The sequence below is a fragment of the Micromonospora noduli genome (assembly GCF_003264475.1).
Classification (GTDB): Bacteria; Actinomycetota; Actinomycetes; order Mycobacteriales; family Micromonosporaceae; genus Micromonospora; species Micromonospora noduli.
This window is the reverse complement of the sequence record NZ_PYAC01000001.1, coordinates 629655-1091027: the sequence shown is the minus strand read 5'-3', so window position 1 is coordinate 1091027 and position 461373 is coordinate 629655. Positions and strand designations below refer to the sequence as shown.

407 protein-coding genes, 6 tRNA genes, 5 pseudogenes and 1 riboswitch (2 of these 419 running past the window's edge) are annotated in these 461373 nt (G+C 70.0%); of the genes and pseudogenes, 219 read left to right on the top strand and 199 right to left on the bottom strand.

Annotation, left to right across the window (positions count from 1 at the left end; genetic code table 11):
- From MED15_RS04695 to MED15_RS04685, 3 genes are all read left to right on the top strand, one after another.
- A protein-coding gene (locus MED15_RS04695; RefSeq protein WP_112734844.1) for an N-acetylglucosamine kinase crosses the window boundary here: on the top strand, window positions 1-106 show its final stretch. Its footprint begins 845 nt before the window's first position; only the last 106 of its 951 coding nucleotides appear in the window; the start codon falls outside the window, past its left edge; it ends in the stop codon at window positions 104-106.
- Window positions 107-229: 123 nt separating this feature from the next.
- Window positions 230-835 (top strand): hypothetical protein, encoded by a 606-nt coding sequence (locus MED15_RS04690; protein WP_112734843.1) that lies wholly within the window; start codon window positions 230-232, stop codon window positions 833-835.
- A 153-nt stretch (window positions 836-988) separates the two neighbouring features.
- On the top strand, window positions 989-1339 hold the full coding sequence (locus tag MED15_RS04685; RefSeq protein WP_208646496.1) for a DUF1801 domain-containing protein: 351 nt from the start codon (window positions 989-991) through the stop codon (window positions 1337-1339).
- A gap of 127 nt (window positions 1340-1466) precedes the next feature.
- Here MED15_RS04685 and MED15_RS04680 read toward each other — a convergent pair whose 3' ends face one another.
- The gene (locus tag MED15_RS04680) at window positions 1467-3743 is read right to left on the bottom strand and encodes a glycoside hydrolase family 44 protein (RefSeq protein WP_225855098.1); all 2277 of its coding nucleotides are present in this window, start codon (window positions 3741-3743) and stop codon (window positions 1467-1469) included.
- Between the two features lie 297 nt (window positions 3744-4040).
- Here MED15_RS04680 and MED15_RS04675 point away from each other — a divergent pair, with 297 nt between their 5' ends.
- The 14 genes from MED15_RS04675 (at window position 4041) to MED15_RS04620 (ending at window position 26264) form a co-directional block, all read left to right on the top strand.
- On the top strand, window positions 4041-4814 hold the full coding sequence (locus MED15_RS04675) for a hypothetical protein (RefSeq protein WP_112734842.1): 774 nt from the start codon (window positions 4041-4043) through the stop codon (window positions 4812-4814).
- Window positions 4815-5043: 229 nt separating this feature from the next.
- The gene (locus tag MED15_RS04670) at window positions 5044-6273 is read left to right on the top strand and encodes a cytochrome P450 (RefSeq protein WP_112583193.1); all 1230 of its coding nucleotides are present in this window, start codon (window positions 5044-5046) and stop codon (window positions 6271-6273) included.
- Window positions 6270-6497 carry a ferredoxin gene (locus tag MED15_RS04665; protein WP_112731324.1) on the top strand — a complete coding sequence of 76 codons (228 nt, stop codon included), beginning with the start codon at window positions 6270-6272 and terminating at the stop codon, window positions 6495-6497. The genes MED15_RS04670 and MED15_RS04665 overlap by 4 nt, the downstream gene beginning before the upstream one ends.
- A gap of 135 nt (window positions 6498-6632) precedes the next feature.
- Window positions 6633-6764, top strand: coding sequence for a hypothetical protein (locus tag MED15_RS34505; protein WP_258397739.1), 132 nt, complete (start codon window positions 6633-6635; stop codon window positions 6762-6764).
- A gap of 74 nt (window positions 6765-6838) precedes the next feature.
- Window positions 6839-6911 (top strand) — tRNA-Trp (locus tag MED15_RS04660).
- Between the two features lie 110 nt (window positions 6912-7021).
- Window positions 7022-7097, top strand: a tRNA-Pro gene (locus MED15_RS33370).
- A 1-nt stretch (window position 7098) separates the two neighbouring features.
- Window positions 7099-7174: transfer RNA gene (locus tag MED15_RS04655), tRNA-Asp, on the top strand.
- 1 nt (window position 7175) lies between these two features.
- A tRNA-Ser gene (locus MED15_RS04650) sits at window positions 7176-7264 on the top strand.
- A gap of 1 nt (window position 7265) precedes the next feature.
- Window positions 7266-7342, top strand: a tRNA-Ile gene (locus tag MED15_RS04645).
- Between the two features lies 1 nt (window position 7343).
- Window positions 7344-7416, top strand: a tRNA-Arg gene (locus MED15_RS04640).
- Between the two features lie 284 nt (window positions 7417-7700).
- A complete protein-coding gene (locus tag MED15_RS04635) occupies window positions 7701-17087 on the top strand; it encodes a Tc toxin subunit A-related protein (RefSeq protein ID WP_167457579.1) in 9387 nt (3128 codons plus the stop codon).
- Window positions 17088-17096: 9 nt separating this feature from the next.
- Window positions 17097-24737: a SpvB/TcaC N-terminal domain-containing protein gene (locus MED15_RS04630; protein ID WP_112734840.1), complete on the top strand. Its 7641-nt coding sequence runs from the start codon at window positions 17097-17099 to the stop codon at window positions 24735-24737.
- A gap of 38 nt (window positions 24738-24775) precedes the next feature.
- Entirely contained in the window at window positions 24776-25615 is an 840-nt protein-coding gene (locus tag MED15_RS04625) for a helix-turn-helix domain-containing protein (RefSeq protein WP_225855097.1), read from the top strand.
- A gap of 67 nt (window positions 25616-25682) precedes the next feature.
- A complete protein-coding gene (locus MED15_RS04620) occupies window positions 25683-26264 on the top strand; it encodes a dihydrofolate reductase family protein (RefSeq protein ID WP_112583197.1) in 582 nt (193 codons plus the stop codon).
- A 416-nt stretch (window positions 26265-26680) separates the two neighbouring features.
- Here the strand turns inward: MED15_RS04620 and MED15_RS04615 are convergent, their stop codons facing one another.
- Entirely contained in the window at window positions 26681-28786 is a 2106-nt protein-coding gene (locus tag MED15_RS04615; protein WP_167457578.1) for a tetratricopeptide repeat protein, read from the bottom strand.
- A 109-nt stretch (window positions 28787-28895) separates the two neighbouring features.
- Here MED15_RS04615 and MED15_RS04610 point away from each other — a divergent pair, with 109 nt between their 5' ends.
- Window positions 28896-32393 (top strand): NB-ARC domain-containing protein, encoded by a 3498-nt coding sequence (locus MED15_RS04610; protein ID WP_167457577.1) that lies wholly within the window; start codon window positions 28896-28898, stop codon window positions 32391-32393.
- A complete protein-coding gene (locus MED15_RS04605; protein ID WP_112734838.1) occupies window positions 32390-33349 on the top strand; it encodes an SEFIR domain-containing protein in 960 nt (319 codons plus the stop codon). The genes MED15_RS04610 and MED15_RS04605 overlap by 4 nt, the downstream gene beginning before the upstream one ends.
- A 222-nt stretch (window positions 33350-33571) precedes the next feature.
- Here MED15_RS04605 and MED15_RS04600 read toward each other — a convergent pair whose 3' ends face one another.
- Both MED15_RS04600 and MED15_RS04595 read right to left on the bottom strand, forming a co-directional pair.
- Window positions 33572-34144 carry a CbrC family protein gene (locus MED15_RS04600; protein ID WP_244220358.1) on the bottom strand — a complete coding sequence of 191 codons (573 nt, stop codon included), beginning with the start codon at window positions 34142-34144 and terminating at the stop codon, window positions 33572-33574.
- 61 nt (window positions 34145-34205) lie between these two features.
- Window positions 34206-34688 carry a GNAT family N-acetyltransferase gene (locus MED15_RS04595; RefSeq protein ID WP_112726959.1) on the bottom strand — a complete coding sequence of 161 codons (483 nt, stop codon included), beginning with the start codon at window positions 34686-34688 and terminating at the stop codon, window positions 34206-34208.
- 520 nt (window positions 34689-35208) lie between these two features.
- Between MED15_RS04595 and MED15_RS04590 the strand changes: the two genes are divergently transcribed.
- Window positions 35209-35604: a VOC family protein gene (locus tag MED15_RS04590; RefSeq protein WP_112583203.1), complete on the top strand. Its 396-nt coding sequence runs from the start codon at window positions 35209-35211 to the stop codon at window positions 35602-35604.
- Between the two features lie 153 nt (window positions 35605-35757).
- Here the strand turns inward: MED15_RS04590 and MED15_RS04585 are convergent, their stop codons facing one another.
- Both MED15_RS04585 and MED15_RS04580 read right to left on the bottom strand, forming a co-directional pair.
- On the bottom strand, window positions 35758-36942 hold the full coding sequence (locus tag MED15_RS04585; protein WP_167457576.1) for a serpin family protein: 1185 nt from the start codon (window positions 36940-36942) through the stop codon (window positions 35758-35760).
- Between the two features lie 234 nt (window positions 36943-37176).
- Window positions 37177-37836 carry an MSMEG_1061 family FMN-dependent PPOX-type flavoprotein gene (locus tag MED15_RS04580; RefSeq protein WP_112583205.1) on the bottom strand — a complete coding sequence of 220 codons (660 nt, stop codon included), beginning with the start codon at window positions 37834-37836 and terminating at the stop codon, window positions 37177-37179.
- Between the two features lie 98 nt (window positions 37837-37934).
- On the opposite strand from MED15_RS04580, the gene MED15_RS04575 reads away from it, so the two are divergent.
- The 3 genes from MED15_RS04575 to MED15_RS04565 all read left to right on the top strand — a co-directional run bounded on the left by MED15_RS04575 (window position 37935) and on the right by MED15_RS04565 (window position 40154).
- Complete coding sequence (locus MED15_RS04575) at window positions 37935-39182, top strand: FAD-dependent oxidoreductase (protein WP_112734835.1); 1248 nt, start codon at window positions 37935-37937, stop codon at window positions 39180-39182.
- An 8-nt stretch (window positions 39183-39190) separates the two neighbouring features.
- The gene (locus MED15_RS04570; RefSeq protein WP_225855095.1) at window positions 39191-39679 is read left to right on the top strand and encodes a MarR family winged helix-turn-helix transcriptional regulator; all 489 of its coding nucleotides are present in this window, start codon (window positions 39191-39193) and stop codon (window positions 39677-39679) included.
- An 82-nt stretch (window positions 39680-39761) separates the two neighbouring features.
- On the top strand, window positions 39762-40154 hold the full coding sequence (locus tag MED15_RS04565; RefSeq protein ID WP_091405325.1) for a nuclear transport factor 2 family protein: 393 nt from the start codon (window positions 39762-39764) through the stop codon (window positions 40152-40154).
- 91 nt (window positions 40155-40245) lie between these two features.
- Here the strand turns inward: MED15_RS04565 and MED15_RS04560 are convergent, their stop codons facing one another.
- A complete protein-coding gene (locus MED15_RS04560; RefSeq protein ID WP_167457575.1) occupies window positions 40246-40596 on the bottom strand; it encodes a tetratricopeptide repeat protein in 351 nt (116 codons plus the stop codon).
- Window positions 40597-40771: 175 nt separating this feature from the next.
- A complete protein-coding gene (locus tag MED15_RS04555; RefSeq protein WP_112734833.1) occupies window positions 40772-41611 on the bottom strand; it encodes an NAD(P)H-binding protein in 840 nt (279 codons plus the stop codon).
- Window positions 41612-41719: 108 nt separating this feature from the next.
- On the opposite strand from MED15_RS04555, the gene MED15_RS04550 reads away from it, so the two are divergent.
- The 3 genes from MED15_RS04550 to MED15_RS04540 all read left to right on the top strand — a co-directional run bounded on the left by MED15_RS04550 (window position 41720) and on the right by MED15_RS04540 (window position 46867).
- Window positions 41720-42082, top strand: coding sequence for a winged helix-turn-helix transcriptional regulator (locus tag MED15_RS04550; RefSeq protein ID WP_112604217.1), 363 nt, complete (start codon window positions 41720-41722; stop codon window positions 42080-42082).
- 982 nt (window positions 42083-43064) lie between these two features.
- Window positions 43065-46250, top strand: a complete 3186-nt coding sequence (locus MED15_RS04545; protein ID WP_112734832.1) for a penicillin acylase family protein — start codon at window positions 43065-43067, stop codon at window positions 46248-46250.
- Window positions 46251-46381: 131 nt separating this feature from the next.
- Entirely contained in the window at window positions 46382-46867 is a 486-nt protein-coding gene (locus MED15_RS04540) for a DUF417 family protein (protein ID WP_112604213.1), read from the top strand.
- 61 nt (window positions 46868-46928) lie between these two features.
- On the opposite strand, the gene MED15_RS04535 is transcribed toward MED15_RS04540, so the two are convergent.
- From MED15_RS04535 to msrB, 5 genes are all read right to left on the bottom strand, one after another.
- Window positions 46929-48818, bottom strand: a complete 1890-nt coding sequence (locus MED15_RS04535; RefSeq protein ID WP_112604211.1) for a Na+/H+ antiporter NhaA — start codon at window positions 48816-48818, stop codon at window positions 46929-46931.
- 240 nt (window positions 48819-49058) lie between these two features.
- A complete protein-coding gene (locus MED15_RS04530) occupies window positions 49059-49487 on the bottom strand; it encodes an OsmC family protein (protein ID WP_112583214.1) in 429 nt (142 codons plus the stop codon).
- Window positions 49488-49835: 348 nt separating this feature from the next.
- On the bottom strand, window positions 49836-50492 hold the full coding sequence (locus tag MED15_RS04525; RefSeq protein ID WP_112604207.1) for a TetR/AcrR family transcriptional regulator: 657 nt from the start codon (window positions 50490-50492) through the stop codon (window positions 49836-49838).
- A 226-nt stretch (window positions 50493-50718) separates the two neighbouring features.
- Window positions 50719-51225 carry a peptide-methionine (S)-S-oxide reductase MsrA gene (msrA, locus tag MED15_RS04520; protein WP_112583216.1) on the bottom strand — a complete coding sequence of 169 codons (507 nt, stop codon included), beginning with the start codon at window positions 51223-51225 and terminating at the stop codon, window positions 50719-50721.
- Window positions 51222-51713 (bottom strand): peptide-methionine (R)-S-oxide reductase MsrB, encoded by a 492-nt coding sequence (gene msrB / locus MED15_RS04515; protein ID WP_112583217.1) that lies wholly within the window; start codon window positions 51711-51713, stop codon window positions 51222-51224. Before msrB ends, msrA begins: the two co-directional genes overlap by 4 nt.
- 494 nt (window positions 51714-52207) lie before the next feature.
- Here msrB and MED15_RS04510 point away from each other — a divergent pair, with 494 nt between their 5' ends.
- Entirely contained in the window at window positions 52208-53125 is a 918-nt protein-coding gene (locus MED15_RS04510; RefSeq protein ID WP_112604205.1) for an NADP-dependent oxidoreductase, read from the top strand.
- Between the two features lie 166 nt (window positions 53126-53291).
- Here MED15_RS04510 and MED15_RS04505 read toward each other — a convergent pair whose 3' ends face one another.
- From MED15_RS04505 to MED15_RS04480, 7 genes are all read right to left on the bottom strand, one after another.
- The gene (locus tag MED15_RS04505) at window positions 53292-53699 is read right to left on the bottom strand and encodes a GNAT family N-acetyltransferase (protein ID WP_146758779.1); all 408 of its coding nucleotides are present in this window, start codon (window positions 53697-53699) and stop codon (window positions 53292-53294) included.
- A gap of 51 nt (window positions 53700-53750) precedes the next feature.
- Complete coding sequence (locus tag MED15_RS04500) at window positions 53751-54044, bottom strand: DUF6510 family protein (protein WP_244220357.1); 294 nt, start codon at window positions 54042-54044, stop codon at window positions 53751-53753.
- Between the two features lie 2 nt (window positions 54045-54046).
- Window positions 54047-54787 (bottom strand): FAD-binding oxidoreductase, encoded by a 741-nt coding sequence (locus MED15_RS04495; protein WP_112604203.1) that lies wholly within the window; start codon window positions 54785-54787, stop codon window positions 54047-54049.
- Window positions 54757-55353, bottom strand: a complete 597-nt coding sequence (locus tag MED15_RS04490; RefSeq protein ID WP_112583222.1) for a molybdopterin-dependent oxidoreductase — start codon at window positions 55351-55353, stop codon at window positions 54757-54759. The genes MED15_RS04495 and MED15_RS04490 overlap by 31 nt, the downstream gene beginning before the upstream one ends.
- A 262-nt stretch (window positions 55354-55615) precedes the next feature.
- Window positions 55616-61804, bottom strand: coding sequence for a S8 family serine peptidase (locus MED15_RS04485; protein ID WP_112734830.1), 6189 nt, complete (start codon window positions 61802-61804; stop codon window positions 55616-55618).
- A 14-nt stretch (window positions 61805-61818) separates the two neighbouring features.
- On the bottom strand, window positions 61819-61971 hold the full coding sequence (locus MED15_RS33365) for a hypothetical protein (RefSeq protein ID WP_167457574.1): 153 nt from the start codon (window positions 61969-61971) through the stop codon (window positions 61819-61821).
- An 80-nt stretch (window positions 61972-62051) separates the two neighbouring features.
- Entirely contained in the window at window positions 62052-65006 is a 2955-nt protein-coding gene (locus MED15_RS04480; RefSeq protein ID WP_112733499.1) for an ATP-binding protein, read from the bottom strand.
- 332 nt (window positions 65007-65338) lie between these two features.
- Between MED15_RS04480 and MED15_RS04475 the strand changes: the two genes are divergently transcribed.
- The 3 genes and pseudogenes from MED15_RS04475 to MED15_RS04470 all read left to right on the top strand — a co-directional run bounded on the left by MED15_RS04475 (window position 65339) and on the right by MED15_RS04470 (window position 67401).
- On the top strand, window positions 65339-66349 hold the full coding sequence (locus MED15_RS04475; protein ID WP_112697602.1) for a mechanosensitive ion channel family protein: 1011 nt from the start codon (window positions 65339-65341) through the stop codon (window positions 66347-66349).
- A gap of 30 nt (window positions 66350-66379) precedes the next feature.
- Window positions 66380-66651 (top strand): annotated as a pseudogene (locus MED15_RS34760) (DUF6766 family protein).
- A gap of 63 nt (window positions 66652-66714) precedes the next feature.
- Entirely contained in the window at window positions 66715-67401 is a 687-nt protein-coding gene (locus tag MED15_RS04470; RefSeq protein ID WP_244220356.1) for a DUF1345 domain-containing protein, read from the top strand.
- A gap of 65 nt (window positions 67402-67466) precedes the next feature.
- On the opposite strand, the gene MED15_RS04465 is transcribed toward MED15_RS04470, so the two are convergent.
- The 6 genes from MED15_RS04465 to MED15_RS04440 form a co-directional block, all read right to left on the bottom strand.
- Window positions 67467-68189 (bottom strand): hypothetical protein, encoded by a 723-nt coding sequence (locus tag MED15_RS04465; protein ID WP_091404841.1) that lies wholly within the window; start codon window positions 68187-68189, stop codon window positions 67467-67469.
- 61 nt (window positions 68190-68250) lie between these two features.
- Window positions 68251-68658, bottom strand: a complete 408-nt coding sequence (locus MED15_RS04460; protein WP_244220355.1) for a DUF2267 domain-containing protein — start codon at window positions 68656-68658, stop codon at window positions 68251-68253.
- A 73-nt stretch (window positions 68659-68731) separates the two neighbouring features.
- On the bottom strand, window positions 68732-69412 hold the full coding sequence (locus tag MED15_RS04455; protein WP_208646494.1) for a TMEM175 family protein: 681 nt from the start codon (window positions 69410-69412) through the stop codon (window positions 68732-68734).
- 147 nt (window positions 69413-69559) lie between these two features.
- Window positions 69560-70735, bottom strand: coding sequence for a zinc-dependent alcohol dehydrogenase (locus MED15_RS04450; RefSeq protein ID WP_112620511.1), 1176 nt, complete (start codon window positions 70733-70735; stop codon window positions 69560-69562).
- On the bottom strand, window positions 70732-71682 hold the full coding sequence (locus tag MED15_RS34050) for an SRPBCC family protein (RefSeq protein ID WP_244220354.1): 951 nt from the start codon (window positions 71680-71682) through the stop codon (window positions 70732-70734). The genes MED15_RS04450 and MED15_RS34050 overlap by 4 nt, the downstream gene beginning before the upstream one ends.
- 356 nt (window positions 71683-72038) lie before the next feature.
- Complete coding sequence (locus MED15_RS04440) at window positions 72039-72620, bottom strand: type 1 glutamine amidotransferase domain-containing protein (protein WP_112620515.1); 582 nt, start codon at window positions 72618-72620, stop codon at window positions 72039-72041.
- A 235-nt stretch (window positions 72621-72855) separates the two neighbouring features.
- Between MED15_RS04440 and MED15_RS04435 the strand changes: the two genes are divergently transcribed.
- From MED15_RS04435 to MED15_RS04425, 3 genes are all read left to right on the top strand, one after another.
- Complete coding sequence (locus tag MED15_RS04435; protein WP_112734829.1) at window positions 72856-73698, top strand: aldo/keto reductase; 843 nt, start codon at window positions 72856-72858, stop codon at window positions 73696-73698.
- A 156-nt stretch (window positions 73699-73854) separates the two neighbouring features.
- Window positions 73855-74343 (top strand): hypothetical protein, encoded by a 489-nt coding sequence (locus MED15_RS04430; protein ID WP_146766678.1) that lies wholly within the window; start codon window positions 73855-73857, stop codon window positions 74341-74343.
- Window positions 74340-75515 (top strand): zinc-dependent alcohol dehydrogenase, encoded by a 1176-nt coding sequence (locus MED15_RS04425; RefSeq protein WP_112734827.1) that lies wholly within the window; start codon window positions 74340-74342, stop codon window positions 75513-75515. The genes MED15_RS04430 and MED15_RS04425 overlap by 4 nt, the downstream gene beginning before the upstream one ends.
- Window positions 75516-75541: 26 nt before the next feature.
- Here the strand turns inward: MED15_RS04425 and MED15_RS04420 are convergent, their stop codons facing one another.
- Together MED15_RS04420 and MED15_RS04415 are read right to left on the bottom strand one after the other, a co-directional pair.
- A complete protein-coding gene (locus MED15_RS04420) occupies window positions 75542-76669 on the bottom strand; it encodes a hypothetical protein (RefSeq protein ID WP_112734826.1) in 1128 nt (375 codons plus the stop codon).
- Window positions 76670-76860: 191 nt separating this feature from the next.
- A complete protein-coding gene (locus MED15_RS04415) occupies window positions 76861-77865 on the bottom strand; it encodes a zinc-dependent alcohol dehydrogenase family protein (RefSeq protein ID WP_112734825.1) in 1005 nt (334 codons plus the stop codon).
- An 80-nt stretch (window positions 77866-77945) separates the two neighbouring features.
- On the opposite strand from MED15_RS04415, the gene MED15_RS04410 reads away from it, so the two are divergent.
- Both MED15_RS04410 and MED15_RS04405 read left to right on the top strand, forming a co-directional pair.
- Window positions 77946-78515: a TetR/AcrR family transcriptional regulator gene (locus MED15_RS04410; RefSeq protein ID WP_167457573.1), complete on the top strand. Its 570-nt coding sequence runs from the start codon at window positions 77946-77948 to the stop codon at window positions 78513-78515.
- A 36-nt stretch (window positions 78516-78551) separates the two neighbouring features.
- Window positions 78552-78821, top strand: coding sequence for a hypothetical protein (locus MED15_RS04405; RefSeq protein WP_112734824.1), 270 nt, complete (start codon window positions 78552-78554; stop codon window positions 78819-78821).
- 51 nt (window positions 78822-78872) lie between these two features.
- Here MED15_RS04405 and MED15_RS33760 read toward each other — a convergent pair whose 3' ends face one another.
- The 5 genes from MED15_RS33760 to MED15_RS04385 form a co-directional block, all read right to left on the bottom strand.
- Window positions 78873-79136, bottom strand: a complete 264-nt coding sequence (locus MED15_RS33760; protein ID WP_208646492.1) for a hypothetical protein — start codon at window positions 79134-79136, stop codon at window positions 78873-78875.
- Complete coding sequence (locus MED15_RS04400) at window positions 79106-80083, bottom strand: esterase-like activity of phytase family protein (RefSeq protein ID WP_208646490.1); 978 nt, start codon at window positions 80081-80083, stop codon at window positions 79106-79108. The genes MED15_RS33760 and MED15_RS04400 overlap by 31 nt, the downstream gene beginning before the upstream one ends.
- Complete coding sequence (locus MED15_RS04395; protein ID WP_112734823.1) at window positions 80083-80733, bottom strand: hypothetical protein; 651 nt, start codon at window positions 80731-80733, stop codon at window positions 80083-80085. Before MED15_RS04395 ends, MED15_RS04400 begins: the two co-directional genes overlap by 1 nt.
- A 65-nt stretch (window positions 80734-80798) precedes the next feature.
- Complete coding sequence (locus MED15_RS04390; protein ID WP_112734822.1) at window positions 80799-82139, bottom strand: carbohydrate-binding protein; 1341 nt, start codon at window positions 82137-82139, stop codon at window positions 80799-80801.
- 142 nt (window positions 82140-82281) lie between these two features.
- Window positions 82282-83493, bottom strand: a complete 1212-nt coding sequence (locus MED15_RS04385; RefSeq protein ID WP_167457572.1) for a low temperature requirement protein A — start codon at window positions 83491-83493, stop codon at window positions 82282-82284.
- Between the two features lie 339 nt (window positions 83494-83832).
- On the opposite strand from MED15_RS04385, the gene MED15_RS04380 reads away from it, so the two are divergent.
- Window positions 83833-84543, top strand: coding sequence for an OBAP family protein (locus MED15_RS04380; protein ID WP_112734820.1), 711 nt, complete (start codon window positions 83833-83835; stop codon window positions 84541-84543).
- A gap of 148 nt (window positions 84544-84691) precedes the next feature.
- On the top strand, window positions 84692-84850 hold the full coding sequence (locus MED15_RS33360; protein WP_167457571.1) for a hypothetical protein: 159 nt from the start codon (window positions 84692-84694) through the stop codon (window positions 84848-84850).
- 103 nt (window positions 84851-84953) lie between these two features.
- Here MED15_RS33360 and MED15_RS04375 read toward each other — a convergent pair whose 3' ends face one another.
- From MED15_RS04375 to MED15_RS04365, 3 genes are all read right to left on the bottom strand, one after another.
- A complete protein-coding gene (locus MED15_RS04375; RefSeq protein WP_244220353.1) occupies window positions 84954-86051 on the bottom strand; it encodes an FUSC family protein in 1098 nt (365 codons plus the stop codon).
- A gap of 178 nt (window positions 86052-86229) precedes the next feature.
- Window positions 86230-87126 (bottom strand): SDR family oxidoreductase, encoded by an 897-nt coding sequence (locus MED15_RS04370; protein WP_112734819.1) that lies wholly within the window; start codon window positions 87124-87126, stop codon window positions 86230-86232.
- Window positions 87127-87251: 125 nt separating this feature from the next.
- Entirely contained in the window at window positions 87252-88232 is a 981-nt protein-coding gene (locus tag MED15_RS04365; protein ID WP_167457570.1) for a helix-turn-helix transcriptional regulator, read from the bottom strand.
- 441 nt (window positions 88233-88673) lie between these two features.
- Between MED15_RS04365 and MED15_RS04360 the strand changes: the two genes are divergently transcribed.
- Window positions 88674-89759: a branched-chain amino acid aminotransferase gene (locus MED15_RS04360; protein WP_112583234.1), complete on the top strand. Its 1086-nt coding sequence runs from the start codon at window positions 88674-88676 to the stop codon at window positions 89757-89759.
- Window positions 89760-89814: 55 nt separating this feature from the next.
- Here the strand turns inward: MED15_RS04360 and MED15_RS04355 are convergent, their stop codons facing one another.
- From MED15_RS04355 to MED15_RS34045, 4 genes and pseudogenes are all read right to left on the bottom strand, one after another.
- Window positions 89815-91044, bottom strand: a complete 1230-nt coding sequence (locus MED15_RS04355; protein ID WP_112734817.1) for a PucR family transcriptional regulator — start codon at window positions 91042-91044, stop codon at window positions 89815-89817.
- Window positions 91045-91060: 16 nt separating this feature from the next.
- Window positions 91061-91837 carry an RNA-guided endonuclease TnpB family protein gene (locus MED15_RS04350; protein WP_208646487.1) on the bottom strand — a complete coding sequence of 259 codons (777 nt, stop codon included), beginning with the start codon at window positions 91835-91837 and terminating at the stop codon, window positions 91061-91063.
- Window positions 91834-91956 carry a hypothetical protein gene (locus tag MED15_RS34500; RefSeq protein WP_279636238.1) on the bottom strand — a complete coding sequence of 41 codons (123 nt, stop codon included), beginning with the start codon at window positions 91954-91956 and terminating at the stop codon, window positions 91834-91836. The genes MED15_RS04350 and MED15_RS34500 overlap by 4 nt, the downstream gene beginning before the upstream one ends.
- Window positions 91957-91982: 26 nt before the next feature.
- Window positions 91983-92102: pseudogene (locus MED15_RS34045) on the bottom strand (IS607 family transposase); the annotation flags it as partial.
- A gap of 288 nt (window positions 92103-92390) precedes the next feature.
- Here MED15_RS34045 and MED15_RS04340 point away from each other — a divergent pair.
- The 5 genes from MED15_RS04340 (at window position 92391) to MED15_RS04320 (ending at window position 98651) form a co-directional block, all read left to right on the top strand.
- Entirely contained in the window at window positions 92391-93308 is a 918-nt protein-coding gene (locus MED15_RS04340; protein WP_112734816.1) for a dihydrodipicolinate synthase family protein, read from the top strand.
- Window positions 93309-93486: 178 nt separating this feature from the next.
- A complete protein-coding gene (locus tag MED15_RS04335; RefSeq protein ID WP_244220352.1) occupies window positions 93487-95532 on the top strand; it encodes a M6 family metalloprotease domain-containing protein in 2046 nt (681 codons plus the stop codon).
- A gap of 85 nt (window positions 95533-95617) precedes the next feature.
- Window positions 95618-96052 carry a hypothetical protein gene (locus tag MED15_RS04330; RefSeq protein WP_112604180.1) on the top strand — a complete coding sequence of 145 codons (435 nt, stop codon included), beginning with the start codon at window positions 95618-95620 and terminating at the stop codon, window positions 96050-96052.
- Window positions 96049-96627 (top strand): TlpA family protein disulfide reductase, encoded by a 579-nt coding sequence (locus tag MED15_RS04325; protein ID WP_112726964.1) that lies wholly within the window; start codon window positions 96049-96051, stop codon window positions 96625-96627. The genes MED15_RS04330 and MED15_RS04325 overlap by 4 nt, the downstream gene beginning before the upstream one ends.
- Window positions 96628-96755: 128 nt before the next feature.
- A complete protein-coding gene (locus tag MED15_RS04320; RefSeq protein WP_112734815.1) occupies window positions 96756-98651 on the top strand; it encodes a CocE/NonD family hydrolase in 1896 nt (631 codons plus the stop codon).
- Window positions 98652-98826: 175 nt separating this feature from the next.
- On the opposite strand, the gene MED15_RS04315 is transcribed toward MED15_RS04320, so the two are convergent.
- On the bottom strand, window positions 98827-100020 hold the full coding sequence (locus MED15_RS04315) for a DUF418 domain-containing protein (RefSeq protein ID WP_112734814.1): 1194 nt from the start codon (window positions 100018-100020) through the stop codon (window positions 98827-98829).
- A gap of 211 nt (window positions 100021-100231) precedes the next feature.
- Between MED15_RS04315 and MED15_RS04310 the strand changes: the two genes are divergently transcribed.
- The gene (locus tag MED15_RS04310) at window positions 100232-101119 is read left to right on the top strand and encodes a TetR/AcrR family transcriptional regulator C-terminal domain-containing protein (protein WP_112734813.1); all 888 of its coding nucleotides are present in this window, start codon (window positions 100232-100234) and stop codon (window positions 101117-101119) included.
- 124 nt (window positions 101120-101243) lie between these two features.
- On the opposite strand, the gene MED15_RS04305 is transcribed toward MED15_RS04310, so the two are convergent.
- On the bottom strand, window positions 101244-102329 hold the full coding sequence (locus MED15_RS04305) for a hypothetical protein (protein ID WP_112734812.1): 1086 nt from the start codon (window positions 102327-102329) through the stop codon (window positions 101244-101246).
- 241 nt (window positions 102330-102570) lie between these two features.
- Here MED15_RS04305 and MED15_RS04300 point away from each other — a divergent pair, with 241 nt between their 5' ends.
- A complete protein-coding gene (locus MED15_RS04300; RefSeq protein ID WP_112734811.1) occupies window positions 102571-103773 on the top strand; it encodes a low temperature requirement protein A in 1203 nt (400 codons plus the stop codon).
- A 14-nt stretch (window positions 103774-103787) separates the two neighbouring features.
- On the opposite strand, the gene MED15_RS04295 is transcribed toward MED15_RS04300, so the two are convergent.
- The 3 genes from MED15_RS04295 to MED15_RS04285 are packed head-to-tail and all read right to left on the bottom strand — an operon-like array spanning window position 103788 to window position 106092.
- Window positions 103788-104468: a GOLPH3/VPS74 family protein gene (locus MED15_RS04295; RefSeq protein ID WP_112604166.1), complete on the bottom strand. Its 681-nt coding sequence runs from the start codon at window positions 104466-104468 to the stop codon at window positions 103788-103790.
- Window positions 104465-105184 (bottom strand): ABC transporter permease, encoded by a 720-nt coding sequence (locus tag MED15_RS04290; RefSeq protein ID WP_112697561.1) that lies wholly within the window; start codon window positions 105182-105184, stop codon window positions 104465-104467. Before MED15_RS04290 ends, MED15_RS04295 begins: the two co-directional genes overlap by 4 nt.
- A 26-nt stretch (window positions 105185-105210) precedes the next feature.
- Window positions 105211-106092 (bottom strand): ABC transporter ATP-binding protein, encoded by an 882-nt coding sequence (locus MED15_RS04285; RefSeq protein WP_112726967.1) that lies wholly within the window; start codon window positions 106090-106092, stop codon window positions 105211-105213.
- Between the two features lie 107 nt (window positions 106093-106199).
- Here MED15_RS04285 and MED15_RS04280 point away from each other — a divergent pair, with 107 nt between their 5' ends.
- Window positions 106200-107354: a sensor histidine kinase gene (locus MED15_RS04280; protein WP_112727011.1), complete on the top strand. Its 1155-nt coding sequence runs from the start codon at window positions 106200-106202 to the stop codon at window positions 107352-107354.
- Window positions 107351-107953, top strand: coding sequence for a response regulator transcription factor (locus tag MED15_RS04275; RefSeq protein WP_112583248.1), 603 nt, complete (start codon window positions 107351-107353; stop codon window positions 107951-107953). The genes MED15_RS04280 and MED15_RS04275 overlap by 4 nt, the downstream gene beginning before the upstream one ends.
- 183 nt (window positions 107954-108136) lie before the next feature.
- Here MED15_RS04275 and MED15_RS04270 read toward each other — a convergent pair whose 3' ends face one another.
- On the bottom strand, window positions 108137-108679 hold the full coding sequence (locus MED15_RS04270) for a hypothetical protein (protein WP_225855245.1): 543 nt from the start codon (window positions 108677-108679) through the stop codon (window positions 108137-108139).
- A 149-nt stretch (window positions 108680-108828) separates the two neighbouring features.
- Here MED15_RS04270 and MED15_RS04265 point away from each other — a divergent pair, with 149 nt between their 5' ends.
- Complete coding sequence (locus MED15_RS04265) at window positions 108829-109101, top strand: hypothetical protein (RefSeq protein WP_112726968.1); 273 nt, start codon at window positions 108829-108831, stop codon at window positions 109099-109101.
- Between the two features lie 621 nt (window positions 109102-109722).
- The gene (locus tag MED15_RS04260; protein WP_112726969.1) at window positions 109723-110133 is read left to right on the top strand and encodes an FxLYD domain-containing protein; all 411 of its coding nucleotides are present in this window, start codon (window positions 109723-109725) and stop codon (window positions 110131-110133) included.
- 339 nt (window positions 110134-110472) lie between these two features.
- On the opposite strand, the gene MED15_RS04255 is transcribed toward MED15_RS04260, so the two are convergent.
- Both MED15_RS04255 and MED15_RS04250 read right to left on the bottom strand, forming a co-directional pair.
- Window positions 110473-112035 (bottom strand): hypothetical protein, encoded by a 1563-nt coding sequence (locus MED15_RS04255; RefSeq protein WP_112726970.1) that lies wholly within the window; start codon window positions 112033-112035, stop codon window positions 110473-110475.
- 48 nt (window positions 112036-112083) lie between these two features.
- Complete coding sequence (locus MED15_RS04250; protein ID WP_112726971.1) at window positions 112084-112464, bottom strand: hypothetical protein; 381 nt, start codon at window positions 112462-112464, stop codon at window positions 112084-112086.
- 299 nt (window positions 112465-112763) lie between these two features.
- Between MED15_RS04250 and MED15_RS04245 the strand changes: the two genes are divergently transcribed.
- Window positions 112764-113240 (top strand): hypothetical protein, encoded by a 477-nt coding sequence (locus MED15_RS04245; RefSeq protein ID WP_112726972.1) that lies wholly within the window; start codon window positions 112764-112766, stop codon window positions 113238-113240.
- On the opposite strand, the gene MED15_RS04240 is transcribed toward MED15_RS04245, so the two are convergent.
- Both MED15_RS04240 and MED15_RS04235 read right to left on the bottom strand, forming a co-directional pair.
- Window positions 113207-113698, bottom strand: coding sequence for a barstar family protein (locus MED15_RS04240; protein WP_112604158.1), 492 nt, complete (start codon window positions 113696-113698; stop codon window positions 113207-113209). The genes MED15_RS04245 and MED15_RS04240 overlap by 34 nt on opposite strands.
- Window positions 113695-114606: a GNAT family N-acetyltransferase gene (locus tag MED15_RS04235; protein WP_112726973.1), complete on the bottom strand. Its 912-nt coding sequence runs from the start codon at window positions 114604-114606 to the stop codon at window positions 113695-113697. Before MED15_RS04235 ends, MED15_RS04240 begins: the two co-directional genes overlap by 4 nt.
- A gap of 221 nt (window positions 114607-114827) precedes the next feature.
- Between MED15_RS04235 and MED15_RS04230 the strand changes: the two genes are divergently transcribed.
- The gene (locus MED15_RS04230; RefSeq protein WP_112726974.1) at window positions 114828-117056 is read left to right on the top strand and encodes a hypothetical protein; all 2229 of its coding nucleotides are present in this window, start codon (window positions 114828-114830) and stop codon (window positions 117054-117056) included.
- Here MED15_RS04230 and MED15_RS04225 read toward each other — a convergent pair.
- The 9 genes from MED15_RS04225 to MED15_RS33355 form a co-directional block, all read right to left on the bottom strand.
- Window positions 117018-118148 (bottom strand): lipocalin-like domain-containing protein, encoded by a 1131-nt coding sequence (locus MED15_RS04225; RefSeq protein WP_112726975.1) that lies wholly within the window; start codon window positions 118146-118148, stop codon window positions 117018-117020. The two genes, MED15_RS04230 and MED15_RS04225, sit on opposite strands and share 39 nt — an antisense overlap.
- 47 nt (window positions 118149-118195) lie before the next feature.
- Window positions 118196-119011: an NAD-dependent epimerase/dehydratase family protein gene (locus MED15_RS04220; RefSeq protein ID WP_112726976.1), complete on the bottom strand. Its 816-nt coding sequence runs from the start codon at window positions 119009-119011 to the stop codon at window positions 118196-118198.
- 14 nt (window positions 119012-119025) lie between these two features.
- Entirely contained in the window at window positions 119026-119430 is a 405-nt protein-coding gene (locus MED15_RS04215; protein WP_112697546.1) for a cupin domain-containing protein, read from the bottom strand.
- Entirely contained in the window at window positions 119418-120869 is a 1452-nt protein-coding gene (pdxR, locus tag MED15_RS04210) for a MocR-like pyridoxine biosynthesis transcription factor PdxR (RefSeq protein WP_112726977.1), read from the bottom strand. Before pdxR ends, MED15_RS04215 begins: the two co-directional genes overlap by 13 nt.
- A complete protein-coding gene (locus MED15_RS34495; protein WP_258399551.1) occupies window positions 120853-120987 on the bottom strand; it encodes a hypothetical protein in 135 nt (44 codons plus the stop codon). The genes pdxR and MED15_RS34495 overlap by 17 nt, the downstream gene beginning before the upstream one ends.
- Window positions 120984-121868 carry an RNA polymerase sigma factor SigJ gene (gene sigJ, locus MED15_RS04205; protein WP_112583258.1) on the bottom strand — a complete coding sequence of 295 codons (885 nt, stop codon included), beginning with the start codon at window positions 121866-121868 and terminating at the stop codon, window positions 120984-120986. The genes MED15_RS34495 and sigJ overlap by 4 nt, the downstream gene beginning before the upstream one ends.
- Window positions 121869-121979: 111 nt before the next feature.
- On the bottom strand, window positions 121980-122279 hold the full coding sequence (locus tag MED15_RS04200) for a sigma-70 family RNA polymerase sigma factor family protein (RefSeq protein WP_112726978.1): 300 nt from the start codon (window positions 122277-122279) through the stop codon (window positions 121980-121982).
- A 29-nt stretch (window positions 122280-122308) separates the two neighbouring features.
- Window positions 122309-122743: a hypothetical protein gene (locus MED15_RS04195; protein WP_112583260.1), complete on the bottom strand. Its 435-nt coding sequence runs from the start codon at window positions 122741-122743 to the stop codon at window positions 122309-122311.
- Window positions 122740-122889, bottom strand: a complete 150-nt coding sequence (locus MED15_RS33355) for a hypothetical protein (protein ID WP_167457569.1) — start codon at window positions 122887-122889, stop codon at window positions 122740-122742. Before MED15_RS33355 ends, MED15_RS04195 begins: the two co-directional genes overlap by 4 nt.
- Window positions 122890-122985: 96 nt before the next feature.
- Between MED15_RS33355 and MED15_RS04190 the strand changes: the two genes are divergently transcribed.
- The 3 genes from MED15_RS04190 to MED15_RS04180 all read left to right on the top strand — a co-directional run bounded on the left by MED15_RS04190 (window position 122986) and on the right by MED15_RS04180 (window position 125000).
- Entirely contained in the window at window positions 122986-123597 is a 612-nt protein-coding gene (locus tag MED15_RS04190; protein ID WP_112583261.1) for a copper resistance CopC family protein, read from the top strand.
- A gap of 153 nt (window positions 123598-123750) precedes the next feature.
- Window positions 123751-124518 (top strand): SDR family oxidoreductase, encoded by a 768-nt coding sequence (locus tag MED15_RS04185; RefSeq protein ID WP_112726979.1) that lies wholly within the window; start codon window positions 123751-123753, stop codon window positions 124516-124518.
- Window positions 124515-125000, top strand: coding sequence for a hypothetical protein (locus MED15_RS04180; RefSeq protein WP_146754732.1), 486 nt, complete (start codon window positions 124515-124517; stop codon window positions 124998-125000). The genes MED15_RS04185 and MED15_RS04180 overlap by 4 nt, the downstream gene beginning before the upstream one ends.
- Before the next feature lie 113 nt (window positions 125001-125113).
- On the opposite strand, the gene MED15_RS04175 is transcribed toward MED15_RS04180, so the two are convergent.
- The 3 genes from MED15_RS04175 to MED15_RS04165 form a co-directional block, all read right to left on the bottom strand.
- Complete coding sequence (locus MED15_RS04175) at window positions 125114-126439, bottom strand: poly(ethylene terephthalate) hydrolase family protein (protein ID WP_244220351.1); 1326 nt, start codon at window positions 126437-126439, stop codon at window positions 125114-125116.
- 139 nt (window positions 126440-126578) lie between these two features.
- A complete protein-coding gene (locus tag MED15_RS04170) occupies window positions 126579-128999 on the bottom strand; it encodes a non-reducing end alpha-L-arabinofuranosidase family hydrolase (RefSeq protein ID WP_112726981.1) in 2421 nt (806 codons plus the stop codon).
- Between the two features lie 557 nt (window positions 129000-129556).
- The gene (locus MED15_RS04165) at window positions 129557-130540 is read right to left on the bottom strand and encodes a GNAT family N-acetyltransferase (protein ID WP_112726982.1); all 984 of its coding nucleotides are present in this window, start codon (window positions 130538-130540) and stop codon (window positions 129557-129559) included.
- Between the two features lie 299 nt (window positions 130541-130839).
- On the opposite strand from MED15_RS04165, the gene MED15_RS04160 reads away from it, so the two are divergent.
- The 6 genes from MED15_RS04160 (at window position 130840) to MED15_RS04135 (ending at window position 135042) form a co-directional block, all read left to right on the top strand.
- Window positions 130840-131718 carry a hypothetical protein gene (locus tag MED15_RS04160; protein ID WP_112726983.1) on the top strand — a complete coding sequence of 293 codons (879 nt, stop codon included), beginning with the start codon at window positions 130840-130842 and terminating at the stop codon, window positions 131716-131718.
- Window positions 131711-132211 carry a SigE family RNA polymerase sigma factor gene (locus MED15_RS04155; protein WP_112726984.1) on the top strand — a complete coding sequence of 167 codons (501 nt, stop codon included), beginning with the start codon at window positions 131711-131713 and terminating at the stop codon, window positions 132209-132211. The genes MED15_RS04160 and MED15_RS04155 overlap by 8 nt, the downstream gene beginning before the upstream one ends.
- 231 nt (window positions 132212-132442) lie before the next feature.
- Complete coding sequence (locus MED15_RS04150) at window positions 132443-133057, top strand: hypothetical protein (protein WP_112697528.1); 615 nt, start codon at window positions 132443-132445, stop codon at window positions 133055-133057.
- 49 nt (window positions 133058-133106) lie between these two features.
- Window positions 133107-133973, top strand: coding sequence for a serine hydrolase (locus MED15_RS04145; RefSeq protein ID WP_112734809.1), 867 nt, complete (start codon window positions 133107-133109; stop codon window positions 133971-133973).
- A gap of 81 nt (window positions 133974-134054) precedes the next feature.
- A complete protein-coding gene (locus MED15_RS04140) occupies window positions 134055-134594 on the top strand; it encodes a GNAT family N-acetyltransferase (RefSeq protein WP_112583271.1) in 540 nt (179 codons plus the stop codon).
- Window positions 134595-134682: 88 nt separating this feature from the next.
- A complete protein-coding gene (locus MED15_RS04135) occupies window positions 134683-135042 on the top strand; it encodes a VOC family protein (protein ID WP_244220350.1) in 360 nt (119 codons plus the stop codon).
- A 79-nt stretch (window positions 135043-135121) separates the two neighbouring features.
- Here MED15_RS04135 and MED15_RS04130 read toward each other — a convergent pair whose 3' ends face one another.
- Window positions 135122-135727, bottom strand: coding sequence for a lytic polysaccharide monooxygenase auxiliary activity family 9 protein (locus MED15_RS04130; protein WP_112583273.1), 606 nt, complete (start codon window positions 135725-135727; stop codon window positions 135122-135124).
- Window positions 135728-135992: 265 nt separating this feature from the next.
- Entirely contained in the window at window positions 135993-136571 is a 579-nt protein-coding gene (locus MED15_RS04125; RefSeq protein ID WP_112583274.1) for a hypothetical protein, read from the bottom strand.
- A 224-nt stretch (window positions 136572-136795) separates the two neighbouring features.
- Here MED15_RS04125 and MED15_RS04120 point away from each other — a divergent pair, with 224 nt between their 5' ends.
- The 5 genes from MED15_RS04120 (at window position 136796) to MED15_RS04100 (ending at window position 144012) form a co-directional block, all read left to right on the top strand.
- A complete protein-coding gene (locus MED15_RS04120) occupies window positions 136796-137584 on the top strand; it encodes a carboxymuconolactone decarboxylase family protein (protein WP_167457568.1) in 789 nt (262 codons plus the stop codon).
- A 133-nt stretch (window positions 137585-137717) separates the two neighbouring features.
- Window positions 137718-140315: a class III lanthionine synthetase LanKC gene (gene lanKC, locus MED15_RS04115; RefSeq protein ID WP_112734807.1), complete on the top strand. Its 2598-nt coding sequence runs from the start codon at window positions 137718-137720 to the stop codon at window positions 140313-140315.
- A 5-nt stretch (window positions 140316-140320) separates the two neighbouring features.
- Window positions 140321-140440 carry a SapB/AmfS family lanthipeptide gene (locus tag MED15_RS04110; RefSeq protein ID WP_013734295.1) on the top strand — a complete coding sequence of 40 codons (120 nt, stop codon included), beginning with the start codon at window positions 140321-140323 and terminating at the stop codon, window positions 140438-140440.
- Between the two features lie 72 nt (window positions 140441-140512).
- Window positions 140513-142240 (top strand): ABC transporter ATP-binding protein, encoded by a 1728-nt coding sequence (locus MED15_RS04105; RefSeq protein ID WP_112583277.1) that lies wholly within the window; start codon window positions 140513-140515, stop codon window positions 142238-142240.
- A complete protein-coding gene (locus tag MED15_RS04100) occupies window positions 142237-144012 on the top strand; it encodes an ATP-binding cassette domain-containing protein (protein ID WP_112734806.1) in 1776 nt (591 codons plus the stop codon). Before MED15_RS04105 ends, MED15_RS04100 begins: the two co-directional genes overlap by 4 nt.
- A 29-nt stretch (window positions 144013-144041) precedes the next feature.
- Here MED15_RS04100 and MED15_RS04095 read toward each other — a convergent pair whose 3' ends face one another.
- From MED15_RS04095 to MED15_RS04080, 4 genes are all read right to left on the bottom strand, one after another.
- Window positions 144042-144626 carry a response regulator transcription factor gene (locus MED15_RS04095; RefSeq protein WP_112583279.1) on the bottom strand — a complete coding sequence of 195 codons (585 nt, stop codon included), beginning with the start codon at window positions 144624-144626 and terminating at the stop codon, window positions 144042-144044.
- 118 nt (window positions 144627-144744) lie between these two features.
- Window positions 144745-145353, bottom strand: a complete 609-nt coding sequence (locus MED15_RS04090; RefSeq protein ID WP_112583280.1) for a response regulator transcription factor — start codon at window positions 145351-145353, stop codon at window positions 144745-144747.
- A 202-nt stretch (window positions 145354-145555) separates the two neighbouring features.
- Window positions 145556-146698: a hypothetical protein gene (locus MED15_RS04085; RefSeq protein ID WP_112734805.1), complete on the bottom strand. Its 1143-nt coding sequence runs from the start codon at window positions 146696-146698 to the stop codon at window positions 145556-145558.
- Between the two features lie 180 nt (window positions 146699-146878).
- A complete protein-coding gene (locus tag MED15_RS04080; protein WP_112697508.1) occupies window positions 146879-148018 on the bottom strand; it encodes a substrate-binding domain-containing protein in 1140 nt (379 codons plus the stop codon).
- Window positions 148019-148400: 382 nt separating this feature from the next.
- Between MED15_RS04080 and MED15_RS04075 the strand changes: the two genes are divergently transcribed.
- From MED15_RS04075 to MED15_RS04030, 10 genes are all read left to right on the top strand, one after another.
- On the top strand, window positions 148401-150404 hold the full coding sequence (locus tag MED15_RS04075; RefSeq protein WP_112734804.1) for a DUF2264 domain-containing protein: 2004 nt from the start codon (window positions 148401-148403) through the stop codon (window positions 150402-150404).
- Window positions 150405-150446: 42 nt separating this feature from the next.
- Complete coding sequence (locus MED15_RS04070) at window positions 150447-151751, top strand: ABC transporter substrate-binding protein (RefSeq protein WP_112697504.1); 1305 nt, start codon at window positions 150447-150449, stop codon at window positions 151749-151751.
- Between the two features lie 116 nt (window positions 151752-151867).
- Window positions 151868-152731 (top strand): carbohydrate ABC transporter permease, encoded by an 864-nt coding sequence (locus MED15_RS04065; protein ID WP_244220349.1) that lies wholly within the window; start codon window positions 151868-151870, stop codon window positions 152729-152731.
- Entirely contained in the window at window positions 152731-153627 is an 897-nt protein-coding gene (locus MED15_RS04060) for a carbohydrate ABC transporter permease (protein ID WP_112726994.1), read from the top strand. The genes MED15_RS04065 and MED15_RS04060 overlap by 1 nt, the downstream gene beginning before the upstream one ends.
- A 5-nt stretch (window positions 153628-153632) precedes the next feature.
- Complete coding sequence (locus MED15_RS04055) at window positions 153633-154310, top strand: ferredoxin-NADPH reductase (RefSeq protein ID WP_112726995.1); 678 nt, start codon at window positions 153633-153635, stop codon at window positions 154308-154310.
- Between the two features lie 84 nt (window positions 154311-154394).
- Window positions 154395-155579 (top strand): glycoside hydrolase family 88 protein, encoded by a 1185-nt coding sequence (locus MED15_RS04050; RefSeq protein ID WP_112726996.1) that lies wholly within the window; start codon window positions 154395-154397, stop codon window positions 155577-155579.
- Window positions 155580-155624: 45 nt separating this feature from the next.
- Complete coding sequence (gene iolB / locus MED15_RS04045; protein WP_181541934.1) at window positions 155625-156449, top strand: 5-deoxy-glucuronate isomerase; 825 nt, start codon at window positions 155625-155627, stop codon at window positions 156447-156449.
- A 134-nt stretch (window positions 156450-156583) separates the two neighbouring features.
- Window positions 156584-156973, top strand: coding sequence for a GntR family transcriptional regulator (locus MED15_RS04040; RefSeq protein ID WP_112583335.1), 390 nt, complete (start codon window positions 156584-156586; stop codon window positions 156971-156973).
- Complete coding sequence (locus MED15_RS04035) at window positions 156970-157851, top strand: ABC transporter ATP-binding protein (RefSeq protein ID WP_112697498.1); 882 nt, start codon at window positions 156970-156972, stop codon at window positions 157849-157851. Before MED15_RS04040 ends, MED15_RS04035 begins: the two co-directional genes overlap by 4 nt.
- Window positions 157848-158864 carry an ABC transporter permease subunit gene (locus MED15_RS04030; protein ID WP_112734803.1) on the top strand — a complete coding sequence of 339 codons (1017 nt, stop codon included), beginning with the start codon at window positions 157848-157850 and terminating at the stop codon, window positions 158862-158864. The genes MED15_RS04035 and MED15_RS04030 overlap by 4 nt, the downstream gene beginning before the upstream one ends.
- 87 nt (window positions 158865-158951) lie before the next feature.
- On the opposite strand, the gene MED15_RS04025 is transcribed toward MED15_RS04030, so the two are convergent.
- The 4 genes from MED15_RS04025 to MED15_RS04010 form a co-directional block, all read right to left on the bottom strand.
- Window positions 158952-160727, bottom strand: coding sequence for a vWA domain-containing protein (locus MED15_RS04025; RefSeq protein WP_112726998.1), 1776 nt, complete (start codon window positions 160725-160727; stop codon window positions 158952-158954).
- Between the two features lie 84 nt (window positions 160728-160811).
- Window positions 160812-162098 carry a serine/threonine-protein kinase gene (locus MED15_RS04020; protein ID WP_167457567.1) on the bottom strand — a complete coding sequence of 429 codons (1287 nt, stop codon included), beginning with the start codon at window positions 162096-162098 and terminating at the stop codon, window positions 160812-160814.
- A gap of 137 nt (window positions 162099-162235) precedes the next feature.
- Window positions 162236-162811: a hypothetical protein gene (locus tag MED15_RS04015; RefSeq protein ID WP_112727000.1), complete on the bottom strand. Its 576-nt coding sequence runs from the start codon at window positions 162809-162811 to the stop codon at window positions 162236-162238.
- An 18-nt stretch (window positions 162812-162829) separates the two neighbouring features.
- Window positions 162830-163978, bottom strand: coding sequence for a zinc-dependent alcohol dehydrogenase (locus MED15_RS04010; RefSeq protein WP_112583294.1), 1149 nt, complete (start codon window positions 163976-163978; stop codon window positions 162830-162832).
- A gap of 454 nt (window positions 163979-164432) precedes the next feature.
- Between MED15_RS04010 and MED15_RS04005 the strand changes: the two genes are divergently transcribed.
- The gene (locus MED15_RS04005; RefSeq protein WP_112727001.1) at window positions 164433-165248 is read left to right on the top strand and encodes a SigB/SigF/SigG family RNA polymerase sigma factor; all 816 of its coding nucleotides are present in this window, start codon (window positions 164433-164435) and stop codon (window positions 165246-165248) included.
- Window positions 165249-165367: 119 nt separating this feature from the next.
- On the opposite strand, the gene MED15_RS04000 is transcribed toward MED15_RS04005, so the two are convergent.
- On the bottom strand, window positions 165368-166126 hold the full coding sequence (locus MED15_RS04000) for a GAF and ANTAR domain-containing protein (protein WP_112583296.1): 759 nt from the start codon (window positions 166124-166126) through the stop codon (window positions 165368-165370).
- Between the two features lie 207 nt (window positions 166127-166333).
- The gene (locus MED15_RS03995) at window positions 166334-167590 is read right to left on the bottom strand and encodes a PP2C family protein-serine/threonine phosphatase (protein WP_112583297.1); all 1257 of its coding nucleotides are present in this window, start codon (window positions 167588-167590) and stop codon (window positions 166334-166336) included.
- Between the two features lie 194 nt (window positions 167591-167784).
- Between MED15_RS03995 and MED15_RS03990 the strand changes: the two genes are divergently transcribed.
- Window positions 167785-168222, top strand: a complete 438-nt coding sequence (locus tag MED15_RS03990) for an ATP-binding protein (protein WP_167457566.1) — start codon at window positions 167785-167787, stop codon at window positions 168220-168222.
- 178 nt (window positions 168223-168400) lie between these two features.
- On the opposite strand, the gene glnA is transcribed toward MED15_RS03990, so the two are convergent.
- The 4 genes from glnA to MED15_RS03970 all read right to left on the bottom strand — a co-directional run bounded on the left by glnA (window position 168401) and on the right by MED15_RS03970 (window position 173564).
- Complete coding sequence (gene glnA / locus MED15_RS03985; RefSeq protein WP_112734802.1) at window positions 168401-169825, bottom strand: type I glutamate--ammonia ligase; 1425 nt, start codon at window positions 169823-169825, stop codon at window positions 168401-168403.
- A 190-nt stretch (window positions 169826-170015) separates the two neighbouring features.
- A complete protein-coding gene (locus tag MED15_RS03980) occupies window positions 170016-171680 on the bottom strand; it encodes a right-handed parallel beta-helix repeat-containing protein (protein WP_112734801.1) in 1665 nt (554 codons plus the stop codon).
- Between the two features lie 97 nt (window positions 171681-171777).
- Window positions 171778-172140 (bottom strand): hypothetical protein, encoded by a 363-nt coding sequence (locus MED15_RS03975; protein ID WP_181549370.1) that lies wholly within the window; start codon window positions 172138-172140, stop codon window positions 171778-171780.
- A 161-nt stretch (window positions 172141-172301) separates the two neighbouring features.
- Window positions 172302-173564, bottom strand: coding sequence for a cytochrome P450 (locus MED15_RS03970; RefSeq protein WP_112727048.1), 1263 nt, complete (start codon window positions 173562-173564; stop codon window positions 172302-172304).
- Window positions 173565-173738: 174 nt separating this feature from the next.
- Between MED15_RS03970 and MED15_RS03965 the strand changes: the two genes are divergently transcribed.
- The 5 genes from MED15_RS03965 to MED15_RS03940 all read left to right on the top strand — a co-directional run bounded on the left by MED15_RS03965 (window position 173739) and on the right by MED15_RS03940 (window position 178310).
- Entirely contained in the window at window positions 173739-174500 is a 762-nt protein-coding gene (locus tag MED15_RS03965; RefSeq protein ID WP_112697660.1) for a cyclase family protein, read from the top strand.
- A gap of 12 nt (window positions 174501-174512) precedes the next feature.
- Window positions 174513-176159: a thiamine pyrophosphate-binding protein gene (locus MED15_RS03960; RefSeq protein ID WP_112734800.1), complete on the top strand. Its 1647-nt coding sequence runs from the start codon at window positions 174513-174515 to the stop codon at window positions 176157-176159.
- Between the two features lie 110 nt (window positions 176160-176269).
- Window positions 176270-176653 carry a VOC family protein gene (locus tag MED15_RS03955; RefSeq protein ID WP_112697473.1) on the top strand — a complete coding sequence of 128 codons (384 nt, stop codon included), beginning with the start codon at window positions 176270-176272 and terminating at the stop codon, window positions 176651-176653.
- A 463-nt stretch (window positions 176654-177116) separates the two neighbouring features.
- Entirely contained in the window at window positions 177117-177734 is a 618-nt protein-coding gene (locus tag MED15_RS03950; protein ID WP_341866334.1) for an ANTAR domain-containing protein, read from the top strand.
- 339 nt (window positions 177735-178073) lie between these two features.
- Entirely contained in the window at window positions 178074-178310 is a 237-nt protein-coding gene (locus tag MED15_RS03940; protein ID WP_112697469.1) for a hypothetical protein, read from the top strand.
- A gap of 124 nt (window positions 178311-178434) precedes the next feature.
- On the opposite strand, the gene MED15_RS03935 is transcribed toward MED15_RS03940, so the two are convergent.
- From MED15_RS03935 to MED15_RS03910, 6 genes are all read right to left on the bottom strand, one after another.
- Window positions 178435-179733 (bottom strand): NAD(P)/FAD-dependent oxidoreductase, encoded by a 1299-nt coding sequence (locus MED15_RS03935; protein WP_112734799.1) that lies wholly within the window; start codon window positions 179731-179733, stop codon window positions 178435-178437.
- Window positions 179734-179899: 166 nt separating this feature from the next.
- Complete coding sequence (locus MED15_RS03930; RefSeq protein ID WP_112588629.1) at window positions 179900-180307, bottom strand: four-helix bundle copper-binding protein; 408 nt, start codon at window positions 180305-180307, stop codon at window positions 179900-179902.
- Between the two features lie 124 nt (window positions 180308-180431).
- Entirely contained in the window at window positions 180432-180890 is a 459-nt protein-coding gene (locus tag MED15_RS03925) for a hypothetical protein (protein ID WP_112588631.1), read from the bottom strand.
- A 3-nt stretch (window positions 180891-180893) separates the two neighbouring features.
- A complete protein-coding gene (locus tag MED15_RS03920) occupies window positions 180894-183329 on the bottom strand; it encodes a molybdopterin oxidoreductase family protein (protein ID WP_112697465.1) in 2436 nt (811 codons plus the stop codon).
- Window positions 183298-183855, bottom strand: coding sequence for an HPP family protein (locus MED15_RS03915; protein ID WP_112697463.1), 558 nt, complete (start codon window positions 183853-183855; stop codon window positions 183298-183300). The genes MED15_RS03920 and MED15_RS03915 overlap by 32 nt, the downstream gene beginning before the upstream one ends.
- 82 nt (window positions 183856-183937) lie before the next feature.
- Window positions 183938-185731: a thiamine pyrophosphate-requiring protein gene (locus tag MED15_RS03910; RefSeq protein WP_208646485.1), complete on the bottom strand. Its 1794-nt coding sequence runs from the start codon at window positions 185729-185731 to the stop codon at window positions 183938-183940.
- A gap of 351 nt (window positions 185732-186082) precedes the next feature.
- Between MED15_RS03910 and MED15_RS03905 the strand changes: the two genes are divergently transcribed.
- The 6 genes from MED15_RS03905 (at window position 186083) to MED15_RS03875 (ending at window position 190677) form a co-directional block, all read left to right on the top strand.
- Complete coding sequence (locus tag MED15_RS03905) at window positions 186083-186403, top strand: STAS domain-containing protein (protein ID WP_167457565.1); 321 nt, start codon at window positions 186083-186085, stop codon at window positions 186401-186403.
- A 44-nt stretch (window positions 186404-186447) separates the two neighbouring features.
- Entirely contained in the window at window positions 186448-186852 is a 405-nt protein-coding gene (locus tag MED15_RS03900) for a hypothetical protein (protein WP_112697457.1), read from the top strand.
- An 84-nt stretch (window positions 186853-186936) separates the two neighbouring features.
- Window positions 186937-187611, top strand: a complete 675-nt coding sequence (locus MED15_RS03895) for a DUF6766 family protein (protein ID WP_112583457.1) — start codon at window positions 186937-186939, stop codon at window positions 187609-187611.
- 285 nt (window positions 187612-187896) lie between these two features.
- Window positions 187897-188517, top strand: a complete 621-nt coding sequence (locus MED15_RS03885; protein WP_425271066.1) for a glycosyltransferase family 9 protein — start codon at window positions 187897-187899, stop codon at window positions 188515-188517.
- 97 nt (window positions 188518-188614) lie between these two features.
- Window positions 188615-189421, top strand: coding sequence for an alpha/beta fold hydrolase (locus MED15_RS03880; protein ID WP_112697658.1), 807 nt, complete (start codon window positions 188615-188617; stop codon window positions 189419-189421).
- Window positions 189418-190677, top strand: coding sequence for a PP2C family protein-serine/threonine phosphatase (locus tag MED15_RS03875; RefSeq protein WP_112697453.1), 1260 nt, complete (start codon window positions 189418-189420; stop codon window positions 190675-190677). Before MED15_RS03880 ends, MED15_RS03875 begins: the two co-directional genes overlap by 4 nt.
- A 78-nt stretch (window positions 190678-190755) precedes the next feature.
- Here the strand turns inward: MED15_RS03875 and MED15_RS03870 are convergent, their stop codons facing one another.
- From MED15_RS03870 to MED15_RS03830, 9 genes are all read right to left on the bottom strand, one after another.
- Window positions 190756-192093, bottom strand: coding sequence for a ricin-type beta-trefoil lectin domain protein (locus MED15_RS03870; RefSeq protein WP_425271065.1), 1338 nt, complete (start codon window positions 192091-192093; stop codon window positions 190756-190758).
- Between the two features lie 68 nt (window positions 192094-192161).
- Window positions 192162-193517, bottom strand: coding sequence for an RICIN domain-containing protein (locus MED15_RS03865; protein WP_112697451.1), 1356 nt, complete (start codon window positions 193515-193517; stop codon window positions 192162-192164).
- Between the two features lie 372 nt (window positions 193518-193889).
- On the bottom strand, window positions 193890-194474 hold the full coding sequence (locus MED15_RS03860) for a DM13 domain-containing protein (protein ID WP_425271064.1): 585 nt from the start codon (window positions 194472-194474) through the stop codon (window positions 193890-193892).
- A 66-nt stretch (window positions 194475-194540) separates the two neighbouring features.
- Window positions 194541-195380 (bottom strand): S-methyl-5'-thioadenosine phosphorylase, encoded by an 840-nt coding sequence (locus MED15_RS03855; RefSeq protein WP_112734796.1) that lies wholly within the window; start codon window positions 195378-195380, stop codon window positions 194541-194543.
- Between the two features lie 44 nt (window positions 195381-195424).
- On the bottom strand, window positions 195425-195850 hold the full coding sequence (locus MED15_RS03850) for a hypothetical protein (RefSeq protein ID WP_208646483.1): 426 nt from the start codon (window positions 195848-195850) through the stop codon (window positions 195425-195427).
- Window positions 195847-197013: a molybdopterin-dependent oxidoreductase gene (locus tag MED15_RS03845; protein WP_112734795.1), complete on the bottom strand. Its 1167-nt coding sequence runs from the start codon at window positions 197011-197013 to the stop codon at window positions 195847-195849. The genes MED15_RS03850 and MED15_RS03845 overlap by 4 nt, the downstream gene beginning before the upstream one ends.
- Window positions 197010-197723 carry a class I SAM-dependent methyltransferase gene (locus MED15_RS03840; RefSeq protein WP_425271063.1) on the bottom strand — a complete coding sequence of 238 codons (714 nt, stop codon included), beginning with the start codon at window positions 197721-197723 and terminating at the stop codon, window positions 197010-197012. The genes MED15_RS03845 and MED15_RS03840 overlap by 4 nt, the downstream gene beginning before the upstream one ends.
- Window positions 197720-198400, bottom strand: a complete 681-nt coding sequence (locus MED15_RS03835; RefSeq protein ID WP_112734793.1) for a TIGR04282 family arsenosugar biosynthesis glycosyltransferase — start codon at window positions 198398-198400, stop codon at window positions 197720-197722. The genes MED15_RS03840 and MED15_RS03835 overlap by 4 nt, the downstream gene beginning before the upstream one ends.
- Window positions 198397-199074, bottom strand: a complete 678-nt coding sequence (locus tag MED15_RS03830) for a glycosyltransferase family 2 protein (RefSeq protein ID WP_112583465.1) — start codon at window positions 199072-199074, stop codon at window positions 198397-198399. The genes MED15_RS03835 and MED15_RS03830 overlap by 4 nt, the downstream gene beginning before the upstream one ends.
- A gap of 147 nt (window positions 199075-199221) precedes the next feature.
- Between MED15_RS03830 and MED15_RS03825 the strand changes: the two genes are divergently transcribed.
- Window positions 199222-200586 carry a hypothetical protein gene (locus tag MED15_RS03825; protein ID WP_112734792.1) on the top strand — a complete coding sequence of 455 codons (1365 nt, stop codon included), beginning with the start codon at window positions 199222-199224 and terminating at the stop codon, window positions 200584-200586.
- Here MED15_RS03825 and MED15_RS03820 read toward each other — a convergent pair.
- Entirely contained in the window at window positions 200558-201637 is a 1080-nt protein-coding gene (locus MED15_RS03820; protein WP_112734791.1) for an NAD-dependent epimerase/dehydratase family protein, read from the bottom strand. The two genes, MED15_RS03825 and MED15_RS03820, sit on opposite strands and share 29 nt — an antisense overlap.
- A 159-nt stretch (window positions 201638-201796) precedes the next feature.
- On the opposite strand from MED15_RS03820, the gene MED15_RS03815 reads away from it, so the two are divergent.
- The 12 genes from MED15_RS03815 (at window position 201797) to MED15_RS03760 (ending at window position 208635) form a co-directional block, all read left to right on the top strand.
- Window positions 201797-202492 carry a response regulator transcription factor gene (locus tag MED15_RS03815; protein ID WP_112583468.1) on the top strand — a complete coding sequence of 232 codons (696 nt, stop codon included), beginning with the start codon at window positions 201797-201799 and terminating at the stop codon, window positions 202490-202492.
- Window positions 202485-203501: a sensor histidine kinase gene (locus MED15_RS03810; protein ID WP_112734790.1), complete on the top strand. Its 1017-nt coding sequence runs from the start codon at window positions 202485-202487 to the stop codon at window positions 203499-203501. Before MED15_RS03815 ends, MED15_RS03810 begins: the two co-directional genes overlap by 8 nt.
- A 39-nt stretch (window positions 203502-203540) precedes the next feature.
- On the top strand, window positions 203541-203717 hold the full coding sequence (locus tag MED15_RS03805; RefSeq protein ID WP_244220347.1) for a hypothetical protein: 177 nt from the start codon (window positions 203541-203543) through the stop codon (window positions 203715-203717).
- Between the two features lie 59 nt (window positions 203718-203776).
- A complete protein-coding gene (locus MED15_RS03800; protein ID WP_112583470.1) occupies window positions 203777-204244 on the top strand; it encodes an SAM-dependent methyltransferase in 468 nt (155 codons plus the stop codon).
- A gap of 189 nt (window positions 204245-204433) precedes the next feature.
- Entirely contained in the window at window positions 204434-204856 is a 423-nt protein-coding gene (locus MED15_RS03795; protein ID WP_112583471.1) for a YbaB/EbfC family nucleoid-associated protein, read from the top strand.
- Complete coding sequence (locus MED15_RS03790; RefSeq protein ID WP_091399963.1) at window positions 204853-205176, top strand: hypothetical protein; 324 nt, start codon at window positions 204853-204855, stop codon at window positions 205174-205176. Before MED15_RS03795 ends, MED15_RS03790 begins: the two co-directional genes overlap by 4 nt.
- A 4-nt stretch (window positions 205177-205180) precedes the next feature.
- Complete coding sequence (locus MED15_RS03785; RefSeq protein ID WP_112583472.1) at window positions 205181-205675, top strand: WXG100-like domain-containing protein; 495 nt, start codon at window positions 205181-205183, stop codon at window positions 205673-205675.
- Window positions 205668-206198 carry an endonuclease gene (locus tag MED15_RS03780; protein ID WP_112583473.1) on the top strand — a complete coding sequence of 177 codons (531 nt, stop codon included), beginning with the start codon at window positions 205668-205670 and terminating at the stop codon, window positions 206196-206198. The genes MED15_RS03785 and MED15_RS03780 overlap by 8 nt, the downstream gene beginning before the upstream one ends.
- Window positions 206199-206206: 8 nt before the next feature.
- Window positions 206207-206737, top strand: coding sequence for an SUKH-4 family immunity protein (locus MED15_RS03775; protein WP_225855278.1), 531 nt, complete (start codon window positions 206207-206209; stop codon window positions 206735-206737).
- A complete protein-coding gene (locus tag MED15_RS03770; protein ID WP_112583475.1) occupies window positions 206734-207273 on the top strand; it encodes an SUKH-4 family immunity protein in 540 nt (179 codons plus the stop codon). The genes MED15_RS03775 and MED15_RS03770 overlap by 4 nt, the downstream gene beginning before the upstream one ends.
- Window positions 207274-207402: 129 nt before the next feature.
- On the top strand, window positions 207403-208410 hold the full coding sequence (locus MED15_RS03765; protein WP_112733199.1) for a hypothetical protein: 1008 nt from the start codon (window positions 207403-207405) through the stop codon (window positions 208408-208410).
- Between the two features lie 24 nt (window positions 208411-208434).
- Window positions 208435-208635, top strand: coding sequence for an SUKH-4 family immunity protein (locus MED15_RS03760; RefSeq protein WP_244220346.1), 201 nt, complete (start codon window positions 208435-208437; stop codon window positions 208633-208635).
- 30 nt (window positions 208636-208665) lie between these two features.
- On the opposite strand, the gene MED15_RS03755 is transcribed toward MED15_RS03760, so the two are convergent.
- Both MED15_RS03755 and MED15_RS03750 read right to left on the bottom strand, forming a co-directional pair.
- Complete coding sequence (locus tag MED15_RS03755) at window positions 208666-209268, bottom strand: GNAT family N-acetyltransferase (RefSeq protein WP_112583478.1); 603 nt, start codon at window positions 209266-209268, stop codon at window positions 208666-208668.
- Window positions 209269-209432: 164 nt separating this feature from the next.
- Complete coding sequence (locus MED15_RS03750) at window positions 209433-210455, bottom strand: NADPH:quinone reductase (protein WP_112601355.1); 1023 nt, start codon at window positions 210453-210455, stop codon at window positions 209433-209435.
- Between the two features lie 98 nt (window positions 210456-210553).
- Between MED15_RS03750 and MED15_RS03745 the strand changes: the two genes are divergently transcribed.
- Complete coding sequence (locus MED15_RS03745; protein WP_244220345.1) at window positions 210554-210919, top strand: ArsR/SmtB family transcription factor; 366 nt, start codon at window positions 210554-210556, stop codon at window positions 210917-210919.
- Window positions 210920-211140: 221 nt separating this feature from the next.
- On the opposite strand, the gene MED15_RS03740 is transcribed toward MED15_RS03745, so the two are convergent.
- The 3 genes from MED15_RS03740 to MED15_RS03730 form a co-directional block, all read right to left on the bottom strand.
- The gene (locus MED15_RS03740; RefSeq protein WP_244220344.1) at window positions 211141-211665 is read right to left on the bottom strand and encodes a polyketide cyclase; all 525 of its coding nucleotides are present in this window, start codon (window positions 211663-211665) and stop codon (window positions 211141-211143) included.
- Between the two features lie 102 nt (window positions 211666-211767).
- Window positions 211768-212298, bottom strand: a complete 531-nt coding sequence (locus MED15_RS03735; RefSeq protein ID WP_112601357.1) for a GNAT family N-acetyltransferase — start codon at window positions 212296-212298, stop codon at window positions 211768-211770.
- A gap of 44 nt (window positions 212299-212342) precedes the next feature.
- Window positions 212343-212870, bottom strand: coding sequence for a MarR family winged helix-turn-helix transcriptional regulator (locus MED15_RS03730; RefSeq protein WP_112583482.1), 528 nt, complete (start codon window positions 212868-212870; stop codon window positions 212343-212345).
- A 72-nt stretch (window positions 212871-212942) separates the two neighbouring features.
- Between MED15_RS03730 and MED15_RS03725 the strand changes: the two genes are divergently transcribed.
- Window positions 212943-213536, top strand: coding sequence for a mycothiol-dependent nitroreductase Rv2466c family protein (locus tag MED15_RS03725; protein ID WP_112601358.1), 594 nt, complete (start codon window positions 212943-212945; stop codon window positions 213534-213536).
- 152 nt (window positions 213537-213688) lie between these two features.
- On the top strand, window positions 213689-214564 hold the full coding sequence (locus tag MED15_RS03720; protein WP_112601359.1) for an endonuclease/exonuclease/phosphatase family protein: 876 nt from the start codon (window positions 213689-213691) through the stop codon (window positions 214562-214564).
- 17 nt (window positions 214565-214581) lie between these two features.
- Here the strand turns inward: MED15_RS03720 and MED15_RS03715 are convergent, their stop codons facing one another.
- Window positions 214582-215181 (bottom strand): GNAT family N-acetyltransferase, encoded by a 600-nt coding sequence (locus tag MED15_RS03715; RefSeq protein WP_112601360.1) that lies wholly within the window; start codon window positions 215179-215181, stop codon window positions 214582-214584.
- A 101-nt stretch (window positions 215182-215282) separates the two neighbouring features.
- On the opposite strand from MED15_RS03715, the gene MED15_RS03710 reads away from it, so the two are divergent.
- Window positions 215283-216137 carry an ATP-grasp domain-containing protein gene (locus tag MED15_RS03710; RefSeq protein WP_112734788.1) on the top strand — a complete coding sequence of 285 codons (855 nt, stop codon included), beginning with the start codon at window positions 215283-215285 and terminating at the stop codon, window positions 216135-216137.
- Here the strand turns inward: MED15_RS03710 and MED15_RS03705 are convergent.
- Together MED15_RS03705 and MED15_RS03700 are read right to left on the bottom strand one after the other, a co-directional pair.
- Window positions 216114-216230 (bottom strand): adenylyltransferase/cytidyltransferase family protein, encoded by a 117-nt coding sequence (locus MED15_RS03705; RefSeq protein ID WP_112697423.1) that lies wholly within the window; start codon window positions 216228-216230, stop codon window positions 216114-216116. The genes MED15_RS03710 and MED15_RS03705 overlap by 24 nt on opposite strands.
- A 47-nt stretch (window positions 216231-216277) precedes the next feature.
- Window positions 216278-216811 carry a DUF6817 domain-containing protein gene (locus tag MED15_RS03700; RefSeq protein WP_112697421.1) on the bottom strand — a complete coding sequence of 178 codons (534 nt, stop codon included), beginning with the start codon at window positions 216809-216811 and terminating at the stop codon, window positions 216278-216280.
- Window positions 216812-216970: 159 nt separating this feature from the next.
- On the opposite strand from MED15_RS03700, the gene MED15_RS03695 reads away from it, so the two are divergent.
- The 6 genes from MED15_RS03695 to MED15_RS03670 all read left to right on the top strand — a co-directional run bounded on the left by MED15_RS03695 (window position 216971) and on the right by MED15_RS03670 (window position 223567).
- Window positions 216971-217555, top strand: a complete 585-nt coding sequence (locus MED15_RS03695; RefSeq protein ID WP_112697419.1) for an NADAR family protein — start codon at window positions 216971-216973, stop codon at window positions 217553-217555.
- Entirely contained in the window at window positions 217552-218079 is a 528-nt protein-coding gene (locus tag MED15_RS03690; RefSeq protein ID WP_112734787.1) for an HAD domain-containing protein, read from the top strand. The genes MED15_RS03695 and MED15_RS03690 overlap by 4 nt, the downstream gene beginning before the upstream one ends.
- A gap of 290 nt (window positions 218080-218369) precedes the next feature.
- The gene (locus tag MED15_RS03685; RefSeq protein WP_208646479.1) at window positions 218370-219767 is read left to right on the top strand and encodes a family 43 glycosylhydrolase; all 1398 of its coding nucleotides are present in this window, start codon (window positions 218370-218372) and stop codon (window positions 219765-219767) included.
- A gap of 36 nt (window positions 219768-219803) precedes the next feature.
- Window positions 219804-221243: a glycoside hydrolase family 43 protein gene (locus MED15_RS03680; protein WP_112601363.1), complete on the top strand. Its 1440-nt coding sequence runs from the start codon at window positions 219804-219806 to the stop codon at window positions 221241-221243.
- 29 nt (window positions 221244-221272) lie between these two features.
- Window positions 221273-222748, top strand: coding sequence for an RICIN domain-containing protein (locus tag MED15_RS03675; RefSeq protein ID WP_244220343.1), 1476 nt, complete (start codon window positions 221273-221275; stop codon window positions 222746-222748).
- A gap of 147 nt (window positions 222749-222895) precedes the next feature.
- Window positions 222896-223567 carry an acetoacetate decarboxylase family protein gene (locus tag MED15_RS03670; protein WP_225855281.1) on the top strand — a complete coding sequence of 224 codons (672 nt, stop codon included), beginning with the start codon at window positions 222896-222898 and terminating at the stop codon, window positions 223565-223567.
- 106 nt (window positions 223568-223673) lie between these two features.
- Here the strand turns inward: MED15_RS03670 and MED15_RS03665 are convergent, their stop codons facing one another.
- Both MED15_RS03665 and MED15_RS03660 read right to left on the bottom strand, forming a co-directional pair.
- Window positions 223674-224213 carry a peptidoglycan-binding domain-containing protein gene (locus MED15_RS03665; RefSeq protein WP_112583493.1) on the bottom strand — a complete coding sequence of 180 codons (540 nt, stop codon included), beginning with the start codon at window positions 224211-224213 and terminating at the stop codon, window positions 223674-223676.
- A 114-nt stretch (window positions 224214-224327) separates the two neighbouring features.
- A complete protein-coding gene (locus MED15_RS03660; protein WP_167457563.1) occupies window positions 224328-228266 on the bottom strand; it encodes an nSTAND1 domain-containing NTPase in 3939 nt (1312 codons plus the stop codon).
- Between the two features lie 603 nt (window positions 228267-228869).
- Between MED15_RS03660 and MED15_RS03655 the strand changes: the two genes are divergently transcribed.
- Together MED15_RS03655 and MED15_RS03650 are read left to right on the top strand one after the other, a co-directional pair.
- Entirely contained in the window at window positions 228870-229583 is a 714-nt protein-coding gene (locus MED15_RS03655) for a ThuA domain-containing protein (protein WP_208646477.1), read from the top strand.
- Window positions 229553-230671 (top strand): Gfo/Idh/MocA family protein, encoded by a 1119-nt coding sequence (locus MED15_RS03650; RefSeq protein ID WP_112583495.1) that lies wholly within the window; start codon window positions 229553-229555, stop codon window positions 230669-230671. The genes MED15_RS03655 and MED15_RS03650 overlap by 31 nt, the downstream gene beginning before the upstream one ends.
- Window positions 230672-230735: 64 nt before the next feature.
- Here the strand turns inward: MED15_RS03650 and MED15_RS03645 are convergent, their stop codons facing one another.
- From MED15_RS03645 to MED15_RS03635, 3 genes are all read right to left on the bottom strand, one after another.
- Window positions 230736-232235, bottom strand: a complete 1500-nt coding sequence (locus MED15_RS03645) for an FAD-dependent monooxygenase (RefSeq protein ID WP_112734786.1) — start codon at window positions 232233-232235, stop codon at window positions 230736-230738.
- 140 nt (window positions 232236-232375) lie between these two features.
- Window positions 232376-232996 carry a TetR/AcrR family transcriptional regulator gene (locus tag MED15_RS03640; protein WP_112734785.1) on the bottom strand — a complete coding sequence of 207 codons (621 nt, stop codon included), beginning with the start codon at window positions 232994-232996 and terminating at the stop codon, window positions 232376-232378.
- A 96-nt stretch (window positions 232997-233092) separates the two neighbouring features.
- The gene (locus tag MED15_RS03635) at window positions 233093-234034 is read right to left on the bottom strand and encodes a phosphotransferase (protein WP_112697407.1); all 942 of its coding nucleotides are present in this window, start codon (window positions 234032-234034) and stop codon (window positions 233093-233095) included.
- A gap of 132 nt (window positions 234035-234166) precedes the next feature.
- On the opposite strand from MED15_RS03635, the gene MED15_RS03630 reads away from it, so the two are divergent.
- Both MED15_RS03630 and MED15_RS03625 read left to right on the top strand, forming a co-directional pair.
- The gene (locus MED15_RS03630) at window positions 234167-234526 is read left to right on the top strand and encodes a DNA polymerase ligase N-terminal domain-containing protein (protein ID WP_091399917.1); all 360 of its coding nucleotides are present in this window, start codon (window positions 234167-234169) and stop codon (window positions 234524-234526) included.
- A gap of 59 nt (window positions 234527-234585) precedes the next feature.
- The gene (locus tag MED15_RS03625; RefSeq protein WP_112734784.1) at window positions 234586-235320 is read left to right on the top strand and encodes a VOC family protein; all 735 of its coding nucleotides are present in this window, start codon (window positions 234586-234588) and stop codon (window positions 235318-235320) included.
- Here MED15_RS03625 and MED15_RS03620 read toward each other — a convergent pair.
- Window positions 235307-237427 carry an amylo-alpha-1,6-glucosidase gene (locus MED15_RS03620; RefSeq protein ID WP_112727072.1) on the bottom strand — a complete coding sequence of 707 codons (2121 nt, stop codon included), beginning with the start codon at window positions 237425-237427 and terminating at the stop codon, window positions 235307-235309. The genes MED15_RS03625 and MED15_RS03620 overlap by 14 nt on opposite strands.
- Window positions 237428-237633: 206 nt before the next feature.
- Between MED15_RS03620 and MED15_RS34755 the strand changes: the two genes are divergently transcribed.
- Window positions 237634-238239: a TraR/DksA family transcriptional regulator gene (locus tag MED15_RS34755; RefSeq protein ID WP_373861048.1), complete on the top strand. Its 606-nt coding sequence runs from the start codon at window positions 237634-237636 to the stop codon at window positions 238237-238239.
- A 69-nt stretch (window positions 238240-238308) separates the two neighbouring features.
- On the opposite strand, the gene MED15_RS03610 is transcribed toward MED15_RS34755, so the two are convergent.
- The 4 genes from MED15_RS03610 to MED15_RS03595 all read right to left on the bottom strand — a co-directional run bounded on the left by MED15_RS03610 (window position 238309) and on the right by MED15_RS03595 (window position 243240).
- Window positions 238309-238974, bottom strand: a complete 666-nt coding sequence (locus MED15_RS03610; RefSeq protein ID WP_112734783.1) for a DUF2306 domain-containing protein — start codon at window positions 238972-238974, stop codon at window positions 238309-238311.
- Window positions 238975-239072: 98 nt separating this feature from the next.
- Window positions 239073-239735 carry a response regulator gene (locus tag MED15_RS03605; protein WP_112583502.1) on the bottom strand — a complete coding sequence of 221 codons (663 nt, stop codon included), beginning with the start codon at window positions 239733-239735 and terminating at the stop codon, window positions 239073-239075.
- A complete protein-coding gene (locus tag MED15_RS03600; RefSeq protein ID WP_112734782.1) occupies window positions 239732-240871 on the bottom strand; it encodes a sensor histidine kinase in 1140 nt (379 codons plus the stop codon). Before MED15_RS03600 ends, MED15_RS03605 begins: the two co-directional genes overlap by 4 nt.
- Window positions 240872-240954: 83 nt before the next feature.
- Window positions 240955-243240 carry an ATP-binding protein gene (locus tag MED15_RS03595; protein WP_167457562.1) on the bottom strand — a complete coding sequence of 762 codons (2286 nt, stop codon included), beginning with the start codon at window positions 243238-243240 and terminating at the stop codon, window positions 240955-240957.
- Between the two features lie 144 nt (window positions 243241-243384).
- Here MED15_RS03595 and MED15_RS03590 point away from each other — a divergent pair, with 144 nt between their 5' ends.
- Both MED15_RS03590 and MED15_RS03585 read left to right on the top strand, forming a co-directional pair.
- Window positions 243385-243984, top strand: a complete 600-nt coding sequence (locus tag MED15_RS03590; RefSeq protein WP_146754708.1) for a hypothetical protein — start codon at window positions 243385-243387, stop codon at window positions 243982-243984.
- Between the two features lie 167 nt (window positions 243985-244151).
- The gene (locus tag MED15_RS03585) at window positions 244152-245417 is read left to right on the top strand and encodes a prolyl oligopeptidase family serine peptidase (RefSeq protein ID WP_112734780.1); all 1266 of its coding nucleotides are present in this window, start codon (window positions 244152-244154) and stop codon (window positions 245415-245417) included.
- Between the two features lie 77 nt (window positions 245418-245494).
- Here the strand turns inward: MED15_RS03585 and MED15_RS03580 are convergent, their stop codons facing one another.
- The 3 genes from MED15_RS03580 to MED15_RS03570 all read right to left on the bottom strand — a co-directional run bounded on the left by MED15_RS03580 (window position 245495) and on the right by MED15_RS03570 (window position 249374).
- Window positions 245495-246019, bottom strand: coding sequence for a hypothetical protein (locus MED15_RS03580; protein ID WP_112583506.1), 525 nt, complete (start codon window positions 246017-246019; stop codon window positions 245495-245497).
- A gap of 119 nt (window positions 246020-246138) precedes the next feature.
- The gene (locus MED15_RS03575; RefSeq protein WP_112734779.1) at window positions 246139-247797 is read right to left on the bottom strand and encodes an RICIN domain-containing protein; all 1659 of its coding nucleotides are present in this window, start codon (window positions 247795-247797) and stop codon (window positions 246139-246141) included.
- Between the two features lie 62 nt (window positions 247798-247859).
- A complete protein-coding gene (locus MED15_RS03570) occupies window positions 247860-249374 on the bottom strand; it encodes a family 43 glycosylhydrolase (RefSeq protein WP_112727076.1) in 1515 nt (504 codons plus the stop codon).
- Between the two features lie 257 nt (window positions 249375-249631).
- On the opposite strand from MED15_RS03570, the gene MED15_RS03565 reads away from it, so the two are divergent.
- Window positions 249632-250066, top strand: coding sequence for a glutaredoxin domain-containing protein (locus MED15_RS03565; protein WP_112583509.1), 435 nt, complete (start codon window positions 249632-249634; stop codon window positions 250064-250066).
- 13 nt (window positions 250067-250079) lie between these two features.
- Here MED15_RS03565 and MED15_RS03560 read toward each other — a convergent pair whose 3' ends face one another.
- The gene (locus MED15_RS03560) at window positions 250080-251267 is read right to left on the bottom strand and encodes a metal-dependent hydrolase family protein (protein WP_208646475.1); all 1188 of its coding nucleotides are present in this window, start codon (window positions 251265-251267) and stop codon (window positions 250080-250082) included.
- 272 nt (window positions 251268-251539) lie between these two features.
- Between MED15_RS03560 and MED15_RS03555 the strand changes: the two genes are divergently transcribed.
- Together MED15_RS03555 and MED15_RS03550 are read left to right on the top strand one after the other, a co-directional pair.
- Window positions 251540-251959 carry a VOC family protein gene (locus MED15_RS03555; protein WP_112583511.1) on the top strand — a complete coding sequence of 140 codons (420 nt, stop codon included), beginning with the start codon at window positions 251540-251542 and terminating at the stop codon, window positions 251957-251959.
- Between the two features lie 296 nt (window positions 251960-252255).
- Window positions 252256-253209 carry a cyclase family protein gene (locus MED15_RS03550; protein WP_225855185.1) on the top strand — a complete coding sequence of 318 codons (954 nt, stop codon included), beginning with the start codon at window positions 252256-252258 and terminating at the stop codon, window positions 253207-253209.
- Here the strand turns inward: MED15_RS03550 and MED15_RS03545 are convergent.
- From MED15_RS03545 to MED15_RS03525, 5 genes are all read right to left on the bottom strand, one after another.
- Window positions 253187-254035: a CPCC family cysteine-rich protein gene (locus tag MED15_RS03545; RefSeq protein ID WP_112734778.1), complete on the bottom strand. Its 849-nt coding sequence runs from the start codon at window positions 254033-254035 to the stop codon at window positions 253187-253189. The two genes, MED15_RS03550 and MED15_RS03545, sit on opposite strands and share 23 nt — an antisense overlap.
- A 97-nt stretch (window positions 254036-254132) precedes the next feature.
- Entirely contained in the window at window positions 254133-255080 is a 948-nt protein-coding gene (locus MED15_RS03540) for a hypothetical protein (protein ID WP_112734777.1), read from the bottom strand.
- 47 nt (window positions 255081-255127) lie between these two features.
- Window positions 255128-255667, bottom strand: coding sequence for a hypothetical protein (locus MED15_RS03535; RefSeq protein ID WP_146766677.1), 540 nt, complete (start codon window positions 255665-255667; stop codon window positions 255128-255130).
- Window positions 255664-256191 (bottom strand): hypothetical protein, encoded by a 528-nt coding sequence (locus tag MED15_RS03530; RefSeq protein ID WP_112734775.1) that lies wholly within the window; start codon window positions 256189-256191, stop codon window positions 255664-255666. The genes MED15_RS03535 and MED15_RS03530 overlap by 4 nt, the downstream gene beginning before the upstream one ends.
- Window positions 256188-257207, bottom strand: a complete 1020-nt coding sequence (locus MED15_RS03525) for a hypothetical protein (RefSeq protein WP_146763108.1) — start codon at window positions 257205-257207, stop codon at window positions 256188-256190. The genes MED15_RS03530 and MED15_RS03525 overlap by 4 nt, the downstream gene beginning before the upstream one ends.
- 412 nt (window positions 257208-257619) lie before the next feature.
- Between MED15_RS03525 and MED15_RS03520 the strand changes: the two genes are divergently transcribed.
- Window positions 257620-259920 (top strand): M14 family zinc carboxypeptidase, encoded by a 2301-nt coding sequence (locus MED15_RS03520; RefSeq protein ID WP_146766676.1) that lies wholly within the window; start codon window positions 257620-257622, stop codon window positions 259918-259920.
- Window positions 259921-259999: 79 nt separating this feature from the next.
- On the opposite strand, the gene MED15_RS03515 is transcribed toward MED15_RS03520, so the two are convergent.
- Complete coding sequence (locus tag MED15_RS03515) at window positions 260000-260467, bottom strand: cupin domain-containing protein (protein ID WP_112583518.1); 468 nt, start codon at window positions 260465-260467, stop codon at window positions 260000-260002.
- 116 nt (window positions 260468-260583) lie between these two features.
- Between MED15_RS03515 and MED15_RS03510 the strand changes: the two genes are divergently transcribed.
- Window positions 260584-261054, top strand: coding sequence for an RrF2 family transcriptional regulator (locus MED15_RS03510; RefSeq protein WP_112583519.1), 471 nt, complete (start codon window positions 260584-260586; stop codon window positions 261052-261054).
- A gap of 19 nt (window positions 261055-261073) precedes the next feature.
- Here the strand turns inward: MED15_RS03510 and MED15_RS34035 are convergent, their stop codons facing one another.
- The 5 genes from MED15_RS34035 to MED15_RS03485 all read right to left on the bottom strand — a co-directional run bounded on the left by MED15_RS34035 (window position 261074) and on the right by MED15_RS03485 (window position 268398).
- Window positions 261074-263203 carry a ThuA domain-containing protein gene (locus MED15_RS34035; RefSeq protein WP_112734773.1) on the bottom strand — a complete coding sequence of 710 codons (2130 nt, stop codon included), beginning with the start codon at window positions 263201-263203 and terminating at the stop codon, window positions 261074-261076.
- Between the two features lie 82 nt (window positions 263204-263285).
- Complete coding sequence (locus MED15_RS03500; protein ID WP_112734939.1) at window positions 263286-266426, bottom strand: glycosyl hydrolase family 95 catalytic domain-containing protein; 3141 nt, start codon at window positions 266424-266426, stop codon at window positions 263286-263288.
- Between the two features lie 221 nt (window positions 266427-266647).
- A complete protein-coding gene (locus MED15_RS03495) occupies window positions 266648-267001 on the bottom strand; it encodes a VOC family protein (protein ID WP_091399869.1) in 354 nt (117 codons plus the stop codon).
- 48 nt (window positions 267002-267049) lie between these two features.
- On the bottom strand, window positions 267050-267892 hold the full coding sequence (locus tag MED15_RS03490) for a hypothetical protein (protein WP_112734772.1): 843 nt from the start codon (window positions 267890-267892) through the stop codon (window positions 267050-267052).
- A gap of 14 nt (window positions 267893-267906) precedes the next feature.
- Window positions 267907-268398 carry a SigE family RNA polymerase sigma factor gene (locus MED15_RS03485; RefSeq protein WP_225855188.1) on the bottom strand — a complete coding sequence of 164 codons (492 nt, stop codon included), beginning with the start codon at window positions 268396-268398 and terminating at the stop codon, window positions 267907-267909.
- Between the two features lie 188 nt (window positions 268399-268586).
- Here MED15_RS03485 and MED15_RS03480 point away from each other — a divergent pair, with 188 nt between their 5' ends.
- A complete protein-coding gene (locus MED15_RS03480; protein WP_112734770.1) occupies window positions 268587-269249 on the top strand; it encodes a tetratricopeptide repeat protein in 663 nt (220 codons plus the stop codon).
- A 58-nt stretch (window positions 269250-269307) separates the two neighbouring features.
- Here MED15_RS03480 and MED15_RS03475 read toward each other — a convergent pair whose 3' ends face one another.
- Entirely contained in the window at window positions 269308-270522 is a 1215-nt protein-coding gene (locus MED15_RS03475) for an RNA polymerase sigma factor (protein WP_112734769.1), read from the bottom strand.
- Complete coding sequence (locus MED15_RS03470; protein ID WP_112603132.1) at window positions 270522-270908, bottom strand: YciI family protein; 387 nt, start codon at window positions 270906-270908, stop codon at window positions 270522-270524. Before MED15_RS03470 ends, MED15_RS03475 begins: the two co-directional genes overlap by 1 nt.
- Window positions 270909-271344: 436 nt before the next feature.
- Between MED15_RS03470 and MED15_RS03465 the strand changes: the two genes are divergently transcribed.
- The 3 genes from MED15_RS03465 (at window position 271345) to MED15_RS33350 (ending at window position 273732) form a co-directional block, all read left to right on the top strand.
- On the top strand, window positions 271345-272559 hold the full coding sequence (locus tag MED15_RS03465) for a cellulose-binding domain-containing protein (protein WP_112734768.1): 1215 nt from the start codon (window positions 271345-271347) through the stop codon (window positions 272557-272559).
- Window positions 272560-272812: 253 nt separating this feature from the next.
- Window positions 272813-273454: a GNAT family N-acetyltransferase gene (locus MED15_RS03460; protein ID WP_112734767.1), complete on the top strand. Its 642-nt coding sequence runs from the start codon at window positions 272813-272815 to the stop codon at window positions 273452-273454.
- A 131-nt stretch (window positions 273455-273585) separates the two neighbouring features.
- Window positions 273586-273732 carry a hypothetical protein gene (locus tag MED15_RS33350; RefSeq protein ID WP_167337290.1) on the top strand — a complete coding sequence of 49 codons (147 nt, stop codon included), beginning with the start codon at window positions 273586-273588 and terminating at the stop codon, window positions 273730-273732.
- A gap of 88 nt (window positions 273733-273820) precedes the next feature.
- Here MED15_RS33350 and MED15_RS03455 read toward each other — a convergent pair whose 3' ends face one another.
- Complete coding sequence (locus MED15_RS03455) at window positions 273821-274366, bottom strand: CGNR zinc finger domain-containing protein (RefSeq protein ID WP_112583528.1); 546 nt, start codon at window positions 274364-274366, stop codon at window positions 273821-273823.
- Between the two features lie 45 nt (window positions 274367-274411).
- Between MED15_RS03455 and MED15_RS03450 the strand changes: the two genes are divergently transcribed.
- Entirely contained in the window at window positions 274412-275659 is a 1248-nt protein-coding gene (locus MED15_RS03450) for an MFS transporter (protein WP_112734766.1), read from the top strand.
- 67 nt (window positions 275660-275726) lie between these two features.
- Entirely contained in the window at window positions 275727-277760 is a 2034-nt protein-coding gene (locus MED15_RS03445; RefSeq protein ID WP_112734938.1) for a hypothetical protein, read from the top strand.
- A gap of 72 nt (window positions 277761-277832) precedes the next feature.
- Here the strand turns inward: MED15_RS03445 and MED15_RS03440 are convergent, their stop codons facing one another.
- Window positions 277833-278249, bottom strand: a complete 417-nt coding sequence (locus tag MED15_RS03440; protein ID WP_112583530.1) for a hypothetical protein — start codon at window positions 278247-278249, stop codon at window positions 277833-277835.
- Between the two features lie 136 nt (window positions 278250-278385).
- Between MED15_RS03440 and MED15_RS03435 the strand changes: the two genes are divergently transcribed.
- From MED15_RS03435 to MED15_RS03420, 4 genes are all read left to right on the top strand, one after another.
- Window positions 278386-279414: an NBR1-Ig-like domain-containing protein gene (locus tag MED15_RS03435; RefSeq protein ID WP_112583531.1), complete on the top strand. Its 1029-nt coding sequence runs from the start codon at window positions 278386-278388 to the stop codon at window positions 279412-279414.
- A gap of 208 nt (window positions 279415-279622) precedes the next feature.
- The gene (locus MED15_RS03430) at window positions 279623-280486 is read left to right on the top strand and encodes a peptidoglycan-binding domain-containing protein (RefSeq protein ID WP_112734765.1); all 864 of its coding nucleotides are present in this window, start codon (window positions 279623-279625) and stop codon (window positions 280484-280486) included.
- Window positions 280487-280519: 33 nt separating this feature from the next.
- Complete coding sequence (locus tag MED15_RS03425; RefSeq protein ID WP_112733153.1) at window positions 280520-281404, top strand: peptidase inhibitor family I36 protein; 885 nt, start codon at window positions 280520-280522, stop codon at window positions 281402-281404.
- Between the two features lie 6 nt (window positions 281405-281410).
- A complete protein-coding gene (locus MED15_RS03420; protein WP_112734764.1) occupies window positions 281411-282334 on the top strand; it encodes a peptidase inhibitor family I36 protein in 924 nt (307 codons plus the stop codon).
- A 78-nt stretch (window positions 282335-282412) separates the two neighbouring features.
- Here the strand turns inward: MED15_RS03420 and MED15_RS03415 are convergent, their stop codons facing one another.
- The 3 genes from MED15_RS03415 to MED15_RS03405 are packed head-to-tail and all read right to left on the bottom strand — an operon-like array spanning window position 282413 to window position 288084.
- Window positions 282413-285286 carry an FAD-binding and (Fe-S)-binding domain-containing protein gene (locus MED15_RS03415; RefSeq protein WP_112734763.1) on the bottom strand — a complete coding sequence of 958 codons (2874 nt, stop codon included), beginning with the start codon at window positions 285284-285286 and terminating at the stop codon, window positions 282413-282415.
- A gap of 24 nt (window positions 285287-285310) precedes the next feature.
- Window positions 285311-286507, bottom strand: coding sequence for an anhydro-N-acetylmuramic acid kinase (locus MED15_RS03410; protein WP_112734937.1), 1197 nt, complete (start codon window positions 286505-286507; stop codon window positions 285311-285313).
- Window positions 286508-286518: 11 nt separating this feature from the next.
- The gene (locus MED15_RS03405) at window positions 286519-288084 is read right to left on the bottom strand and encodes a sodium:solute symporter (protein WP_112727094.1); all 1566 of its coding nucleotides are present in this window, start codon (window positions 288082-288084) and stop codon (window positions 286519-286521) included.
- Window positions 288085-288279: 195 nt separating this feature from the next.
- Between MED15_RS03405 and murQ the strand changes: the two genes are divergently transcribed.
- Window positions 288280-289173: an N-acetylmuramic acid 6-phosphate etherase gene (gene murQ, locus MED15_RS03400; RefSeq protein WP_112583537.1), complete on the top strand. Its 894-nt coding sequence runs from the start codon at window positions 288280-288282 to the stop codon at window positions 289171-289173.
- A 228-nt stretch (window positions 289174-289401) separates the two neighbouring features.
- Here the strand turns inward: murQ and MED15_RS03395 are convergent, their stop codons facing one another.
- The 4 genes from MED15_RS03395 to MED15_RS03380 all read right to left on the bottom strand — a co-directional run bounded on the left by MED15_RS03395 (window position 289402) and on the right by MED15_RS03380 (window position 292722).
- Window positions 289402-289686 (bottom strand): hypothetical protein, encoded by a 285-nt coding sequence (locus MED15_RS03395; protein WP_112583538.1) that lies wholly within the window; start codon window positions 289684-289686, stop codon window positions 289402-289404.
- Window positions 289687-289699: 13 nt separating this feature from the next.
- A complete protein-coding gene (locus MED15_RS03390) occupies window positions 289700-290542 on the bottom strand; it encodes a hypothetical protein (RefSeq protein WP_112734762.1) in 843 nt (280 codons plus the stop codon).
- 200 nt (window positions 290543-290742) lie between these two features.
- Window positions 290743-291981, bottom strand: a complete 1239-nt coding sequence (locus MED15_RS03385) for an MFS transporter (protein ID WP_112727096.1) — start codon at window positions 291979-291981, stop codon at window positions 290743-290745.
- Window positions 291982-292056: 75 nt separating this feature from the next.
- Window positions 292057-292722, bottom strand: coding sequence for a DNA alkylation repair protein (locus MED15_RS03380; RefSeq protein WP_112734761.1), 666 nt, complete (start codon window positions 292720-292722; stop codon window positions 292057-292059).
- Window positions 292723-292832: 110 nt separating this feature from the next.
- On the opposite strand from MED15_RS03380, the gene MED15_RS03375 reads away from it, so the two are divergent.
- Window positions 292833-293546, top strand: a complete 714-nt coding sequence (locus MED15_RS03375; protein ID WP_112583542.1) for an alpha/beta fold hydrolase — start codon at window positions 292833-292835, stop codon at window positions 293544-293546.
- Between the two features lie 62 nt (window positions 293547-293608).
- Here MED15_RS03375 and MED15_RS03370 read toward each other — a convergent pair whose 3' ends face one another.
- Complete coding sequence (locus tag MED15_RS03370; RefSeq protein ID WP_244220381.1) at window positions 293609-294073, bottom strand: Ig-like domain-containing protein; 465 nt, start codon at window positions 294071-294073, stop codon at window positions 293609-293611.
- Between the two features lie 257 nt (window positions 294074-294330).
- Window positions 294331-295557 carry an RNA-guided endonuclease InsQ/TnpB family protein gene (locus tag MED15_RS03365; RefSeq protein WP_244220342.1) on the bottom strand — a complete coding sequence of 409 codons (1227 nt, stop codon included), beginning with the start codon at window positions 295555-295557 and terminating at the stop codon, window positions 294331-294333.
- Window positions 295558-295840: 283 nt separating this feature from the next.
- Here MED15_RS03365 and MED15_RS03360 point away from each other — a divergent pair, with 283 nt between their 5' ends.
- Window positions 295841-296233, top strand: a complete 393-nt coding sequence (locus tag MED15_RS03360; RefSeq protein ID WP_112588689.1) for a YybH family protein — start codon at window positions 295841-295843, stop codon at window positions 296231-296233.
- 120 nt (window positions 296234-296353) lie between these two features.
- Here MED15_RS03360 and MED15_RS03355 read toward each other — a convergent pair whose 3' ends face one another.
- On the bottom strand, window positions 296354-297919 hold the full coding sequence (locus MED15_RS03355; RefSeq protein ID WP_146766675.1) for an alpha/beta hydrolase: 1566 nt from the start codon (window positions 297917-297919) through the stop codon (window positions 296354-296356).
- A gap of 69 nt (window positions 297920-297988) precedes the next feature.
- On the bottom strand, window positions 297989-300817 hold the full coding sequence (locus tag MED15_RS03350; RefSeq protein WP_167457561.1) for an AfsR/SARP family transcriptional regulator: 2829 nt from the start codon (window positions 300815-300817) through the stop codon (window positions 297989-297991).
- A gap of 184 nt (window positions 300818-301001) precedes the next feature.
- On the opposite strand from MED15_RS03350, the gene wrbA reads away from it, so the two are divergent.
- Window positions 301002-301610 (top strand): NAD(P)H:quinone oxidoreductase, encoded by a 609-nt coding sequence (wrbA, locus tag MED15_RS03345; protein WP_091399821.1) that lies wholly within the window; start codon window positions 301002-301004, stop codon window positions 301608-301610.
- 93 nt (window positions 301611-301703) lie between these two features.
- Here the strand turns inward: wrbA and MED15_RS03340 are convergent, their stop codons facing one another.
- The gene (locus MED15_RS03340; RefSeq protein WP_112727100.1) at window positions 301704-302306 is read right to left on the bottom strand and encodes a class I SAM-dependent methyltransferase; all 603 of its coding nucleotides are present in this window, start codon (window positions 302304-302306) and stop codon (window positions 301704-301706) included.
- A 53-nt stretch (window positions 302307-302359) separates the two neighbouring features.
- Here MED15_RS03340 and MED15_RS03335 point away from each other — a divergent pair, with 53 nt between their 5' ends.
- The 4 genes and pseudogenes from MED15_RS03335 to MED15_RS34645 all read left to right on the top strand — a co-directional run.
- Entirely contained in the window at window positions 302360-303139 is a 780-nt protein-coding gene (locus MED15_RS03335; RefSeq protein ID WP_146763110.1) for a hypothetical protein, read from the top strand.
- A 76-nt stretch (window positions 303140-303215) separates the two neighbouring features.
- Window positions 303216-304052 carry an alpha/beta fold hydrolase gene (locus MED15_RS03330; RefSeq protein WP_112734757.1) on the top strand — a complete coding sequence of 279 codons (837 nt, stop codon included), beginning with the start codon at window positions 303216-303218 and terminating at the stop codon, window positions 304050-304052.
- Window positions 304045-304635 (top strand): TetR/AcrR family transcriptional regulator, encoded by a 591-nt coding sequence (locus MED15_RS03325; RefSeq protein ID WP_112588700.1) that lies wholly within the window; start codon window positions 304045-304047, stop codon window positions 304633-304635. Before MED15_RS03330 ends, MED15_RS03325 begins: the two co-directional genes overlap by 8 nt.
- Window positions 304598-304918: pseudogene (locus MED15_RS34645) on the top strand (TetR-like C-terminal domain-containing protein); the annotation flags it as partial. The gene MED15_RS03325 and the pseudogene MED15_RS34645, both read left to right, overlap by 38 nt.
- A 43-nt stretch (window positions 304919-304961) precedes the next feature.
- Here the strand turns inward: MED15_RS34645 and MED15_RS03315 are convergent.
- Complete coding sequence (locus tag MED15_RS03315; protein WP_244220341.1) at window positions 304962-305846, bottom strand: CDP-diacylglycerol diphosphatase; 885 nt, start codon at window positions 305844-305846, stop codon at window positions 304962-304964.
- A 139-nt stretch (window positions 305847-305985) separates the two neighbouring features.
- Between MED15_RS03315 and MED15_RS03310 the strand changes: the two genes are divergently transcribed.
- Window positions 305986-306300 (top strand): chorismate mutase, encoded by a 315-nt coding sequence (locus MED15_RS03310; protein WP_112697335.1) that lies wholly within the window; start codon window positions 305986-305988, stop codon window positions 306298-306300.
- Window positions 306301-306319: 19 nt separating this feature from the next.
- Here the strand turns inward: MED15_RS03310 and MED15_RS03305 are convergent, their stop codons facing one another.
- Window positions 306320-307162: an IclR family transcriptional regulator gene (locus MED15_RS03305; RefSeq protein WP_112588706.1), complete on the bottom strand. Its 843-nt coding sequence runs from the start codon at window positions 307160-307162 to the stop codon at window positions 306320-306322.
- 84 nt (window positions 307163-307246) lie between these two features.
- On the opposite strand from MED15_RS03305, the gene MED15_RS03300 reads away from it, so the two are divergent.
- From MED15_RS03300 to MED15_RS03270, 7 genes are all read left to right on the top strand, one after another.
- Window positions 307247-308521: an ABC transporter substrate-binding protein gene (locus MED15_RS03300; protein ID WP_112588708.1), complete on the top strand. Its 1275-nt coding sequence runs from the start codon at window positions 307247-307249 to the stop codon at window positions 308519-308521.
- Window positions 308522-308597: 76 nt separating this feature from the next.
- Window positions 308598-309551: a carbohydrate ABC transporter permease gene (locus tag MED15_RS03295; protein WP_112734756.1), complete on the top strand. Its 954-nt coding sequence runs from the start codon at window positions 308598-308600 to the stop codon at window positions 309549-309551.
- Window positions 309548-310378 carry a carbohydrate ABC transporter permease gene (locus tag MED15_RS03290; protein ID WP_091399805.1) on the top strand — a complete coding sequence of 277 codons (831 nt, stop codon included), beginning with the start codon at window positions 309548-309550 and terminating at the stop codon, window positions 310376-310378. The genes MED15_RS03295 and MED15_RS03290 overlap by 4 nt, the downstream gene beginning before the upstream one ends.
- An 8-nt stretch (window positions 310379-310386) precedes the next feature.
- On the top strand, window positions 310387-311568 hold the full coding sequence (locus MED15_RS03285) for a mandelate racemase/muconate lactonizing enzyme family protein (protein WP_112603097.1): 1182 nt from the start codon (window positions 310387-310389) through the stop codon (window positions 311566-311568).
- Complete coding sequence (locus tag MED15_RS03280; protein WP_112603095.1) at window positions 311565-312773, top strand: fumarylacetoacetate hydrolase family protein; 1209 nt, start codon at window positions 311565-311567, stop codon at window positions 312771-312773. The genes MED15_RS03285 and MED15_RS03280 overlap by 4 nt, the downstream gene beginning before the upstream one ends.
- Complete coding sequence (locus MED15_RS03275; protein ID WP_112734755.1) at window positions 312770-314287, top strand: aldehyde dehydrogenase family protein; 1518 nt, start codon at window positions 312770-312772, stop codon at window positions 314285-314287. The genes MED15_RS03280 and MED15_RS03275 overlap by 4 nt, the downstream gene beginning before the upstream one ends.
- Window positions 314288-314792: 505 nt before the next feature.
- A complete protein-coding gene (locus MED15_RS03270) occupies window positions 314793-316220 on the top strand; it encodes an RNA-guided endonuclease InsQ/TnpB family protein (RefSeq protein ID WP_208646472.1) in 1428 nt (475 codons plus the stop codon).
- A 111-nt stretch (window positions 316221-316331) separates the two neighbouring features.
- Here MED15_RS03270 and arfA read toward each other — a convergent pair whose 3' ends face one another.
- The gene (arfA, locus tag MED15_RS03265; RefSeq protein ID WP_112603091.1) at window positions 316332-317855 is read right to left on the bottom strand and encodes an arabinosylfuranosidase ArfA; all 1524 of its coding nucleotides are present in this window, start codon (window positions 317853-317855) and stop codon (window positions 316332-316334) included.
- A gap of 383 nt (window positions 317856-318238) precedes the next feature.
- On the opposite strand from arfA, the gene MED15_RS03260 reads away from it, so the two are divergent.
- The 9 genes from MED15_RS03260 to MED15_RS03220 all read left to right on the top strand — a co-directional run bounded on the left by MED15_RS03260 (window position 318239) and on the right by MED15_RS03220 (window position 331961).
- Complete coding sequence (locus MED15_RS03260; protein WP_167457559.1) at window positions 318239-320611, top strand: glycoside hydrolase family 3 N-terminal domain-containing protein; 2373 nt, start codon at window positions 318239-318241, stop codon at window positions 320609-320611.
- A 288-nt stretch (window positions 320612-320899) separates the two neighbouring features.
- On the top strand, window positions 320900-321922 hold the full coding sequence (locus MED15_RS03255; RefSeq protein ID WP_112727107.1) for a LacI family DNA-binding transcriptional regulator: 1023 nt from the start codon (window positions 320900-320902) through the stop codon (window positions 321920-321922).
- Between the two features lie 171 nt (window positions 321923-322093).
- A complete protein-coding gene (locus MED15_RS03250) occupies window positions 322094-324277 on the top strand; it encodes an alpha/beta hydrolase-fold protein (RefSeq protein ID WP_112603087.1) in 2184 nt (727 codons plus the stop codon).
- Window positions 324278-324381: 104 nt separating this feature from the next.
- Window positions 324382-325722 (top strand): ABC transporter substrate-binding protein, encoded by a 1341-nt coding sequence (locus tag MED15_RS03245; RefSeq protein WP_112588730.1) that lies wholly within the window; start codon window positions 324382-324384, stop codon window positions 325720-325722.
- A gap of 77 nt (window positions 325723-325799) precedes the next feature.
- Window positions 325800-326741 (top strand): carbohydrate ABC transporter permease, encoded by a 942-nt coding sequence (locus MED15_RS03240; RefSeq protein ID WP_112589083.1) that lies wholly within the window; start codon window positions 325800-325802, stop codon window positions 326739-326741.
- Entirely contained in the window at window positions 326741-327625 is an 885-nt protein-coding gene (locus MED15_RS03235; protein WP_112734753.1) for a carbohydrate ABC transporter permease, read from the top strand. Before MED15_RS03240 ends, MED15_RS03235 begins: the two co-directional genes overlap by 1 nt.
- An 87-nt stretch (window positions 327626-327712) precedes the next feature.
- Window positions 327713-329440 carry an IlvD/Edd family dehydratase gene (locus tag MED15_RS03230; protein WP_112603168.1) on the top strand — a complete coding sequence of 576 codons (1728 nt, stop codon included), beginning with the start codon at window positions 327713-327715 and terminating at the stop codon, window positions 329438-329440.
- Window positions 329441-329552: 112 nt separating this feature from the next.
- Window positions 329553-330563, top strand: coding sequence for a LacI family DNA-binding transcriptional regulator (locus MED15_RS03225; protein ID WP_112734936.1), 1011 nt, complete (start codon window positions 329553-329555; stop codon window positions 330561-330563).
- A 105-nt stretch (window positions 330564-330668) separates the two neighbouring features.
- A complete protein-coding gene (locus MED15_RS03220; protein ID WP_112734752.1) occupies window positions 330669-331961 on the top strand; it encodes a phosphodiester glycosidase family protein in 1293 nt (430 codons plus the stop codon).
- A gap of 125 nt (window positions 331962-332086) precedes the next feature.
- Here the strand turns inward: MED15_RS03220 and MED15_RS03215 are convergent, their stop codons facing one another.
- The 4 genes from MED15_RS03215 to MED15_RS34750 form a co-directional block, all read right to left on the bottom strand.
- Complete coding sequence (locus MED15_RS03215; protein WP_112734751.1) at window positions 332087-333148, bottom strand: FUSC family protein; 1062 nt, start codon at window positions 333146-333148, stop codon at window positions 332087-332089.
- Between the two features lie 314 nt (window positions 333149-333462).
- The gene (locus MED15_RS03210; protein ID WP_112603083.1) at window positions 333463-335163 is read right to left on the bottom strand and encodes a cellulose binding domain-containing protein; all 1701 of its coding nucleotides are present in this window, start codon (window positions 335161-335163) and stop codon (window positions 333463-333465) included.
- Window positions 335164-335339: 176 nt separating this feature from the next.
- Complete coding sequence (locus tag MED15_RS03205) at window positions 335340-336275, bottom strand: hypothetical protein (protein WP_112727108.1); 936 nt, start codon at window positions 336273-336275, stop codon at window positions 335340-335342.
- Between the two features lie 116 nt (window positions 336276-336391).
- Window positions 336392-336835, bottom strand: coding sequence for a V-type ATP synthase subunit E family protein (locus tag MED15_RS34750; RefSeq protein ID WP_112603079.1), 444 nt, complete (start codon window positions 336833-336835; stop codon window positions 336392-336394).
- A gap of 210 nt (window positions 336836-337045) precedes the next feature.
- Here MED15_RS34750 and MED15_RS03195 point away from each other — a divergent pair, with 210 nt between their 5' ends.
- Entirely contained in the window at window positions 337046-337873 is an 828-nt protein-coding gene (locus tag MED15_RS03195; protein WP_112589089.1) for an SAM-dependent methyltransferase, read from the top strand.
- 73 nt (window positions 337874-337946) lie between these two features.
- On the opposite strand, the gene MED15_RS03190 is transcribed toward MED15_RS03195, so the two are convergent.
- Entirely contained in the window at window positions 337947-338471 is a 525-nt protein-coding gene (locus MED15_RS03190) for a MarR family winged helix-turn-helix transcriptional regulator (RefSeq protein WP_112588738.1), read from the bottom strand.
- A 144-nt stretch (window positions 338472-338615) separates the two neighbouring features.
- On the opposite strand from MED15_RS03190, the gene MED15_RS03185 reads away from it, so the two are divergent.
- On the top strand, window positions 338616-340895 hold the full coding sequence (locus MED15_RS03185; protein ID WP_112734750.1) for an LLM class flavin-dependent oxidoreductase: 2280 nt from the start codon (window positions 338616-338618) through the stop codon (window positions 340893-340895).
- On the opposite strand, the gene MED15_RS03180 is transcribed toward MED15_RS03185, so the two are convergent.
- From MED15_RS03180 to MED15_RS03165, 4 genes are read right to left on the bottom strand one after another with little or no spacing between them, the layout of a single operon-like run.
- The gene (locus MED15_RS03180) at window positions 340892-341602 is read right to left on the bottom strand and encodes a DNA alkylation repair protein (protein ID WP_112734749.1); all 711 of its coding nucleotides are present in this window, start codon (window positions 341600-341602) and stop codon (window positions 340892-340894) included. The genes MED15_RS03185 and MED15_RS03180 overlap by 4 nt on opposite strands.
- A 21-nt stretch (window positions 341603-341623) precedes the next feature.
- On the bottom strand, window positions 341624-342616 hold the full coding sequence (locus MED15_RS03175; RefSeq protein WP_112734748.1) for an alpha/beta hydrolase: 993 nt from the start codon (window positions 342614-342616) through the stop codon (window positions 341624-341626).
- 16 nt (window positions 342617-342632) lie between these two features.
- Window positions 342633-344684 carry an N-acetylmuramoyl-L-alanine amidase gene (locus MED15_RS03170; RefSeq protein ID WP_112734747.1) on the bottom strand — a complete coding sequence of 684 codons (2052 nt, stop codon included), beginning with the start codon at window positions 344682-344684 and terminating at the stop codon, window positions 342633-342635.
- A gap of 19 nt (window positions 344685-344703) precedes the next feature.
- Window positions 344704-346146: an FG-GAP repeat domain-containing protein gene (locus tag MED15_RS03165; RefSeq protein WP_112588748.1), complete on the bottom strand. Its 1443-nt coding sequence runs from the start codon at window positions 346144-346146 to the stop codon at window positions 344704-344706.
- 245 nt (window positions 346147-346391) lie between these two features.
- On the opposite strand from MED15_RS03165, the gene MED15_RS03160 reads away from it, so the two are divergent.
- Both MED15_RS03160 and MED15_RS03155 read left to right on the top strand, forming a co-directional pair.
- Window positions 346392-347519, top strand: a complete 1128-nt coding sequence (locus tag MED15_RS03160) for a DUF4185 domain-containing protein (protein ID WP_112588750.1) — start codon at window positions 346392-346394, stop codon at window positions 347517-347519.
- A 235-nt stretch (window positions 347520-347754) separates the two neighbouring features.
- Window positions 347755-348468 (top strand): GAF and ANTAR domain-containing protein, encoded by a 714-nt coding sequence (locus MED15_RS03155; RefSeq protein ID WP_112588752.1) that lies wholly within the window; start codon window positions 347755-347757, stop codon window positions 348466-348468.
- Window positions 348469-348571: 103 nt separating this feature from the next.
- Here the strand turns inward: MED15_RS03155 and MED15_RS03150 are convergent, their stop codons facing one another.
- Together MED15_RS03150 and MED15_RS03145 are read right to left on the bottom strand one after the other, a co-directional pair.
- Entirely contained in the window at window positions 348572-349153 is a 582-nt protein-coding gene (locus MED15_RS03150) for a hemerythrin domain-containing protein (protein WP_112588754.1), read from the bottom strand.
- Entirely contained in the window at window positions 349146-350360 is a 1215-nt protein-coding gene (locus MED15_RS03145) for a hypothetical protein (protein ID WP_112588757.1), read from the bottom strand. Before MED15_RS03145 ends, MED15_RS03150 begins: the two co-directional genes overlap by 8 nt.
- Before the next feature lie 257 nt (window positions 350361-350617).
- Here MED15_RS03145 and MED15_RS03140 point away from each other — a divergent pair, with 257 nt between their 5' ends.
- Both MED15_RS03140 and MED15_RS03135 read left to right on the top strand, forming a co-directional pair.
- A complete protein-coding gene (locus tag MED15_RS03140) occupies window positions 350618-351151 on the top strand; it encodes a hypothetical protein (RefSeq protein ID WP_112727113.1) in 534 nt (177 codons plus the stop codon).
- Between the two features lie 63 nt (window positions 351152-351214).
- On the top strand, window positions 351215-352099 hold the full coding sequence (locus tag MED15_RS03135; protein WP_112588761.1) for a pyridoxal-phosphate dependent enzyme: 885 nt from the start codon (window positions 351215-351217) through the stop codon (window positions 352097-352099).
- 77 nt (window positions 352100-352176) lie between these two features.
- On the opposite strand, the gene MED15_RS03130 is transcribed toward MED15_RS03135, so the two are convergent.
- Window positions 352177-353022, bottom strand: a complete 846-nt coding sequence (locus MED15_RS03130) for an NAD(P)H-binding protein (RefSeq protein WP_208646469.1) — start codon at window positions 353020-353022, stop codon at window positions 352177-352179.
- A gap of 97 nt (window positions 353023-353119) precedes the next feature.
- On the opposite strand from MED15_RS03130, the gene MED15_RS03125 reads away from it, so the two are divergent.
- The 10 genes from MED15_RS03125 (at window position 353120) to MED15_RS03080 (ending at window position 366826) form a co-directional block, all read left to right on the top strand.
- Complete coding sequence (locus MED15_RS03125; protein ID WP_112588763.1) at window positions 353120-353587, top strand: MarR family winged helix-turn-helix transcriptional regulator; 468 nt, start codon at window positions 353120-353122, stop codon at window positions 353585-353587.
- 99 nt (window positions 353588-353686) lie between these two features.
- Entirely contained in the window at window positions 353687-354877 is a 1191-nt protein-coding gene (locus MED15_RS03120) for an MFS transporter (RefSeq protein WP_112588767.1), read from the top strand.
- A gap of 65 nt (window positions 354878-354942) precedes the next feature.
- Window positions 354943-355572, top strand: coding sequence for a VOC family protein (locus tag MED15_RS03115; protein WP_112588769.1), 630 nt, complete (start codon window positions 354943-354945; stop codon window positions 355570-355572).
- Window positions 355573-355882: 310 nt separating this feature from the next.
- Window positions 355883-356707, top strand: coding sequence for an AfsR/SARP family transcriptional regulator (locus MED15_RS03110; protein ID WP_112588771.1), 825 nt, complete (start codon window positions 355883-355885; stop codon window positions 356705-356707).
- A 33-nt stretch (window positions 356708-356740) separates the two neighbouring features.
- Entirely contained in the window at window positions 356741-360058 is a 3318-nt protein-coding gene (locus MED15_RS03105) for a type 2 lanthipeptide synthetase LanM family protein (protein WP_146763111.1), read from the top strand.
- Between the two features lie 72 nt (window positions 360059-360130).
- Window positions 360131-360382: a mersacidin/lichenicidin family type 2 lantibiotic gene (locus MED15_RS03100; RefSeq protein WP_091399741.1), complete on the top strand. Its 252-nt coding sequence runs from the start codon at window positions 360131-360133 to the stop codon at window positions 360380-360382.
- An 87-nt stretch (window positions 360383-360469) separates the two neighbouring features.
- Window positions 360470-360748 (top strand): mersacidin/lichenicidin family type 2 lantibiotic, encoded by a 279-nt coding sequence (locus MED15_RS03095; protein WP_091399738.1) that lies wholly within the window; start codon window positions 360470-360472, stop codon window positions 360746-360748.
- 93 nt (window positions 360749-360841) lie between these two features.
- Entirely contained in the window at window positions 360842-364168 is a 3327-nt protein-coding gene (locus MED15_RS03090; protein ID WP_112734746.1) for a type 2 lanthipeptide synthetase LanM family protein, read from the top strand.
- Window positions 364161-364655 carry a hypothetical protein gene (locus tag MED15_RS03085; protein ID WP_146763112.1) on the top strand — a complete coding sequence of 165 codons (495 nt, stop codon included), beginning with the start codon at window positions 364161-364163 and terminating at the stop codon, window positions 364653-364655. Before MED15_RS03090 ends, MED15_RS03085 begins: the two co-directional genes overlap by 8 nt.
- The gene (locus tag MED15_RS03080; RefSeq protein WP_112734745.1) at window positions 364652-366826 is read left to right on the top strand and encodes a peptidase domain-containing ABC transporter; all 2175 of its coding nucleotides are present in this window, start codon (window positions 364652-364654) and stop codon (window positions 366824-366826) included. The genes MED15_RS03085 and MED15_RS03080 overlap by 4 nt, the downstream gene beginning before the upstream one ends.
- A 22-nt stretch (window positions 366827-366848) precedes the next feature.
- On the opposite strand, the gene MED15_RS03075 is transcribed toward MED15_RS03080, so the two are convergent.
- Together MED15_RS03075 and MED15_RS03070 are read right to left on the bottom strand one after the other, a co-directional pair.
- Window positions 366849-369656 carry an AfsR/SARP family transcriptional regulator gene (locus MED15_RS03075; protein WP_112734744.1) on the bottom strand — a complete coding sequence of 936 codons (2808 nt, stop codon included), beginning with the start codon at window positions 369654-369656 and terminating at the stop codon, window positions 366849-366851.
- A gap of 162 nt (window positions 369657-369818) precedes the next feature.
- Window positions 369819-370427: a TetR/AcrR family transcriptional regulator gene (locus MED15_RS03070; RefSeq protein WP_112588783.1), complete on the bottom strand. Its 609-nt coding sequence runs from the start codon at window positions 370425-370427 to the stop codon at window positions 369819-369821.
- A 116-nt stretch (window positions 370428-370543) separates the two neighbouring features.
- On the opposite strand from MED15_RS03070, the gene MED15_RS03065 reads away from it, so the two are divergent.
- On the top strand, window positions 370544-371554 hold the full coding sequence (locus MED15_RS03065) for an aldo/keto reductase (protein WP_112588785.1): 1011 nt from the start codon (window positions 370544-370546) through the stop codon (window positions 371552-371554).
- 14 nt (window positions 371555-371568) lie between these two features.
- Here MED15_RS03065 and MED15_RS03060 read toward each other — a convergent pair whose 3' ends face one another.
- Both MED15_RS03060 and MED15_RS03055 read right to left on the bottom strand, forming a co-directional pair.
- Complete coding sequence (locus MED15_RS03060) at window positions 371569-372396, bottom strand: hypothetical protein (protein ID WP_208646468.1); 828 nt, start codon at window positions 372394-372396, stop codon at window positions 371569-371571.
- Window positions 372397-372403: 7 nt separating this feature from the next.
- Window positions 372404-373984, bottom strand: a complete 1581-nt coding sequence (locus MED15_RS03055; RefSeq protein ID WP_112588787.1) for a helix-turn-helix domain-containing protein — start codon at window positions 373982-373984, stop codon at window positions 372404-372406.
- Window positions 373985-374182: 198 nt separating this feature from the next.
- Here MED15_RS03055 and MED15_RS03050 point away from each other — a divergent pair, with 198 nt between their 5' ends.
- A complete protein-coding gene (locus MED15_RS03050) occupies window positions 374183-374443 on the top strand; it encodes a hypothetical protein (RefSeq protein WP_146763113.1) in 261 nt (86 codons plus the stop codon).
- A gap of 13 nt (window positions 374444-374456) precedes the next feature.
- Window positions 374457-375590 carry a cupin domain-containing protein gene (locus MED15_RS03045; RefSeq protein WP_112588791.1) on the top strand — a complete coding sequence of 378 codons (1134 nt, stop codon included), beginning with the start codon at window positions 374457-374459 and terminating at the stop codon, window positions 375588-375590.
- 48 nt (window positions 375591-375638) lie between these two features.
- Here MED15_RS03045 and MED15_RS03040 read toward each other — a convergent pair whose 3' ends face one another.
- From MED15_RS03040 to MED15_RS03020, 5 genes are all read right to left on the bottom strand, one after another.
- Window positions 375639-377114 (bottom strand): PepSY-associated TM helix domain-containing protein, encoded by a 1476-nt coding sequence (locus tag MED15_RS03040; protein WP_112727119.1) that lies wholly within the window; start codon window positions 377112-377114, stop codon window positions 375639-375641.
- Window positions 377115-377262: 148 nt separating this feature from the next.
- The gene (locus tag MED15_RS03035) at window positions 377263-377844 is read right to left on the bottom strand and encodes a copper resistance CopC family protein (RefSeq protein ID WP_244220339.1); all 582 of its coding nucleotides are present in this window, start codon (window positions 377842-377844) and stop codon (window positions 377263-377265) included.
- The gene (locus MED15_RS03030; protein WP_112603042.1) at window positions 377841-379055 is read right to left on the bottom strand and encodes a Dyp-type peroxidase; all 1215 of its coding nucleotides are present in this window, start codon (window positions 379053-379055) and stop codon (window positions 377841-377843) included. Before MED15_RS03030 ends, MED15_RS03035 begins: the two co-directional genes overlap by 4 nt.
- A gap of 23 nt (window positions 379056-379078) precedes the next feature.
- Window positions 379079-379681, bottom strand: a complete 603-nt coding sequence (locus tag MED15_RS03025; RefSeq protein WP_112603040.1) for a copper chaperone PCu(A)C — start codon at window positions 379679-379681, stop codon at window positions 379079-379081.
- A gap of 65 nt (window positions 379682-379746) precedes the next feature.
- Entirely contained in the window at window positions 379747-381825 is a 2079-nt protein-coding gene (locus MED15_RS03020) for a copper resistance protein CopC (protein WP_112727120.1), read from the bottom strand.
- Window positions 381826-381957: 132 nt separating this feature from the next.
- Window positions 381958-382171: riboswitch (cobalamin riboswitch) on the top strand.
- A 197-nt stretch (window positions 382172-382368) separates the two neighbouring features.
- Here MED15_RS03020 and MED15_RS03015 point away from each other — a divergent pair.
- Together MED15_RS03015 and MED15_RS03010 are read left to right on the top strand one after the other, a co-directional pair.
- The gene (locus MED15_RS03015) at window positions 382369-382815 is read left to right on the top strand and encodes an acyl-CoA thioesterase (protein WP_238684380.1); all 447 of its coding nucleotides are present in this window, start codon (window positions 382369-382371) and stop codon (window positions 382813-382815) included.
- Between the two features lie 108 nt (window positions 382816-382923).
- Window positions 382924-383916: a zinc-dependent alcohol dehydrogenase family protein gene (locus MED15_RS03010; RefSeq protein ID WP_208646466.1), complete on the top strand. Its 993-nt coding sequence runs from the start codon at window positions 382924-382926 to the stop codon at window positions 383914-383916.
- Window positions 383917-384012: 96 nt separating this feature from the next.
- Here MED15_RS03010 and MED15_RS03005 read toward each other — a convergent pair whose 3' ends face one another.
- The 5 genes and pseudogenes from MED15_RS03005 to MED15_RS02985 form a co-directional block, all read right to left on the bottom strand.
- Window positions 384013-384630: a hypothetical protein gene (locus MED15_RS03005; RefSeq protein WP_146766674.1), complete on the bottom strand. Its 618-nt coding sequence runs from the start codon at window positions 384628-384630 to the stop codon at window positions 384013-384015.
- A 234-nt stretch (window positions 384631-384864) separates the two neighbouring features.
- On the bottom strand, window positions 384865-385071 hold the full coding sequence (locus MED15_RS03000; RefSeq protein ID WP_112619661.1) for a hypothetical protein: 207 nt from the start codon (window positions 385069-385071) through the stop codon (window positions 384865-384867).
- Window positions 385072-385332: 261 nt separating this feature from the next.
- Window positions 385333-385680: pseudogene (locus MED15_RS02995) on the bottom strand (DUF6924 domain-containing protein); the annotation flags it as partial.
- Between the two features lie 30 nt (window positions 385681-385710).
- The gene (locus MED15_RS02990) at window positions 385711-386289 is read right to left on the bottom strand and encodes an HD domain-containing protein (RefSeq protein WP_112734741.1); all 579 of its coding nucleotides are present in this window, start codon (window positions 386287-386289) and stop codon (window positions 385711-385713) included.
- Complete coding sequence (locus MED15_RS02985) at window positions 386286-387413, bottom strand: helix-turn-helix domain-containing protein (RefSeq protein ID WP_112734740.1); 1128 nt, start codon at window positions 387411-387413, stop codon at window positions 386286-386288. Before MED15_RS02985 ends, MED15_RS02990 begins: the two co-directional genes overlap by 4 nt.
- A gap of 232 nt (window positions 387414-387645) precedes the next feature.
- Between MED15_RS02985 and MED15_RS33755 the strand changes: the two genes are divergently transcribed.
- The 5 genes from MED15_RS33755 to MED15_RS02965 all read left to right on the top strand — a co-directional run bounded on the left by MED15_RS33755 (window position 387646) and on the right by MED15_RS02965 (window position 389526).
- Window positions 387646-387822 carry a hypothetical protein gene (locus MED15_RS33755; protein ID WP_244220338.1) on the top strand — a complete coding sequence of 59 codons (177 nt, stop codon included), beginning with the start codon at window positions 387646-387648 and terminating at the stop codon, window positions 387820-387822.
- On the top strand, window positions 387819-387998 hold the full coding sequence (locus MED15_RS33750) for a hypothetical protein (protein ID WP_208646464.1): 180 nt from the start codon (window positions 387819-387821) through the stop codon (window positions 387996-387998). The genes MED15_RS33755 and MED15_RS33750 overlap by 4 nt, the downstream gene beginning before the upstream one ends.
- Window positions 387995-388213: a hypothetical protein gene (locus tag MED15_RS02975; protein ID WP_112671438.1), complete on the top strand. Its 219-nt coding sequence runs from the start codon at window positions 387995-387997 to the stop codon at window positions 388211-388213. Before MED15_RS33750 ends, MED15_RS02975 begins: the two co-directional genes overlap by 4 nt.
- Window positions 388201-388383 (top strand): hypothetical protein, encoded by a 183-nt coding sequence (locus MED15_RS34640; RefSeq protein WP_112734935.1) that lies wholly within the window; start codon window positions 388201-388203, stop codon window positions 388381-388383. The genes MED15_RS02975 and MED15_RS34640 overlap by 13 nt, the downstream gene beginning before the upstream one ends.
- Before the next feature lie 249 nt (window positions 388384-388632).
- The gene (locus MED15_RS02965) at window positions 388633-389526 is read left to right on the top strand and encodes a sigma-70 family RNA polymerase sigma factor (RefSeq protein WP_112734738.1); all 894 of its coding nucleotides are present in this window, start codon (window positions 388633-388635) and stop codon (window positions 389524-389526) included.
- Between the two features lie 59 nt (window positions 389527-389585).
- On the opposite strand, the gene MED15_RS02960 is transcribed toward MED15_RS02965, so the two are convergent.
- On the bottom strand, window positions 389586-389945 hold the full coding sequence (locus MED15_RS02960) for an ankyrin repeat domain-containing protein (RefSeq protein ID WP_112726798.1): 360 nt from the start codon (window positions 389943-389945) through the stop codon (window positions 389586-389588).
- A gap of 206 nt (window positions 389946-390151) precedes the next feature.
- Here MED15_RS02960 and MED15_RS02955 point away from each other — a divergent pair, with 206 nt between their 5' ends.
- Entirely contained in the window at window positions 390152-391051 is a 900-nt protein-coding gene (locus MED15_RS02955; protein ID WP_112734737.1) for an ABC transporter substrate-binding protein, read from the top strand.
- 79 nt (window positions 391052-391130) lie between these two features.
- Here MED15_RS02955 and MED15_RS02950 read toward each other — a convergent pair whose 3' ends face one another.
- The 5 genes from MED15_RS02950 to MED15_RS34020 are packed head-to-tail and all read right to left on the bottom strand — an operon-like array spanning window position 391131 to window position 396264.
- Window positions 391131-391811, bottom strand: a complete 681-nt coding sequence (locus tag MED15_RS02950; protein WP_244220337.1) for an ABC transporter ATP-binding protein — start codon at window positions 391809-391811, stop codon at window positions 391131-391133.
- Window positions 391808-392812 (bottom strand): ABC transporter ATP-binding protein, encoded by a 1005-nt coding sequence (locus MED15_RS02945; protein ID WP_167457558.1) that lies wholly within the window; start codon window positions 392810-392812, stop codon window positions 391808-391810. The genes MED15_RS02950 and MED15_RS02945 overlap by 4 nt, the downstream gene beginning before the upstream one ends.
- The gene (locus MED15_RS02940; protein ID WP_112734736.1) at window positions 392809-393693 is read right to left on the bottom strand and encodes an ABC transporter permease; all 885 of its coding nucleotides are present in this window, start codon (window positions 393691-393693) and stop codon (window positions 392809-392811) included. The genes MED15_RS02945 and MED15_RS02940 overlap by 4 nt, the downstream gene beginning before the upstream one ends.
- Window positions 393686-394705, bottom strand: coding sequence for an ABC transporter permease (locus MED15_RS02935; RefSeq protein WP_225854969.1), 1020 nt, complete (start codon window positions 394703-394705; stop codon window positions 393686-393688). Before MED15_RS02935 ends, MED15_RS02940 begins: the two co-directional genes overlap by 8 nt.
- Complete coding sequence (locus tag MED15_RS34020; RefSeq protein WP_112734735.1) at window positions 394675-396264, bottom strand: ABC transporter substrate-binding protein; 1590 nt, start codon at window positions 396262-396264, stop codon at window positions 394675-394677. The genes MED15_RS02935 and MED15_RS34020 overlap by 31 nt, the downstream gene beginning before the upstream one ends.
- A gap of 184 nt (window positions 396265-396448) precedes the next feature.
- On the opposite strand from MED15_RS34020, the gene lspA reads away from it, so the two are divergent.
- A complete protein-coding gene (gene lspA / locus MED15_RS02925) occupies window positions 396449-396958 on the top strand; it encodes a signal peptidase II (protein WP_112699676.1) in 510 nt (169 codons plus the stop codon).
- Here lspA and MED15_RS02920 read toward each other — a convergent pair.
- Genes MED15_RS02920 through MED15_RS02905 form a run of 4 tightly spaced genes read right to left on the bottom strand, consistent with a single transcriptional unit; the run spans window position 396947 to window position 400446 of the window.
- A complete protein-coding gene (locus MED15_RS02920; protein WP_112734734.1) occupies window positions 396947-397549 on the bottom strand; it encodes a LutC/YkgG family protein in 603 nt (200 codons plus the stop codon). The genes lspA and MED15_RS02920 overlap by 12 nt on opposite strands.
- Window positions 397546-398991: a LutB/LldF family L-lactate oxidation iron-sulfur protein gene (locus MED15_RS02915; RefSeq protein WP_112734733.1), complete on the bottom strand. Its 1446-nt coding sequence runs from the start codon at window positions 398989-398991 to the stop codon at window positions 397546-397548. The genes MED15_RS02920 and MED15_RS02915 overlap by 4 nt, the downstream gene beginning before the upstream one ends.
- Window positions 398988-399698: a (Fe-S)-binding protein gene (locus MED15_RS02910; RefSeq protein WP_112734732.1), complete on the bottom strand. Its 711-nt coding sequence runs from the start codon at window positions 399696-399698 to the stop codon at window positions 398988-398990. Before MED15_RS02910 ends, MED15_RS02915 begins: the two co-directional genes overlap by 4 nt.
- Before the next feature lie 28 nt (window positions 399699-399726).
- On the bottom strand, window positions 399727-400446 hold the full coding sequence (locus MED15_RS02905; RefSeq protein ID WP_112588823.1) for a GntR family transcriptional regulator: 720 nt from the start codon (window positions 400444-400446) through the stop codon (window positions 399727-399729).
- Between the two features lie 123 nt (window positions 400447-400569).
- On the opposite strand from MED15_RS02905, the gene MED15_RS02900 reads away from it, so the two are divergent.
- The 13 genes from MED15_RS02900 to MED15_RS34015 all read left to right on the top strand — a co-directional run bounded on the left by MED15_RS02900 (window position 400570) and on the right by MED15_RS34015 (window position 414051).
- Window positions 400570-401619 carry a sugar ABC transporter substrate-binding protein gene (locus MED15_RS02900; RefSeq protein WP_181518577.1) on the top strand — a complete coding sequence of 350 codons (1050 nt, stop codon included), beginning with the start codon at window positions 400570-400572 and terminating at the stop codon, window positions 401617-401619.
- Window positions 401619-402707 (top strand): mandelate racemase/muconate lactonizing enzyme family protein, encoded by a 1089-nt coding sequence (locus tag MED15_RS02895; protein ID WP_112734932.1) that lies wholly within the window; start codon window positions 401619-401621, stop codon window positions 402705-402707. The genes MED15_RS02900 and MED15_RS02895 overlap by 1 nt, the downstream gene beginning before the upstream one ends.
- Complete coding sequence (locus MED15_RS02890; protein WP_196923753.1) at window positions 402704-403777, top strand: ABC transporter permease; 1074 nt, start codon at window positions 402704-402706, stop codon at window positions 403775-403777. The genes MED15_RS02895 and MED15_RS02890 overlap by 4 nt, the downstream gene beginning before the upstream one ends.
- Before the next feature lie 5 nt (window positions 403778-403782).
- The gene (locus tag MED15_RS02885) at window positions 403783-404724 is read left to right on the top strand and encodes an ABC transporter permease (RefSeq protein ID WP_167457557.1); all 942 of its coding nucleotides are present in this window, start codon (window positions 403783-403785) and stop codon (window positions 404722-404724) included.
- Window positions 404721-406253, top strand: a complete 1533-nt coding sequence (locus MED15_RS02880; protein WP_112734731.1) for a sugar ABC transporter ATP-binding protein — start codon at window positions 404721-404723, stop codon at window positions 406251-406253. The genes MED15_RS02885 and MED15_RS02880 overlap by 4 nt, the downstream gene beginning before the upstream one ends.
- On the top strand, window positions 406250-407227 hold the full coding sequence (locus MED15_RS02875) for an aldo/keto reductase (RefSeq protein ID WP_112734730.1): 978 nt from the start codon (window positions 406250-406252) through the stop codon (window positions 407225-407227). The genes MED15_RS02880 and MED15_RS02875 overlap by 4 nt, the downstream gene beginning before the upstream one ends.
- Complete coding sequence (locus MED15_RS02870) at window positions 407224-408066, top strand: amidohydrolase family protein (protein ID WP_112734729.1); 843 nt, start codon at window positions 407224-407226, stop codon at window positions 408064-408066. The genes MED15_RS02875 and MED15_RS02870 overlap by 4 nt, the downstream gene beginning before the upstream one ends.
- A complete protein-coding gene (locus tag MED15_RS02865; RefSeq protein ID WP_112734728.1) occupies window positions 408063-408902 on the top strand; it encodes a fumarylacetoacetate hydrolase family protein in 840 nt (279 codons plus the stop codon). Before MED15_RS02870 ends, MED15_RS02865 begins: the two co-directional genes overlap by 4 nt.
- Window positions 408902-410206: an L-fuconate dehydratase gene (locus tag MED15_RS02860; protein WP_112588837.1), complete on the top strand. Its 1305-nt coding sequence runs from the start codon at window positions 408902-408904 to the stop codon at window positions 410204-410206. Before MED15_RS02865 ends, MED15_RS02860 begins: the two co-directional genes overlap by 1 nt.
- Before the next feature lie 81 nt (window positions 410207-410287).
- Window positions 410288-411076 carry an SDR family NAD(P)-dependent oxidoreductase gene (locus tag MED15_RS02855; protein ID WP_091399666.1) on the top strand — a complete coding sequence of 263 codons (789 nt, stop codon included), beginning with the start codon at window positions 410288-410290 and terminating at the stop codon, window positions 411074-411076.
- Window positions 411077-411088: 12 nt separating this feature from the next.
- Window positions 411089-411997, top strand: coding sequence for a hypothetical protein (locus MED15_RS02850; RefSeq protein WP_112734727.1), 909 nt, complete (start codon window positions 411089-411091; stop codon window positions 411995-411997).
- Between the two features lie 310 nt (window positions 411998-412307).
- A complete protein-coding gene (locus tag MED15_RS02845; protein ID WP_112725532.1) occupies window positions 412308-413306 on the top strand; it encodes an RNA polymerase subunit sigma-70 in 999 nt (332 codons plus the stop codon).
- Window positions 413307-413310: 4 nt separating this feature from the next.
- Complete coding sequence (locus MED15_RS34015; RefSeq protein ID WP_112734726.1) at window positions 413311-414051, top strand: DUF6069 family protein; 741 nt, start codon at window positions 413311-413313, stop codon at window positions 414049-414051.
- Window positions 414052-414107: 56 nt separating this feature from the next.
- Here the strand turns inward: MED15_RS34015 and MED15_RS02835 are convergent, their stop codons facing one another.
- Window positions 414108-414878, bottom strand: coding sequence for a FadR/GntR family transcriptional regulator (locus tag MED15_RS02835; RefSeq protein ID WP_112734725.1), 771 nt, complete (start codon window positions 414876-414878; stop codon window positions 414108-414110).
- 135 nt (window positions 414879-415013) lie between these two features.
- On the opposite strand from MED15_RS02835, the gene MED15_RS02830 reads away from it, so the two are divergent.
- From MED15_RS02830 to MED15_RS02785, 10 genes are all read left to right on the top strand, one after another.
- Complete coding sequence (locus tag MED15_RS02830; protein ID WP_225854968.1) at window positions 415014-416300, top strand: ABC transporter substrate-binding protein; 1287 nt, start codon at window positions 415014-415016, stop codon at window positions 416298-416300.
- A 75-nt stretch (window positions 416301-416375) separates the two neighbouring features.
- Window positions 416376-417329: a carbohydrate ABC transporter permease gene (locus MED15_RS02825; RefSeq protein WP_208646462.1), complete on the top strand. Its 954-nt coding sequence runs from the start codon at window positions 416376-416378 to the stop codon at window positions 417327-417329.
- Complete coding sequence (locus MED15_RS02820; protein WP_112588853.1) at window positions 417326-418141, top strand: carbohydrate ABC transporter permease; 816 nt, start codon at window positions 417326-417328, stop codon at window positions 418139-418141. The genes MED15_RS02825 and MED15_RS02820 overlap by 4 nt, the downstream gene beginning before the upstream one ends.
- A gap of 7 nt (window positions 418142-418148) precedes the next feature.
- Complete coding sequence (dgoD, locus tag MED15_RS02815) at window positions 418149-419297, top strand: galactonate dehydratase (RefSeq protein ID WP_112588855.1); 1149 nt, start codon at window positions 418149-418151, stop codon at window positions 419295-419297.
- A gap of 31 nt (window positions 419298-419328) precedes the next feature.
- Complete coding sequence (gene manD / locus MED15_RS02810) at window positions 419329-420558, top strand: D-mannonate dehydratase ManD (RefSeq protein WP_112588857.1); 1230 nt, start codon at window positions 419329-419331, stop codon at window positions 420556-420558.
- Entirely contained in the window at window positions 420548-421141 is a 594-nt protein-coding gene (locus MED15_RS02805) for a gluconokinase (RefSeq protein WP_112725530.1), read from the top strand. The genes manD and MED15_RS02805 overlap by 11 nt, the downstream gene beginning before the upstream one ends.
- Before the next feature lie 50 nt (window positions 421142-421191).
- Entirely contained in the window at window positions 421192-422898 is a 1707-nt protein-coding gene (locus MED15_RS02800) for an ABC transporter ATP-binding protein (RefSeq protein WP_112734014.1), read from the top strand.
- The gene (locus MED15_RS02795; protein WP_112734724.1) at window positions 422895-424721 is read left to right on the top strand and encodes an ABC transporter ATP-binding protein; all 1827 of its coding nucleotides are present in this window, start codon (window positions 422895-422897) and stop codon (window positions 424719-424721) included. Before MED15_RS02800 ends, MED15_RS02795 begins: the two co-directional genes overlap by 4 nt.
- A gap of 170 nt (window positions 424722-424891) precedes the next feature.
- Window positions 424892-425470, top strand: coding sequence for a sigma-70 family RNA polymerase sigma factor (locus tag MED15_RS02790; protein WP_225854967.1), 579 nt, complete (start codon window positions 424892-424894; stop codon window positions 425468-425470).
- A gap of 156 nt (window positions 425471-425626) precedes the next feature.
- Window positions 425627-426088 carry a hypothetical protein gene (locus tag MED15_RS02785; RefSeq protein ID WP_112734723.1) on the top strand — a complete coding sequence of 154 codons (462 nt, stop codon included), beginning with the start codon at window positions 425627-425629 and terminating at the stop codon, window positions 426086-426088.
- Between the two features lie 69 nt (window positions 426089-426157).
- On the opposite strand, the gene MED15_RS02780 is transcribed toward MED15_RS02785, so the two are convergent.
- On the bottom strand, window positions 426158-431620 hold the full coding sequence (locus tag MED15_RS02780; RefSeq protein WP_112734722.1) for an ATP-binding protein: 5463 nt from the start codon (window positions 431618-431620) through the stop codon (window positions 426158-426160).
- 348 nt (window positions 431621-431968) lie between these two features.
- Here MED15_RS02780 and MED15_RS02775 point away from each other — a divergent pair, with 348 nt between their 5' ends.
- The gene (locus tag MED15_RS02775) at window positions 431969-433225 is read left to right on the top strand and encodes a phosphodiester glycosidase family protein (protein WP_112734721.1); all 1257 of its coding nucleotides are present in this window, start codon (window positions 431969-431971) and stop codon (window positions 433223-433225) included.
- A gap of 124 nt (window positions 433226-433349) precedes the next feature.
- Window positions 433350-434447, top strand: coding sequence for a winged helix DNA-binding domain-containing protein (locus tag MED15_RS02770; RefSeq protein ID WP_112725523.1), 1098 nt, complete (start codon window positions 433350-433352; stop codon window positions 434445-434447).
- Window positions 434448-434484: 37 nt separating this feature from the next.
- Here MED15_RS02770 and MED15_RS02765 read toward each other — a convergent pair whose 3' ends face one another.
- The gene (locus MED15_RS02765) at window positions 434485-435558 is read right to left on the bottom strand and encodes a hypothetical protein (RefSeq protein ID WP_112603003.1); all 1074 of its coding nucleotides are present in this window, start codon (window positions 435556-435558) and stop codon (window positions 434485-434487) included.
- Between the two features lie 317 nt (window positions 435559-435875).
- Here MED15_RS02765 and MED15_RS02760 point away from each other — a divergent pair, with 317 nt between their 5' ends.
- Window positions 435876-436616 carry a cellulose binding domain-containing protein gene (locus MED15_RS02760; protein WP_112734931.1) on the top strand — a complete coding sequence of 247 codons (741 nt, stop codon included), beginning with the start codon at window positions 435876-435878 and terminating at the stop codon, window positions 436614-436616.
- Between the two features lie 55 nt (window positions 436617-436671).
- Here MED15_RS02760 and MED15_RS02755 read toward each other — a convergent pair whose 3' ends face one another.
- The 4 genes from MED15_RS02755 to MED15_RS02740 all read right to left on the bottom strand — a co-directional run bounded on the left by MED15_RS02755 (window position 436672) and on the right by MED15_RS02740 (window position 441554).
- Window positions 436672-437469 carry an SAM-dependent methyltransferase gene (locus tag MED15_RS02755; protein ID WP_091399609.1) on the bottom strand — a complete coding sequence of 266 codons (798 nt, stop codon included), beginning with the start codon at window positions 437467-437469 and terminating at the stop codon, window positions 436672-436674.
- A 127-nt stretch (window positions 437470-437596) separates the two neighbouring features.
- A complete protein-coding gene (locus tag MED15_RS02750; RefSeq protein WP_112725521.1) occupies window positions 437597-438253 on the bottom strand; it encodes a response regulator in 657 nt (218 codons plus the stop codon).
- Window positions 438250-439545: a sensor histidine kinase gene (locus MED15_RS02745; RefSeq protein ID WP_112734720.1), complete on the bottom strand. Its 1296-nt coding sequence runs from the start codon at window positions 439543-439545 to the stop codon at window positions 438250-438252. Before MED15_RS02745 ends, MED15_RS02750 begins: the two co-directional genes overlap by 4 nt.
- A 41-nt stretch (window positions 439546-439586) precedes the next feature.
- Complete coding sequence (locus tag MED15_RS02740; RefSeq protein ID WP_208646460.1) at window positions 439587-441554, bottom strand: serine hydrolase domain-containing protein; 1968 nt, start codon at window positions 441552-441554, stop codon at window positions 439587-439589.
- Between the two features lie 319 nt (window positions 441555-441873).
- On the opposite strand from MED15_RS02740, the gene MED15_RS02735 reads away from it, so the two are divergent.
- Window positions 441874-442578 (top strand): hypothetical protein, encoded by a 705-nt coding sequence (locus tag MED15_RS02735; protein ID WP_112734718.1) that lies wholly within the window; start codon window positions 441874-441876, stop codon window positions 442576-442578.
- Here MED15_RS02735 and MED15_RS02730 read toward each other — a convergent pair.
- Window positions 442575-443939: a serine/threonine-protein kinase gene (locus MED15_RS02730; RefSeq protein ID WP_112734717.1), complete on the bottom strand. Its 1365-nt coding sequence runs from the start codon at window positions 443937-443939 to the stop codon at window positions 442575-442577. The two genes, MED15_RS02735 and MED15_RS02730, sit on opposite strands and share 4 nt — an antisense overlap.
- 56 nt (window positions 443940-443995) lie before the next feature.
- On the opposite strand from MED15_RS02730, the gene MED15_RS02725 reads away from it, so the two are divergent.
- The gene (locus MED15_RS02725) at window positions 443996-444544 is read left to right on the top strand and encodes an RNA polymerase sigma factor (RefSeq protein ID WP_112734716.1); all 549 of its coding nucleotides are present in this window, start codon (window positions 443996-443998) and stop codon (window positions 444542-444544) included.
- 156 nt (window positions 444545-444700) lie between these two features.
- Entirely contained in the window at window positions 444701-446782 is a 2082-nt protein-coding gene (locus MED15_RS02720) for a PQQ-dependent sugar dehydrogenase (RefSeq protein ID WP_112734715.1), read from the top strand.
- A 136-nt stretch (window positions 446783-446918) separates the two neighbouring features.
- Here the strand turns inward: MED15_RS02720 and helR are convergent, their stop codons facing one another.
- Together helR and MED15_RS02710 are read right to left on the bottom strand one after the other, a co-directional pair.
- On the bottom strand, window positions 446919-449054 hold the full coding sequence (gene helR, locus MED15_RS02715) for an RNA polymerase recycling motor ATPase HelR (RefSeq protein ID WP_244220336.1): 2136 nt from the start codon (window positions 449052-449054) through the stop codon (window positions 446919-446921).
- 153 nt (window positions 449055-449207) lie between these two features.
- On the bottom strand, window positions 449208-449588 hold the full coding sequence (locus MED15_RS02710; protein ID WP_208646458.1) for a YccF domain-containing protein: 381 nt from the start codon (window positions 449586-449588) through the stop codon (window positions 449208-449210).
- Between the two features lie 123 nt (window positions 449589-449711).
- On the opposite strand from MED15_RS02710, the pseudogene MED15_RS34745 reads away from it, so the two are divergent.
- From MED15_RS34745 to MED15_RS02695, 4 genes and pseudogenes are all read left to right on the top strand, one after another.
- Window positions 449712-449849, top strand: a pseudogene (locus MED15_RS34745) (GerMN domain-containing protein); the annotation flags it as partial.
- Window positions 449850-450021: 172 nt separating this feature from the next.
- Entirely contained in the window at window positions 450022-450789 is a 768-nt protein-coding gene (locus MED15_RS02705; RefSeq protein ID WP_167457556.1) for a glycerophosphodiester phosphodiesterase family protein, read from the top strand.
- 1 nt (window position 450790) lies between these two features.
- Window positions 450791-451339 carry an SLATT domain-containing protein gene (locus MED15_RS02700; RefSeq protein ID WP_112588897.1) on the top strand — a complete coding sequence of 183 codons (549 nt, stop codon included), beginning with the start codon at window positions 450791-450793 and terminating at the stop codon, window positions 451337-451339.
- A gap of 123 nt (window positions 451340-451462) precedes the next feature.
- Window positions 451463-452059, top strand: a complete 597-nt coding sequence (locus MED15_RS02695; RefSeq protein WP_146766673.1) for a hypothetical protein — start codon at window positions 451463-451465, stop codon at window positions 452057-452059.
- 50 nt (window positions 452060-452109) lie between these two features.
- On the opposite strand, the gene MED15_RS02690 is transcribed toward MED15_RS02695, so the two are convergent.
- From MED15_RS02690 to MED15_RS02660, 7 genes are all read right to left on the bottom strand, one after another.
- Window positions 452110-454026: a glycerophosphodiester phosphodiesterase gene (locus MED15_RS02690; RefSeq protein ID WP_112734712.1), complete on the bottom strand. Its 1917-nt coding sequence runs from the start codon at window positions 454024-454026 to the stop codon at window positions 452110-452112.
- A gap of 101 nt (window positions 454027-454127) precedes the next feature.
- Window positions 454128-454865 (bottom strand): cellulose binding domain-containing protein, encoded by a 738-nt coding sequence (locus MED15_RS02685; protein ID WP_167457555.1) that lies wholly within the window; start codon window positions 454863-454865, stop codon window positions 454128-454130.
- 74 nt (window positions 454866-454939) lie between these two features.
- A complete protein-coding gene (locus tag MED15_RS02680; protein ID WP_112588905.1) occupies window positions 454940-455320 on the bottom strand; it encodes a DUF742 domain-containing protein in 381 nt (126 codons plus the stop codon).
- On the bottom strand, window positions 455298-455747 hold the full coding sequence (locus MED15_RS02675; RefSeq protein ID WP_112588907.1) for a roadblock/LC7 domain-containing protein: 450 nt from the start codon (window positions 455745-455747) through the stop codon (window positions 455298-455300). The genes MED15_RS02680 and MED15_RS02675 overlap by 23 nt, the downstream gene beginning before the upstream one ends.
- Window positions 455744-457696, bottom strand: coding sequence for a sensor histidine kinase (locus MED15_RS02670; RefSeq protein ID WP_146754528.1), 1953 nt, complete (start codon window positions 457694-457696; stop codon window positions 455744-455746). Before MED15_RS02670 ends, MED15_RS02675 begins: the two co-directional genes overlap by 4 nt.
- A complete protein-coding gene (locus MED15_RS02665; protein ID WP_208646457.1) occupies window positions 457693-460257 on the bottom strand; it encodes a LuxR C-terminal-related transcriptional regulator in 2565 nt (854 codons plus the stop codon). Before MED15_RS02665 ends, MED15_RS02670 begins: the two co-directional genes overlap by 4 nt.
- A gap of 5 nt (window positions 460258-460262) precedes the next feature.
- Window positions 460263-461373, bottom strand: partial view of an Hsp70 family protein gene (locus MED15_RS02660; RefSeq protein ID WP_112734711.1) — the 3' portion only. Its footprint extends 149 nt past the window's final position; only the last 1111 of its 1260 coding nucleotides appear in the window; its start codon lies off the right edge, out of view; it ends in the stop codon at window positions 460263-460265.

Genomic DNA, 461373 nt, shown 5'->3' with positions numbered 1-461373 from the left:
GGCCGCCTGGCTCGCACTACGTCAGATCACCGACCAGGAGGAGGCGCCGCGCCTGCACCACCGCATGCTTCGACCCGATCGTGAAGCGTCCCTGGCCAGACACTGACCTGCCGAGAGTTGCCAGCGACCGTGCGGCGCGGGACTGCGCTTGATCGGCATCGGCACGACCACCTGATCTTGGCGTGGAGTCGGGCCGACGAGGAGGGTTGGTTGCGGCACAATGATTGCGATGATCTCGTGGCGTGCTGGGCCGTGGTGGGTGGTGGTCGGTCCGGCAGCCGGGGTGGCGCTGGGCGCCGTCGACTCGATCGTCAATCATGTGCCGGTGCTGCTGGGCGAGGTCGGCACCGCGCGTGCTGAGCGCGGCGGCTGGTCACAGGCCGCGGAGTTCGCCAGTTTCATCCTCGACGCCGGATGGGCCTGGGCGGCGATGGCCGTGCTGGCGGGCTGGCTGGTGAGTCGGAGCGTACGACTGGCGGCGGGGATGCTGCGCGGCGCTTTGGCGGGCGGCTGCACGCTGATCTTCGCCACCAGCGCGTACTACGGCGTGGACGTGATTTTCGACGGCGACATCTGGTGGGGCGGGACGACGCAGTACTGGCTGTCCGTGAGCGTGTGTCTCGGCCCTCTGCTCGGGGCTGTCGGGGCGTTGATCCAGCGGTCTGGTCCGGTCGGAACGCTCGCCGTCCTACTTGTTCCCGCCGGTGCGGCGCTGCAGATGGTGCTGCTGCCCCCGCCGCCGGAGAGCGCGATGGCCTGGCCGGTGCGGTTGAGCGTCTGGGCGGCGGCCGCGGTCGCCGCCGTACTGATCGTGAGGGTCTCATGCAGGCGTTGATTCGGAGTGGTCGTGCTGGCCTACGCTCCGGCCGGGGAGGAGTTCGCCGGGTGGGGTCAGGAGCCTGGGGCCCCAAGCGGTGGAGGGTGAGAGCGCGGCAGCACCGCACTCTCGTCCAGCACATGCGCGATATTACTGAGCACCATGAAGGGGATGACAGTGAACGACGACGTCACCGAGTACATCAACAAGACGCAACCGTGGCAGATCGACGTATGCGAAAAACTACGTGCGATGATCGACGAAACTGTTCCGGGTGTCGAGGAGCGGCTTCAGTACGGCAAGCCGCACTACTTAAAGAACGGCCATTACGCCGCCGTCATCGCGGTAGCAAAGTCCAAGGTTTCGTTCATGGTCTTCAACGCGACGGACATCCCCGAGGTCAAGGGATTCCTGCGGTCGATGGGCAACGGTGAACGCAAAACTGTCGACATCACGGAAGGGCAAGACGTCGACTATGGCCAACTCGCCAGTTTCCTGAGCAAGACCACGGCGGCCTTGTAGGCGCAGCCCGCCCAACGCGGCCACGGCTGTGGCCGGGACGGGCGGTCGAGAGCCAGGGGCCCGGGGTGCCGCTGCGCCCCGGACCCCTCCGGCCTACTCCGCCGGTGTGGAGTAGGGATCTCTCAGCTCACCCGCAGCGTTGACCGTTGAGGTTGAAGGCGGTGGGCGCCGGATTGGTGCCGCTCCACGTGCCGTTGAAGCCGGTGCTGGTGGACGCGCCGGGGGCGAGTTTGCCGTTCCAACTCATGCTGTCCGCGGTGACGCTCGTTCCGTTCTGTTTCCAGGTGGCCGACCAGCCCTGGCCGACCTTCTGGCCGGTGGTGGGGAAGTCGAAGGCGAGCTTCCAGCCGTCGATCGCGGTGGTGCCGGTGTTCTTGACCGTCACGGTCGCTGTGAAGCCACCCGGCCAACTGTTCGCCGTGTAGCTGACCGTGCAACCGCCGGTCGGCGCGGTGGGCGTGGTCCGTACGGTCAGGCCGGGGGAGGCCGCCGAGACGTTGCCCGCCGCGTCGCGGGCGGTCACCACGAAGGTGTACGGGGTGTCCGGCGTCAGCCCGGTCACGGTGTACGTGGTGCCGGTGGCGTTGCCCACCTTCACGGTGCCGGTGGTGTCGACCCGGTGCACGTCGTAGCCGGTGACGGCGGTGTCGTCGGTGGACGGCGTCCAGGCCAGCGCGACGCTGTCGCCGGTGATCGTGCCGGCGGTCGGCCTGCCCGGGGCGGTCGGCGCCTGGGTGTCGCCGGGCGTGGTGTCGCGCGGCAGCACCAGGTGGGTGATCGAGTTGGCCGGGAAGGTGGCCGTGAGGCCGCCGGCGGTCACCGGCTGGTCGGCCTCCCGGACGACGCCGGCGAGGTCCGCCCCGCTGTAGCGGTAGACCTGAGCGGTGCTGGCGGAGGCGCCGGTGAGGGCGACCGGGCTGGTCAGGTCCTCGCCGGTCTTGTTGATGACGACCACTGTGAGCGCCTTGTCCGCGCTCCGCTCGGCGGCGTACACGGCCAGTTTGCCCTGGTCGGCGCTTGTCGCCTGGACGGAGGTTTCGCCGAACGAGCCGCCCTTGCCGTCGTAGTTGCGGTAGACGCGGAAGGCGTTGGCCACCGGCTGGTCGGCCGCGGGTGCGGTCCAGAGGGTGGCCAGGTCGAGCCCTTCGCGGCCGAAGATGCCGAGGACGTCGGCCTGGGCGAGCGCGCCGTTGAGCGACCCGTGGGCGCCCCAGTTGTACTCGGTCATTGCGATCTTCGTGCCCGGGTAGTGCTGGTCGACCAGCTCGCGTAGGCGCGGGATGTACCGGACCGGACTGTTGATCCAGCTCTCGTCCACGTAGGTCGGGTCCCAGAGTTGGCGGGTCGAGCGCAGTCGCAGCGCCTGGGTGTCGGCGTCGCCGGCCGCTTCGCCCAGTACGCCGGACTGCTGCGGGTAGAGGTGGACGTCGAAGTAGTCCAGGATGCGTGTGCCGTGCTGCTGCTCGTACTCACGCATCCGGTCCAGGTACCACGGGCCGAGGTCCTGGCCGCCGTGCGCGGCCTTGTCCGGCGGGTTCGACCAGCAGCCGGTGCGCGAGCAGGTGTCCTGGTCGAGGCCCGAATAGAGGATCGAGTTCAGGCCCCAGCCGACGGGACCGAGCGTCTTCGCGCCGGGGTCGGCAGCCTTGATCGCGGCGGCGTACTCGTAGGTGCGGTCGCGTAGCTCGTCGTAGCCCAGCCCGGTCGGACGGACGTCACGGTGGGTGGAGTGCCACAGATCCGGCTCGTTGTCCAGGTTGTAGAACTGGACTCCGCCGTCGGCGGCGGCGCCGAACTGCCCCTTGAGGTGGTTGACGAAGTCGGTGGCGTACTCCGGACCGACGGCGACGCTGGTGTCCTCCGGATCGTTGCCGGTGACCGGTGAGCCGTCCGGCTTGATGCCGTTGCCGCAGTCCGGTGCCCACGTGTCGGTGGACTGCTGCGGGCCGTACTTGGCGACGCTGAAGCCACACGCCCGCGACCGGTCCTTGGCGATCCAGCCGAGCATCGGCATTGTCATGACAGTGGCGGCTCCGGTGGCCTTGTTCTGCTGCACGAACCGGTCGCTCTCGGAGCCCTTCGGGAGGTCGGCCGGGCTCGGGTTGTCGTTGGGGATGTTCTCGAAGTACCAGTCCGACGCGCGGTTGGTGGTGTCGGCTCGGAAGTTGTAGCGGGTGGTGGCGTTGCCGCCGTAGCGGTGCACCGGCAGCCGCAGGTCGCGGGCGAGGGCCTCGTCGGCGAAGTTCATGCCGTAGACGTACGGGCTGATCTGGTGCCGAGCGGCGGTGGTGTTCACGGCCAGCGCCGGGCCGGCGGCGGCCAGGGCGGGCTCCGGCAGGGCCAGACCGCCGAGGGCCGTGGCGAGCACGACCGGGAGTAGAGCGGTGGTGGGACGCACGAGCATTCCTTTCGCATAGGAGCTCGACGATGGGAGCGCTTCCACAGCGTTACGCTTTCCTGGCTCGGAGTCAACGCCGCGGGGCGGTCCACTGCCGGCCGACCGAAGCCAAGCCCTTCACATATGATGGCGTCCATCAATGTGGCTGTAGCTGATGCGGCGTGCCGGAATAGCTCGGATCGCCGCAGCGCGGAGGCAACCGCGCCGCAACGGGGCAGGCGGGAGCACCCAGCGTCGCACGGCTGGACAGTTCCTGCTGGCCCGGCCCCTGTGGTCGGGGACCAGCCGTCTTGGAGGATGACAATGCGCAGTTTTCTGGCGGTGTTCAGCGCCGCCTTGATCCTCGGCACCGCAGTCGGCAGCGTTCCGGCCGGCGCAGCGGGGGCCTCCCCGCCCTCGTGCCCCCGTGGCCTGCTCTTCTGTGAGGACTTCGAGCGACTGCCTCTCGGGGGGCCCAGCACGTTGAACTGGGGCGTCGACACCCGCCACGGCACGCTCACCGTCGAACGTGCCCGTCGTGGCAACCAGGTGTTGCACATCCAGACCGTTGACAACGGACGCGCCTTCCTGCGCGTCGACGACTTCGCCGCCCCGGGCAACCGCTTCTACGCCCGGATGCGTCTGCGCGTCGATGCCTTCCCCACGGCCCCGGACTGGGCGCACTTCACGCTGGTGGAAGCGACCGGCACCGGCAGCGCTGAGGTCGTCCGCCCGGTCGGCGGGCAGTACGCGCCCACGGTCCCCGGAACCTTCTGGGGAGTCGGCGCCGACGGGGGTCCGACCGGCGACTGGACCAACTGGCGGGAGTCCGCCCCGGTCGTCGAGGACACCTGGCAGTGCTTCGAGTGGAAGTTCGACGCGGCGGACAACCGCGTCGCGGTGTGGATCGATGGCGTGGCGAACCCGGAGCTGACAGCCTCCACGAGCGACCACGGTGGCAACGACGTTCCCTTCGTCCTGCCGACCGTCGACACGGTGAAGATTGGCTGGCAGCTCTACCAGGGCGGCACGACGCCGGGCGAGTTCGACCTCTGGATCGACGACATCGCCCTTTCGAGCAAACGGCTCGGCTGCTGATCCGGGACCAGTCCCGATGAACGTCCCCGCCGGGGTGTGGCTTTGCTGCCGCACCCCGGCGGCGGACCGACCTCCATGGCGATCATCGATATCTGCCGCTACGATCCGACATCGACAGACTACTGAGCGTCGATGTGCGCTGTCCGCACGTCCTGGACGTTGGCAGTCCGGCGCCGCACGAACCTGGTGCCGGCCCGAGGATCACGCCGTCTCGACGAAGGGAACCCGGATGACGGAGAGCGCGCAGACCACCGATAGCCGAACCGTTCCGCCGGCCCGGTCGTACCCGTTCAGTGTGCCCGACCGCCTCGTCGTCGACCCGACCTACGGCGAGCTGCGCGAGAACGAGCCGATGACCCGGGTGAAGCTTCCCTACGGCGAGGAGGCGTGGCTCGCCACCCGGTACGAGGACGTCCGCACGGTCCTCGGCGACGTGCGGTTCGGCCGCGCCCCGGCCGTCCAGCGCGACGAGCCCCGGCTCACCCCGCGCCAGCAGTACAGCGGCATGCTGACCCTGGACCCGCCCGATCACACTCGCCTGCGCCGCCTGGTGGCGAAGGCGTTCACGGCACGTCGGGTAGAGGCGCTGCGACCCCGAACCCAGGAGATCGCCAACGCACTGGTCGACGACATGGTCCGGCTCGGTCCTCCGGCCGACCTGGTGGAGCACGTCGCCACGCCGCTGCCGATCCAGGTGATCTGCGAGCTGCTCGGGGTCCCGTACGCCGACCGCGACCGCTTCCACATCTGGTCCGAGGCGATCGTCTCGACCACCTCGCTGCCCATGGAAACGATCCAGGAGTACCTGAACAACCTCTGGGGCTACATCGGTGGTCTGGTCGCCGAGCGCCGCCGCGAGCCGGAGATCGACGACCTGCTCGGCGCGTTGGTGCGGGCCCGCGACGAGAATCAGGATCGGCTCAGCGAGACCGAGCTGGTGGAGCTGGCCGGAGGTCTGCTCGCGGCCGGCCACGAGACGACGGTGACCCAGATCCCCAACTTCGTCTACGTCCTGCTGCACAATCCGGACCAACTCGCTCGGCTACGCGCCGACCCGTCGCTGGTGCCGGCCGCGGTCGAGGAACTGCTGCGGTATGTGCCGCTCGGCGTCGGCTCCTCCTTCGCTCGGTACGCCAAGGAGGACGTCGAGGTCGGCGGGGTGCTGGTCCGGGCAGGTGAGCCGGTTCTCGGCTCACTGTCATCGGCGAACCGGGACGCTACCGTCTTCGCCGACCCGGACCGGCTGGATTTCGAGCGTGAGCAGAACCCGCACCTGGGCTTCGGGCACGGTGTGCACCACTGCGTCGGCGCGCAGTTGGCCCGCATGGAGTTGCAGGTCGCCGTCGCCACCCTCGTGACTCGCCTGCCCGGACTGCGGCTCGCCGTACCGGAAGCCGAGCTGGAGTGGAAGCGCGGCATGTTGGTGCGGGGCCTGCTCGGCATGCCGGTGGCCTGGTGAGCACCGCCTGGCGGATCGGGGTGGACTCGAGCCGGTGCATCGGCACGAGCATCTGCGCCGGCACCGCGCCCGAGCACTTCCGCCTGGTCGACGGCCTGTCCGCGCCGCTGGCCGACGTCGTCGCCCCGGCCGACGTCATCCTCGACGCCGCCGACTCGTGCCCGGTGGAGGCGATCACGGTCCACGACGTCACCGACGACCGGCTGATCGCGCCGCAGGAGTGACCGAAATTGGCAGCGCAACATCGAGCGGGCGAAGGAGACGAGCCTGCGTCAGCTCGGAATATCCATTGTCATCCGATTGGCACAGCGCCTACCTTGAATGAGCAAGGCAGTCCCGACCAACCCAAGGAGTTCCACGTGTTGCAGTACGCCTACGCCGAAACCATGCGGTTCATACCGCGCGGCGGTGTCGTGCTGCCCTCGATGGGGCGAGCCCACGATCTGTGCGCGAGCGAGCAGAACTGGAAGCCGGGGTGGCGGCGCGAATAGCGCCAGCGCAAGCTGCGAAGCCGCCCACCCCGAACAGGGGCAGGGCGGCTTTCTCGTTACTGGACCAACTTGAGCGAGGCGTAGCTCAACTGGTAGAGCAGCGGCCTCCAAAACCGAAGATTGCAGGTTCGAGTCCTGCCGCCCCTGCTTTTTCGTCCCGGCCGCGGCCGGCGGCGTCGCAGATTTTAAACTCCACAATGGATACACGAGCAACACCCCGGCCGGCGCCTGTATGGGCCGAGCCGAGGCAGACACATCCGGGACGAGGGAGACGGCTGACCCGCTCGCTTTGGGAGCGAGAGACACGGGGTTCGACACCCCGGTCCCGGACCATGCTGGCGTAGCTCAGCGGCTTGAGCACCTCGTTGTCAGCGAGGCGGTCGCGGGTTCGAGTCCCGCCGTCAGCGCCATGGAGAGGTCGCCTAGTCCGGCCGATGGCACCGCGGTGCTAACGCGGAGCGGGTAACACCGCGAGGGTTCGAATCCCTCTCTCTCCGCCATGTCGTCGTGGCCAAGCTGGTTAAGGCACTGCGCTGATAACGCAGAGATCGTGGGTTCAACTCCCTCCGACGACACCATGCCCCCGTGGCTCAGCGGATAGAGCACCAGATTACGGATCTGGGGGTCGCGCGTTCGAATCGCGCCGGGGGCACAGATCGGGATGTAGCGCAGTCGGTAGCGATTTCCTCCGCGGGCGCTTCTGCCTGGTCGTGTGCTCGAGTGCTATCGCTCGGGGTGCGGGTGCTGTCCCGGAAAGACCCGGCCCCGCCACCGGCCGTACCGGCAGTGCCCGCTGCCGATCAGTCAGACGGGAAGGCGGATCTTGGACAGTGCGATGCAGGTGGGCTCCTCTGATCCGCAGGATGCCAGGTAGCTCCCGGTCGCGCCGGCGTCAGACAGCCGCCGTCGCCGGCTGTCGGACGATCGGAGATGCTCATGACCACCCCGATGGGCTCGCGCCGGCACCGCCCCAGCGACGACGTCCGGCGGCTGCACACCGCGCTGCTGCGGATGCCCGCCGACATCGCCACCGACGAACTGGTCGACGCCCGGTACGGGCCGACCACCCGGCGCGGGGTGGCCGAGTTCCAACGGGCGCACAAGCTGCCGGTGACCGGCACTGTGGACGGGGCGACCCGGGACGCGGTGCAGATGGTGCTGGCCGAGCCGCCGTCTGGGTTCGTTGTGGTGGGTCGGGTGCGTTGGGTCGACGGGCAGCCGGCGAATGCTCTGACGGTCGGCGCGTTCGACCGCGACCTGCGGCACGCCGAACAGCTCGGCGAGGCGACCACCGGGGACGACGGGCTGTATCGCGTCGACTATTCGCGGGACCGGTTCACCCGCTCCGAGAAGCAGTCCGCTGACCTGTTCGTCCGGGTCTCCGCTGGTGATCGACTCCTGTCCGACCCGCCGCTGAGCGCGGTGCTGTTCAACGCCCCCGAGCTGGCCGTGCTCACAGTGGATCTGTCCGGCGGCGGGGACCGGGAACGCAGTGAGTACGAGCGGATCCTCGCCACGATTGTCCCGCTGCTCGGCCAGGTCCCGCTGTACGAGCTGCGGCAGGACGACGAGGCCGAGGACGTGACGTTCCTGGCCGCCGAGACCGGACTGCCCGCGACGGCGTTGGCGCACTTCGGTGTGGCGCAGACACTGGCCGCGTCCTACAAGCTGCCGGCGGTGTTCGGTTACGCGCTGTTCGCCGAGCGGACACTGTTGACCACGAGCCGCACCGGCGCCGCACTCGCCCGGTTCGACGTCGACCTGAACACCGAGCTGCGGCCGCTGTACTACGACATCGCCCTGCTCGACGAGCACGCCGTCCGGAACGCCGTCGCCGACGCCGTGCGCCACCGGTTCGTCCCCGAGGACCTGCTCGGCGAGCTGGACCGGATCCTCGACATGCTGGCCCGGGTACGGCCGGAGGCCCAGGAGTACGTCGCGCAGGAACGACCGAAGGTGTTGTACGGGCGGGTGGAGCGGTTCCTCGCCGACGGCGCGCACGAGCGGGTCCAGAGTCTCCTCGCCGCCGACGCCGCCGGTGACCTGCCCGGGCTGATCGCTCGGCTGGCTGACGCGGCGGCGTTTCCCGACCGGTCAGCCGCCGAGGCGGCCGGCGCGGCGAGCGTGCTGGCCGACGTGCTGGGCTACGACGAGACGATTGTCGACCGGGTCCGCGACCGCGAGGGGATCGAGGGGGCGGCCGACGTCCGCCGGTTGGCCCGGCTGGCGCCGGCGGACTGGCGGCGGGTGTTGCGGGACAGCACCACGGATGTCCGGGTCGCCGGTCAGCCGGTCCGGCCGGAGCTGATCGACCTGCACGCCGGCGCGCTGGCCCGCAAGCTGGAGAGGCGCTATCCCACCACGGCCTTCACGGCGCAGCTCGAACGCGACGCGGGCGCCGACGCCGACGCCGCAGCCGAAGCCGACACCGGAGGCGAACGAGCCGACGGGAGCGGCGATCGGCCCGGCCCCGGTCGACGGGCTGGAACCGACGAACAGCGCGGCAACGACGAGCGGGCCAGCGCCGCCGAGCGCGCCTTCGGCGGGCACCGGGACGCGGTGCTCGAACTGCTCACCGCGAATCCGGACTTCGACCTCGCGACCGGCAACGTGGAGCGGCTGCTGCGGGACCACCCGGAGCGGCTGCGGACCGGCCGACCGGCGCTCAAGGCCGCGCAGCGGATCTTCAAGCTGGCGCCGACCTATCGGCAGACGACGGCGTTGCTGGCTGCCGAAGTACCGTCGGCGGCACGGATCCACGCCCTCGGCGAGACGCGGTTCGTGGCCACCGCCGTGAACACCGGCCGGTTCACCGACGAGCAGGCCCGGTCGGTGTATCGCCGGGCCGTGGACGTGCACGTGGCGAGCGGGCTGCTGGCCGGCGAGCTCCAGAGTGCGGCACGGGCGCTGCCGGTCCGGGCCCTGGGCGGCTCGGCGGCCCCGGACCTCACCCCCGTCAGCGTCGACTTTCCCAACCTGAGCAGCCTGTTCCAGCTTGCCGACTCCAGCTACTGCGAGCCGTGCCGCAGCGTGCACAGCGCCGCAGCGTACCTGGTGGACGTCCTTCAGTTCCTCGGCAACCGGCTGGTCACCGACGCCGACACACCGGGTCCGGCCACCAAGGTCGCCCGGGACGTCCTGTACGGTCGCCGGCCGGACCTCGGTGACCTGGATCTGAGCTGCGAGAACACTGACCTTCCGCTGCCCTACCTGGACCTGGTGTGCGAGCTGCTGGAGGAGGCGGTGGCGCCGGACGCGGGCCTGGCGTTCGGCGGCCCGCTGAGCGGCGGAGTCGATCCGGTGGAGGCGCCGTCGGCCGGGCTGCTGAGCCTGTTGCAGGGCCAGGGATGGCCGTTCACCGACCGTTCCCTGGTGTACGAGCCGGACCTGGCTGGGGCCCGCGTGGTACGGGACGTCGGCGTGGTGGCCAAGGCGACCCCGGACGGGGCCGGCGGGTGGTTCGTGCGCCGACTGCGCCAGACCACCGGCACCGCGCTCGAGTTGGCGGCCGCGCCGCAGTACGTGAATGCCGCCGCCTACACCCTGCTGGCGGGCAGCCGGTACGCGTTCGCCCTGCCGTTCGACCTGGCGCACGAGGAGACCCGCAGCTACTTCGCCCAGTTCGACATCGCGCGGGCCGACGTGATGCGGGCGCTGCGCCGGTCGGCGGGCCCGAACGGCGAGGCCATCGCGGCCGAGGAACTGGGGATCAGCGACGCGCAGCGGCAGTTGGTGGTCACAGCCGACCCGGCCGCTCAGGACGACATCTGGAACACCGCGCCGCTCGGCGCTCTGGGCGGCATCGCCCGGGTGGACAACTTCCTCGCCCGGGCGCGACTGGACTATCGGGAGTTGACCGAGCTGCTGGCGCTGGCCTGGGTCAATCCCGGGAACGCCACGTTCGTCAAGCACCTGGACACCGGGTCCGACCTCAGCGCAAAGCGGATCCAGCAGCTCACCGACGCGCGCCTGGACCGGATCCACCGGTTCCTGCGTCTGCTGCGCGCGCCGGCCTGCACCGGTTGGACGCCGCCGTTGCTGGACCGGGCGATCCGAGCCGACGCGCTGGGCGGCGGCGCCCTGGACGACGACCTCCTGGTCACTGTGGCGGCACTGCACCGGCTGACGGCGCGGCTCAACCTGCCGTTGCCCGAGGTGGTCGACCTGTTCGCCCCGCTGGACGAGGCGCGGTACGCCGAGGTGTTCCGCAACTCGGCGAACGGCCCGGTCCTCGAAGCGTTCGAGCCGGCCAACGTTCTCGCCAACGAGCAGGCGGAGCTGACCACACCCGGCTCGGGTGCCCAGCTGTCGGCGCACGAGGCGTACCTGGCGACCTGCCTGGGGGCCACGACGGCGGACACCGCCCTGTTGGTGGCCGACCTTCCGGCCCCGGCGATCGTCAGCAACGTCGGCCTGCACACGGTGTACGCCGGGACGCTACTGGCCCGGGCGCTCGGACTCACCGTCACCGAGTACCTGATCATGAAGGATCTGATCGGGTCGGATCCGCTCACCGCACCGGCCACCGCGCTGGCCTTCGTCGACCTGCTCGACGCCGCCCGGGCCGGCACCGGCATCCCCCCGGCGGACCTGCGCTACCTGCTCCGACACGTTGCCGACGACCTGGCCGCGCGGGACCTGCCGGACGAGACGCTGACCGCGGTGCTCACCGGGTTGCAGGCCGGCTACCAGAGCGGGTACGCGGCGACCCGACCCGCTGTCGACCCGGCAGCGCCCCCGGAGGAGAACCTGCCGGGCATGCGTGCCCTGCTGGCCACAGTGCCCGGGATGACCGAGGCGGACCTGGCCGGCTTCGCCTCGATCGTGGACGGTGGCTGGACCGACGCGGTGACCACCCCGGCGCAGTTCGTCGACGCGAAGCTCGCCGCCCTGGTGGACACCACACCGATAACAGCGGCGATCGTGGCCAACCCCACCGAGGCCCAGCAGACCACGCTGCTGCTGGCCATCACCACTGCCCTGTCCAGCTACGCGTACACCCGTACCAAGCAGGAGCTGGCGGTGGCGACGGTGGCCGACACCTTCGGGTTCTCGGCGGACGCCGCCGCCACCGTGCTGGCCGGCGCGGAGCTGACCCGGCCGCTGCTCGCGGTGCTCACCGACGACGCGTTGGTGGACCTGGGAAACGAGCCGCCGGTGCCGCCGGCGGTCACCCCGGCCGGGTTCGACGAGCAGTACCGGGCACTGCGCCTGCTGCACGTGCTGAGCCGGCTCGTCGACCACCTGACGGTGCCCGACGCGGACCTCGGCTGGCTGCTGGCGAACGCCGGGTCGCTCGGCTGGCTCGCCCCGGACCGGGTTCCGTACCAGACCGGCCGACCGCCGGCTTCGTTGGCCGACTGGATCCGGTTGGCCGCCGGGGTCGAGCTGGCCCGCACCTACCCGCCCGTGGCGAACCCGCTGGACGCGGCCGCGCCGTGGACGGTGTACGGGCTGTTCGACCTGGTGCTGGCGGCCGGCACCACCGCCACGCAGGTCCACACCCACCTGGCGCAGCTCGGTGGCTGGGACGCCACAGTGCTGGCCGACCTGGACACCCACCTCGAACTGTCGGCGGTGGACCTCACCGCGTACCGGTCGCCGGCGACGATCCAGCGGCTGGCCGACGCGCTCAGCCTGCTGCGCCGGCTGGGCCTACCGGTCACCACGGCGGTGCCGCTGGGCCAGCCGGTCACCACGGCGGCGGGGGCGGCCACCATGCGCCAGGCACTGAAGGCGCGGTACGCCGAGGCCGAGTGGTTCGGGGTGCTCCAAGGGGTGCAGGACCGGCTGCGGGTGGCCAAGCGGGACGCGCTGGTCGCGTACCTGTTGGCCGAGAACCCGGGGCTGCGCGACACCAACGACCTGTACGACCACTTCCTCATCGATGTCGAGATGGGCGCCTGCATGGCGACGTCGCGCATCGTGCAGGCGCACGCCACCGTCCAGTTGTTCGTGCAGCGCTGCCTGCTCGGCCTGGAACCGGACAGCGTCGCGGCGGTCACCGAGGATCCGGGTTGGGACCAGTGGAACTGGATGGCCAACTACCGGGTGTGGGAGGCCAACCGGAAGATCTTCCTGTATCCGGAGAACTGGATCCTGCCGGAGTTGCGCGACGACAAGTCGGAGCTGTTCACCGAGCTGGACGACCAGTTGCAGCAGGACGAGCTGACCGACCTGGCGGTGGAGAACGCCACCATCGCGTACCTGGAGAAGCTGGACGACCTGGCGCACCTGGACGTGATGGCCTGCTACTACCAGCACGACAGGCATCTCATGCACGTGTTCGCCCGCACCCGGGGCGGCGACCCGACGGTGTACTACCACAGACAGTTCGAGCGGGAGCGGTACTGGACGCCGTGGCGGCGGGTGCCGCTGGACATCGCGGGCGACCACCTGCTCGCCTTCGACCGCAACAGCCGGCTCACACTGGCCTGGCCGGTCTTCACCGAGGAGACAGACACGGCGCAGACCTCCCAGATTCCGGACCCGGACGGCATCCCGCCGGGCGGCACGGAGACGGAGCGGCCGCGCCGGCGGTGGCGGATCCAGCTGGCCATCGGCGAGCGGACGCAGGACCGCTGGCAGCCGAAGAAGATCTCCAAGGACGCGCTGTACTACCCCGCCAGCGGCTACCGGGAGGACCTCCCCGCGGCGGACGAGTTCACCTGCTTCGCGTACGCGGCCGGAGCGGCCGGCCAGGCGATCAGCGTGCTCACCGGCACCGAGTTCGTCGGCTCGTTCGCGTTGACCGGCTGCCGGGGCTATCCGGAGCCGGTGCCGGGCGGCGGTTCCGGCAACCTGCTGCTGTCGCCGGTGTTCAAGGACACCGAGCTGCTGGCCGAACGGTTCACCGAACTGGTCTTCCGGGAACAGAACGACCTGGCGATCAGCACCCCGCTGATGGGCGCGTTCCAGACCCTGGTGGCGCAGACGCCCGGCCGGTTCCGGGTGACGTACCCCATGCAGATGTCGTTGCTCGACTGGATCATCATGCTGCTGGGGCTGGCGCAGAGCGTCCGAGGCACCCACGACCGCCGGCCGGTGCTGCCACTGGGCACCCTGATGCCGTACTTCTACGGCGACTACGACCGTGGTTACGTGATCATCCCGGGCTTCTACGACCGGCGCGCTGAGGACCCGGCGGACCGGATCGAGAAGACGTACAGCGACGTGGACCAGTTCGCCAACGACGTGCTGGCGCTGCTCACCGAGTACCTGCGCCGATACGCCGAGGACCCGGCGCACGACCTCGCGGCCGCCGTGCAGGCGATGACCGAGGACGCCGAGTACCACCGGTTGGTCGCCGAGTTCGAGGTCTACGGCACCCTGTCGTACGGGGTGAGGTTCGCGAACTTCTACCACCCGCTGCTGTGTTTCCTACGGGCCACCGTCTACCGGTCGGGCGTGCCGGCGTTGCTGAGTCGGACCACCCAGCTCACCAACACCGGGTTCGACTTCGCCGCCACCTACCAGCCGGCGCCGGTGGTCGTGTCGCCGTACCCGGTGGAGGACCTGGACTTCGCCGCCGACGGCGCGTACGCGGGCTACAACTGGGAGCTGTTCTACCACCTCCCGTTCGACATCGCGCTGCGGCTCAACCGGGACCAGCGGTTCGCCGAGGCGCGCAACTGGTTCCACCACATCTTCAACCCGGTCGGCACCGCCGACGGTGCCTCCGCCCCGCAGAAGTACTGGGTCACCAAGCCGTTCTTCCAGACCGGAGTGCCCGAGCTGCTCAACCAGCGGATCGGCGACATCCTCACGGCGATCGCCGCCGACCCGTCGGGGGCCAGCATCACCGACCTGAAGTTCGCTGTGGAGCAGTGGCGGGCGAAGCCGTTCAACCCGCACGTGGTGGCCCGCAGCCGGCCGGTCGCCTACCAGCTCGCCGTGGTGGTCAGCTACATCAAGAACCTGGTCGACTGGGGTGACCAGTTGTTCCGGCAGTTCACCCGGGAGTCCGTCACCCAGGCCACCCAGCTCTACATCCTGGCCGACAAACTGCTCGGGCCGAAGCCGAGCGTGGTGCCGCCGCTGGTCAGTCCGGCTCCGGCCACCGTCAACCAGCTCCAGGCGAAGGTGGACCTGTTCGGCAACGCGCTGCTGGACCTGGAGAACCTGATCCCCGACCTGGACCTGCTGCCGCACGGCGGGGCGGAACTGCCCAGCCCGCTGAGCTACTCGGCGCTGTACTTCTGCGTCCCGCCCAACGAGGAGATGCTCCGGCTGTGGGACCTGATCGCCGACCGGCTGTTCAAGATCCGCAACTGCCAGAACATCGACGGGGTGGAGAGCATGCTCGCCCTGTTCTCGCCGCCGATCGACCCGGGGGCGCTGGTCCGGGCCGCCGCCGCCGGCATGTCCGTCTCGTCGTTCCTGGCCGGGCTCGGCGCGCCGCTGCCGAACTACCGGTTCCGGGTGCTGGCCCAGAAGGCCACCGAACTCGTCGGGTACGTCGGTGAGCTGGGCGGCGGGCTGCTCGCGGCCATGGAGAAGCGGGACGCCGAGCAACTCGCCCGGCTGCGCGCCGGCCAGGAGATCGCTCTGCTCGACGCGGTACGGGCGGTCAAGCTCGCCACCATCGCGGAGGCCGAGGGCAACGTCGCGGCGCTGGAACTGAGCCGCAAGGTGGTGGAGGAGCGGCAACGCTACTACGCCGGCCGGCCGTACATGAACGCCTGGGAGATCACCGCCACCGCGTTGTCCGGGGTGTCGCTGCTCGGAGAGACCGCGATCATGGTGGGCTACATCCTGTCCGGCGGGCTGAAGCTGATTCCCAACTTCACCGCCGGCGGCGCCGGCTTCGGTGGCTCACCCACTGTGACCCTCACCCTCGGCGGCGACAAGGTCGGTGCCGCCGCCGACTCGGCGGTGATGACCCTGGAGGCGATCGCCCGGGCCCTGGACAAAGCCGCCGGGATGGCAGCCAACCAGGGCGGCTACCGCCGCCGGATGGACGACTGGGAGCACCAGGCGGCGCTGGCCGGTCTCGAACTGACCCAACTCGACCAGCAGCTCCTCACCGGGCGGCTGCACGTGGCCATGCTCACCGACGAGCTGGCGGCGCACGACCGGGAAGCCGACAACGCCCGGGCCACCGAGGAGTACCTGCGCGGCAAGTACACGAACACCGAGCTGTACCAGTGGATGGTGAGCCGGGCCAGCTCCGTCTACTTCGGGGCGTACCAGCTCGCCTTCGACGTGGCGAAGAAGGCCGAGCGGTGCTTCGCCCACGAGCTGGGCAGCGATGCCACGTTCCTGCAACCCGGCTACTGGGACAGCCTGCGCAAGGGGCTGACAGTGGCGGACGCGCTGCGCCACGACCTGAAGCGGATGGAGGTGGCCTACCTCGATCAGCACAGCCGCGAGCGCGAGCTGACCCGGCACGTCTCGCTGGCACAGCTCGACCCGGCGGCGTTGATCGAGCTGCGGGCCACCGGCAGTTGCGTGGTCAACGTGCCGGAGGCGCTGTTCGACCTGGACCACCCCGGGCACTACTTCCGCCGGCTCCGCACTGTCAGCCTGTCCATCCCGTGCGTGGCCGGCCCGTACACCCCGGTCACCGCGAAGCTCTCCCTGATCGGCAACCGGTACCGGACCGCCACCGCGGCCCGGCAGGGCGCCACCAGCGCCAAGGACAAGTACACCGAGGTGCCCGGCGATGAGCGGTTCGCTTACAACGTGGGCGGGATCGAGTCCATCGCGACCAGCAGCGGCCTCAGCGACAGCGGCATGTTCGAGCTGAACTTCGCCGACGACCGCTACCTGCCGTTCGAGGGCAAGGGCGCGATCGGCACCTGGCGGCTGGAACTGCCGACGGCAGTCCGCCAGTTCGACTACGACAGCATCAGCGACATCATCCTGCACCTGCGGTACACGGCCCGCGACGGCGGCTCGACGCTGCGCGGCCTGGTCGAGGACTCCCTGCGGGAAGTGCTCAACGAGATGCTGGTCGACGCCGGCCGGACGGGGCTGTACCAGGCCTACAGCCTGCGCCACCACTTCCCGGACGAGTGGTGGCAGCTCACCCAGCAGCAGAGCACCGAGCTGACCATCGGGTCGGAGCACCTGCCGTACCTCGCCCGCGACCACCAGCCGGTGGTGGACCAGGTGACCTGGTACGCCCGGGTGGACGGTGATCCCGGGACGTACGACCTCACGGTGGCCGGTGACCCGGTGACGTTGAACCGGGACGCCGACCTGCGGCAGTGCGTTGGTCAGTCCGATCCGCTGGTTCTCGGCACCCCGGTCACGCTGGCGGCCGACCCGGACGGCCTGACCGACCTGGTCGTCCTGCTGCACTACCGGCTCGACGGCTGAGGGGGAGCGGTGACGACCAGCTACCCGGTCGGCGGCGGATCGTGGGGGCCGGGGCCCGGCTCCCGGTGGCGCGGCTCCGCCGACCCGACCGGCGCCGGCGCTCCCGGCGGAGCGGGTGGGGCGTTCGGACCGGGCGGGCCGCCGACCGACGCGACCGGTGCCGGGACGCCGCCGGCCGGTCGGGGTGCGACCGGGCCGGGACTCGGCGGACCGGCGATCAGCCTGCCCACCGGCGGCGGCGCGATCCGGGCCATCGGCGAGACGTTCGCCGCCCACCCGGTCACCGGGACCGGCGGCATGTCCGTTCCCGTCCCGGTCAGCGGCGGCCGGTCCGGGTTCCAACCCGACCTGACGCTCAGCTACGACTCGGGAGCTGGGAACGGCCCGTTCGGCCTCGGCTGGCAGCTGCCCGTACCGGCCATCAGCCGGCGCACCGACCGTGGCCTGCCCCGCTACGACGACACCGACACCTTCCTGCTGTCCGGGGAGGACGACCTGATCCCGGTGCCCGGCGGCACTCCGGTCGCCGGGCACACGGTGCAGCGGTTCCGGCCACGGACGGAGGGGGCGTTCGCCCGCATCGAGCGGTGGACCCGGGACTCCGACGGTGACGTGCACTGGCGCACCCTGTCCGGGTCGAACCTGCTGGCCGTGTACGGCCGCGACGGCAGCTCCCGCATCGGCCTGGGCGGACGGGTGCACACCTGGCTGCTCTGCGAGACCCGCGACGATCGGGGCAACGCGGTCACCTACACCTACAAGGCCGAGGACGCCGCCGGCCTGGACCTGGACCGGCCGCACGAACGGCACCGCACCGACCGGAACGTCAACCGCTACCTCAAGTCGGTGCGTTACGGCAACACGGTGCCGCTGCTCGACCCCGACGGCCGACGCCCGGTGGACCTGACACCGGCCCAGATCGCCGACGCCGGCTGGCTGTTCGAGGTGGTCCTCGACTACGGCGAGCACCACCCGGACACCCCGCTACCCGCTGACACCGGGGACTGGACCTGCCGGCCGGACCCGTTCTCCACCTACCGCGCGGGATTCGAGGTCCGCACCTACCGGCTGTGCCGCCGGATCCTGATGTTCCACCACTTCCCGGACGAGCCGGAGGTGGGCGCGGACTGCCTGGTCCGCGCGGTGGAGCTGGGATACGCCGCCGGGCCGGTGCTGTCCACCCTGGTCGAGGTGACCCAGCGCGGCTACGCCCCGGCCGCCGGCGGCGGGCACACCAGCGCCGCACTGCCCCCGGTGACCTTCGAATACACACCGGCCACCATCGCGGCGACCACCCGGGAACTGGAGCGGGGCAGCCTGGAGAACCTGCCTGCCGGCGTGGACGGGCGGACCGAGCTGTGGGTGGACCTGGACGGGGAAGGGCTCGCCGGGGTGCTGACCGGGCACGAGGGTGCCCTCTACTACCGGCCGAACCTCGGCGCCGGCCGGATCGGCCCGGTCGCCGCGCTGCCCACAGTGCCGTCGCTGACCGACCTGGCCGGCGGACGCCAGCAACTGGTCGACGTGAACGGTGACGGGCGGATCGAGCTGGTCCAGCTCGGCACCGTACCGGCGGGTTTCGTCCGCCGCACCGACGACGCCGGCTGGTCCGGCTTCCAACCGTTTCGCGAGCTGCCCGCCGTCGACTGGACCAGCCCCGACCTGCTGCTGCTGGACCTCACCGGAGACGGCCGGGCCGACCTGCTGATCGCCGGTGACACAGTGCTGGCCTGGCACGAGTCGTTGGCCGAGGCGGGGTACGGCCCGGCGCGACCCGCACTCTGGCCCGCCGACGAGGACCGTGGGCCGCGGCTGCTGCGCTCGGATGACCGGCAGAGCATCTTCCTCGCCGACATGTCCGGCGACGGGCTCACCGACCTGGTCCGGGTCCGCGACGGATCCGTCTGCTACTGGCCCAACGTCGGCTACGGACGATTCGGCGCGAAGGTCGAGATGGACGACGCGCCGTGGTTCACCGGGTTGGACGAGTTCGACCCGGCCCGGGTGCTCCTCACCGACGTGGACGGCACCGGCGCGATGGACCTGTGCTACCTGGGCCGACGCGAGATCCGGCTCTGGTACAACCAGTCCGGCAACGGCTGGTCGGCCCCCGCCGAGCTGCCCGACCTGCCGCATGTCACCCCCGACTCGACGGTGACGGTGACCGACCTGCTGGGTGCCGGCACCGGTTGCCTGGTGTGGTCGTCGCCGTTGCCCGGCGACGCCGCCGGTCCGGTGCGGTACCTGGACCTGGCCGCCGACGGCAAGCCGCACCTGCTCACCCGGGTGGTGAACAACCTGGGCGGCGAGACCACCATCCGGTACGCCGCCTCCACCGCCTTCCAGCTGGCCGACCGGCGAGCCGGCCAGCCGTGGGTGACCAGGCTGCCGTTCCCGGTGCAGGTCGTCGAGCGGGTGGAACAGGTGGACCGGATCGCCGGGACCCGGCTGGTCACCGGCTACCGCTACCACCATGGGCACTACGACGGCGTCGAGCGGGAGTTCGCCGGCTTCGGCATGGTCGAGCAGATCGACGGCGAGTCGTTCGTGGACCACGTGTTGGGCGTCGAGGCGGTCGACGGGAACCAGGACACCTCGCCCGAGCTGTACCAGCCACCGGTCACGACGAAGACCTGGTACCACACCGGCGCCCCGGTCGACCTTTCCGCCGAGTGGTACGCCGGTCGGCACCTGCCCACCGCGGAGCTGCCGGCCGGAGTCTCCGCCGCGGAGCTGCGGGGGAGCCGGCGAGCGTTGCGTGGCCTGCCGCTGCGGCAGGAGGTGTACTCGTACGACGGGAGTGCCGCGCAGGAGCACCCGTACGGGGTGGTCGAGCAGACGTACCAGGTGCAGCGGCTGGACGCGCACGTGTTCGTCGCCGTCGAGCGGGAGGCGGTCAGCCTCTCCTACGACCGGGAGCCGGACGAGCCCCGGATCAGCCACCGACTCAACCTGGTCCTCGGCCCGTACGGCACCGTGGTCGAGGCCGCCGCGGTGGTCTACGGCCGCACCACGCCCGACCCGGAGCTGCCCGCCGAGGTGACCGCCGAACAGCGGCGCCGTCACGTCACGTACGGCGAGCAGCGGTACACCCCGGACATCGACGAGACGCTGCCGGTGCCGGCGTACCGGATCCGCGCCGCGTACGAGGCCCTCGGGTACGAACTGACCGGGCTGGCCCCGGCCGGCCCACTGTTCACCCGCGCCGAACTGCTCGCCGGGTTCGCCGCGGCCACCCCGATCGGGTACGAAGTGGTGGCCGACGAGGTCAGCGCGCAGCGGCGGTTGCTGTCCCGGTCACAGGTACGGTTCCGGGACAACGCGCTGACGCCGCTGCCGGCCGGGCAGTGGGACAGCCTGGGGCTGGGGCACCAGACGTACCAGCTCGCGTTCACCCCGGCCGCGCTGGCCGCCGGCTACGGCACGGCGGTGACCGACGCGGACCTGGCCGCCGCCGGCTACGTGCACCTCGACGGCGGCCCGGACTGGTGGATCCCCTCCGGCGAGATGCGCTATCCCGCCGATCCGGCCGCGCACTTCTACCTGTCCGACGGGGCCCGGGACGCGCTGGGCATGGCGACGGCGGTCACCTTCGACGCCTACCACCTGCTCACCGAGCGGGTGACCATCGACCAGGCGACCTGGTCGGTCACCACCGCTGTCAACGACTACCTGGTGCTCGGCCCGAGCCTCGTCACCGACCCGAACGGGCAGCGCCGCGCGGTGCGCTACGACGAGTTGGGCAGGGTGGTGGCCTCGGCGCTGCTCGGCCGGCCCGGCGCCGGGGACGGCGACACGCTCGACGATCCGACGTTGACGTTCACCTACGACCCGTTCAACTGGCTGGTCAACGGTCAGCCCGCGTACAGCCGGGGCCGGCACCGGGAACGGCACGGCCCAACCAACTCGCGCTGGCTGGAGAGCTACGAGTACAGCACCGGCACCGGTGGGGTGGCGATCACCAAGTCGCGGGTGCATCCGGGCAGGGCCCTGGAGGTGGGTGAGGACGGGGTGGCCGTCGAGGTGGACGCCGACCCGCGATGGGTCGGCACCGGCCGCACGGTGGTCAACAACAAGGGCAACCCGGTGAAGCGGTACCAGCCCTACTTCAGCACCACCCACGAGTACGAGGACGCGGCGGCGCTGCGCGAGATCGGTGCCACAGCGATCCGCTACTACGACCCGCTGGGCCGGGCCGTCCTGACCCGCTATCCGGACGGCACCCTCAGCCGGGTCGAGTCCACTGCCTGGTCGCACCGGTTGTTCGACGCCAACGACACGGTGCTCGACAGCCAGTGGTACGCCGAACGGGGCAGCCCAGCCGTGTCCGACCCGGAACCGGCCGACCCGGCCACCCGCGCCGCGTGGCTCGCCGCCGGACACGCCGACACGCCCTCCGTGATCCACTTCGACAGCCTCGGCCGGGCCGTCTACACGGAGGCCGACCGGGGCGCCGGCCAGCGGTTCGGCGTACGCACCAGGGGAGACCTGACCGGCCGGTCCTCGGACGGGTACGACGCGCTGGGCCGGCACATCGCCAACGCGGCCACCGCCATGCACGGCGCGGGAGTGCGGTCGTGGAGCGCCGAGAAGGGCGAGCGGTGGGTGTTCCAGGACGTGCTCGGCGGGGTGCGCCGGATCTGGGACGAACACGGCCGGACCTTCCGCACCACGTACGACGCCCTGCACCGGCCCGTCGGCCTGTACGTCAGCGAGTCCGCCGGCGCGGAGCGCTGCGTGCAGTACGTGGTCTTCGGCGACCGCCATCCGGACGCGGCGACGCTGGGCCTGCACGGCGTGCCGTACCTGGTGTTCGACCCGGCGGGCCAGGTGCGGGTGCCCGAGGTGGACTTCAAGGGCAACCCGCGCCGCGCCGAACGGAGACTCGCCACCGACCACGTCGACGGCCCGGACTGGTCGCCGGTGGCCGCCGCGCCCGACCACGCCGCGCTGCTTGCCGCCGCGGCGCCACTGCTGGAGAGCGAGGTCTTCGGCACCGCCGCCGAGTACGACGCGGTGAACCGCCCGACAGTGGTCACCCTGCCCGACGCCACCGAGCTACGACCGACCTACCTCGAGGGCGGCATGCTGGGCCGGCTCACCGCGCGGCCGCGCGGCCAGGGCGCGGAGGTGGAGTTCCTGTCCGAGCAGGACTACGACGCGCTGGGTCGGCGGCGGTTCGCCCGGCACGGCAACGGGCTGGTCACCGAGTACTTCTACGACCCGACGACGTTCCGGTTGGAACGCCTGCTCACCGCCGGGGTGCGCGACCTGCGCTACACGTACGACCCGGTGGGCAACCTGACCCGGGTGGCCGAACCGGGCGCGCCCACCTTCTTCGGCAACGCGGCGGTGCCGGCCGCCAGCGACTACGCGTACGACCCGCTCTACCAGTTGGTCCGGGCGAGCGGGCGGGAGCTGGCCGGGGCGCCGAACGACGCGATCCGTGACCACACCGACGTGCCGCCGGCCGGGAGCCTCACCGATCCCGGCGCGGTACGTGCCTACACCGAGGAGTACGAGTACGACCCGCTGGGCAACCTCACAGTGCTCCGGCACCGGTTCCGGACGCAGGCCGGCGTAGGTGCCGGCTGGACCCGGCACCACCGGTACGCGTACCAGGACGACCCGGCCGACGCCACGAACCGGCTGGCCTCCACGAGCGTCCCCGGCGACGCCGACGGCGGCCCCTACTCGGCCCTGTACGCGCACGACGCCGTCGGCAACCTGACCGTCATGCCGCACCTGCCGGCCCTGGAGTGGAACGTCCACGACCAGCTCCGCCGGGTCGACCTCGGCGGCGGTGGCGAAGCCCGGTTCGTCTACGCCGCGAGCGGTCAGCGGCTGCGCAAAATCGTGGACCGGCCGGGCAGCGTCCAACTTGAATGGATCTTCCTGGGCGCGGTCACCGTGTTCCGGCGGCGCAACCGGGTGACCGGCACCCTCCAGCACGAACGGTGGACCACCACGATCGCCGACGACACCGGCCCGGTCGCCCAGGTGGACGTCAAGACCGTCGACGTCGGCGGCTTCGACCCGGCCAACCCGCTCGGCGTTCCGCTGATCCGTTACCAGCTCACCAACCACCTCGGCTCGGCCACGCTGGAGACCGACGCGGCCGGGGTGCTCATCTCCTACGAGGAGTACCACCCGTACGGCACTACCGCGTACCGGTACGGCCGGCCGGGCGCCGACCTCAGCCTGAAGCGGTACCGCTTCGGCGGGCACGAGGTGGACGACGAGACCGGCTTCTGCTACGCCGGGGCCCGGTACTACGTGCCGTGGCTGGGCAGGTGGGCGAGCAGCGACCCGGGCGGCTTCGCCGACGGGGGCAACCTGTTCCGGTACTGCCGCAACAATCCGGTGGGAATGGTCGACCCGTCCGGGTTCAAGCCCACCACTGTCAAGGGGCCGGAAACCCACGACATCTCCATCACGGAGTCCCACTTCACCGGGTCCGAGAACCCCACGGTGGAGGACTTCCGCCGCTATCTCAGCAGCCACGGCGCGACCCTCGATCCACGGATCAACAACAAGAACTCGGTCATCTACTACCAGGCCAACGTCACCCTCAACCTGGAGGGAGGCAACTGGTCCGAGCATCCGGGCGGCACCTGGGTGCTGCACGCCGTACTGCCGCCTCCGGCACCGCCGAAGCCGAAACCGGCGCCGCCTCCGCCGCCACCGGAGCCGCCACCGGCCGAGCCGCCGCCACCCGCCCCGGTCCCGCCACCCGAACCGCCGCCGGCCGACTCCGGCGGCAAGGCGCCGGCCGCACCCGGCGCCGTCGGCGGGGCCGCCGCGCACACAGCGCCCGCCGCCGAGAAGTTCATCTGGAACTTCAAGTTCAAGGGCGGCCGGGGGACGTTCCGCGGCAACATCCTCGAATGGCTGTACGGCATGCCGTGGCGCGACAACACGCCGAACTTCGACCTGGAGACCAGCACCGCGGTCAAGCAGATCAAGTCGACCGACGTATACGGCAAGGCCGGCGACATCGCCCGGTCGGCGACCCGGGACGCCAACCGGGCGATCCAGGCCAACCCGACCATGGCCGGCAAGCGATCCCAGGCCGTCATCATCACCGAGACCGACGCGCCGGCCAGCGCGGGAAACGCGATCCGTACGGCGACCAACCCGGGACGCGGGCGGAAGATCCCAGCCAGTGCCACGGCACCCGAGCACGTGCGCGGACTGCCGGGCCGGACCGGCATGCTCGGCAAGGGGCTCGGTGTCGTCGGATTCGGCCTGTCGGCGTTCGCCCTGTGGGGCGACTACCAGCACGGCGACTGGGAGATGGGCGTCGGTGACGCGCTCGGCGCGGTGGGCGGTGGCCTGGAGCTGTACGCCATCGCCGTGCCCGGTGCCACTGTCGCCACCGTCAGCGCGATGACCGCCGGACTGGTGATCGGTGGCATCGGTCTGGCCGCCGTCTCGTACGTCAGCATGAACCGGGCCGCCGAGGCCGGCGACACGCCAGGGGTGGTGGCCGGCGGCGTCGGCATCGGGGCGGGTCTGGCCATCGCCGCGGGTGCCATCGGCATCGCGGCCGGCAGCGTGGTGGTCGCTCCGGTCGTGCTCGTGGTCGGCATCGTCGCCGCCATCGGAGTGGGGATCTTCCACGCGGGCCGCTACTTCGACTGGTGGTGAGCCAGGTCTACCGGGGCCACGTCGGCGATACTGTCGGCGTGGAGTACGTGTCCAGAGTGCCGCGACCGCCGCTGGACGGGCTGATCGACGACCTTTACTACCTGGAGGGCGCGCCGCCGTACGCCCGGCTGACGCTGCCGGCAAGTCCGGCGGCGTTCCTCATCGTCAACCTCGGGGCACCGTTCCGCATTCGTGCCGGCGCCAACGTCGAGACGGCCGAGTACGCCGACGGCTGCGTGGTCACCACGCCCACCCGCGCGTTCGAGTTCGGCTACCCACTCCGGACCCGGTCCGTCGGCGTGCACTTCAAGCCGTGGGGGCTGGCACCGTTCCTGCCGATGCCCGCAGCGGAGCTGTGTGACCGGCCGGCGACGATAGAGCAGGTGTGGGGCCGGCCCGCCACTGCTGAGCTGCGAGACCGGCTGGCCACGGCCGAGGGACCTCACGAGATGCTGACGCTGCTCGAGGAGGAGCTGACGCGACGGCTGGGCGAGGCGGCCGGCCTGGGACTGGTCCGCCACACGAGCCGCATCATCGCCGCCACCAGCGGGGCGGTGGCGATCGACGACCTGAGGGTTTCCGCCGGTGTCAGCAGCACTCACCTGGCACAGCGGTTCAAGGAGTTCATCGGCGTCACGCCGAAGCGGTTCGCCCGCACCTACCGCTTCGCCGCCACCGTGCTCTCGATCAACCCCGCCGAACCGATCGACTGGGCCGACCTCGCCGGCGGCGCCGGCTACTTTGACCAGGCCCACTTCGGCCACGAGTTCCGGGCCTTCACCGGGCTCACACCGACCCGGTACGTCGACGTCAGGCGGCGGTTCCTGCGCGAACACCCCGGCCACGTTCTGGACGGCTGGCCGCTACCGATCGATTGATTCCTTACAAGAGCGACAGCGCACGAAACTCTAGCCTGAGGGCATCCCCAAGCAGAGGAGCGCGCCCATGGGCGAAGTAGTCCTGTACAGCTCGGTGTCGGTGGACGGCTTCATCGCGGACGAGAACGACCATCCCGGACCGCTGTTCGACTGGTTGACCAGCGGTGACGTCCCGCTGGACGACAGTGGTGTGTTGAAGGTGTCACAAGCGTCCTACGACCACACCCGGCCGTACTGGGACCAGATCGGGGTGACAATCGCCGGCCGCCGCGTCTTCGACATGACGGACGGCTGGGACGGGAAGCCTCCGAGCGGAATCGACCATGTGGTCGTCGTGACGCACCGTCCGAAGCCCGAGGGCTGGGACCCTGAGGCGCCGTTTCACTTCGTCGACGGCGTCAAGGCAGCAGTGGCCAAGGCGCAGGAGCTCGCAGGTGACCGCATCGTCGAGGTCGCCGCTGGCGACGTCGGCGGCCAGGTGCTAGCCGCGGGCCTGGTCGACGAGGTGCGCATGGACGTGGTACCCGTGGTGTTCGGGTCTGGCAAGCGCTACTTCGGGTCGGTCCACGCGCAACACCTGTTGGAGGATCCTGACGTGGTGGTTCAGGGCAACCGGGTGCTTCACCTGCGCTATCGGGTGCGCCGTTGACCGGTCTGGGCGGGCTGGCGGGTCGCGCGGCGGGGGAGAGTCGAAGTCACGCTCCTACCTTCTCCTGCCCCGACCTGACCACCCAACCCGCCTGGACGGCCTCGGCCTGAAGGTCGCGGGCCGGCTGATCGAGTCTGATGGGCGCTGTGCCAAGCGTCCGTCAGCCGCGGGTGCGCCGTGTGATGCGGGTCTGGGCGGCGAGGCTGATGAGCGTGAGGAGGACCGTCAACGCGTAGCGATGCCGGATAACGACCATCAACGGCACGGAGCGACCAGTACCACCCTGGCGTGCCGCTAATCCGGGCATCCAGCCGACCTCCGGACTGGACTTGGCGCAGGTGGTTGACGCCGGGTTCGTGTGAGCATGGTGGTTGACCAACTGGCTACGACGGCCAGATCGTCGAAGGGTGGTGGCCTTACGGGCCGCCCAGGCCCAGGATTCGGTTGGAGACGCGACGGGCCTCCGCGGTGCGGAACTGCGCCTCGTAGAGCGTCAGCGCATGCTGCCAGGCGAAGCCCGCACGCTGGTCGTCGCCCGCGGCGGCGTGGGCGTCACCGAGATGTTCGACCATGGCGGCTTCGAGGTACGGGTTGGCCCCGCCGTCCGCGAGCGCGCGCGAGTAGTGCTCGATCGCCTCGTCCGGCTGCTCCAGCAGGCGGGCGATGTGGCCCAGGTTGTCGAGGGTGGCCGCGGAACCGGCCGGGTCGCTGTTCCGCTCGTGCAGGGCGAGAGCCTGCTGGGCGGCCGTTCGAGCCGCCTGATGATCGCCTAGTTCGGCGAGCTGGCGGGCCGCCCGGTTCAGCGCGTGGGCCTCGCCGACCGGGTCGCCGCAGTCGCGGTAGAGGCGCAACGCCTCGCGGGCGTGGCGCAGGGCGGCATCGTGCTCGCCGACGAGTGACGACAGGCGCGCCAGGTCGTGCCGGGTGTGCGCTACGGCGAGCGTGTCGTCACGGTCGTCGGCGGCCTGCAGAGCCAGGTTCAGGTGACGGCGCGCGTCGTCGTAACGCTGTGCGTGGGTGAGCGCCCGGCCGAGCTGCCGCTCCGCCAGGGAGATCGCATACCGGTCGGCCAGGGCGTGGGCGGCGGCGACGCCCCGGCGTGAGGTGTCCACATTGTCGCGCAGCAGCGCCCAGCGGTGCTGGTAGGTGTCGAGCAGGCGAGCCAGTAGCCAGACGTGGCGCCACCAGCCGAGCTGTTCGGCGTGCCGGTGGAGAGCGAGCAGTTGGTCGTACTCGGTGCTGAACCAGGCCAGGGCTGCGGACTCGTCGGTGAGCAGCGCCGTGCTGACCCCGGGTGCCGGATGGTCCAGCGTCACCAGCGTGCGGTAGGGGAACAGCAGCCGGTCCGCCTGGTAGGCGGTGCCCAAGTAGGAGTCGGTCAGTCGTCGCACGGCGGCGACGCGGTCCGCCGTCGGTTCGTCCTCCTCGGCGAGTTCCCCCGCGTGCCGCCGCAGCAGGGCGTGCATCAGATAGCGGCGCGGGGTGGGCTCCTCCAGCAGGTTCGCTCTCTCCAGTTCGTTCAGCAGCACCGTGGCCCGCCGCGGCGCAAGACCTAGCAGGCTCGCCGCCGCGTGCTGCCCGAGCGGGGCGACCGGCGCCGTGCCGACGAGCCGGAATGCCCGGGCCTGCGGCGGAGTGAGGCGGGAGGTCGACCAGGAGAAGACGGACTGTAGGCGCATGGATTCGGTGCCCGCGTCGAAGCCGCTCAGGTGCGCCTCCGCCGCACCGAGTTCGTCAATCATGGTGGACAGAGGATGCCCGGGATGCCGGGATGCCCGGGCGGCGACAATCGACAGGGCCAGCGGCAGCCCGCCGCAGTGGTCGATCAGGACGTTGAGGGCGGCCGGTTCGACGCCAGCCGCTGACTCGCCGAGGTTCTCGGTGAGCAGCGCGGCCGATCCGGCCCGGTCCAGGACACCGAGCCGGATCCGGCGGACCCGTCCGGCGCCCAGGCCAGCTAGGTGTTGACGGCTGGTCACGACGACCGCGGCGGGCGCTGCCGCGGGCAGCAACGGAACGACCTGCGCCGCGACGGCGGCGTTGTCGAGGACGATGAGGATACGTCTGCCGGCGAGCAGGCTGCGGAACAGCGCCGATGCCGCACCGGTGTCGGTGGGGACCGCGCTGGCCGGAACGCCGAGGGCGGCCAGGAAGCCGCGGAGCACCGTGAGCGGCGGCGGTCCCGGCTCGCCCTTGCCGAAACCACCGAGGTCGGCGAAAAGTTGCCCGTCCGGGAAACGGTCCAGGTGCCGATATGCCCACTCCAGCACGAGCGTGGTCTTCCCGATGCCCCCGGGACCGTCGATCGCCGCGACGAAGAGATCACCTGTGCGGATGGCTTCGTCCAGTGCGGCGGCCTCGTCGTCCCGGCCGACCAGCAGCCACGGCCGGGCCGGTAGCTGACGAGGGAGCGGCAGCGGCTGCTCGGGCGACGCCTTGATGTGGACTCCGCCGCGTACGCTACCTGCCTGAACGACGATGTGGGCGGTGCCGTCCATGAAGTTATCGGTGGACCCGGTCATCGGCAGCCCCCGATACGATGAGTTGTCGATACATTCTCCTTCAGCAAGCCCGGTGGCGGAACCGGCCATCGCGGTCAGTGGCATGTTCTGCGCGTGCAAAGGGGCCGACGTGGATGCGGAGAACGCGGGGAAGCTGATACGAGTGGCGGTCGCCGGAGTGACGGCCGGTATACCGGTGCTGGGCATGGCCGCGCCGCCCGCGCTAGTCCGGATCGAGCCGTCCGGCGCGGATGTACAGGTGCGGATCGACGCGACGGCGGGCGGCGGGCGAATGCTGGCCCGCTGTCTGCGCGACGGGGTGGCGGCGGAGATCGCCGCGCTGCTCGATCCTGGGCGGCCGGAGGACTGCACGGTGCTCGTGCTCCCTCGGGACTCGTCCGCCGGGCAGCACGAGTTGCTCGCTGCTCTGCGGACGCTGGCCCGCCGCGCCGCGGTCACTCTCGACAGTGACCGGTTCGCCGCCGAGGTGATCCGCGGCGATCGGCACACCCGTGCCCGTACGGTGCTCGCCGCGATGCACGGCGCCGGCGCGACGGCGGAACGCCGGCGGCAGGTGCACGCCCGCCTGCGCCGGTTGCGGGTGCCGCGGCCTGCCGATGTGGCCGGCCTGTTGACGGTCCGCATCGAAGACCCCGCCGTTCTGGCGTCCGCCGTGCAGCGCTCCGACCGGGTGCTGGCGAGCTGGCCCCGGACGGTGGACCTCGCCCGGCAGGCGCCGGCTGCGACGCCGGCCGTGCGGGGCAGGGTCGTCGCCGTTCCCGGGCGCGGTAACCCTGCCGAAGACCGCACCCGCCACGACGTGGTCGATCGGCTCGCGCAGCTGCTCGCCGACCGGACCGCAGCAATCCGGGTCGCGCTGGTGGCCGGCTCCGGGATGGGCAAGAGTTCCCTCGCGGTACGGATGTGTCGACACCTGGCGGACGGCTACACCGTCGTCGGCTGGCTATCCGCGACAAACTCCACGACTTGGCGTTCCTCGATCGCCCTGCTCACCGAACGCCTAGGCATCGACGGCGCCAATCCGGACGACCTCTGGGAGGCGCTCGGCGAACGACGGCCGGCTCTGATCGTGGTGGATGACGCCCCGGAGCCGACGGCGTTCGCGGCCGCGCTGCCGTCGATGTCCGGTGTCCACGTGCTCGTCACCTCACCGTCGGTCCGCTGGCGCGCCGAAGCCGCCACGGTCGAACTGGAGCCGCTGTCCGAGTCGGACGGCATCGAGTTCCTGCTGGCCCGTACCGGCGCCGAAGACGAGCGGCTGGCCGCCGAGGTCACCCGCCGGCTCGGCGGCTTCCCGCTGGCGCTCGAGCAGGCGGCGGCCGCTGTCGTCGACGGGCTATCACTGCGCGGTTGGCTGGACCGTCACGTCGACGCGCCCGTCGCCGGGGCGGCTGCTCTCGAACAGGCCTGGCGGATCCGCCTGGCGGCTCTGCGCGTCAGTCATCCGGATGCGCTGGCGCTGCTAGGCATCCTGTCCTGCGCCCAGCCCGCCCCGGTCTCCGGCGAACTGCTGTCCGGACTGGGCCGGGACTACGGCGACAACCCCGCCGTCGCAGTGTGCGCCGACACCGAACGTCGTGACGCCGCCGTCACCGAACTGCGGGCCCAGTCATTGATCCGGACCGGCGCCGACGAGGAGACTTTTCTGGTCCATCCACTGCTGGCCGGTGCGGTCCGCGATGAGGCCGGTCCGGACACCGCCCAGGTCGCACTGATGGTTGCCGCCGTCGCCGGGCGGCTGCTGGACGACGAGGACGTCAACGACGCCGATCTGTGGTCGCGCACCATGGCGTTGTCCGCGGTCGCCGTGGCGGCCTGTCACCTTGTCCTCGACGGATCCCGGCAACGCCCGGGCAATGTCGCGCCCGACCGGTTGCGTGGTCTGGCAAATCACGCGCTCTGGCTGCCCCGGGCGTACCTGCACGAGCGTGGCGCGGCCCGTGGTGCCTACCGGGTCGCCCTACTGGCGCTGGCGATGCACGGCGACGAGGTCGCCGCAGCGGCCGTGCCCGGAGTGTCCGCCGAGGTGGTCGACGCGTTCGACGACCTCGACCCGGCCATGGTGGTGCCCGCAGACCGGCTCGGCGACGTCGCGGGCGCCGATGCGCGGACATCGGCCGCGCGGTGGCTCAACGAGACCGACTCGCTGCTCACGGACGTGGATCTGGCCGAGGCCGAGGCGTACGCCCGCAGGGCTTTGACGCTCCTTCCCCGTCGAGCCCGCGGAGCCGTCGACGCGGACGCCGTCCCCAGGTCGGCGATGATCCGGTTGGAAATCGGGGACAACCTCGGCTTCATCCTCCAACTGCGGGAGAGGTTCCCGGAGTCCGCGAAGGTGTACGACGCGGCGATCCGTCACCTGCTGTCCTTCCCCGGCGGTGGCGCCGAGAGCAAGTACGCCGAACTGCTCAACGACCGCGCGCTGCTGCTGCTCGACACCGGCCGATACGAGCAGGGCGTGGCGGAGTTCAGCGCCGCCGCGGACCTGGCACGGAAGAAGTCGCAGGGTGCCGGGGTACTTAACAACATCGACAACAATTTGGCGCGTACCGAGCATCTGACCTGGCGGCTACGGTCCGCACGCGACCGGCTGAACGGCGGGCTGCACTGGCTGCTGGACCGCTCGGCGGCGCAGAGCACGGACGTTGCAATCGCCCAGTGCAACCTTGGGCTGGTGACCTACGACCTCGGCGACACCGACGAGGGGTTCGCCCTGGTTCAGGGTTCCTGGCAGACCCTGCGGGACCGGCTCGGACACGAGGACCGGGAGACCCTGATCCGGCGGCTGGCCCTGGCCGAGTTGCAGCTGGCCCGGGGTGACCGGCGGGCCGCCCACCAAGCCGTCCTCCTCGATCTGGCAGCTTGCCGGGCAGAGAACGGGTCCGACTCCGTCTGGGCCATCGTCCACCGGCTGAGGGCGGCGTGGCTCACCGGCCTCGCGGCACAGCCGCCGGAGACGATCCGAGAGTTGGCCGCGGCGGTGGAACGGCTCTTCGGCCCAGACACCGCTTATGCCGCGATGGCCCGGGACGCCCTCGCTGCCTGGCGCCTGGCCGACCCCGACACCGTCGAGCCGGGCGACATCGCATCCGCAGCGAAGGCCGTCCGTTACTCCGCCCGGTCTCTCGGCTCCGGTCACCCACTGACGTTGTTGTCCAGTGCCCGCCTCGTATTGCTGCGCCGGGACGCCGCCCGCCGCCCACGCCCGCTACGGACCGCCGCCGGGCGTGTCCTGCTGACCATGCTGGACTCTCTGTCCCGGCCGGGGGGCGGGGGGTTTGCCGAGGATCTCCGGCAGCACGGTCAGCCACCGGTGGATTCGGCCCGGCCGGGCTGGGAGGCAGACCGTCTGCGGCACCTGCTCGCGGACGATGTCGTCGAACCCTCCGCTGGCGAGGAGATCTGCTGGCGGACAAACATCGGCCGGCTCGCGGCCCTGGCCGGGGCCATCGACGCCGGTGTCCTGCTCCGGGAGGCGGCGGACAGCAGCGCGGCGCTCTACGGGCCGGACCATCCGTGGACGCTGTCGCGGGCCGCGGCGGCGGCTGTCGCCGACGACGACCCGGAAGCCCTGCGCGCCGTCGTGACCACGCCGATCTGGCGATGAGCACGATGCCGCACCGGGTCTTCATTGTGTGGGCGCACCGCGACCGGCGCTGGAGCGCCCAGAAACAGGCCCGCTACCGGGCGGCGGTGCTCGCCTTCGCCCACACGCTCGACCGAGTCGAAGGTATCGAGGTGGAGATCGACCTCTTCCACAGCGAGGACCGGACGATCGACTTCACCCGCTGGGGACCGGACCGAGTGTCCTGGGCGGACACCGTCATCATGATCAGCAGCGTGCCCCTGTGGGACCGCTGGTCGGGCCGCAACCCGGCGAACGAGGGCGCGGGGTCGGTTCGCGAGTGCGATGCGCTGCACGGCCTGTTCGACACTGACCAGGCCGCTTTCCAGCGCAAGGTGCTCATCGTGGTGCTGCCCGACGGCATGGACGCGCCGGTCCCGGCTGATCTGTCCCGCATCCAGCGCCGCCCCGTGAACGATCCCCACGCGACGCTCGTGCTGCGCTGGCTGCTGAACAAACCCCGGTACCCGCGTGGGACCCGGAAGACGCGGGTGGACCTTCCCCCGATCCCCGAGGCGCCCTTCCCCGGCATGCCGCCCCGCCGGGCAGATCACCTCGCCGCCGAGCGCGCCCGCCGCCAGCAGCCGCTACCCGTCTCTGACCGTCAACAGTCTCCGTCGGGATCAGCAGAGGCACCGGAGGTGTCGATAGAACCGATCACGGCCGGCATAGTCGCGGCCACCGTGGTTCCGCTGGCGAGCGGCGCTGCTGACGAAGCCGGCAAACAGGCATGGGCGTCCCTGTCCGCCTTCGTGCGAGATCGCTTCGGTCGCGAATCGGAGCCGGGCGCCGCCGTCCAAGCCCTCGCTGACCAGCCGCATAGCCCGGCTGTCGGCGAGGTGCTCGGCCGGCTCCTCGAGGACGCGGCCGCCTCCGACGACCACACGGCGGCCTGGTTGCGCAGCTGGCTCGAACACGCCGGACCTATGGTCGGGTAGCTGCCGAGACCGGCTCATCCGGCGTGGCTCCGTGCGCTGAGTCGTTGAAGATCGGCTTCGGCTCGTGGCCGTTCGGCCTGGGTTGGGGTAATCCAGCCGGCGACAAGTGCGGGATCTGCGCCGTGTCGAGGGCGGCCCGGTGCTGGGCGAGCTTTGCGTCACGGGCCGCGATCGTGGTGTGTGCTGCAGAGAGTGCGTCTGCGTCTCGGCGATGAGGTGCGGTTAACCGATATCCCAGGACGCGAGGTGAGTACCGCAGTGCAGGCATTGGAACAGATACGCGGTGGGCTCACCGTTGCGGTCGAGCCGGTGCAGGAACTCGTCGGTCTCCTCGGATGACCAGCCGAGTTGCCGGTGGCTCGCGCGAAGCATGTTCAGGGCGTCCGGATGAGGTTCGACATCGCAGTAGCCGGCCCGGCCGAGAAAGGCCGCGCCATCGCCGCAGTGGTAGAGCCATGACTCTTGCTGCCAACCGGTGAAGCCGGGGGTTCTGCGAGTGACCTCCTCGATGACGTGATGCGGCACGTCATCAGGCACGTCGACCGCGTCGCTGAGCTCGGCAGGCATCTCCAGGGTTTCGCTGCCATCCGTGGCGACGGCAACGACGCCGAGTGCCTTGGAGGCCGCCCCGGAGTAGATGCAGTGCAAGCAAAGACTCTCGGGCTGTCTGCCGTGGACCGGTCCCCGGTAGCGGACTTGCCGAAGTTGACCGCAGACGCTGCATTCGTGCTGAACCCGCACCGCCGAGCCCGTGGCCAAAGGATCAGGGTGGTATCGAAACACCGGCTCGGTCACCAGCCCATCATGCCGTTGTGACCGGGGCGGGTTGCGTCGCCGTAACCCACCCCGGATCAGATCAGAGCTCCCGGTAGTAGATTGCGACCGGCAGCGGCGTGCAGCCCAGTGCTTCGTACAGGGCTCGGGCGGGCGCATGGAATCCGTCCCCGCCCGTGCCGATCGTGACGACCTCGGCGCCGAGGTCCCGCATCGCGGCGAACGCGTGCTCGCACAGCACGGTGCCCGTGCCGAGCCGGCGATGCTCGGCGGACACGGCGAGGATAGTGACGCTGGCATTTCGGCGCTCAGGCTCTACCGCCCAGGCCACGTAGCCGGCGATGGCACCGTTGGTCTCGGCGACCGCGACATACCGGTGCTCGGCGGGGTCGTGGAGCCCGGCGACCTGCTTGACGTAGTCGTCGCGCCACTTGCCGTGCTGGTTGGCGAAAACGGTCTCGCCCATGAGAGGGCGGAAGGAGTCTTCGTAGAACGGTCCGAACGTCTCGATGGTCAGTTCGGTGAGCTGGGCCAGGTCATGCTGAAGAAACGAGCGGATGCGCATGTGAGTGTGCCTCTCGAGCTGAGGTTCTGAAAGCCAACGAAGCGGGCATCAGATGGCCAGCCAGCGGCCGGAACGGCGGCAAGCCGACCCTCAGTGGCGAGTACGCCAAGCAGCGAAGCAACTCATGACAGGAATCCTACGGGGCGCTGCAACCGCATTCGTGGCACAGAGCGTCCACCAAGGCCAACGGTCGTGCAGTGTAGCCACGGCTTTTCCACCAGGTCGGTGTGCGTGACTGCCGGCGAGTCTGCGGCGGATGAACCAGGCTCGTCCCGCAGGTGCCGCCGGCCGTCCTCGCCGACCGCCGGCCGGCGACCTTCTGGCGGCTGCACCGCCCGAGCATCGAGGCGGCTGTCCGCCGCTTCGCACCCGCGGTGGAAGTCGCCGATGAGGGCTGAGGGTTCGTCGCCAAGCCCACGGCTGCCTTGATGCGGGCGTTGATGCAGTAGCCGACGATCCGAGGGTGGTCCAGTGCGGACCGGGGAGCAGGCCAGCAGAACCTGGTCCCAGATAAGCTGCCCTGGTGCAGATCGACTTGGTTGCCCTGATTGTCGACGAGTACGACCCCGCGATCGCGTTCTTCACCGACGTGCTCGGCTTCGACCTCGTCGAGGACTCCCCATCACTGACCAATGACGGTCGAGCCAAGCGGTGGGTGGTCGTTCGGCCGCCGGGCGCCCAGACCGGGATCCTGCTCGCTCGCGCCGACGGAGAACACCAACGCGCCGCAATCGGTAACCAGGTAGCCGGCCGAGTCGGGTTCTTCTTCCGCGTCGACGACTTCGACGCCGCCTATCGGCGGATGGTCGCGGCCGACGTCACCTTCGTCCGGGAGCCGCGGACCGAGCCCTATGGCCGGGTCGCGGTCTTCCTCGACATCGCCGGCAACCGGTGGGACCTGCTCGGGGCCAATTGACGTTGCGTAATTGTCAGCTGAGCCGCCAACCACCGTGTCCGTAATCCAGGCGGCCGACATCCGCTGATGCCGCGATTCGCTCATCACACAGGGGCACGGCCCTTCCCGGCTCGTGGTACGAATCGGCCGACGATGTCGCCTGGTCTTGCCCGGTCAGGCTGGGCCGTTGACCAGCGGGTCGTGGACCCGGCCGAGGAACAGCGGCACGCCGGTGAGCCGGTCGTGGATGACGTACAGGAATGGCCGGTTGACGAAGAACTGCGGCCCTTGCGGAATCGACGGCGGCCGGACGATGACGGCCGACGCGGCTGCGGCCTCGGTGCCCTTCTCGTCCACAGCGATGAACGTCTCGTGCACCACGTCGTCGATACACAGGGTCGGTTCGGTGCTCATGCCGGTGAAATCGGCCTGTGACGTGAATGCCGTGGGCATGCCGAGGCTGCCCAGCGCGGCACCCAGCTCGGCCGGCAGGCGGAACGTCCACCGGGGCAGGCGCAGTTCGACGTCGGTGATCCGGAACCCGTTCAGCAAGGCGCCCAGCCAGGTCGCATCGAGGCTCGCCTCGACCGCGGCGAGATCGTCCCGGGTCGGCATGACGATGGCCATGGCAAGCCCGTCGCCCGCGTACGGCACGTCGACTGCGTGCCACCCGTCGCCCTCGAGGTAGCCCATCCTGTCGAACGGTCCGCGCATGACCGGGACGTCGACGACGCTCCCGTCATCCCTGGTGAACTGTCCCACCGACGTGGCCGTAGCGGTGAACGGGTACTTCCAGGCCGCCTTGAGATAGATCGTGTTGGTCAGCATCAGGCTGGTGTCGGGGCCCACGGCGTCGGACTGCAGCAGCTCCGGAATCTTCGCGTTGGTCCGATCGGACACCCAGGTGTTGATCTCCTGGCGGGCCACCTCCGGCGCACCACGGAAGTCGACCGGTCGCGGCGCGGCGCCGTAATAGCCGGCCAGGGTGTCCCGGAACCCGGGTCGCAGACACAGGTCGAGTCGTGTCCACAGCGCATTGGCCGTGGTCAGCCGAGGCTGCTTGACTCCGTCACCGTCCTGGTAGCGGCCGGCGAGCGTCTGCTCAACGGTGTTGAGCCCGCTGTCGAGCGAGCGGGGGCGCGGATGCGGCGCGTGGAGCACCGTGTCCATCTCGTCCGCCGTGGTCGACCCGGCGCCCGCCCTGGTCATCGCGAGCGCGAGCCCGACCGAGTACGGCGCGCACACCACATTGCTGCCTGCCCGGGTCGATGCCACCGTGCGGTAGAGGTCGGCCGTGAAGCCGCGAACTGCGGTAGCGGCGGCCTGCATCGTGGCCGGGTCGGGTGGTACGCGGTCCACTGCCGTCGAGGTGGACGGCGGACCGAGCCAACGGGGAGCACCTGGGGCGGCGGTAAGGGCAGCGGCTGCAAGGGGGACCGCCCGCAATACGGATCGACGCGAGACCATGTGTCGAGGTTAGAGCAGTCCCACGGAAACTCACCAGACACAAGCTTGAATTCATTGAGATCCAGCAATGTCTGTCAGTCGTTCGTGGAAGAGCGCGAGACACCCCAACGATCGCTGTGCGGCTTGCTACTCGTACCGGTACTTCAGCGATTCTGCCTCGGCCTTTTCGATGTCACCGATCGTCAGCTCGGGCATTCGTAGCTGGGCCAGCGTCACCTCGGCCGAGGTCGGCTGGGCGTCCGCCGGCAGCCACTGCTCGGGCTTCCAGGCCCCGCTGCGCAGCAGCGCCTTGGGGCAGTGCGGGTAGACCTCATCGATCCCCAGCACCAACGCACTGGCCGGCGGCTTGCCCACGGCGGTCAGCTGCGACAGCAGTTCGGGGCGAGTGGAGACGCAGGCCCGGCCATTCACCCTGAGCGTCGTGGGGCGCCCTGGGATGATGAACAGCAGCCCGGCTCGCCCGGTGGCGACGACGTTCTGCAGGGTGTCCAGGCGCTTGTTGCCGGTGGCATCCGGTATTGCCACCGTCCGTGCGTCCAGGACGGCGACGAAGCCGGCCGGGCCGCCGCGCGGGGAGACGTCGCAGTTGCCCTTGGCATCCACGGTGGCGACCAGGACCAGCGACGAGCAGCCGATCAACCGCCGGGTCTGTTCGGTGAGCTCGGTCATCTGCTTTCGCACGGCCGCGTCACTGGGGAGTTCGTAGGCCCGGCGCAGCGACTCCTGGTCGGGCACGGCGTCGAGGCGCAGTGAGTCGAAGGCACTGGCGGCAAAGACTGGCGTCATGCATCGACACTAATCCACCCCCGCCGGGCGGCTTGGCGGGCCGCGGCGTGGCATGCCGGCGGCCTTGCCCAAATCATCTTAGTCGTTAAGATAACCGTGTGAGCATATCGACGAACTTCTCGGTGGCGATCGCCGGCGCCGGCCTCTCCGGCCTCTGCCTCGCCCAGTACCTGATGCGCGCCGGCGTCGACGTGCACGTCTACGAGCGGGACTCGGGCCCCTTCGTCCGGCGGCAGGGCTACCGGATCATTCTCGACCGGTATGGCATCGAGGCGCTGCGCGAGAGCCTGCCGCGCTCGCTGTACAACCTGGCGCTGACCACCGGCGACGAGCCCGGCGGGCACCTACGCTTCACCGACAGCCGGCTGCGGGACGCATTCACCATCACCTTCAAGGACGAGCCGCACGCGACCCGCCAGGTCGACCGGCTGACCCTGCGGTCGATCCTGCAGTCCGGGCTGGACGGGCGCATCCACTACGGCAAGGACGCCGTCGCGGTGGACAGCGGCGACCCGGCGCGGCCGCGGCTGCTGTTCTCCGACGGCGGGGGCGCGGCGGCAAGCGTCGTCGTGGGCGCGGACGGCGTCGGCTCGGCGCTGCGCGCGCAGATCATGCCGGACGCGAACCCGGCGAACACCCCGATGGCGGGCATCTACGGCCGGTCGCCCCTTTGCCGCAACGGCGAAAGCATCATCCCGGACGCGCTGCGTACCAGCGGGGTCCTGGCCATCGCCGACCGGCCGGGCCGGGCCTTCTTCTTCACCTCCATGCGGTTCGGCGAGAGCCCGCCGGAGGCGTTCGCGCGCCTGGCCCCGGGCAGCTATGCGCCCACCGGCGACGACTACGTCATGTGGGGACTGCTGCTCCGGCAGGAGGAGGTGCCCATGGGCATCCGGGGCGACCTGCTGGCGCTGTGGAGACTGGCCTCCGGGATGAGCATGGACTTCCACCCGGTCATCCGGCGGCTGGTCGGCACGGCCGAGCTGGACGCCACAGTGCTCAACCTCTTCGCCACCGGCCAGCGCCCGCGCCGGTGGGCGGTGCCCCGGGCGACGATGATGGGCGACGCCGTGCACGTCATGCCGCCGTTCGGCGCGCACGGCGGCAACACCGCGCTGCGCGACGCTGCCCTGCTCGGCCACAAGCTGGTCGAGGCCCGGGCCAGTGGCACGCCGGTGGAGGAGGCGATCGCCAGCTACCAGGACGAGATGACGCCCTACGCCTTTCGCGCCGTCGACACCGCCGCCAGGCTGATGCGCCGCCTCACCGGGGGAGCGGCCGCACCGCACTGGGTGCTGACCCGCGTGTTACCTCGGCTGCACCGGGTCACCGTGCCGCAGGGATGATTGCCGGCATGTCCCACGAGCCGGCCCGTGCGTCCGCGATCACCGACCTCATGCGCGCCGGGCGGGAGACGTCGCGGCTGTCCATGGTGTTCCGGTACGCCATCGCGGAGCGGCTGGGCCTCACCGTGAGCGACCTGGAGTGCCTGGACTACCTGGCGGACGTCGGATCCGCCACCGCGGGGCAGGTCGCCGAGCGGACCAACCTCACCACCGGGGCGGTGACCAGCATGCTCCGCCGGCTCCAGCAGGCGGGCTACGTGACGGCCGAGCGCGATCCGGCGGACCGGCGGCGGGTGATCGTCGCCCTGCGGCCGGAGCGGTCCGCCGAGTTGAAGCGACAGTACGAGCGGTTCGCCGAAGGGGCCGAGCAGCTCATCGAGGGCTACAGCGTCGAGGAGGTCATGCTGCTGGTCCGGCACTACGACCGCATGCAGGCGATGTACCTCGCCGAGTTGGACCGCCTGCGCGGCGGCGAGACCGCGCAGCGGTCTGCCTGAGCTGTCGTCGGCCTGGCGGGGCATTACTTGGCCGGGCGGCTTCACCGCGACCGTGACGCCGGACTGCCGGTACGCTGAGGTGGTGATCGACTTTCGTGCGGCGGTCGAAGCACGCGACCCCGATGCCCTTGAGGCGACCCTCGCCGACAACGTGCTGTTTCGCAGCCCGGTGGCGTTCAAGCCCTATCCGGGCAAGGCAATCACCGCAGCGATCCTGCGGGGTGTGCTGCGGGTGTTCGAGGACTTCCGGTACGTCCGGGAGCTGAGCGGCGAGGGCGGTCGCGATCACGCGCTGGTATTCGAGGCGCGGATAGGCGGTGTCGCCGTCGAGGGTTGCGATTTCCTGCACCTCGATGAGAGCGGCTTGATCGATGAGTTCACGGTCATGGTTCGTCCGCTGTCCGCCGCGCAGGCCCTGGCCGCCGCGATGGCAGATCAATTCGAGCAGATCCAGCGTGAGGCGGCCGTCGGCTAGCGGGAGTCAGGGCGTTCACGTCTCACCTGTCCCGCCGGCGACCGGCGGTCGCCAGTGAAGAGGATTGAGCCCGCACGTTGTACCACGTCACCTACGGTTCTCCGCCGCCCGCTGGCGCCGGGACGGCTGGGACGGCCAGCTTCAACCGGGGGCGGTCGGCGTCCGGGTGGCGCAGCTCGTCGAAGACCGTCAGCGCCTCTCGCCACGCCCGACGCGCGGCGTCGAGGTCACCGGCGGCCTGCAGGCTGTCGCCCAGGTTGTCCAGCACCTCCGCCTCGTCGTACCGGTCGCCGAGTTCCCGGTGCAGCGCCAGCGCCCGCCGGTAGCAGTCCGCCGCCCGATCCTGGCCGCCGAGGCCGTGCCGGACGTAACCGAGGCTGTCCCAGGTCAGCGCCGCGCCGTGCCGGTCGCCGGTTTCCTCGTGCAGCCGTGCGGATATCAACGCCGGCAATGGTCAGGTGCTGCTGACAGCGGTCAACATCACCGGGGGTAACACCGTGCGGTTGCGAGCGGACGAGGACGCCGACGGCTTCGCCGGCTGGTGGAGCCTCAACGGGTACGGCATCTGCGGGAGCTGATCCGGGGCCGGAGCCGCCGCTGGCGGCCCCGGCCGATTGTCAGCGGAAGGCGTCGATGTTGCGCGTGGCCCAGGCGGCGAAGGGGCGTGGTGATCGGCCCAGGACCTCGGAAACGTCCGGGCTGATCCGCTGTTCGGCTTCGGTCGGCGTACCGAGGATCGCCAGCGTCCTCTCGACAACCGGCGGCGGCATGAACCGCAGCATCTGCTCGCGGGCTTCGTCGGGCGTCTGGTCCACGAAGTGGATCGGCTCGCCGAGCGCGGCGGCGAGATCGGCGACCCGTTCGCGTGGCGTGCGCAGGACCGGGCCGGTCAGTTCGTAGGTACGGCCATCGTGCGAGCGGTCGAGGAGCACGGCGGCCGCCACTTCGGCGATGTCGGCCGGGTCGACCACGGGCAGACCGACGTCGCCGAACGGTGCGGCCACGGTCCGCCTGCCCCGGATCGGTTCGGTCCAGGCAAAGGAGTTGGAGGCGAAGCCGCCGGGGCGAAGGATCGTCCAGTCGAATTCGGATCGACGGACGAGATCCTCGATGGCGCGCAGCGGCGCGTGTGACGGCGAGTCCGGTCGTGTGGCGACCGCCTGCGAGGACTGGAGCACAACGCGCTTCACGCCGCCGGCCGCGGCGACCCGCAGGATTTCGCGCATCTCGACGTGGGCTCCGGCGCCCTCCACGAGCAGGTACAGCGCCTCGGCGCCGGCGAGCACCGGGCGCAGGCTCTCCGGCTGCTCGAGGTCCGCGCGATGGTGGCGGATGCCCTCTGGTACGGCGCCCGGACGTCGCCCCCGGGACACCGCCGTCACCGCGGCACCCGAGGCCGCGAGGGTTGACGCGAGCGTACGGCCGACGTTTCCGGTTGCTCCTACCACGACAAACATGTCTGGGTCTCCAGTCCGACCGTGTCGTTCGCACGGCCGAAGAAGACGCTAATAGCGTCGATATAGTAGGTACCTAGAGGATAGTAATGCGTTTGTGACGGGGGACACATGAAGCAGTCGGCAGATCCCGAGTTGGCCTGCCCGGTCGCGCCGGTTGTCGACATCGTCTTCAGCCGGTGGACCACACCGATCCTGTGGGCGCTGAACGAGTACGGTCGGCAGCGCTTTGTCGAGTTGGAGCGCCGACTGACGAGCATCACGCCGAAGGTGCTCACGCAGCGGCTTCGCCAACTCGAGCGTGACGGGCTCGTGTCACGCACCTACCACGCCGAGGTGCCTCCCAGAGTCGAGTACGAGATCACCGAGTTGGGCGCCAGCCTGGGCCCGCTCTTCGCGCACCTGACCACGTGGGCCGATGCCAGCCTCGGAGAGGTCGAACGCGCACGGCGCGCGTACGACGCCCAGCGATGAGGCCGCGGAGGACATGCTGCGGGCCGGCCGCTCCGAGGCCGTCGCGCAGGGCATGCTCGACATGGCCGTGGCCATGACGCTCTTCCGTTCGGCGTGCCATGCGGGCGGCCCGCGTCCGGCTTCGCCTGATGGCCGTCGCTCGGAGCGCGGGCCGAGGGTACGCACCCGGGCGGTCACCTCCTCCGTCGGTATCGGGCCGGTCCTGACGTTCGTTCGCGCGTCAGGAGCGACCTCGCGCGGACCGCGGCCTGATGCAGCCACGGGCGGGGCCAGCGATGCTCTCGCCCCAACGGCGGCCGACGACCCGAGGACCTGCCGGTGTGGCCCGTCACGGGGATCGGGTGCGCATGCTGGCCCGGGAAGCCGGCGCCGTAGGCGACCAGGGGTCTGTTGTGGACGATTCCGCCGTCGGCCGTGATGCGGAACGGCCGGTCGCCGATTCCGGAATCGCAGTGGACGCAGCCGAGTGCGAGCAGGGGAAGCCCGGTGTGCCCGGCGGGCCAGGGCAGCGCGGTATGTGGACGCGTAGACATGATCTCTCCAAAGACCTGACGGAAGGCATGGGAACGAACCGACGGCGACGTCGGCAACCCAGGCGCGGGGAACGTGTCAGGTCTATAGAGCAGGCGGTGTCACGCGGGTGAGGTCCTCTCGTGGATGCGTCGGAGATGGATACCTCGTTGCACGGTAGGTCGGATCGGGTCGGCGAGGCCATTCATTTCGGTGCGGTGCCGGTGCAGTCGCCGGACACCACCAAAGCCGTGATCCGGGAAGTCGGTGAGGGGAAATCGGCGAAACGTCGGCATTGGCGCGTGGTGAACGACGGGTATCCCGGGCGGGGGTCCTACGTCGATCATTGCCGGGAGATAGATGTGAGTCACTCTCACCTCCTGGCGGATCGCCCGGGCGCGGAGGGCGAGACGTCGGCACCGGCAGCCGGGCGTGACCGAACGGCCCGACTCCGCGTCCCCGGAGGATCGCCATGCCCCGTCCCGCTCTCCGTAACCGGCTCGCGGCGTTCACCGCCGCCGTCCTGACCGCGAGCGTCCTGACGGTGACCCCGCCGTCACCGGCGCTGGCCGCCACAACGTTCGCCGCCAACGACTACTGCCTCGGCCAGTGCGCCGACATCCTGCCCCCCGGGCAGAACGGCAACGCCACGCTGGTCGCCATCCTGGCGCACCAGGCGCTCGGCACCCGCCCGGCGCACTCCAGCGACCAGCTCGACGAGTACGCGAACCTGGTCTACAACTACGCCGGGCTGACCGACGAACAGATCGCCCACTTCTACAACGACGCCTCGTTCGGTGTCCCGGCCGCACAGGTGGAGAGCACCGTCTCACCGCGCGCGGACGTCACCATCGTGCGGGACAAGGCCACCGGCGTCCCGCACGTCACAGGCACCACCCGCGCCGGCACCATGTTCGGCGCCGGCTACGCCGGGGCACAGGACCGGCTCTGGGTGATGGACCTGCTGCGGCACGTCGGCCGCGGCAACGTCACCTCGTTCGCCGGCGGCGCCCCTGGCAACCGTGAGCTGGAGCAGAGCGTCTGGGCCAACTCGCCGTACACCGAGGCGGACCTCCAGGCCCAGGTGGACGCGCTGCGCACCAAGGGCGCCCGGGGCCAGCAGCTCTACACCGACGTGGTCGACTACATCGCTGGCATCAACGCCTACATCGACAGGTCGATCGCCGAGGACAACTACCCGGGCGAGTACGTGCTCGCCGGCGCCGGTAAGCCGAAGCACTTCACCATGACCGATCTGATCGCCACCGCCGGCGTGATCGGCGGACTCTTCGGCGGGGGCGGCGGCAGAGAGATCCAGTCCGCGCTGGTCCGGGTGGCCGCCCGCGCCAAGTACGGCGCGACCGAGGGCGACCGGGTGTGGGCGGCCTTCCGCTCGCAGAACGACCCGGAGACCGTGCTCACCCTGCACGACGGGCAGAGCTTCCCGTACGGGGCGACGCCGCCCGGCGCGACCAGCGCGGTGCTCCCCGACGCCGGCTCGGTGGTCGCCGAACCCCTGGCCTACGACGCCACCGGCGGGGCCGCCGCCCGCACCGGCGCCAGCACCGCCACCAAGGAACTGCTCGGCGGCCTGGCCAACCTGCGCGCTCACGGCATGTCCAACGCGGTGGTGGTCTCCGGACGGCACACCACCACCGGCAACCCGGTGGCCGTGTTCGGGCCGCAGACCGGTTACTTCGCGCCGCAGTTGCTGATGCTCCAGGAGTTGCAGGGCCCGGGCATCAGCGCTCGGGGCGCCGCGTTCGCCGGGCTCAACCTCTACGTGCTGCTCGGCCGGGGCCAGGACTACGCGTGGAGCGCTACCTCCGCCTCCCAGGACCTCACCGACACGTACGCGGTGCCGCTGTGCACCACCGACGGCAGCGCCCCGACGCTGCGCACCAACCGCTACCTCTACCACGGGCAGTGCCTCGCCATGGAGGCGCTGGAGCAGCGCAACTCCTGGTCACCGACGTTGGCCGACTCCACCCCGGCCGGCTCGTACACCCTGCGCGCGCTGCGCACCAAGTACGGGCTGGTGACCCACCGGGGCCTGGTGAACGGGCAGCCGACCGCGTTCACCAAACTGCGCTCGACCTACCAGCACGAGGCTGACTCGGCGATCGGCTTCCAGGCCTTCAACGACCCGGCCGCGATGGGCAGCGCCGCGGCCTTCCAGGCGTCCGCGGCCGACGTCGGGTACGCGTTCAACTGGTTCTACGTCAACTCGACCGAGGCGGCGTACTACAACTCCGGCTCGAACCCGGTCCGTCCGGCCACCGCCGACCCGAACCTGCCCACCAAGGCCGAAGCGGCGTACGAGTGGGCCGGCTGGAACCCGGACACCAACGACGCCACCTACACCCCGGCGTCGGCGCATCCGCAGTCGGTCAACCAGGACTACTACGTCAGCTGGAACAACAAGCAGGCGCGGGACTTCGGGGCCGCCGACGGCAACTTCAGCTTCGGCTCCGTACACCGGGCTCAGTTGCTCGACGGCCCGGTGCGCGCCGCGATCGCCCAGCGCAAGCTCGGCCGCGCCGACGTCGTCACGATCATGGCGGATGCGGCGGTGACCGACCTGCGCGGCCAGCAGGTTCTCGGTGACCTGCTGCGGGTGCTGGACAGCACACCGGTCACGGATCCGGCGCTGGTCGACGCGGTGGGCAAGCTGCGGGCCTGGCAGCAGGCCGGGGCCCGCCGGGTGGAGACGTCCTCCGGCTCCAAGGTCTACCAGCACGCCGACGCCATCCGGATCTTCGACGCCTGGTGGCCGCTGCTGGCCTCGGCGCAGTTCCGCCCCGGCCTCGGGTCGGACCTCTACGCCGCGCTGGTCGACGCCATCGAGGTGAACGAGGCGCCGTCGGGCGGCCAGAACGGCGGACGCGACGGCGCCGCGAGTTGGGCGTTGCAGGGGCAGGCGCACAAGGGCTCGTCGTTCCAGTACGGCTGGTGGGGCTACGTCGACAAGGACCTGCGGGCCGTACTCGGCGACCCGGTGGCGGGTGGGCTGGGCCGCGCGTACTGCGGCAACGGCAACCTCGGCGCGTGCCGGCAGGCACTGCTCGACGCGCTCGGCCAGGCCGCTGCGGTGCCGGCCACCACCGTCTACCCCGGAGACAAGTCCTGCGGGGCTGGCGACCAGTGGTGTGCCGACTCGATCGCCCAGTCCGGGCTCGGCGGCATCACCCATCCGGTGATCGCCTGGCAGAACCGCCCCACCTACCAGCAGGTCGTCTCGTTCCCGGCGCGCCGGGGCGACGATGTCACCAACCTGGCGCAGGGCCGTCCGACCACCGCGTCGAGCACCCAGTTTCTGACCAGCCACACACCGGACAAGGCGGTCGACGGCAGCCTCGGCAGCCGGTGGGCCAGCAGTTACAACGACAACCAGTGGCTCAGGGTCGACCTCGGGGCGGCCCGCAGCGTCAGCAGGGTCGTGCTGCGCTGGGAGGCCGCGCACGGCACCTCGTACCGGATCGAGGTGTCCGGCGACGGCACCTCATGGACGCCGGTGTTCACCACCGCCACCGGCAACGGCGGCGTCGACAACGCCACCTTCGCCCCCGTCACCGCCCGCTACGTGCGGGTGTACGGGGTCAAGCGGGCCACCTCGTACGGGTTCTCGCTCTACGAATTCGAGGTTTACGGAAAGTGACCTCGCCCGGAGGGGTCGGCGGGAATCACTCGCCGGCCCCTCCGGAGGCGCGCCCTCGATGCGTGTTGCCGGTCCCAGCGGGTAATGGCCCCCAGCAGGCCGAGCGTCGACGCGGCGAACAGGAGCGAGCGATGGGCACAGGACACTCGTACGCCGATGGCCTCGCCTCGGTGGGCTTCTCAGTCCTGCGCTGCGCGTTGGCGACGAACATCTTGTGGATCGGTGCGCTCAAGTTCAAGCCGTACGAGGTGGAGAACGACGAGCCCCTGGTTACCTCGAGTCCGCTGTTCTCGCGGCTCCGCGCGAGGCTGGGCGCAGAAAAGCTCAACCGACTCATCGGGGTCACGGAGATCGCTCTGGGTTCCCTGATCGTCGCCAAGCCCTTTGCGCCCAGAGCCTCAGCGATCGGTAGCTTCGGTGCGACGGGGATGTTCGTTACCACGCTCAGTTTCCTGGCCACGACGCCTGAGGCCCGGCAGGAAGGGCAGGGGATATTGAGCCTTTCTCAGCTGGGACAATTCCTGCTCAAAGACACAGTGCTTCTCGGCGCCGCCCTCCTGACAGCTGCCGAGTCGCTGCGCGCGGCGACCCTGCTGACCGGCCCGCGAGCGCGATGAATCAGGAGCATGGCCCGGACCGACGGGCCGACGGGCGTGCCGTCGTGTCAACGCAACGCGTCTAATGACGAATCGGTGGTGCGTCGTGGCCGAGGCGGGCGCGGGCTCGGGCCATGCGAATGGCCGCGGTCAAGGCCGTGATGTCGTAGGCGCCGTAGTGGCGGCGGCCGTTGATGAAGAACGTCGGGGTGCCGGACACTCCGCTGTTGTCGGCGGAGTCGATGTCACTGTCGATGCGGGCGGCGTGGGCCTGGTTGGTCAGATCGTCGTGGAATCGTCTCTGATCCAGACCGAGGTCGTCGGCGTACTCGATCAGAGTGGTGATGTCCAGTTCGCCCTGGTGGTCGAGCAACAGGTCATGCATCTGCCAGAATTTTCCCTGAGCGGCGGCTGCTTCGGCGCCCTCGGCTGCCAGTCGGGCCTGCGGATGCACGTCTGACAGAGGCAGGTGACGCCACACGAAGCGCAGGTCGGCGTCGCCCAGCAGCTGCCGGACGACTGGTTCGGCCTTCCCGCAGTACGGGCACTGGAAGTCGCCGTATTGCACCAGCGTTACCGATGCACCGGCTGGGCCGCGGACGTGGTCCTGCTTCTCGTCGACCGCTGGGGTGAGATCGATCAGCTCCGTCATGTCGCCGAAGAGCGCACGGACGCGCTTGTCCTGGGGAAACGTGTTGGTGACGCGGAACGCGACCCAGGTCAGTGCTGAGGATACGATCGCGGCGCTGAGCACCCCGACCTTGGCCTCGGCCAGTTGGTCGCCGGTGAAGGCCAGGCTCGCGACCAGCAGTGACACCGTGAAGCTGACACCGGCGATCGTGCCGCTGCCGAGCACGCCCGCCCAGCCCACGGCCGGACGGATACGCCCGTGGGAGAGCCAGGTGAGCCCGGCCGAGGTGCCGATCACGGCGAGCGGCTTGCCGACGACATACCCGAGCAGCACGCCCCAGGTGACAGGCGACGCGAACGCCTGGGCCAGGAACGGACGGTCGATGCTGATTCCGGCGTTGGCCAGGCCGAACAGCGGCACGATGACGTAGCTGGACCATGGGTGGTAGATGCGCTGAAGGCGGTCGTTGGGCGACAGCGTGTTCGCCAAGCCGATCGAGGCCGTACGCGCGAGCGTGGGCGTCGGCTGCTCACGGAACGACCGGAACAGCCCGGTGACCTTTTCGAGGTCAGATCGGCCGGGGGAGTAGGCAAACGCGGTCAATCCGATGGCCAGGCCGGTCACCACAGGGTCGACTCCGCTGACCAGCAACGCGCCCCACATCACGACGGCGACCGGCACGTACGCCCAGCCCCGTCGGACGCCGCCTGCGTGGATGGCCAACATGACCGCGAATGCGACAACGGCCACCACGATGGGCAGAACCCTGATGTCCTCGCTGTAGACCAGGGCGATGACGATGAGTGCGATCACATCGTCGACCACGAACACGGTGAGCAGGAAGATCCGGACCCGGTCGGGCACACCTCGGCCGAGCAGTGCCAGCAGACCCAACGCAAGGGCCGTGTCGGTCGACATGGCCACGCCCCAACCATGCGCACCCGGCCCACCGTGGTTGATCCCCAGGAAGATCAGTACCGGGATCAGCATGCCAATCAGGCCGGCCACGCTGGGCAGCACGAAACGTCGCCGGTCGCGGAGGTCGCCGAGGTCGAACTCGCGCCGCGCCTCAAGGCCGACGACAAGGAAGAACAGCGTCATCAAGCCACTGTTGATCCAGGTCTGCAGGTCGCGGGAGAGTTCGAGGTGCCCGAGGCGCAGGGACAACTGGGTGCGCCATACGGCTTCGTAGGAGCCAAGGTCGATATTGGCCCAGAACAGTGCGGCGACGATGGCGGCCACGAGTATGCCGGCGCTGCCGGACTCGATTCGTAAGAATGCCCACAGCGGTGACGCCAGGTTCCGCTTCCAGATCGTTCGGCCGCTCTTGGTTTCGGTCACACGTCACCCTTCGACGTGCTGGCCGGGCCAGCACGGATAGCTAGACCACGTGGCGCAATGAGACGCGCGACCCCCCGGACCCGGCGCTGCTGGCCGCCACTCAGCCGCACCAGGCGTCCGGTTCGGGTACTGATCGCGCCGCCCCAGCGGTCGCGGTCGACGGAAACACTGTCGCCGCTGGGGCGCAATGGCAACCGTCTGCTGCACGGCCGTGATCGCCGAGCAGCAGACGGTCTGTTCTCAGCGCGGCCCGACGAACGCGGTCCGCACGCTCCATGCGAACTGAATCAGCAGGGTCACCGGGGACCTCTCGGCAATGTCGTGCATCACCTTCAGGTCGTCAGGGTCGGGCTCCTCGCTGAGCGTGATCGTGCGCTGCAGGTAGCGCTCTGCGCCTTCCTGCTCGGGTTCGTGGTAGTCGATCTCGACGGTGATGTCGCCGGCGGTGTCGTACTTGTAGTCGACGTACTGCCGCAGCGTCTGAGCAGTGCACGACGCGAGCGCCATCAACAGGTACTCCGTCGGCGTCGGGCCGTCACCGAGTGCGCCGCTGTGCGGTTCATCGGCGATGAACGTGAAGCCGCGGGTCGTCATGTCCGTGCGCCGGCGCTCTGTGGCCGGAAGGACAACTCGGGCCGATGCGACGACATGATCCTGATCGGTTTCCATCAGCCGCGCCTTCCTGTGGATCCAGTGGTGAGGGTCCAGGGATACGGACCCAGCAACAGCCGAGCCGAAGTCCGAGCGGAGGCTGTGGCCGGGCGCATCACCCTGGGCCGGTACCTCCGCAGGCTAGCCTGCGTGGACTGGATAGTCCAAACGACTGTTCGCTGGCCGAACCCTGCGCCCTTGGTGATCCTGGACGGTGTGATGGCGCAGACTGCACCGAGGGGCGGCTAGGTCCAACACTCCCGGACTGGGCCCGATCGGATCCAAGTCGTAAAATGGACCAAATGGTCCCTTGCGCTGGCGCGTCGGCCCGGGAAGTCGATGCGGATGTGAGCAGCGTTGCTCGAATTAACGGGTCGGCTCACCGGACGGCTGCGTGAGGAACGATTTGATATGTTCCAGCGCCATGTCCAGAGCGACTTCCATGGGTGCGATGTCGTGCGAGGCGTTCGCCAGCAAGTAGCCGCCCTGCAATGCGGCCATCAAGCCAGTGGCCAACTTCTCCGGGTCGGCGTCATGGCGCAGCAGACCGCTGTCCTGCATCCGGTGCAGGCCATCACTGATCAGCTTTTCCCATGCCGCGAACGTCTCCGACAGAGACGATCGAGCCTGCTCATCTTGATCGGACAGTTCGAGAGCCATCGACCCGAGGCCGCACCCGTATTTGCCGTTGTTCAGCGAGTTGGCCTGGACCAGGGCGTTGCGCCACCGGACCAGCCCTGAGAATGATCTCAGTCGTTCGAGCCCTGCACGCTCACGCTGAAGCACAAGCGCGCCTCGATATTTGACCAAGGCGCGCACAAGTTCCTGCTTGTCGGCGAAGTGGTGGTAGAGCTGAGACTTGCTCGTCTGGCTTGCCTCGCGGATGTCGTCAAGGGTCGTCGCGTTCACTCCGCGCACGAGCATCAGCCGGTTCGCGGCCTCGAGGATCCGTTCTCGCGTCGCGATGCCCCGTTGACTGATCCTCCGCCTATTCGTCGGCGCAGCCACCTGCTCGTCGCTCATCTGTCAAGTGTATCCAGCGCGCCAGATAATCTAGGGAAAACGGGACCTTGGAGTCCATCCGATGCCATGTCGCATTCACGCGGCGGTGAAGGGCGCGCCTGCGCGTCGTTGGCTCGATGAACGGGGCCGACATCGCCAGGTCATCGTCGGCAGGAGCTGTATTGGACTATTCGGTCCGCCTCGGCCCGGACCGGCGCGCGGACCCGGGGTCCGCGCGCCGGAGGTGTCAGGCCGTCGCCCGCTTCGGAAGCTTCCATCCGGGGCGGGGGAAGTGGCAGGTGTATCCGTTGGGGTAGGTCTGTAGGTAGTTCTGGTGCTCAGGCTCGGCTTCCCAGAAGTCGCCTGCCGCGGTGACCTCGGTGACGACCTTGCCGGGCCACAGACCCGAGGCGTCGACGTCGGCGATGGTGTCCTCCGCGACCCGCTTCTGCTCATCGCTGGTGTAGAAGATCGCCGAGCGGTAGCTGATGCCGATGTCGTTACCCTGGCGGTTCTTCGTCGAAGGGTCGTGGATCTGGAAGAAGAACTCGAGCAGCGCGCGGAAGTCGGTCCTGTCGGTGTCGTAGACGACCTCGATGGACTCCGCGTGGGTGCCGTGGTTGCGGTAGGTGGCGTTCGGGACGTCGCCGCCGCTGTAGCCGACGCGCGTGGACACGATGCCGGGCTGGCGGCGGAACAACTCCTCCATGCCCCAGAAGCAGCCGCCGGCGAGGATTGCCTTTTCGGTGTTCACGTCGTCTCCTTGTGTGTCGTCGTGCCGGTGTCGGTGGCACTCGTGAACAGAATGCGGTATTCGCCGTACCCTGCGTCCTGCAGGTCGTCGAGGTGGATGAACCGCAGCGATGCCGAGTTGATGCAGTAACGCAGTCCACCCTTTTCTGGCGGGCCGTCGTTGAAGACGTGACCCAGGTGGCTGTCCCCGTGCAGCGAGCGGGCCTCAGTCCGGATCATTCCGTGGCTGGAGTCTTTGCGCTCGACAACGTTCGTCTTGGCGATCGGCTTGGTGAAGCTCGGCCAGCCGGAGTTGCTGTCGTACTTGTCGACCGATGCGAACAATGGCTCGCCGGACACCACATCGACGTAGATGCCGGGCTCGTGATTGTCCCAGTAGGCATTGGTGAACGGTCGCTCGGTGCCGTCCTGCTGGGTCACGCGGTACTGCTCCGGGTTGAGCCCCGAAACGGTCTCCGGGTTCTTGCGGTACTGGGTCTGCTGGGCCACAGCTCTCCCTTCACGGCCTTGCCACGCACGGTTGCGGAGCCAGGTGGAGTGCACCTGGACGCGCAAGTACAGACGCTCTCCGGGGCGGTGGTATTCCCGCAGCCTCCACACTCCCTGGACCCCTAGGTCCGAAAGACGGGCCCGGCCGGCGCCAAACCGTCCGTATGCATAGGGCTTGAGCTGGCACTTCTCGTAGTCACATCAACAACCACGTGGCCCAATAGTGGACTTGACAGACCAGTTTTGCCGCGACTAGGTTCGGGACGTCCGACGGGCGCCTCCGGGCAGCGACGAGCTGCCCGACTTGCCCGCCGACGTCGGGTTCGGCAGACATCCCCGCCACTTACGGCGAATCCTCGCGCCCCACCCGCGCCCGATCACCGTGGCGTGGCGTGGCGTGGTGCGGCGCCGAGGCGTGGCGCCGTCATTGCTGGGAAACGGAACGGTGCTCCTCGTGGCAGTGCAGACGGGGGCTGAATACAAGGAGGTACCTGATGAAGGCGATTGTGGTGACGGACGAGGCTGCGGGAACGGCCGGGATGACGCTGGCAGAGCGGCCTGAGCCCGAACCGGCCCTCAATGACGTCGTCGTTCAGGTTCATGCGTCGGGGTTCGTCCCGACCGAGATGGCATGGCCCTCGACCTGGACCGATCGCCTCGGCCGTGACCGGACTCCGTCGATTCCCGGGCACGAACTGGCCGGAGTGGTCAGCGCTCTCGGGTATGGCACGACGGGACTGTCGGTGGGACAGCGGGTGTTCGGCCTGACGGACTGGACCCGCGACGGCACTCTGGCGGAGTATGTGGCCGTCGAGGCGCGTAACCTCGCGCCGCTGCCCGGCGACGTCGACTTCACGGTGGGCGCGAGCCTGCCGATCTCTGGCCTGACCGCCTGGCAGGGATTATTCGAGCACGGCCGCCTTCAGGCGGGGCAGAGCGTCCTCGTGCACGGTGCGGCCGGCGCGGTCGGTTCGATGGTGACGCAGCTCGCACGCGAGTTCGGCGCCTATGTCATCGGCACCGGGCGCGCTGCCGACCGTGAAAGGGCGCTCGACTTCGGCACACACGAGTTCGTCGACCTCGGCAACGAGGCCCTGGAGGACGTCGGCGGAGTCGATCTGGTTTTCGACGTCATCGGCGGTGACATCGGGAAGCGGTCGGCAGGCCTGATTCGAGCCGGAGGAACACTGGTCTCCGTTGTCGGGCCGACCGAGGCGCGGCCCGCGGACGGCCTGGCGATCGACTTCGTCGTGACGTCTGATCGTGGACAACTGGGGGAAATCGTCCGGCGGGTACGGGACGGGCGACTGCGGACGAACATCGGCAATGTCGCGGACCTCGACGACGCCGTCGCCGCTCTCAACCCGACCGAGCGGGTCACCGGGAAGACGATCATCCGCGCTCACTCGTAAGGATTCGGGGACAGCGAGCGGGGCTGCGGACGTGCCCACGCGTTCGCAGCCCGCGACCGCTGGGCGCACCCTCGGCGAAAGCGCGATTCATGCGATTGTCCGCCGGCCGTTGGACACTTGAGCCTCTCCGGCGGCCGGCCCGCGTTCAGGGCCCGACGACCCGTGTTCAATGCCCCTTGGCTGGGTCCGACCGAGGGAATGCCAGGTCCAGCACGTCGGCGTACTCCGGATGAGCACCGACGAATGCTGCCGCGAACGGACACGTCACGGTAGCGGTCTTCCCTTGCATGCGCAGCTCGTCGAGGACGCCGCCGATGAGCCTGCTCGCTACTCCCTTCCCCCGGAACTCGGGGAACACGGATGTCGCCGACAGGATGACGCGGCTTCCGACCATGCTGTAGACCAACCCTGCGGCTGTCCGGCCCCCTATCGCAGCCTCGTAGATGCCGCTCGCGGTGTTGTTGGTGATGACGAAGTCTTCCGCGCCGGCCGGGGTGGCTACCGACAGGTTCGAGCCACCCGAGTCCTGCTCGGCGCTGGTCAGCGTGATCATGTCTTCGGTGTTGTTCGCCAATTTTTCCTCCTGATTGTCACTCCGCCCCGATTGTTGCGGATTCCTTGGTGCTCAGGTGATCGGCACCGGAATGCTGACGACGAGGGACCCACGCAGGTCGACCAGGGCCCGATACGCCGTGCGCACCAGGCGCATGACAACGTCCTCGCAGCCGGGACATCGGGCGACGAGGCCCGGCGCTCGGTCGAACACGCGCATCGCGGCCAGCGGACGGGTCATCCGGCAGCCGGCGCAGGTGAGCTCGGCAACGGTGAGGTCAGTCCCCATGATCTCACCGAGCGGTCCGGCGAGGGCGTTACCGTCCACCCAGGGTGGATCGTCTGCTCCGACGTTGGTGGTCGGCACGGTCATCCTCCGGTGGGTCCGAAACGCTCGGTGCGGATGTTCGCGGGGTTGTGGCCGATTTCGACGAGAAGGTCGGCCACGGTTTCGACGAATCCGGTGGGCCCGCAGACGAACGCGACAATGTCGGCATCGCGGGGCCAGGCGACGCGGGCAAGGATGTCCGCGTCCAGTCGTCGAGGTGGGGCCGGCCAGCCGTGGGGCGCGACCCTGGTATAGACGTGGGTGACGGCGACAGGAGTATTGCCTGTGGCTTGTGCAGTCGCAAGATCCGCCGTGAACAGCGCATCCGACGGGGATCGGGTCGAGTAGAGCAGCCTGGTGGGATTCGTCGCCGCACGCACCATCGACATCAGGGGCGCCACGCCGGAGCCGCCGCCGATCAGCAACGCCGGGCGCGGGTCGGAGGGTCGGCGTACGAACCAGCCCCCGAGCGGCCCTCGGATCTCGAGGTGGTCACCCGGCTCCGCAACCTCGACGAGGTGTGGCGACACCTCGCCGTCGATCACCGCCTGGACGGTCACCTCGAGTCGGTCGGGCCCCGGGGCGGACGAGATCGAGTAGCTGCGGTGCGCCATGTAGCCGTCGGGAGCCGTCAACCGGACGTCGACGTGCTGGCCCGGCACGTGACCTGTCCAGCCGTCGACGTCGAGGACCAGGGTCCGCGCCGTCGCAGTCTCCGCGCGGGTGGCCGCGACGGTCGCCGGCTGCCAGGTCAGTCCTCCAGGTACCGCTGCTCGCGCCATGGGTCACCGTCGTTGTGGTAGCCGGCCGTCTCCCAGAACCCGGGCTCGTCGTCGAGACGGAGTTCCAGAGCGCGCAGCCATTTCGCGCTCTTCCAGAAGTACAGGTGAGGGACGAGGAGGCGGGCCGGCCCGCCGTGCACAGGAGCCAGCGGCGCGCCGTCAAACTCGTACGCCACCCAGGCCTGGCCGTCGAGAAGGCCCTCGAGCGGGATGTTCGTGGTGTAGCCGCCGTAGGAGTGGGCGACCACGTACTCGGCCGCAGTGTCGACGTCGGCCAGCAGCGTGTCCACGGAGACGCCTCGCCAGCTCGTGCCGAACTTCGACCAGCGCGTGACGCAATGGATGTCCACAGTCGGCTCGTCGGCAGGGAGGGCGGTGAACTCCGCCCATGACCACGTGCTCCGCTCGCCGGTCTCGGTGACGACGGCGAGCTCCCACTCGTCGAGGCCGATGCGCGGTGTCGGTCCCGCCGACAGTACCGGGAAGTCGTCGGTGCGGTACTGGCCAGGCGGGAGGTCGGCGTCGTCGCGTCTGCGGCCACCGAAACCGCGTGTGATCACCGCCATGCGCCCCGCCCTGGGTTGAGGGCGGATGCCCGCACTCTGGCGTAAATTAACTGGACCATATCGTCCAGGTTACGCTGATGTGGCGGCTGTCGGCAAACCTCGCTGGCTATCGGTGGCGTAAGCCTCAGTGCTCTTGGCGTAGGTGCCAGGAGTGGCCTTCAGCGGTGTGTCAGTCGACGGTTGCGGGCGTCGTGGTCAGAGCCTCCCCGGCGATCCTTTCCGAGGAGGCTCTGACCACTGTTGGCGGATAGGTCTGGCTACCTCAGAGGCGCGGGTCCTGCTGGACCTTCAGGGCGTTGAGAATCGGGTCGCTCTCGCCCTTCTCGCGGAGAAGCTCGACCTTCAGATCGCCACCGGTGTGCTCGACGGTGACCGCGTTCATGTCCGCGGTCAGCGCACCCACCTTCGCCTGCACGTCGTGGTCGTAGAGCACGACCTTGCCGTCGACCAGCACATCGAAGGCACGCTTGCCGACCTTGACCTTCTCGATCTCGGCGAAGTCGAGGCCGATCCGGTACTTACCGGCGGGGGCGTTCTTGAACACGTAGCTGAACGTCTCGCCGGTCCGCTGGGTGCGGAACAGCGCGTCGGCCTCGGTGCCGGCGATGTCGGCCTTGGTGGCGCGCGTCTTGCCGCCGACGTAGCCCCACGGCCGCGAGCCGAGCTGCTGGTCGGGCGACCAGACGAAGCCGTCGGCACCGACGTGTCCGGATCCGCCCACGTCGACACCCTCCCAGTAGGCCGAGGTCGCCAGGCGGACCGGCTTGAGCTGGGCTTCGCCCTTGCCGGCGTTCGACGTCACCAGCACGTCTCCGACGAGCACGCCGGGCTGGACCCCGGCGTTGTCGGCCGTCGCCGTGACCGTGGTGGATTCGCCGGCCGCGAGCGTGACCGTGCCGGTCGCGGCCGGGCCCGTGAGGGTCAGCCAGGCAAGGTCGGCAGCCTCGTGCCCACCGTCGCTGGTGCGCTTCTGCTCGCTGATCCGCACCTCAAGCGGGGCGGAGCCGCTGTTGGTCACTGTCACGTCGGCCGTCGCCTTCTGGGCCTTGTCGAGGAGCCAGTCGAAGTCACCTCCGGTGACGGTGGCGACGCCGGTCGTCAACGCCGTGTCGACCACCTCGGCCTGATCCTTCTTGGCGATGGTCACCGGGTGGCTGGCGGTGACGTAGTTCGGCGCCTCGACCTGCACGGTGTTCTCGCCGACCAGCGCCTGAGCCTTCCACCGGCCCTTTGCGTCGGTGGTGATGACGCGTTCACCGGCCGGCCCCTTGAGCGTGACGATCGCGCCCTCGATCGGCTTGCCGTCGTTCTTGTCGGTGACCGTACCCTCAATCGTGCCCGCGGCCGGGAGGGTGTACTCCAACCCCAGACCGGCCCTCAGGACGGGCTGGTCGAAGGAGTACTGGCTCGCGGGGCTGCGCGTCAGACTCTCCACGCCGACCGTCGCCGACGACCCGCGGGTGAGGGGGTTGTCGCCGCCGACGCCGTCGCCGTACCCGATCTGGATCCGTCCGTCCGCGATCAGGGTGACGGAGAAGCTCACCCGAGCCGCCCGGTCACTGTAGAAGGCGACGTTGCGCCATTCGATGACCTGCGCCGCCAGCCCGTCCACCTCGGTCGTGCCGAAGTAGATGCCCGCCTCGTCGTCGACGATGAGGTCGTCCCAGAGCGGGTAGATCGCGTCGATCGGGTACGGCGACGGCAGCGCCGTGTTGCTCCCCTGCGTGCTGGCGCGGTCGAAGGTCAGCGCGCCGTTCGTCGTCACACACACGCCGTCCCAGGCCGTGTCGTAGAACGGAGCCAGGAAGCTGGAGTCGAACCACAGCACGCCGCAGAGGTCGTCGCCGTGCCATCCGGACTCCTGCGTGCCCTGGCGGTAGAGGCCGTCGGTCACCTTCATCGAGTACGAGCGACCGGCGGGGGCCACCGGCACGGGGCCCGGCTCCGGCTGCTCGGGCTGGGGCTCGGGCTCCGCCGTGTCTGCCCGCGGGTCGAGCGTCACCCGCAACGCGGCGATGGTCGGCGGCTTCAGGCCCTTCGAGCCCCGCAGCTCCACGGTCAGCGGACCGCCCTCGTGCTTCACCACGGCGGTGCGCCAGTCGGCGGCGTTCGGCCCCACGGCCGCGGCCGGGTCGTACGCGTACTCCGTCAGCGTTCCGTCCACGAGGACGTCGAACACCCGCTTGCCCTTGGCCACCTTCTCGATCTCGGCGAACCCGAAATCGATCGCGTAGGTGCCCTTGGGCGCGTCGGGGAAGCGGTAGAACAACTGCTTGTCCGGCGTGGTGCGCTGCGACTGGAACAGGCTGTCGTCCGTCGTGCCGGCGATCCCGGCCTTCGTGGAGGCGTCCTTGGTCTTCCCCTCGTAACCCCACGTCGTTCTGCTGGCGGCCTGGTCGGCGGACCAGGTGTAGCCGGAGCCGTCGGTGAACCTGGGGCCGCCGGCGTTGACGCCGACCTGGTACTTCGTGGTCGTGAGAGTCACCGGGACGTAGGTCTTGGACTGGCGTCCGGAGTCGGACCGCACCACGATGTTCGCGCCGAGGGCCCCTGGCCTGGTGCCCTTCGAGGAGATCGAGACCTTGACGGTCGTGGACTGACCTGGGGCGAGGGTGCCGCCGGTCGAGGAGAGCGACAGCCACGGCAGGTCGGTGAGCAGGTCGTCCTCGACGTCGACCAGCACGACGTCGTCGGCGACCTGGTCCGCCGCCCACAGCGCACCGGTCGAGTCGGTCTCGAGGCCGCCGCCCTGGCCCGCCTTCTGGCCCGGGAACCACCACGCGTTCACCAGTGAGCAGTCGTCGGGGTCGACCTGCAGCAGGCGGGTGGGCCGGTTCGAGGTGAGGTCGGTGTACCAGATGGTGTCGGACGCCTGGTTGTAGGCCAGGCCCATCACCTCGGGCAGCGGCGGGGCGCAGAAGGACAGCAGCGCACCCGGGTTGTCGTGCGACGTCCCGGCGACGGTGCCGATCATGCCGTTCGCCCGGCCGCCGACGTAGAACACGTCCTCGGTGGGGTTGTAGGCGAGGCCGGTCAGCTGCAGCGTGGACCAGGCACCCTTGATCTGCCGGGTCTCCTTCCCGGTCTGCCGGTCGAAGCAGTGGATGAAGCTGGCCGGGCTGTCCTCCATCTGGCACATGTCACCGGTCTTGGCGTCGAGCGCCATGTCGAACGCCCGGTACGCGGGGTTCCACGACGCGTCGAAGACCTTCCCGGTCGGCTTGCCCGTCACCGTCCAGGCGGTGTTGGTCCGCGCGTTGTAGTCGTGGACCCAGACGTCGCCGTCGTACCCGACGCCGGACGGCTCCTTCTCCGCGATCGTGCCCGGGATGGCGATCCGGGTGATGACGTCACCGCCGGAGGTCGTACCGACCTTGGCGGCCGCCTGCGCTTCCGCGGCGCTCGCCGTCGCGGCCTTGCCGTCGACGTTCGACGGCTTCATGCCGCTCGCACCGGCCTTCCAGGCGGTGAGGTCGATCGTGCTGGCCGCACCCTTCCCGGTGCGCGCGGTGGCGTCGGCGGCGTCAAGCTCGGGGTGGCGCGCGGCCTCGCCCAGGTTGTACGTGAGCGGGGCGGAACCGTTGTTGGTCAGCGTCAGCGTGCCCGCGCCGTTCTGGTCGGTACCCAACAGCGCGTCGAGGCCGTCGGCCTTCAGGCCGGCGGCACCCGTGGTCAGCCGCGCGTCGATCTTGGCACTGGCGTAGAGCTTGTCCAGGGAGAAGGGGTACGCCGCGGTCGTGTAGTTCGGCGCGTCGACAGTCATGGTGTAGTCGCCGACCGGAAGCTGGCGATGCACCATGCCCGTCCCGTTGGTCGTGACGGTCTCGACGAGCCCCAGCTTGTCCGTGAACGAGACCTTGGCCCCGGCCACCGGCAGCCCGTCGTTCTGGTCGACGACTGTCGCGTCCAGGTACCCGAAGTCAGGCATGTCGTAGGTGACGATCATCCCGTCGCGCAGCACCGGGGCGCTGTCGGAGAACCGGATGCCGTCGACACCGGCCCAGCCCTGAATGCCCGTGGTGGCGTGCACGCCGGCGGTCACCGGGTCGTCGGACCCGACGCCGTCGCCGTACCCGAAGATCACCGTGCCGGAGCGGGTGAGGGTGGCCGAGAAGCTGACCGGCTCCGTGTACTCCGACCGGATCGGATAGGCCCAGAGCTTGGCCCTGCGGTACTCGACGACGAACGCATCCTCGCCGTTGACCTTGGTGGCTGCCGTGAAGACACCCCCGCCGGGGGCGAACTCGACGGGACTCTGGACGGAGAACGGGAAGATGCCCGCGCCGCCGCTGCCGGGGCCGGTGCTGGTGTCCGGGGAGATCACACCGCGCAGGCCGATGCCGAGGGTGTCGTGGCTGCCGTTGTAGAGCGCGATCGGGAACGGCAGCTTCACCGTCGCCCACACGCCACTGGTGAACGCGACCGGGTCGGTGCCGCGCAGGTACGCGCCGTCGGAGACGGCACAGCTGTAGCCGCCCTTGTCGACGACGAGCCCGACTTGGATCTCGCGCGGCTCGTTCTGCGCGCCGACGGTCAGCGGGACAGACGTGGGGGAGAAGCAGGCGTTGGGCTTGACGCCCAGGGTGTACCCGCCCTCGGGGACAGCGGTGATCGTGAACGCGCCGTTGGCGTCCGTGCGTACCGGCTTCAGCGGCGTGTCCTTGACGGACACGTCGGCGTTCGGGACGGGCCGCTTCTTGTCATCGACGACAGTGCCGCTGATGTCGTGCCGCACGGCGGCCGTGAGTGGCAGCTTGACGGAGGTGTCCTGGCCGAGGGTGATCGTGACGTTGGCGGTCGCGGTCAGGTAGCCGAAGACCTTGGTGCTGAGTTGGTAGTCGCCGACCGGAAGGTTCGTCGTGAACCGGCCGTCCTTGTCGGTTCCGATCGACCGGCTGAACGGTCCGCTGATCGTCACCTCGGCAGCGGGGACCGGGGCGCCGTTGGCGGTGACGACACCGGTGAGGGTGCCGCCCTGTCGGGGCGCGAGCTCGAGCAGGCGGACGAGGTCGAGCCGGCCCTCGCCGTACTTGTTGTTGACCTCGGCGGTGCCGCCGCACTCGGTGTCATCGACGTCGACGGCCGACTCGGCGAGCAGCCGGCGGGTTGCCTCGACCTGCCCGATGAGGGTCGGGTCGTAGCTCCACAGCGCTGCGACGGCGCCGGCGACGTGGGGTGCCGCCATCGAGGTGCCGGACATCTCGGTGTAGCTGTTGTTCGGGTACGACGAACGGACGGCGTCGCCCGGAGCGGAGATCTCGGGCTTGATCCGGCCACCTTCACCCTCGCCCTTGCGGGAGAACGACGCGAGCGTGCCGTCCGATGAGTACGCGCCGACGGAGTAGGCGCTCTCGGCGGAGCCGGGCGAGGAGACGGTGTCGCAGGCCGCGTACGGCGTGGTGTTGCCCGACGACCAGACGCTGAAGATGCCCGCGGCGCTCCAGGCCTCGTCGATGGCCTGGAAGAAGTCGTCGAAGCTGTGCTCGACGGTCTGGCCCCACGAGTTGTTGACGACGTGGGGGCGCTTGGACGGGTCGGGGTTGTTCCCCTGGACGTCGGTCGGGGCGAGCAGCCACCAGCCGGACCGCAGCAGCGACTCGACGCCGGTGCTGTCGCAGCAGCCGTTCGTCGCGATCCACTGCGCGTCCGGGGCGACGCCGACGTGGTTGGTGCCGTCGTCGCCGACCATGGTGCCCATGGTGTGCGTGCCGTGTCCGTTGTCGTCGCACGGTGTGCCAGTGCACGTGCCCCGGGCGGCCATCCAGTTGTAGTTGTGGTCGACGGTGCCGTCGGGCTTCGTGCCCCGATACTGGTGAGCCAGGGCGGGGTGGTCGAACTGAACGCCCGAGTCGAGGTTGGACACGGTGATGCCCGCACCGGTGGCGCCCATGGCCCACGCCTGCGGCGCGTGGATGGCGTCCAGACCCCACGAGACGGTGCCCGCCTCGGCGGTGGTCTTCGGGGCGGTGGGGCGGGCAGCCTGGTCAGTGGGGATCTTCTCGTCCACGGGCTCGACCAGCGCGACCTGCGGCGTCGCGTGGATCTCGGCGACCTGCACCTTGGAGGCCACGGTGAGGGCCAGCTTCTCGGTGCCCCCCTTGACGAGCACGGCGTTGGCGATCGGGTAGGAGGTGTACTTGACGCCCGCCCGGTCGAGGTCGGTGGAGACGGATGCCAGGGAGTCCTTCGTCGCTGCGGTCAGCGCGTCGTAGACGAACTGGCCACGAGCGGTCCAATCGGTGAGCTTCTTCGCTGGCCCGAGGTCGGCAGCGGTCTCGAACCTGATCCAGAAGTCGGAAGCCGGAGACGTGCGGAAGCGGTCCTTCAGGCTCGGAGCGATCTTGTTGACGGCGGCGCCGGGATCCGGCTCAGCGGCAGACGCCGGTGGAGCCTGGATCATGCTCAGGCCGACCGCTGCGGCAAGCGAAGCCGCGAGGGCTTTGAGTCTCATGAGAGTCCTTCGACCTACAGGGGTTGGTAGGGGTCGTGGTTCTTGTGGTCGTCGGCACCGTCAACGTCACAGGCATCGGGGGCGCTGACGTCCGGCTCGCGGGACAGCTCGGGTGGCGGCGGGTGCTCGACGGCGGCGTCGTCACCCGCGACAGGTCGCTCAGGCATGCATTGCCCAACGGCTATGAATCATCCAGTCATGCTCGGCGGGACGAGTGACAGTCGCTATCCAGCGGATACGTCAATTTTCACGACGCGTCGTGGAGGGAGTCCTCTTCTGCGAACACTCCGGCCTCCACCGCCTTGACCGCGAGCGCGGTCCGGGAGCTCACCTTCAACTTGCGCATCGCGGCACGCAGCTGCTGATCCACTGTGGCCGGCGACTTGGCCAGGATCCGACTGATCTCCCGGTTCGTCTTGCCGGCGACGACCAGTTGGACCACGTCGAGCTCGCGGGGGGAGAGCTGGTCGCCGTACCCGCGTCGGCCGCCGCGCCACAGTCGCGGGACCTCGGCGCCCTGTTCGCGAAGCCGCTGTGCGACCCGGTCGGCATCGCCGCGGGCCCCGAGCCTGAACAGCTGCTCGTACTGTGCCGCCAGCAACTCTCGGCCCTGCTCGACCTGGCCCTGCGCGATGAGCGCCTCGGCTTGACGCTCACGGGCGAGCATGGCGTCGTACGGTCGTGGCAACGCGCTCCAGGCGCTTGCCGCCCGACCGTATGCCGTAGCCGCGCGGGCGTGGTCTCCGGCTGCGGCGAGCAGCAGGGCACGGCAGACGGTGAGCGCGGCGCGAGGCGCAGGCGCCGTACGGCCACGCAGCCCTCTGGCGAACTGGTCGCCCAGACGGGTCGCGGCCTTCAGATCCCCCGCGGCGAGGTGCGCCTCGATCCGGGCGGGAACGAGGTCCGTCGCCCAGACCCAGATGCCCTTCCTCCGGACGGTGTCCATCGGCTCATTCGTGATCTGCAGTGCCCGGCCGCTGTTTCCGTCCGTCAGCCACAGCCTGGCCAACGCGGCGGCGGCCTCCATCGTGTCGTCGGCTGCGCCAAGGCGGGCAGACTCCTCGAGGACCAGCCGGAACTGCTCCTCGGCCGCGCGCCGCCGTCCGGCTGCGGCTGCCAGCCGGGCAGCGAGGCGAATGCTGCCGAGGTAGTGCGCCGGCCGGTCCCGGTCGGCATCGGCGAGTGCCGTGCTTCGCTCCGCGAGACCCTCCCACCGGCCGGTGAGCCACGCCAGGTTGGCCTGTTCGAGTCCGACGTTGTGGTGCAACCGGGACGCCTGCTCGGCCTCGGCAAGGCGCATCGCCACGGCGAGGTGTTCCTCCGCGTCGGCGTACCGACCCCAGATCAGTGCGCCGGTCCCGACGTTTGCGTGGATGCGGGCCACGTCGAGACGCTCCGCCGGCGTCGCCCCGTCGACGGGCAGGTCGGCGACGACGTCCCAGGCCTCCTCTTCGCCGAGCATGAGCAACGCCGCGGCTCGGTTGCCGGCCAGGTTCAGCCGCTCCGCGGGAGAATCGAAGTCGGCGGTGAGTTCAGCGGCGCGATCCAGCCAACGCCGATGGGTCGACGCCGGCCACGGTCCCGCATAGGCCCAGCCAAGGTAGGTCATTGCCCGAGCCGCCTCGACCGGGTCATGGTCGAGGTTGGCCACCGCCTGCTCCAGCTCGCTGAGTGCTGCCTGCGCCTCACCCCCGGTGATCAGGAGCCGACCCAGGGGGTTGCGGATCTCGGCCTGCTGGCGGGCGGAGAGACCGGGGGTCTCCAGCACCGAGCGCAAGGTACGGATCACGCGGTGGTAGACCTCGTCGACCGGTTCACGACGACCCAGTGCGGCGACTCCGGCGATGCGCGCGACCCGTGCCCGGTCCACCGGCGCCAGCACGGCCCACGTCAACAGGTCGACCAGCAGGTCGACGGCCTTGGTGTGGTCGCCCGAGGCCATGGCCAGCTCGGCACTCTGCTCGGCGTACCGTGCCCAGGACTGCGTCTCGCCCGCCTCGCGAAAGTGGTGGGCAAGCTGTGCCACCGGCGGTGGATGGATGTGCTCCACGGCCCGGCCGGCCCGCAGGTGGAAGTGCCTGCGGTCGGTCAACGGGATCGCTTCGTAGACAGCCGTGGCGGCCAGCACATGACGGAATCGCCACCGGCCGCGGTCGTCTCCGTCCAGGACACCGGCGCCGGCCGCCTCCGCGACAGCGCCTCGGCACGCGGCTGGTGACAGACCGGCGGTCATCGCGATCGTTTCCACCGATGACCGCTCAGCCAACGTCGCCGCGGCCCGCAACACCTGCTGCGCCGTCGGCGACAGACGGCCCACCCGCTCCCGGGTGGAGTCGCGCACCGTTGGCGGCACCTGTAGCTCGCGCAACTTCAGCCGGACCCACTGCCCGTCGCGGAAGACGAGGTCGGCGCGGTCGCACATGAGGCGAACCGACTCCTCCACGGCCAGCGGAACACCGCCGGTCCGCTCGTGCATGAAGGTCGTGAACTCCTGGGATATCGGGTTGCCGTCTAGCATCGAGGACACCAGCGCTGCCGTGTCGTCGGGTCGCATCGGCGCCAGGGCGATCCTCAGCTGGGTCACGCCAGCAGGCAACCGGGACGTCAGCCGCAGCAACAGCGAACCGTCGTCCACCTCCTCCGGCCGATAGGAGATCACGAGGCTGGGCCCCTGCGACTGCTGTCGGGAGGTGACGAACAGCAGGAACTCCAGGGTCACCTCGTCGGCCCAGTGCGCGTCCTCGAGCACGAGAACATCGACATGCAGAGCCCGCAGCAGCTCCTCCAGGGCGCGGAACAGGCGATGCCGCGCCGCCTTCGCATCGCCCAGGGGCTGCAATGCGGGCGGCAGGTCCGTGGACCACTCAGGGAACAGGGGCCGTAACGCACCCGCAAGCTCGGTGAGCCGCAATCGCGACACCGGACGGTCGATCCCACGGAACGCGTCGACGATCGGCCCCAACGTCAGCGACTCGCGAAGCGGTGGGCACACCGACACCAAGGCGGTGCGCTGGCCCGGTGCGGCCAGCCACTCTCGCAGCAGTCGGCTCTTCCCGATCCCCGCCTCGCCCTCGACCAGCACGATCGCCGGTGGCCGGGCCAGGGCGCCCCGAAGCGCCGCCAGCTCCCGATCACGACCCACGAAGTGCGGAGTGGAGACGGTCGGTGAGGTCCCGTCGTCCTCGGTCGAGGGGTCGAGCATGCGTGATGATCTCGCTTTTCGCTGCTCGGACACAAGTACCCTCGCGTCACGGGATCCTTCTCGCAGCACGGCCGACCCCGATCGGCGAGGGGCTGCTGCAATAGTCTTCGCCCAGGGCGTTGCGTCCGGACCAGTTCTATGACCACGTCGTACGAGTGCAGGGTCCTCGGTACTGCTCCAGGAAAGCGACCGTCGGGCGACTGACGCAGCTGTGGTCAACGGTTGTTCGCCGATGTTGGCCGCCTGCCACTGGACGGGGTGGCACCCTGAGCACGTGGACAGGGCAGTGAGCCGGGGGAAGCTGGCATCGGGATTACGGTGAACGGCCTCTGATGCGTACCGCGTTGATCGTAGTAGCCGCGCTGGCGACGGCGGTGGTCGTGGACCTGATCACTGGCATGGTCGTCCGCCGCATAGCCCGTGGCCGTTACCGCTGGCTGCTGGAGCCGCTGCGGCATGCCTGCCGCCGCCCGGCGGCAGCGGTCCTGCTGGCCGGGGCGCTGTACTACGCGCTGCCTCTGGGACCGGTCGGGTGGCAGCCTCAGCTGCGGCACGTCGCCCGGGTGGCGCTGGTGATATCCGGGGCATGGTTGGTGAACAAGGCGTTGCACGTCGCCGAGGCGGTCGCGTTCAGTCGACTGCCTGGCGACGCGGTCGCCAGCCGGCGGGTCCGGCGGGCCCGGACGCAGATTCGCCCCGTGCGGCGGCTCACCGTCGCCGTGGTCACCATCGTCGCGATCGGCCTGATCCTGATCACCTTTCGGCCGGTACGCCTCTTCGGCGTCTCCGTGTTGACGTCGGCGGGGGTGGTCGGCGCGTTGATCGGCCTGTCGGCCCGTACCGCGCTCGGCAACGCGTTCGCCGGTGTCCAGGTCGCGTTCGCCGACGGCCTGCACGTCGGCGACGTGCTGGTGGTGGACGGCGAATGGGGCCGGGTTGAGGAGGTGAAGCTGACCAACGTGGTGATCCGGCTCTGGGACGAGCGGATGCTCATCCTGCCGACCACGTACTTCACCGAGCGGCCGTTTCAGAACTGGACCCGGAACGAGTCCAGGGTTGTCGGCAAGATCCAGATTCATGTCGACCACACCGCCGACCTGGACGACCTACGACGGGAAACGCGCCGGCTGGTCGAGTCCTCACCGCTGTGGGATCGCCACCAGTGGGTGCTCCAGATGGTCGACTCCACCCCCCAGACAGCGGTCATCCAGGTTCAGGCCTCGGCCGCCGACGGCGCCAGCGCCTGGGACCTGCGCTGCGACCTGCGCGAGGGACTGGTGCGCTACCTGCGCGACCGCCATCCCCAGTGGCTTCCCCGCACCCGCAGTCAGTATCAGCCTTGAATGGGCGGGGCCTGAGCTCAAATCCGCTCGATGGCGACCCCGTTCAGCCCGCATCTCTTGAGGGCAACCCGTCAATGGCGCCACTGCGGCGGGGCCTCCTCTCTCCGTTGGGAGTCCAGCGGGCGTCTTGGGGCCGGGTACCTGCTCCAGCCCGACTTCTGGAACCGCACACTGGAGAACTGGCAGTCGGAACTACTGGCCATCTCCCGATGGTCGTTCTTTCGATCTACCTGCGACAGCGAGGGTCCTCACAATCCAAGCCGGTCGGCGTGGCGCACACCGCCACCGGAATGGAGGGCTGAGACCTCTCCACGATTCCAGGATATTCACAACCTGATCCGGTAATCGCTTCCGGTTTTTCCTACGTGATCTGCTTCAGCTGGAACGCTGACCAGGTGGAGCAGCAATCGGGACGACCGGCGCGGGGACGGCTCCTGTCGGTCAGGCGTGCCCTGTGGTCGTTAGCCGTCGGTGTCGTGGCAGGGACCGCCATCGCGTTGGTCGGGGCACCGGAGTTGACGCCGCTGGTGATCTGGACGATCGCGGCGGGCACGGTCCTCGTCTGGGTGTGGCGGGCCTGCTGGCCGGCGAGCCCACGGCGCACCGAGCAGCTTGCCGAGGCGGAGCAGCAGTCCCGTTCCACCGATGCGGCGGTCCTGATCGCGTCCGTCATCAGCCTCGTCGCCGTGGCCGAGGCGCTCATCCGCGCCTCGAACCAGCAGGACGTGGTGGCTGTCACGCTGGTGATCCTCAGCGTCGTCGCGGTGGTCCTGGCGTGGGCGCTGGTGAATACGGTCTTCGCACTCAAGTACGCGCGGCTGTACTACCGCCACGATGGCGGCATCGATTTCAAGCGGGAAGATCCACCGGCCTACGCCGACTTCGCGTACGTCGCCTTCACCGTCGGCATGTCCTACGCCCCGGGCGAGAACGAACCCACAAGCAACCGCATGCGCCGGATCGCGCTCGGGCATGCCCTGCTCTCCTACACCTTCGGAACTGGCATCCTGGCCGTCGCCGTCAACCTGGTCACCAACCTGGGCCAATCATGACCCCCGCGGAGCATGCAGTGGCGTGACCTGGCCCGCTGCCATGTCGCCACCACGGTGGACGTCGATCAGCCCGGCGGCTGCTGCCCCTGCGGTCCTGCTAGCCGCGTCGTGACCTGCCTCAGTGGCTGACTACTGTGGACGGTCCTCTTCATCCGTCGCCACGCCGCTCGGGCCGGAGACCCGCCCAGCACGCTGCCGAGACCCTCCACACCGCCGCCAGCCGTCGTTCCGCTGGTCTGAGCCAGTTGCTGGGTGGACTGCCCGAGCTGCTGGGCGGCCTGCCCGAGTTGTTGACCGACCTGCTGGGTGGCCTGCTGCAGCGTCTGCGACAGCGGACCATTGGGCCCCAGCGCCTCCTGCGCTGTCTGCCCCACCTGGTCCACGGCCTTGTCCACCGTCTTCACCACCGACTCGATGATCTGAGGGTTGCGCTCGATCGTGCGGAGGGCGCTGTCGAGAATTCCCCGTACCTCGTCGAGCCGAACCTCGAGCATCGCCTCGGCCTCGACGCCCTTGATATCGATCTTCACCGTGCCGAGACGCGCCTGAACGCCCACGTCGAGCTGGAGCAGGCTACCCAGCCGGGCTCGCAGAGAAACAGAGGCGTCCAGATCGTCGACCTCGACGTAGATCTGTTCGACCTTGACCTGCGGAATCTGGAGGACGACGTCCGGGTCTGACATGGTCTTGCTGCTGTGCCCACCAGCCGGCTGGGGAAGGCCGTGCTCACCACTCGTCGGGGCGGGCAACTCTCGTGCGCCCGTGTCCCGGCTCTCCGGTTCGGTCATCCCGCACTCCTCGGGCCTCGCCTGACATCCGGACCGAATGGAGCCCACCTATCGGTGTGGCCTAGGTGCCGATCCGGCGAGGCTGGAGCTGTCCAGAGCCAGGCCCGGTCAACTGCCAGAACTCCTGCGGCAACTGGTCGACGAAGTCTCCGTACTCCTTCGCGCTGGCAGCCTCACGCAGGGTATCCATCACGGCCCGCGCTCCCTCCGTGGCCATCTCGCGATCGACCCCTGCCCGGGACTGCACCCGTTCCAGGAATTCGGTGAGACCGAACCGTTCCGGATCTTCGGTGGGCCTGGACACCAGGCCTCGTAGCTCCTCGGGGAGCTGGGAGGCGAGGTCCCTTGCCTGGCCACCAGTGATCCGTTTTGCCACAGTCTCGAGCGTGGCGCGGGTAATCGGTTCCGCCTGCCCCGGTGAAACCTTGGGTCGTGCTGCCACAGACTGAATGAACTCGCTGTAGTTCACCTCGGGTCCCCTCTCGAAACGGATTGCGGCGGGTTCCCACCCACGCCCGGGTGAAACGGCGGTTCGCCCGCCCTCAGGATGGTGGCGAAGGGTGGTGGGTGATACGCCGGGTCACCCGCAACTGGTACAGGCCGGCGCTGGTGAGGGCATAGAAGACGGGTAGGAAGGGAAAGATGACCAAGCCGATCAAGGGTGCCACCAGGTAGCCGATCACCCCCGCGAGGAGGTACAGGACGACCCCGGCAAGGGCCCGGAACCGCTCGCCGTGAAAGAAACCGCCCTTGACCTGCTCCTTCAGCAGATCAGGGTGCCTGGCCAGGTAGTGGTAAAATGCCAGCCACGTCGCGCACAAGAACGCGCCGATGAGCGCATAGAAGGCGATGGCCACACGCTGGTCCGCGTTGTTGTGCTCCTGCAGCGCATGCGACACGACAATCGTTGGAAACGGCAGCAGCGCCGTGCTGAACAGTACGAGCAGGTTCATCCAGTGCAGCCCACGATCGACCTGCCGAATCCGGTTGAACGCCGCCTTGTGGTTGAGCCAGACGACGGCCACGTACGAGTAGGACGCGAGATAGGCGACGTACGACGGCCACTGACTGAGCAAACCGGACAGGAGACGACCAGGCGGGACGTCCGGTATCCCGAGGTCCAGGACGAGCAGCGTGATGATGATGGCGAAGATCGCATCGCTGAACGCCACGGCACGGCTGGTGTCCGATCGGGTGCCGAGGTCTGTGTCTGGCCCGCTCACCGACCGCGCCTACCCAGGGTCGTCTGCGGCAAACAGCTGGGCAGCTCGGTGGCGAATGCAGGGCCGCCCGCAGATCCGCGCCTGTGGACAGACAACGCATCCGGCCACCGAGCGTGCTGCGGTGGCCGGATGCGTGGGTGATGGTGGTCAGGGCTTGAGGACGACCTTCTCGCAGTTGTCCTGCTTGTTCTTGAAGATCTCGAAGCCGCGTTCTGCCTGGTCGAGCGGCAGGGTGTGGGTGATGACCCGGGTCGGATCGATCTCCCCGCGTTCGATGCGCTGCAGCAGCGGCTTCATGTAGCGCTGCACGTGGCACTGGCCGGTACGCAGGGTCAGCGCCCGGTTCATCCATGCCCCGGCCGGGAACTTGTCGAGGAAGCCCCCGTACACGCCGATCACCGACACGATGCCACCGCTGCGGCACGACAGGATCGCCTGCCGGAGCGCGTGCGGTCGCTCGGTCTCCGAGCGGACGGCCTGCTTGATCCGGTCATACGCGTGCACGTGCGCGCTGCCGTGGCTGGACTCCATGCCGACGGCGTCGATGCACTTGTCCGGTCCCCGCCCACCGGTCAGTTCCAGCAGCCGCGACCGCACATCGACATCCTCGAAGTTCACCGGCGTGTGGCCCGCCCGTTCGGCCATCTGCAGGCGGTACGGCTCCTTGTCGATGGCGATGACCTTCGCGGCGCCGAGTGCCCGGGCACTGTCCATAGCGAACTGGCCGACCGGACCCGCCCCCCACACCGCCACCACGTCGGTGGACTGGATGTCGCACATTTCGGCACCCATGTAGCCGGTGGGCAGGATGTCGGAGAGGAACAGGACCTGCTCGTCGGTCAGGTCCGACTCGATCTTCAGCGGGCCGACGTCGGCGAACGGCACCCGCGCGTACTGCGCCTGACCGCCCGCGAAGCCGCCGGTCAGATGCGAATAGCCGAAAATTCCGGCGACCGGGTGGCCGAACATCTTCTCCGCGATGCCGGCGTTGGGGTTGGAGTTTTCGCAGCAGGAGTACAGCTCGGAGGCGCAGGCGCCGCACGCGCCGCACGCGATGGGGAACGGCACGACAACCCGGTCCCCGACGCGCAGCCGGCCCGGATCAACGCCCCGACCGACCTCGATCACCTCGCCCATGAACTCGTGGCCCATGACGTCGCCGTCCTGCATGGTGGGCACATACCCATCGAGCAGGTGCAGGTCCGAGCCGCAGATCGCCGTCGAAGTGATCCTTACGATGGCATCGCGCTCGTTCAGGATCTTCGGGTCCGGCACGTCACGAACCTTGACCTTGTTGCGACCCGCCCAGGTGTTCGCCCTCACGAATCGGCCCCCTTCGCCAGCTCGGAATCCGACAGCGGTTGCGCCGGACGCTGCGGGAACTCCTTGCGTGCCCGCTTGCCCCACGGGGCGCCCTCGGATCGGACCACCTGGCCGGTCTCCAGCACCTGCTTGAGCCGGCGCAGGTCGTCGTCGAGCTGCTGGTGCGGTTCCTCGCCGAAGTACTTGGCGACCGCCTTGCCGACCGCGCCGCCCGGGATGTCGTACGACAGAACGACGTGCACCTCGGTGCTCACCCCGTCCGGGGCGGGCACGAACCGGACCGTGCCGGCGTTCGGCACGTCGGCGTTCCCGGTCGACCGCCAGGCGATCTTCTCGCCGGGTGCCTCGTCGACGATCTCCGCGTCCCACTCGACGTTAGTGCCGAACGGAGCGCTGGCGGACCAGTGGCTCGTACGGTCGCCGGTGGTGCGGATCTGCTCGAGGTGGGCCATGAACGTCGGGAGGTTGCCCAGGTCGCGCCAGAACGCGTAGACCTTGGGCGGGGGTTTGCGGATGGTCGTCGTGGCTGTCAGCTCCATGGGTCCTCCTTCGCGTGAGCCTCGTGCCGTCGGCGCTGAGCCGATCTTCTTCGCCCGGGTGGCCTGCACGGCGGTCAGCAGATCCACCACCGTGATCCCGACGACGGCGCCAGTGACAGCGACGAGGCGACGCCGGCGGCGCCCGCTGCGGTGGGCGATGGCCACCCCGAGGGAGGCCAGGTCCATCGCGTCACCCACGACCCGGGTCCACGCCCAAACGCTCTTTCGCCGGCTCGTCAGGAGCCCGGCCGCGTGTACCAACTCCCGCGCCCCGACCAGCGGCACCACCGCCCGGGTCGTCGGGGAGTCGTCCACTCCGCTGATCCGGCGCACCGTGTCCGGTGCCGCCAGCTGTGCCACGCCCAGGCCGAGACTCACCCAGCCGAGCCGGCGCCCTCGCCGCTGCACGTCCTCTTGCCTGGCCTTCGCTGCCTCTCGGGTTGCTAGTTGAGTCACGGGTAGCCTCCGTATCCGGTCGCACCCGGCCGCGCCTATCGGTTCACGACGGTCCGGGGCACGACCCGTATGGGCCCGGATACCCCTCGGAAACCACCTCAACCCGCCCATCGGCCGCAGTAAGGAGGCGATCCCTGTCTCGCTGCTCAGCCCGACGGAGGCCGGCCCGCTGTGAGCGCCGGCTGACCGTCGCTCTGGACGGGTCCAACAGTCGCTGTTCGGCGGGAGCGGCGGTGTTTCGCGCGTCCGGAAAGCCGTCGCCACGGGCTCAGGACCGGCCTGATGGTCCCGGCCCTGAGCCCTATCGGTCAGGCCGTCGCCATCTGGCGGACGTCTTCGCCCTGGGCGAACTCCTCGACCATCTTGGCGCAGAAGGCCGGAAGGTCGCTGGGGCTGCGGCTGGTGACGAGACCGTTGTCGACCTGCACCTGCTGGTCGACCCAGTTCCCGCCCGCGTTGCGGATGTCGGTGCGCAGGCTGGGGAACGAGGTGAGGGTCCTCCCGTTGACCATGCCGGTCTCCACCAACGACCACGGGCCGTGGCAGATCGCCGCCACCGGCTTGTGCTGTTGGAAGAACGCCCGGACGAAGTTCATCGCCTCCGCGTTCATCCGGAGCCGGTCGGGGTTGACCGTCCCGCCCGGCAGCAACAGGGCGTCGTAGTCAGCCGCATCGACGTCGTTCACGGTCCGATCCACCCGGTAGCGGTTGGCAGGGTTGATGTCCTGGTTCATCGACTGGATCTCGCCGGACTGCAACGAGATCAGGTGAACCTCGGCTCCCGCCTGCTCCGCGGCGGCTCGGGACTGGGTGTATTCCACGTCCTCCACTCCGTCGGCGGCGAGGCAAGCGACTCGCTTGCCGGTCAGTGGCTGCTGGCTCTGCGCCATCTCGGTGGCCTCCCCTTCGCGGCGCCGCCCGGTCGGCGGCGCGTCGCTGGATTGCGGTCGCCTTCCCGGTGCGGGGGACGGGCAAACAGGCCAGCGAAGCCCGCCCGATGGCGGACGGTTCTCCCCACCTGCGTGCAGCGCAACCAGTGCCGGTGGGAGCGGGCGCGCCGTGCGCGTGTGCTGCCTGTCGCAACGGGTAAGGCAGACACCCAACTGGTACCCGGGAAAGGTCGACATGACCCTCGCCAGCGATGCGATCGAGATGCCGTCCGGCCAGACGATGCCCGTGCTCGGGCAGGGAACGTGGTACCTCGGCGAGCACCCTGCACGGCGGCAGGACGAGCTGGCCGCCCTGCGTACCGGACTCGACCTGGGCATGACCATGATCGACACTGCGGAGATGTACGGTGACGGCGCTTCCGAGGAACTCGTCGGCGAGGCGATCGTCGGCCGACGCGCCGACGTCTTTCTGGTCGACAAGGTGCTGCCCTCAAACGCCAGCCGACGGGGAACCGTGCAGGCCTGCCGCCGCAGCCTGCAACGACTCGGCGTCGACCATATCGACCTCTACCTGCTGCACTGGCGCGGCACGCATCCACTAGCGGAGACGATCGAGGCGTTCGCCGAACTTGTCGACGCCGGTGACATCGGACAGTGGGGCGTGAGCAACTTTGATCTTTCGGACATGACCGACCTCCTCGGGGCCGGCGGAAGCGCCTGCGCGACGAATCAGATTCTGTACAACCTCACCCGCCGTGGTCCCGAGTACGACCTCCTACCGTGGCTACGTGAGCATCGGATTCCTGTGATGGCGTACTCGCCGATCGAGCAGGGTCGACTGCTCGGCCACCCCCAGGTCGCGGAGGCCGCGGCCCGGCACGAGGCCACGCCCGCTCAGGTCGCGCTGGCCTGGCTGCTACGGCAGGAGATGGTCGCGGCCATCCCCCGATCATCCAAGGCGGAACACACCCGGGAGAACGCGGAAGCGCGCGACGTGCAGCTGACCGAGGAGGACGTGGCGGCACTCGACACGGCGTTCCCGCCACCGGCAGGCCCGCAACCGCTGGAGATGTTGTAGGGCCAGCGGCCGTTCCGGCGGGAGACACCTGACCGGCAGGAGCTCGTTCAGTGCCAGAACCGCCGTGACGAGGTCGCCCTTTATGAAAGGGTTTGCTCCGAAGGTTGCCAGTAATTGACGGCGCCCGCACGAGCAGACCAAGCGACAGGGGTGGACATGAGGTGGCTGATCGGCGGAGCGGTCGTGGTTGCCGGCGGGATGGTCGTGCGGCGTCTGCTCGGCGGGACCGACCAGGGTGACGGTCACCGGCAACGGGGCCAGGCACGGCGGAGCGGGCCGCGGTGGCACGTGGCGACGGTGAACCGGCCAGCGGGCGACGTCGCCCCGGGCGGGCAGCTCCCCGAACCGCTGGCCGGGCTTAGGGACGCCGTCGAGGTCCAGATCCGGCCTGCCCCCGGCGACCAGGGGACGGAGATCGCCGTACGGCTGCGCGACGGCTCCCGACTACCTGTCGCCGCCGCCGCTCGACGAGCCACCGGCCGGGATCCGGAGCAGGCGATCCGGGCTGCGCTGCGAGAGTCGAAGCAGCTGATCGAGAACAGTGAGGTCCTCCACCCCGACTATCCACCCACCACCGAGCCGACTCCGATGAACAAGCCACTGCGGATGGCCACCCAACAGGGTCGGCGGGAGGGACGACTGTGAAGGCACTGGTCTGGGAGGGAGCCAACGAGCTCGCGGTGCGGCAGGTTCCGGACCCGCAACTCCGCAACGAGCAGGACGCCATTGTCCGGGTCCGTCGGACGGTGACCTGCGGTTCGGACCTGCACCTGCTCGGCGGGTACATCCCGTTCATGGAACGCGGCGATGTCCTCGGGCACGAGTTCCTTGGCGAGATCGTCGAGGTCGGTCCGCAGGTACGCAACCACAAAGTGGGCGACCGCGTCGTCGTCTGTTCGTTCGTCTCCTGCGGCAAGTGCTGGTACTGCCAGCAACAACAGTTCTCGTTGTGCGACAACGGCAACACGAACCCGATGATCACCGAGAACGTCTGGGGTTCCGCGCCCGGCGGCTGCTACGGCTACTCGCACGCGCTCGGGGGCTTCGCCGGCAGCCACGCCGAGTACATCCGCGTCCCGTACGCCGACCAGGGCGCCTTCACCGTCCCGGACGGGGTGAGCGACGAGCGCGCGCTGTTCGCCTCCGACGCCGCGCCGACCGGCTGGATGGGCGCCGACCTCGCCGGAGTCAAACCGGGTGATGTCGTGGCGGTCTGGGGCGCCGGTGGGGTGGGGCAGATGGCCGCCCGGGCGTCCGTGCTGCTCGGTGCCGATCGGGTGATCGTGATCGACCGACTCGACAACCGGCTCGAGATGGCCCGGACGCATCTTGGCGTCGAGACGCTGAACTACGAGCGGCAGGACGTCAGCGGCGAGTTGCTTGAGCGCAGTGGCGGCCGAGGCCCGGACGTATGCATCGAGGCCGTCGGTATGGAGTCGCACAGCAGCGGCCCGCAATTCTGGTACGACCAGGTCAAGCAGCAGTTGCGGATCGAGTCCGACCGTCCGATCGCGGCGCGGGAGGCGATCTACAACTGCCGCAAGGGTGGCAGTGTGTTCGTGCTGGGCGTGTTCGCCGGGCTGGTGGACAAGTTTCCGCTGGGGGCGGTCATGAACAAGGGGCTGACGCTGCGCGGCGCACAGCAGCACGGGCAGCGCTACATCCCCATGCTGCTGGAGCGAATGGCCCGCGGCGAGTTGGTCACGGAGCATCTCGCGACGCACACCATGCCGTTGGACGAAGCGCCGCGCGGCTACGAGATGTTCAAACAGAAACTCGACGGATGCGTACGTGCCGTCTTCCAGCCAACCAGCTGACCGTCGCGACCGGGGACCACTCCCGCTTAACTCCCGCCGTGGGACTGTCCGCTCTTCTCGTCCCGCCAGCCATCGGGGTGGGGATGATAGCCGTAAGCGGCAGCCCGTACCGTTTCCTCGTTTTCCAGCCCGGAACCGATCGCGCCGCCGACGGTGGCCAGCGAGCTGGTGATCCACGCGAGCGTCAGATAGTCGGTGAGGTCGACCGGCCGCTGCAAGGTCTGTTCCAGCACGGATGTGTCGATCAGCAGCGCCGCGACGAGCACCGTTCCCACGAACAACACCACGTAGGACAGCACCGTGGCCAGAGTGAGGGTGAGGATCGTACCCAGGTTGAACAGCCGTGCCAGCTCGGTCGGCGTCTCGCGGCTCGGTTTCTCCCACAGGTCGTGCGCGACGATCAACCAGGCCACCAACGCTGTCAGCCCGAGCACCATGATCACGGCGAGCCGCAGTCCGCCGAGCGCAGCGCCCATCTGCCAGATGGTGTCCGTGGTGAGCGCGAACGCGGCCGTGCCGAACGCGCCGACCAGCAGCTTCGACAGGCCCAGCAGGGCTCGCCCCGGACGGTTGGCGCGAACCATGCCGATCAACAGCCGTAACCGGCCGATGAGCCGCGAGGCGACGTAGCGCCGCTCACCGGTGTCGGCCTCGCCGACCACCCGGTGGACGGCGGGAACCCGGCTTGCCGTCTCGGCCGGTGCCCGGCCGGCCGGCGGTACCCGCTGGTCGGAAGCCTCGTTCAGTAGCCGGCTCACCAGGTCCGGAACGGCTGCGCGGGCCGCACGTAGCTGGTGCAGTCCCAGCGCGGGCAGGGACAGCACAGCGACTCGACGCCGAGCGGAGGTCTGCGCGACCAGCGGCACCCGATCGGCATGCAGCGGCAGATCGGTCAGGCAGACGGCGACGTCCCACTGGTCGTCGGCACGCCGTTGGGCGAGATCATCGAGTAGGGCCTCAACGCCGCCGTCGCGGCGCGGTGCCACTTCGCCCCAACCTTCCCGGACGACCCACCGCACGTCCGCGTTCACCCGCTCGGCGAGCCCGCTGGTCAGCTCGGTGGTGAGCCGCGCGGCCACCCGGGCCGGATGGTCCGGCGGGGTTGCCACCAGTCCGACGACGATCTCCGGGCGGTCCTGTTCACTCTGCGTCATCGGTGCTCCTCACCGGTAGCCAGGCTCGGCCGCTGCCGGCGAACAAACCGGGGCCTCGGGCGCCGTCGCGGCAACTCCCCGTGTCGACTGAGGTGGCGGTACTGCCAGGCCGCCGAGAGGAGCACCCCGACCAGCCCGTACAGCGCCACCGCGAACCGCACTCGTCGAACCGGGCGCCCCGCCCACGCAGCCTAAGAGACCACCCCGATCGGTGCAGCGGATTCAGTGGAAGGGCTGTTGAGTAGGACGATTCGTCCGAAGACCTCGCCACCGTCCATCTTCTGGTGCGCCACCATCGCCTGCTCCAGCGGCAGAACCTCGTGCACCACGGTGTGGAGTTCCCCACGATCGGCGGCGGCGAACTGCTCCATTCGCACGGCTTGTCGAGCGGCCGCCGTCACCGTCGCAGCGCTGAAGGTGGCGAACGACATCGACTTCTGGAACGAGGCCATCAACCTCGTCCCGAAGTCCGCCGGCGGTTGGCCGCCGACCGCGCCGACGGCGATCAGCCGGCCGTTGGGGTTGAGTCGGTCGAGAAACGCGGGCATGTCCGGGCCTGCGACGACGTCGATGATGACGTCGTAGCCGGTGGGATCGTCCGGACCCCCTGCCCCGGAGCGGTCCAGCACGTGGGTCGCACCAAGGCTGCGGAGCCGACGGCCGCGCTCAGGCGACGAGGTCGTGACCGCGACGGCACTGGCGCCACCGCTGACCGCGAGCTGCACCGCCATGATCCCGATACTGCCGGCCGCGCCACGGACCAGGACCGTTTCGCCTGGCGAGAAGTGGGCGTGAGCGAGGCCGAAGTGAGCCACGACCCCGGAGCTGCCGAGCGTCACGGCGTCGACTGCGGAGAGGCCCGCCGGCAGGGACAGGACCTCCCCGATCGGGGCCACCGCCTGCTCGGCGTAGCCACCGCCCGTACCGGTGAAGGCCCAGACGCGTTGCCCGACCCACGCGGGGTCGACGCCGTCGCCCACGGCCGTGACCGTTCCGGCAACCTCGCCGCCCGGGATGTGGCCCTCGCGGAAGCCGTACGCGGCGAGAGCACCGCTTCGGATCAGGACGTCGGCGCCAGCCACGCCGACCGCCTCGGTGGTGATCAACGCCTCCCCCGGAGCGGGCACCGGGACAGGAAGGTCGACCACCGCCAGCCCGCGGGGATCGCCGAACTCCCTGATCATTACTGCCTTCACTGTTCGTCACCTTCCCGAGCCAGTCCTGCTGACGCCCGAACGGTAGTGGACGGGTGCGTCCGTTTAGCTAGAGTGAGAGAGTGGGCGGCCCTTTGACTCGGAACCTGCGCTCGGACGCATTGGACAACCGTGAGCGGATCCTCGACACCGCCCGGGCGGTCTTCGCCGCCGAAGGCATGGACGTGCCGATGCGTGAGATAGCCCGGCGCGCCGGAGTCGGCCCCGCCACCCTCTACCGCCGATTCCCCACCAAGCAGGCGTTGGCCACGGAGGCGTTCGCGGATCAGATGAACGCGTGCGTCGCCGTGGTCGACGAAGGGCTCACCGACCCGGACCCCTGGCACGGCCTGTGCCTCGTGATCGAGCAACTCTGTGTGCTGCAAGCCCAAAGCCGAGGCTTTACCGCGGCGTTCACCTCGGCATTTCCCCACGCCGTGGATCTCGCCGCGAAGCGCGAAGCCGCCCTCGCCTCGCTCGCCGAACTGATGCGCCGGGCCAAGGGCACCGGCCGCCTGCGGCCTGACGTGGTCCTGGACGACCTCGTCCTCATGCTGATGGCCAACGGTGGCCTGTACGCCACCTCGGCGAACGCCCGGCTTGCTGCCTCTCGACGCTTCGCCGCGCTCACTATCGAGGCGTTTCGCACCTGATCGGCACCCAGTCGGCAGTAGGCGGACAATGGGGCGATGAAGCGAGACGTGAGCCTGATGCGGTTGACCGGTACGCGCGCCAACGGCGCGGTGGCGACGGGCGCGGCGGCCACCGGGGCGCGGGCCGCGGGGGCAGCTTCGATCGGCGCCCTCGCCGTGGGGGCGCTGGCGATCGGGGCCGTGGCCGTCGGCGCGCTGGTCATCGGGCGGCTGGCGATCCGTCGGGCGGTGGTGCGGGAGTTGCGCGTCGGCCGGTTGGAGATCGACGAGTTGGTGGTGCACAGCCGACCCACTGCTGAGGGATGACTCTACGGCCGGGGTGGACAGCCGGTCGGTCTGCCCACCCCTGCCATCGGGTCAGTAGCGACGCAGGACGCGCTTGTCCGCGTCCAGGTGGCGGTCGAGTTTGATCACGATGAACTCGTTGTTGTCCGCCTGGCCGGCCATCCGGCCCGCCGACGACGGGAAGTTGTTGTCGTTCAGGACGGCAAGCGTGCGGTCGTCGAGGATCACCACGTCCTCAATCGTCTGGAACGGGAACGTGAACGGGTCACCGAACCCACCGACGTGCCGAGGGTTGGCGATTGCCATCAGGTCGGCGACCAGCGTCTTGTCGAGCAATCCGTCGCGGTTCCGGTCAGCTTGTCGGCGAGATAGATCTTCTTGACCTTTGCCGTCTCGCCCTGGCCGTTGTCCCGCTCGATGATCAGGAAGCGGTCGCGATCGACCATGATGGCGTCACCGATCGCGTGCGCAGGAGAGTCGAGCGCGTAGGCCCAGCGCCGGCCGGTGTAGGTGTTGGTCCCGGTGTCGAACTCGTTCAACCGGAGGGTGCCGGCCGGATCCCCAGTGGTCGTGCCCTCGAGCAGCGGGTAGAGCGTACGACCGTCTGGCGACTGGGCCATGCCCTCGAAGCCCTTGCTGCTGGCGAGGTTGGCCGGGGTCGCACCGCGGCCCGGGTTCTCGGGGGCGAACACCCCGGGCAGCGGCACCGGCGCCTGTAGCAAGCGGCCCGCCCGGTCGAAGTGCAGCAGGTACGGACCGAACTCGTCACCGAGCCAGTACGTGCCATCCGCCGTCCGGGTGATCGACTCGACGTCGAAGTCGGCTCCGGTGAGCACGCGGTCGGCACGAGTGAGCGGGAATGGCACCTTGCCATACGGGTCGGTCAGGTTGATGCCACCGAGCACGTCCACGGCGCCGCTGCCAAAGTCGGGCGCGACCCGCTGAACGCGCAGCACGAAGTCGGCACTGTTGGCCTTGTTGCCGAAGCCGTTGTCGGACAGCACGTCGAAGGTGCCGTCGGTGTTGCGCAGGACGCCGCTGAACCCCTGGATCGGTTGGTCGGCGAACGGCGGGGTGATCCCATTGATGGGGGCACTGCCGAGCGACGAGCCGGACGGTTCGCTGCCGGGAACGAAGGTCGCCGCTGGCAGCGCGGCGAACGTCATCAACTCGGCCTGGTCCCACGTGTTCCGCTCGGCTGCGGCCGCTGTCGCGGCGCCCGGCAGCGTCAGGGTCAGGGCGACCACCGCAGCGGTCAGGCCCACCCGCTTGCTTACTGCCATCAATCCTCATCTCTCCAGGTACGAGCAGGGCGTTCTCGGTCCGCTGGCACCGTAGAGCGACGCGGTGAATTCGAACTGGCCACAGGGGAATGCACACTCGAACGTGCGGTCACTGTGCCGGCGGATGCCGCACGGCTGTCAGTCGCGCCGGGGGTAGCGGCGAACGGTGAGTACCCCGGCGGTCGCCAACAGCGTCCCGGCCAACAGGTACGTCCAGCGGTCGTGGCCGCGCCCCAACCGTCGCCCACGCCGACGAGTAGCGCCACCGGGGCCGGCAGTAGCGCCACCACCGTCATCCCGAGCAGCAGCACCGGTGCGGCGAGCGGACTGCCGATCCCGCGCGGCGAACGTCGCCAGCCGATTGCCGACGCGAGGAACGCGACCGCCGCGGCGGTCGCGGCCTCACGGGTCAGGTCCGCGTACGGCAGCGAGGCGGTCTCCTGCCCGGACCGAGTCACGATCAGCGCTGCCGTCCAGCACGCACCGCCGACGACAGCGGCGGAGACCGCTCGTACCAGCGCGCCGAGCCAGGCCGGAACCGGCAGGGTCTCCGCGGTCGGCTTGGCCGGGTCGTCGAGTACGAACGTGACGCCGAGGCCGACGCAGGCCATCACCGGACGACCGAGTGCGATTCCGGTTGTGCCGACCATGCGAAGCGCCGGGCCCACCGCCTGCCGGAAAGACCGGCTGGCGGTAGGCCCGGCGCCGTCACCCGTCAGCGGCCCTGCAGGCGCTTCACGTTGTCGCCGAAGGTCCAGCCCTTCGACCCGTCCCAGTTCGCCGACCAGGTCATCAGGCCCTTGAGGCCGGGCACGGAGTTCCAGGCCTGCGTGACCAACGACGTCGACATGTAGCCGCCGCCCGCCCCGTTCTGCGCCGGCAGGCCCGGGACCTGCTTGTCGTACGGCACCCGGATGGTGGTGCCCTGGATGGTGAGCCCGTTGTTCAGGCACTGCGTCTGCACCGTGAAGCCCTGCACGGTGCCCGCCGGGTACGAGTCGCCGGCGCAGCCGTACATGCTGCCGTTGTAGTACTGCATGTTCAGCCACCAGAGCCGGCCGTTGTCCACGTACTTCTTGATGATCGGCAGGTACGAGCCCCAGATCGAGCCGTAGACCACACTGCCGCCGGTGACGTAGGCCGTCTCCGGTGCCATGGTCAGGCCGAAGTTCGACGGCATCCGGGCCAGCACGCCGTCGATGATCCGGATCAGGTTGGCCTGCGACGTGGACAGGGTGTTGATGTTGCCGCTGCCGGTCAGGCCGGTCTCGATGTCGATGTCGATGCCGTCGAAGTGGTACGCCGTCAGGATCGGCACGATCGTCGCGATGAACCGGTCGGCGACAGCGGCGGAACTCAGGTCGATGCCCGCGGCGGCTCCGCCGATCGACATCAGGATGGTGGCGCCGGCCGCTTTGGCCTGGCACATCTCGGCCGGGGTGGCCACCTTCACGCCGGCGTCCATGCCGTTCTCCCAGAGGACCGTGCCGTCCGAGCGGATCACCGGGAACGCCGCGTTGATCACGTTGTATCCGTGCTGGTTGAGCCGGTTGTCGGTGATCGGGATCCAGCCGAGGCCGGGATGTACGCCGTTGGAGGCCCCGTCCCAGTTCTCCCAGTAGCCCTGCAACACCTTGCCGGTGGGCCGCGACTTCACCGCGCAGGTCCCACCGGTTGGCGGCGGCGTGGTGGGGGGAGGTGTGGTCGGTGGTGGCGTGGTGGGCGGCGGCGTCGTGGGGGGCGGTGTGGTGGGCGGCGGCGTGGTTCCCGAGCACGCTCCGAGGTCACGCCAGAGCGATGGGGTCGAGGCGGGGTTCCAGCCGGCGCCGGGGTGCGCGGTGTGGGTGACCAGTGCCTGGTAGAGCCGGCCGCTGTAGGTGACCTGGGCGCCCGCCTGGTAGGTCGGGCCCTCGGTCCAGGTGGGGGCGGTGCAGGCGACCATCGGGACGGCGTTGGCCGAGGGCACGGCCGCCATGCTGCTGGGGACGAAGGCGACGGCGGCCGTGACGGTCATCGCCGCCCCGGCTACCACTGCGAAAATCCGACGGCTTCTCATGGCTCACTCCCCAGGCTTCGGCGACCCGCGACCTCCACATATTGACGTTCGTGACGTTTAATATCAAGGGTTGTTTACAGATTCCGGGAAGTTGGGGAGTGGCCGGGTCGGACAGCGGCGGCGAACCCGGGGACGCCCGTTTTCAGCTCGCGGGGGAAGGCTTCTCGGGCGGCTGGTGGGCCGCGCGGCGGGCGTCGGCGACAGCGACACCGAGCAGCACGAACGCGGCCACGACGGAGGCGGTCAGCGGCGGGGCGTGATACAGCGGTACGGCAGCCGCCGCCAGTGCGGCAATGGCGACGACCCGGCGGATCGACAGCCGGTTGAACACGATCCGTTCCAGCCGGATGCGGCCGTAGAGGAACAGGGCCGGACCGCCAAGGATCATCGCGAGCCAGACCGGTTCCGGCCGGTCCGCGGGGTGTTCGAGGACGATCTCGTAGCCCACGGCGGTGGTGACGATGCCAACGACCATGACGACATGGGCGATGCCGGTGGCGCGGCCGGCAGCAAGCCGGTCCCGGGCGGCGGCGACCGCCTCGGCGAGGACCTGCCCGGACCGGTAGAAGTAGATCCGCCACAGCAGCACTGTCGACAGGTACGCCACCACCAGCGTCGCCCAGGTGGACGTGGTGGCCGGTAGGTCGGTGAAGGTGATACCCACGGCCAGGACGGTCTCGCCGAGGGCGATCATCAGCAACTGCTGGTAGCGCTCCGGCAGGTGGTGGCCGCTGTCCATGGCCCAGGCGCTGACCGGTGGTCGGGCCCGGCCGTAGACCGGCCATCGCAGTTGAGCGGCCACGATGTCCACGGTAACGGCGATTGCCCAGAGGGCGGCTCTGGCGTTTCCACTGACCAACGCGCCGGCCACCCAGATGCCCGCGCCGGCCGTGCACCACGCCACCGATCTCGCGTAGAGATCGCGGAGGGCGTGCCCGTGCAGGCTGGGCAGCAGAATCAGTGGACGGACGCAGTGCAGGACCACGTAGGGAAGGACGAACGACCAGCCCTTGCCGGTGAACGCATAGGGCAGGGACGAGGCCATGACCAGCAGGCCGAAGGCGCTGGCCAGCACCACCCATTGGATCTTGCGGCGGCGGGGGTCGAACCAGCTGGTGATGTGCGCGGTGGTGATCCACAACCAGATCAACGGCAGGGCGAGCACCAGCAGGTAAGCCAGCGAACGCCACTGCACGACGCGATCGACTGCCGTGGCGTCCCGTGCCACCCGGGTCACCACTCCGGAGAGGGCGAAGACCAGCACCAGGTCGACGAAGAGTTCCAGGAAGTTCGCCTGTCGCACGTCCTCGCGGCGTTCCAGGAGATCCCGTCCGCCACCTCCCGGAAACCCCATGCCGCCCATGCTGGCTCCCGCGGCACTGCCTCGACGTCAGGTCGGCCGTCCATCACACGGTCGAAGCGGGGGTCGGGCTGGCACGGTTTCGTCGGCCGGGACCGGGTACGTCACCGGTGTAACCCAACCACCAACGGCCACCTCCGACGCCCCGTCAATCTTCGCCGACCTGGTAACTCGCGCCGCCGCCACGGCGGGGTAGGTCCGGCCGGCGCTGTGGTAGCACACGGCGGAGAAGGGGAATACCCGAACGCGGGGCGGCGCCCCGAAAACGCGGAAGCTGGTCTTCAGCCCACCTAGCCTGCTGAAGACGACACGATCCTGGCGAAGGAGTGGTTGATGCAACGGCGCCCGAGCCCGGTACGACCGCCGGGAGAGTCGACGAGCCTGTGGCACCAGGGGTTGTCGCTCGGCTCCAAAGCCCTTCAGGAGACGACGCCGCTGAAGGGCTTCGATGCCTACGTTGTCGGGTTCCACCCCGCCAAGGACGACCCGTCGATGCAGATGGAGGCGCATCACTACTGCCGTCAGGTCAACGACGACTTCCTGCAGTGCGTGCTGTTCGACGGCAATACCGCCGAGGCCAACCTCATCGGTGTCGAGTACATCGTCTCCGAACGGTTGTACGGGACGCTGCCCGAGGGCGAGGGCAGGTACTGGCACCCGCACAACTTCGAGGTGCTCGGCGGCTCGCTGATCGCCCCGGGCCTGCCGGAGCCCGCCGAGCGGGCGCTGATGGCGATGTTGATGAACAGCTACGGCAAGACCTGGCACACCTGGCACACCGGTCGCCTCGACACCGGCCCAGGGGACACGCTGCCGTTGGGCGAGCCGATGCTGATGTGGTCGTTCAACCGCGATGGGCAGTGTGATCCGGCCCTGGAGCAGCACCGCAATCAGGCCATGGACGTCGACCGCGCCAAGAAGCGCGCCTCCCGGTCTGAGCTGGTTGAGCACGCACAGCCCCAGGACGGGGTGGCGCTGCTCGACGACGCATTCCCGGACAGCACCCCGCTCCCCGGCGCGGTGGACCGGAGCACCGGACGGTAGTCCACTGCTCGACCTGTTCGCGTCCGCAACGCCCGACAAACCGCCTGGCAGGTGCCGGCTGAGGCAGTTTGCGCTCCCAACCGACGGGAAGGCGATGGGCGACGGGGGCGCGGAGCCGCCTGCGCCACGACACCACGGGGAGGGTGACATGGGTGACCGGGATAAGCTGCACGATCTTCGCCAACAGGCCCACGACGCGGGCATCGAGGGTAACTCCAAGATGACCGAGGACCAGTTGCGTGATGCCCTGCGCAAGGTCGGCAAGGGCGAGCGGCCCCAGATGGCCAAACACGACGCCAAGCGATGACGAATGCGGCGGTGCCGGCACCCTCTCGGGTGCCGGCACCGCACGCGTTCGTAGCATGCTGGCTGGTGAATCCCGGCGGGTCGGCGCGGCTACGAGTCGATGGTCACCCTTCGGCGGAGGCCGTCTGTTCCGCGTGACGTGCTGTCTGCCGAACCTGCCGATTCGCCTCGTCCGCCGAGCAGCCGGTTGCCCTGAGCAGATCACTGGCCGTCACCCGGACTTGCGTGGCGGTGGTGACACCGAAGTTCTGCAAACCGGTGGCCATGGCCCGGCCGGCTTCGTCCGCGGCCCGCAGGGCATGGTGTCGAGTGCGCTCGTGGGGCTTGTCGGCCCGTGTCTCCCGGTGCAACTGGCGAACGGCCTCGGCCAGGGCGGCGACGGCGTCGGGAAGGTGGCCGGGCAGCTTTTCCTGATACTGGATCATCGTGGCTGACCGTCGGGCCAGCGCTCTGCTGTCGTCGATGACCCGAACCAGGTAGTTGACACCTCGGTCGTAGTGTTCGACGTGGCGCCGCCAGTGCCACCGGGCCGGTGCGACAGTCACCACCTCTTCGGCGCCGCTGAGGGCTTCGCGGAGTCGTTCCACATCCGGTCCCATGGCGCGGAGTCCGTTCAGTGCCTGTCTCGCGCGGTTCCGGTCGCTGGTGCGCATCGCCGTCTCGATGTCACACAGGTACGCGGCAAGCGCGTCGAAGACCGGCGCGGCCGCCCGGTGCATGACGCGCATGGGGTTCAGGGGCAGCAGCAACGCCACCACGACCAGGCCCACCACGCTGCCGGTGACTGCGTCGACGACCCGGGGTAGTTCCAGATTCCGTTGGCTGGAGGAGAGCGTGGCGATCAGCACGGCCGTACCGCCCACCTGACTGACCACGGTGCCGCCTCGGCCCACGAGGCCGAGGGCGATGGCGATGGCGAAGGCGACGATGATGCCTGTCTGCCATGCTCCGGTGCCGATGAGCCGGACCAGTCCGTCGCCGATGGCGATGCCGAGCCCCACTCCGACAAGCAGTTCGACGGTGCGCCTTGTCCGCTGGCCGATCGCCGCCGCGATGGTGCCCACCGCCGCTGTCGGTGCGAAGACGGGGTTCGGATTACCCAACAGGTCGTGCGCCAGCCACCAGGCGAGTGCCGCCGCGAGTCCTGCCTGCACCGCGATCAGCCCGATGATCTCCATTTGGCGCCGCCGCAGCCGCCCCACCCGACTTCCCCGACGTCGGGTACCGGCGGTCAGGCTCCGGATGCGGCCACCCACCGCGTCGAGCGGTGCCTGATCAACGGATTCGGATCGGGAAGCGGCCACGTGGCGGACTACCCGTCACGCCGTCTCTCGAACCAGGCCACCGGCCGTCGGGAGGTGCTGCGCTCACCGCCGGCGATCAGGGGGTGGGCATGCCACCGGTGGCACTGAGCGTCTCCCCGATGACGTAACTGGCCTCCTGGCTGGCGAGGAACACGAATGCCGGGGCCATTTCCGCCGGCTGCGCGGGACGTCCCAGTGGGGTCTGTGCACCGAACTGCTTCAGCGCGGAGGCCGGTTGGCCACCGACGACCTGCAGTGGAGTCCACACCGGACCGGGTGCCACGGCATTGACCCGGATGCCCTTCGGTGCGACCTGTCGGGCCAGGGATTTCGTGAAGGTGTTGATGGCCGACTTCGCTGCGGCGTAGTCCAGCAGGATGGGTGCCGGCTCGTACGCCTCGACCGAGGTGGTGTTGATGATGGCACTACCGGCCGGCATCTGCGGCACCGCCGCCCGGCAGAGCCAGAACAGAGAGTAGACGTCCGTCTTGAACGTCTCGTCGAACTGCTCGGTGGTGAGGTCCGCGATGTCCGGGACCTCCTGTTGCTTGCCCGCGATGTTGGCCAGCACGTCCACCCCGCCGAACTCGCGTCGCGCCGTCTCGATCAGTTCGGTGCAGTACGCCTCGTCGGTGACGTCGCCCGGCATGGTCACCGCCCGCTGCCCGGCGTCCTCGATCAGCTGGACCACCTGCTGAGCGTCCGGTTCCTCCTCAGGTAGGTAGGACAGAACGACGTCGGCGCCCTCGCGGGCGAAGGCGATGGCCACGGCTCGGCCGATACCGCTGTCGGCGCCGGTGACCACGGCCTTGCGCCCGGTCAGCCGGCCGGTGCCCCGATAGCTGTGCTCACCGGCGTCCGGCTGCGGCCCCATCTGCTGTTGCAGGCCCGGCCCCGGCTGCTGTTGGCTGAACTCCGGCCCGGACTTGGGGTACTGGGTGGTCGGGTCGCGCATGACGTATTGATCGGGCATGTGTGCCGCCTCTCGGGTCATCGGCGTCCGAGTCCGCCGATTACCCGGGCGGCAGTCCGCCACACGCACACCGGGAGGCGAGCAGGCGCACGCCGGATACGCGCTCCCTCCTGGTGAGGCCGACGTCAGGTGCGCAGAGTGTGGCTAGGACTGCACCCGTAGGCGGCGCGGTAGTCGGTGCTGAAGCGTCCGAGGTGGGTGAAGCCCCATCGGGTGGCGATCATGGCGACGGTGACACCGGTGGTCGGGCTGCCGGCCCGCAGGTCGCAATGCGCCCGTTCCAGGCGGACCTGGCGGACGTACCGCATCGGCGTGGTGTCGTGGTGGCGGCGGAACGCGAGTTGCAGCGCGCGGGGGCGTACGCCGGCTGCGGCGGCGACCTGGTCGAGCGTGATCGGTTGGTCCGCGTGGTCGTCGACGTAGGTAACGGCTCGGCGTAACGCCCGGGGAGTGACCTCGCCGGCGGCCCGCAGGGCAGGACCGTGGGCGGTGTTGGGAAACACGGCAAGGGCCGTCGCCGCGAGCAGGTGGCGGGTGTTCCCGACGACCAGCGGGTTGGCCATGAGCGCGGGGTCGCACAGCACGCTGCGGGTCAGGTGGGAGAGGGTCTGGGTCCAGTGGCGGCCGAGCGCCGCCGAGATCGGCCGAGAGCTGTCGAAGCGCAGGTCGGCGCCGTTGATGCCGGTCTGCGCGTGGGCGACCTCCTCCAGCAGGGCGCGGGGCAGGCGGGTGATGAACGCGTCGATGTCGTCGAAATCGGCTTCCTGGGGCTGATCCGGCAGCATCAGCACCACGTCGCCGGACCGTAAGCGGTGCTCGTCCTTGTTCCTGGCTACGGTGAAGCGGCCGCTCATCATGTGGGTGACGTTCAGGTCCCCGTCCGGTGCCGTCTGTACCTGGGTGCGCGCCGAATAGTGCAGCCGGGTCACGCCGATGTCGGCGAGGCTGGTGGTGATGGTGCGCAGGCCGGCTCCGTCGCGGCTCTCGCCAGCGAACCGCACCTTGACGTCCAGGAAGGCTCGCCGGATGTAGTCGTGCGCCTCATCGGTCTCAGCGGTGGCGTAGCGCTGCCAGTGCGAGCCGGAGTAGACGGTGCCGTCCATCATGCCTCCGTCTCTCCTGCGCAGGACCCGGGTGACCGTTCTATCCACAATACGCATTGGTTTCGCGGCAGGCGTAGCGCGCCGTCGGTCCTCATGGCGTGAGGGCCCCGGATACCGGTATGCAGCAGGTAGATCGCCGCTCGGGCCGTTGCCAGGGTGATCCGGCGGGTGCCCTCGGTCAAGCAGTCGGGCAAGGGCACCCGCGTCCAACCATTCGCCGTTCGACCACCGCGGCGCAGAATTCCGTCACCTCGGCGGCGGCCTCGTGGTCGAGCTGGATGCCGGTGCGATGCGCGCTCTCGACGAAGCGGGGCGGCAGCTCGGCGGTCTGCGACCGGCGACATTACGGTCGGTATTCTGCACCGGTCATCCGACAACCTTCCCCTGCGTGTTCGTTCTGGTGACCTGAGCGCACAGGGATGCGGCCATTGAGAGGACCCGGCGATGAGCCTGTCGTTCCCGTTGCACCAGAATCCGAGCCCGGCGAGCGCGCAGCGGCGAGCCGAGATCATGGCGAATCCGGGGTTCGGCACGTACTTCACCGACCACATGGCACGGGCGGTGTGGAGACCGGACGGCGGCTGGCAGGACTCCGAGATCATCCCCTTCGGTCCGATCCTCATGCACCCGGCGGCGGCCGTACTGCACTACGCCCAGGAGATCTTCGAGGGGATGAAGGCGTACCGGCACAGTGACGGCTCCATCTGGTCGTTCCGGCCGCAGGCCAACGGCGAGCGCTTCGCCCGGTCCGCCCGGCGGCTGGCACTGCCCGAACTGCCGGTGCCGGACTTCATGGCCTCGGTCGAGGGACTGGTCCGTGCCGATCAGGTGTGGGTGCCGGACGAGGACGAATACAGCGTCTATCTGCGGCCGTTCATGTTCGCGTCCGAGCCGTTCCTGGGGGTCCGCCCGGCGAAGGAGATCACCTACATGGTGATCGCCTGCCCAGTCGGCGCGTACTTCTCCGGTGGCGTCAAGCCGGTCTCCATCTGGCTGTCCACCGAGTACACCCGGGCGGCGCGGGGCGGCACGGGCGAGGCGAAGTGCGGTGGCAACTACGCCTCCAGCCTCGCGCCGATGGTCGAGGCCGCCGAGCACGGCTGTGAGCAGGTCTGTTTCCTGGACGCCGCCGAGGGCCGCTACGTGGAGGAGCTCGGCGGAATGAACGTCTACTTCATCACGGCGGACGGCCGGATCATCACCCCGGAACTCGGCACGATCCTCGAGGGCGTCACCCGGGGGTCGATCCTCATCCTTGCCAAGGATCTCGGCCTGGAGGTCGAGGAGCGCCCGGTGGAGATCCGGGAATGGCAGGAGGGCGTGGCCTCCGGCGCGATCACCGAGGTCTTCGCGTGTGGCACCGGCGCGGTGGTCACGCCGGTCGGACGCCTGGTCTGGGAGGGCGGCGAGGTGACGGCCCCGAAGGCCGGCGCCGAGGACTCGGTGACCATGCGGCTGCGCCGCCACCTGCTCGACATCCAGTACGGCCGAGCCGCCGACCCGTACGGCTGGATGACCCGCCTCGTGTGACGAGGACCGTCCAGCCGCGCGGCTGCCGGTGGTGGTACCACGGGCACCGGCGGCGTCACGGCGTGCGGTAGTCGCCGCTGAGCCGGCCGAGCTTCATGGCCAGGTGCAGGCACAGCCGTTCGTTACCGTCCTTGAGGTCGGTCCCGGCGAGCTGTTCCACCCGTTGCAGCCGGTAGTAGAGGGTCGTCCGGTGCAGTCGGAGCTTCTCGGCGGTCGCGTGTGCGTTGCCCGCCAGGTCGAGGTAGGCCTCCAGGGTCTCCAGCAGCACCTGGTGAGCGTCGTCGCGCAGCAGCCGCTCCAACCCGGGATGGACACCGGCGACGTCGAGGTGCTGACTGTCCAGCTGGGACAGCACCCGGTAGATGCCGAGGCTGGCCCAGGAGACGACCCCGCCCAGCGCGGGCAGTTGCGTGCCGACCCGGGCGGCCTGCGCGGCCTCCTGGTAGGACTCCACAGCGCTGGACAGCCCGGCGCGGGGCTGGCCGATCCCGGTCACCGTCCGGTCCACCGAGGCCAGGCCCCGGGTCGCGGTGCCCAGCGCGTCGTTGAGGTGCCCGGCGGAGGCTTCCGGCGAGGGCCGGCCGGCGACCCGGTCGCCGCAGACCAGCAGTACGCCGTGGTCGTGCCAGACCAGGTGCAGCGTCTCCCGTACGCCGATCCACCGGCGGGTGGTGACCAGGGCCTGTTCCAGGGCGATCCGGGCCACCTCGTCGGGCTGCCGCCCGGCGGCCGGCACGAGCTGGGCGACGAGCGCGACCGTCGACCCGTCGGCGACCACCACGCCCTCCTCCAACAGCGCCCGCGCCGCGTGCTCGCGCGCCTGCCGGCTCTCCACCAGCAGGGTGCGGGTGGCCTCGGTCTCCCGCTGTGAGGCGAGCTCACCGAGCAGGTTCTCCCGGTACAGGGCCAGCGACAGGTCGGTGAAGGGGCCGGTCGCGGTGGCGATGTCGGCGTCGGTCATCGAACCGTCCGCGTCGATGAACCAGACGAACCCGAGCAGCAGGTCGTCGTGCCGGATCGGCACGCAGACCCTCGCCAGCAGGTCCAGCTCGGCGCACGCGGGGGTGCGGACCGGCACGTGCGCCGTGAGCACCCCCATGCCCCGGAACCAGGCGATCACCTCCGGCGTCGTCTGCCGGCGCAGGATCGACGTCCGGCGGACGTCGTCCATCGGGCCGTCGTGCTCGCTGTAGGCGACCACTCGCTGTCGCCGGTCCTCGATGAGGGCGGGTCGCCCCACCCGGGCGGCGACGGCGTCGACGATTCGCTGGAGCTCACCGTGCATGTAACTCCGTTACCTCTCAGTGCGCTTTAGTGAGCGCACGATCAGTAGTCCCGCCTTGCGATGGGACGGTCCCGGTCTTACCGGCGGGTGCCGTGCCGGGTTCACGCTTCTCGGCCACCTGCCCGCGTGCGCGGGTCTTACGGTCGGCTCCACGTGCTGCCACCGGGCCACTCCCGGCGGTTGTCGTCTGTGCCGCGAGGGCGGCCAGGTTGCGGGCGGCGTTGAGGTCCCGGTTCAGGGTCAGGCCACATGTGCCGCATTCGTATTCGCGCTCGGACAGGGCAAGCTTGGTTTTCACCGTGCCGCAGCCTGAGCAGGTTTTCGAGGACGGATACCAGCGGTCGGCGGTGATGAGCTTTCCGCCGTTGGGGGTGGTCTTGTAGGCGAGTTGGCGGCGGATCTCCGCGAACCCGGCATCGGCGATGTGTCGGGCCAGTCGCCGGTTGGTCAGCATCCCGGCCACGTTCAGGTCTTCCACGACGACCGTGCCGTGGGTGGTGGCCAGGCGGGTGGTGAGTTTGTGCAGGCCGTCGCGGCGCAGGTTCGCCACCCGGGCGTGCGCCCGGCTGAGGCGGGTGCACGCCCGTCGCCAACGCCTCGACGGGCGTTGCCCGGTGCGCCGGTCCGGGCCGGTCTTGCGCGACACCGCCCGTGCGAGAGTGCGCAGGCGGCGCTGGGCGTCGGTGAGGTGACGCGGGTGGGCCACGCGGGCGGCCCCGGCATGCGCGTACACCGCCCGTTCCTGCGCCGGATTCAGGTCGAGGGCGAAACGGTACGCCTGGATCGTCTTCACGCCAGAGCCTCCGCGTCAGTGATGGCCTCGACTCCGCGGCGGGCGCGGTTCGCGGCGCCACGGCGGTCGTATAGCCGGGCAAACAGTGGTGTCAGCATCTCGGTGACGTCACGCGCCATCGTCGTCCACCTCCACCGACGGGGTGCTCCACCAGGACCAACCCACCAACCCGCCGAGCGGGCACGGGCAGCTCACCCTCCCGGAACCAGCGATACGCCGTAACCGGATGAACACCCTTCCGCTTGGCCCACTCCTTTAAGTTCACCATTGCCCTCTATTGCGTACTAGCTCGCTTGCAGTCAGTAGCCCTTGTTGTGCTGCGTGACAGGGATCGCGCGACCGCCAGTCCTTACCCTCCGGTGCGGGTGGGTCATCGCGCAAGGTCCACTGTCGAAGTCACGACAAAAAGACGGGCGGCGTCGCGACGGTTCCGGCATCTGTCCGAAGACCGGGACGACAGACGTTCCTAGGGTTCCGGTACGGATCGCACCAGCGCCGCCGCGCACGGTCCGGGCGGGATGACGGGCGGCGCCGGTGGGGAGGGGATTGCCGAGTGGGAACTGGTAGGCCCTGGCGGGGCGTGCTGGTCGCCATCACCACGCCGTTTCGCGCCGACCTGTCGGTCGACTTCGACAAGCTCCAGGAACACGTCCGTTGGCTCGCCGCCGAGGGGTGCCACGGGGTCGCGCCCTGCGCGTCGATGGGGGAGTACCGGGCCCTCTCCGACGACGAGCGGGCCGCCGTGGTGAGGGCGACGGTGCAGGCCGCGCCGTCCGGCTGCGCGGTGGTGCCCGGCGTCGGCGGTTACGGCAGCAGGCAGGCCCGCCGGTGGGCGGAGCAGGCCGCCGAGGCCGGCGCCAACGGCGTGCTCGCACGGCCACCCGACTGGCCCGCCGCCCGCGCCGCCGACGTGGTCGCCCACTACCGGGAGGTGGCGGCGGTCGGTCTGCCGGTGATCGCCCACAACGACCCGTACGACACCCGGTTGGACCTCACGCCGGACCTGCTGGCGACCGTCGCCGAGATCGACGGGATCGTCGCGGTCAAGGAGGTCACCGGCGACGTACGCAGGTTGCACCGCCTGCGCGACCTCTGCCCGCACGTCGACGTGCTGGTCGGCGCCGACGACGTGGTGCTCGAACTGGTGCTGTGCGGCGCCACGGGATGGGTCGCCACCCTGCCCAACGCGCTGCCCCGCCAGGCCGTGCGCCTGTACGAGCTGTGCGTGGCCCGCGACCTGGGCCGGGCGCTGCCGCTCTACTCGGAGCTGCACCCGATCCTCGGCTGGGCCTCCCGGCCGGAAGCCGTGCAGGCCGTCAAGCTCGCCATGGAGTGCGCCGGACGGTTCGGTGGGCGGTGCCGCCCACCACGCGGACCCCTGTCCGGGACTGCCGCCGACCGGGTGCGCCGGGACGTGCTGCGGGCCCTCGGGGCAACGGCCGATCCGGCTTCCGGGGCCGGCCCTGGCTGATCCGCCGGTGGGCGCCGGTCATTCAGGTGTCGGAAGTCGCCGGCCCACCTGCCGACATCTGCACAGTGACCGGCACCGGCCCGTACTCCTAGATTCGCTGCGCGGCCTGCTGACAGATGTTCCGCGGCACCCCCACCGGGACGCCAGCGCCGCGTTCCCTCCGACGAGAGGTGGTTCCGTGCACCGTGCTACCCCCCACCGCACCCGACTGAGGCGGGCCGTGCTGGCCGCAGCCGTGGTGACCACGCTCGTGGCGACCGGCGCGGCGCAGGCCGCCGCGGCACCGGCCAACCCGGCCGGCGGTACCGCGCCGTTCCAGGTCCTCGACCCGCAGGCCTGGCAGAACCCGGACACCATGACCTGGAACGACTACAAGGCCGTGCCCGGCAAGAACTGGGCCGACCCGAGCGTGTCCGGCTCGGTCCGCAACTTCAAGATCGCCCTGGTGGCGCTCGACTATCCTGACGAGACGTTCGCGGTCTCCCAGCGGGCCCGCTCGACGGTCTTCGGCAACCCCCAGTCCGTCGCGACCAACATTCCCCGGGCCGACGTGCCGAAGTTCTACCAGGACTTCCTGAACACCCCGAACACCCTCAACAAGGGTCACACCCTGCACGAGTACTGGATGCAGGACTCCAACGGTCGCTACGGCGTCGACCTCACCGGGTTCGGGCCGTACCAGATGCCGTCCAAGTCCCACCAGTACGGGCTGGACAACGGGTTCAACCCGGGCGCCTGCCCGAGCGGGGACGTGTGCGGCAAGAACATCCGCACCGACGGCCTGGGCGCCTGGCGGGCCGCCGTCGGCGAGGAGGTCGCCAACCAGTACGAGCTGGTGTTCATCCTCAGCGCCGGCCAGGACGAGTCGTCGACCTGGCAGGAGTTCGGGCAGATGATCTTCCAGAACAAGGAGGACGTGCCGGACGCCTGGGGCCCGCCGGACCCCAACCTGCCGAACTGGGCGAAGACCCGCTACGTGGACTGGACCTCGTGGAAGGCGGCGGCGACACTGTGGCCGAACGCCGGCGGAGGTTCCTCGACGCAGGGGGAGAGCTCCGGCATGGGCGTCTACGCCCACGAGTTGACCCATCTGCTGGGCATCGGCGACAACTACAACAACCCGTACGGCGAGCCGCTGCGCAGGGCGTACACCGGGATCTGGAGCATGATGTCGCGCGGGTCGTTCAACGGCCCGGGTGGTCCGCACACCCGCTGGCAGATTCCGCCGACCAACGGCGGCTCGATGGGCTCGCTGCACACCGTGCGGGACAAGCTCAAGATCGGGCTGCTCGGTGAGGAGCACGTGCTGCGGCTGTCACGGGAGTCGCTGGCCTCCTCGGGCCTCGTGGTCGCCCAGGTCACGGCGCGGGCGGTCGACGCCGGCCAGAAGGGCCTGAGCGGCGTCAACATCGCGCTGAACAAGGACCTGTCGCCGACGTGTGGTGTCACCACCGACCCGTTGTGCGACGGTGGCAACTTCAACAACTACACGGTCGAGGTCGTCGACCGGATGGGCGCGGACTCCTTCACCCCGGACAGCGGCGTGCTGGTCAGCAAGACGAAGAACGCCGACAGCGCGCCGTTCCAGTGGGTGGTGGACGCCAACCCGCAGGACATCGACATGATCGACTTCTACCGCCCGGACGGCACCCCGCAGAAGATCACCATGGGTGACTACCGGCAGCTCTCGGACGCGCTGTTCCACGCTGGCGCGGACACCGGCAGCCAGTACGAGTACGTCGACGAGGCGAACCGACTGCACTTCTACATCATCGACCTCAAGCGGGACTCGGCCGGCTCGCTCTCCTACACCGTGGCGGTGCGTTCGCTCGACGGCACCGGCGGGCCGAGCACGCACGGCGTGCTGCTCGGCAAGGGCGAGGTGAACGGCGGCGGCAAGCCGACCAACCGCGGGGTGACCTGCTCGTTCGAGCTGACCAACACCGGTTCCTACTCGGCCGGCGGGCAGCAGCACCCGGAGGACGTCAGCGCGTACCTGAAGTCGGACGTCTACCGACTGTCGGCGGAGGTGGCCGGCAAGGGCTGGCGGACCTGGCTGCCCAACCAGCTCGCCACCGCGCAGTTCGGCAAGGCCACCACGGTCAAGGTGTCGGTGGGTGCCACCGCCGCCGCCGCGAACACCGGCTTCGTGAAGCTCACCGCGACCTCGGAGAGCGACCCGACGAAGACGGTGACCAAGCAGTGCCGGGTCGAGAAGTCCTGACCGACGCCCGAGGTTGACCCCGTTCCTGCCGGGTCCGCGGCGGTAGGCCGCCACGGACCCGGCAGGCGGACGGAAGGAGGATGACGTGCGGCGAAGCATCACGACTCTGCTGCCCCTGCTGCTGGCCGGCGCGACCGGCTGCGGCACCGTCGGCGCCGCCCAGGAGGCGGTCGATCCGACGACCGTCCGGGTCCTGGTTCGCGACATCAACATCCGGGCCGCAGGCGTGGACTGCGCCGGCACCGGTCCGTACCAGCACTTCCACAACCGGGCGCCGTTCCGCGTGCTCGACCCGGACGGAGCGGCACTGGCCAGCGGGCAGCTGCCGGCGGGGACCGCGGTGGCCGCCTTCGCCGAGGATCTGGGGGTCGAGCGCCTGCCCACCTACTGCGAGTTCGCCGTCGGAGTGCGCGTGCCGCAGCGGACCTCCTATCGGCTGGAGGTGGACGGCCGCCCGGCGCTCGACCTGACGCCGGACAGCAGCGAGGGCCCTGCGCTGGTGGCGGTGGTCCCGTCATGAGGCGGGCACTCCTGCCACTGTTGCTGGCTGCGGCGCTGCTGGGCGGATGCAGCACGCCCGAGCCCGAGCCCGCGCCGGCGCCCGCCGGAGGGGCGGCGGCGCTACCCGGGCCGGTCCCCGCCGACCTGGCGCTGCGCCCGGCGCCCGGCACCGCCCCGGCCGCCCCGGCGTTCACCGGCGCGCTGACCGACGGCACACCGTTCGCCGCCGCCGAGCTGTGGGCGCAGCGTCCCGTCGTGCTCACCTTCTTCAGCTCCTGGTGCACCACGTGCGCCAGCAGCCAGGCCGCGCTCAGCGAGCTGGCGCGCAGCTATCGGGACCGGGTGGTCTTCGTCGGCGTGGCCGGCGCGGACCAGGCCGACGAGGTCCAGGACTACCTCCGGGCTCACCGGGTGGAGTACCCGGTCGTCCTGGACGACCAGCAGACGATCTGGCGTTCGTACGCGGTGCGGGAACCCCCGGCCGTCGTGCTGGTGGCCAAGGGTGGCGCCCTGCTCCGCGGCTGGCCGGGTGGGCTGGACGCCCCGACACTCGACCGGCGGCTGCGGGAGCTGGTGCTGGCCGACCAGCAGTAGTCCCGTCGCGCAGGCACCTCGGTGCGGCCCGCGTCGAACCACACCCGGTGAAGTTCCTACACGTGCAGATGGTGGTGCAGGCCACCGGCTCGTAGCGTACGCAGCCTCGGACACATCAAGGAGACTGCATGCCTACAGTGGGAACGCGCTGGCGCACAGGCGTGGCCGTACTGTCCGCGACTGTGCTCGCCGCCCTCGGCGCGGCGCCGCAGGCGTCGGCTGCGGACGGCCCGCCGTCGATCGTCGTCCAGGACGGCGTCACCCAGCCGGTGTTCGGCTACGCCGACGCCATCAGGGAACGCCTGTTCATCGACTCCACCTTCGACAGCGACAACGACGGTCTGCGCGACATCATCGCGTTCGACCTGATGCGACCGGCGGCCACCGCGCAGGGGCTCAAGGCCCCCGTGGTGATGGACGCCAGCCCCTACTACTCGACGGTCTGCCGGGGCAACGAGTCCGAATGCAAGGCGGACCTCGACGGCGACGGGCTGCTCGACAAGTGGCCGCTGTTCTACGACAACTACTTCGTGCCGCGCGGCTACGCGGTCATCCTGCTGGACATGGTCGGCACCAACAACTCCACCGGCTGCCCGACCACAAACGCCAACCAGGACAACCTGAGCGCCAAGCAGGCCATCAACTGGCTCAACGGCCGGGCCACCGCCCGCAACGCCGCCGGTGAGGTCGTCAAGGCGGACTGGCACAACGGCAGGACGGGGATGATCGGCAAGTCGTACGACGGCTCGCTGGCAATGGCCACGGCGGTGACCGGCGTGAAGGGCCTGACCACTGTCGTGCCCATCAGCGGACCGACCGAGTACTACGACTACGTGCGCAGCAACGGCGTGGTCACCCGTGGCAACAGCTACGTGTCCTCGCTGGCCAACACGGTCACCAACCCGGAGCGCCGGGAGTACTGCAAGCCGGTGCGCGACGCGATAGGCGCCGCCGATGGCGACGAGCACGGCGACTACACGGCCTTCTGGAACGAGCGCAGCTACGTCAAGAAGGTCCCCAACGTCACCGCCAGCGTGCTGCTCTACCACGGCCTCAACGACGACAACGTCCGGCCGGACCACTTCAGCAAGTTCTGGTACGCCCTGGCGGAGAACAACGTGCCGCGCAAGCTGTGGCTGTCGCAGGAGGGCCACGTCGACCCGTTCGACTCGCGCCGCGCGGTGTGGGTGTCGACGCTGCACCGGTGGTTCGACTTCTGGCTGCAGAACGTCGCCAACGGCATCATGGACGAGCCGCGGGTTGACCTGGAGCGGTCCGCCGACGTGTGGGAGACCCACGCCGACTGGCCGATCCCCGGCAAGGCGGACACGGAGGTGTTCCTGCAGCCCGGCACCACCGGCGCGGGCGGTCTCGGGCTGGTGCCCACCGCGAAGCCGGCGACCGGGGCGTTCCAGGACAGCCGCACGCAGAGCCAGAACACCATGATCCTCAACCCGGACGTGGTGCAGCCCAACCGGCTGGCCTTCCTCTCCGCGCCACTCTCCGCGCCGCTGCACATCTCCGGCACACCCACAGTGCAACTGCGGGCCTCCGCCGACCAGACCGACACCAACCTCGGGGCGATCCTGGTCGACTACGGCACCGACGAGCGGGTCGCGCACCGGGCCTCCGGCGAGGGGATCATCACCCTGACCACTGAGGACTGCTGGGGCCAGAGCAGCCCGACCGACGACGGCTGCTACAAGCAGACCACGAAGCGGGTGGCCACTGCCGACTACGAGCTGGTCACCAAGGGCATCATAGACGCCCAGAACCGGCAGTCGATCCGCGTCGCCGTGCCGCTGGTGCAGGGGGAGTCGTACAACTTCAGCTTCCCGCTGCTGCCGGAGGACTATGTCTTCAAGCCCGGCCACCGGATCGGCGTGATCATCGTGGCCAGCTACCCGCAGTACTCCAGCCAGGCGGACACCACCGCCGCGAACCTGCAGGTCGCGCTGAAGAGCAGCAACATCGTCCTACCCGTGGTCGGCGGTACCGCCGCCGCACACGCCGCCGGCCTCTGACCGGCTGACCGGCGGGCCGCCACGCGCGGCTCGTCACCGGGACGGCCCGGCGATCAACCCTCCGCGGAGGGCCGACGATCGTCGGGCCGTCTCGCTGCCGACACCTGGCCAATCTCGCCGGGGAAGCCACCACCAGCCGCCGCGAGCCGGTGCGCGCAGGTGTGAGCTGTCGGACCTACCGTCGCATGGCGGGTCGCCTGCTATGGGTCCACCCGCGCAACGCCCATTCGAACGGGCCGTACCGGAACCGCCGCATCCACCAGTAACTGGCAGCCACCTGGGCCACAAAGATTGTCAGTGCGATGAGCAGCGTCTGCGCCGGCGAGGTGTGGCCGGCCAGGCCCAGCCCGACGCCGGTGAAGACGAGCACGCAGATGAGCGACTGGCCCAGATAGTTCGTCAGCGCCATGCGTCCCGCAGGCGCCAACGCGTCCGCGACGCGCGGACGCCGTGTGAACAGGCGCAGTAGAGTCGCGGCGTAGGCCGCCGCGAGGAACGGCGCGGTGAGGATGCTGACCATCAGTCCGGTCATGTTCGCCGTGCCGCCGCCGATCGCGAACACTGTGGCGCCGGCCAGACCAACCGGATAGCCGACCCGCTCGCATCGGCGCAGCAAGTTCTCGTGGGTGTGCGCGGCGGCGAGCATCCGGTGCTTGCCAGCGGCCAGACCGACGAGGAACGCGGCGAAGGCCAACGGCCCTTGCACGGCGAGTGCGCCGAGCATTGCCGGCAACGAGCGCAGGTGCTCCAGGACGACATCACCGAGCCCTCCGCGTAGGGCCTCCGTCGAACGCGCACCGGCGGTGACCGCGGCGGCCTGGTCCGGTACCACCGCGGCACCAAGAACCGCGGCCAGACCGACCAGGAACGCGACAACGCCCACGATGATCGCCGCCGCAGTCAGGGCGGAGCGCGGCTCGATCCGCCGAACGGCGAGCAGCACGAGACCGAGCAAGGCGTACGTGGTGAGGATGTCGCCGTGGAACAGCAGCACCGCGTGTAGCGCGCCGAGTACGAACAACCCGGTCAGCCGGCGCAGGAACGACCGGCCGAAGACCGCCCCGCGCCGGGCCGCCGAGTCGAGTTGCAGGGTGAAGCTGTAGCCGAACAGGAATGAGAACAGCAGGTACGCCTTCATCGCGAACAGCAGTTCAACCGCACCTGCGACCAGCCGGTCAAGTGCGCCGTACGACGGATCACTGACCAGTTGGAACGCATACCCGGAGCTGAAGTACCACACATTGACCAGCAGGATGAGCAGCAGCGCAACCCCGCGCAACGCGTCCACGACGTTGATCCGGGCGTCGTCGATGTTCTCGGCGGACACGTCCAGGGCATGGCCCTGCTGGCCAGGTCGGAGCGCAGTCATGACATCGCTCCTCGGGAGGCCACGGTGTCGGCGTACGTGACGTTGTGGGGCGCGGTCACCGGGCCGTGGTAGGTCTTGCGAAGCGACTTCAGAGGCACGAAATCAGTCATGTCGTACAGCGTATGAGTGCACTAGCAACCGGCAATAGTGAGGCTGGCACCCGTATTCATCCACGGGGTACCGTGACTGCACTAGTGCACGGGAGGCTGCTGTGGAGGAACCGCCGTACCGCCGGATCGCCGCCGATCTCGCGGACCGGATCGCCTCGGGCGAGCTGGCGCCCGGGGCGAGGATCCCGTCGACCCGGCAGCTCATGGCCGAGTACGGGATCGCGATGGCGACCGCGACGAAGGTCCTGGCGACGCTGCGCGAACGGGGTCTCGTTGAACCCGTGCGGGGCGTCGGCACCGTGGTCGCCGCCGCTGGTGCGGGTAGAGCACCCGACCCCGACCGCGAGCAGGTGGTCGCCGCCGCCGTGGCCATCGCCGACGCCGAGGGGCTGCACGGCCTGTCGATGCGCCGGCTCGCCGGCCAGCTCGACATTCCGACGATGGCGATCTACCGGTACGTGGCCGACCGGGAAGAGCTGGTGCTGTTCATGATCGACAAGGTCATGGCCGACAACCCGCCCCCGGCCCTCACCCCGGACCACGACGGCTGGCGGGTCTGCCTGGAGGCCTTCGCCCAGTTGCAGTGGGCGATGTACCGTCGGCACACCTGGCTGGCCCAGGCACTCTCCTTCACCCGGCCACTGCCGGCCCCGCACGCCATGGCCCACACCGAGTGGGCGATGCGGGCCTTGGACGGGCGCGGGATCGACCTGAACGCACAGTTCACGGCGGCGGTGACGGTGGCCAACTACGTGCGCGGCACGGCGGTGAACCTGGCCGAGGAGGCGCAGGCCGAGCAGGACAGCGGCCTGACCGACGCCCAGTGGATGGCGGCCCACGGAGAACGGATCGGTGCGGTCCTGGCCGACGGGCGGCTCCCGCTGATGGCCCGCTTCATCACCGCCGACGACATGGTCTGGAGCCTGGACACGCTCTTCGAGTTCGGCCTCCAGCGGCTCCTCGACGGCCTCGCCCCGCTCCTGCGATGACGGAATCCGCCTCGCGCGCGGCCACGACGACCACCGGCACTGCGGGCTCAGCCTCGCCGCGAGAGTGCTGGCCCTTGACCGCGCCGGCAGCAACGGAAACCGCCACCGCCGGCGCGGCCCGACGTCAGAGCCGGGAGGTGAAGGTGGCCAGGAAGCGGTGCGGGGTGACGACGCCGGCGTTGTCGAAGCAGATGACGTCGACGTCGGCGTTTGTGGTGTAGGTCCAGGGTTGGGTGAGGTGGCAGTAGTTGCTACCCGTGCCCTGCGCCACCACCTGGGCGTGCGTCTCCTTGAGGCCGACCTGCGGGAAGGTCGCCAGGTAGCGGCCGGCGGGCGCCAGCGGTGCCACCGTGTTCGCACCGACGCCGAGCACCGAGTTGTCGTTGGTCGGCCCGCCGACGGCGGTACCCAGGTAACCGAAGTACGAGGGCGGGCCGAGGGAGCCGATCACCGGCCGCCGACGGTGGTACGAGAGGACGAAGTCGGTGTTGATGAACGCGCCGGCCTGGTCGTAGCAGAAGACGTACACCTGCACACCGGTGCCGACCGCGCTCCAGGAGTTGACCTTGCAGCGGCGGGGACCGGCGTTCGGCTGCACTGCGGTGACCTGCACGTTGCCGGCGAGCAGCCCGGCCAATCCCACCCCGGGTAGCCGCACCAGGTACTGCCCGACGCCCACCGGCCCGGCAGTGTTCACCACGCCGGTGGAGTTGTACGTCTGCGCCACCAGGCCGCTGGTCCACTGCACGTACGCGTGGGCGGTAGCGGCCGGCAGCACGCCCGAGCTGGTCGTCCAGAGCACTGTGAACGGAGTGTCATCGCGCGTGCCGCCCGGCTTGTGGCACTGCACGTCCACGATCTCGTCGGCGCCCGACTGGAACCAGCGGACCACCTCGCAGTAGTGACCGGTCCGGTTCACCGGGGTCACGTGCGGCACACCCCGTGAGCTGGCACCTATCTGCGGGAAGCGGACCTGGAACCGGCCGGGCGCGAGCTTGATGCCGTCGGCCCAGGCGGCCGGGAAGGCGGTCTTCCAGCTACCCCATTGCCGGCTGGTGTCCAGCACGGTCCAGGCCGGCACGGTGGGGTCCTTGACGTACGCGAAGCCCCAGCGGTCGGCGGTGGCCGCCGCGGCCGGTGCCGGCGGCGCGAGCGCGCCGGCGGCCAGGACGGCGGCCAGTGCTGTGGTGACGAACGATCGGAGACGCATCTGTTCCTCCAGTCGACGGGAACATGTCGGAGAGGAGTGTGCACGTAGTGATCTGATGGTCACAGTCGGCTACATCGTGCTCTGGTGTCGGCTGTCCGCTACCCGTAACCCAACTTCTGAGCAGTGCGAGCACATCGCGGCGCTTCGGGTCTGCGCCGGCGTTCTTGGCTTATCGACTCGACGACCTGCCCGGCGTGGTACCAATACCCAGACAGGCGAAGCCGGCAGGAATGGGCGGCCCATGTCGACAAGGGCAGCAGCGCTGCTTCGAAAGCCTGGGCAACCGCAACGACCGAGCCTTCTGGAACTCTTCTTCGACCTGGTCTTCATCTTTGCCCTCAACCGGGTTTCGCAGCGGCTGGTCGAGGAGCTCACCGAGCAGCGAGTCGTCCTCATCGAGGCTGGCGAGACGCTGTTGTTGCTGCTGGCCTTCATGGTGCTGTGGTTCGTCACGGCGTGGGTCACCGACCTCTATGATCCGCAGCGGCCGCAGCTTCAGGTGCTGGTCTACACCGCCATGCTCGGGGCGCTGGTGATGGCAGTCGCGGTGCCGCAGGCGTTCGGGGACAGAAGTCTGGCCTTCGCCGGCGCGTACGTCGCCGTCCACATCGTTCGTGGGCTGGTCATCGTGCCGATACTGCGTGGCCACGAAGCCCAGCGCCGAGCGGCTGGAGTGTTCTTCTGGTTCACGTTGTCGGCCGTGCCCTGGATCGCCGGCGCGATCGTGACGGATTGGGCCCGCAGCCTGTTGTGGACGCTCGCGATCGCCATCGACGGCGCGGCACTGCTGCTGTTCTACCCTGCGCCGTGGTCCCGCCCCACCCAACGGCGGTGGCCCGTCCTGGCCGAATACCTGTCTGAGCGCTACCGACAATTCTTCATCATTGCGCTGGGCGAACTGATTTTGACGACCGGCTCGGCCTACAGCGACACATCGTTCCGGCAGGGCGGAGCCGCAGCGGCCTTCGCGGTTTCATTCATCACCACTGTGCTGCTGTTTCGCGTCTACGTCTTCAGGGCGGGTCAGTTGTTGCCCGAAGCCATCAGAGCCGCCGCTGAGCCGGCGCACCTCATCCGGGAAGCTTTCCTCGCGCACGTACTCATGGTTGCCGGGATTGTCGCCGTTGCCGTCGGATACGAAATCGTGATCGAACATCCGTTCGGGCACACCGAGGCCGCGTGGATCCTCGTTGTCCTCGGCGGACCGATGCTTTTCCTGATCGGGCGAGCCTTGGTGGAACATGCCGTCTTCGCCCGGGTGTCCCACTCCCGGATCATCGGCGCTCTGGCGCTTGCCGGCGCCTCGCCGTTCATGATCCTTCTGCCGCCGCTGGCCGTGGCCGTCACCGCCGTCATCGTCCTCGCCGGCATCGCCGCTTCCGACGCCGCCCACGCCAGGGGGAAACCGCCCGAACGGCCGCACCCGGCCAACTCCAGGCAGTGAGCGGCGGACGCGCCCTAGTTTCGAGGTAGCACGGTGATGGCCACGACGGCGCTGTTGACGACGGTGGCCGTCACGGTGCGGGTCACGGCCGCCGCCGCGGCGTCGGCACCCCAGTTGCCCCGCTCGAGTTCCCTGGCTCGGCTGATCACCGGTGACGTCCACGGGATCTCGCGGTGGAACTGCGGGAGCGTTCCGCTCGCCGAGAGCAACGCCGCGAGCGCGGCGACACGGGCCTGCGGCTCCGCGCCGTCCACGAGGACCCGACGAACGTCGGCGAGCAGGCGGGCCCGTCGTTCGGTCCTGCCCTCCCGCAGGGCCGTCGTCCGGAACAGGCCGAGCACCTTACGGGGCTCCTGGTCGATGTCGCCTCGCGCGATGAGCCGCTCCAACACCGGCTTGCGCAGGGCGGGACCGATCGCGGCCAGGGCCGTCTGCACCCCCCTCGGTTTCTCGGCGAGGTAGTCCCACGCCGGGCGCAGGAGACCATCCGATGGTGGGTGACCCGACACGCTCCTGAGCCGCTCCCGGTCCGTCGTGGTCAGGTGATCGCCGAGGGCGAGGTCTGCGAGGACGGCGCCGCCGAGGACGTAGAAGAGGGTGTTCTCTCCCGCGATGGTCCCGGACCGGGGTTGGAACAGGAGCAGCAGGAGATCTTCCACCACTGTCGGCGCGTCCGACCGGGCTTCGGTGGTCATCGGCGGGGCTCCCAGCGGAAGAGTCGGCTGGCCAGGGCGACGGCGACGACGACCCAGCCGAGCGTGGGCGCGAGCAGGAGCAGGGAGTCGGTCACGGCGACGCCGCCGTTCCAGGCGTTCATGGTCAGTTCGGTGGCCGCGCCACCGGGCAGCAGCCGCTTGAGCCAGGCCAGGTTCTCGGTGCCGGAGATTCCCACCCAGCTGGCCATGGCGATCACGCCGAGGGTAACGGGCAGGGTGGTGACCTGGGCGTGTTCGGGAGAGTTGGTCAGCCCGGCCGTGGCCAGCGCCAGGCCGATCATCATGGCCACGGTCGCGAGGACCGCCACCACCAGGAGGGCGACGTTCGCCGGTCCGCCGGCGACCACGGCCAGAGCGGTCAGGATCGCGGTCACCTGCACCACGGCGAGAAGAAGTACGGGCAGCAGCAGGCCGGCGAGGATGCCGGCGTCGCCTTCGGCGGTGGAGCGCAGCCGCTTGAGGAAGAGATTCTGCCGCCGGGACGCCAGGGTGGTGACGGCCGTGGCGTAGAGCCCGAACGCGGCCACCGTGAACACGACGATCGCGGCGATGTAGCCGAGGCTCCCGATGGCGGCGTAGGTCTCGTGCTGACGGACGAAGAACGCACAGACCGCGAACGGGATGATGAGGCTGGTGATCAGCACCAGCCGGTTGCGGAAGATCTGGATGAGTTCGCTGGACGCGATGGACAACACGGTGAGGCTCCTCGCGGAAGATCGAATCAACTGTTGATGGCGCGGAACACGTCGTCGAGCCGGGTCGGCCCTGCCGCCAGGTCCCGCAGTTCCACGGCGTGGTCCTGGGCCCAGCCGAGCAGGAGGTGCAGGTCCTTCTGCAGCTCGAAGGTCTCGACCGTGACCTTCCCGTCCGCGTCGACGGCGGCCCGCACCGGCAGCGCCGGCACCGGTGCCGGGAGCGAGAAGCGGATGACCGCGGGCAGGGTGCGGGTCAGCTCGGATACGGTGCCTTCCCGGTGGAAGGCGCCCTCGTGCATCAGCCCGATCCGGTCCGCGCGCTGTTGTGCCTCCTCCAGGTAGTGCGTGGTGAGGACGATGGTCGCGCCGTTCTCCCGGAGCCGGTCCACCGTCGTCCAGACGGCGTCGCGGGACTGAATGTCGAGGCCGGTGGTCGGCTCGTCCAGGAAGATCAGCTCCGGGGTGCCGTAGACCGCGGTGGCGAAGTCCAGCCGCCGCTTCTCCCCGCCGGACAGCTGCGACACCTTGCGGCCGGCTCGGCCGGTGAGGTCGACAAGGTCGAGCACCCGGTCGACGTCGTCGGTGCGCCGGGTGAGCCGACCGACCAGACCGACGGACTCACGGACGGTGAGGTCCGGGGAGAATCCGCTCTCCTGGAGCATGACACCCATTCGGGGACGTACCGCTCGTCGGTCGTCGGGGCGGTGCCCGAAGACGCGTACCGTGCCCGAGGTTGGCCTCCGGTGTCCCTCGACAACCTCCAGGGTCGAGGTCTTTCCGGCTCCGTTGGTGCCCAGCAGTGCGTAGAGCTCTCCGGGTCGTACCTCGAAGGAGAGGTCCTTGACGGCGTGGAAGTCGCCGTAGGTGAGGTTCAGCCGTTCGACTTCGATGACGGGTGTGGTGGACATGCACCTATGACAGCGCGGGCGCGGCCGACCCGTCAGTGGCACCACGTCATCACCGCATGTGACGTGGTGTCACTGGTCGTGGCCCCTGGCTGCCGGATACTGAGGTGGTGACCGGGAGATCGCCGCGCTTCACCGAGTCGACGCAGGGAAGACTGCGGCGGCTCAACCTGGCCACGTCACTGCCGCCGGTGGTGTTCGCCGCGGTGGTCCTGCTCTACACCGATGCGCGTACCTGGTGGCACGTCGTCGTCCTGGCGCCGGGGGCCGTGGCGGCCGTGGTGGCCTTCGAACGGTGGACGGCCAACGACCTCGCCCGGGTCGCGCTGCCCTGCCTGGTCGTAGCGGCGGCGGTCTGGCCGCTCGGGGTTCTGGTGACCGGCAGCCCCAACGCCTACTGGGGTGTCTGCGCCGTAGGTTCGCTTGCCCTGCGCGAGGTGCGACGACGCCGGAAGCTGGTGGTGGCCGGGCTGTTCACCTACGTCGCCGCCGTCGGCGCGGCACGGCTGCTGGTGCAGCGGGACGACATCGGTCACGTCCTGGTCACCTACGTTCTCATCCCGACCGCCCTCACCGTCATCGTGACGGTCTTCACAGTGGTGGGCGAGCGCTTCTACGACCTCATCCGGGAGCTCGAACAGACCCGGGAACGCGAGGCGGAGCTGGCAGTGGTCCGGGAGCGCGTGCGGTTCGCCAGCGACCTGCACGACATCCAGGGCCACACCCTGCACGTGGTCAAGCTGAAGATCGCCCTGGCCCAGCGACTGCTGCTCCGCGACACCGCTCGGGCGGAGAAGGAGCTGCGGGAGACGTACACGCTGGTCAGCGACACCATCGCGCAGACGAAGGAACTCGCCTACGCGCAACGGCGGCTCAACCTCACCGCCGAGATGGAGAACGCTAAGAACCTGTTCGAGGCCGCCGGCATCCGGGTCCGGGTGACCCGGGAGGCCGAAGTCGATGCCCGCGCCACCGAACTGCTCGGGCAGGTGCTGCGGGAGACGACCACGAACATCCTGCGGCACGCGCAGGCCACCCAGGTGCAGATCACGCTCGCCGCGTCGGGCATCACCATCGTCAACGACGGCGTGACCGCCACCACGGCCCTCGAACTCAGGGGACTTGCGGCGCTGAGGCAACGGGTGGCGGGGGACGGGGGTGAGCTGACCGTGGAACAGAAGGACGGGCGGTTCCTGACCGCCGCGGTCTTCCCACCCGCTCGGGCCGACGCGGCCCCGACGGTCAGCGGGGAGGACGGCCGATGACCACCATCGTGCTCGCCGACGACGAGGCGCTGCTGCGCACGGCCCTGGCCGCGCTGCTGCCGATGGAGGGCGACATCACCGTTCTCGCCGAGGCGCAGGACGGCCGGACGGCGATCGCCGCCACCCTGCGGCACCGGCCCGACGTGCTGGTCATCGACCTGGAGATGCCGGGCGTGGACGGCCTGGGCGCGGTCGCCGAGATCCGCCGCGAGCGACCGGAGCAGGTGATCCTCATGCTGACCCGGCATGCCCGCCCCGGCGTGCTGCGCAAGGCGCTGAAGCTCGGTGTCCAGGGCTTCGTCAGCAAGTCCGCCGAGCCAGCCCACATCACCTCGGTCATCGCCACTCTGCACTCGGGAAAGCGCTGGATCGACCCGGACGTGTCAGTGCTCGCCGTCACCGAGGACTGCCCCCTCACCGACCGTGAAGCCGACGTCCTGCGGGTCACCGGCGAGGGCTACTCGGTCGCCGACATCGCCGCTCGGCTCCACCTCGCTCCGGGCACCGTCCGCAACTACCTCTCCAACGCGATGCGCAAGACCCAGACCCGGACCCGCCACGAAGCGGCCCGCTACGCCCGCGAACACGACTGGCTGTAGACGCGTCCACCGTCGCGGACCCGCGACCGTGAGGTCTTCGCGATCGACCGGTTCACCGACTCCGGTGACGCGTCCCTGCTGATCCTCGGCGCCGTCAACGCCGCCATGGTGGTGCTGGTCTGGCTGCACGAGCGGCGGGCCCGGGCCGCACGAGCGGGTTAACCGGCCCGATCGATCAAACCGTCAGTAGTCGGTGAAGGCATTGACCCAGGCTGGCAGCTGTTCGGACGGGAGGAAAGCCTGGAGGTCGCCGACTGTCTGGGTCGCCGTGCCCCACACCTCGTACGGGCTCCCGGTGCTGATCGGGGTGCGGTCGTGCAGCAGTCCGTGGAGCAGCTCCAGGGTGATGGCATCCACCCGGCCGTGGAGCCGGGCGGTGTGCATCAACGCGAGCAGGCTCTGCCGGCGGGTCTCCGGATTCGGCGAGCGTAACCCGCGGGCGACCCTGGGCAGGACCGCGTCGGTGTTGGGGTTGTTGTAGACCAGAGCGATGAGTGCGGCCCCGACGTGCTCTTCCCCGCGGTCGAAGGCCGCGTCGATGTCTGCGGGCTCCTGGCAGCGGTTGAGGTTGCTGGCCCGCTCCCAGTCAAGGTCGACGGGCTCGGCGTCGTCGCCCTCCGGTGCACTGTCGCCCGCTGCCGCATAGATCACCGGCCGAGTGTCCGCCAAGGCGGGCAGGACATCCAGCAGGGCGGCGGCGATTCCGGGTGACGTCGGGTACGCCATCGACGGTCTACGTTGGACGTAAGCACCGCAGCCGTGTATGCCGAGCGACCGCTGCGGGACGAACGTGCTGGCGGGAGAGCCGTCTCCCGAAGCGGTCCTGACGTGACAGCGACATCACCTACACCGACCAGGTCGCCGAGGGCCGTACGGTGGCGCTCTTCTACGAGGCGCAGGTCGGCGCCGTGCGTCTCTACGAAGCCCAGCGACTGCGCCTGGGCGCCGACGGCCTGATCAGTGACATCACCCTCTACGTCCGGCCCTTGCCGGCGCTCACCCTGCTGATGGCTCGCCTCGGGCCCGACCTGGCCCGACGCAACGGACAGCCGGGCCTGGCCCGGCTGATCCCGCTCGCCAGCGGCGCGATGCACTCGATGGCCGCCACCGGCGAACGGAGAACCATGCCGAGAGTGGCACCCCGGTAGCAGCATCTGCTGTCAGCAGTCGCCGCCCGACCACCGGATCGGCGACCGCGGAGCGGACCTTCTGAGGGTGACGCGGCCCGCGAGTCGAGCTGCGCCTGTATGGCGTTCGCCGTGCTGGCCGAACCCGCCAGTCGGTTCACCAGTGCCTGAAGGCCGTCCTGAACCTCGGCTCGTGCGCGCGCTTTCGCTCGATCGATAGAACAGTCGTCCGTTCAGCCCGCCGGTGGTGCGGGCGGTGACTGGCGGCCGGACGGATGACTCCTTTTGGTCCCTTTTGGAGCACTGACCGCTGCATTTCCGGTTCGCGCAGAACTGTCGAAGTCTTGGTCAGCTGAACGGCCAGCGGCCGGCCGGTGGAGGCAGCCGGCAATTCTGATGATTTCGCTGACGGAGTTGACGAGGCATTTCGCCAGCGCTATGTTCCCTGACGCTGTACAGGCTGTTCCTTGCTGATATACAGCGCATGTCGTCCATGACGGCCGCGACAGCACACCTGCACAGCTGGACCATCCGGCCTGTCAAGGCTCCGGAAGGTAACCACCACGACCGAGAGGCAAGCGAATGTCGAACCAGAGCCCCGCGCCGGGTTACGTGCCTGCGCCGCCCCCGCAGAAGAAGAGGATGTCGACTGGGCTGAAGATCTTCCTGATCATCGCTGGCCTGTCGGTCATCCTGTGCGGCGGCGGCTTCGTCGCTTGCACCGCCCTGGTCGGCAAGGCGGCGAGCGACGTCAGCAAGGATCAGGAGGCCAAGGCCGGGCACGTCGTGCTGAAAACGTGCGAGATCGACTCGGCGGACAGCGACCTCCTGCCGAACGTGAAGTTTGACCTGGAGGTGAACAACTCCAGCGAGAACCAGAACACCTACGTCATCGACGTCTTCGTGTACGACGCCAAGGGCACCCGGGTCGGCAACACCAGCAGCATCGTGTCCGACGTGCGGCCGGGCCAGAAGGCCGTCGAGGAGGGCTCGATCCTGCTGAGCCAGAAGGTCACGGGCAAGATCACTTGCAAGGTCGACAAGGTGTCCTGATACGGCTGCACCGGATCGCGCCGATCGCGCTCGCCGGGCTTGCGCTCGGGCGGGTGCGCTCGGCGGCGGTGACGCGAGACAGGCGTTGCGCCGATGTCCACCGACTCGTCTCGGTCCAAGGGCGCGGCCGAAGTCCGGGTGCACCACCCGAGGGCAGCAGTTCGAGCAGACGCCCGGTCCTCATGCTCAAGCTGGCGCATCTCGTAGGCATGCCGCTCGGCGGTGCGACTTCGCGGCGTTCACGGAAGCCGAGGCCCGTGTCCGCTTGTCGCCGCTCGCCAGCCGCGCGCCCACCGAACGGCCCCTCAGCAGGCTGCTGGGGGCCGTTCGGCATTTCTGCTACGCGGTGCCGGGATGGCCCTCGGTGCGCTGAGACGTCGGGCCGTGCCTCGGTGCGCTGTCGGCCACGAGTCCGTCGAGGACCGGGGTGTTTTCATCCTCAGGCACCTCGATCGGGTCAGCCAGGGGATCCCCAGCCGGGAGGTCGCCGGGCTGAGCCGGCCCCTGCCCCGGCTCACCTCCGCCGATGCCCTCCTGCGGCTGGCCGGTCGACCCGTCATCTACCGGCTCGTCCGGCCCGGTGGGCTCGACTACCGGGTCCATCGGCCGGCCCGGCTCGTCGCCAGCCCCATTGCCAGGGGCCTCACCGGGTACGTCTGCACCGGGCGTCTCGTCGCCGGGCGCGCTGCCGGGAAACTGGCCACCGGGCTCACTGTCGGTCGGCGGCTGGCCAACCGGCGCCTCGTCCCCGGTACCGGTCGTCGGCGGTGGAGTTGGTCCGGTGGCGGGCGGGGACGCTGGAGGGGGAGCGGGCATCGGTGGCGGCTCGGCGGGAATCGTCGGCGGTGGAGTTGGTCCGGTGGCGGGCGGGGACGCTGGAGGGGGAGCGGGCATCGGTGGCGGCTCGGCCGGAGTCACCGGAGGAGGCGGAATTACCCCGGGCACCGGACCTTCCTGGATTGGCGCGAGCACCTCCTCAGCCCCGCCCGGACCCGGCGTGACGTCGACCGGGGTCGTCGCAGGGATCGGCAGCGACTCATCGCCCACGAGAATCCGAGCCGCCGCCTTGCGAATCATCTCGTCCACGTGGGCCATCTCGCGGGCGTTCGACTCCGCCCGGCGTGGGGCGGGCAGCAGCCCCATCTTGAAGGCCACCTCGGAGATATCCGCCGGCAGGACGACGTCCTCGCTCAGCCGTTCGGCCCACTGCTGTAGCCGGTTCCGATCGCTGCCGTACATGAGCCACCGGTCGCCGACGGCGAGGTCTGGCAGCAAAGCCTTGTCCGTTGGGCTCGTCTTGATCCACGCCTGCACGCCACCCTCGGAGGCGAAGACCTTGAGGGTGTTGCGGTGCTGCAGACCGGTCTTGGCGTCCCGGTAGGTGAAGATGAAGGTCAAGGAGTTCGGCCCAACCCACGCCTCGGCGTGCATCACTGTGCCGTCCGGCGTGGTGCAGGTAGCCACCAGGTCGGAGTTGTCGGTGCCCTGGCAGTCCCAAGCGGACCCGACCTCCATCCGACTGAACACGGGGTTCTGCCAGGCTTCGGCGGCGGCCACGGGCGTCGACCCCGCGCCCTGGACGAGCGGCACGACGACCACCCCCAGGGCGGCCGCCGCGGCCATCGACGTCAGCTGCATGCCGGCACGGCCGACCCTGCTGGCGGCGTGCCGGCCGCTCTTGGCCCGACGCTCCCGCCGGTTTGGTTGAGGGACGGCGAGGGGAGTCGTGGAGGGCATCGCGGCCTCGATCCAGTGCCCGACGGCGTCGGGATGGACCTGGGGCAGTGCTGTTCGAATGACCTCTGCCATGCCCTCACGGGTCAGGACTGGATCGACAAAAATGACCTGCTCATCGGGCAGGGTCACACATGTCGAGCCGGTCTTCAACCGGACGATCTTCAAGGTGCAACCTCGGGGAGGGGGGATGGGACGGGGCGGTGCCGGTGAGCCTTACTTCCTGGACCGCAGGTACGCCTGAACAACGGTTGCTACCGCGTCCAGCTCGTGTGGCTCCAGATCTTCGATGTTCGCGATGATCATTTGTTTGGTCGGGTCGTCCGGTAGCGCCCGCTCCCAGACGTGGTAGCCGCACGCTGACTGGGCTGCTCGGGTCACAATCGCCAGGTCCAGGTCCAAGCCGCGGGCCAGGCCCTCCAGCGTGCCCGCCTCGGGCATCGCCTTCAGCGGCTTGGTCGCGAGGTTGTAGACCGTCATGTGACTTTTCAGGCCACCGCTCTCGGCGATTGCCCGATAGCTCGGATTGCTCAGCTGCCTTCGGCGTTCTTCGATGAGGTTCGCGAGCGCCATGCCGGCGACCGTCTGATCTGGCATCAAGACCTCTTCGCAGGTGGATGGACGATCGGGCTGAGGGTCGGTACCGGCGTTGCGGCACGGGCAGTGAATTGTTCTTCGGGACTGTACAAGATAATCCGAAAGTCTCCACTCTGCGCCCTTATACGGTGCGCTCGCGAGGCCGGTGACCCCGCTGGTGCGGTCGCCGCTCTGAGGCCTGATGTCACTGAGGTCTCGCCGATCACCGGAGTTGACACTCCCGGACCTCGCTCTTCAGGGGGAGTGAAACCCGCCCAGGGCGGGAGGCGTCACGGTGCTGCCTCGGCGAGAGTGCTGGTATGCCCGCTCGCACAGGCCGTCGCTGGGCGTACGGCGCCTTGGCATGGTTGATCTTCTTCCTGGTGTCCCACGTGATCCTGGTGTTCTTCCCTGGGCCCGATCCAACCGGTGATGGACCGTGGGGCATGAGGGCCTACGTGATCTTCAACGTGGTGCTCATCTCGATGTCGGCCATCGGAGCAGCCGTCGTTCTGGCCACGGTCCGCCCGCCGGCTCGACGTCTTCCCCGGTGGCTACTTCTGACGCCACTGTTGTTCGGCAGCATCCTGCTCGTCATCCGGGGTGTTCCAGGGATGGTGGAGAATCTTCTCATGGTCAGCGGTATCCGTCGCGGTGGCTTCGTGGGGGTGGCGGACATCTCCACTGGCGAGTTCTGGACCGGTATCGGAATCAACACCTACTTCTTCGCAGGAGCAGTGCTGCTGGTTGGGACAACCGTTTCCTACGGCCGACGATCAGCGAACCCGTCTCGGTGAGGCGTACCGTCGTCCGCGCGGGCGATCTCCTGCCGCAACAGCGCCGCCTCGTCGTCGCGGTCGCAGAGCAGCAGCACCGCGAACTCTGGCTGGCCGAACGGGCTGGCCCAGTGATGTACGGCCTGCGACAGGATCCGGAACAGCGTGCGCCGATCCTCGGCACTGCTCGACAGCATCCGGGGCGCGTTCTCGACGACGATGAGATACCCGTCCGCGGGCAACCAGTGCAGATCGCGGAGACAGTCGGACAGCGCATCCCAGTTCCAGCCGAAGTAGCCCGGAAAGAACAGCGCGTCGGAGAACTCGTAGAAGGCGTGGTCCGCGTCCGTCATCCTCGTTCCGTCGAGCCGGGCGACGACGAACCTGCCCGCTGCCGGTAACACCGCCGCCAACTCGACCAGTGCACTGCGCGAGCAGACCACGACCTGATCGGTGGAGCCGTTCCACCGGCTGCTCATCGCACGATGACCAGGTTGGCCATGTCGACGACCGGCCGGTAGCCGAGGGCGGCGTAGATCTTGTTCGACGTCGGGTTGGCCTGGTCGGTGAACAGGCAGACCCGCGCGCCCTCGGCCCGGATTCGGCGGGAAACCTCGGCGACCGCGTTGCTGGCCCAACCGCGCCCGCGCTGGGCCGGCGGTGTGTACACCGGGCCCAAGCGGGCCACCCCGAACGACGGTGGGTTGGCACCGGTGAGGTGCATCGGTTCCCCGGTCTCGTCGACCCAGAACCACAGCCGTCCGGCGTGGAGCCGACGCAGCACCTCCGCGTGGTCGGGCGCTTCGTGCGCACTCGTACCGCGCGGGCGGCCCGCCTGTTCGTCGGCGTCGCCCACGAACGCGGCGAGCCACTCCGTGACCAGTCCCGCGTCGTCCTCGGTCGCGGCCACCAAGCCGCCAGGCACCGGTGGCGGCCACGCCAGTTCGCCGAGCTCGTGCAGCCGTGTGTGCTGGGAGACCTGGACTTCACCCCCGCCGAGCCGGGCCAGCGCGGTGGCGCACAGGTCGACCGTGGGCAGGGCCCCGTTGACCGCGAGGACCTCCTCCCCGCGATCGTGCAACGCGTGGGCCAGCGCAACGGCCGCCTCGTCGGGCATGGGCAGCAGGAATGGTGGATAGGGGGCATACGGCGCCGAGCGCATCCCGGCACCGACCACGGTGCCGGAGTCGTCGCTGACCACCAGCCACCAGTTGCGGTCGGGCTGCGGGATCCCCTCGGCCCGCTGCGACAACAGCCGGTGCGCGATGGTGGTCACGACCGTGCTGATGACCGGATCGGCGCCCAGGTAGTCGCCCGCAGCGGCCAGGAACTCGCCCGGATCGCTGAGGAACCGCAGCCGCAGTCCGGTTCTCGGGACAATGCTCATCCGCGTACGCTAGCCACCGCCTACCAGACCGACACGGGAATTTTGTGCTGCCGAGGACCTGTAAGCGCCGAAACAACCATGAGGCGGGCCCACGGTTGGTCCCGGTCGGGCGGGGTACACCGCCGCGAGTGGCGCGGGGGCTGGGTTCACCCGGCTTGGCCACCGAAGGTGCTTCGGAGGGGCCGATGTCGGGTGCGTCAGCGCGGTCAAGCGGGCCCGGGATGTCCGATGACGTGGTGGAGCTGCGGGTACACGGGGCCGCCAGCGCAAGCGCCGCCCAGGTGTTGAACGTGGCGCAGGTCGAGCAGGTCGCGGGCGACCGCAGTGGGGGCTTCTACCGACCCCACCGCCCCTGTTCGTGCGGCAGCGGCGAACGGGTGACGGAGGCGTACCACTGGGGTGACCTGCCCGCCGGAAGCGTGGTCCGAACACTGACGCTGGTGTTCCTCCTGCCGTTCATGCTGGCCAACCTTGCGATCTGGATGCGACCGGCGAGCCCTGGCTCCGACGCGATGGTCAGATCCCTGTGCCGGTTGCTGGCGCTCACTCTCACAGTGCTGTATGTCCTTGCCTTCGCCGGCGTCACGCTGGACCTGATCGCGTGGAAGTGCATGGGCTCGCCACGTTGCCTGGCCGGGCGCTCCTGGTTGTCCTGGTTGGGTGGGCAGCCCGTGGGCCTGCGCCTCGCGGTACTCGCTGTGGTTCCGGCCGCCGCCATCGGCCTGCTCTGGCGGGCCAGCACCCGGCCGCGAAAGATGTTCGACGCGTTCCGCGCTCCCGCGGACGAGGTCTCCGAGCATCGACTCAGCGGGATCGGTCAGTGGGATGCGGGGCCGCTGGTGGGTCGGCTGCGTTCGATTCACGTCGCGGCGGCGTTCGCGACACTGGACGTCGCTCTGCTCGCCGCCCGAGCCGCGAACGGCGCCTCGGCCAGCACGATCGCGTTGGCCGTGGCCACCGGGACGGTGCTGGCCAGCTGCGTGGTCCTGCTCTGCATGCCTCCGCTGCTCGACCGGGCTGCCTCGGATCAGCGACTGGACCGGATCACCCGCACGGTGCGGACGGTAGCCGTGGCCCTGACCATCGTGGTGACGGTCCACGCTCTCGCCAGCCCAGCGCCGTGGCACGAGGGGGGCGGCCTACCCGGCTACGGCGCAATTCTCACCTCGTTGTTCGTTGCCCAGACGACCCTGCTGACCGCCCTCGGCGCTGTGCTGCTCTGGCGCCGGGTTCGGCGGCGGGACGCCATCCCGTTGCTCGGGCTGGGCGCGCTGGTGATGGCGGCCAGCGCGGTCAGTCTGGCGGTGGCAGTGTCCGCCGAGCTGGTCTACCGGGTGGCGGATTTCCTGGATCGCGACGCGCCGACCGGAGCGGGCCTGGCCTCCGGTCTGCCGCCGGCGTTCACCTGGGCGATCTTCGGCTTTCTCCGGACAGTGCTGTTCACGCTGGTGGTAGCGGTTCCGGTCATCCTCATCTCTCGACGCCGTCGACTTCGTGCCGCTGCGGCGATTGTCGCCTGCGACTACCCGGACCGCCCGCCCGCAGCCGCGACCCGACTGCGGCAGGTGCAGAAGGCGATAGCCAGGGCCCGCTTCACGGAAAGACTGATTCCGTTGGCGGTGGTCTACGCCTGCCTGGCCGGGATCGGCACGGCCACGACCACCCTCGGTCTGCTGGAGTTGATGCCGAGCGAGTCTGTGCAGCGGTACGCACGGGTGCCCGGCGACCTGATCACCTTCTCCATCGCGTTCGGAAGCTGGGGGATCGCCGCGATCATCCTCGGCCTGGCCCTCGGCGGAATCTTCGCCTACCGGACAGCCGAATTCAGGCGCCACGTTGGTGTCCTGTGGGACCTGGGCACGTTCTGGCCCCGCGCCGCCCACCCGTTCGCGCCACCCTGCTACGCCGAACGAGCCGTGCCGGAGTTGACCCGACGAATCACGTACCTGGTCGGACGCGGCAACCTCGTGCTGCTCACCGCACACAGCCACGGTTCGGTCCTGGCCGCCGCGACCGTGCTCCAGTTACCGCCGCAGGTCAGCAGTCGAGTCGCTCTGCTCACCCATGGGTCACCACTGAGCCGCCTCTACGCGCGACTGTTCCCCGCCTTCGTCGACGACGAGGTGCTGCACGAGATCGGCGCTCGCGTCGACTGGCGGTGGGTGAACCTGTGGCGCGACACCGACTCGGTTGGCGGCTGGGTATTCACCGCCCACCGGACAGCCGCGCCGGTAACCCTCGACGGGACCGCGGCAACGGTGGACCGCCGGCTACGGGATCCCGCCGACGTGGTGCCGCTACCTGGCGACAGCGTCCCGCCGCCGATCCAGGGACACCGGCCCCGCGGATCGGAGCAGCGGTACGCCGACGCGGCCCGCGAGCTGATCGAGCGCCTTCGCCAGCCCGTGGACTCAGGGCCGCTTCCGGACGACCCGCCGACCGGGCAGTGACGGATCCCCGGCAGTGCCTCGGGCGCGCCCGAAATACATGAGCTCCCAGATTGCGTCCTCGGCGAACTCCTCGACCACGTGCCCGCCCTTGTGGTGTTCGATCGTGAGCAGGCCGGCGAAGCGGAGGTAGGCGCCGTCGAACCGGATCAACCGCGCCGCCGTCCGCTTCAGCCAGGGCAGGTCCTTCGTGAGGGGGTTGCGGACCAGGTCGCGCTCGCGGTCGAAGGTCACCACGTACGTGTCGTCGTCCACGTACGTGTAGCGGACGATGCTCGCCACTGGCTTGCCGGTCTTCGCGTCGGTGTAGACCCCGTCTCGCTCGAACGTCATCTTGGCTGGATCGTCGCCGATGATCCGGCCGTCGCGGGCCAGCATGAAAATGGGGATCTCGGCGAAGCCGTACCTCTCGGCGCCAGTGATGAACGACGCGATGACCGTGTACGGTCCGGCGTGCCCCCGCCCCCAGTACCAGTCATTGAGGATTTTCGGCAGCCCGACGTTGCCCCAGTTGTGGTCGTGGTAGCCGACGCCGGTCGTCTCGTGCCGTACCCCGCCGATCGTGTACGAGCCCCGCACGGCTCCTTGGGGCACCGAGGGCAGCCAGTTGAACTCGAGGTCGCGCTCCGGGCCGAACAGCATGTGCCCAGTGGCCGGACGCCAGGCCGGGACCTCGGACGTCAGTGTGAAGTCGACCCGCAACCCTCCGGCGGTCGCCTGGATCCGGTACTCGCGCAGGTTCTCGCCCTGGAAGCGGTTGCCCGGCCCCATCCGGACGTCGGTACGCCCGCTCGCCGCCGACCACTCGGCCGCGGGGATCGAGATCGTGTTGTTGGACATCGTCCCGTCAGGCAGTTCCAGGTTGACCCGCAGCTGCGGAGACAGCGGCCTACCCGCCGCGCCGAGGTCCTTGTTCATGAACACCACGACCACCTTCGCGCCGTCGTCGAGGTGGGCGTCGAAGTACCACCACTCGTACGACCCGGCGCGATTGTCGGTGCGGGCGCCGTCCTCCCATTCGCGTACGACATCGCGCTCCAGCCCGTAGCGGGCATAGTCGTCGCTCAGCGCGGCCAGTTCGGGTTGATCCGACATGACTCTTCGTCTCCGTTGCTTCTACAAGATCAAGATGTGCGGACGGCTCACAGGGTGACGAATCCCTGCCGCCAGGACGGATAGGTCGGGTTCCAGCCGAGGTGCGTGCGGGCGTAGTGGTTGCTCGCTCCCCGCGCCCAGCCATGCCGTTCGCCCTCGGTCGCCGCTGGCGCTGGCACGTTGGCCGCCGCGCAGAACGCGGGCACCCACTGCGAGGCGGCGGCTGGCTCGTCGTCGCAGACGTTGACGACGCCGACGGGCCACTCCAGAGCCGCGACCGCGGCGTCGACGGCGTCGTCGATGTGCAGCAGGCTGCTCACGTCCGCGTCGGCGGGGATCTTGCCGGCGGCGGCGAACTGGGCCATCAGACCGTCGCGGGCGTACCAGGTGCCCGGGCCGTAGAGGGTGCCGTACCTCAGCACGACCCACTCGGGCGCCTCTTGGACGGCGGATTCGAGCGCGGCGGCACCACCCACACTGGTCTGGCGTGGCTCGGGGGCGCCGAGGTCGAGCGGTGTCTCCTCGGTCGCGGGCTCGGCGCCCGGCTCGTACGCCCAGGCGATGCTCTGTGCCACGATGCGGCGTACCCCGGCGGCGAGCGCCGCGTCGACCAGGTTGCGGGTCCCGGTCCGACGCAGTCGCGCATTGGCGGCGAAGTCGCCCGTGCTCAGGCTGGTCAACTGGTGCATCACCACGTCAGGCCGGGCGTCGCGGACGGCGGCCGCCACCGCGTCCCGGTCGAGCACGTCGACGGCGACCGGGCCGTTACGGGCCAACCCGATGACCTCATGCCCCTGAGCGGTCAGGATCGGCTCGAGACGGCGGCCTATGACGCCGGTCGAACCGGCGAGAACGATTCGCATGACGTGCCTCTCCGTCAGTTCGGTCGGTTTGAGCGGCGGTTCTTACGCTGTTCGAGCTCCTCGGGACTCACCAGCACCAGCATTTCCTGGCCGGGCGCGCACACCATCACGACCAGGAATTTGGTCACCCGATCGGACAGGTTGTTTGCGGACCGGTAGTGGATGACGTCGCCGCCAGGCTCCCAGAACGCCTCGCCGGCCTTGATCACCCGTTCGGGCTCGCCCTCCAGCTCGAAGATCATCTCGCCCTCGAGCAGGTAGCCGAAGACAGGGCCGGAGTGCCGGTGTGGCGGCGTGCCCGGGTCGCCCGGTGGCAGTTCGATCGTCGCTGTCATCACATGGGAGCCCTCCGGCAACTCCGGCGGCATGGCCGTGCCCAGCAGCACGATTTCGTTGTTTCCGATCTTCATGGTCTGCATGAATCGAACGTATCCCCGACCGGACCAGCCGGATGGACCAGTTGGTGACCGGTCTGATGGACCAGTTGGCAGAGTCCGGACAGCGCCTCCTGCCAGGCATGAGCCGGTGGCGCCGCATATCCGAGGACCAGGGCTGCCGACTGCCGCTCATCCGCGGGGTCGTGCCAGTAGCCGTTGCTGTGCAGGCCGATCAGGTGCAGCCCCTCGCGGCGCCCGGCCTGGATCAGCCAGCGCTCCTCCGCCACGGACGCCAGCGGTAGCAGCGCGTGCACGCCGGCAGCGATGCCCTCCAACGCAGTGGTGGTCACCTCGGCCAGGCGGCCGGCCAGCTCGGTCCGGCGACGCCGGTAGGTCAGGCGCATGCGGCGGATGTGCCGGTCGTAGTCGCCGTGCGTGAGCAGGTCGGCCATGGTGAGCTGGTCGATCGCGGAGACTGCCGCGCCGGCCTCCACGATCGTCGTCGTCAGTTCGCGACGCAGTGGCTCGGGTACGACGAACCAGCCGAGGCGGACGCCCGGCGCCAGCGACTTGCTCGTGCTGCCGGCGTACACGATCCGCTCTGGTGCCAGCGCCTGCATGGCGCCCACCGGCCGCTGGTCGTAGCGGAACTCGCCGTCGTAGTCGTCCTCGATCAGAAACGCGTCGTGCTTGCGTGCCCACGCGATGAGCCGGTAGCGGTGCCCCGGGGCGAGCACCACTCCGGTCGGATGCTGGTGCGCCGGGGTGAGTAGCGCGGCCTGACCCGCCGCGTCATCCGGGTCGGCCCCACCGGGGCCGACGGTGAGCGGGGTGACTGTCAGGCCCGCGGCACGCAGCACCATGCGGTGATGGGCCAGACCGGGGTTCTCGGTGGCGATGGCGCGGACGCCGCGCCGGTGCAACGTCCGCGCCAGAAGGGAGAGGCCCTGGGTGAAGCCCGCCGTGATCACCACCGCATCCGGGTCGCAGAGCACTCCACGAGTGCGCGCGAGATAGCCGGCCACCGCCGCGCGCAGTGCGGGTAGCCCGGTCGGCTCGGAGTAGTCCAGCATGCCGCGTGAAGCCGTTGTCAACGCCCGGCGGACACTGTCCGCCCAGGCCGTTCGGGGAAAAGACGCGAGGTCGGGAATCCCCGGCCGCAACTCGATCAACGGTCCGGCCGGGGGTGACGGCTGCGGTCGCCTGCGCGAGTCGGGCGGATCATGGAGTACGTCCGCGACCCGGGTGCCCGAGCCGGGTGCCGCCAGCAGCCACCCTTCCGCCACCAGTTGCGCGTACGCCTGCACCACAGTGCCCCGGGCCAAGCCCAGGTCGGCGGCCAGGCTCCGGCTCCCGGGTAGGCGCGACCCGGCTCGCAGCCGACCTGTCCGAATGCTCTCCCGTAATGCGCTCTCCAGCGAGCGACCCGGGAAACCCGCACTCCGATCGAACTCCAGATGCAGGTCAAGCGACTTCGTCACTCAGCAACGATCCCATTCGTGTGAGCAGCGCCGGCAGGTTCGGCGACGACTCAGGCGCCAGACCATCGACCTCGACGTACGTGCCGTCGACGAACCAGGCGCCGGTGCCGATGGTCACCGCTGGAACTGGGCTAGTTTCTGCGGGTTGAGGATGATCAACACTCGTTCGATCCCGGCGGGTGAGGCGTCGATGGTGACCAGAGCGACAGTTGTCCCGGGCCGCGAGACGAGGATCGCGGCTTGGCCGTTGGATTCGACGATCTCCGGCGAGAGGTCGCGGCCGAACTTCCGGATCAGTCCCAGGACGTAACGCGCAACGTTGTCCCGTCCGACGACGGGTAGCTGGGCGGCCCGGACGGCGCCACCGCCGTCGGCGTAGGAGATGGCTGTCTCGGCGAGCAGTTCCTCGAGCTGGGTCAGCTCACCGGATCGGGCTGCGGCAAGAAAGGCATGCAGCAGGCGGTCGCGGTCGGCGTGGCCGACCGGCTCGCGCCGCTGCCGGGCCAGGTGCGTGCGGGCGCGGTGGCCGAGCTGTCGTGCGTATGCCTCGCTGACGTCGAGTACCTCGCCGATCCGCCGGAACGGGTAGTCGAACGCCTCCCGCAGCACGTACACCGCCCGCTCGACCGGGGTGAGCCGTTCCAACAGGAGTAGCACGGCGAGTTCGAGTGACTCGTTGCGTTCGGCCTGGAGTGTCGGGTCGGCGGAGGTGTCGACGGGCTCGGGTAGCCACGGTCCGGGATACAGTTCGCGGCGGGCGCGAGCCGACGTCGCGGCGTTCAGAGCGAGCCGAGACGTCGTCGTGACCAGGAACCCGATCGGGTCCCGTACCCGGCTGCGTTCGGTCTGCTGCCACCGGACCCAGGCTTCCTGGACGATGTCCTCCGCCTCCGCGACGCTGCCGAGCATCCGGTAGGCGATGCCGAAGAGCCGCGGACGGACCGCGTCGAACACCGCTAACGCGTCGACAAGTGCCCCGTCTTTTCCTCGCCCTACCATGGCCGCCGCCTCGTCGCTTCCATCCCTGAATGTGCAGGTGAGTTGGAACTACCGCCGATATCGCTGCTGTCTGTCGAGCGCCAGCCACACAGGTACCCCTGCGGGGCCGTACTACAGCACGTGACCGGCGGTATGCCCAGCCGTTTGGGTCGGCGACGATTCGAGCAGACCGATACAGATCTGCACGAGCATGCCGACGAGCCAGGTAAAGGGACTGTCGAGGCCATCCTGTTTGTCGTCCGGCATCGTGTACCAGACGGTGTACGTCGCTTGTACCGCGTGTTCGGCGGCGTCGACTGAACCGAGCAGGTGGTACGCGAGGTTCTTGAGGAGGCGTCGTTCGGCGACGACGACGCAGAACGCGCTGGGTAGCGCGTTTGACCGAAGTGGCCGGAGGGGTTCGGGAACCATCGGCTCTCCCAGTGGTTGACGCAGCAGCTTCAGTGGGCGGCCCGAGCCGAGGCGAGGTCGCGCCGAGCCGCCGAACGATCGCGTAGCGCCGTCAGCAAGATGATCACCAGGCCGATGAGCGCCACGGCCGCGTTTGCGGTGGTGAGGAGGATCGCCTCACCCACGGTCGCCCCCTGCATGTTCGTGAGGTGATAGAAGAAGTGGGGCAGCGCGAAGACCGAATAGGCAGCCGCGGCCGGGATGACGAAGTGGGCCTTGGGTTTGACCGCCGCGATGCCCAGCAGCAGGGCGATCGCCAGTGATGTCGTACCGAAGTCCCGCGCATAGTGCTCGCTGAACGGTGGCGTGAGATCCACTGTCGGGAAGTTCGCGTAGAAGCTGGCCGGCCAGATCGCGTTCCAGGCTCCGACCACGAAATTGTCGAGAAACAAGATCGCCAGTGCGATGCGGATGATGGCGTTCATGATCGTCGCTCCTTGCGCTGTACCGGCTCGGCGTCCGCGATGTCGTCCTTGGCACGCCAGCCGACGTGGCTGGACATCTCAGGAGCCCGCCGGTGGTGGGCGAGTGTCACCAGGTACGGACCGGGCAGGTCTCCGATTCGTGACACTCGGCCCCGGCCGCGACCTCTGCTGTCACGAATCGGGGGGCCGCTCGGTCCAGTTCGTAGACGCCGCGCGGTCGCTCGCGGCAGAGGGAGCACGCCATGAAGAGAAGCGTTGCGGCGCGCGTGACCGGCGAGTCAGACACCGGTCGGGCGCCTCGCATTGGTCGTAGCGTCAGATTGATCGTCACGGTCGCGCTTGCTGCCGGTTTCCCGCTGACGGTCACGCCCGCGCCCGCGTTCGCGCACGGCGCGACGCATTCGATCACGCCGACCGCCGGTGCCGCGCTCGCGAAGGCCCCCCAACGGGTCGAGGTGGTGTTCGCCGCCGAGATCACGTCGGACAGCAGTGTCACAGTGACGGACCACACGGGGACGGACTGGGCAGGCGGTCGGCCGGTTGTCCACGGAGCGACGCTGCGCCATCAGGTGAGAGCGGATATGCCTGACGGCTGGTACGAGATCAGTTGGCGAGCCACCTTCACCGACGGACACCCGGTGACCGGCACGGCGGAGTTCACTGTGGGAGCGGAAGCCGCGGCGGCTGCCGCGGCGAATCCGTTTCGGGCCCGTCTCACGCACGGCGGAGTCGTCGCGTTGTACGCCGCCTCAGGTGTAGCCGTAATCGCTCTCCTGCTCGCGATCATGACGCTCTCACGCGGTGTCTACGCCGCCAACAAGCGCACCGATGCAGATGACGGTTCCACCCTTTAGGGCTGTCTGCGCAGTCTATTACTGGACGAGAAGTCTCGGAGAGGTAGAACCAACAGTGACATCACAGCGGTTTATCCCCCCTTCACCCCGGCCCCCGGTCCGGGCTACGCGCCATCGCGGCGTTACGGCGAACACGAATCGGGAGGTAGCTCAGTGCGTATCGCGGTAGCTGGCGGGACCGGCGGGGTTGGACGTCTCGTCGTCAACGCCGTACGGGCTGTCGGCCATGAGCCGGTCGTCCTCGCCCGTTCCACGGGCGTAGACCTGATCCGCGGTTCCGGGCTGGACGAGGCGCTGACCGGCGTACCGGTCGTGATCGACGTCAGCAACGTGTCGACGATCAACCGGAAGAAATCGGAGAACTTCTTTGGCACGGCGACAACCAACCTGCTCGCCGCAGGCCGGCGCGTCGGGGTGCGGCACCACGTCGCGCTGTCGGTCGTCGGCGCCGATCGGGTGAATTGGGGTTACTACGCAGGCAAACGACGCCAGGAGAAGCTCGTCCTGGACGGTGCGGTTCCCGCGACGGTGCTCCGCTCGACGCAGTTCTACGAGTTGGCCGCGCAGATGCTCGCCACCATTCCCGGTCCGATCGCAGTGGTGCCCCAGATGCTCATGCAGCCGATCGCGGCCCACGAGGTCGCCAACTGTCTCGTCGACCTCGCCCTGGCAGATCCGACCGGCCGGGCGCCCGACATCGCCGGCCCGCAACAGTTGCGCATGTCTGACATGGCCCGCCGCCTGCTACGCACCCGCGGGAGTCACCGCCTTGTCCTGCCCGTCCGCCTTCCGGGAGCGACCGGTCGAGCCATGGCCGGACACGGCCTGCTGCCCACCGGCCCCGGTCCGCGGGGCACACAGACCTTCGACCAGTGGCTGGCCAGCCCGGCAGCGCAGAACGACGCCGGGCGGACCCGATGAACGAAGGCCGGTCACCCACTCCCGCCGCACCGTGGGCAACGTCAACAGACGGGCGGGACACCGCGCTGACCGCGTTGATCCGGATCGCCCTGGCCGTCCTCTTCCTCGACGAACTCGTTGTCGGGTTCTGGAACCAGGTCTTCCCCGCAAGCTTCTACAACAACTTCCCGACCGTCACCCTCACCCCGCCGTTCAGCGAGCACTACGCGCGAGACTTCGGCGGAGCCACCCTCGGCCTGGCCGTCGTCCTCGGCATAGCGCTTGTCGCACCTCGAGCCGCATTCACGATCCCCGCCGCGGCGGCATTCTCCACCTTCGCCATACCCCACTTCTTCTTCCACCTGACCCACCTCCACCACGCCACCCGTGGCGAGAAGGTTTTCCTCACAACCGCCAATGCCGTCGTCGCCCTGCTCGGCCTTCTCGTCATCGCACTGACGCTCGTCCGAGACGCCAGGCGTCGCCGCCCTCCGGCCACGTGATGCGGGCGGACCCGGCGCGATGCCGGGTCCGCCCGTTTGAGGCGTGCTGGACCTCGCCCTGCCGCTGGTCGACCTGACACCCTCGAACGGGTGCTGCGCGGAGTCGGCAATGATCAACGTGCGAGGGCGGCGAGCCTGAACTGCTGGTTGGTTTGTCCGTGGCAGTCGTAGAGCTGGATCTGGGCTCCGTTGGTGGTGCTCCAGGCGTCGAGGCACCGTCCGGACTGGACGTTGCTGATGGTGCCGTTGGAGTTGACGTTCCACTGTTGGTTGGTCTGGTTGTGGCAGCTGTAGATCTGCACTGCCGCGCCGTTGGCGGTGCCTGCCGCGTCGAGGCACATGGTGCCGTACACCTGCAGTTGTTTGGTTGAGGTGTAGGTCCATGCCTGGTTGGTTTGTTTGTTGCAGCCGTAGAGCTGGACCCGGGTGCCGTTGTTACGTGAGGCGTTGGGTACGTCGACGCACCTGCCGGACTGGGTGCCGACGATCTCGTTGGCGGAGCCGGGCGGAACGGTCGGCGGATCGGTGGGGGTCGGCGGGTCGGTCGGGGTCGAGGGCAGCAACGGGCAGGTGCTGCGGTAGGTGACCACGCCGCTGGAGTCGAGCAGTGGGCAGAGGAACTGGCTGTACCGGGTGTCGTTGTCGATGAACATCTTGACGAACGGCAGCATGGTCCGGACCATCACCGGGTTCGACCGTCCGACCATGAAGCCATGATCCGCGCCGGCGACCTCCAGATAGACGCTCTCCGTCGTGGCCGGGAGGCTGTTGTACAGGCCGGTGGCGTAGGACGGGGTGACCACCGTGTCCGCCTGCCCAGAGAAGATCATGGTGGGCACCCGGTCGTTGGCCAGGTTCGACGACGGCGAGTACGGCGCGATGCCGACCACTGCCTTCAACGACGGGCGTCGGGTGGCTGCGCTCAGCGCGCCGCCGCCACCCATGGAGTGGCCTGCGACCGCCAACCGGTTGGGGTCGACCCGGTCGCGTACGGGGCTCTGCTGCGTGAGGTAGTCCAGTGCGGCGAGCAACTGGGTACCTCGGGCCGTGTCGAAGTCGTTGCGGCTGTTGGTCTCGATGCCGATCACGACGAAGCCGTGGGACGCCAGCCACGGTCCCATCCAGGCCAGTTCGGCGGAGAACAACGCGGTGTAACCCGGCGAGATCGCGATGGCACCGAAGGTGCCCTGGCTGGTGTCGGTCGGGTAGTAGATCCTGCCGCCGTTGAAGCCGTACCCGGTCGGGACGCTGACCGACGTGTTGGCGAAGGGGCCGTTCACGGCGGTGACGCTGGTCCGGGTGGGATCCGGGCCCCGCTGGTACGGGTTGTCGGCAGCCGACGCCGACCCGGTCGCCACGGTGATGGTGAACAACCCGACCGCGACGGCTATCCCGGCCGCGGCCAGCTTGAACAGGCGTCCCCGCAAACGGGGCGCCACTCGGTCGGTGTGGGTCTTCCCCGAGGGTGGGGGGTGGTGTCTGTGTCCTCGCACTATCGCTACCTCCTGGTGGTGGATGGGTGCGGGGCGGACGGGCCCGGTGTGGTGCCGAACCTGCCCGCCCCGGCGTTGTCCGTCGTCAGCGTTGCAGCGTCAGCAGACCCGGCCGGTACGGCAGCAGGCCGTAGTCGCCGCCGGAGCTGGGGGAGCGCCCCTGGTAGAGCAGCTGCAGGTTGCAGGCGTCAACGGTCATGGTCTGATCGGCGTTGCTGCGGATCAGTTCGCCGTGACTGATGTCGTTGGTCCAGGTGGCGCCGCTGTTGGCCTTGCCGGCGAAGGGGTTGCTCTCGGACGTCGCTTGCGGCGTCCACGTACCACCGAGGCTGGTGGCCGTGAACGAACGGAAGTACCGGCCCTGCGAACCGATCGCCTCGACGATCATCAGGTACTTGTTCAGGCCCTGGAGCTTGTAGACCTGAACAGCCTCGAAGAGGTTGTTCGTCGAGTCGGTCATGATCGTCGTGTAGTTCGACCCGAAGCTGCCCGGGAAGCTCCCGATAGGCATGCTGGCCCGGTAGATCCTGCCGTTGTCCCCGGCGAAGAACAGGTACATGTTCTGGTCGTCACCGATGATCGCCTGGTCGATCGGGCCCGTGCTGGAGTTGGAGATGCTGCCGCTGAACAGCGTCTGGGGCGACGACCACCCGTTCGGGTTGGTCGGGTCGCTGGAGGTCCGGTACGAGAAGGCCGGGCCGCCCCACTGGTAGGCCAGCACCCAGATGTTGCGCGGCGCAAAGTAGAACAGCGACGGTGCGACGGTCGCCGAGTTCATCGCGTTCTGGCTGGCCGAGCCCATCTGCGAGTAGTTGCTGAAGAGGCCAAAGTTCATCGAGCCCCACGTTGTGCCGGTGTCGTGGGTGGTGGCGTAGACGAGCTGCTGGCCGTTGTACGGCGCGACGGTGAAGTCCTTCAGCGACACCCACCCCGACCTCGGCTGTGCCAGCGCACCCGACGACGACCAGCGGTACGACGAGGGAAGGTCACACGTGCCGCCGGTCGGCGGCGGCGTCGTCGGGGTCGGCGTCGGGGTCGAGCCGCCGCCCAGGGCGGCGAGTCGGAACTGCTGGTTGGTTTGTCCGTGACAGTCGTAGAGCTGGATCTGGGCTCCGTTGGTGGTGCTCCAGGCGTCCAGGCATCGTCCGGACTGCACATTGCTGATGGTGCCGTTGGAGTTGACGTTCCACTGCTGGTTGGTCTGGCTGTGACAGCTGTAGATCTGCACCGCCGCACCGTTGCCGGTCCCGGCGGCGTCGAGGCACATGTTCCCGTACACCTGTAGCTGTTTGCCCGAGGTGTAGGTCCAGGCCTGGTTGGTCTGCTTGTTGCAGTCGTAGAGCTGCACCCGGGTGCCGTTGCTGGTCGAGGCGTTGGGCACATCGACACACCGGCCCGACTGCGTGCCGACGATCTCGCTGGCGGAGCCGGGCGGGTCGGTGGGTGGGTCGGTGGGCGGGTTGGTGGGGCCGGCGCTGTTCAGCGCCTCGAGGGTGGCCGTGTAGGCGGCCTTCTTGTTGCCGTTGCACTCGAAGAGCAGCGGAGTGCCGCTGGAGCGCCACGAGTCGCAGTCCCGCACACCCCACACGGTCAGCCCGTTGCAGCGAGCCACGGCAAGACAGTCGTTGACCACACTGCGGTAGGTGTTGGCCTGCGTCGTGCCGGATCCCTCGATGTCCAACTCGGTGATCTGCACGTCCACCCCGAGGGCGGCGAAGCTGGACAGCGTGGTGCGGTAGTTGCTGTTGTACGGCGAGTTGGCGTTGAAGTGCGACTGGAAGCCGACGCAGTCGATCGGCACCCCACGAGACTTGAAGTCGCGCACCATGTTGTACACGGCCTGCGTCTTGGCCCAGGTCCAGTTGTCGGTGTTGTAGTCGTTGTAGCAGAGCTTCGCGTTCGGGTCGGCCGCGTCGGCGGCACGGAACGCCGCCTCGATCCAGTCGTTGCCGGTGCGCTGCAGGTTCGAGTTGCGGCGGGCGCCGCTGTTGCCGTCCTCGAACGCCTCGTTCACCACGTCCCACGAGTAGATCTTGCCGCGGTAGTAGGTGGCCACTCGGGTGACGTGGTTCAGCATCGCGTTGCGCAGCGCGGTGCCCTCCATGCTCTGCATCCAGCCCGGCTGCTGCGAGTACCAGGCCAGGGTGTGGCCTCGGACCTTCCAACCCCGGGAGATGGCGTGGTTCACGATCCGGTCCGCATTGCTGAAGGTGAAGTTGTTCTGCTGCGGCTCGGTCGCGTCGATCTTCATTTCGTTCTCGGGAGTGATGGCGTTGAACTCGCGGTTCAGGATCGTCGTGTAGGCGCTGTCGTTGAGTTTGTTGGCGGCGACGGCGGCACCGAAGTACCGGCCGGACTGGGCTGCGGCGGCACCGAGGGTCGTCTCGGCGGCTTGGGCCAGGTTGGGCAGCAGCGACACAACCAGGGTCAGAATTATCGCGGCTGTTCCGGAAAGAGTGAGCGTTCGCAGTCGGGTGCGCCTGATGGGACGGGTCCGGGGAACCATGCTGATCCTCCTGTGGTGGGGGTGAGAGATTCCTGTCGCTGTTCCGTTGGGAGGCCGCGCTCGGATGCGGCGGGCACGATGTCGAGTCCGCCCGAGCGGGCCGGGCATCACGTCGGGCACCAGCCCAGATGCGAGTCGTTCGGGCTATCTGGCCAGCGGGTGGAGGGCGGTGACAGGTGGCCCGGTCGCCCGTCGGGGGGTGGTTGCGGGCGTTGGGCTCTTTCGGTGGTGGATGTGGTCACCTGGCAGGTGGGTGGGCCCGACGGTCGCGTGAAGCGCCTCCAGTGCTAAGGGATCTTGTTAACGTTCACACTTGTCGATGGCTCTCAGGCTGGCAGAAAATTCCAGAGTTTTCAACCGGTAGTTTCGGACCTGTTACGGATCAGAGCGGTGGTGTTGGACTCTCCGCGCACCGTGGCTGGTCGACCCGCGTTACGCGATGGACCAGCTCGGCAGCGACAAGCTGGACGTACGCATCGGCGGGCTCCACGCGCTGTGGCGAATCGCGGAACGTTCCGTGTACGCGGCGCAGGGCGCGAGTCGACGAACCGTTGGGCTTACGGCTGCTCGTCGGCCTCGGGGGTGAGCTGCCGCATCAGCACCGCGAACCCTTGCCCCGACTCCACAAAGCCCAGTTTCCGGTAGAGCGCCAGAGCGGGGTGGTTGCTGTCGGTGACCTTGAGTCGTAGTTGTCTGACGCCAGCTGAGCGCGCACGGTGCAGGACCCGCGAGATCATCGCTGTGGCCAGGCCACTGCGGCGCCAGGGTGCTCGGGTGCCCAGACAGTGCAGAACCACCGTCGGTGTGTCGGTGCTGCCGTCGGCGAGCGCGAAGAGGAAGGCGGCCACCGGGTTGTCGCTTCGGTCGACCTCGGCCAGCACCAGGCAGGAGAGGTCGGGCAGGAACCGCGGATGTCCGGTCGCGTGCTGGGGCCAGGTGCGCTGGTCTGGTCGAACCGCTGTCGGGCTGTCGGCGTAGGCCTCATTGTGGGCCAGCCGGGCCAGTTCGTCGTAGCGCTCGTCGACAGGTGCCAGCACCAGACCGGGCGGCAGCGCGGGAGCCGGCGGCTCGTCAGGCACCGCCAGGACGAGGTCCCGTTCGTGTCGGGCCAGCGCGAAGCCGCCACGGATCAGCAGCTCGCGGCCGGCCCGGTCGTTCTCGGCACAACGGATGCCGAGGACGGCCCGTGCCGATCCTCGGTTATCGCGCAACTGCTTCGCCTGGTCGATGAGCCAATGGTGCAGCTCTGCACGGACGTCGTCGGCAATGTCGGGATGGAACACGTTGGTCAGGCGGATCCGGAGCACGTCGTCCGCTGTTCCCATGTCGGCGACCTCACCGTATGCGGCGACGCTGCCGGTGTCATCGCGGCCAACCCGGGTGCGTCCGGCACTGTCCGGCCCGAGAGTGGCCAGTCGATTCCGGACGTCCTCAGCGCGCTGCTCCATGCCGACAGGGGCGACCGCCTCGGCGCGCTGGAAGAGTGCTGCCAGCGCTGCTGCCTCGGCTGGCGTGGCGCGACTCCAACCCGCGATCCTCATCGATGGTCATCCTATGGAACCGGTTCGATGAAGGTCAATCGCACGCCGGATCGCCGGAGAGCGTCGACCATCCAGATTTCTGAGCTGCCCGCGGCTTTCGGTCAGCTTCCACGTCGACGACCTAACCTCCTAGGATGCTCTACGGGTTGTGCCTCCACCCACCGAGTCGCCCCTGCGGCGCAGAGCCCGGTTCTGCGCGGAAAATTCGCCCCGAGATTCGGTAACCAAATCGGCGCGTCAACCCGTCAGGTCAGTGACGGATCGCCACTGCGGGCGGTCGGCCGAGGAGGGGTAGGGACATGGGCGACGTGCGTGGGCGTTTCAGGGACGACCTGGCCCAACATCCCGCCCCGCCGTTGGGTGACCTGGTCCAGCAGTCGGTGGTGCAGGGCCGCCGGCTGCGCCGCCGGCGCCGCCTGGCGCAGTTCGGTGCCGGCGGATCGGCGTTGGCGATGCTGCTCGTGATCGGCCTGGCCGCCGGGCCGCTCGGCGTCGGTGCGGATGACGCTGGCCAGCCTGGCGGGCTGAACGTCGGTTCGCCGGGTGGGTCGGTCGACACCGCCACGCCGTCCCCGAGTGGGTCCTCCGATGGTGCCCCGGGCGGGTTGGAGCCGGGCACCGGCGGGGACCCCCGTCGGCCAGCGCCGCCGGCTCGCTCGACCACGGTGATTGACACCCTGAGGATGGGGGCGGGGCCGGACGGTGAACTGCTGACCACCACACCGCAGGGCGCACTGGAACTGCTGACCCGGTTGCTGCCCAAGGGGAAGACCAGCGGTTATGCGAGTCTGCAGAGCAGCGGGGTGGGCCCCGGCATGCCGTACGTCCAGCTCTACCTGGACCGAGGCGATGGACCGGGCATGGTGCGGCTCTCCATCTACCGGGACAACCTGGGTGGCGACCCGGTCCCGGGGACGGTGGAGCTGACCGAAATACCCGACAACTGCGTGCAGAACCAGATGGTCACCGTGCATCACCGCGGCGGCCTCCAGGTCGATCTGATGATCTCCACCTGTCTGGTCTGGGACGCCAAGGGAACCGTGCCGGCACCGCCCGTCCTCTCCGTGAAGGAGGCGACCGAGATCGCCGGCAACCCGATCTGGGGGACGGAACTGCCGGCGGAGTTCGTCCTCAACGGTGCCAAGCGGTTCCCGACGCTGGACCGGTCGAATGGCTGACGAAGACTTCGTGGAGTTCGCGCAGGCGACCGCTGGCCGGCTGCGTGACGCCGCGTTCCTCATGTGCCGCGACTGGCATCTCGCCCAGGACCTCACCCAGACGACGCTGGCCAAGGTGTACGCCAACTGGAGGCGGGTCCGTCGGGCCGATGACCCCCACGCGTACGCCCGCAAGATACTGCTGCGCTGCATGATCGACCAGCAGCGACGTCGCTCCAGTCGCGAGTTGGCGATGTCGGCGCCGCCGGAGCGGAGCGAGGAACATCCGGCCGAGCTGCGCATGACATTGCTGGACGCGGTCGCCACCCTGCCGTTGCGGGACCGGGCGATCATCGTCCTGCGCTACTGGGACGACCTGAGCGTGGAGACAACCGCCGAGGTTGTGGGCGTCTCCACCGCCGTCGTCAAGAGCCAGAGCATGCGCTCCCTCAACCGCCTGCGCGAGTTGCTCGGCGAGACCCGTTCCGAGCTGTTCGCCGAGGAACGCCATTGACCGGTCTCGTCTGCCGCCGGGGTGCGGCGGGTCCCGGTGGTGTGGGACCGCCGGCCGGCAACCGCCGCGTCGGTGCTGCGGCGGCGACGAATGTGCCGCCACGCGTCGTCGGCTGAAGCGCCACCTGCGGTGGCAAGTATCTGCGTCTGGGGGAGGTTTTCGGTGTCCGTGTCGAGCAGCAGGACGAGCCGAGGCCGGATTCGCGGCAGAGGCCGAGGTTCGATCGCCGTCGTGCCGGCGGTCCTGTCGGCGTTGTTGGTGATGGCCGCAGGGTGCCATCGGGGGGAGTCCGGTGTCGGCCCCGACGAGCGACACACCGCGAACGCGGAACGGGGCGATCCGAGCCCGCTGCTGGGGGCGGGCGAGCTGGGAGCGGACTGGCATGCGGACGATGCGCGAACCGGTCTGGCGTCCTGGCCGTGGGAACAGGACAGCTGCCCCAACTACAAGAGCAGCGACTACCCGGCCAAGTCGCATCGGCGCGCTGCCGTGGAGCGCTACTACCGGCTGTCTGACGGCTCGTCGTCGGCCCACCACGTCGTGGAGACGTACGAGCCTGGATGGGCCGAGCGGAATGTCGATGACGTCCGTCGGGTCCTCCTACGGTGCGCGACCTACCCGGTCCTCGGATCGCAGGTCTCTTTCGATGTCGTCGATCCGCAATATCTGGAGGGCACCGCCATGCTCGTTCGAGGTCGCATCGCGCGTGCGGACACCCCGAACACCGTCACGTACTTCGTGATGGTGAAACGAGGCGAGACGGTCTCGACGGTCCGCCTGCCCGATCCGGGCAGCCGGGCTGTGGTGGACGAGATCGCGGCGCGGGCGGTGGCCCGCCTTGGCTGAGCGGAAAGGTCGGCAGCTGCCGCGACGCTGGGTTCTCTCCGCGGCCACCATGTCGCTGGCCGGCGTCGCGACGGCCGCCTTCGGTGCCACGCGCGGTCGCGACGGCGAGGGAGCCGGGCCCTCGCACGGTTCTTCCCCTGCCAGTCCGATTCCCACGACGCCGGCCGTCGACCGGATCGACCAGGCGAGAACGCGCATCAATGCCTACGTGCAACGGTACGACGGCCACCTGGCGGTCGCGGCACTGGATCGACAAGGAACGGCTGCGGTGACGGTCGGTGCCAAACGGTTCGAGACCGCCAGCATCGTCAAGGTCAACATCCTCGCGGCTCTTCTGCTGGGCCAGAACCCGCCCGGCAAGGCCCTGGGTTCTGACACCCGGCGGTTGGCCGAGGCCATGATCGTGTCCAGTGACAACGATGCGGCGGTGGCCCTGTGGCAGCGGATCGAGGGCTCGCGCGGCCTCAAGGCCGCGAACCGCGCGCTCGGTCTGCGTGAGACGAAGCCCAACTCGCACTGGGGACTCACCACGACCACGGTCGCCGACCAGCTCCGTCTGCTGACCGGGCTGACGTCACCGACGGGACCGCTGACCCCGCAGGACCGTACCTTCATCATGGGTCTCATGAAGAAGGTGATTCCCGAGCAGCGATGGGGGGTCACCGCCGCGCGGGAGCCGGGCAGTCGTTCCGAGTACGTCAAGAACGGCTGGGACACCGCTGATGTCGACGGCGGCCGCTGGCTGGTCAACAGCATCGGACGGATCGTCGAGGCTCGTCATGACTGGCTGATCGCCGTGCTCTCCGACCATCACGTGAGTCAGAAAGAGGGCATCCGCGTCGTCGAGAAGGCCGCCACGTATGTGCTCAAGGAGCTACGCGCCGCCACTGCGGGCGACGGTCCTCCGCAGGGGTAGGCCCCGGCGCCGGGCAGGCCGACAGTGGGTGCGGACGAAAAGGGATTGCCCCGGAGTCAGAGCTCACGTTGGCTGGTCAGCATGGCTGAACTACGTACGGATCGCCTCGTCCTGCGCCGATGGCGTGACTCCGACCTTGAACCGTGGGCGGCCATGAATGCCGATCCCGAGGTTCGGGAGCACTTGGGCGACCTGCTCACCCGCGAACAGAGCGATGCCTCCGTCTCGCGGTTCCAGGCCGATTTCGACAAGCGAGGCTACGGGTGGTGGGCGGTCGAGGTGCAGGTCACGGGCGAGTTCATCGGGTTCGCGGGCTTGGATGACGTGGACGAGGACATGCCGTTCACAGGAGTGGAGATCGGCTGGCGGCTCGCCCGCTCGGCCTGGGGTCAGGGCTACGCCACCGAGGGGGCGCTGAGGGTCCTGGCCCACGGCTTCGACGCTCTTGCTCTTCCCGAGATCCTCGCTGTCACAACGGCCACCAACCTTCGTTCCCAGGCCGTGATGCGCCGGATCGGCATGACCCGGAACCCGGCCGACGACTTCGACGATCCCACCGAACCCGAAGGGGCACTGCGTTCGAACGTGCTGTACCGCATCTCCCGCAGTGCGCGGACCTGAGGGTCTCCGATTCGGCGCCCCGATTCGTCGAGCACTGCCAGAGTGGTTCATGCCCTTGAGTACGTACCACCTCAGAGCCTCGGTCGCCGTGTCCGACATTCAGAAGGCCGTGGCCTTCTACGAAGGGGTGCTAGGTCTGCGGGCGCTGCGGTCCGGCCCCAGCGCCACCATCGCCGACGGCAGCCGCGTCTATGGCTCCGGTGGCGGTCCGGCGCTGAACGTGTACCAGTCGGTCACCGCCGGGAAGACCTCGGCGACGGTGGCGACGTGGTACGTCGAGGACATCGACCAGGTCGTCGACGAGCTCACCTCGTCCGGCGTCGAGTTCGTTCGCTACGAGCAGTTCGAGCACGACGACAAGGGGATCACCGCGCGGGCCGGAGGTGGACGTATCGCATGGTTCCAGGACCCGGACGGCAACACCTTCGCCCTCGAAGCCGACGCGTGACCTCCGACGGAAGGAGCAATCCGGCTCAGGGCGTCAACGCCCTGAGCCGGATCAGTGTCGCAGTTGTTGGTACCGCCGATCAGGTGACGTTGATGTCGCTGCACCACATGTAGGTCTGGTCCAGGTGCGACGCCCTCCAGAGCACGAACAGGATGTGGTTTCCGCTGCGCGCCGGGAGCGAGACGTTGAACGAGATGTTCTGCGCCGGCGCGTAGCGCCCGGTCGTCGTGATCAGGTCGAGGTTGCCCCACCCGAGCTTCTGGGTGGATGGGTTGAACCCCTGCTTGGTGACGTAGACCTGGAAGTAGTCAGCGCCGTGGCTGGCCTGGTCGTACAGCTGAACCGTGAGGTTGCGGCTGACGGTGGTCGTCTTCCACGCCCCGGGCTGGTTCACGCTGTCGTTCCTGGACAGGGCGTTGCTGCACAGTTGCCCGTCCGGGGTGCGAGCCTGGTACTGGCCGCCGAGGCCGTCCCGCAACTGGCTCATCCAGTTCCACATGGTGTCGGGGTTTGCCTGGAACGCCCGCCAACACATGGGGTCTTGCTGCTGCATGGCGGGGTTCATGTGCTGACTTCCCCAGGTCTTCCAGCACTGGTAGGCGCGGCTCATCGGGTTGATGATGGTGCCGTGCGCCTGGGCTGCCCCGGTGAAGGGCAGCATGCCGGCCACGATGGCGAACACCATGACGAACGCTCGCAGGGACCGACGGACTGGTGACCGGGATCGTCCGCCGGATCGATCGGACTTGAGTGAACGCACTGTTCATCCTCCGCTCTTCGGGTACAGATCAGAATGGGAACGCTCCCAAACCAACTGTTGCATCTATCGGCCTAGATATCAATGTTTATCGATCTATGGTCGGATGTGGATCGAGCTGACCGGGGTGTCCGCAGCCGCCCGGTTCGGATCCGGGTGTGGACAACGACCGCCCCACCTGCCGCCGACGTGGTCAGAGGTCGGCTGCGGCGTCGTACCGGCGGCGCTGGTCGGCCATCTCCGACTCGGTCAGCGCTTCCTTGAGCGCCAGCTCCGCGTACTTGGGCGGGAGCATCTGCCGCACCCGGTCGGTGAACATGACCTCGGCGGTCGCCTCGACCACCTGGATGCCTGGAGGCTCGGTGGACATGTCCATGATCACGGGACCGGCCAGTTTGACCGCCACGTCCCAGGGGCGCTTCTGTTCGGCGACCCCGCAGAGGTGGAAGCCGTAGACCGTTCGCACGTCGGCGAGCGCGGTGGCCTCGGTCGGCTCGTAGCCGTAGACGCGGACCCCGCAGATCACTGCCGGCTTCGCGGTGCTGGCCGCCTGCTGGGCCCCGTGTCCGGCGTGATTGTGCTGTCCCGGGTCCGCCTGTTCGAGCGTGGTACGCATCCGGGCGATGATCTGCGATTGCAGATCCGCCGGCTTCGCCTCCGGGCCGGCCCGGTTGACCAGTACGACCGCGCCGGCCGACGCCACCAGCACGATCACCGCCACCCACACGAAGCGGTTCCGGTACCAACCCGCGAAGTTCTCTCGGGAAATCATGATTGCTTCTCACCTCGTCGCCGGTTCTGGTGCTGGCAGGCCGAATCGGACGCCCCCGGCGGGTCAGGCGTCGAGCGCGTCAGCCGTCGGGGACACGTGCCGGGGTTACCTACGGCGGGCGAGAATGACTGCCCGGCAAGGCGCCCGTCGTCGTAGAGATGGCCCGGCGATCCGCCAGGCGAGCGTCCGCCAAGGCGGCGCGCCGGCGGCGCTGCGATGCTCCCGTGCTGGCCGTTCCCAGCGCGGTTGCCCCCGCGCTGCGGCGATATGAGCCATTCCAACACGTCTGGATCGGCTTTGGCAACATCGACAAGCATCAGCGGGAATTCGGCCCGGTCACCCGCACCTTCGTCGTGTGCGGGTGCTCATCGCCGCACCGCCGCCGGCCCCCGGAACAGATCTGCGGCGAGCGCAACCGGGATTGGATATGGTCTGTTGCACCCGATTTGCCGCTTGTAAGGGGAAACATGAGTCGCTTGCCGTACGTGAACCCGGCCGAGGCCCCGGCACCGGTCCGCGAGGCGCTGCAGGCCGCGCTTCCCCTGAGCTTCTTCCGCGTCATGGCCCACGCTGAGACGGCGTTTCCGGACTGGATGCGCTGGGGTGGCACGCTGCTCAAGGGCCTGGCCCTCGACCCACTGCTCCGCGAAATCGCGATCCTGCGAGTTGCCCAGTTGAGCGACGTGACATATGAGTGGGCCCAGCACGAGCCCATCGCCCGCTCCGTCGGCGCCACGGACGAGATGATCCACGCGCTCGGCCGCGACGAGATCGGGGACGACTGTTTCACGTCAGACCAGCAGATCGTCCTGCGTTTCACCACCGAAGTCGTCCGCGACGTCCGCCCGCCCGACGACACCACCGCCGCACTGACCGGGCTGCTCTCCCCGCGCGAGGTGGTCGAACTCCTGATGGTGATCGGGCAGTACATGATGATCGCCCGGGTCGCCGCGGTAACGGACCTGGAAGTCGACAAGCCGATGGGCGCCGCCGTCTACGGTGCACGGCCCTGACTAATGTCATGAGTACCTGTGCACCACGCATCGAACGTCGTGACTAAGCGCACTGGAGCCCACCACGTCCCGTCGATGAGACTCGATTCAACGCCGGAACACCAGCCGGCCGAGTTCGAGGGGCGGCGAGACGGTGGACGAACGCTACGACAGCTACTGCGCCGCGGATCGGCTGTTCTACGACTCGCTCGGCAGCGCCGTCGCACAGCCCGTCTTCCCGGCCGCCGACCGGCCGACGCCGACCGGCTGGCGCCGTGAGCCGCTCGACGACTGGCTGATCTACGCGCCCGACGGCGGCTCGCTGCCGCAGCAGGGCTGGAAGATTCATGTGTCGGCCGGTCTGGGGAACGCCGAGCGGGTGCTGGACGCGGTCTGGAACTACTGCGTCCCCCGCGGGCTGTCCTTCAAGTTCCTGCGCGGGCCGCGCACGCTGCTGCTGCGCAATTCCAAGTACGCCGCCCGGGCCGCCAGCGGAAAGTTCATCACTGTCTATCCGCGCGACGACGCGGAGCTGGAGCTGGCCTGCAAGGAGCTCGACGAACTGCTGACCGGCGAGACCGGGCCGTACATCCTCAGTGACCTCCGCTACGGCACCGGTCCGGTCTACGTGCGCTACGGCGGCTTCGCCGCCCGCTACTGCCACTCGCCCGACGGTCAGGTCGTGCCGGCGATCGAGGACGACGGCGGCACGCTGGTGCCGGACCGCCGGGAGCCCGTCTTTCACGTACCGTCCTGGGTCACAGTGCCCGACTTCCTCGGCCCGCACCTGGCCGCCCGGAGCGGCACCAGCACGGACCAGGTGCCGTACCGGATCGAGCGGGTGATCCACTTCTCGAACGGCGGCGGCCTGTACGTGGGCAGGGACCTGCGTACCGACACCGCTGTGGTGCTGAAGGAGGCCCGACCGCACGCCGGCCTGGACGCCGACGGCACCGATGCCGTCGCCCGGCTGGCCCGCGAGGCGCAGGCCCTACGACAACTCGCCGACCTGCCGCAGGTGCCCCGGGTGCACGACGAGTTCGTCCTCGGCGAGCACCGGTTCCTCGCGCTCGAGTTCATCGAGGGCCGACCGCTGAACAAGGTGCTGGTCGACCGGTACCCGCTGATCGACGCCGACGCGACCGACGACGACCGGGCGGCGTACGCCCGGTGGGCCCGCCAGACCTACGAGCAGGTCGAATCCGTCGTGGCGGCGATCCACGAGCGCGGCCTGGTCTACGGGGACCTGCACCTGTTCAACATCATGATCCGGCCGGACGACCGGGTCGCCCTGGTCGACTTCGAAGTGGCCGCCCCGATCGCCGGGCACCGCCGACCCGGGCTGCGCAATCAGGGCTTCGCGGCACCGAGGGACCGCAGCGGGCCGGCGGTCGACCGGTACGCCCTGGCGTGCCTGCGGTTGGCGCTGTTCCTGCCACTGACCCAGCTGGTCCGGCTCGCTCCGGAGAAGGTCACTCACCTGGCCGACATCATTGCCGCGAACTTCCCGGTGCCGAGGTCCTTCCTCGATCCGGCGGTCGAGGAGATCACCGGTGAGCCGCACGTCGCAGCGGAACCGCGAGGGAATCTCGACGCGGATGACTGGCGCACCATGCGGGCCCGGCTGACGACGGCGATCGTGGCCAGCGCCACCCCCGAGCGCGACGACCGGCTCTTTCCCGGTGACATCGAGCAGTTCCGTAGCGGCGGCCTCAACCTCGCTCACGGGGCGGCGGGGGTGCTGTACGCGCTCGACAAGAGCGGTGCCGGGCGGTGGCCCGAGCACGAAGACTGGCTGGTGCGGCGGGCGACAGCGCCCCCGTCCGGTACCCGCTGCGGCTTCTATGACGGGCTGCATGGCGTCGCGTACGCACTCGTTCACCTCGGACGCCGGCAGGACGCGCTGGACGTTCTCGACATCTGCCTGCGGGAACCCCTGGACGGGCTCGACCACAGCCTGGCCAGCGGACTGTCCGGGATCGCGCTCAACCTGGCCGAGTTGGCCGCGCGCACCGGGGAGGTGTCGTTGCGCGACGCCGCGTGGCGGGCCGCCGAGCGTGTGATCGGGCAGCTGGCCGACGACCCGGGCCCGGACGTCAGCGGCGGACGTAACCCGTACGCCGGGCTGTTGCGGGGCCGGACCGGACCGGCGCTGATGCTGTTGCGGCTCTACGAGCTCAGCGGCGACGACGAGCTGTTGGGGCACGCCGCCACGGCGCTGCGTCAGGATCTGCGCCGGTGTGTGCTGCGCCCGGATGGTGCCCTGGAGGTCAACGAGGGCTGGCGCACCATGCCCTACCTGGCGCACGGCAGTGTCGGTATCGGGCTGGTCCTCGACCAGTACCTGCGCCACCGGGCCGACGACCGGTTCGCCGAGGCGAGCGCGGGGATCCGCCGCGCGGCACGCTCACCGTTCTACGCACAGTCCGGGCTGTTCGCCGGCCGGGCCGGCATCATCGCCTACCTCGCCGCCTCGACCGACGACGCCGACCGCCGCGACCTTCGCGCGCAGCTGGATCGGCTGGCCTGGCACGCACTGCCGTACCAGGAGGGGACCGCATTCCCCGGTGAGCAGTTGCTGCGGCTCTCGATGGACTTCGGCACCGGCACCGCCGGCGTGCTGTACGCGCTGGCCAGCGCGCAGCACGACCAGCCGCCGGCGCTGCCCTTTCTCGCGCCCCTGCCGGGCGCGGACAGACTCCCCCGCGACAGCGGGGGCGACCTGATCGGCGAACGGAAGGAAGGGAGGTGAACGACATGGCACTTCTGGACCTCCAGGGCCTGGAGATGGCTCCGGCCGACCGCACCGGTGGCGGTAGCCGGGCGAGCCTGCTGCTCTGCGGCGACAGCTCGCTCTCCGTCACGACCTGCAACTGATCCACGCACACGTGGGGCCCTGGGTGGGTAGACGTACCCGCCCAGGGCAACCGCGTACCAACGGGAGGACCGATGCCGACGTTCGCCGTGGGGGACAGGCTGCTGCGGCAGACGGTCCTGGCGGGCGGCGGCTGGACCGCCGGACTCGCGGCGGTCGCGCTGCTCGGCGCGGCCGCCGAACTGTTGCTCCCCGCGGCCCTCGGCCGCGCCGTCGACGCCGCCCTCGACGGCGGCTCCGCCTGGTGGGCGGTGTCCGCCTGCGCCCTGGTCGTCGTCCTCATCTGCGTCGACACCCTGACCGACCTGGCCAGCGGGTTCGGTGCGGCGCGCGCCACCGCCGCGCTGCGCCAGCGCCTACTGCGTCACCTGTTCGCCGTGGACGTCCGCGCCACCCGCCGGCACCCGGTCGGTGATCTCGTCGGCCGGTTGGTCGGCCAGGCCGCCGACGCGGGACAGGCCGGCAACGCCGTGGTCCTGGCCATCGTGGCGGTGCTTCCGCCGCTGGGCAGCGTCGTCGCGCTCGCCATCATGGAACCGGTTCTCGGTCTCACCCTGCTCGCCGGTCTCGGCGTGCTCGCCGTCCTCATGCGCGCCTTCGTGGCCGACGCCTCGGCCGCGACCGCCGGGTACCAGCGGGTGCTCGGCAGCATCGCCGGCCGACTGTTGGAGTCGTTGACCGGTGCCCGGACCATCGCCGCCGCCGGCACCACCCGCCGCGAGGAGGACCGGGTGCTGGCGGACCTACCGGAGCTGGACCGGCACGGCCGGCGTACCTGGGGGCTGCTGGCCCGGGCGAGTGCGCGCACCTCCGCCGTGGCGCCGCTGCTGAACCTGAGCGTCATCGCGGTCGGCGGGTACGCCCTGACCGCAGGCTGGCTCACACCGGGCGAACTGGTCGCCGCGGTCCGGTACGCGGCCATGGGCGCCGGGCTCGGCGCGGTGCTCGCCACCCTGAACCACCTGGTCCGTAGCCGCGCCGGAGCACACCGGGTCGCCGAGCTGCTGACGCAGCCCGCCACGCCGGCGGGCGAGCGGCCCCTTCCACCCGGCGGCGGCGCCCTGCGACTGCGCGGGGTGTGCGTGCACGCCGACGACGGCCGGCCCATCCTGGACGGCGTCGACCTGGACGTGCCGGCCGGCGCGACAGTGGCCGTCGTCGGAGCGTCCGGTGCCGGCAAGTCGACCCTGGCGGCCGTGGCGGGACGGTTGTACGACCCCGACCGCGGTGAGGTGCGACTGGACGGGGTGCCGCTGCGGGACCTCGACGCGGCGGCGCTGCGCCGGGCCGTCGGCTACGCCTTCGACCGGCCGGTGCTGATCGGCGCGACCGTCCACGACGCGATCGGCTTGGCGCTGCCGGTCGACGCGGCGGCGCCGCCGGCCGATCGGAGCCCGGCCACCCCGGCGGTTCTGCGAGCGGCCCGGATGGCGGCGGTCGCCGACGTGATCGACCGTCTGCCCGGCGGTTACCGCACCCCGCTGGTGGACACACCGCTCTCCGGGGGCGAGACCCAACGCCTCGGCCTGGCCCGCGCGTTCGCCGCTGAACGGCTGCTCATCCTGGACGACGCGACGTCCAGCCTCGACACCGCCACCGAACACCGGATCACCGAGGCGGTTCTCGGGCGCGCCGGGGGGCGTACCCGACTGGTGGTCACCCACCGGACCGCGGCGGCCGCTGCGGCCGACCTCGTCGCCTGGCTGGACGGCGGTCGGCTGCGCGGCCTCGCACCGCACCGGCAACTGTGGGCCGACCCGGACTACCGTGCCGTTTTCCAGCCGGCCGGCGGTGGGTCGTGAGCCGTCCCGGCGTACGCCGGGTGACCTGGCGGGCGCTACGGGCCCGTCGGCGGGAACTCGCCGGGCTCGGCGGCTGGTCGCTTGTCGAGTCGCTGCCCGCGCTGCTCGCCGGCTACCTGGTCGCCCGTGCCGTCGACGAGGGATTTCTGGCCGGACGTCTGCTCAACGGCCTGGCCTGGTTGGGGGTCCTCGCCGTGGCCGTACTGGTCGGCGCGGCGGCCACCGGTCGGACGTACCGGAGCCTCGGCGCCGTGGTTGAGCCGTTCCGCGACGAGGTGGCCGCTCAGGTGATCCGGGGCGCGCTACGCGACGCCACCAGGGCGGGTGGTCGTCCGGACAGCGCCGCCGTGACCCGGCTGACCCACCAGATGGAGATCGTCCGCGACACCTTCGCCGGTCTGCTGATGGTGACCCGCGGTTTCCTCTTCTCCGCTGGCGCGGCCCTGCTCGGCCTGCTCGCCCTGGCGCCGGTGGTGGCGTTGCTGGCGGTCGCGCCGTTGGTCGCCGGTCTGGTCGTGTTTCTCGCCGCGCTGCCGGCGATGGTCACGCACCAGCGCGCCTACGTCCGGGCCGGTGAGCAGCTCGGCCAGTCGGCGGCGACCGCGCTGGCCGGTCACCGCGACGTGCTGGCCTGCGGCGCACAGGCACGCGTGACGGCGGAGGTGGCACGTTGGGTGTCGGCGCAGGCCGCCGCCGAACGCATGCTCGCCCGGATGGCGGCGATCCGCAGCCTCAGCCTCGGCATCGGCGGCTGGCTGCCACTGCTGGTGCTGATGGTGACCGCCCCGTGGCTGGTCGAGCGTGGTCTCACCGCCGGCGCGGTGCTGGGCGCGCTGATCTACGTCTCCACCGGGCTGCAACCGACCCTGCACACCCTGGTGCAGGGTCTCGGCGGCGGCGGGCTCCGCTACGCGGTCACCCTGGAGAACATCCTGCGCACCTATCCGGTCCCCGACGACCAGCCGTCAGCCCTCGCCGCCGCGATGCCCCGCTGCCGACCGCCCACCGGTCCCGCCGGCCCTCCGCCAGCCGTCGAGGTCCGGGACCTGACCTTCGGCTACGGCCCGCGCGCCCGGCCGGTCCTGCAGAACTTCTCGCTGACACTGGCCGACCGGGACCATCTCGCCGTGGTGGGCCCGAGCGGTGCGGGCAAGTCCACACTGGCCGCTCTGATGGCCGGTCTGGTGCCGCCGCAGGCAGGGGCGGTCCACCTGGCCGGCACGAGGGTCGCCGAGGTGGAGCCGGCCGTTCTCGCCCGGATGCGAGTGCTGGTGCCCCAGGAGGCGTACGTCTTCACCGGCAGTCTCGCCGACAACCTCCGCTACCTCCGGCCGGACGCCGACGATGACACGCTGGAGGTCGCCCTCGACGCGCTCGGCGCGCGTCCCCTGGCGACCCGCCTGGGCGGCCTGGGCGCGCCGGTCGCGCCGGCCCTGCTCTCCGCCGGCGAGCGGCAGCTCATCGCGGCGGTCCGGGCCTGGCTGGCACCCGCCCCGCTGGTGGTCCTCGACGAGGCGACCTGCCACCTGGACCCGGTGCTGGAAGCGAGGGTCGAGGCCGCCTTCGCCCGGCGGCCCGGCACCCTCGTGGTGATCGCGCACCGGATCAGTTCCGCGCTGCGGGCCGGACGGGTGCTGGTCCTCGACGGCGACGAGCCCGTGGTGGGGACGCACGAACAGTTGTTGGCCCGCTCGGCCACCTACCGGGTGCTCGTCGGCTGCTGGGACGACTCGGTGCTGCCGTCCCCGGCGGCGTCGGCGCGGCAGGGCTGAACCCCGCCCATTCGCCCCCACGACGCCCGTCAGATCCAGCCCGCCTCGCCGGCCATCCGCACGGCCTCCACCCGGGTACGCGCGCCCACCTTGCGGGCGATCCGCCCGAGATGGTTGCGGACGGTGCCACGGGTGAGCCCGAGCGTCACCGCCACCTCCGCGACCGGCGCACCCGCCGCCGTCAGCCTCAACACCTCCGTCTCGCGGCTCGTCAGTGGGCCGTCCGAGTGCAGCGCCGCGACGACGAGATCCGCGTCGAGCACGGGCTCCCGGCGGGCGAGCCGGCGGATCCCGTCGATGACCCGCTGGGGGGCGGCGTCACTGCGCAGGATGCCGACCGCCCTGGTCGGGCAGAGCATGCCTCGCAGCCGCCGGGCCCGATGCGGGTGGGCCAGCACCAGGACGGGGCACCGGCCGAGGCGGTCGGGATCGACCTGCTCGACGAGATCGAGGTCGGCCACCACCACGTCGGGGCGTTGAGCGTGGACGGCCGCGGAGACCGCGTCGCCGCGATCCACCTCCGCCACGACACGGATGTCCTCCTCGGCGGCGAGGACGAACGACAGCGCGCCCAGAACCAGGGCACCGTCCAAGGCGAGCAGGGTACGGATCACGATGAACCTTCCCGCACTCCGATGGCGATCACACAACGTCAACATTCAAACACGCGTCCGGTGGGGCCGCACGGTGACGGGGGCGGGTCCGGAAACTTCACCGGACCCGCCCCGACGGCTAAAGCCAGCCGTTACGCCGCGCGCGCGACACCGCCTCCAACCGGTTGCGGGCCCCGGTCTTGCGCAGAATCACCGACAGGTGATTGCGCACCGTCCCGTGTGCCAGGTAAAGGCGGACGGCGATCTCCTTCAGGGGCAGACCCTCGGCTGCCATCCGCAGCACGTCCATCTCCCGAGGCGTCAACGGCATCTCCGGGGGACTCAGCACCGCGATCGCCGCGGCCGGGTCGATCGCTCTCTCCCCGGCCGCGAGCGCGCGGATCGCGCGCACCAACTCGGCCAGCGAACAGTCCTTCCCGACCAGGCCGCGCGCGCCGGCTGCCAGCGCCGCCTCCACCAACGCCGGACTCCACCGCGGGCTCATCGCCAGCACGGCGGCGTGCGGCGCCTCGACGTCGATCCGGGCGACCACCTCCACCGGGTCGGGCAGCTCCGGTGTCAGTGCCAGCACCACCACCTGTGGTCGGCACCGCCGGACCACCGTCAACAGTTCACCGACACCCTCGACGTCGGCGACCACCTCCATGTCCTCCTCGCGTGACAGCGCGGCGCAGAGCGCCCCGCGGAGCAAACCCATGTCCTCGGCGACAACAACGTGGATCACCACGTTCTCTCCGATCTCCGGTACGCGCCACGACGGCCACCGATCCCGGAACGTCCACGGGTTGGTCAGGGCGGTCGTGCGCTACAGACGGGTGGGCATCGGCCCGCGGCACCGTCACGGCGGACGGGCGCGGGCACTGATCGACCGACCAGCGGGTGGGACAGGCCGGCCGCTCGGGCCAGCCACCGGGGTCGGTCGACCCGCCTCAGCCTGGGCGGGCGATCGCAGATGGAGTTCGGCTCTCGACCAGAAGCGGCACGAGATCGCAGGGTTGCCCGGCACCGAGGTGCGACTGCCGGTCGAGCGGCCGGACCAGCCCCGGTGCAGGCGTCGATCGATTATCGACGCCGGCGGCGTCCTGGTCGGCGGGTGCGACTGGCTCACCAGAAAGCAAACCCGGCGCGGCCACCGGTGCCGGGCGTGCGGCGACGTGCCCCGTCGGGGCCGTGGCCCGCGTGGGGACGACGACGGACATCGGCGGTGGCGCGGCCGGGGCCGGCGGCGCTGCGGCGCGTACGAGGGCCAGCGTCGGACCCGCCGGTGGCATCGGAACTGTCAGTACGGGAGCCGGCTCGGTCACCGGCACGGCGGTCGGCACGAGCGCCGGGGGAGCGGGCAGTCGAGGTGCCGCCCCCGGAACGATCACGGGGCAGAGAGGGGGTGGTAGAACGGCATCGGTGACCCGGAGGAGCCCCATGACGACGGGCCTGATCGGCACGGTGCTCACGATGTCGACGACGTACGGCAGGGGAGCGGTGATCAGGCCGACCACTGTTGACTCGGCCGGCGTACGCACCGCCAACGGATCGGGTGCGGCGGTGGCCGGCTGCCGCGGTGCAGGGGCGGCCGGCCGCGGCAGGTCGACACGCTGAGCCGCGCGGGCCACGGAGGCCGGTCGGAGCCTTTCGCGCTCCGTCGCGCCGGGTGGGACGGATGCGCCGAACCTCGACGCACCCGCCGACCGTCGAGGCTCCGTCGCGGGTGGATCCTCGCGGGGGGTGGCCACCCCACCGGTGGGCGCCATCAGCGGGGCACGGGGCCTGTCGTGGCGGCGGTCGCCGGCAGCCGCGGCTCGTTGACGGTCCTGGTTGGGGCGCTCGGCGATCGTGAGCCGCGCAACCGATTCGACCAGACCGCCGATCCTCCGATGAGGCTCGTCACCGGACCCGCTGCGCATCCCGTCGGCGGCGGCCGGCCCCTGCAACAGGGCGGCCATGACGAAACCGGCCCCGACGGCGGCTGCGAGCAGCACCAGCCGCCGGGCGAGCCGGCGCAGCCGGCCGGCCGCAAGCGGCGCGGACCGGTCCGGCGCAGACGCCGGCGCGGTTCCGCTGACGGGACTTCGCACGCGGGCACGATCCCTTCCCTCTGGACTGCTGACCCATCGTAGCGGTGCGCTCACGCAATCGCATCCGGTGAATGCGCGCTCGTCGGCAGGATGCGGGCGCACTCCATCCGATGGGGAGGCCGGCTGCCCGTCACCCGGCTGGTCCCTGATCGGCGAACGCCCCGGACCGGGGATGACCGCCTACGCGGGTGGCGGCGCGGTCGACTCCCGGATCCGCAGTGATGGGCTGATGACGATCCGGTGGGTCGGGCGGTCGGGGTCGGCGAGCCGGTCGGCGACGAGACGCACGGCGGCTCGTCCGATCGAGCGTCGCGGCGGTCGGACCGCGGTCAGCGGCGGGCTGAAGAGCCCGGCGACCTCGTCGTCGTACGCCACGATGGAGAGGTCGCCGGGTACCGACAGGTGCCGCTCCTCGCAGCGCTGCACCAGCGCGATCGCCTCGGCGTCGGCGTGCACCAGCAGCGCGGTCGTCCGGGTCGCCTGGCACTGGTCGAGGATGCCGTTGAGCACGACGTCTCGCTCGGGTGACCGCGCGTCGGGTACGACAGCCACCACCGTCGCGTCCGAGTCGAGGCCGCACTCGGTCGCGGCGTCGAGCCAGCCGCGCCGCACGTGCTGGCTGGTGGGGCTGTTGGCGTCGAGCACCAGGCCGACCTTGCGGTGTCCGAGCGACGTGAGGTGGCGCACCGCCATGGCTGCACCGAGCGCGTGGTCGGTGACCACCGACTCCATGACAGCGTGGTGGCTGCCTAGCGTGGCGGTGCGTTCCAGCAGGACGACCGGGACGCCGACCTGGTCGAGCCACTCGATGGTGCGCTCGGCGGTCGGTGCGTCCATGCTCGGCGCGATGATCAGCGCGTCGACGCCCATCCGCCCCACCAGGCGGGCCAGTTGCGGCTGGTCGTCCTCACTGTCGTAGGAGGAGCCGCGCAGGACCACACGCATGTCCAGCTCGCGGGCGGCCCCCTCGACGCCGCGAGCCACGTCCGGCCAGTAGTAGTCCAAGGAGGGCACGAGCATGCCGAGGGCGCGCCCGACCAGCGGGTCCAGGCCTGTGGCGGGTGGCTCGTCGACTGCCGGGACGTCGTCCGGCAGGATCAGGGCGACCCCACCGTGGACCCGGCGAACCAACCCTTCGGCGGCGAGCTCCGCGATGTCGCGCCGGATGGTGACCGGCGCGGCACCGAGCGCATGGGACAGGTCAGAGATGCGCATCGAGCCGTCGCGTTGCAGGGCTGCCAACAGTTGCTGGCGGCGGGCGACCTGAAGCGGCCCCCGGGGGGCCTCCGCCGTGGCGACGACGGGGCTGTCCTTGGTCATGGGGGACCTCCGAGGAACGCTTCGTGCGGCGAAAGCTCTTGCATGGTACGGACGACCTCGCCGGCCGGGCCGATCCCGGTGACGTCGACCGCGGGCAGTGCCGCCGCCAGAGGGCCCGCGAAGCGGTCTGCGCCGGTCATGGCTCCTCGGACTGATAGAGCGACTGTGAACGATTCTGATCGTATCAGAGCACTTGGCGTGTCAAGACCGTGTTGTGTGCTCTCTTGATCGAGTGTGTCCACATCGGTTTGGGAACGGCATTGACTTGCTCCTTTGTGAGCGTTTTACTTCGGAAACCTTGCGGATGCCTGCGCGTCACATTCATGGGCAACGCCCCGCTCGCCACATTCGACGGAGACGGATCGATGCGACAGGACCACGGATGACGTTCGGGACGACCGGCCAGGTGGCACCGGCGACGGACTCGGATGTCGCTACCGCCGCGACCTGGAGCCGGGATGACTGGTTGGCCCTCGCCGACCGGATGCTCGCCGCCGCCCGACCGTTCGCGTCGCCCGGACACGCCCTTGTCACCTTCCCCGGGCCGGAGGGCGGTTACGGGCGGTCCGTCGACGGACTGGAGGGCTTCGCCCGCACCTTCCTGCTGGCTGGGTTCCGCATCGCGGGTGCACGAGGAGCGGGCTTGGACGAACTCGTGGACCGGTACACGGCAGGTATCACCGCTGGCACCGACCCGAGCTCTCCAGACCGTTGGGTGCGCTTGGACGAGCACCCCCAGGCGAAGGTGGAGGCCGCCTCCATCGCGCTGGTCCTGGACATGACCCGCCCGTGGATCTGGGATCGACTGCCGTCCGTGGTGCGCGAGCGGGTAGTGGACTATCTGCTCCCGGCCGTCGGCGACGACACGTACCCACGGATCAACTGGGTCTGGTTCCGGCTGGTCGTGCAGACGTTCCTGCGGTCGGTGGGCGGGCCGCACTCGCTCGACGAGATGAACGAGGACCTGACCACCCATGACGGCTTCGTCCGCGGGGACGGCTGGATGTCCGACGGGCCGCACCGCGCCTACGACCACTACGTGGGCTGGGCCCTGCACCTCTACCCGACACTGTGGGCCCGGATGGCCGGCGCAGCGGACCTGGCCGAGCAGCGCCGCGAACGGGACCTGGCCGGCCTCGACCGCTTCCTGAGCGACGCGGTCGCGCTCGTGGGCGCCAACGGATCACCGTTGATCCAGGGGCGAAGCCTGACCTACCGCTTCGCCGCGGCGGCGCCGTTCTGGGTTGGCGCCATCGCCGGCGTGCCCTCGGTCAGCCTCGGCCGGTTGCGCGGCGCGGCCACCCGCATCGTGCGTCACTTCGTCGCCAACGGCGCCCTGGACGAACGAGGCCTGCTCACAGTCGGCTGGCACGGGCCGTGGCCGCGACTGGCGCAGTCGTACTCCGGGCCCGGCTCGCCGTACTGGGCCAGCAAGGGCCTGCTCGGCATCGCGCTGCCCGCCGACCATCCGGTCTGGACGACGCCCGAGGAGCCGCTGCCGGTCGAGGAACGGGACGAGGTGCGGGCGATACACGCGCCCGGCTGGCTGGTCTCCAGCACCCGTGCCGACGGCATTGTCCGCGTCGTCAACCACGGCACCGACCACGCCGTCGAGGGTGCCACCGTCGCAGATTCCCCGCTCTACGCCCGACTGGGTTACTCCACCGCCACCACCCCGGTCCTCGACGACAGCGGCTGGGCCAGCCCGCTCGACCAGTCCGTCACTCTCGTCGACGACGCGGGCCGGGTCACCCACCGCGCCGGTATGCGCCTGCTGACCATTCACGTCGACACCGACGGCGTGGGCGTGGCCGGGTCACGTGCCCTCGCGCACTGGGTCGACCCGGATCCGGGTCAGCGCGATCACGGCGGCGGCCGCGTGGGCCGGTCCCGACCGGCCGGGCACCTCACTGTGTATTCGCTGGTCCGCGGCCCCTGGGAGCTACGTCTGACCCGCGTCGACGGCCTCGCCGACGGCGTCGAGGCGGCTGCGCTGCGCTTACGGATCGGCGGCTGGGCCGTTGCCGGGGACGCGACGGCCACCGCCGCCGGCGGTGTGGCGGTCGTGACCGGAGCCGACCTGACCAGCTGGCTCGAAAGCGTGCACGGCGGCGCAACGGCCGGCGTCACCGACTTTCCGCACGGCGGGCCCCTGGCCGGCGGGCTGGTCGTGCCATGGCTGGACCACCCCGTCCGGCCGGGCGCATGGGCCGCCACCTTCACCGAGCTGTCCAGGGTGCCGGTGGCCACGGCCGGGCAGGCCTGCCAGGCCGTGGTCGACGAGGACGGCCGCGGCCTCCACCTGGGAATCGACTGGCCCGACGGGATCAGCACGTCGACCCGTCTGGACACGGAGCATGCCGGGCCCACCCAGGCGTCCTGGTAGCAGTGCGGGCCCATCCGGGCCCCTTGACCTAAGGAGAGAGGGATGAAGCGTGCGATACCGGCCGTCATCAGCGCTGCGACGGCCCTGACGCTTGTCCTCGCCGGTTGCGGCGGCGGAGACGAGCCAGTCGACCCCAATGCCCCGGTGACCATCACCCTGGCCGGCTGGACCCTGTCGTCCACGCCCGAATTCAAAACGCTTGCCGACGGCTTCAAGGCGACCCACCCGAACGTGACGGTGGAGCTCAAGGAGTACGCCCCAGGCAACGACTACGACACCCAGATGATCACGGACCTGGCCGCCGGCACCGCCCCGGACGTCTACGTCATGAAGAACCTCAAGAACTTCTACACGTACCAGAGCGGTGGTCAGCTGCTCGACGTCTCCGACGCCACCTCCGGTCTCGGCTCGAGCCCGGCGCTCGCGTCCTACCAGGTGGATGGCAAGGCGTACGCGGTGCCGTACCGGCAGGACTCCTGGGTGTTGTTCTACAACAAGGATCTGTTCGCGAAGGCGAAGGTGGCGCCGCCGGACGGCAGTTGGACCTGGGACGACTACACCGACGCGACGAAGCGACTGCACACCGGGCTGAAGGGGGCCGGCTCGAACGCGACCGGCGCGTACCAGCACACCTTCCAGTCGACAGTGCAGGGGTTCGCGCTCGCCCAGACCCCCAACGCGGACCTGCTCTCCGGAGACTTCGGCTACCTGAAGCCGTACTACGAGCGGTCACTGGACCTGCAGGCGGCCGGCGCGCAGCCGACCTTCGGCACCGCGAAGACAAACAAACTCACCTACCAGGCGCAGTTCGGCAAGCAGCAGTCGGCAATGGTGCTGATGGGCACCTGGTACGTGGCCACGCTGCTCAACCAGCGACAGAGCGGTGACGCCGACAAGTTTCAGTGGGGGATCGCCCCGGCGCCGCAGTTCGACAAGTCCACCACCGGCACCTCCGCCACACCTGTCACCTTCGGTGACCCGACCGGCTTGGGGATCAACCCGAAGATCAGCAAGTCCAAGACCGCCGCGGCCAAGGCCTTCCTCCAGTACGCGGCCGGCCCGGATGCCGCCAAGGCGCTGGCCGGGATCGGCATCACCCCGGCCCAGGTCACCGACGCGGTCACCGCGACGCTGTTCGGGCTGGACGGCGTACCGCAGGACGACCTGTCGAAGTTCGCCTACGCCAAGCACACCATCAAGCCGGAAAACCCGGTGTCGAAGCACACCGCAGGCCTGCAGAACCTCCTCAACGAGACGCACTCGGCGATCCTCTCCGACAGCAAGGGCGTCGACGCGGAGCTGAGCAAGGCGCAGGCCCGCGCCAAGAACGAGGTCCTCAACCAGTGAGCTGATGGCGGGTCCGGCGCGCCTGAGCCGCACGCCGGCCCCGCCACCATGCCGAACGCTCCCGGAGACTCCCTATGGCAACATTGCCGCGCACGAGACCCAGGAACCGGCGGCTGGTGTCGCGCAACACGGTCGCCGGCTGGTCGTTCATCCTGCCCAACTTCGTCGGCTTCGCCGTGCTCACCCTCCTGCCCGTCGCGGTGCTGTTCTACGTGGCCTTCACCAGCTGGAACGTCTTCGGGGTGGCCGAGTGGACCGGCACCGCCAACTTCCGGCGGATGTGGGGTGACGCGAGCTTCTGGACCGCTTTGCGCAACACCGTCTACTACACCGTCTTCCACATCCCGCTGACCCTCGCGGCGTCACTCGGGCTGGCGCTGCTGCTCAACCGCAAACTGCGCGGCGTGCGGTTCTTCCGCACCGTCGCGTTCTTCCCCTACATCACCTCGATCGTGGCGATCGCGATCGTGTGGAACCAGCTGTTCAGCCCGGAGTACGGCCCGATCAACGCTCTCCTCGGCGCCGTCGGGGTGGACAATGCGCCGGGCTGGACCACGTCGTCGACCTGGTCGATGCCGGCGGTCATCATCGTCGGCACCTGGCGGTACATGGGCTACTACATGCTGCTGTTCCTGGCCGGCCTGCAAACCATCCCGGCCCAGCTCTACGAGGCGGCCGAGACCGACGGGGCCTCACCGTGGCAGCGGTTCGTGCACGTGACCCTCCCCGGGTTGCGGCACACCACCTTCTTCGTCACGGTGCTGCTCACCATCGAGAGCTTCAAGGTCTTCGACCTCATCCTCGTGATGACCGGCGGCGGACCGGGCCAGTCGACCCTGGTGCTCTCGCAGTACATCTACCAGAAGGGCTTCGAGGAGAACCAGTTCGGCTACGCCTCGGCGGTCTCCGTCGTCCTGTTCGCCATCTGTTTCAGCATCACGGTCATCCAGTTCATGGTCAACAAGCGGAGGAACAGCTGATGACCGCTACCGACCTCTCGCTGCCCGCCCCGGCCGTCGCCGCGCCCGGCAACCGCAGCGCGCCCGGCCGACCGGTCCGGTCCCGGGGCTGGCGACTCGTCGGGTACGCCGCCCTCGTGCTCGCGGCGGCGGGGCTGCTGCTGCCGTTCTACTGGATGGTGGTGGCGTCGTTGAAGACCAACAGCGACGTCTTCACCGTCCCGATCACCTGGCTCCCCGACCCCGTGGTGTGGCGGAACTACCTCGACATCTGGCAGCGCTCGGACATGACGACGTGGTTGTGGAACACGCTGCTGCTGTCGGTGGTCGTCACCCTTCTGCAGGTGGTGACCGGGAGTTTCGCCGCCTACGGCTTCGCCCGGGTCCGCTTTCCCGGCCGCAACGCGCTCTTCCTGGCGTACATCGGGACGATCGCGGTGCCCTGGCAGTCGTACATGATTCCGCAGTTCATCCTCATGTCGAAGTTGCAGTTGTCGAACACGCTGTGGTCGATCGTCGCGTTGCAGGCGTTCGGCGCGTTCGGCGTGTTCCTGATGAAGCAGTTCTACGAGACGATCCCCGAGGAGCTGAGCGAGTCGGCGCGGGTGGACGGCCTGAGCGAGTTCGGCATCTACCGACGGATCATGCTGCCGCTGTCCCGGCCGGCGCTGGCCAGCCTGGCCCTGCTGACGTTCGTGACCACCTGGAACGACTACCTCGGCCCGCTGATCTACCTGCGCAGTCCGGAGCTGCGCACCATCCAGTTGGGGCTGAACACCTTCATCTCCCAGTACAACGCCGAGTACGCGCTGATCATGACGGGCTCCGTGCTGTCCGTGCTGCCGGTAGCTGTCATCTTCCTGCTCGGCCAGCGCCACTTCATCGAGGGCATCGCCACGACGGGACTGAAGGGTTGAGGTCCATGCGTTCGCGCCACAACACCATCGCTGCCATCTTCGACGGGGTCTACGTCGCGCTCGTCACCAACCTGCTGCTGGTGCTCGGTTGCCTGCCTCTGGTGACGCTCGTGTTCACCACCGAGGCGGCGCGCTCGTGGCCGCTGTACGCGCTGACCGCCCCGCTCTGCGCGCCCGGGCTCTGCGCGGTCTTCGCGGTCATGTCCGCCTACTCTGCCGGCGACTCCGGCGGCGTGCTGCGCACCTACGGCCGCGCCTGGCGAGCCACTGCCCGGCCGGCGATGCTCTGGGCGGCGGCAGCCATGGCCGCCCTGGTCGTGCTCGCCGTCGACGCCCGCGCCGCGTGGGGCCACCGGGTCGGGGCACTCGCCCTGCCGGTCCTCGCGACCCTGATCGTTCTCACCGTCGCTACCACGCTGCTCGGGCTGGTGACCATCGCCGACCGACCCGCCGCGCGGTTGCGTGACGTGGCCCGTGCCTGCGTGTATCTGGCGGTGCGCCGCTGGTACCTCACCGCCGTGTCTCTGCTCGTCCTCGTGCTGCTCGCCCAGATCCTGGCGGCCCGCCCCGCGATCGCGCTCGGCCTCGCCGCCGCGCCACTGCTCTACGTCGTATGGGCCAACAGCCGCTTCACAGTGCGCGCCGCCCTCGACCCACCGACGACCGCACCCCAGAGCACCTGACCACCACGTTTCGGCCACCGAGCCGGGACGCCGATGACACACCTGCCCGGCACCGGACCGGACACACGAGGGAGAACAGCACCCATGACGGCGACCGACGTCCGTCCCAGCTCCGACGCAGAAGCCACGGCGGCCGCTGTGGCAGCCGCGATACGTACCGTCGACGCGAACATCGCCACCTTCGGCGACCGGTACCCCGCGGACACCACCGACGCCGACCGCTACCCGCTCCGGCCACCGAGCGCAGGCCAGCCCGAGGGCGCCAACGTCGGCTGGACCACAAGCTTCTGGCCCGGCATGCTCTGGCTGGCACACGATCTGACCGGCGATGAGCGCCACCTGCGGGCAGCGCTCTCCCACGTGGACAGCTTCGCGGCCCGGGTGACCCACGGCGTCGACCTGGACACCCACGACCTGGGGTTCCTCTACACCCTCGCCTGTGTCACCCCGGCCCGCCGTACCGGTGACCCACAGGCCCGGGACGCGGCTCTCGCCGCCGCCGACCACCTGATGACGCGCGTCCTCGAACCCGCCGGAATCATCCAGGCCTGGGGCGACCTGAACGACCCCCGCCAACGCGGGCGCACGATCATCGACAGCCTCATGAACACGCCGCTGCTCTTCTGGGCCAGCCAGACCACCGGCGACGACCGCTACGCCGCCGCGGCCCGCCGACACACCGCACAGCTGCGCCAGCACATCCTGCGTCCGGACGGCACCACCTTCCACACCTTCTACTGGGACCCGGACAGCGGTGCGCCGCTACGCGGCGAGACCGAGCAGGGTCACTCCGACCACTCCTGCTGGGCGCGTGGGCAGGCATGGGGCATCTACGGGTTCAGTCTCAACCACCGGCACATCGGCGACCCGGCGCTGCTCGCCGCCGCGAGGACCTGCGCCGACCGTTTCCTCGCCCACCTGCCCGACGACCACGTCGCGTACTGGGACCTGGAATTCGGCGACGGCAGCGGCCAGGAGCGGGACAGCTCGGCCGCGGCCATCGCCGCCTGCGGCCTTGTCGAACTGGCAGACGGCCTCACCGACACGGCCAGCGCCGACCGGTACCGGAAAGCAGCCGCCGAGATCCTGCGCTCGCTCATCGGCCACTACTCCACCGACGGCCATCCGGTCTCGAACGCGCTGATCCTGCACGGCGTCTACGACAAGCCCAAGAGCGTCGGCGTCGACGAGGGAACCCTGTGGGGCGACTACTTCTACCTGGAAGCCCTCACCCGCGCCACCATTGCGGGCTGGACCAGCCCCTGGTGACCACCGCGCACCGACCCGCTCCGCCCCGCATTTCGAAAGGTGATCATGGACTACCGCTACCACTGCTCCGTTCCCGCCGCCGACGGCCGGAACACGCTGCCCTTCAATCCCTGCCGGCTGCTGGACTTCACACTGCTGCGGTTGTCGGCCGGCGAGTCCTGGACCGGCGAGTCCGGTGACCGGGAGATCCTGGCCGTCATCCTCGGTGGCACGGCCAGCTTCACCGTCGCCGACAGCCACTTCCCGCAGGTCGGCCAACGTCCGGACGTCTTCTCCGGCAAGCCGCACTCCGTCTACATCCCGGCCGGCTCCGCGGTGACCGTCGAGGCGGTCACCGCCGTGGAGATAGCCCTACCCAGCGCACCCAGCGAGTTGGCCACCGACCCCTATGTCATCGCACCGGAGCAGGTCGTGAGCGGCCGCTGGGGAGCGGCCAACTTCGGCCGTACCTATCACCAGATCCTCACCGAAGTCTCCCAGCCGGACCTGCCCGCCCGCCGGCTCATCGTCGGCGAGACCTACACGCCCTCGGGCAACTGGAGCACCTACCCGCCCCACCGGCACAAGGTCGACGACCTGCCCGCCGAGGCCGCACACGAGGAGATGTACTACTACCGCGTCAACCCGGCGAACGGGTTCGGCATCAGCCGGGTCTACACCGACGACGGGTACGAGGAGAACGTCACCATCCGTGACCACGTGATGCAGATGATGCCCGAGGGGTACCACACAGTGGTCAGCGCACCCGGCTACACCACCTATTTCCTGTGGTTCCTGGCCGGCACCCAACGCACCCAGGGTGCTCGCGAGGACGCCGACCTCGCCTGGGTGGGCCAGACCGTACCCACCCTGCGGGGCCTGGGCCTGTAGTGACATCGGAGGGACCCGGCGCAACGTCGACGGTAGTCGTCCGAGATTCCACGACGCGAGGTGACGTCATTCGCTAGCGAACAGACCTTCGATGGCCCTATTGTGCTAGGCAACTAGTGAAATGGGGTGCCGAGGTGATCGAGTTCCACCTGGACGCACGGTCCGGGGTCGCGCCGTACATGCAGCTCATCCGACAGGTACGGCACGCGCTCCGGCTCGGAGTCCTGAACGAAGGCGACAAGCTGCCCACCGTGAAGGAGGTCGTGGCCCGGGTCGCGATCAACCCGAACACGGTGTCCAAGGCGTACCGCGAGTTGGAGTACGAGGGCCTGGTCACGGCCCGGCCCGGGCTGGGCACGTTCGTCACCCGCACGCTGGTCGGCGACTCGCTGAGCAAGCACGAGCCGCTGCGGCAGGGCCTGGCCCGCTGGCTGACCGAGGCACGGGAGGCCGGCCTGGACGACGAGAGCATCGAGGCACTCTTCCTCAGCAGCTTTCGGGCATTTTCGGAGGCCCGAGGATGACTAGCGCCCTGATCGCGGACGGTCTGACCAAGCGCTACGGACGGCGCTCCGCACTGAATGACTGCACTCTGGACATTCCGGCCGGCCACGTCGTGGGCCTGGTCGGGCCGAACGGCGCCGGTAAGTCCACGCTGCTGCAACTGGCCTGTGGGCTGCTCGATCCGACCGCGGGGCGGATCGAGGTGCTCGGCGCGCGGCCGGTCAGCGGGTCGCCGCAGGTCGGGTTCGTCGCACAGGACACCCCGGTCTACGCCGGCCTGACCGTCGCCGACCACCTGCGGATGGGCGCGCACCTCAACCCGTCCTGGGACGCTGCGCTCGCCAAGCGGCGGATCGCCCAGGTCGGCCTGGACCCGGCACAGAAGGCGGGCAAGCTCTCCGGAGGCCAGCGCGCCCAACTGGCCCTGACCGTCGCCGCGGCGAAGCGCCCCAATCTGCTGCTGCTCGACGAGCCGGTGGCGGCACTCGACCCGCTCGCCCGGCGCAACTTCCTACAGGGGCTGATGGAGCTGACCGCAGAGCAGGGCATGAGCATCGTGATGTCCTCGCACCTGGTCGCCGACCTGGAACGGGTCTGCGACCACCTGATCGTGCTGGTCGCCTCTCGGGTGCGGGTGGCCGGCGATGTGGACGACCTGCTCGCCACCCACCACCGTCTGGTCGGGCGGCGGCGCGACACCGCCGACCTGGGTGCCGGGCGAGCCCTGGTCGAGCAGAGTCACACCGAGGTGCAGTCGACCCTGGTGGTGCGCAGCACCGCGCCGATCGTCGACCCGTCCTGGCAGGTCGACCGGCTGGACCTGGAGGACATCGTGCTGGCGTACATGAGCGGTGCCGCCGGCGACGGGCCGGATCGGGTTCTGGAGGGACAGCGATGATCTGGATGACGTGGCGGCCGTTCCGGACCCCGGCTTTGGCCACCGGCACCCTGTTGCTGGCGCTGCTGGGCGGTCTGGCGCTGACCTGGTCGGAGGTGACGCAGTTGGCCAGAGAGACCGGATACACCGGCTGCCAGGGCGATGCCTGCCGTGCCGCCGGCGAGGCGTTCCTCCAGGCGCTGCAACCGGGTTGGGCCAGTGAGTTCCACATCGCCGCCATCGGCGCCCTGTACCTGCTGCCCGCCCTGGTGGGCATCTTCTGGGGCGCGCCGCTGGTGGCCCGGGAGTTGGAGTCCGGCACGTACCGCATGGTCTTCAGTCAGTCCGTCAGCCGCGGCCGCTGGCTGCTGGTCAAACTGGCGGCCGGCTGCGGTGCCGCCGCGCTCGGTGCCGGCCTGCTCAGCCTGGTGCTTACCGAGTGGGCGCAGCCGATCGACGGGGCCTCGGCGGACCGGATGAACCCGCTGGTGTTCGCGGCCCGGGGGATTGTGCCGATTGGCTACGCGACGCTGGCCTTCGTGGTGGGTGTCGCCACCGGGCTGCTGCTGCGGCGAACTCTCGCCGCGATGGCGGTGACCCTGCTGGTGGTGATCAGCCTGCAGATCGCCGCGCCGTTCGTGGTGCGCCCCTGGCTGGCTCAGCCGGTCACCACGGTCAGCCCCCTACAGTTCGACGGTGATTACGGGATCTCGATGAGCCCCGACACCGGGCGGATGACGGTCCAGGTCCAGCCCGACCGCAGGGGTGACTGGATCGTGTCGAGCACCACGATCACCTCGACCGGAGCGGAGTTCACCGGTCCGGCCGATATGACGCAGTGCGGGCCGAGGGCGTCCGGTGGGCGCGAGGCGTGCCAGAGCTGGCTGGGGAAGCAGAACCTCAGCCTGAAGGTGAGCTACGTGCCGGGCTCGAAGTTCTGGGACCTGCAATGGCGGGAGTTCGGCGCGCTGTTCGCGTTGACCGTCGCGCTGTCCCTGTTCTCCCTCTGGTGGGTCCGCCGCCGACTGGTCTGACGGCAGCGCCGGTGGGGGCAGGCCGAGCGCCTGGCCCCCACCTGTGTGTCGAACCGTAGCTACCCGGCCAGCGGGCTTGGGGGAGTGTCAGAAGCTACTGACCAGCTTCACGAACGCCTCGTCGATCTTGGCAGGGTCGGTGGCGTCGAAGGCCTTGCCCGACGACGCCTTCGCGATCCGGTCCAGCGTGGCGAAGTCCGACTCCCGGTCGAAGGCGATGCAGAAGACCTTCACCGGACGCCGCGGGTCCAGGGCGACCTCGGCGAGCAACCGGGCCAGGTCGTTGTCCTTGCTGTACTCGTTCTTACCGTCGGTCAGCACCACTATCGCGTTGATCCGCTGCGGGTCGTACCGGTCGAGCAGTTCTCGGTGTGCGGCCCGGATCGTCGCGTAGAGCGCGGTGCTGCCCGCGACCTCCAGGCCGGCGATCTTGCTGTTGATCCGCTTCTGATCGAACCCGCCGAGCGGGACCTCCTGCCGATAGGGGCTCTTCGGCTGCTGCTGCGTCTCCGAGGAGAACGACCAGAGCCCCACCCGGTCTTCGGTGTTGAGCAGGGCGAGGCCCTTGCCCGCCGCCGCCGAGGCCACCTGGAAACGGGTACGGGTGCCGACCTTCGCCAGCATGGACCCCGAGGTGTCCAGGGCGATCAGGATGTTCGCCTTCTTGCGGAGCGTGCGCCAGCCGTCCAGCATCGCGCCGACCACCTCCGGGTCTGGCGGCTCGAAGTAGTTCAGGCCGTCGGTGGGCTCGGCGCCGACGCTGGCAAGCAACTCCGCAGAGGCGCGGCGCTCATGGTCCCGGAAGCCGAGGCGGGCGAAGCTCTCCTGCTGGGTGTCCTCGGTCAGGAACTTCTGAAAGTCGGCCGCCGCCGCGCGCTGCCGCTCATCGGCGGAGGGCAGCACGACGAACGGGTGGTCCAGGTTGAACGTGCCCTCCTTGGGATGGACGGCGACCAGCGGGACGTTCGGCCGGCGGCCCCGCTCCTGCCCGTCCTGCCGAGGGCTCAGCGCGCCGGTGTTGTAGAGGTCCACCAGCTCCTCCTGCAGGACGATGGCACTCATGTCGTCCGTGCTGCCCGCCCCGCCGGTCAGGTCCGCCTCGGCGAGGCTGCGCAGCAGGTCGACCGAGTCGTCGCTGTAGTGCGACACGTTGGCCTCAATGCGGCGGACGAACTGGGTGACCGCCGGGTCTGCCAGGTCGGACCGGGTCAGGTCACTGGCCCGTTGCACCGCCGCGTAGTAGGTGGCGATGGTCGCCGCCAGCCCGGAGGTGGACAGGTTCGGGTTGTCCTTGCCGAAGGTGAAGCGGCCCCACTCCGGCTTGCCGAAGCTCGCCCATCCGTCCCGCCCGGACAGGCCCAGGATCTCTCCCCAGCCCAGCGGTCCCTGCTTGCGTACCAGTTCGGCCTTGGGCTGCGGCATTGCGATCACCAGCGGGCTGTTGGCGATCGACGGGTAGTGGTCCGGAGTCTGCAACTCCCGCCCGGCGGCTTCGTCGAGCAGCCGGAGCTGGCCGGTCCACAGACTCGACGTCGGCAGCCAGACCTGTGGTTGCGGCAGGCCGGTGTGGGTCCAGCCGGTGGCCAGCGCCTCGGTGGCCTTGCCCGAGTTCAACGCGCTGACGTGCACCTGGGCGCAGCCACCGCCCTTGATCGACCTGTCGCTGCGGTTGTAAGCCTCGGCCAGGTCGACCAGCAGCGCCGCCTTCTCCGTGGAGGAGTTGACCTGGAGGATGGTGGCGCAGTCTTTGCCCGCTTCGCGCTGCCGGACAAACAAGAACGCCCCGGCGATGACCACCAGCCCGGCGGTGACGGCGGCGGTGTACGGCAACCACTGCCGCGTACGCGTAGCGGGTGGGGCCATCGGGACGTCCTCCTCGGCGGGCGGCTGATGGCAGTCAACCTATCGATGCGCCGCCAGTCGGCGACCTCGACCCCAGCGCGCCGGTCACCCGCGGTCGGACCGTCTCCCGAGGGCCGTCGCGACCAGCAGTCGAACCAGGTAGACCACGACGAAGGCGACCGCACCGACCGCGGCGGCCGGGCCGACAGCGCTCGACGCGACGTAGCCGGCGGCGGCGCCAACCGAACCGAGGAAGAGCGCGGTCGAGATGCCCCAGGCGTCAAAGGCCTCACTACGCAGTGACGCGCCGCCTTCTTCAGCACGAACGCCGGGCTCCGTCGCCGGCAGGTGCGCCGGCTGGGTCTGCACCGGCAGGTGCGCCGGCTGAGCCGGTCGGGCCTGGGTCGGCACCGTCGGCCGGGCCGGAACCTGCGACTGCGTCGCGCCCGGTGGCGGTGTCGTCGGCGTGATCTGGGGGAGCGGTTGGTCCGGCGTCGGCGCGCCCGCGGTCTCGTTGCCGACCTCGAGCAGGCTCTCCCGACGTAGCGGCTCGGTGACCCTGCCGTCCTGCCGAAGCAGCCGCACCAGCACGCGCTCGGCAGTCGGCCGGTCCGCCGGATCCTTGGCCAGGCACTCCCGGATCAGCTCGTCCAGAACGGGAGGCATCGCCGGCAGGTCGGGCGGATCGTGCAGCACCCGGTGCATCACGGCGAAGAGCGAATCGCTGCCGAAAGGTGGTCGACCACCGGCGGCGAAGGCGATAGTGGCCGCCCAGGCGAAGACGTCGCACTGTGGACCGATCGCGTCGTTGCGGAACCGCTCCGGCGCCATGTATGCGGTAGTCCCCATGACCCTGCTGGAAGCCGTCTCGGTGTTGCCCAACGCCCGGGCGATACCGAAGTCGATCACCCGGGGACCGTCCTGGCCCAGCACCACGTTGTCCGGCTTCAGATCGCAGTGCACCACCCCGGCACTGTGGATCGCCGCGAGCGCCGTGACGGTGCCGACCGCGAGCCGGTGCAGGGCGTTACCGGTCACCGGACCACGCTCGCGGACGTGCCGGTGCAGGGTCAGGCCCTCGATGAACTCACTGACCACGTAGGGCCGCTCGCCATCCACCTCCGCGAAGAGCACCTGCGCGGTGCAGAACGGAGCGACCCGGCGGGCGGCGGCGATCTCCTTGACGAACTGCGACCGCGCCCGTGGATCACTCAGATCGACGTTGACCATCTTGACCGCGACCCGGTCACCGGCGTCGTCCTCGCCGAGATAGACAACGCCCTGCCCACCCGCGCCCAACCGCCCGACCAGGCGATACGGGCCGGCGGTGACCGGGTCGTGCGTCCACAGTTTCGCCAACCCTGGCACCGGCGGGCCGGCCAGCTCCGACATCCCGACTCCATCAGCGTCGTGCCCGGCCACCGGCGGCGCAGGACACGGCCATCGTGCCATGTCGGCCGCCGACGACCGAGGACCGTCAACCATGGATCGAGGTAGAAGAGCGCCCACTCGCCGGGGACGTTGCCGACCTAGTTCCTTGTGCGGCCGGCGACTCGGCGGAGGGCCAGATAGGCGACCCCTGCGGCCAACACCCACGGCGCGGCGACGAGGACCGGGTCGAGCGGGTGGTGTACGCGATCGACCCGCTTGCCGCCCAGCCGTGACGGGAGCCCGTGGTGGGTGAATTCGCTCAGGACGCCGGTCTCGGTGATCGGATTGTCAGGATGGCGGGTCAGGAACGAAGCGAAGGTGGCCTCGACCACGTCCACGCGGTCGGCGGCGAGCAGGAGCAGCCAGTGGGCGGCGCGTCCCTCGCTGTACCTGCGGTAGGAGTACCGGCGGATCATCCCGGACAGCCCTCTGGGCGGGCACGAGGTACCGAAGACCGGGGTGAGGAACCTGTGCTCGATCGACCTCTCCCTCGGCCACTTCTCAGGCTGCCGCTCGGGGAACTCCCAGTGCGCACCGTTGAGGGTCGGGTCGAACCGCTCCTGCGGCACCGAGGGTCGGTCCTTCGGATCAAGGTCGACACCCCAGCCGGGGATTCGGGCACGCAACTCGTCGCTGGACTCAGCCAGTTTCGGCTTGTCTGCTGTGTAGGCCATGTCGGGCTCCCGATCGGGTCAGGCGGGGTTCGGAACGATCAGCGGCTTGATGCAGCCGTCGAGCTTGGCGGAGAAGATGTGGTACGCCTCGGCGATGTGCTCCAGCGGAATCCGATGGGTCACGATGTCGCTGGGCTTGAGGTAGCCGTTGCGGATGTGCTCGAACAGGCGCGGCCACTGCCGCTTCACCGGGCACTGGTTCATCCGCAGGGTCAGGCCCTTGTTCAGCGCGTCACCGAACTTGACCGCGCTGAACATCGGCCCGTACGCGCCCATCACCGAGACGTTGCCGCCCTTGCGTACCGAGTCGATCGCCCAGTTGAGGGCGACCGGCGAACCGCCCTGCAACTTCAGCTTCGCGGCGGTGACGTGCTGGAGGAGGTTGCCGTCCGCCTCCGCGCCGACGGCGTCGATGGCCACGTCGGCACCCAGGTGGTCGGTGATCTTTTTCAGGTGTACGACGATGTCGTCGTACTCCCCGAAGTTGTAGGTCTCGGCGTGGGCGAACGACGCCGCCTTCTCCAGCCGGTAATCGAGGTGGTCGATGACGATGACCCGGCCGGCGCCCATCAACCAGGCCGACTTCGCGGCGTACAGGCCCACGGGTCCGGCACCGAAGACCACGACCACGTCACCCTCGACGATGTCGCCGAGCTGCGCGCCGAAGTAACCGGTGGCGAGCGCGTCGGTGAGCAGGACGGCGTCGTCGTCGTCCATCCACTCGGGGATCAGACTCGGGCCGATGTCGGCGAACGGCACCCGGACGTACTCGGCCTGACCGCCGTCGTAGCCGCCGCAGGTGTGTGAGTAGCCGTAGATGCCGCCGACGGCTGTGGCGTTGGGGTTGACGTTGTGGCAGTTGCTGAACAGCCCTCGGGCGCAGAAGAAGCACGACCCGCAGTAGACGTTGAAGGGGACCATGACCCGGTCACCCGGCTGGACGTTCCGCACCGACGGACCCACCTCGTCGACCACGCCGACGAACTCGTGACCGAAGGTCATCCCGACCCGGGTGTCGGGCATCATTCCGTGATAGAGGTGCAGGTCGGACCCGCAGATCGCCGCACGCGTCACCTTGATGATCGCGTCGTTGGGATGCTCGATGGGGGGACGGTCCTTCTCCTCCACCCGCAGGCGGTACGGACCGCGGTAGACCATTGCTCGCATTGACTGCCTCCCGGAGCAGAGGGCTGGCGGATGTGTCGCCCCGGGCCCGTCCGAAGCGCCGCGAATTCGGTACCCGTGTCTTTTGCCGACAAACCGGAGCTTGGTTGAGCGGCGACTCAGCCTGTCGGGGTGGAGCGACACCCACCGCAGCCCGCGTGCCGGCGCTGCGGTTTCGTGTCGGCGCCGGGCGGCCGGCGCGGTTGCGGTCCACTGGCAGAACTTCACCGGCCGTTCTAGGCTCTTGTCTGGGTCAAGCCACGTGCCCGACACGATCCCGAGTCTCGGGAGGTCCGCACGTGACCCGACGAGCCAGCAACCGCAGCGGCCGTGAAGGCCCACCTGATGCCCATTTGATGCAGGTTTGCGGACGGCTGGCGACCCGCCCGGTCTGAGCACGACGCGACCTCCCCACGCGGGGGTCGCGACGACGCCCACACCGGACAGCGGAGGAACCATGACCATCACTTCGACAGGCCGGCCCGCACCGACGAACAGCCTGGCTGACCGCAGCACCACGCCTGAGTCGCCGGCCAGCCACCTTCTCGCCGTGATGGTCGCGCTGCCGGCTGGCCACCCGTCCAGGCCCGCCGCCCGCGCCCGGGCCATCGAGGCATGGCTCCCGCTGGCCCATCACCTCGCCCGGCGTTACAACGGCCGTGGCGAGCCGAACGAGGACCTGACGCAGACGGCGGCACTGGGGCTGATCAACGCGATCGACAGGTTCGACCCGTCGCGTGGGATCGAATTCGTCAGCTTCGCGGTCCCCACCATCGTGGGGGAGATCAAGCGCCACTTCCGTGACCGCACCTGGGACGTCCGCGTTCCCCGGCGGTTGCAGGAGCGGCGGATGGCCATCGGCGAGGCCAACCACAGCCTCACCCAGCTGCTGGGTCGTTCGCCGACCGTCGCGGACATCGCCCGGCATCTGGACCTCACGGAGGAGGAGATCCTCGAAGGGCTGGAAGGCGCCCGCGCCTACAACGCGGTCTCACTGTCCACCCCGTTCGGCGATGGCACCACCTCCAGGGAACTGGGCGACACTCTCGGCGGCGACGACAACGAACTCGCGCTGGCCGAGCTGAGGGTGGCTCTCACGTCGGCGCTGGCGATCCTTGACGACCGGGAGCGGAGGGTCGTCGCACTGCGCTTTCACGGCAACCTGACCCAGCAGGGCATCGCCGAGCAGATCGGGGTGTCACAGATGCACGTCTCCCGGCTGCTGACCCGCGCGCTGGCCAAGCTGAGGGTGCAGCTCACTGCCATCCCTTGAGGGTGACCTGCGGCGGTCGGTGGATCCGGCCGCCGCAGGGCCGGCGGTGCCCTCGCCGTACTACCGGAACGGCAGGGTCGCGCCGATGAGGGTGTGATCTTGGCAGCTGGCCCAGCGCCCTAGGTTCCGGGTATGGGCCTGTCATCGTGGTGTCTGGTGGAGGCCGCGGTCTCGATGAGCGATCTACCGGTCTCGGCCGCCTTGACCCGCAGTATCAGGTAGGCCTCCTCGGCTGTGCTGCGCCGCTGGTGCATGATCATGCCGAGGGCCTGCTGGATCACGGCACGCACGGCGAAGGCCTCGATGAGTCCGCTGATGAGTTCCTCGGTGCCCGGGTCCGACGACGGCGGATCCGAGGCTCCGGTGCGGGTGCGCTCCGGGTCGTACACCGTCCAGACCCGGTCGGTCAGCGGTGCCATCATGTCGGGATCATGGCCGTAGAGGTTGAGCGCGGCGACGGGCACGCCGGCACCGGCGAACAGCGGGATGGACAGCGATGCCCGCAGACCCAGGCCCAGCGCCGCCTCGCGGAACCGAGGCCAGGCCATGGTCGCCGCGATGTCCGGCACGGCGACGGGCACACCGACGTCGAGCGCGTCCAGGCACGGCCCGGTCTGGTCGGCGTACTGGGCACTGTCGACAGCGAGTGCGATCTCGCTGCTCATGGCGACCGTTGTCGGCGCGCCGTCGCGCGTCCGGGTGACCGACGCATAGCTCACCGGGGCCACGAGGTCAGCGGTCAGCTGCACGATCCGCTGCAACAGATCATCGATCAACGAGGCGTCACTCGGGGTTTCGGCGAGACCGACCAGAGCATCCGCGAGCGCGCCGCGTACTTCCCGTCGGGATCCCGGCGGTGAATACGGTGACTTCGGCATCGAGAAAGCTCCTTCGGTAGTCGTTGGTCCAGTGCCCGAGGAGGGCCAACCTACGCATCATCCGAGCAACCGGCTGAGCCCAGTGGTCCGCAGGAATCGCCGGACGCGCTCCTGCCCGCGGAGATCGGGACCCGCCCGTACGACCGTGTCAGTCGAGGGTTCGGTTGCAGGCGTTGACCGATCCGGCAACGGCGCGATTGCCGTCGGTTATCGCAGTACATCCGAATCAGCTGCCCCAGCGGATTGATCCGGTGGTGGTTGGCGGCGGATGACCAGCAGGGCGATGTCGTCGGTAGGGTGCTCCTCCGCGGTGGTGGTCATGATGTGGTCGCACAACGCCTCGGCTGGCCCGGACCGCACGGCGTCGGCGAGGCGCTCGATGCCGGTGTCGATCAGCTCGTTGCGACGTTCGACCAGTCCGTCGGTGTAGAAGACGAGCGCCGCGCCCGGTGGTAGGTCCAGGACGGTGGTGCGGCGACTGGTTGAAGGTCGGCCCACGCCGAGGGGTCGGTCCACCGTCAGGTTGACAGGCTGGGTGGGGTGGCCGGGGACAGCCAGCAGCGGTGGCAGATGGCCTGCGGAGGAGAGGTGCACCTTCGTGCGGTCGGGTGCGATCAGGGCGTAGACGGCGGTGGTGAGAGTGCCCGCCTCGAAGTGGTGGATCTTGCGGTCGAGGGAGGTCAGCGCCGAGGCGGGATCGTCGGAATCGAGCGCGTAGGCGCGTAGCGCGCTGCGGATGCGTCCCATGACGACGGCGGAGGGCAGACCGTGGCCGGAGACATCACCGATGACGGCGCCCAACCAGCCCGAGGGCAACGTGAACACGTCGTACCAGTCGCCGCCGATGCCCAGGTCGTGGCCGGGCACGTACCGGGCGGCCAGGTCCAGGCCGGGGATGTCGGGTAGTCGGCCGGGTAGCAGGCTGTGTTGCAGGGCCAGCGCCGCCTGCCGGTCGAGGACCTGCGCTCGAGCCTGACCTGCGAGGCTGGCACGGTCGGCAACGAGCTGCAACAGCTTCACGTCTTCAGGGCCGAACCGCCGCAGGGCCAGGGAGCCGACGTGCAGCACGCCGACGAGGTTGCCGTTGGCGAGCATGGGCACACCCAGCAGGGCACGTACGCCCGTGGCGAGCAGGACGGGATTGACCACATCGTCGGGCGTGACGTCATGGATCGTGACCGGCGCGCGTGTCGCCGCCACTCGTCCGGCGAAGCCGCGTCCGACCCGGACGCGGAACCCGCGGCGCACTTCCTCCTCCAGGCCCTTGGCCGCTGTCGCGACGAGCTCGCCGGTGTGGTCGTCCAGCAGGAGGATGGTGGCGGTGTCGACCTTGAGCAGGTCCCGGACCCGTTCAAGTAGCTCGTCGAGCAACTCGGCGACGTTCAGCCCCGACAGGGCAGCATCGGTGATCGCCTCGATACGTCGCAGACGTTCCTCGTTCGTCACCACCTCGGCATCAGCCACTCAGGCAGCCTAGACGCCGGCACGCCGCCGACGGCACGTCAGGAGCGAGATCAACAGTGTCGTGCCTCCGACGTGGGGTACCTTCCCATGTCACATTGATGCAATGGTCGACTGGTGCACCCGTTCCGGGAAGCTGTCCAGCCCAATGCCACCGGCAAGGTCACCGGCGTCACGTCCGACAGGGAGGGGAATCAATGGTGAACCCGCCGCTCGACCACCATGCCCCCACCGCCAGGAAACCCCTGCTCTCGACGTCATTCACCCTCGCCGACCTCAATCGCGTCCGACACGAGGTTGAGGCCGTCAGTCGCCGTTGCGGCCTCGACCACGACGAGATCGAGAACTGGGTCATCGCGGTCAACGAGCTGATGATCAACGTGGTTCGGCACGGGGGCGGCAGAGGTGACCTACGCCTGCTCCTGGCCCGCCGGCTCACCTGTGAGGTCAGCGACCAGGGGCGGGGGTTCAACACCGCTCGCTACGTCCCGCCCACGCAGCGGCCGCCCCTGTCCGACACGGGAGGAATGGGCCTGTGGGTGGTCGGGCAGATGGCCGACTACCTCCTCGTCGACAGCGGACCCGCAGGCACCACCATCCGCATCGCGGCGCGAGCCCGCGGCACTCTCGGGTAGCCGTCACCGACGCGGTCCTGGTAACCGAGAAGATCGGCCAGGGAGGTGTGCCCCAGCGAGGGCGACCGTACGGACAGCTGATCGACCTGCGGGCCTGCGGCGGGGGACCCCGCGGAAGAACTGCTCGTAACGGTCTCGTCGGGGCTGGCACGGCGCGGCGACCTGCCGTACGTCGAGGTCAGCAGTCGAAATAGAGGGCGAACTCGTGTGGGGTCGGCCGTAGCGCCATGGGCTCGACCTCGTTGGCGCGCTTCCAGTCGACCCAGGTGGAGATCAGATCCGGGGAGAAGACGCCGCCCGCGAGCAGGTAGTCGTGGTCGTGAGCCAGGGAGTCCAACGCCTGCGCGAAGGAGCCGGGGACCTGCTTGACGTCGCCCCACTCCTCCGGCGGGAGGTCGTAGAGGTCCTTGTCGATCGGCGTCGGCGGTTCGATCTTGCTCTTGATGCCGTCGAGGCCGGCCATCATCATGGCGGAGAAGGCCAGGTAGACGTTGGCCGACGGGTCGGGGACGCGGAACTCGACGCGCTTGGCCTTGGGGTTCGCGCCGGTGACCGGGATGCGGGTGCAGGCCGAGCGGTTGCGCTGGGAGTAGACCAGGTTGACCGGCGCTTCGAAGCCGGGCACCAGACGACGGTAGGAGTTGATCGTGGGGTTGGTGAAGGCCAGCAGCGACGGGGCGTGGTGCAGCAGGCCGCCGATGTACCAGCGGGCCATGTCGGACAGGCCGGCGTAGCCGGTCTCGTCGTAGAACAGTGGTTCGCCGTTGAGCCAGAGGCTCTGGTGGGTGTGCATGCCGGAGCCGTTGTCGCCGAAGAGCGGCTTGGGCATGAACGTGGCGGTTTTGCCGTTGGCCCAGGCCTCGTTCTTCACGATGTACTTGAAGAGCTGGAGCTGGTCGCCGGCGTGCAGCAGGGTGGAGAACCGGTAGTTGATCTCGGACTGGCCGGCGGTGCCGACCTCGTGGTGTGAGCGCTCGACGTTGAAGCCGGTGTCGACGAGGCGACGCACGATCGAGTCACGCAGGTCGGCGTAGTGGTCGACCGGCGGGACGGGGAAGTAGCCGCCCTTGTACGCGGTCTTGTAGCCGCGGTTGCCGCCGGGCTCTTCGCGGCCGGTGTTCCAGGCGCCCTCGATCGAGTCGATGTAGTAGAACGACTGGTGCGCCGAGGTTTCGTGGCGGATCGAGTCGAAGATGTAGAACTCCGCCTCGGCGCCGAAGTAGGCGGTGTCGGCGATGCCGCTCGCGGCGAGGTACGCCTCGGCCTTCTTCGCCACGTTACCCGGGTCGCGGCTGTAGGCCTCGCGGGTGAACGGGTCGTGGATGAAGAAGTTCAGCGCGAGTGTCTTCTGCGCGCGGAACGGGTCGATGAACGCGGTGGCGACATCCGGGAGCAGGAGCATGTCCGACTCGTGGATCGCCTGGAAACCGCGGATCGACGAACCGTCGAACGCGAGGCCGTCGGTGAAGAGGTCGTCGTTGACGGACTCGACCGGCAGATTGAAGTGCTGCATCACGCCGGGCAGGTCACAGAAACGAACGTCGACGAACTTCACGTCCTCGTTCTTGAGGTATCGCAGCAGTTCCTCGGAATTGGCGAACATCAGTCCCCCGGAAGGCGTGATCCGATCATGGCCCGGTGCGGTGGGCGTGCCCGACCCGATCGGCACACCCCGCCTCGACCGTAAACGGCGGCGGCGGCGCGCGCCGCCGTTTGTCCGGCTTGCCGGTTGGCGTCCCGTGAGCGGGAGTCGGCGGCCCGTATTCAGGGTGCCGCCCGGCCCGATCTTCAGATCACTGGTCTCCGTGGTTGCCCTCCCAGTGGCCACCCCCTGGGGGAGTGTCGGTCTGGATGGCGAACCGGTTGCCGTCGAGGTCGTTCTCCACGACACGGCAGTTGACGCAGTCACCCCGATCGGTGATCAGGATTCCGTGGGTCTGGGTGTGGGACCTGGTGTCGCGGATCAGGTTGCCCCGGATCGTGACCGAGTCGGCGACGGCATTGATCATGATGCCGGCCCGGCTGGTGGGAGCGGCCGGCAGTTCGTACGGTGTTCCGGGCGGCGGTGTGTCGGCGCTCCAACTGTTGGCGCTGCCGGGACGGATCGGGGTGAGGGTGAGGGTGGTGGCGTCGTTGGCGGCCACGACGGCGTACCGGTGGCCGACGCGGAGCACCTTGCCGCGGTGGCCGTCGGCAGGCCAGCTCACACGCTGGTCGACCAGGGTGTTCTGGCTGTAGCGGACCGATTCGCCACCGCCTTCGGCGGCCTCGGCGCACTGGCGGCCGTTGTTACGGATCCGATTGTTGATAATGACGGCGTCGGTCAGTGGGCGGTCGAAGCGGATCCCGTCGAGACTGTTGCCCCAGATGTCGTTGCTCTCGATGACGATCTCCTCGGCGGCGGCCTGATCGCCCTCACCGAGGTCCTGGTGGTGGTAGCCGTAGCGGCCGTTACCGGTGATCCGGTTGCCCCGCACCGTGTAGGGGCCGGCGGTGTTACCGATGCTGACTCCGTCACGCAGATTGCCGTCGAGGACGCAGTCGGTGAGCAGGCCGCCCTTGCCCGGGATGCCGGTGGTGCCCTTCGCCGACACCTGGAAGCCAGCCTCGAGGTTTCCGGTCATCGTGCACCCGGTGACGATGAGACCGTCGGCACCCCAGTCCGAGATGCCGAACCGGTTCGCCTCGGCGTGGCAGCCGACGATCCTGATCCCGCGCGGCTGGGGTCGATCGGGGTGCTGCATCTCCAGGAAGATCCCGTTGGTCGCGTTGCCGACCGTGACGCAGTTGGCGATGGTCAGCCTCTCCATCGCCCCCCATCCGCCGATGCCGACACCGATGCCCGCGCCGCCCATCTCCATGCCGTTGTCCATCCGGCCGCACTCGAGCACCCGGACCGCCTGGATCAGGGTGTCCTGGAGGAAGTCGCAGCCGAAGCCGGTGGCGGCGGTGTGGTGGATGAAAAGGTTTCGAAACAGGCCACCGGTCACGTACTGCAACCCGAGCCCCTTGGCCAGCGGGTCGTACGCCGCCTGCGCCACTCCCGACCCGTCGATCTCGAAGTCCGCGAAGGTGCAGTAGGCAAGATGACGGTCCGGACTCGCCCCGTGCAGCTGCGCGGTGTAGAACGCCAGCGGTACCGCCTGGGACCGGTTGCCCTCGTTGCTCAGGACGAACCGGGTGGCGCCGGGCCCCGCGCCCATCAGCGACACCCCGCTGCGCCACACCGTGGCGGCGTCGCGGATGGCGTACACCCCGGGTGGGCAGTAGATCACCCGCGCCCGCCCGTCCGCGGCGAACGCGTCACCCAGTTGATCAACGAGCGCGGCGAGCGCGGGCTGGTCGTTGGTCGTACCGTTGCCGGTCAGGCCATGATCCTGAGCATTGCAGAGCAGCGGGGCCCCGGCCACGGGATACGGACGTACCCCCGGGCTGGCCGGGGTCACCTGGCTCGGCACTGAAATCTCTCCCCTCGTGACCGCCTGTGGGCGACCGGTCCCTCAGCCTCGATGCGGCACCCGATCCTGTCCTCCCGGACGAAGACCGACGCCGGCGTTACTCGAGAGCGTCCTTGACCTTCTTCACGACGTTGGTGAGGCCCTGCTGGTGGGCGCCAGCGGCGTTGCCCGGCTTGCCCGGCCCCTGCGAGCCGTCGTAGGTGACGAACAGCTTCGGGTCCGGTGGTGGCGGCAGCGGAGTGTCGTCGGTCAGTGCGACCGGTTCGGCCAGGCAGTCCAGGTCCGGTCCGCCGATGAGGCTGGGGCCCTGCGCCCACCGGCCTTCGCAGGCGCGACTGTCGGTGCCGAAGCTCCAGAAGGGCGGATTCATGCCGCCGATGACGGCCGCAAGCACCGGATTGGCGGCCACGGGCTTCTCGGGCTTGGCTTGGAACTGCAGATGCTGGTCGTGGCGGAACACAGCGTTCTCCGATCGTGGCCAGCGCCGCCCTGCGCGGTGCTGGCCTTCCTGTTCCCAGCCCGGCGGCCCCCTGGTGCCGCGTCGTGGCCCCACCGGGTCATCGACCGCCACCGCCCTGCGCGCCCGGGATCAACCCCCGCCGGGCTACCAAGATCCGACCGTCAGCCCCACCGCTCGGTCTCGGTCCCGCACAGGTCGGTCACGACGAACCGGCTGCGGGGCAGCGTGGGGATTCGACGCAGCGAGATCGTCAGGTCCTGCTCGGGCACCCTGTAGTCCAGCCGTGCCAACCAGCCGGCGAAGGCCGCGAGCAGGGCCACTGTGACGTCCTCACCCGGGCAGCGGTGCCCGGTGCTCGGATCGGCCCCGCCCTGAGGGATGAGTTCGTACGGATCGGGAGTGCGCCCGACGAATCGCTGTGGGTCGAAGCGGTACGGGTCGGGCCACAGTCCCGGGTCGTGGTTCTGACCGTAGATGTCGAGCAGGACGAGCGCCCCGGCGGGAACGCGCTGGCCCTGCCAGGTCAGGTCGGTCGCCGCCCGGCCACCGACGAACGGGGCGAACGGGTAGAAACGGCGTACCTCGTGGGCGAAAGCGACAGCGTAGCCGGTGTCGCCGGCGCGCAAATGGTCGCGGTGTTCGGGCCAGCGGTGCAGCGCGTGTGCCGTGAACGCCACGAACCAGGACACCGCGACGGTGGGACGGATGATGTTGAGCAGCTCGACCGCGGCGAGCTTGGCGTCCACCAGCTGACCGTCCCGGTGGCGGTGCCCGGCGACCGCTTCCAGTACGGATCCGGCAGGTGCGGTGACCACGCCCGCACGGACCTGCTGGACGAGTTCGGCCAGCCATTCCTCCCGCCGCCCACGGGCGCGCCGTGCCCGCCAGTGTCGCGGGCCGAGCGTGGCGAAGCCGTCGACCAGGGCGGTCAGGTCGCGGGCCACGGGCCCGACAGCGGCATGGTCGAGTGGGATTCCAGCCCAGTCGCAGACGCCCTTGGTGATCGCGTGGCTCGCCTCGTCGAAGAGCACGACCTGCCGCCCGTCACCGCTCGTCGCGATCGCCTCGTTCCAGGCCGCGCCCACCTGGTCGACCAGTGCGGCAACCCGCCTCGGATCGGTGAGCAGGGACAGGAACATCGCCTTGCGGTGACGATGGTCCGCACCGTCGAGGGTGTGCACAGCCCGGTGACCGAACAACGTTCCCTGTACCGGTTCCGGGATGGCCGCACGCCGGCACACGTGCCGTTCGTCGTAGAAGAACCGCACCGCTTCGGGCCCACGGAGCGCCAGTGCGCGTTGACCCAGCACCCGGATCTGCACACTGGATGCGCCTCCACGTCTCAACAGCCCGGGCAGCCAGGCGTAGCCGTTGAGCAGCGCCCCGAGGGCGTCGTCCAGGTGTGGTCCGCGTTGGTCGGTCATGAGCGGGCAGTGCCCACAACGCCCGGCGCGAAACCCGCTCGACCGAGCCGAAGCGACAGTGTGAGCAGCAACCTGGAGGTCGGCGGCGGCGAGTTCCGGGCAGCGGTGTCCATCGCCCCAAGTGGCGTCGTTCGGCGGTCCATCATGGAGGTGAGGCGGGTGTACCGTCGCCGCATGACGGTGCTGCAGGAGTTTGTCGCCGCTCTTTCCAGCGGCCGGATCCAGGTTGTCGACCTCACCGCTCCGCTCTCGGACCAGACCCCGATCCTGGGTCTGCCCGAGCAGTTCGGCCAGACCTGGCCGTTCCAGCTCAGCGAGATCAGCCGGTACGACGACCGGGGTCCAGCTTGGTACTGGAACAACTTCTCCACCGGCGAGCACACCGGCACCCACTTCGACGCCCCGGTGCACTGGGTCACCGGTCAACAGGGTGCCGACGTGTCGCAGGTCCCGGTGAGCCAGTTGATCGCCCCGGCAGTGGTGATCGACCACGCCGCCGACGCCGCCGACAACCCGGACTTCCTGCTGGAGGTCGAGCACGTCAAAGCATGGGAGGCGGAACATGGCGCCCTGCCCACCGGTGGCTGGCTGCTCTACCGCACCGGTTGGGACGCGTACGGCGACGACCCGGAGCGGTACGCCAACGCCGGGCGTACCCCGGGCATCTCCGTGGAGTGCGCCCGCTGGCTGGCCGAGGAGTCGCCGATCCAGGGCGTCGGGGTGGAGACGGTCGGGACCGACGCGGGGGCCGCGCACTCGTTCGACCCGCCGTTCCCGTGCCACTCGTTCCTGCTCGGCCAGGACAAGTACGGCCTGACCCAGCTGCGTAACCTGGCGCAGTTGCCGGCGACCGGCGCGGTGGTGATCGCCGGGCCGCTGCCCATCGTCTCCGGGTCCGGCAGCCCGTGCCGGGTCCTCGCGCTTGTCGAACGGTAGGCCGGGCCACCGATGCGGGTAGCCGAGGTGGTCGGGCGGGTCCTGTACGGACACGGCGCGCGGCACGTCTTCGGGGTGGTCGGCAGCGGCAACTTCCAGGTCACGAACGCGCTCGTCGCGGCCGGCGCCCGGTTCGTGGCGGCGGCCCACGAGGGCGGCGCGGCGAGCATGGCCGACGGGTACGCCCGCACCGCCGGGACGGTGGGACTGCTCTCGGTGCACCAGGGTCCAGGCGTCACCAACGCGCTGACCGGCCTCACCGAGGCCGCGAAGAGCCGTACCCCCATGGTTGTCCTGGCTCCGGAGGCGACAGCGCCGCGGTCGAACTTCTTCATCGACCTGCCGGCACTCGCCGCCGCGGTCGGGGCCGACTTCCACCGGGTACGCGCGACGCACGCGGCCGAGGACACGGGCGCGGCGTACCGGGCCGCCGCCCGGGGCGCGACGGTGGTGCTGGGCCTCCCGTTGGAGGTGCAGCAAGCGGTGACCGGAGCGTGGTTCGGCCCGGTCCCGGCGGTCGCGCCGACCCCGGTCATCGCCCCGCAGGTCGAGCCGTTGCTGGCCGCGCTCCAGGCCGCCCGTCGACCGGTCTTCATCGCCGGTCGGGGCGCCCGGGCGGCCCGGGAACCGCTGACCCGGCTCGCCGACGCCTGCGGCGCGCTGCTCGCGGTCTCCGCCGCGGCGAAGGGACTGTTCGCGGGGAACCCGTGGAACCTCGACGTGACCGGTGGCTTCGCCACCCCGCTCACCGCCGAGCTGATCGGCACGGCTGATCTGGTCGTCGCGTGGGGCAGCACGTTGAACATGTGGACCACGCGGCACGGCGAACTGATCCCGCCCTCCGCCCTCGTCGTGCAGATCGACCACGACCCGGCCGCGTTCGGAGTGAACCGCCCGGTCGACCTGACGGTGGCCGGCGAGGTGACGGCGGTCGCCGAGGCGCTGCTCGCCCGGCTCAGCGTCGGCTCCACCGGGCCTGGGGACGCCACCACCGGCGGGTGGCGTACGCCGGAGCTGGCACAACGGATCCGCGACCACGGCCGGTGGCGGACTGTTCCGTACCAGGATGAGGGCGGCGGTGCCCCGGCGACGATCGACCCGAGGACGCTCTCGACCGCCCTTGACGACCTGCTGCCGGCCGACCGGACGGTGGTGGTCGACTCGGGCAACTTTATGGGCTACCCGTCGATGTGGCTCGACGTGCCGGACGTGACTGGATTCTGTTTCACCCAGGCGTTCCAGTCGGTCGGGCTCGGTCTGGCCAGTGCTCTCGGCGCGGCGGTCGCCCGCCCGGACCGGCTCACCGTCGCCGCGGTGGGCGACGGTGGCTTCGTCATGTCCGCGACCGAACTGGTCACCGCCGTCCGGCTGGCGCTACCCCTGCTCGTGGTGATCTACGACGACGCGGCGTACGGCGCAGAGGTGCACCACTTCGGCCCGGACGGGCACCCGTTGGAGACGGTCACCTTCCCCGAGACCGACCTGGCCGCGATCGCCAGAGGTTACGGCTGTGACGGATTGACCGTCCGGACCGTCGACGATCTCGCACCGGTACGCCACTGGCTCGCCGGTCCCCGTACCCGCCCGCTGGTGATCGACGCCAAGGTCAGCGCCGCGCGCGGCTCCTGGTGGTTGGAGGAGGCGTTCCGTGGCCACTAGGCCACCGCCGTAGGTATTGGCAGGGCCAGCCTCCCGCGCTCCCGGGTGTCAGCCGGGCGACGCCCGATCAGGGCGGTGACAGGGTGTCACAGCTGACGTAGGTTGGCGCGGTGGCCACTCATTGGACCCTGGGATGCGATGCCGACGATCCCCAGCAGATCGCTGCTTTCTGGGCGTTGGCCCTCGGCTATGTCAAGGAGCCCGGTTTCGACGAGCCCGACAACGCGTCCATAGTCGATCCGGACGGTCGGGGTCCTGCCATCAGCTTCCTCAAGGTTCCCGAGGGAAAGTCCGCCAAGAACCGGATGCACATCGACATCCGGGTGGCAGGTCCCGGCTCCGGGGACATGACCGAGCGCGCCCGGTTGATCCGGCAGAAGGTGCCCGAACTGGTTGCCGCCGGCGCGACTGTGGTCCGCGAGGAGTGGTACGGCGATGTCCTCGGGCACGTCGTCATGCAGGACCCCGAGGGCAACGAGTTCTGCGTCGCCTGAAGCCACGATCAGGATCGATGTCGGGGCTGCGAGGGAGAGGAGGTTGAGCGACTACTGTCCGGCGGTTTCGGCGGTGCGCTCCGCCATGGCTTGAGCGACCTCGTGGACGGTGCGGTTGGTTGTTCGATGACAGGCCGCTACTTGGCGATGCGAGGGCGGCACGCCGCCACCGCGGGACGTGGATCGCAGCCGACGTTCCGGTACGGGTAGGCTGAAATTCTGTGGCACGGCGCCTTCGATGGGCGTCGTCGAGACCGGCGTCAAGAAGCGGCGCGGATCCCGGACTCCGCCTGAAGAGTCCTGCAGCGATCCGCGCACCCCACCCCAGGCACCTGGTGGTGATACGCGCCCTCGTTAAGGACGCTTTGATGACGCACGTCGAACCCATGGACCCGCACGAGGCGTTCGCCGAGCTCGGCCGTATTCGACTCGCCGACGTTGACATCGACGCCCTGCTGGAAAGATCGCGCTACTGGCCAAGCGCACGATCCCCGGGGCCAGTGAGGTCAGTGTCACCCTGCTGCACGGCAACAAGCCGCAGACCGCCGCATTCACCGGCGAGCTCGCCCGCGCCCTGGACGAGAAGCAGTACGAACGTGGCTACGGTCCGTGCCTGCAGGCCGCTGAGAGCACCTCCAGTCTGATCGTGCCGGACACCGGCACCGAGCAGCGGTGGCCCGGCTGGGCCCAGACCGCCGCCCAGGCCGGTGCGCACAGCTCCCTGTCGGTCGGGTTGCCCGTGCACGAGCACGTCACCGGTGCGCTGAACATCTACGCCACCACACCGGACGCCTTCGACGACGACGCGATCGCGATCGCTCAGACGTTCGCCGGGTTCGCCGCCGTCGGCCTGGCCAACGCCCACCTGTACGAAACTCAGGCCACCCTGGCCGGGCACATGCAGAAGGCGATGGAGAACCGCGCCGTCATCGAACAGGCCAAAGGCATCATCATGGGTGAGCGTCGTTGCACCCCCGAGCAGGCATTCGCCATCCTGAGCAAGATGTCGCAGGACAGCAACCGCAAAGTACGCGACGTCGCCTCGGCGATGGTCGAGAACACACGCCGCCCACAGCCGTAGCAGACCGGCCCACCGTTCGGCAGGCCAACGCGCCGCAGCACCGGCGGGACCGTTTGCTGTTGGAGCCGGAGGGTAGGTGGGAATTCATGACTACGCCTGAGCAGAGTCAGCAGGAAAGAGCCCTCGAGACCGGCGCTGTGTATCAGGACGCCGAGGGGCGCCGAACGACCGATCCCGGCTCCGGGGCCGCGAACGCCGACAGTGAGGCCGACCGCAACGCGGAGCACCTGAGACGGGGAGAGGTCGGGCCGCGCGTCCCGGAGGAGTAGCGGGCCGGGGTGTGTGGAAACCACCTGGGGGTAGCGGTAGGGGGCGAGCAAAACCCCCGAGGAGGACGAGATGACCGATCCCAGGTACGTACCGGTCGGACTGGCCGCCGCCGGACGGCTGATCGACGACGACGGCGCGGACGCCGGCCCCGCCGGGGAGATCGTCGGCGCTGACGACGCGAAGGCGGACGCCGCCCGGGCCGGTGCAGACGTGGACCTGTCCCACGCGGCCCGCGACGGCGACGGCACCCCGACCGGCGCGGCGGATGCCGAAGCCGACCGTGACAGAGCCGCTGGCGGCGAGTGACCCGACGAGGCGCCGGTTGGCCCGCCCCGCCGCCTCTCGGCGGCGGGGCGGCTCGCGTTCCCGATCAACCGGCAGCCCTCGCCGTGGGTACCGGCTCACTGCCCGCACCGGTCCCCGGGACAGGTCAGCGGCGGGCGAGTTCCGGGGCGGCGGTGTCCAGGGGCACGGCGGCGTCGGGCACCAGGCCGAGTTGCACGCTCGGCCGGGATCCGACGGCGGCGAAGAGCCAGTCGGCGGCGGTGCGGGCGCGATTGGCGGGCAGGGACAGCAGGTGGTAGCCGCGCGCCATGGCGCGGGCCGGTAGCCCGGACAGAGGTACGTGCAGAGGGTTCGCGGTGGCCTGCCACCCGCCGAGGTCCACCACGAAACCCAGGTCACGGTGCCGGTACGGGCGGCGTCGGCCGACCCCGTACGAGGCGGCGATGTTGTCGGCGGCCAGCCGGCCCTGCCGCACGGCATGCTGGGCGGTCATCGGGGTGATCTCACCGGGTCGGGCGGGGTCGGGTACGGCGGCGGCGTCGCCGCAGGCCAGGATCTCCGGGTGGCCGGGCACGGTCAGGTACTCGTCGACGGTGACCCGCCCGCGGGTCGTCGGCAGTCCGGTGGCCTCGACGAGCGGGTCGGGCCGTACCCCGACGCACCACACCAGGGTCCGGGACGGCAGGAACCGGCCGTCGGAGAGCTGAACTCCGTCGGCGGTGGCCTCGGTCACCGATGTGCCCAGGCACACCTCGATCCCGCGCTCGCGCAGCACCCGCTCGGCTGCCCGCGACATCCGGGCGGCGAGGCCGGGCAGGACCCGGTCGGCGGTGTCCAGCAGCAACCAGCGTGGACGGATCCCGTCCAGCCGTGGGTGGTGGCGGACGATCTCGTCGGTGAACAGCTGCCCCTGGGCGGCGACCTCGGTGCCGGTGTAGCCGGCGCCGACCACGACGAAGGTGCAGCGTGCCTCCCGTTCGGTCGGGTCGTCGGTGGCGTCGGCCAGTTCGATCTGCTGGATCAGCCGCTCCCGCAGGTACACCGCCTCCGGGATGCCGCGGAAGCCGTGCGCGTGGTCGGCGACTCCGGGGATCGGCAGCAGCTTGTTGACGCTGCCGGCGGCCAGGACCAGGCGGTGGTACGAAGTCCGGCTGGTGCGCCCTTCCGGGTCCACGTAGGACAGGGTCCGCCCGTCGGTGTCGATGCCGTCGACCTCACCGAGGACAACTTGCACCCCGGGCAGGGTGTCGGCCAGTGACACGGTGACCCGGCGCGGGTCGAGCACGCCACCGGAGACCTCGGGCAGCAGCGGCAGATACAGGAAGTAGTCGGTCGGGTTGACCAGCACCACGTCGGCGGCGCCGCGCGAGACGCGGGCCAGCCGGCGCGCGGCGTGGAAGCCGGCGAATCCCGCGCCGACGATGACGATCCTGGGTCGGGCCATGACGGTTCCCCTCAACGGTCGACTGTCGTTCCTCGTCTCGTTCAGGTGGTAACCCCATGCTGAAGGCGGAAACGTCCGAATCCTGGAACCGGGTGCCGGCTGGCGCCGTTTGCGCCTCCTGTCGTCGGGAAGGTGGCTGACGCTTGCCGGCACCCCTGCCTGTTGCTCAGCTCATGGTCGCCAGCAGGTCCCGGCAGGCCCGCTCGCACGCCCGACACGCCTCGGCGCAGACCCGGCAGTGTTCGTGCTTGTCGGCGTGAGCGGCGCACTCGTCCCCACACGACTTGCAGGCTGTCGCGCACGCCTCCAGCAGACTGCGGCTGATGTTCGCGTCGTAGCCGGTGTGTCGGGACAGCACCCGAGCGGTGGTGGTGCAGATGTCGGCGCAGTCCAGGTCCGTGCGGATGCACTTGGTCAACTCGGTGACCATGTCCTCGCTCAGGCAGGCGTCCGCGCACGCGGTGCAGGCCTGGGCACAGTCGTTGAGCGCGTCGATCGCAGCGGCCAGTTTCGCGCGGTCCAGGTTGATCGATCTGGGGTACGTCTCCAGCATTGCCATGGTGATGCTCGGCATCAGGAATCCCTTTCTCTCGGTTCCTGATGCCCTACCCGAAGAGCCTCGGGACACACCGGGTGGCCGCCGGCGGCCACCCGGCGGACCAGCGGACCGTAACGGCCGCCTGCCCCGGTCGGCGCCGTCAGTCGGCGACGACGAGCGCCTGGGGCGCGGCGGCCTTCATCCGGGTACGCAGCCACTTGAGCTGGATCGCGGTCTCTCCCTCGCAGCGCAGGACGACCGCGAGCAGTTCTTTGTCGCGGGCACCGTAGGCGGCCTGGCCGACGACCGTCCAGGTGATGTCGCACTCGGCGGCCATCAGGTAGAGGTCCTGGAGGTCCCGCAGGAGGCCGATGCCGCCAGTGCGGGTGCCGGTGAACAGTTGCGAGTGCAGCCGGTCGGGTTCGTCGGGAGCGTCCTCGGAGTAGCGGACCACGAACGGGTGCAGCTGTTCAGCGTGTGCGTCGCAGCGCTTCGCCTGCTGCTGGCAGAGGTGCTCGATGTCCGGTTCCTCGGCGTGCGCGTCGGCGACCTGCCGGAACGCGTCGGCCAGGTTGACCTGCGCACGGTGCAGGAGACCCAGGTAGTGGGCGAGGTGCACGGCTCACTCCTTCCCGCTGGTGGCCTCGGCTGCCGGCCCACCGACGGTGGGCGGCACGTCAGCGTCCGCTGGTGGTGCGCTGCCGCCGACGGTCGGTGCCGGCGAGGGTACGCCCCGCCCGTCGGCGAGTTTCGCCACCGCCACGGCGGCGACCTTGAAGAGGGGCTGCTTGGACACCGGGTCCCAGGCGGTGATGGTCAGCTCGTTCGCCGCCCGCGGGGTGCGGTCGGTGGGGTCCTGGTCGAAGTAGCCGTAGTGGAACGGCAGGAAGACGACCCCGGGGCGGATGCCGCAGAGCCGGGCGCGGGCCTGGATGGCGCCGCGGGCCGAGGAGATGCCCACCAGATCGCCTTCGACGATGCCGAACCGGGCCGCGTCGGCGGGGTTCAACTCGACCCACACGTCCGGTGCCGCCTGGTTGAGTTGTGGGGCGCGGCCGGTCTTGGTGCGGGTGTGGAACTGGTAGACGGTGCGGCCGGTGGTGAGGAGCAGCGGATGCTCGTCGTCGGGCACCTCAGGTGAGGGCTGGTAGTCGACGGTGTGCAGGAACGCCCGCCCGTCCGGTTCCTTGGCCCGGTATTCCGCCTCGGTGAACTCCGCACCGGTGGCCAGGTCATGACCGTACGTCTCGCAGTAGTCGGGTTCGGTGTGGAAATGTCCGTCGGTGTAGAGGCGCTCCGTGCCGTCGGGATGCTCGTCGGTGCAGGGCCACTGAATGCCGGAGCCGCCGCGCAGCTTCTCGTAGGTGATCCCGGTGTAGTCGCACGGTCGGCCCCGCGAACACTCCTTCCACGCCTCGAACACCTCCTCCGGCCCGCTCCAGTCAATCAGCGGCTGGCCGTCGCGGTCGCGGAAGTCCATCCGACGGGCGTAGTCGAGGAAGATGTCCAGGTCCGGGCGGGCCTCCCCGGGCGGGTCGACGGCCTTGTCGGAGATGTGCACGGTCCGGTCGACGCTGGTGAACGTGCCGGTCTTCTCGCCCCAGGTGGCGGCGGGCAGCACGACGTCGGCCAGCTCAGCGGTCTCGGTGAGGAAGAGATCCTGGACCACCACGAACAGCTCCGGCCGGGTCAGGATCTGCCGGATCCGGTGCAGCTCCGGCAGTGAGACGGCCGGGTTGGTGGCGGAGATCCAGAGCAGTTTGATCGAGCCCTGCTCGGCGTACCGGAAGATCTGCATGGCGTGCGTCGGCGGCGCCCAGTGCGGAATGGTGTCCACATCCACGTTCCACAGCCGGGCCAGCTCCTCGACGTGCCGCTCGTTGTCCCAGTTACGCAGACCGGGCAGGTCGCCGTCGGCGCCGGTCTCCCGGTTGTTCTGGGCGGTGGGCTGGCCGTTCATCTGGTAGATCCCGGCGCCGGGCCGGCCGATCATGCCGCGGACCAGGTGCAGGTTGTTGACGGCGCAGGCGGCGGCGGTGGCCTGGTTCGACTGGTAGAAGCCCTGCAACACTGTCGACAGCAACCGCTGCGAGGTGCCGAGCAGTTCGGCGGCGCGCTCCACGTCGACGGCCGGCACGTCGCAGATGTCAGCGACCCGCGACGGCGGGTAGCCGTCGACGATCCGGCACAGCTCGTCGAAACCCAGGGTGTGGGCCTCGACGTAGTCGTGGTCGTACCAGCCGCGCCGGATGATCTCCCGGAGCAGGCCGTTCATCAGGGCCACGTTCGTGCCGTTACGCACCGCCAGGTGCACATCGGCCTCCCGGGCGACCGGGGTGGCGCGCGGGTCCACCGCCAGCATCGCCGGGGGGTTGGGGCCACGGCGTCGGTCCAGCATCCGCATCCACAGCACCGTCTGCGTCTCGGCGACGTTGTGACCCCACAGCGCGATCGCGTCGCAGTGGTCCACGTCGGTGTACGAGCCGGGCTGCCCGTCGGTGCCGAAGCTCGCCTTCATCGACGCCGCCGCGGTGGCCGTGCACAGTCGGGTGTTGCCGTCCATGTGCGGCGTGCCCAGACCGGCCTTACCGATCACACCGAGCGTGTAGTACTCCTCCAGGAACAGTTGCCCACTGGTGTAGAAGCCGAAGTGCCCCCACCCACCCGGCCCGTCGAGGAGTTCCTTCGACCGGGCCACGATCCGGCCCATCGCCGTGTCCCAGTCCGTCTCGACCAGGCGGCCGCCGTCGCGGACCAGTGGTCGGGTCAACCGGTCCGGGCTGTGGTTGGCCTGCCAGCCGTACAGGTCCTTCGGGTCGACCCGACCCCGGTTGATCCGGTCCACGGCCCGCCCGCGCACCCCGACGATCCGCCCGTCGGCGACCGCGATGTCCAGCGCGTCGCCGTTGGAGTGCAGTATCGACGCCGACTGCACCCACCGGTCCACGTCGGCGTCGCTCCGGCCGTCGGCGAGGTACCGGTCCACCCGCACCGGCCACTGCTGTCCCGGCCCGTACGGGGTCCGCTCACCCCACGGGTCGGCGATCCGGTCCACCACGATGTTCTCCTTCCGGTGACGGCGCGGGCGCCGCCCACAGCGGCATCGGTCGGCCCGACACCCGTCCGTACAGCCAGTCGACGACCGTGACCAGCACCACCGCGCCGGCCACGACGAGCAACTGGGTCGGGGTACGGAGCAGGCCCAGGCTCACGATCAGTGTCGTCGCACCCGCCGGGGCGTGCGACGCCTTCAGCAACAACAACAGCGATGCGGTCACCGCCAGCGACCCGGCCACCGCCACGATCCTCAACCCGGTCACCCCCTCCTGGAGCGCCGAGGGTTCGTCGGCAAGCCCGCAGGCCACCAGGAACAGGTACCCGGCCAGCATGGCCACCCCGTGCCCGATGAACGTGTTGCGCGGAGAGGACTCGGGCGATCCCGGCTTCTCCAGTTGCAACATCACCGCCGGCCCCAGACTGGGGAACAGCCACGGCTGATGCGTGACGAGGGCGACCAGCCCAGCGAGCACCACCGCCAGCGCGCCGCCCGCGAAGGCGTGCGCGGAGCGCCTCGCTCGGCCCATCACGTTCCCCCTGTCGCTCGTGCCGCTCCGCGTCTGCTCAGGGATACTTCTCCCGAATCTTGTTCGTCATGCCTGCCCGGTCTCACTGCGGATCGTCGAAGCCTTCGGTGGCCCGTTCGCGGCGCAAATGCGCCAGCGCCCGCCGGCCCAGGTCGGTGTTCTCCCGACCGAGCGCCTCGTACATGGTGGCGATCTTCTGGTAGGGCTGCGCGGGCGGAAGCAGAGGGATCGCCGGGTCCACGATCGCTTCGATCAGCGTCGGCCGGTCCGCCGACAGGGCCTCGTCCCAGGCGGTGTCGACCTCGGTCGGGGTGGTGACCCGAACGCCGCGCAGACCCAGCAACTCGGCCCACCGGGCGTACGGCGCGTCGGGCAGGCGCTGGGAGTCGACGAAGCGGGGATCGCCCTCCATCTCCCGCTGCTCCCAGCTCACCTCGGCCAGGTCGCGGTTGTGCAGCACCAGCACCACGAACCGGGGGTCCGCCCAGTCCCGCCAGCGGTGCGCCACAGTGAGCAACTCGGCCAGCCCGTTCATCTGCATCGCCCCGTCCCCGGCCAGCGCCACCACTGGTCGGTGCGGGGTGGCGAGCTTCGCGGCCAGCCCGTACGGCAGCGCCGAACCCATCGAGGCCAGGGTGCTGGACAGGTGCGCGTCCACTCCGACGGGCAGCCGCAGGTGCCGGGCGTACCAGTAGGTCACCGACCCGACATCCACCGCCACCTGCGCGTCTGCGGGTAGCCGGTCGGTGAGGGCGTGCAGGACGTACTGCGGGTTCACCGGCTCGGCGGTGGCCGTCGCCCGCTGTCGGGCGATGTCTCGCCAGCGGGTCACCTCGCCCTCGACGCGCTGACGCCAGCTCCGGTCGGACCGCGCGGTGAGCAGCGGCAGGAGCGCCCGGATGGTCTCGGCGGCGTCGCCGAGCAGCGGCACCTCCACGGGGTAGCGCATCCCCAGGCGTCGACCGTCGATGTCGATCTGCACCGCCCGGGCCTGCCCCGGTGCCGGGTAGAACTCCGACCAGGGATCGTTGCTGCCGACGATCAGCAGGGTGTCGCACTCGTTCATCAGCATGCTGCTGGCGGTGCTGCCCAGGTGACCCATCACGCCGGTGTGAAACGGCAGCGACTCGTCCAGCACCGGCTTGCCCAGCAGCGACGCCGTCACGCCGGCGCCGAGGGCCTCGGCCAGCTCGACCACCTCGCCGGCGGCGGCTCGGGCACCCTGCCCCACCAGGATCGCCACCCGCTCCCCGGCGTCGAGCAGGTCCGCGGCTGCCCGCAGATCACCGGCGCGGGGCCGCAGCTCGGGCACCGGCAACCCGGGGTTGGTCACCATGATCCCGTGCTCCTGTGCGCCGAGGTCCGGGGCCGGGGCGGTCTGCACGTCGTGCGGCAGGATCACACAGGTCGGGCTGCGGGTCGCCAGGGCGGTGCGGATCGCCCGGTCGAGCAGCATCGGCAGCTGCTCCGGGGTGTACGCGGTCTGCACGAACTGTGCGCACACATCGCCGTAGAGGCGTACCAGGTCGATCTCCTGCTGGTAGCCGCTGCCCAGCACGGACGTCACCTGCTGACCGACCAGGGCGAGCACCGGCTGGGAGTCCAGCCGGGCGTCGTAGAGGCCGTTGAGCAGATGCACCGCGCCCGGTCCCTGGGTCGACAGGCACACCCCCAGCCCGCCGGTGTACTTGGCGTGCCCGCAGGCCATGAACGCCGCCGTCTCCTCGTGCCGGGCCTGCACGAACTCCGGCCGACCGGCCCGACGCAGGGCCCCCATCACCCCATCGATACCGTCCCCGGAGTAGCCGAAGACCCGGTCCACGCCCCAGTCGGCCAACCGGGCCACCACCAGGTCCGCCACCGTCGCGTCCGCCACCGTCGCCTCCTCGCCTCGACCGCCCTTCAGCATGTGCCCTGCCCCGGGCCGGCGGACCAAACCGGACGAGCGGCACCTCTTCGGGGATTCTCGCCAGCACTGCCGGATCGAGGCTCGGCCACCGCGCGAGTGGTGTCAGCGGCGAAAATCGTGGGTAGGGTGGTTCGCGGGTCAAGACATGCGCCCAGGTCCGCCGCCCGCGCCTCGTCGCCGCGGGAGGGTCCGACTCACCGATGCACCAGATCGGGAGGCGTCATGTCCATCCTCGAACAACCCACTCGGCAGCACGCTCAGCCCACTCGGCACGACGCTCAGCCCACTCGGCAGCACACCCAGCCCGCCAAACCGATCATGACGCTCGACCTGCACAACGATCGGAATGCGCCACTGATCGCCGTTTCCGGCGAGGTCGACATGAGCACCGCTCATCTCATCAGTGAGCTGGCCGAACACGTGATCACCCGGCGACCCGCACGTCTGGTGCTCGATCTCTCCGGGGTGACCTTCTTCAGCGCCCACGGCATCAGCGCCCTGTTGCGAACACAGCGCGCGGCCGAGTCTGCCGAGGTCGCGTTGGCCCTGCGCGCCGCCGCTCCCTGCGTCACCTACCTGCTGGCGGTGACCAGCGCCGGGATAAACCTGGATATCCCGGTGGCCAACGCGAGTCGGTGATCCCATTCGACTGGGAGGCGGCGATCGGGGGGAGTGGGCCCTACATGAGGGGTGCAGGCGCCGCGTTGGGCGCGGCTCTGGTTCTGGTGACCGTGGCCGGTTGCAGCTCGGTGACCGACCGCGGCGACGCGGCGGCCGCCGTCGCCGTGCGGATGCTGACCGCCGCCGCCGAGAGGGACGCGGCTGCGGCCTGCGCGCTGCTGGGACCCGACACCCTCGGTGAACTCGAGCAGTCTGCGGACAAACCGTGCGCGGAGGCGATCCTGGCCGAAAACCTCCCGCAACCGGGCAGGGTGTCGGCCAGCGAGGTGTACGGCCAGCGGGCGCAGGTGCGGCTCAGCGGCGACACGGTCTTCCTCGCCGTCTTCCCCGGCGGCTGGCGCGTGGTCGCCGCCGGTTGCACCGCCCGGGGTGAGAAGCCCTACGACTGTGTGCTCCAGGGAGGGTGAGCCAATGCGGGTCCAGTTCGTGTTGCTGCTGCTCGTGGTCGCCGCTGGCCTGGTCTACTTCGGTGCGCTGGGGGTGTTGCACCGGTGAGGAGGTTTCTTCGCGAAAACTCCCTCGGCCTGGTCTTCGGCCTGCTGTTCCTCCTCTCGCTGGTCGGTCAGGCCTTCGCCGGGCACGCCGACTTCAACCAGCGACAGTTCAGCGAGGGTCTGGCACCGGTGTCGCTCGGCCGGTACGTCACGTCGGCGAGTTTCGCCGTGGACGTCACGGAGAACTGGCAGTCGGAGTATCTGCAGTTCTTCCTGTACATCTTCCTGACCGTCTGGCTGCTGCAGAAGGGCTCGCCGGAGTCCAAGAAACTCGACAAGCCCGGCCGTGAATCGGATGAGGACCAGATGGTCGGCGCCCACGCCACCGACACCTCGCCGGCGTGGGCCCGCGTCGGTGGGGCGCGGCAGGCGCTCTTCTCCCACTCGCTGGGCCTGGTCATGGGTGCGATCTTCGCGCTGTCGTGGCTGGCGCAGTCGATCGCCGGGGTCGCCGCGTACAACGAGGAGCAGCTCGGCAACCTCCAGGATCCGGTGTCGTGGGGGCAGTACCTGCTCCAACCGGACTTCTGGAATCGCACCCTGCAGAACTGGCAGTCGGAACTGCTGGCCGTCACGTCGATGGTGGTTCTGTCGATCTATTTGCGGCAGCGCGGATCGTCGCAGTCGAAACCGGTCGGCGCGGCCCACTCCGCGACCGGGGTCGAGGGCTGAACCAGGGAAACCGCGTGGACGATCAGCGCCTGTCCGGCCAGCCCGAGCTAAGTGGACAATCAGCACTTTTGGGAAGTTGCTGATCTCTGGGTTTACCGCGTCGCGGCGGGGTAGAGGCCGGTCTATGCGCGTCCTCGGGATAAACGCTGTCTTCCATGACCCAGCGGCCGCCCTGGTCATCGACGGTCAGGTGGTGGCCGCCGCGGAGGAGGAGCGGTTCAGCCGGCGTAAGCACGGCAAGCGTCCGGTGCCCTCGAGCACGAGGTCCACCGGTGGTGCCGGCTGTTGGCCTGGTACGGCATCGTGGCCGACCCGGACGATCTCGCGCTGCGCCGACCACCCCCGCAGAACCTGCCGACCGGGGTGACCATCGTGCACCCGGGCGCGAAGGCCGCGCAGCGGCGCTGGCCGGTCGACCGGTTCGCCGCCGTGGCCCGGGAACTGACTTGCCGGGGACATCGGGTGGTGGTCACCGGGTCGAGTGGCGAGGGTGTCCTCGCCGCCGAGGTCGCGGCCCGGGCCGGTCTGCCCGGTTCGGCGGTGCTCGCCGGACGGACCGGGGTGGGGGAGGTGGCCGCCCTGGTCGCCCACGGTCGGCTGGTGGTCGCTGGCGACACCGGCATCGGTCACCTCGCGACCGCCTACGCCACGCCATCGGTCCTGCTCTTCGGGCCGGTGTCACCGGCGTTGTGGGGGCCACCGGTCAACCGCCCCTGGCACCGCGCGCTCTGGGCCGGGCCCGTCCCCTCGGGCCGCGCGGTGGCCGAGACCCACCCGGCGTTGGCGGCACCTGGTGTGGCACAGGTCCTGGAGGCCGCGGAGGAGGTCGAACGGACAGGACACGATCTGCCCGCCGCGGCACCGGCCATCACCACCAGGGAAAGGTTCTCCTGCCGATCCTGGTGATCATCGGCCAACGGGCCTGCGGGGTCGTTCGTGCGACGACGTTCGCCCAGGTGAACCAACATTTGGTACGGGGATGCGGGTGATGGAAGATAGGCGAATGCTTGTGCGGAATCGCAACAACGTGGTGGTGACCGGTCGTGAGGGCGGTCCTACCCTTGTGCTCGCGCACGGCTTCGGCTGCGATCAGCAGATGTGGCGCCATGTGGCCGCCGAAATCGGACAATGGGCCCAGCTGGTGTTGTTTGATCACGTCGGATCAGGCCAGGCTGACCCGGCGGCCTGGGACGCTGACCGGTACGCCTCCCTGGACGGCTACGCCGACGACGTGCTGAGTATCTGCCAGGACCTCGACCTCCAGCAGCCGATCTTCGTGGGGCATTCGGTCAGTTCGAGCATCGGGGTCCTCGCGGCGAACCGGGAGCCGGACCGCTTCTCCGCGCTCGTCCTGGTCACCCCCTCACCGTGCTACATCGATGACGAGACTTACCGAGGCGGTTTCACTCGCGACGACATCGACGACCTGCTCGGTTCACTTGAGAGCAACTACCTCGGCTGGTCGTCGAGCATGGCACCTCTGATCATGGGCAACCCGGAGCGCCCGGAGTTGGGTGAAGAGCTGACGGCGAGCTTCTGCCGGACGAATCCCGCGATGGCGCAGGTGTTCGCCCGTGCGACGTTCCTGTCCGACAACCGGGCGGATCTCGCCGCGGTGAGTGTTCCCACGTTGATCCTGCAATGTGCTCAGGACGCCATCGCGCCGCCCGAAGTCGGCGCGTTCGTGCATGCACAGATCGCCGGAAGTCGGCTCGTCACCTTGGACGCGACCGGGCATTGCCCGCAGTTGAGCGCGCCGGAGGCCACGGCCGCAGCGATCACGTCGTTTGTCAGGGCCGCCTACCGATGACCGCCGCTGCGGGGCATGACCCTCACGGCCAAGGTCCAGACGATCACAGGAGTGCCCGGCCGAGTGAGGCCGGCTTCCCTGCCCTGCTGGAAGACAACCTCGAAGACCTGTACGAGAACGCGCCCTGCGGGTACCTGTCCACCCTCCTGGACGGCACCATCGCCAAAATCAACGGCACCCTGCTGGCCTGGCTCGGCTACCGCCGCGAGGAACTCGTCGGACGGCGCCGCTTCAGCGATCTCCTCACCGGCGGCGGGCGGATCTACCACGAGACCCACTTCGCGCCGATGCTGGCCATGCAGGGCGAGATCGGCGGTGTGTCCCTCGAACTTCGCACCAGGGACGGCTCCCGGATGCCGGTCCTCGTCACGTCGATCGTCAAGGCCGGCAGCGAGGGGCAACCCCAACTCATCCGGACGGCGATCTTCGACGCCAAGATGCGCCGTGCCTACGAACGAGAGCTCCTCGATGCCCGCAAGGCCGCAGAACGCGAGGACGAACGGCTACGGCATCTCGTCGGCAAGCTCCAGCGCAGTCTCCTCCCCGCCGTGCTGCAGACTCCGCCCGGGCTGGACAGCGCCGCGTACTACCGGGCGGCCTCCACCGACCAGGTCGGCGGCGACTTCTACGACCTCTTCCCCCTCGTCGACGGCCGCTGGGGGTTCTTCCTGGGCGACGTCAGCGGCAAGGGCGTCGAAGCGGCTGCCGTCACCGCCCTGGCCCGCTACACGTTGCGGGCCGCGACGGTCTACAACCCCGACCCCGCTGCCGCGCTGCACAACCTCAACACAGTGCTCTGGCAGGAGTACCGCGAGGACGCCCGCTACTGCACCGTCGTGTTCGGCATCCTCACCTCCACGACGGCCGTCGGCGGCTTCACCGCGATCATCGCCAGCGGTGGGCACCCGGAGCCGCTGCTGCTGCGGGCCGATGGCTCGGTCCACTACCACCCCACGAAGGGCCGCATCGTGGGGGCCTTCCCGAACGCCCAATACACCAACACCACAGTGGTGGTGAACCCTGGCGACACGTTGCTCCTCTACAGCGACGGACTCACCGAGGCACGTTCCGTCGGCAGTGAGACCGCCGATGGCCGGTACGGAGCGGCAGCCCTCGCCCGATTTGCTCGCTCTCTCGCGCCCGCGCCCGCAGCCGCCGCCGTCACCGCCATCATCGACTTGATCGATACCTTCGGCACCGGACTCACCGACGACACCGCTGTCCTGGCCATCGGCGCCCCACCCCACCGATACTGACCGCGCGGTGGTGGCCCCCCTGCCAGACGCACGCGCCGCCCGGGAAACGACCCGAGCGGCGCGTTGCCTGGTGTGGTACTAGGCGCGCCTAGCCCACTGTTGGTTGGCACCGCCGTGGCAGGCCCAGAGGTGAAGTTGCGTCCCATTGGCCGTGCCGGATGCGACGGCGTCGAGGCACAGCCCCGATTGGGCGCCGGTGATGGTGCCGTTGGAGTTCAGGTTCCACTGTTGGTTGGCCTGGCCGTTGCAGTCCCAGATGAGGACCGCCGTGCCGTTGCTGCTGCCCGCCCCGCTGGCGTCCAGGCACTTGTTGCCGTAGACGGTCAGGGTGCGGTTGGCGGTGTGGGTCCAGCGCTGGTTGGTGCCACCGTGACAGTCCCACAGCTGCGGGCGGGTGCCGTTGGTGGTGCTGGAGTTGGGGATGTCGATGCACCGGCCGGACGGGCTCCCCACGATCAGGACGTTCTGCTGCCCTGGCGGCGGGGTGGTCGGCGGGGGAGTGGTGGGCGGGACGTCCGACCCGAACTGCGTGAAGAACCGCCACACCTCCTGCTTGACCCAGCTCCGTGCGCCGCTCTCACAGCCGGCGCACCCGTCCACCGGGCCCTGCTGGTGGCCGCCGTCGAACGCGGCCCAGAGCACCGGGTATCCGGGCTGGCAGGAGTACGCGGTGGTGATGTGGGTCAGGCTGCCAGCCCTCGGCTCGGGCGGGCTCTGTGCGGCGCATCCGTTGTTGCGGACGAACCTGTCGCGCAGCGACCGTCCGCTGGGGATGTTGTCGTTGATGCCGTGGATCCCCAGGTACGCCACGGGCTGGGTGCCGCCGCTGCATCCGCTGATCGCTCCCGGGGCCGCAATTGCCGCGACCGCACGGAACACCGTCGGCCGGGAACACGCCAACGAGTAGCTCATCGCGCCGCCGTAGCTGAACCCGACCGAGAAACGTTGGGTGGTGTCGACGCAGAGAGCGTTGTCGATCACGCGGATCATGTCGTCGGTGAAGGTGACATCTTCGCCGTTGGAGTTGCCCCAGCCGTTGTTGAGTCCCTGCGGGGCGACGAAGATGGTGCTGTTGTTCGCCTGCGACTGCATGCCGTAGTAGGCCCACGCGGCTCCGTCGGAGCCGCCGCCCGCGACCTGGCTGGCGGTGCCGCCCAACCAGTGGAACCCGAAGGCCAGCCGGTGGGCGTAGGTGTTGTTGTAGTTGTCCGGCAGCCGAAGGATGAAGCTGCGGCTCTTCCCGCTGCTCTGGATGGTGTGGGTGCCGCTGTTCAGTCCGGGCGCCTTGCCGCAGCCGGCTGTGGTGGCCGCCGCCGCCGGTGCGACGGTCGTGAGGACGTACGTTGCGACGGCGATCAGGACCATCACCGCCATGGCTGCCCCCAGCCAGGGGGCGGAGAGTTTGCGAAGTGGCACGGTTGAGCCTCCTTGTGGGTGGTGGAACATCCGTTGGCCCGGTCCCCGTCCCGGGAACCTCGCCGGGCTCAGCTCCGGCTCCAGCGTTGGTTGGCCGCGCCGGTGCAGTCCCAGATCTGGACGCGCGTGCCGTTGGCGGTGCCGTTGCCGACCATGTCCAGGCACCGGCCCGAACCAACTCCGGTGATCGAGCCGTCGGTGTTGAGCCGCCACTTCTGGTTGGACTGGCCGTTGCAGTCCCAAATGATCACCGAGCTGCCGTTCGCGGTGCCGGCGCCGTTGACGTCGAGGCACTTGCCGCCGAAGACGCGCAGTTCCTGGGCGGCGGTCGAGGTCCAGCTCTGGTTGCTCTGACCGTGGCAGTCCCAGATGATCGCCGCCGCGCCGTTGGTCTGCGAGGCGCCGTTGACGTCGAGGCACCGTCCGGAGGACGTGCTGCGCAGGGCCGACGTGCCGCTCGGTGGCGGGGTGGTGGTCGGTGGCGGTGTCGTCGGGTCGGTGCTGCCACCGAACTGGGTGAAGAACCTCCACACCTCGCCCTTGGTCCAGGTCCTGGCTCCGCTGTCCCCGCCGCCGTCCACCGGGCCCGGGGTGTGCCCGCCGTCGAAGGCGGCCCAGACCACCGGATAGCCGGACCGGCAGCCGGAGTAGGTGGTGGTGATGTGGGTCAGGCTGCCCGCCCTCGGTTCGGGTGGGCTCTGTGCGGTGCACCCGTTGTTCCGCACGAACGTGTCGCGCAGGGACCGTCCGGCGGAGACGTTGAGCACCGCATCGCCGATGCCATGGATCCCCATGTACGCGACCGGCTGGGTGCCGCCGCCGCATCCACTGAGCTGCCCGCCGGAGTAGACAGCGACAGCGCGGAAGACGCTTGGCCGGGAACAGGCCAGCGAGTAGCTCATGCCGCCGCCGTAGCTGAAGCCGAGCGCGAAGCGTTGCGTGGTCTCGACGCAGAGGTCTGCCTCGATCACCCTGATCATGTCGTCGACGAAGGTGACGTCCTGGCCGCCGGGGTTGGCCCAGCCGTTGCCGTTGCCCTGGGGCGCGACGAAAATGGTGCTGTTGTTCGCCTGCTGCCGCAGCCCGTAGTAGGACCAGGCCGCCCCGTCGGACCCACCGCCGTCGACGTCGTTTGCGGTGCCGCCGTTCCAGTGGAATCCGAAGATCAACCGGTAGGGATGGTTCCTGTCGTAGTTGTCAGGAATCCTCAGGATGAAACTGCGGTTCTGGCCGCTGCTCTGGATGGACCGTTGGCCACTGGTCAAGGTGGGTGCCTTGCCGCACCCGGCGGTCGCTGCGGCCGCTCCGATGTTCGCGGCCGACGCGGTGGTGATCGAACCACCGGCCAGTGCCCCCGCGCTCACTGTCAGGACGACGGCCGCCGCCGTCGCAAGCAGTCCAAGGATGGGTCTACGTCTTGTCATGAAGGGGCTCCCGCCACTCGGCACGAACTGGTTGAAAGGGGGTCCACGGCAACCCGCACGCCGCCACGACGCGCCGCTGCGGGTCACCCCCGTCGACCACGTTCGCCGCGGACGAACCCCAGAAGACGCGATGTGCCGACGGCGCCCGGCCGGCTCATCGACACAGGTTTCCGCCACTGGTCTCGCCGCCCACGCAGGACCAGTCGATCGTCGAATCGATGGCGGCCACACCGTGCGCCCGAACACCACGTGACCGTTCGCCCGACGGTGCCGGAGCACCTGGCTCGGTGTCGAACCGATTCGCTTCGACGCTAGATCGCGCAGTGAAAGATGTCAATGCCGTGTCCGGCAGGTTGCGACCGGGCAGGCCGGTCAGGCGCTCGTGAGTTCTGCCGCGCCGAAGGAGACCGCGAACCGCTTGCACCAGATGGAGACGCTGCGGAAGTCGCCTGGCTCCACCGACGCCGGTAGCTCGTACACCTGGTTGCCCTTGTTGCCCTTGAGCTTCGCCAGCTCGACCCATTTGCCGTCGTCGAACACCCGCCAGCCGGCCGTGCCCCGGATGACCGGTTGGTCGGTCAGCCACACCCGCAGGTCCGGGCCGTTCGACGTGTTCAGGTCGCGGATGACGAGCTGGTGGCGCCCGTCGGCGAGCCGGTGAATCTCGGCACTGCCGGTCGTCCGGTGCTCATGGGTGACGAACTCGCCGGTGGTCAGGATCTCGTTCGCCGCTGGGGCGGCTGCCGAGGTCGCGGGTGCCGGTGTCGAGGATCCCGGGGTCGCGGACGCCTCGATCGGGGCGGTCGAGGTCGTCCCTACGCGGGGAATCGCCTCGTCGACGTAGGTGTCGGTGAACAGCTTCCACGGCTGGAACCAGTAGAGGGCCAGCATCGCCACGACGACAGCGGCGGCGAGACCGGCTCGGACCACCGGCGACCGGAACATCCGTTTTCCCACCCCCGCAGCGTACGGCCGTAGCCGCCGTCGAACTGTTCGCGAACCCTTTCGGAACTCTTACGACAGTTACCGCTGCGTATCTGCCAGCGCCTGTCCGCACGGGCAGGTTCCCTGGTCCTCCGGCAACGTCTTCACCACGTCGCCGAGCAGGAGGCGCAGACGATCGATGTTCCGGGCGAAGACCGTGAACACCTCCTGCTGGGTCACGCCCTGACCAACCTCGACGCCCGAGTCGAGGTCGGTCACCAGTGACAGCGCTGTGTAACACAGCGCCAGTTCGCGGGCCAACACCGCTTCCGGGTGGCCGGTCATGCCGACGACCGACCAGCCCTCCCGGCCGTACCACAGTGATTCGGCACGGGTGGAGAATCGGGGCCCTTCGATGACGACCATGGTTCCGCCGTCGACCGGCTGCCAACCGGTCGATCGGGCGGCGTCGAGGACAGTGGCCCGTCCGACCGGACAGTAGGGGTCGGCGAAGGGCACATGTACGACCGGGGAGAGTTCCCCGTCCGCGCGTGGCTGTCCGTCGTAGTAGGTCTGCGCGCGGCCGCTGGTCCGGTCGACCAGTTGGTCCGGTACGACGAGGGTCCCCGGGCCCAGATCCGGCCGCAGACCGCCCACGGCGCCCGGTGCGAGCACCTGGCGGACGCCGAGTGCGTGCAGCGCCCACAGATTGGCCCGGTAGTTGATCCGATGTGGGGGGAGGGTGTGTCGCCGTCCGTGGCGGGGCAGGAACACCACCGGCCGCCCGGCGACACTCCCGACGGACAGCGCGTCGCTCGGCGGTCCGTACGGTGTGTCGACGGTGACCTCGGCGACGTCGTCGAGGAACTCGTAGAACCCCGATCCACCGATCACGGCGATCGGCGGGCGATCGGTCGTGCTGGCGTCTCCTGCTGACATGTGTACCCCTCCTGGGCGAACGGTGAAAACGGGTGGGGGTCGACTCAGCGACGGTCTGCCCGTCGGTGCGCGACGCGTCGGTCGACAATGGTGGCGACGACCAGGACGATCACGATCGCGGCCCAGAGGACAGCCAGCCCGACAGCGAGCCCGAGCGGGTAGTCACGGTCCGGTAGGCCCGGGTTCGGAGGCGCCGAGGGTGGTCGCCACAGCAGGGGCACCGCGATCAGCAGCAACGTGGCGCTGGCCGTCAGACCCGCGGCGATCCAGGCCAGACGGAACCGGTTCGTCACCAGTCGACCCAGCGCCAACCCGACCAGTCCGACCAGCGGTGCCACCAGGACGTCGTGCAGCACCGGGCCGCCGATCAACCACGGCAGGGCGGTGCCGAACTGGGGGAGGAGCAACCAACCGCCGTACGCGGTGGCCGCGGCACCGACCACGAACAGGAGCAGTCGGACGGTTCTCACCGCAGCACCTCCAGCCGGGCCACCCACTTGGTCTGCAGGACGCCTGGCCGGCTCGGCGCGATGAGTCGACAGGGGTAACCGTGGTCGGGCGACAGTTGCTCGCCATTGATCCGCAGGGCGAGGAGGGTCAGCGGGTCGCGGGCATGGGCCGCAGGGAGTGTGCTCGCCGCGTACAGGCCGTCGGTTTCCAGTGAGGTGACCCGAACCGGTCGGCCGGTCGGTGCGCCGGCCCAGCGGAGCAGCGCAACGACGGGCACGCCGGTCCAGTGGGCCGAGGCGCTCCAGCCCTCCACACAGGCGATCGGAAGTTCTGCCGTCCGTTGCGGCAGGGCCGCCAGGTCGGCCAGGGACAGGCTGTCCCGCCCGCCCGGCCAGACGATCTCCAGTCGCCAGTCCGCAGGAACGGCGATACGCGCGGCAGCCGCCGTGCGGTTGATCGGTACGCCCTGCGGCCCGGACGCGGAACGCCACGCCAGCGGCGACACCCGACGTAGCCACGGCACTGTGACTCCGGCGGTGGCCAGCACGGCGATGCCGGCGACGCCCGCCGAGGTACGCAGAAACGCGCGTCGCTCGGACGAGTCCCGATCGTCAGGCCCCGGCGTCGCGGCTGGCACCGCTCTCCTGCGTCGCAGTGGCGTGCTCAGCGCCGCGCGGGCGACCGGGAGCTTCACCGCGACGTGCAGCAGCATCGCCCCGACCACCAGCCAGGCGACCGCGTAGTGGGCCGTCGGGAAGAAGAACCCCCACGGGTACGACTGCGCGACGTTGAACAGGCCCGTGACCAGTTCGAAGAACGCGGCGCAGACCAGCACCAGGACGGAGATCCGTTCGAGGGCGTGTGCGGACAACCGGATCGGCTGACGTAGAGGCGGACGGACAAACAGCCGGGGATAGACGCTCCACAGCTTGGCCAGCAGCAACGGGATCGCCGCGACACCGGAGAGCACGTGAACGCCCTGGGTGACCCGGTACAGGTTGACCGGTCGGGTCGGCCAGGTGAACCAGCCCGGCGGGTGCTGGATGTAGTGGCTGAGCAGCCCGGTGCCGAAACACAGCCCGAACGCCACCCCGAGCCAGAGGCCGAGCCGGGCGGTGACCAGCGGTGAGTGCGAGGGCGCGGTGAAGTCCTCGGGGGCGGGGACGCGTGGCCGGCGGATCATGAGCGTGCCAACTCGGCGAACCAGCGTGGACCGAACCGGAAACGGTCAACGACCCGCAGGCCGGCAGCGGCGGCGGTACGGGCCACCGCCTCCGCCCCGACCCGCGCCCAGCGAAACACCGGTCCGCGCTGTTCCCGATCGCCGGACGATCCGGACAGGACGTACGCCTGTCCCTGCCACAGCCCGGCACCCGGGGGTTCCACCTCGACCACCAGCGTTCCGTCGGCCGCGATCAGGGTGCCGCACCGGCGCAGCAGGCGGACCGGGTCGCCACCGATGCCGATGTTGCCGTCGATGAGCAGGGCGTGCGCCCACCTACCCTCGCCGGGAAGGGGTTCGAAGACGTCGCGTCGTAGGGCCACCACACCCCGACCCTGGGTCAGACGTACCGCCTCGGCGGAGATGTCCACCCCCAGTGCGACGAGGCCGCGCTGCGCGAGTGCCCTGGTCAGCCGACCGGGGCCGCAGCCGAGATCGATCGTGGGCCCCGTGCAGCGTGCGGCGACGGACTCGATTTCCGGTTCGGGCGGGCCGTGCCAGCGCCGTACCGGCAACAGGTCACGTCGCCCGTCGGTGTGCACCAGCCAATGGTCGGGTTGGGTCGCAGGCCTCGGGCCGACCGGCGTGCCGTAGGCGTCCTGGTCGGCGGACCACCCGCCGAGTCTGCGCAGCACCACGTCGAAACCGTCGAGACTGATCGTCGAATTCACCGGGGGCATCCGCTCAGCAGATGGCCACCCACCGACGCGACGGCGTCCGCGAACCGGGTGCCCTGTAGGTCAGCCGCGACCGCCAGCGCCGACGACCAGTCGTCGACATCCCGCAGCACGGGCAGCATCGCCGGTTGTACGCCGTGCCCGCGCAGCGCGGCCAGGGTATGACGCCCGGTGTCGTCGGTCGACATGGGTACGTCGCGTAGCGCGCTCGCGTACCTCGGATCGCGTAACCCGAGTGCCCACCAGCCGCCGTCCAGCGCGGGCCCGAACACCGCCTCGTGTTCGGCGAGCCGGTCCAGCGCGGTGGTGAGCACTGCCGGGCGGATCTGCGGGGTGTCCATGCCGATCTGCAGCACCGCCCGGCCGGGAAATGCCGCAGCGGTGTCGGCGTGGGCGTTCGCGAGGCGGTCGGCGAACGTGTCGCCGCGCTGCGGAAGCAGGTGCCAACCGACCAACGCGGCGGTCAACTCCGCGCCGTACTCGGCATCGGCGAACCGGCCGGTGTGGGCCAACACGGGAATGGTCGAGGCGGTGGCGCGCACCGCCGCGAGGGTGTCCAACAGCGACGCCGCCGCGATCCGGGCCGCCTGGGTGGGATCGGCGGGCGGGCAGAGGCGCGTCTTGGCCTGCCCGGGGACCGGCGCCTTCGCGACAAGGAGCAGGACGTTCACCGGCCACCACCGGCGTCGGCGCGCAGCACTCCGGCGAAGTCCCGGGTCGCTCGCAGCGTGCCCCGGACCGAGCCGGAGACCTTCGAGACGGTCCCGGCGGCCCGGGGTGCGTACGCGACGTCCAGTTCGAGGATCCGCCAGCCCGCTCCGGCCGCGCGCAGCAGCAACTCCAGGGGGTAGCCGAACGCGCGGTCGTTGACACCGAGGCCCAGCAGCGCCGCCCGGCGGGCCACCCGGATCGGGCTGATGTCGTACACCGGCACGCCGCGACGCCGCAGCAGGGCCGCGACCAGCGCGTTCCCGGCGCGGGCATGCCACGGCCAGGCAGCCGCCGAGACCGGCCGACGCCGCCCGACGGCGAGATCGGCCCGCCCGTCGAGCACCGCCGAGACGAGCCTGGGCAACTCGGCCGGGTCGAACGAGCCGTCCGCGTCGAGCACGCAGACCAGATCCGCCTCCGCCGCCAGCAGGCCGGCGTGCACTGCCGCGCCGTACCCGCGTCGCGGCTCGTGGACGACCCGGGCCCCGTGCTCGGCCGCGACGACCGGCGAACCGTCGGTGGAGCCGTTGTCGACCACGATGGCGCGGTAGCCGGGTGGCAGTCCGCTCAGTACGGCAGGCAGTGCGGCCGCCTCGTCCAGACACGGCAGCACCACGTCGATCGTTGTGTGCATACCGGCGACGCTAGGCCCGCCACCGGTCGTCCGGGCCGCGGTTTCTCCTTACGAATCGCTTACACGGCAACGGATCTTACGACTCGCTGACGTCTCACCGTCTGGCCGCCGAATGCCTGGTGGGAGGTCGTATCGTCGGCCGTCACCATGACCATGATGACCCGGCCGGGACGAACCCGGTCCGCCGACCTGATCGTCCTCGGCACCGAGGTGGCCCTGCTCGCCGTCGCCGTCGCCGTCGGCGCCCTGCTCAACCATCAGGGCGTACGGCTGCACGCCGACGCGGCACCGCTCTACGCGAGTTGGCAGCCCCATCTGGGGCCCGGCACCCCCGCCGCGCTTCTCGTCGCGGCGCTGTTCGTCTGGCGGGGCGTGCGCTGGGGAACGGACACGCCGTGGCCGCGACTGCTGGCAGTCGGCTATCTCGCCTCGCTGCTCTGGACGCTGTCGCTGGCCCTGGTGGACGGCTGGTCCGCGGGGTTGACCGAGCGGCTCACAGTGCAGGCCGAGTACCTGCACGAGGTGCCTCGGGTGACGGACGTCGGCATCATGCTGTCCGGCTTCGCCGACCGGATTCTCGACTTCCAGCCCGATTCGTGGTCCACCCACGCTGCCGCTCACCCGCCGGGAGCGTTGCTGTTCTTCGTCTGGCTGGAGCGGATCGGCCTGGGCGGCGGGACCGCCGCCGGGCTCGCCTGCGTGCTGCTCGGCGCCACGGTGTCGGTGTCGGTTCCGGTGACGTTGCGGGCACTCGGCGCCGAGGACGCCGCCCGGGCGGTGTGGCCGTTCCTGGTGCTCCTCCCGGGGGCGGTCTGGGTGGGCGCGTCCGCGGACGGGATCTTCGCCGCGGTGGTCGCGGCCGGGTTGGCGTTGCTGGCGGTGGGTGGCCGACCGGGGGCCGCACTGGGCGGGTTGCTACTCGGCTTCGCGCTCTACCTGTCGTACGGGTTCGTCCTGGTCGGGTTGCTCGCGTTGACAGTGGTGCTGCTCCGGGCGCGGGACCGCCTCGGCGTGCTCCTGGTCGCGGCGACGGCGGTCGCGGCCGTCGTCGCGGCGTTCACCCTCGCCGGCTTCTGGTGGCTGGACGGCTACCACCTGGTGGCGCGTCGTTACTACCAGGGCTGGGCGGCGGAACGTCCGTACGGCTACTGGGTCTGGGCGAATCTCGCCGCCCTGCTGCTCTCGGCCGGCCCGGTGGTCGGGCCGGCGCTGCGGCGGGCGGTGGCCGCCGTGTCGATCCGGGCACCGCACCCACCGCTTGCGACGGCCCTCCGGCAGCGGATCGCCAGCGCCGGGCCCACTGTGTGGTTGCCCGTCGCGGCGACGGCGGCGGTGCTCGCGGCGGACCTGTCCGGGCTCAGCAAGGCCGAGGTCGAGCGGATCTGGCTACCGTTCGCCGTCTGGCTGCTGGTCGCCACCGCGCACCTGCCGCACGGTCACCGACGGTGGTGGTTGGCCGCCCAGGCCGCCACGGCTCTCGCCGTCAACCACCTGCTGTGGACGGTGTCGTGACCGATGCCGGGTCCCGCATCACCGCGGTGGTGAAGTCGGCGATGCCAGCGGCGAAGCCGACTCGGGCGGTGAAACCGAGCACGCGGGTGGCCCGCGCCGGATCGGCCACGACGTGCCGCACGTCCGCCGCCCGTCCGCCCCCGACCGTGATCGGCGGTGGCCCGCCCATCGCCGCCGCCAGCTCGTGGGCCAACTCGCCGACGGTGTGCGGTTCGCCCGAGCAGACGTTGATCGGCGTCAGGGGATCCGGTGCCGGTGTCGTGAGGGCCAGCAGGTTGGCCGCGGCCACGTCGGTCACGTGCACGAAGTCGCGCCGTTGCCGGCCGTCCTCCAGCACCCGGGGCGGTCGTCCGGCGGCCAGGGCCGACCGGAAGATCGACGCAACCCCCGAATACGGAGTGTCGCGGGGCATTCGCGGTCCGTAGACGTTGTGATAGCGCAGGGCCCAGACCGATCCGCCGGTCTGCCGGGCCCAGGCACCGGCGAGGTGTTCCTGGGCCAACTTGGTGGCGGCGTACGTGCTCTGCGGTTCCAGCGGCGCGTCCTCGGGCACCAGACCGGGGGAGAGCGCCTGGTCGCAGCGAGGGCAGGTCGGCTCGTACTGGCCCTCGGCCAGGTCGACGACCCGGCGGTTGGCAGGTCGGACGATCCCGTGGGTGGGGCAGTGATAGCGGCCCTCGCCGTAGACCACCATCGAGCTGGCCAGCACCAGTCGGCGCACCCCGGTGGCGTGCATCGCCGCGAGGAGGGTGGCAGTGCCGAGGTCGTTGTGCGCGGCGTACCGGGGGGCGTCGGCCGGGTCGAGGCCATGGCCGACCATGGCTGCCTGATGGCAGACCGCGTCGACCCCGTTCAGTAGCCGGGTCAGCAGCTCGCCGTGGCGTACGTCACCGACCATCAGGTCGTGCCGCTCGGTCCACCGCGGCGCCGTCGCACCGTGCGCCTCGGGCAGGAGCGCGTCCACTGCCACCACCTCGTGCCCGTCGTCGGTGAGCAGGTCGGCGACGTGTGAGCCGATGAACCCGGCCGCACCGGTGACAAGGATCCGCATTCCGGTCACCGTATGACCTCGCGTACGCCCGAGCGGGTTTCCGCGTACAGCCGTAAGAACCTCGCAAGGTTTACCGGTGCGGGCGGAGTCTGGTGCCTGGCTACGCTGGGTCGATGGACATCTGGGGGAGACGTTGACGGGGCGGAACGGGGAAGGTCCGTGACACAGCGTGTGCTGGTGGTCGACGACGATCAGACCGTGAGCGACGTCATCCGTCGTTACCTCGAGAACGACGGCTTCCAGGTGAGCCTCGCGGCGGACGGTGCGGCGGCACTGGCGGCCGTGGAGCGGCACGCGCCACACCTGGTCGTGCTCGACCTGATGCTGCCGCTGATCAACGGTCTGGAGGTGTGCCGGGCGCTGCGGGTACGGCCGGACGGCGTACCGATCGTCATGCTCACCGCGCGCGGCGACGAGTCCGACCGGATCCTCGGGCTGCAACTCGGCGCGGACGACTACCTGACCAAGCCCTTCTCACCCAGGGAACTGGTGCTGCGGGTCCGTTCGGTGCTCCGTCGCGCCGGCGGTGGGACGCCGCCCGAGCGGCCGGAGGCGCTCACCGACGGCAACCTGGTGGTGCACACGGCCTCCCGAACCGCCCGCCTCGCCGGTGCGGATCTTGCCCTGACGTTGCGCGAATTCGACCTGCTCGTCCACCTCATGCGGCATCCGTCCCGGGTCTTCGGCCGGGCCGAACTTCTTGAGCAGGTCTGGGGCTGGAACTTCGGGGACCACTCGACAGTGACAGTGCACGTACGCCGGCTGCGGGAGAAGATCGAGGCCAACCCGGCCGATCCGCAGCGGATCGTGACCGTCTGGGGCGTCGGCTACCGCTACGAGCCGGCCCATGCGTGACGTACTCCTGATCTTCGCGATCGCCCTCGGGGCGGCATTCGGCATCGGGCTCGCCGGTGCGGTGCTGCTCCGCGCGCTTCGGCGCAGCTCGATCACCGTGCACCTCAACGTGCTGCTCACCACCACTGTGGTCGCCGTCGCCGTCGGGGTGATGGCGGTCGCGGAGGCGATGTTCCTCTCGGCGCACGACCTTGAGGTGGTCCTGATCACCGTCGCGGCGGCAGCGGTGGTCAGCCTCGCCGTCGGCGGGCACTTCGGCCGGCGACTGGCCCGCGCCGCGGTCTGGCGCGACCAGGCCCGGGAGCGGGAACGGCAACTGGAGAAGGGCCGGCGCGACCTGGTCGCCTGGGTCTCCCACGACCTGCGGACCCCGCTCGCCGGGCTGAGGGCCATGGCGGAGGCGCTGGAGGACCGGGTGGTGCGTGATCCGGACACGGTCGACGAGTACCACCGGCGCATCCGACTGGAGACCGACCGGATGACCCGACTCGTCGATGACCTGTTCGAGCTGTCCCGGATCAACGCGGGAGCGTTGCGGTTGTCGTTGACGGCGGTGCCGCTCGGAGAGGTGGTTTCGGACGCGCTGGCCAGCACCATCCCGTTGGCCGACGCTCGCCGGATCAAGTTGATCGCCAGCGAGTCGGGGTGGCCGACGGTCGCCGCGAGCGAACCGGAGTTGGCCCGGGTCGTGGCGAACCTGCTGCTCAACGCGGTCCGCTACACCCCGGCCGACGGCACCGTACGTATCGAAGCCGGCCGGGAGGAGGACCACGCCTGGCTGTCGGTTGCCGACACCTGTGGCGGCATTCCCCCGGCCGACCTTCCCCGGGTGTTCGACATCGCGTTCCGTGGCGAGCCGGCCCGCACTCCCGGCCCCGGTGACGGTGGGGCGTCCGGAGGGCTCGGCCTGGCCATCGTTCATGGCCTGGTGGAGGCGCACGGCGGTCGGGTCGAGGTGCGCAACACCCCCGACGGCTGCCAGTTCATGGTCCGCCTGGCCACCGCCTGAGGGTACGAACGCTCGGAGTGGCGGGATGGGGCCGTCGGGTTGCGACGGCCCCATCCCGTTGGCACTCTCGGCTCCTGGTCCTGGCCCAGCCTGGCCGCCGCCATCGCCCGGTTCGACACCGAGATCGACGTTGTCGGCCCCGCCGAGCTTGTCGACGCCTTCGGCCACCTGGCCCGCCGCTTCGCCAGGACCGCCGCCAGCGCAACCCCGGCCTGACTCCTTGATCGGGTGCTCGTGCATGCCGGCCGGTCGTGCGCGGCAACTAGCCTCAGGTCATGCCCAGCTTTGAGATCACCCCGATCGGTACGGTCCGAAATGACAGGACCGATGTCCAGCACACGGACAACTGGGGTGCCGTCCGCAGCACCATCACCATCGACGAGCGCTTCGGTGATCTGTGCCTCCAGGGCCTGGAGGGCTTCTCCCATGTGGAAGTCCTCTTCATCTTCGACCAGTTCCCAGCAGACGGTGATCACCGCGAACCCCGTCCCTACCGTGGTCGCTCCGACCTACCGCCCGTTGGTGTATTCGCCGGCCGCGGCCCTCGCAGACCAAACCGCATCGGAGTGACGTGCTGCGCCATCGAATCCGTCCACGGCCGCGAATTGACGGTGGTGGGTCTCGACGCGGTCTCGGGCACCCCGGTCGTCGACCTGAAGCCGACGATGGTGGAGTTCGTCCCGGTGAACGTCGAGCAGCCGGAATGGGTCAGCCGCCTGATGTCGGAGTACTTCCAGCCCTGAGCGGTACCAAGCCGCTGTCAGGTGCGCTGGTCGAGGGACCTGCGTCGGGCGTACCCCCGTTGCGTGCGGCTCCGTCGATGGGCCGGACCCGTCGACAGGGTTCGATGGAACGTCCACCTCGCCGGTCCACACTGTTTGCCGGATCTGACTACGCTTTCCACTGTCTCGGAGGCGATCGATGGAGGGCGCATGTCGGTGAATGAGCCGGCGAGCGGAGAGTTCGCTCGCATGCTGGACGCGACGGTTGGCGCGTTGCGCGCCGCCGGCGCTGCGCCGGAGGACGAGGAGGCCGCGCGCCTGCGTCGGGTCGGTGAGTCGGCCGAGGGGCAGGTCCGTGCCGAGTTCGGCGCTGATGGTCGGCTGGAGTCGCTGACGCTGGACCCACGGATGATGCGGCTCGGCGCCGCCGAGGTCTGCGACCACGTGATCGCGGCCGTGAACGCGGCGATCGACTCGATGCGCGGCGGCGGCCCGGCGGTGGCCTCCGGCGACCTCTCGCAGCTCACCGAGCAGCTGGAGCAGGTTCGTGACACGGCCGTGCCGCGGCTCGGTGCGTTCCTGCAGGCGCTCACGGACGCGCAGGAGCGAATGGCCCGAGGAGGTTCCCGGTGAACGGCTTCGAGGTCGAGCCCGCGCTGCTGCGTTCCGGCGGCGATGAGGTCATCGGCGCCGCCGAACGCTTCATCGGGCAGTTGGAAAGCTTCGAGGCAAAGATGCAGGGGTACGGCGAGCCGTGGGGTGCCGACGACATCGGCTCGCTGATCGGCATCGCCTACACGGAGGCGTCCACCTGGGTTCTTGACTGCATCGGCGTGGCCGCCGAGGAGATCGGATCGGCCGGCAGCGACCTGACGAAGATGGCCGACAACTTCGAGCTGGTCGAGGACGCCGCCGCGGGCGCGCTGCGGGACATCCAGGGAATGCTGGGGTGACGGCATGGGACTTCAACTGCCGGGTGAACTGATCACGGCACTCGGCTGGATCGGCTACAGCTGGCCCGAAGCCGACGAGGAAAAGCTGTTCGAGATGGGCCAGGCCTGGCTGGACTTCTCCGGCACTGTCGCCGAGGCATCCGGGGAGGCCAGCTCGGCTGCGGCGGCGATCTGGTCACAGCACCAGGGCGAGTCGGTGCAGGCGTTCCAGAAGTGGTGGTCCAAGCCGGAGAGCGGCCCCGGAACGCTGCCGGACTACTCTGAGGCCGCCATGCTGATCGGCACCGGGCTGATCATCGCCGCCGCGATCGTGCTCGCGCTGAAGATCCAGGTGATCGTGCAGCTTGCGATCCTCGCCTTCGCTGTGGCTCAGGCGATCGCCACCGCCGTCGTCACGTTCGGCGCGTCGCTGGCCGAGGTCCCGATCTTCCAGATGATCACGCGGGAGATCGTCGGTCTGCTGATCGACCAGGTGATCCAGGAGCTCCTCGATGCCTAGCAGGGCGCCCAAGAGCTCGAAGAAGCGCGGCGGCGCGGGCAAGCCGAAGGTTGGCAAGGGCGTCCGCGCGGCGGTGAAGAAAGCCGCCGCCAAGCCGGTGGTGCGCAACAACGACCTGCCCGAGGTCACGATCAAGGTGCAGCGCAAGTCGTTCCACGCGCGCGGCCAGTTTGACCGCAAGATGAACGCGCTGAAGAAGCTCAGCGACGAGGGCAAGCTGTTCAAGCAGGCGAACCCGGTCGCTCGGGACAAGAAAATCACGGCCGACTACAAGAAGCGCATCCGGCAGAAGATCTTCGACAAGTACTGGCCCCACGACAAGAAGATGGCGAACGCCCTCGCCGCCCGACTCCGCAAGCAGCAGCCCGACCATGTGTGGGAGCTGCAACTCGGGGGCGCCGACGACGTTAGTAATCTGAAGCTCCTGCACGGTAGAACAAACTGGGATGTCGGCGGGCAAATCTGGCGTCAGATCATGAATCTGCCCGATGGCACACCGATCCGAATAGAGGTAGTGGATTGAATCCCGAGTTGCGGGAGCTCATCGCGGAGCTGCGTACCGACCTGGAAGCGGACCAGCCGGCGACGCTGGCGTGGGCACAGATCAACGAGGGCGCTCCGGCCGACCAGATTCCCGCCGAGCTGCCGCAGCCGGTCCGGGAGCTGCTGGAGACCGCCAACGGCATCCTGGCCGGCGCGTTCGACCTGCCCGCAGTCGCGGACCTCGACGACATCCAGTACTACCTCGAGCAGATGCCCGAGTTCACCGGCGTCGCCGACGAACCCGCCGAGTGGCTGGTCATCGGCACACTGAACGACGAGCCACTGCTGATCCGACGCGACACCGGCGCGGTCTGGTACTTCCCGGCGGAGACCACCGACGAGTGGTTCATGCGTGAGATGTTCCTCGACGTCGCGCCGGACCTCGACTCGTTCCTCGCCTACTACGTCTTCGGCGCCGGGTACGGCGAGGTCGGCTTCGACGACGACGAGTGGTGGGGCTTCCTCGACGAGCACGGTCTGACCACGCCCGGCGACGATGACGAGGAGGCGGACGATTGACCGCGACGCATGAGGAGCTCACGGCGCTCTGGGGCGCCGATGGGATGATCTACTTCCCGGTCGACCGGTTCGACGACGTGCTCGGCCCGCTGACGCCAGAGGTCTTCCCGCCGTTCGGAGCCATCCCGGTCGACGTACCGATCCTGTTCACCGTCGACGTCGACGTCTCCGGCATGGAGTTGTTCTCCAAGCTGAAGATCGAGATCGGCGAGGCCAGCCCGCGCATCCACATCGTCCTCGGCAGCTCACCCGAGGACCCGCAGCTGCTCTTCTGCCTCGACGCGCTGACCGGCGCCGTCGTGTTGCTGGACCTGGAAACCCCCAACTTCGAGACGGTCAACGCGACCTTCGCCGCGTTCGTCGAGTTCCTCTACCGGCTCGGGCAGCTCATCGCCACGGACCCGGGCGGTCGGGCCCGCGCCGCCCGCGCCGCCGCGATCCGCGAGGAACTGATGGGCGTCGACTCGTCAGCGTTTGCCGACCCGAAGTCCTGGTGGAGCGTGGCCTTCGATCAGCTGGAATCCACCAGCGGCTAGCCCCCGTCGCTGGGAGCGGTCGGTCAGACCAACCGAACGATCTGACCGGATGACCAGCGCGGCTCTCTGACGGCTCCTCCTGTCAGCGCCACGTGGTTGCATGCAGGCCGCTGATCAGGAGAGTGAATCATGACGCGCACCACCCCACCGCGTCCGTTGGATGTGGTCTCGCTGTTCCCGGAACTGGCAGCGAGGGCCAGGACCGCCACCCGCCTTCATCCCCGCCCAGGAGACCCGGCCGTGCACGACAGCTCGGTGGGTGGGCCTTTGCTGTGGCCGGAAGACGAGGCCTGGCCAAGATGCGGAGACGAGCACGAGCCGTACGGGTTGACGACGCTGGAGGACGTCCGCACGCGTCGGCGTATCCTCGCCGCAGCGTGGCAACGGCCCAGGTCGCCGGGAACGAATCTGCTCACTCCCGATGAGAAGGTAGTCGTAGACCGCGTAGATTCCGGTTACGACCCGGCCCTGCTGCCGGTGGAGCCGCTGCCGCTCATCCCGCTCGCCCAGCTCTACGCCCGGGACGTCCCTGATCTGCCCTGTCCCCCTGGCACAGACATGCTTCAGGTGCTGTGGTGCCCGTTCGATGAAATCATGGATGCGCGGTCGGCAGTGCGCCTACGGTGGCGGCAATCCACAAGCGTGCGGAACATGCTGATGAACCCGCCCGAGCCGGCCTTCGTCGGTCAGGGCTGTTACGTACCGGAACCTTGCGTTCTGCACCCAGAGCAGGTCACCGAGTACCCGGCTTATCACGAGCTGGATGACAAGCTGGCGGAACGCATCATCTCCCGAGAAAGAGACCTCCTCCAGTCACCGGACGAGAAGCAACCGAGTTACCGGGGCGACCTGTCAATCGCTCCCGGTTGGAAGGTCGGTGGCTGGGCCGCCTTCTTCACCTTTCGGAGCCCGGCGGGCCCTGACGAGCTCCGGTGCTGCGGCGCTCCGCTGGAACCACTTCTCACCATCCCAAGCGACGAATGGGACGGCGACAGCCGCAGCTGGCGTCCCATCGCTGAGGAGGACGAGTCGGTCGATCACACCCCGACGCAGGTGGAAATCGGTCGTGGCTACACACTCCAGGTCTATCAGTGCGCCGCCTTGCAGGAGCACCCGCCGGTCACCATCATGCAGTAGCTGAGCCGATGCACGCTCATGCCGTTGGCCGCGCTGACCGGCGCCGTCGTGTTGCTGGACCTGGAGACCCCCAACTTCGAGACGGTCAACGCGACCTTCGCCGCGTTCATCGAGTTCCTCTACCGACTCGGACGGTTCGTCGCGACGGACCGGGTGAAGCATGGCCTTCGAGCAGCTGGAACCCACCAGCGGCTAGCCCCGCCGGGGCCGATCCGGCCGGGATAGCACAAGCCCCGTCGAGGATGCGCTGGTGGTTCACCGCGCCCGCGGCGCCGGTGTGGACGCGATCGGCTGCTCCGACGGTGCTGCCTCTCGATGCCATGCCTCGGCGAGGAGGGCGTAGGTGTAGCCGTCCACCCAGCCCAGTTCGGCGTGCCAGGAATCGCCGACGCCGTGCTGTTCACGACGCATGCCGACCTTCTCGAGGATTCGCACCGAGGCGAGGTTGGCCGCGAAGCAGCCGGCGGTGATTCTCCGAATGCCCAGCCGGTCGAATGCGTGCGCCACCACGGCGGTTACCGCCTCGGTCGCGTACCCATTTCCGCCGTAGGCCGGATCGAAGATGTAGCCAAGCTCGGCCTCGGTCCGTGGTGGCATGCCGGGTTGGCCCATGCCGTCGACGACGTCGAGCGAGACGGTTCCGATCACCACGCCGTCGAGCGTGGCCGCCATGCTGTGGTCGTCAGGGTCTGCGGCCGCGCGTCGCCATGCCGTGCGGAAGGACGCAGGGTCGACCTGCGTGCGGAGTAGCCAGCGCGTGACCTGCGGCAGATTGCGGTACTCCAGGATCCGGTCGACGTCCGCGTCTCGCACCGGGCGAAGCTCGAGGCGTTCAGTGCGTACGGTGGTGTTCTCCATGAGGCGGGACGCTAGTGGACGCACACCGGCGAGACGCCCGATTATTGGTCCGCCGGACCCGACACATGGCGCACGCTCATGCCGCTCGGGGCAGCCTGGTATTCATCGCCGGTGACGGTGCACGACGACGTATGACTACCTCTCCTCCTGCTTGCGGGTGAACTTCAGGGCATGACGTCCACCAGTACCTTGCCGACCGCGCCGGCTTCTACCGCTCGGTGAGCGTCGGCGGTGCGCCGCAGTGGAAAGCGGAGCAGTGGTAGGCCGTGTGCCTCGCCGACCGGTAGGGCGCCGTCACGGATCGCGGCGGTGACGTCCTCGACGGCTGCGGCGCGCGCCTGCGGCCCAGCCGTGTAGAGCACCAGGAACTGCAAGCGCGTGTTGAGCACCATGTGCTGACCCACGTTCAGCTCGACCGGATGTCCGCCCTCGTTGGCGTACGTCGCGATCGTGCCGCGGGTACGCAGCACGGCCAGGTCCAGGGCCAGGTTCGCGCCCAACGCCACCTCGGCGACGATGTCGACGCCGTCAGGGGCGATCGCACGGATGGCGGCGGCGGCTTGGTCGCCCTCGCGATAGTTGATGGTGTGGTGGGCTCCGGCTGCGGTGGCCAGCGCCGCCTTCTCCGGGCCGCTGACCGTGGCGATCACGGTGGCGCCGGCCCATCGGGCGAGCTGGATCACTGCGTGCCCGACCGCGCCGGCCCCGCCAGCGGCGAGCACCACCTTGCCGTCGAGTATCCCGGGGCGTAGGCGGCGTGGCCCGTCCTCGGCGACGGTGAGTGCGCGGTGTGCGGTGAGCGCGGGGACGCCGAGCGACGCGCCGACGTCGAAGCCGGCCTCGTCTGGCAGCGGCACGGCCTGATCGGCGGGTACGACGGTGAACTCGGCGGCGGTGCCGGTGGGACGTCCGGCGGCGGCCATGAACAGCCACACACGCTGACCGACCCGGCCGGGGTCAACCCCTTCACCGACGGCGTCGACCACACCGGCGCCGTCGAGGTGCGGGGTGATTTCGGGGAAGAGCTTGCGGTGGGCAACGCCGGTGCGGGCCTGCCAGTCGGTCGGGTTGACCCCGGAAACGGCAACCCTGACGCGCACCTCGCCGGGTTCGGGCGTGGGCCGGTCACGCTCGACGAACTGGAGAACGTCGGGGCCGCCGTGGTCGCGGTAGATGATCGCTTTCATGATCCGTCCAATGTTCGATCTGCGTCGTACCGTTCGAGCTGCATCGAACAGTACGACGAGAGTCGAACTTTGCACAAGATCTGGCTAGGCTTCATCTCGTGACCGAGGTGATCGAACCCGCCATCGAGACCGTGACGATCGACGTCGTGCTCAGCGCGCTCGCCGACCCGGTGCGGCTCACGCTCGTGCGTGCCCTCGACGAGGCTGGGGACTGGACGTGCGGCAGTGACGTCCTCAAGGAGACCGGCGTCACCATCGGCAAGTCGACGGTGTCGCACCACATCAAGGTGCTGCGCGATGCAGGCTTGATCCGCACGCGAGTCGACGGCATCCGCCGGCTGGTCACCCTCCGCTACGACGACGTGGAACAACGCTTTCCCGGGCTGCTGGCCTTGCTCCGCGAGGCTGCCCCTGCCCCTGCCCCTGCCCGCGCCGCCGCGCAGGCGCCCGCCTCATCCGCATGAGGCAAACGAGCGCGAGTGTCACGACGCGCCTTCTCAGGTCGCCGTAGACTTCGATCACGAGGCGAAACCTCACGGAGGCCGCAGCCGAACTGCAGGCACTCGATGTGCTGGGCTTCGACGTGATGCAGCTCAGCTCGACGCCAGTGGCAGCGACCGAGACCTGGCGTGGCTAGTGGCAGCACCGGCCTTCCGGTCAGCTCAACGAGGATTCGTTCCAGTGCTCAACGACTCTGCGACGTGCGCTCGGCGAGCTTCTTCAGGTTGAACAGCTGTCGTCGAGCCATGATCAGGTCGCCGACGGACAGCCCGGGTGCGACCCAGCGGGTCGTCTGCATGACGACCTTGAGCAGCAAGCGCGTCGTGTCGTGCTCCTGAGGCACGAGGACGTAGGACATGAAGGCGCCCATGATGGTGCTCGTCAGTTGTCTGCCGGGATCGACCGAGACGATCCTGCCCAACTTCCGTCCGCCAGCGGTGGTGAACGCCTCTCCGACCTGGGGCTCGGGCAGGCCCTCCAGTTGTCGAGGTGAGCGGCGGCCGAGGTTGTCGATCCAGTCGTACGAGTACGGCGCGAGCCTCAGTTGGGCTACCCACGGCCACACCGCCGCGGCGGGCACCTCGATCCGCACTCCCCGCCACGCCTGGAGTGTGGGTGAGACGACGAAGTCGTCGCAGGGATAGGTACGCAAGGTATCGCTGTTGGTCACGCCCCACCGGTCACCGATCACGCATCCATCGTCCGCCATGCGGCGGCCTTGACGGCAAGCCGACCGGTTTCCGGCAAGCATTGTCGGGCGTCCTGGAGCCGGTCGTGTGCGACGGCTGAGGGGCTGACCCGGGAGCGTGGCTCAGTCGACCCGCTGGGCCAGCACCTGCCCCGGCCAGGTCCCGGCCAGGAAGGTATCGGTGGGAGTGAACCCGTTGCGCTCGTAGTACGCCACCAACTCGCCGCCGCTGCCCGCCCAGCAGTCGACCCGTAGCAACCGCACGCCGGCTCGCCGGGTTTCCTCGACGGCGTGTGCCAACAGGGCCGACCCGAGTTTCCGGCCGGCGAATCGTCGGTCGGAGACCAGGAGGCGGACGTAGCGCTCGGGTTCCTCCGCAGGCGCGATCGGTGCCCGCGGATCAGGCCCGGAAGCCAATACCAGGGCTGCGGCCGGTGTCCCGTCCACTTCCGCGATGAACGGGAGGTTCTCGGTCAGGTACCGATCGACCTGTGCGGCCCGTTCGGGTTTTTCCGAGAACGGCGTCGTGCCCCACTGCTCGGTGTTGCCGCGGTCGTTCATCCAGACCACCGCGGAGTCGAGCATGTCCAGTACGGCGGGTGCGTCGGCCGGGCCACCGCGTCTGATGCGTACGCCGCGGGTGGTGTCGTCCATGCCCGAATGGTATTCCGAGGATCGGCCGATCATGCCCGGGGGCATCACCCGTCGTGGCCCCCGCCCTCGGGTCCAAAATCTCCGGAGGTCAGGGTCCGATTCATCGCCGCAAGTAGGCGCTCAAGTGTTCTGCGGTCGCTGTCGGTCAGGCCGCGAAGGATGGCCGCCTCGTTGGCCAGATGTTCCTCGATGAGCCGGTCGGTCAACGCCACGCCGGCCGACGTCAGCCCGACCACCCTGCCGCGCGCGTCGGCTGCGGAGACCGAGCGTGACACGAGGCCGCGGGCGATCAGACGGTCCACCCGCTTGGTCACCGCTCCCGTGGTCACGAGCATCCGCTGGCTCAGCTGGCCCGCCGTGAGCGTGTAGGGCTCGCCCTCGCGACGCAGCGCCGCGAGCACGTTGAAGTCGCCGTTGCCGAGGTCCGCTGCGGCGAACGGCGGCCGCAGGGCCACATCGAGTACGGCGGCCAACTGTTGGATGCGACCGATGATCAGCAACGGGGTGGGGTCGAGGTCTGGTCGCTCGCGACCCCACTGCCCAACGATGTCGGCGATCCGGTCGTCATCCACTGTTGCACCTTACCTTCCGTGGAAGATAAGTTGTCTTCCGTGGAAGACAACTCGCCTCAAGCGTCAGCTCCGATGGTCACGGCGTACGTGGATCCGTCCTGCCCGTTCGCCTGGATCACCTCCCGCTGGCTCATGGAGGTCGCGAAGATGCGGCCGCTCACCCTGCGGTTCGAGGTGATGAGCCTCGCGGTGATCAACGAGCATCGTGACCTGGAGCCCTGGTACCGCGAATTCAACGACAGGGCTTGGGGGCCGGCCAGGGTGTGTGTGGCGGCCGCCGCGCAACACGGCTCCGCCGCCCTCGCACGGCTGTACCCGGCGCTCGGCCGCCGGATCCACGACGCCGGCGACAAGGACTTCGACAGCGTCGTCCCGCTGGCCCTGGCCGAGGCCGGCCTCCCCGCCGACCTGGCCGACGCCGCCCACCGCAGCGACCTCGACCCGCAGATGCGGGCGAGCACCGCCCACGCACAGCAACTGGTGGGCGAGGACCTCGGCACCCCGACGGTCGTCGTCGACGACGTGGCCTTCTTCGGCCCCGTGCTGACCTCGATCCCTCGTGGCGAGGAGGCCGTCCGCGTCTTCGACGGCGCTCGCCTGCTCGCCGGCTGCCGGGCTTTCTCCGAGCTCAAACGCGCCCGGTCCGACGGCCTCACCTTCGCGTAGCTCCACCACCGCCGCTGGGGGGACTGGATACCCCCCGCACTGGTCGACCCAGGTCTGTCGATGCTTCGTCACCGGATGTTCGGCGTCGCGTCGACTCGAATCGATAGTGTCTGTTGGCCGGCCACCGTCGGCGTCAAGGCGGAGGAAAATCGATGCGCAGCACAACGGACTGGTCGACCCGCGCTCTGGGCGCTCTCGCGGGCGCGGTCGCGCTGGTGGCGGCCCTGCTGCCGGCGGCACCAGCCGCTGCCGCAAGCGTGGGCTTCAAGGCGGCCACGCTGAACATCTACTACGGGCTGAGCCAGGCCGACTTCGTGCACGACCTGAACCTGATCGCGTCCAAGGCCGACCTCGTCGGTCTCAACGAGGTCGGTGCCCGCAAGGCGTTCCTGGCCAGCTGGGCCGCCGACAACGGCTGGTGGTTGTACGCGCCGGGCGGCACCAACCAGGCCGGCGAGGCGTTGATCGCCAAGAAGAGCATGTTCGACGTACTCGACAAGGGCTCGATCTTCGTCTGTGACACCAACGGGCCGGGCGAGGTGCCGCCCGCGCGGTACAACAACTGGGTCAAGTACCGGCACAAGACCAGTGGCCGCAACGTGACCCACATCAACGCCCACGCGGTGGCCAGCATCGAAGCCGCCGGCCGGCCGGAGGACCTGCCGCGCACCAGGTGCGCCGAGACGCAGTTCCAGGGCCTCAAGGAACTGGCGGTCGACAAGCAGGACGAGGGCCAGGTCATCGTGAGCGGAGACCTCAACGTCGACTTCAGCGCCGACCGGAGCTACGGGTACGCGAAGTTCCCGTGGCAGGTCTTCGAGGCCAACGAGCTGCCGAATCTGCGCTCCAACTACAACCTGTACGGCGAAAAGGGCACCGGGACGCACGGCAATCGGCACATCGACTACGTCTACTTCTGGAAGCGGCTGCCCGAACACCAGCTAATGTGGATGATCGACTACGACATCGTCGGTGGCACCAGGTCCGACCACAACGGTGTCGTCTCCACCTTCTCCATCCAGAGCTGACGCCTCCGGCCCGCCGGCTACGAGCCTCGGCGCTCGGGACGTCCCCGGTGCGCCGCCCACTCGGGCGCGAGGATCGACATCACCGTGGCGTCAACCCAGTCGTCGCCGTCGCGCAGGACCTGCCGCAGCACACCCTCGGCAACGAAGCCGACCTTCTCGTACACCCGCCGGGCCCGGGGGTTGAAGGCGAACACTTCCAGCGAGATGCGGTGCAGGCCGAGCCTCTCGAAACCGTGGCCGACGATCAGGCGTACCGCCTCGGTGCCCAAGCCGCGGTCGCGGCCGGCGGCGGTGAGCAGGGTGCGGAAGTTGCAGTTCCGGTTGGCGGGGTCCCAGTCATTGAGGACGACCTCGCCGACGCAGGCTCCGGTGGCGCGGTCCACGACCGCCAAGTCGAGTCGGTCGGTCTGCGCGTTGCGGCTGCCGTACCAGGAACGCATCCGCTCCTCGTCGAGAGTGTCGTCGGCCGGGCTGCCGGTCAGCCGGACCACCTCGGGATCGGCCACCGCCGTTCGGAAGGTGTCCAGGTCGTCGTCGACGAAGGGACGCAGGATCACTCGCTCACCAGTGAGGGTGGGCTTGATTGAGAAGTCGGGGGTCGCCTGGTCACTGGGCATCGACTGATCGTCGGCGCGACCCCGGCGACAGGCAACCGGTTTCCGGTCGTTGGCCGGATACGGGTTCGAGGCGCAGGCATGAGTTCGGGCAGGATACGAGCGTGATCCTGATCGTTCCCGCGAACCCGCTGCGCCCACGCCGCCCGGACGAGCACTTCGCGGCCGAGGCTGAGGCGGCCCGTGCTGCCGGGTTCCAGGTTGCGGTGGTCGACCACGACGCCGTGGCGCGGGGTTGTGACGTACACCGGGCGGTGGCTTCGGTCTCGGGCACCGGTGCGGCGGTCTATCGCGGTTGGATGCTGCGCAGCGAGCGGTACGCGGCGTTCGCCGAGGCCCTCGCCGAGCGCGGTGTGGTGTTGAGAACCAGTGGCGAGCAGTATCGGCGGGCACATGAGCTGCCCGGCTGGTACGCGGCGCTGGCGGCGGTCACTCCGGCGTCGGTGTGGACCCGGGGCTCGGATCAGGCGGATCTTGACCAGGCGCGCGTTGCGCTTGGGCCGGGACCGGCGGTACTGCGTGACTACACCAAGTCGATGAAGCACTACTGGGACGACGCGGCCTTCGTCCCCGAGCTCGATGACGCGGTGGCCGTCTGGAGAGTGGCGAGCCGGTTTTTGGAATTGCGTGAGGACGACTTCGTGGGCGGGTTCGTGCTGCGCCGCTTCGAGCGGTTCACCTCCGCCGAGGTACGCACCTGGTGGGTCAACGGCGACTGCGTCCTGATCGGCCCTCATCCGGACAGCCCGAACGAGCGCCCTTCGGTCGAGGTCGACCTGGAGTCGCTCACGCCGATGATCGCCGGGCTCGGGTTGCCCTTCGTCACCGTGGACCTCGCCCTACGCGCGGACGGAGTGTGGCGGGTCATCGAACTCGGCGACGGGCAGGTCAGCGATCGACCAACCACCATCGAGCCCGAAGCGATGATCGCCGCCCTACTCGGCCCGCCGCGCCCCTAGCGTGCGCACGTCGAAGAGAGCGCGTGCCCGGCTGACCACATTCACATGCCCTGCAGTGACGGGATCGAAGCTGCCGGGGTAGACGGCTCGCACCCGTACGCGGCCGGAGGTCCGTGCTGTCGGACGCGACGATTCGGGTGTCACTGCCGCAGGACCCGCTGCGCATCGCTGATGACCTGCTCCGAGGCGATCGGGGCCCACGACGCGAACAGCTTCCGGAAGTAGGCCCCGTGCCGGTCTGCCACCGCAGGATCGTGCTCGATGACGTCCAACTCGTTGACGATGCTCAGGTCCACGAGCGACCGAAGTTGAGTCTCACCGGGCGTCCGCACCTGACGTGTGAAGCGGTCGAACACCTCACCGGTCCTCACCAGCTGCTGCCAGCTGCGTCCACGGTCGCAGGCGCCGTACAGATAGACGAGCTCCTCGGCGTCGGCGCCAACGAGATCCCGCAGCACCGCACGATCGGCCCGATCAACCAGGGTGACGTCGAACCCGTCGGTCCCGTAGGCGGCGTGGGTGAGGCCCGCTGCTTGCACGTCACGGGCGCAGCCGAGCACGGCGAGTCGTTCGCTGACTCGACATAGGTGGACGTACAGGTTGCCTCCGGGATGGGCGATCTGCTCAGCTCCCTGCCGGCGGAGCCAGACCCGCACGCCGTCGTCGATGGTCATGGTCCGACTGTAGGTATCGGCCGTCGGGTTCGATTGCCGCCGGACGTGGGCAATATGTCACAGCGCTGTGGGCATGCCCGGCGTCGCGGCGGCCGCGAGCACGTCGTCGCGGTCGAAAATGCGGGGCACGCCGAGCCCCGGTGCCACACACTCGCCATCATGCTGTCATCGGTTCGTAGCGTCGCGGATCTGGCCGCTGCGCAGGCACAGGGTCATCAGGTCAAATTCCTGTTCTTCTGGGGGCACCAGCCCGAACGTGACGGTGGTGTCGGCGCAGGCTGCCTGAGTCAGTGGTGGCCGGCGCCGTTCACCGCCGACGACACGCGGTTCGCCACTGCGGAGCACTACATGATGTGGCGCAAGGCCACCCTGTTCGGCGACCGCGCGATGGCGAAACAGATCCTCGCCGCTCCGCATCCCCACGCCGCGAAGGTGCTGGGAGGACGCGTCGCGGGTTTCGATCAGCAGACCTGGAGTGAACACCGCTTCGCGATCGTGGTGGCCGGCAACCTCGCGAAATTCGATCAGCACCCCGCGCTCCGGGCGTTTCTGCTGGCTACCGGGCTGCGAGTCCTCGTGGAGGCCAGCCCGGTCGACCGGATCTGGGGCATCGGCCTGAACCGCGACGATCCGGCTGCTGGCGACCCCGCCTGTTGGCGAGGGCTCAACCTGCTGGGCTTCGCGCTCATGCAGGTGCGTGAGGCGCTCGAGGATCAAGGTCGGCAGGGGACGGTTCCGGCGTGACTCCCGGCTTCGCCGGACGTCCGGTCATCTTCCTTGATGTGGACGGACCACTGATCCCGTTCAAGGCCCGACCGGTTGGCCAGAGAAGTCCGTCGGGCGGCACCGCCAAGCGGCAGACGGAAAACACCGGCAATCCCCTCCTTGATCGTCTCAACCCGGATGACGGTCGTCGGCTGCTCGCCTTGGAGGGCGAGTTGGTCTGGGCAACGACGTGGATGGCGGAGGCGAACGAGGTCGTCTCCCCCCGGCTCGGGCTTCCGGACCTGCCCGTCGTCGATTGGCCGGACGACGACGAGGGGACGGGGCGTGGCCTGCACTGGAAGACCGCGTTCCTGACCCAGTGGGCAGCAGGAGGCCCCTTCGTGTGGTTTGACGACGAGATCACCGACGCCGACCACCGATGGGTGAGGGCTCACCACCCGGCGCGGGCGCTGCTGCACCGCGTTGACCCGTACACGGGCCTGACCGAGGCGGACTTCGCCGTCGTCCATCGATGGCTTCAGGACGGTGATGGCACGGTCTGACCGGGACTGTGGATGACGGGTGGCGTGACCGGGGTCGCGGGGGAGCGGCCGCGGTCGATCCCTTGACACTCGTGGATGCGATCGCTAACACTTGTCCGCAACGCGAACTTAACGAACCGAACACATTGTGTCTGTGGTCGTGTGACGCGCCAGTGGCACCGCCTGTGGACACTCCACCCCGTCGCCAGGGCCGCCCAAGCCTGAGCCCGGATACCGCCTGTCCTTGTTAACGCTAACATAGACGATCTTGCGAGAGGGGCGGGATGGTGATCCGGTCGGGAGCATCGACGATGCGTCTACGTGCCCTCCTCGTGCTCTCCGCCGTGGCCGCCGCAGCTGTCCTGGTGGTGGCCGACCGGCCGGCGCATGCCGCCACGCTGCCGACCGGCGCGGTCTCGCTGGAGGCGGTCAACCAGGCCGGACGGTACGTGCGGCACATCGACTATCTCGGTCAACTCGACCCGGTCACCTCGAGCAGCGGCAACCAGACCAAGCTCGATGCCACCTTCACAGTGGTCAACGGTCTGGCGTCGCCGACCTGCTACTCGTTGCAGACCAGGACCGGCATGTTCCTGCGGCACCGCGACTACCGGCTCCGGGTCGACCCGAACACCGGTGACGCGGCGTTCCGGGCCGACGCCACCTTCTGTGCCGTGGACGGCTCGGTCAGCGGATCGATGGCGCTCGTCTCGTACAACTATCCGAACCGGCGGATCCGGCACCGCGACTTCGCGCTCTGGCTCGACGCCTACCAGGACACGGCCGCGTTCCGGGCGGACAGCGCCTTCCGCCTCGTCGCGCCCTGGGCACCCAGAACCACCAAGGGACCAGTGATCCCGGGTCTCTTCGCCGACCCGCACCTTGCCGTGTTCAACGGCCGCTACTACCTGTACCCGACCACCGACGGCTACGCGAGCTGGGCCGGCACCTACTACAAGGCGTTCTCCTCGACCGACCTGGTCAACTGGACCGACCACGGCGTGATCCTCGACCACGGTCCGGACGTCTCCTGGGCTGACAACTCGGCGTGGGCGCCGGCGGTGGCCGCCGCCAACGGCCGCTACTACCTGTACTTCAGCGGCGGCGCGGCCAGTGGCAACACCGTCAAACAGCTGGGCGTGGCGGTGGCCGACAGCCCCACTGGACCGTTCCGTGACGCGCTGGGCCGGCCGCTGATCCGCAGCGACCAGTTCTCCGGCGGGCAGACGATCGACCCGATGGTGTTCACCGACGACGACGGGCAGTCCTATCTGTACTGGGGACAGGGCGTCGCGCGGGCGGTGCGGTTGAACGCCGACATGGTCTCCTTCGACGCGACGCAGGCGCGGGTCATCACCCCGTCGGGCTACAACGAGGCGCCGTTCGTGTTCAAGCGCAACGGCCTGTACTACTTCATGTGGTCGGAGAACGACACGCGTAGCGAGGACTACCGGGTCGCCTACGCCACCGGCTCCTCACCCCTCGGGCCCTGGACAAGGCGCGGCGTGGTGCTGCAGAAGCGCCTCGACGTCGGCATCAAGGGCACCGGTCACCACTCCGTGGTCCGGGCACCCGGCAGCGACACCTGGTACATCGCCTACCACCGCTTCGCCGTACCGACCGGCAACGGCACCAACCGCGAGACCGCCATCGACCGGATGGAGTTCGGCACCGACGGCACCATCCGGCCCGTTGTGCCGACGCTCTAGCTGACTGGTAAGCCCCTGCGCGAAGGAGAGAGACACATGTCGAGAGTCCTCGCCCGGCTCTGCGCGGTTGCGGTGGCCGCGAGCCTGCTGTTCACCACCTGGTCGGCGGCGACGCCGAAGGAGGCGGCCGCGCTCGACCCGACCGTCGGCTACCTGATGGCGCACTTCACCGGCGAGTCGTCGACCGACCAGCAGATCTACTTCGCCCACAGCACCGACGGCCTACGCTGGACCGACCTCAACAACGGTGGGCTCGTGCTGCGGTCCACAGTCGGCACCCGCGGCGTCCGCGACCCCGCCCTGGTCCGCTCGCCGGCCGGCGACCGGTACTGGATCATCGCCACCGACCTGTGCATCGGCTGCGGTCAGGACTGGTCGACCGCGATCAACAACGGCAGCCGCAACCTCGTCGTGTGGGAGTCCACCGACCTGGTCAACTGGTCGGCGCCGTGGCTGCTGAACGTCGCCGGCGCAATTCCAGACGGACGCAACGCCTGGGCGCCCGAGGCGATCTGGAACCCGGCCACCGGCGACTACGTCCTCTACTGGGCGACGAACGTCCCGCTCAACGGCGCGACCAAGCACCGCATCTACTACGCGCGCACGGCGAACTTCCGCAGCGTCACCACACCGCAGCCCTACGTCAACCGGCCGGGAAACCAGGAGATCATCGACACCCAGATCGTCGAGGTGCCGGCCGGAGTCGGCGCCTACCGCTACGTCCGGGCCTCCCGGGACGGCCAGATCGCCATCGAAGGCAGCAACTCCATCCTCGGCACCTGGACCAGCCTCGGAAACCTCTCCGGCATCGGGCTGACCGGCGCGCAGGTCGAAGGCCCGATGTGGATGAAAATGAACACCCGCAACGAGTGGGTCCTCTACCTCGACCAGTACTCCAGCGGGCGCGGCTACCTGCCGGTCCTGACCACCGATCCGTCGAGCCCGGGCAGCTACCGCCTGCCGGCGTCCGGCTCGTACTCGATGGGCGGCACCAAGAAACGGCACGGTTCGATCCTCAACCTGACCGCTGCCGAGCAGAACCGGGTGCTCACCCGCTGGCCCGCCACCGCGGTCAACCGGATCCAGTCGTACAACTTCCAGGACCGGTACGTGCGGCACTACGACTACGACGTCCGCATCGACCCGAACGTCAGCCCTGCCCAGGACGGCCAGTGGCGGCTGGTGCCCGGCCTGGTCGGCTCCGGCACCGTCTCCATCCAGTCGGTCAACTACCCGGGCCACTACCTGCGCCACTACGGATACGACTTCCGGCTGGAAGCCAACGACGGCACCGCCACCTTCGCCGCCGACGCCACCTTTCGGCAGGTCGCCGGCCTCGCCAACTCGTCGTGGACGTCGTTCCAGTCCTACAGCCACCCGGACCGCTACCTCCGGCACTACAGCTACCTGCTCCGACTCGACCCGGTGTCCGACGCGCAGAGCCGTGCCGACGCCACCTTCCGCGTGACCAGCTGAACCTGGTCCCTCTCCGAGGAGTTTCGACTGTGGCACTACATCGACGGGTGCTCTGCGCCCTGGTGGCCGCGTTGACGGCGATGGTTGGCTTCGTCGCCGTCGCGTCATCGCCGGCCACTGCCGCCACCAACCAGTTCCGTGGCATGAACTGGGCCATGTTGGGTGACAACTTCAAGACCAGCCCGCTCGTCGTGCAGGGCCTGAGCATGTCCGACAGCAACGCAACCGTGCGGGCCAAGGCCAATGCCCTCTACGACGACATGGCCTCCACCATGGGGGTCAACACCATCCGACTGCCCATCAACACCCACACGGTGGGGACGGCCTGGTGGGAGGCGTACCGAGGTGCCATCGACGCGGCCACCGCCCGCGGCTTCAAGGTCATCCTCGCCTACTGGGAGGACGGCGCCGCCTCCGGCGGCAGGATCACGAACCTCGCCGCGTGGAACGCGATGTGGTCCACAGTGACCAACACGTACGGCACGAACACCAACGTCTACTTCGAGCCGATGAACGAGCCGCACGGCTACAGCTCGGCGGAGTGGCGCAACGTCGCCGCCAACTGGCTCAGCTACCACTACTCGGCGGTGCCCGGCCGGGTGCTGATCGGCGGCACCGGCTTCAGCCAGGACCTGCGCGACATCTGCAACGACAGCCGCTTCAACTCGACGCTGCTGTCCTTCCACTACTACGCCTTCTTCTACGGCGCGATGACCTACGACGCCTTCCGCAGCCACATCCAGGCGCGCCTCGGCAACTGCGCCTCCCGCGCGGTCGCGACCGAGTTCGGCGCACCGATGAACGACGGTCGCAACTACGCCGACGCGGGCAGCACCGACAACTTCGTGCGCTACATCCGGGCCATGGCCCAGGTCATGCGGGACAACCAGATGGGTGGCACCTACTGGCCCGCCCTCGGCGGCAAGACCGGCACCATCGGCTACGACTGGTACTCGATGTTCGCCCTCAGCGGCAGCGGCACCGACCTCAACCTGACGGTCCGTAACACCTCCGGCGCGGACCGGATCCGGTACGCGTGGGGCGACACCGTCGGCGGTGGCCCGACGACACCCCCGCCATCGACGGGGACGTTCTACCGGATCGACGTGCGGCACAGCGGCAAGGCCATGGACGTCCAGCAGCCGAACACCGACAACGGCGCGCGCGTCGGCCAGTACACGTACGGCGGTGGTGCGTGGCAGCAGTGGCAGTTCCAGGACGCCGGCAGCGGCTACTGGCGCATCGTCAGCCGGCACAGCGGAAAGTGCCTCGACGTGGTGAGCGCATCGACCGCCGACGGCGCCGAGCTCGTCCAGTACACCTGTGGCACCGGCACCAACCAGCAGTTCCAGATGGTCGCCAACGGCGGTTACTTCCAGCTCCGGGCACGACACAGCAACAAGTGCGTGGACGTGCCGGCCGCGGCGACAGCGGACGGAGTGGTCCTCAAGCAGTATTCGTGCAACTCCGGCACCAACCAGCAGTGGTCCCGCACCACCGTCTGACGGTCGCTCCGACCTGACGACCGATTCACCGTGGCCTTCCCGAGCCGGACAACGACGGGTTGCATGTCGGCAATCCGTCGTTGTCCGGGCGGCGGGCGGCTCCGTAGCGTCGCGACTACGGACCGATGCCCAGCGGAAGGACCCCTCGTGACCGAAATCGTCGCTCCGCAGCTCGTCGTGAACAGCAGAATGATCTACTTCGGTTGGCTGCCGGCCGACCCCGACGCGGTGGCCGCCCTGGTGCCCGACGGGCTCCGGCCGGCACCGAACCACCAGGTCTTCATGAACCAGTACGTCGTCGACGACGACGGGCAGACCTCTGGCTTCGGCGCCTACTCCCTGACGTACATCGGTCCGGACCTCTCCGGGGTCGACGCCCCGGACGGCGTCACGCCCGGCCGCTGGTGGACGCAGTACGTCAACTCCAGCCCGGTCGTCCGGGCGTACGCCACCGCCCGGGGCGTGCCGGCCTCGCCGGGAAGGACCACCATCGAGGTACGGGGGCAACGGCTGATCGCGACCACCGAGGCGGACGGCGTGCCCGTGATCAGGACGACGGCCCGCGTCGGGCGCACCGGCGACGCCGTCAACCGGGGCCAACTGCGCTACCTCACCCGGCTCGACGGCAGGCTGCTCAGCGGCAACTACCCCTTCGTGGCGGAGCCGGTCGACCCGTTCGAGGTCGAGTCGCTGGAGTTCCTCGAGCCCGACCATCCGGTGTACGCGCTGCGTCCGGCCGATCCGCTGGAGATCGTCTGGGGCTTCTACTCACCACGCGCGTCGTTCGCCTACCCGGGCGGCGAGTCGGTACTCGACTGAGCCCGTACCTCTGAAGGTCTCCGCGACGAACGGCAGTGTGGGGATCGGCGAGCCGGCGGTGACAGCGTTTGCGCTGTCACCGCCGGCGTGGCCCACGCAGCGGCAGCTACGGCAGTGGACGGCCGAGGCGGGCACAGGTAGGGGTTCCGTAGGTTCCGCCCGTGTAGGCGGGGAACTTCAGGGAGGCGCGTGACTGCGGCCCGAACTGGCCGTCCGCGCTGATGCCCGCCTTGCTCTGGGCGAACTTCAGCGCGTTGAAGGTCAGTTGACCGAACGCCCCGTCATCGCTGAGCAGCGTCTTGCCGGCGGGTGCGAGGTAGCAGTCGTTCAGGGCCCACTGGAGGGCCACCGTGCCCGGCCCGCCGTCGCCCCAGACCAGCGAGCACGGCAGGACGCCGTACTTGCCGACCGGCGCGGCAACCCGATAACCCGCCTGGTTGCTGACGACGTCGTAGGACTCGCATTCCGGTTGACTGCGAGCGTGGGCGGGGCTGGCGGTGACGAGCGTGCCCGCGAGCACGGTCATGAGCAATGCGATCAGTGCTGCCATCCGCTTCATTGAGTTCTCCTTCATCGCAGTGTCGTCCGACTGCCCGGGACCCCCGTCGGGCTGCTCCCCGGGGTGGTCGGACTCCTCGGCGGACACCCACCGCAAGGCTTGTGTCCTGGAGTCAGGCTGGTGCGGGGCGAGGTTGTCCGACAGGGCGGCGGCACCGGACAAACAACGTCGGACAATTCTTCGGACGTCTGCGCGGCTCAGTCAGCGATTCGGCGGTGTGCCGCAGGAGGGCTTGTACGGTTCTGATGGGATGTGTGTCGCCCACTCCTGCCGGGTCAGCTCACGGCCGGCCGTGGCGCAGATCTGGGCCCTGGCGGCGCGGAGATCGAACGACCAGCGGATGATTCGGCCGTCCTCGGCGCCGGAGATGAGAGTTCCGGCGGCAGTGAAGGCGAGCCCGCGGACTCTCGCGCCGTGGCCGCTGAGGGTCGCAACGCGTTGCTGGGTGGCGGTGTCCCAGACGGCGATGGTGCGGTCGTCGCCAGCGGACGCGATCCTGCGGCCGTCGCGGCTGAAGGCAAGAACCTGGACGGGCGCGGTGTGGCCGTGCAGAACGGCGAGTTCGCTGCCGGTCGCGGCGTCCCAGAGCTTGACGGTACGGCTGTCGCCGGCGGTCGCGAGCAGAGCTCCGTCCGGGCTGATCGCGATGTCCTGCACTGTGCCCTGCTGGCTTTTCACTCGGCTGAGAAGTTTGCCGGTGGTGACGTCCCACGTGTTGACGAAGCCGCCGACGCTCGCGCCCAGGAGGCGGCGGCCGTCCGGGCTGAAGGCCAGCGACGTGACGATCTGCGTTGGGAACCTGGCCGTGATGTCGGTCGGGTCGTTGATGTCGCCGACGTCCCAGATGAAGGGGCCGAGCGTGGCGGCTGCGACGAGACGGCCACCAGGGTCGAAGGCGACGTCCGTGGAGGCACCGATTCCCTTGGACACGATCGGTCGGGTGGCGTGCCGTCGACGTTGGAGATCCCAGATCGTGATGATGTTGTTCCGGGTCACGGCGGCGAGCCGGAGCCCGTCGGGGCTGAACGCGACGGCCTGCACCTCGTCTGCGTGCCCGGCGAGGGCAGCCACGTGTCTACCGTCGGTGTCCCAGAGACGGACCGTGCCGTCGCTGCCCGCCGAGGCGACACGGCTGCCGTCCGGGCTGATCTTCAGGTCTTTGACCTGGGCTGCGAAACCGCTGAACGGGGCATCCGCCAAATTGTGGAGCACGATGGTTCCGTTGAAGCCGGCGGAGGCGAGCATCGCCCCGTCCCGGCTCAGGGCGACGGACACCGTCTCGGTGCGGCCCCGGTCCTGAAAGGTCTGCAGGGACTCGCGGCGTCGCACGTCCCAGATGGTGATCGCGCCGTTCTCGTCGGCCACGGCGAGCATGCTGTCGGTGGGCGCGGAGATCGTCCATGCGTAGCGGCCGGCCAGCGGTAGCGGCGGAAGGCGGACGGGCTGGCCGCTCGCAAGATCCCACAGGTACACCCCGCGGTCGTCAACGGAACCCGCGAGGACATACCCCGAGGGACCGAAGGCGACCGAGAAGACATGCTCGGCGGGCAGTCTGGCGAACAGCACGCCGGTCGCCACACGCCAAGCGGCCGGGTGCTCCACCCCGTCGCTGGAGACGAGGATCGTGCCGTCGTGGCTGAACGTGAGCGATCTGACCGGACTCCGGTGCTCGCGGAGCAGGGTGCGAGTTGTGGTCCGCAGATCGTAGAGGGCGATGTCGCCGGCACGGCCGGCGTTCGCGTCGGTGCCGGGGCCGCCGGTGAGACCGACGGCGAGCTTGGTCCCGTCGGGGCTGAAGGCCATCCCCGACCCGAGGTTGCTCTCCGTCAACCGGGTCGTCTGTTGGCGCGTCGCTACGTCCCAGATGATGATGGACCTGTCGATCCCGACGGAGGCGAGCAGCCTTCCGTGGTCGGCGAAGGCCAGGTCGGCGGTCCGACCGGTGTGGCCGGAGAGGGTGGCGAGCCGCGCACCGCGTGCGGGGTCCCACAATCCGATGGTGCCGTCGCCGGCCGCGGAGGCCAACAGGGAATGGTCCGGGTTGAACGCGACCGTGTAGATGGACGGCCCGCCGACGTTGAGCTCGGTGCGGCGGGGCGCGGCAGCCGCGCTGAGCACACTGCCCTGGGTCTCGGTGTTCGAGTTGAGGTGGTCGGCCTCGACGGCCAGCAGGCCGGCCAGCTCGGAATCGGTGGCGAGCAGGGATCGGGCTTGCAGCGACAGTTCACCGGAGAGCGTGGCCACCTGCTGTCGGCGGGTGTCCTGGCGTTGTCGTACCGCGACGCCGCCACCCAACAGGGCGAGGACGAGCAGCGTGGATATGCCTGCCACGAAGCGCTTGAACAGGCGGGCCTGACGCCGGGCGGCGTTCTGCTCGGATTCGGCGAGAGCGGAGCTGGCGTGCAGGAACGAGCTTTCGAGTTCGTTGAGCTCCTCCGGATGGTCCTCGGCCAGGGCTTGCGCGCCCAGGAGTTGGGTTCCCCGGTACAGGGCTCCGGCATCACGGTGGAGCGTCGCCCAGGTGTGCGCGGCTTCGGTGAGTCGCCGGTGGATCAGCAGGTTCGCGCGGCCATCGGTCAGCCATCGGTGTAGCCGCGGCCAGGCCCGGATGAGTGCCTCATGGGCCACCTCCACCGTGCCGTCGCCCATGACCACCAGACGGGATTCGGCCAGCTTGTCCAGAACTCGGGCAGTGACAGCCTCGTCGGCGATACCGTCGAGTTCGGTACGCGTGATGCGCCGCCGGGTGTCCTCGGTGCCGTCGCCCAATGCGGTGAGCCGTAGGAAGACCCGGCGAGCGGCTTGTTGCTCGGCTGACCCGAAGTCGCCATAGGCCCGCTCGGCAGTCTGGGCGATTGCCCCGCGCATACCGCCGCTCGCCTGATAGGCCGTCAGGGTGAGGGTCTCCCCGGTGCGTCGCTGCCACGTCTCGAGGAGCGCGTGCGAGACGAGCGGCAACGCGCCCGGCTCGTCGGCGGCATCGGCGAGCACCGTGCTGACCAGGTCGGCTTCGACGGCCATGCCGACCTGGGCGGCGGGTCGGATGATGATCTCCCGCAGGTCGGTGGAGCTCACCGGCCGCACCAGGAGGTACGCCTCGTCGTCCAGCGCTGCGGCGAGGTTCGGGTACTGCATAAGGTGGGCGAGGAAGTCGGCGCGTACCCCGAGCACCACAGCGGTGCGGCGGTCGGGCCCGTGCGCGGCGTCCAGCAGCGCCTCGACGAACCGGCGGCGTTCCGCATTGTCGGGGCAGAGTGTGAACACCTCCTCGAACTGGTCCACCACCAGCAGCGCGCGGGCCTGCGGCGGGCCGCCGGCCAGTGCGCTGCGCACCGCGATGTCGAGCGCCGCGGGATCCGCCGCCAGGTCCTTCCGGATCTCTGGGGCATCCTGGCCGGTCACCTTCGCGACCTCGGCGGCCAACGCCTCCAGCGGGCGTTCGGTCGGCGTCAACAACATGGTCTGCCACCGCTGCGCGAGCCCACGGTCGGCGGCGATGGCTCCCAGCAGACCGGCGCGCAGCAACGAGGACTTGCCGCTTCCGGAAGCCCCGACAACCGCGGTCAGGCACCGCCGATCGACCCGTGCCAGCAGCCGTTCGACCAACTCCCTACGGCCGAAGAACAGCTCCGCCTGCTCGGGCTGGAATGCCGTCAGCCCCTGATACGGGCAGCGCTGCGCGGTGGTCTCGGCGGTACCGGAGGCGACCGCCGCTTCGGCGATGGCCGACCACCGTGCCCGCCACTCGGCCGGGTCGCCGCCACAGGCCTGGACGTACCCGAGCGTCACCTCCAACGACGGCAGCCGGTCACCCTTCGCCGCGTCCGCCAACGTGCTTGCCGAGTAGTGCGCGCGCCGAGCCAGGAGCCGATAGCTCGGGTTGCCCGCGTGCTCCCGCAACTGTCGCAGCTGCCACGCCAACCGTTGCACCGGGCCTGCCGCCGGGTCCACGGGCTTTTCCGGACGGCCCAATACCCACCCACCTCCGCATACTGGGCCGTAACTCTCGCCGCGCGACCATGGCGAGCTTCGGCACGGGCGCCCTTCGGTTCGGGCCAGAAGAAGTATCCAGTTCCGGCGATGCGGTTGCGGCCTGGGGTTCGGTCCGCGCCGGCAGGCAGCAGGTAACGACCGTCCCATCCGAGCGGGGGAACACTCGCCTGGCCCTGGCGTTGCGCTACCGTCAAGGAGCACACCCCGGCGTCGATCAGTCCGCGTCCCGGCGGCCATCGATGGCCCGTAGGACCCCACCAGATCCAAGGAGAACCCGATGCCGGAGCCTGAGCCCGCCCAAGACGACCCCGCGGTGGCTGCCGACACCCCGACAGCGGCCGACACCGAGACCGAGACCGACCCGCCTGCCGTTCCCGCGAATCGGGCTGCCCGACGCGCGAAGGGCAAGGTCGCCTCGCCTCAACCGCATGGAAAGGGTCAGCACCTTGGCGGCCGGGGCTCGGTTCAGAGCCCTCGCCAGTATGGTAACCGCCGTAGCGGTTGATCAGCAGATCCCGCTGCGACGCTCGCGATCTCGACCCGCCCGGCCCGGAACCTCTGCGCCGTTTCAGCACCTGCGTTCTTGCTGCGGCGTGAGCCGACCGTGCACAGTGGAATCCGGAAGCCGGCGTACGTCGGCTTTGTCGGCGACCACGGGTACGGTTTCGGTGCTCGACACGTACGGGCATCGGCGGCACGTCGTCGGGTCGGAAGCGGCCAACCCGGTGGCGGCGGCCGTGGGAGGGAGCGATGGTGGCGCAGCGCAGAGCACTGGTGGTTCGGGGCGGTTGGGAGGGGCACCAGCCGGTCAAGGCGACCGAGTTGTTCCTCCCCTTCCTCGAACGTAGCGGCTATGCCGTACGGGTCGAGGAGTCGACAGAGATCTACGCCGACGCCGCCGAGATGGCCGAGACCGACCTCGTCGTGCAGTGCATGACGATGTCGCAGATCACCGCGGACCAGGTGGCCGGCCTCAGCGCGGCGGTCGTCGCCGGCACGGGCTTCACCGGCTGGCACGGCGGCATCGTGGACGCGTTCCGCGCGTCATCGGAATACCTGCACCTGGTGGGCGGCCAGTTCGCGACCCATCCGGGCTTGGAGCCGTGTGAGCGTCACGGCGGCCCGGAGGACAACTTCCTGCCGCACACGGTGCGCATCACCGACCTCGGCCGGGAGCACCCGATCACCGCGGGCATCGAGGACTTCGACCTGGTCACCGAACAGTACTGGGTGCTGCACGACGACCTGATCGACGTACTGGCCGTCACCACCCACCCGACGCAGGCATGGCACCCGTGGCACCGGCCGGTCACCTCACCGGCGATCTGGACCCGACTGTGGGGTGCCGGACGCGTCGTCGTGACGACCCCCGGCCACAGCCTGGACGTGCTGGAGCACCCGGGCGTCCGTACCGTCATCGAGAGGGGAATGGTGTGGGCGACCCGCACCGCGTCGGCGTCGTAGGTCTCGGGTTCATCTCCCGCGCGTACCTGGACACACTCGCGGACCACCCCGAGGTGAGCATCGCCGCGGTGGCCGACCTCGACGCCTCCCGGTCGGCCGCGGTCGCGGCCACGATTCCCGGAGCCGAGGCGATGAGCGTCGAGCGCCTGCTCGCCCGCCCGGACGTGGGGACGGTGCTCAACCTCACCATCCCCGCGGCGCACGCGGACATCTCGCTGGGCGCGATCGACGCCGGCAAGGACGTGTACGTCGAGAAGCCGCTCGCCGTGACGTTCCCGGACGGCCGCGCGATCATCGAGCGCGCCGCGTCGGCCGGCGTCCGCGTCGGTTGCGCGCCGGACACCGTTTTGGGTACGGGTACGCAGACGGCGCGGGCGGCGATCGACGGCGGGCTCATCGGACGCCCCATGTCCGCATCGGCCGTCATGGTCACTCCGGGGCACGAACGCTGGCATCCCAACCCTGACTTCTACTACGCACCCGGCGGCGGCCCGATGCTGGACATGGGGCCGTACTACATCTCGGCGCTCATCCACCTGCTCGGGCCGGTCCGGGCGGTGACCGGAGCCGCCAGCCGCCTGCGCGCCGAGCGCGTCATCGGCTCGGGCCCGCGCACCGGCGAGCGAATCCCGGTGGGGGTGGACACCCACCTCACCGGCGTCCTCGAGCACGCCAACGGTGCGCTCTCCACCATCACGACGAGCTTCGACGGCGTCCGGACGACTGCCGCACCGATCGAGGTGCACGGGGAGGCCGGCTCGCTCGCCGTACCCGATCCGAACTACTTCGACGGCGAGGTCCGTCTCTTCCCGCTCGGTGGCACCGAATGGCGCGCCCTCGAACCGCAGGCTGGTTACGCCAAGGGTTCCCGGGGCATCGGTCTGATCGACCTTGTCAGGGCCGACGATCAGCGTCCGCCGCGCGCCGGCGGCGACGTCGCGCTGCACGTGCTCGAAACGATGACCAGCCTGCTCCGGTCGGCGGCGGAAGGCCAGCGGATCGAGCTGACGACTGTGGCGCAGCGACCCGCGCCGGTTCCGCTCACTCCGGTCGAGGCCTGGAAGGCGTACGACGCGAACCGACGCTGAAGAGAGCCAGACAGGGCCGAGACGCCTCGGCTTCCGGAAAGGGCGCGCTGGCGCTGGTGGATGGTCAGCCTGGTAGGCCGAAGTGGTGGGTGAGCGAGGCGCGCAACGTGGCGGCGTTCCCGGCGGACCAGGCGATGAAGCAGTCGGGGCGTATGAGCAGGGCAGTCGCCGTCGTGCCCTCCAGTGAGCCGGTGACCACGTCGACCCGGTCTCGCCATGGTGCGGCAATCCCGGCGTGGGCACCCGTGGAGTCCAGCAGCAGTGGCCGGGCGGTGCGGGTCAGCTCGGCGAGGCGTGTCGCGCCGTGGTCGGTGTGCACGACCACGTCGGGGGCGCAGCGGCCGGCCAACGGGTCGGTGGGGTCGGCGGGGTAGCTGATGTCCGCGCCGGACATCAGCGCCGCGATGTGCCGGGTCACCTCCGGCTTGCGCAGCAGTTCGGCGAAGAGTTCCCGCAATCCGCTGATCTCGTCGCCGGGGCCGATGAGGGCCGACTGCGCCTGGGTGGACATGACGACCCGTTCGGCGACGGGGCGACGTTCGCTTTCGTACGTGTCGAGCAGACCCTGCGGTGCCCAGCCGCGTACCGTTGCGGCGAGCTTCCAACCCAGGTTGACCGCGTCCTGCAGGCCCAGGTTGAGGCCGGGGCCGCCCATTGCGGGGTGCACGTGCGCGGCGTCGCCAACCAGCAGCACCCGGCCGGCGCGGTAGCGGGCGGCGATGCGGGTGTTGCGGCCGGTCAGTCGCCGCAGCAGGCCGGGGCCGTCAGGCGCGCCGAGGGGGATGTCGGCACCGAGCACCCGGGCGACGCTGGCGCGGAGCTCCGCCAGGGTCATCGGGGTCTCGTCGTTCGTTGGCGTGTCGGGCCACTCCGTCGTGCTCAGGATCGCCGGGCGGCCGGGGAACGGGGCCCAGGCGATCAGGCCACGCGCGGTGCGGGTGTGCTGGAACGGCGCGACGACGCCGTAGCCGGGGACGCGCAGGCCGCCCGTTTCGGGGTCGAGGGATGGCCCGGGCACGGTCACGGTGGCGGTGCGGGAGATCGACCTGTCGTTGGTGACACCGGGGAAGTCGATGCCGGCGAGGCGGCGCACGGCGCTGCGGCCGCCGTCGGCTCCGACGACGAAACGACTGGTGAGCTGCGTACCGTCGGCGAGGTTGACCTCGACCGCGTCGGGGCGTTGGCGGAGGTCGACGACCTCGTGGCCGCGGCGCAGGTCGACTCCGAGCTCGGCGGCTCGGGCGGCGAGACCGGCCTCGAGCTGGGCTTGCGGCACGCCGAGCACGTAGTGCGGGTTCTCCGCGAGCATCGTGAGATCCAGCGGGAACGCGCCGAAGGTGAAGGCCGGTTGGGGGGTCGGTGGGGTGCTCTCTCCGCTGAGCTGCGCGTAGAGGCCGCGCCGGTCGAGCAGGCGGACGACCTGGCCCACGAGCCCGTTGGCGCGCGGCTCGCCGGTGGGCGTGGCGTGGCGTTCGAGGACGAGGGGGTGCACGCCGGCGAGGGCCAGTTCGCAGGCGAGCATGAGGCCGTTGGGGCCGGCTCCGACGATGATGACATCGATCATGGTCGTGGTTCCTTCGGGGGTGTGCGTCATCGCCACGGCAGGTGCGGCACGTGGCCGGCCCGCCGCGGGAGTGGGACGCGGCTGGAGACGTGGGTGAGGTGGTGACGTGGGTGGGGTGGTGCCCTGCGAGGGGCGGAGCCTCAGCGGGGTGGGGCCGGGAGGCCGGCGGCGACCTGGGTGAAGGCGTCGGTGATGAGGCGTTCGATCGGGGCGGGTGGGTCGGCGCTGTCGAGATAGTGCTGCGTGGCGACGGCGACGGCGGCGCTGGCGGCGGCCGCGACGAGCCTCGGATACATGTCGGTGGCGAGGTCGGTGCCGGTGCGCTCGGCGACCGCGGCGGCAAGCTCGGCCTCGGCGAGGGCGGTGGCGCGCAGCCGTTCGCCCTGTAGCGCGGGTTCGGCGAGCATGGTGCGTACGCCGGCAACCCACTGGGCGTGGGAGGGGGAGGGCATCGCCTCGACCTCGGGGCCGCGCGTGAACTGCTCCAGCGAGGCCTGGGTGAGCGCCACCCAGAGCGGCTCGTCGGCGGGACGTTCGCGTAGCGCGGCGGCGGTGCGCAGGCTGCGGTCGAGGTGGCGGGAGGCGATCGCCTCGGCCTTGCTGGAGAAGTAGTTGTTGAAGGTGCGCGGGGAGACGCCGGCCGCCTCGGCGATGTCCTCGACGCGGACGTTGTCGTAGCCGTGCTCGGCGGTGAGGTGGATCGCAGCCCAACCGAGCGCCGCCCGTGTCTCGGCCTTCTTGCGCTCCCGTAGCCCCGTCATGCCACCACGCTAGCACTAATTGCGGGGCACGCAAATATGCGTGCTCCGCAAAATTTATCCCCCGCAACGTGTGACAGCCCAGCCCGCCCCGACACGTCACACACTGTCCGGTACGCCGTTTCCAACCCACCGCCGGACCTGGTCGGCGGCTTGGTCGGCCACGGCATGCCCCAGAGGGCGAGTCAGCAGGTCACTCAACGCGAACATGTCAAGGACCCGCCCCACATAGGTCCAGTTCCGCACCAGGGGCAGGTCTGCGGGCTGCTGCTCGGCGAAGCCCGCCTGGAAGCCGTCCAAGAATCCGGCGGGGTAGTCAGCGCCGAACCGGGCCATGTTCGCAGCGTCGCCATACGGGCAACCGGAATAACTGAACTCCCAGTCGAGCAGCGCATCCACTCGCCAACCGCCGCCCACACGGGAGACCAGGATGTTCTTCGGGTTGATGTCGGCATGTACGAGCCGAGTCTGACCGTCGATGCCTTCCAACGCCGTCGCGTGAGCCGCGCACAACATCACCCAGGCACGACGCGTCTCGCCGTCGAGCCGGCCGTCGGGAACCGCAGCCATACACACCTCGGCGACCTCGACCAACTGCTGCGACCAGGGACGCTCCTCCTTGACGGTGAGATCCCCGTCCACGAAGAAACCTCGTCGGTCGAACGTCGCACCAGCGACTCGCGCGACGGCCCGTCCGACCTCGGCCCCCAGCTCACCCGCCTCCAACCGCCCAAGATCGCCCCTAGCGAGCACACCACTCAGCAAGACGCCGTCCACATACTCGATGACCATCGCGGGGCGCACCCGCCCGTCTCCGGCGGGCATGACCAACAAGACGTCCGGGACCGGCGCATACCGGCGGGCGACGTCCATGACCCCCGCCTCAACCGTCGGGTCGGTTCCTCCGAACCGGGCAACGACCCGACGGTCAGCAAGCGTGAGAAGGCAGGTCTCGTGAGAGAAACCGCCCGCCAACACCGATGTCGTCACGACCCTGCTACCCAGGGCCGCCGCGATCCCCTCAACTTCCTCGATCCGCATCGACCCAGTCAATCAAGACACCACGACACCCTCGGCGCTCATCCATCTGCTCAGCACTGGCAGGCGTGCCAGGCTTCCGTGAGGTGGTCGGGTTGACAGGCGGAAGGGCCGGCCGGCACCGAGAATAGGAAGGTGGCACCCGCCTTCGTCCTGCACCACCACCGTAAACCGCGACCGCACTTCGACCTGCGGCTTGAGGAGGACGGCGTGCTGCGCTCGTGGGCGGTGCCCCGCGGTCTGCCGGACAGTCCCAGCGACAACCGGCTCGCGATCGCCGTGCCCGACCACGACCTCGATCACCTCACCTACGAGGACGTCGACAAGTCGATCGCCGACATCGGCACCTGGGAGGAGCACGATCGCACCGACCGGCGGATGCTGTTCACACTGCACGGCCGCGCCGGCCGCCGGCGATACGCGCTCATCCGCACCGGCGAGGGTTGGCTGCTGCACCTGACAAAAGAGCAGCCTCCGGACGACACCCGGCGGTAGCGCGGGTGGACGGCGATGACGGTCAGCGAGACGCGGGCACAAGCCCTAGCATCGCCGGCATGGCGACACGGCTTGTGCAGATCAACATGAAGGCTCGGGACGACTCCCCGTTGGGCGGGTTCTGGGCGCAGGCGCTCGGTTGGGAGGTCTCCAGCGAGGGACCCGGCGTGACCAACCTCGAACCCGAGGGCTTCGTCTACCCCGACCCCGTCGCTGTCTGCATCGACCTCGTCGTCTCCCAGGAGCCCAGGACGGTGAAGAACCGGGTGCACGTGGACCTCGCCACCACCTCGGCGGCCCACCAGGCGCAGGTGGTCGCGCGCCTGAAGGATCTCGGCGCAACACCTGCCGACGTGGGCCAGGGCGACGTGCCGTGGACGGTCATGGCCGACCCGGAGGGCAACGAGTTCTGTGTGCTGGACCCCCGACCGCTCTACCGGGACACCGGACCGATCGCCGCCGTGGTGGTCGACTGCGCGGACCCGCGCGCGATGGCCCGGTTCTGGAGCGAGGCCACGGACTGGACAGTGCACGAGGTGACCGACCAGATTGCGCGACTGCGCTCCGCGAAGGGCGTCGGTCCCTATCTGGAGTTCGTCCGTACACCTGACGTGAAGAGCGGATGGAACCGCGTCCACCTCGACGTCCGCCCGTACCCCGGTGACGACCCGGAGGCCGAGGCGGCCCGGCTGCGGAGTCTCGGCGCGACCCCCATCGACCTGGGCCAGGACGTCCCGTGGAGGGTGCTCGCCGACCCGGAGGGCAACGAGTTCTGCCTCCTCACCCCGAGCTGACCGTCTGTCGGGCGCCGTGGACGGTGACCCCGGTCAGCCGGATGGTCCCCAGCGCCTCGGGAACGTGGGGATCGGTGGCGAGGATCCCGTCGTTCGCATCGAGCCCGAGCATGGTCCGCAGGAACAGCAGGGGAGCGCCGCTGGCCCAGGCCTGGGGATTGCAGGCGGTGGGGTACGGCACGGGTCGTCGGCCGAGCGAACGGTCGTACCCGGAGATGGCCTCGGGCAGGCGGTGCCCGAAGTGGGCGGCGGCCTCCAGCATCGCCATCGCGATGCGGTTCGCGGCGTCGCGGTGACCGTACCGGGCGAGCCCGGCGGCGATGATCGAGTTGTCGTGTGGCCAAACGGTCCCGAGGTGGTAGCCGATGGGGTTGTAACCCACGTCCTCGGTGGAGAGGGTCCGGACACCCCAGCCGGAGAACATCTGGTCGGACATCAACTGCCGGGCCACCGCGGCGGCACGGTCCGGCGGGACGATGCCACTCCACAGCAGGTGGCCCATGTTCGAGGTCATCGAGTCGATGGGGCGCTTGTCGGCGTCGAGGCCGATCGCGTAGTAGCCGCCGCGGGCAGGCAGCCAGTAGTCGCGGTTGAAGCGTTCGCGCAGCTCGGTGGCCTCGGTACGCAGCCGTCGCGCCAATGCGCGGTCGGCCCACGGGCCGTCGGCGAGTTGTGCGGCGCGCAGCTTCGCGTCATAGGTGTAGCCCTGGATCTCACAGGTCGCGACCGGCAGGGTGGGAAGGCTGCTGTCGGCGAACTGGACCCCGTCCGGTGAGTCGCGCCAGCAGTGGTTGCGCATACCTTCGGGGGAGCGGGTGGCGTACTCGACGTAGCCGTCGCCGTCGCGGTCTCCGAAGTTGTCGATCCACCGCAGAGCGGCGTCGGCGTTCGGCCGCAACCGCTGGACCAGCGCGTCGTCGCCCGTCCACCGCCAGTACTCGGAGAGCAGGATGAGCCACAGCTGGGTGGTGTCGGCCGCGCCGAAGCACGGGCCGTACGGCATGATGCCGAGCTGCGTCAGCTCACCGGAACGGAACTCGTGGAGTATCTTTCCCGGTTCCTCGTCGCTGAAGTCGTCGACGGCGCTGCCCTGGTGCGCGGCGAGAGTGACCAGCGCGCCCCGGGCGACGTCGGGTCCGCAGCTGACGCTCTGGTAGGCGGTGATCAGAGTGTCCCGCCCGAAGACCGCCAGGAACCAGGGCATGCCGGCCGCCAGCAGAACGACCTGCTCACCCCGAATCTCCTTGGCGATCCGCATCGACACCAGATCGCTGGCCGACTTGTGGTACACGTCGCGCAACAGGTCTGATTCAGCGCTCAGGTGTGGCTTGTTGGCCCTCCACCGCCAGGCTGCGTCGTCGGCGCCCGGGTCCTGCTCTTCGCCGAAGGTGCGGCTGGCCGGCTGGTAGTCAGTGCCCCGACAGTTCAGCAGCACCCGCAGCTCACAACCCCAGGTCTGACCTCGCCCCAGGTGCACGTCCCAGACCAGTGCGTCGCCCTCGACCCGATCGGCACGCGGCTCGGCCTCCACTGTGGTGACGGCCGACCAGTGCGAATTCTGGTAGGAGAAACGCAGCGCCGAGCCGTCCGACCGGTGGGTCCGCCGGATGTCGGCCAGCCTGCTCCGTCCCGTTCCCTTGATCTCGAACAGATCAGCGAAGTCCGCGCCGACATCCAACCGCAGACGCACGGAGATCGGCTCGGCACCAAAATATTGCACAGTGATCCGCTCGCACATGCCGTCGCCGACGAATCGTTCCCGTCGCACGCCGACCCGGTTCGCCGCCAGGCCCTCGACCTCTGGATTCGCGAGAAAGAAGGCCGCCGAGTACGGATCGACGGGGTTCGCGCTGAGGACGAGCGGAGCCTTCCCGTCGACTGTCAACTCCCAACGGCTGAGGTAGCGGGTGTCGTCGTGCACCAGACCAGCGATGGAGTCGGCCGGCACGTCCCCGGCCGGGTTGGACAACATGAAGGTCCGGCCTTCGAATATGCCGACAGCGTCCGAACCCAACTCCGGCGGCATGTCGCGGTTGGCGCCACCGTGAGCCTTGTCGGGTTGTTGCGTCGTCGACGGGGACCCGGACGGTGTCGACTGAGATTGCATGGCATTCTCTCCCCCCGGTAGGCAGGGTAAAAACCCCGCCACGCACCGCAGTCTAGGACTCGAAAAGATGACCTCGCTGCGATATCGAAGGGCGCCCACCGGGTTCGGGCAACGGCCCTATTGCGGCGAAAAGCGGCAGTTCGTGGCCGGAATGAGGCCCCACCGCGGACGTTGGCATTAGGGCAACGTCGCTCTATGGTGGGGGCATGCCGCCGGTGACCTTCCGCTCGCCCGCCGCCACCGAGGTGGCGGTGTGCGGTGCTGTCCGCGTGCCGACGGCGACCCGCCCCAAGGCCGACATGCGGGTGCCGGTTGTCCGCGCGCCGCACACCGTGCCCACGCACACAGTGTCGAGCCCGATGCGAACCGGCCGAGGCCCACCCGCGGAGTCGTTGCATACCCAGAACGACCGCCAGGGCGAAGCTATCAAGCTTCGGCCCTTTTTGTTTTTCCCGCCCATTCCCCTTGAAAGGCAGATCATGAGCGTCGATCATCGTCCTACTCCCGACCAGAGTTGGCTGGCTGACCTACGAGCGTCCCTGGCGGACGACTTCGCCACCCAGACGGCTCGGCTGCGGGAACTGACCGAGCTCAACGCGGACACCGGCGACCCCGGCGAGGCCCACAACCAGGCCGCGCTGCTGCTGGCCACCCGCCAGAACATCGAGCAGATCACCGGTGCGCTGAACCGGATCAGCGACGGCACCTACGGTGCCTGCCAGAGGTGCGGCCGGAGCATCCCGGCCGAGCGGCTCGAAATTCTCCCGCACGCTCGCTTCTGCGTGCCGTGCCAGGAGAAGCAGAACAGGTGACGCCCCGGTGTGGCTGCCGTACCGCCGGCACGGCAGCCACACCGTCAGGTGCTAGAGGGGTGACGACCCTCAGCCCTTCTGCCGCTCGGGCTCCGCTCGGCGCACTGCCGCCGCGGCGACGGCCGGAGCTGGACGCCGCAGGTACCACTCGGCCACGGCAAGGTTGATCAACCATCCGGCGACCACCAGGCCGGCCCGGAGGTTCCCGTCGGGCTGGTCGCCGGTCGCAATGAGGTACGGCGCGTGGGTGAACGCCTGGGTGCCGGCACCGAGGCCGATCGCGTAGCCGCGCACCATCCACCTGCGGTGCTGGGCGATGTCCCGGCGGAGCACGGCGGCGAGGCCGAGCAGGATCGAGCCGGCCATGGCCGAACCGAAGACGAGTCGCATGCCGGCGAGCACGTCGTTGTCATGGGCGGGCAGGTCGTACGCGACGGCCATCCACAGGCCGGTGATCGCGACCGTCAGCCCACAGGGGACGAGCAGCCGGCCGGCCCTGCGGTGCCACGAGTGCCGGCGCAGACGGGGTACGAACTGGAACGCGCCGAGGATCGTGTAAACCACCGCGCCGACGATGTGCAACACCACAGGCAGCGGATCGGCGACGAAGCGCGCGTTCGCCGGGGTGACCTCCGGTCCGGCGCCCAACTCGGTGAGGCGTCCCGCGCCGGCGAGCATCGGTATCAGCCCCAGCAGGATCAACGCGGCCGGTAGCCGCCACTCGCGCATCGTCATAACACCGATGGTGGACGCCGCACCCGCCCCCGCTCATCGGCACATGGGCCGCGATCGGGTCGGCCCATGGTCGCACCCCGTCGTCGTACTTCCGGCGCTCACCAGTGCCGTCGGCGGCGGTTGGTCTCGTACGCCCACATCGCCACCTCGACCCGGTTACGCACCCCCAGCTTCATCATCAGGCTGGTGACGTGCGACTTGACAGTGCTCAACGTGATGTAGAGCTCGTCGGCGATCTCCTGGTTGGTGCGTCCCCGCGCGACGGCGACCAGGACCTGCTCCTCCCGGTCGGTGAGCGCCTCGATGGGCTGCGCGCGCGGCGCGGCCGGGTCCGCGTCGGCGAACGCCTTCAGCAGCCGCGTGGTGACACTCGGAGCTATCAGCGCGTCCCCGTTGGCGGCCGCGTGCACCGCCTGGCTGAGCAGGTCAGGACCGGCCTCCTTGAGCAGGAAACCGCGGGCGCCGGCCCGCAGCGCCGCGTACACGTACTCGTCGAGGTCGAAGGTCGTGATGACGACCACCGCGAGCGGCTCCGGGACCGTTGGCCCGGCGAGCGCCCGGGTGGCCTCGATGCCGTCCATGCCCGGCATCCGAATGTCGAACAGACACACGTCGGGGCGGAGCCGCCGGGCGAGCTCGACGGCCTGGCGGCCGTCGCCAGCCCCACCGACGACCTCGATGCCAGGTTGAGTGTTCAGGATGATGGTGAGGCCGGTACGGACGATCTCCTGGTCGTCCGCCACGAGCACGCGAACCGTCACGCGCCGACCCCCTCGCGCGGAAGCACGGCCGTGACGGTCCATCCGCGGTCGGGATCGGGGCCGGCCTCGCAGGTGCCGCCGAGCAGGTCGGCGCGCTCCTTCATTCCGACCAGCCCGAAACCGGGCGAACCTGTCGGGCGGGCGCCGCCGGCCTCGCCGTCGTCGCTGACCCGCAGGCACACCGACGTGTCGTCGGCCGCCACGCTGACCTCGATGCGGGTGGCGTGGCGCGCGTGCCGACGGGCATTGGTGACCGACTCCTGAGCCAGGCGGTAGAGCGCGGAGCCGACAGTGGGCGGAAGGCCGCCGAGGTCGCCTCGCAGATCCACGTCGACGGTCGGCCCGGTGCGGAACTGGCCGGCGAGCCGTCCGATGTCGGCGACCTGCGGGTTGGGCCCCAGGTCGGCAGGCTCGTTGCGGCGCAGGACGCGGACCATCGCGCGCATCTCGGCCAGCGCACGGGACGCCTCGGCCTCGATGGTGTGCAGCGCCTCGACGGCGGCATCCGGCTGACTCGCCGACGCCGCGATGCCGGCCTGGGCGCGGATCGCCATCGCCGACACGTGGTGGGCCACCGTGTCGTGCAGGTCGCGGGCGAGCCGCTCACGCTCCAACAGCTTCACCTGATCGAGCTCGCGCTGCCGGGCGGCAGCGCGGAAACGGATCGCGACACCCAGCGTGGCGGCGGCGAACATCACCGCGAAACCGGCGACCAGCTCACCGCCGTCGACCGAGTCGACCAGGCCGGCGGCGGTCACTTTGGCCACCACGAAGAATGAACCGAGCACCGCATCCCGGCCGGAGCCCCAACGGAACAGCGCGTACACCAGGAGGACCAGGAAGCTGGCCGTGAACAGCTGGCAGGGATCGCCGGGCAGCACGAACGGGGCGACCGTCGTGCAGCCGAACGCGATCACCACCATCGCCAGCGGCGCCGTACGCCGCCACAGGAGCGTGGGCAGCAGCGCGAGCACGACGACGACGCAGCCCACCCGCCAGGGCAGATCGGGTCGTAAGACCCCTTCCACCAGGATCGCCGGCGCGAGGACTGCGATCAGCGCCCAGTCACGCCACACCCTCGACAGGGCGGGGGAGACACGCGGCTCGGCCAACACCGCGTGCAGGCGAGGGTGCATGGACCCATCGTACGAACGGTGGTGCGACTTCAGATCGTCCCAAAGTACGACCCGGGTGGCCGGTCGCTGGGCGATGATCTCGATTACAGCAGCTGGAGTTTGGCGCGGACGGCGGCGGCGTCCGGGTGGTTGAGGGCCGTGAAGATGTCCAGTGCCCGCTGCCAGTCGGCCCGACCGGAGGTGGGGTCGCCAAGGGCGTGGCGGGTGTCACCGAGCCGGCTGAGGGTGTCCGCCTCACCCCAGAGGTCGCCGAGGTCACGGGTCAGCTCAAGCGTGCGCTCGTAGCACTCCACGGCCCGGCCGTACTGGCCGAGGTGGTGGTGTGCGAAGCCGAGGCTGTCCCAGGTCGCGGCCTCGCCGGCGCGGTCGTCGAGCTGTTGGAGGAGCGCGAGGGCCTGCTCGCAGTACGCCAACGCGGCGGGGTGCTCGCCGAGTTGGGCATGGCACCAGCCCACCGCGTTGAGCGCGTCGGCCTGGGCTCGGCGATGGCCGGCGGCCTCGGCCAGCACGAGGGTCCGCTTCGAGTGCTCAAGGGCCTTCCGTGGCTCGCCCTGCCGGTCCCACAACGAGGCGAGGTTCTGGTGCGTACGCGCCTCGCCCTCGGCGTCGTCAGCGCGGAGGTACAGGTCGAGGGCCCGTTCGAGGTGGCCCAGCGCGTCGGCGTACCGGTTGACCGCGGTGTGGGCGCCGGCGAGGAAACGGTGCGCGACCGCCTGCGCGACCGGGTCGCCGAGACGCTCGGCGGCGAGCAGGGCCGCCTTGCAGGTCTCGACGCGGTCGTGCCAGTGCCCCTGCCGGTCCAGGAACGTGTCGAGGGCCCGTCCCAGCCGCCAGGTGTGCGCGTCGAACCCCGCACCGGCGGCCTGGCGGAGCGCGGCGAGCAGGACCGGGTGCTCGGCGGTCAACCAGGCCATCGCCTCCGCGTGGGTGGTGGGTCGCTCAGGATGCACGCCGGCCGCGGGCGGGGTCATGAGGTGGTCGACCGGGTCGCTGTGCGGGCGCAGCAGGGCGTCGGCGGTGTGGGTGGTGTGGGTGTAGTGGTCGAGAAACCTTGTCGTGGCGGCCCTGCGGTCCGGCTCGGGGTCGGTGCCGTCGCTGAGTTCGGCGGCGTACGCCCGCAACAGGTCGTGCGCCGTGAACCGGCCGGGCCGGTACTCGGCGAGCAGGTTCGCGCGGGTCAGCTCGGTCAGCGGCCGGTGGGTTCCTTCCGCCGGAAGACCGGCCAGGCTCGCCGCCGCGGCCACCGTGATGTCCGGACCGGGGTGCAGGCCCAGCAGCCGGAACAACCCGGCCGCCGGCGGGGCGAGCGCGGTGTACGACCAGGAGAACACCGCCCGTACCTCCCCGACGGCGTCGCCCGCGTCCAGTACGCCGAACCGCCGACCAGCCGTCCCCAGTTCGGTCGCGAGGGTGCCCAGCGGAAAGCCGGACTGCTGGACTCTCGCGGCGGCGATGCTCAACGCCAGCGGTAGCCGTGCGCAGGCGGCGATGATCGCCTCGGCGGCCTCCGGCTCGGCGGCCACCCGTTCGGCGCCGAGCCGATTGGTGAGTAGACGACTGGCCGCGTCGCGGCTGAGCAGGCCGAGCGGGATCGGGTGCGCGCAGTCGAGGCTGACCAGCGAGGTGAGCTGGTTGCGGCTCGTCACCAGCACCACGGTGGTGGATGTGCCGGGCAGCAGCGGACGGACCTGTTCGGCGTCGCGGGCGTTGTCCAGCACGATGAGGACCCGTTTGCCGGCCAGCGCGCTGCGGTACAGCGCGGCCTGGGCGTCGAGGTCGGCGGGCACCCGGGCGGCCGGCACCCCGAGAGCGTCCAGGAAGCCGTGCAGCACCTTCGCCGCGCTCAGCGCCTGCCCGCGCGGGTCGAAGCCGCGTAGGTTCACGTAGAGCTGACCGTCGTCGAACTGGTGCGCGACGCGATGCGCCCAGTGCACGGCCAGGGCGGTCTTGCCCACCCCGGCGGTGCCCGAGATGGCGGCGACCACGACGGCGGTGGGCGCGGCGACGAGCTTGTCGAGAAGGGCCAACTCGTCGTCACGGCCGGCGAGGCTGGCCACGTCGGCGGGCAACTGCCGGGGCACCAGCCGGTCGGGTGTGCGCGGCGCGCGGCGGCGGCTCTCCTCGATCCGGTCCCGGGCGGTGGCCAGCGCACCCTGCTCGGCCGGCGTGGCACCGAGGAGCCGGACCAGAGCGTCGAGCCGGTCGGTCGGCGGCAGCGTCTTCCCGGTGAGGTATTCCGCGATCGCGGTGTGCGACCAGCCGGTGCGGGCGGCCAACTCGCGATAGGTCAGCTCGCCGTCACCCTGGTGGCGTGCGTGCCTGCGTCGCAACGCCCGCAACAACCCGGCAAGGTCATCGGACGTTCGCACCCCCGCAGCGTCCAGTGTCCCGCCCCCCGTCGGCAATCGACGTTCGTCAGTGTACGGCGGTGTACGGAATCCCGGCCAGAGGCTCGGCTCGTTCGGCGATCCTGCTCGGGTGCAGAGCGCACTGATCGAACCATTGGAGGTCATGTGTCCGTACATCTCAAGTCTCTGGTCCTGGCCCTGACCGTGCTCGCGGCGACGCTCACCGTCCCGGCGGCCGCCGCGTCGGCGGCGCCCGACGCGGCCATCTGCAGGACGAAGGCCGCCTGCGCCGACGGTGGCCTGCGCGCTACCCCGTCGGGCAGTTCGGCCCGTACCACCGGCGACATCACGACCAACGCGATCCCGGTGCCCACGCCGCCCGCGTTCCCGCCGGGCACCCCCTGCTACCGCGAGGAGGTCTCCGAGGCGGTCTACGAGACAGCCACCTACACCACCATCTACGAGTTGTACTTCCAGGCGAGCGTCTGCCTGTTCTCCAACGAGATCGTGCTGTACGGCCTGGACACGTCCCTCTCCTTCCCCAACGACGTGCAGGACCCCCGACTGACCTCGATGCGGTTCGTCGTGCGCGACCAGATCGTCAACTACAGCCCGACCGAGAAGGACGGGTACTCCGAACTGTGGGTGACCTTCTGCCCCGACCCGGCGCAGCCGAGCGCCTGCCAGCGGTACCTGCACCGGCTGGGCCTGATGTTCAACCCCGCCTGGGTCTACCCGTTCTCTGTCTTCGAGCGCCTGAGCTGACCGTGCGGGCGATCCTCCTGCCGTGACTGATCAGGGCGTCTTCCGCCTAGCTCCATGACGTGGGGCGCCCTGATCACTCGTGCCCGCACCGGTTGCCAGCGGATCTCCGCGGCGTTACGTTGAGATGCCATCGATGACCTTCTACATCGCAAGGTACGGGGGACCGCATGTCCACGTCTGTCACTCGTCGCACCGTTCTGGCCGGTGGGGCCGGTGCCGCCATCGGCCTGGTCCTGCCCGGCCCCGCCGCCCACGCCAGTGGCCGCCATCCCACCAGCGTGAGCTTCACCCTCGACGCGACAACGCTCGACGGCGGCGAGCAGGTCACCTCGGTCACCCTCGACACCCGCCGGCTCGGGCCGATCGACCCGGCCGGGCTGACCCCCGGCACGTTCAGCGTGCACGCCAAGGCCACCAGCCCGATCCCGATCGCTCCCGGGGACCAGATCTTCAGCGAGTACGACCTGGACCGTACGGTCACCGCGGCCCGGCTCGACCGGCACGGGAACATCGTGCTGGAGCTGAGCCACGCCGAGGGTCAACCCGGAGGTGGCACCCTCGGCTACATCCTGAGCCGGGGCCGCAACGTCCGGCTGGACCTCGTCTACACCATCACCCAGAACACCCCGATCGTCCGGCGGCGCGGCTCACCGGTCACCATCAGTCGCTTCGTGCAGGCAGGGCTGTCGAACCCCGAGGTGGACGCCTTCAGCTACCACGTCTCGGGCTCGGGTATGAAGTACCGGCTGTACTCGCCCGACCACTCGCCCCGGCACGACCGACGGCCGCTGATCGTCTGGCTGCACGGTGGCGGCGAGGGCGCCTCGCTGCCGGACGGCTACTACGACAACGAGACCACGCTGCGCGCCAACCGGGGAGCGCTCGGCTTCGCCACCCCGCAGGCCCAGCGGATCTTCTCCGGCGCGTACGTCGTCGCTCCGCAGAGCACCTCCTACTGGATGGAGGACGGCCCCCGGTTCGCCCCGCTGATCCGCGAGATCGTTCAGGACCTCGTACGCCGCAAGCGTGTCGACCCGGACCGGATCTACGTGGTCGGGTGCAGCAACGGCGGCTACATGTCCCTGGAGATGACCTCGACCTACCCCGACCTGTTCGCCGCCTCGGTGCCGATCTGCGGTGTCGTCGAGCCGCTCAGCGGGGAGGGCCCGCCGCTGATCACCGACGCGGAGTTGGCGAGCATTCGGACCCCGACCTGGCTGGTCACCTCGCGCGACGACGACACAGTGCCACCCGAGACCAACACGATCCACGCCCACGACCTCATCCCGGGATCACTGATCAGCCTGTACGACCACGTCGTCTGGGACGGCTATCAGTTCCCCGGTCACTGGTCCTGGATCTACGTGGCCCGCAACGACCCGAGCCTCAACGGCACCCACATCTGGCAGTGGATGGCCCGCCGCCGTCGGTGATCTGCCGGCCGGCGAGGCGGAGGTTCGGCTCCGGGTCGACCCTGCGAGGTCGGCCCGGAGCCGTTGACTGGCGTGGATCACTGCTTGCGGCGTAGTTCCCGCAACACCCCGTGCCGGCGCAGTGCCCAGGCGAGGCGTCGGACGCTCGGGTGCCGCACGAACAGCACCGCCGCCCGGCGGATCAGACCGAACCGGTCGTCACTCAGCTGGTTCTCGATCGCCTGCCAGATCAGCTCGCGCACCTTGGCACTGGCCAGCACCGCCCGCACCTCACGCCGCACCACCGGATCCTCGGCCGCCGACGCGATGGCGGCAGCCTGACCCGGCCGGTCCGCCAGCGGCTCCACCGCCGCCGCGACAAGCGGCCCGCGCACCTCGTCGCGCTCCAGCAGCAGCAGCACCGCTTCCCGAATCTCGACAGTGTCCAGGGCGGACCGCAGCAGGCTCAGCAGGCTGCGCTCCACCTCGTGGTCATGGTCCGGAACGGACAGCGTGGCCAGCAGCACCGCGACCTCATCAAGATCGACGACGTGTCGCACCCCGGAACGGAACTCCGGCAGCTCCCACGCGACCTGTAGAGCCTTGACGAGATTGCGGTTCATGGGCCATCGCTACCCGCAAGCGCCAGCCGACGAAACCCCGCGACCGGCCCGGGCGGAAGCACCGACCACGATCCGGTGCAGAGCGGCCGCCCCAACCCGGGCGGCCGCTCTTCACCGGCTCAGCACCACGTCAGGGTCGAGTTGACCCGGGTGACGTTGCTGATCGTGTTGTTCGCGCCACCGCAGGGGCTCTGGGTGATGTTGGTGCCGCTGACGGTCAGATTCTGGAATCGGATGCCGGAGGAGATCGGGAACTCGCTCCGGGCCGCGATCCGCACCTCGCCGCCGCCCGTCACCGTCCCGGACACCCCGGCGATGGTGACGTTGTAGCAGTTCTCCACCAGGATCGCGTTGTTGCCCGTGTTAGAGATCGTCACCCGGTCGATGACCGCGCCACCGGACTCGGACACGCAGAAGATCCCCCGACCACCGCCGGACGCGAGCACGGTTCCGACCCGGATGTTGGTCGGGTACGAGTTGCCCACCCGGCCGTTGCGGTTGGCCATCCGGAACGCGGCGTACCCGGTGCCGGCCCCGGCGCCCTGCGCGTCGACGGTGCCCACCGTGGCGTTGATCGTGTCATTGAGCAGCAGGCCGGAGTCCCGGGTGTTGCGGGCCGTGACCGTGCCGATCGTCAGACCGTCCACGCCGTACGTCTCCACCCCGTGGGTGCCGGTCCCCGACACGTACACGGTGTCGATGCGGACGTTGCGCACCTTCACCGCTCGATCCCCACCATGGTTGTCGATGCGTACGCCCAGACCGGCGGAGAGCCGCATGTCGATCTGCCCGAGAGTCAGGTTGTTCACGTTGCGCATGAAGATCCCGTACAACGGCGAGCCGGTCAGCGTGAGGTTCTGCACCTCGACGTCAGTGGTGCCCCGCGAGTACACCGGCGCCTGGTCACCCGAACCCGACCCGGTCACGTTGATCGTGCCGCACACGGCCAGGGTCGTGTACGACGGCAGCGACAATCGCGAGCCCGCGCTCATCGAGCCGGAGCCGCGAACCACCACCCGCTGCTTCGACGTACGACCCGCCGAGAGCGAGTTGACCGCCGCCTGCATCGCCGACAGCATGTCCGAACCCGTGTAGACAGTCGACGAGCCGTTGCGGGCCGTCCAGGTGCTCCCGCTCAGTACGGCCTCGGCGTTGGTGGACCCGCTGCCACAGCCGGTGGTCGGTGGCGTGCTGCCGCTACCGACCGCGACCAGCTGCCACTGCTGGTTCGGGCCGTTGAGGTCGGCGTACTGACTGATCCGGCCGCCGTCGGCCGTGGACCGCTCCCAGACCTCAAGTGCCTTCGCGGAGTGGCGGTTGATCAGCCGGACGTAGCCGCCGTCGGAGTCGAGAACCTGGAACTGCTGGTTGGTGCCGTTGACATCGGACCACTGGCGGTACTCGGCGCCGTCGGCGGTGTTCCACTCCCAGAGGTCGACGACCTTGCCGCTGTGCCGGGCCTTGAGGCGGTAGTAGCCGCTGCCGGAGGAGACGAACTGGAACTGTTGCCACGCGCCGTCGTTACGGGACCACTGCTGGATCACCGCGCCGTCTGCCGTCGAGGTGTCCCGGACGTCGAGGACCTTGCCGCTGTTGCGGTTGACCAGGACGTAGTAGGCGTTGGTGTCGATGGTCGCCGCCGCTGCCGGCGGTGCGCCGACCAGAGCGGCACCGGCCGCGCCGACCAGCGTGGTGATCATGGCGAACACCAGGCCCGTACGCCGGCCGCGACGGATCGGCCCGCCGCCGGACGGTCTTCTGGTGATGCTGAAGGGCATCGCTCCTCCTGGCTGGAATGGGCTCCGGACGAACCTGGACGGGTATCGACGACCGCGGGCACCTACTCGAGGTGGAAGGTGGCCGAAGCGCGCTCGGCGCTCGAACTGACCGCCTCGATGTAGAGCAGTCCGTCGCGGTGGCGCACGTGGCGGCCCGGGAAGTTGTGCGACTCCAGTGAGATCCCGGCGCTGTCGGCGAGGCCGGCTTGACGACGGAAGCTCGCGTCGCCGCCAAACAGCGCCGAGCCGTCGTTCTTCTCCACGTACAGGGCGTAGCCCCGGTGGCGTAGGTAGTAACCGGGGAAGTTGGTCGACTCCAGCGACACCGATCCGCCGCCGGCGAGGCCGGTGACGATGCGGAACTGGGAGTCGGCCAGGTTGGTCACGTTCGGCTCGATCCGTGCCCGGTAGTCGTAGTGCCGGATGAAGCTGCTGGCCTGGTCATGGGACCGCAGCCGCACCGGTGTGGCCCCATCGGGCACCGGGATGCCGAAGTTCGGGGTGCCGTCGGCGTTCCAGTACACCTTCTGTAGCCGGGTGCGTCGGTTCGGGTCGTTGAGCGGATCGCCGGTGATGTCGCGGTAGTTCCGGTCGTGGTAGACGAGGATGTCGCTCTGCCCGTCCTCGGAGACGGTGAACGAGTTGTGGCCGGGGCCGTACTGGCCGGTGGCCGCGTTGCTGGCGAACACCGGGCTGGCGCTCTTGCTCCAGGAGGCGGCGTCGAGCAGGTTCGCGCTGGCGGAGGCGCTCAGCATCCCGAGGCAGTAGTTGGCGTCCGTGGCGCTGGCCGAGTAGGTCAGGAAGATCCGGCCGTTTCGTTGGATCACCGCCGGTCCCTCGGCAACCCGGTAACCGCGGGTTTCCCAGTCGTACGTCGGTACGACGAGCCGGGTCACGGTCCCCGTGATCTGCCACGGGTTGGCACCCATCCGGGCGAGGTAGACGTTGGAGTTGTTTCCGATCGACGGCTCCTGCTGTGCCCAGGTCAGATAGCGCACCCCGTTGGCGACGAAGGTCGAGGCGTCCAGGCTGAAGGTGTCCCAGGGTGTGGTGATCCGGCCGCGTTCCGTCCACGAACCGGTCAGCGGATTCGCGTTGGCGTTCTCCAACACGTACATCCGGATGCGCCACACGTCGTCGGTGCGGCCCGCGGCGAAGTAGACGTACCACCTGTTGTTTATGAAGTGGATCTCCGGCGCCCAGATGTGGGCGCCCATCTCTCCGCTGGTGTGGCGGCTCCAGATCGTCGTCTCCGCGGCCGTTGCCAACCCTTGCAGGGTGGTCGCCCGGCGCAGCACGATCCGGTCGTACTGCGGCACGGTCGCGGTCAGGTAGTAGTAGCCGTCGGTGTGCCGGAAAATGTGCGGGTCGGCCCGCTGGTTCACCAACGGGTTGGTGTAGTTGACGGCCGGCGCGGCGTGCGCCGGCGCGGCCACGGGCAGGCCGGCCGACACGGCCAGCACCACCAGCACCGCGGCCAGCGTCGACCGCAGACGCCGAGGGACACCGTGGCCGGCAGGCCCCCGGCGGACGGCCCGACGGGTGTTCGGGTCGGTTCGAGGGAATGGCAGCGGCATGTGTCCTCCGCGAGATTGGGGACGGTCATTGACCAGCACCTGTAGCGCGCGGCGATTTGTGGCCGGTCCGGTCGACGCCACGCGGCGACGTCGGGCAGGGCCGGGGAAGAGGCGCGAAGGGCTGGGAATGTGACGGTGGCGTTGCTACCAGGTGGCGGAGTTCATGTTGGCGTTAACATCGATACATGTCAAGGCGTGAGGGCCGCCGGCCTGGCCGGAACAGCGGCCGTCGCGTACCGGGAGGTAGGGTCCTCGGCGTGCTGCGACGGTGGGTTCTGGCGATCCTGATGGCGACGTGCGGCGTGCTGGTGGCTGCGGCGCAACTGGCCGACGATCTGCCCGTCGTCGGCGGCGTCGAATTGGTGGTCTTCCTGGCTTTGGCGCTGCTGCTGTCGCCGTGGGCCTTTCCCCGCTCGATGGGCGCCGCCGAGGCGCAGCGGGCCAGCGCGCTGGACGGCCGGCCGATCGTGTACTGGCGTCCCGGCTGTCACTACTGCCTGCGGCTCCGGTTCTCCCTCGGCCGGCTCGCCCGGCGGGCGCACTGGGTGGACATCTGGCGCGACCCGGCCGCTGCCGCCGCCGTCCGGGCGGTGGCCGGCGGCAACGAGACAGTGCCCACCGTCGTGCTCGGCGATCAGGCTGTCGTGAACCCCGACCGGGCCTGGTTCCGTGAGCAGCTCCGCTCGTCCTGACCCGGCGACACCCTTATCTCACGAGGTCACCGGCGAGGTATACCGCGAGCGGGCGGCGCAGCACCGTGATGTCGCTCGTCGGGTCGCCGTCCACGATCAACAGGTCGGCCTCGAACCCGGGGCGGACCCGGCCCTTGCGCCGCCCCAGGCCACACACCTCGGCGCCGACCGACGTGGCCGCGGCGAGGGCGACGGTGGCGGATATGCCGCAGACCACGTACTCGACGAGCGTCTCGGGCAGGATCCCGTGCGGCTTCGCGGGGCCGAGGCCCGCGTCCGAACCGGCCACCAGGCGGACCCCGGCCCGCTGCAGGGTGGCAACGCCGTCGCGCAGCGCGGCCTCGCTGAGCCCGGCCCGCGCCGCCATCTCCACCACCTCGGGTGGCGTGACCACGGCCGGGTCGGTGCCGAGCGTGGCACAGACCGCCACCCCGGACGCGGCCAGTCGGTCCGCGAGCTCAGCGGGAACACGGGCGCCGGCCGCGGTGACGCAGGTGCAGTGCTCGATGCCGTCCACACCGACGCGCAGCGCCTGCTCGACCGCGCTGAGCGCGTGCGCGTGCGCGGTCACCGGCAGGCCCAGATCGTGGGCCTGCGTCAGTGCGGCGGTCAGTTCCTCGTCGGTGAACTGCGGCCTCGTGGTGTCGGTGCCCGGGGTGAACACCCCGCCGCTGGCCATGACCTTCACCAGATCGGCACCGGCCGCCACCCGCAGACGTACGGCCTCGCGGATCCCGTCGACACCGCTCGCCTCACCCCCCAACGACCAGCAGTGCCCGCCGACGCTGGTGAGCGGTGCGCCCGACCCCACCACCGTCGGAAGGTCGTTCCGCACCCGCCGATCCCGCCAATGCAGCACCGCGTCGCGCCGGTCGCCCAGGTCCCGGACCGTCGTGACGCCGGCCGCCAGGTGCGTACGTAGCGACGCCTCGACGACCCCGTCAAGGTCCGACTCGGGACGATCGGCGAGCCGGCCGAGCGCGTCGGGCCCAGCGTCGGCGCACAGGTGCACGTGCGCGTCGACCAGGCCGGGCAGCAGCGTGCCGTTCGGCTCCTCACGCACCGGCCAGTCTTCCGGCGCCTCGGCGCTACCCCGGTGCACCTCGGCGATGCGCCCCTCGTCGAGCAGGACCAGCACCCCGCCGTCCACGAGCCGTTCGCCGTCGAACATCCGGGCCACCCGGACAGCATGCATCGTCATCGTCACCCCAACCCGCCCCGCTCGGACACTGCCGTCACCACCGACGCCCGCGATGCCGTTGTCCGCTGACGGCCACCGGTGATGGCCTGACCATCGCACCGCCAACGGCGCACGGCCTCCCTCGCCGGAGCGATATCCCATCCCCCTGCCGGGTCGGCACCCGAGGGGTCAGTCGGGGCATCGCCCGCCGCAGTGGCGTTTTCGCCAACATCTGTGGGGGATACGACGCCGCCCGACTTCTCGCGCTGGACGGGCGACGACAGGAGGACGTCATGGCGTTGGCCAACCCGGCACCCGACTACTTCGAGCCCGAGGACGGCATGTTCCTCGCAACCTTGCTGATCGTTCGCGATCTGGCGCGGTCCCGGGAGTACTACGAGCGGGTGTTCGGGGCGACCTGCGTCCACGAGAGCAGCCCGCTGATCATGAAGTTCTTCAACAGCTACATCATCATCAACGTCGAGGGCGGTCCGACGGACGACAAGCCGACGGTGCAGGCCAAGGCGCCGGCCGACTCCAACACGCTGAGCTGCGCGATGAACGTCCGGGTCCGGGACATTCGGAAACTCTACGAGGAGTGGAAGTCCCGGGGCGCGGACTTCCTCACCGAGCCGAAGGACCACGGAACGGAGATCCGCTGCTACCTGCGCGACCCGGACGGCTACCTGGTCGAGGTGGGTCAGGGCCTCTGACCGTCGGCGGGCAACGGCGGTGATGCCGACAGGGCGAGCCATCCGGCCGCCCGGCGTCCTCGCGTCGTACCTCGCTCGCCCGTTTTTCCCTCGCCGACGAGTTCTACTACGGCAGCTTCGTCATCCGCCACGACGACCTCGCCGCCGGTCGACTGGACGAGGCGCTCTCCGTGACCGAGTTCAGTGAGTAGAACACCAGCGCGGCTGCGCTGCCTGCGGTCCTCCGTCGATCAAGCGGCGGGCTACTCTGACCTGCGGTGCCTCGAAACCGCGTGACACGAGGAGTCGATGCTGACATGACGGCAGGGCGACCGATGCCAACCCAGGACGAGGTGCTCGGGTACTTCGACACGCTGTCCAACTGGGGGCGGTGGGGCGACGACGACGAGCGCGGAACGCTGAACCACATCACCGACGACGTCCGGTTGGCGGCAGCGCGGGCGGTGCGGCACGGCAGGAGTGTGTCCTGCGCGTGGGAGGTCGCCGCACCGGCAGACATGGAGCGGTCGACGACGACGTGCCCGTGCACCGCCGACATGCCGGGTGCGGAGAACATGCCGCCCGCCTTCCACGCCGACCGGCGCTGGGGCTTCTCGTCCGAGCGGCTCGGCATCTCGTTCCACGGCAACACCCTCACCCACCTCGACTCGCCGTGCCACATCTTCTGGGACGGCACGATGTACAACGGGCGGTCGCACTCGCTGGTCGACGCCGCGACGGGCTCGGCGTGGGCGGCCGTCACGGCGGCCGCGAACGGGATCGTCACGCGTGGTGTCCTGCTCGACGTCGCGACGGCCCGGGGTGTGCCGTGGCTGGAGCCGGGGCAGGGCGTTTTTCCCCACGATCTCGAGGAGGCCGAGCGTCGCCAGGATGTGCGGGTGCGACCCGGCGATGCGGTACTCCTGCGGACCGGCTACGGGCGCTTCCGGCACGAGAACGGTGCGGCCAGCGGTTTCACGCAGGCCGGCTGGCACGCGTCCTGCCTGCCGTGGCTGCACGAACGGGGGGTGGCGCTGATCGGCGCTGACACCCCCCAGGACGTTCAGCCGTCCGGGTACGACGACGTGTTGATGCCGGTCCACGCCGTGAGCCTCGTCGCGATGGGTCTGTGGATGCTCGACAACTGCGACCTGGAAGCCTGCGCGACGACGGCCGCCGAGCTCGGCCAGTGGGACTTTCACCTGGCAGTCGCACCCGTCCGCTTCGTCGGCACGTCCGGCAGCCCGGTCAACCCGATCGCCACGTTCTGAACTCGGGTGCTGCGTCTGTCGACGCATCGACGTTGTCGGACCATCGTGTGAAGATCGAAGCGGTGATGTAGTAGCCGCCTTGGCTGTTCCTGGTCGCCACGTGGAGATCCACCGAGGTCGGCGTGACCTGCAGCAGGTGGGCGTCCCAGTCCTGGTAGCGAAGGTCCCGCAGCCACACTTCTTCAAGCTCCGCTGCGACCTGCTGTGGCGTTGCGGCTTGTTCGGCGAGGCAGTGGGCGGTCAGTTGACGGGCAGGGTCCGCACTGCTGGACACTGTCACCTGCCGGATCGATCGGCAGCGCCAGAGGTAGTGGTCGAAGTCGACCTCCATGCCGGAGAGGTTGTCAGGATCGGCAGGCGGCGTCGCGTCGGCGACAGCAAGCACGGCAGCGACGAACTCGGTGACCCGACTGTCGGCGTCGTCGCCGTAGGTGAGGGCACTGGGTGTGACGTCCTCCCACCAGGCTCTCGAGGTGCGGCGCCGCCACCAGTACAGGATCGTCCGATCGTCGGGCCAGGGGGCGAGGCTTCCGCCGCGTGGCTCGAACCGGTCGCGACGATCATGGATGCGCCGCCAGAGGGGATCCTGCTCGAAATCGGCTACGCCGGCGCGGGTCTGCGTACCGGCATCGGGGCTGGACACGGACGGCGTGACGCTCCGCTGGGCATCGACCAGTGAGCGTTCGTTCGTGCCGCCCGCCTGATACGGCCAGCGGAGTTGGTAGACGTCGTCCTCCCACCCGCACACGGGACAGATCTCATGAGATCCCGGTGGGTCCGAGAGGGTGCGATATCCGCAGCACACACAGGGGTACGCGGGCTCCATGCCGCTGATCGTGCACCAGGAATCCCGTCGAGTCCTGCGCTTTTTGGGGTGCCGGCCGGGCGGAACTGCCGCTGCGAAGTGGCCAGCCGCTGTGGGCTCAGCTCAGCTCCAGGACGGGTCGGGTCAGGATCTCTTCGGCGTACCCGTCGTCAGAGGCGAGCCACTGGCCGAAATCCTTGTCCCGGTAGGCGGTCGCGAGGGTGAGCCACCCCAGGAAAAAGCCGCTGCCTCCGCAGGTGGTGCCGCCGCCATCGCCGCCGCACACGATGGTGCGCTCGGTGGTCACCTCGTGCTTGTACGGATCTTGCCCGATCGCCAACCCCCACAGGTTGGTGTCGTGGTGCATTCCGGTTTTGTAGTCGTACGGGTAACCGTCGGCGGGGCAGTCGTCACCCCAGCGGAACAGAGTCGTCGCCCCCGCGCCGCATGCCCACTCCCACTCATCCGCAGTCGCCGTCCGCAGGCCGACGCTCGCGAGCTGGGCCATCGCCTCGTCGTAGGAGACGTCCGTAATCGCTCGGGCCTTCGCCACCTGCCCGGTCCGGTCGAACTCGACGGTCAGCCCACCGGCAGACCGGAACGTGCTCACCCCGTCGAGCTGAGCTCCCTGCGACGCGATGAGTTTGAGCACCCGGGGGTCGTCCGGCGCCAGCGAGACCTCGCAGGGGTCGAACGCGTCGACAGCGACCAGCATCGCTGGCAACTCCACGGTGCGCATCGGCGAGGTCATCGCGTCGACGTACTCGGCCAACTGTGGAAGGCCGTACTCCTCAGCGCTGTCGGCGTAGCTGGCCAGTTGGTCCGACGTGGGCTGGAAACGGGTCGCGTCGTGGCCGAGCGTCGGTTGGCCGCCGGGCACCAGAGCGAACCGCATCCCGTCCCGCTCGAACAGCGCCACCCGGTGCGACCGCCCCGCGTACACGGTGTCCCGGAGGCCGACCGGCACGGTCAGACCGTGCCGGTCGGCGATCTCCTCGACGAGCCGGTGGGCAGCACCATCGGAGAGGTCGTTCCACTGCGCATAAGTGAGATCGGCGTACGACACCACGCAAGGATAGGACCGGACATGCTGCTCCCGCAGGCGCGAAAATGTCACGTGCCAAACGCGTAACCGCCGGGTCGGACCGGGTAGCGGGAGAGGTTGTACGGGGCGGTGTCGATGCAGTACCGCTTGGCGGGTCTGGTCGGATCGCCGCCGGCCTGGAGCGTCTCGATCTGGTCGGCTCGACCCGGACCACCCTCAATGATCTTGATGACGAAGACGTGGTTGACCATCGGACTGCCGCCCTTCGGGACGACAGCGGTTACCAGTGCGGTGTCGCCCACCACGCTGACGCACGTCACCTCGGCGTGTCCCTCACCCACCACGCTTCCGTCGGGCAGCGCATGCCGGAAACGGAACACGCCGTGGCCTGTTCCGTCGCGGTCGACCCAACCCAGGACACCGAACCGGATCTGATGACCGACTGTCCCGGGCTCGTCGTAGACGAAACCACCGACGCCGGCGATCCACGCACCCGGCGTGGCGGGCACCTCCGGTGGGTCCTGGTCGTCGGCCCGCGCCGACACCGGGGCACCGACGGCCGCCACGGCTCCGGCGAGCATGGCGACAAGTAGCCTGCGGATTCTCATGGCTTCTCCAGTCTTCGAACGACGGCTGCGCGCCGGCGGTAGTCGGCGGCCACGGCGATGACGAGCGGGCCCCACGCGAGCATCGGGGCGTAGTAGCGGAGCACCTCCCAACCGGGAGTCGGGTGCACCGGTTCGTCGTCGCCGATGCCTACCCAGGTGCTCTGCACAAGGTGGAACCTCTGGTTCAGGAGGAAGTACACGCAGATGGCGACGAGCGACAAGCCGCCGATCAGTGCGACGCGCACGACCGGACGCGCCGGGATCCGACGGCCGCCGATGCGGGGCACCCAGTACGGGACTCGCTGTCCCCACCCGTGCACCAGACCGAGTATCAACAGGGCCAGCCCCATCGACAGGGCGGACAGGAAGACCATGTACCACCGGGTGACGGCATCGTCGGTGAACACCAACGACAGTCGCCAGGCCGTGGACGGCAGGACGCAGAGCGGGACGGCGTAGGCAGCCCAGACCGCCCAGGGCGGCGGGGCGGCTGTCGAGACACGGGCAGAGTCAGTGGGGTTCATGGACGCTCCGATCCTGGGGAGGCGGTCATGGCGGCGTGGGTCGAGGTGGTGAGGGCGTAGCCGGCGGTGGTGACGGCCAACGACACTCCCCAGCCGAGGAAGACCAGCAGCGTGGCGGTGACGGCCCATCCGTCCCACACCTGGGACCAGCGCGTGTCACCGGTGAGCAGTCGGCCGACGAGCACCGCGATGCTCAGCACGCCGTAGGTGACGAGCGTGAGCGCGACCACGCCGGCGGGGATCACGGCCAGCCGTCGGGGGACCTGTCGACCGTGTAGTCCCGGCACCCAGCGCGGGAACTGCTGCCCCCACCGCTGTACCAGCCCGAGAACGAGCAGGCCGGCGAGCGGCGGGACGAGCGTGATCGCCACGCCCGTCGGTGTGGAGAGGTTCCGTTCGATGTCGTTCAGTTCCCGCTCGGAGATGCCGATCGGAACGCCGAGCACCCACAGCGCGTGGGGCACGGCCCAGCCGACCACTGGCAGCGCGACGGCGACGTACGCCCAGCGGCGCGTCCACAGCGGCACCGGCCGGTAGCCGACGACGGCCGGTCCGCGCCGGGGCCCGGATGCGTTCGCGAGCCCGGCGAACAGGACGCCACCGGCCACCAGTACGAGCCGGGCCCCGAGGTCACGCCAGTCCGAGGGCCGCCCCGCCAGCGCCGCCGGGATCTCGAAGACCAGGTGCAGCGGGAACGCGACCACCAGGAGCAGCGCGGCCGCGGCCCAGCTGCCGGCGGTCGCCCAGGTGCCGGCAAACCGGACCGTGCACCCGAGCACCACCGCGAGGGCGACGCCGACTCCCACCGCGCCCCACCCCGACCAGAACGGCAACACCACGACCTGGTCCGCACCGCACCCGCCCGCCGGATCGACCAGATCGGTGCGGTCGCAGGCGGTGTACCCCCACCGGCCACCGGCGATCCAGTACAGCCGCTGAGCGACCGCAGCGACGACGAACACGGCACACGCCAGCGCCCACGCTCTGGCGCGGTTCGGTATCTCAACGACAGCCATGGACCTACGATCGCTGGCTGCGTATCAGCTCTCCTCCCCGACAGATGGGGAAGCGCTCCCTCTGCCGGGGGACCTGGTGTCCGGGGTACGGACGCGGGCGGTGCGGGGCCGGCGACGGTCGCCTCAAGGAATGCTCAAATTCGATCGACGTCAGCCGCTGGAGCCGCGAACGCACATACGCTCACCGGACCGGTCCGCCGGCAATCACCCGTCGTAGGCAGAAGGAGGGGGAATGCGGCGATCACAACGGCGCATCGCGCTACTCGCGCTGTCCACCCTGGTGGGTAGCATCCTCGTGACGACCGGCCCTGCGGGCGCGGATCCCACGGGGTCGTCAGCCGCCACCGGCCAATCCCAGCCTGAGGATCGTGAGTCGGTACGCCTCGTACACATCAGGCTGACCGGTGCCGACATGCTGGACAAGGTGGCCGCGGCCGGCTTCGACCTCGAACACGGCCTCCGGCGCGTGCCGAACGGCATCGAGGGCGAAGCGGTGGTGACCGCCGAGCAGGTCACCGAACTCACGGCGATGGGCGTCGAGCTGCTCGGCGACGACGCGGGCTTCGCCTGGAGCAACGAGGCCGACGGTGGCATTGGCGTCGGCGCGGCCAGCGCGCGGGCGGCCCAGCCGGCGAACCACGACGCGACGGTACGCGTGGTCCGCGCCGACTGGTTCACCACAAAGGGTCAGGGCTTCCTCTACGTCGAGGCGCGGACCACCGAGGGGCAGCAGGCGGACCCCATCGTCGAGATGCAACTGGAGAACGACTCGGGCAAGGGCACGCCGTTCGGCTTCGCCCGGACGATGAGCCGGTTCGTCGACTCGGGGCAGTACATGTTCCACCGGAACCTGTTCAAGCTCGACGTACGCCCCAACAAGATCAAGCTGACGAGTTCCACCGGTGGCGTCGCGACCGGTGCCGTCTCCAACTGGCTCGAGGACGCCCCGCCGCCGCTGACGGCGAACCCGTCCTACAAGTCGGACTTCGTGGACGGCTACCGGCACCCGCAGCAGCTCTACAGCCGTGCCAAGGAGATCGCCCGTCAGTACCCGGACATCGCCGAGATCGTCTACCTGCCGAACCAGACGAACGGGTACCAACGCAAGGCGCAGGCCCAGATCGGTGGTACGGGGCAGGCGGCGGTCGTCGTCACCTCGGCGGCGTGGGGCCACCAGGGCGGCAACGACATCACAGTGGACTTCGTGGACCGGCCCGACGCGAACCTTCCGCTCGCGGTGGAGGTCACCGGCAAGGCGGTTCGTGTCCTGCTCGCCACGGACGCCTCGGGTGCGCCGACGAGCACGGCCGCCGAGGTGGCCGAGGCGCTGCGGAGCCGCTCTGCGGGGCTCATCGACCGGGCGCACCCGTACCGCACCAACGGGGGCACCGGCATCGTCGCTCCGACGGTCGGCCCGGTCGCGCTGACCGACTTCCTCGACCAGAAGCGCGTCGGAGCACCGGAGGGCGAGGTGCCGCGCGGCCCCGCGACGATCCCGGTCCTGCGGATCGGCAAGCACCGTGACGGTACGAAGCCTGGTGTCCTCATCCAGGCGCAGGACCACGCCCGGGAGTGGGTGCCGGCGACGACCAGCCTGGAGTCGGCCGAACGTCTGGTGCACAACTACCGGTCCGACCGGGAGACGAAGAAGATCGTCGAGAACACGGACGTCTTCTTCATCCTGTCCAACAACCCCGACGGGGCGAACTACAGCTTCTACAACTTCGCCTCGCAGCGTAAGAACATGACGAACCACTGCCCGGACGCGAGCGCCGATCCGGCGCAGCGGAACTCCTGGGGCGTCGACCTGAACCGGAACTACCGGGTCGGGTCGGGCCACGACGGCTACGCGGGAGGGTCGACCAACTGCGTCAGTGGCACCTACCAGGGGCCGGGGGAGCTGTCCGAGCCCGAGTCGAAGAACATCATCTGGCTGGTCGAGAAGTACAAGAACATCAAGTTCATGATGTCGGTGCACTCCAACGGCGGCCAGCTCTTCTGGCAGCCCGGCGCCTACATCGCGGACGGCCGGATCACCACGCCGCGTCCGCCACTGGGTGACGAGGCGTTCTACTGGCAGTCCGCCGCCCGGATCCTGTCGCAGGTCAAGGCGCACCGGGAAACTGTCGTCACGCCGGAGAACGTCGGCGGTTCGTCCGACGTCCTCTACTCCTCGGCGGGCAACGTACGCGAGGACCTGTACCACACCTACGGGATCTACGCGTTCGGCTGGGAGGTCGGGGGCTCCGTCTACAACCCGGCCACCGGCGACTGGCAGGGCGGTTCGTTCCAGCCGGAGTGGGACGGCAACCCCGAGCTCGTCAGTGGCCACGCCGAGACGATGGAGTACGCCAACGGGATCATGGAGATGTTCCGGGTCGCGGCGGACTGGGGCAGGGACAACAAGAACCCGACGTCCCAGCTGGTCCCCGGCGCGGGGCGCTACTCCGGGCCTGTCGACGTGCACTTCGAGACCAGCGAGCCGGCCACCATCTACTACACGACCGACGGCAGCCGGCCGACGCTCGAGTCGCCCCGCTACGCGGCGACCGAGTTCCGTGAGCCGGGGCAGGTGTTCCACGTGACCGAGACGACGACCTTCCGTTGGTTCTCGGTCGACAGCGCCGGCAACATCGAGAAGAACTACGACCCGACGAAGAACGACAAGCGCAACAACTACCGCACCGCGACGATCAGGATCGCCAAGCGGTAGCGCCCCGCGACGATTCGTTGCCCCGTCGGTGCGGACCACCCGCGCCGACGGGGCAACTTCTGCAAACACGTCGCGCCGGTCAGCCTCGTCGCCCGGCCCACAACGGGCTGTCCACGTAGTGGTTGTCGTAGCGGTCCTGGGTTTCGCCGACCTCCTGCCAGGTGGCTTCGCCCTGGTGCACCTTGTCCAGCAGTCGGTAGTAGTCGAACCGGGGCTTGCCGGGGGTGATCACGACGAGGAAGTCGGCGTCCTGGCCGTCGGCGGGGGCGAAGGCGTGCGGGGTGTTCGGGGGGACAAAGAGCGCGTCTCCCTTGTGCAGGGTGTGCACCTCGTCGTCGACGAGCATGTCAAGGGCGCCGTCGAGCATGAAGAACAGCTCACCGGAGTGGGTGTGCAGGTGTGGCGGCGCACCGTCGGTGCCGTGCTTGAGCACTGTGCGGTTGCTGGTCAGGGCACCGCCGGTGTGCTCAGGGTCGAGGAGCAGCGTGATCACGCTGGCCGGGTCGTTGTCGAGAACCTCGGCCTGGGCTGCGCGTACCAAAGTCATAGTCGACTCCTTCGTCGTCTGTCGATTCCTAGACACTAGATGTCCAGAATCAATCGACGCCAGCGATCATGGCGTGCGTCACAAATTCTGGACAGGTAGAGTCCAGGATTATGCGGATGAGTCAGGGCGTCGAATGGGCCCTCCACACGTGCCTCAACCTGAGCTGGCTGGACGCCCCGGTGCCGACCAGCACCCTCGCCGCCTTCTACGAGCTGCCGCCGGCGTACCTGAACAAGCAGCTCCAGGCCCTGGCCCGGGCCGGGATCCTCACGTCGACCTCGGGGCCGCGCGGCGGCTTCCAACTGGCCCGGACCCCGGCGGCGATCTCTCTGCTGGACATCGTGGCCGCGATCGAAGGACCGGAGGAGCTGTTCCAGTGCGACCAGATCCTCCGCAAGGGCCCGGGCGAGCACGCGGGCGTCGACTATCGAGAGTCCTGCGCGTTCGCCCAGGCCATGCGTGGCGCCGACCTGGCCTGGCGGCGGGAGTTGGCCGGTAAGACCGTTGCCGACGTCCGGGCCGACGTCGAGCGCGGGCACCCCGAAGCACCAGCCAACACCCGCGCCAGGATCGTGGAGCTGCGCTAGGGCGTGGTCCGGCCCGCGGTCAGCGGCCGTGCACCTCCAGCTCCCACAGCGAGTAGCCGTACGCGGGCAGGGCCCGCTGGGTGCCCTGGACGCGCAGGTAGCGACCGGTGGCCGAGATGGCGATGTCGTCCACACCGCCGTCGCCCGTTGTCGTGGTGTGCACCGTCGACCAGGTGACGTTGTCCGGGGAGACCTGGATCTGGTACGCCCGCGCGTACGCCGCCTCCCAGGTCAGCCGGACCCGGTCGAGGGTGCGGGACACGCCGAGGTCCACCGAGATCCACTGCGGGTCGGCGTACGCGCTGCCCCAGCGGGTGGCGGTGTTGCCGTCCACGGCGTTGCCCGCCACGTGCGTGCTGCCCGGCTCCACGCTGGAGGTGGTGACCGGTCGGCCCCGGGAGAGCAGGGTGCCAGCGGCGGCGGTGCCGTAGACATTCAGGTCCCACAACGAGTAGCCCCACTGGGTGGCGCGTTGGGTGCCGTACACCCGCAGGAAACGGCCGCTGCCGGTGACCGTGAGGTCGTCGACGCCGCCGTCTCCGGCGGTCGTCGTGTGCACCGGCGACCAGGTGATGTTGTCCGGCGACACCTGGACCTGGTACGCCCGCGCGTGGGCCGTCTCCCAGGCCAACCGCACCCGGTTGATCGCATACGTGGCACCCAGGTCGACGGTGATCCACTGCGGGTCGGCGTAGGCGCTGCCCCAGCGGGTGGTGGTGTTGCCGTCCACGGCGTTGGCCGCCGCGTGCGCGCTGCCCGGCTCGACGCTGGACGCCGTCACCGGCCGGCCCTGGGCCAGGTCGGTGGCGGGTGGCTCACTCGGACCGTCGGTCCTGATCCGCACGTTGCGGTAGTTGATGTCCATCCCGGCGCCGTCGTTCTGCAACCCGATGTAGCCGTTGGCGATGGCCCGGCTGCTGACGTAATCGTTGATCTTGACGCCGTTGAGCCAGATCTCGACCCGCTGGCCGTGCACGCCGATCTCGTAGGTGTTCCAGGAGCCGGGTGGGTTCAGCGCCGCCGTGCGGGCGGCCTGGTTGGGTGCCTGGAAGCTGTAGACGCTGCCGGTGGTGCGCGTCGGGTCGCCGTCGGTGGCGTCGATCTGGATCTCGTGACCGGCGGCGACCGGGCCCCACGGGTCGCCCTGCGGATCGGGGAACCCGATGAAGACCCCGCCGTTGTCGTCGCCCGGCATCATCCAGTCGACCTTGAGCGAGTAGTTGGCGAAGGTGCGCACCGGGTACCAGAGCAACCCCATGCCACCGTTGGACGTGAGGGTGCCGTCGGCCACTGTGAACCCGCCCGGCCCCGCCTGCCGCCACTGCCCGAGGCTGGCCTGGGTGCCGTCGAACAGCGGGGTGTAGCCGGGCTCCGGCCGGCAGTCGGCCGCCACCGCCCCGGCCGCCACCTGGATGCCGCCCAGCAGCATGCGGGTGAAGTTCGGGTCGGCGTAGCTCTGCTCGGTGTGGCCGAGGCCGGTGTACCAGGAGCGTCCGCCGCCATAGCTGTGGCACCAGGTGATCGGGTGGTCACCACCCATCGACCCACCCGTGTACGACGACTCGTCGAGGCTGGCCAGCACCTTGACCGCCGAGCGGGGGTTGGTCCGGTAGTTGTACCACTCGTCGGTGCGGGTCCAGGTCGACGGCAGGTGCGCGGTCGAGGCGTTGGCCCGGTCCTCGACCCGCACTGTCGCCTGCTGGGTGGCCGGGTGCGAGGCGAAGTAACCGCCGACCAGCCCGCCGTACCACTGCCAGTCGTACTCGGTGTCGGCGGCGGCGTGCACTCCGACGAAGCCGCCGCCAGCGGCCAGGTAGGCCTCGAACGCGCCCTGCTGGCCGGCGTTGAGCACGTCGCCGGTGGTGCTGAGAAAGACCACCGCCTGGTACTGGGCGAGGTTCGCCGTGGTGAAGGTCGCCGCGTCCTCGGTGGCGGTGACGGTGAAACCGTTCGCCGCGCCGAGCTGCTGGATGGCGGCGATGCCGTTCGGGATGGAGGAGTGCCGGAAGCCGGCGGTCTTGGAGAAGACCAGGACCTTGTCCAACGGTGCGGCCTCGGCCGGGGTCGAGGTGACCGTCGCCGCACCGGCGGCGAGGGTGAGTCCGGTGACGACGGCTGCGGCGAACCTGCTGATGGCGCGTCTACTCATGCGGGGCTCCTTGTGGGAGGGGGTGGACGGTCGGGCGCGGCAGGGCCGGCCGGCGGGCCGGCACGGCCCACCGGCTCCGGCGTCAGAGGGTGATCAGGTCGAACTTCTCCCAGGGACCGATCGCGTCCCGGTTCGCGACAAGCGCCTCGGCCCCGCCGTTCTCCGCGACCACGTACCTGTTGTTCACCGTCGCCCGCAGGCTGACCGAGCCGTCGGTGTTGCGGACCAGGGCGAAGGTCTCCCACGATCCGGCGGACGCCCGGTTGGCGATCAGCGGGTTGGCACCGGCGTTCTCGGCGCAGACGATCTGGTTGTTGACCCGGGCCCGCAGGGCGATGGTGCCGCCGCCGAGGTCGACCTGGTCGAACTGCTCCGAGCTGCCGACGCTGGCGGCGGACGCGACGAGGTTGCCCGCGCCGGCACTGGTGGCGCTGACGTACCGGCCGTTCGCCTGGGCCCGCAGCGCGACCGCCCCGGTCGCCGGTGTGCCGCCGGTGAGGATCCGCAACGCGTCGACCATGCCCACGGAGGTGGTCTTGTTGACGATGCGGATCGTGTGGGAGCCGTTGGCCAGCCCGGTCTTGCGGAACACCACCTGCTGCGCCTGGCGGGCGCCGGCGATGTTCAGGTTGACGTTGGCCTGGAACACGTTGTCCAGGTAGACGTCGACGTTGCCCATGTCGCTGAACCGCTCGGACAGGTACTCCACCCCGGTGCCGGTGAAGGTGTAGCTGGCCGCCGAGCCGACAGTGGTGCTGTGGTGGGTGTCGTCGTTGTGGTCGCCGTACCCCCGGGTGGTGGTGTGGTGCCAGTTGGCGTCGTAGGTCAGCATCGTGTCGTTGACCAGCCCGCCACCGCCCGCGCCGCCGAGACCCAGTGTCGAGGCGGTGCCGGACAGGCTCTTCTCGCCCTGGTTGGCGGTGCCGGTCAACGTGCTGGTCGCGTACGTCGACAGCGGTTTGGCGGTGCGCTCCACCACGTACACAGTGTTCGCCGCGGTGGCGAAGCTGATCTCGGCGGCCGAGGTGGTGGTCAGCACGGCGTTGTCCGAGGTACGACGGACCCGGACTTCCTGGCCGCCCCACGGGTTCACCACCCGGGCCGTCTTGCCGTACTGGCTGCGCAGCCCCACGTACTTGGTCTCGCCGGCCTCGCGCTCCGAGCTGACCAGGAAGCCGTCCTTGGCGAGCAGGGTGAACCTCCCGACGAAGCTGGCATCGGTCGGCGCGGCCGGGAACACCCGGATCTTGTCGTTGTACGACTGGAGCAACGACTCGTTCATCGCCGTCAGGTGGACGCCGAGGTACTCGAAGACGCCGTTGGTGTTGTTGGTCATCCCGTTCGGGTAGTTCTGGTACTTCTGCAGCATCGTCCGCATGCCCTGGAAGGCCTGATCGCCGAGGCCGAGCCGGGCTGCGTGCACGTGGTCGTTGGACCAGACGTTGCCGTACGGGTGGGGTCGCACGTTCCAGGTGGTGATCGCGGTCTGCTGGTCGGGGTAGCCGATGCCGGTCTGGTCGTAGGGCCAGGCCAACTCCAGCGCCACGTTCTCGTTGTTGCGGGTCTGCGCGATCGGCGGGTCGTGCGGCAGGTACGCCCCGTTCTGCACCTGGTAGGGGGCCAGGTTGTTGACGATGCTCTGCCAGTTTGCCCGCAGCCCGGCGTCGAGGCCGAGTTGCTGGCTCACCTGGATGGTGAGCGGGAAGAGCAGCCGCACCGCCGCCAGGTCGGTGATGGCGTTACGGACGTCCCAGTACGTCTCGTGGGCGTTCGAGCTGGCCATGTACCACCGGCCGGTGGCGCTGTCGTGGTCGAGCATGTCCTCGTAGAACTTCACCGCCTCCCGCATGTACGGGTATGCGGTGTTGCGCAGGTACGTCTCGTCGTTGCTGTACCGGTACTGCAGGTACATGTTGTAGGCGGCCTCGGTGCCGGTCGAGTAGGTGTCGTTGACGTAGTCGCTGTTGATCGTGCCCCGGGCGTTGCCGTCCCAGCCCATCGTCTCGGGCACCCAGAGTCCGTCGCTGCCGTACCGGGTGGTGGTGTACGACTTCAGCGCGGAGAGGTTGCGGCTGTAGAGCCGGTTGAACCCGGCCATCAGGTCGACGTGGTTGCTGGCCAGGAACGAGTTGTAGACGTCCCGTTGGTTCCAGTACCAGTACCCGTTGCTCCACTTCGAGGTGTCCTGGGTCGCCCGGAAGACCCCGTTGATGAAGTGCAGCGGGTAGGTGCCGTAGCCGCCCGCCGCGATGATGTAGGTCGCCAGGTAGTAGACGTTCTCCAGGTAGTCGGCGTCGCCGCCCGCGTTGGAGTACTGGACGAACGACCTGGCCCAGAAGTCGTGCCACCAGTTGCGGTAGTTGTTCAACGTGGTGGCGTAGCCGGTGGCTTTGGCCGCCGCCAACTGGTTCTTCGCCTGGGTCACCGAGTTCAGGCCCGGTGAGTTGATCCGGCTGGCCGCGGTGAACCACACGGTGTAGCTCGATGTGGGGGTGATCGTCAGCCGGACCCGGGTGCCGTTGACCACCTGGGACGAGTACGTCGCCCCCTCGACCGTGGCCGCCAGGGTGTACCCGAAGTTGTTCGCGTCGGTCTGCCCACGGCTCAACCCGACGCCGGTGGCGTCGGCGAAGGTCGAGACGGTACGCCAGGTGTCGAGGTCGGGGACGTCCGCGATGTTCTGGACGGTGTTCATGTCCCACAGGCTCAGGTCGAGCCCGACGCTGCTGACCCCGGGTCGGGTGTCCTCGACGTGGATGCCCATCACCTCGGAGTTGGGCGCACCCAGCACCGTGACGGTGCGATTGCTGTCGTACTTCGTGGTCAGCGTCCCGTCGTACAGCGAGAGACGTTGCTGGAACGTGGTGTAGCCGGTGTCGAGCTGCGGGTTGCTGTACAGGTTGACCAACCCGGCGGCGTAGGTCGACTGCTGCGCCAGGTCGACACCGGAGACCTGGGCGGTCAGACCGTTGTTGTTCCACACCATGGCGCCGGTGCGGCCGTTGCCGACGGTCAGCCCGTGCAGGGGGTTCGTGTTTGGGCGGTTGTAGACGATGTCGTGCTTCGACAGGTAGGCGGCCCGGTTGACGTTCAACGTCCCGGTGCTGGTCCCGAACGCGGCGTCCGTGGGTGCCGCGGTCGCTGGCCTGGCCGGCCCGACGGCGACGACACCACCGGCGAGCAGGACAGCGAGCGCGATTCGTAGCGGCGGCGTCAACGTCATCGACACGATCTCCTCTGGATCGTCGCGGATGCAGGCCTCGCACCCCGGGAAGTGCCCCGGTGTGCCCACGTCCGCCGAAACGAGGGCGATGTCGAGACGATGCGGAGCGGTGCCACCGCGCCGGGTTGACGGCAACCGGATGAACATCGATCCACATCGTTGATGTGCAGTTAACATTGGACGTCTGTGAGGGTCAATCCCTCGGGATTGTCGAGATCACCTCAGGAGCGGTGAGCCGCCACGTTGATGACGTTGCCGTCCGGGGCGCGGACGAAGAACCTGCGCACACCCCACGGCTCGGTGGTCAGCGGGTGCACGATCTCGTAGCCGAGCCGCTGTGCCTCGGCGTAGGCGCCGTCCACGTCATCCACCTGCACGCTGATGACCGAATCCTCGGGTGCTGTCGCGTCGCCGGAGACGAGCTGCACGGCCACGTCGGGGTCGGGTGAGGTGTAGCGGGCCACCCAACCCAGATTGAATGCCTCGGTGCTCAGACCGAGAAAGTCGGTGTAGAAGCCCTTCGCGGCGCCGACGTCAGCCACCGGAAGGTTGGGCAGAATGCGGATGACGCGCATGGGGGACCTCCAGCTCAGAAAATTGATCCCCTCTGATTATCCCGACCGTCAGGCCCTGATCCGCTCGGCGACCCGTACCGCGACGGCCCTGAGCTGCTCGGCGGAGAGCGGGGGCTCCGGCTGTGCGGCGACGGCCTGCTCGTCGACCCCCACCATGTTGCTGACGCTCGCGCTGAGCGCCCGGTTGCCAGGTAGTTGGATCGAGACGATGTGCTGCACGCTCGCGGTCCGCTTCCCGGTCAGCGTCTCGGTCTTCATCCGGAGGCCGCCGGGGGTCGTCCCCGCCACACAGACCCGGTGGTAGCGGTTGTCTCCCGCACCCTCCGGCAGCTCGCACGGCCAGTGGAATCCGGCAGGCCCCTCGGGCGCCGAGGGGTCGACGGGGCGGCCGGTCGCCGCCGGATCGAGAACGTCGGGAAAAATGGACACCCCCAGCGGGCCCTTCCGTCCCCGATACGACACACCGGATCCGCCGCCGACCATGTCGTCGCGGCCGTTGTGGGTGAACACCGGCGGCCGCCCGTCCGGCTGGCGGGCCTCGCCCACGTGGTCGGGAATCCAGAACCACCTCGACCCGGGCGCCACCGCACGTAGCGCGGCATCGAACTCCGCGCCAAGGCGCTCCGCGCTGGCCTCGGCGCTCTCGTCGGTATCGAAAACCAGACGGAACCCGGTGTCCGGGGCCGTGGGGGAGGGCGCGGTAAGCGGCCGACCGGGCTCCTGATCGTGTACGGCGACACCGACGCCGACCGCCACCGCCAGGACAGCGGCCAGCGGACCGCCGACCAGTCGGGCGCGGCTCGCGCGCCGCTCGCGCCGGACGATGCCCTCCACGTCCACCCGGGGCGGCGGTGGCGTCCCGATCAACTCGTCGAACAACTGGTGACCCATCTGCTGCCTCTTCCTCAGGACTGGCCGGTGACGACGGCGCGCAGGTTCGCCAACCCACGTGCCGACTGACTCTTGACGGTGCCGGTGGAGATGCCGAGGATCTGCGCGGTTTCCTCCACCGAACAGTCCAGGTAGTAGCGGAGCACGAGCACCGCCCGCTGCTTGGGGCCGAGGGAGCGCAGCAACGCGGCGAGTCCTTCGCGGTCGGTGACCGTCTCCGGGCCCGCCACGGGCACGTCCGGCAGCGTCGCGCTCGCCTGTTCGCGCCGCTTCCAGGGCCGGCGCCGCTCGTCGAGCCAGGTGCGGGTCAGGACCCGCTGGGCGTACGCGTCACGATTATCCGCCCGACCCGCCGTGCGCCAGTTCCGGTAGAGCTTTGCCACGGTCACCGACACGACGTCGTCGGCGGTGTGCCAGTCCTGGCAGAGCAGGAACGCGCTGCGCCGCCAGCGATCCATCCGGCCCGCGACGAAGTCGTGGAAATCTGTCTCGTCGGCCCGCCTCACCGGGGTCTGTCCTCTCCGGCGACCAGCACGGGTCTGTTCTCTGCGCTGACTGTCACGGCCGTACGACGCGGCCCTCCCGCCCGGGGGTTGCATGCTTCCTGATCTGGTGTTCGGGCGGGCCGGCCCGGCGGTCTGCCGATTAGGCTGCCGGACCTAGGACGGTAGCGGCGATGCCAGCGGGGGCGAGGATGAGCACCGACGATCGGATCGTACGGGCCCGAGAGATCTATGAACGGGCGGTGTTCGGCGGCGACACCAGCGGGCTGAGAGACGCCGAGCAGGGTCTGCACGCCGTCGAGGCCGATGCGGCGTTGGCGCGGGGGATGATCCTGCACGCCCGGTTTCAGAGCGCGCCCGCCGACGAGGGCTCGTCGCCTACCGAGGATCCCGCCGAGCTGCCGCTGTTCGAGCGTGCGCTCGAGCTGTACCGGGCACTGGGCGACCCGCGCGGGGAGGCCGAGGCGTTGTTCTGGATCGGTTGTCTGCACCAGTTCATCCGACGTGACGACGAAACCGCGGTTCCGTACCTGGAGCGGTCCTGCCGGCTGGCGGCGCAGACCGGCGACAAGCCGACCCGGTCGGAGGCGCTCCGGCACCTGGGCATCGCGGCGCACGCCGCCGGCCGGCTGGACGAGGCACGCGAGCGGCTGGAGGAGTCGACCCGGCTGCGCCGGGAGGTCGGAGCGCTGGCGGGCGTGGCCTCCAACATGATCGGACTGGCCTACATTGCCGCCGCCCAGGATCGCGGCGCGGACGCGCTCGCCATCCTCGACGAGGCGCACGCCATCGCACGTACGCACGGCGCGCACGCCATCGCCCGGCACATCGAGCAGGCGAGAACGCAGATCTGAGCCTGCGACCACGGGCGGACGAGCGGCCTTCGGGATTCGGCCAGCGGTGTTGGAGCAGTCAGCTCAGCGCGGCCGCCTTGCCGAGCAGCACCTCGCGTTCGCGCTGATTGGCGCAGAGCCGCGCGGCCAGTTCCAGTTCGGCACGCGCCTCCGGAAGCCGGCCGAGGCGGGTCAGCAGCTCGCCGCGTACGGTCGGGACGAGGTGCGACCCGGGGAGCCGGTTGGAGGCGATCAGCTCGTCCACGATGGCCAGGGCTGGCGCCGGACCCGAGGCCATGGCGACGGCGACGGCTCGGTTGAGTTCGACCACCGGCGAGGGCGCGACCCGGCCGAGCGTCTCGTAGAGCCGGACGATCCGGGCCCAGTCGGTCTCCTCGACCGAGGGTGCCGACGCGTGCGTGGCCGCGATCGCGGCCTGTAGACCGTAGGGGCCGAGGCCGCGCTGCGATGCCCTGGCCAGCGCGGTCAGCCCACGGCGGATCGCCGGGAAGTCCCACAGCCGGCGGTCCTGGTCCTCAAGGAGGATCGGGGTGCCGTCCGGGTCGGTCCGGGCCGGGAAGCGCGCGGCCGTCAGTTCGCACAGGGCGAGCAGGCCGTGCACCTCCGGCTCGTCCGGCTGTAGCGCGGCAAGTGTGCGGGCCAGCCGGATCGCCTCGTACGCCACGTCGGGGCGCAGCAGCCGGTCGCCCGACGTGGCCGTCGAACCCTCCGTGAAGATCACGTAGAGGACGCTGAGGACACCGCCCAGCCGCTCCCGGCGCTCGCCGGCCGGCGGGAGCTCGAACGGCACCCCGGCCGCTGCGATCGCCTTCTTGCCCCGGGTGATGCGGGCCTGCACGGTCGGCACCGGCACCAGGAACGCGCGGGCGATCTCCTCGGTGGACAGGCCGCCGACCACCCGCAGGGTCAGCGCCACCCGCGCCTCGCGGGAGAGCACCGGGTGGCAGCTGACGAACATCAGCGCCAGCACGTCGTCGTCGATCCGGTCGGGGTCGATCTCCTGATCGAGCGCGGGATCGGCCGCCAACAGGGCGTATCGCTCCTGGAGGGCGACCCGGCGGCGGATCGCGTCGATCGCCCGCCGTCGGGCCGTGGCCATCAGCCACCCGGCCGGATTGGCCGGAGAGGCACGCGGCCAGGAGACCAGCGCCTCGGCCACCGCCTCCTGGGCGGCGTCCTCGGCCAGCCCGAAATCACCGGTGAACCGGGTCAGCGCGGCCACGATCCGCGCCGACTCGATCCGCCAGACGGCCTCGACGTCGGCCGTACCCATCAGACCTGGCCGTTGCTCTCGCCGCCCTGCGGGACCTCGTCGGCCTCGGCCACCCGCCGGACCTCGATCTTGGACCCGCGGACCGCCGGGACCCGCCTGGCCCACTCGACCGCCTCCTGTTTCGTGGCGACATCGAGCAGGAAGTAGCCGCCGAACAACTCCCTGGTCTCGCCGTACGGACCGTCGGTGACCACCGGTGCCTCTCCACCGAAGTCGACCACGACGCCCTGGCGCGGATCGTCCAGCCCTTCGGCCGCGACGAGAACGTCGGCCTTCATCATGTCCTCGATGAACTGGCGGGTGGAGGCCATTATCTCGTCGAGGTTGGCCATCATGGCCGCGTTCGTCTCATCGGTGCCCCGCATGATCAACATGTACTTCGACATCGCGTTCTCCTCGTCCGACGGGGCCGTCTCCCGGCCCCAGCATCCCCACGTCGAACGGGCGGCCCGCGGATCGACACGGGCCGGGGCATTCTTTTCCTGTCCCTTGCTCGTCGATCTTGCACTTGCTGTCCCGACATAAGGGGCATTCAATCTATGTCGACAACTGAAACTGCATGATCGACGCGGCGGGAGAGCGCCGCCGACGCTTGATTAGATAGTCGTGTATCAATAGATTGAGGGTGGGCGTCGCCGGGGTCCGGGGGACCGGGCCGTCGGCGGCTGACAGGTCCACCCCGAGCCGGGCATTTCGGTCGTACGCGCGACCGGTCGCTGTGGCGCACCGCCGCGCCGCATCCAGGGCACGTTGTCGCGCCGCGTCCGTCCAGGACGCGCCGCCGTGCCGTCTCCGCTCAGCTCGATGGCAGAAGGACCCTTCATGACGATTTTCCGTGCCCGCCCCGCCGCGACCCTGGTGGTCGTCGCCGCGCTGGCCGCCGCCGCGACCACAACCGGAGCGGCAGTGCTCAGTGGCCCGGCCGCAGCCGCCCAGGGTTGCCGGGTCGACTACACGCCCAATCAGTGGCCCGGCGGATTCACCGCCACCGTCAAGGTCTCCCCGGGGGACGCGGCCGTCTCCAGTTGGACCGTCACCTGGACGTACGCCGGGGACGAGCGGGTCACCAGCGGCTGGAACGCCACGGTCAGCCAGTCCGGATCGACGGTGACCGCCCGCAACGCGTCGTACAACGGCAGCATCCCGGCCGGCGGCTCCACCGAGTTCGGGTTGCAGGGCACGTACGGCTCCAGCGGTGGTGCGCCGACCGGGTTCGGCCTGAACGGCGTGCCGTGCAACGGCGCCACCCCGCCGCCGACCACTCCGCCGCCGACGACGCCACCGCCGACCACCCCGCCGCCCACCACGCCTCCGCCGACCACCCCGCCGCCCACCACCGAGCCGCCGACCGGGTGTGCCGGCGCGGTGCTCTGCGACGGCTTCGAGGGCCAGACCGGTTCGACGCCCTCCGGTGACTGGGCCGTGGTGAGCCCGGACTGTTCCGGCGCCGGTACCGCCACCATCGACACGGCGACCACGCACAGCGGCAGCCGGTCGGTCCGGATCAACGGCGCGGCCGGGTACTGCAACCACGTTTTCATCAGGTCCACGAAGAACCTCGCCAGCGTGGGCAACGTCCGATACGGCCGGGTCTGGGTCCGGCACACCACCGCCCAGCCCACCGAACACACCACGATGATGGCGATGGCCGACGCCGCCGACGGCAACAAGGACCTGCGGTTGGGTGGCCAGAACGGCGCGTTGCAGTGGAACCGGGCCTCCGACGACGCGACCCTGCCCGAGCAGAGCCCGGCCGGGGTGGCGCAGAGCCTGCCGTTACCCACCAACCGGTGGACCTGCGTTGAGTTCATGGTGGACGGCGCGGCCGGTCAGCTGCGTACCTGGGTGGACGGCGCCGCCATCCCCGGGCTGACAGCGGACGGCGCACCGACGCACGACATCGACGGCCAGTGGTACAACCGCACCTGGCGACCGCAGCTCACCGATCTGAAGCTGGGCTGGGAGAGCTACGGCGGCGGAGCCGACACCCTCTGGTACGACGACATCGCGGTCGGGTCCAGCCGGATCGGCTGCTGACCCTTCCGGGTCGCGGCCGGGGACCGTCAGCGGTGCCCGTCCAGATCAGTGAATGTGTCAAGGGTGTGGCCCGGAAGTCGGGTCACACCCTTGCTCGTCAGTGACCTCCTTCACGACACGGCGGGCCCACAGCTGCTCACCTCACGCGGGAGGATGTCTGGACACTGTCTGGCCCGCGCGGTGGCAAGGGGCGGAGCGCATTGCCGCGTCCGCCGTCGGCAGCCGCGCGTCGGGGACCGGGGGAGAGGCGACCATGGACCGCACGTTGGCCGACATCCTGGACGCGGCGGCGCACGGGCGCTATCCGCCACCAGACGGCGGGACCACAGTGGTGCCACAGCCGAGCCGCCGCGACGCCGGAGTCATCGCCTTCACCGGACACTCGGTGGTGTTCACCGACGAAGACCTCCAGTGGGTACGACGTACGCTGGCCACCCTCGACTGCGATCCCCTGGCGGCCACGATGAATCCGCGTTTCCTGGGTGCGCTGCTCGACCGCACCCGGCGCTCCATGGACACGATCGACCTGCTGACCGTGGCGAGTTGCCTTGACGGGCCACCTCCATTGCACCTGGCTGAGCTGACGGACGCCGATCATCCTCGCGAGGTCAGGTCGCGTCGGCGTCGTGACGACATCCGCGTCTGGGGCGCCGAGGGTGGAGTGGTCGTGCTCGGACGCGGGGTGGCCGGGCGTTGGGAGGCGGCGATCGAGGTCGACGACGAGCGTCGCCACCGAGGGCTGGGGCGGGCGCTGGCGACGGCCGCCCGGCACCTGGTGCCCGACGGCCAGCCGGTCTGGGCCCAGCAGGCCGCCGGCAATGCGCGCAGCGTGCGCGCCTTCCAGGCGGCGGGTTTTCGACCGGTGGGTGCCGAAGCGCTTCTTCTTCAGACGTAGGGACTGCACGGGGCGAGCCACACGTACCACTGTGGGCCGAACCGTGATCCGCAGGAGGTTTCCGAGATCACCCCCGGGGGCATCCCGCGGATGACGTCAGCCGCCCGCTACCCCTGATCGAGGAGAGCACCATGTCGGTCCAGGCATTTCTCTACGTTGTCGCCGTCATCCTGATCGTGCTCGCTGCTCTGCCGCTGCCCACGAGGGGTGTCTCGCTCGCGCTTCTGGGTGCCGCCTGCGCCCTGCTCGCCTACGCCTGGCCGGTGATCACCGACTGACCTTTCCGTGAGTCGTCGTTGCTGCGGTCGGTGGTCAGCAGCCAGAGCACTATCAGGCTGCCGGCCACGGACCGGCAGTCTGTTGCTCTCACAGGATCGTTGTCCGCCGTCGCTGGCGGTACGCGGCGGCCTTGGCACGGTCTCCACAGCCGCGCATGCCGCACCAGCGCCGCCGTGCGCCCCGCGACCGGTCGACGAACGCTCGGGTGCAGTGTTCGTCGGCGCACCAGCGGAGGGCAAGACGGTCGTCGCTGGCATGCAACTCCAAGCAGTCGCGGGCGAGGGCCGTCAGGACGGAGTTCAGGTCGCCGTTGCGGTGCACCCCGTCGACGTCAAGGCGCAGTGTAGGTAGCGGCCCGGCGGCGGCCCCATTCACCAGCTCACGGTCTGTCGTGGCCGCCTCGGTGCCGTCGATCAGAGCTTGGACCAGGCGGAACATCGCCTCTCGGAGTGCCTTGACGTGCCGCAGGCCGGCTTCGTCCACATCAGGCGCTCGCTCGACGATGCCGGCCTGGACTGCCCATTCCGCGAAGTCTGTTGGCGCGGTCAGCTGCTCGACGTCCGCGTGGCCGCGCTCGGCGACGGTGGGAAGGAAGTCCAGTACGGGCCGATCGGCGATGAACTCGAACCTCACGTCACCATATTGACCGGTGACGCGACGCGGTGCAAGAGTGAAGCGATGTCATCACCGGTCGAACAGGTGACGGAACTGGACCCCGGTACCCGCCGCGACGGCGCTCGGCTGACCCACTACCTGGTCGCGGCGCTGCTGGCCCGTACCGCTGACGAAGGCGCACGCGTCGCGCTGGTGATCTTCGCCCTGGACCGGACGGGTAGCGCCGCCGTCGGCGGGACGTTGGTCGCGACCCTGCTCCTCCCACACGTCGTGGCCGCGCCCCTGGTCGGCGGGCTGGTCGACCGGTCGCGACGGCCAGCAGCCGTGCTCGCCGCCGCAATCGCCGTCTTCGCCGGCGCCCTCGCGGCCCCGGTCGCCCTGCTCGGTCATGCGCCGCTGTGGCAGACCTATCTCGTCCTCGCGATAGCGGGATGCTGCGGGCCCGCGGTGACCGGCGGGCTGACCAGCCAACTGGCCGCACTGGCCGGCCCCGGGCACGAGGCTCGTGCCTTCGCGCTGGACTCGTTGTCCTACAACGTTGCCGGCATGGTCGGGCCGGCGACGGTGGGGCTGGTGGCGGCCTCCGCCAGCCCGGGCACCTCCACCCTCGCGCTCGCGGTCGCCGGCGGGCTCGGCGCGCTCGGCGTCGCGTTCCTGCGCCTGCCCGCCTCCGGTGCGGCAGCGGAGCAGACCCGAGCGGTCGACCTGTTCCAGGGTGCCCGCGCGATCGTGCGGAACCCGGCCCTGCGAACGATCACACTTGCCACCAGCTTCGGCCAACTGGGCCTCGGCGGTATGGCTGTCGTCGCCACCACCCTCGCTGCGGCTGCGCACGAACCCAGCCGAGCTGGGTTGCTCCTCGGCGTGACCGCCGGCGGCGCGTTCGTGGGATCACTGCTCTGGGCATGGCGTCCGATGCCGGCGTCCCACGCGCCCCGCGTGGCGGTCTGGGCCATGGTCGCGGTCGGTGTACCCCTCGCGTTCGCCGCCGCGGTGCACTCCCTGCCCCCGGCCGCCGCACTGTTCGCGCTGTCGGGGCTCTTCACCGGACCGTTCGCGGCGGCGCTGTTCCTGGCCCGGAGTCACCTGGCCGCCGAGGCGATCCGTACACAGGTCTTCACCATCGGCGCCGGACTGAAGGTGGCCGCCTCGGCGATCGGCGTCGGCCTCCTAGGCCTCACCACCGATCTGCCAGCGAGTGCTCAACTGCTGATGGTGGCCGCCTTCCCGGTTGTCGCGGGCATCGCGGGTGGCGTGCTGCTGCGGCCCCGCCCAGGAGCGGGTGTGGGCGGGGACATCGATGCTTGCTGAGCTTCTTTCACAAGCGTAGGAAGAACACCACCCATCGATCCGCCGTCCAGCGTCGAAGGAGATGCGTGTGACCACCTCCAGAGGGCTCCGTCTGGCCGTGTCCGTGCTGGTGACAGCAGGCGCCGTCCTGCTCGGCACGGCGGCGCCCGCCGCACCGCCAACGACTCCCGCACCGACCGGGCACCCGTCCTGCGACCCGATCGACCCGGCCGCCTGCCTGCTGCCGTTCCCGAACGACCACTTCACCGTGCCGGACCGGAGCAGCCCCACCGGCAAGCGGGTGCGGTTCGCCGCCGCCGCGATGCCCGCCAACGTGCAGGGAACCCCGATCGACCCGACGGAGTGGAACCGGCAGGACGGGTTCAGCCCGGGCTCACCGATCCTGGTGCGCGTACCGGGCCTCGACGCCGCGGCGAGCGGGATCGCGCCGGTCACCGACATCGGCCGCTCGCTGGCGCCGAACGCGCCGATCGTCCTGCTCAACACCCGGACCGGTGAGCGCACGCCGTACTGGGCCGAGTTGGACGCGCACGCCGCCGGCCAGCCCGACCGGCAGCTGCTGATCATCCGACCGGCGGTGGCGCTGACCGAGGGCACCCGCTACGTCGTCGGGTTGCGCGGTCTGCGGGACGGCAACGGGGCGTTGATTCCGGCGCCGAAGGCGTTCACGGCGTACGTGACCGGCGCTGGCCGCAGGCAGCGGGACGCTCGGGGGCCGCAACTGAGGCGGATCGTCGCCGAGCTGAGCCGGACCGGCGTCAAGCGGCACAGCCTCTACCTGGCCTGGGACTTCACAGTGGCCAGCCGGCACGGGCTGACCGGGCGGATGTTGGCGGTCCGGGACGACGCGTTCGCCGACCTGGGCCGGGCCGCGCCGCCGGTCACCGTCACCCAGGTGACGGACTATTCACCGGAGCAGGATCCGTTGATCGCCCGGCAGGTCGCCGGCACCATCGGCGTACCGTCCTATCTGACCGGCGACGGAGGGCCCGGCTCCCGCCTGCACTACGGGCCGGCCGGCGGCGCCGGGACGCCGCCCACGCCGAACGCTCTGCCCACGCCGTCGGGCGCGACGGTGGCGGCGGACTTCGTCTGCAACATCCCGCGCAGCGCCTCGGCCGCGCGCCCCGCCCACCTCTCGCTCTACGGCCACGGACTGCTCGGTCGACCGACCGAGATCAACGCCGGCAACGTCAGGACGATGTCGAACACCCACAACTTCACCTTCTGCGCGACCAGCTGGATCGGCATGGCCGCCGCTGACGTTCCCTTTGTGGCCAACGCCTTCACCGACCTCAGTGTCTTCCCCGCGGTGGCGGACCGGCTGCAGCAGAGCTTCCTGAACTTCCTCTTCCTGGGTCGCGCGATGATCCACCCGGCTGGGTTCGCCGCCCACCCGGCGTTCCGGGACGCCACCGCCCGGCCGCTGATCAATCGCGTCGGCGGGCTGCACTACGACGGCAACAGCCAGGGCGGCATCAACGGAGGTGCCCTCACCGCCATCGCCCAGGACTGGACCCGGTCGGTGCTCGGCGTACCGGCGATGAACTACTCCACACTGCTGCAACGCAGCGTGGACTTCGCACCGTTCCAGACCGTGCTCGACGGCTGGTACCCGGACAAGGTCGACCAACAACTGGTCCTCGCGCTGCTGCAGATGTTGTGGGACCGCTCCGAGGCCAACGGGTACGCCCAGCACATGACCGGCCGGCCACTACCGCGCACCCCGGCGCACCAGGTGCTGATGCACGTTGCCTTCGGCGACCAACAGGTCTCGCCGGCCGCGGCGGAGGTGCAGGCGCGCACCATCGGCGCGCGCCTGCACACCCCCGCGCTCGCCGACGGCTGGTCACTGGACGTGCGGCCGTACTGGGGCATCACGCCGATCCGCCGCTACCCGTACACCGGCTCGGCGATCGTGATCTGGAACAGCGGCGCGGCCTACGCGCCGCCGCCGACGAACCTCGCCCCCGCCGGACCGGAGTACGGCGACGATCCGCACGAGTTCCCCCGCGCCCAGGCCGGAGCCCAGAAACAGAAAGCGGTCTTCCTGCTAACCGGCAAGGTCGTCGACGTTTGCGCGCGGACACCCTGCCCCTGACGCGAGGATCGGAACGAAGCGGGGCGCTGGCCGTGCCAGCGCCCCGCCTGGGAAAACGTCGACCCTGTCGGGTCAGCAGCGCACCTCGGTCTCCTTCTGCGCCACGTCCGAGATGCCGCCGAGGGCCCGGGTGCACACCGACAGCGTGTTGGCGCCCAGGGACCAGACCTCCGGACCACTGGAACACTGCAGGTCGCGCAGCGTGCTTCCGGTCACGATGGAGGTGCAGACCTGGTACGAACCGTGGCTTGCCCGGTACTGCTGCCACACGTACGTGTAGGCGTAGTTCTTGCCGCAGCCCTTGTACTGCTTGACCGATGCCGCGGTCTGACCGCCGACAGTGACGTACGCCGTGGCGCCGATCTGCACCGAGTCGACGCAGCGCGGGTTGGTCTCGGCGTGCGCGGGTCCGGCGAACGTCAGCGCCGCGGGCACAGCCAGACCGGCGGCCGCGAGGATGCGTACGCCACGGCGGGAAAGCTTCTTCATCGGTGACCTCCTTCAATGCACCGGAATTGTGGGGCCCGGTGTCGTCGATGCACCACATTGATGGCGACCGAGCCCGTTCGGTACCCTCTGACACGCTCTGACAACGCCTGACAACGTCGTCTGACATGGGGGAGTGATGAAGGACCAGCGTGCCGCCGCTCAGTCGACTCAGGACAGACAGGCCGCCGAGAGGTTCGCCGAACAGCTACGCGCCCTGCGGACCGCCGCCGGTGACCCGTCGTTCCGCAAGATGGCTGGGCGGTCGGGTCGGATCTCGCACACCACCCTGCACGAGGCCGCTGCCGGGACCAGGTTCCCTTCCTGGGAGACCGTGCGGGAGTTCGTCAGAGCCTGCGAGGCGGACGAGGTCCAGTGGCGGCGTCGCTGGGAGGACGCGCAGCGCCCCGGGACGGTCCACGGCATCGCGGATGGCGATGCCGCGCCGGTCAGTACCGATTCCCCGACCGGCGCCGACATCCCGATCACCACGGGTGGAATGGAACCCGACACCGGGACCGACGCCCCGGAGACCCACGGGCCCGTCGTGTCCGTCGTCCCCCTGCCGTCGCCTGAGGAGCGGAACGCGCTGCGGAGCACTGACTATCCGCCGACCGACGAGGACGTCGCGGGCGCACGGCGGCCCCGGCTGCCATGGCTCGCCGCAGCCGCGGTGCTCCTGGTGGTGGCGATGGTCGCCGTCCTGGGCGTCGTCGTCCGCGGCCGGTCGTCACGGGACGACTCCGGCGCGGTGGCGGCGTCGTCCGCACCGTCGGTGTCGCCGTCGGCCTCAGCGTTCTCGGATTCGCTGATCCCCGGCGACTCCAGCAAGTTCATCTCCGACGTCACCATCCCCGACGGCACCCGGGTGCGGGTGAACTCCCAGTTCGTCAAGGTGTGGGCCCTCAAGAACGTGGGGAAGGTCGCCTGGCACAACCGCTTCCTCGCCCGCACCAACCCCACCGCCGATGCCGACGGCTGCCGGGTGCCGGACCGGGTGGCGATCGGTGACACACCGCCCGACGAGCAGGTGATGATCAGTGTCGAGGTCACCGCGCCGAGCCGTCCCGGGAAGTGCTGGGTGAGCTGGAAGATGGTCGACGAGAACGGGCAGGAGTTCTTTCCCACCCGCCGGCCGGTGTACTTCATGGTCACCGTCACCGCCTGAGTGCGCCCCCCGGTCGCCCTGGCCGGTGTAAGAGCGGCGATCGCTCAATGTCAGTCCCGGGTGCCACCAAAGCTGACAACAGCACATCCATCGAGGTCGGGGACGGCCTGACGGATCTGACAGGACAGTAGGGGTACCGAACAGCAGGCCGTTTCTCGCAAGGTGATGTCCGTTCCGAACGACTCACCAACTGCGAGGAGGATCGACAGTGCGCCGTCCCTGGTTATCCGTCGGGCTCGCCGCGCTCTGCGTGGCCGTCGGGGTTCCGGCCCACGCGTGGGCCGCGACATCCGGCGCCACAGCGCAGCGAACCGTCACCACGGCCGCGCGGCCGGTCGTGGACATGGAAGCCACCGTCCTGGCCGCCCAGATCGACCCCCGCCGGGCGGACAACACCCTGACACTGGGCGCGAAGAACTCCGTACTCGCCGTCGAGCAGGCGCTCCAGGCCCAGAACCTGCTCAACGCGCAGTGGGTCGACGGCTACTTCGGCACCCAGACGGTCTCGGCGTACGCGGCGTACCAACGCTCGCTCGGCTACACCGGGCTTGCCGCGAACGGGCTGCCCGGCACGACGTCGCTGACGAGGCTCGGGCAGAACCGCTACACGGTCGGCAACCCGATCGGCCCGGGCGGGAAGGTTTCACGTGACGGGTACGTCGTCAACGCCCGTACGCAGGCCATGTTGGCCGAGACGCAGCGTCTGCTCGGCTACACCCTGGTGCTCGACCAGGGCTCGTACAACCCGGGCGGCGACCCCACCTCGGCCGGTACGCACGACGGCGGGGGTGTGGTGGACATCGCCGTCACCGGCATGACCGCTGCCAAGCGCACCGCCGTCGCCCGGGCCCTGCGCCAGGTCGGCTTCGCGGCCTGGGTCCGTAACCCGAATCAGGGCGACTGGCCGTGGCACATCCACGCCACGGCGATCAACGACACGGACCTGTCCAGCCAGGCGCAGCACCAGGTCGGCGACTACTACCTCGGCATGAACGGCCTGGCCAACCAGGGACCGGACGACGGCCCCCGGGTCCCGATCAAGACCTGGGAGCAGTACCAGCGCGGGCAGTGACCCGCACCCCCTCACCGTTTCTGAAAGGACACCATGAACATCCGTAAGAGCCTCGCCGCCGTCGGCGTCGCGCTGGCCGCGACCACCTCTATCCTCAGCGTCGCATCACCCGCGTCGGCGGCGGCCCGAGACGGGGTCTGCGACAGCGGCGAATTCTGCTACTACTACAACAGCGACAACGCCGGGTCGATCTCGGACTTCACCGGTTCGCTCGACGACTACGGCACCGAGCAGCCCTCGTGCTACGACTTCAAGGGCGCTGGCGCTGGCAAGGGCCTGTGCATCAAGAACGAGGCCGCCTCGGTCTGGAACCGCAGCACCAAGACCGTACGCGTCTACTACAACAGCGGCTACGCCGGTTCTTACCAGGACTTCGCGGCCGGTGCCAAGGGCAACCTCAACGCCACGCTGAAGAACAACAACGCCTCGCACCAGTTCTCGCCGTCGACCCGCACGAACCTGTCGTACGCCCTGTACCAGGCCAGCGGTGGCACTGTCACCTGCGCCTTCGACGGTTACACCACCACGCCCGGCCGGCACGAGGGCATCGACATCGCCCGCAGCGTCGGCTCGGACGTGCGCGCCCTGGTCTCCGGAACGGTCATCTACGTCGCGCGGGGCAACACCGGCAGCGGCGGCCTGTCCACGATCTCCGTCTACAACTCTTCGCTCAACAAGTCGGTGATCTACCTGCACACCGCGCCGAAGTCCGGGGTGAGCGTGGGCGACGCCATCAGCAAGGGCGAGATCATCGCCGATGAGTCGTGGCACGGGGTGTCCTCCAGCTCGGGCGCGCACACCCACGTCGAGGTCCGGGCCGGCCGGCAGACCCACGCCGCCGTCAGCGTCGGCGACCCCACCCTGGACAACGCCGACCCGACTTCGTTCTGGAACTCCCAGGGCTACAACGAGAAGTAGGACGCCATGAATATCCGCAAGGGCCTCGCCGTCGTCGGCGCCGTCCTCGCCATGTCCACCTCCATCCTGAGTGTCGCGTCGCCGGCAGCGGCGGCGGCACGGGACGGAACCTGCGACAGCGGCGAGTTCTGTTACTACTACAACAGCAACCAGGCCGGCTCGGTCTCCGACTTCACCGACTCACTGGACGACTACGGTACGACCCAGCCGACCTGCTACGACTTCAAGAGTGCGGGCAGCGGCAAGGGCCTGTGCGTGAAGAACAACGCCGCGTCGGTGTGGAACCGCACCGACAAGACAGTGCGGGTCTACTTCAACAGCAACTTCGCCGGTGCGACCCAGGACTTCGCGGCCGGGACGAAGGGCAACCTCAACGCCACGCTCAAGAACAACAACGCCTCGCACGAGTTGCTGAGCGGGCCGACGGGCTGTAGCACCGACGGCACCAACAGCAAATTGCCCAGCACCATCCTCGTCTACCGGGTCGGTCTCGGGCGCGTCGACCGGGTCGACTTCAAGACGTACGTCAAGAACGTCCTCCCCAACGAGTGGATCACGAGCTGGCCGGCCGCCTCGCTGGACGCCGGTGCGATGGCCGTCAAGAGCTACGGCTGGTACTGGGCCCTGCACTCGACCCGGAAAACGTCCGGCGGACAGTGCTACGACGTTCGTGACGACACCGGCGACCAGGTCTACCGGCCGTCGTCGGCGGTCTCGTCTACGTCCGCGGCGGTGGACCGTACGTGGTCGGCCCGGATGACCCGCAGCGGCAACATCCTGCGGGCGCACTACTGCGCGACGACGACCGCATGCAGTGGTTGGGTGGACGGGGACTGGATGTCGCAGTACGGCTCGCGTGATCTCGCCAACGAGGGCAAGAACTACCAGGCGATCCTGCGCTACTACTACCGCGACATCGCGCTCTCCTGAGGTACCGCACCAACCGCACCAACCGCGCCGCCCGCCGCAGCTCTGCGGCGGGCGGCGCGCTCATGGGTACGGCACCGGCTACGCCGGCGGCTCGACCGCCTCGACGAGCACCTCGAGCACGTGCCGGTACGGCTGGCCGGTGGCCCGGCTCATGCCCATCTCGCAGGTGCGGTTGCAGGAGGCGTACGCGTCGTGGTCGCGCTGATTGATCTCGGCGGCCTGCGCCGCGGTGGCGCCGGCCGTGACCTCGGGGTGCAGCAGCCCCCGGTCACCGGCGAAGGCGCAGCACCCCCAACTGTCCGGCACGGTGACGGTGTGGGCGACCGCCCCGGCCACCGCGCGCAGGTCGTCGACGCCGCCCAGGTGCACTGTGGAGCAGGTGGGGTGCAGGGCCAGCGAGCCCAGTCGCCGGGGCTGCGGCAGCACCGGCAGGAGGTGCTCGGCGGTGAAGGTCACGCTGTCGACGAAGCGCAGCGCGCCGTACCGTGCCCGGTCCTCCTCGGCCAGCGCGGCGGTCAGCTGCGTCAGTCCGTGCGTGCACGATGACGCGTCGCACACGACGGGCAGGCGACCCTCGTCGCTGGCCACCCAGAGCGCGGCCAGCGTCCGCTCGGCCATCTCACGGTGGCCGGCGGGGTAACCCTTGGACTGCCACGGGGTTCCGCAGCACAGGCCCGCCGTGCCGGTCGGTACGACGAGCGGCACCCCCGCCAGTTCGCAGAGGCGCAGGAACGCCGCTGCGGAACCGCCGGACGAGCCGTCCTCGGGTGCGAAGAGGCTGCCGACGCAGGCCGCGAAGAACACCGCCCGGGCGTCCGACGCGCTGCGCGGGGTGGGGCGGGGTGCGCCGGCGCGCGGCATGTCGTCGCTCCACAGCGGCACGAGTTCGGTGGCGCCGAGCCCACGGATCGCCTTGGTGGCGGCGCGGGTCACCGGCGTCGGCACGGCGTGCGCGGCGGTCAGTCCCGCCCGGACGCCCGTCACGGCGGCCTGCCAGTGCCGGGCGGCAGTGCGGGCGGTGCGCTGGGCGCGAGGGGTGTGCCGCTCGGCGCGTAGCCGTTTCATCGCCGCCCCGGTGTCGATGCCGACCGGGCAGGCGGTGACGCAGAGGCTGTCCGCGGCGCAACTGTCCACCGCGGCGTACTCGTAGTCGGCGGTCAGCTCCCGCCGGCGCTCCTCGTCGCCGGCGGCGGTGGCGAGGGCGATCTGCCGTTGCAGGACGATGCGCTGCCGGGGCGTGGTGGTGACGTCGGCGGTGGGGCAGACCGGCTCGCAGTAGCCACACTCGACGCAGGCGTCCAGCTCAGGGTCGACCGTCGGGACGGCCTTGAGCTGCCGCAGGTGCACTGTCGGGTCGTCGTTGAGCAGCACACCGGGGTTGAGCAGGCCGCTCGGGTCGCACAACCGCTTGAGTTCGCGCATCACGTCGTACAGCTCGTCGCCGTACTGCCGGCGGACGAAGGGCGCCATGGCCCGGCCGGTGCCGTGCTCCGCCTTGAGTGTCCCGCCCTCGGCGAGCACCAGGTCGACCATGTCGTCGGTGAACCGGGCGTAGCGGTCGATCTCGGCCGCTGTGTCGAAGGACTGGGTCAGCATGAAGTGCAGGTTGCCGTCCCGGGCGTGTCCGAAGATCACCGCGTCCGGGTAGCCGTGCCTGTCGAACAGACGGATCAGCCCGTCGCAGGTGCCGGTCAGGCGCGGCATCGGCACCGCGACGTCCTCCAGCAGGGCCGTGGTGCCGGGCGGGCGGGCCCCGGCGACAGCGGTGTAGAGGCCCTTGCGCAGGTGCCAGAGGTTGGCCCGTTCGCGCGGGTCGCGGGTCAGCTCGGTGCCGGTGACGGCCCGCAGCCGGTCGAGTACGGGCCGGGCGTCGGCCAGCGTCGCGGCCAACTGCTCCGCGCTGTCCTCGGCGAACTCCACCAGCAGCGCGGCGTGGCCGGTGACCGTCAGCCCGCGCAGGGCCGGGCTCGCACCCGGGTCGCGCTGACTGACCCGCAGCGCGGCCGCGTCGAGCAGTTCGGCGGTACGGGCGCCGGCGGCGAGCAGGGCCGGCAGCGCGTCGGTGGCGTCGGTGAGACCGGGCAGGATCAGCAGGCCGGTGGCGGCGTGGTCGTGGATCTCGACGGTACGGAAGACCGCCTCGGCCACGAAGCCGAGCGTGCCCTCGCTGCCGATCATCAGGTGGGCGAGCATCTCGACCGGGGTGCTGTGGTCGAGCAGCGAGTTCAGCCCGTACCCCATGGTGTTCTTCATAGCGAACAGCCGCTCGATGGTGGCGCGCGAACCCGGCGTCGATCGCACCCGGTCGCGCAGGCGCAGCAGCCCGGCGTGCAGCTCGGGCTCGTCGGCCCGCAGCCGGTCGTCGGCGTCGCGGGCGCCCGAGTCGACGACGGTGCCGGACGGGAGCACGAAGCGCAGCGACTCCATGGTCCGGTACGCGTTGTCGGTGGTGCCGCAGGTCATCCCGCTGGAATTGTTTGCCACCATGCCGCCCACAGTGCAGGCGGCCTCGCTGGCCGGGTCCGGGCCGAGCCGGCGTCGGTAGCGGGCCAGCCGGGCGTTGGCCTGCCGGATGGTCAGGCCCGGCTGGAGCCGGATGCGGCGTCCGTCGTCGAGGACCTCGGCGTGCCGCCAGTCGGTGCGGACGTCGACCAGCACGCCCGCGCCGCCGGCCTGCCCGGCGAGGCTGGTGCCGCCGCCGCGCAGGGTCAGCGGCACACCGGCCTCGCGGGCACCGGCCATCAACGCCCCCACCTCGGCGGCCGAGGCGGCGCGAACCACTGCCTGCGGCTCGAACAGGTACGGCGAGGCGTCGTGTGCCGCCGCCAGCCTTCGGGGCAGCTCGGCGCTGGCCCGGCTCGGATCATCGAGGCGCGCGCGCAGCAGTTCGGCGACGGCGCGGGCGCGGGCGCCGGCCGCGGTCGGCGGCGGTACGGGTACGACGGGTCTCATCGGCGGATCCTCCCGGGAGCGGGTTCAGCCGGCCACCGGCGGCACGGCGGGACGGCCGGCGATCAGCAGTCGGCGGGGAGCGGTGCTGGCCGGAGCCGGCAGCCGCAGCGGCTGCCGGCCGGGGGTGATGCTGCCGAGCACGGAGGCGTGTCGCGCGCCGGTGCCCGAGGGCAGGGTGCCCGGCAGCCCGTGCACGGTCAGGTAGCCGAGCAGCGCGAAGGCCAGCGCCTCCTTGGCGTCCGACACGATGCCCAGGTCGTCGCTGGAGGACAGCTCGACGCCGGGCAGCTCATCGGCGATCATGCGCATCAGCGTCGGGTTGTGTGCGCCGCCGCCGGAGACGACGAGCCGGGTGACGCCGTGATCGCGGCAGGCGCCGGCCACAGTGACCGCCGTCAGCCGGGTGAGCGTGGCCAACACGTCCTGCGGGTCCGGTGTGGGCGCGTCGGCGAGGGCGGCGAGCAGGTAGGGCAGATGGAACAGCTCCTTCCCGGTGCTCTTCGGGCCGGGCAGCCGGTAGTACGGCTCGTCGAGCAGCCGCCGCAGCAGCTCCGGGTTCACCTGCCCGGCGGCCGCCCCGCGCCCGTCCCGGTCGTACTCCTCGGTGCCCCCGCTGAAGTGGCGCGCGGCGGCGTCGAGGAGCGCGTTCGCCGGACCGGTGTCGAAGGCGAGCGGGTCCGCGTCGGGAGCGACGACGGTGATGTTGGCGATGCCGCCCAGGTTCAGCGCGGCCGGGACGCCGGGCAGGCCACCCAGCAGCAGCGCGTCGAAGAGGGCGACCAGGGGAGCGCCCTGGCCGCCGGCGGCCACGTCGCGGCCGCGCAGGTCGGCCACGACCGGGAGGCCGGTGGCCTCCGCGATCCAGGCCGGCTGACCCAGCTGGAGAGTGCCCCGAACCGTGCCGGCCTCGACCCAGTGGTGCATGGTCTGCCCGTGCGAGACCACCAGGTCGGCCTCGCCGTCGCACAGCTGGGCGAGGGCCCGCACGCCGGCCTCGGCGAAGGCCTGGCCGATGCCGGTGTCCAGCACGCAGATCGCCTCGGTGGTGGTCGCCGCGGGCGGCAGGGCCGCGGCGATCTGCGTGCGCAACTCGTCGGAGTACTGGTGGCTGAGCCGGCCCAGCGGTCGTATCCGCACCGTGTCGCCGCTCAGCTCGAACTCGGCTGCGGCGGCTTCGATGCCGTCGTAGGAGGTTCCGGACATCAGGCCGATCACGCGCATCACGTCCTCCTTCACGCGCGGCCGGCGGGCGCCGCCGCCGCGTCGTCGTCGACCTCGTCGGTACGTCCATGGTCATACGGAGTCTCCGGGGCCGGGTGGAACCGGCTGGACACCGCGCCGACGACCAGGGTGATCAGGACGCCGATCGGGACCAGCCACTGCGCGGCGATGGCGGTGGCGGTGGTCGTCCCGGCCGTCGTCACATCGATCTTGACGTAGCGGACGATGTAGGTCATCACCGCCACGGTGACCAGGAAGGCGATCACCGCGTCGACCTGGTTGGCCCGCTTGACGAGACGGCCGAGCAGGAAGGCACCGAGCAACGCCCCGTAGGTGTAGCCGGCGATGGTCAAACCGGTCAGGTAGACGTTTCCGGTGCTGGAGCTGAACGCGCAGGCGAAGACCGCCATCAGGACCGCCCAGACCAGGGTCATCACCCGGGCGAGCCGCAGCATCGCGTCGTCGGACGGGACCTTGCGGAAGAAGCTGTGGATGAAGTCGGCGACTGTGGAGTTCGACATCGAGTTCAGCGCCGAGGACAACGAGCCCATCGCGGCGCCGAGGATGCCGGCCACCAGCAGACCCGAGATGCCCACCGGCAGGGCGTGCAGGATGAAGCTCGGGTAGAGGTTGTCGCTGCTGGCCAGGCCGAGTTCCTTGAAGGTCTGACCCTTGTTGTACGACCACAGCAGCGCCCCGACCAGGGAGAACGCGGCGAACTGGATCACCACGAAGATGCCCGAGGAGATCATCGCCTTCTGCCCCTCGCGCAGCGTGCGGGTGGACAGGATGCGCTGGACGATCAGCTGGTCCGATCCGTGGCTGGCCATCGCGAAGATCGCGCCACCGATGATCGCGGTCGGCAGGGCGAACGGGCTGGTGAGCACGTGCGAGAGGGCGAAGTTGGTGTCGAAGAGCTGGAACTTGCCGGCGTCCAGCGCCTGCGAGTAGCCGTCGAAGCCGACGGCGTGACTGAGCACCGCGATGGCCAGGATCGCCCCGCCCAGGTACAGCCCCATCTGGATGGCGTCGGTCCAGATGACCGCCTTGATGCCACCGAGGTAGGTGTAGACCACAGTGATGAGCGTCAGCACGATGATGATGGCCTGGTAGCCGACATTCAGCCCGAACTCGTCGAGAAGAAGCTTGATGGGGATGGCCGAGGCGAACAGCCGCACACCCTCGGCGAGCAGGCGGGTGAAGACGAACGTCACCGACGCCAGCCCCTGAAGTTTCAGGCCAAACCGCTCACCGAGGTACTGGTAGGCGCTGACGAACCCACCCCGCTTGTACAGCGGGATGAGCACTGCGGCCACGACGACCCGACCGATGACGTAGCCCATGGCCAGCTCGACGTTGCCGAAGCCCTGACCGCTGTAGGCGCCGCCGGGAACACTGATCACGGTCAGGACGCTGGTCTCGGTGGCGACCACGGAGAACGAGACGGTCCACCAGGGCAGTCGACCCTCGCCCACGAAGTAGTCCTTGGCGGACTTCTGTTTACCGGACAGGCGTAGTCCGACGTAGGCGATCACCACGAGGTACAGCACGATCACAACGAGGTCGAGTTGACGCACGGCTCGCTCCCTACCAGCGGTTGTCAATAAGTGACGTTAGCCGAGAGTAACGCGAAACTTTTTGCCACCGCCCGTGCGGGCTGGTTACGCTGTGGTTTCAGCCTGCTGATACGGGGACTGTTCGCAGCTGCGCCCTCGGCCTGGCCTCTCCCCGCTGGCCGGCGACTGCACACCAGCGAGAGGAACGAGCACCCCGTGGACCTCAGCACCCTCGGCACCGAGACCCGCAACGACAAGACCGGCGACCTCGACCGGATGTCTCCCACCGAGTTGCTTCTCGCGATGAACGACGAGGACCAGACGGTCGCCGACGCCGTCCGACGGGCCGTGCCGGACATCGCCGCCGCCGTCGACGTCATCGTGGCGTCGCTCCGTCAGGGCGGACGGCTGATCTACCTCGGCGCGGGCACCAGCGGCCGGATCGGCATGCTCGACGCCGTCGAGATCCCACCCACCTTCGGTACGACGCCCGAGCGGGTCATCGGTCTGCTCGCCGGCGGGGCACGAGCCTTCGGCGTCGCCGTCGAGGGCGCGGAGGACGACCCGACCCGCGCCGTCGCCGACCTCGACGCAGTGGGCCTGACCGCCCGCGACACGGTGGTCGGTCTCGCCGCCAGCGGCCGTACCCCGTACGTGGTGGGTGGGTTGGATCACGCCCGCGCGCTGGGCGCGGCGACCGTCTCGGTGGCCTGCAACACCGACGCGGTGACCAGCCGGCACGCCGACGTCGCCATCGAGGTGCCCACCGGCCCCGAGGTGCTCACCGGCTCCACCCGGCTCAAGGCCGGCACCGCCGAGAAGCTGGTCTGCAACATGCTCTCGACAGCCACGATGGCCCGGCTCGGCAAGGTCTACGGCAACCTGATGGTGGACATGAACGCCACAAACGAGAAGCTCGTCGACCGGGCACGGCGGATTGTCGCCGAGGCCGCCGACACCGACCTCGACACGGCGGCGCGGGCGCTCGCGGCGGCGCACGGGCACGCCAAGACCGCCATCGTGCTGCTGTTGGCGAACTGCACCGCCGAGGAGGCCGCGGCCCGGCTGCGCGCCGCCGACGACGACGTCCGGGCGGCCGTCGCTGCCTGACCCAGGGGGTTGCGGTGGGCGCAGCCGGCGGTCGGCGGTGACCGTTGGTCACCTCGGCCGGAGCGGATGCCATATTGAGCGATATACCTAGGAGTCATATATATGCCTCTGAGGTATATCGCCCAACAGCACATCGACATGGCGATCCAGCCGTTGCGGACGCAGCCGGCCGGTTGCCGGCGCGTGACCGAAGCGCCCCGTCCATATCGGACGGGGCGCTTCGTGGTGTCAGTCGAGCTGCGTGTCTGGAACCGTTCGGTCCTCGTCCGCGTCGCCGTCGGGGGAGTTGGCCAGCTCGATCCGGGGGGACCGATCCGGGGGGAGGTGGGCGAAGTCGGCGATGACGACGACATCCACCTCTCCGTCGATCATCGTCTGCTCGACGGTCTCCCACGAGGCCCGCATGATTCCTGCGAATCGGTAGGAGTGTCGGCGAAGGTGGCTGAGACACCTCGCGACGGCGGGCTCCGACGGCTCGATGTGGGCGGGAATCCAGATTACGGCGATTTCCATGAACCTCTCCTGATCAACGTCGTGGACGCGAGTGGGTGATCAGGAGTTGTCGGGGCGGGGGAGGACCCCGTTCGACGGGACGGCTGGTAGCGCGCCTGTCGACGGCGGTGACGGTGAGCCCCGGGCGCAGCGGCGAGGTGGGCGGCGATGCTGCGGCTGTCGACGTGGGTGAATCAGCGCCGCCGGTGCCGACACCGGTCGGTGTCGACGCGAGCGCCAGCACGAACGCCGGTGGCCCCGGCGCGGGACGGGCGGGCGGGTTGGGCCGCTGTCCGGTGACGGCGGTCATCGTCGCCCGTGCCTGCTCCGACGCCCGGCCATCGGACGTGCCGCCAGCGCCCCCCCGGGACACCGTCGCCGGTACGCGCGTCGACGGTGCCGGCGATGGCGGCGAGGCCACCCGTGCTCCCGGGGAAGCCGAGGCGGATGGTGCCGGTGGGGTCTGCGGCAACGACGACGGGGTACCGGCCGGCCGACTTGGCCGGGCGGTGGAGGGCTTGGCCGACGGCGTCGGCACCGCAACGGCCGACGGCAGCGGTAGCGGGTCCGTCGACGGCAGGGGTAGCGGGTCCGCCGACGGTAGAGGCACGGGCAGAGAGACGACAGCGGTCGGCAGGGGCAGGGGGACGGTCAGCTGCACCTCGACCACGTCGGCCACCGAAACCTTGATGGCCTCCGGCGAGGTGGCGACCTCCACCAGCGGGAGCCGCGACGGCGATGGGGTGTCGGCGTGGGCGGGGTCGGCACCAAGAGCCGCGCCGAGCGCCACCGCGCCGAGCGCCACCGCGCCGAGCGCCACCGCGCCGAGCGCCACCGCGCCGAGCGCCACCGGGGGGAGGCTGTGCCTCAGCCGCATCAGACGGAGGCTGTCGGCAGCGGTGTCGCCAGCCCTGCCCGGTCCGGCTCACCGGTCCGGTGCCGCTGGCCGAGCAGTCGCCCCTCGCACCCTGCCGTTCCCTCCATGCGCGGGTTCTTGCCCCGGCAGATGGCCGGCTACACCTTCCGTCGATATCTGCACCAAGCAATGTGGACGGACCTGTAGTGCACCTGGTCGATTTACACCCGAACTTCGGTCGGTGTCGGCGTGGGGTCAAGCGGCAGGTCACGCAGTCGGCGGATCGGCGTCGACAGGTAGATGATCGGGGACAGCACGGTGAGCGCCCCGAAGATCAACAGGGTGGTACGGGCACCGAGTGGCCCGGCCAGGATGCCGGCGAGCAGGCCGCCGACCGGGATGGCACCCCAGGAGACGAACTTGACCGTGGCGATCACCCGGGACAGCAGTTCCGGTGGGCTGGCGAGCATCCGGTAGGTGCGGGTGGTCACGCTGAGCACCACAGTGGAACTCGCGAAGATGACGTTTCCGAGGGCGAAGGCCAGGAACGCGGTGGTGCCGGTGCCCAGCGGGATGATGAGCGCGCCGGCCACACCGACGAAGGCCGCGATGATCAGGCCGCGTGCGGTGCCGAACCGATCGGTGAAGCGGGTCGTCAACGCCGCGCCGATGAGCGCGCCGAGGCCGTCGGCGGCGATCAACAGCCCGACCATGAGCGGCGATGCGTGCAGCTCACGCATCAGGTAGAACGGGAACAGGGCGAGCATGGCGCCGTTGACGAAGTTCGTCGCGGTGGCGTCCCACATGGCCGGTCCGATGATCGGATGCCGGAGCACGAAGTGCCAGCCCTCGCGGATCATCGTGATCATCGGCGGCCGCTCGGCCGGTCGCTGCACCCGCCGGGCCGGCAGGGTGCGCAGCAACGTGGCGGAGAGCAGGTAGCTGACGGCGTCCACGAACAGCGTCGGCACCGCGCCCAGCAACTGCACCGCGAGACCGCCCAGGGATGGCCCGCCCAGCGCGTTGGCGGCGTGCGTGCCGGAGGTGAGGCTGTTGCGGGCCTGCAACTGCGCGGCCGGCACGATCTCCGGCAGGAAGGTCTGGTTCGCCACGTCGAACAGCACGTTGGCGAAGCTCACCACCAGGGCGACCGCGATCAACTGGGCCACCGTCAGCATGTCGAACCACCAGGCCAGCGGGGCCGACGCGATGGCGAGGGCCCGGACCAGATCCAGGGCGACCTGCATGCCGCGCAGCGGCAGGCGCTGCACGATCACGCCCGCCGGCAGGCTGATCAGAAGGTACGCCAGATAGCTCGCCGCCGTGATCAGACCCATCTCGAAGGCCGACGCGTGGAGCACTGTCAACGCGGTCAGCGGTAGGGCCAGTGTGCCGACCGCCGAGCCGAGTTGGCTGGTCGTGCCGGCGACCCACCACCGCCAGAATGCAGTAAGTCTCATAATGGAACTCACTATAGGGGCGCACGGGAGACGACGTCGACCCCGCCGATGCGGGATCGACAGACAATTCGCTGCCTATCGCGCTCGGCGCACCATCTCGCTGATCCAGGTGGGAGCGAACGGAGACGTACAGCCGGGGGAGGTGGGGTAGTCCTTGAGCACCTCAAGGCGTTCGCCGATGTCGATCGCCCGGCCGCGGTGCTCGGCGTGCTCGATACCGATCTGCGCCAGGCAGTGGTTCATCGCCCACTGCAGGCGATCCGGCGCGTCCTTCATCTCGGTCTCGATCACATCGAGCAGTCCCGGGAGGTCGAGACTCTCGGGCTTCTTCGTCACGCGTTCGGTGGTCAGCGCCCAGCCGGCACTCGCGACCACGGGATCCGGGTCGGCGAACCAGGCCAGCCGCAGCTCTTCGGAGTGCGGGCTCTTCTTCACCACGTAGTTCAGGAGCCAGTCGTGCACCTTCGGGGCGCGCGCCTCGCGCAACATGACGTCCAGCTCGTCCCGCTCGAACGCCCTGGGACGGCAGATCAGGATTGCCAACAGTCGCGCCGAGGCTCCGCCCGTCGCCCAGAGCTGGCGCGCGAGATCGTGCTGCGTCTTCAGTCGCTTCGCCAATGCCCGAAGCGCGCCGAGGTTCACGCCATGATCGTCGCCGTGTCTGACGTTCACCTCGCGTGTCTTCTGGTCCTCCAGCTGGGCCAGTTCGGCCGTCACCTCGGCCAGCGTCGTCGTAGCCATCGCAGCCTCCTGCCCATCGGGACCGGACGTTTCACACTCGCGTGACGGGTATCCAGGCGTACCAGTGCGACCGGCGGTGAACAGCTTCACGGAGTGAGGGGGCACCTATCATGCCTGATCCACAGCCCACCATCGTGCTCGTGCACGGCGCGTTCGCCGAGTCGGCGAGCTGGAACGGTGTGCTCGAGCGGCTGGGCGCCGGGTACGACTCGGTGGCCGTCGCGAACCCGCTGAGGAGCGTGGCGGGCGACGCCGCGTACGTGCGGGATGTCGTCCGCTGGATCGGCGGTCCTGTCGTCCTCGTCGGCCACTCGTACGGTGGCATGGTGATCACGCAGGCCGCGGCCGGCGACACCTCGGTGCGGGCCCTCGTGTACGTCAACGCCTTCGCGCCGGACACCGGTGAGTCGGCGATGACGTTGTCCGCGAAGTTCCCCGGCAGCACGCTCGCCGACACGCTGGTGCAGTACCCGGTGTCGACCGGCGGCAACGAGGTGGCGATCGGCCAGGAGCAGTACCACGCGCAGTTCTGCGCGGACTCGTCGGACGACGTGGCAGCGCTGATGGCGCGGACCCAGCGGCCGATCACCGAAGAGGGCCTGGGCGGCAAGCTCACCGGCGATCCCGCCTGGCGATCGCTGCCCAGTTGGTTCGTGTTCGGGGACGCTGACAAGAACATTCCCGCCGACGTGCACCGCTTCATGGCCGAGCGGGCCAACCCCCGGGGCCAGCGCGAGGTCGTCGGCGGTTCGCACGCGATGGCGGTGGCCCGGCCGAGCGAGGTCGCCGAGACGATCATCGAGGCGGTTCGGGGCGTGAGCTGACGGTCCGGACGGACCGCTGGCGGTGGGCCGACGACGAGAGGTCGCCGGCCCACCCCTGCTGGCTACCGAACCCGCAGCTGCTGGTGGACCGCCGCGGTGGGGGCGTGGACCCGGTCACCGGAGTAGGCGACGTGCACCGGGTGCACACCTGCGGGCAGCCCGTCGGTCGGCAGCTCGACGACGGCCGCGCCACCACGGAGCGGAACCACCTGGGTGGTACCGCCGAAGGTGACGGCGACCTCGCCAATCACCTTCGGAGCCTTCCGGTGCGGAGACTGTGCCCGTACGTCGACGGTCAGCGTGAACGTGCCACCGCGGACGACCGAGCCGGCGTGGCCTTCGCCTTCACCGCGACCCGTGCCGGACCCGGAGGCGTCAGGGTGACCTGGGCCGAGCGTGACTTTGTCGGATCGACCGCCGACGTCGCCACGACGGTGAGCGACGACGCGGTCTCCGCGGCGCCGAGAGCAGGCCTCTGCGGAGATGGTGGTGCCGGTGGAGGTCGCACCCCGGACCGACCACGTCACCGCCGGGCTCACACCCTCGTTGGTCGTCACCTGGGCGGTGAACTGCCTGGCCCAGCTCTAGCCCGTCGTCAGGTTTACCGCCGCCGGCGTCACCGACACGGAGTCGACCCCCGACCACAGGTGATCCCCGGCGAAGATCGTGAAGGTAAGGGTGGTGGGTGGGTGGGTGGGTGGGTGCGTGACGGGAGGTGTTGGTTTTTCCCAGACGCGGTACCATTGACGTCCTCTTGGCCCTGGAGGGCGAAGCTTCCGGTCTGCTACGTCCCCGAAGGGACGAGCTCCCGGTGGGTTACCGCTTCGCTGCGCGGTGCCGGCACGGATGCCGGTCTTATCTGCGCTCCACGGTCGTTGAGGTCCGCCCGTCCGGCGGCCCTGATGTTCCTGGCGGCGTTGACGTCCCGGTCGTGGTGACTGCCACACGGGCAGACCCACGTACGAACATTGAGCATCATCTTGTCGGTGATCCGGCCGCAGTCCGAGCACATCCGGGTGGACGGGAAGAACCGGTCCACCCGGGCGAAGGTGCGCCCGTAGCGGGCAGCCTTGTACTCCAGCATGGCGGTGAACTGCGCCCACCCGGCGTCGTGTACCGACTTCGCCAGCCGCGTGCGGGCGAGACCGGTCACGCACAGGTCCTCGACGTACACCGCTTGGTTGTCGCGGATGATCGCCGTGGACAGCTTGTGCTGCCAGTCCCGCCGAGTGTCGGCCACCCGCGCATGGGCGCGGGCGAGCTTCACCACAGCCTTCTTGCGGTTGCGACTGCCACGTTGTTTGCGCGACAGGTCCTGCTGCAACCGCTTCAGTTTGCGTGCCGCGCGACGCAGGAACTTCGGCGCGGTCACCTTCGTGCCATCGGACATGACCGCGAAGTGCGTCAGGCCCAGGTCGATACCCACCTCGGACGCGGCCGACGGCAGCGGCTCGTGCGTGCTCTGCACGACGAACGACGCGAAGTACCGACCCGCCGCGTCCCGGATCACCGTCACCGACGTCGGCATGGCGGGCAGTGTCCGCGACCAGCGCACCTGCACGTCGCCGATCTTTGGCAGCCTGAGCCGTCCGTTGTCCAAAACCTTGAACCGGGCGTTGGCCGTGAACCGGATGGCCTGCCGGTTGTCCTTGCGGGACCGGAACCGGGGCGCACCCACCGTGCGGCCCTTACGCTTGCCTGAGACTGAGGTGAAGAAGTTGCGGTAGGCGGTGTTCAGGTCCGCGAGGGCCTGCTGCAACACCACCGACGACACCTCGCCCAGCCACGCGCGCTGCGGGGTGAGTTTGGCCGCCGTGACCTGTCGGGACAGCTCGGCGTCCGTCACATACGGCAGGCCAGCCGCCTGCGCCTGCTGACGTGTGCGCAGCCCATCGTTGAACACCACCCGCGCGCACCCGAACGCCCGCGCCAACGCTTGCTGCTGGCCAGACGTCGGGTAGACGCGGTAGTTGAACCGAAGCTGCACCACCACAGTCTGCCATTGGCTCATGGCTGATTCACGAGACGTCAGCACGAGCAGACACCGTGTCTCCGCCCTGCATGCTCACTTGGTTCTCGTGACGAAGTACCGGCACGAAGTGCTCGCCGACCGGCACGTCACCCGCCTGAAGGAGAGCAGTGTGCGCCGACTTCGAAGCCGAACTGGTCGAGTTCCCGCGAGAACAACCACGTGCACCTGCTGGTCAACTTCCCACCCAAGATGGCACTGTCAAGCTACCCGCGGCCTGCGGGTTTTCCCAGCTGACCGCCGCTCGGATGGCAAGGTGAGGGCCATGGACAGGAAGCACGTCGAGGATTGGCTTGCCACCTACGAGCGGCTCTGGCGGACCCCGGGCACTGACGCGCTGGTCACGCTCTTCACCGAGGACGCGAGCTATCAGCAGGGGCCGTACTGGACGCCCGTCGTCGGCCTGCCGGCCATCGCTCGGATGTGGGAGAAGCAGCGCAAGGGTCCCGACGAGGTGTTCCAGCTGACCACGGAGATCGTCGCGGTCGAGGGTGACACCGCCGTGTCGCGCCAGGAGGTCCGCTACGGCGACCCGGTCGACCAGGAGTACCGCGACCTGTGGGTCATGCGGTTCGCCGACGACGGACGGTGCCGCTCATTCGAGGAGTGGCCGTTCTGGCCGGGGCAGCAGCCCGCCGAGCCGTCCGACGGCTCCTGACCTGAGACGGTTGCGGTGGGGACGCCCCAGCCACCGGGGTAGGGGACCTGACCGACAGGCCGTCGGATGGGTCGCACTACTTACCGTGAGCTGGGGCGTCACCGTGACGATGTCGACCCGTCAGACCGGGGCGGCCGGGCAGCTCGCTCCGGTCGGCGGTGTGGTTCTGGTGATGAGGTACCGCTCCACCTGACGACGGGTGCACTCGGTCCGTGGGTAGCTGGCGTGGCCCGACCCCTCGTAGGTGACGAGGTGGCCCCGGCTGCCGAGCTGGCGCACCACCCGTTGCGCCCCGTCGTACGGGGTGGCCGGGTCGTACCGTCCGTTGAGCACCAGCAGCGGCGCGCTCGTGCGTACCCGCAGCTGATGTTGTGGGTTGGTCGCCGTCCAGCCCAGGCAGATCGCGCCGAAGCGGACGGCCAACGGGGAGGCCCGCAGGTGCGGTGCGGCGGCGCGGGACAGTTCGAGATACCGGTTCCAGTCGGCGAACCCGTCGATCGGCAGCGACCAGTCCTGGCAGAACGCCGGTAACGCGTACTCGGTCAGGTCCTTGTCGCCGTCGACCGGCACCATCGGGGACGCGAGTGAGGCGGGCTCGCCCCGTTCCAGCGCGAGCAGCATGTTAGCGAGATCGGCCCAGGTCGCGTCGAAGAAGTTGACGAAGGTCGCGAACCCAAGCTCGAACCAGGTCAGCGGGGTGCCGGTGGCCGCGTCGACAAGCGTGCCGGCATCGGCACGGCGCATCAGTTGGTCGTAGAGCGCCGGCACGTCACGTCCGTGCAGCGCGCAACCGGAGTTCCGCTCGCACCAGGTCACGAACTCGTGGAACAGCGTCTCGTTACTGGCCGCCCCGCTGCGGAAGTACTCCCGGACCCCCTGGCTGTGGTCCATCACGCTGTCCATGACCAGTGCGCGGACGCGGTCGGGGAACAGCTCGGCGTAGGACTGTCCGATCAGTGTGCCGTAGGACCACTGATAGAAGCTCAGCTGTCGCTCACCGAGTGCGGCCCGGATGGCGTCCGTGTCACGCGCGACGCTCACACTGTCGAGGTGGTCGAACAGTGGGCCACTGTGAGCGCGGCAGTCGTCGCGCAACTGGCGGTTGTAGGTACGGAGTCGCTCGAACTCCGCAGCGTTGACGGGTGCCAGGGAGGGGTGCTGGCCCAGCAGCTCCGATGAGCAGCGCACCGGTGCGCTACGGACCGTGCCCCGGGGGTCGAAGCCGACGATGTCGAAGCGGCGCAACACGTCCGGCCCGAGCTGGCTGGCGGCCGTCAACGCCACGTCCACCCCGGACAGGCCGGGACCGCCGGGGTTGAAGACCAGGACACCGATGCGGGCGGCCGGATCGGTGGCGGGTCGCCGGGCCAGGGCCAGCGGGAAGGTCTCCCCGCCCGGACGGGCCCAGTCGACCGGCAGGCGCAGGGTGCCGCACCGCGTACCCGGATCGTCGGGTTGTTCCGGGCACGCCCGCCAGTCGATCCGACCGTTCCAACCGCCGGTCGTGTCCGCGGCGACGGGCCCGGTGCCGCCGGCCGTCGGCGTGGTGCCCGCGAGCGACGGTGGGGCGTTGAGCGAGAGGGCGACGAGGACCGCGACGACGGCCGAGAGGCTACCGAGGAGCCGCCGGCGTCGACGGGCGACCCCGCGGGGATGCCGGAAGGTGGTTCTCTTCGTGGTCAACATTCGTCCAGCCTGCCGACGCCCGGTCCACGTCGGATCCATGCCGGTCCGCAGCCGCTCGGCGCAGGGCATTCACCGGTACGCCTCAAGCCGTTCGGACAGCACCGTGGCCTGCGGATGACCGACCCGGTCGAGGATCGCCAATGCCTGCCGCCACAGGTCGACCGAGGTGTCGTGGTCGCCCACCGCCTGATGGGTGTCGCCGAGGCGGACGAGTGTGTCCGCCCGTCCGCAAGGGTCCTGGACGTCGGAATAGAGCGCCAGCGCGCGCCGGTAGCAGTCCGCAGCGGTCGGATGCTTCCCGAGGCCCTGATAGGCGAATCCGAGACTGTCCCAGGTGTGGGCCGCGCCGAGCCGGTCCTCGGCCTCCTCGTAGAGCGCCAGCGCCTGCTCGCAGTAGGTGATGGCGCGGGCGTGCTCGTCCAGCCGCGCGTGGCTCCAGCCGAGAGCGTTGAGCGCTGCCGCCTCGCCGAGCCGGTCGTCGGTGCTGCTGGCCAACGCCAGTGCCTCCCTGGCATGCGGCAGTGCCGCTCCGGCGTCGCCCTCGATGTCGGAGAGCCAGGCGAGGTGCAGGTGTGCGCTGGCCTGCCCCGGGCGGTCGCCGGCCTGGTCGTACCGTGCCATCGCGCGCCGGAGGTGATGGTGGGCCGCATCGAACCGGCGGTGCTGGATGTGGGCCAGCGCGAGGTCCCGGTGGGCCAGCGCCTCGGCCCGTGGATCACCGCGGCGCTGCGCGACCGTTACCGCGATGGCCTGTACGGCGGCCAGGTCGTGCCACTGTGAGAGCCGGCTGAGCAGGGGAGTGAGGGCCTGGGCGAGGTGCCCGGCGTGGGCGTCGAAGCTGCGCGTGGCCGCGTCGTCGACGGCGGCCAGCAGCACCCGCTGTTCGATGGTGAACCAGGCCAGCGCGGCCCGGTGGTCGGAGAACGCCGACGGTGACGCATCGGCCGGCAGGGGCAGCGGATCGAGCGGCTGCCAACCAGCGTCGACCAGCCTCGCCGCGTCACGGGCGACACGCAGGTAGTGGTCAAGCAGGCGCCTGCGGACGGCGCTACGGTCGGCCGGGCGGTCGAGCGCGCGCGTCAGCTCCTCGCCGTAGGCGCGGAGCAGATCGTGACAGCGGAAGCGGTTGGGGGACTGCTCGGCCAGCAGGTTCGCCCGGGTCAACTCGTCGAGCGCCGGCCGGATCATGGGCGGTGGCGCTCCGGCGAGGCTGGCTGCTGCCGCCGCGCTGACGTCGGCGGCGGGGTGCAGGCTGATCTGCCGGAACAGTCGGGCCGCGTCCGCGCTGAGCAGTCGGTATGACCAGGAGAGCACGGTACGCACGTCGGTGGCGGCATCGTCGGTGGCCAGGGCGGCGAGCCCGCCCCGGCTCGCCGCGAGATCGTCGGCGATGGCCTGGAGCGGAAACGTGGGCCGGGCGGCGGCTCGCGCGGCCACGATGGACAGGGCCAGGGGCAACCGCGCGGTACGTCTGATCAGCTCGTCCACCGCTGCCGGCTGGGCGGCGGCCCGCTGCGCACCCAGTCGGCGGACGAGCAGTTGGCGCGCTTCGCCGTCGCTGGGCAGGTCCAGGGCGAGGGGATGGGCGCCATCGGTGGCGACCAGGCCGGGCAGGGTGTGGCGACTCGTCACGAGCACACCGCAGCCTGTCGACCCCGGCAGTAGCGGCCGCACCTGTTCCGCGTCGCGGGCGTTGTCGAGCAGGACGAGCAGCCGTCGGTCCGCGGTCAGGCTGCGGTACAGGGCGAACTGGGCCGCCGGCTCCGCGGGGATTTCCAGGGGTTTCACACCCAGGGCGGGCAGGAGCGAGCGTACGACGACGGCCGAGGGTGACGCCTCCTGCGTCGCGGTGCCGAATCCACCCAGGTCGACGTGGAGCTGCCCGTCGGGGAAATGACGCAGGTTGTCGTGCGCCCAGCGCAGCGCCAGCCAACTCTTTCCGACGCCGCCCGTACCGGTGATGACGACGGTGCTGGCCGAGCGGGAGCCACCGATCAGCAGCGTGGTGAGCCGGGCCAGCTCCGCGGCCCGGCCGGTGAACAACGTCGGTGGGGCTGGCAGCTGCCGGGGGACGATTCGCGGCGCGACTCTTTCCGGTGGCCGCGGATGGGATGTCAACAGCTCACGCTCCGCCCGCAGGATGCGGGTGTGCAGGTGTTGGACATCGGGGCCGGGCTCGACTCCCACCTCCTCGGCGAGGATGTGGCGGAGCTGCCGGTACGTCGCCAGCGCGTCGGCACGCCGGCCGGTCCGCGCCAGGGCCACCATCAGTTGCCCCCAGGGGCGCTCGCGCAGCGGATCGGCGTCGACCTGGCTCCGCAGCGGTTCGATCAGCTCGTGATGCCGTCCGGCGCGCAGCTGGAGGTCCGCCACCTCTTCCGCCAGGCTCGACCGCTGCTCCTGGAGCCGCGCTCGGACGGAGAGCAACACCCCCCAGCCCGGGAGGCCCGCGAACGGCTCCCCACGCCAGAGCGCCAACGCGGCCTCGAACGATTCCTGGGCGGCTGGCCAGTGACAGTGCCGCAGCGCGGAATACCCGCGTTGGGCCAGGTCGTCGAAGGCCACGCTGTCCACCGTCAGCCCGTCCAGGGCGAGGCGGTAGCCGGTTGGCCCGGCGAGGATGGCGGGGTCGGGGAAGCCGGGGGAGCGCAGCGCCCGACGCAACGCCCAGACATAGGTCTTCACGTTGCCGGCTGCCGTCTTCGGTGGGCGCCCCTGCCACAGCTCGTCGACGAGTTGGTCGATGGACCACCCGGTGCCCGGCTGTGACATCAGCACGGCCAGGAGGCGCACCTGCATCGGCGTGCCGAGGGCCAGCCGTTCCCCGTAGGCCGACCGCACCTCGACCGGTCCGAGCAGTTGGTACCGCGCCGCCGGTGGCGCCCCAGCGGGGTCCATCGCCTCATCGTAGGGGGCCGAACCATTTCGCCTCATCGGCTGGACGGCCGCGGCCCGCGCCCGTGCCTTGGTGTGCTCCGTCACGCAGGTGGGCATGGTCAGGACGTTGGGGTGCCGCGAGGTGGCTGCTACAGTCGAGATTGTTGCGGCCGCAAATTTATCAGCGGCAACTACTTTGGGAAGGATGCCTCCGATGACCAAGCTCTCCGTCATCTACTACTCGTCCACCGGTACCCTCCACGCCATGGCCAAGCGCCTCGCCGAGGCCGGCGAGAAGGCGGGCGCCGAAGTGCGGCTGCGTCAGGTTCCGGAGCTCGCCCCGGCGGAGGCCATCGCCTCCAACGCCGCCTGGAGCCAGCACTTCGACGCCACGAAGAACGAGCCGAAGGCGACCGCCGACGACGTCGTCTGGGCGGACGCGGTGCTGTTCGGCACGCCCACCCGCTACGGCAACGTGGCCAGCCAGCTCAAGCAGTTCATCGACACCCTCGGCCCGCAGTGGGCGCAGGGCCTGCTCGCCGACAAGGTGTACGCCGGCTTCACCGCATCCATGACCGCGCACGGCGGCCAGGAGTCGACCCTTCTGGCGCTCTACAACACCGTCCACCACTTCGGCGGTCTGGTCGTCGCCCCGGGTTACACCGACCCGCTGAAGTTCGCCGACGGCAACCCGTACGGCGTCTCGCACGTCACCGGCGGAAGCAACGACGCCCCGCTGGGCGATGCCCAGTTCGCTGCCCTGGACCACATGGCCGAGCGGGTCGTCAAGATCGCCGGGAAGCTCAGCGCCTGAGCGCGCTGGCACGTAACGCACGCCCGCGTCGACGCGGGTGCTCAGCTGGGCGAGGGCCGGTCTCCCACGATGGGAGACCGGCCCTCGGCGTCCTCACACCGCGACCGCCGCGATGGCGGCAAGCGGCCGATGCTCATCGGTGCCGGGCCGCCGGAGACGTTCCACCTCCCGGAAACCGGCCCGGCCGAGTCGTTCGGAGACCTCGTCGACCGGCCAGCGGTAGGCGGTCAGGACCTTGTGGTCGAAGGCGCCGACCTCCTCGGCGTCGAAGACGCCCAGGACCAACCGCCCGGCCGGGACCAGCACCCGCCGGAACTCCTTGAGCATGCCGTCGAACTCCGGCGGCGGAAGATGAATCAACGAGTACCAGGCCAGGATGCCGTCGATGGAGCCCTCGGCGACGTCGAGGCGTTCCATCGAACCGAGGTGGAACTCGACGCCCGGGTGGGACGCCCGCGCATGCGCGATGAACTCGGGGACGAGGTCGATCCCCATCACGTCGACGCCAAGCTCACGAAGGTAGCCGGTGAGGTGGCCAGGCCCGCACCCCAGATCGAGCACCCGGCCGGGCCGGCTGCCCAGGTGCCGTCTGATGAGGGCGAGGTCGTCGGCGTCCACCTGCTGGCTTGTGCCGAACAGCTCGATGTAGCGCTCCGCGACGGACGTGTAAGCCTGCCGTACCGTGTCCGTTTCCATCGCGGCACTATACGGGCCACCCGACCTTGCCCAGGCGGCCTACCGTGATGGCCATGACACGTCGAGCCACACTGGCCGGCATTTCTGCGGGCCTGCTCCTGCTGGGTTGCTCGGTTGGCGCGCCGACGAAGAGCGAACCCAGACCTGAATCCGTGCCGGTGTCGGCCGCCAGCGCCGATGCCACCACGACGGCCGAGGCGATCGGCCTGCTGCGTGGCGGCACGGCGTTCGTCAATCAGACGAGTTATCGCAGCGACGTCGACATCGCCAGTCAGATCACGTCGCTGTCGCACACCGACAACGTCCACAAGCGCTTGACCGTCAAGGTTACGGCGCCGGGTGGGGTCATCGAGATCCGGATGATCGACGACGAGGTCTACATGAAGACCAGTCTGTTCCGCGGTGTCGGCGACGAATGGACGGTCCTCGACCCGGCCCGGGTGCCGTCGGACTTCGCCCTGAGCTTCGCACCGGGCAAGAACGACTCCGGCGGCTCCGGCCGCCTCATCGACGCGATCGTCACCGCACGAGCGGACGGCCCGGAGATCTCCGGGACGATCGACGCGACCCGCATTGCCGCCGGTAACGGGATCAGCTTCCGCCCCGGTCCCGGTGGTGTCTTTCCGGACAGCGCGCGCAGGCACACGTTCCGGGCATCGCTGGACACCGAGGGTCGACTGGTCAGCTTCCTGATGCCGGAGGCCAGCGGGCTGCCGAACGCGTCCCTGCGCTACAGCGACTTCGGTACGACAGTCACTGTCGCTCGGCCGCCCGGAGCGATCGCCGCCCCCGACGCCCTCTATCCCCAGCTCGGCCTGGGCGAAGGGAAGTAGCGGCGACCGGCATTTGCCCTCTGCGGCTAATGCAGTTAGCCTTTAGCTAATCGCGTTAGCTTCAGTGGAGGGCGTCATGACCGAATACCTGGACATTGCCGGCAACACCATCGCCTACGAGGCCACCGGGCAGGGCCCACTGGTCGTCCTGGCACACGGCATGGGCGACAGCCGGCACTCGTACCGGTTCGTCGCTCCGGCCCTGGCCGCGGCCGGATACCGGGTCGCCAACGTCGACATCCGTGGCTGCGGCGACTCCAGCCTCGGCTGGGGCGGCTACAGCCGCACCGACATCGCGGATGATCTCGTCGCCGTCGTGCGCCACCTGGGCGGACCGGCCGTGCTCATCGGCCAGTCGATCAGCGGCGGTGCCGCGACCATCGCGGCCGCCACCGCGCCCGAGCTGATCGTCGGCGCCATCGAGCTGGCGCCGTTCACCCGCGCACAGTCCTTCGACCTCGGCGGGTTGGTGCGGGTGAAGCGCTTCCGGGCCGGCTACCTCCAACTGGCGCAGGTACTCATGCGGGGCAGCCTGGCGAACTGGAAGAAGTACCTCGACGTGGCGTACCCCACCAAGCCCGCCGACTGGCACAGCGAGCTGGCGCGCATCGAGGCCAAGTTGAGTGAGCCCGGCCGGATGAAGGTCCTCCAGGCCATGGCCAGGACCAGCCCGGCCGACGCCGGTCGGCAACTGCCCAACGTCACCTGCCCGGTCCTGGTGATCCAGGGCAGTGCCGACCCCGACTGGGCCGACCCGCGGGCCGAGGGCGAGCGCATCCTCGCCGACCTGCCGCGAGGGCTCGGCGAGCTGGCTGTCATCGGGGGCGCCGGCCACTACCCGCACGCCCAGACGCCCGACGAGGTCCTCGCCCTGGTCCTGCCCTTCCTCGCCCGGACGCTGACCAATGCCTAAGGCCCGGCTCACCCCGGCATCGGTCACCGAAGCCGCCGCCGCGCTGGTCGACGAGGTCGGCTTCGACAACCTCAGCATGGGCCTGCTCGCCGAACGGCTCGGGGTCAAGACCCCCTCGCTCTACAAGCACGTCACCAGCCAGGCCGAGCTGGCACACCGGATCGCCGTCCTGGCCATGACCGAGGCCGGCGATGCCATCCGCGACGCCATTCAGGGCCGGTCCGGCAGCGATGCCCTCGCCGCGGGCGCGCAGGCGATGCGGACGTACGTGCGGGAACACCCCGGCCGGTACGCGGCCGCCAACGCCACCCGCCCGACCGGCCCCGACGACCCGTTCGTCCCGGCCAGCGAGCGGGTGCTCGCCTCCTGGGCGGCCATGCTCAGCGGGTACGACCTGGATCCCGGCCAGGAGATCCACGCCATGCGGACGCTGCGCAGTGTCCTGCACGGCTTCGCCACCCTGGAGGCGGCCGGTGGCTTCCAGATCGACGCGTCCGTCGACGAGAGCTTCACCTGGCTGATCAACTTCATCGATCAGGGCCTTCGTGCCGGCGCCGCCAGCGGCAGCGACGCCGCCCGCTGACACCGGGAGCCTCGACCCGTACCGGCTGCTCGCGGTCGCTCAACGCGCGTTCGGCATCCTGGAGCAGGAGCTGGGCGCACTGGATGACGTGGATCCGGTCGAGCGCCTGCGCGCGATCTGCACGGCCTACCTGACCTTCGCCGAACGCCGGCCCCATCAGTACCGGGTGATGTTCGGTGCCGCCTGGGATGCTGGGCAGGCCCTTGAGCGGGCCCCGGCAATGGCGGCCGAGCTAGCCGTGCTCGGCATGGGAGCTTTCGAGGTCTTCACCGCGGCTGCGCGACTACATCATCGACCGGATGGCGCTGCTGCGCTGAGCGGACCGCTCAGGCGTACGCGAGCAGGAAGTCGACGGTGCCGGTGCCGCCGGGCTGGCCGGCCGGGACGGGCAGGCCAGGCTCGCTGTTCAGGACGTAGAACCCGCCGCTGCCGATCAGACGGGGCGTCACGGCCAGCATCTGCACGGCCATTGTCGCCCCGGTCGGTAGCACCACGCTGTCCAGCAGGAGTCGGAAGAGGTTCCCGTTCAGGTTCGCGACGTGCAGCACCCGGTAAGAGCGCGGGGCGGGCAGGCCGGTGCTCGTCAGACCCCAGATCGGCACGATCTGGTTGCGCCAGCGCGACGGGTCGTTGCTGATCGCACTGTCGTGGTTGTTGAGCTGCGTCTGGATTCCCGAGTGGATCCCGGCCAGGTGGATGTGTAGCTGGTCCTGCATCCGAATCGTCGGGTCGGCGGAGTTGACGCCCAGCCCGATATGCGGGTAGACGACGTGCCCCGGCTGCCCCGGCTGCGCGTTGTTCCACGCCTCCAGCCAGTAGTTGGGCGCGTTGGCGGTGGTGATGAACGGGCACTCGATGCCGCTGATCCGGCAACTGGGCACGAGCAGAAAGTCGTGGTTCGACCCGGTTCCTCCATTGAGGACGACGTATGTGGGAGTCGTGCGCAGACACTGGGGGAACGGTGGGCCGGTTTTCGTGCCCTCGCAGACCTGAACCCGGTCCCACAGGTCGTACCTGCCACCGGTGTCGGTGGGGTAGCCGCACAGGGCCGAGGGTGTGGGGCAGGCCGCGGCGCCCGGGCCGCCGGGGGGCGATGGGGAGGGTTCGGGGGTCGGGCCGCCGTCGGCCAGCGCCCGGTCCGCGCCGGCCAGACCCAGCAGTCCCGTGGCGCCAGCGGTCCCGGAGAGTCTGACGAACTGACGTCGTGGCATACCGCCCATCGTCATCCTCCGTGGTTGCCGTGCCGAGGCGAACATGAACGTGTCGAGATTAGGGCGAAAGCGGGCATTCGGCGCGTCGCCCGGCGAACGGGTCGCCTGATCGTGTCGTCGTCGTGCGACGATTTCCGGCGTGGCAGAGACTGCGGCGACGTTGACCGAGATCCGTGCTCGGATCGACGAGCTGGATCGAGAACTGGTCGGGCTGCTCGCCCGGCGGGAGGCGCTGGTCCGGCAGGCCGCCCCGCTCAAGAGCGACGCTCAGGCGGTCCGTGCGCCGGACCGGGTGGCGCAGGTGGTGGCCCGGGTTCGCACGTTGGCCAGCGAGGCCGGTGCCGACCCGGATCTGATCGAGCGGATCTACCGGAGCATGATCCAGGCCTTCATCGACATGGAGACCGACGAGCACCACCGCGTCACCGGCGGGTCGGCGCCGAGAACGCGGTGATCGCTCGGGACGTGCGCGCTCAGGTGGCGGAGCGGCTCTCACCGTCCGGGCTCGCCACGGCGGGCGGCGCGTAGCCGAGCTCGTACGAGATCTTGTTGGCGGTCTCCAGGAGCAGCGGAAGGTTGCTCTTGAGCTGGTCGAGGCTTGCGATGACCTCGATCGCCGTGATCGAGGCGGCGGCGATGACCTGCCCCCGCGAATCCCTGATCGGCGCGGCCACACACATCACGTATGCGTCGTGCTCGCCGTTGTCCACGGCCCAGCCGCAGTCGTGGATGCGGGCGAGTTCGGCTTCCAGGGCGTCGTGGTCGGTGAAGGTGGTGTCGGTGAATTTCTCGAAGACGACGTGGGAGAGAAGACGGTCGCGTTCCTGCCGGGGAAGGTAGGCCAGGATCGTCTTGCCCACAGCGCTCGCGTAGATGGACACCGCGCGTCCCACACGCGAGGGCAGCTTGACAGCGTCGAACGCCGGGCTGTCCACCTTGTCGATATAGATGATCTCGTCGCCGGTCAGTTGCGCCAGGTGTACGGTGTGGCCGGTCGCGCGTTGCAGCGCACGCAGGTGTGCGGCCGCGGGCTGGCGGAGGTCCATCGAGCCGAGCGCGAGCTCGGACAACTCGATCAGGCCACTGCCGAGCACGTAGGTGCCCGCGCCGGTGCGGCGGACGAAGCGCGCGGACTCCAGTGTCTGCAGGATGCGCAGGGCTGTGGACTTGTGGACGCCGAGCACGTCCGCAGCCTCCGTAAGGGACAGCGGGTGCTCCGCGGATCGACGGATGAGGTCGATCGCGCGACGGATTGATTGCGCCAAGGCTGTGTCTCCCCTCGCGCGACGGGCAGCGCCGCCGCTGTCATTGCACATTATGCAATATAGATGACGCGATGCGCAATCGCCACTTGACACCGTTGCACATGGCGCTACGATCGTTGCAATTTAATCGGTTCGATGCCAACACGTAACAGTGGAGTAACGATGGGTAATAAGCGCGCTCATTTCGGCATCGCCAGGGCGACATGTGCCCTCGGCCTGGTCGCCACCCTCCTGACCGGTTGCGGCTCGGACGGCGATTCCGGCGACGGCGTCACCAAACTGACCTTCGCCGCCTCGACCTTCGGCGACCCGGGTCGCGGGCCGCTGTTGACCAAATGGCTCGACGAGTTCAACCAGAGCCAGACCAAGGTCCAGGTGTCCGCCGCCGCGGTGCCGTACCCGACCTTCGGCCAGACCGTGCTCACGCAGATGGGCAGCGGCAAGGGCCCCGACCTGGTCCGCTTCGACATGCCCGAGTTCGAGGCGGCCTCGGACGCCGGCCTCATCGCGCCGCTGGACAAGGTGATCGACGCCAGCAAGTACGACCTGCTCAAGCAGCCGGACCAGTTCATGGTCCACGACGGTGTCCGGCACGGCGTCATCTTCGAGGCGTCGAACTACGCGATGTTCTACAACGCGGACCTGATCCCGACGCCGCCGACCACCTACGAGCAGTTCACCTCCACCGCGAAGTCGCTGACCAAGGGTGACGTCTTCGGCCTGGCGTTCCGTCAGACGGAGGCCGAGGAGGCCGGTGTCTGGCAGGACATCTTCAACTACGTCTACGGCTTCGGCGGTGCGTGGTCCGACGGCAAGAACCTGACGATCAACTCGCCGGAGAACCTCAAGGGCCTGCAGGCGTTCAAGGACCTGTACGACGCGAACGTGATTCCGCGCGGAGCGGACGCGGCCACCTTCCGGCGGATGTTCGCCGAGGGCAAGGTCGGGATGGAACTCAACAACGGCGGCTACGTGACCGCCACCCGCGGCCAGAACGCCAAGCTGAACTTCAACGTCGCGCCCATCCCGTTCCCGGTCCGCAAGCAGGGCGCGATCCTCGCACCGATCGTGATCAACGAGGCGAGCGAGGGCAAGGACGAGGCCGGCACCTTCATCAAGTGGGCGCTGGAGCCGCAGAACCAGGTCAAGCTGCAGGAGATTCTCGGCGCGAGCAGCGTGGCCACCACCACGCAGCGCAGCGCGGAGGCGCTCAAGGCGACCCCGTTCCTCCCCGTCTTCGACGGACTCACCGAGACCAGCCTGCCGCAGATCGTGCTGGGGTTCGAGGCCAAGACGCCGGACATCCGCAAGGTGGTCGTGCAGAACGTGGTCGCGGCACTGCAGGGCAAGGCCGACCTCAAGTCGGCACTGGATCGCGCCCAGCAGCAGGCGAGCGAACTGGTCCGCTGACCGCTCGACACGGCGACGCTGCCGGCGCAACGATCCGTGCGCCGGCAGCGTCCTTCCCCCAGAAGGATCGAACCCGATGACTGTGGTCGAGCAGACCGGAGCACCGAAGACAACAACCCCAGGTCGGCCCCGGCGCCGGCCCAGCCCGCTGGGTAGCAAGTGGACGCCGTACCTCTTCCTGGCACCCGCCGCCCTGTTCATCCTCGTCTTCCAGGCGGTACCCCTCGTTCAGGAGGTGTACCTCAGCTTCACCAGGACGAGGCTGCTCAACCCCACCCGCAGCGAGTGGGTCGGGCTCGACAACTTCAACCGGATCTTCGGCGACCCCGAGTTCCACCGCACCCTGCTGATCACCGTCGTCTACGTGATCACCTGTGTGGTCGTCGCGATCGGCGCCGGACTCGCCGTCGCGCTGCTGCTCAACAGGAAGTTCCGCGGCCGGGGCGTGGCGCGGGCACTGGTGACCGTCCCCTGGGCCGCTCCGGGCATCGCGGTCGCGCTCATCGCCACCTGGATGCTCAACGCGCAGTACGGCATCGTGAACCGGTTCCTCGACGCGGTCGGGCTCGGCGTGCCGGGTGGCGCCATCCTGGACAGCTCGCGCTACGCGCTCCCGGCGGTGCTCGCCACGACCATCTGGCAGCTGTTCCCGTTCACCTCAGTGGTGCTGCTCTCCGCCCTGCAGTCCGTTCCGCAGGACCTCAACGAGGCCGCGACAGTGGACGGCGCCGGACGATGGGCCACCTTCCGCGCGGTCACCTGGCAGGTCATCAAGCCGACAGTGGGCCTGCTGGCCCTGCTGATGACGATCTGGTCGCTGCGACGGTTCGAGCTGATCTGGTTGATGACCAAGGGCGGACCGGTCGGTGCCACCGAGACGCTCGTCATCGACCTCTACTCGCAGGCGTTCGACTCGAAGGAACTCGGATCGGCGGCGGCCATCGGAATGGTCGGCGTCGTCATCTCGCTCATCGTCATCATCGGCAGCCGACTTGTCGCCCGTGCCGTGGAAAAGGGGGAGGTCCGATGAGGCGCTTCCGATTCGGTGTCACCGCGCGGATCGTCGCCGTGCTCGTCGTGCTGGGCGTCGCGGTGTTCCCGCTGTACTGGATGTTCGTCACGGCACTGTCCAGCAACAGCGACCTCTTCGCCGATCAGCCCCGGCTCACGCCCGACCTCGGCCAGTTCGGGGTCTTCGTGGACGCCCTCGCCGAGGGCAAGGCGGCCGGGTGGCTGCTGAACAGCCTGATCATCGCCGTCGGCACGATGGTTCTCTCCGTCGGCCTGGGCATCCCGCTCGGCTACGCGCTGTCCCGGTTCTCGTTCTGGGGCAAGGCCGTGCTGACCGTCGTGCTGCTGTTCACACAGATGCTTCCCGAGGCGCTCATGGTCGTCCCGCTGTTCGCGCTGTTCCGCCGCTTCGAACTGCTCGACTCGCTGACCGGCCTCGTCCTGGTGAACTCCGCCTTCGTCCTGCCGATCGTCGCGCTGATCCTCAAGGGCGCCATCGACGGCATCCCGAAGGAGCTGGAGGAGGCCGCGCGCGCCGACGGCGCCCGGCCCTTCACCACCCTGACCCGCATCAACGTGCCGCTCATCGCTCCTTCGATCGCGGCCACCGCGGTCATCGCCTTCTTCCACGCCTGGAACGAGTACGTGTTCGCGGTGACGTTCATCTTCAACCCCGACCTGCAGCCCGCCTCCGTCGGCATCGCGAACTTCATCGGCGAACTGGGTACACCCATCCAGACGGTGATGGCTGTCGCCTTCCTGTTCACGCTGCCCGCCGTCGCCTTCTACCTGTTGGTGCAGAAGTACGTGGTGTCCGGCATGACCGCCGGTGCGGTGAAGGGTTGAGCCGAAAGATGAAGATCGTCTCTGTCGACACACTGGTCGTCGACTTCTACCGTACGAACCTCGTCATCGTGCGGGTCCACACCGACGAGGGGATCATCGGGCTCGGTGAGGCCACCCTGGAGGGCAAGGAACGTGCTGTCCAGGGCGCCATCGCCGAGCTGGCCGAGGCGGTGGTGGGCCTGGATCCCACAAGCATCTCGAAGATCCTCTACGAGACCGCGCGGGACTGGTACTGGCGCGGCGGGCCGGTGATCATGACGGCGTTGAGCTCGCTGGAGATGGCCCTCTGGGACATCTCGGCGCGCGAGCTCGGCGTACCGGTCTCCCGGCTTCTCGGCGGCGCGACCCGCGACCGGGTCCGCGCGTACGCCAATGGTTGGTTCTCCGGTGCCGTCACGCCGGAGGACTACGCGGCCGCCGCGCGACGGACTGTGGAGTCGGGCTTCCGGGGCCTCAAGTGGGACCCGTTCGAGAACTACGACCTGACCATCACCACCGCGCAGTTGGACCGGGTGCTGGCCCAGATCGACGCCGTCCGTCAGGCGGTGGGCCGCGAGGTGGAGCTGTTCGTCGAGGGGCACGGCCGCTTCGACGTCCGCCACGCCATCAAGGTCGCCAACGAGATCGCCCAGTTCGACCCAGTGTGGTTCGAGGAGCCCTGCCCACCGGACAACCTCGATGCGCTCGTCGACATCCGTCGCGCGTCGCCGGTGCCGATCGCCGCGGGGGAGCGGTGGTACGGGCGACAGGGCTTCGCGCCGGCGCTGGCCCGCCAGGCGGTCGACTTCGTCCAGCCCGACGTGACGCACGCCGGCGGGATCGCCGAGCTGGCCTTCATCTCCACGCTCGCCGCGACCAGCTACGTGGGCTTCGCGCCGCACAACCCGAGTGGTCCGCTCAGCACTGCCGCGACGCTGCAACTCGGGGCGACGTTGCCCAACTTCCGGTACCTGGAGATCATGGCGACCGACGTGCCCTGGCGTCCCGAGATCACCAACGAGCGGCTGGTGCTGACCCACGACGGCGACATTCTCATCCCGACCGGGATCGGCCTGGGCATCGAGGTGGATCTCACCGCGATCGAGCAGCATCCGTTCACACCGCACCCGCTGCGGATGTTCCAGGACGCCGTCTTCGACATCCGTCCCCGCGACGAGCGGTCCTTCTTCAACCTGGAGAGCGACTCATGACGCTGCCACGGCCCCGAGGGTCGGCCGCGGCCGCGGACTGGGTCGGTACCGCCGCCGAAGCGTTGCCGGACGACGCCGACAGCGTCCTCATCGGCCGGATCTGGGACCCGTCCGGCGACGGCCCCTCACCGGTGATCGTCCGCGACGGCGAGGTCATCGACATCAGCCACCGGTTCCCGACCGTCCGCGACATCTGCGAGCTGCCCGATCCCGCCGCGACGGTGGCCGGGCTCGACGGGCCGAGGGTGGGCGACTTCGGGGAGATACTGGCGAACACGGGGGCCGCGACCCGGGACCGTGGCCGGCCCTGGTTGCTCGCCCCGGTCGACCTCCAGGCGCTCAAGGCCGCGGGCGTGACCTTTCCGATCTCCATGATCGAGCGGGTGATCGAGGAACGGGCGCGGGGAGACCTGGCACTGGCGGCGGACATCCGGCACCGCATGCTCGCCGACGTCGGTGTCGACCTGCACAGCCTGGAGGCGGGCTCGCCGGAGGCGGATCGGCTCAAGAGTCTGCTGGTCGCCGAGGGCATGTGGAGCCAGTACCTGGAGGTGGGCATCGGCCCGGACGCCGAGATCTTCACCAAGGGCCAGATCCTCTCCGCCGTCGGCACCGCCGTTCCGGTCGGCGTGCTCGCCGCGTCGACCTGGAACAACCCGGAACCCGAGGTCACGCTCATCGTCCAATCCAGTGGCCGGATCGTCGGCGCCACCCTCGGCAACGACGTGAACCTGCGCGACATCGAGGGCCGCTCGGCGCTCCTGCTTCCGCTGGCGAAGGACAACAACGCCTCCTGCGCCCTCGGCCCCCTGATCCGGCTCTTCGACGACCGGTTCGGCATGGATCGGGTACGCGAACTCGAGGTGCGCCTGGAGGTTCGCGGCGAGGACGGTTTCCACCTGGAGGCGGTCTCGGAGATGACCCAGATGTCACGTGATCCCGAGGAGCTGGTCCGGCAGCTGATCGGGCCGCACCACCACTATCCCGACGGCGCCGCCCTGATGCTCGGCACCATGTTCGCGCCCATCCAGGACCGGGACCGCCCCGGTGAGGGCTTCACCCACAAGGTCGACGACGTGGTACGGATCAGCTGCCCGGCGCTCGGCACCCTGGTCAACCGGGTGCGGCACGCGGAGGAGTGCGAGCCCTGGCACTTCGGCGTCCGCGATCTCATGGGCAATCTGGTAAGGAGAGGACTGCTGTGAACGTGGTCAGCACTGTCGATCCGCGCGACGGTCAGCGTCGCGCGACGGAGCTCACCGAGACCGACGAGTCTCGACTGGAGGTGATCGCCGGTCAGACGTCCCCGGCGGCGCAGTGGCTGGCCGCGCGCGGGAGGCTCGGCCGCGCGGAGTTGCTGGACGCGATCGCCGCGTCGCTGGAGTCCCGTCGGGTGGATCTGGTCGCTGCCGCCGAGGCGGAGACCGGGCTGAGCCACGCGCGACTCGACCAGGAACTCACCCGGGCGGCGCTCCAGTTCCGGATGTTCGGCGAGGTGCTGCGCGACGGAGCGTACGTCGAGGCCACCATCGACCACGCCGCCGACACACCGCTCGGCCGCGGCCCGGACCTGCGGCGGATGCTGGTACCCCTCGGGCCGGTAGCGGTCTTCGGGGCCAGCAACTTCCCGTTCGCCTTCTCGGTCGCCGGCGGTGACACGGCCGCCGCGCTCGCCGCCGGGTGTCCGACGATCCTGAAGGCCCACCCGTCGCACCCGCTGACCTCGCACGCCTCCGCCGCCGCGATCGAGTCGGCCGTCCGCGACCTCGGCGGGCCCGAGGGTGTCGTCGCGACCGTGTACGGGGAGCAGTCCGGTCGCGCGCTGGTGCGTCACCCGGCGATCCGCGCGGCCGCCCTGACCGGCTCGGTCAACGCCGCCCGTGCCATCCAGGCGGCCATCGACGAACGACCCGACCCCATTCCCCTGTACGCCGAACTGAGCAGCGTGAACCCGATCGTCGTCCTGCCCGACGCGGCCGCCGTCCGAGCAGACCAGATCGCCGAGGGGCTGTTCGGCTCCTTCACGAACTCGGGCGGTCAGTTGTGCACCAAGCCCGGCCTGGCGTTCGTTCCGTCGGATCCCGGTGGTGACGGCCTGGTCGACGCGCTGCGGGCGAGAGTCGACGCGTCGGGCGGCACGGTCCTGCTCAACGAGCGCATCCGCGACGCGTACGAGAACCGCTCCACCGAGTTCGAGCGGGCCGGCGCCCGGGTGTCGGCGAGGCCGAAGGTCGAACCCGGCGCGGGCTTCACAGTGGCGCCGACCCTCCTGGAGGTCGGCCTCGCCGGCCTGACCGCCGAGATCGCCGACGAGTGCTTCGGCCCGCTCCTGATCGTGGTCCGCTACGACGACGCCGCCGACCTCGACGCCGCGCTGGCCACCGTCCCGCCGTCGCTGACCGGTTCGCTCCACCGCGGACCGGGCGATGACGCCGACGTCGTACGCCGACTGGTCGACGTGCTCGCCGCCCGCGCGGGTCGCATCGTCTTCGACGGCTACCCCACCGGTGTCCGGGTGTCGTGGGCTCAGCACCACGGTGGACCGTGGCCGTCGACCAACGCCGTGCACACGTCGGTGGGCGCCACGTCGATCCGACGGTTCCTCCGCCCGCTGGCGTGGCAGGACGCCCCGGCCTGGGTCCTCCCGGAGGAGTTGCGCGACGAGTACACCGCCATCTCCCGCCGAGTCGACGGGAGGTTGCAGCCAGCGGTCGCATAACCGCGTCTGCTGGCCTCTTCCGGGCGCGTTTCCGGGCCACCTGCGACTGGCGCGCGAATTCCTTGACGAATTGACCCGACAGAGAATTCGCGCGCCAGTTGTCCTGGTGCCGCTGAAGCGCGCCCGAATTGTTTGGACGCGATTCTCCGCTCCGATTTCCGTCTTGACCGTCAATGCAATTCATGGTTCTGTTTTTGACAGGGAACGATGTTAGCGCTCGCATGGCTGCATCGCTCGTTACTGGTATCCCTTCACCTCACCATCGAATGGTCGGTCGGCCGCTCGGTGCGGTCTGACCACCACACGCCGAAGAGGGAGCAGGAACACGCCCGTCGCACCTCCCCGTCCCCTGAGGCCGGCACCGACACGCCGGCTGATGCTCGCGCTGCTCGCCGCCGTCACCGCCCCGCCCGCCTCGGCCGCACCCCCCCGCGCTCCTGCGCCCGACCGTCTACCAGTGCGGACGTCTCCGAGATCAGCCATAGACCAACGCTAGAATCGACGCGTGCAGCTTCGGTACAACTACCGGCTCTACCCGGATGCCGCCCAGCGTGAGGCGCTGGCGAAGGCGTTCGGGTGCGCGCGGGTGGTGTTCAACGACGGGCTGCGCGTGCGACAGGAAGCACACGAGGCTGGCCTGCCGTATCCGACGGACGCCGAGTTGTCCAAGCGGGTTACCGTGGCCAAGTTGACCCCGGAGCGTGCGTGGCTGGGTGAGGTGTCATCGGTGGTGTTGCAGCAGGCCCTCGCTGACCTGAACACTGCGTACCGCGCCTTCTTCGCCTCGCTGTCGGGCATGCGCAAGGGTCGCAAGGTCGCCGCTCCCCGGTTCCGGTCCCGCAAGGACAGCCGGCAGGCCGTCCGGTTCACCGCCAACGCCCGGTTCAAGATCCTCGACAACGGTCGACTGCGGCTGCCGAAGATCGGCGATCTGGAAGTCCGTTGGTCGCGGGAGCTGCCGGCTGCGCCGACGTCGGTGACGGTGGTCCGGGACGCCGCCGGTCGGCACTTCGCCTCGTTCGTGGTGCAGACCGCCGACCAGCCGTTGCCCGAGCTGGACTCGGAGGTCGGCATCGACCTGGGGTTGACGCACTTCGCAGTGATGTCCGACGGGACGAAGGTGAGCGCGCCGAAGTTCCTGCGCCGTGCAGCCCGCAAGCTGCGCCGGTTGCAGCAGGGCTTGTCCCGCAAGCAGCGGGGCAGCAACAACCGCAAGAAGGCTGTCCGGAAGGTCGCCCGCGCGCACGCGAAGGTGGCCGACACCCGGCGGGACTGGCAGCACAAGCTTTCGACGCAGATCATCCGCGACAACCAAGCGGTGTTCGTCGAGGACCTGTGCGTGGCTGGTCTCGCCCGGACACGGTTGGCGAAGTCGGTGCACGACGCTGGGTGGTCGCAGTTCGCGGCCATGCTGGAGTACAAGGCCGCCCGGCGCGGGCGCACCTTCGCTCGGGTAGATCGGTTCTTTCCGTCGACGCGCATGTGCTCGGACTGCGGCCGGATCAACGATAAGATGGCGCTCAACGTCCGGACGTGGGGCTGCCCATGCGGCAGCCTGCACGACCGAGACGTGAACGCCGCCAAGAACATCAGGGCCGCCGGACGGGCGGACCTCAACGACCGTGGAGCGCAGGTAAGACCGGCACCCGTGCCGGCACCGCGCGGCGAAGCGGTAACCCGCCGGGAGCTTGCCCCTTCGGGGGCGCAGCAGACCGGAATCTCCGCCCTCCAGGGCAGAGAGGACGTCAAGCGTTCACCCACGACTGTCGACTTCTACGCGGGTGACAGGCACCTCGGGTCGGCCCCGGTGCACCACGGCGTCGCCCGGCTGAAGAAGACCGTCAGTGGTGAGCTGACCGCGCCGGTGGTCGCCCGCTACCGGGGCGACAAGCTCTTCAACGACTCTGACAGCGATCCCGTCGACGCCCGGTAACAACAGGCTGGATCCCGTACTCCCTGTGGTGGGGAAGCCCCCGGCCGCGCACCCCTGGTGATTGCCAGGGTGTGCGCGGCCGGGGCACGTCCGGGACCGTTCGTCAGCCGATCACGGGGTCGTGTCGGTGGCGCGCAGGCGCAGCATGGTCCAGGACGCCGGCGGAAGAGTGAGCTGGACGCTGGCGTCGGCGCCGCGTGCCGTGCCGTTGGGGCGTGGCGTGGCGTGGTCCGGACCGTCGGCCGTGTTCTTGGCGTGCAGGTCGGTGCCGCCGACGGTGACGCACTCGATGATGTCGCTGACCTGGGCGCCAGCGACGTCGATGGTCACTTCGGCCGGGGTTTCGAGGGCGCGGTTGACGAGGAAGACGGTCATCTCCCCGGCGTTGTCGTCCCAGGTGGAGACCGCGTCGACCGCGTCGATCTCACCGTAGCGGTCGGTGGTCGTCGTGCTGCCCTCCCGCAGCACGTCCAACACGGTGCCCTGAGCGTGCCGGGCGGTTCGGGCGAAGGGGTGGAAGATGGTCTGTCGCCAGGCCGAGCCGCCCACCTCGGTCATGATCGGTGCGATGACGTTGACCAGTTGGGCCTGGCAGGCCGCGCTCACCCGGTCGCTGTGCCGCAGCAGGCTGATGAGCAGGCCGCCGACGACGACCGCGTCGGCCACGCTGTAGTGGTCCTCCAGCAGCGGCGGCGCGACCGGCCAGTCCTCGCCGCTGGGCGGCGTGGACGGGGCGGCGGACTGGTACCAGACGTTCCACTCGTCGAACGCGATCATGATCTTCTTGGTCGACCGACGGATCGCTCCGACCGAGTCGGCGATGGCGGTGACGGCGTCGATGTACCTGTCCATGTCCTCGGCCGAGGCGAGGAAGCTGGCCAGGTCGTCGTCGACCGGCTGGTAGTACGCGTGCAGCGAGATCAGGTCCACGTCGTCGTACGCCTCGGTCAGCACGTCGCGCTCCCAGCTGCCGAAGGTGGGCATACCGAGGTGTGAGGAGCCGCAGGCGACGAGTTCGAGATCGGGATCGAAGCGCCGCATCGCCTTCGCGGTCTGCGCCGCGAGCCGCCCGTACTCGGTCGCGCTGCGCTGACCCACCTGCCACGGGCCGTCCATCTCGTTGCCCAGGCACCACAGCTTGATCCCGTACGGATCGACAGCGCCGTTGTCGCGGCGCTGGTCGGCGAGGTGGCTCCCACCGCGGTGATTGGCGTACTCGAGCAGGTCGACGGCCTCGGCGGTGCCACGGGTGCCGAGGTTGACCGCCATGATCGGATCCACACCGGCCTTGCCGACCCACCGCATGAACTCGTCGAGCCCGAACGCGTTGGTCTCCAGGCTGTGCCAGGCGAGGTCGAGCCTGGCCGGTCGTTTGCCGACCGGGCCAACGCCGTCCTCCCAGCGGTAGGAGGAGACGAAGTTGCCGCCGGGATAGCGGACCGTGGTGACGCCCAACTCGCGCACCAGTGCGAGGACGTCGCCCCGGAAGCCGTCGGCGTCGGCGGTCGGGTGCCCCGGCTCGTAGATTCCGGTGTAGACGCAGCGACCCAGGTGCTCGACGAACGAGCCGAAGAGTCGACGTGGCACCGGTGCGACGCGTCGGCGGGGGTCCACTGTCAGGCGGGCCGTGTGCACGCCGTTCTCCGGCGTGCTGTCGGGGTGGGTGTTCAGGGCTGGCTCCCTTCGTGCAGGTCCGACGCCGGCGGCACTGCCCGAACGCCGGGACCGGGGGGGTGGTGGAGGCACTGTGAGCTCTGGACAAGGTGATCGTCTTCGATTACGTTCTCGATCTATGTAAACGTTACCGATTACGTTTACGTAAGGGAACACGGCGCCTGGATCAACGTCCGGCTGGCACGGCCCCGGCCATGCCGCCCCCAGCTGACCGAGCGTTCCGCTCCGGCCTGCCTCGCCGGCACCGCTTCCCGGCCGTCGTCCGCAGCGCGCGGCCCGGCGCCGGCGGCGTGGTGACCGACGAGGCCGAAAGACCAGCTTGTCGCGGTGATTGGGGTGACCGGGTGACCACTGTTGAGCCGGAGATCGAGGCGACCTACGCGGACGCGACAGCGCCCGTCGACCAACGGGTGGCGGATCTGTTGGCCCGGATGACCCGCGAGGAGAAGCTCGCGCAGCTGGGCAGCACCTGGGCGTTCACAGTGCTGGAGGGCGGACGGTTCGCGGCCGAGCGGGCCCGGCCGATCCTTCGACACGGCCTGGGGCACGTGACCCGCATCGCGGGCGCGACCAGTCTGAAGGCGGCGCAGGTGGCGCGGGCCGCCAACGCGATCCAGCGCTTCCTGGTCAGCGAGACCCGGCTGGGGATCCCCGCGATCGTGCACGAGGAGGTCTGCTCGGGGGTCATGGCCCGCGAGGCGACCATCTTCCCGCAGGCGATAGGCGTCGCGAGCACCTGGGCGCCGGAGCTGAACCGGCAGCTGGCGGACGTCGTTCGCGCACAGATGCGCGCCATGGGAAGTCACCAGGGGCTCTCGCCGGTGTTGGACGTGGTGCGCGACCCACGATGGGGCCGGACGGAGGAGACCTACGGCGAGGACCCGTACCTGGTGTCCCGCATGGGGGTGGCGTTCGTGCGGGGCCTTCAGGGCGCCGACCTGACCGACGGCGTTCTTGCCACCGCCAAGCACTTCGTCGGCTACGGGGCGTCCGAGGGTGGGTTGAACTGGGCGCCGGCACACCTGCCGCCGCGTCTGCTGCGTGAGGTGTACCTGCATCCGTTCGAGGCGGCGGTCCGCGAGGGCGGGCTCCAGTCGGTGATGACCGGCTACCACGAACTCGACGGCGTCCCGTGCCATGCCAACCAGGAACTCCTCGCCGACGTCCTGCGAGGGCAGTGGGGCTTCACGGGCAGCGTGGTCTCCGACTACTTCGGCGTCAACGACCTCCACTCGTACCACCACTTCGCCCAGGACAAGCAGCAGGCCGCGACGGTGGGCCTCGGCGCGGGCGTGGACGTCGAGCTTCCGGCGACGGACGCGTACGCGGACGCCCTCACCCGCGCCCTGGACGCCGGCGAGGTCAGCGAGGCCCGGCTCGACGAGGCTGTCGCACGGGTCCTTCGGCACAAGATCGAACTCGGGCTCTTCGAGAACCCGTACGTCGACGAGGACGCGGCCGCGACGTCGGCGAACGCCGAGCGGCACCGGGACGTGGCACTGGAGATCGCCCGCCGCAGCCTCGTCCTGCTCAAGAACGACGGAGTGCTGCCGCTGCTGGCGGGCGCCGGAACCGTCGCTCTCATCGGCCCGAACGCCGACGACGCCCGACACCTGCTCGGTGACTACTCGTTCGCGGCCCACATCGAGTCGTTGATCGAAGCACGCAAGCGGCGCGGCCTGCTCGGCGAGATGATGACGATCCCGGACGATCTGGAGATCGACGAGAGCATCGGCGGCGTACCCACGGTGCGGGACGAGCTCGCGGCGCGGCTGGGCGACCGGCTGCGCTTCGCCCCGGGTTGCGACGTGCTCGACCCGTCGACCGAGGGGTTCGCCGAGGCGGTAGCGGCCGCCGCGGCGGCCGACGTCGCGGTGCTGGTCCTGGGTGACCGCTCGGGGCTGACGCCCGGGGCCACCACCGGCGAGTCGCGGGACCGGTCCAGTCTGAACCTGCCGGGCGTGCAGGAAGAACTCGTCCGTGCCGTCGTCGCCACCGGCACGCCCGTCGTGGCAGTGCTCGTCGCCGGCCGACCGGTCGGCAGCGACTTCCTGCACGAGGAGTGCGCCGCGGTGCTGATGGCCTGGTTGCCGGGAGAGACCGGGGCGCGGGCGATCGCCGAGGTGCTCGTCGGTGACGTCAACCCGAGTGGAAAGCTGCCGATCTCGTACCCCCGCAGCGTGGGTCAGATCCCCGTCTTCTACGGCCACAAGGTGTCCGGCGGGCGGTCACACTGGCATGGCGACTACGTGGATTCGCCGGTCGCGCCGCGATACGTCTTCGGCCACGGCCTCGGATACACCTCGTTCATGATCGAAAAGGCTTCGCTGGAGAGCGCCGAGATCCGCGCCGGGGACAGCGTCGGTGTCGAGGTCACGCTCACCAACACCGGACACCGGGCGGGGGAGCAGGTCGTGCAGCTCTACGTCCGCGACCCGCAGGCCACGATCACCCGGCCGGTGCTGGAGCTGAAGGCCTTCGCCCGCGTCGAGGCCGCCGCCGGCCAGCGGGTGGCGGTGCGGTTCGCGCTCCCCACCGGCCAGCTCGGTTTCTACGACCGGAGCATGACCTACGCGGTGGAGGCCGGGCAGATCGAGGTGTACGTCGGCTTCTCGGCTGCCGACCACACCCATGCCGGCACGTTCGTCATCAGTGCGGACCCGGAACGGCCGACGTCGAAGGTCTTTACCGGGACCGCCGAAGTCTGGCAGGTGTGAGCGTTCACCCCGGTCAGGGAATGGTTCTTGACGGAGCGTGCCGTCCTGTTGTCAACGGGTGGCGCCGGCGCGGAAACGGGCCCCACTTCGACCCTCGGCGGAGGATGCCGATTGCGTTATTCGCAACGGCGTCCGAGGGTCAATCGCACCCTTGCGATCGTCCAGATAGGACGTCTTGTCGGGCAGTCGCGTAAGGACCATGAGGTCTTGTGTTCGTAATCGTTCTCAGTTACGTTGGCAACATCCTGGAAACGTAACCGATAACGATTGCAGTCCAGAGAGAGCGGCATGATTGAAGCCAATGCGCCGGTAACAATGAGTGATGTCGCCCGAGCTGCTGGCGTTTCCACAGCCACCGTCTCGCGCGTCGTCAACGGGCATTACGGCGTCAGCGCTCGCACAGTCGCTCAGGTGCGCTCCGCCATCGAGCAGCTCGGCTACGAGTCGAGCCTGGTGGCCACCAGCCTTCGGCGCAGCCGCACCAACGTTCTGGGCCTCGTGGCGCACAGCTTCCAGTCGTACACGGCGGAAGTGCTCAAGGGCGTGATGAAGGCGCTGAGCCGCTCGGGCTTCGATCTGATCATCTACGCCAACAGCGACCTCTACGGGTCGTATTCGGAGGGTTGGGAGCAGCGGCACCTGACCCGCCTGTCGGGCACCCTCACCGACGGGTGCATCGTCGTCACGCCCTGGGGCGAGGTCCGGAGCCGGACGCCGGTCGTGGCCATCGACCCGGTGCGGGGCTCGACGGGGCCCTCGGTGATTTCCGACAACCTCACGGGCGCCACCACCGCTGTCGAGCACCTGCTCGGCCTGGGCCATCGGCGCATCGGGTTCATCGCCGGCCGCGACAGCCTGGCCTCGGCCTGGTCGCGGGAGGAGGGCTACCGGGCCGCGCTGACCGCCGCCGGGGTTCCGGTCGACCCGACGCTGATCGGCCGGGGAGATTTCAACCCCGAGTCGGCAACCCCGCTGGCGCGCGTCCTGCTGCAACGACCGGACCCGCCGTCGGCGATCTTCGCGGCGAGCGACGGGATGGCCCTCAAGGTTCTGGAGGTCGCCAGGGAGCTGGGGTTCTCGGTGCCGGGGGACCTGTCCGTCGTGGGGTTCGACAACATCCCCGAGTCGGCGCTGACCCAGCCGGGTTTGACCACTGTGGACCAGTCGATGTACCAGCTCGGGTACGAAGCCGCGCGGATGCTGAAGTCACTGGTGACCGGCGAGTGGGACGAGCCGAGCCAGATCGTGCTTCCGACCAGCCTCGTCGTGCGCGACTCGACCGCACCACCGAAGAGCGCGGCACGACCATGACATCAGCCCATGGGCGCGCAGGCCTGATCGCTCCCGACGAAGCGATCAGGTCAGATGTGCCCGTGGCAGCAGCCTGAAGGAGGTGCACGCAGCACAAACGGCCAGATCCACAGTCGATTTGCGCCGGTCAGTCGGGTCGCGTCCGCTGCCGGCACATGAAAGGAGTGGAGTGTGACTACCGAACAGTATCACGGGCGCTTACGCCGTCTGGGCGTACGCCGGCGGCTCTCGGCGGCGTTCACGGCCGGGGTCATCGCCACCGCGGCGGTGCTCATCGCGCCGCAACCAGCCGCGGCGGACACGCCGTGGCTGAACGTCTCCGCGGACCGCTACGCCACGTTCGCCGTCCCGGCGGCGTACGTCCAGGAGAACCTGGGCACCGTCTCGCAGGTCGTCGTCGAGGGAAACTTCGGTCCGTCGGCCAGCTGGGCGGAGTTCGGTCTGACCCGTCGGGGTGACGTGTGGTCGGGTGTTCTCGGCGCGTTGGAGCCCGGGCTGTACAACTACCAGCTCACTGCCGACGACACCAAAACCATCAAGGACCCGACGAACAGCACCAGTGTCGCGTCCAACCCGCTCCTGAGCACCTTCCTCGTCGCGGGGGACTCGGCGCGGTGGCTGCTCGACGCGCCAGCCGGCACCGGCGGAAAGATCGAGACGCTGAGCTATCGGACCAGGAACGCGCAGCGCTCCGCCCTGGTCTGGACGCCACCGGGTTACGCGGCCAAGGGCCCGAAGGGATACCCGGCGCTCTTCCTGCAGTCGGGCGACGGTGTGGCCGCCACCGACTGGCTCGACCTCGGCCGATCCAAGCAGATCCTCGACAACCTCTCCGCCGCTGGCGCCATGAGCCCGATGGTGGTGGTGATCAACAACGCCGACGCCTCGGACGACAGGGAGTTGAAGGACCTCCGGAAGGCGGTCACCGACAACTACCGGGTCCTTCGCGATCCGGCGCACCAGGCGATCGCGGGTGTGTCCGACGGCGGCACGCAGGCGCTACGGGCCACGCTCACCAAGCCGGGTCAGTTCGGTCACGTCGGTTCGTTCTCGGGCACCTCGGCTCCGGAGATCGACCGCAAGGACGCTAAATCGATCAACCACAGCGTCAAGCTGCTGCGCCTGTACACCGGTAACGTCACCGATCCTGCATACAACACCACCTACCGGCTGACGAAGGCGTTGGGTCGGGCCGACGTCCGGTTCGAGTTCGACGGGGTCAACCCGGACGGTGGCGCGACCTGGACCACCTGGCAGGAGAACCTCGTCGACTTCGTGCCGCGGTTGTTCCGGCACGTGGCCGACCACGGGCCGAGCCCCGGTCACCAGCCGCTCAAGCGGGAGTTCACCCCGCCGCCGGCCGGCACCACCCCGACGCCCTTCGTCAGCGAGGACGGGTTCGTCACCTTCGAGACCACCACGGACTTCACTGACGCTCAGCACGTCACGGTCTGGGCGAACGTTGCGCCGGGCGGCAGTTGGTTGCGACTGCCGCTGACCCGCGACGGCGACCGGTGGCGGGCGACCGTGGGCCCGCTGAAGCCCTGGTTCTACTACTACCGGCTGATCGTGGACCGGGTCGCGGTCAAGGACACCTCCAACCCGACGACTGTCACCACCGAACCGATGTGGAGCACCTTCTTCATCCCGGGGCCGGGTGCCCGACTGCTGTCGGACGTACCCGCCGGTCGTGGCGGGAAGGTCGAGAGCATGACCTACACCAGCACGGTGGCCGGCCAGGACCGGACCGCACTGGTCTGGACCCCGCCGGGGTACGACCCCGGCCGCGCACAGCCGTACCCCGTCCTCTACCTCCAGCACGGCGGCGGCCAGAACTACACGGACTGGGTCGAGATGGGCCGCGCCAAGCAGATCCTCGACCATCAGTTCCTCGACGGCGACCTCACGCCGATGGTCGTCGTGATGGGCAACGGCAACTCGTCGAACTTCAACAGCGAGTTGCGGGAGAACATCGTTCCGACGGCCCGTGCCCGCTACAACATCTCCAGCGATCCGTCGCAGCAGGCCCTCGCCGGCCTGTCGATGGGCGGCGGGCAGGCGTTCGGGGTGCTGCGGGCCTATCCGGGCGAGTTCGCCTACGTCGCCGCGTTCTCGGCCGGTTTCGGCAGCGGCACCGGTGTCGACGTGGCGGCGATCAACAACGGCACCAAGATGCTGCGCCTCTACGTCGGTGACCAGACCGACTTCGTGTACCCGAGCTTCATGGCATCGCTGACCACGTTGGACAACCTCGGTATCCGCTACGAGTTCGACGGGGTCACCCCCGGGCCGCACGGCTGGGACGTGTGGCAGAAGAACCTCATCGACCTGGCGCCCCGTCTGTTCAAGCGCTAGGAGCCTTCGCCGGCGACGCCACCGGGAGCAGGGCTTCCTGCCCCCGGTGGCGCCCGCCAGCGCATGGATGCAGTGCACCGCCATCGCCGAAGGGAACCATCTCAATGAAGAGAAGACGAATACTCGCCACGGTAGCCATGCTCGCGGCGGGGACCGGCCTCGTCGCCTGCTCCTCCGACGAGGGCGGCAGCGACGCGAGCAATTGCACGAACACCATCACCAAGCAGAACGTGCCGGTCGTGACGATGTGGGGCTGGTACCCCAACACCCAGCTCGTCGTCGACAACTTCAACAAGCAGCACGACGATGTGCAGGTCTGCTGGACCAACGTCGGCCAGGGCAGCGACGAGTACGACAAGTTCCAGACCGCCATCTCGGCGGGCACCGGCGCACCCGACGTGATCATGGTCGAGGCGGACCGGATCCCGACCTTCCAGATCCAGGGCGCGCTCGTCGACATCAAGCAGTACGGCTTCGACGCGGTCAAGGCCAACTACGGCGAGGGCGCCTGGAAGGACGTGTCGGTCGGCGACAAGGTCTACGGCGTCCCGGTCGACGGCGGTCCGGTGGCGATGATCTACCGCAAGGACATCTTCGACAAGTACAAGATCACGCCGCCGAAGACCTGGGCCGAGTACGAGCAGGCCGCCCAGAAGGTCAAGGACGCCGGCGGCCCGCTCTTCGGTGACCTCGGCGCGAACGTCTCGGCGCTCACCATGGCGCTACAGATCCAGAAGGGCGCCTCGCCCTTCACCTACGACCCGGCGCAGCCGAAGGCGATCGGGGTGAAGCTCAACGACCAGGCGTCCAAGGACGTGCTCGACTACTGGGGCGGCCTCGCCAAGAAGGGCCTGGTCGGTACGCAGGACCAGTTCACCCCGGAGTACATCTCCGGCGTCATCAACGGCAACTACGCGACGTACATCTCGGCGGCCTGGGCGCCTGGCTACCTCACCGGCGCCGGCGTCGGTAAGGGGCAGGACACCGGCAAGTTCGCGGTGGCGCCGCTGCCGCAGTGGGATCCGGCCAACCCGGTGCAGGTCAACTGGGGTGGGTCGGCCTTCTCGGTGACCAAGCAGGCGAAGAAGCCGGAGCTGGCCGCGAAGGTCGCCTACGGGCTCTACGCCGACAAGGAGTCGCTCACCGACGGCTGGACCAACCAGATCATCTTCCCGCTGAACCTCACGGCGCTCAAGGACCCCGCGTTCGTCGACCTGAAGGTGGCGTTCTTCAACGGCCAGCAGGCGAACAAGGAGGTCTACCTTCCCGCGGCCGAGGCCTACAAGGGCGTCGCGTACGCCCCCTTCGGTCAGTACTACCTCGACGCCATGACCAAACAGGTCAGCGAGATCATCAAGGGCTCCGTCACCGGTTCGCAGGCTGCCGACCGGCTCCAGGAGGACGTGGCGAAGTACGCCAAGGAACAAGGCTTCACCGTTCAGTGACCGGATGGGTGGGCCGCGCCGACACTGGCCGGCCGGCCCACCCGCCCCCCCTCAGCGTCCACGTCCCGGAGACCAAGATGACATCCCTGACCGAGAAGCGCGCACCGCGTACTCAGCCTGAGACGCGCAAGATCCGTGGCAAGGTGCACCTCCGCGAACACCTGATGGGGTGGCTCTTCGTCGGGCCGTTCGGGATCGTGTTCCTGGCGTTCCTCATCGCACCGCTGGGGTACGCGCTGTACCTCAGTCTCTTCCAGAAGAAGCTGATCGGCGGCACCAGCTTCGTTCTCTTCGACAACTACGTGAAGGCGTTCACCGACCCGAGCTTCCTGTCCGGGGCGTGGTTCGTCATCCGCTTCTCACTGGTCTCGATCCCGCTGCAGATCGTCATCGCGCTCGCGCTGGCCCTCATCCTGGACTCGGTGACCACCCTGTTCGCTCGCTTCTCCCGCCTCATGATCTTTCTTCCGTACGCGATCCCCACGGTCATCGGGGCCGTGATGTGGGGCTTCCTCTACAGCCGGGGCTTCGGCCCGCTGACCGACATCTTCGGGCTGTTCGGCGCCACCGCGCCCGACTTCCTGAGCAGCGACCTGATCTTCTACGGGCTGCTCAACGTCGTCACCTGGCAGTGGGCCGGCTACTACATGATCATCTTGTACGCGGCGTTGCAGGGCGTCGACCCGACGCTCTACGAAGCGGCCCGGATGGACGGCGCCGGGCGGTGGCAGATCGCGACGCGCATCAAGATCCCGCTGATCGCCCCCGCCCTGATCCTCATCCTGGTCTTCTCGCTCATCGGCACCCTGCAGTTCTTCAACGAACCGCAGATCCTGCGATACCTCGCCGCGGGCACGATCGGCTCGGACTTCACCCCGAACATGTACGCGTACCAACAGGCGTTCTCGCTCGCCAACTTCAACTACGGGTCGGCGATCTCCTTCGCCCTCGGCGGGCTCGTGTTCATCTGCGTGTACGCCTTCCTGTTCTTCACCCGCAAGCGGAGGAGTTTCCTCTGATGACCGACCACACCAGCGTCCGCGCCGGCGCCCGCCGACCGCAGCGCTATCTTCCCCTTCAGATCCTCCTCGGCTTCCTGGTGATCTACTTCCTCGTACCGTTCTGGTGGGTCATCGTCAACAGCTCCAAGGACGCACCGGGTCTGTTCGGCGGTGGCAACACCCTCTGGTTCACCGACCAGATCGACTACCTCGGGAACCTCCGGCAGCTCTTCACCTACGACGGTGGCATCTACCTGCGGTGGATGCTCAACTCCACGCTCTACGCCATCGCCGGCGGCGTCGGCGCCACCGTCCTGGCGGTCATGGCCGGGTACGGTTTCGCCAAGTACCGGTTCGCCGCCCGACGCTTCAGTTTCGCCGTCGTGCTCGGCGCGCTGATGGTGCCCGCCACCGCTCTGGTCATCCCGACCTTCATCATGTTCTCCCGGCTCGGCCTGACGAACACGGTCTGGGCGGTGATCCTCCCGTCGCTGCTCAACCCGTTCGGCGTCTACCTGATGCACGTGTACGCGCGCGACGCGGTGCCCGACGAACTCCTTGACGCGGCGCGGGTCGACGGCGCGGGAGAGATACGGACGTTCATTCAGATCGCCCTTCCGCTGATGCGTCCCGCGGTGGTCACCGTGCTGCTCCTGTCGGCCGTGGCGTCCTGGAACAACTACTTCCTGCCGCTGGCCATGCTCTCCGACAACAGGCTCTTCCCGGTCACCGTCGGTCTTGGCCTCTGGCAGGGAATCGCGTCCGCGAACAACGCGGGAACCACCTCGCTGTGGAGCCTCATCATCCTGGGCTCCCTGGTGTCCGTGATCCCGCTGATCATCGCGTTCTTCAGCCTGCAACGACACTGGCGCGGTGGCCTGTCCGTCGGAGGTCTGCGATAGGACGCGCCGACGCCGCCAGCCAATCCACCAGACGCGCATTGATCGCCGCGCAGGACGCGGCCGGACGGATGACAGAGAGGTGTGCTGATGTCGACGACGAATCGACCGCTGCGCAGCGGGGAGTGGTTCGGTGCGGAAGGCCGCAACGGGTTCATCCATCGGTCCTGGATGCGCAACCAGGGGTTCGCGGACGACGTCTTTGACGGGCGCCCGGTGATCGGCATCGCCACCACCTGGTCGGAGCTGACACCCTGCAACGCCCACCTGCGCGACCTCGCCGAGTCGGTGAAGCGGGGCGTATGGGAGAGCGGGGGCCTGCCGCTGGAGTTCCCGGCGATGAGCCTGGGCGAGCCGCTGATGCGACCCACGACAATGCTCTACCGCAACCTGCTGGCGATGGAGCTGGAGGAGTCGGTCCGGGCGAATCCGCTCGACGGGGTGGTCCTGCTCTCCGGCTGTGACAAGACCACCCCCGGCCTGCTGATGGGAGCGGCGAGCGTCGACCTGCCGACAGTGATGCTGACCGGCGGCCCGATGCTCAACGGCAAGTTCCGCGGCCAGGACATCGGCTCGGGCACCGTCGTCTGGCGCTTCACCGAGGAGATGCGGGCCGGTCGGATGACCGCGGCTGACTGCTCCGAGGCGGAGGTCGGCATGTCCCGCAGCCGAGGCCACTGCATGACCATGGGTACGGCCTCCACGATGGCCTGTGTGACCGAGGCGCTGGGCGTGCAGCTGCCGGGGGCGGCCGCCGTGCCGGCGGTCGACTCCCGGCGGTACGCGCTCGCGCACGCCGCCGGGCGCCGGATCGTCGCCATGGTCGAACAGGACCAACTGTTGTCCTCGGTGCTCACCAGGCAGGCGTTCGAGAACGCCGTCCGGGTCAACGCCGCCATCGGCGGCTCCACCAATGCGGTCGTACACCTGCTCGCGATCGCCGGACGCCTCGGCGTCCCCCTCTCGCTGGAGGACTTCGACACCCTCACCGCCGACGTGCCCATGCTCGTCAACCTCATGCCGTCGGGGAAGTACCTGATGGAGGACTTCGCCTACGCGGGCGGCCTTCCGGTGGTGATGAAGGAACTCGCCCCGCTGCTGCACATGGACCACATCACCGTCAGCGGCAGGAGCGTGGCGGAGAACGTCGACGGCGCCCAGTGCTGGAACCGGGACGTCATCGGCACCCTGGAGGAGCCGTTCCAGCCCGCCGGCTCGGGCACCGTGGTGCTGCGCGGGTCGCTCGCGCCGTCCGGGGCGGTGTTGAAGGTCTCCGCCGCCTCCGCCCACCTCCTCACGCACACCGGTCCGGCGCTCGTCTTCGACCGGATCGAGGAGTACGTCGTCGCCGCCGACGACCCGGACCTCGACGTCACCCCCGACACGGTGATCGTCGTCCGCAACGCCGGACCACGGGGTTACCCCGGCTTCCCGGAGGTGGGCAACGTGCCCATGCCACGACGGTTGCTCGCCGACGGCATCACGGACATGGTGCGGATCTCCGACGCTCGGATGAGCGGCACCGGCTACGGCACCTGCATCCTGCACGTGGCACCGGAAGCGTCAGTGGGTGGGCCGCTCGCGCTGGTACGCACCGGCGACCTGGTCTCCGTCGACGTGTCGACGCGCCGCCTGGACCTCCTGGTCGACGACGCCGAACTGGCCCAACGCCGCACCGCCTGGCAGCCTCCGCAGCCGGTGGCCGACCGTGGTTGGGTACGGCTCTACAGCGAGCACGTCCTGCAGGCGGACAGCGGCGCGGACCTCGACTTTCTCGTCGGTGGCAGCGGCAGCGCGGTGCCCCGTCACTCACACTGACGGCCACGATCGGACGAGGCCCACGAGGAACTGATTCCATGGAAGAACGGACGGCCCGCCAGTGCGAGTTCACGCAAAGGCCGCTGTGACAGCGGCCGACCGGCCCCCGGTCATGGCCGACGTCGCTCGCCTGGCGGGCGTGTCACACCAGACGGTGTCCCGGGTCATCAACGGGGCACCCAGCATCAGGCGCGAGACGCGAGAGCGGGTCCTTGAGGCGATCCGACGACTCGACTACCGCCCCAACACGGCCGCCCGCGCGCTGGTGCGCGGACGGTCCGGGATGATCGGCATCATCGGCACGGCCAGGACGCTGTTCGGTCCGACGAGCATCCATCGCAGCGTCGAGGACGCCGCCCGCGCGGCCGGCTACTTCGCCACCTCGGTGAGCCTCTCCGAGGTGACGGTACGGGCGCTCAGCGACGCCACCGAACACCTCATGCGCGTCGGCGTGGAGGGCGTCGTGATGATCGCCGGCAACGACGAGGCTCTCGAGGTGGTGCGGATGACACGCTCGGGTGTCCCCTTCGTCGTCGTGGAGGGCGATCTGTCCAGGGCCAGCGTGACCGTCGGCGTCGACCAGGTGCTCGGCGCCCGGATGGCCACCGAGCACCTCCTCGACCTCGGGCATCGGGAGATCGTGCATGTGAGCGGTCCGCTCAACTGGGCGGAGGCCCGCGCTCGCCTCGAAGGTTGGCGTCAGGCGATGAATTCCGCGGGCCTACGCCCGCCGGAGCCGGTCGAGGGGGACTGGCGAGCGCACAGCGGCTACGCCGCCGGCCTGCGGATCGGTGCGATGCGCGCAACCACGGCGGTGTTCGCCGCCAACGACCAGATGGCCATCGGTGTACTGCGCGCGTTGCACGAGCGTGGGCGGCGGGTGCCACACGACGTCTCCGTCGTCGGATTCGACGACGTGCCCGAGGCGCCCTTCCTCATCCCGCCGTTGACGACGATCCAGCAGGATTTCGACGCGGTCGGCCGGCGGGCCATCACCGCCGTCACCCAGGCCATCGACGACACGGTGCCGCAGCGTCTGCCGCTGGTCGTCCCCAAGCTCGTGGTGCGGCAGAGTACGGCGCCGCCACCGTTGGCCAGCAACGCCTTCCCGGGCGCTCGCTGATCCCGCACCTGTCGGTCGAGTGACCTATAAGCCCTTTCACCGAAATTCGACTAGCTGTCAGGTTCTGTCCGATGCGTGCTTAGCTAACCTCTCCAGGCTCAGGGCATGACTGTTTCCACTCCTGGCCTGTCCGGGTTACGCCGCGCCGGTGCGCTCGCTGTCGCCACGCTCGCCGCGGTGGCGCTTGGTGTCGTTCCGAGTGCCCGCGCCGACGCCGCCAGTGGCACCCTGCCGATCGGCGACGCCGACCTGACGGAAGTCACCACCAGCCGGGTCCTGGCCGACGGCGTGACCCTGACCCACATCGTGCGCGGAACTGAGCCCGCGCCGGCTGACCAGATCAACACCACCAGTCGCGGCCCGTGGGTGGTCAATGTCCTCACCATCGACCCGCGTCGGGCACGCGGGCACCTGAAGGCGACGTACGGCCCGAACCTCGGCCAGGTCGAGAAGACCACCGATCTCGTTCGCGCATCCGGTGCCCTGGCAGGCGTCAATGCCTCCTTCTTCACCTTCACCGCCAGCCCGCTCTACCCCGGGGACCCGGTGGGCCTGGGCTTGTACGGCGGGAGGCTGCTCAGTGAACCCACCACCGAGCCCGGCGAGGTCAACTTCGTCGTCGACGCCAACAACAACCGCGCACTCACCGGAAAGCTGACCTGGTCGGGCAGCGTACGGAACAGGCGGACCCGTGCCGTCCTGCCGCTGGAGTTCATCAACCACCCACCGGTCGTCCCTGCCGGCTGTACCGCTTCGGCCGACCAGCGCGCGTGCACCGAACCGGGCGACGTTGTCCAGTTCACCCCCGAGTTCGACTCGGTCACTCCGGCGGGCGTCGGCGTGGAGGTCGTCCTTGATCGCCTCGGCTGCGTGGTGCGGACCGCGACGACCCGCGGCACCACCCTCGCCGTGGGCCAGACCTCGCTGCAGGCCACCGGACGGGACGCCGGCGCTCTGCTCACGGTGGCCAGCCGGGGATGCCTGGACCTGACCTCGACCCTGGCCGACCAGCGGGGCCGAAAGCTTCCACTGCGGTCCGGACTGTTCGGCGTCAACGGACGGCACCCGTTGACGGCGAACGGCCAGATCGTCGTGCCCGACGGCGGATCCGACAGCTTCTTCGCCCGCAACCCTCGCACGATCGCCGGCACCACCCGGGATGGGAAGGTCGTGCTCGCGACCATCGACGGCCGCCAGACCACCAGCGTCGGCACCACCCTGGACGAGACTGCCGCCGTCGCCCAGGCACTCGGCATGTCCGACGCGGTCAACCTCGACGGCGGTGGCTCTACCGCGATGGCCGCCGAGGGCACGCTGGTCAACCACCCCAGCGGCGCCGAGCGGGCCGTTGGTGACGCGCTCGTCTACGTCGAAGGCCGGTACCACGGCGGGCACTGACCGTCGCCCTTGATCCATTCGTTCTCGACACAGGTTGCGGCCGGCCCGGGACACTGGGCCGGTCGAAACCCGGTATCGGTCGGCTGACGAGGCGGAGCAGCGCGGGAGTAGAGGATTCAACCGACCTAGACCATGCTGGCCTCGCGTACGATCCGGTTCGCAGTTTCGGGCTCGGAGCCTGTCGCGCGGAGCAGGTCGCTGGCCATCGTGCGTAGCTGGATCACCATGGCGTCGGAGAACGGCTTTCTGCCCTTGCGATAGGCCCGGCCGGCCAGTCGCGCGCTGTCCAACACCGCCGCGTACGTCTGGTCGAAGGGTTGACCCGCCCGAGCCTCCCGCCTGAGCAGGTGCACCGCCTCGGCGATCTTCTCCACGGCTGCCGGGAGTTCCTTCGGCACCGGTTCGTCGTACTCCAGCGTGGTGACCGCCCACCGGGCCAACTCGCGGGCCTCGAGACTCACCCGATCGATGTGTGGGATACCTACCTGGTAGTGCTCGACATCGTGACGACGTTGCCAGCGCGCTGGCGCAATCACCGTGACCTCCTCGGCGCCGCCGAGGGCCTCGTGCATACGACCCAGGTCAGGATCCATGGCACTCAGCTGATCCAGTGCGCGCGTCGCTCGGCCTCGGTCATGCTCGGCCAGTGCGTAGGCAACCTCCCGCAGTTGCGTGCAGAGTGTCGCGACGACGGGTGCGGCGGCGCGTTCGAGGATGCGCATCGGGTTGATGGGTAGCAGGATCGCGACCACCACCAGTGCGATGATGCCCCCGACGGCGGCGTCGACGATCCGCGCCCACTGGAGGCCCCGTTCGGCCTGGGCGAACGTGGCGATCAGCACGGCGGTGCCGCCGGCCTGGGCAACCAGCGCTCCGCTGTGCCCGCTCGCCAGCAGGGCGACGGTGATGGCCAGCGCAACCACGAGGCCGATCTGCCAAAGTCCGAAGCCGATGACACGCACCAGGAGATCACTGACCGCCAGACCGACCCCCACGCCGACCATCAGTTCGGCGGTGCGTCGAGCGCGCTGTCCAAGGGCGGCGACGATCGTCCCGACGGCCGCGCTGGGCGCGAAGATCGGCGAGGGGCGGTCGAGGACATGGTGCGCCACACCCCAGGAGATGGCCGCAGCGAGCCCGCACTGAGTGGCGACGAGCAGGATGACGGAGAACAGCCGCAGCCTCAACCGTCCCGCCTCGCCAGCGCGACGCCGAGCCTTCGTCGCTACGCCCCTAGCAAGCCCGGAAGCGGCGTTGGGGCGGGAGACGTCCCCCGGGTCAGAGGCCATGGCGAGAATTACCCCGCCGGGCCGACATAAACCGGCGCCGCGTTCCTCCTTGACGACGTCGACGCGATCGGTGGCTTGGTAAACACCTCCGGGCTCATGTACACGCTCCGGTCCAGGCTGTGCACCGACGCGGCGGCGTCAGGCAGGCGGGTGCCCCAGCGTGTGGCTGGGGCACCCGGCACGCCAACCGTGCACAAGGCCGCGCAGAGTGTTCAGAGGGTGAAGACGAGCGTGGAGATGCTGCGGGCGCCGACGTTGATGGTGGCCTGGCCGCCGTTCACGCTGGTCGGCTGGCTGGCCGCGTTGGCGTTCTGCGAGGTGAGGTAGTGCTCGGCCCGGCTGACGTTCTGCGGGGCCTGGATCACGGCGTTGTTGACCGCGCTGTTCGAGCGGTTGAGGATCACCAGGGTGACCTTCCCGTCCCCCTGGTAGGCCGTCACCTCCAGCGGTGAGGCCTTCGAGCTCTTCGTCAGGGCGACCCGCTGGTAGCCGGGGCGGACGTACTTCGCGTACTGCGAGAAGGCGTACCCGCGCTTGAGCGGAGCGCCCGCGACGGTGCCGAACGCCGACTCGCCGTCACCGATGAAGGAGTAGTAGCGCTTGCCGTACCACCAGATGTAGGCGTTCCAGTTGGCCTCCATCGACTTGTGCACGGTGCGCATGATGTCGTCCAGGGTCTCGTTCCAGACCGCCGCGTTGGCGGGGTTGCCCCAGATGTTGGAGCCGCCACCGTCGGCGGCGTGCAGGTTCCACTCGGTCATCCACACCGGCTTGTTGTGCTGCTCCGCCAGCGAGTACGGCCGCAGCCGGCCCGACTCCTCGGTGCCGTACAGGTGACCGCCGATGTAGCCGATGTTGTTGCGGGCGGTCGAGTCGTTGAGGGTCGGATCGGTGAAGTTGTAGTTGAGGTTCACCGCCTCGGCCACCATCAGCTTGGTGTTCTGCACCTTGGTGCCCTGGTCGCGGACGAAGGTGCGCAGCTCGGTGCCGCTCCAGTCCATCGAGTCGTAGTCCGGGTGCCAGTCCGGCTCGTTCTGCACCGACGTGACATCGATGGGTACGCCCTGGCCGCGCATGTACTGCACGTAGCTGTTCAGATGGTTGGCGTAGTCGTCGTAGTAGTCGGTCCTCAGCTTGCCGCCGTTGACCCGGCTGTTGTTGGTCTTCCACGCTGCTGGCGCGGTCCAGGGCGAGGCGAGGATCTTCACGTTGGACCCGTACGACTTCGCCGTCTTCAACGAGTTCACGTGCGTCGCCCACTCGCTGGATTCGGGCGACAGGCCGGTCCGCACGATTGAGAGCCCCAACTGGTTGGCACCCATCCCGACCAGCGTCTGGGTGTCCGTCGTCGACCAGGCGCTACCCCAGATCGACTGCGCGGCCCCGAAGCCGTCGACCGTCTGGTACCTGGTCGCGCTGTTCACCGTGATGTCCGCCGGCCCGTTCGGCGGCGGGGTGGTGGGCGGCGGGTCCGTCGGCGGCGGGGTTGGCTCGGTGCCACCGGTGCATCCCACCCCGTTCAACGCGAAGGTGGTCGGATCGGGGTTGCTGCCGGTCCACGAGCCGTTGAAACCGAACGAGACAGTCCCGTTGGTCGCGATGGCCCCGTTGTAGCTGACGTTCCTGGCGGTGACTGTGGTGCCGCTCTGCGTCAGCGTCGTGTTCCACGCCTGCGTGACGGTCTGTCCGGCGTTGTAGTTCCAGGTCAGCGTCCAACTCGTCACCGCGTCACCGAGGTTGGTGATGGCGACGTTGGCGCCGAAGCCGCCCTGCCACTGTGAGGACACGCTGTACTTCACTGAACAGCCGGCGGCTGCGGCCCCCGCTGGCATCGCCACGGCGACCGCTGCCGACGCGAGCAGGACGGCACCGGCCGAGACCAGGGCGGCGTTCGTCACTCTGCTTCTTCTCATGAAACTCCTCCTGGAGTGGTGGTGGCTTCCACGCCTCGGGAGGGCTCGTCTGCGGCGAGATTCGGCGATGGTGTGGGCGGCGGAAAGATTGGGAGCGCTCCCAGGTGGTGGTTCCAGAAAGCTAATTCGTATAACGAATCCTGTCAATGCAATCGGCCTCGGCCCAGTGGTGCCGTTCACCGGCCGCAGGCGCCGCACTGCCCGCGAGTGCGCAGGTGGTAGTCGGTGGACCCGATCACCAGGCCCATCCCCATGACGAGGTACGCCGACATCGCCACCCACAGGAACGCGTCCGAGAACTCGCTGTGCGAGCCCGACGTCACCTGCACCATCCCCATGCCGAAGTAGGCAACGATGCCCGCGCCGAGCCCGAAGCCGGGCACCAGCAGCAGCGGACGAGGAATGGTGCGCCCGGCGAGCAGCGGCACCCACCCCGGCCAGACCTCACCCCAGTGGTACACAAGCGCCAGCGGCAACAGCACTCCGGCCAGCACCAGGCCGATCTCCAACCCGAGCAGGGACGCGCTCTGGTCGACGCGGTCGAACCCCACCACGAACTGGGCCGCGAAGCGGGTCACGAGACCGCCCACAGCCGCCCACGCGGCCCAGCGCGCCCACCGCGCGGGTGCCGAGCGCCGCGTGCCCGGTCGGATCGTCCGGCAGCAGGCTTCGCAGTCGCCCCTGGTGCGCCGCTGGTAGCGCGCGGTGGCCAGGCTGAGCAGTACCGCTCCGGTGACACAGCCGAGCCGGCTGACGAACGCCAGCGGGTCGAAGAACGGGCCGACGGTGAACAGCAGGAAGCCCACCAGCTCCGGCAGCAGGATCGCGGCTGCCGCGACCAGTGCTCCGGCGACCGTCCAGGCGAGCCCCGCGAGCGCCGGCCGCCAGGTCGCCACCCGGTCCAGGGCAACCGCCAGCCCGCCGGCGGCCGCGCACAACGCCACCGACCACCAGCCGGTGAAGCCGAGCAGGTCCAGTCCGAGCCGCCCGAACTCCGGAGCCTCACCGACGGTCCAGGCCAGACGCACGCCCCCGTATGCCACGGCCCAGCCGAGCACTGCGTACGTCAGGCCATGGAGGCTCCGCCCGACGATCTGTGTCGATGTCGTCATGCACCGATCCTGCCGGCGTCCCGCAGTGGACGGACCCCGCTGACAGGGGAAGGCGCTCCCTCGCGGGAGGGATCGGCCGGACCGTGCGGGCGCCAAACAGGCCGGGGGACCGCCTGCTATCCGGCGTTCCCCGCTGCCTGTTCGTGCGCCCGGTTCACGATCGCCTCCGCCTCCCGGCGGGCGGCGCTCACCGTCTTCTCGGCGTCGAGCTTCGCGGCGTTGAGGTGGTCGTCGGCCTGCTTCTCGGCGAGTTGGAGGATCTGCTCCACCCGGGTGCCCAGGCCGCTGAGTGTCGGCCTTTCCGGGCTCGACCGCTGCCGTTTCGCGACGCCCGCCGTGCCCGTCGCCGTTACGTCGCCGGCCACGTCGGCCGGCTCGTCGCGGTCGAACAGGCCGTCCCCCACCAGATCGGACTCCGCCGTACCGATCAGGGAGAGCCCAATGCCAAGCGCGGCGACCGCGACACCGAGCCAGACCGCAACCGGTCCGAGGGCTGGACCGACCGCGACGCCGACGCCCAGCCCGAAGAGGACTGCCGCGGTCTTGACCGGCTTGGCCATGGGGTCCTCCTCGCGTGGTACGGGACAAGGGCTCGCGGTTCCAGCATGGCGAGCGAGTCAAGCAGCCCAGGTCTTGTGTGGAGTGACCGGGTGTGGTGTGAATCCTCGGCCTTCTATACCGTGGCACGGTCACGGGTGGCCACTTCCTCGACCGGGCCGTCCCGTGACGACGTCGCTTACGCGTTCGACATGGGGGGTTTCGTCGTGACCATGGAATCGCCGACGACCGGCCGGCCCGAGGCTGGTGAGGCCGACGTGCAGCAGAAGATCGACACGTCGGTGCCGCATTCGGCGCGGATCTGGAACTACTGGCTCGGTGGCAAGGACAACTTCGCTGTCGACCGCGAGGCCGGGGACCAGTATCGCCAGGTCTTCCCCGGCGTCGTCGACGTGGCCCGGGCTTCCCGGCAGTTCCTGGTTCGCTCGATCATGTTCCTCGCTGCCGACGCGGGCATCCGCCAGTTCCTCGACGTCGGCACCGGGCTGCCGACCGCCAACAACACGCACGAGGTGGCCCAACGGATCGCTCCGGACGCGCGGATCGTCTACGTCGACAGCGACCCACTGGTGCTGGTGCACGCCCGCGCGTTGCTGGTGGGCACGGCCGAGGGCAGGACGGCCTACATCGACGGCGACCTGCACGACCCGGCCGCGGTCATCGCCGAGGCCGGCAAGACGCTGGACTTCGCTCAGCCGATCGGTCTCATCCTCAGCGGCGTCATGGGTCACGTGCCCGACTACGAGGCGGCCCGTTCGATCACCCGGCAGCTGGTGGCGGCACTGCCGAGCGGTAGTTACCTCTCGCTGAACGACGGAACGAGCCTGATCAGTGCCGAGATGCAGCAGGCGCAGGACGACTACAACGACAGTGGCGCGACCCCGTACACCCTGCGCTCTCCCGACGAGATCGTCGGCTTCTTCGACGGCCTGGAGCTGGTCGAGCCCGGCGTCGTGCCGTGCCCGCAGTGGCGGCCGGACGACGCGGTCGACACGCCGGCCGACATCGACGCCTTCGGCGGGGTGGGCCGTAAGCGCTGACGCTGTCCTGCGGCGGCGGTAGCCACCAGGGTGGGTCGTTCCTGGTGACTACGCCGCCGCGCGGTACGGGCGGTCAGCCGGATTGGTCGGCTGGCGGAAGGACGCTCTGCACCGCCACGCACGGGTCCGTGGCGGGTGCGGCGGCGTGGATCGCTTCGGCGGCCCGAGCGGCGAGGTCGCGAAAGACCTCGCGCTGCTCCTCGGGTAACCCACCCAGCACGTGGTCCTCGGCGTGGGCGACCCGCCGCTCGGCCTCGGCGAGCGTCTGACGTCCGCGTTCGGTGGCCACGACCCGTCGGGCCCGCCGGTCCTGGGGGTCGGGCCTGCGCTCGATGAGACCGGCGTTCGCCAGGTCGTCGATGACGTAGGTCAGCACGCTGCGGTCGATGGCCAGGCGAGCGGCCAGGGCACCCTGCGTGGGCACCTCCTCGTGCACGACGACGGCCAGGATGTGGTAGCCCCGACTGCCGTGCGGCAGGTCCTTCAGCAGCTCCTCGACGCGCTCGTGCCAGCGGCGCAGCACCATGCCCAGCGACCAACCGAAGTTCGAGCCGCGCTTGCGGTCGGCCGGCAGCTCGCACGGATCGGTCACGGACATGTCCCGATGCTAGTGGCCGGTGCGTTGATCATGATCCGACATCGCGGCAGCCCAGGAATGATTGGCGACGAAGATAGGTTGTCTGACAAACGATAGGTGCAGAACATGATGGGTTGATCAAACGATCGCGTGGATGGTGAAGCAATGTCGGACTACGGGCACGAACTCCGGTTTGGGTCATTCCTGACACCCAGCGTGCACGACCCGGATCAGGTGGTGGCGCTGGCCGAGCTGACCGAGGCGGCAGGGCTGGACCTGGTCACCTTCCAGGACCACCCGTACAACGCGGAGTTCCTCGACACCTGGACCCTGCTGAGTTGGGTCGCCGCCCGCACGGAGCGGCTCCGGATCTCCGGGAACGTCCTCAGCCTGCCGCTGCGCCCGCCGGCCGTGCTGGCCCGGGCCGCGGCGAGCCTGGACCGGTTGTCGCACGGCCGTTTCGAACTGGGCCTCGGCGCCGGCGCGTTCTGGGACGGAATCGAGGGCATGGGGGCACGTCGGCTGACCGCGGGGCAGGGAGTCGCGGCCCTGCGGGAGGCGATCGACGTCCTGCGCGGCGTCTGGGACGACACCGCCACCGGACCGCTGCGGCTGGACGGGGAGTACTACCCCGTACCCGGCATGCAGCGCGGCCCGAAGCCGGCACACGACATCGACATCTGGCTCGGCGCGTACCAGCCGAAGATGCTGGCCCTGACCGGCCAGAAGGCCAACGGCTGGCTACCGACGCTGGAATACCTGCGATCTCCGGACCGGGTGACAGCCAACCGGCTCATCGACGAGGCGGCCGTCGCCGCTGGACGCGAGCCCCGGGAGATCCGACGGCTGCTCAACCTGTTCACTGTCGACGTCTCGTCGCGCAGCCGCGGCTTCCTCCAGGGGCCTGTCGAGCAGTGGGTCGACCAACTCCTTCCGCTGGTCCTCGAGGAGGGGTTCAGCACCTTCCTGATCGGGCGCGACGACCCACGCCTCATTCAGACCCTCGGACAGGAGATCGCCCCCGCGCTGCGGGAGGCGGTCGCCAAGGAGCGCAACGGGGGCGAGGTCGGCACCGGGCCGGTCCGCACGACCGTCGCGCTGGCCGAGCGGCACCCCGGCCTCGACTACGACGCGCTGCCGCCGTCGCTGGCCGCCAGGTCCGTCGAGCCCGGTGACCAGGAGTACGAGCGGGTACGCCACACCTACAGCTGGCACGGCTCGCCGGCCCTGGTGATCCGTCCGCAGAACGCCGCCGAGGTGGTCGACGCCGTGTCGTACGCCCGGACGCAGGATGTCCCGCTGTCGGTGCGCAGCGGCGGGCACGGCATCAGCGGCCGGTCAACGAACGACGGGGGAGTCGTCATCGACATGTCGAGGATGAACAAGGTCGAGGTGCTCGACCGGGCGACCCGTCGGGTGCGGCTGGAACCGGGTGCCCGGTGGGGCGACGTGGCCCAGACGCTCGCCCCGTACGGCCTGGCCATGAGTTCGGGTGACTACGGAGACGTGGGCGTCGGTGGTCTCGCCACCACCGCCGGCGTCGGATACCTGGCGCGCAGGCACGGCCTGACCATCGACCACGTCGTCGCCGCAGAGATCGTCACCGCGGATGGCCGTCTGCTCCGCGTCGACGACGAGCATCACCCCGACCTGTTCTGGGCCGTCCGCGGCGCCGGTGGAAACTTCGGTGTGATCACCGCGCTGGAGCTGGAGGCGTACGAGGTCGACAAGGTCGTCTACGCCCAACTCGTCGCGGACGCGACCGACACCGCCGGACTGCTGCGCCGGTGGGGCCAACTGGTCGAGGACGCGCCACGGGAGCTGACGAGCTTCCTCTCCCTCTTTCCCGGCCGCCGTGGCAACCCCCCGGCTGCCCAGGTCACCCTCGTCTACGCCGGTGACGACGTCGAGGCGGCGCAGTCCGCCCTGAGCCCGTTCATGGAGATCGGGCCGATCCTCGACCAGCAGGCGCAGCTCGTGCCGTACCCGGCGATCGTCGCGCCGCCGGGCAACCAGCATCGGGGGCAGGGGCTGAGGGACACCCGCAGCGGTCTGTTGCACCACGTCACACCGCAGGCGGCCGACCTCATGGAAAACATGATCCAATCCGGCGATGTGATGATCATGCAGTTGCGATCCGTCGGTGGGGCGGTCAACGACGTCGCCCGCGACGCGACCGCCTACCCGCACCGGGAGCAGAACTTCTCGGTACTCGCCGCCACGGTCCCGGACCGCCGGCCCCAACTCGACAAACTGTGGGCCGAGCTGTACCCGTACCTCGACGGCCTGTATCTCAGCTTCGAGAGCGACACCGATCCGGCTCGACTGCTGGATGCCTGGCCCGAGCCCACTCTCGGCCGGCTGCGCGCCATCAAGGCCAGCTACGACCCGGACAACGTCTTCAACCGGAACTTCCCCATCCCACCGGCTGAGCCCCTCGGCTAGAGGGCGCCGGACAGGTAGTCGCGGCGACGCTGCGGTTCGAACTTCTCGATCGCGTACCGCAGCATGACCCGTGGCATGACCCGGTAGCGGCGGACGAGGAACTCCTCCTCCGCCGCTCTGTCCCGGTTGCCCACCTCGCGCAGCATCCAGCCCACCGCCTTACGGACGAGGTCGTGCGGGTCGTGCAGGAGCCGGTCGCCGAGGCGGAAGGTCCACTCGAAGTCACCGGCCCTGATGAAGGCGAAGGTCGCCATGACGGCGATGCGCCGCTCCCACACGAGGCTCGACTCGGCCAACCGATCCAGGACGCTCCGGTCCCGGTCGAGCAGCCAGGGGCCGACGATGTACGGCGCGGACGAATCCACCAGGTCCCAGTTGTTGATGCTGTCGGTGTTGGCCAGGATGGTGTCGAAGACAAGATCCCGCTCCTGCTCGTCGCCCCTGGCGAACTTCCGCACCAGGATGAACAGCGCGGTCAACCGCTCCTCGTGCGCGCCTTCGATGAGCAGCTTCGTCGTCTCGGCCAGCGAGAGGTCGCGCCAGAACCGGGCGGCCACCGTGCGCTGGTCGGGCACGGAGACACCGAGGGCACTGTCGCCCTCGCCGTACCCACCGGGGACCATCTGGAGGAACCGGCTCGACGCCTCGGCTCGACGTGGATCGGCGAGGCTGGCGAGTGCCCGACGCACGTCGACGCTGGTGGCCATGACCGTCGACGCTACCGGGGGTCAACCCGCGCGGCGTAGGCGTCCGAGCATTCCGTTGAGGTCCTGGACGAACAGGTCGTGGCGGAAGAAGTGCCCACCCGGCACCTCGCGCCACTCGTGTGGGATGCCGGCTCGGGCGAGTGCCCCGCGGAACTCGCGCTGACCGGCGAGCACCTGGGTCTCGTTGACGGTGTCGAACCAGTTGATCGGGTCGGGGGAGGTCCCGGCCGCCAGGAAGATCCGCTTGTTCTGGAAACTCGGGATGCGTTGCACCGGGTTGTCGGCGGTGACCCGTGCCTCGTCCCAGAGCGGGATCCCGTAGACGGTGCCCCCACCCAGGTCCAGCGCGGCGGAGGTGGCATTCGCCCAGTGCACGACCAGTCCGAAGTCTCGGCGGAGACTGGCCGGCCCGGAGTGCGAGCTGACCGAGCAGAAGTGGCCGTAGTACTTGGCCGCGTACTTCAGCGCACCGAAGCCGCCCATCGAGAAGCCCGCCACCGCACGCCCGTTGTACTCGGCGAAGGTACGGAAGTTCGCGTCGACCCATGGCAGCAGTTGGGCGATGTGGAACGTCTCCCAGTTGCGGGGTCCGACGAAGCTGGTCACCGGATTGCAGTACCAGCTGGTCGACGCGTCCGGCATGACGACGATGACCTCCCGGCCAGCGGTCAGACCGACGATGTTGTCCTGTAGGTGGAAGGTGCGGAAGTCGGCGTTGCCGCCGTGCAGCAGGTACAGCACCGGATACCGCTTGCCGCTGGTGTGGTAGCCGTCGGGCAGCAGCACGTTCACGCCCGGGTCCCACTCGATGGCGTCGGTGGCGAAGCGGTAGTACTGCAGCCGGCCGCCGTTCTCGTTGCGGTCGACGATGCGCAGGCCGTACCCGTCACCGGCGGCCTGGGCGGCGGACGACCCGGCGAGGGCGCCGCCGAACAGCCCGGCGGCGGCCGCCGCTGCCGAGCCACCGATCAGCCGGCGCCGGCTGATCGACGAGGGCGGGGGTACGTCGAACATGTGCGGTCTCCCTGCGTCAGAAGGTGGTTTCGCCGTTGAGGCCGAAGAAGTCGTGCCATTTGGTGGCGCCGAGGAAGCTGGTGCCGGTGGAGAGGCCGACGTGGACGTCGTTGAAGCTGCCCTTGGTGAAGGCGACGATGTCGTCCTTGCCGTCGCCGTTGTAGTCACCCAGGTAGGGGAACTCGCCGGGCAGGCAGAAGAGGTCGTTCCACTTGACGGTGGTGCCGACGAACGAGGTGCCGGTGGAGACGGCGGCGTAGACGTCGGCGTCGGCGTTGCAGGTGAACGTGACGATGTCGTCGCGGCCGTCGCCGTTGATGTCGCCGACGCGGGGTTGTTCGGTGCCGACCGCGAACAGGTCGTGCCACTTCTGGGGCGCGCCAAATCCGCTTCCGGTGGAGAGGGAGACGATCACGTCGCTCGCCGTGAGCGGCCCCTGGGTGAAGGTGATGATGTCGTCGCGGCCGTCACCGTTGACATCACCGAGGGCGGGGAACTCGCCGGGGATGGAGAAGTAGTCGTGCCACTTGAGGCCGGGGCCGAAGCCGGTGCCGGTGGAGAGCGCCACGTACACGTCGGCGTTCGTGTCGTGGGTGAACGCGATGATGTCGTCGCGTCCGTCGCCGTTGACGTCGCCGACCGCACCGACCTCCGCGCCGGGCGCGAACCAGTCATGCCACTTCAGGCCACCGCCGAAGCTGGTGCCGGTGGAGAGGGCCACGTACACGTCGGCAAGGGTGCCGTGGGTGAACGCGACGACGTCGTCCTTGCCGTCGCCGTTGACGTCGCCACTGAGCAGGGTCTCCCCGTTGAGGCCGAAGAAGTCGTTCCACTTGACGGACGTACCGGCGAACGCGCTGCCGGTGGAGGTGGCCACGTAGACGTCGTTGAGGCTGCCCTGCGTGAAGCTCACGACGTCGTCCCGGCCGTCGCCGGTGAAGTCGGTCGGTGACCCCGCCAGGTACCGGCCTCCCGAGCCGCCGGCGTTGACCAGGGAGATGTAGTAGTTCCAGTTCCAGTTCGGCCCGGGGTCGGTGTGGTCGTTGCCGGGCAGCTCGTTGTGTCCCTTGATCGACGCACGGGTCTTCGGCAGCCCGTACTTGTCGCAGAGGTAGCGGGTCAGCGCGGCGGACGACCGGTACATGGCGTCGGTGAACCAGGCCGGATTGTCCACGAAGCCCTCGTGCTCGATGCCCACCGCGTACGGATTGGCCGAGCGTGCGTGGTAGGCCGTGTCGCCCTCGCGCACCATCTGGGTGATCTCGCCGTTGCTCGACTTCACCACGTAGTGCGCGCTCACCCCCGCCGACGGGTTCTGGAACCAGCTCACCGTGCCGGCGTACGACCCCTGGGTCACGTGCACCACAACAGTGGTTATCCGCGCCGATCGGCCGGCCTGGTAGTTGCCGCCGTAGGCGGACACCCACCGGGCCGGCGCGTACTCCGGCACGGCCGCCGCGACGTTCGCACCGGCGGCGCCCGCGGGGGTGACCCCCGCGTAGCGACCGAACTCGGGTCGGACCGGTCGCGGCGCGACCCGTACCGCTCCGGCGGCGATTCCGGTACGCAGCAGGGCGTAGACGTGGTCGGCGTAGAGCCGGGCCGTCGACGCGTCGACGGCGGCGCTGTAGCGCGCCACCACCGGATACCAGGCGGAGAGCCGGTCGCGTGCCCCGCCGGTCAGCCCTTCGTCGTCGGCCAGGTCGCGGAGCACCGCCGCGCCGCCGCGGATGTTGGCGGAGGTGACCGAGCGCAGGCGGTCGACCGGTTCGCCGGTGAGCGCGGCCGCCCGCTCCAGGCTGTGTTGGGTGGGGTTGCTGACCAGGTGCATGACCCCGTACCCGTTGGCCTGACTGGGCAGACCAGCGTGCCCGTCCAACCGGGACTCACCGTAGGCGACGGCGACCAGCAGGTCCCGGGGCACGTCGAACTGGGCGGCGGCCCGGGTGAAGTCAGCGGCGAGCGAGCCGGATGCCGCTTGTCCGGCCGCGTCGGCCGGCGTGACCGCGACCTGACCGGCCAGCGCTGCCGCCAGGAAGAGGGTGCACGTTCGCCCGGTCAGTCGCATGGGATCTCCAATCCGCTGATCACAGCGTCGTCTCGCCGTTGAGGCCGAAGAAGTCGTGCCATCGGGTGGTGCCGAGGAAGCCGGTGCCGGTGGAGAGCGCGACGTGGACGTCGTTGGTGGCGCCCTTGGTGAAGACGATGAGGTCGTCAGTGCCGTCGCCGTTGGCGTCGCCGAGGTAGGGGAACTCGCCGGCCAGGCAGAAGAAGTCGTGCCACTTCACTGTGGTCCCGGCGAAGCCGGTGCCGGTGGAGGTGGCGACGTACACGTCGGCGTTGGGATCGCAGGTGAAGGTGACGATGTCGTCTCTGCCGTCGCCGTTGACGTCACCGACCCGGGGTAGTTCGGCGCCGACGGCGAACAGGTCGTGCCACTTCTGGGCGGCGCCGAAGGAGCTGCCGTTCGACAGGGCGACGATGACGTCGCTGGCGGTGGCGGGGCCCTGGGTGAAGGTGATGAGGTCGTCGCGTCCGTCGCCGTTGACGTCGCCGAGCGCGGGGAACTCGCCGAACGGGCTGAAGAACTCGTGCCACTTGAGGCCGGCGCCGAAACCGGTGCCGGTGGAGAGCGCGACGTACACGTCGCCGGCGGGGTTGTGGGTGAACGCCACGATGTCGTCGCGCCCGTCGCCGTTGACATCGCCGACCGCGCCGATCTCCGCGCCGGGCGCGAACCAGTCGTGCCACTTGAGGCCAGCACCGAACGAGGTGCCGGTGGAGAGCGCGACGTAGACGTCGCCGGTGTTGCTGTGGGCGAAGGTGACGACGTCGTCTCTGCCGTCGCCGTTGACGTCGCCGGTGGAGGCGGTCTCGCCACCGAGGGAGAAGAAGTCGTTCCACTTCGCCGAGGTGCCGGTGTAGGAGCCGCCGGTGGACGTGCCCACGTAGACGTCGGCGAGGGCGTTCTGGGTGAAGGTGACGATGTCGTCCCGGCCGTCGCCGGTCACGTCCGTGTGGGATCCACCGGCGATGGCGTGGGTGCGGGCCGCCTCGTTGAGCTGGGCCCGGGCGGTGGGGGCCGCCTGGTCGTACCGGTCGGGGAAGCCGGACCGTTGGACGCACTGGGCGACCTGGCCCGCGCTGTATCCGGGGTTGTCGCGGTCGCAGACGATGGCCCGGGTGACGTACTGGGTGCTGGCGTAGACCGGGTCCATTATCTGCTCCGGAGTGCCCCACCCGTAGTCCCAGCGCTGCTGGAACACCCCGAGCGACGACTTGTCGCCACACGGCAGGTTGTTCATGTGTGACTCGACCCAGCCCGCCTCGAAGGCGGACAGCGTCACCTTGTCGTTGGCGCTGTAGGCCCGGGCGACCCGGTAGACGACCAGGGTCACCGCCGGGTCGCGGTTGGCGGGGATGGAGGGGCAGGCCAAGGTGCCGACCGGGTCCGCGTGCGCCGGCGAGGCCGGGACCGTCGTGCCGGCGACGCCGAGGGCCATCAGCAGGGCCAGGAGAGTACGTCTCACGCTGCTCCTCGTCGGGTCGGGGATGGTCGACTGATGGCGTCACGAGACCGTCACCGACCGGGGACCGATTGCTGAGAGTTTCTTCAGGGCGCTGATGGCTGTCAATGTTCTATGAAGAATTCCTTCAATGCATCGTTCAAGGCGGGCAGGTATTGACAGTGGTTGTCGTCGGCGGGTTTACTCGCCCGCAACCGCTGTCCAATCACCGCGGCGGAGCCATGACGAGTGCGACAGAGAGGGCAGCCATGGGCGTACGTCGTCGCTCGTTGCTCGGCCGCGCCGCCGCGATCGGAGCCGCCAGCGCGGTCGGTTCCGTCGGCGCGATCCTGACCACTGCCGCTCCGGCCCAGGCGGCGGTGTGGAAGAAGCGGCTGACCGGTGCGGACCTGGACACCAGCAGCCGGTGGCGGGTGGCCGGCACCGATCTGGGCATCCCCTACGTGCTGGAGAACGGATCGATCGGCTACCTCTTCGGCGACACCTTCGACACGCCGTGGCCCGAGGGCCCGCCCCTGCCGAACGACTGGCGGTCGCCGGTCATGTTGCGCTCCGCCGTCCACCCCGGCGCGCCCGGCGGAATCGTCTTCGACAGCGCCGCACGCGTCGTCGGCAACGGACGGGCCCCGGAGGTGATGCACAACGGCCACCACGGCATCGGCATCGACGGTCTTCCCGAGGTGACCGTCATCCCCAACGACGGCATCAGCTTTCCGGAGACCGGTCGGCAGCTGATCTCCTACATGAGCATCGAGAACTGGAACTCCGCCGGCCCGGCCGGGCCGCAGTGGAAGTCCCGCTACGCGGGGCTGGCCTTCTCCGACAACGGCAACGAGTTCATCCGTACGCCGCTGAAGTGGTGGAACAGCCCGGACAACAAGGACCCGTTCCAGATGTGGACCATGCAGCGCGACGGCGAGTACGTCTACGTCTTCTCGGTCCGGTCGGGGCGGCAGGACGGTCCGATGATGCTGCGACGCGTCCGGTGGGACCGGCTGTTCTACCCCGAGTCGTACGAGGGCTGGGGCTGGAACGGCGCCAACTGGGGCTGGGGGAGACCCTGCACACCCATCCTCACCGGCCGCTTCGGCGAGCCATCGGTGCGCCGGCTGGCCGACGGGACCTGGGTGATGTCCTACCTCAACTGCCAGAACGGGTGTCTGGTCACCCGTACCGCGTCCGGACCCGACCGGGCCTGGACGGGGGAGAAGAATCAGCTGACGGGCTGGCAGGAGCCCGCGCTCTACGGGGGGTTCATCCATCCCTGGTCCAGCCGGAACGCCGACGACCTGCACCTGATGGTCTCGAAGTGGACCCGCACCCCGGACGGCCGCAGCACCGCCTACCACGTCAGCCAGTTCACCGGCTCGGTGTGACGGGCCACTGACCGACAGTCGTCGTGGCCCGACTTTCGCGACCCCGACCCGCTGGAGCTGATCTGCGCAAACGCGGGCCGCGATGTCCTCAGCAGGGTGTGAGTGGGTGAATCAGGGGGTAGGAGCACTGTTGCTGACGACCGCCCCGGGGCGGGGCTGCCGAGCATCCGACGTGATGCCGGCCGCGCCGGAATCTTCCATTCCGGCGGACGCCGATCGAGGAGGGCGTACTGCGATGACGCAGCCGACGATGGATCCGACCGACGCTTTGGCGGAGCTGGGCCGGGTCAGACTCGACGAGGTCAGCCTCGACGACATGCTGCGCCGGATCGCCGAACTCGCCAAGGGGAGCATTCCCGGGACGAGAGAGGTGACTGTCACTCTGGTGCGGGGTCGGGTCGGTTGGACCGGGGCGTTCACCGGCGAGCTGGCCCGTGAGCTGGACGAGTGGCAGTACCAGCAGCACCGGGGCCCCTGCCTGGACGCCTCCGCCAGCGGTGACACCATCTCCGTGCCGGACATGGCCGCCGAAGAACGCTGGCCGGCATGGGCGGAGAGGGCTCGCGACGCCGGGGTGAAGAGTTCCCTCTCCATCGGGCTTCCCATCCAGGGGTCGGTGGTCGGTGCGCTCAACGTCTACAGCGATTCGCCGAACGCGTTCGATCCGTCCTCGATCGTCAACGCGGAGGGCTTCGCCGCGTACGCGGCGGTGGCACTGGCCAACGCGCACCTGTACGAGAACGCCGCCACGCTGGCGGCGCAGATGCAGGAAGCGATGCGGAGTCGGGCGGTGATCGAGCAGGCCAAAGGGATCATCATGGGGAGCCGACGGTGCTCGTCGGAGGAGGCGTTCGCGCTTCTGTCGAAGATCTCCCAGGACACCAACCGGAAGGTGCGCGAGGTCGCGGAGGCCCTGGTCGCCCAGGCGGTGGGAAAGACTCAGGGGTGAGTGCAGCCCCAACTGCGCTGCTACGCCGACCGGGCCGCCCGCACGAGGCGGGCGACCCTGTCGACAGATGGCGCCAGACGGGTCACCGCCCGGCTGAATCCAGTCAGCTCTCCGAAGGCTTGCGCACCGCGTCGCGTACCCGGTCGATGACCGCCAGCACCGGCCCGGCGGCCAGGTTGCCCTTCGCGGACTGGGCGCTGGGATGTGGCCGCGTCGGCGCGGACACCTCCGCCGCCCGGACGGCCGTGGCGAGGCTGCGAAGCCGGTCGACCGGAACGTGCTGGCGGAGCTGGGGGAACTCGTAGCGCTCCTCGTGTCGGGCGTGCAGGAGCACTGCGTCGCGCAGCAGGACGATGCCGGTGTCGAAGCCGTCGGCGTCCACGCCACCCTCGATCAAGGTTTGCAGGGTCTCCTTCGCCTGCCGCTCCTCGTCGAGCCGGTCGTCGACCATCGCGTCACCACCCCCACCGGGCAGCGTCCGGGCGAGCGGGTGTACGACCTCCTCCTCGGCGGTCTCGTGCGCGGCGAGGAGCTTGACCAGATCGTCGAAGGCGTCGCGTCGGGTGTCGCCGGTGCCGCCGATGACCAGCAGGAAGAGCTGCTCGATCTGGGCGTGCTGGGCGAGCAGCAGGTCGACCACATCCTCCTCGGGCCCCGGGGTGGCCGGGGTGGCGGTGTCAGGCATGGCTGCCTCCTTCGGCGCGCAGCGTCTCGATCGGGTGCGGGCCCTCGGTCTCGATGCGGTACTCGTCGCCGAAGCGGTCCCGGTGCATGTCGATGACCTGTTCGCTCGGCGGCTGCCGGCCGTCGTGCAGTTGCTGCTGCATCCACTCGAAGCGCTCGTGGGCCTCGCGGACGTAGCCCTCGCCGAGCTTCGTCACGTCGATCTGGGTGGCCAGCAGGTGGCGCAGGTAGTCCTTGTTGGGCTCGAAGGTCAGCGGCTCGGGAAGGCCGACACTGCCGACGACCTCCTCCGGTTCCCGTCCGTCGTGCCGACGCAGCAGGTCGGCGGCCTGCTGGAGGTGGGCCAGCTCCATCTGCAGGTGCAGCTCCCAGACCGCCTTGATCCGGGGGTCGCTCTCCTGTTGCAGGAAGGAGTAGTAGAGCCAGCACTCGTTGTACTCGTGGGTGAGCAGCCGCTCCCACCAGTTCTCACCCGGGTCCAGCAGCGACTCGTAGTGGGTGACGTGCTCCTGCTCGATCATGCTGATTTCCTGGTAGAGCTGGCGCGCGATCGGTTCCATGTACTGCGGGCCGACGTTCATGTAGTAGAACATCACCTGCTGCTCGGCTGACAGGATCGTCAACGCGTGCAGCTTCGAGCGCGGGTCCACCGAGTTGCGGTCGTACGGGGTGCGAACCTCGTCGAAGGGATGCCGGTGCTCCTGGACCGTCGGTCGGCCGGGCATGACCTCGGTGAGCCCGTCGACGATCTTCTCCGCCTTGCGTCGCTCGACCATCTCGTAGAGGTTGGCGTAGCGGTACAGGTGGTCGAAGTCCTCCAGCACACCGAACTCGTACGCCTGCTTGAGGTAGGGGTCGGGTTCGTGCCGGGCCACCCAGGCGGTGAGGTCGACGGCCACCTGCTCGTAACCGAGCGTCGTCTCCAGCACGCTGGCGACGCCGGGAAGCAGCCAGTTCACCACCCGCTGTTGCTGGTTCTCCAGGTACCGGACGTAGGCGAGCTGCCGGCGGACCTCCTGGTCAGGGCAGTTCCGGGCGAACTGGTGCTGAAAGTTGATCGCCTCGATCTCGATGCCGTTCATCGTGATGATCCGGCATCGCGTGTACGGGTCCACCGCCTCCGGGTCGATCGGATCGACGTTCAGTTCACGCCAGTTGCGGATCTGGTTCTCGAGAGGGATTCCTTTGTGGTCGAGCGGATTGAACATGCCTCTCCTTCAATGGGGGATGGTGGCCGTGCCGCCTGGGGTTGAGCGGCGACGGGAGGGGCCGAATGGCTGACGTGTCTGCGCCCCGCGGCGGGGACGTCGCGGAGCCACGGCAGGACGGACCACTGGAGGGCGCATGTCTTGACCCGATTGGGCCGGTACCCGCCGCGAACGGTGGCAAACCAGGCAGTCGTCCGGAATGAGGTCCGGTGACGATTCGCGGGTGTGGGCGTCTGGGTCGTGGGTAGGGCTGAACCATGCTGAAGCGAGCGGTGTGGCAGGGACTGGTGGCGGGCCTGGCCGGGGCGGCGGTGATGACGGCCGCCGAGAAGATCGAACAGCGGGTGACCGATCGGCCCGACTCCTACGTGCCCGCCCGGGTTCTGGCCAGGCTGACCGGCCTGCCGGAAACCTCCGGGCAGCAGCCCCGGTGGCAGAACCTGGCGATGCACTACGGCCAGGGCGCACTGCTCGGCGTGCTGCGCAGCGTCATGGCCCAGGCCGGGCTGCGCGGCGCCTGGGCCTCGACGATGTTCACGGCGGTGCGCCTGACCAACGACCAGATCCTGGAGAACGCCACCGGCGTGGGGGCGCCTCCGCTGACCTGGCCCCGCCCCGAGCTCGCCATCGACGTGTTGCACAAGTCCATCTACGCGTTCGCCACCGGAGCGGTGGCCGACGTGCTCGCCGCCCGCGACGGAGTGGGTCCCGGGCAGCGGCACGCGGCGCTCCGTCCCGGTCGCCACGCGGACGTCGGTCCGCTGCCCCGGGCAGCAGCACGTCGGGCATAGCCGCGGAGGTGCGCCCACGGCCAGGAAGCTGCGCGCGCGGCCGGGGAGTGTTTAGCTGCACGGATGATCACACCCGTTCCCCTCGGTACCTGGCCGACGCCGTTGGAGGCCGCGCCCCGGCTCGCCGCCCGGCTGGGGCTGGCCGAGCTCTGGTTCAAGCGTGACGATCTCAACGGCCTCGGCGGGGGCGGCAACAAGATCCGCAAGCTCCAGTACACCTGCGCGCAGGCGATCGCCGTCGGCGCCACCACTGTCATCACCTCGGGGGCGCCGCAGAGCAACCACGCCCGGCTCACAGCGGCCGCGGCCGCGCGGCTCGGCCTCTCCTGTGTGCTGGTGCTCGCCGGATCGCCCCCGGAGCGTCGGCAAGGCAACCTGCTGCTCGACGGGCTCGCCGGGGCAGAGATCGTCTGGAGCGGAGAGCGTCCGCTCGCCGAGGTGGTGGCGGCCGAGGCGGAGCGCCGATCGGCGTACGTCATCCCGTTCGGCGGCACCGCTCCCGCGTCGATCCAGGGCTATGTGGACTGCGGTCGGGAGCTGCGGGCCCAGTTGCCGGACGCCGACGGCGTCGAGGTGGTGGCGGCGCTCGGCTCCGGCGGAACGATGGCCGGCCTGGTGCGGGAGTTGGGCGCGCAGCGGGTGATCGGCGTGGATGTCGGTGCCGTGCCGGACCCGCGGGCGACCGTCGCCGGGCTGCTCGTCGGCGAGGTGGAGCCGGACGCGCTGCGGATCGACGGCACCCAGGTGGGTGCGGGATACCGCACGCTGACCGAGGCCGTCCGGGCGGCGCTGGAGGTGACCGCCCGTACGGAGGGGGTCTTCCTGGACCCGACGTACACCGGTCGGGCGATGGCGGCGCTGCTGGCCGGCAGCTTCCCGCACGGCGACCGGGTCGTCTTTCTGCACAGCGGCGGGCTGCCGGGACTCTTCGGCCACCCCGAGCTGTAGGGGCGCCGGCCGGGCAGGCACAGCGGTGCCCTCCGACGGGATCGCGCCGGAGGGCACCGCGCCGGGCTGTCGACGGATCAGACGCTGGCGAAGTGCTCGCGGTGATCGCGAACGAACTCGGCGAAGGTCCGCGGCTGCCGGCCGACGATCCGCTCGACATGGTCGTTGGTGAAGTCGCCCCACCCGGAACCGTAGGCGACCCGGTACTCGGCGAGGACCTCGGCCGACCACTGGTCGAGGCCGGCCTGGAGCAGGCCGTCGCGTGCCTGCTCCGGGCTCTGCGGCACGTAGCGCACCTGCTGGCCGAGGGTGCGGGCGATCTCGTCGGCCGCCTGGTCGAGCGTGATGCTCTCCGGACCGGTGGGGGTGTAGATCTTGCCCTGGTGCTGCTGTGGCGCCGCGAGGATCGCCGCCCCTGCGGCGGCGATGTCCCGGGCGTCGATCAGGCCGACACGCGCGTCACCGAAGAGACCGAAGAGGTGCTCGCCGGCCTTGGCGCCGAGCAGGTTCTGCATGAAGTGACTCGGTCGCAGGATGGTCCAGGGGATACCGGACTCCTGTAGCTCCGCGTCGGAGAGCGCGTGCAGGCGGCCGTTGCGGGTGGGCGCGTCGTGCGCGGCGCCGATCGCGGAGAGCCGGACGATGTGCCGTACGCCGGCCTGCCGGGCCGCCCACACCGCGTTCATGCTCTGGCTCGGTGCCAGTGGACCCATCGGCATCAGCAGCCAGAGCGTCGTCACGCCCTCGAACGCCGGGGTCAGCGTGGTGGGGCGGTCCAGGTCGCCGACGACGTACTCGACCCCGTCGAGCCCCGGCGTGCGCGACGCGTCCCGGACGAGGGCGCGGAGCGGCTGCTTGCCGGCCAGCTCCCGCAGCACCTCCCGCGACACGGTGCCGTTTGCTCCGGTTATCAGAATGGTCATGGTCATCCTCTCGGTCAGGCGGACCGAGGTCGGACCACGGTCGCCGCCAGCGACGATATAGTCCATAACTTGTACAGTCCAATGATTGGACCAAATTATGAAGCGCAGCACACTGAAGGAGCAGGACCCCGACCTCGGGATCCTGGCCGTGCAGCTCTCCGCGCGTGTCCAGCGGGAGATCTTCCGACGCTCGGCGGAGCAGGGGTTCGACGACGTCCGGCCGCGCCACGGCGCGGTCCTCGCCTACCTGGACGCCGAGGGCACCCGCCCCGGCGAGCTGGCCCGGCTGGCCGGCCGCAACAAGCAGACGCTGGGCGCGATCCTCGACGAGCTGGAACGGCTGGGCTACGTCCGGCGTACGCCCGACCCGGCCGATCGCCGGGCAAAGTTGATCGTGCCGACGGATCGGGGTCTCAGCTTCATGGCGGCCTCCGACGGCTTCGTGCACCTGATCGAGCAGAAGCTCGCCGACACACTCGGCCCCGACCGGTACCGCGACTTCAGGGACGCGCTGGCCCGTGGTGTGGCGAGCCTCCCGGCGACCGGCCAGGACACCGAGGGCTGAGCTGGCATGTGCCGGCGCGAACCGGGTACGCCGCCGTGGCCCAGGGGGCCGGCGGAACGCCCAGGCTGACCGCTTTTCACGCAGCCGAGGAGCACCGACATGCCTATCGCCGGGCGGGCCCGACTCACACCGACGGTCTCCCTGGTGCTGCTGGCGTCGATCCTGGTGTCGTTCCTGGCCGCGTCGGCGGCCCCGACCCCGCTCTACGGTGTGTACCAGGAACGCTGGCACTTCTCGCCGGTCACCACCACAGTGGTGTTCGCCGTCTACGCACTCGCGGTGCTGGCGTCGCTGCTCACGTTCGGCAAGTTGTCCGACCACGTCGGTCGACGGCCGGTGCTGGCCGTCGCGATCGCGGTGCAGATGCTCGCGTTGGTCGTCTTCATCTTCGCCAACGGCGTTGCGGCCCTGCTGGTCGCCCGCCTCGTGCAGGGGCTGGCAGCCGGGGCCGCCACCGGCGCGGTGGGCGCCGCCATGCTGGACATCGACCGGGCCCGGGGCACGCTCGCCAACTCGATCGCCCCCGGCATCGGAACCGGAAGCGGCGCCCTGCTCTCGGCGCTGCTCATCCAGTTCCTGCCCGCGCCGACGCGACTGGTGTACCTCGTGCTGCTCGTGATCCTGCTGATCCAGGCCGTCGGGGTCGCCCTGATGCCGGAGACGGTCACCCCGATGGCCGGGGCCCGGGGCAGCCTGCGGCCGGACATCACGCTGCCCCGCTCGGTGCGCCAACCGGTCCTGGTCGTCGTCCCTGTGCTCTTCGCGGTCTGGGCGCTGGCCGGGTTCTTCGGCGCGCTCGGCCCGGCGCTGATCCGCAGCCTCATGAACACGTCGATCGTGATCGGCGGTCTGGTCCTCTTCGTCTTCGCCGTCTTCGGGTCGATCGCCGTGCTGGTGCAGCGCAACACCGCCGCGCGGACCGTGATCCTGACCGGAATCGTCGCGCTCATCCTGGGCATGATCGTCACCTTGGTGGCGGTCATGGCGCAGTCCATCCCGGTCTTCTTCGTCGGCCTCGCGCTCGGGGGCGTCGGCTTCGGCAGCGGCTTCCAGGGCAGCCTCAAGACGGTCATGCCGCTGGTCGAGGCGCACCAACGCGCCAGCGTGCTGTCAGTGCTCTACGTCGTCTGCTACGTCGGTTTCGGCCTCCCGACAGTGATCGCCGGCTTCCTCGTGGTCTACGCCGGCGGCCTGCCGAGGACCGCCGACGAGTACTCCGTCGCCGTCATCCTCCTCGCCCTGGTCGCCCTGTTGGGGGTGCGCAGGGCAACCAGGATGGCGCCGGGCTGATGCCGGGAAGCCGGCGCCGAGCACTGACTCAAGCAGTAGCGTGGTGATCAGGAAGGGGGGCGGCGATGAGCCCGAAGGTGGCCCAGGGCGACGCGAGTGCGACGTCGCGGATCGAGAGCCTGGACGTCAAGCTTGAGGTGATCGTCATCCCGGTGTCGGATGTCGACCGGGCGAAGGCGTTCTACGAACGGCTCGGGTGGCGGCTCGACCAGACCCCGCCCGGCATCGTCCAGCTGACGCCGCACGGCTCCGCGTGTTCCGTGCAGTTCGGCCCCGGGCTGACGTCGGCGGCACCCGGCTCGGCCATGGCGTACCTGATCGTGTCCGACATCGAGGCGGCCCACGACACCCTCGCCGCCGCCGGTGTCGAGGTCGGCGACGTCTTCCACGTCAGCCCGGACGGCCCGGTCGACGGGCCGGACCCGCAGCGGCGCAGCTACTTCTCGCGCGCAACGCTGCGCGACCCGGACGGCAACACCTGGCTGATGCAGGAGATTACCACCAGGCTTCCCGGACGCATCGAGGGTGGCCTCACGTCGTTCGGCTCCACGAGCGACCTGGCGAGCGCGCTTCGACGCGCGGCCGCCGCGCACGGCGAGCACGAGAAACGTACTGGCGAGCATGACGACAACTGGCCCGACTGGTACGCGGCGTACATGGTCAGCGAGCAGTCGGGGGCCAAGCCGCCCGAGTGAGCTACGCCAACGCGTAAGACCTGCTGATCGACGTGCTGCCGGTGAGTCACCTGATGACTCACCGGCAGCACCGTTTCCGTTTCGGAGTGCGTGTCACTACCCGCTGCGCGCTGTTCGTACGGGCGATGTACGCGAGTTGTACGCCGACCGTCCTACCATCCCCTGGACACGATGATCTTCGATCCAATCGGCACCACCGGATTCAGAGCTGACCCGGTGCGTGCCGTGCCTCGTCGCCTGTGCGCGGTCCCCCGGCCGCCGGTAGGGAGGAGACCCCGATGACGAGTCCTGGTGCGGGCGGTGCGATGCCGTGACGCGGGTACGGTTTCTCGCCCTCGGCCCACTGCACGCCGAGGTCGGCAGAGAGTGGCTCGACCTCGGGCCCGTCCGGCAACAGGCGGTCTTCGCGATCCTGCTGTTCAACGCGAACCGCGTGGTCACACCGGCGTCGATCCTGCAGGGAGTCTGGGGCGGCCAGGCCCCGGCGACCGGCACGAAGCTGATCCCGCCGTACATCTATCGGCTGCGACGCACGCTCCAGGCGGCGTGCGTCGGCCGCGACGGTCCCGCGATCGACAGTTCCCGGATCGGCTACCGGCTGCGTCTCGGTTCGGCCCGCACCGACGTCGCGGACTTCGACGAGGCGGTTGAGCGGGCGGCTGCCGCCGAAACGGCCGGCGACCTCGCCGGGGCCGCGGCGCTACTGGCCGAGGCCGAGCAGAGCTGGGCGGGCGAGCCGTTGGCGGGCCTGACCGGTCCGTACGCGGAGAGTCGTCGGCAACACCTGCTCGAACGCCGCATCGTCTGTTTGGAACACCGGCTGGAACTGCACCTGCGGCTGGGCGACTGCCACCGGGCGATCCCCGCGCTCATCGCCTTGCAGACGGAGTATCCCCTGCGGGAACGGCTGGCGATCATGCTGATGACCGCCCTGTACCAGACCGGCAGGCAGAGCGAGGCGATGGACGTGTTCGGCGCCTTCCGTAGCCGTCTGGCGACCGAGTTGGGCGTCGAGCCGACCCCGGCGCTGCTCGCGGCGTACACCTCGATGTTGCGCGGCGACCTGGGCCCGCCCTGGGTGTCGGGCCGTTTTCCCGAAGGACCCGCCCGGGCACGGGCGGCCACCACCACGTGATGCGCGGCGATGCCGCGCGGTGAGGCGGAGCAGATGGACGACGGCCTTGCCCCGGTGCAGCCGGGGGACGCCGGATGGTTTCTGGGTCACTCCCTGCGGGAGCGGCTGACCGGCGCGGTGCCCACCGGCCCCGTCGACGAGGATCTCGGCCGGATCCGGCTGAAGATGTGGCTGGACGAGCCGGTCCACGCGAGGCGGCCCGATCTGATCTCGCAGCGGCTGGCCCAGCACGGGCTCGACGAGGCCGGTCTGATCCGGGTCCTGGGCGAGCAGCCCGAGACCGTTCGGGCCCGGTTCGACACGGCACCGGATTACGCCCGTCGGCTGGTCGAGGCCGCGCGGCGACATCCGGCCTCCACTGTGGCCCCCGGCCACGGCATGGCTGGACACGATGACAGCGCGGGATTCGCGGTGCTCGTCGCGCCACTGATCGCTGCCGCACTCGAACGGTTGGGCGCGCGGGTGGCGGCGTTGGTCGACGGCCACCCGCACCTCTCCGCCGAGGCGCTGACCACGCGGCTGGGCCCGGGGCCGGTCGACACCGTCAACATGCTGGTGGCCCGGACGATGGCGCTGGAACTCAACGTGCTGCGGATTCAGGGCGAGCTGTCCGGGAGCAGCCCGCACGAGCGCTTCCACGACTTCCTCCACCGGTTGGAGAAGCCGCAGCACGCGTTGCGCCTGCTGCGCGAATATCCGGTGTTGGCCCGGGATCTGGTGCGGGTCGTCGACAACTGGGAGGCCAGCCGGCTGGAGTTCGTCGAGCGCGTCGTCGCCGACCACGCGGAGCTGTCCGACCGGTGCGGCGGGCCGGACTCGCTCGGCGACCTGGCCGAGGTGAGCTTCGGGGCGGGGGACAACCATCGGGGCGGTCGCTCGGTGGCGGTCGTCCGCTTCGCGACCGGCGCGCGGGTGATGTACAAGCCCCGGCGCCTCCAGGTCGACGGCCACTTCCAACACCTGTTGGCCTGGCTCAACGAGCGCGGCGCGCACCCGGCGCTGCGGACGTTCTGGGTCGTCGACCGTGAGGTGTACGGGTGGACCGAGTTCGTCGAGAGCGGACCCTGCGCCGACCGCGACGCCCTCGGCCGGTTCCATCGGCGGCAGGGCGCGCTCCTGGCCCTGTTGCAGGCCCTCGGCGCGACGGATTTCCATCAGGAAAATGTGATCGCCTCCGGTGAGCACCCGATGCTCATCGATCTGGAGGCGATGCTGCACAACTGGCAGTGGGAGCGGCCGATCGGCGACCAGGCGGGCTACCTGCAGAGCGCCGGGGTCGGGTTGATGAGCAGGTCCGTCATCACGGTGGGACTGCTGCCGGCACCCGTGGTCTGGACCGAGGGCAACCAGGTCAACCAGTTCGACATGAGCGGGATGTCCGGGGCCGGTGGGCAGTTGACCGCCCGGCCGGTCACGGTCTGGGACGGGTTCGGCACCGACGAGATGCGCCTGGATCGGCGGCGGGTCCCGCTGCCCGGTTCGGGGAACCTGCCCACCCTGGGCGAGCAGCGTCCGGACGTGACGGAGTTCGCGCCCGAGATCGGCGACGGATACCGCACGCTCTACCGGATCCTGCTACGACACCGGGACGAGTTGCTGGGGTCGTCCGGCCCGTTGGCCGCGTTCGTGCACGACGAGGTGCGGGTGGTCCTGCGCGCCACCGAGTCGTACGTCCGGCTGCTCGCCGAGGCGCAGCACCCGGACCTGCTGCGTGACGCGTTGGACCGGGACCGGTACTTCGAGAACCTGTGGGCCGGGCACGAGCACCGCGAGGACCGCGACCTCCTCATCGCCGCGGAACTGACCCAGATGTACGCCGGCGACGTGCCGATCTTCGTGACCACACCGTCGTCGACGGACCTCACCGGTGGCGACGGCACCGTGGTGCCGGGCGCACTGCGCCAGACCGGACTGGACGCGGTCCGGGACCGACTGGCGGGCATGTCCGAGGACCACCTGGCCCAGCAGAGCTGGATCATCGAAGCCTCGCTCACCGCACTGATCATGGGAGACCCGTCGCGGTGGCGTCCACCGAGCCGCCCGGGCGCGGTGGTCCTGCCGCCGCCGGTCGTACCCGCGAAGGTCGCGCACTCGCCTGTTGCCCCCGCGACGGTCGCACCTGAGCGCTTCGTCGACGCGGCGCGCATCATCGGGGATCGGTTGCTGGCGACCGCGCTCACCGAGGACGACCGGATCTGCTGGCTGGGCCTGAGCCTGATCGCCGACAAGGTGTGGATGCTCGGCCCGAGCGCCATGGACCTCTACAACGGCATCAGTGGCATCGCCCTGTTCCTCGCCCGGCTGGCGGACGTCACCGGCGACACTGTCTACCGGCAGGCCGCCGACCGGGCCGCCACGATGATGCTCCGCGAGGCGCGGAGCTGGCTCGCCGGCCCGACCGCGACCGCGGGCGTCGGCGGCTTCGACCACCTGGGCGGTTCGGTGTACGCCCTGAGCCACCTCACCGCCGTCCTGGACCGCGCCGACCTGGCCGACACCGCCGTGGGCCTGGCCGCGTCGATGGTCACGCACGCCACCGAAAGCCGCGAGTACGACATCATCAACGGCAGCGCCGGCGGGCTGCTGGCAGTGCTGTCGCTGCACCGGGTCACCGATGACCCCAGCCTGCTCGACGGCGCCCGGACGCTGGCCCGGCACACGATCAGCGGCGCACGGCCGGTCGGCGACGGGGTCGGCTGGTCCGGCACCCTCTACGCGGACACGCCGCTGACCGGCTTCTCCCACGGCGCGTCCGGTATCGCGACCGCCCTGGCCCGATGGGACCGGTACACCGGGGCGCACGAGCATCGCGACACGGTGGACGCGGCGCTGCGCTACGAACGCACTGTGTACGACGAGGCGACCGGCAACTGGCGCGACCTACGCCCGGACACGCCGGAAGGCGACTCCATGGTCGCCTGGTGCCACGGCGCGGCCGGGGTCGCGATGGCACGCGCCGAACTCCTGGGCTACGCCACCGACGACGCGCTGCTGCGCGACGACCTGCGGCGTGCGCTGACGGCGACGCTGGAGCCGAGCAACCTGTTGCACAACCACTCGATCTGCCACGGGGACCTCGGCAACGCCGAGGCCGCACTGGCCGCTGCCCGAGCCCTCGGGGACGACGAGGCGGCCCAGCGCGCCGCCGCGATCGCGGCGAAGGCCGTCGCGGACATCAAGAACGGTGACTGGCGGTGCGGCGTGCCACGGGGCGTGGAGACACCGGGGCTGATGAGCGGCCTGGCCGGCATCGGCTACGCGCTTCTGCGGTGGGCCGATCCGGCGGGTGTGCCGTCGGTGCTGCTGCTGGAGCCGCCGACCGACCATCGCGGTGCCATCGATCTGCCATAGCGCGGTCCTACGGTTCCGCCGTGGAGGTCCATCCACGTATCGCGCTTCACCACCTATAGATCGGAGTTTCACATGGACTACATCAGGGCGTGGAAGGACCCGGTCTACCGGGCGTCCCTCAGCCCCGAGGACCGGGCCAGCCTGCCGGCGAACCCGGCCGGCTTCGTCGAGCTGAACGACCAGGAGCTCGACGGCGCCGACGGCGGCACGTGGACCCCGACTCCCACGATCACCGTGGTCACCGGGGCCGCCGGCTGCTTCTCCTTCAACGGCACCTTCTGCAACGGCACCTGCGCGGCGTTCACCGCCGGCTGCTGCGGCTGACCGATCCACCTCGGCGGGGAACCCGAACCGTCCCGCACGGATGCGTTTCCTCGCCGGCCACCCCGAACTCCCTGAGGAGAGCAATTAATGAACATCGTGCAAGCCTGGAAGGACCCCGAGTACCGGGCGAGCCTTTCCGCCGAGCAGTTGGCGGCGCTGCCGGAGCACCCCTGCGGCGTGGTCGAACTCGGTGACGACGTCCTCGCGCACATCGCCGGCGCGCGCACCGAGGGCCTGTGGACCCTCGGCTGCTGCGGCGGCTTCACCGCCCGGGAGACCCCGTGCGGTTCCTGTGGCGCGACGTGCGGCGGAACCACCTGTGGCACCTGCCAGACGCAGTCGACCTGCGGTCTGTGCACCGCCTGATCCACCCGCTCCACCGGCGGTGCCCGGACACCTGAGGTGTCCGGGCACCGTCCCCCGCGAGACCCGACCGCTGCGCGAGAGAGAGCACCCCCGATGACGCAGTCGCACCTGCCCGGCCACGACCCGGTGGACGTTTCGAACCCCTGCTGGTACCTGGCGTACTCCCTGCCGGAGAGGCTCTGCGGCGCGGCGCCGACCGGCTCGGTGGACGAGGACCGGGGGCGGCTCCGGCTCGATCGGTGGAAGAACGAACCGGTCTTCGCCGGTGACACGGACCTGTTCCAGAGCTGGCTCGACGCCCTCGACCTCGACGAGCCCACCCTGACCACTGTGCTCGGCGAGACGCCGGAGACGGTCCGCAGCAGGTTCGCCGACATCCCGGACTACGTGCGCACCATCGAGCGCGCCTGGCGCGACCACCGGCCGGGCGAGACCGCTGACACTGACCACCACGACCACGACCACGACCATCACCACGAGCCGCACCCGCACGCCGCGTTCGTCGAGCTGGTGCGCCCGCTGGTGGACGACGGCGTTCGCCGGGTACGCGAGGCGGTGCACGCGGCCTGCGCCGAAACGCCGGGACCACACCTCGATGCCGACCTGCTCGCCGACCAACTCTGCGAGCCGCCCTACGGGGCGATCAACCTGCTCGTCGGCCGGGTGCTCGTGCTGGAACTCAACGTCCTGCGGTTGCAGGGGCAGTTGGAGGGGGAGACCTCGCAGCAGCGCTTCCAGGACTTCGCCCGGCGGCTGCGCGACCCGAAGTACACGCTCGACGTCCTGATGGAGTACCCGGTGCTGGCCCGGGACGCGACAATCCTCATCGACAACTGGGTGGACGCCCGGATCGAGTTCGTCCAGCGCCTCACCGCGGACGCAACCGCCCTGACCGCCCGGCTGGGCGACCCGGCGGAGCTGGGCAGCGTGACGGAGGTGTCGTTCGGCGCCGGGGACTCCCACCGCGGTGGCCGCTCGGTCGGGTTCGTCCGCTTCGCCAACGGCGCCCGCGCCGTCTACAAGCCCCGCGGACTGCAGGTCGAGCTGCACTTCCAGCAACTGCTGGAGTGGCTCAACACGCGCGGCGCGCAACCGTCGCTGCGCACCATGTGGGTGCTCGACCGCGGTGACTACGGCTGGTCGGAGTTTGTCACCGCCGGGCCCTGCGCCGATCACGACGCGCTACGCCGCTTCTACACCCGGCAGGGCAGCTACCTTGCGTTGCTGCACAGCCTCGCGGCCGTCGACTTCCACCTGGAGAACATCATCGCCGCCGGCGAGCACCCGATGCTGGTCGACCTGGAAGCCCTCTTCCACCCGCAGGGCGAGCAGACGGACCAGCAGATCGGCGTCTCGGCGGAGTCGTTCCGGACGATGCGGGAGTCGGTCCTGGAGGTCGGGCTCCTGCCCCGGCCCATCATCTACCAGGACGACGACGGCGTCGGCGGCGTCGACTTCAGCGGCCTGGCCGGCACCGCCGGGCAGCTCACGCCCACCCCGGTCGCCACCTGGGAGGAGTCCGGCACCGACGAGATGCGCCTGGTCCGCAAACGGATCGAGATGGGCGGCGGGCAGAACCTCCCCAGGCTGAGCGACGCGGCACACCACACCCTCGACTTCAGCGCCGACATCATGGCCGGGTTCGAGCAGACCTACCGGCTGCTGCACCGCCACCGCGAGGAGCTGCTGGCACCGGACGGGCCGGTGGCCGCGTTCGCCGGTGACGAGGTACGCGTGATCCTGCGCGCCACCCGCACCTACGGCAAGCTGCTGCAGGAGAGCCGCCACCCCGACCTGCTGCGCAACGCGCTCGACCGGGAGCGGTTCTTCAGCTTCCTCTGGTTGCAGGAGGAGTGGCCCGGCGCCGAGGCCCGGATCGCCACCGCCGAGCAGGCACAGCTGAGCCGCGGCGACATCCCCTTCTTCAGCACGACGCCCGCCTCGCACGACTTCATCGCCGGAGACGGCTCGGTGGTCGCCGGGGTGCTGCCCACCAGCGGTCTGGAGCGCTCGCGGCAGCGCATCGGCGCCCTCTCCGAAACGCACCTGGCCCAGCAGACCTGGATCCTGCGCAGCTCGCTCGCGGCGCTGACGATGGGCGTGGAGAGTCAGGGGCAGTGGTCGGAGTACCAGGTCACCGCCGCCACCGTTCCCGCCGACGTGGACCGGTTCGTCGCCGCCGCGTGCGCCGCCGGCGACCGGCTGCTGCTGTCGGCCGACACCGGCGAGGACTCGATCGCCTGGCTCGGGCACACCCTGGTGGCCGACAAGATCTGGCAGCTGGGCCCGGTCGGGATCGACCTCTACAGCGGGTTGTCCGGGATCGCGTTGTTCCTCGGCTACCTGGGCGAGGTCAGCGGCGAGCAGCGCTTCCGCGGTGCCGCCGAGGTGGCCGCCGGCATGCTGGTACGTCAGATCGACCTGCTCGACGAGACGCCGACGGAGAGCCTGGAGAACTTCACCGTCGGCGCCTTCAACGAGCTGGGCGGACCGCTGTACGCGTTGAGTCACCTCGGCGCCCTGTGGCAACGCGACGACCTGTTGGACGCCGCCGGACGCATCGTGCCCGTCCTGCTGCACCTCGCGCCGCAGGACGAGGCGTACGACGTGATCAGCGGCGCGGCCGGAGCGATCCTCGCGCTGCTGGCGCTGCACGCGGCACGGCCGTCGGAGCCGGTCCTCGACGCGGCCCGCACGTTCGCCCGGATTCTGGAGGACGAGGCCGAACCGGCCGGCGACGGGATCGGCTGGGCAGGCGCGGTGAACCCGAGTCGGCCGCTGGCGGGTTTCTCACACGGTGGGTCCGGCATCGCTGTCGCCCTGGCCCGGCTGGACCGGGCCCTCGGCAACCGCGACCACCTGCCGCTGGTCGAGAGAGCGATGCGCTACGAACGCTCGGCCTTCGACCCGGAGCACATGTGCTGGCTCGACCTGCGCGACACCACGCCGGAGCGGTACTCAATGGTCGCCTGGTGCCACGGCGGGCCCGGCATCGCGCTCGCCCGCGCCGACCTGGCCGGCTACGTCGACGACCACGAACTGCTCGACCGCGACCTCTCCGACGCCAGCACCGGCATGCTGCGGTTCGGCCTGACCGGCGAGGTCATCACGGGCACCGGCAACCACAGCATCTGCCACGGCGACCTCGGCAACGTCGAGGCCCTGCTGGCCGCCGCACGGGTCCGCGGCGACGAGGACGCCGCCCGGCAGGCCGAGCTGGTGGCCGCCAGCATCCTGGACTACATCGACCGGGACGGCTGGCTGTGCGGGGTTCCGCTCGGTGCGGAGACTCCCGGCCTGATGAGCGGCATCGCCGGGATCGGCTACAACCTGCTGCGCCTGGCCTTGCCGGAGCGGGTTCCGTCGATCCTGCTGGTCGAGCCTCCGGTCCAGGCGGTGGGCGGTGACCCGCGTGGCTGAGCAGCAGCTCTGGCCGTACCGGCCGCAGGCGTTGGCGACCTACCGCGGTGGCGTGCACGACGGTCCCGGGCGGAGCCCGATCCGGTCCTCACGACGGCCGCTTGTCGCGCTCGCCGTGCTGCTGCTGATCGGCGTGGGCTTCGCGGCGGTCATGCGAGTGCCGCGGACGGCCGACGGCGCCGTGATCGGTGCCGACGGGCCGAACCTGGTCTCCATGTTCGCCGGGCGCCTCAATCCGGAGCCGGCGCCGGGCACGGAGGTCACCCTCGTGCAGGAGGGCGGCCGGGCGACCCTGCGGGTCGTCCGGGCCGAGGTCGTCGACGACCCCGCCGATCGGCGCTGGAACATCCCGGCGGAGGTGCCCCGGCCGATCACCATCGTCTGGCTCGCCGGAGACGCGAAGGAGAGCTTCGGTCGGCTCAGTCTCGTGGTCGCCAACCCCACCCTGCTGGAGCTGGTGCCGGGCGTTGAGGGGGTCCTCCGATGACGATGAGCTGGCTGCGACCGCGTCGCCGGGTGCCGATCATGCTCCAGATGAGCGCCACCGAATGCGGTGCCGCGTGCCTTGCCATGGTCTTCAGCTCCTACCGGCGGTGGACCTCCGTCGCCGAGTGTCGGGAGCAGTTGGGCATCGGCCGCGACGGGGCCACGGCGTTGCAGATGACCCAACTCGCCCGCCGGACGGGGATGCAGGCCCGAGGCGTCAGCGTCGACCTCGACGGACTGCCGCAGCTGCGGTTGCCGGCGATCGTGCACTGGAACTTCCGGCACTATCTGGTGCTGGAGCGGTGGGACCGACGCGGCGCCGTCGTCGTCGACCCGGGGATGGGCCGGCGGCGGATGAGCCGCGAGGAGTTCGGCGAGGGATTCACCGGAATCGCCATCGAACTCACGCCGGGCGAGGAGTTCGAGCGACGCCCCAGCCCGGGAAGGCTGGCCTCGCTGCGGTTCGCCCGCAGCATGCTGACCTTCTCCCGTCCGCTGCTCGGCCTGGTCCTGGTCGTCTCGCTGCTGCTCCAGTTGGCGGTGCTGCTGCCCGCACTGATCACCAAGTTCGCGGTCGACACGGTGATCGGGAAGGGGCAGGTCGACGCCCTGACCGTCCTCGGCCTCGGCATGCTCCTGCTGTTGGCCACCCAGGGGGTGGGCACCTACGCCCGAGGTGCCGCTCTCAACGTGTTGCACGCGCGCATGGACGACACCATGATGCGGCGCTTCTTCGACCACCTGCTCGCCCTGCCGTACTCCTACTTCCAACTGCGCAGCAGCGGCGACCTGCTGATGCGGATGTCCAGCAACACCGTCATCCGCGACCTGGTCACCAGCCAGACGATGTCGCTCGTCCTCGACGGGCTGTTCGTCGTCGTCTACATCGGCATGCTCCTGGCGTTCACACCGCTCTACGCCTGGCTGGTGCTGGGCCTTGGTCTGCTGCAACTCGGCGCGATCGTGGCGACGTACCGGTCCATGCGGGAACGCACGCACCGCGACATCGCCGCGCAGGCCGAGGAGCAGAACTACGCGGTCGAGGTGCTGGCCGGCGCCGAGACGGTGAAGGCGATGGGCGCCGAGCAGCAGGTCCTCGGCCGCTGGTCCGGGCTGTTCCAGACCCGGCAGTTCGCCTCGCTGCACCGCCGTCAGCTGGAGACCGGGTTGGAGGCGACGCTCGGGGTGTTCCGGATGGGCTCGCCGCTGCTCCTGCTGTGGGTCGGCGCGCACCAGGTCGTCGCCGGCGCGATGTCGCTGGGCACCATGCTGGCGCTCAACGCCCTCGCCGCGGCCGTGCTCACCCCGTTGATGGGTCTGGTCAACACGGCCCGTCAACTACAGACGGTCGGCACCCATTTGGAGCGGATCCGGGACGTGATGGACGAGGCCGCCGAGCAGGACCGGTCCACGTCCCAGCCACCGGGTCGCATCTCCGGGCAGGTGACGCTGACCGGGGTCGGCATGCGCTACAGCGCCAACGCCGCCTGGGCCGTACGTGGTGTCGACCTGACCATCCCGCCCGGCGCGAAGGTGGCGCTTGTCGGGCGGACCGGATCGGGCAAGACGACGCTCGCCAAGACCATCATCGGGCTGTACGTGCCCAGCGAGGGCGAGGTCCGCTTCGACGGGCGTCTGCTCCAGGACCTCGACTTCCGCGAGCTGCGCCGCTGGTGTGGCATGGTCACGCAGGAGCCCGCCCTGTTCGCCGGATCCGTCCGCGACAACATCTCCCTCGGGCATCCGTCGGCGACCTACGACGAGGTCGTCCTCGCCGCCGAGCGTGCGCAGATCCACGACGAGATCATGGCGATGCCGATGGCGTACGAGACCCGACTCACCGAGGGCGGCGGAGGGCTCTCCGGCGGCCAGCGGCAACGGCTGGCCCTCGCCCGCGCCCTCGTGCACAACCCGCCGCTGCTCCTGCTCGATGAGGCGACAAGCCACCTGGACGTGGTCACCGAGCGTCGGGTGGACGAGGTCCTCTCGGCGCTGTCGTGCACCAGGATCGTCATCGCGCACCGGTTGAGCACCGTGCTCAACGCGGACCTGATCGGTGTGATGGAGGAGGGGTCCCTGGTGGAGCAGGGCACGCACGACGAGCTGATCGCGCACGGGCGCTACTACGAGGCGCTGATCCGCGACCAGCTCCAGACGGCCCGGCCGCTGTAGCCGGGGGTCCCACTGCGCCGGGTCAGCGAGCCGGAGTGCCGGGCGCGACGCGTGCCAGCAGCTGTCGCACCACGTCGGCGGCGGGGTCGCCCAGGTCGTCGTAGATCCGGATGGCCCGCTGCCAGGCCTCGGCAGCGGCCGGAGGGTCCGCCATCGCCTCGCGCGCCTCGCCGAGCCGGACGAGGGTCAGCCCTTCGTGATACCGGTTGGCCGATTCCTGGAAGCGTTGGACGGACTGCTCGTAACAGGCCGCCGCCCTGGCCGGGTCACCGAGCCGGTGGTACGCGAAGCCCAGACTGTCCAACGTCGCGGCCTGCCCGACCCGATCGTCGATCGCCTCCTGTTGGGCCAGCGCCTCGGCGCAGTCGACGACGGCCTGGTGGTAGTCGCCGGTCAGGGCGTGCAGGTAACCCTTGACGTTCAGCGCGCGCGCCTCGGCGTACCGGTTGCCGATGAGCTGCGAGACCCGCAGCGCCTCGGCACTGTGCTTGAGCGCCTCGTCCAGTCGGCCGTACTGGGTGCAGTGCTCGGTGTACTGGCGCAGGATCAGCGCCAGGCTGTCCAGGTCCTCAAGCTGTTCGTACAGTTCGAGCGCCCGCTGCACGTGGTGCTCGGCCGCGTGCTGGTCGCCGAGCCGCATGAGCGCGCGGGCGAGCATCCGACTGGCCTGCGCCTGCGCCCGGACGTCGCCGATCCGCTGCGCCGCCGCGAGCGCCGCCTGCTGGGCCGCGAGCTGCTCCTGGAACATGCCCCGAGGCGCGAGGTACGCGGCCAGGGCCCAGGCGAGCTGGCAGGCGTACCGCTCGAAGCCGGTCTCCGCGGCCTGACGCAGCACCCGCAGCAGAACGGGGTGCTCGGCGTGGAACCAGGCCGCCGCGACGACCCGGTCGGGCATCGGCACGTGCACGTTCGCCGGCATCGGTGGTTCCAGCGCGATGGGTGCCCAGGTCGGCTGGAGCAACACGGCGCCGGGGTGCGCGCTGTGCAGGTAGTGGTCGTACATCCGGCGCGCGGCGGCCTGTCGCTCCTCGACCAGGTCGGATGCCTGGGCCAGTTCGGCCGCGTACGACCGGAGCAGGTCGTGCAGGGCGTACCGCTCGGGTAGATGCTCGGTCAGCAGGTGCAGCCGGGTCAGCTCCTTCAGCAGCGGGGTGACGGCCGCCCGGGGACGGCCCAGCAACGCGGCGGCGGCGTCTCCGGTCAGATCGGGGCCCGGGTGCAGGCCCAGCAGGCGCAGCAGGCGGGCCGCCTCGGTGCTCAGCGCCCGGTACGACCAGGAGAAGATCCGGCGGACGTCGCCGTCGGCCAGTTGCTCCAACCGGGACTCGGACGGGCGTAGTTGGGCCGCGACGGCGTCGATCGGGAAGGTGGGCCGGGCGGTCAGCCGGGCCGCCACGATGGACAGGGCGAGCGGGAGGCGACCGGTCGACTCGATCACCTCGCTGGTCGCCGCCGCTTCCGCGACCACCCGGTCGTCACCCAGCCGGCTGCGGAGCAGCCTCGTCGACTCGGCGGCCGTCAGCACCTCAAGCGTCAACGGTCGGGCGCCCTCGGCCACGGTGAGGCTGCTGAGCTGGTCGCGGCTGGTCACCAGGACCGCGCACTGGCCCACGCCGGGCAGCAGCGGTCGTACCTGGTCGGCGTCGCGCGAGTTGTCGAGGACGACGAGCATCCGACGCGAGGCCAGCAGGCTGCGGTACAGCCCGGCCCGAGCGTCGACGCTGTTGGGGATGCGGCCGACGGGTACGCCGAGCGCCTCGAGGAAGTCGACCAGGGCATCGGCGGGGGACACCGCGTCCGCGTCGTCGTAGCCGCGGAGGTTGACGTACAACTGGCCGTCGGGAAAGTGGTCGGCGGCCCGATGGGCCCAGTGCAGCGCGAGCGTCGTCTTGCCTACGCCGGCCATGCCGCTGATGGTGACGATGTCCACCGTGGCGGGTCGTTCGGGCCGGGCGCCGAGGGTCGCGTCGAGGAGGTCGAGTTCGGCGCTGCGCCCGACGAAACCGGGCAGGGCCAGTGGCAGTTGCTGAGGGCGGCCCGGTGCCGCGTCGTCCGCCGGCCCGGTCGTCGCGGCCTGCTGGCCGAGGCGGTGGTGCAGGATGTCGTCGTGCAACCGGGTCAGCTCGGGGCCGGGGTCCATCCCGGTCTCGTCGGCCAGCGCCCGCCTTGCCTGCTGAAACGCTGCCAGAGCCCCGGCGATGTCGCCGATCTGGTAGAGGCCGGTCATGAGGTGGGACCAGGCCCGTTGCCGCAGTGGGTGACGGTCGAGCAGCGCCCGCAACCGGGGGATCACCTGGGCCGCCTCGCCAAGTGCGAGCCGCGCTGCGGCGTGGTCCTCCTCGGTCAGCAGCCGTCGCTCCGTGATCCGTGCGACCCGGCTGGTGAGGAGCCGTGGCAGCGGCAGCCCGGCGAAGGCGGGCCCGCGCCACATGCCGAGCGCGAGGGCCAGCTCCGGCTGCGCCGCCGCCGGGTCGCCGGCGGCCAGCGCTGCCCGTCCGCGCGCCGCCGCCGCGTCGAAACGGTCCACGTCCCGCTCGTCCGGCTCGACACGAAGCAGGTAGCCGCCCGGTGTGGTGAGGATCCGGCGCTCGCCCGCGGCGCAGTCGAGTGCCTGGCGCAGCCCCCGCAGGTAGGTGCGCAGGTTCGCGGCGGCCGAGGCGGGGGACTGGTCGCCCCACACCATCGTCATCAGCTCGTTGGCGGAGATCGCCTCACCGGGGCGTAGCAGCAGAGCGGCCAGCACCAGCTGCTGTTTCGTCGACCCGAGGGCGACCGGTCGGCCGTCCCGTGACACTGTCAGCGGCCCGAGCAGGTCGAAGTGGAGGGGCATCCTCACCTCAGTTTGCGGTGCCGGCCGGGCGAGAGTGACGATCGTATGCGCATCGATCAATGACGTTAGCACCGATTGAACATGATCTTCATGTTTGGTCGGGCGGCCGCCCGCGGAGCCCGGTCGCTCCGTGGCATGCGCGGTGGTCGGACCGGTTGCCGGTCAGCGCAGTCCGCGGATGAGGTTGTCGACCAGGGTGCGGGCGAAGTCCTCGGTGAGCGGCAGGTCGGCGATGAGGAGCCGGTGGTAGCAGGCGCCCCAGAGCTGGTCGACGACGGATTCGGGGTCGATGTCGGGCCGCAGCTGCCCCCGGGCCATGGCCCTGCTGAGGGTCTCGACGGCCAAGGCTCGACGGGGGCCGGAGTAGCGCTCGCGGTAGGCGGCAGCCAGTTCCGGATCGGTTTGCGCCTGCCCGATGAGCTGGCTGATGACCCGCCCGGCGGTGGTGTCCCGCACCAGGTGGACGAAGGCGACGAGCTGGTTGGTCAGGTCGGCGACGATGTCGGCGGTGTCGGTGAAGGCCAGGGTGGGCGCGACGACTGTGAAGTAGCCGTCCAGGGCGAGCGCTCCCTTGGAGGGCCACCATTTGTAGATGGTCATCCGGCTGGCTCCGGCGTGGGCCGCGACCTTCTCGATGGTGAAGCCGGCCATGCCCTCGGCCAGCAGGAGTTCACCGGCGGCCGTGAGGATCTCCGCGCGTACCTGATCGGCGGGGCGGCGGCCGCGACCACGGCGCGCTGGCGTCTGGGCGTCCGGCGTGAGCTCGGCCACTGGTCCTCCCGGTTATATGGACACGCTGTCTACTTGCTGGTTATATGGACACAGCGTACACAGCGGTGCCGGGACACCACGACGCACCGCGACGACGACCGAAGGAGACGAGGGACATGACGGGTCTACGACGGCGACGGTTGGGTGCCTCCGGACCGGAGGTGTCGATCATCGGGCTCGGCGCGATGGGCATGTCCGACCTGTACGGGCCGGCCGACGAGGCGGAGAGCGTCGCGACGCTGCACGCGGCGATCGACGCCGGTGTGAACCTGATCGACACCGCGGACTTCTACGGTTCGGGTCACAACGAGATGCTGATCGGCCGCGTGCTGCGGGAGCGTCGCCGGGACGAGGTGGTGCTCAGCGTGAAGTTCGGCGCACGCCGGACACCCGACGGCGGCTTCCAGGCGGCACCGTACGACGTGTCGGCGGCGGCGGTGAAGGACCGGCTGGCGTACTCGCTGCGACGGTTGGGCACCGATCACATCGACATCTACCGGCCGTCGCGGCTGAACCCGCAGGTGCCGGTCGAAGAGACCGTGGGCGCGCTGCTGGAGATGCAGCAGGCCGGCTACATCCGGCACATCGGGCTCTCCGAGGTGGGCGCGGACAGCATCCGCAGGGCCGCGGCGGTGGCGCCGATCAGCGACGTCCAGATCGAGTACTCGCTGCTCTCCCGGGGCCCGGAGGCCACCATTCTGCCGGCGCTGCGGGAGCTGGGCATCGGGTTGACCGCCTACGGGGTGCTGTCCCGAGGTCTGCTCAGCGGCCACTGGTCGGCGGACCGTGCGCTGACCGGCACGGACTTCCGGGCCAACAGCCCACGGTTCCAGGGCGAGCACCTGGCCGCCAACCTGCGCCTGGTGGACGCGCTCGGGCGGGTCGCGCAGCGGCTGGGCGCGACCACCAGCCAGGTGGCGATCGCCTGGGTGGCGGCACAGGGCGAACAGATCGTGCCGTTGGTCGGGGCCCGGCGGCGGGACCGGCTGACCGAGTCGCTGGCCGCTGTCGACCTGGTGCTCGACCAGGACGCCCTGGACGAGATCGAGCGTGCCGTGCCGGCCGGCGCCGCCTCCGGCCAGCGGTACGCGACCGCCATGATGGCGCTGCTCGACAGCGAGAAGTGACAGCGGCGGGCGGCTCAGGAAGCTGCTCGCCAGACCCAGTTGCGGCGTTCGTAGAGCGGCACCAGCCCGGCCCGGCGCATGTTGTTCAGCGACGGGTTCTGCTGACCGGGCGCGGGCTTGCCGGTCTCGGCGAACAGCCACCGGCATCCCGCCTCGGCCGCGGCTCGGGCGCGGGCGGCGATCAGCGCCGACTGCGCCCCGAGGCCGCGGTGACCGGTGGCCGTCGCGGCGGCGTTGAGCGACGCGGCCTCGCCGTGCAGGAACAGGTTGCCGCCCGCGACCAGTTCGCCGTCGTTCCAGGCCGCGTACGGTCGCCACGCCGGCTGGCCGACCGTCGCGGCCAGCATGTCGGTGAGCCCACCGGTCGGCATGCCGAACCCGGTGAGCACCACGTCGGCCCAGTGCCGCGCCTCGTCGGCCGGCACCGGGGCGACGCGCAGACGGGTCTGCGCCGTGGCGACGTCGCCGGGTCGGGCGGCGAGCTTGACCCAGGTGCTTCCCGGCTCCAGCCCTCGCGCGGCGGCGACCTCGTCGAAGCCCGCGGGCAGCACCGACGGAACGAGCTGGAGGACTGCCTGGTCGACGCCCTGCTCCCGGTAGAAGTCGAGGACGCGATCCAGGGTCTGCACTGTGAACGGCTCGGTGGTGCCGAAGCCGAGGGCCTTGTTCCAGTACCCGCCGGAGGGATCGTTGCGCATCGCGAGGGCCACACCGCCGCCGATGCGGGTGGTCGCGATCCCGAGTTCGGTGTACGTGGCCCCGGGCGCCTGCGACTCGTAGGAGTGCATGAATTCGCACTCCACGGCTTCGGCGAGCGGCGTCAGGTCGGCTGGCGCGGTCATCGGCTGATTATCGTCTGGTCCGTTCCCAGGCCCGCACCAACTGCATCCGATTGTGAATGCCCAGCTTGTGGTATATGGAGCGGAGTTGGGTGTCCACGGTGTGGAAGGAGACGAAGAGGCTCCGGGCCGCCTCCTTCTTCGTGGCGCCGGCGGCGAGCATCTCGGCCACCCGCTCCTCGGCCGGGGTGAGCGCGCCGATGCCCCGGCTCGACGGCTCGTCGATCGACGGCCGGTGGCGCGGGGTGGCAGCGAGGTCGGCGCAGCGCCGGTCCGCGATCGCCTGGTCGCCAGAAGCGCCGATCCGGGCGTAGAGGGCAGCCGCCTCGTGCGCGGCATCGCGCGCCTCCCCGGACCGCGCCCGGGGACTGTTCGCGAGGTCGAGCAACGCGTCGGCCAGCGCCGGCCGCGCGGCGGTGGTGCGCAGCCGGTCGACCGCCGAACGGAGGGCGTCCGGGTCGCCGTCGCGCAACCCTCGGCTCTGATCGGCCAACGCGTGCCACAGCGGCACCGGGGTACGGGTGGAGACCAGCTCGACCAGTTCGGTGACCCGGCGGGCGGCCCGGGTGTCGTCGGCCGCCACCGCCGCGCGTACCAGTCGGGGGCCGAAGTGCGGCACGGGCAGCAGTGACCGGACCGACCGGTGCAGGTCGGCGACGACAGTGGTGAGCAGGCCGGCCGGCGCGCTGAGGGCACTGTCGCGCACCGCCACACAGAACGCGAACGTCCACATCGTACGGTCCGGCCATCGGTCCTCGGCGAGGCAGGTGCGGAGAATGGCGCGGGCGTCGTCGTGTTCGCCACGGCGGTAGCGGACCTCGGCGATCACCGCGACCAACAGGGCACGCACCTCCCTACTGAGGTCCGCAGAGCCGGAGCTGAGTGTCGTCACGGCCAGCGCGGCCGCCTCGGGCAGCTCTCCCACGGCCACCATCCGCAGGCAGTCCAGCGCGGTCAGTCCGGTCAGCGAAACGTCGGTCGCGTCGGGCGCCTGGCGGGTCGCGGCCCGCGCGTCCTGGTGCCGGCCCAGGCCGAGCTGCACGAGGATCCGTTCCGCCCGGATGGACGGGGCGTCGGCGCGTGCCGCCCAGGAGCTCGGGTCGAGGGCCGCCAGCACAGCCTGGGCACCCGGCAGATCACCGTGCGCGAGCGAGCGGGCGGCCCGGCCGAGGGCGAGGTGGCGAGCGGACGTCGGGTCACCCGACGCGGCGTGCGCGGTCCCCGCGTCGCGCAGCAGGGCATCGGTGTCCGGATGTCCCGTGCGGGCCGCGATCGTGGCGACCAGGGCGAGCAGGGTGCCGCGGCTGTCGGCGTCCAGTCGGAGGTTCAGCGCCTCCCGCAGACCGGCGAGGGCGATGCTCGGCTGCTCCAGTGCCACGATCTGCGCCAGGCGACCGAGCAGGAGGGCGCGGTGGCGCTCGCCGCTGCGACTCGTGGCGAGCTCCGCCGCCAGGACGTGCAGCGCCTCCATCCCGCGTCCGGCGAGCCGGAGCTGGTCCGCCGTGGCGAACAGCCGGTGCCGTCGTTGCTCGGCGTCGGTGGCGATGTCGTCGGCCGGGAGCGTTCCGGCGTTGAAGGGTGATTCGGGCAATGGCGTTCTCCCCGGTTGTTACCAGGCGCATCGAAATGCCGTCCTGCGACCGAGCCTAGCCATGGCGACAGGTACGGGCGACCAGATCGACGAACCGACGGGAGTGCGCCGAATGACCCCCACTGTCCGGGATTTGACCTGCGGTAATAGCGCGATCACGTGATGCGACGGACGACGTTCGGCACCGATCATCGGACCATGGCCCAGCTCACCAAACTTCCCGGTCTGCGTCGGCTCCGGGTCGTACTGCTGATGTTCGTCCTCTACGCCAGCATCGGGGCGGGTGGTCACGCTCCGGCGTGGGCCCGCCTGGTGCTGATGACGACCGCCGCGGCGATTCCGGTCGCGATCGCGGTCCAGTACGGCTGGCCCGGACTGCGTGCCCTGCTGGGGATCTCGTCCCGGCTACGGCTGCGGGGCGGATCCGTTCCCGCGCCCAATCCGATCCAACCCGAGTGAGGAGACAGCGATCATGGCGAACAGCGATCCCGAGCCGCGGCGCGGCGACCAGGGCGCCGCGCCTTTCGCAGGCCGTAACGTCGAGCTCGAGCGGCAGAACCCGGACCTCCTGGTTCCACCGACGACCGACAGCCGGCTGGTGCCCAACCTCAAGTTCTCGTTCTCGCAGGCGCACACCCGGGTGGAGAAGGGTGGCTGGACCCGCGAGGTCACCAGCCGAGACCTCCCGATCGCCAGTCAGCTGTCCGGCGTCCAGTTCGGTCTCGAGCCGGGCGCGTACCGGGAGATCCACTGGCACCAGCAGTCGGAGTGGGCGTACATGCTCAGCGGCAGCTGCCGGATCAGCGCTGTGGACCACGAGGGTCGCAACTTCATCGAGGACGTGAAGGCCGGCGATCTGTGGTTCTTTCCGCAGGGCGTGCCGCACAACATCCAGGCATTGGAGGACGGCGCCCAGTTCCTGCTGGTCTTCGACGACGGGGCGTTCTCGGAGAACAACACCTTCCTGCTCAGCGACTTCTTCGCCCACACCCCTCGACACGTGCTGGCCAAGAACTTCGGCTGGACGCTGGAACAGATGGAGAACCTGCCCGAGCGGGAAAAGTACATCTTCCAGGGCGACGTCCCACCACCCCTGCAACAGGACCGGGTGGTCAGCCCGACCGGCGACATCCCGCGAAGCTTCAAGCACCGGATGCTCGCGCAGACCCCGCAGCGATTCCGCGGCGGAACGGTCCGGATCACCGACTCCACCAACTTCGCCGCCTCCGTGACCACCGCCGCGGCCCTGGTGGAGGTCGAGCCGGGAGGGATGCGCGAGTTGCACTGGCATCCCACCACTGACGAGTGGCAGTACTACATCTCCGGCACCGGGCGGATGGGCGTCTTCGCCTCGCAGGCGGCGGCCCGGACGTTCGACTTCCAGGCCGGCGATGTGGGCTACGTTCCGTTCGCGTACGGCCACTACATCGAGAACACCGGCGATGAACCACTGGTGTTCCTGGAGATGTTCCGCCATCCCCGCTTCGAGGACATCTCGGTGATGCAGTGGATGGCCAACACGCCCCACGAGGTCATCGCCGACACGATCAACGTGCAGAAGTCGATAGTCGACAGCCTGCCGAACACCAAACAGGTAGTGATCTGAGCGAAGCCTCCGGCCGTCCGTCGGAGGACGGACGGCCGGTCCGGTGGATCAGCTCCCCGCGGGAGCCGGGGAGGTGGGAGCCGCGGCAGGTCGTCGGCGTCGGGACACCGCACCCAGCACCACGTCGATGACGAGGAAGGCGAGCACTGTGAGCCCGAACAGGGGCAGCGCCCAGCCGATCGCCACGGTCACCGGTACGCCGATCAACAGCGCCCAGAGCGGCAGACCGCGTACGCCGCCACGGGCTGGCGAGGTGCCGGCGATCGCCCGGCGGCCGACGCGGGTGGGTCGGCGTTGCCACCACATGCGGTAGCCCCAGAAGATGACGCAGAGCAGGCCGAGGGCGAGCGCGGCGAGCAGGATCTGGTTGACCAGGCCGAAGAGGATCCCCATGTGGGCCTGGATGCCGAGGCCGCTCAGTTTGGCCAGCAGGGGCCAGTCGGCGAAGTCGCTGCGGGCGGTGACCGTGTCCGAGGCCGGGTCGACGGCGATGCGGTCCTTCCTGACCGGCCAGGTGTTGTCGACCTGCGTGACGGTCCAGGCGGAGCCCGGCTCCGGCGCGGGAGTGATCTCGACCGGCCCGGAGAGGCCCGCGCCGCGAGCGACAGTCAGGACCCGATCGAACGCCGCCGACTCGACGACCCCGCCCGCCCCGGCGGCACCGTGCTCGTGGCCCCCGCCGGTCTCGGCAGGGGCGGGGGGACCGGCGGTGAGGCCGGTGGAGATCTCCGGAGTGCGGGCGCTCAGCGCGTCGAGACCGGCGGCGAAGTTCGCGCCGGCGTAGCGGGACCAGGTCAGGCCGGTGACCGAGAGGAAGAGGAGTCCGACGGTGAGCCAGATGCCGGTGGTGGCGTGCCATCCCCGGGTACGGCGGACACCCTTACCGGTGGACAGGTCCGGCACGAGCAGGTGCCGGGCGGCGGCTCGGGCGGCGCCGCGTCGACGCCACCAGAGGATGACCCCGCCCAGTGCCATCACCCACAGCCAGCTCGCGGCCAGTTCGGAGTAGTGCTCGCCCACCGTGCCCAGGTGCAGGTGGCGGTGCAGGTCGTCCAGCCAGGTGGTGGCCGGCGTGGACCCGAACCAGGTGGTGAGCTGCCCCTGGGACTCGCCGGTGTACGGGTTGATGTAGACGGTGTGCTGGTTCTCGCCCAGCTCGGGCACTGAGAACATCACCTTCGTGGTCCGGTCGCCGTCGCCGGGTTGCACTGTGGTGATGCTGCCGTCGGGGTGCGCGTTGCGCGCGGCCCCGATCTGCTCGGCCAGCGGGAGCTGACGGTCACCCACCTGGGCGACGGTCAGTTGGTCGCCGTAGAGGATCGAGTCGAGTTGCGGGGTCGTGGTGTAGGCCAGGCCGGTCAGTGCGGCGACCACCAGGAACGGGGCGACGAGGATGCCGGCGTAGAAGTGCAACCGCAGCAGCAGCGCGCCGAACGGTGACGTGCGCCGGGCGGACCGGGCCGGTTTCCCGGTCGTCGTGGCGGGCTCCGGCGTCGGCGTGCCGGACAATTCGGTGAGAGACATGGTGATCCGATCGGAAGAGTCGGGAAGCGCGAAGGCGTTTCCCGTACTGGTCTGGTCGCCCGGTGAGGTGTCGCGTCGGCCCTGACTGGTAGTCGGGGGAGAGACGCCGGCGGTTCCCGAAGATCGGACCGCACGGGGGCGGGTCGGATCAGCGCCGGGCCGCCCGCCGCCACAGCAGCCCAGCCGTCACCAGGACGAGGAGGGCCAGCGCGACAGCCGCGACGAGGACACCGCCGCTCGGACCGCCACCGGACTTCGCGGCGGCGGCGGACGGGGGAGGCGCCGACGCGCTGACGTTGGCGACCGGCGCGGCGCTGGACGTCGGATCGGCCACAGTGAACGGATAGGACCCCTGCACCGGGTGCCCGTCGACGGAGACGACCCGGTAGGCGACCGTGTATGTCCCGTTCGGCAGGGCGTCGGTCACCTGGACCGTGCTCTTCGCTCCGGTGACCACCGGTTCGCCGGTGGGAAGCTTCCGCTTGGCGGCGTCGGTGAGCACGATGGTGGTGAACGCCGGGTCGAGTCGCTGCATGAATTCGAGCGTGACCTCGGTCGGTGTGCTCGGCACTGTCGCGTCCCGGGCAGGCGTGGCCGTCCGGAGCGAGTTGTGCGCCCAGGCCGGGCTGCCCGGGATCAGTACCGCCACGAGGACGGCGAGCACCGCCGCGCCGAGCCGGACGGCGGTGGGCCGCGACGACGGTACGGTCATGACGGTTGGCGTGGTCATCCGAGCACCTGCTCGCCGATCCACCCGCCCGGTTGACATCCGGGCGGGATGGCGAAGACGGCGGAGCCGATCGGCGTGGTCCACTCGTTGAGCAGGTCCCGGTCGGCCAGCCGGCGCTGGATCGGCAGGAACTGTCGGGCGATGTCGGCCTGGTACGAGGTGAAGATCAAGCCGCTGTCCGCGTGGCCCTCCGCCGTCGGCACCCCGTCGTAGTTGTAGGGCCGGCGCAGGATCTTCAACCGGTCGTCGGTGACGTGGGCGCGGGTCAGGTGAGAGAAGTCGGGGATGACGGTGAGGCCGTCGGCGTCGGTGGCGGCGAAGTCGGGTTCGTCGTGTTCGGCGCTGCCGGTGAGCGGTGCGCCGGTGTCGAGCCGTCGCCCGACGGCGAGTTCGCGGTCCGTTCGGCCGAGCAGGTCCCACGTTTCCATGTTCATGCTGATCCGCCGGAGCACCACTGTGGTGCTGTCGCGCAGCCACGCCGGGCCGTCTGCGACCCAGAGCGCGGTGTCCATGGGCGCGCCGGGCCGAGGGTTGGCGGTCCCGTCGAGCTGACCGAACAGGTTGCGTTGGGTATGGCCGCCCGGCTCGACACCGGGGCTGCGCCGGAAGCCCTGCTGGACCCACCGCACCGTGGCGAACGGTCGGCTGTCCTTGATCAGGACCCGCTGGGCGTGGGCGACGGAGATCGCGTCGTCGGCGCAGATCTGCAGCAGCAGGTCACCGCCGGACCACGCCGGCTGGAGCCGGTCGATGCGGAACGACGGCAGGTCGGTGACCGATGCCGGCCGGCGGTCGTCGACGCCGGCCGCCCGGTAGAGGCCCGGCCCGAAGCCGAAAGTCACCGTCAACCGTGCCGGCAACAGCCCGAGTTCGGCCTCGGTGTCGGCCAGCGCAGGTCGGCCCTGGGTGAGCCGGGCGGCGTCGTCGGTGAGCAACCGCAACATCCGACCCAGCGCGGCCCGGTCGACGCCGGCCCGCACTGTGAGGGCCACGAACGACGCGTGCGCCTGCGGTTCGGTGGCCACCCCGGCCTGTCGAGCGCCGTGGAACGGCTCGACCAGCCCGCCGACGGTCGCCGCCAGCGTCGCGTCGGCGGCGGTCGCCGACGGCGGCCCGGTCCTCCCCGCGCGGGTGGCGGCGATCGTGGCACCGCCGGCCAATGCTCCGCCGGCGGCCAGTGCTCCGCCGGTGAGCAGGCCACGCCTGCTCACCGGTCGGACCTGTGGTGTCTGCGTCACGATGCCGGGCTCATGCTCATCTCCGGCGTGGCGCTCATGCCGGGCATCGGCTCACCGTGCCCGGGGGCGTAGCTCTCCTGCGCGCCGGTGAACGGCTTGGCCACGGCGCGGAACTGCTGGGTCCTGCCGTCGGCGAAGGTCAGGGTGACTGTCAACTCGTCGCCGGCCTGAACGGGCTTGGTGAGGTTCATCAGCATGAGGTGGTCGCCGCCGGGCTCCAGGGCGTGCGTGCTCCTGGCCTTGATCACGATGCCGCCCTGCTTCTGCCGCATGACCATCTTGCCGTCCTTCACGGCCATCTCGTGCAGCTCCATCGGCGACAGCGAGGTCGTCGCACTCGTCACCGTGACGTCGGTGTCGCCGTCGTTGACCAGAGTCCCGAAGGCCGCCGTCATGCCCTTGTCGGCCGCCTTCACCCACGGGTCACGAATGCCGAGCACACCAGCGTCCGGGTTGGCCGAGGCCGACGCGGACGGGCCCGCCTGCGCTGTCGACGGCGAGTCCGACGAGCCGCAACCGGCGACGCCCACCGTCAGGATCGCGGCGACGAGGATGGCGGCCGACCGGCGGCGTGAAGCGTTCGGGCTGGTGGTGCGCATGTGTTCTTCCTCCGATGGTTGCTGCTGGGAGGTTGGTCGGCCGCAGCTCGGAGAAAGTTCCGGACTCAGGGAACGTTGATCGTGAACTCCCCGGTGTGCACAGTGCCGGCGACCTGGAAGTCGAAGAAGGCCCGGTACCGGCCTGAACTCGGCGCGGTCAGCCAGAACTTGACAGTCCCGTCGACCAACTCCTGCTCGGGGTGGACGTGCACGTAGCCGAGGTCACCCTCACGCACCACGACCAGGTGCCCGTACGCGCCCAGGTATCGCTCCAACTGCGCCGGGACGGTCGGGTCGGCGCTGACCTGGAAGTGGATCGGCGCCGTCACCCCCACCGTCGGGGTGCCGGTCATCGACACCGCGTACGGACCGGCCGTCGCCTGCGCCTGCGCCGGCGGCAGCGCGGTCGGGCTGTGCGCGCCGGGCACTGTGTGATCAACGCCCAGCACGAGAGGCTGCTGGGTGCCGTCGGCCGCGGTGACGGAGAAGTCGGCGAAGACGCGGTAGCCGCCGGGTCGGGCCAGCGTCAGGGGCACGCTCCAGGTGCCGTCGGACGCCATCGTCGGGTGCAGGTGCTGGTAGCCGGTCAGGTCGCGGCCCACCACGATCAGGTGCAACGGCTTGTCGTGCACGACCGCGAAGCGGGTCGCCGCCTGCCGGTCGGTCCCGACGATCCGGAACCGGTAGTCCGCGCGTACACCGGGCGGTTGGGACCGCTCCATTGGTTGCAGGGTGTACCCACCGGCGCTGACCGTCGTGCCGGTCGCCAGCGTCGCGCCCGTCGCGTCGTCACCCCGATGCGTGTGCGGCCCCGTACCGGCCGGGTGTTGGTGCCCGTCGGTCGCCGAGCCCACCTGGCCCGAGGCGGGCGGCCCACCGGCTGACGGTCGTGCGTTACCGGCCGCCGGACTCTCGTCGGCGGTGCCGATACGGGCCAACCCGAACCCGGCCAACAGAGCGATCACCAGACCGCCGACGAACAGCGCCAGGTGGGTGTTGCTCAACCGGGACCCAGGCGTCGCGGCGGCCAGGTCCGTGTCGGGCCGTGGTCCGGGGTCGACCGTCGGCTCGCCCTCCGTGCTGGCGAGGGCCTTGGTCACCTGATCGGTAGGCGTCGGATCGACCGCAACGCCCGTGCGGGCCGTGACGACCGTGTTGCCCTTGCGCGCCGCCGGCACTGTGGCGGGCCGCCGCTTGTCACTCGCGGTACGCGCGACGACGCCGGTCGCCGCGCCGACCTTGCCCCCGCCGACTTTGCCAGCGCCGGCCTTGCCCCCGACGGTCTTGTCCCCAGCAGCCTTGCCGCCGACGGTCTTGCCAGTGCCGGCCCTGTTCGTGGTACGGGCGCCACCGCCGCGTCGACCGGAGGTCGCCGCCGAGGTACGGCCCCGGCCGGTGGGTGTGCCGCCGGATCGGCGACGCCAGACGACGAACCCGGCCACCGCCCCGACCGCCGCGACCGCCGCCGCCCAGCCGGCCCAGGCCAGTGCCCCGGGACCGCTCTCCTCGGTCGACCCGGTCGACGGGGCCACCGCGGCCGGCGGGGTCGACGGATCGTCCGCGGTGGTCGGCACCGCCGAGGCCTGCCCGGACGTGTTGTGCTGCTCGGTGGCGGACACCAGCGCCGGGTCCGGCTGGGTCGACGGCGGGCTCCATCCCTTCGGCGCTGCTGTCACCCGCCCGTCGTAGCGGAAGGTCAGGGTGCCCCGCACGGTGTCGCCGTCCGAGGCGACCGACAGGTAGCTCACCGAGTACTGGCCCTTGGCGGGCAGGTGGGCGACGGACACCACAGCGGGGAACCCCGTCGTGTACTCCCGTGGCTCGAACTGCCCGTTGACCAGGAAGTACTCCCGCACCGGCTTCTCCAGCGGCTTCGGCTCCCCCTGCGACCAGCCGTTGTCGACACGGGTGCCGCCCGGGGCGGTGATCGTGAAGAACGCGTTGGCGGCGGCCTTCTCGGTGAAGTAAAGCCGCACCTCCGTCAACGGCTCGCGCACTGTGGCGCCGCTCGCCGGTGTGGACGCGGCGAGGGTCCCGTGCGCTGCGGCGGGTTGGGCGGACGCGAGGAGGGCGACCGCCGAGGCGAGGAGGAACGCGAGGAGGCCCGAGACCACCCGGCCGCAAGTCTGGGGGAGACGACGCATCTGGATATCCTCACCCTCGCGAGACTTTTTTCAAGAGGCGACGATCTTCTTCCTCAGACGACTAAAAGTTGACGATGAGGCCATCCGCCGCTGCGGCAGGACGCCCCGGGTGGACAGATCCCCTGGCCAGCTATGCTCGCCGACGGCGCTGGTTCGCCCCGTCGTGACCGGCTGGGCGTCGTAAGAGGGAACCCGGTGGAAATCCGGGGCTGCCCCGCAGCGGTGAGTGGGAACGACCGCCGTCATCAGCACTGGGCCAGTGGCCTGGGAAGCGACGGCCAGTAGGGGACCGGCGCGACCGGTCAGGCCCGCGAGTCCGAAGACCTGCCGGCGCCGCGTACACAACCGTGTGCGCTGCCGTCGGCCTCGCGGGTGGGCTGAGCGGGTGACGGGCCGTGCGTGTGGCACACGGCCAGGTCCTCGCCAGCGTGTGTCCGCGACCCGGCGGTGTGGTTTCCCGAGGGACGGACTACCGCTGTGCACGACACCACCACGATCGCCGGTCGAGCGCCGTCGGCGTCGCACCTGACCCTTTCGCAGATCATGGACCAGCACCACACCAACCTGATGGGTACGGTGCACGGCGGCCGGATCCTCAACCTCATCGACTCCGTCGCCGGTGTGGTCGCCGCCCGGCACTCCGACGGGCCGGCTGTGACCGCCGCCATCGACGAGACGGCGTTTCTCCGCGCGGTGCGGGTCGGTGACGTCGTGCACGTCGACGCCCGGATCACCTGGGCCGGCCGCAGCTCGATGGAGGTGGCGGTCAAGGTGACCGCCGACCGGTGGGACCGGGCGGTGCCGCCCACCGACGTGGCAACCGCCCACCTGGTCATGGTCGCCATCGACGACGACGGTCAGCCTCGGACGGTGCCGCCGCTGCTGCCGGAGACCGATGGGGACCGACGCCGGTACCGGGAGGCGGAGATCCGCCGGAAGCACCGACTGGCGCTGCGGCGCGCGCTGCTCGACGGTGCCGAAGACGACTGACCCGGGCGTGGTCCGCCCGTGGCGGCGCTGGCGCGGTCCGAGGAACCCGCCCCGCCGCCCATCCGGTCGGATAGCGTCCATGTGAAGCCTCGATCACGGAGAGTGTGGATGGTTATGCGCGCTGCGGTGCTGCGGGAGTTCGACGTTCCGCTGACGGTCGAGGAGATCGATCAACCCACCCCCGAGCGCGGGCAGGTGCTGGTGCGGATCGTCGCCAGCGGCGTCAACCCGCTCGACACGAAGATCCAGGCAGGTAAGGCCGCGCACGCGCGCGTCCACCTGCCTGCGGTGCTCGGCCTGGACCTCGCCGGTGTCGTCGCGGCGGTCGGCGCGGAGGTGACCGGCTTCGAGCCGGGAGACGAGGTGTACGGGCTGTGCGGGGGCGTGGGCGACCTACAGGGTTCGCTGGCCGAGTACGCCGCAGTGGACGCCCGGTTGCTGGCCCGCAAGCCGAACGCACTCTCGATGCGGGAGGCCGCCGCGTTGCCCCTGGCGGCGGTCACCTCCTGGGAAGGGCTGGTCGACCGGGCTGGCGTCCGCGCCGGGCAGAAGGTGCTGGTGCACGGCGGTGCCGGCGGGGTCGGTTACGTGGGCGTCCAACTCGCCCAGGCGCTCGGCGCCGAGGCGTACGCCACCGGCGGGCCGGCGAGCATGCGGGTGATCGAGAGTCTGGGCGCCGTGCCGATCGACTACACCACGAGCAAGGTCGAGGAGTACGTCGAGAGGCACACCGGCGGCGAGGGCTTCGACATCATCGTGGACAACGTCGGCGGCGCGACGCTCGACGCCTCGTTCGCGGCGGTGCGCACCTACCATGGGCACGTCGTCAGCGCGCTGGGCTGGGGCTCACACTCGCTCGCCCCGCTGTCGTTCCGCGGCGCGACCTACTCCGGCGTGTTCACCCTGCTGCCGATGTTGACCGGGCGCGGCCGCGAACACCATGGCCTCATCCTGCGCGAGATCGCGACGCTGGCCGACGCCGGCGCGCTGCGCCCCCGACTGGACGAGCGCAGGTTCACGCTCGACACGGTCATGGACGCCCACGACCTGGTTGCCGGCGGCACCGCCGAGGGCAAGGTCGTCGTGGACGTCGCCGGTTGAGCCGAGCCGTTCGTTCACGCCGAAGAGGTCGCTGGTTCGGTACCAGCAGTATTGGGATGGCAGGTTGACCGCTGTGTCGTAAGCGGTGATGCGCGCTTACAGCTCTGGGGGGCCGAAAGGCTGCCCCTCCTTCGCTACGAGCTCCAGACCGGCGAGGTTCGCAATCTTCTTCATGCGCTCAAAGACTTCGTACCTGGCGCTCTGTATTTCGTCGTCTGTTCGTCCGACTCGCCACCTGAACACCTGCGCCCGCAGCAGGAGCGCGAGCTGCAACACGTGGTGGTCTAATGCCGCCAACAGCTCCGGTGAGTCCTCCTGGGCATCGACCTCCTGGCGGAAGACCACCGCGTACTGAGAAGCCTGCTCCACCTCAATCAACAGCGCCGCGAACCGCCGGGGTAGATCAGGAAGGTGGGGTGCCACCTCCCGCATTAACTCGCTGAGGCTCTGACCCACCTCTTCGCTACTGCCGTAGATCACAGCCGACTCATAGTCGACGGCCGCTCGTGTCAGCACGTCGCCCGCGTCTCGCGCCCGCTTGCCCGTTTCCCGCTTGTCTTGCGTCCGCACCCGGTACCACTCGATGAACATGTTGCCGAAGACCCCGCCGAGTAGCCCGGATGCCAACGCAATCAACGGCGAAACCCACCAGGGACCAACTCCGGCGCTGTTGTCCGCAGCGAGCAAAGGGATGACGACGGCCTCTTCTGACAAGAGAGTTCCTTCCGGCGCGGTCCGCACGCCAGGCCGTCGAAGGACGGCGAGTAGTGACTATCGACGCCTAGCCTTGACGAGATTCGCCCAGGTCACTGGCTGCAAGGTGCCGCTCGGCCTGGACCGGCAAGGAGCCTTACCTGTAGTTGTTGAACTGCATAGCTGAGCCGTACCCGACCGCGACGTGAGTCCGTCCATGGGCCCGCCGGATGCAGTCGATGATGCTCCTTTCTCTCAGCGCTTTCGGCCGGGGCTGTTCCGGTTACCGCGGCCTGCCAGGCCGTACGCGGCGGCCCCGATCAGCAGCCCGACGATGGCTCCCATCAGGCCGGTGCCCAGCGCCGAGTCTCCTGCCTCGTACCCATCGCTGCCCAACCAGCCCCAGAGCGCCCCACCGAGTGCTCCCAGGACCAGGCCGACCAGCGGGAGGCTTTTCCTCATACCCACCATAATGATGTCCCCGCCAGCGGAGGGCTAGCGTCGCCCGCCGAGAAACGTGCGTGCGATTGGCGTGCCCGATCCGTGCCCGACACAGCGGTGAACACGGGGCCACATCGATACCCAGCCGGTCCTGCAATCGACGCCCTATAGCTGTGTCTCGCGTGACGTGACTACCCACCGTACGAATCAAGGCGATTCCGAAGCTGACAGTGTGGTTCGATCTCCGTCACGGGCTTAGCAAGTAGGCCCCAGACCAGGACGTCAGTCCCCGTCGAAGCCCCGGTACGTGTCCGACCTATCGATGGCGTTGGCGAACTCGGCAAAGTCCATGTTCGCGATGGTGAGGTTGGCCGAGACGTCCGCGTACCAGCGGGGCGGCACCCGGAAGGTGCGGCCGGGCTCTTCCGCCAGGTCGAGTGCGAGAAGCGGGCGTTCGACGTCCGCCATCGTGGTCGCGTCGGCAAGGAAGAGGTACGTCAGCCTATCTTCGTGGCTTGCCGCGTTGCCGGCGTCGACCAGCTCATGGAGGCTCACGCCCATGTACTTCGGGTCGCTGACGAAGGTTGCGCTGCCCTCGCCCTCCCAGGCGCGCAAGGCCGCCTTTACGGCTTCCCAGGCAGTGCGCCATGTGTTGGGCGCTTACTTCCGGGGCGGGGGAGTGAGCCAGGCCAGGGGTTGTCCGCTGAGGGCGGCGTCGGCGAGGCGGTGGGCGCTGGCGGTCTTGAGCGCGGTTCGTGAGCTGTCGATCCAGCGCTGCACGTTGTCGATGCCTTGGTGGCGGTACTCGACGGCTTGGATGAGGCATTCCAGCTTGTCGGCGTCACGAGCAACGACAGCTTCGAGTGTTTCGCCAGCTTCGTATTCGGCGACTGCGGCGGTGATGACGTCGGCGACGGCTGGGGGACAGGCGGCGACCTGGTCGGCGGTGACGGCGGTATTGGGCACGGCGGTGAGATAGCGCTTGGCGATGTGCGGGATGTCGGTGATTCGGGTTTCCTGGGTGTCGTGCAGGACGCAGAGCATCGACACTCGGGCTGGGTCGGCGCCCTCCATGGCGGCGAGCATCATTCCGATGAGCGCCGTTCGGAAGGAGTGCTCGGCGATTGACTCGGGTTGCTTGACGCCGGCGAACCACCAGCCGGTCCGGGCGGCGCGTTTGAGGACGCCGGCTTCGAAGATGAAGTTCATCGCTCCGGCGGCGTCGTGGTCGTCGGTCATCTGCCCGTCCCTGTGCCGGTGAGTCCGTCCGCCCGCAGGCTGTAGACGATAGAGGTTAGTTCCTGCCGCGACTGCGCGGAGATCCGGTCACTGTCCAGGAGCGGGACACTGCGATCGAGAAGCGCCCGAGTCGCGGCGGGGTTGTCGAGAGCGAGACCGCGTCGTGCGGCCAGCAGAGCCCAGACGTTGTGGATGTTGAGGTCGACGAAGGGATGCCCTGGATCGAGGCGATGGACCAGATGCCGAAGAAGGATTGAGCCGTGCCAGTCAGCTAGCGCTTCGGGCATGAAGGAGTCGTCGCGGTGGCGGAACGGGATCTCGCCCACCCAGTACGCGGAGTAGTTGAGGGCTGCTCGCTCGCAGGTGTCGTCGGGGTGCGCGCGAGCGATGAAGTCTCTCAACGGTTCCGGGTCGCCCTGGTTGGCGAGGGACGTGACGACGGAGCGAGCGTCGGGCCACAGCGGTGACCAGGTGCGAAAGGTGGTCGTGCGTTGTGCTCGGGCGGTGGTCTGGGTGAGCCAACCTGCTGCTGCCTTGGTGGGGTCCATGCCGGCGAGGAAGCAGGCTTGCCGGTGCAGCAGCACATTTCGATGCCGTCCGGCTGCGGCGCGATCGGCGAGCACGTGAAGGTGCGCGAAGAATGCTCGTTGCTCGTCGACGGGCAGGGTCGGCCCGGACGCTACTGGACCCCGCCGGGGATGGGCGATGGGTAGTCCTTTGGCGAAGGTGGGTGTCTGCCCGAGGACGGCCCAGAGGATCAAGTCGGTCAGACGGTGGGTGAGTACGGACCAGCCCAGCGGCTGTTCGGCGAGGTCGCAGCGGCCCACATGTTCGTTGAGGACGGCGGCGAGGATGAGATCCGCCTCGGCGGCGTCGTCAAGTGCCGCGAGCAGGAGTGTGTTCGCGCCGAGCCGTCCGAGCCGGCGTCGGACGGCGATCGCCTGCCCGAGCGGTACCGCGGTGAATGGCCGGCGCCCGGACTCCCAGCTCTGCACCGTCACGCGATCGACGTCCAGGTCGACGGCAAGCTGCTCCTGCGTGAGCGGGATGGACTCCCGGATCAGCTTGAACAGGTAGCCGGTCACCTCGCCGCGATGGAGTGCTGATCGTCCGTGACCTCTCATGCGTCATCCCTACGTTGACCCGTGGTCGACGTTCCGCCGTGAAACCGAGGCTGCGGCAGCCCATCTGGCCTGCTCACTCGTACTGCGGGTGAGTCCAACCGCCGTCGTCGTGATCGTAGCGTCGCAGTTACCGAACGTTCCAGATCCGATCCCGTCGTTTCGGGGTCGGCCATGGAGTGCTGCCCGGTGGAGGGAGCCAGTGATGCGGGACAGGACGCCACCATGGCGACGGGTGAGCTACGACCAGTACCTGATCGCGGTCGCGATGACCCTGGCGCGGCGACACCGCCCGGCTTGGTCGTGGCGGAAGTGGACCTGGGTCTGCCGCTGTGGGGCGGAGCTGCCCTGTCGCAGCCGACACCGCATCCCGATCAACCGGGGGCACTGGCCCGCCGAGGAGGAGCAGTGAGCCACGATGCGGAGCGGCACATCCTGGTCGGACATCTGCTCGCTAAGGACGGCCTGTGCACCGGTTGCCGGGCGTGGTGGTCGCGGCTCACGCCGTACCCATGCTGGCAGGTGGACTGGGCGACCAGCCGGCAGCCGCGGTCGATGACGGCGGCGCTGCTCGGAGGCCGCGCATGACCACGCACGGCCCGGTGCTGCCGATCTGGAGCTGCGGCGGCTGCGATGCGCCCTGGCCCTGCCGCACGCGGCAGCGCGAGCTACGCGCCGAGTTCGACGACGCTCCAATCTCGCTGGCTCTTTACCTAAGTGCCCAGCTGGTGCGGGCCTCCGAGGATCTGACCTGGGTGCCGGCGGGTGCGCTGCACCGACGCTTCCTCGGCTGGCTTCGGTAAGCATCCTGCGGCCTGGCGACGAGAAGTTCCACTACAGCGACGGCTCGCACAAGTGGATCCCGCCGGACCCGGACTACGACCAAGAGGTCTGGGACGAACAGGTCCGCCAGCACAAGCACGGCCACCTCAGGAACGAGCGTCCCAAGGTCCGCATCCAGCGCCTCATCTGATGCCAGCAGTACAGCATCCATGCCAGCCGAACCGGCCCGAGAAGCGCGCCAACAGGCCGTCTGACCCGCATCAAGTCCGAGCCGACCAGCTTGCCGAGAGTTCACACCGAAGAGGTCACTGGTTCGGTACCAGCATCGCTCACTATCAGTTCGCGCAAGTCAGAGGCTGCTTCCCGGGTTCGGCGGTGTCACGTTCGCTGTGCCTGAGGGCTCATCTCTGTGAGCCTTGGCGATGGGATGGTGTGACCGATGGACGAGAATGACTGGTTGGCCGCGCGCTTCGAGCAGCACCGACCCCGGCTGCGGGCGGTGGCTTATCGAATGCTCGGTTCGCTGGCTGACGCGGACGACGCTGTTCAGGATGCCTGGCTACGGCTGAGCCGGTCCGACGCGGATCAGATCGACAACCTCGGCGGATGGTTGACCACAGTCGTCGCCCGGGAGTGCCTGCACATGTTGCGCTCTCGCCGACGCCGTCGGGAGGATCCGTTCGCCACGCACCTGCCCGACCTGGTTGTCATCCCGGACGGGGACCTCGACCCCGAGCAGGAGGCGTTGCTGGCCGACTCGGTGAGCTTGGCCCTGCTCGTCGTGCTCGACCAGCTCACCCCTGCTGAGCGGTTGGCGTTCGTGCTGCACGACATGTTCGACCTGCCCTTCGAGGAGATCGCCGGCATCGCGGGCCGCACCCCGGCCGCCGCGCGACAACTCGCCAGCCGGGCACGACGCCGGGTGCACGGTGCCGAGATCCCTTCACCCGATCCGGATCTAGCGCGCCAGCGGCAGGTCGTCCGTGCCTTCTACGCGGCTGCTTGGACCGGTGACTTCGACGCCCTCGTGCAGGCTCTCGACCCCGACGTCGTCCTGCGCACCGACTTCGGCACCGCCAGGCCGGCGACCGTCGTTCGCGGCGCGGCGGCCGTGGCCAAGCAGGCCCGCGCCCCACGCGGTGGCCAGCTGCGCCCCGCCCTGGTCAACGGCGCGATCGGAACGTTGATCACCCGCGACGGGCAGCCGTTTTCTGTCATGGCCTTCACTGTCGCGGGCGACAAGATCGTCAGGATCGACGTTATCCGCGACCCCGACCGCGTCCACCGCCTCGCGTCCGCCCTCCTGAGGCAGGCGGAGCGACCAATGGGCTGAATGCGAGCCCCACTTCCACGAGCTGTGGGTCTGATGCCGCGTGACCGGACGGCGCAGCTTCAGGCCAGGGACTCGAGATATTTCTGGGTTTCCCGCTTCTTGAAGTACTGCGCCCAGCCCGCCGGCTGCGCGTTGAACCCAGGTTCGCGGGCGGTGTGGTCGGCACCGTGGTCGACCAGCAGGCGCGCGATCGACAGCTCACCCGCTGCCGCCGCATGGTGCAAGGCGGTGGCGCCGGCGGCGGTGACACCGTTGACGCCGAAGCCAAGCTCGATGAGCAGCCGGACCGTTGACCAGTTGCGCGCCTCGGCCATCCGCGCAACCAGGTCTGCATGTCGACCGCACAGCCCAGGGTCGGCGGACAGCATCGACCGCATCATCGCTTCGTCGGCGGCCTCGGCGGCTTCTTCAAACTGCATTGTGTCCTCCTCGCGTGTTGGCACTCGTGCTTATGAGCCCACACGACGAGCCGATGTGACAGGGCGAGGTACTCGAACGAAGTCAGACGCGAGGCTGTCGACAGCCACGGTGGCAGCACCACGCCGGATGAAAACGCCCGTCCGGCGGCCGTGTACGGCTGTCGGAGAGTGGACGTGGCTCGGTCGCGCCTGGTAGGCAGGCGGACGTGCGAATCGTCTCCCTGCTGCCGGCGGCCACGGACATCGTGGCCATGCTCGGCCTGACCGGGCAACTGGTCGGGCGTACCCACGAGTGTGACTGGCCGCCGGCGGCCCTGGCCGACATCCCGGCGGTGACCGCGACGTCCCTGCCGGAGACCTTGACGAGCCGGGAGATCTCGGCGGCGATCGCCGGTGACGCGCACCGAGGATCGTCGTTGTACCAGCTCGACGTCGCCATGCTGGAGGGGCTGAAGCCGGATCTGATCCTGACCCAGGATCTGTGCGACGTGTGTGCGGTCTCCTACGAGCGGGTCAACGACGCGGTTGGTCTGATCGATCTCGACACCCGTGTGATGTCCCTGGAGGCGAGGACCGTCGACGGGATCCTGGACACTGTCGACGCCGTGGCCGCGCTGACCGGCACCGAAGGCAGGGCGGCGGAGATCCGAGCCGACGCCGAGCGTCGCCTTGCCGCGTTGCCGGGGCCGGTGCCCGGCGCGCCGACGGTGCTGTTCGTCGAGTGGCTCGACCCGTTGATGCCGGGCGGCCACTGGGTGCCGGAGCAAATCGCCTACGCGGGTGGACGGTCGCTGCTGCTCGGGCCGGGCGCGCACAGCACTCCGCACCTGTGGTCGGTGGTGGCGGACCTGGCTCCCGAGGTGGTGGTGTTCGGGCCGTGCGGGTTCACGCCCGAGCGAACCGTCGACGAACTGTCAGTGGCGACCGCGCAACCCGGCTGGGCGGACCTGCCCGCGGTGCGTGCCGGGCAGGTGTGGGTGGTCGACGGGCCTGCCTACTTCAACCGCCCCGGCCCGAGGGTCGTCGACGGCGCGGAGATCCTCGCCGCCATCCTCGCTGGCCGTCCCGACTCCCGCGCTCGGCGGGTGCCCCTCGACGTCGGCTGACACTGCCTGAGCGGCGGAGAGGGACCTCCGATGCCGATCGCCCGTTGCCCCCGGCATTCGCAAAGCACCGCACCGAGGGTCAGGCGTGTGCCCTCGCTGCACCCGTCAGGTCGACGATCCGGTCGGTCCAGCGATCCAGCAGGGTCTGGTCGTGGGTGATGACCAGGACACCGGCGCGCTGGGTCCGCTGGTAGTCGCGGATGACGGCGGCGACGTGCGCCTGGGTCGAGGCGTCGAGCATGGCTGTGGCCTCGTCGCAGAGCAGGTAGTCGGGGCGGTGTACGAGGGCCCGGGCGAGGCAGGCGCGTTGCAGTTGCCCGTCGGACACCGCGTGGGGACGCCGGCTGCGCAGATCCGCGGTGAGGCCCACGAGGTCGGCGAGTTCGGCCACCCGTTCCCGGACCGCCGACTCGGGCGTCCGGGTGGCGCGCAGCGGTTCGGCGATCAGATCGGTGAGGCTCAGTCGAGGATCGGCGGCGGCGCGCGGGCTCTGGAAGAGGGCGGCGACGCGGGTCCGTAGGGCGACCGGCACTGCGTACCGGACGGCGTCGACAGGGGTGCCGTCGATGCTGACCCGGCCCCGATCGGGGCGGTGCAGCAGGGCCAGGACGCGGACCAGAGTCGACTTTCCGCAGCCGGACGGCCCGCGCAGTCCGACCGTCTCTCCCCGGCCGATCCGCAGTGTGACGCCGTCGAGGACGACCTGGTGGCCGTAGGAGACGCTCACCTCGTCCGCGAGCAGATGCTGGGCGCTGGTCACGTGGTGGCTCCGGTGGGGATCGGGTGGTGGCAGGCCACAGTGCCGCCACCGGTGACCGGCGTCGGCTGTGGTCGGTCCGCGCAGGTGTCGGTGCGACGTGGGCAGCGGGGCGCGAACGCGCACCCCGGGGGCAGCGCGGTGAGCATCGGCGGGTCGCCCGGCACCGGGCGGAAGGCCCGGTCCGGCAGGGCGTCGAGCAGCGCCGAGGCGTACGGGTGAGCCGGCGCGGTGAAGAGCTGGTCGGTGTCGCGGTGTTCCACGATGCGACTGGCGTACATCACGGCGACGGTGTCGGCGACCCGGCGTGCGGCGGCCAGGTCATGCGTGATGAGCACGACGGCCGCGCCGTTGTCGCACCGGCGGCGCAGCAGGTCGAGGGTGTGGTCCACCAGCGGCCGGTCCAGCCCGGTGGTGGGCTCGTCGGCGATGAGCAGCGACGGGTCGGGCGCCAGCGCGAGCGCGGTGACCAGACGCTGTGCCATGCCACCGGACAACTCGTGCGGGTAGCGGTCCAGGTCCGTCGGGTCGAGCCCGACATCGACAGCGAGCTGGTCGGCGTCGGCGCGGTCGCGGCCGTGCGCCCGCAGCGTCTCGGCGAGCAGTCGCCGTCCGGTGCGGACCGGGTTCAGGGCGGTGGCCGGGCTCTGCGGGACCAACCCGACCCGGCGCCCGCGTACCCTTCGGGCCAGCTGGCGCTGGCCGCAGGTGACCAGGTCGAGCGGGTCGGCGCCGGGGTGGTGCAGCACGGCGTGACCGGTGGTCGTGGCGTTGCCCGGCAGGAGGCCGAGCAGGGCGTGGGCCAGGACGGACTTGCCGCAGCCGGACTCGCCCACGATTGCCAGCAGTTCGCCGGCCCGGACGGTGAGGCTGAGATCGCTGACCGCGCGCACGCGGGCGTCGCGGAGCCGGAACTCGACGCCGAGGCCGTCGACGGCGAGCAGCGGCTGGCTCGCGGCGGCGCGGGGCGACGCCTCGGCCGGAACGGATTCGGTGGTGGTCACAGGTGCAACTCCGCTCGGACCCGGGGATCGAGACGGTCACGCCAGCGGGCGGCGAGGACCGCGATGGCGAGGGTGACGACGACGATGACAGCGCCCGGTGCCAGGCTGGCCCACCAGGCGCCGGTCAACAGCGACCCCTGGCCGTCGTTGATCATGTTGCCCAGCGAGGCGAGGTGCGGCGGCAGGCCGAGGCCGAGGAACGACAGGGCGGTCTCGTGCCACACCGCGTGCGGGATCATCAGTGTGGTCGCCAGGGCCAGCCGGGGCAGGACGTGCGGCAGCAGGTGCCGGGTGAGGACCCGGACCCGGCCGGCTCCGCCGCTGATGGCGGCGTCGATGAACGGTCGGGTCCGGAGGCTCAACAACTCGGATCGGACGGTGCGCGCGGTGGAGAGCCAGTGGGTGAGCCCGACGGAGGCGATCACGGCACCGAGGCTGGGACGCAGCATGGCGACGATGAAGATGCCCAGCAGCAGGTGCGGCATCGCGGCGATGGTGTCCACGACCCGCATCAGGATGCGGTCCACCCGGCCGCCGAGCGTGCCGGCGATCCCGCCCACCACGCCCCCGAGGACTGTGGCGACGAGCGCGGCGACCGCGCCGACGAGCAGCGAGACCCGCAGCCCGTAGACGGCGCGGTGCGCCACGTCGCGACCCAGGTCGTCGGTGCCGGCGAGGTGGGTCCAGGACGGCGCCAACCGGGTCTGGTCCAGCGCGACAGCGCTCTGGTCCAGCGGCCAGAGCAGCGGAGCGAGCAGCGAGCCGACGATGGCCACGAGCAGGATCAGGCCAGCCACGACAGCACCGGCCCGGCCGGGCCGCAGCCGCAGCCGCGACCGGGCCACCCGGAGCAGCGGCGGTCGGGCAGCGACGTCAGCCATCGAGTCGTACCCTCGGGTCGGCGGCGGCGTAGGCGAGGTCGGTCGCGAGGTTCGCGGCCAGCACCACCGCGGTGGTGATCAGCGTGATCGCCGCCAGCAGCGGGAAGTCGCTGCCCAGCGCGGCGGCGACAGTGACGGCGCCGAGGCCCGGCAGCGAGAAGACCGTCTCGACCAGCACCGCCCCGCCGACCAGCTCGGGCAGGTGGGTGCCGACCAGGGTGAGGAACGGCAGCAGCGCGGTCCGCAGCGCGTGCCCGAACAGCACCGTCCGACCGGGCAACCCGCGCGCCCGCGCCGCGAGCACGTGGTCGTCGCGCATGCTCTCCGCTACCGCGTCCCGGACGAACAGCACGAACCACGGCGCCTGCGACACGGCCAGCACCCCGACCGGCAGGATCAGGTGGTGCGCCACGTCGGACCAGGACGTGCTGGTCGCTGTGACGTCGGTGAGCCCGCCCGCCGGCATCCAGCCCAGGGCCAGCGCGAACACGGCGATCGCGGCCAGGCCCAGCCAGAAGACCGGCATCGACTGCACCGCGTACGCGGCCGCCCGCAACGCGCTGTCGAACAAACCACCCCGCCGGTACGCCGCCAGCGCGCCCAGCAGCAGGCTCGCGATCAGGACCAGGGCGAGGGCCACACCGATTAGGAGCAGCGTCCAGCCGGCCCGGGCGGCGAGCACCGAGGCGACCGGCTCGTGGCGGCTGGTCGACCAACCCAGGTCGCCCTGGACCAGGTTGCCGATCCAGCGCAGGTACTGCACCGGCAGCGGGTCGTCGACGCCCCAGTTCGCGCGCAACTGGGCCAGGTTCTCCTCGCTGGCGGTGAAGGCCGCCGCGCCCGCGTACTGCTTCGCGGGGTCGACCGGCGAGGCGGCACCGAGGGCGAACATCCCGACGCTGGTCGCGGCGAGCACCGGCACGGCGACGAGAAGCCGACGCCGGACCACCGCGCCGGCCCCGGCCAGTCGAGGCGAGCGGGTCACGACCGCGTCCAGGTGTCGATGTTCCACCAGAGGCTGTTCGCCACCCCGTGTTCGTGCGCCTCGACCCGCGGCGTCACGCCCTGAACAGAGGACTTCAGCACGTAGGTGTGCCGCAGGTAGGTGAGGAACAGCCACGGCACGTCGGCTGCCAACTGCTTCTGGAACTGCGCGTACGCGGCAGTGCGGAGGGCGGGGTCGATCTGGTCGCGGCCCTCCTGCAGGGCCCGGTCGGTCACCTCGGAGCGGTACGAACCGGGGTTGAAGTAGCCCTGCCCCGCGAACGTCGAGCCGAACAGCTTGTACGAGACGAAGTCCGGGTCGTACGGCGTGCCGTAGCCCATCAGCAGGGCGTCGGACTTCATCCGCGGGTCGATGGCGTCCCAGGTGAGTCCCGCCGGAGTGACAGCGATGCCGACCTTCTTCGCGTCGGCGGTGACGGCGAGGGCCAGGTCCTTGCGCAGCGTGTCGCTCGCCGGGTACATCAGCGTGAACCGGGCCGGTCGGCCGTCCTTGACGCGTACCCCGCCGGGGCCGGGGGTCCAGCCGGCCGCGTCGAGCAGCGCTCCGGCCGCCGCCGGGTCGGCGGTCGGCTTGCCGATGACCGACGGGTCGGCGAACTCGGAGGTCGGCGGAATCGGCCCGAACGCCGGTTCGCCGGCGCCGCCGAGGAGCCCGGTCACCATCGCGGCCCGGTCGACGGCCAGGTTGAGCGCCCGACGGATCGCCAGGTCGGCGAGGACCGGGTTGCCCGTCGGCAGCATCACGCCGCGGTAGTCGGCGGTCGGCACCCGTTGCACCCGGTACGTGGCGTCGGTGTCGAAACCGGAGGCCAGCTTCGGCGGCAGCTCGGCGGCGTCGAACTCGCCGGCGCGCATCCGCTGGGCGCGGACGTTGTCGTCGGCGACGAACGCGACCACCACCCGGTTGTTCTTCGGCCGGCCACCGAAGTAGCGCTCGTTGGCAGTGAGCACCAGGCGGTCGCCCGGCGTCCAGGAGTCGACCCGGTACGGCCCGGTCCCGATCGGCTTGCGGTTGAACCCGGCGGTGTTGATGTCCTGCCCGCTGAGCAGCTTCGCCGGCACGATGCCGAGGGTGAGCCGCTGGAGGATCGGCGCGTACGGGTAGCGCAGCCGGAACACGACGGTGGCCGCGTCGGGCGCTGTCACCGACTCCACCATGTCCAAATCGGAGCGGAGCGTCGAGTCGACGGTCGGATCCAGCACGGCCTGGTACGTGAAGACGACGTCCTGGGCGGTCAGCGCGCTGCCGTCGTGGAACTGCACGCCGTCGCGGAGCTTCGCGGTCACGGTGCGTCCATCAGGGGACAGCTCCGGCAACGCCGTGGCCAGACCCGCGACGAGGCGGTTGTCGGCGTCCCGGCTGACGAGGCCGTCGAAGATCAGCGAGGCGCCGTCGACGCCGTAGTTGAGCACCGGATTCAACGCGTCCGGCTCGTCGGAGGTGGCGACGACCAGCGTCGCGCCGCCGGATGAGCCGTCGGGGATGGCCGGGGCCGAGCAGCCGGCGAGGACGAGCATCCCCGCCGCCGCGGTCGACGCCACGAGGCGTCGGAAGGTCGGACGCATCCGGGTCACAGAGGGCTCCTGTGTGTGGGGAGGATCGTTGATCGGGTGGGCGGCGCCGCGCCCGTTGATCATCACGGTGGCACAGTTGCAAGTCTTTGGCAATTACCAAAGGCGCGCAACACGTGGTTGATGAGGAGCCATCCGTCGGTGGTGACGGTCACCGGTGACCGGCTAGGGTTCCCGAATGTTCCGCGCCGTCGTGTTGATCGCTGCTGTGGTGCTCGCCGCGGATCAGCTCACCAAGTACTGGGCCGAGTCCGCGCTCTCCGGCGGCCAGACCATCACCGTTCTCGGTGACCTGCTGCAACTGCGACTCGTGTACAACCCGGGCGCCGCCTTCTCGATCGGCTCCGCGTACACCTGGATCTTCGCGGTGTTCGCGGCGGCGGCGGTGGTCGCGGTGACGGTCGTGGCGTGGCGGGTCACGTCGCGCGCCTGGGCGGTGGCGTTGGGCCTGGTGCTCGGCGGCGCGGTGACGCACCTGCTGGACCGCCTCTTCCGGGAGCCGGGGTTCGCCCGCGGGCACGTGGTGGACTTCATCGACTACGCCGGGTTCTTCGTCGGCAACGTCGCCGACATCGCCCTGGTGGTCGGCGTGGGCATCATCATGCTGCTCAACGTGCGCGGCATTCCGCTGCGCGCGACGGCGGGCGAGAGCCGCAGCGACGAGCAGGTGCCGTCGTCAGGCTCCTGAGCCGAGCAGGACGACCTCCAGCCGGCGCGGGCCGTGCACTCCCTCGACACGGTTGAGCTCGATGTCGCTGGTCGCGGACGGGCCGGAGATCCAGGTCAGCGGGGCGCGCGGGTCCAGTCGGGTGAGCGCCTCCGGCAGCAGACCGACAACCTGGTCGGTGCGGACGACGCAAATGTGCCGGTCGGGCACCAGGGTGAGCGCGCGCCGCCCCTGCGCCGGGCCGGCGTCCAGGATGATGGTTCCCGTGTCGGCGACCACGACGGCGCAGCCGGTCAGGACCGCGTCCAGGTCGTCGAGCGCGGCCGCCGACAGCGAGGGCGCGTCGCGGTGCAGCTCTCCGGCGTAGCCGGCCAGCCAGTCGGCGGGGACGTCGATGGGGACGGCGAGCCGGTCGACCTCGCTGAGCAGCCGGGCTAGGGCGTCGATGCCCCGGTGGACGACGGCCCGGTAGTCCTCCAGGCGGTCCACCAGGGTCCCGATCAGGTCGGGGCGGTCGTCGACCCGTCGGTACCCGCGGGGCACCTGCACCGGCGGCGGGTTGTCGGCCAGCGCCGTCCGGAGCCGCGCCAGGATGTCGTCACGTGCGCTCACTGCTTACCCCACCATTCCCGGAAGGTCTGCGGCGCGGGCAGCGGCAGGTCGCGCGACCGGGTCCACGCCGAGGCGGGCCAGGGCAGTCGCCGCAGCGTCCGAGCGCCGGTGCGCCGCTCACGGTACGCCCCGAGCGGCCCCGCGCCGGCCCGGGCCAGGCGCAGGGCTGCGGCCCACCGTCGGGGGCTGCGCATCACCCAGGACAGGACGCGCATGGTGGCCCGTTCGGCGGGCGGGTGCGGTGCCTGCTGGCGGAGGTGGACCAGGATCTCCGGAATATTGATTTTCACTGGGCACACGTCGTAGCAGGCGCCGCAGAGGGTCGACGCGTACGGCAGCGAGGCGTTGTCGGCCACGCCGGTCAGCTGCGGCGACAGGATCGCCCCGATCGGCCCCGGATACACCGAGCCGTACGCGTGCCCGCCGGCCCGTTCGTACACCGGGCAGACGTTGAGGCACGCGGAGCAGCGGATGCAGGACAGCGCCGGCCGCCCGACCGGATCGGCTAGCACCGCGGACCGACCATTGTCGACGAGCACGATGTGCACGTCCTGCGGGCCGTCGCCGGGCGTGACACCGGTCCACATCGAGGTGTACGGGTTCATCCGCTCGCCGGTCGAGGATCGCGGCAGCAGTTGCAGGAAGACCTCCAGGTCGGTGAAGGTCGGCAGCAGTTTCTCGACGCCGACGACGCTGATCAGCGTCTCGGGGAGGGTGAGGCACATGCGGCCGTTGCCCTCGGACTCCACCACCACGAGCGTGCCGGTGTCGGCGACGGCGAAGTTCGCGCCGGAAACGGCGACCCGGGCCGAGAGGAAACGCCGTCGCAGGTGGGCGCGGGCCGCCTCGGCCAGCGCAGCCGGTTCGTCGCTCAGGTCGGCCGGCGCGTCGGCCATGCGACGCTGGAAGATCTCCCGGATCTGGGCCCGGTTGTAGTGGATCGCCGGCACCAGGATGTGCGAGGGGGTGTCGTCGCCCAGCTGCACGATCAGTTCCGCCAGGTCGGTCTCGTACGCCGCGATCCCGGCGGCCTCCAGCGCCTCGTTGAGCTCGATCTCCTGGGTCGCCATCGACTTGACCTTCACGACCTCGTCGGCCCCGGCGGCCCGGGTCAACGCGACCACGATCCGGCACGCCTCGGCCGCGTCGCGGGCCCAGTGCACTGTGGCGCCGGCAGCGGTGGCGGACGCCTCGAACTGCTCCAGCAGCTCCGGCAACCGACGTTGGACGTCCGCCTTGATCGCCGAGCCGGCGTCGCGCAGGGCCTCCCAGTCGGGTACCTCGTCGACGACCCGGGCTCGCTTGGCCCGGATCGTGCGGGTGGCCCGGTGCAGGTTGGCCCGGAGTTGCGTGTCGGCGACGGCCGGCTTGGCGGCGGTGGGAAACGGCAGCGGTGTGCGGATCCGCCCGCCACCGGTGGCGGGTGCGACCGGTGGGTTCATGAGGTGGCTCCCGTCTCGGCGAGGATCTCGGCGTAGTGCACGGCCCGTACGCCCGACCGGTGGCGGTCGAGGCCGCCGCCGATGTGCGCCAGGCAGGAGTTGTCGGCCGCGGCGAGCACCCGTGCGCCGGTGTCGCGGACCCGGGCGCACTTGTCGGTGAGCATCGCGGTGGAGACGTCCGGGTTCTTCAGGGCGAACGTGCCGCCGAAACCACAGCACTCCTCGGCGTCGCCCAGCTCGACCAGCTTGATCCCGCGCACCTGGCGCAGCAGGGTCAGCGGCCGGTCGCCGAGGCGCAGCAGGCGTAGGCCGTGGCAGGTCGGGTGGTAGGTGACCGTCTCCCGGAACTCGGCGCCGACGTCGGTGACGCCGAGAACGTCGACGAGCAACTCGGACAGCTCGTACGTGCGGGCGGCCACCGAGGTGGCGGGCGGGTGCAGGCTCGGGTACTGGTCGCGGATCATCGCGGTGCACGACCCGGACGGCGCGACGATGGCGTCGTAGGAGTCGAAGACGTCGACGTAGTTGCGCACCATCGGCATGGCCTCGGCCCGGTAACCCGTGTTGGCGTGCATCTGCCCGCAACAGGTCTGCTCGGCGGGGAACTCGACGGTGTGGCCGAGTCGCCGCAGGATGCGGGTGACCGCGATGCCGGTGGCCGGGAACGCGAGGTCGTTGACGCAGGTGATGAAGAGGGCGATCCGCATGGCGGCTCCTCGGAGGTGTGGGGGTGGGTCACGCCGAGTCGCGCGGTGTTCCGGGGCTGGGGAGCTGGTCGAAGGCGGGCAGGTGACGCTCCCGGGCGGCGCTGAGGTGGGCGCGCATCGCCTCGGTGGCGGCTGCCGCGTCCCCGGCGACGATGGCGGCGGCGATGCGCTGGTGCTCGGTGTTGGTGTCCGGCGCACCGGCGACCGGGAAGTACAGCCGGTGCAGGTGCAGGTGTGAGTGCAGCCGCGTGATGGTGTCCCGCAGCAGAGGGCTGCCGGAGACCTCCGCGATCAGGTCGTGGAACTTCGCGTCCAGCGCGGTGAAGGCGGCGTGTCGGCGATAGCCGTCGCCGGCCTCCACGTCGATGCTCGCCGCCGCCTCGGCGCTGATCCGTTGGCGGGCTTCGGCGGAGGCGTGCGTGGCGGCCCGTCCGGCGGTGGCGCCCTCCAGCAGTTGGCGGACGTCGAACAGGTCGTCGAACTCGGCGCGGCTCAGCAGCGGCGTGGTGGTGTAGCCGGAGAGCGGGCGTTTACGGACCAGGCCGTCGGCCTCCAGCCGGGCGAGGGCCTCGCGGACCGGGGTGGGGGAGACGTCCAGCTCCCGCGCCAGCGCGTCGATGTTGACCCGTTCGCCGGGGGGAAGGATGTGGTCCATGACCAGCGTCTTTATCGACTCGTAGACGTCCTCGGTGAGGGTGAGTCGACGGGCGGGACGGAGTCGACCCTCGCGAGGTTCCTGCTGGGCCATCTCGTCTCCTCAGCAACCCCTTGACTGTGCCGGTGTGAGCGAGTACACACTAGCAAAGCAACATCCTATAGGAAATAGGTTCCCTCGCCACCGTCTCGCCACCACCACCCCGAGGAGACGAACATGTCGCGCAGAATGCTGTCCCGAATCGGCTCCGGCCTGACCGTCGTGGCCCTCGCCACGACCACTGTGGCCTGCACGAAGAAGAGCGACACCACCGACGCCGAAGCCGGTGGCCGGGAACCGGCGCAGGTCAAGGTCGCGCTCGTACCCGGCGGCTCACACCCGTACTTCCAGCCCTGGAAGGACGCCGGGGCCAAGGCCAAGACGGAGCTGGCTCTCGGCGACGTCACCTTCAACGAGACCGCGGGCTGGGACCAGACCAAGCAGAACGACGTGCTCAAGTCCCTGGCAGCGCAGGGCTACAACGCCTTCGGCGTCTTCGGCGTCTCGCCGGACAACATCAACTCCACCTTCGAGGACCTCAAGCGGCAGGGCTTCCCCGTCGGCTCCCTGGCCTCCTGCCCGGCCGGGGCCAACAAGGCCGACTTCTGCCTCTCCACCGACGTGGAGGTCGCCGCCTACAAGGGCGCCAAGGCCGCCATCGACGCGATGGGCGGTCAGGGCAACCTGGTGCACCTGACCGGAAACAAGGTCGACTCCAACACCCAGCGCCGGATCGCGGGCGTGGAGAAGGCGGTCGCCGAGACCGGCGGCAAGGTGACACTGCTCCAGAGCGTCACCGACATCGACAAGGACCTGCAGAGCGCCCAGCGGGCCGTGGCCGACCTCCTCGCCGCGAAGGGCCGCCAGATCCAGGCGATCGTGAACACCGCCTACAACCCGGCGGTCGCCTCGGCCGAGGGGGTCCGCCAGTCGAAGCTGCCCATCAAGGTCATCGCCATCGACGACGACCCGACGGTCCTCGACGGGCTGCGCGGCGGCTCGGTGGCCGCCACCGTCCTGCAGAACCCGGTCGGTCAGGCCCAGGTCGGCTCGTACGCCCTGATGAAGCTCAGCGGCGGCTGCACCATGGCCGAACCCGGAGTGACAATCGACTCGGGCTCGTTCGTGGTGACCACTGACAACCTGGACGGCTACGAGGCCGACCGCACCGCCACCACCGAGGCACTGCGGAAGAAGTTCGACGGCGACCTGCTCAAGTGCAGCTGATGTCGACAATCACCGGGGCCGAGGCGTACCTCGTCGACATTCCCGTCGAGACCGTCCGCACCGACGCGGTACAGGCGTTCCTCAAACAGGAGACGCTCTTCGTCGAGGTGCGCACGGCCGACGGCGGGCACGGCACGGGGTACGCGTACACGATCGGGACCGGCGGCACCGCGGTGCTCGCGCTGCTGCGCGACTACCTGCTGCCGCACCTGGTCGGCCGGGATGCCGCCCGGGTGGAGGCGGTCTGGCGGGACCTGCACGCCGCCACCCGCGCCACAGCGGTCGGGGCCATCACCTCGTTGGCGCTCGCCGCGATCGACACCGCGCTGTGGGACCTGCGCGCCCGCGCCGCCGGCCTGCCGCTGTGGGTGCTCGCCGGCGGCGCGAAGGACCGCATCCCGTTGTACGACACCGAGGGTGGCTGGCTGCACCTCACGGAGGACGAGCTGGTCGCCGGCGCGAAGGCGTCCCAGGCGGCCGGCTGGCCCGGCGTCAAGCTGAAGGTCGGCAAGCCCAACCCGGCCGAGGACGCCGCTCGCATCGGCGCGGTCCGGGCGGCCCTCGGCGACCACTTCGACGTGATGGTCGACGCCAACCAGTCGCTGACCGCCGCCGAGGCGATCCGCCGGGCCCGGCTGCTCGAACCGCACCAGCTCGCCTGGTTCGAGGAGCCGCTGCCCGCCGACGACGTAGCCGGGCACGAGCTGCTGGCCCGCGCGACGAGCATCCCGGTCGCGGTCGGAGAGTCGATGTACTCGATCGGCCAGTTCGCCGAGTACCTACGCCGGCAGGCGGCCGGCGTCGTCCAGGTCGACGTCGCGCGCATCGGTGGCATCACCCCGTGGCTCAAGGTGGCGCACCTGGCCGAGGCGTGCAACGTGGTGGTCTGCCCGCACTTCCTGATGGAACTGCACGTGAGCCTCTGCGCGGCCGTGCCGAACAGCCGCTACGTCGAGCACATCCCGCAACTGCGCGCGATCACCCGGACCGATATCGCGATCGTCGACGGTCACGCGCTCGCCCCCGGCGAGCCGGGCCTCGGCATCGACTGGGACCGCGACGCGATCGAGGACAGGAGGGTGGCGTGAAGACGGAAACAGCGCCGGAGGCGCCGGCGGTGCCTCCGGCCGCGGAGCCCAGGCCGCCGGCCAGGGCCCTGCCGGTCTGGGCGAACCCCCGGCTCGGCCTGCTCATCGTCATCGCCGTGCTGGTCGTCCTCTTCTCGTCGCTCACCCCCGCGTTCCTCGACCCCCGCCTCACCCTGGCACCGCTGCAGGCCGACATCAGCGTGTACGTCGTGGTCGGTCTCGCCCAGCTCGCCGTGCTCTCGCTCGGGCACATGAACATGGCAGTGGGCCGGATGGCGGCGCTGTCCACCTTCGCGATGGGCCTGGCCTACGACCGGCTCGGCGTCCCACTGCTGGTCGGACTGCTCGTGGGTCTCGCCGTCGGGGCGGGCATCGGCGCGCTCGCCGGCCTGCTCATCGCCAAGACCGGCGTGAACTCCTTCGTGGTCACCCTCGCGCTGGACTTCGGGCTGCTGGGCCTGGTCACGATCCTATACACCTGGGCGACCGGCGGGGTGTCGTTCGCGGTGCAGCCGAGTGGGCTCTCCGCCCTGCGCTTCGACACCTTCGCCGACTACTGCATGGGCGAGGTCTGCGGGCCACGGATCCCGTTGGTCGTGCCGATCGCGGTCGCCGCGGCGCTCGGTGTGGGGCTGCTGTTCCGGCACGCCCGGCTGGGCCGGGAGATCCTGATGACCGGCTCCAACACGGTCGCCGCCGAGCTGTCCGGCATCCCCACGCACCGCCGGGTCGTCGCCGCGCACGCGTTGAGCGGGCTGCTCGCCGCACTGGCCGGGTTCCTGCTCGCCGCCAACAACGGCGCCTTCTCCGCCAACATCGGGGAGTCGTTCCTGCTGCCGTCGTTCCTGGCCCCGGTGCTCGGTGGGACGCTGCTCGCCGGTGGTGCGGTCAGCGTCCTCGGCACCGCGCTCGGCGCGACCCTCACCCAGGTCATCTACAAGGGCCTCAACCTGCTCCAGTTCTCCCTGGAGGAGCTGAAGCTCTACATCGGACTCGTGTTGCTCGCGGCGTTGTCGCTGGACCGGCTACGGGCCGTGCTCGCCGAGCGAAGGGCGGTGTCATCATCATGAGGAGCGTGATCCGGACCAACGAGTTCACCCTCGCGGTGATCGCGGCGCTCGGGTTCGCGGCACTCGCTGTCGCCACCGACTTCAACCTGCTCACCGCCGGCACCCTGGACGCCTTTCTGCGCTTCCTCGCCCTGCCGATCGTCATCGGCCTGGCCCAGATGGTGGTTCTCGCCGTCGGTCAGATGAACCTCTCGGTGGGTGTGCTCACCGGGTTCTGCGCGGTGGCCTCGGGCTGGCTGATGGTTGACGCCGGGCTGCCCGCCCCGGTCGCGGTGCTCGCGGCGCTTGCCCTCGGCGCTGTCGTCGGGCTGGTCAACGGCCTGTTGGTGATCTTCACCCGGATCAACGGGTTCATCGTCACCCTCGCCACCATGACGATCCTCGAAGGGTTGCGGTACGGGGTGAACGGCACCGGCACCTACCAGGGCTACTCGCCCGGCCTGCGCGAGTTCGGGCAGGCGTCAGTGGCCGGCGTACCAGTGGTCTTCCTGCTGGCGGTCGTGATCGCCGTCGCGGTCGCCCTCTTCTTCCGGCGCACAGTGCCCGGACGGCACCTGCTCGCCTCCGGCGGCAACCCGTTCGCCGCCCGGCTGTCGGGCATCTCCAACGACCGGGCGCTGGTGCTGGCCCACACCCTGTCCGGGCTGCTGGCCGGCTTCGCCGCGGTGATCGTGGTGGCCGCCTTCGGCTCGGTGAACGCCTCGATCGGCGACGACCTGCTGCTGCCCAGCTTCGCCGCGCCGATCATCGGCGGGGTGGCCCTGGCCGGCGGCATGATCAGCGTGACCGGCACGGTGCTCGCCGCCTTCCTGGTGCGGCTGGTCGACGTGAGCCAGTCGCAGTTCGACATCAACCGGCGGTGGGTGGACCTCATCATCGGCGCTGTCGTCCTCGGCGCGGTGCTGCTCGGTCAGTTCCGCGACAAGCTCTCCGGAGGTCCACGATGACCGTCGTGCTGTCCGCCGAGAAACTGGTCAAGACGTTCCCCGGGGTACGCGCCCTGGACGAGGCGACGCTGACACTGACCGCCGGCAGCGTGCACGCGCTGCTCGGCGAGAACGGCGCCGGCAAGAGCACCCTGATCAAGATCCTGACCGGGGTGTACCGACCGGACGGCGGGCAGTTGCGGCTGCCCGGACCCGACGGCGAGCTGCGCGCGGTGCAGCTGGGCAACCCGCAGGACGCCCAGCGGGCCGGCATCGGTGTCGTGCACCAGGAGCGGAACCTGATCCCGGCGTTCAGCGTCGCCGAGAACATCTGCCTGCAACACCTGCCCCGCCGCGCCGGCCTGCTCGACCGTGCGGCGCTGCGTACCGAGGCCCGCCGTTGCCTCGACCGGCTCGACCTCGACCTGGACCCCGACCTGCCGGTGTCGCGGCTGTCGGTGGCCCAGCTGCAACTGGTGGAGATCGCCAAGGCGTTGTCGGCGGATTCGACAGTGCTGCTGCTCGACGAACCGACCGCGTCGCTGACCAACGACGAGGCCGACCGGCTCTACGGCATCGTTCGTCGGCTGTCCGAGCGGGGCCACGCCACAGTGCTGGTCAGCCACAAACTGGAGGAGGTCTTCGCGGTCGCCGACACGGTGACAGTGCTGCGCGACGGGCGCAGCGTCGCCGAGGCGGAACCCCTCGCCGACCACAGCCGCGAGGAGATCGTCGACCTGATGGTCGGCCGGGCGTACCAGCAGGTGCACCTCGCCGCCCGGACCGTCGCGGCGGATGTCGAACCGGCGCTGGCCCTCGATGCCGTCGCCACCACCGCCGGCCACCACGACGTCAGCCTCGCCGTCCGCCCCGGTGAGATCGTCGGCCTGTACGGATTGGTCGGCGCGGGCCGCAGCGAGCTGGCCAAGGCGCTGCTCGGCCTCGACCAGATCACCGCCGGGGAGGTGCGGGTACACGGCCGTGCGGCCCGGATCCGGGACGTGGGCGATGCCCTGCACCGGTACCGGATCGGCTACGTCACCGAGAACCGCAAGGAGGAGGGCCTCTTCCTCGACCAGACCGTGGCCCGCAACACGGCCGTGACGGTGTGGCGCAAGCTGGCCCGGCTCGGGCTGGTCCGGGACCGGGCGGAGCGGTCCCTGGTCGACGAGTACGCCGATCGGCTGGGCATCCGACTCGCCTCGCCCGACCAGCACGCCGGTCAGCTCTCCGGCGGCAACCAGCAGAAGGTCAGCCTGGCCAAGTGGCTGGCGGCCGACTGCGACGTGCTCATCATCGACGAGCCCACCGTCGGCATCGACGTACGCACCAAGGCCGCCTTCCACGAGTTGATCGCCGGCCTCGCCGCGCGGGGAATGGCCATTCTGCTGATCTCGTCGGACCTGCCGGAGATGGTCACCCTCGCCGACCGGATCGCCGTGATGCGGGAGTTCGCCATTGTTGGTGAACTGGACAACGACCACGACTACGACCGGATGAGTCAGTCGGTGATCCGGTTCATCCACGACGGGCAGGGGGTCGTCGCGTGAAGGCCACCGAACCAGTGACAGTGGGGCGTACCGACGTGGTGGTGACCCGGCTCGGGCTGGGGCTCGCCCCGATCGGTGGAATGTTCGACGCCGTCGGTGACGAGGTCGCCCACGCCACGGTGGAGGCGGCCTGGGATCTCGGGCTCCGCTACTTCGACACCGCCCCGCTCTACGGCTGCGGCCTCTCCGAGCGGCGTGCCGGGGCGGTCCTCGCCGGCAAGCCGCGCGACGCGTTCACGGTCTCCACAAAGGTGGGTCGGCTGCTCGTCCCCGACGGTGGTGACCGGCAGGAGTTCTGGGCCGAGCCGACCGACCTCACGCCGCGGTTCGACTTCTCCGCCGCCGGGGTACGTCGTTCCCACGCGGAGAGCCTGGCCCGGTTGGGGCTGGACCGGATCGACATCGCGCACATCCACGACCCGGACGACCACCTCGCCGAGGCGGTCGCCGGGGCGTACCCGGCGTTGGCGCAGTTGCGGAAGGCCGGCGAGATCGGCGCGGTCAGCGCCGGGATGAACCAGGCCCCGGCGCTGGTCGAGCTGGCCCACGCCGGCGACTTCGACTGCTTCATGCTCGCCGGCCGGTACACGCTGCTCGACCAGTCCGGCCTCGACGAGCTGCTGCCGCTGGCTCATGCGAAGGGGATCGCGATCATCGCCGCCGGGGTCTACAACTCGGGCCTGCTGGCCGACCCGACACCGGGCGCCCACTACGACTACGCCCCGGCCGAGCAGCGGCTCCTCGACCGGGCCACAGCGATCCGGTCCGTGTGCGAGCGGCACGGCGTACCGCTGCGGGCCGCGGCGATCCAGTTTCCGCTCGGGCACCCGGCCGTCGCCAGCGTGGTGGTCGGCGCCCGGGACCCCGAGCAGGTCGCCGACAACGTGGCGATGTTCGAGTGGGACGTGCCCGGCGCCCTCTGGGCCGATCTCAAGGCCGAAGGTCTGCTGCCGAGCGAGGTGCCGACGCCGTGATCATTGACGCGCACCACCACCTGTGGACCGCCGACTACCAGTGGCTCGCCGCACCCGGCCTGGAGGCGATCCGGCGCGACTACACCATCGCCGACCTCGTACCCCAGCTGGACGAGGCCGGGGTGACGGCGACCGTGCTGGTCGAGGCGGGCCGCTGCGACGCCGAGGAGACCGCCGAGTTTCTGGCCCACGCCGCCACCACGCCCCGGATCGCCGGCGTGGTGGGCTGGGCGTCGCTCACCGACCCGGCGATCGCCGCCACCCTCGCCGGCTACCGCGAGCTGCCCGGCGCGACGAAGCTGGTCGGGCTCCGCGACCAGGTGCAGGGCGTCGCCGACCCCGGGCACCTGGCCCGCCCCGACGTCCGCGCCGCCCTCGCGGCGATCGGGGCCGCCGGCCTCACCTTCGACCTGGTCGTCCACGTCGGACAGTTGACCAGCTGCGCCGAGGCGGCGCGGGCCACGCCGGGCACCACCTTCGTCCTCGACCACCTGGGCAAGCCGAGGATCGCCACCGCCGGCCTCGCCGAGTGGCGCACGGCGGTACGCGACCTGGCCGGCTGCGACAACGTCGTCGCGAAGCTCTCCGGCCTGCTCACCGAGGCCGGCCCCGGGTGGCAGGTGGCCGACATCCGGCCGTACGTCGACACCGCGCTGGAGCTGTTCGGCCCGCACCGGCTGATGGCCGGCTCGGACTGGCCCGTCTGCGACCTCGTCGCCTCGTACGCCGAGGCGTGGACGGCGATCGACGCCAGCCTGGGCGAGCTGTCGGCCACCGAGCGGGCAGACGTCCTGGCCGGCACCGCAATTCGTACCTATGCACTGGAGGTTGGTTCGTGAGATTCATGCGCGTCGGGCCCGTGGGGCGGGAACGCCCCGTGCTGTACGTCGATGGGCGGCACTTCGATCTCTCGTCGCTCACCGCCGACATTGACGGCGAGTTCCTCGCCGGCGACGGCGTCCGCCGGGTCCGCGAGGCCACCGACCTGCCCGAGATCGACGTCACCGGTCAGCGGGTCGGCGCACCGATCGCCCGGCCCGGCGTGGTGCTCTGCGTGGGGCAGAACTACGCCGCGCACGCTGCCGAGTCGGGCGCCACGCCACCGACCGACCCGATCATCTTCTACAAGGCGCCCAACACCGTCGTCGGCCCGTACGACGAGGTCCTGATCCCGCGCGGATCGACGAAGACCGACTGGGAGGTGGAGCTGGCGGTGGTGATCGGCCGGACGGCCCGCTACCTCGCCTCACCGGCCGACGCCCTCGGGCACATCGCCGGGTACGTGCTGTCCAACGACGTCTCCGAGCGGGACTTCCAACTCGCGGTCTCCGGCGGCCAGTGGTCGAAGGGCAAGTCCTGCGAGACGTTTCAACCGCTCGGCCCGTGGCTGGTCACCGCCGACGAGATCGGCGACCCGCAGGCGCTGCGGCTGCGTTCCTGGGTCAACGGCGAGCCCCGCCAGGACTCCAGCACCAAAGACATGATCTTCGACGTGGCGTACCTGATCTGGCGCCTGTCCCAGTACACCGTCCTGGACCCGGGCGACGTCGTCAACACCGGCACTCCGCAGGGGGTGGCGCTCTCCGGTCGGTTCCCGTACCTGGCTGTCGGCGACGTGATGGAGGTCGAGATCGACGGCCTCGGCCGGCAGCGCAACACGCTCCGGGACGCCTGATGGCGGTGATCACCTCGGTCGACACGTACGACGTCCGGTTCCCGACCTCGCGGGATCTCGACGGTTCCGACGCGATGAACCCCGACCCCGACTACTCGGCCGCGTACCTGGTGCTGAGCACCGACGACGGCCCGGACGGGCACGGATTCACCTTCACCATCGGGCGGGGCAACGACGTCTGCCGGGCGGCCATCGACGCGCTGGTGCCGTACGTGGTCGGCCTCGACCCGGACACCGTGGACCTCGGCGCGTTCGCCCGCTCGCTCACCCAGGACTCGCAGCTGCGCTGGCTCGGCCCGGAGAAGGGCGTGATGCACCTGGCCGCCGCAGCGGTCATCAACGCGATGTGGGACCTGGTCGCCAAGAGAGCGGGCAAGCCGGTCTGGCGCTACCTGGCCGACCTCAGCCCCGAGCAGATCGTCGACCTGGTCGACTGGCGCTACCTCACCGACGCCCTCACCCCCGACGAGGCGCTGGAGATCCTGCGCGCCGCCGAGCCGGGCCGGGCCGACCGGATCGCCCGGCTGACCGAGCGGGGCTACCCCGCGTACACCACGTCACCCGGCTGGCTCGGCTACTCCGACGACAAGGTGGTCCGGCTGGCCCGGCAGGCCGTCGCCGACGGGTTCACCCAGATCAAGCTGAAGGTGGGCGCGGACGCCGCCGACGACGTGCGCCGCCTGAAGATCGCCCGCGAGGCGGTCGGCCCGCAGATCCGGATAGCGCTCGACGCCAACCAACGCTGGGACGTCGCCGAGGCGGTCGAGCGGATGCGGGAGCTGGCGCCGTACGACCCGTGGTGGATCGAGGAGCCGACCAGCCCCGACGACGTGCTCGCCCACGCGGCGATCCGTTCCGCCCTGGCCACCAGCGCACCCGACGGCGGGCCGATCCGGGTCGCCACCGGCGAGCACGTCGCGAACCGGGTCGTGTTCAAACAGCTGCTCCAGGCCGACGCCGTCGACGTCGTGCAGATCGACGCCTGCCGGGTGGGCGGCGTGAACGAGAACGTCGCCATCCTGCTGCTGGCCGTGAAGTACGGGGTGCCGGTGTGCCCGCACGCCGGGGGAGTGGGCCTGTGCGAGCTGGTGCAGCACCTGTCGATGTTCGACTTCGTGGCGGTGTCCGGTTCGATGCGCGACCGGGTCGTCGAGTACGTCGACCACCTGCACGAGCACTTCCTCGATCCGGTGGTGATCAAGGACGGGCACTACGTGGCGCCCAGCGCCCCCGGGTTCTCCGCCGCGATGCGTCCGGAGAGCCTCGCCACGTACGCGTACCCCGACGGGCCGGCATGGGTCTGACGAACCTCGACACGCACTACCGCACGGCCTCATCGACGGCGGTGCGTCACCTCAGCGGACCACTCGGAAGGGGAGAGCAGTATGCGGTGTGACGGTCTCGTGGCGGTGGTGACCGGAGGTGGATCGGGGATCGGCCTTGCCTGCGTGCGGGCGTTCGCCGCCGCCGGCGCCCGGGTGGGTGTCCTGGACCTGGAACTGGCCGGGTTGCCGGAGGATCCCGGCGTACTCGGCGTCCGGGCGGACGTGGCCGACCGGTCCTCCCTCAGCGCGGCCGTCGCCTCGGTCGCGGAGGCGTTCGGCGGCATCGACATCCTGGTGAACAACGCCGGCATCTCGGCCGTGGGCACCGTGGAGGAGGACGACGACGAGCAGTGGAGCCGGGTACTCGACGTCAACGTCTCCGGCGTGGCCCGAACCAGCGCCGTCGCCCTGCCGTACCTGCGCCGGTCGTCGTCCGCGGCGATCGTCAACATCTCCTCGATCGCGGCGACCGTCGGCCTGCCCCGACGCGCCCTGTACTCGGCGTCGAAGGGTGCCGTGCACGCCCTCACCCTGGCCATGGCCGCCGACCTGGTGACAGAGGGCGTCCGGGTCAACTGTGTCGCCCCCGGCACGGTCGACACACCCTGGGTGGCCCGCCTGCTCGCCGGTGCGGCCGACCCGACGGCCGAGAAGCGGCAGCTGGCGTCCCGGCAGCCGACCGGTCGCCTGGTGACCGCCGACGAGGTGGCCGCCGCCGTCGTCTACCTCGCCTCGCCCGCGACCGGGTCGGTGACCGGTTCGTCGCTGCCGGTGGACGGCGGCATGTCCGGCCTGCGGCTGCCCGCCCCGGTCCCGCCCGCGGCCGGTACTGCCGAACCGGGCGCGTGACATGATTGCGGAATGGGGAAACAGCAGGACGTCGGCGAGGCCGACCGTCACAGCGGGTCCGGCACCACCGCCCACCGTCCGGTCGGTGGCAGCGCTGACGCTCGGCTCGCCCTCGCTCAGGACCCCACAACGCCACAAATGACCCTTATTGACCTGGCGTCCGATCCGTCGGTCCTGGTCCGCAAGGCGGTCGCCGCTCGGGCCGACGCACCCGCGCAGGCCCTGCGACCGCTCACCCGCGACCATGATCGTCAGGTCCGGGAGGCCGTGGCGAGGAACCCCTCCACCTCGATCGCCAACCTTCTGCGCCTGGTCAAGGACGCCGACCGGTGGGTCCGCTGGGCGGTCGCCGGCAACCCGGCCTGTGACGAGTCGATCCGCCAGGTCATGTCGCAGACCTCGGACAAGGAGCTTCGCGGTCTCCTCGCGGAGAGTCGTGAGCTGGAGCCGGAGCTGGCCGCCAAGCTGATCGACGACGTGTCACCCGAGGTACGGGAACGACTCGCCACGCACACCCACGACCCCGACGTGATCAACGCTTTGCTGGCCGATCGCACCGCACGCGTACGCAAGGGGGTTGCCCGCAACCCGCGGACCACCGCCGAGCAACGCAGCGCGCTCGCCGCGGACCCGGTGGTCGACGTCCGTGCCGCGCTGGTGCGGGCCGTCGAGCTGGACGAGGCGGACCTGGCCCGCCTGGTCGACGACCGCGCGGTGCAGGTCCGACTGGCGATGGCGACGTCCGAGTTCGTTCCGCCGCACATCCGGCAGGCGCTCGCTCGCGATGCCGACGAGATGGTGGCCAGCGCGGCACGGGACTACCGCCCCGGCGCCGGCAACGCCTCCGCCGTGCGGGCACCCCGCATCGCGCACCGGCCCTCCGCCGGTGCGGGCCGATCGGGCGGCAGCACCGCCCAGTAGCGCGACCGTGGTCGCGGCCGCAGCCTGGTGACCGCGCTCCGAGCCGGCGGGTCGCCTGCCCCGGCGGCGAAGCCGTCGCCTCCGAGGCAGCGGATCCGCCAGCAAGCGTTATGACTCGCAGGTATAAATATGCCTCTGAGTCATAACAGCTTTCACGGTGTCCGCTGCCACCGGCCTCACACTCCGCAACGTCGGCTCATCCAACGGCCTCGGCGTGATTCAGGTCGTCGACAGCGACCCGAGTGATGAGTTGTCGCGTCCGCGCCCGTCATACCTACGACAGGACATGACGAGGCGGAAGGATGACGTGATGAGTGCGGACACGCGGCTTGAGGAGCTGGGCGTGAGCGGTCTGGGCGAGGTCGACGAGCCGGCGTTCTCGGGGCTGGCGCAGCGACACCGGCGGGAACTGCACGTGCACTGCTACCGGATGCTCGGGTCGTTCGAGGACGCCGAGGACGCCGTGCAGGAGACGTTCCTGCGTGCCTGGCGGCGACGAGAGACGTTCGAGGGGCGGTCGACATTCCGGGCCTGGCTGTACCGGATCGCCACCAACGCCTGCCTGGACCTGCTCGCCAAGCGCCGCCCCGAGCCGGCGACCGGCGGGGAGGTGCTGTGGTTGCAGCCCTACCCGGACCGGCTGCTCGACGAGCTGCCCGCGGGCGACACGGACGAGCCGGAGACCGTCGCCGTCGCGCGGGAGACGATCGAGCTGGCGTACCTGGTCGCGGTCCAGCACCTCGCGCCGCGTCCGCGGGCCGTGCTGATCCTGCGGGACGTGCTCGGCTGGCCGGCGAAGGACGTCGCGGAGCTGCTCGGGGACTCGGTCAACTCGGTCAACAGTGCCCTGCAGCGGGCTCGGGCCGGCATGCGGGAGCACCTGCCCGCCGAGCGGCAGGACTGGACCGGCGGCGAGGAGGACGCCGGCACGCGCGAGCTGGTGCGCCGCTTCACCGACGCCAGTGTGGCCACGAACGTCGACGTGCTCGCTGGCATGCTGCGGGACGACGTCCGCTGCTCGATGCCGCCCACGCCGGGCCTGTACGTCGGCCGCGACGCGGTGGTGAACAGCTGGGTCGAGGATGGCTTCGAGGGCATGACGGGCCTGCGCGCGGTCCCCACCTCGGTGAACCGCCAGCCCGCTGTCGCCTTCTACCACTGGCGCAAGCAGGAGGGCGCGTACCTGCCGCTGACGATCGACGTCCTGCGCGTCACCGGCGGCAAAATCACCGAGGTATTCACCTTCCACGACGACCAGTTCCCGCGGCTCGGGCTGCCGGAGCGCCTGCCGGCGGACGGCACGGAGTAGTCCGGTGTGGACGCTCACGCTGCGCGGTGGCGCGCGTGCCGCGGTGGTCACGGCGCAGTGGTACGACGCATTCGGTGTGGTCACCAGTGGGCGGGTGCAACTGGAGCTGCGCGACGGCGAGCCCGGGCCGGTCCTCGGACGCGATGCCGGGTTCTGGCTGCGCGGCACCGGCGTCCGCGCGCTGCGCAACCCCGGCCGTCGCACGGCGAGGGTGCGTGTCTTCACGCCCGGTGCCGCCACACGCCAGTCAACACATCCGGTACGACAGCCTCCAGTTGAGGGAGACGACATGAACAGCATGAAGGACACCGAGATCGTCGCCGGCCCGGCATCGGGCCGACCCAACCACACCCACCGATTCCGCGGGCTCGCCGGCACCGGCCTGATTGCCACGCTCGCGGCGATGGTGAGCACCACCCTCGCCGCCGTGTTGGCCCGGGCCGCTGGCGTCGATTTCGAGATTCCCGATGGTGGCGAGACGATTCCGATGTCCGGGATCGCCGTGGTGACCGGCTTCTTCTCGGTGGTGGGCGTCGTCATCGCCGTGGCTCTGCTCCGGTGGAGCGCTCGACCCGCCGACCGGTTCACCTGGACGGCAGTGACGCTGACCGCGCTCTCGCTGGTTCCGGCCCTCATCTCGGGGGCGAACGCGGCCACCGTCACCGCTCTCCTCGGGCTGCACCTCGTCGCCGCGGCGGTGATGATCCCCGTCCTGGCACGCAGCCTCCGTGCCCGGACCGACTGACGGATGACGACAGGAGGGCCGGCCCGACGGGCCGGCCCTCCTGAGGACTACGGGACCTACTCGGCTTTGCTCCGGTCGGGTAGAGCGGTCTGCTCCCACAACGACTTCATCTCGTCGAAGGCCTGCTCCATCAGCCGCACCATCGCCTGCCGGGCACGTTCACCGTCGCGCCGCTGGATCGCCTGGGCGACGTCGGCGTGCATCTGGAGGGCCTGCTCGTGCGGGTGGTGCGGCATGAGGTGGTGCTTGTGCCGGCCGGTGAGCACCTCCGCGACCAGTTCCTGGAGCCGGACGAACATCTCGTTGCCGGAGGCGAGCAGGACGCGCCGGTGAAACTCGATGTCGAGGTGCAGGAAGCGCTCCTCGTCACCGGCCTCGCCGGCCGCCCACATCTTCGCCGCCAGCCCTACGAGGTCGCTCGCCTCGTCGCGGCCGATCCGGCTGGCGGCCAGGTAGGCCGCGTGCGGCTCGACGGCGGTGCGCAGCTCGGTGATCGAGCGGAGCTGGGCCATCCGGCCGGCCGAGGCGAGACGCCAACGGATCACCTGCGGGTCGAAGACGTTCCACGCGCTTGCCGGCCGGATCATGACACCTACCCGTCGGCGCGCCTCGATGAATCCGATCGAGGCCAGCACCCGCAGCACCTCGCGGACGACCGAACGGGACACGGCGTACCGGTCGACCAGCTCGTCGATGTTGAGGACCGATCCGGGTGCCAACTCGCCGCCGCAGATGGCGGTGCCGAGGTGTTCGAGGACGCGCGCGTGCAGCCCGGACTCGGCGGGGAGGGCCGGTGCGGCTGCAACCTCTGGTGAGGACGGTTCCACTCAAAGATCATATCATTTGCATCAACCTCTTGAGGTAATCAGCTTTTTCGGCCTAGCATCCCGATGTTAAGCGGATGTAACACCGAGGTAGCGGCTCTCTCGAGGGCGGCGACCACGACAGAAGGAGAGACAAGCGTGCGACGTCGATCGATAATCGGCACTTCTCTGGCTGTGGTCACCGCCATGAGCCTGGCCGCGTGCGGCGGCGATGACGGCGGCGAGGGCTCGAAGACCGTTCGCGTGACACTTGTCAACCACGTGTGGACCGAGAACATCAAGAAGGCCCTACCGGAGTTCGAGAAGCAGTCCGGCCTCACTGTGGAAGTCACCCAGCTCGGCGAGGACCAGCTCTCCGACCAGTACAACGTCAAACTGAACGCCGGCTCCACCGACCTCGACGTGATGATGTACCGGCCCCTGCAGGAGGGGAAGCTGTTCGGCAAGAACAAGTACCTCGCCGACCTGAGCGAGAAGGTCAAGTCCGACAGCGCCTTCGAGTTCGGTGACTTCCAGGCTGGGCCGGTGCAGGCGACGACCTATGAGGACAAGGTCGTCGGTCTGCCGATCATCACCGAGCAGGAGGTCCTCTACTACCGCAAGGACCTGCTGACGAAGTCCGGCTTCACCGCGCCGCCCAAGACCCTCGACGAGCTCAAGGCACAGGCCGCGAAGATCGAGGCCGACAACCCGGGCGTCGCCGGCTTCGTCGCACGTACCGGCAAGGCCGCCGCCGTCACGCAGTTCTCCAGCTTCCTCTTCAGCTTCGGCGGCGACTTCGTCGACGCCAGCGGGAAGGCCACTGTCAGCACCGAGCAGGCCAAGCAGGCGTACGCCTACTACGGCGGGCTGCTCAGGGACCACGGCCCGGAGAACATCAGCACCGACATGAGCTGGTCGGAGGCGATGGCGATCTTCACGCAGGGCAAGGCCGCCTTCTACACCGAGGCCAACTCGCTCTACAAGAACGCCACCGACCCGACCAAGTCCAAGGTCGTCGACTCCGTCGGCTTCGCCGCCTTCCCGGCCGGCCCGGCCGGATCGAAGCCGTACAACATCCCCTCCTGGGCGCTCGGCATGAACGACAGCTCTGAGAACAAGGACAACGCCTGGAAGTTCATCCAGTGGGCGGCCGGCAAGGAGCAGGCGCTGGCGCAGCAGACGGCCGGCGTACCCGGTGCCCGTACCTCGGTCTGGGCCAACCCGGCCAGCACCGCGACCCTGCCGAAGGACCTTGCCGAGGCCAACACGGTCAGCACCGCCAACGGCGTCGGGCACGACCGTCCGTTGGTGGTCAAGGTGGCTGAGGCGCGGGAGATCGTCGGCCAGCCGATCGTCGACGCGATCACCGGCAAGGACGCCGCCAGCTCGGCGGACGCGGCGAACGCGGCGTTCCAGAAGTTCCTCGACGACGAGGCGAAGTAACCCACGCGTCGGGCGGCGGGGCCGACCGGCTCCGCCGCCTCGCCGGGACCTGACCCCTCCAACCCGGAGTTCTCAATGTCAGCCGTTCTCACCCCCCGTACCGATTCGCCCGAGGCCCCCGCGGCGTCAGTGGATACGACGTCGGCCTGGTCGCGTTGGGCCAACGAACACCGCAAGTGGCTCTTCGCGGCACCCGCCATGGCGTTCGTCGCCGTGCTGATCATCTTTCCGGTGGCGTGGACCGGGTACCTGAGCCTGACCGACGCCGAGGGTTCGGTACGCGCCGAGTCCGAGTTCATCGGCTTCCAGAACTACCTCGACGTGCTCACCGACACCGACCGGTTCTGGCCGGCGGTCTGGCGCACGGTCCTCTTCACCGGCGTCGTGTTGTTCTTCGAGGTCATTCTCGGCATGGCGATCGCCCTGCTGCTGTGGCGGCCCTTCCGCGGTGAGAAGTGGGTCCGCGTCGCGATCCTCCTGCCGCTGGTGGCCACCCCGGTGGCGGTCGGCATGATGTGGCGCCTGATCTTCGACCCCAACATCGGGATGGCGAACCAGCTGCTCGGCTGGATCGGCATCGGCCCCCAGCCCTGGCTGGCCGGGCAGCACTCGGCCCTGCCGACGACGATGTTCATCGACATCTGGCAGTGGACGCCGATGGTCGTGCTGATCCTGCTCGCCGGGCTCACCTCGCTGTCCGACGAGCCCCAGGAGGCGGCCCGGATCGACGGCGCCAGCAGCTGGCAGCGGTTCCGGCACGTCACCCTCCCGCTGCTGATGCCCACGGTGATCGTCGCCATCCTGCTGCGTGGCATCGACGCGTTGAAGACGTTCGACATCCTCTACGCCACCAAGGGGCGCGGCGGCGGGTCGTTCCACGAGGTCGAGACCCTCAACGTGTACGCGTACGGCCTCAGCTTCGACTACAACGACTACGGCGTCTCCTCGACCGTCCTCATCATCTTCTTCCTGATCATCATCGGGGTGATGTGGGCCCTCACCTATCGCAAGAAGGGGCTGGGCCGATGAAGCCGAGCAAGCCGTACCGGGTGTTCCGCAACTCGGCTCTCGTCGTCGTGGTGTTCGCGCTGATGGCGCCGTTGCTCTGGATGATCGCCGCGTCGTTCAAGACCAACGTGGACATCTACGACACCGCAAAGGCGTTCGTCTTCTCGCCCAGCCTGAAGAACTACGAGACCGTCCTCCAGCAGGCCAACTATCTCGAGTTCATCGGCAACAGCCTCTGGGTGGCGTTCGCGGCCACCACGCTCTCGCTCCTGCTGGGGGTGCCCGCCGCGTACTCGATGAGCCGCTTCAACATGAAGAAGTCGGCGCTCGTCGTGCTCATGGCCCGGGTGATCCCGGGCGTCTCGCTGCTGGTGCCGTGGTACTACGTCTTCTCGAACCTGAAGCTGGTCGGCGGGTTCAGCGTGCTGATCCTGAGCCACATGTTCGTGTCGCTCCCGCTGATCGTCTACATCATGATGGGCTACTTCGACGGCCTGCCGACCGAGTTGGAAGAGGCGGCGCTGGTCGACGGTCTGACCCACATCGGCGCGTTCCGGCGGATCACCCTGCCGCTGTCGGTGCCCGGCGTCGCGACCGCCGGCATCCTCTCGTTCATCTTCTCCTGGAACAACTTCATGTTCGCCCTGGTGCTCTCCGGCTCCGACACCAAGACGCTGCCCGTGGCGATCTTCGACTTCGTCGGCTACGCCAGCATCGACTGGGGCGGCCTGATGGCCGCCGCGACAGTGGTCACCCTGCCGATCATGCTGATCGCCCTGTTCGTGCAGAAGTACGTCGTCTCCGGCCTCACCGCCGGTGCCACGAAGGGCTGACCGGGACATGACGACGATTGCGAAGGTGGAGACGTTCCTGGTCGCCCCCCGCTGGCTGTTCGTCCGGATCGAGACGGAGTCCGGCATCGTCGGCTGGGGCGAGGCGACCTGCGAGGGCCGGTCCGAGACCGTGCGCACGGCCGTCCACCAACTCAGCGAGCTGCTCACGGGTCGGGACGCCCTGCGCATCGAGGACCACTGGCAGGTGCTGACCAAGGGGTCCTTCTACCGGGGTGGCCCGATCCTGGCCAGCGCGGTGTCCGGTCTGGACCAGGCGCTCTGGGACATCGCCGGTAAGCACTACGGCGCTCCCGTGCACCAGCTCCTCGGTGGGCCGGTCCGGGACCGGATCAGGGTCTACGGCTGGATCGGTGGTGACGAGCCCGCCGAGATCCGCGACCAGATCAGCGCCCGGATAGAGGCGGGCCTGACCGCTGTGAAGATGAACGCGTCCGGGCGGATGGGCGCGCTCGCCTCGGTCGCCGACCTCGACGCGGTGGTGCAGCGGGTGGCCGTCGCCCGCGAGGTCCTCGGCGACGACCGCGACGTCGCTGTCGACTTCCACGGTCGGTTCACCCTCGCCAACGTCCGGAGGGTCGCCCCGCTGCTGGAGCCGTACCGGCCGTTCTTCCTGGAAGAACCGGTGGTGCCGGAGAACTCGCACCTGATCGGTGAGGCCGTCCGCTGCACCACCACCCCCATCTCGACGGGGGAGCGGCTCTACAGCCGGCAGGAGTTCCTGCCCGTGTTGCAGGCCGGCATCGCCGTGGCCCAGCCGGACCTCGCGCACGCCGGCGGCATCACCGAGGTACGCAAGATCGCCACGTTGGCTGAGCTGTACGACGTGCAGCTCGCCCCGCACTGCCCGCTCGGGCCGATCGCCCTCGCGGCCTGCCTCCAGGTCGGCTTCGCCACACCCAACTTCCTGATCCAGGAACAGAGCATCGGCATCCACTACAACCAGGGCGCCGAGGTGCTCGACTACTGCCTCGACCAGACCCCGCTGACCTTCGTCGACGGGTACGTGCAGCGGTTGACAGCGCCCGGTCTCGGCATCGAGATCGACGAACACGCCGTGCGGACCGCTGACAAGCGCGGGCACGCCTGGCGCAGCCCGACCTGGCGGCACCCCGACGGCTCCTACGCGGAGTGGTGAGACCCCGACCGGCAAGAACGAAAGGCACCCCGTGAAGATCGTCGCAGCAGACATCATCGTGACCAGCCCCGACCGGAACTTCGTCACCCTCAAGATCACCACTGATGAGGGCATCACCGGTCTGGGCGACGCCACGCTCAACGGCCGTGAGCTCTCCGTCGCCTCGTACCTGCGCGACCACGTCGCCCCGCTGCTGATGGGACGGGACCCGCACCGGATCGAGGACACCTGGCAGTTCCTGTACCGGTCGGCGTACTGGCGGCGGGGCCCGGTCACCATGGCGGCCATCGCCGCGGTGGACGTCGCGCTGTGGGACATCTTGGCCAAGGCAGCTGGCATGCCGCTGTACCAACTGCTGGGCGGCGCGTCGCGCACCGGCATCATGGCGTACGGGCACGCGTCGGGGCGGGACATCCCCGAGCTGTTCGACTCGATCCGTCGCCACCTCGACGAGGGCTTCCGGTCGATCCGGGTGCAGACCTCGGTGCCGGGGATCAACGCGGTCTACGGCGTGGCAGCGCAACCCAGTTCCACCGGCCAGCGCTACGACTACGAGCCCGCCCAGCGCACCCCGCTGCCCGCCGAGGAGGACTGGGACACCCGCGCGTACCTGCGCCATCTGCCGTCGGTCTTCGAGGCGGTGCGCGGCGAGTTCGGCCCGGAGTTGCCGCTGCTGCACGACGGTCACCACCGGATGACCCCCATCCAGGCCGCCAAGCTCGGCAAGGCCCTCGAACCGTACGACCTGTTCTGGTTGGAGGACTGCACCCCGGCCGAGAACCAGGAGGCGCTGCGGCTGGTCCGCCAGCACACCACCACCCCGCTGGCCATCGGTGAGGTCTTCAACACGGTCTGGGACTACCAGACCCTGATCCGGGAGCAGCTGATCGACTACGTCCGGTCCGCTGTCACCCACACCGGCGGCATCACCGCCATGCGCAAGCTGCTCGACTTCGCCGCGCAGTACCAGATCAAGTCCGGCATCCACGGCCCCACCGACATCTCCCCGGTGGGCATGGCTGCGGCGCTGCACCTGGACCTGGCCATCCACAACTTCGGGATCCAGGAGTACATGAAGCACACCCCGTTGGCCAACGAGGTGTTCCGGCAGTCGTTCACCTTCACCGACGGCTACCTGCACCCGGGCGACCAACCGGGGCTCGGGGTGGAGCTCGACGAGGAGGCGGCGGCCCGGTTCCCGTACGAGCCGGCGTACCTGCCGTTCAACCGACTGAAGGACGGCACGGTTCATGACTGGTGAGCGGCGCGGCGCCCGGCCCACCCGGCATGTCGTGGTGATGGGTGTCTCCGGGGCCGGCAAGACCACTGTGGCGCGCGGGATCGGCGCGGCGACGGGGCTGACGTTCGCCGAGGCGGACGAGTTCCACTCCCCGCAGAACGTGGCGCGGATGCGCTCCGGCGTACCGCTGGACGACACCACCCGGTGGCCCTGGCTGCGGGACATCGCCGGGTGGATCGCCGATCGCGGCGCGGAGGGCCGCTCGACGGTGCTGGCCTGCTCGGCCTTGAAGCGGTCGTACCGGGACGTGCTCCGTCAGGGCCCGCTCCCTGTGGACTTCGTGCACCTGGACGGGCCGGCGGAGGTCATCCGAGCCCGACTGGCCCGGCGCGAGGGGCACTACATGCCGGCCAGTCTGCTGGAGTCGCAGCTCGCCACGCTGGAACCGGCGGAGCCGGACGAGTCGGTGCTCGTACTCGATGTCTCGCTGCCCCCGGAGGCCCTGGTCGCGGCGGCCGTCAAGGGTCTCGGTCTGCCGGCTTCGGTGCCGGTGGGGGAGCACCGGGACCGCGCGTCCGATCCCACTTCGGGCATGTTAGGTTAGCCTGCCCTAATCATAGTGGAGTCTGTCGCCGTGCCCTCATCGATCCGAGCATGACAGTCGCCGAGACCACCGGTGGCGTGGTGCTCCGTCGCGCGCTGCGTCGACAGCGCGCCCGGGTGGCCGGCGGCATCGCGCTGCTCTGCACCCACCAGGCCACCGAAGCCCTCGTCCCGGTGGCCATCGGCGTGGTCATTGACAGTGCGGTGGCCACCGGGGACGTCCGCGCCCTGCTGCTCTCGCTGGCAGCCCTGGCCGCCCTGTTCACAGTGCTCGCCTTCGCCTACCGGGCCGGCGCACGACTGGCGTTCGCCGCCGTCGAACACGAGGCGCACGCCACCCGGGTCGAGATCGTCCGCAGCGCCCTCGACCCGCGCGGCCGCCGGTCGGGCATGCGCGACGGCGAACTGCTCTCCGTGACGGCCTCCGACGCCGAGCTGTCCGCGTTCGTGGTGCGGGTCGCGGGACTCACCGCCGCGGCGCTCACCGCCATCGTGGTCGCGGCCGTCGCGCTGCTCGTCGTCGACATTCCTCTCGGCCTCGGGGTGCTCATCGGCGTACCCCTGCTGGTCGTCGCCCTCCAGCGGATGGCGCCGCTGCTAACCCGGCGCAGCACGTCGCAGCAGGAGGCGCTCGCCGCCACGACCGCCCTCGCCGTCGACCTGGTCAGCGGCCTGCGCGTGCTGCGCGGCATCGGCGCACAGGACCACGCCGCCCGTCGGTACGCGGGAGCCAGCCGCCACGCGCTCGACGTCACCCTGCGCGCCGCCACCACAAAGGGTCTGCACCTCGGGCTCACCACCACTGTCAACGGCCTCTTCCTCGCCACGGTCGCCGGATTCGCCGGTTGGCTCGCACTACAGGGCCGGCTCACCATCGGCGAGCTCGTCGCCGTGGTCGGGCTGGCCCAGTTCATCGCCGAGCCGGTGCAGACGCTCGGGTACTGCGTCCAGTTGTTCGCCATGGCCCGAGCCTCAGCGGGGCGGGTCGCCCGGGTCCTCGGCGCCGCGCCGGTCGTCCAGCCGGGCGACGCCGGGCCGCCCACCCCGAGCCCGTCCCGGCTCACCCTCGACGGGGTCTCGTACGCGGGCCTCGACGACGTCAGCCTGCGCGTCCGCGCCGGTGAGATCCTGGGCGTGCTCGCCTACGACCCGAGCGAGGCCGAGGCGCTGGTGGCGCTGCTGGCCGGCCGGGTGCCCCGCGCGGACCACCGGGGGACGCTCCGCGTCGACGGCGTGCCCGCCGACGAGCTGCACATCGACGCCGCGCGCGCAGTGGTCCTGGTCGAGCAGCATGACGTTGCGCTGTTCGAGGGGACGCTGCGGGACAACCTCAGCGCCGGCGCCTCCGTCGACGACGAGGTGCTGCGTGCCGCCGTGCGGGCTGCCGCAGCCGAGGACGTGCTCGCCGCGCACCCGCACGGGTTCGACCGTCTGCTCACCGAACGCGGCGCGAACCTCTCCGGTGGGCAGCGGCAACGGATCGGGTTGGCCAGGGCGCTCGTCGCCGACCCGCCGGTGCTGGTGCTGCACAACCCCACCACGGCTGTCGACGCGGTGACCGAGGGGTTGCTCGCCACCAGGCTGGCCGAGGCTCGCGGGGCGGGCACCCGCGGCACGGTTGTGATCACCACCAGCCCGGCGCTGCTGCGGATCACCGACCGGGTCGCGGTGATCGACCGGGGACGGGTCGTCGCCGAGGGTCCGCACGAGCGGTTACTCGCCAGCGACCCCCGCTACCGGGAGGAAACCCTGCGATGACGTCCGAGCCGATCACCCGGCACCTGCTGCCGACGGCCACCGGCCGGCAGACCTGGGCCGCCCTCCGCACCGAGCTGGCCCTGCTGCCGGGGCTCAGCGCCGTCGCCGGCACGTTGCTGGTCGTCGCCGCCGCGACCGGGCTGGTCGCCCCCTGGGTGCTCGGTCGTCTCGTCGACGACGTCATCGCCGGGACCGACACGCCTCGGGTGATCGCCTGGGCCGGCGTGATCGCGGGCGCCGCCGTGCTCGCCGGACTCCTCACCGCGGCCGGAGCGGCGGTCGCCGCGCGCCTCGGCGAGACAGTGCTGGCCCGACTCCGGGAACGGGTCCTCGACCGCGCCCTGCACCTGCCGTCGGCCACCCTGGAGCGAGCCGGGACCGGGGACCTGGTGGCCCGCGCCGGCGACGACGTGGCAGTGGTGACGAATGTGATCGCCACCAGCGGCCCCGCCTTCCTCGGCGCGCTGCTGTCCGTCGTGCTGACCGCGGCGGGGCTCTTCGCCCTCGACTGGCGGCTCGGCATCGCCGGGTTGGCCGCGGCCCCGGCGTACGCGGTGGCGCTGCGCTGGTACCTCAAACGGTCGGTGCCGTACTACGCCCGCGAGCGGGTGGCGACGGGCGAGCGCGCGCAGGCCACGGCCGAGGCGCTGCGGGGCGCGGCCACCGTGCGCGCCTACCGGATGGAGGACGCCCACGTCGCGCGGATCGCGGAGCGCTCCGGCGTCGCCCGCGACCTGTCGCTGGAGATCTTCGGTCTCTACACCCGCTTCGGCCTGCGCATCAACCGCTCCGAATTCGTCGGGCTCGCCGCCGTGCTGCTCGCCGGCTTCCTGCTGGTCCGCGGTGACCTGGTCACCGTCGGCGCCGCCACCACTGCGGCCCTCTACTTCCACCGCCTCTTCAACCCCATCGGCCTGCTGCTGTTCGAGTCGGACTCGGTGTTGCAGGCCGGGGCCAGCCTGGCCCGACTCGTCGGGGTCACCACCCTCCCGGACACCGCGACCCCCGTCGGCACCGAGCCCAACCGCCACGACCGGGGCGTACCGGCGGCACTGGAGGTGACAGTCGGGCAGCACCGCTACGACGACGGGCCGGTGGTGCTGCGGAACATCGGCCTGCGTCTCGCCCCCGGGGAGCGCGTCGCCCTGGTCGGCGCGAGCGGCGCGGGCAAGAGCACCCTCGCCGGCATCATCGCCGGCATCATCGCGCCCACCGACGGCGCGGTGACCCTGCGCGGCGTGCCGCTGACACAGCTCGACGAGCACCGCCTCCGTCGCGAGATCGCCCTGATCAGCCAGGAGGTGCACGTCTTCGCCGGGCCGCTCGCCGACGACCTGCGCCTCGCCGACCCCGACGCCACCGACGCCGAGATCGCCGCCGCCCTCGACCTCGTCGGCGCCACCGAGTGGGTGCGGACCCTGCCGGACGGCCTCGCCACAGCGGTGGGGGAGGGTGGGCGGCAGCTCACCTCCGCCCAGTCCCAGCAACTCGCGCTGGCCCGCCTCGTCCTCGCCGATCCGGCCGTCGCGGTCCTCGACGAGGCCACCGCCGAGGCGGGCAGCGCCGGCGCACGCGACCTCGACCGCGCCGCCGTGGCGGCCACCGAGGGCCGTACCACGCTGATCGTCGCCCACCGACTCAGCCAGGCGGCCACCGCGGACCGCATCGTCGTCCTCCATCAGGGGCGCGTCGCCGAGCACGGCACGCACGCCGAGCTGCTCAGAGCCGGGGGCGGGTACAGCCAGCTGTGGCGCTCGTGGAGCATGCCCGACCCCGTGGTCCCGAGAGAATGCGAGGGTGCGGACCAGCCCGTCTGGAGCTGAGCGGCAGCGGTTCCCGTCACCTCGGACATCCGCGAAATCAGTCGAACGGGGGAACCTCGGGAACTTTTCCGGACCGGCCGGCGACCACCAGAGTGCGCGGCCGACCGGCGGCGTTCCGACGACGGCATCTCGGCATGAAGGAGCGCCCGTGGCACACAGGACGGTGGTCTGTGCGGAACGGCGTCGCTGACGACGACCAGGTGACCCGGTGGGCACGGGAGGCGGGCCAGGGTGACCGGCAGGCAGCCACGGCGTTCATCCGGGCACTACAGGACCAGGTCTGGCGGTTCCTGTCGCACCTGGCCGGGCCGGGAGAGGCCGACGACCTGACCCAGGAGACGTTCCTACGGGCGATTCGCAACCTGCCCGGCTTCGCTGGCCGCTCGTCGGCCCGTACCTGGGTGTTCACCATCGCCCGGCGCGTTGCCGTGGACCACGTCCGGACGGCGGTGGCCCGGCCGAGGCTGGCGTCGGTGCCGGACTGGCAGGCGGCGGCCGAGGCCGCCGGTGCGATCACCGCCGGTGCCGACGAGGGCGTGACCCTGCACCAATTGATCGCCGGGCTGACCCCGGAGCGCCGCGAGGCGTTCGTCGCCACCCAGGTCCTCGGCCTGTCCTACGCCGAGGCGGCGGACGTCTGCCAGTGCCCCGTCGGCACGATCCGTTCCCGGGTCGCCCGGGCGCGCGAGGATCTCGTCGCCGCCTGGCAGGCCGACACCGACCCGGGCCGCGGGCGGCGAACCGGCTGAGGGTGGACACTGCCGCCGTGAGTGTGCCCCCGACGAGGTCGTCTCGCTCATCCACGAGCTGCTACGACACGCCACCTGACCCGAGGGTTGCGGGCGGCACCCCCCGCTCGGTCAGCGGGATGGACGGGGCGTACCCGGCTTCCTAAGATCACGCCGGTGAACACCGAACCGCTCAACGTCGCCGGCGTAGCTGGCCCGATCGTCATCGCCACCAAGGCATTCTTTGGCCACCCTGCCGTCACCGTCGGCGGAGTGCCGGCCCCCAGGACGGGCAGACGCTACGCGTTGCCGACTGTGGACGGTGGTGTCGTCCAGGCCACGGTACGCAGCGTTCTCGCCGACCCTTACCCGACCGTGGAGGTCAACGGTGTGCAGCACCGGACCGGGCCCCCCATGTCGATCTTCCTGCGCATCCTGGTTCTGCTGCCGATCCTGCTGTTCACCGTCGGTGGCATCCTGGGCGCGCTCGTCGGGGTGTTGGGCGTCTGGGCGAACCTGACGGTCGCCCACACCCGGATGACACCCGCCGTCAAAGCGCTCGCCATGCTCGGCGTCGGTATCGGCACGGTCATTGTCTGGCTCGCCGTCGCCGTCGCGCTGAACGCGGCGCTCAGCTAGACCGCCATACGGTCAGCGCCACCGGTCGACGACCGGTGGCGCTGACGTGGTACGGGCGTTCCGGCCGCTCTACCCCAGACGGGCCTCGATGGTCTCGATGATGCGCGGACGCAGCTCGGCGGCGCGGATGACGGCGTCCACCGAGCCGACCTCGACAGCCCGGTGGATGTTGTGCACCCTGTCGAACTCCGCGGCCACCTCGCTGAGTTTCTCCGCGCGCACCGACGAGCGCAGCTCGTCGAGTTCCGCGGTAAGCGCGGCGCGTTCGGTGCCGGCCGAGGCGGCGGTGCGGGCCTCCAGGTCCCGCACCCGCGCGTCGGCCGCCGTACGGGCGTTGACGTCGGCGGAGAACACCACAGCGGCGGCGGGTGCGCCACCGAGCACCGAGGCGAACGAGCCCTCCAGCGCCAGCACCGTCATGTTCGGGTTCAGCGCCTTCGAGAACACCACGAACGCACCGCCGTGGTAGCGCGAGATCACGCAGAAGACGATGGGCCCCCGGAAGTTCACGATCGCCCGGCCGATCTCGGCGCCGTACTCCAGTTGCAGCTTGCGCATCGACTCCGGTGAGCCGTCGAAGCCGGACAGGTTCGCCAGAACGACGAGCGGCCGGTTGCCGCTGGCCGCGTTGATCGCCCGCGCGGCCTTCTTCGACGAGCGGGGGAACAGCGTGCCCGCCGTGTAGGTGTCCGGACCGTCGGTGGGCGGGAAGCCGTGCCGGGGCACCGACCGGGACTCGATGCCGAGCAGGCAGACCGGGATGCCACCGAGGTGGACGTCCTGCACGACAGCGGTGTCCGCGTCCGCCATGCCGGCCCAACGCTCCAGCACCGGGTGGTCCTGGTCGGAGAGGGCCCGCATCACCGTACGGATGTCGAACGGCTTCTTGCGGTCCGGGTTGGACTCGACGGAGAAGATCTCCCCGACGGTGGCGAAGGCGCTGCCCGCCACGTCGTGCGGGAAGTCGGAGATGTCGCGGTCGGCCGGGTCGGTGGTGACCGCCCGCCGGGGCGCGTCCTCGCCGGGCGCGACGTACGTGTGGTCGTAGTGCGCCATCACCACGTCCCGTGCGGCCGTCAGGTTCGGCGCCCAGTACTGCGCCTGCCCGTTCGGCCCCATCACCCGGTCGTAGCCGCCGATGCCGAAGTTGTCCTCGGCCGACACACCACCGGAGAAGTCGAGCGACTGCTTGCCGGTGAGCACCATCGCCGAGTCGGGCGTCATCACCAGGATGCCCTTGGTGTGCATGAGCATCGTCGCCTCGGCGTTCCAGTACGGCTGCGCGCCGACGTTGATGCCCGCGACCACGATGTTGATCTCACCGCCGGCCTGGGTGAACTCGACGATCCGCTTGAGCGCGGCGGCCACCCAGTCCATGTTCTCCGTACCGGAGGTCATCGAGATCCGGGCCCCGGCGGACAGCGCCCACCACTCCAGCGGCACCTGCATTCGCTCGGCCAGGTCCAGTGCGGCGATCACGCGCCGGCACTCCGGCTCGGACAGGGCGCCCAGCGACTTCGTCGGGTCGCCGAGCAGCACCACCCGGGTGACACCCTGGGGGTAGCGCTCGGTCGGCGTCGTGACCACCCCGGCGACGATGGCGGCGCTGTTGCGCCCCTTCGGCCGGTCCACCGGCACCAGGGCGTGGTCGTCGTCGAGGTCGTGCTCGACGAAGTCGCCGAGCCGACCGGTCAGCTCGTACGGGTACACGGTGTTGCGGCTGCTGGCCCGCAGCACCTTGAGCCGGTACTCGTCGAGCGGCTCGATCGGCTCGACCGGCGGCTCCCCGACGGCCAGTTCGGCGCCGCCTGCGGCGTCGAACGAGATCCGTACGGCGATCTTGGTCAGCTCGCCGGTCCGGCGGTCGCGCTGGCGCGCGATGAACAGGATCTCCTCCAGGCCGGCGCCCGCTGTCGTCGGGCGGACCCGCCCGGCGATCATCTCCATCTCCTCGCGGGTCAGCTCGCTCGGCGGCCACACGTAGACCACGATGCGGTTGGTGTTGAAGCGCGTCTTCGACGGCCGCCGCGACTGGGCGCGGCGGATCGAGTCGAGGCAGGCGGCGATGGCGTCCTCGGTCGTGGGCAGCGCGACCAGACGGCCGTCCTGCTCGCGAAGCTCGGTCAGGTCACGCACCTGCGCGAACGCGACGAGGCGCTCGTCGGCGCGGTTCTCCCGGGCCACGCACTGGAAGAGGTAGACCTCCTCATCCGACGACGGCAGCCGGGTCAGGTCGAACTTGTGCAGCCGCTCCAGCTGCATCCGCTGCGCGATGTACGGGTGCAGCCCACGGATCAGCCGGTCCTCGGTCAACTGGGCGCCCGACGGGCGGAAGGTGAAGTGGTGGTGCATCACCGCCCCTCCGCGACCCGCGACGGTGGTGGTGACCCGACGAACCTGGGGCGGCAGCGGGTGCGCGGCGATGACCTCGGCCAGTGCGGCCGCCATCGCGTCGAAGTCCTCCGGCTGGTTTTCCCAGCCGAGGTAGATGTCGGCGTCGACGGCGTCCTCGCCGGTGGCCAGCTCGGCCAACCCGCGCAGGGCGCTGCCCAGCGCGTCGAAGCTGACCGCGGCGGAGACCACGCTGGAGTCGGCGCGTTCGGCGACCACGAACGTGCAGCCCGCGACCTCGCGGGTGAGCACGCTGGTGAGCGACCGGTTGCCGTAGTACCGCCGGGTCAGCACCTCCAACATGACCGCGTTGTCGAGGTGGTCGCGGACGAGCCGCTGGCCGAGCAGCCGGACCAGCGGCTCGGTGCTGCGCACCATCTCGGCGATGCGCTCGGCGCGGTCCGGTGCGTCCGGGTGCGCGTCGAGGTGCCGCAGGTGCCCACGGACCTCGGCGTAGACGCGGGCGCGGTTGCGGCGCAGCAGCGGCTGGGCGAACCAGGCGAACACCACGCCGCGGGCGAGGTCCGCGACCACGGGGAAGCGGACCTGCGTCGCGGCGATCAGCCGCTCCAGCGCGAGGCCGGCCGGTTCGCGCAGCGTCTCGTCCGGCGGGGTCTCCCGCAGCCACGCGCGCAGCAGCGCCGTGATGACCTGCGCGTCCGCGGAGGCGCGCTGCTGGGCGAGGAAGATCCGGAAGACGGCGGCTTCGAGGGCGGGGGTGCGGTCCAGGTCGGTGACGCCGTACCGGCCGAGCGCCTTGCCGAGTCTGGTCTGGAAGGCGTCCGGCAGCCCGGCCCGCTCGACGTCGAGGCTCTGCAGGTAGGTGTGGAAGTACTCCCGGGCGCTGTGCACGTGCGCGGCGCCGCCGTCCTCGCCCGTCGGCCGGTTGCGGCTCAGTTCGGCGAGATCGGCGAAAACCTCGATGAGGTCGAGTTCGGCAGCCAGGGGCCGCTGACCGGCTTCGGTGGCCGCCCGCCGTGCGGTGAGGTAATCGTCGAGCACCCGACGGTCGTCGTGCGGGTCGACGTCGAAGCCGAGCAGTAGACCCCGCAGGTCCTCCTGGCCGCGCCTGCTGCGCTCGTCCGCGGGGATGTCCGCGGTGGCGGTGGGCAGGTCCAGTTCGACGGTTTCGGTGCTCGGGTCGTCAGCGGCCTCCTCCGCGTCGTCCGCGAGCGGCTCCAGGCGCAGCAGCGGCGCACCGGCCTCCACCTGGCTGCCCACCGACACGGCGCACTCCTTGAGCCGCGCCTTGAACGGCGCCCGCAGCACCGTCTCCATCTTCATCGCTTCCAGCACCAGCACCGGCGCGCCCGCCTCGACCTCCGCGCCGACCTCCAGCGGCGTGGCGACGACCAGCGCGGGCATCGGGGAGCGCAGGACGCCACCCTCGTCCCGGCTGACCCGGTGCGTCACGCCGTCCACCTCGACCAGGTGGGTCGGCCCGTACGTGCCGGTGAGCAGGCGGTAGCGGATGCCGTTGACGACGATCTGACCGGTGTGCCGGTCGAAGCGGTCGAGCTCGACGTCGGCGGTGCGCACGACGGGGCCGGTCTCGATGCCGACCCGGAACCGGTGCGCGCCGACCCGCGCCACCCGGGTGCGGTAGCCGACGCCGCGCAGCTTGAGGTCCAACGGTCGGCCGCTGGCGTGCTGCACCTGCGGGCGCCCGCCGGCGGCCGTCGACAGCAGCCGCTGCCGCTCGACGCGCTCCTCCTCCTCGTACGCCTCGATGGCGGCGGCGGCCAGGGCGACAGCGGAGTGGCGGTGCGTGACGAGGCGGCCCTCGCCGCGGACGCGGTCGATCCAGCCGGTGTCCGCGCTGGCGTCGATCACCTCGGGCTGGTCGAGCAGGTCGAGCACGAAGCTCTTGTTCGTCGCCCCACCCTCGATGATCACCGTGGTGTTCGCCATCGCCCGGCGCAGCCTGCCGAGCGCCTCGTCGCGGTCACGGCCGTACGCGATGATCTTCGCGATCATCGAGTCGAAGTCGGCCGGGATGGTGTCACCCTCGCTGACGCCGGTGTCCACCCGGATGCCGGGGCCGCTGGGCAGGTCCAGCCGGGCGATGCGGCCGGGGGACGGGGCGAAGTCGCGGTCGGGGTCCTCGGCGTTGAGCCGCGCCTCGATGGCGTGCCCCCGCTCGGCCGGCGGCGCACCTTCGAGGCGCCCGCCGGAGGCGACGTGCAGCTGCGCCTTGACCAGGTCGAACCCGGTGGTCAGCTCGGTGATCGGGTGCTCGACCTGGAGGCGGGTGTTGACCTCGAGGAACGCGAACAACCGGTCCCCGGGGTGGTAGAGGAACTCGACGGTCGCCGCGCCTCGGTAACCGACAGCCACGGCCAGCCGCTCGGCCGACGTCTTCAGCTCGGCAGCCTGCGCCGGGTCGAGCACCGGCGACGCCGACTCCTCGATGACCTTCTGGTTGCGTCGTTGCACCGAGCAGTCGCGGACGCCGAGCGCCCACGCGGTGCCCTGCCCGTCGGCGATCACCTGGACCTCGACGTGCCGAGCCCCGGTGACCAGGCGCTCCAGGAACACGATGCCGCTGCCGAACGCCCGGGCCGCCTCCTGGCTGGTGCGCTCGTACGCGTCGACCAGCTCGGCCTCGTTCCTGATCACGCGGATGCCGCGCCCGCCGCCGCCGGCGGTCGCCTTCAGCATCAGCGGGTAGCCGACCTCGGCCGCCGAAGCCGTGGCGGCGGCGAGGGTCTCGACGGCACCGCGGCTCCACGGCGCGACCGGCACGCCGACCTTCTCGGCGATCAGCTTCGAGCCAATCTTGTCGCCGAGCTGGCGCATGGCGTCCGCGCTCGGCCCGACGAACGTGACGCCGATCTTCTCGCACAGCTCAGCGAACGCCGGATCCTCGGCGACGAAGCCCCAGCCGACCCACGCGGCGTCGGCCCCGGTCTCGGTCAGGGCCCGCTCCAGCACCGCCAGGTTGAGGTACGGGCGAGCGGAGGCCGGGCCGAGGTCGTAGGCGATGTCCGCTTCGCGGACGAACGTGGCGTTGCGGTCGACATCGGTGTAGAGAGCCACGGTTTCGAGCTGGATGCCGGTCTCCGCGGCCAGCTCGCGGACCGCGTGGATGAGCCGCATGGCGGCTTCACCACGGTTGACGATGGCGACACGGTTGAACACCCGAAGAACCCCTTAGCTAGACCTCGACCTGCGTGCCGGGAGACGACGGCTCCCAGCAGTGATCACCTTTCCGCGTGGCGGCGGCCAGCGCTATGGCGCAACCACCGAACCCACCGTCCCTCAGTTGTAGGAAGTGCACAAAACTTTTTGGCACCCCCGGGGGACGCGCCGACCCGATCCGGCCGCTCCGGCAGTTGATCAAGACGGTGCGGGCGGTTCACGTCTGCGGCCTCCCGTGTTCACCCCCGGGTGATCGGCTGACCAGGAAGATCATCGCCGGTCCGGTCAACCGCCGCCCGGCTCGACCATCCCGGCCCAGGCCAGGAACGCACCAGGAAAGGAGCGGCAATGAGGGCACCGCACCTCGTACGCCCACGTCTGGCGCTGCTGCTCGCGGCGGGACTCACCGCGCTCGTCACGCCGGCCGGCGTCGCCCACGCCGCGACCGCCACGGTACCCGCGACGGGCACCCCGATCACCATCACCTCGACCGCGCAGCTCGCCCCCGGCGTCACGTACGGCTCGTTCCAGGTGACCACGCCCCGGGGCGTCACCGTTGGTTACCTGCTCACGGCCGACCTGAGGAAGAACAAGGTCTCCCTGGACCTGCTGCACCCCGCCGCGGTGGCGCAGCGCTCTGTCGTCTCGGCGATGACGAACGACCAGGGTGCCGTCGCCGGCGTCAACGGCGACTTCTTCAACAACAGTGAGACGCACGCCGGCGTCACCCCGACCTACTCGTCGTCCGGTCCGGAGATCGCCGACGGCGAGGAGTTGAAGTTCGCGGTGCCGACCGCGCAGCGTTTCGGCCCCGGCCTGGCCCCGGGCACCTCAACCCGGGACGTGTTCGGCGTCGGCGTGAACGGCAAGGCGCGCGTCGACACCCTGAGCCTGGACGGCGAGGTGCGCAGCGCGAAGGGCACGATCGCGCTGGGCGGCCTCAACCAGTACGCGCTCCCGGTCGACGGCGTCGGCCTGTTCACCGCCGACTGGGGGACCGCCTCCCGGGTCCGGTCCACGTGCGGCACCGACACGAGCCGCAGCGACCCGTGCAGCACCCACACCTACGAGGTGACCGTACGCGACGGTGTGGTGACAGCGGTCGGCCCGACGCCCGGTGCGGGCGCGATCCCGGCCGACACCCAGGTGCTGGTCGGCCGGGAGGGCGGCGCGGACGCGCTCGACGACCTCGCCGTCGGTGACCGGGTGCAGGTGCGCGAGAAGCTCGAGTCCGCCGGCAAGCCGAAGCTGACCTTCGCGGTCGGTGGCGCGCCGATCCTGGGCGACGGCGCGCCGCTGGCCGGTCTGGACACCAGGACCGCCGCGGTACGCAGCGCGGCCGGTGTCAGCCCCGACGGTCGAACGGTGTACCTGGTCGCCCTGGCCGGCCGCGCCCCGGCCAGCGCCGGGTTCACGATCGCCGAACTGGCCGACCTGATGCGCTCGCTCGGCGCGGACGCCGCCGTGAACCTCGACGGCGGCGGGTCGAGCACTGTCGCCGTCCGCGAGCCGGGTCAGGCTGCGGCCACCGCCCGCAACAGCCCGTCCGACGGTACGGAGCGTCTGGTCGCCAACGGCATCGGCATCTTCGTGGGCAAGCACTGATCTTCGCCCCCGCGCGAATTCGCCCCGCCCGGTGCCGCCGGGCGGGGCGAATTCGCGTACCCGGGACGCCGGGCACTCAGACTGTCGGCCCCGGTCGGAGAATGAGGTCGACCGAAGGGACCGGATGACCGTTCTCGACACCCGGGCGCTCAACCGCGCGACGCTCGCCCGGCAGTTGCTGCTCGACCGCGCCGACCTGCCGGCGCTCGACGCCGTCGCCCACCTCGGTGGCCTACAGGCCCAGGAGCCGCAGGAGCCGTTCATCGGGTTGTGGTCGCGGCTGCGCGCGTTCGACCCGACGGTGCTCTCGACCCTGCTGACCCAGCGACACGTGGTGCGTACCCACCTCATGCGCCGCACCGTCCACCTGCTCGTCGCCGACGACGCCGTGGCCTGGCGACCCCGTCACGACGCCATGCTGCGCCAACGCGTGCTCGGGGTCTACCGCGGCGAGCTCGACGGGGTGGACCTCGACGACCTCGCCGTTGCCGCGCGGGCGGTGGTGGCCGACGGTGAGCCCCGCTCGATGCCCGAGATCGGGCGGGCGCTCGTCGAGCGCTGGCCGTCGCCGGGCCCACGGGTGCTGGGCGAGATGGCGGTCGCGCTGCTTGCGATGACCCAGCTCCCGCCGCGCGGGCTGTGGCGGGCGAAGGGGGGCGCGCGCTACGTCCTGCTCTCCGCGTGGCTCGGCCGGGAGATCGCCCCGCCGACCACGGCGGGCGCCGACCCGGTCGGCCAACTGCTCGTACGCCGCTACCTGGCCGCGTTCGGCCCGGCGGCCACGGCCGACCTGCGGGCCTGGTGCGGCCTCGCCGGACTGCCCGTCGCGGTGACCGCCATGCGGGACGAGTTGGTGACCTTCCGCGACGAGCGTGGCCGGAAGCTGATCGACCTCCCCGACGCGCCGCGCCCCGATCCGGAGACACCCGCCCCGGTGCGGTTCCTGCCGGCGTTCGACAACGCGATCCTCGGCTATGACGACCGCAGCCGGATCATCGACGACGCACACCGTCTCCTCTCGGTGGCCGGCGAGCGCGTGGTGCTCGTCGACGGCCGGGTCGCGGCGACCTGGAGCGTCGACTCGGGCACGGTGACCGTCAACCCACTCCGCGGCTTCTCCCGAGCGGACCAGGCTGCCGTGACCGAGCAGGGGCAGGAGCTGGCGTCCTTCCTCTCCGACAACGAGAGCGACCGGGTGCGGGTCGGTTCGTCTCCCCGGTGACGGGCCAGGACGGTCCGACGCCGGGGAGACGAAGAGATCAGTCGACGGTCGGCGGAGCCGTCCTCGCCGCCTCGGCGAGCGCCGCCGCCGCGCCGGCGTACGGGTTGTAGCTGTAGGTGCGCGCCAGACCGGCCGGCACTGTGAAGTACGCGGCCGACAGTTTCGCCGGGTCGCTGGCGATCTCGCCACGCGCGGGGGCGTCGTTGCCGTCGTCCCAGCCCCAGGGCGCGTTGGCCGAGTTGGTCGAACAGCTCCAGGTGCCGACGCCGCAGTCGCCGGACGTGTCACCGGCGAACGTGCCCAGGCTGGCGAAGAGGCTTGCGTTGGACCGCTGCGCCCACAGGCCGCCGGCGGCGAAGATGTCGATCAGCTGATACCGCACGTCGCGGTCGTTGCTGCTGCTCGGCGTCTCGGCGACGGTCGACGGGTAGTAGACCAGGCCGTCGCCGTTGATGTCGTACTGCGGGTGTGCCTTGAGGCCGTGGCCCTGTGCCTCCTGCGCCGTGACCGGGTGCTGGAACGTGTCGTGCGGTGACGCCTGGAACCGCAGGGTGCCGTCGATGCTCTCCCCGCCGCTGGTCCAGGTGCTGCCGGCCGGGGTGTAGGAGAAGAAGTCACTGTGCGCGACCGTGACAGCCGAGCGGAGAACGCCGTACGTGGAGCCGTCGCGCTCGATCGCGAACAGCGCGCCCTCACCGTCGTTCTCGTGTTCGGTCTCGAAGAACGGGTGGTCGGTCCAGTCGCGGGGGTGGAAGAAGAAGTACGTGATGTACCAGTGGGTGCTCGTCTCCACGACGGAGTAGTACACGTGCGCGGCGAGTGCGGTGCCTGCCTGGCCGGCTCGGTCCCAGTTGTCGCGTCCGTCCAGGTTGCCGTCGAAGTCGACAGGGGTGAGGTAGTCCGACTGACCGCTCAGGGCGTGGCTGCCGGTGGCATCGACGTCCTGGTAGTGGATGGGCGCCCAGCGGAGGGCCAGCTCGGCCCGGCTGACGGCGGCGTCGGCGGGGCTTGGCGCGGCCAGCGCGGCGGCCGCCAGCACCGCCGCCGCGCCTGCCGCGATCAGTGCCCTCAATCCCCGGGGTCGCCGGGTTGTGCTGCCTGCGTCGAGCATGGTGTGCTCCCGTGTCCCGAATGAATAGACCACAATGGATTGTCCGGGGTTCGGGCACCCAGTGGGTGTCCCTGCGGCGACGAGAAGGCGGACGATGCTCGACGGCATCGGGATCGTCTTGTATCGATGCTCACTGGCTGTCATGCTGTGGTTCGGTCGTGCTCGGGGAGCCAGCGCGCACCAGATCTTCTCCGGTCCACGGGGCGCGCGAGGTGACCATGTCACCCGTGCCGGGCAGCTTCGTCGGCGACCGGAAACCCGAGCGCGGCACCGGCTACCACCTCGGTCATCGGTGCCCGCTGACCACGGAGGTTCCGATGCTTCGCATGTTCCTCGCTGTCACGACCATGGCGCTGGCCGCCTGGACCGGAACGACCACCGCCGCCGAAGCGACACCCACGCCGACGCCATCGTCCACACCGACGCCGTCAGCGACACCGACGCCGGCCTGCCCACCAGCGCTACCGATCAGCGCCAGCGTGACCGGGGCCACCACCACGAGCCTGACCATCTCGTACGTCATCTTCTTCCGCCCACCCTGCGGCTACGACCCGCCGATGACCGTCAGCCTCTTCACCAGCCGTGAGGACGCCCAACAGTGGCGGGCCGCAGTCGCCGAGGGTGTCTCCGGGCCGGAGCGCAACGGCTCGGTGACCATTGATCGGCTCACGCCCGACACGGAGTACTGGTACCGGTTCACCGACGCCGAGGGCCGACGGGACCCGTACGTGATCGCCTCGGCCCGGACCGCCTCGCTGACCTCGTGCCGCGCGACGGCCACGATCGACGCCCGCTGGGGCAGCGGCTTCGTCGCGACGGTAACGGTCCGCAACACCGGGACGCTCCCGCTGGACCAGTGGCGCGTCTCCTGGCGATGGTCCGGTGACGAGCAGGTCCACACGGCCTGGGGTGGGGTGGCCGAGTCGACCGGCTCCGACGTCACCGTTCGCAACGCCTCCTACAACGGGACGCTGGCGCTGGACGGGGCCACCACGTTCGGTCTGCTCGTGACGACCAGCGCGGTGCCGTTCGGCCTGACCCTGACGTGCGCGCGGTGAACGGCGTCCGCCCCGCTCCGGCGCGACGGCGGGAGCGGGGCGGACGTCGTGTCGGTCAGGGCTTGCGGGCCACCGCGCCGTAGGCGTCGATCCCGACGGCGTCGGGATCCTCCGGTCGCCACAGCGGGATCGGCACCAGGCCCGGCTCCACCATCACCAGCCCGTCGAAGCAACTCGCGAGGTCCTCCGGGCTGCGCAGGATGTACGGAACTCCGCCGCTCTGCGCCAGCCGCTCGGCACCCGAGACCACCGCCGGGCTGGTGTTGGTGCCGTCCCAGAGCACCAGGTGTGAGCCGGACGGCACCGCGTCCATCGTGCGCCCGACGATCGAGCGCACCACGTCAAGGTCGGGCTCGTAGCCCATCACGCCCATGTACATCACGGCGATGGGCTGGTCGAAATCGAGCGTCTGCGCCGCCTCGGCGAGGATCTTCTCCGGGTCGTGGTAGTCGGCCGGGACGTAGGTGGTGACACCCTCCGACGTCGTGCTGGCCAGCAGTGCCCGCGCGTGCACCAGCACCATCGGGTCGTTGTCCACGTAGACGATCCGCGAGTCGGGCGCGACGCCCTGGGCGACCGCGTGCGTGTTCTGCATGGTGGGCAGGCCGGTGCCGATGTCCAGGAACTGCCGGATGCCCGCCTCGGCCGCGAGGTGACGCACGGCCCGCACCAGGAACACGCGCGACTGCTGCGCCATGAGGACGATCTCCGGGTAGACCTCGGCGACAGCGTCGCCGGCCGCCCGGTCGGACTGGAAGTTGTCCTTGCCGCCCATCCAGTAGTTCCAGATCCGCGCCGCGTGCGGCACGTCGGGCTGAAGCTTCGCAGCGAGTTCGGGGTCCGGGCCGGCCATGCCTGGCTCCTATCGAGGGGTCGTCAGCTGGAGGTCACCACAGCGGTACGCCCGGGATCGTACTCCGGCAATGTCCACTCTCGACCAGGGGTGGACCCACGCCGCCAGGCAGGGGATCAGGTCTCTGTCAGCGGTGGACCACCCCGTTCTGGTACGCCCACACGACGGTCTGTAGCCGATCTCGTGCGCCGATCTTCGCCATGGCGCGACCGAGGTGCGACTTGACAGTGCTGGTCTCGATGAAGAGATGCTCGGCGATCTCGACGTTCGACAGGCCCTGCGCGAGCAGCTCAACGATCTCGGTCTCCCGCGCGGTCAGCTGGTGCGCCGCCGAAGCGTCCGAGCGGGGAGCGGGCGTACGCCTGGCGAACTCCGAGATCACCCGACGGGTGACGGCCTGGTCGACGAGCCCGTACCCGCTCGCGAGGCGGCGGATCGCCTCGATCAACTCCTCGGGCTCACAGTCCTTGAGGATGAACCCGCTGGCACCGGACTCCAACGCGCCGAAGACGTACTCGTCGAGGTCGAAGGTCGTCACGACCAGCACCGCCGGTGGCGTCCCGGTCGCCTCGGCGACGATCTGCCGGGTCGCGGTGAGCCCGTCGCCGTGCGGCATCCGGACGTCCATGCAGATGACGTCCGGTTGCAGCCGGCGGGCCAGCTCGACGGCGGCGGACCCGTTCGACGCCTCCGCCACGACCTCGATCTCGCCGGCCTGCTCCAGGATGACGCGGAAGCCGGCGCGGACGACTGCCTGATCGTCGACGAGCATCACTCTGATCATGCTGGGGCCTCTTCCTTCGACCGGGTTGCGGCGGGACCGTTCGTCGGGAGGGTCGCGGCGACCGACCAGCCACCGGCCGCCGTCGGGCCGGCGGTGAACGTCGCCCCGATCAGCTGGGCGCGCTCACGCATGCCGACCAGGCCGACGCCACCGGTCCGTGCCGCCGGTACGCGTCGCGGTGCGGCGGGTTCGTTCACCACCTCGAGCGACACCGAGCGGGGCTCGAAGCGGAGCACCACCCGGGCCGCAGCGCCCGGGGCGTGCTGGCGGGCGTTGCTGAGCGACTCCTGCGCTATCCGGTAGAGCGCCACGTCGGCGATCGGCGGCACCTCGCGCTGCTCGCCCTCCCGGACGAACTCCACCGGGCCGGCGAGGTTGCCTGCGGTGCGGACGAGATCGTCGAGCATGCCCAGTCCCGGAACCGGGGCGGCACCGTCGCCGCCCTCGTGCCCGGGCCTGCCGCGCAGCACACCGACGACCAGCCGCAGGTTGTCCAGGGTCTCCTTGCCCTGGCTGCGGATCCAGGCCACGCCGGCCTTCGCGGCCGCCGGGTCCCGGTCGATCAGCCGCTCGACCGCCGCCGCCTGAACGACCATGCCGGAGAGGTGGTGCGCCGCCACGTCGTGCAACTCCCGGGCCATCCGGGAGCGCTCCGCGCCGATCGCCGCCTGGACCTTCGTGCGCTGCTCCCGGATCGCCTCATCCGCCCGCACCCGGACCAACTCGACGTAGCGCCGGTAGGTGGCCACGTAGCCGCCGACGAAGGTCGCGCCGGCGTAGGTCAGGGCGCTCGCCGAGACGTACGCAATGGCAGTCAGCAGATCCGGGGTGACCACGACGGCCGCCCCGATCGACTCCACCAGCACGACCGCGCTGACGGCCAGCAGTGCACGCCGAACCGGCAGCAACGACCCGACGGTGTACGCCACGACGAACGGTGCGAGGCCCCGGATGGTCGCCTCGGGCAGGGAGAAGCCGATGATGGGCAGTTGGAGGCCGACGACGAGTGCGAGGCACAGCAGTGGCCGGACCCGACGCAGGCACAGCAGCATCGCCTGCGCGCAGCAGATGGCGACGAGCAGCCAGGCCCGCGCCGGGTCGAACGACACCCCGTCCTCCGGTGCCACGAACCAGAACAGCGCGGTGAGCAGTACGAACGTCAGGACGGTCAGCACCGCGGCCAGCAGGCAGTCCCGTGGGAACACCCCGGTCACCCCGAACCGGGTGAGCCGTCCGTCGAGCCACTTCGTCAGTCGCGGTGTGCCGGGTTCGGTGTCGGCGTGGTCCCTCATGGGGTGCGCATCCTTGCTCCGGATCGTCCCGGGTCGGCGGGTCAGTAGGAGATGCTAGGCGCGAGCAGGTGGAACTCCACGGCGAACCAGCCCGCGCCGGCTAGAGCGAACAGGATCAGGCCGCTGGCGGTGATCCGCCGCCAGCCGAGGTGGCGTCGCACGTCGTCGACCAGCCGGACCGCGGCGGGCAGTACTCCGAGCAGACCGACCAGTTGCAGCACCTGAATGGTGCGCAGGGCGGGCCCGGGAACGTCCTGCAGGCTCATGATGCTGCCGATGCTCAGCACCCAGCCGGCGAACGCGAGCAGCGTGCCGGCGACGGCGAGGCGGCTCAGGATCCGCGCGGTGCGCCCCGCCCGCTCCCGGGGAGCACGGCCCAGCCGACGGCGGACGATCGCGCCGACCGGCCACGACAGGACGGCGAGCAGCAGCACGGCGGTGGACAGGGCCAGCACCGGAACGGCCACCATGGATGCGCGGGCCGGTTCGACGGGCAGCAACGCGAACGCGGAGTCGAAACTGATCGCCTCGACCCGGTCGTCGGTCGCCCGCATGGCGATCGTGCGCTGCCCGCCGACCTCGCGCCAGACCCAGGGCGCCACCTCCTCGTAGAGGGCGGGGGAGTCCGACAGCGGGCCCGGCTCCACCAGCAACCGGTCACCGTCGGCGACGCTGACAGTGGTCCGACCGACCAGACCGATCGCCGTCAGGAAGTTGCTGCCAATCGCTCGCGAGGACTCGTACGTGCCAGCGGCCAGCGCGGCGTGCTTGGCGGTGGTCGCCGGGTCCACGCCAGCGGTCGGCTGGTCGTCGCGGGCGGGGAAGTAGCGGTCGGCGAAGCCGTTCACGATCGACTCGCGAAGCTCGTGGCTGTCGAGGGCGCCGGAGCCGTTGCTGTTGAGCGACAGGAAGATGCCGGCCCGGTCGTCGGGGTAGATCTGAAGGTGGGAGTGGAAGTACTTGGTGTCGCCGCCGTGGCCGAGGATCCGGTGGCCGTTGCGGTCCTCGGCGAAGAATCCGAGGGTCATCCGGGGCCCGTCGGCCAGCGTGCCCAACGACGTCGCGTCCAGTGCCGGCCGCTGCATCAGCGCGCGGGTCGGTTGGTCCAGCAGGGGCGCGAAGCCCACCGGCTCGCCGAGCTGGGCGAGCATGAATCGTGCCATGTCCGTCGCCGGGGCGCTCAGCGCACCGGGCGGGGGCGTACCGACGATCTCGAACGGCGCGGCGGGCCCGGTGGAGGTGTCGTACCCGTTGGACATCCGGTCGCGCAGCGCCGCCGGGAGGGGCTGCTCGAAGGTCGACGACGGCATGCCCGCGCGGTCCAGGACATTGCGTTGGACGTACTCCTCGAAGCGCGTCCCGCTGACGCGTTCGACGATGTAGCCGGCGAGCGCGTTGCTGTAGTTGGAGTACGCGGGGACGGTGCCCGGCTGGTAGATCTGCTCCGGTGGGTCGGTCATCAGGGACCTGCGCAGGTTGAGGTCGCCGCCGTCGGTGCCGATGAGGCCGGCGATCCGCTCCTCGAAGCCGGCGGTGTGCGTGAGCAGGTGCCGCACTGTGACGGCCCGCTCGTAGCGCAGGGGCAGTTCGAAGTCGAGGTACGTCTTGACATCGGTGTCGAGGTCGAGCTTCCCGTCCTGCACGAGTTGCAGCACCGCGGTGGCGGTGACGAGCTTCGACACCGATCCCATCCGGAACAGATGCCGGTCCGGGTCGACAGGTACGGCCGCGTTCCCGCTGGCGCCGGTGTCGGCGTACCCGTACCCCCGGGTTGTGAGGATCTTGCCGTCGTCCACGACGGCGACAGTGGCTCCCGCGATGTCGGTACGGTCGAGCGCGGCCGGGAGCAGGCCGTCGAGCCAGGCGTTGACGTCGGTGTCGGTCAGGGCCGAACCCGCCCCGCTCGCTGCGGCGGGTGCCGCCGGAGCATCGATGGGCGGTGCGGGGTTGTGCTGCGGCGCGCCGCAGCCGGCGGTGCCCACGGCGATGACGACAGCGGTCGCCAGCACCGCGCCGAGTCGGACGAGAGGCCGGGCGGTTCGGGGTGAACCGGGTGCGTGAAGCGGAAGAGAGCGCATCGTCTGCCAGTGCCTTTCCTGGCGAACGGGTGTCCGGAGCAGGTCCGTACGGCGTCACCCGATGCCTTGGGACAAGCCTGTTCGAGTGATCGCGCCGAGCCATCTGGCGTGAGACGGCAATGCGCTTACGACTTGAGGAGGAGGGGCGGGTGCACCGATGGTGGGCAGAGGTGCCGCCCCGGTCGCGTGAACCACCGCCCGTACCGGTGCATCAAACCCTGTGACAGACCCCGCGGAGGAAGGACCACCCATGCGCGGCAACCTGCTCGTCGGTGCGATGCTCACCCTTACGTTCGTCGCCGGTTGCACGTCACCGGTGAAACGGGTCGGCGGCGACGCCGGGCCCGCCGGCTCTCCGTCCGCCAGCGCGAGCCCGCCGAGCCCGTCGGCGTCGAGCGCTCCGGCGCCCGGCAGCGCCGCTCCGACCACCCGCAGCGCCACCCCGGGTGCTCCGGCCACCCGCACCTCCGGCCCGGCCGCTCCGGTGAGCGAGATCAGGCGGACCAACTGGCCCAACGCGGTCATCCGCGGTTTGAAGTTCTGCGGTGAGTCCGACGACTCCGTGGTGTTCCGCAACGGGTCCAACGGCCTCGACATCCCGTGCCGGATCCTGCCGAACGGCGCACGGCCGGTGTATGCCGAATTCATCGGCGAGGAGCCGGCGAACGCGCCGTCGACGGAGGACGCGCTCGTCCTCGTCGAACTGGGCAACCCCGACGCGGCACGGCGGCAGGCCCTCGTGCCGATCCAGCTCTCGTACGACGGCAGGGAGCGGTACGCACGGCCGATCATCCTGGGTGACAATTCCAGCCCGTCCGGCGACCGGGTCATGACGTTCGTCTCATACCGAGTCGTGGGCGAGACCGTGCAGGCCACCGTCCGCAAGCTCGACGGTGGTACCGAGACGCGTCGGTGGCGCATGGTCGACTTCGCCGGCAACTGGGAACGGTACTAGCGTTGCGCGACCATCGAAGCGTTCACCCGCAGCGTGCCGAGGATCTCGTCGGTGCGGTCGACGCCGTCGGTCTGCTTGACCTGGACGTACACGCCGAAGGTGCCGGCCGCCGCGACCAGGGTGACCTCGCTGAACGACGTCTGCGCGCCACCGCATTGCGCCCAGTGCCGGACGGTCCCACTGAACGCGGCGACGGTGACCGCCCGGCCGGCGGCGGGTGTGCACCCTCGGTGATCGGGCAGCGTCGGCTGCTCCGCTCCGCGCAGCCCGGGGCTCACTCCCACGAAGACCCCCGGTGTCGCGCTGTCGACATCGGACCACTCGGTGAGGTCGGCTCCGACGAGCAGGCCGGGGCTGCGCCCGTCGGCGAGGCCGATCACCGTCGGGTCCCAGCCGCCGTCGCGCAGTTGCCGTGCCCAGCCGCCGGGAACGGCCACCGAGACAGCGCCGGTCGTGTCACCCACCCGGACCCAGCCGTGCGGCGCGGTGGCGGCGGTGGCGGATCCGGCCATGACCAGCGTCGCGGTCACGGTGCCGACGGCGGCGAGGAACCGGCGGATGCGCCGCGGCGGCGGGCGGGCCGCCAGCTGCCGGCTGGCGAGCAGACCCTCCAACGCGCCGGCGTACGCGGCTGCGGTGGGCCAGCGGCGCTCCGGATCGCGATGCATCGCCCGGCGGACGGCGCGCTCGACGGCGGCGGGTGCGCAGGGTGCCGCCGCCACCGGCTGCCCGGGCGGCGAGCCGGTCAACATGTGGTGCGTCAGCGCGCCGATCGCGTACACGTCGGCGCGTACGTCGATCCCTCCGCCGGGGACGCCCTGCTCGGGCGCCATGTAGGCGGGCGTGCCGGCGACCACTGTGAAGCCGGACGCGTGCGCGAGCGTCTTGGCCAGCCCCAGATCGGCGACCAACACCCGGTCACCGGCCGGGGTGGGGTCGAACAGCACGTTGGAGGGTTTGAGGTCGCGGTGCAGCACGCCGCTGTCGTGCAGGACCGCCACCGCCCTGGCGATGTCGGCGGCGATCCGCAGCGCCGAGCGCACCGGCATCGGCCCGTCGCTCAGCCGGTCGGCGAGCGTGCCGCCAGCGGCGTACGTCATCACCAGGTACGGCCGACCGTCGGGCAGCTCACCGATGTCCAACACCCGGACCAGATGATCGGAGTCGACCTGCCGCATGAACCGGGCCTCCTGGCGGAAGCGCCCCCGGATGTCGGCCCGCTGCGACCAGTTGTCGGCGAGCACCTTCACGGCCACCGGCGAGTGCAGCTCGTCGTCGTACGCCAGCCACACGGTGGCGAACGCACCGGCGCCGACGGGGCGTGCGATGCGGTACCGGCCAACCTGCGGCGGGATGGACACGATCGTATTATCCGGCCACCGGGACTCCGGTGACGCCCACGAGCGGGGGAACGCGGGTGGCGAAGGAATCTGACACCGAGGAGCTGGCGAGGCGGGCGGCGGCCGGCGACAGCGCCGCACTCGACGCGCTGCTGGCCGCGATCGGTCCACGGGTGCTGGAGCAGTGCGGGCGGTTCCTGCCCTGTCGGCAGGACGCGGAGGAGGCGGCGCAGGACGCGTTGTTACAGGTGGCCCGGCACATCCACCGGTTCGAGGGGCGGTCGCTCTTCTCCACCTGGTTGCACACCGTGGTCGCCAACTGCGCCCGCCAGACGTACCGGTCACTGCGGCGACGATCGGCCGAGCGGCCCAGCGCGCTGCTGCCCGTCGAGGTGGCCGACCCCCGCACGACGAGCGTCATCGCCGGATCGCGCCTCGACCTGCTGGACGCGCTGGACCGGCTGGAGGCGCACCGACCGGAGCTGGCGACGGCCCTCGTGCTCCGCGACGTGTGTCAGCTCGACTATCAGGAGATCGCCGGGCAGCTGGGCATCCCGATCGGCACGCTGAAGTCCCGGATCCATCACGCCCGTCGGTACCTCCGGGAGACGTTGCGGGGGAGTTGAGCGATCCGTACACCGATCCGTGGGTTTGCCGCCGATCGACGGACATCGTTTGACATGTACGCCGAGCGCATCTTTGATGTTCGATGTGTGCGTTCGGTGTGGTCGGGCGGTTCGTCGTCTGGTCCGGCCGGTCGATGCCCTGAGCCTGGAGGACGGATGCGAGTCACCGCGCGGAGAAGCCCACTACGCCCACGACGGCGGCTGTTGCCGGCGGCGATGGCGGCGGTGACGTTGCTGAGCCTGGCCGTCGGTGTGCCGGCGGCCGCCGCGGCACCAGCCACGATCGTCGGTGTGGCCAGCGGTCGTTGCCTGGACGTGGTCGGCAACGTCCGGACTGCCGGTGCCGGCATCAACATCTACGACTGCAATGGCCAGGCCAACCAGGCGTGGACCCTCACCTCAAGTGGCGAGCTGCGGGTCTACGACGACACGATGTGCCTGGACGTCGTCGGCCAGGACACCACCGCCCCGGCCGCGGTGCAGATCAACGGCTGCACCGGCGGCGCCAACCAACGCTGGCGGATCACCACCTCCGGGACCATCGTCGGGGTCCAGTCCGGGCTGTGCCTGGACGTGACCGGTGCGGGCACCGCCAACAGCACCACCGTCGGTCTCTGGACCTGCAACGGCCAGTCCAACCAGCGGTGGACGACGTCTCTCGGCAGCGCCGACAGCCAGCCGCCGACGGCGCCCGGCAGCCCACGGGTCAGCGGCCTGACCTGCAACTCGGTGACGTTCGCGTGGAACGCCTCGACGGACAACGTCGCGGTGGCCTTCTACGACATCTACCACGACGGCCAACTGATGACGTCGGTGAGCGGCACGACGCTCTCCACCAACCTGACCGTGGTGCCCGGGGCGACCTGGGGCCTGTACGTCAACGCCCGCGACGCCGCCGGCAACGTGTCGCAGGCCAGCACCACCGTGTCGATCACTCCGCCGCCCTGTCAGGCCGACAGCCAGCCACCGACGGTGCCGCAACAGCTCACCGGCACCGCGTCGGGCACCACTGTGACGCTGCGTTGGACCGCGTCGACCGACAACATTGGGGTACGCGCGTACGACGTCTACCGGGCCGGCGCGAAGGTGGGCACTGTCACCGGCGCGCCGCCGGCGACCACGTTCACCGACAGCGGTCTGGCGGCGAACACCTCCTACCAGTACTACGTGGTGGCTCGGGACGCGCAGGACAACGCTTCGTCGCGCAGCGGCACCGCGACGGTGACCACCGGTGCGGCGTGCGCCAACCCGGTGTGCGGGGTGCGGCAGGTCACCACCGACACCGACATCCCGTGGGGTCTGGTGACGTTGCCGGACGGCAGCGTGCTCTACAACCGCCGCGACGCGCACGACATCATCCAGCTCAACCCGACCACCGGGGCCAAGACCAACCTGGGCACGGTGCCGAACGTGCAGAGCACCGACGGTGAGGGTGGCCTGTTGGGGCTCGCCATCTCGGCCAGCTACTCCAGCGACCGCTGGCTGTACATCATGCACACCTCGCCGAGCGACAACCGCATCGTCCGGATCAGGCTGGAGAACGGGCGACTCAACACCGCCAGCGAGCAGGTTCTGCTCAGCGGCATCCGGCGTAACAAGTACCACGACGGTGGTCGCCTGCGGTTCGGCCCGGACGGCAAGCTGTACGCCAGCACCGGCGACGCCCAGAACGGCAACTACGCCCAGGACCGGTCCAGCCTCGAAGGCAAGATCCTGCGACTCAACCCGGACGGCACCGTCCCCTCGGACAACCCGTTCGGCAACTACGTGTGGAGCTACGGCCACCGCAACCCGCAGGGGCTGGCGTTCGACTCGCAGGGCCGGCTGTGGGAGCAGGAGTTCGGCAACTCGGTCATGGACGAGACCAACCTGATCACCAAGGGTGGAAACTACGGCTGGCCGGCGTGCGAGGGCACCAGTGGCGCCTGCGGTACGGCCGGGTTCATCGCGCCGGCGCGCACCTATCCGACCGCCGAAGGGTCCTGCTCCGGCATCACGATCGTGCGCGACGCGCTCTACGTGGCCTGCGCCCGAGGCGCTCGGATGTACCGCGCGGTGATCAGCGGCAGCAGCCTGACGAACGTGCAGACGTACTTCAGTGGCACCTACGGTCGGTTGCGGACGGTGGAGCCGGCTCCCGACGGCGGGCTGTGGCTGACCACCACCAACGTCGGTGACAAGGACAGCACCCCGAACAACAGCAACGAGAGGATCCTGCACGTCACGCTCGGCAACTAGACCCTGATCGCTGTGCGGTAGGGGTGATGTGGCTGGAGAGCGGTATACCGCTGAGGCATAAATATTCCTCAGCGGTATACCGCCGATGAGTGCCCATGGCCCGGAGTGCTCCCGAACCCGGTCGGGCGACATGCCCTCAGCCGCTGGTCAGGAGCACGAGTTGCTGGGTGGCTCGGGTCATCGCGACGTAGCGGTCGACCGCCCCCGAGATGCCGGTGCCGAACGTTTCCGGGTCGACGAGGACGACCAGGTCGAACTCCAGCCCCTTGGCCTGCTCCGGGCTCAGTGACCGGACCCGGGCCGTGGGCGGGAACGTCGGGTCGCCGATGACGCAGGCGATCCCCTCGGCGTGCGCGGCGAGCCAGGTGTCGAGGATCGACCCCAGGTCGGCGACCGATCCGTGGACTACGGGAAGTCCGTTGCCACGGATGGAGGTCGGCACGTTGGCGTCGGGGAGCACGGCCCGGATGACCGGTTCGGCCTCCACCATGACCTCCGCTGGCGTCCGGTAGTTGATGCTCAACGAAGCCAGACTGACATGGTCGAGCCCGACCCGCTTGAGGCGTTCCTGCCACGACTCGGTGAACCCGTGCCGGGCCTGAGCGCGGTCTCCCACGATGGTGAAGCTGCGCGACGGGCAGCGCGCCAGCAGCATCTGCCACTGGGCGTCGGTCAGCTCCTGCGCCTCGTCGACGACGATGTGCGCGAACGGGCCGGCCAGCAGGTCCGGGTCGGCGTCCGGCAGCGCGGAGTCGTCGACCAGGACGTCGCGCAGGTCGGGTTGGCGCAGCATCGCCAGCAGACCCTCGCCGTCGTCGTAGGTGTCGGCCGCGAGCAGCTCGTCGACGACCCGGGCCATGTGCTCGCGTTCGACAGCGGCGGCCGGGTCACGCCGACGGGTGCGCCCCGTCCTCTCCGCGTCGCCGAGCCGCTGCCGCGCCGCGTCGAGCAGCGGCAGGTCGGACACGGTCCAGGCCCGGGGCTCGTCGCGTTGCAGCTTGCGGACCTCCTCGGGGCTGAGCCAGGGCGCGCACCTGCGCAGGTACGCGGGCACCGACCACAGGTCACCCACGAGATCGGCCGCGTCGAGCAACGGCCAGGCGCGGTTCACCGTCGCCCGCAGCTCCCGGTTACGCAGCAGCGAGTCGCGGAGCACGTCGTCCGGCTCCTCGCCGTCGTACCGGTCGATGAGGATGGTCAGCAGCTCCTCCCAGATCTCCTCGCGCGCCTCGTTGTGCGGGGTGCCCGGACCCGGCGCCTGGAACGCGTCGGCCCAGTCGTCGGCGCTCAGGCGGACGTCGGAGTCGCCCACCGGGACCGTCATCGGGGCGACCGGTGGGTCCTCGTAGAACCGGACGGCCGCGTCGATCGCCCGGATCAGCTCGGCCGACGACTTCAGCCGGGCGACCTCCGGGTCGGTGTCGACGGCTGCCGTGGCCCCCTCTCCGACGAGGTCGCGCAGGGTGCAGGTCTGCACGTCCTCCTCTCCGAGGCTGGGCAGAACGTCGGCGACGTAGGCCAGGTAGGGCTGGTGCGGCCCCACGAAGAGCACCCCACCCCGGCGCTGCCCGAGACGCGGGTCGGAGTAGAGCAGGTACGCGGTGCGGTGCAGCGCGACGACGGTCTTACCGGTGCCCGGACCGCCGTCGACCACGAGGGCGCCGGCCGACCCCGCCCGGATGATGGCGTCCTGGTCGGCCTGGATCGTGCTGAGCACGTCACGCATGCGGGCCGACCGGGCGCTGCCCAGACTGGCGATGAACGCGGACTGGTCGTCGAGCGCGACGGCGTGCCCCACGAACCCGTCCGGGGTGAACACCTCGTCCCAGTAGTCGCTGATCCGGCCGCGGGTCCAGCGGTAGCGGCGACGGCTCGCCAGGCCCATCGGGTTGGCGTGGGTCGCGCCGAAGAACGGCTCGGCCGCGGGTGAGCGCCAGTCGAGCAGCAGCCGCCGACCCGTGCTGTCGGTGAGACCGCGTCGTCCGACGTACACCGGGTCGGGGTTGTCCGCCTCGACCACGTGGCCCAGGCACAGGTCCAGTCCGTAGCGGCTCAGCGAGCGCAGGCGGGCGGTCAGCCGGCGGACCTCCTCGTCGCGGTCGACGGCCTGCCGGCCCTTGCCGCCGGGCGCCCGGCGCGCGGTGTCCAGACGGTCGGACAGCTCGGCGCTCAGCTGCGCGAGGCCCTGCGCCATGGCCGCGAAGTGCCGCTCGTCGTGGGCGATGAGCGCCGGGTCGGCCTTGGGCGCGAGGTGATCGGGAAGGTCGAACACGGAGGTAGGCAAGGAATCCAATTCATGACTTCCATTTCGGCAGAATTTGGCCTCGGCCGACGATTCTGCGTCATAAACGGGGTCTTGCCGCAAGCCCCCCAGTGCGGTATAAGTTAGAAGTGGCGGGAGACCGGGTGTCTCCCGTTTTCCGCGTCAGGGCACGTCGACGACGTCGCGGCCGAGGGGCCAGAACGCGGCCGGCACGAGCTTGAAGTTGGCGATGCCGAACGGGATCCCGATGATCGTGACGCAGAGGGCGATGCCCGCGAGGATGTGGGAGAGCGCCAGCCACCATCCGGCCAGCGCCACCCAGAGGATGTTCGCCAGGCCGGAGCCGACGCCCGCGCCCGGCTTGGGCACCAGGGTGCGGCCGAAGGGCCACAGCGAGTAGACCGCGAGGCGCAGCGACGCGACGCCGAACGGGATGGTGATGACCAGGACGAAGCAGATCAGCGCGGCGATGCCGTAGCCGACCGCCAGCACGAGGCCACCGCCGAAGACGAGCCACAGCACATTCAGTACGAAACGAATCACTACTCCAGCATGAAACATGCTCGCCACCCGGTCGGCTCGCCCCGTTCCCTCAGCGGGGAACGGCCACCGCGTGGCCCTCGGGGATGGCCCTCTCGCCACCGTCGGACAACTGGGCGAGGGCGTGCCTCCGGGCAGATCGTCTGCACTCTCACCAGCCGCGAGGACGTCTCCACAGTGGCCTTCCTGCGCGACGGCACGGCTCTCGGCGTGCCCCGGGCCGACGGCTCCCTGTCCAGCCGGCCGCTCACCCGCGGCGACTATGCCCCCTCACCAGCGACCGCTGAGCGCGCGTACCACCGGGAGCCCGAGGACCGCGACATCGACGACGCTGCCCGCCGCCGCCGCGGGACCGGCCGCTGTAAGGTACGCGAAAACCCTTCCACGGCCTGCTCCGGAGTGCGGTAACCCGGCCCCGGAAGCTCAGGAGGATCACGTGTCGTCCGACGACCGTTGGCTGCTCGACATCCCGATCGCGCACCGCGGGCTGACCGGCGACAATCGGCCCGCCAACTCGCTGGCGGCGTTCGAGGCGGCCGCCGAGGCTGGCTACGCCTGCGAACTGGATGTGCAGCTCACCCGCTCGGGCGAGCTCGTCGTCGTTCACGACTACGACTTGACCGCGCTCACCGGTGCGGCGATCGCCACTGCGGAGCTGACACCGGCCGATCGGCAGCGGCTCCGGTTGCAGGGCACCGACCAGCGGGTTCCCACGCTGTCGCAGGTGCTGGACCTGGTCGCCGGACGGGTGCCCCTGCTGATCGAGCTGAAACGGCCGACGCTCGCCCTCAACTTCGATCTGGTCGACGAGGTGCTGCGACAGACCGCCGACTACCCGGGGCGGTACGCGGTCGAATCCTTCGACCCGTTGCTCGTGGCGGCGCTGCGGGTCGCGGTGCGAAAGCTGCCGCCGGAACGCCGGGTGCCGGTGGGGCGCATCTGCGGCCTGCTGCGCACCGCCGGGCCGCTGACCCGGATGGTGGGTCGCAGTATGGTCAGCAACCTGGTCACTCGGCCTGATTTTCTGGCCTACGAGGTGGACGCATTTCCGTCCAACCTGACGGCGTGGTGGCGTCGCCGCGGTGTTCCGGTGATTTCCTGGCCAGTCGCTTCACCGGAGCGGGAGATGTTCGCCCGTCAATACTCCGACAACATCGTTTTCTCGGGCTATAGACCGTCGCATGGCCAGCATCTAGCATCGTGACGTGTCTGTTGACCAAGGACAGAGCGGGTTGCTCGCCGAGTCGCAGAACGGCGCTCCCGGCGATCCGTTGCAGGTTTACCGCGCGTTGGCCGAAGAAAGCATCAACAAGCTCAGGGACCATTACGACTGGCGGGCGAAATGGCACCGACGGCTCTTTCGTTTCACCGGCATCCTGGTCATCGTCGTCAGTGCGTCTCTGCCACTGCTCGCCGGCTTCAGCTATCCGGGTAAGAACCTGGTAATCGCGGTCTCGGGCGTGGTCATCGCCACGGCCACCGCGCTCCGCACCTTTTATCAGTGGGATCAGATGTGGGCACTGCTGCGGCGTACCCATTTCGCCCTCATCGAGGCGAGCAACCAGTGGAGACTCGCGTTCGGTCGCGCCGAGGCGACCGCTGATCCGGCCGAGCGGGAGCAGCGCGCGTACGCGGCGACAGAGGTGCTGTTGGCGAAGATCGAGGGCATCCGCAGTGCCGAGACGGAGAAGTTCTTCAGCTCGTTGGCGTTTCCGGAGGAATCCGCGCTGACCGGCAAGCCATTTCGTCCCTGACCGCTGGCGTGGTGGTCGGGCGGGTCTCGGGGTTGCTCGGTGGAAGACCTGAGACGAAAGCCAGGGCGACCCGAGGGAACCTCCCGGAGGTCGGCCGGGATCGGCGGCCACATGCTGGCTGGCATGAAACGCGCTGCGCTCTACGTGATCGCCGGACCGGTCGGCATCGTGGCCTACGGCCTGATCCGGCTGTGGGCAAGGTCCGACGGGGTGTACGGCCCCGGGCTCGACTGGCAGGCCGCCCACCTGGTCGCTCTCGCCGGCATGGTGTGCTTCGTCCCGGGTGTGCTCGCGCTGTCCCGCCTGCTGCCCTGCAGTCCGTGGCGTACCGGGGTGGTGGCCGGCACGTTGGTCGGCCTCGCCGCGACGATGGTGCAGTTCGGTGCGGACATCGTCGAGGGGCTGCTGGCCGAGGACCGGGCGGAGATGTCGAGGCTCGGCGCGGAATTCAAGGACATCCCCGGCGTGGAGGTGGCCTTCTACGACGTCGTACCCCAGTTCTTCTTCCTCGGCCTGCTCGTCCTCGCGGGTATGCTCGCCGCCGGGCGGCGGCTGCCGTTGTGGAGTGTGCCGCTGCTCCTCGCCGGCATCGTCCTGCCGGCGGTCACCCTCGACCTGCTTCCGATCGGCGGCCTGTGCATGGCGCTGGCGTTGGCCCCGGCGTTGCCGCTGGTGCGACAGCAGGGCGAGCGTGCCGAGTCGCCCGTGGTCATCCACTGAGGACGCAGGGTGGCGCCGGCCCTCCAGGCCCAGCGCCACCCTTCGAACCGCTACTTCAGCGCGAGGGTCCGGGCGTCGCCGGCGATGACGCTGGCGACTTCCGCCGGCACCAGCTTGCCGGCCTGCCGGTCGGCGTAGGTGGCCAGCTCGGCGTACTGGGCGTGGGCCAGCTTGGTGGTCATCGCGGTGACGGCGGCCGGGTCCGCGTCCGAGGTGAGGATCAGGTAGCCGAGGCCGGCCTGGCTCACCGTCACGGTGAAGGTGCTGGTCGCGGTGGCGGTGCCCTCGGGCCCGGTCGCCTCGGTGGTGATGGTGTGCCGGCCGGCGGTCAGCCTGGCCAGGTCGAGCTTGCGCCCGGCGGCCGACCTCTTACCGTCCAGCGTCACGGTGACCGTGTCCGCGTTGGTCGCGGCGACCGCGATCACCGGCGACTGCGCCCGGTCCAGCCGAGCCCCGTTGACCGGCGAGGTGATCTGCACGGTCGGGTCGGCGGAGGCCCGCTGGACGAACGCCGAGTTCCAGCCGACCAGCTCCGCCGCGCGGTTGGTGATGATCGCGTCGGTGCCGATCCGTTCCAGCCGCTGCCACAGGCCGGCGGAGTCCATCGTCCAGGCCATCACGGCGACCCCGGCGGCGTGCAGCGGCGCGACGACCTCCGGCTTGGCCAACAGCGCGTTGCCGTCCGGGTTGTACGCGGTCAGGTGCAGCTCCTTCGCGATCGCCACCGGGTCGGCGTCCAGGGTGCTGCGGAGCAGGCCGAGCGGTAGCTCGGGGGCGAGCTCGTAGGTGTACTTCAGGGCGTCGACCTCGAAACTCTGGATGAAGACCCGGCCCATCATCTGCTCGTCCCGGATCACCTGGATGATCGCGGCGACCTCGTCGCGGGTGTGCCTGCCCTTGATCTCCACGAGCAGGTTGCCACCCCGCGTCCGCAGATCGGCGAGCTGCTCCGCGAGGGTGGGCACCCGCTCGCCGACGTACTGCGGGCCGAACCAGGAGCCGGCGTCGAGGGCCTTGATCTGCGCGGCGGTCAGGTCCCGGATGTTGCCGGTGCCGTCGGTGGTCCGGTCGACGGTGCCGTCGTGCAGGATGAACGGGATGCCGTCCCTGCTCGGCTGGACGTCGTTCTCGATCCAGTCGGCGCCACCCTTACGGGCGATCTCCTGGGCGACGAGGGTGTTCTCCGGTGCGGCGGCGGACGCGCCTCGGTGGGCGATCACGGTGAACGGGCTGCCCTCGGGGCGGAGGTAGCCGTTCGGGGCCAGCTCGGTGACGGTGACGTCGTCGTACGACACGGTCGCGCCGTTGACGAAGAGCCCCTGGACGCCGTCGGCGGAACGCTGGAGGCTGCTGGTCCGCATCGCCTCCCGCCCGTCGAAGATCCAGCGGGCCTGGTTGCCGTGCACCTCGACGGCGACGCGCACGTCCCGGCCGGTGCCGGCGGCGGACGGGGCGGAGGCGGTGTTCGTCACGACCCAGGCGTTGGCAGTGGTCCGCTGGGCGAATTCGAGCCCGTTGGCGGCCGTGGTGCCGCTGCGCATGGTGGCGATCCACCAGGGGGTCGCGCCACTGGCGGGGACGTCGATGCCGAGCGAGGCCCAGCGGGTGGCGGCCGAGACCGACTCGAAGCGCATGGTCGCCTCGAGGCGGAAGTCGTTCAGGTGCCGACCGAAGGTGATCTTGTTGTTCTCGCTGGAGCTGGCGGAGGTTCCGTACAGACGGCCGTTCTCGACCCTCCAGGTGCCGTCGACCGCGTGCCAACCGGCGGGCAGCGACCCGGCCGAGAAGTTCTCCGAGACGACGACGCTGCCCGGCTCGGCGGTGGCGGGCGACGAGGTCGCGACGGCGACCGCGACGGCAGCGCCGGTGACGGCGAGAGCGGCGACGGAGGCGGCGGCCCGGGTACCCAGGGCGCCGAGGCGTGACCCGGCGCGGCGAGGCGGCGGTGATGCGGGTAGGACAGTCATGGTCGCGACGCTACGAAGCGCGCCCGAACTGATGATCAATCAAGCATGGCTGCCGCCGGAACGCCGGGTGTACCGCGCTCGATCGGGGCGTCCCGGACTGGTCAGTTCGGCAGGCCGGAGCAGGCGGCCCCGTCGATCGTGCACGCCTTGGGGGCGGAACCGGTCAACGATCCGTTGACCCGGAACGTCACCCGCACGGAGGCGCTGCCGGGCACCTGAGGAGTGTTCGGATCCGGCACGAACGTCCACACCGCACCGTCCCGGCTGGCCTGCGCCCCCTCGACCCCGCTGATCCCCAGCGACTCCCGGGGCAGGGTGACGACCAGCGTCCACCCCGGGGCCGGGACCGAGCCCGGATTACTGATCGTCACTGTCGCGCCGTAGCTGAGCAGGGCGTTGTCCGTGATGGCGAAGTCCGCGCCCAGGGCCGCCGGGGTGGGCTCGGTGGTCGCGCCGGTCGGCGTGGGCCTGGTCGAAGACGTGACGGCCGGTGGGGTCGAGGAGGCCGTGGCGGGCGGTGGAGCGGGCACCGCGGGGCTGGTGACCGCCGGTCGCGCCTGCGCGTGGGGGGTACCGGACGGCGACGCGCCCACCTGCTCGACCGACGGCGGCGGGTCGAGGGTCACCGGCGTCAGCTTCTCCGGCGTACGCAGCACCCCGACGACGGACACGACCGTCGCGATCAGCACCCCGAGCGCCGCGACGACGGCCACCCAGGTGGCCCGCGAGACGTCCTCCCGACCGGTGAGCACCCGCCGTGCGGCCGTGACGATGGCCACGACCCGATCCAGCAGGATGATCGCCACGGTACGGCGTGGCTGGGGTGGTGTTGCCGGCACTGCCAGTCTCTCCTTCAGTTCGTCGCCAGGTGCGCGCCCACGATCCGCCCGGGTCGCGGGTGTCAGCTGCCCGGTCACAACCCGCGAAGCCCGACGAGTATCGCCTCGAGCAGGTCCTCGGTCGGCAGCTCCGACAGCATCGGCGGTTCGTGCGTCTCGATCAGCCCGGCCGCGAGCAGGTCACCGAGCAGCACCCGGACCGTCCCCAGCGGAAGATCCAACTCGGCGCCCACCTCGGCCACCGACACTGGATGGTGACACAGCTCGACGATCCGCGCCTGTTCGGGGAAGAGCGGTGTGGGAGGCGTGACCCCCCTTCGGGCGACGACCAGCGAGATCAGGTCGAACTGGCCGCGTGCGGGCGCGGTGCGCCCCCCGGTCATCGTGTAGGGCCGGGCGACAGGGCCCGCGTCGTCGTCGTACCACGCCTCGTCAGTGGCGCCGCTGGTGTGCACCAGTGTCCCCGATCGTCACCGAGGAGGCCGGGCCCAGGGTGATCGGCAGGTGCTGCTCGGCCTGCCCCACGAAGAGCGCCACCTCGTACGCCATGTCACCGACCTCGACGTCGTCACCGGCGATCCGCACGGTGAGGATGGTCCCGTTCGGGATGGTGGCGATGAACAGGAACGCTCGCGACATCTGCACCACGACCTGGCGCAGCCGACCCGCGTCACAGGTCCGGGTGGCGGCCAGCCCCAACGCGATCAGTCCGGCGACCACGCCGGAGATCTGCTCGGCCAGCTTCGCCCCCACCCGCCGCGAGCCGCCGAGCGGCAGCCCGTCCGGTGAGAGAACCACGGCGAACTCCGCACCGTGCACCCGGTCGACCAGGTCGTTCAGGGCGTCGGTCAGGCCGTCCTCGGTGACCACTGCAGACGTCATTGTTGTCTCCTTGCTGTTCTGGCGACTGGCAACTCAATCGTGTCGAGGCTGGTCCTGCCGTGTTCCGGGCCGATCGGCCCGGGGTGGCGGACCCGCGTCGGCAGCGCGCCGTTGCCGTTGGGGTCGGTCAGGTCGGCGCCGGTGCGGGCCGGTGGGTACGGGCTGTCGGGTGGTGCGTCTGTCGGTACGCGGCCGGTGTCGGTGACCGTGATCAGCCGGGAGGGTAGGAGCACGATGGCGGCCGTCCCGCCGCGCCGGCTGGGGCGTAGCGAGACGTGGGCGCCGCAGCGGCCGGCCAGTACGGCGACGGCGTACCAGCCGGCGAGGCCCGCGGGCGGGCCGTCCGGTGGGGGATTGCCGAGCAGGTGGTTCGCCTCGGCCAGCGCGGCGGCGTCCAGGCCGGGCCCGTCGTCGACGACGAGGACGGCACACCCCTGCGGTCGCTGTTCGCCGCTGACCCGGACTGTGGTGTCCGCCCCGGAGAAGGCCAGGGCGTTCTCGATCAGCTCCGCCAGCAGGTGGATGACGTCCGTGACGGCCGGCCCCGCGAGCGACCACGGCCAGTGCGGCGCGATCAGGACCCGGTGGTAGTCCGGGACCTCGGCGACCGCGCCGCGCGCCACGTCGAGCAGTGGCACCGGGCGTCGCCAGCGGCGGGCGGGTGTCGCGCCGGCCAGTGTGATCAGTTTCTCCACGTTGCGTCGGACCCGGGTGGTGAGGTGGTCGAGTTGGAACAGTTCGCCGGTCTCCTCGGTGGACCGTTCCCGACGTTGCATCCCGTCCAGCACTGTGAGCTGGTCGCGCAGCAGGACCTGGTTGCGTCGGGTCAGCTCCAGGAACAGCTCCCGCTCGGCGTCACCCCTAGGCGTCGCCGGTTCCTGGGCTGATGCCGGCGTGTCCGGCACCGGAGCCGGAAGGTCGGCGTCGGTAGTGGTCAGCTCGTCGGTCAGGCGTCGGACGGTGCCCGCCCAGCTCAGCAGGAGCACGAGCACGACGATGAGGCCGAGCCCCACGACGGCTCCGGTACGCGCGATGAGCACTGCGGCACCGGGGGTGGCCCGCTCGACGCTGCTGCGGGCGGTGTCCGTCACCAGTGTCTGCAACGCGCCGAGGGCGGCGTCCGCCGCGGCCCGCCAGCCCTGGATGGTGAGACCGGTCAGGGCGTTGGCAGTGCCCGACTGGAGCAGCAGCCGGTCCTCCAGGGCGAGCAGAGCCGCGAACTCGGGGCCGGCCGCGAGGCGCTGATGCTCGTCCTGGCCGTCTTGCGGAAGCCCGGCCGCGGCCTCGGTGCGCGCGTACCGCTGGATGCTGACCAGTGCGGTCAGCCGGCGCCGCTCGTCGGCGTCGAGCCGTGCGCCGGTCAGGGCCGCGCTGACCACTGTGTCCTCCCGGGCGAGCAACTCCCGGGCACGGGCCAGCGCGATCACCGCGCGGGTGTCGGCGGCCAACCCGCTCTCGTACGCGCCCCACTCCGGGCCGTACACCCGGAAGGCGACGTCGATGACCTCGTCGTACCCGTCGACTGCCGCGCCCTGGTCGAGCCGGCCGGTGTCCACCTGGGCTCGGGTCGTGCCCAGGCCGTCGAGCCGCCGGACCAGCTCGCCGGCCCGGTCGCGGACCGTGCCGGCGCTGAGCAACCGGAGGTCGCGGCCCTTGGTGAACTCGCGGATCTCGGCGGCGGCCCGGTCGGTGCCTTCGCGGGCCCCGACCAGCGCGGGGGTCGTCTGCCCCGCCCCGGCGATCGTCTCGGCGGTGATCCGGCGTTCCGTCTGCAGGCTCAGAATCAGGCGGTCGATGGGCTGGCCCAGCGTGTCCGCCAACGCCCGGACGCGCACCAGGTCGACCGCGTCCTGGCTGGACACGTAGGCCGCGTACGACCAGAGCGTGATCAGCACGGCGGCCAGCACGGCCAGCCTGGTCCGGATCAGCCGAACGTCGTTGCGGGTCATCGGGTCGCCCGCTGCGGCCACGGTTGCCCGGCGGTGTCGCTGGCCCGGTCGGCGACGAGGGTGCGCAGCAGCGCCAGCAGTTCGGTGCGGTTGGCGCAGTTGAGCCGGTTGCGCATCCGCGCCACGTGGTGTTCGACGGTCTTGGCCGAGATGAAGAGCCGATCGCCGATCTCCCGGTAGGTCAGTCCGGCCAGCACCAGCTCGGCGACCTCGTACTCGCGGTCGCTGAGACCGTGCTGGGTGGGGCCGGCGACCCGTGCCGTGCTCGCACCGGTCGTCGGTGTCTGCCCGCTCTGCCCACCGGAAGGCCGCCCCTGCAACGCTCGGGCGCACTCCAGCAGGGTGGTCATCGCCCGTCGGTCCGCGGTGCGGATGGCGGCCTGCCCGGCGAGGCGGGCGCCGTCCCAGCACAACCCGGTGTCGTGAAGTCCTCGGGCGGCGGCCTCCACCCGGGTCGGGTCGACGACCCCTCGGAGCACCTCCACCCAGCTCTCCGCGGCGGCGGCGACAACGGCCGCGTACCGGCTGTGGCCAGCGGCGGCGAGCAACGCCGCGACGTGTTCGTCGGCGATCGTCGGCTCGCCGGTCAGGATGGCGGCGTGCAGCCCGCACCAGTGCAGCGGCACACTCCACAGTGGTGGGTCGCCGAGGCGGTCGAGCAGCGCACGCCCCTGATGCAGGTGCGGCTCCAGCCGGGCCAGGTCACCCAGCCGCGCGCCCGCGATGGCCAGCTCACCCAACGGCAGCAGTGTGAACAGGTCGACGGGGTGCCGCACCACGGCCTCCAGCGCCTGCCCCCAACCCCGCTTGAGCGCCCCGAGGTCACTGTTGCGCCGGCCGATGCCCATCCGAATCGCGGCGGCGAAGAGCTGGTCGCGTGACTCCAGTGGCCGCCCGTCGAGCGTCACAGTGGCGAGGTGCTCGCCGGCGGTGTGGATCTCGCCACGGACCATCAGGATCCAGGCCTGCAACAGCCGGTGGCGGCGGGCCATCAGCGGGCCGCCGACTCCGGCGGCCAGGGCGCGGTGCAGCACCCGCTCGGCGATCTCCAGCTCACCGCAGTGCACCGCGGTCAACGCGGCGAGGGCCGCCGGGCTGTCCGGCAGCAACGCCGCCCGGCCGTCCGGCTCCAGCAGCGCGGCGGCCTGCACGAGCGCGGAGAGCGCGGCGGTCGGCGGGCCGGTCACGCTCTCGCGTACACCGTTGGCCATCAGTCGGGCGGCGCTCGCGTGCAGGGTCGGGGGTTCGCCCGCCGGGTCGCCCGCCGGTGCCTCGGTGGTGGCGGCCGGGTCGCCGGTGGCCAGCCCGCCGACGATGGCGAACGCCGCCGCCGAGGCGGTGCCCGACCACCGGAACAGCTCGACGCTGCGACCGACGTGACCACGGTGGGCCAGGGCGGTGGCGGCGACCACGGCCGCCTCGGAGCGCTCCGGGGGAGCGGCAGTGGCCAGGAGTCGGTCCGCCAGCCGAAGCGCGTCGTCGAGGTCACCGGCGAGCGCGGCGGCGAGCGCCTGCCGCGCGTTGGGTGGCAGCCCGGCCGCCGTGGCCGCCGCGAACAGCTCGGCGGCGAACGCCGGCTCGTCGGCCAGAGCCTCGTCCGCCGCGGCGGCCAGGGTCGCGGCCGGGCAGTCGCCGAGCGCGCCGACCGCGAGCAGGGAGCGGACCAGCGGCAGTACCGCGCCACCCCGAGCGAGTTGCAACTCGGTGAGCCGACGCCATACCGCTGTCCGTTCGGTGGTGGGGCTGAGTGTCGCGACGGCCCGCCTGACGATCGGTGCGAGCCGGCCGTCCGCGCCGAGCAGCCCGGCAGCCCTGGCCGTGGCGATCAGTTCGTCCACTCCGGCCGGGTCCCGGCCCAGCAGCGCGCCGAGCATGCTCACCGGTAGCGCCCCGCCGGCCGCGACAGCGAGGAGCAGTCGTCGTACCGCGGTGGGCTGGACGTCCAGGTCCGGCCCGAATTCGAGGATGACGGACCGTGGTGGGTCGACCATCGCGCCGGTCCGGGTCTCCGCGCCGGCCAGGCCGCGGGCCAGCCGTTCCACGTCCCGGGGTACGCCGGCGGTCTGCGTGTGGACGAAGTCGACCAGGTCGGCGGGGCGGCCCAGCTCGGGTGTGGCGGCGAGATGGGCGGCGGTCTGCTCCCGGGTGAACGGCGTGAGCAGCACCGCCTGCCCGTCGCGTCGCAGGGCGTCGACCAGCTCACTGAACGCCGCTGACCGGGGCCACGGGCGGTGGGCCACCACCAACCGGTGTCGCCGGCCGGCGACCAGACGCAGCAGCGCTTCGGTCCGCGCGTCGTCGAGCAGGTGCGCGTCGTCGACCAGCACGACCGTGTCGGGGTCGACCGGCTCATCCGGCTCCGGGGCGGCCGTGCGGACGGCGATGCCGGCGCGCTGGTGAATGCGCTCCAACTCGGCGAGAAGCGCGGTCTTTCCGTGACCGGCCGGGCCGGCGACGCCGACGGCGAGCGGGCCGGTCGGGTCCTGCGCGACAGTGTCCAGTAGCGCCTGCAACCCCTTGTCCACTGTCAACCCTGGTGCGGCGAGGTCATTCATGATCATCGGGGTTATCCTTCGCGTCCACGACCGCGGGCCAGCGCCAGGCGGGACGGCTTCGGCAGTTCCAGTGGGAGGACCCGGACCGGAGGCCGCGGTGGCGGTTCGCCCGGAACGGTGTGATGGGCTCGGCGTGGTGCCGGGATGGTGGCCCGCCCGGCACCGCTGACCGGGGCCGGAACGCGGGCCGGCGGTGGCTGGCGGGGGCGTGGTGACACCACCTGACAGGCGGCCATCGCCGCTCCGGTGGCGGCGGTCAACTGTGCGTCCGGCTCCACCTCGACGGGCACCGGGAGGGCCGCGCCGATCAGTTCGGTCACGAGCGGGACCCGGGTGGAGCCGCCGGCCAGCAGGACGCCGTCGAGCTGCGCCGGAGTCAGGTCGGCGCTGCGCACGGCCCGGAGCAGGAGGTCGACGGTGGCCTGCACCGTCGGGCGGATCATGGCCTCGAACTGTGCCCGGGTCACCGGCACCCGCGCCGGGCCGCTCGGCAGGGTCAGCACCACGTCGGCGGTGAGGTCGACGGTCAGCACCCGCTTGACCCGGTCACACTCCGCGCGCAGCCCGCGCAGCGCGGCCTGGGCCCCGCGACGTCCGGTCGCGGCCAACTCCCGGGCCAGCACGGTACGAGCATGCTCGGCGAGCGCCTCGTCGAAGTCGGCGCCGCCGATCGAGTCGAGACCCTGCGGGGTGCCGAACGTCTCGTACGTGCCGCGCGGGGTGCGGCGCACCAGAGCCGCCTCGAAACTGTTGCCCCCCAGGGCGTAGACGACGGCCGTGCTGCCCGCGAACCCGCGAGCGGCGTGGCTCTCGGCGACGGTGACCGTGCGGGGTAGCAACGTCACGTGTCGTAGGCCGAGGTCCGACAGGGCCCGGTGCAGCACCTCCCGCCGGTAGGGGCGCCACCCCGCGGGGTGGCTGAGCACGATCGCCTCGGCCGCCTCAGCCTCCAGGGCGTGGACCCGCTCCACCACCCACGCCGCCAGTTCGGCGGTCAGCGTCTGCGGCGCGCACGGCTCGCCGCCGAGCAGCACCGGCACGTCGTCGCCGATCCGGTGGACGAAGTCCCGGGTGGTGCGGCTGCCGTCGTCGGTCACCGGCTCGCCGACGCGCAGCGAACCG

Excerpts from the sequence above, each read along its gene's own strand:
- MED15_RS04690 (WP_112734843.1), top strand. The coding sequence starts at position 230 with ATGATCTCGTGGCGTGCTGGGCCGTGGTGGGTGGTGGTCGGTCCGGCA.
- MED15_RS04685 (WP_208646496.1), top strand. The coding sequence starts at position 989 with ATGACAGTGAACGACGACGTCACCGAGTACATCAACAAGACGCAACCG.
- MED15_RS04680 (WP_225855098.1), bottom strand. The coding sequence starts at position 3,743 with ATGCTCGTGCGTCCCACCACCGCTCTACTCCCGGTCGTGCTCGCCACG.
- MED15_RS04675 (WP_112734842.1), top strand. The coding sequence starts at position 4,041 with ATGCGCAGTTTTCTGGCGGTGTTCAGCGCCGCCTTGATCCTCGGCACC.
- MED15_RS04670 (WP_112583193.1), top strand. The coding sequence starts at position 5,044 with ATGACGGAGAGCGCGCAGACCACCGATAGCCGAACCGTTCCGCCGGCC.
- MED15_RS04635 (WP_167457579.1), top strand. The coding sequence starts at position 7,701 with ATGACCACCCCGATGGGCTCGCGCCGGCACCGCCCCAGCGACGACGTC.
- MED15_RS04620 (WP_112583197.1), top strand. The coding sequence starts at position 25,683 with ATGGGCGAAGTAGTCCTGTACAGCTCGGTGTCGGTGGACGGCTTCATC.
- MED15_RS04615 (WP_167457578.1), bottom strand. The coding sequence starts at position 28,786 with ATGACCGGGTCCACCGATAACTTCATGGACGGCACCGCCCACATCGTC.
- MED15_RS04605 (WP_112734838.1), top strand. The coding sequence starts at position 32,390 with ATGAGCACGATGCCGCACCGGGTCTTCATTGTGTGGGCGCACCGCGAC.
- MED15_RS04595 (WP_112726959.1), bottom strand. The coding sequence starts at position 34,688 with ATGCGCATCCGCTCGTTTCTTCAGCATGACCTGGCCCAGCTCACCGAA.
- MED15_RS04580 (WP_112583205.1), bottom strand. The coding sequence starts at position 37,836 with ATGACGCCAGTCTTTGCCGCCAGTGCCTTCGACTCACTGCGCCTCGAC.
- MED15_RS04570 (WP_225855095.1), top strand. The coding sequence starts at position 39,191 with ATGTCCCACGAGCCGGCCCGTGCGTCCGCGATCACCGACCTCATGCGC.
- MED15_RS04555 (WP_112734833.1), bottom strand. The coding sequence starts at position 41,611 with ATGTTTGTCGTGGTAGGAGCAACCGGAAACGTCGGCCGTACGCTCGCG.
- MED15_RS04550 (WP_112604217.1), top strand. The coding sequence starts at position 41,720 with ATGAAGCAGTCGGCAGATCCCGAGTTGGCCTGCCCGGTCGCGCCGGTT.
- MED15_RS04545 (WP_112734832.1), top strand. The coding sequence starts at position 43,065 with ATGCCCCGTCCCGCTCTCCGTAACCGGCTCGCGGCGTTCACCGCCGCC.
- MED15_RS04540 (WP_112604213.1), top strand. The coding sequence starts at position 46,382 with ATGGGCACAGGACACTCGTACGCCGATGGCCTCGCCTCGGTGGGCTTC.
- MED15_RS04530 (WP_112583214.1), bottom strand. The coding sequence starts at position 49,487 with ATGGAAACCGATCAGGATCATGTCGTCGCATCGGCCCGAGTTGTCCTT.
- MED15_RS04525 (WP_112604207.1), bottom strand. The coding sequence starts at position 50,492 with ATGAGCGACGAGCAGGTGGCTGCGCCGACGAATAGGCGGAGGATCAGT.
- MED15_RS04510 (WP_112604205.1), top strand. The coding sequence starts at position 52,208 with ATGAAGGCGATTGTGGTGACGGACGAGGCTGCGGGAACGGCCGGGATG.
- MED15_RS04495 (WP_112604203.1), bottom strand. The coding sequence starts at position 54,787 with ATGGCGCGAGCAGCGGTACCTGGAGGACTGACCTGGCAGCCGGCGACC.
- MED15_RS04490 (WP_112583222.1), bottom strand. The coding sequence starts at position 55,353 with ATGGCGGTGATCACACGCGGTTTCGGTGGCCGCAGACGCGACGACGCC.
- MED15_RS04485 (WP_112734830.1), bottom strand. The coding sequence starts at position 61,804 with ATGAGACTCAAAGCCCTCGCGGCTTCGCTTGCCGCAGCGGTCGGCCTG.
- MED15_RS33365 (WP_167457574.1), bottom strand. The coding sequence starts at position 61,971 with ATGCCTGAGCGACCTGTCGCGGGTGACGACGCCGCCGTCGAGCACCCG.
- MED15_RS04480 (WP_112733499.1), bottom strand. The coding sequence starts at position 65,006 with ATGCTCGACCCCTCGACCGAGGACGACGGGACCTCACCGACCGTCTCC.
- MED15_RS04475 (WP_112697602.1), top strand. The coding sequence starts at position 65,339 with ATGCGTACCGCGTTGATCGTAGTAGCCGCGCTGGCGACGGCGGTGGTC.
- MED15_RS04465 (WP_091404841.1), bottom strand. The coding sequence starts at position 68,189 with ATGACCGAACCGGAGAGCCGGGACACGGGCGCACGAGAGTTGCCCGCC.
- MED15_RS04440 (WP_112620515.1), bottom strand. The coding sequence starts at position 72,620 with ATGGCGCAGAGCCAGCAGCCACTGACCGGCAAGCGAGTCGCTTGCCTC.
- MED15_RS04435 (WP_112734829.1), top strand. The coding sequence starts at position 72,856 with ATGACCCTCGCCAGCGATGCGATCGAGATGCCGTCCGGCCAGACGATG.
- MED15_RS04430 (WP_146766678.1), top strand. The coding sequence starts at position 73,855 with ATGAGGTGGCTGATCGGCGGAGCGGTCGTGGTTGCCGGCGGGATGGTC.
- MED15_RS04420 (WP_112734826.1), bottom strand. The coding sequence starts at position 76,669 with ATGACGCAGAGTGAACAGGACCGCCCGGAGATCGTCGTCGGACTGGTG.
- MED15_RS04405 (WP_112734824.1), top strand. The coding sequence starts at position 78,552 with ATGAAGCGAGACGTGAGCCTGATGCGGTTGACCGGTACGCGCGCCAAC.
- MED15_RS04400 (WP_208646490.1), bottom strand. The coding sequence starts at position 80,083 with ATGGCAGTAAGCAAGCGGGTGGGCCTGACCGCTGCGGTGGTCGCCCTG.
- MED15_RS04395 (WP_112734823.1), bottom strand. The coding sequence starts at position 80,733 with ATGGTCGGCACAACCGGAATCGCACTCGGTCGTCCGGTGATGGCCTGC.
- MED15_RS04390 (WP_112734822.1), bottom strand. The coding sequence starts at position 82,139 with ATGAGAAGCCGTCGGATTTTCGCAGTGGTAGCCGGGGCGGCGATGACC.
- MED15_RS04385 (WP_167457572.1), bottom strand. The coding sequence starts at position 83,493 with ATGGGGTTTCCGGGAGGTGGCGGACGGGATCTCCTGGAACGCCGCGAG.
- MED15_RS04380 (WP_112734820.1), top strand. The coding sequence starts at position 83,833 with ATGCAACGGCGCCCGAGCCCGGTACGACCGCCGGGAGAGTCGACGAGC.
- MED15_RS33360 (WP_167457571.1), top strand. The coding sequence starts at position 84,692 with ATGGGTGACCGGGATAAGCTGCACGATCTTCGCCAACAGGCCCACGAC.
- MED15_RS04370 (WP_112734819.1), bottom strand. The coding sequence starts at position 87,126 with ATGCCCGATCAATACGTCATGCGCGACCCGACCACCCAGTACCCCAAG.
- MED15_RS04365 (WP_167457570.1), bottom strand. The coding sequence starts at position 88,232 with ATGATGGACGGCACCGTCTACTCCGGCTCGCACTGGCAGCGCTACGCC.
- MED15_RS04360 (WP_112583234.1), top strand. The coding sequence starts at position 88,674 with ATGAGCCTGTCGTTCCCGTTGCACCAGAATCCGAGCCCGGCGAGCGCG.
- MED15_RS04355 (WP_112734817.1), bottom strand. The coding sequence starts at position 91,044 with ATGCACGGTGAGCTCCAGCGAATCGTCGACGCCGTCGCCGCCCGGGTG.
- MED15_RS34500 (WP_279636238.1), bottom strand. The coding sequence starts at position 91,956 with ATGGCGCGTGACGTCACCGAGATGCTGACACCACTGTTTGCCCGGCTA.
- MED15_RS04325 (WP_112726964.1), top strand. The coding sequence starts at position 96,049 with ATGAGGCGGGCACTCCTGCCACTGTTGCTGGCTGCGGCGCTGCTGGGC.
- MED15_RS04320 (WP_112734815.1), top strand. The coding sequence starts at position 96,756 with ATGCCTACAGTGGGAACGCGCTGGCGCACAGGCGTGGCCGTACTGTCC.
- MED15_RS04315 (WP_112734814.1), bottom strand. The coding sequence starts at position 100,020 with ATGACTGCGCTCCGACCTGGCCAGCAGGGCCATGCCCTGGACGTGTCC.
- MED15_RS04305 (WP_112734812.1), bottom strand. The coding sequence starts at position 102,329 with ATGCGTCTCCGATCGTTCGTCACCACAGCACTGGCCGCCGTCCTGGCC.
- MED15_RS04300 (WP_112734811.1), top strand. The coding sequence starts at position 102,571 with ATGTCGACAAGGGCAGCAGCGCTGCTTCGAAAGCCTGGGCAACCGCAA.
- MED15_RS04295 (WP_112604166.1), bottom strand. The coding sequence starts at position 104,468 with ATGACCACCGAAGCCCGGTCGGACGCGCCGACAGTGGTGGAAGATCTC.
- MED15_RS04285 (WP_112726967.1), bottom strand. The coding sequence starts at position 106,092 with ATGTCCACCACACCCGTCATCGAAGTCGAACGGCTGAACCTCACCTAC.
- MED15_RS04275 (WP_112583248.1), top strand. The coding sequence starts at position 107,351 with ATGACCACCATCGTGCTCGCCGACGACGAGGCGCTGCTGCGCACGGCC.
- MED15_RS04270 (WP_225855245.1), bottom strand. The coding sequence starts at position 108,679 with ATGGCGTACCCGACGTCACCCGGAATCGCCGCCGCCCTGCTGGATGTC.
- MED15_RS04260 (WP_112726969.1), top strand. The coding sequence starts at position 109,723 with ATGTCGACTGGGCTGAAGATCTTCCTGATCATCGCTGGCCTGTCGGTC.
- MED15_RS04250 (WP_112726971.1), bottom strand. The coding sequence starts at position 112,464 with ATGCCAGATCAGACGGTCGCCGGCATGGCGCTCGCGAACCTCATCGAA.
- MED15_RS04245 (WP_112726972.1), top strand. The coding sequence starts at position 112,764 with ATGCCCGCTCGCACAGGCCGTCGCTGGGCGTACGGCGCCTTGGCATGG.
- MED15_RS04240 (WP_112604158.1), bottom strand. The coding sequence starts at position 113,698 with ATGAGCAGCCGGTGGAACGGCTCCACCGATCAGGTCGTGGTCTGCTCG.
- MED15_RS04235 (WP_112726973.1), bottom strand. The coding sequence starts at position 114,606 with ATGAGCATTGTCCCGAGAACCGGACTGCGGCTGCGGTTCCTCAGCGAT.
- MED15_RS04230 (WP_112726974.1), top strand. The coding sequence starts at position 114,828 with ATGTCCGATGACGTGGTGGAGCTGCGGGTACACGGGGCCGCCAGCGCA.
- MED15_RS04225 (WP_112726975.1), bottom strand. The coding sequence starts at position 118,148 with ATGTCGGATCAACCCGAACTGGCCGCGCTGAGCGACGACTATGCCCGC.
- MED15_RS04220 (WP_112726976.1), bottom strand. The coding sequence starts at position 119,011 with ATGCGAATCGTTCTCGCCGGTTCGACCGGCGTCATAGGCCGCCGTCTC.
- MED15_RS04215 (WP_112697546.1), bottom strand. The coding sequence starts at position 119,430 with ATGCAGACCATGAAGATCGGAAACAACGAAATCGTGCTGCTGGGCACG.
- sigJ (WP_112583258.1), bottom strand. The coding sequence starts at position 121,868 with ATGGTAGGGCGAGGAAAAGACGGGGCACTTGTCGACGCGTTAGCGGTG.
- MED15_RS04200 (WP_112726978.1), bottom strand. The coding sequence starts at position 122,279 with ATGGTTCCCGAACCCCTCCGGCCACTTCGGTCAAACGCGCTACCCAGC.
- MED15_RS04195 (WP_112583260.1), bottom strand. The coding sequence starts at position 122,743 with ATGAACGCCATCATCCGCATCGCACTGGCGATCTTGTTTCTCGACAAT.
- MED15_RS04190 (WP_112583261.1), top strand. The coding sequence starts at position 122,986 with ATGAAGAGAAGCGTTGCGGCGCGCGTGACCGGCGAGTCAGACACCGGT.
- MED15_RS04180 (WP_146754732.1), top strand. The coding sequence starts at position 124,515 with ATGAACGAAGGCCGGTCACCCACTCCCGCCGCACCGTGGGCAACGTCA.
- MED15_RS04170 (WP_112726981.1), bottom strand. The coding sequence starts at position 128,999 with ATGGTTCCCCGGACCCGTCCCATCAGGCGCACCCGACTGCGAACGCTC.
- MED15_RS04165 (WP_112726982.1), bottom strand. The coding sequence starts at position 130,540 with ATGAGGATCGCGGGTTGGAGTCGCGCCACGCCAGCCGAGGCAGCAGCG.
- MED15_RS04160 (WP_112726983.1), top strand. The coding sequence starts at position 130,840 with ATGGGCGACGTGCGTGGGCGTTTCAGGGACGACCTGGCCCAACATCCC.
- MED15_RS04155 (WP_112726984.1), top strand. The coding sequence starts at position 131,711 with ATGGCTGACGAAGACTTCGTGGAGTTCGCGCAGGCGACCGCTGGCCGG.
- MED15_RS04145 (WP_112734809.1), top strand. The coding sequence starts at position 133,107 with ATGTCGCTGGCCGGCGTCGCGACGGCCGCCTTCGGTGCCACGCGCGGT.
- MED15_RS04140 (WP_112583271.1), top strand. The coding sequence starts at position 134,055 with ATGGCTGAACTACGTACGGATCGCCTCGTCCTGCGCCGATGGCGTGAC.
- MED15_RS04130 (WP_112583273.1), bottom strand. The coding sequence starts at position 135,727 with ATGGTGTTCGCCATCGTGGCCGGCATGCTGCCCTTCACCGGGGCAGCC.
- MED15_RS04125 (WP_112583274.1), bottom strand. The coding sequence starts at position 136,571 with ATGATTTCCCGAGAGAACTTCGCGGGTTGGTACCGGAACCGCTTCGTG.
- MED15_RS04110 (WP_013734295.1), top strand. The coding sequence starts at position 140,321 with ATGGCACTTCTGGACCTCCAGGGCCTGGAGATGGCTCCGGCCGACCGC.
- MED15_RS04105 (WP_112583277.1), top strand. The coding sequence starts at position 140,513 with ATGCCGACGTTCGCCGTGGGGGACAGGCTGCTGCGGCAGACGGTCCTG.
- MED15_RS04080 (WP_112697508.1), bottom strand. The coding sequence starts at position 148,018 with ATGACCAAGGACAGCCCCGTCGTCGCCACGGCGGAGGCCCCCCGGGGG.
- MED15_RS04075 (WP_112734804.1), top strand. The coding sequence starts at position 148,401 with ATGACGTTCGGGACGACCGGCCAGGTGGCACCGGCGACGGACTCGGAT.
- MED15_RS04070 (WP_112697504.1), top strand. The coding sequence starts at position 150,447 with ATGAAGCGTGCGATACCGGCCGTCATCAGCGCTGCGACGGCCCTGACG.
- MED15_RS04060 (WP_112726994.1), top strand. The coding sequence starts at position 152,731 with ATGACCGCTACCGACCTCTCGCTGCCCGCCCCGGCCGTCGCCGCGCCC.
- MED15_RS04055 (WP_112726995.1), top strand. The coding sequence starts at position 153,633 with ATGCGTTCGCGCCACAACACCATCGCTGCCATCTTCGACGGGGTCTAC.
- MED15_RS04050 (WP_112726996.1), top strand. The coding sequence starts at position 154,395 with ATGACGGCGACCGACGTCCGTCCCAGCTCCGACGCAGAAGCCACGGCG.
- iolB (WP_181541934.1), top strand. The coding sequence starts at position 155,625 with ATGGACTACCGCTACCACTGCTCCGTTCCCGCCGCCGACGGCCGGAAC.
- MED15_RS04035 (WP_112697498.1), top strand. The coding sequence starts at position 156,970 with ATGACTAGCGCCCTGATCGCGGACGGTCTGACCAAGCGCTACGGACGG.
- MED15_RS04030 (WP_112734803.1), top strand. The coding sequence starts at position 157,848 with ATGATCTGGATGACGTGGCGGCCGTTCCGGACCCCGGCTTTGGCCACC.
- MED15_RS04025 (WP_112726998.1), bottom strand. The coding sequence starts at position 160,727 with ATGGCCCCACCCGCTACGCGTACGCGGCAGTGGTTGCCGTACACCGCC.
- MED15_RS04020 (WP_167457567.1), bottom strand. The coding sequence starts at position 162,098 with ATGTCGGAGCTGGCCGGCCCGCCGGTGCCAGGGTTGGCGAAACTGTGG.
- MED15_RS04015 (WP_112727000.1), bottom strand. The coding sequence starts at position 162,811 with ATGGCCTACACAGCAGACAAGCCGAAACTGGCTGAGTCCAGCGACGAG.
- MED15_RS04010 (WP_112583294.1), bottom strand. The coding sequence starts at position 163,978 with ATGCGAGCAATGGTCTACCGCGGTCCGTACCGCCTGCGGGTGGAGGAG.
- MED15_RS04005 (WP_112727001.1), top strand. The coding sequence starts at position 164,433 with ATGACCATCACTTCGACAGGCCGGCCCGCACCGACGAACAGCCTGGCT.
- MED15_RS04000 (WP_112583296.1), bottom strand. The coding sequence starts at position 166,126 with ATGCCGAAGTCACCGTATTCACCGCCGGGATCCCGACGGGAAGTACGC.
- MED15_RS03990 (WP_167457566.1), top strand. The coding sequence starts at position 167,785 with ATGGTGAACCCGCCGCTCGACCACCATGCCCCCACCGCCAGGAAACCC.
- glnA (WP_112734802.1), bottom strand. The coding sequence starts at position 169,825 with ATGTTCGCCAATTCCGAGGAACTGCTGCGATACCTCAAGAACGAGGAC.
- MED15_RS03970 (WP_112727048.1), bottom strand. The coding sequence starts at position 173,564 with ATGACCGACCAACGCGGACCACACCTGGACGACGCCCTCGGGGCGCTG.
- MED15_RS03965 (WP_112697660.1), top strand. The coding sequence starts at position 173,739 with ATGACGGTGCTGCAGGAGTTTGTCGCCGCTCTTTCCAGCGGCCGGATC.
- MED15_RS03960 (WP_112734800.1), top strand. The coding sequence starts at position 174,513 with ATGCGGGTAGCCGAGGTGGTCGGGCGGGTCCTGTACGGACACGGCGCG.
- MED15_RS03940 (WP_112697469.1), top strand. The coding sequence starts at position 178,074 with ATGACCGATCCCAGGTACGTACCGGTCGGACTGGCCGCCGCCGGACGG.
- MED15_RS03935 (WP_112734799.1), bottom strand. The coding sequence starts at position 179,733 with ATGGCCCGACCCAGGATCGTCATCGTCGGCGCGGGATTCGCCGGCTTC.
- MED15_RS03930 (WP_112588629.1), bottom strand. The coding sequence starts at position 180,307 with ATGCCGAGCATCACCATGGCAATGCTGGAGACGTACCCCAGATCGATC.
- MED15_RS03915 (WP_112697463.1), bottom strand. The coding sequence starts at position 183,855 with ATGGGCCGAGCGAGGCGCTCCGCGCACGCCTTCGCGGGCGGCGCGCTG.
- MED15_RS03905 (WP_167457565.1), top strand. The coding sequence starts at position 186,083 with ATGACGCTCGACCTGCACAACGATCGGAATGCGCCACTGATCGCCGTT.
- MED15_RS03900 (WP_112697457.1), top strand. The coding sequence starts at position 186,448 with ATGAGGGGTGCAGGCGCCGCGTTGGGCGCGGCTCTGGTTCTGGTGACC.
- MED15_RS03880 (WP_112697658.1), top strand. The coding sequence starts at position 188,615 with ATGCTTGTGCGGAATCGCAACAACGTGGTGGTGACCGGTCGTGAGGGC.
- MED15_RS03875 (WP_112697453.1), top strand. The coding sequence starts at position 189,418 with ATGACCGCCGCTGCGGGGCATGACCCTCACGGCCAAGGTCCAGACGAT.
- MED15_RS03865 (WP_112697451.1), bottom strand. The coding sequence starts at position 193,517 with ATGACAAGACGTAGACCCATCCTTGGACTGCTTGCGACGGCGGCGGCC.
- MED15_RS03855 (WP_112734796.1), bottom strand. The coding sequence starts at position 195,380 with ATGTCAGCAGGAGACGCCAGCACGACCGATCGCCCGCCGATCGCCGTG.
- MED15_RS03845 (WP_112734795.1), bottom strand. The coding sequence starts at position 197,013 with ATGATCCGCCGGCCACGCGTCCCCGCCCCCGAGGACTTCACCGCGCCC.
- MED15_RS03830 (WP_112583465.1), bottom strand. The coding sequence starts at position 199,074 with ATGCACACAACGATCGACGTGGTGCTGCCGTGTCTGGACGAGGCGGCC.
- MED15_RS03825 (WP_112734792.1), top strand. The coding sequence starts at position 199,222 with ATGACCATGATGACCCGGCCGGGACGAACCCGGTCCGCCGACCTGATC.
- MED15_RS03820 (WP_112734791.1), bottom strand. The coding sequence starts at position 201,637 with ATGCGGATCCTTGTCACCGGTGCGGCCGGGTTCATCGGCTCACACGTC.
- MED15_RS03810 (WP_112734790.1), top strand. The coding sequence starts at position 202,485 with ATGCGTGACGTACTCCTGATCTTCGCGATCGCCCTCGGGGCGGCATTC.
- MED15_RS03800 (WP_112583470.1), top strand. The coding sequence starts at position 203,777 with ATGCCCAGCTTTGAGATCACCCCGATCGGTACGGTCCGAAATGACAGG.
- MED15_RS03795 (WP_112583471.1), top strand. The coding sequence starts at position 204,434 with ATGTCGGTGAATGAGCCGGCGAGCGGAGAGTTCGCTCGCATGCTGGAC.
- MED15_RS03785 (WP_112583472.1), top strand. The coding sequence starts at position 205,181 with ATGGGACTTCAACTGCCGGGTGAACTGATCACGGCACTCGGCTGGATC.
- MED15_RS03780 (WP_112583473.1), top strand. The coding sequence starts at position 205,668 with ATGCCTAGCAGGGCGCCCAAGAGCTCGAAGAAGCGCGGCGGCGCGGGC.
- MED15_RS03765 (WP_112733199.1), top strand. The coding sequence starts at position 207,403 with ATGACGCGCACCACCCCACCGCGTCCGTTGGATGTGGTCTCGCTGTTC.
- MED15_RS03755 (WP_112583478.1), bottom strand. The coding sequence starts at position 209,268 with ATGGAGAACACCACCGTACGCACTGAACGCCTCGAGCTTCGCCCGGTG.
- MED15_RS03750 (WP_112601355.1), bottom strand. The coding sequence starts at position 210,455 with ATGAAAGCGATCATCTACCGCGACCACGGCGGCCCCGACGTTCTCCAG.
- MED15_RS03740 (WP_244220344.1), bottom strand. The coding sequence starts at position 211,665 with ATGGCGGACGATGGATGCGTGATCGGTGACCGGTGGGGCGTGACCAAC.
- MED15_RS03735 (WP_112601357.1), bottom strand. The coding sequence starts at position 212,298 with ATGGACGACACCACCCGCGGCGTACGCATCAGACGCGGTGGCCCGGCC.
- MED15_RS03725 (WP_112601358.1), top strand. The coding sequence starts at position 212,943 with ATGGTCACGGCGTACGTGGATCCGTCCTGCCCGTTCGCCTGGATCACC.
- MED15_RS03720 (WP_112601359.1), top strand. The coding sequence starts at position 213,689 with ATGCGCAGCACAACGGACTGGTCGACCCGCGCTCTGGGCGCTCTCGCG.
- MED15_RS03715 (WP_112601360.1), bottom strand. The coding sequence starts at position 215,181 with ATGCCCAGTGACCAGGCGACCCCCGACTTCTCAATCAAGCCCACCCTC.
- MED15_RS03700 (WP_112697421.1), bottom strand. The coding sequence starts at position 216,811 with ATGACCATCGACGACGGCGTGCGGGTCTGGCTCCGCCGGCAGGGAGCT.
- MED15_RS03695 (WP_112697419.1), top strand. The coding sequence starts at position 216,971 with ATGCTGTCATCGGTTCGTAGCGTCGCGGATCTGGCCGCTGCGCAGGCA.
- MED15_RS03685 (WP_208646479.1), top strand. The coding sequence starts at position 218,370 with ATGCGTCTACGTGCCCTCCTCGTGCTCTCCGCCGTGGCCGCCGCAGCT.
- MED15_RS03680 (WP_112601363.1), top strand. The coding sequence starts at position 219,804 with ATGTCGAGAGTCCTCGCCCGGCTCTGCGCGGTTGCGGTGGCCGCGAGC.
- MED15_RS03660 (WP_167457563.1), bottom strand. The coding sequence starts at position 228,266 with ATGGGACGGTCGTTACCTGCTGCCTGCCGGCGCGGACCGAACCCCAGG.
- MED15_RS03655 (WP_208646477.1), top strand. The coding sequence starts at position 228,870 with ATGGTGGCGCAGCGCAGAGCACTGGTGGTTCGGGGCGGTTGGGAGGGG.
- MED15_RS03645 (WP_112734786.1), bottom strand. The coding sequence starts at position 232,235 with ATGATCGATGTCATCATCGTCGGAGCCGGCCCCAACGGCCTCATGCTC.
- MED15_RS03640 (WP_112734785.1), bottom strand. The coding sequence starts at position 232,996 with ATGACGGGGCTACGGGAGCGCAAGAAGGCCGAGACACGGGCGGCGCTC.
- MED15_RS03635 (WP_112697407.1), bottom strand. The coding sequence starts at position 234,034 with ATGCGGATCGAGGAAGTTGAGGGGATCGCGGCGGCCCTGGGTAGCAGG.
- MED15_RS03625 (WP_112734784.1), top strand. The coding sequence starts at position 234,586 with ATGGCGACACGGCTTGTGCAGATCAACATGAAGGCTCGGGACGACTCC.
- MED15_RS03620 (WP_112727072.1), bottom strand. The coding sequence starts at position 237,427 with ATGCAATCTCAGTCGACACCGTCCGGGTCCCCGTCGACGACGCAACAA.
- MED15_RS34755 (WP_373861048.1), top strand. The coding sequence starts at position 237,634 with ATGCCGCCGGTGACCTTCCGCTCGCCCGCCGCCACCGAGGTGGCGGTG.
- MED15_RS03610 (WP_112734783.1), bottom strand. The coding sequence starts at position 238,974 with ATGACGATGCGCGAGTGGCGGCTACCGGCCGCGTTGATCCTGCTGGGG.
- MED15_RS03600 (WP_112734782.1), bottom strand. The coding sequence starts at position 240,871 with ATGCACCCTCGCCTGCACGCGGTGTTGGCCGAGCCGCGTGTCTCCCCC.
- MED15_RS03585 (WP_112734780.1), top strand. The coding sequence starts at position 244,152 with ATGTCCACGTCTGTCACTCGTCGCACCGTTCTGGCCGGTGGGGCCGGT.
- MED15_RS03580 (WP_112583506.1), bottom strand. The coding sequence starts at position 246,019 with ATGAACCGCAATCTCGTCAAGGCTCTACAGGTCGCGTGGGAGCTGCCG.
- MED15_RS03575 (WP_112734779.1), bottom strand. The coding sequence starts at position 247,797 with ATGCCCTTCAGCATCACCAGAAGACCGTCCGGCGGCGGGCCGATCCGT.
- MED15_RS03570 (WP_112727076.1), bottom strand. The coding sequence starts at position 249,374 with ATGCCGCTGCCATTCCCTCGAACCGACCCGAACACCCGTCGGGCCGTC.
- MED15_RS03560 (WP_208646475.1), bottom strand. The coding sequence starts at position 251,267 with ATGACGATGCATGCTGTCCGGGTGGCCCGGATGTTCGACGGCGAACGG.
- MED15_RS03555 (WP_112583511.1), top strand. The coding sequence starts at position 251,540 with ATGGCGTTGGCCAACCCGGCACCCGACTACTTCGAGCCCGAGGACGGC.
- MED15_RS03550 (WP_225855185.1), top strand. The coding sequence starts at position 252,256 with ATGACGGCAGGGCGACCGATGCCAACCCAGGACGAGGTGCTCGGGTAC.
- MED15_RS03545 (WP_112734778.1), bottom strand. The coding sequence starts at position 254,035 with ATGGAGCCCGCGTACCCCTGTGTGTGCTGCGGATATCGCACCCTCTCG.
- MED15_RS03535 (WP_146766677.1), bottom strand. The coding sequence starts at position 255,667 with ATGAGAATCCGCAGGCTACTTGTCGCCATGCTCGCCGGAGCCGTGGCG.
- MED15_RS03530 (WP_112734775.1), bottom strand. The coding sequence starts at position 256,191 with ATGAACCCCACTGACTCTGCCCGTGTCTCGACAGCCGCCCCGCCGCCC.
- MED15_RS03525 (WP_146763108.1), bottom strand. The coding sequence starts at position 257,207 with ATGGCTGTCGTTGAGATACCGAACCGCGCCAGAGCGTGGGCGCTGGCG.
- MED15_RS03520 (WP_146766676.1), top strand. The coding sequence starts at position 257,620 with ATGCTGGACAAGGTGGCCGCGGCCGGCTTCGACCTCGAACACGGCCTC.
- MED15_RS03515 (WP_112583518.1), bottom strand. The coding sequence starts at position 260,467 with ATGACTTTGGTACGCGCAGCCCAGGCCGAGGTTCTCGACAACGACCCG.
- MED15_RS03510 (WP_112583519.1), top strand. The coding sequence starts at position 260,584 with ATGAGTCAGGGCGTCGAATGGGCCCTCCACACGTGCCTCAACCTGAGC.
- MED15_RS34035 (WP_112734773.1), bottom strand. The coding sequence starts at position 263,203 with ATGAGTAGACGCGCCATCAGCAGGTTCGCCGCAGCCGTCGTCACCGGA.
- MED15_RS03500 (WP_112734939.1), bottom strand. The coding sequence starts at position 266,426 with ATGACGTTGACGCCGCCGCTACGAATCGCGCTCGCTGTCCTGCTCGCC.
- MED15_RS03495 (WP_091399869.1), bottom strand. The coding sequence starts at position 267,001 with ATGCGCGTCATCCGCATTCTGCCCAACCTTCCGGTGGCTGACGTCGGC.
- MED15_RS03490 (WP_112734772.1), bottom strand. The coding sequence starts at position 267,892 with ATGGGTCACCAGTTGTTCGACGAGTTGATCGGGACGCCACCGCCGCCC.
- MED15_RS03480 (WP_112734770.1), top strand. The coding sequence starts at position 268,587 with ATGAGCACCGACGATCGGATCGTACGGGCCCGAGAGATCTATGAACGG.
- MED15_RS03475 (WP_112734769.1), bottom strand. The coding sequence starts at position 270,522 with ATGGGTACGGCCGACGTCGAGGCCGTCTGGCGGATCGAGTCGGCGCGG.
- MED15_RS03470 (WP_112603132.1), bottom strand. The coding sequence starts at position 270,908 with ATGTCGAAGTACATGTTGATCATGCGGGGCACCGATGAGACGAACGCG.
- MED15_RS03465 (WP_112734768.1), top strand. The coding sequence starts at position 271,345 with ATGACGATTTTCCGTGCCCGCCCCGCCGCGACCCTGGTGGTCGTCGCC.
- MED15_RS03460 (WP_112734767.1), top strand. The coding sequence starts at position 272,813 with ATGGACCGCACGTTGGCCGACATCCTGGACGCGGCGGCGCACGGGCGC.
- MED15_RS33350 (WP_167337290.1), top strand. The coding sequence starts at position 273,586 with ATGTCGGTCCAGGCATTTCTCTACGTTGTCGCCGTCATCCTGATCGTG.
- MED15_RS03450 (WP_112734766.1), top strand. The coding sequence starts at position 274,412 with ATGTCATCACCGGTCGAACAGGTGACGGAACTGGACCCCGGTACCCGC.
- MED15_RS03440 (WP_112583530.1), bottom strand. The coding sequence starts at position 278,249 with ATGAAGAAGCTTTCCCGCCGTGGCGTACGCATCCTCGCGGCCGCCGGT.
- MED15_RS03435 (WP_112583531.1), top strand. The coding sequence starts at position 278,386 with ATGAAGGACCAGCGTGCCGCCGCTCAGTCGACTCAGGACAGACAGGCC.
- MED15_RS03425 (WP_112733153.1), top strand. The coding sequence starts at position 280,520 with ATGAACATCCGTAAGAGCCTCGCCGCCGTCGGCGTCGCGCTGGCCGCG.
- MED15_RS03420 (WP_112734764.1), top strand. The coding sequence starts at position 281,411 with ATGAATATCCGCAAGGGCCTCGCCGTCGTCGGCGCCGTCCTCGCCATG.
- MED15_RS03415 (WP_112734763.1), bottom strand. The coding sequence starts at position 285,286 with ATGAGACCCGTCGTACCCGTACCGCCGCCGACCGCGGCCGGCGCCCGC.
- MED15_RS03410 (WP_112734937.1), bottom strand. The coding sequence starts at position 286,507 with ATGCGCGTGATCGGCCTGATGTCCGGAACCTCCTACGACGGCATCGAA.
- MED15_RS03395 (WP_112583538.1), bottom strand. The coding sequence starts at position 289,686 with ATGGAAATCGCCGTAATCTGGATTCCCGCCCACATCGAGCCGTCGGAG.
- MED15_RS03390 (WP_112734762.1), bottom strand. The coding sequence starts at position 290,542 with ATGCGGCTGAGGCACAGCCTCCCCCCGGTGGCGCTCGGCGCGGTGGCG.
- MED15_RS03385 (WP_112727096.1), bottom strand. The coding sequence starts at position 291,981 with ATGAGACTTACTGCATTCTGGCGGTGGTGGGTCGCCGGCACGACCAGC.
- MED15_RS03380 (WP_112734761.1), bottom strand. The coding sequence starts at position 292,722 with ATGGCTACGACGACGCTGGCCGAGGTGACGGCCGAACTGGCCCAGCTG.
- MED15_RS03375 (WP_112583542.1), top strand. The coding sequence starts at position 292,833 with ATGCCTGATCCACAGCCCACCATCGTGCTCGTGCACGGCGCGTTCGCC.
- MED15_RS03365 (WP_244220342.1), bottom strand. The coding sequence starts at position 295,557 with ATGAGCCAATGGCAGACTGTGGTGGTGCAGCTTCGGTTCAACTACCGC.
- MED15_RS03360 (WP_112588689.1), top strand. The coding sequence starts at position 295,841 with ATGGACAGGAAGCACGTCGAGGATTGGCTTGCCACCTACGAGCGGCTC.
- MED15_RS03355 (WP_146766675.1), bottom strand. The coding sequence starts at position 297,919 with ATGTTGACCACGAAGAGAACCACCTTCCGGCATCCCCGCGGGGTCGCC.
- MED15_RS03350 (WP_167457561.1), bottom strand. The coding sequence starts at position 300,817 with ATGGACCCCGCTGGGGCGCCACCGGCGGCGCGGTACCAACTGCTCGGA.
- wrbA (WP_091399821.1), top strand. The coding sequence starts at position 301,002 with ATGCCTCCGATGACCAAGCTCTCCGTCATCTACTACTCGTCCACCGGT.
- MED15_RS03340 (WP_112727100.1), bottom strand. The coding sequence starts at position 302,306 with ATGGAAACGGACACGGTACGGCAGGCTTACACGTCCGTCGCGGAGCGC.
- MED15_RS03335 (WP_146763110.1), top strand. The coding sequence starts at position 302,360 with ATGACACGTCGAGCCACACTGGCCGGCATTTCTGCGGGCCTGCTCCTG.
- MED15_RS03330 (WP_112734757.1), top strand. The coding sequence starts at position 303,216 with ATGACCGAATACCTGGACATTGCCGGCAACACCATCGCCTACGAGGCC.
- MED15_RS03325 (WP_112588700.1), top strand. The coding sequence starts at position 304,045 with ATGCCTAAGGCCCGGCTCACCCCGGCATCGGTCACCGAAGCCGCCGCC.
- MED15_RS03315 (WP_244220341.1), bottom strand. The coding sequence starts at position 305,846 with ATGCCACGACGTCAGTTCGTCAGACTCTCCGGGACCGCTGGCGCCACG.
- MED15_RS03305 (WP_112588706.1), bottom strand. The coding sequence starts at position 307,162 with ATGTGCAATGACAGCGGCGGCGCTGCCCGTCGCGCGAGGGGAGACACA.
- MED15_RS03300 (WP_112588708.1), top strand. The coding sequence starts at position 307,247 with ATGCCAACACGTAACAGTGGAGTAACGATGGGTAATAAGCGCGCTCAT.
- MED15_RS03295 (WP_112734756.1), top strand. The coding sequence starts at position 308,598 with ATGACTGTGGTCGAGCAGACCGGAGCACCGAAGACAACAACCCCAGGT.
- MED15_RS03290 (WP_091399805.1), top strand. The coding sequence starts at position 309,548 with ATGAGGCGCTTCCGATTCGGTGTCACCGCGCGGATCGTCGCCGTGCTC.
- MED15_RS03285 (WP_112603097.1), top strand. The coding sequence starts at position 310,387 with ATGAAGATCGTCTCTGTCGACACACTGGTCGTCGACTTCTACCGTACG.
- MED15_RS03280 (WP_112603095.1), top strand. The coding sequence starts at position 311,565 with ATGACGCTGCCACGGCCCCGAGGGTCGGCCGCGGCCGCGGACTGGGTC.
- MED15_RS03255 (WP_112727107.1), top strand. The coding sequence starts at position 320,900 with ATGATTGAAGCCAATGCGCCGGTAACAATGAGTGATGTCGCCCGAGCT.
- MED15_RS03245 (WP_112588730.1), top strand. The coding sequence starts at position 324,382 with ATGAAGAGAAGACGAATACTCGCCACGGTAGCCATGCTCGCGGCGGGG.
- MED15_RS03240 (WP_112589083.1), top strand. The coding sequence starts at position 325,800 with ATGACATCCCTGACCGAGAAGCGCGCACCGCGTACTCAGCCTGAGACG.
- MED15_RS03235 (WP_112734753.1), top strand. The coding sequence starts at position 326,741 with ATGACCGACCACACCAGCGTCCGCGCCGGCGCCCGCCGACCGCAGCGC.
- MED15_RS03230 (WP_112603168.1), top strand. The coding sequence starts at position 327,713 with ATGTCGACGACGAATCGACCGCTGCGCAGCGGGGAGTGGTTCGGTGCG.
- MED15_RS03225 (WP_112734936.1), top strand. The coding sequence starts at position 329,553 with ATGGCCGACGTCGCTCGCCTGGCGGGCGTGTCACACCAGACGGTGTCC.
- MED15_RS03220 (WP_112734752.1), top strand. The coding sequence starts at position 330,669 with ATGACTGTTTCCACTCCTGGCCTGTCCGGGTTACGCCGCGCCGGTGCG.
- MED15_RS03210 (WP_112603083.1), bottom strand. The coding sequence starts at position 335,163 with ATGAGAAGAAGCAGAGTGACGAACGCCGCCCTGGTCTCGGCCGGTGCC.
- MED15_RS03205 (WP_112727108.1), bottom strand. The coding sequence starts at position 336,275 with ATGACGACATCGACACAGATCGTCGGGCGGAGCCTCCATGGCCTGACG.
- MED15_RS34750 (WP_112603079.1), bottom strand. The coding sequence starts at position 336,835 with ATGGCCAAGCCGGTCAAGACCGCGGCAGTCCTCTTCGGGCTGGGCGTC.
- MED15_RS03195 (WP_112589089.1), top strand. The coding sequence starts at position 337,046 with ATGGAATCGCCGACGACCGGCCGGCCCGAGGCTGGTGAGGCCGACGTG.
- MED15_RS03190 (WP_112588738.1), bottom strand. The coding sequence starts at position 338,471 with ATGTCCGTGACCGATCCGTGCGAGCTGCCGGCCGACCGCAAGCGCGGC.
- MED15_RS03185 (WP_112734750.1), top strand. The coding sequence starts at position 338,616 with ATGTCGGACTACGGGCACGAACTCCGGTTTGGGTCATTCCTGACACCC.
- MED15_RS03180 (WP_112734749.1), bottom strand. The coding sequence starts at position 341,602 with ATGGCCACCAGCGTCGACGTGCGTCGGGCACTCGCCAGCCTCGCCGAT.
- MED15_RS03175 (WP_112734748.1), bottom strand. The coding sequence starts at position 342,616 with ATGTTCGACGTACCCCCGCCCTCGTCGATCAGCCGGCGCCGGCTGATC.
- MED15_RS03170 (WP_112734747.1), bottom strand. The coding sequence starts at position 344,684 with ATGCGACTGACCGGGCGAACGTGCACCCTCTTCCTGGCGGCAGCGCTG.
- MED15_RS03160 (WP_112588750.1), top strand. The coding sequence starts at position 346,392 with ATGGGCGTACGTCGTCGCTCGTTGCTCGGCCGCGCCGCCGCGATCGGA.
- MED15_RS03155 (WP_112588752.1), top strand. The coding sequence starts at position 347,755 with ATGACGCAGCCGACGATGGATCCGACCGACGCTTTGGCGGAGCTGGGC.
- MED15_RS03150 (WP_112588754.1), bottom strand. The coding sequence starts at position 349,153 with ATGCCTGACACCGCCACCCCGGCCACCCCGGGGCCCGAGGAGGATGTG.
- MED15_RS03145 (WP_112588757.1), bottom strand. The coding sequence starts at position 350,360 with ATGTTCAATCCGCTCGACCACAAAGGAATCCCTCTCGAGAACCAGATC.
- MED15_RS03140 (WP_112727113.1), top strand. The coding sequence starts at position 350,618 with ATGCTGAAGCGAGCGGTGTGGCAGGGACTGGTGGCGGGCCTGGCCGGG.
- MED15_RS03135 (WP_112588761.1), top strand. The coding sequence starts at position 351,215 with ATGATCACACCCGTTCCCCTCGGTACCTGGCCGACGCCGTTGGAGGCC.
- MED15_RS03130 (WP_208646469.1), bottom strand. The coding sequence starts at position 353,022 with ATGACCATTCTGATAACCGGAGCAAACGGCACCGTGTCGCGGGAGGTG.
- MED15_RS03125 (WP_112588763.1), top strand. The coding sequence starts at position 353,120 with ATGAAGCGCAGCACACTGAAGGAGCAGGACCCCGACCTCGGGATCCTG.
- MED15_RS03120 (WP_112588767.1), top strand. The coding sequence starts at position 353,687 with ATGCCTATCGCCGGGCGGGCCCGACTCACACCGACGGTCTCCCTGGTG.
- MED15_RS03115 (WP_112588769.1), top strand. The coding sequence starts at position 354,943 with ATGAGCCCGAAGGTGGCCCAGGGCGACGCGAGTGCGACGTCGCGGATC.
- MED15_RS03105 (WP_146763111.1), top strand. The coding sequence starts at position 356,741 with ATGGACGACGGCCTTGCCCCGGTGCAGCCGGGGGACGCCGGATGGTTT.
- MED15_RS03100 (WP_091399741.1), top strand. The coding sequence starts at position 360,131 with ATGGACTACATCAGGGCGTGGAAGGACCCGGTCTACCGGGCGTCCCTC.
- MED15_RS03095 (WP_091399738.1), top strand. The coding sequence starts at position 360,470 with ATGAACATCGTGCAAGCCTGGAAGGACCCCGAGTACCGGGCGAGCCTT.
- MED15_RS03090 (WP_112734746.1), top strand. The coding sequence starts at position 360,842 with ATGACGCAGTCGCACCTGCCCGGCCACGACCCGGTGGACGTTTCGAAC.
- MED15_RS03080 (WP_112734745.1), top strand. The coding sequence starts at position 364,652 with ATGACGATGAGCTGGCTGCGACCGCGTCGCCGGGTGCCGATCATGCTC.
- MED15_RS03075 (WP_112734744.1), bottom strand. The coding sequence starts at position 369,656 with ATGCCCCTCCACTTCGACCTGCTCGGGCCGCTGACAGTGTCACGGGAC.
- MED15_RS03065 (WP_112588785.1), top strand. The coding sequence starts at position 370,544 with ATGACGGGTCTACGACGGCGACGGTTGGGTGCCTCCGGACCGGAGGTG.
- MED15_RS03060 (WP_208646468.1), bottom strand. The coding sequence starts at position 372,396 with ATGACCGCGCCAGCCGACCTGACGCCGCTCGCCGAAGCCGTGGAGTGC.
- MED15_RS03050 (WP_146763113.1), top strand. The coding sequence starts at position 374,183 with ATGGCCCAGCTCACCAAACTTCCCGGTCTGCGTCGGCTCCGGGTCGTA.
- MED15_RS03045 (WP_112588791.1), top strand. The coding sequence starts at position 374,457 with ATGGCGAACAGCGATCCCGAGCCGCGGCGCGGCGACCAGGGCGCCGCG.
- MED15_RS03040 (WP_112727119.1), bottom strand. The coding sequence starts at position 377,114 with ATGTCTCTCACCGAATTGTCCGGCACGCCGACGCCGGAGCCCGCCACG.
- MED15_RS03035 (WP_244220339.1), bottom strand. The coding sequence starts at position 377,844 with ATGACCACGCCAACCGTCATGACCGTACCGTCGTCGCGGCCCACCGCC.
- MED15_RS03025 (WP_112603040.1), bottom strand. The coding sequence starts at position 379,681 with ATGCGCACCACCAGCCCGAACGCTTCACGCCGCCGGTCGGCCGCCATC.
- MED15_RS03020 (WP_112727120.1), bottom strand. The coding sequence starts at position 381,825 with ATGCGTCGTCTCCCCCAGACTTGCGGCCGGGTGGTCTCGGGCCTCCTC.
- MED15_RS03015 (WP_238684380.1), top strand. The coding sequence starts at position 382,369 with ATGGACCAGCACCACACCAACCTGATGGGTACGGTGCACGGCGGCCGG.
- MED15_RS03010 (WP_208646466.1), top strand. The coding sequence starts at position 382,924 with ATGGTTATGCGCGCTGCGGTGCTGCGGGAGTTCGACGTTCCGCTGACG.
- MED15_RS03000 (WP_112619661.1), bottom strand. The coding sequence starts at position 385,071 with ATGAGGAAAAGCCTCCCGCTGGTCGGCCTGGTCCTGGGAGCACTCGGT.
- MED15_RS02990 (WP_112734741.1), bottom strand. The coding sequence starts at position 386,289 with ATGACCGACGACCACGACGCCGCCGGAGCGATGAACTTCATCTTCGAA.
- MED15_RS02985 (WP_112734740.1), bottom strand. The coding sequence starts at position 387,413 with ATGAGAGGTCACGGACGATCAGCACTCCATCGCGGCGAGGTGACCGGC.
- MED15_RS02975 (WP_112671438.1), top strand. The coding sequence starts at position 387,995 with ATGACCACGCACGGCCCGGTGCTGCCGATCTGGAGCTGCGGCGGCTGC.
- MED15_RS02965 (WP_112734738.1), top strand. The coding sequence starts at position 388,633 with ATGGACGAGAATGACTGGTTGGCCGCGCGCTTCGAGCAGCACCGACCC.
- MED15_RS02960 (WP_112726798.1), bottom strand. The coding sequence starts at position 389,945 with ATGCAGTTTGAAGAAGCCGCCGAGGCCGCCGACGAAGCGATGATGCGG.
- MED15_RS02940 (WP_112734736.1), bottom strand. The coding sequence starts at position 393,693 with ATGGCTGACGTCGCTGCCCGACCGCCGCTGCTCCGGGTGGCCCGGTCG.
- MED15_RS34020 (WP_112734735.1), bottom strand. The coding sequence starts at position 396,264 with ATGCGTCCGACCTTCCGACGCCTCGTGGCGTCGACCGCGGCGGCGGGG.
- lspA (WP_112699676.1), top strand. The coding sequence starts at position 396,449 with ATGTTCCGCGCCGTCGTGTTGATCGCTGCTGTGGTGCTCGCCGCGGAT.
- MED15_RS02915 (WP_112734733.1), bottom strand. The coding sequence starts at position 398,991 with ATGAACCCACCGGTCGCACCCGCCACCGGTGGCGGGCGGATCCGCACA.
- MED15_RS02910 (WP_112734732.1), bottom strand. The coding sequence starts at position 399,698 with ATGCGGATCGCCCTCTTCATCACCTGCGTCAACGACCTCGCGTTCCCG.
- MED15_RS02905 (WP_112588823.1), bottom strand. The coding sequence starts at position 400,446 with ATGGCCCAGCAGGAACCTCGCGAGGGTCGACTCCGTCCCGCCCGTCGA.
- MED15_RS02900 (WP_181518577.1), top strand. The coding sequence starts at position 400,570 with ATGTCGCGCAGAATGCTGTCCCGAATCGGCTCCGGCCTGACCGTCGTG.
- MED15_RS02895 (WP_112734932.1), top strand. The coding sequence starts at position 401,619 with ATGTCGACAATCACCGGGGCCGAGGCGTACCTCGTCGACATTCCCGTC.
- MED15_RS02880 (WP_112734731.1), top strand. The coding sequence starts at position 404,721 with ATGACCGTCGTGCTGTCCGCCGAGAAACTGGTCAAGACGTTCCCCGGG.
- MED15_RS02860 (WP_112588837.1), top strand. The coding sequence starts at position 408,902 with ATGGCGGTGATCACCTCGGTCGACACGTACGACGTCCGGTTCCCGACC.
- MED15_RS02855 (WP_091399666.1), top strand. The coding sequence starts at position 410,288 with ATGCGGTGTGACGGTCTCGTGGCGGTGGTGACCGGAGGTGGATCGGGG.
- MED15_RS02850 (WP_112734727.1), top strand. The coding sequence starts at position 411,089 with ATGGGGAAACAGCAGGACGTCGGCGAGGCCGACCGTCACAGCGGGTCC.
- MED15_RS02845 (WP_112725532.1), top strand. The coding sequence starts at position 412,308 with ATGAGTGCGGACACGCGGCTTGAGGAGCTGGGCGTGAGCGGTCTGGGC.
- MED15_RS02825 (WP_208646462.1), top strand. The coding sequence starts at position 416,376 with ATGTCAGCCGTTCTCACCCCCCGTACCGATTCGCCCGAGGCCCCCGCG.
- MED15_RS02820 (WP_112588853.1), top strand. The coding sequence starts at position 417,326 with ATGAAGCCGAGCAAGCCGTACCGGGTGTTCCGCAACTCGGCTCTCGTC.
- dgoD (WP_112588855.1), top strand. The coding sequence starts at position 418,149 with ATGACGACGATTGCGAAGGTGGAGACGTTCCTGGTCGCCCCCCGCTGG.
- MED15_RS02805 (WP_112725530.1), top strand. The coding sequence starts at position 420,548 with ATGACTGGTGAGCGGCGCGGCGCCCGGCCCACCCGGCATGTCGTGGTG.
- MED15_RS02800 (WP_112734014.1), top strand. The coding sequence starts at position 421,192 with ATGACAGTCGCCGAGACCACCGGTGGCGTGGTGCTCCGTCGCGCGCTG.
- MED15_RS02795 (WP_112734724.1), top strand. The coding sequence starts at position 422,895 with ATGACGTCCGAGCCGATCACCCGGCACCTGCTGCCGACGGCCACCGGC.
- MED15_RS02775 (WP_112734721.1), top strand. The coding sequence starts at position 431,969 with ATGAGGGCACCGCACCTCGTACGCCCACGTCTGGCGCTGCTGCTCGCG.
- MED15_RS02770 (WP_112725523.1), top strand. The coding sequence starts at position 433,350 with ATGACCGTTCTCGACACCCGGGCGCTCAACCGCGCGACGCTCGCCCGG.
- MED15_RS02765 (WP_112603003.1), bottom strand. The coding sequence starts at position 435,558 with ATGCTCGACGCAGGCAGCACAACCCGGCGACCCCGGGGATTGAGGGCA.
- MED15_RS02760 (WP_112734931.1), top strand. The coding sequence starts at position 435,876 with ATGCTTCGCATGTTCCTCGCTGTCACGACCATGGCGCTGGCCGCCTGG.
- MED15_RS02755 (WP_091399609.1), bottom strand. The coding sequence starts at position 437,469 with ATGGCCGGCCCGGACCCCGAACTCGCTGCGAAGCTTCAGCCCGACGTG.
- MED15_RS02750 (WP_112725521.1), bottom strand. The coding sequence starts at position 438,253 with ATGATCAGAGTGATGCTCGTCGACGATCAGGCAGTCGTCCGCGCCGGC.
- MED15_RS02745 (WP_112734720.1), bottom strand. The coding sequence starts at position 439,545 with ATGAGGGACCACGCCGACACCGAACCCGGCACACCGCGACTGACGAAG.
- MED15_RS02735 (WP_112734718.1), top strand. The coding sequence starts at position 441,874 with ATGCGCGGCAACCTGCTCGTCGGTGCGATGCTCACCCTTACGTTCGTC.
- MED15_RS02720 (WP_112734715.1), top strand. The coding sequence starts at position 444,701 with ATGCGAGTCACCGCGCGGAGAAGCCCACTACGCCCACGACGGCGGCTG.
- MED15_RS02695 (WP_146766673.1), top strand. The coding sequence starts at position 451,463 with ATGAAACGCGCTGCGCTCTACGTGATCGCCGGACCGGTCGGCATCGTG.
- MED15_RS02690 (WP_112734712.1), bottom strand. The coding sequence starts at position 454,026 with ATGACTGTCCTACCCGCATCACCGCCGCCTCGCCGCGCCGGGTCACGC.
- MED15_RS02675 (WP_112588907.1), bottom strand. The coding sequence starts at position 455,747 with ATGACGTCTGCAGTGGTCACCGAGGACGGCCTGACCGACGCCCTGAAC.
- MED15_RS02670 (WP_146754528.1), bottom strand. The coding sequence starts at position 457,696 with ATGACCCGCAACGACGTTCGGCTGATCCGGACCAGGCTGGCCGTGCTG.
- MED15_RS02665 (WP_208646457.1), bottom strand. The coding sequence starts at position 460,257 with ATGATCATGAATGACCTCGCCGCACCAGGGTTGACAGTGGACAAGGGG.